The organism is Haladaptatus pallidirubidus, from assembly GCF_020700235.1.
GTDB classification, from domain to species: domain Archaea; phylum Halobacteriota; class Halobacteria; order Halobacteriales; family Haladaptataceae; genus Haladaptatus; species Haladaptatus pallidirubidus.
On the sequence record NZ_CP085301.1, the window covers coordinates 1494801 to 1943455 of the forward strand.

A 448655-nucleotide genomic window follows, 5' to 3' on the forward strand; every position below is an offset into this window, starting at 1 on the left:
ATGCGCGAAGCGCACGCGCATCTCGATATCGACGAAGACCACTTCGACGCCGTCGGGCGGTATCTCGAAACCGCGCTCCGAGAGAACGGCGTCGGGGACGACAATGTCGAGGCGATTATGGCCGAAGTCGTCGCACTGAAGGAGCCAATTCTCGGCCGATAGCGACCACCGTTCCAACGAGTTTCGCACACTCGGTTAGACGTACTCACCTTTGCTTTCGTACACCGACGGGTCGTCTTTGAACTTCCGCGCGATATCTTCGAGCGTCGTAATTTCGACGTTTTCGTGTTCCTTTACGTACTGGATGAACTCCTCGAGGTGCGGTATCATGTGTGGAAGCCCGTGGAGGTCGGGGTGGATCGTCAGCGTGTACACTCCCGCCTCGCGCCGATTGTACAGGAAATCGAACTGCCGTTTGTAGTACTGTTCGTACATCATCGCGGGGTCTTTGTATCCCGTGTGGTAGTTCGGCTGTTTGACGAACAGCATCGGCGGAATGTCGTCCCGATACCAGCTGATGGGGATTTCGACGACGTCCGTTTCCTCCCCGTACTGGTAGGGTTCCATCCACGTCTCGGGGGAATTGTCGTACTCGATCTTCTTCCACGAATCGCCCTTCCGCATCCATGTTGGTTCGAACTGCGTTTCCATCAGACTGCTGTCGTAGAGGAAATCGTGCTTTTCCACGAGGTCGGGCGTGTTCTCGCTGTACTCCCACCAACTGGCGCGGTGACCGGCGGGTTTCTCTCCCGTTACGTCCTCGATGAGGTCGATGGAGGCTTCGATGATCGCGTCCTCCTGTTCGCGGGCGAGATCCGTCGGATTTTCGTGGGAGTAGCCGTGAACGCCGATTTCGTGTCCGTCTGCCGCGACGGCCTCGACTTCGTCGCGGAACGTTTCTATCGTGTGGCCGGGGATGTACCACGACGTATCGACGTTTTCGTCCTCGAAGAGTTGGACTAGTCGAGGAATGCCTTCCTTCCCCGCCGAGATGCCTCGAGAGAGGTCTGCGGGCGAGTCTTCTCCGCCGTACGATCCGAGCCACCCCGCCACACAGTCAGCGTCGATGCCGATTGCGACGTCAATATCACTCATTGTCGAGGAGATAACGGTTCGAACGTTCTTAGAAGTATGCCCCGCTATGGGTCTAGCTCGTACTGCGGTGTGAAAAGGCGAGGAGTATTGAAACAACGGAGCGATGAGTAACTTATGCGCCCGACGATTTCGATACTCGGAACCGGCGGCACCATCGCAAGCACCGACGGTGCGGACGGAGCGACACCGAGCAAAAGTAGCGAAGCGCTCGTTACGGCCGTCCCGCAACTCGCCGACTACGCGGCCCTCGACGTGCGCGAGGTCGCCCAGCGACCCAGTTTCGACATGGATATACCAACGCTGGAGGAACTCCGGCGAGCGATACGAGAGACCGTCGAGGGGGGTGCCGACGGCATTGTCGTCACTCACGGGACAGACACGATGGAGGAGTCGGCGTACTATCTCGATTTGGCGCTCGACGTCGGCGTGCCGGTCGTCGTCACCGGCGCACAGCGGCGTCCCGACGAGGTGAGTCCGGATGGCCCCTCGAATCTCGTCACGGCAGTTCGGGTGTTCACCGACGAGCGGATTCGAAACACGGGCGGCGTCTACATCGCGTTCGACGAAGAGCTGCACGCGGCCCGCGACGCGACGAAGCGACATACGCGCAAACTCGACACCTTCGAGTCCCCCGAGAAGGGTCCGGTAGCGGTGACCACCCGAGACGAAGTTCGGTGCTACCGAGAACCTAGAAGTTACTCTGCTAATCTGGATGGAAGTGGTGACCTATCGGACATCGACGTTCGAATGGTCAAATCCGGGGCGGGCGTCGGTGGCGACCAGATAGAAGCGGCGCTCGATACGGGAGTCGATGGACTGGTTGTCGAAGGAACCGGTTTGGGGAACACGACCGCAGCAGTGGGAGATGCAATCGAGCAAGCAATTTCGACTGGCGTCCCCGTCGTCGTCACGTCACGCTGTTACGCCGGTTCGACGGCACCGGTGTACGGAACGCGCGGAGGTGGCCGAACCCTCGCGAACCACGGAGCGATGCACGGCGACGACCTCCCGACTCACAAAGCACGACTCAAACTGCTCTTGGTTCTCCGGCACGTCGATGACCCGTCCCACACGCGACGGTATTTCAGCAGGATCGGGCGATAGACCCAGTCGGAGCTCGAGCACGGTCGGATTCTCGCCCTCTCCGCACGTCAGGTCTCACCGGGTGACGCATCTTGCACTTCGATTACCTTGGCCTGCGAGAGGAATTTCTGGCCACCACCCGTGCGAATCTGAATCGTTCGACCGGGCAAATTCGGGTCGTCATCAGCAGCCGGCTCTTCTGGAACGGAGATAGCGACAACCTCGTCCAAAGTGACGGTTCGTCGCTGAATCGGATCGCCGTCGTATTCGACCGTCTCCCACGTTTCGACGTCGAAGTCTGCGATATTCGTACCGAAGTACTCCTCCGAATCCTTGTTCACTGAATCCTCCGTTTGGGACTCTCCCGCCGTCCGATTCCCGTCCGTGACCTCTTCGTGCTGGTACTGATAGAAGGATGCGAGCATCGTCATACATACAACGACCATCCAGTAAAGAGATGGCCATGAATAGTTATGCAATATTAATCGCCGCCGAAGAAATGCGGGCGAATTATTCGAGGGATGAAAGTCGGCTATCGGTGGGAGAGCAGTACCGAGACGAAATCTGACTATCCAAGGTGGAAATTCATTAGCGAAGACAAATTAGTGAGAGCTCGCTGACGAATATTTATTTTTAGAACGTGCGGGGGAATGAACCAGCCTTTCTTCGTTTGCTTGGTGAACCGGCTAGACGGTCGCGATGCGATACCGACGCTTCCCGACGATTCGAGGACGGTCCGAGTGGAAGAAGTACACATAATCCGTTTGTATCGTACACAAAAAACTTAAACGATATCCGAACAACCTATCGAGTGACGTTGTCATGCCACAAGCCGTCTTCGATAGAAGCGAATATGAACGGCGGATAGCGCGGACGAAAGAACGAATGCGCGAGGCGGAGCTAGACGCGCTTGTCGTCTCCGACCCTGCAAACATGAACTATCTCACGGGGTACGATGGCTGGTCGTTCTACGTCCATCAAGCCGTCATCGTAACCCACGACCGCGACGAACCGGTCTGGGTCGGGCGGGAGATGGACGCGAACGGCGCACGCGCGACGACGTGGCTCGCCGAGGAGAGTATCCGCTCGTACAGCGACGACCACGTTCAATCGCCGTACGACCTCCACCCGATGGATTTCTTCGCCGAGATATTGGAAGAGCTCGACGCCGAAGACGCCCGCATCGGCCTCGAGATGGACGCCTACTACTTCACCGCGAAGTCGTACACCCGACTTCAGAAGAACCTCCCCGACGCCGAGCTCGACGACGCGACGCTCCTCGTCAACTGGGTTCGAGTCATCAAATCCAAACAGGAGCTAGAGCTTATGCGTCAGGCCGCCCGCATCTCCGAAAACGCGATGCAGGCCGGACTCGACGCGGTCGGCGAGGGCGTTCCCGAATACGAAGTGGCGGCAGAAATCTACGACAGCCTCATCCGGGGAACCGACGAGTTCGGCGGCGACTACCCCTCCATCGTTCCGCTGATGCCGTCCGGCGACCACACAGGAACGCCGCACCTCACGTGGACTGACCGCCCCTTCGAGCGCGGCGATCCAGTCATCATCGAACTCTCCGGTTGTCGGAACCGGTATCACTCCCCGCTGGCGCGAACCACTTTCGTCGGCGACCCGCCCAAGGAGATGCGGCACCGAGCAGAAATCGTCGTCGAAGGACTCGAAGCGGCGCTCGACCACGTCGAACCCGGCGTCACCGCCGAATCTGTCGAGCGAGCGTGGCGCGACGTCATCGAAAAGTACGATATCGTGAAAGAGGACCGTATCGGCTACTCGATGGGACTCGGCTACCCGCCGGACTGGGGCGAACACACGGCCAGTCTCCGCCCCGGCGACGAGACGGTGCTCGAAGAGAACATGACGTTCCACACGATTCCGGGACTCTGGTTCGACGACTTCGGTGTCGAACTCAGCGAGACCTTCCGCGTCACATCGAACGGTGCCGAAGTGCTGGCCGAGTTCCCGCGGGAACTCTTCACCGCCTAACGAAGCGGAATTCCTTTTCTCGACCAACTCTGCGCGACAGCGCTTCGCCCAGCTTTTCCACCGGATGGTCGGGGGTGGTCGTTCGCCTGTCATCCCCGATTTGGGTTCGACACGACGCGCCGGGTGCGACCACCTTGTCTCCGTCGCTGGCGTTGATTTGGTCGAAGAGAATATCCCCGATTGCTCGACTCAGCGAGTAGTGCTCGGATTCGTAGCCGAACGACCCGGCCATGCCACAACAGCCCGAGTCGAGCGCGTCCACCTCGTAGCCCGCCGCACGGAGGACGTTCGCGGCGTGTCCGTCCTTCTTCGTCGCCTTCTGGTGGCAATGACCGTGGTACGTGAGACACTCGTCGGGGGCGTCGAAATCGATGGCGTCCGTCTGGTCGAACCTGTCGAAATACTCCATGACGCCGTAGGCGTTTGCCGCGACGCGCTCGACGGATTGCCCCGAGAGCAGGTCGCAGTAATCCGACTGAAACATCACGGCGTCAGATGGTTCAACTAATACCACGTCCCAGCCGTCGGCGACGCGAGGCGCGAGCGCCGAAACGTTGTGTTCGGCGCGTTCCCGGGACATGTCGAGAAAGCCCTTCGAGTGGGCTGGACGGCCCGTCGCAGTCACATCGCCGGGAATCCGAACGTGAACGCCCGCGGCCTCCAGCACTCGGACGGCGGCTTTTCCGGCGTCGGGATGGTTGTAGTTCGTGTAGGTGTCCGGAAAGAGCAGGACGCGACGCGTCGCATCCTGCTCGGAGACGCGTGCGCCACCGCGGCTCTCGAACCAGTCTTCCATACTCTCGCGATGGAACGTCGGTAGCGTTCGCTCGCGGGCGATTCCGAAGACTTTCTCGGCGATGGTGCGCGACCCCGGCAGTTTCGTGGCCCAGTTCGAGAGCGGCGCAAGGGCACTCCCGAGCGCCGAAAGCTGGTCGATGTTCGCAAAGATTTGGTCGCGGATGCTCGCGCCGTTTCGCTGGTGATGTTCGTGTTCGACTTCCGCCTTGAGCTTCGCCATATCGACCTCGCTGGGGCAGTCGCGGGCGCAGCCCTTACAGCCGATACAGAGATCCATCACCTCGCGCATGAACTCCGCGTCGAACTGCTCGTCTTTCGAAAACTCGCCGCTCATGGCTTGGCGGAGCATATTGGCTCGTCCCCGGGTGCTGAGGCTCTCCTCTTCGGCGGCCCGGTAGGTCGGGCACATCACGCCGCCGGTCGTCTCCTGCCCGCCGCGACAACCGCCACAGCCGTGACAGAGTTCGACCATCCCCTGAAAACCGTTCTCGTTCTGCCAATTGAGGGTCGGGTCGAATCCCGAGTCGAACTCGTAGTCGGGCGAGAATCTGAGGTTTTCGGTCATATCCACGTCGCCGCAGACCTGTCCGGGGTTGAGGAGCCAATCGGGGTCGAAGGCGGATTTGAGGTCGCGGAACACCTCCCAGACGCGCTCGCCGTACAATTTTCGGTTCCACTGGGTTCTTGCGCGTCCGTCGCCGTGTTCGCCCGAGACGCTCCCGCCGTACTCGACCACGAGGTCGGTCACGCCGTCCGCGATGGCTTCCATCTGATTCACCCCCGCCGTACTCTTCGTGTCCACGAGCGGGCGCATGTGCATGCAACCGGGGCCAGCGTGAGCGTAAAAGCTGGCGAAGGTATCGTTCTCTTCGAGCACGCGCTGGAAGTCGGCGACGTAGTCGCCGAGGTGCTCGGTCGGAACCGCGGTGTCCTCGATGAACGAGATGTGCTTCGCGTCGGACGTTCGGGAGAGCAGGATGGGCATCCCGCTCTTTCTGAGTTTCCACAGTTGTGCGCGCTCGGCGTCCTCGTACGCTTCCAAAGCGGCGAACGCACCCGATCGATCGGCGGCTGTGTCAGCGACCGAATCCTCGACAGATGCCTCGTTTGTCGAGGGTTCATCGCCGACGCGGTCGGCGACGAGGTCGGCGACTTTCTCGCGTCGTTCGTCGTCCGAATCGGCGTAGAATTCGACCAGCAGTGCCGTCTCGGTGCCGTCCGGAAGACGCGCGGCGACCTCGGCGAACTCTTCGGTCTCCCGCGCGAGGTCGAGCAGTACATCGTCGATGGCCTCGACGGCCGCCGGGTCGTGGTTGCGCACGATGGCGTCCACGTCGACCATCGCGTCGAGAAGGTCGCGGTACGCGAGTAGGGCGACGGACTTCGTTTCCGGAATCGATTCGAGTGAAACGGTCGCCTCCGTGATGACGCCGAGCGTCCCTTCACTCCCGGCGAAGAGCCGAGCGAGGTTGATTACGCCTTCCTCGCTCACGGCTTCGCTGTTCACGTCGTTCGAGGCGCGACGCGCACCGCGCGATTCTGCTATCAATCGGTCGAGATTGTATCCCGAGACGTTGCGTTTGAGTTGGGGATAGGCGTCGCGAACCGCGTCCGACTCCTCGTCGATGACGCGGCGAACCGCGTCGTATATCTGCGCTTCGCGGTCGCCTTCGGGGTCGGCGCGGTTCCGGAGTTCGTTGATGGTCAGCTCGCCAAACGTCGTCACGGTTCCGTCCGACAGGACGACTTCGATTTCCTCCACGTAGGCGTCTGTCTTGCCATATTTCAACGAATGCGCGCCGGTCGAGTTGTTGCCGATTGCGCCGCCGAGCGTGCTCCGATTTCCGGCGGCGGGGTCGGGCGCGAACTTCAGCCCGTGCCTGGAGACCGCCCCGTTTAACTCCGCGAGGACGGTTCCGGCTTGCGCTCGCACCCGTCGTTCGTCGGCGTCGATATCGACGACGTCGTCCATGGCGACGGTAAAATCGAGGACGACTGCCTCGTTGACCGCCTGTCCGGCAAGGCTCGTTCCGCCGCCCCGAGGAAGAACCGGAATCCCGCGCTCGGCGCAGTACTCGACGACCGCGGCGACATCCGCGGTCGATTGCGGGAGGACGACGCCGACGGGCGTCACCTCGTAGGCGCTGGCGTCGGTGGCGTACAACTGTCGAGAGTACTCATCGAATCGAACCTCACCATCGATGCGGTCGGTGAGGTCTGCCACGAGGGCGGAGCGCGCGACGTCGCCGCCGACGTAGTCGTAATCGGCCCGCGAGTCGTTTGCTGGTTCGACGGTCGAGTCGGTGTCGGCGTCTACGTCCGCGCGTTGGCGGGACGGTCTGGGGTCTTGCGATGCCATCGTCTCGTTACGCGGAATCCGGTGCGAGCACTCGATTTTCCAACGATTCCCCGGCGTCGAGCCGTTCGACGTTTTTCGCGACGATGTCGGCGAGCCGCTCCCAGTGGCGCGGCGTGTGTCCGCCGGTGTGGGGCGTGATGAGACAGTTTTCGAGATTCCAGAGCGGATGGTCGGCCGGAAGCGGTTCGGGGTCGGTCACGTCGAGCGCCGCCCCGCGAATCTTGTTCGACCGGAGCGCGGAGACGAGAGCGTCCGTATCGACGATGCCCCCCCGTGCGGCGTTGACGAGGACGGCGTCCGGCGGTAGCGTCGCGAATTCCGATTCCCCGACGAGGCCGCGCGTCGTCTCGGTGAGCGGACAGGCGACGACGACGTACTCGCTCCGCGAGAAAGCCTCGTGGACGGCGTCCTCCTCGAACCCGACGACTTCGCCCGTCGGGCCGCCTTTCTCCGGCGAGTAACGAACACCGATGGTCTCCACGTCGAACCCCTGGAGACGCTGGACGACCGCCTTCCCGATGGAGCCGAGCCCGATGACCGTGACGGTGCTGTCGGTGAGTTCGCCAGACTGGAAATGTCTCCACTCGGCGCGTTGTTTGCGTCGCCACCCCTCGTGGAGGCGGCGCGCGAAGACGAGCACGTTGCCGATGGCCTGCTCGGCAATGCCGGGGGCGTGGATTCCGCCGGCGTTCGTCACGGCGACGCCGCGTTCCGCGACGGCGTCCATCGGGACGTGGTCGGTTCCGGCGAAGGTGCACGCGAACAGTTCGAGGCGCTCGGCGCGGTCGAGCAAGTCTTCCTCGACCGTGATGCCGGTGACGACTCGCGCGTCGGCGACGAGTTCGCGCTCCTGTTTCGGAGTTCGAGCGAGCGCGACCGTCCGGTCGGGAAGGCGTTCGCGCAACTCCTCGGCGTACGATTCCATCGAAAGTCCTTCCGTCCCCTCGCGGAGGACGACAATATCCGGGTTTGCACTCATTCTTTCACCATCGCGTCACCCGACGCGAATCGATAATCGAATCATTGTGACAGCCCACCTTAGTCCTTTTGTGTAGTCGATGTCAACGAAAAGTGTTTACAATTAAGTAGTCGGAGCGTGTCAGTACTACACATGTCCGAGTCGATACGAGACCGCCTCTCTGACGTTCGGCGCGAGTTCCACCGGTATCCGGAGCCCGCGTGGTGCGAGTTCCACACGACCCACCGACTCGTCGAAGAGCTACGCGAAATCGGCGTCGACGAACTCGCCGTCGGAACCGAGGCATACGACAGCGACGACCGGATGGCCGTCCCCGAAGACGACGAAATCGAGCAGTGGTACGAACGAGCGCTCGAACGCGGTGCCGACCCCGACCTCCTCGATACAATGGCGGGCGGAAACACGGGTGTCGTCGCCGCCCTCGACAAGGGCTCCGGGCCGACGGTTGGTCTCCGAGTCGATATCGACGCCCTGTTCATCGAGGAATCGACGGCGGACGACCACGCGCCCGCGGCGGAAGGATTCCGGTCGGAGGGGGACGGGACGATGCACGCCTGCGGGCACGACACCCACATGACGTGGGGTCTCGCTGTCCTCGAAGCCATTGAGGAGAGCGATTTCGAGGGGGAACTCGTCGTCTTCTTCCAACCCGCCGAGGAGGTGTCGGGCGGCGGTCATCCGATGGCCGAGAGCAGGTTCGCCGACGACCTCGACTACCTCTTCGCCGTCCACGTCGGTCTCGACCACCCGACGGGCAAGGTCGTCGCCGGTATCGAGCGACCGCTCGCCATGTGCCACGTCGATGTGACGTTCGAAGGAACGTCCGCACACGCGGGCAAAGCGCCCGAAGAGGGAGATAACGCGATGCAAGCGCTCGGAACCGCAATCCAGAACGCTTACGCCATCCCGCGCCACTCGGAGGGGATGACCCGCGTGAACCTCGGGAGGGCGGAAGCGGGCACCGCGAGCAACGTCATCGCCGAGCGCGCGCACGTCGCGGCGGAGGCGCGCGGCGAGACGACCGAGCTGAAGGAGTACATGAAATCCCGCCTCACGAGAACGCTCGAATCGGCCGCCGAGATGCACGGCTGCGACGTAGATATTGACGTCGTGAGCGAATCGCCGCGCGCCGACAGCGACGCCGAACTCGCCGAAATCGTCGCGGACGCGGCCCACGATACCCACGGCGTGAACTCGGTCGTCCCGGCGGCTGATTTCGGAGCCAGCGAAGACGCGACGTTCCTGATGGAGCGAGTGCAGGAAGGGGGCGGTTTGGCGACGTACCTCATCGTCGGCACCGACCACCCGACGAGCCACCACACCCCGACATTCGACGTGGACGAACGAAGCCTCGGTATCGGCGTCGAGGTTCTACGGAAGTCGATACTCGCCGTCGCGGCGGACGACCCATGAGTTCCGAGCGACCGAACGACGGGGTGCCGACCGCGGAGGAGGTCGTCGCGCTCGCCAACGTGGAAGACGCCCAAACCCGACTTGAAGGGGTGGTGCACCGAACGCCGCTCGACCGCTCGACGACGTTCGCGGAACGGAGCGGGGCGGCGTCGGTGGGACTCAAACTGGAGAACATGCAGCGAACCGGCTCGTTCAAAATCCGCGGCGCGTACAACGCGATGTCCCAACTTTCGTCGGTGGAGCGCGGCGTCGTCGCGTCGAGCGCGGGCAACCACGCACAGGGGGTCGCCCTCGCGGGGCAGTTGCTCGACATCGAAACGACCGTCGTCGTTCCTGAGGTGACCCCCTCGGCGAAGCGAGAAGCGACTCGCGGCTACGGTGCCGAGGTCGTCGTCGAGGGCGACACTTACGAGCGCTCCTACGAGTACGCCCTCGACCTCGCCGACGAGAAGGGACTGTCGTTCGTTCACCCGTTCGACGACGAGGAGATTATCGCGGGACAGGGAACCGTCGGCATCGAACTGCTCAAACAGTATCCCGAACTGGATACCGTTCTCGTCTCCATCGGCGGCGGTGGGCTGATTTCCGGTATCGCGACCGTACTCAAGGCTCACGACCCGGACATCCGCGTTGTCGGCGTCCAACCCGAGGGGGCATTCCACGCCAAGCCATCGCTCGAACGCGGTGAAATCCACGAGCTACCGGACGTGGACACCGTCGCGGAGGGCATCGCCGATGCGCGCCTGTTGGAGAAGACCTTCGCCGTGGTCAGCGAGCGCGTGGACGACGTGGTCAGCGTCAGCGACCGGGAGATGAGCGTCGCCGTGACGCTCCTCGCCGAACGCGCAAAGAGCGTCGCGGAGACCGCGGGCGCAGCGCCGCTCGCGGCGCTGCTCTCCGGCGCGGTGGATGCGGAAGGCGAACACGTCGCCGTCGTCGTCTCCGGGGGGAACGTGAACCTCGCGGAGCACGCCGAACTCACGCGAACCGGGCGGATGGAGCTCGGGCGGTACGCCGAGGCGCGCCTCGGCGTCGCCGACTGGCCGACCGGTCTCGATTCCCTTACGGCGACGGTCGAGCGTCACGGCGCGGAACTCGACGTGTTGGAGCGCGCGCGACGAACCGCCGCAGACGACCCGAATCGGACGCCCGTCACCGTCGGCGTGGCGGGTAGCGGGCCCGAGCATATTTCGGACGTGATGGACGCCCTGGACGGGCAAGACGGAATCGCGGTCGAAGATGACACCCTCGATTGAATCGTCTTCGAATTCGGTTTTCGCGGTCAAAACTCGTCGAAGGGCGTTCACGCCGCGTCGATAGCATCGTTCAGAATGGAGATGCCGAGTTCGATTTCGCGCTCGGTCGAGTCCAGCGGCGGGAGCAGACGGATGGTTTTCTCGCCGCAACCGAGGGTGAGCATCCCGCGTTTCAGCGCCTCCTGAACGACCGCATCGCGCCGCTCCGCCGTATCGAATTCCACGGCGAGCATTAGCCCCTTTCCGCGCACGTCGTCCACTTTCGGGGACGCGCCGTCTCGGAGCAGTTCTTTGGCTTGCCGACCGCGTTCGGTCGCGTTGGCGAGTAAGTCGTGTTCCTCGATGGCTTCCAGCGTGAACACGCCCTGCATCGACGAGAGGAGGTCGCCGCCGCCGAACGTCGAGCCCAGGCGATTTTTCTCCGACGGGAAGACGTCCGAGCGAGAGATGGTCGCGCCGACGCGGAGGGCTTTCGCGCTGGCGATGACGTCGGGTTCGATGGGATAGTGGTCCGCCGCCCACATCTCGCCGGTTCGACCCACGCCGGACTGGATTTCGTCTACGACGAGTGGAATGTCGTACGTCTCGCAGACGTCGCCCACTTCGGCCATGAACTCGGTGCTCGGAAATCGATAACCTCCAACGCCTTGAATCGGCTCTATGACGACGAACGCAACCTCCTCGGGGTTGACGTGGCCGCCCTCGGGTTGGAGCGCGCTCCGGAGTTGCGAACCGTCTCCCGTAAAAAATCCGCAGTCGCAGGTTTCGGCGGTGCCGTCGCGGTCGTCGCAGAACGGAACCGTGCGAACGCCGGCTATTTCGGGGTAGTGGCGCGTGTACACTTCGTTCGAACGAGTGACGGAAAGAGTGCCGAGCGTTCGGCCGTGAAAACTCCCGTCGAAGGTGTAGGAGTACTTGGCAGTCGGGTTACGGTCGTGGGTAATCTTCATCGCATTTTCCATCGCCTCGGCGCCCGAATTCGAGAGGAAGACGGTGTCCATTCCGTACTGGTCGGAGACATCGACGAGCTTCTCGACGAGGTGGCTCGACGCCGGAAAATCGGCTGTTTTCGGGGATTCCCCGGAGCCGAAGTACATGTCCTGCCCGGCGATTTTCATCGGTTCGACCAGCGAAAATTCGCGCAGTTTGGAGAGCAGTTTCTCGTTGTTGTATCCGAGCGGCGCCGCACCGATGTGACAGGTGAAATCGAGGAGGACGTTCCCGTCCACGTCGGAGACGAACGGACCGTCCGCGTCGCCTGTCACGTCCCAGACGAACTCGTGTGAAAACTCGCTCGGTGCCGCGTGTTCGTGATGAAAATCAATCCATTCTTGCGCATTTTCCCCGGGAAACGCGCCCACGTCGGGGTTTGCCGTGTCCCTATCCATACACAAAGTTCGTATATACCGTTATTAAAACTTGTTGTCGATTCCGCGAGAGTAGGCAGCCGCCGGACAAACCGGCGGGTGGTCAGTCGTCGGCAGTCGGAGGTTGTTTGGGGGATTCCGGTTGATCCGTCGCGTCGGACGAACCGATGAGTTTAGTCTGATCCTGGAGCAACACGCGGCCGTACTCCGAGCTGAACTCCTTGATGAGTCCGAGCATCGCGGTGAAGCAGACAAAGGCGAACGGGGTACCCGTGATGATGGCCGCCTGCTGGAGCGTGTCGATGGCCCCCCCGCCGATCGTCATGAGGATGGCGGCGGTCATCCCCAGGACGACGCCCCAGAAGACCCGGTTGATGTTCGACGGATGGGCCTTCCCGCCGGTGGTCATCATCGATACCGCGAGCGTCGAGGAGTCCGCCGACGTGATGAAAAACGTCGTCACGAGCAACATGAATGCCAGCATGAACACCGTCCCGAAGGGGAACGCGCCGAAGAGGATGAAGCCGGAGGCCTCCGCGCCGGGCGGGGCGTCGGCCAGCACCTGGCTGAAGTCGGCGATACCGTTGTGCTGGGCCCAGACCGCGGAGCCGCCGACGACGGTGAACCACGGAATGGTCGCCGCCGAGGTCGCGACGATTCCGGTGAACGCGACTTCGCGGACGGTCCGACCCTTCGAGATGCGCGCGATGAACAGTCCGGCGAACGGCGACCACGAGAGCGCCCACGCCCAGTAGAACACCGTCCAACTGTTGGCCCACTCCGTTCCACCGTCGACACCCGCCCCGGTAAAGAGGCTCATCGAGACGAAGTCAGTGATCATCCCGCCGAGCGCCTGCGTCCCAAGCAGCATAAGGAATACCGACGGGCCGACGATGAACGTCGTGAGCAGCAGGAGTATAAACAGCACCATGTTGAAGTTCGAGAGTCGGCGGATACCGCGATCGACCCCAAGTACCATCGAGACGGTGAACAGCAGCGTCATCACCGTTACGACGACGATAACGCCGAGGTCGCCGAGGTTGATACCCCACTGGAAGTTGAGTCCGGAGATGAACTGGCTCCCAATGAACCCGAGCGACGTCGCCACGCCCCCGATGGTCGCGAACACAGCGATGACGTCGATGATCTTCGCGAGCGGACCGTCAAGGTTGTCCTTGCCGAGAACCGGCGTGAGCGCCGAGGAGACCCTGAGCGGGACGTCGTCGTAGTTGTACGCGAAGTAACCAATGGCGATGCCCATGATGGTGAAGACGGCCAGTTGCGGGAGCGCCCAGTGGAAGAGCGTCTGCTGAACTGCGATGGTCATCGCCTCGGCCGACCGCGCCTGAACGTCGAACAGGGGCGAGGGGTTGTCGTAGTAGAACAACGCCTCCGTCGGACCCCAGAAGACGACGCCGGCGGCGAACCCTGCCGAGTATAACATTGCGAAGAAGGAGAGGAAACTGTACTCCGGCGGTTCGTCGCCGAACTTGATCTTTCCCCACGGCCCGATGATCAGGAACAGCAGGAAGATGACGATGAGGAAGACGATGAGCAGCAGCGCCCAGTTGAGATACTGATTCATTATGCTGTTGGCGATGCCGATTCCGTCCTGAACCGTGGTCGGGCTGATGAAGTACAGGACAATCAAACCGACCGTCAGGCCAGCGCCGAAAAGGAAAATGAACGGGTCGAGTTCCTCGCGGAAGCGACCGACCGCGCCCAAGTCGTCCGAACTACTCACGTGCGATCACCTCGCTCGGGGTCGTGAACTGCCGACCGTTTCAGGGTGCGGTCGACCGAGATGCTCCTCAGCCGGACTCCGAGTCGTTCTTCCGATGGTATCACGCTCCGTCCGAGCCGATTTCGTATGGTATTGTTCATGGAAGATTCCTCACAAACCGTGCGGTTTGATGACGTACGTCAAGTCAGTCGTGAAATATCGTGATAAACGTTACGATTATTGAAACCAGCGGATACGATTTACGTTTACAGAATTGGTGTCGGACATTACCTGTGATCCTCTATTACAGTATGCATAAATTACATCTTCGTCGGTAAACTATCTATCGGGCAGTACGAAAACTTATCTCAGGAAGTTAGCGCAGTCGTTCTGAATCGACCGTAAACGATTGTCGAAATCCGTTTGTATCTCTCGCACGGTTGACGACGCCGATTCAGCGCGTCGGTCAATCGTGGTTTTCTGCTCGAACGATGGTCGATTTTGGAACTCCGCAACCCTTAATCACGGCCATACACAAAATCTGTATATGAGTGATCAGGCCGACGAAATTGACTCCCCGAATGAACTCGCCTACTCCGCCGACAGGGACCGAGGTATCCTCACGCCGAGCGATAGGGAGTACCTAATCGGACGGAAATCCGACTACACCGAACACTCGAAGAAACAGAAACGAAATCGAATCCGCCGACGCCTCCGCAACGCCATCCTCGACTTTACGATTCTCTTCGAGCATCTCGAAGGCCGCGACCGAGAAACCGTCTTCAATCCCGACGACGACGCGCGAGACGCCTACACGCAGGGAATCACCGATATGCTCGCGTTCCTTCACCTCGGGACGATGGGCTACTACACACCGTTCAAGGACATGCTCGCACAGGGGGTCAACAAGGCAGAACAGGAGTTGGCCGGGTCGGACTACCGCATGGTAACCGTGGACTTCAACGTCGATCCCGTCGGACGAATCGACGTGGACGAGGTCATCGACAAACTCGAATTCGGTGACTTCGAGGAAGTTACCGACGAGGAACTCCGCGCGTTTGTCCGCCTTCTCGCCGAATCCGACGATTTCTCCGCGACATCCATGCGTTCAGACATGAAAGAACAGATGAGCGAGTTCATCGAGAAGGTCAACGCAGCGACGGAGCAGCGAGACCAGCGAGTAGAGGAACTCAACGACTGATTGTCGCCACTGATCAGCCGAGGTACGCCACCGCGTCCATCTCGACGCGCACGTCCCCTGGTAGCCGCGCGACCTCAACACAAACTCTCGCAGGCGGGTCGCCGGGGAATCGTGCGCCGTAGGCGTCGTTAACCGCGTCGTAGTCGTCCAGTTCCGTCAGGTAGACGGTCACTTTGACGACGTCGTCGAGTCCGTCGCCCCCCGCTTCGTCGACGACGGCGGCGACGTTGTCCAGCACTTGGTCGGTCTGGGCGTGGATGTCGCCCTCAACGTCGTCGCCAGTTTCGGGGTCGACGGGACCGTAACCAGAGACGTACAGCGTGTCTCCGGCGCGAACGCCTTGCGAATACGGATTGTCGTTGCGCGGTGCTTCGTCTGTCACGATTCGGTTGGTATTACTCATAGTCGATTTTGGGTATGGTGGTCAGTATGGTAAGTCGGAATGCGGTTCAGGCGGTCTGCTGTTCGGCGGTCACCTGCTGGATGGCCTCGACAATGACGTCCATCGCCGTCTCGGCCAGCTCCTCGGTGAGAACGAGCGGCGGGAGGAGTCGCAATACGTTCCCGTGTCGCCCGGCTTTCCAGACGAGGACGCCGCGTTCGTAACAGTACCGTTGGATGGCTTTGACAGTCTCTTTGTCCGGGCTCCCCTCTGCGTCAACGAACTCGGCACCGATGAACAGCCCTTTTCCTCGAACCTCGCCGATTCTATCCGTTTCCATCGCGACGTCGCGCAGGCGGTTTCGGATGGACGTACCGAGTTCACGTCCGTGAGCGAGCAGGTCGTGGTCTTGAATGTATTCGATGGCTCGCGTGCCTGCACGCATCGCCACGACGTGCCCGCGGTACGTTCCTGCGTGGTCGCCCGGCCCCCACGTGTCGAGATCTTCGTGGTACATCGTCGCCGAGAGCGGGAAGCCGACGCCGCCGAGCGCCTTGGCCGTCGTCATCGCGTCCGGAGTGACGTCGTACCACTCGCTCGCCCACCATTGGCCGGAGCGACCGAGCCCACTCTGTATCTCGTCGAAGACGAGGAGCACGTCGTTGTCGTCGGCGATTTCTCGCAGCCCCGCAAGGAAGCCCTCGGGCGGCGTGATAACGCCGCCCTCGCCCTGAATCGGTTCGACAAAGATACCCGCCGGGTTCGCCAGCCCGCCGTACGGGTCTTCGAGAATCGCTCGAACCTCTTCGAGCGCGCGATCGACAGCTTCCTCCGGCGTCTTGTCCTGCCCAAAGGGATGGGGATAGGGAGCGTGGACGACGTCCGAGAGGAGCGGCGTGTAGTGGCCCTTGAAGCCCTTGTTTCCGGTGAGGCTCATCGCACCGCTGGTCGCGCCGTGGTACGCACCGCGGAAGGCGATGAGACCGTCGCCGCCCGTGTTGTACTTGGCGAGCTTTATCGCCGCCTCGATGGCGTCGCTACCGGTCGGCCCGCCGAAGACAACCCGATTGTTTCCGCGAAGTTGTCCGGGGGCAATCTCGTCGAGTTTTTCGATGAGTTCGAGACGCGCCTCGGTCGGAAAGTCGACGGTGTGAACGAGTTTATCCGCCTGTTCGTGCACCGCGTCGAGAACGTACGGATTCGCGTGCCCGACGTTCAGTACGCCGATACCGGCAAACATGTCGATGTACGTGTTTCCGTCGGCGTCGCGAACCGTCGCACCCTTACCCGCTTCGAACGCAATCGGGATGTCCTCGGGGTAGGCGACAGCACTGCTATCGATTTCGCGTTGTTTTTCCAGTAATTCCCGCGTGTTCGGTCCGGGGACGGTATCGACGTTCGGTGCATCCTCGTAGTGAAGTTGGTCGATCGGTGGCCCAGCCGTCATACGGCATACCATGTGAAACGATTATAAATAAGTTATCCACGAATTTCATAGAGAACATAAACGGATTTTGTATTCACCACTGGTGTTGTGTTCAATTACAAGTAATAGCACACACGATTTTTGTAACCAATTTGCGGTTCCACCGACGAGTCGGAAACAACCTCTTACGAGATAAATGCTGACAATTACTTCTCGACGACTCGGGGAATGGTTTGGTTCTGAAATTACCATCTTTCCGACACTATCAACGGGACGAACCTTCGATCATCCTCGCTTCAAACAAAACGTTACGCGTACAGGAAAGCGCTCGCCGATGCAGGCATCCCCGTTTAGCACACCCACTACGAAAATATGATTGCGATTTTGGCAACATGAACCAGCTTGTAGAACCGTTTCCCGCAATCGAAGCGACGAACGACGTGCAGACGCGATCCGGTAGAGCACTTCGGGGGGGGAGTTCGAGTAAACGCCCAATGGAACCCACAGCGGAATCAACTATCGAAACTACTGGCTATCGAGAAAATATAGGCCGGGTCTGTGAACTCAGCTCCGTTCGTACTCATCCAGCCACTCCGCAACTATTTCTTGAATCGCGATGGTTGTCGTGCCGATATTCAACATCTGATATCCATTATTTGCCTTTTCGTTGACATCACTCATTCCGAAGCCGAGTCCTCCTACGGGGACGCCCCGCTCGACACTACGCGAGCGAACGGTTTCGATAGCGTCCTGCACATCCGGATGGTCAAGTTCACCGGGGTGGCCAACTGCGACTGAAAGGTCGAACGGCCCGATGAAGACGAAGCCGAGGCTAGGAACATCCAGAATTGAGTCGATATTCTCGACTGCTTCGAGAGACTCTATCGTCACCCCGATAAGTACGTCTTCGTCTTCGGTAGCGGCGTAGTCGTCATCCAGACCCCACCGGCTCGCTCGTGGAATCGCGAGACCACGTTCGCCTGGCTCACCGTCGTAGTGGAAGTACGCCGCGCGTACGATGTCCCGGACTTCGTCCGCCGTATCGACGTGTGAGAGGAACACGTTCCTTACGCCAGCGTCCAGTGCTTTCCGGACAAGCGCCGGCTCTGTAACCGGTACCCGAACCAACAGCTCCGTCCCCGTAAGCTCACTCGCACGGAGTAACTGTTCCACTGCCGTTGCATCCCATGGACTCGGGCCAGCGTGTTCGAAATCGATCCAGACGAAATCGAGTCCGAGACCGCCGTACAGTTCGATAAGTGTCGGAGAGTACGCGTCTTCGGCCATCCCAAGCGTAATTTCGTCATTTTCGAGCCGTTTCCGCAAACTGGTTGTATTTCTCGATTGTACCATACGTATTCCCCCGGAGACCAACCAGAGTGATTCCCTCGGTGCGTTTTCGCGGCGCTTCAATTCACGATCGTTTCGTGCTGTTACTCTGGTGGCGAACGCACCAGATGCAGTATGCTAGCAACAATGATAGCCCTACTGGTCTCCGTCGGTAAGTCGCACAACGCGACTAGCGTAACCGGTTTCTCTACTCCTTCAAAGAAAATTCCTCGGGAGAATCCAGGTGCAGAGACGTTTGACATCGACAAGTCGTCACCGAGTAAATTGTTGCAACGGGCTGAAAACCGGATAGTCACGGAATTCGTCGCTGGAATCCACATAGCGAGCAAACCTCACCAGTAACATTTGACTTCGTTGATGATCCTACTGATAAACCAATCAGGAGAGTGGCACGGGGTTCTACTCTTCTGTGGGAAACACTTCGTAGTGCTTCACTGCCGGTTCGAATTCCAAGAGAAAGCTTTCATCTTCCGGATAATATTTTGCTGTTTCAATATCTGAGCCAGCAAATCGTTCGACTGCAGCTTTTGACTCCCAGAAAGTAAGGGTGAGAAAGTGCGCCTCGTCATCTTCGAGGCGTCGAAGAACATACGAGCCCCGATTGCCGCTGATAGCCTCGTAGTCCGGAATTGCTCGCTGGTTCAAAAATTCCAGATATTCCTCCGCCTTCTCTGTCGGTGTTCTTCCGTGCCAGATCCGAGCAATCATACACCCCTCAAGCTAGAGTCAGCCATAACCGTATCGCCCCCCAAAATTTGGGTTCACTCGAGAAGTGGTGAAGCAGTTCCGACGAAACATCTGATTCGTTTACTGGTTGAGTTGACTGGTGACAGCACGGTTAAGACGATATACAGCGTCACCTAGCTGCGAACCATGGAGCACTACTGATGAGTCACACCGACATTCAACCATTCACTATTGAAATCGACCAGGACGAACTTGACGACCTGTCCGAACGACTCGCTCGTACCCGCTGGCCCGATGAACTTCCTGGTGTTGGATGGGATTACGGTGTCCCCCTCGACTACCTGAAAGAGTTAGCCGAGTATTGGCAAACGGACTACGATTGGCGCAAACACGAAACGGCACTCAACGACTTCCCCCAATTCACCACTACCATCGACGGACAAACCATCCACTTCCTGCACGTCCGTTCGGAAGAACCCGATGCCATGCCGCTGATCCTCACCCATGGCTGGCCTGGCTCGATCGTGGAGTTCCTGGATATCATTAGACCCCTCACCAACCCGGAAGCGCACAGTGGTGACCCCGCCGATGCCTTCCACGTGGTGGTTCCCTCGATCCCTGGGTTCGGGTTTTCTGGGCCGACCCACGAGACGGGATGGACCCAACAGCGCATCGCAGCTGCCTTTGCTGAACTCATGGATCGACTTGGCTACGATCGGTACGGCGCTCAAGGCGGAGATGTCGGTGCCGGAGTTTCCCCGGACCTTGGACGGGTTGCTCCCAATCATGTCGTTGGAATCCACGTCAATGCCGCCACCGTTGGGTTCATGCCATTCCCACCGCTTGATGACACCGAACTAGACGAACTCTCCGACAGAGAGAAAGACCGTGTGAACAGAATTGAACACTTTATGAACGAGCAGTTCGGGTACGCACAGATCCAATCCACTCGGCCACAAACCTTGGCCTACGGGTTAACTGATTCGCCAGTGGGCCACCTGGCTTGGATCGTGGAAAAGTTCCAGGAGTGGACCCATGGCACCGAGCGCCCCGAAGACGCGGTCGACCGCGACCGGCTACTTACCAATGTGATGCTCTATTGGCTCACCGCCACTGCCGGCTCTTCTGCCCGTCTCTATTATGAGGATGCCCACTCTGACCAGTGGCCCCAGCCCTCCGATGTTCCTACTGGTGTCGCAGTCTTCGCCGAGGACGTCGCCATCCGACGCTATGCCGAACAGACCAACAACATCGTGCACTGGTCGGAGTTCGATCGTGGCGGCCACTTTGCCGCCATAGAAGTTCCCGAGTTGCTCGTCGATGACCTGCGGGAGTTCTTCCGAGCGCTCCGGTGACTACAGATCTGTTCGATCTGCGGGTATTGGTCGATCTGAAAAGGCGATATTCTTTTCTCACTAAAATCAGCCTCCTTGACGACGTGATGATAACCGATCTCCCCGCCTATTTTCAGTCGCATCGTGGGTTACGAGTTGAGACGACCGTCTCGTTGAACACTGCTGCTATCACACGAATTCCATGATGACTTTCGTTTCGATTTTCCGCAAGTGCTCACCGATCGTCCCCGCAGAGATATTCACTCGATCTGCAAGGTCGCTGAGGGTCGCGCGCCGCGGTATCTCGTAATAGCCTTCATCGATCGCTAGTTCTAACAGTTCTTGCTGGCGATCCGTCAGCAGGGACGCGAGCTGGCGCATATCCGGGTGGTACTCGCCGATCCCTTCGAGCGTAATCTGAATCCCGTCGGGAATTTCCGTGATCACCTCTCGGATCTTCTCGTCCTCTCCAATCATGGTTACCCGAAGCCCACCCTGATCGGTGTATTCCATCGGCCAGTCCACGACGATCTCGTACCGTCGGAATATACTAAGGAGGTCGGTCATGAGGGCATTTGCTCGAAAGTGGAGGTAGACGAGCCCTTCCGATGCCTCGGAACGCTCGACAGACAGCACCTCTGGATCCGCCTCTAGTACTTCCGTACTCTGTTCGAGGTCACCACGGAGTTGATAGAGTGCTACGCCGGTTCCGTCATCCAAGAGGTTGATGTAGTGAATCGCTTCACCTTCCACCGCTGGATCAGTAGCGTACTCACCGTTAGAACAGCGTTCATCGTCGATCCGAGGAATGACGAACGTAATATATCTCATACTATCGATTCGTTCTCTGTGTCTATAGTGCCTAGGACAACTGTATTCGGTCACTCAGTCTAGTACCGAGTTGAATGTACTGCGTCTGTCGCGGACGGTGGTGCATCAAAGAAAGAGTATGCGGTATGCGTATTTAAACCCGCCTCAGATGTACGGCGCTATTCGCATGCTTCGGTGGATCGTCCATATCACCAACGCATGCCGAGCAGAAACGCTGAAAGAAACAACACGAACCGAACTGAAACGAAATCACCAACTCTCGGCCAGACGATCGTCGCCGCGCTCTCCGAGCGCTTTGACCTTGCCGAGCATCGGCGGTATCTCGCACGCGATCTCGAAGGGGTGGTACTGGATCTCGGTGCGGGGAGCGGTGCAATGATCCCGTACCTGCAAACAGCAGTCCAGCGCGAGCCAGCGCTCCACCTGCATGCAATCGAACCGGATCCCAACAGGCGGGAGCAGGCGAAGCAAACAGCCAGCACGCACGATCTGGACATACAGCTGCGATCAGGACGGGCTGAATCCCTGCCCTATGCGGACGATACGTTCGACGTGGTCATCGCCTCCGCGGTGTTCTGTACGGTAGAAGATCCTTCTCGGGCCCTCGAGGAAGTCCATCGCGTCGTGAAGTCGGATGGCGTATTCCGCTTTCTCGAACACGTTCGGTCGGACGGTTGGCGTGGCTACGTCCAGGATGGGGTGACACCACTCTGGAAACGGATCGACAACGGTTGCCACCTCAACCGACGAACAGACGACTGGATCGCAGCAGGTCCCTTCGCTCTCAACGAGATCGAAACGCTAAGTATCGGTGTTAGCCCGTCCAGACCCTTCGTGCGCGGAACTGCCACGCCAGTGAGCCGTACCGAGACTGACAGCCGAATCGATAGGAGAGAGCATGTCTCTTCGTCTGTGTTGGAATCCTCAAGTGAGGATATATAACAGGAGTCGTACTGAAACATGAACACGAAAACAACTGTATTGACAATCCTCGGCGCCATCGTGGCGCTTCTCGGAATGTTATGGTTAGTTCAAGGCCTCGGAATCATCCAGATAGGCCCAATTTTGTGCGTCGCAGACTGCGAACCGATCACTGGAAGATCGATGCAGTGGACGGTCATCGGCGCGATAGCCCTGTTCGTGGGGATCGTCATTGTCCGAGCAGGGATGAGACGGTCCCCGGAGAAAGGAGACTAACAATGGAACTAAGGAAGGTTGTACCGCGGCGGACGCTCCTCGAGGCGCGCGCCTCGCCGACCGGTTCACCGCCGCGCTCTCCGCGCGGTCGGCCTGGATTACTTCGTCAGATTACTTCGTCACCCTGAAGGTGGCGGACCGGTTCCATGGTCCAGATCGCGCCGAGGGCCAAGGCATGAAAGCACCTGCCAAAGCTCTCCGCTAGAGGGCGTCCAGGCAAGAGAATAGCGTCCTGCAGCGACATGGTATTGAGTGAACTTGCAACCTCGATTTAGGGCCGGTGAGTGGTGCGAACGAACAAAAGGATGTTTTTCTAGTAGTGAACATCCGTCGGGATGATCCACGTCTGCTCGTCAGCAGCGAGCACATGCTCAAGGTGTTCACGATTACGAATCGCGTCGCCGACTTCGGTGTAGAGGTAGAGCGACGGGCCACGATATGCGCCGAGAGTGTAGCAGGTATGGCAAACAAGATCTTTTTCGTGCATGAGTTCGTCGGTACTGAACTCGGTGACTGCCGTTCTCACTCGTTCAATATTTCGTTCGAACTCCCGCGACCACTCCGCTTCGATCAGCCGAAAACACGTTCCTGAACTGGCGGTGGAGATTTAATACAACCGAGACTGTCTTTCTATGTCATGGGATATATTGTCAAGATGCCCAAATTGGGACTGGAAATGGACTCCGGGACACTCAACGTCTGGACCGTTTCCGAAGGCGATGCGGTGGAAGAGGGTGCCGTTGTTGCCGAAATCGAATCGGAGAAGACGACGGCCGAAATCGACGCCCGCGAGGATGGCGTGCTTCGACGGGTTTTCGTCGAGGAGGGCGGCGTGACCGACCCAGGGGCACCGCTCGGCATCGTCGCCGCACCGGATGCGGATATTGACGGTTTGATCGCGAAAGTTGAGGGTGAATCTGCGGAATCCTTATCCGAGACGTCCGCCGATGCCGGGGGTTCGAGTGCCATACAGGAGGGCGACCCACAGGCTGCTACCGACGGTTCAACTGCATCGGTGAGCGAGATCAAGGCAACGCCACGAGCGAAGCGACGGGCCGAGGAACTCGACGTGGACCTCACGGTCATCGACGGCACTGGTCCACAGGGTGCCATCGCCGAAAGCGACGTCGAGGCAGCCGCCAAGGATGAACCGGCTGACCCGACTGACGACGTGAAGGCGACACCACGAGCGAAACGTCGGGCAGCGGAGTTGGACGTGGTGCTCCATTCGGTCGAGGGAACTGGGCCGCAGGGAGCTGTGACTGAAGGCGACGTGGAGGCTGTAGCGGAGTCGATGGATGACGAAGCGGCGAAAACCAAATCGACGGATGAGGAAGCGACTACTACCGCAGTCACCGACGAAACCGAGATCCCCACGGAACGGGTGTTCGCTACGCCAAGCGCTCGCCGACTCGCGCGTGAGTTGGGCATCGATGTCGAATCCGTCGGAGCGGAAATCGATGACCGTCTTACGGAAACCGACGTTCGGATAGCAGCCGAGGGGATGACGAGTGACGAAAGCGAGACGGTACCCGGAACGCGGGAAGAAGAACGACCATTGACGGGGATGCGAAGTACCATCGCGGAGCGTCTCGGACAGAGTAATCGCGAAGCGGTCCACGTCACTGAACATCGGTCGGCTGATGCAGAGGAAATCCTTGCCGCCGCGACGGCCGCAGACGAGGCACTTTCTCCTGACGTGTCTGTAACCGATATCCTGTTGACGGCACTATCGGCGACGCTCGACGCCCATCCGGAGTTCAATGCCACCTTCGAGAACGACGTTCATCGGTTACATAAAGAGCACAACATCTGCGTTGCCGTCGACATTGACGCCGGACTCATCGCACCCGTCATCCCGGACGTGGATTCGCTCTCGGTTTCCGACCTCGCGGCAAAGCGCAGGGAAGTGACCGACCGGGCGCTCTCCGGTGAGTACACGATGGACGACCTTACGGGTGGAACTATAACCGTTTCGAACCTTGGTGTCCTTGGCGTGGAGCGCTTCGACCCGGTCATTAATCCGCCACAGATTGCCATTCTCGGCGTCAACACCATCAAACGCGAAGTGGTTCCGACCGATGACGACGATGTCACCGTCCGTAAGCGTATCTCTTTTTCGCTCTCATTCGACCACCGTATCGTAGATGGCGCGGACGCCGCACGGTTCCTCGGGACGCTCGTCGAACACGTTGAAAACCCGTGGCCGCTTGTGATCGCAGCGGACGAAAAGTAGCGCAGAAAACAGGTTTCCTTTCGGAAATCGCGTCACCCCGTGCGGAACAGCCCCTTTTCTGCGGCGCGTTCTATCACCGCATTGATTTGGACGAGTCGTGGACCGTCATCTACGGGCCGCAATCGGACAAATGCATTACGGACTTCTAGTTCGCGTTCGCCGTCGGCGCTGACGACGCCGGTAGTGACGTCGAACGCGAACGCTTCGCCGTCGTCGAGTACGCGGTACTCCTCGACAGGGATATGTGAGAGGACGCCTGGCACGGTGACCGCGTGTACTACCTGTTGCGGTTTGCTGGTATTCCCCAGTCGAAAGCCGACACCGCCGGGTTCGTCGGGACGGCAAGTCGCGAGTCCACCGGCGATGCCGGAAAGTCCGATTTCGTTTGGTGACGCCCGCGAGACAACGCCGCCGATGACGTCCTCCGGGTCGAGAATGGCTCGGGTTCCGACGAACTGCTGATCCAGAACCCCGAGGGTCGCGAGCCCTCGAATGTGGCGTTCGCCACTCTCATCGTCGACAACCGCTTTGACAGTTCCGTGCCGAACCGTCGTCTCATCGGCAGATACTGCTTTGCTTGCGATGAGTCCCGTGGCGATACCCGCGACGGTTCCATCGACCGCGGTGGGTACTACGTTGTTCGTTCCGGTTGAAATGCTCACGACGGGAACGTCCCCGATTCCGTGGGCGACGTCGCGACTAGTGCCGTCGCCGCCGAGCACGACCACGGCATCGGCGGCGTTCGAGAACCGTTCCGCCGCGTTACGTGTGTCTTCACCGGACGCCGTGACCGTCATGTTCAGCAGATCGACCGTTAAGTTCTCCGGTGCGTCGTCTACGATTCGATCAGCGAGGCCGGCGTTGTCCGGCATGACAAGTACCTCGGCGTTGTCTGTCATCGTCAGCCCTTCGAGGACGCAGGTTGCCGTCCGGCGCTTCGCGTAGTTGCTACTAACGCTCGCACCGCCCGTCAGTCGTCGGATGTCGCGGCCGGCGACCGGGTTGACGATGAATCCCACTGTTGGGGACACTTATACGACGCGGTTGATGGCCGCTTTCACGTCGTCGGCGTCCGGCAGGACTTCCTCCTCCAACGTCGGACTAAACGGAATGTGTACGTCCGCGACGCCAACGCGCTGAATCGGCGCATCGAGGCTGAAGAACGCGTTCTCCATGACGCGCGTCGCGATTTCCGCGTGGGTTCCGTACGAGAGTGGGCTTTCGTCGGCGATAACGAGACGGCCCGTCTTGTCCACGCTCTCGACGAGCGTGTCAGTGTCGAGTGGGTAAAGCGACCTGAGGTCGATGACCTCAACGCTCGTCTCGCCCGCGAGTTCGTTCGCGAGTTCGAGCGATTCGCCGACCAACCGTTGCGTCGCGACGACGGTCACGTCGTCGCCCTTGCGTTCGACGTTCGCCGTCCCGAGTGGGATGGTGAAATCTTCGTCAAGTGGAACATCGCCCGTCTGTTCGTACATCGCCTTGTTCTCGAAGACGAATACCGGGTCGTCGGAACGGATAGCCGACTTCAACAGGCCTTTCGCGGCCCGCGGTGTTCCAGGAGCGACAGCGATGATGCCCGGGAAGTGTGCGAACCACGTGTGCAGCGTGCCGGAATGCTGACTCGCGGCACCCATTCCGCCGCCCTCGGTCGTTCGAACCGTTACTGGCATCTCGGTCTTACCGCCGAACATGTAGCGGTTTTTCGCCATTTGGTTGATTATCTGCTCCGAGCAGACGCCGAGGAAGTCTGCGAACATGATTTCGACGACGGGCCGCGTTCCAGTCGCCGCGGCACCGACCGCCGCGCCCATGAATCCGGCTTCGCTTATCGGCGTGTCCCGAACCCGGTCCTCGCCGAATTCGTCCACGAGGCCGCTCGTCACTTCGAAGACGCCGCCAAACTCGCCGACGTCCTCGCCGATGACGAAAACATCCTCGTCATTGGTCAGTTCCTCCCGCATCGCAAGGCGAATCGCCTCCCGAACTGTCATCTCCTCGGTGTCCGACGGTCCTGAAGAGGGCATGCTCTCGGTACTCATCGGTTCTCACCTCCGTCGGTTCGCATCTGTTGTGCAAAGTCGTTTATCTCGGGTACGCTCGTGTTGAACATGTCGTCGTATGCCTCACTCGGGTCTGGGTAATCTGCTTCCTTGGCCGTCTCTGCCGCTGCTTCTACTTGTTCGCTGATTTCCGATTCCATCTTGTCGAACTCCGATTCGGTGATGGTTCCGGCGTCGATGAGCCGTTCTCTGAACCGCTCTATCGCGTCATTCTCCTTCCAAATTGCGATGTCCTCATCGGTTCGGTACGGTTGTTGGTCGCCTTCGAAGTGACCGCGATAGCGGTAGGTGTCCGCTTCGATGAACGTCGGCCCGTCCCGTTCGAGCGCACGTTTGCGAGCTTCTTTCACCGCTTCATAGACAGCTGTGACGTCCATCCCATCCACCGTGAATCCGGGAATGTTGTACGCCTCCGCTGTCTCACTCAGGTTCTGGAGGTTGTGCTGTTTTTCAACCGGTGTCCCCTCGCCGAATTGGTTGTTTTCAACCAGGAATATCGCCGGAAGATCCCATGTCGCGGCGAGGTTGATGGCTTCGTGAATCTGCCCCTGTGCGACGGCACCGTCGCCGAAAAACGCCAATGCGACGGTATCTTCCCCTTTGAGCTGTGAGGTGAGAGCGGCACCCGTAGCAAGCGGCGGCCCGGCGCCGACGATGCCATTCGCACCCAACATGCCCGCGTCCACGTCCGCGATGTGCATCGAACCACCTTTGCCGTTACAGTAGCCGTTCGCTTTGCCGTACAACTCGGACATCATCTCCTCTAATTCGAGTCCTTTCGCGATACAGTGGCCGTGGCCTCGGTGCGTACTTGTGATGTAGTCGTCCTCTTCCAGCGCCGAACACGCACCGACGCCAACCGCCTCCTCGCCGATGTAGAGGTGTACGAATCCCGGGAGTTCCCCGTCACCGAACAGCTCGCCCGCTTTCGTGTCGAATGCCCGAATAGTTAGCATCCGACGTAACGCTTCTTTTTGCCCGTTTTGCGTTTCGATGTCAATTGCTACCATTGTCCATATTATAGTTGCCTCATCGGCCATTAACAATTATGATTGTAATCTTATATATAATTATAATAATTCAAACCCTCCTTGAACCCACGCTTGCCTCTGGGGAGGTGTGACCACCCACGCTTTTCCGTCTTCTTCTGCCGTTCTCAGAAGGCGTCACCGCGAATACTGACGTCCGCGTGGAGTTCCTCCCTAACCGCATCGTGGACGTGGCAGAGGGCGTTCGCGCGACTCACGACGGCCTGCAGCATCTCGCCGCTCGCGTCGGCTTCCACATCCACCGTGAACTGAATTGCTTCAAGGTAGTCTTCGTCATCGCGATCTACCTCTGGATCGATTTCGATACGTCCGAGTCCGTCGGCTTCCCATTGCCGTGCCCCAATTCGTGGCGCCACCGCATAGCAAGCAGCTCAGCTCGCGAGCATTTCTCACGCACTGTTTCGAACGAGATATCTGTACGGATCATCATATCATCTGGGTCGTAATCACGCCCTGCAACACCCTTCAACAGGAACATATTTCTTTGTGAGTGTGAACGCTCGGACGGACGCTCCTATGTAGATTTGTTCTGCTCTGTCACGTATCGCTCCTGACAACTGGAGCCTCCCGACGCTTTGCTCTTCGCACAGGTCGACTTGGACGTCCGCGTCTCCCGAGAGTTCCACCGTTCGACTAACATCTTCAAATGCAGCTGTCGGTTCGTTCTCGACGGCAAACCCCATCTCGAGGTCATCAATTGACAAATATAGCACTCACGTGTGTTCTTCTTGCACTTCCGCTCTGGTTGGCTGACCTCTTTATTCGCCGCCTTCGAAGAAGGACTTCAGTCGCTATAACCCAGCACGGCGTGGTTCCAGTGCCCTTACCCATCCTGCTACGCCGTGTACCCCCCTTGCATCATCAGATCAATAACGGGTGCGTGCAGTTTGTCCCGAGGATTTACGTTGGTAGTCATTGTTCCTATTTATATATATGATTTCGAATCGGCGATCACCACTCACACCACTTGCGCAAGACGCACTCGATGCACTCGCACGCGGACTGCCGAGTGAGGGAGAACTCACACACGAGCAAGCGTACGCGATCCTTGAAAAACAGGAGGAGCTTGAGCAGCCCGCTGCCGAAGATATCATCGAACGTCTCTACATGCGGGGCCACATCTACGAAGTTGAAGGAAAGATTCGGCTGACGGATTACCGACCTGAATAGCGAGGACAGTCTCAGTGGTAAAGCCACATTCGGCGCTCAGATTGGCAGCTTCTGACTTACTCACGTCTCGTTTCGACTACCTCGATAATCTCCGCTGCCGTCGTCCGCATTCGTCCAAGCCGATCTTGAATCATGTCCGCATCATCACCCTGCCACGCTGCGAGGTAGAATGCTGAGCCACTCGTGTCCAACCCAACGTATCGACCAACGATGTACGCGACGGCCTCTGCTTCTACCTCACGTTTCGATCGCTCACACTCATCGTCAACATCGAAGTGTAGCAGTGCATGAGCGTATTCGTGGATCAGTGTCACAGCGAGATCCGCCTGATTTACCCGATCTTTCACCTCCACGATTGGCTGGAGTTCGTACAGACTCCACTGTTTGCAGACGCCCTTCGCCTTGCCGTGTTCCCAGTCGTCAGCGTCGACGATACGAACCACCACACCGAGATCATCAGCTGCATCTTGGAGGGTGGGCACGAGATTTTCAGCATCCCCAGTTGCTTCGGTCTCGAGCTCGGGAAGTGACTCGCCCTCCGTCTGAGAGATATCGAAGACGGCAGTGGGTTTGAATCCGACCAGTCCTTTCGACCACGCTTCAGGCGGCAATTCGTCATATTCACACTCACTTTGCTCGTGGTACTTGGGCGAGTTCTCGCAGTCGGGACACTGCTTTGTGATGATCGGCGCCCAGATCCAGATTCCGCTTTCGCCTTCCTTGACGTGGCGGTCGAACTCGGTCCGCCAGGTGTTGTACCCAGCGACCTTCGTCGCGTTCGGACACTGGAGTGTGATCAAGAGCGTGTTTCGATAGGAGTAATCGTGGAATTTGGATTGAACTTCCAACCAGTCCTGGAACTGTTGAGTCGCTCTCGCCTTGTCAGTCAACGCAGTGAGGTCATCGATCCAGTGTTCAGTCGTGCTGTACATCACGTTGTGTCGGGTGTCGGATTCGTCGAACGACACCGCAGAAGTGGTACTCTGAGCCATTGATGTTCGAACACGGACGCTTCTATCGAGCGCCCCGCACCCCTTGGGGGCCGAAAAGACCATGGAGTCGTTTGAGTCAGGCTAATTGTTGAGACGCTACTTTCGACTCTGTCACACCGTGGATTTGATATAAGATTGAGAGAGGACACATTTTTTATTGCGTTGGGTCAGAGAGGACAGATGAGATGGCGCTCCCTGGTATAGTGCGGTAGTGGCTCTCTCTGGATGAAACTGTTATTCTCGAGTGTCGCCATTGGGGACGTCACTCAACACAACCGAACAGCCGTGCCCTACCTGTAAACCGACTGAAACCGTAGAATTCGACATTTCGTGATCCGTTACGACGTGGGATCGACCGTGACCGATTACACTGGTTGGTAGTAGATCGGTCGCAGTCATAATCGCAAAATCGATTACCCATTCGAAGGTTCGTTACTCCTGACAAAACATCAGTTCGCGCTTGCCCAATGACGAAGTTTGATGCGATCAAGTAGCTGGCGAGTTGTCGCGATGGCTGCCAACCCTGGATACTCGGTGTCGAGGTCGGCATAGAGATACGTTGTAAACAGTTTCTCATTCGATCGCTTGCGCTGGCGCAAATACGATTGCTGATCGTGTGTCAGCTCATCAAGATGCTGTTGAATCGACGTGAGTCGATCGCTGCACTCATTAAAAGCGAACTCACGTTGTTCGATCGCACTCAACTCCTCATCAATTTCAGCAAGCACACTGTGGAGTTCCTTGAGTCGCTGCCGTTCTTTTGTTATCAACGAGTATGATTGCTGGCGGGTTTCGATAGCCTCCTCACTCGCACGGTTAAGTTGATCCCGCAATGGTTGTGACCACGTTGCTGATCCACCTGCCAGGCCGGCTGCGACCTCGGGTCCGAATTCATTTTTGATACTTTCGAGGGCGGTTTTCTCTCCATATTCGTCCTCCCAATGGTCTACGGCAAGGACAGTTTCACGGTAGGCCTCTTGAACCGCACCTAAGAACTTGTGTGAAGATTGTGATCGAGATTGAACTGGCCCATGGAGCGAACCACCATCAGCCCGATAGGAGTGTGGTGGAATCTCTTTGAGTCGGTCCAGAAAGTCTTCGAATGCGTTGATTTCAGTTTGAACTTGGGATTCCTCGTTTCTAGCGAGTTGCTCTGCGTTTGGCAGTGACGTGCGGTTGAATAACTGATTTCTGCACTGTGTCATTGTTAATATCTAACGCACCAGTGTAGCGGATGTTATACTTTATGGCTCATAAATAGACAATAGATTATTACAGGAATGCATTTTGTCCTATCATACATACCGCATCGCGAGAAAAGCGACGGTGCCGACTGTACTCACACTGGCTACAAAGGGAAATGCCATGCCCATGCCGAACTGCTCGGCAACGACTCCGAATAGCAGCGGTCCCACCGCTCCGCCAAGCGAACCCGCTGTGAGCATTACACCGAAGAGGCTTCCACTGAACGATCGCTCGGAATACTCCGAGGTGATCGCATTCATCGTTGGGAGAGCCGCCCACATTACAATGCCAAGTAAAAAGAACCATATGAACAGTGCAATCGGTATTGGTGGAATGAGGACAGTTGCGCCCAAGATAACCGTCGATATCCCCATCGCTACAACTCCGAGTGTCTGCCGATCTACGGCATCTGCGAGAGTACCGGCACCGAGCGAGGAGATACCCGCACCAACAAGCATCATGAAGAAAATTCCGTTGGCGACAGTGGCGGCCAGTCCCATGTGTTCGACGAGATACGAGGTGATGAACGTACGAACTGCGCCAATTTCGGTCGCAATAGCAAGATTGGCAAGAAACAATACCGCAACCCATCGCTCGAGTGGTACTGAGATAAACGTGGTCGGATTCGACCATCGCCTCGTTGAGTCGTCTGTAGTCTTCTCAGAGACCTTATTCGTATCAGTTCCCCCGTCAGATTCTATCGCACGCGTGTCCTCAGTGGAACCGATATCGGGAAACAAGGTCAGGAATACCAATGCATAGGTAATACCAACGGCTGCGCTGACTGTGAGGGCAAGTCGCCAGTCAACAAGTGCGGCAAGGCCGCCGACAAGGGCCGGGGCGAGAGCAGTTCCCACGACGCCACCGAAACCGTGTATTCCCATGGCTTTCCCCTCGGTATCATCATTCTCCAGGTCACTAATCAGTGACATCCCAGATGGATGGTAGGTGCTCCCGCCGACGCCAGCAATGATTTCGGCGACCACAAGGGTCCAATAGTTCTGCGCTCCAGCAGCAACGAGAATGCCTGCGGCTAACACGACCATCCCGACTGCAAGGAGCCATCGCTGGCCGATCCGATCTGCAAGGACACCCGCGGGTAACTGAAAGATCGAGTATGTGGCGAAAAAGACCGTGAGCAGTGCTCCTGCTTCTCCATAGGAAATAGCGAAGTCGTTCACCAATAATGGGAGAATTGGTGGAAGTGCGACGCTATAGAACTCATTGACCGCGTGGGCGACTGTGATGAGCCATACTTCACGGGGATTTGCGACAGAGAACATTCTCCGGCGGATTGAGCGCAACACACGTTTAGTCTACTCTTTTACCCAATGAGAATTGTGTTTGCGGCAGTGTCGGTAGTCTCTTCACTGAGTTAGCTACCTAACTCCCGTCGTAATCCTGATAGCGGAAATCGGTATCGAGCATCCTAATGGGCAAATCAAGGGCAGTGAACTGTTGTTGATGGTACGTACAATCTGCTTGAACTCCAGAGCGAAGTCCTATGTACAATGCGTCGGTGGCGCATGGAACATGGTGGATGAATGCAACGTACTCCGCTGTCATCCGTCTACGTGAATTTTCCAGTATTATTGCTTGCTGGCTCTGCAAATTCAAGAATCGACATCGAATCTTCGGCGGGACCCTGTCGTCTCGTAGCCCTTATGCATCAAAAAATTCTCTCGTTGTTCGAATTTCGTACTTGATACAGCACTCAGATTAATCAACATAGCTCCTGTATTGTGAGCAGTGTTAGTAAATTACTGAGTGCGAAAAATTCGTGAGCTCACTCAGTAGTGGACGTCCGCCGGGACGATCCACACCTGCTCGTCGGCATTCAGTACATGCTCAAGGTGTTCACGATTACGAATCGCGTCGCCAAATTCAGTGTATAGGTAGAGCGACGGACCACGATACGTCCCAAGATTGTAGCAGGCGTGGCGGGCGAGATCTTTGTCGTGCATGAGCTCGTCATCACTGAACTCGGTGACTGCCGTTCTCACCCGCTCAAGATTCCGTTCGAACTCCTGTTTGGTTGCCTCCCAGCCACGCTCTAAGAGTTCTGTTCCTTCGTCAGAGTCGACTGGTGCGACGACCGGGAGTTCGCCCCATCGAGCCTTCCCTGCAACGAACGATCTCTCGTCGTCAAACGTGACATAGTAGTCAAAGATAGCAGCGTTGTCGGGACCAGCGCCGACAAGCCGGTCAAGCGCCGCTTTTCCGCATGCAAGTGCAGTATCTTCTGTCGATGCTTCTACGAGTGCGTAAATTACCTGATGCATATCGATCACCTCACCGACGCATTGGTTCGACACAGCGACATCCTGCAACACTTCAGTTGTGCGCCGGCACCTATCGCCGGCGCCAATAAAATCCTCCTGCGAGAAGCACAGATTCACACCTGATTCGCGCTACTCCTTCGAGAAATCTCGACGACCGGATTGCATATAAGGCCAACAGGGAAAGCCACCAAGCCCATCACACTCGCAGTCTGACAGTTGGCCAGTGTCGCTGTTTACCACATTGTGGATCTGCGCTCTTTCTGCCTGCGTTTCACTGTGGTGTTCAAGAGTGTGATCTGCAGTTGCCTGTCGTAATGGCGTCTGTTTTTTGACACCAAAATGATGTTTGCATGCTCTATCATAGTGGTCATTCGTAGGACAATTGCGGAGATTAGCATCTTAACATAAATAGTGACGAGATAACTGTACTCGGCTTCGAGATCCCCGTAATATGCGACCATGCCAAGCACTATTCGGTTAATAAAAATACTCAATCATCTATCCGTGTTGCTATATTATTTTTATTAGTAATTTCTTCAATATTGGTGATTTTACGTGGTTGGTCACCCTGCACTTCGGAAGATGCACTTCGAATAATCGAGCCTAAATCTGCAGTGATCTCGCATCAAAGACGGCGACCTATGATTTTTTGTCATAGTGGTTCGTTATATCTTGCAATGCTTCACGCGAAAGGATCCCTCCTCACCATCGACGTGAGCGATCGATCCACATCGACGACCGACATCGGGGGCGTCCTCTCACAGTTCATCGGCGGTCGAGGAATTGCAACAAAACTCGCCCACGATCGCATCCCATTTGACGCTGATCCGCTTGGTCCGAAGAACCGCGTATACATTTCGGCCGGTCCGCTCCAGCAGTCTCAGATGAGTTTCACCGGGCGGATGAATATGACTGGGCTGTCACCACTGACCGATGGGTTGCTGTCTACCAACGCGGGCGGCTACCTCTCGCGGAATTTTGTCAGATCCGGCCACAGCGTCGTCGAGATCATCGGCGCGAGCGATGAGTTGCTCGCGATTCATATCACTGACGAGGGCGTTGAGTTCGAGGAAGTTCCCGATCTTGCACAAGCGACCGTGCCTGAAGTCACCGACGCGATGAACGAGCGCCACAAACTCCAGAGTGAAAATCTCGTCACTATTGGTCCTGCCGGTGAGAATCTCGTCCGGTTCGCGTGTCCGATAACCTATGACAGCCGAGCGTTCGGCCGCGGCGGTCTCGGTGCCGTCCTCGGTTCTAAAAACGTTAAGACAATATCCTTCCGTGGCGATTCAGAGCCGCCTGTTGAGATCGATGAAGACGTCCAATCAAAGCTTCATAGGGAGGCAGCGACCACCGACGATATGATGAAGCGACAGGGAACCACTTCAGGGACGGAGTTCATTAACGATAACTTCTCACTGCCGACGCGGTACTTCTCCGAGCAATCTTTTGAACACGTCGAGGACATCGGTGGAGATGCCGTTGAGGAGAAAAAATTCAAAAAGGAAGCCTGCTCGGTTTGTGCATTCGCCTGTAAGCTTCCAACTAAGGACGAGGATCGCGGCATTGTGACCGAGGGTCCAGAGTTCGAGACGGTGTTCTCGTTCGGGTCGAACTGCGGTATCGGCGACATCGTCGACGTGATGCAGTCCAATGAGCTATGTGACATCTATGGGATGGATACCATTTCATGTGGCAATAGTGTCGCTGCGTACCTCGCGGCCCACGATGAATTCGGCAACGCCGAACGTGTTCACGAATTGGTTGAAAAGATCGCCTACCGGAATGATGAGGGAGATTTACTCGCAGAAGGTGTCAATCGGGCCCACGATGAGCTTGGTGTGGAGAACTTCACGGTAAAAGGCATGGAATTTGCAGCCCACGACGGCCGTGCTATCCACGGACAGGGTCTTTCATACGCTGTCGCGAACCGCGGCGCCGACCATATGTACTCGACGATGCTCGGTCTCGAGTACGATGGTGAGATCAACCCCGAAGGAACTGCCGGCAAGGCGGAAGTCCTCATCGAACAAGAAAACCATCACGCAATCCGTGATAGTGGAATCTTCTGTGCGTTCTCGGGCGACTACTTCACCAAAGAACAAAAGGAGACAATCTTTGAGGCCGAGTATGACGAGTTGCTCACGGTGGGCTCGCGGGTGATTGAACTCGAGCGACACTTCAACAATCAACGCGGCATGGATGCGGATGAGGACCGTCTTCCCTATGATCTGCCGGATCTACAGGAATCGATCCAGGAGTACTATGAGCTGCGGGGCTGGAATGATAACGGAACTGTCCCCGAGAGCAACGTCGATGGCTTTGTGACCGCAGACGACTAATCACCCACCTTGAATCGATGGGGTAACGCGGATGTCGTCATCTGTTTCTAGTTCCGTGTCTGGCCCATTTTGGTAGATTACATGCGTGCCGTTCCGAGTGACCGTCATCGATTCCCGTAGCTCCTCGTTCTCGAATAGCAAATCTTCGAGTCCAGGATGGTCGTCAGCGACCGTCGTGAGGAGATAATCAACTGTCGTCTTCGGGGCAACCTCGCGTTCGACGGTCTTCTTGCCGACCACCTCTCGGAGCGGCCCGAAGAAGTGACATCGTACATGCATCGAACGAAGGTTGGTCTCGCGAGCACTTGTATACTGCCAATAAGCTCGCCGAACAAATATGAGTCCTCTACTCGTAGTCTGGTCATGCAGATCCAAGTCCGAACATACGGACGGTGCGATTCGCACTGGATGATAAACAACTGAAGACAAAATCCAATGCGCACCGTCCGAACATTCGAGGCTACAATCACAAACCAAAAACAGGTGAGTGACGACCTCGACCAACTCGGATAGGCCGGGTCCAAATTCTGGAACGTCGGTCAGTTCTCGACGCCTGGTTCCCCCACACAGCCACCACGGAAAGTCATCCAGGCCATCACACTCACAGTCCGCCAAGTGGTCCATGTTGCTGTTGTCTGTACGGATTTCAGGTTCTTATTCGATTTGTGTGCCACCGTCTGCAACAAGGGAATGATCAGTCGCTGCCTGCAGAAGTGGCGTTCGAATCGCAATGCCAACTCGATGCTTGCACGCACCGTAGTAGCGGTCGTCCGCAGGGCACTCGCACGCGATCGGTATTCCCTCACAAACGATGACGAGATATTCGTGATCAGCTGGATTTGCGTGACTGGTATTGCGAACGCAAACACCCCTCGTGAGTGAAAATTCGAGGGCTTCGTACTGGGCGCGCTTTGCAACTCGGTTCGTGAACGTCAGGTGGGATAAGACGTTGTTACTGGACATACTCGCTCCACGAGGCACATCTGAGTCGCCCCGCACCCCTTGGGGGCAGAAAACAACGTCTCTGAGAGTCATATCTCTCTTCTCATCGTTGGAAACTCATCGAATGACACAACGCTTATTATACCTTGTTGTATAGGATCGAACAATGATTGATGAGGAGCAACGAGGTATAAGGGCATGTATACAAATTCATCCGGGCGACGATTCCAGGATTTTCCGACTCGGCGCCGCTGACGACATTCTTCGCATATTGATTGATGCTCATGAGACAGAATTCACACTAAAAGAACTTGGTCGAGAAACCGACTATTCCCGATCAACCGTCTGGCGAGCACTTGAGTTGCTCACTGAGTTGGATATCATTCAGATCCGAGAGACCACACAGCGAAAGTACGTTTCCATCGATACAGAGCACATAGAGAAGTCAGAGCCCATCCTCGCCATCGAACAACCAGAATATCATCAACCGATTCGGACGTATGTTCAACGGATCCAAGATGCTCTCGGTGACACTGATGAGGTCCAGGACATCATTGGCGTCCTTGTGTTTGGAAGCGTTGCACGGGGCAAAGCAGATCGGAAGAGCGACATCGATCTCTTCGTCCTCGTCGAGGGAGATCGAACTGTTGCTCGACGAATCGTCACAGAGGTTGCTGCTGAGCTGGGAGATGAACAATTCGACGGTGATCGCTACGAGTTTGAATCGTATATCGAATCCGTAGAGAGTGCACGGCGTGCTGGCACGAAACTCCGAGAGATCTTCCGTGAGGGAATTACCATTTACGGCGGGAATGAGTTCCAGCAAGTCAGAAAGGAGGTACTCGTGGATGAGCGGTAATCGAATCGAGTCGCTCGTCGATGACGTACAAGCAGCCTTCGATCGCAGACCATCCGATATTGAAGCCGGACTCGATACGGAGAGTGCAGATATCCTCCAACTTCGAAAGTCTTGTCGGCTTCTTGCTGGCGCAGAGATACTGCTGGACAGCGGATTTTACACAATCGTCATTGAAGCATCGTTCGTCGCGATTGAGCGCGTTATCGAGTTTAAACTTCTCGAAAGCGGTATCGAACCCAGGGATCTCCCTGGTACGCATCCGGGTGTGTATCGGGAAGCAGCGATCCGAGGGATTCTATCAGAGTCTGTCGCTGCAGATCTCAAAGACTTGTGGCGCAACTACCGCGCAAAAACGTACTACCAGGATGGATTGGCCGCCAAAGAACGTGCCGAGAAAATGTATGAGCTCGCTTCTGAGACGCATCTCTTCGTCGTTAACCTCTCCGCGAAGAAGCACGAATGCCTCTGCGATTCATGAAACTCTGTGTTTCTATTGGTATAGATCTTTTTATACTCGGAATACGAATGGCTCGCTAGGAAACTCTTGTGTGAAAATCGAACCCGGATTGTATATCTTCAATCCTCAATCTGTCGCTCTGTGCAACCCATATATGAGAGTATACTCAACAGACGATGATATTCATGTTCCACCTCTGTAATTAGTGCTATCGAGAACGTCATCACATCGATCGCACCCCTGTGGTCGCAAAATACAGGATTGTTGGCCGTTCAATAAGTGCAATCAGTAATCTACGTCACGCCAAAATCGTCTTGGTAGTGGCCGAGAAACGCGTCTATCAGTCGATTACCCAACTATTTTTGACCGGTCGAAAACGAGCGCTTAGAGATACTGACTTGCCGCGAATACTATCTAGTTAGATGGTCGATGTACAACTGTTTCGAGCTCGTCGAGATCTTCAAAGTCGCTATCTCCCGTCTGGAGGGTTTCACAGTTGGTGAGAACAGCTGTTGCGAGGTGAATCGCGTCTGCATACGACAGCTCGCGCTCGCGGCGCTGATAGTATTTCGTGCGGAGCCGTGATGCGTATAATGCGATTTCACTCGTGACAGGAACGACGTGGATCTGCTCGAAATCCTCGATCGCACTCGTGACAAGATCTGCTGTTTCACTCCCCACCTCGCGATTGAGGATATAATCAACCTCTGTCAAGGTGATCGTTGAAACGATGCCACCAGCGTCCCGCGCATCGTGAATCATCTCTTCGGCGATATCCGACAGCGTCCCATCAAGACCATATTCGAGCCAGACCCACGAGTCGAGATAAATCACACGTGTCTGCTCCACTCGCGACGTTCTCGCTCTAACAACTCCGCTGCGTCGAGTTCAAGCGGCGCAGCACGCTTCCGAGCAGTTTTGAGACGGTTCATCGGGTCATTTGGAACGCCGATCATTCGAACTCCACCGTCCTCATCGAACCGAAAGAGGACTTTCTGCCCTTCTGTGAGCTGGAGTCGCTCTCGAACTTTCTTTGGGATGGTGATTTGTCCCTTGCTGGTGATTGTTGCTTCGTACGACATCGTCTGTTCTCCTTACAAAATATTCGTTTGTAATGCGTATATCTGTTTCGCATACCGCTGTACTATCGTCTGACTTCGGGCCACACCAAGATCAACGACTATCGCTTAATCGAATCAGTAAATCGCGATCCCGTCGTGGTTGCATTCCGGACACTCGCTCGTTTCGACCTCGACCGTGATTCCACACTGCCGACACTCGGCGATGACGGTGCTGTATGATCGGCCAGTGATCTGCGTCAGGAGGTCTTTCATGCGAACTCCGGCCTGTGATTGATTTGTTGTTCGTGGATGACGAGGCCACAGTCCTCGCAGACTGTTTCAATTACGTTGGTGGTGACTAGGCCGTTGCATTTGGGACACTGGGTAGTTGGTTCGCTCGGTACATCTTCGTCGAAGCCAGTCGCATAGCTGTCGCTGAGTATCATTGAAATCGTGACTCATCGAGACGTTTCATCTGGACCGCCCCGCACCCTTCAGGGGACGATAAAATTCTACGGTGGTCGAAGCATATCGGCAGAAAACACACGAGTCAGATAATAACTATCAACGACAAATTACACTATTTGATATCTTTGGGTATTGGTCAACGTTTCTATTGTAGTAGTCTTCCTCCTCTCGTCTTCGATAATTGGGTCTTATGGATGCTGAAGCAATGTTCGTGCACATACTGGTTGGGGGAAGTAGACAAATATGAACAGATCGACCTTTAGATCGATTATTTCTCTTGTAGCAGCGCCTCATCGCCGTACGTCGTACGAAGTGAGTCTAAATACTCGCGTTGATCCCGCAATCGACCAGTCGGTTCAGCGAACGTATAATCGAACATCTCATCCGGATTGGCATCGTGTTCCTCCACTGGTTCGATCAGATTTGCAAGGGTATTCTCGATTTCAGAATCGATACGGCTGATCTCGTCGTCGTCGAGGCGATCTGTGTTGCGGAGGAATGATTCAAACCGACTCAGTGGATCACGCTGGCGCCAGCGTTCGACGTCTGCTTGGTCACGGTACACCGAGGGGTCATCGGCAGTCGTGTGTGCGCCGAATCGGTATTGAATTGCTTCGATCAGAGTCGGCCGTGGGCGACCGTCAGTTGGTTGGGTTGCCTTCTTGCGAGCAGCATCCGTTACGGCATACATCGCAAGTGGATCCATGCCATCGACCTGTACGCCTTCAAAACCATAGGCATGCGCTTTCTGTGCGAAGGTTGCACTGGCCGTCTGGCGCTTGGTGGGGACAGAGATGGCCCATTGATTATTGTTACAAATGAACACCGCCGGAACGTCAAACACGCCAGCGAAATTGAGTGCTTCGTGGAAATCACCTTCTGACGTAGCACCGTCACCGAAGTGGGCAACCGTCACGTGGTCATCGTTTTTTAATTTCGCCGCCCATGCCATCCCGACCACGTGCGGGAGGTGATCTCCAATAGTGATATTGAGTGGCAGAATGTTTTTATCTGCGAGTGCTGCGTTCCCGTGTTCATCACCTGCCCAGTACAGTAAGTACTCCCATGGGAACCCTCGTGCGACAACAGCGCCGTGTTCGCGGTATTGGTATGAGATGACATCCTCGTCGGCCAGTGCATACGTCGAGCCGATTTGTGCACCCTCTTGGCCAGCTAGTGACGAGTAGGTTCCAAGACGACCCTGTCGCTGTAAACTGATGATGCGCTCATCGAATCGACGACAGAACTGCATATCGCGGTATATTGCTATAAACGTCTCATCGTCGAGGTCGGGTACGAGCTCTGGTGTAACAACGTGACCGTCGGCGTCCAATACTTGTATCCGATCACTTGGATTGCGTGTTAGTAGCTCGGTTGTGCGTATCATTCACTATCGAATACGTTGCCCGACCGGTCACAAAAAACGTATGGTTGTCATAAAAAATCGCTTCAATATAGAACTGAGAATACATCTGTCTACTATAATGATGGCATTTTAGATAATCCCTTGGAACGTTAGTATAATCTGAGCGATGATGGCAGATCCGAAGAACGTTCCGAAAAAAACGAAGACAGCTACTGTCACCAGTTTCCAGCTCACTTCTTTCATACGCGTCGTTTGAAGTCCGATTGAGAGTCCCGCATATGCGAGAATAGGCGTTGTGGTTGCTAAGAAGTCAACCTGCTCTGTTAGCGAGAGTACGGTTGACTGCACGGGCGAAAATGGAAGTGCCAGAACGAAGGCAATGATCATCGCATAGGCAAACGAGGGCAGTTCAAGAGGTACTAACCGACCAAGCAGCATCGCGACAAATCCAATTGCGATAATGAGGACCATTCCTGGGAGTGCCGTTCCAATACCAATTCCGTACCCGATTTTGTTGCCAACCAACGTGATAACCCCAACGATGATTAGCATCTTCAACGAATCGGTAGCGAACTCATCAAGCTCCATCAGTTTTCACCTCCCAATTTTGAGGTGAGAAATCCATAGAGAGCGTTGATAAGCGGAAGCCCAACAAAAATGACGACATAGAGCCCAGTGATGCCAGTAAGCAGGTTGCTCGTTGCTGCAAACGATAACACTTGATCTTTCGGGACGGACGTCGTCGCCTCTGCTAACGAACTCGAACAGGCAGTCATCATGCTCGCGCTGCCCATCCCACAGGCCATCGAGAGTGCAAGAGGGTGAAGTCCGGTCGCAGGGGCAAAGCCGCCTAACAACCCAAAGAAAATCGTTCCTAAGACAGTCCCAGTGATGTACGTCCCGAGAACGCCACGTCCCTCTGGCGAGTCAATTCCGTATTTGTCTGTAACCACACCCAGTGTTGGTTCACGAGCAATGCTGACCGCACTACCGATCGCTTCGCGTTTGAGCCCGAGAAAGAGAGCAAGTGGTAATGCAAGGAAGATGGTTCCAAGGTTTCCCAATTCCTGTAGGAGAAATGCGGGACCAGCAGAGATGAGATCGTTAAACGATGGTGCAACTAACGTGCCATACTTCACTCCGAGCGGCATGAGTGCCACAATGAGAAGCGGGGAGCTGATTTTGCTAACGTCCTTGGAGACGACTTCCCGAAGCGGTTCGAGATACCGACCAAGGACGCTGTAACTAATCAGAATACCAATCACGACTGCGAAGAGCATCGGAAGCAAAACTACTTGTCCTGGGCCGAGTGGGAAGGTCTGAGTCCCAATCAACTCCGTAATAGCAACAATCAGGAGTACGGTTCCATGTGTCCGGAGATGCTCACTCCAGCGGCCATTCGTTCGAATTGGATTCCACCGATCAGTTGATGTGTCCGTATCTTCAGGCATATGCTACCATCTCACACATATGCGTTACCTCTACAAGAGATCTATAAAAATCATTCTATGGGATACACATTCCTTCGATTTTCTATCTATTATGAACAACTATCTCAACGAACGAAGTGACCAAAGAATGCCGATATACCACTCACTCTACTTCTGACAGGACCATTTCTCATTATCCCGTATGTTGAATATCTATCCAACACTAATATCCATCGTGGACATTGATCGTCTTTTGGAGGATCTTATACGGATCGAAAGTCATGAATCGATCGCTGAAATTCAATCATATCTCCTCGAGGAGATTGAAAATGCCGTAAAACACGAGACGGGGTGCATCAGTGCCCAGAAAGAAGGAGACAACGCTGGACCACAAATCATCCTTAATTCACATATGGATGTCGTTTCACCACATCTGCCTTTCGAACGAGATGGCGATATCATTCGTGGGCGCGGTGCTTGCGATGCAAAAGGCTGTCTCGTACCAATGATTGCTGCATTTAATACTATTGACCCATCAATCGGGACGGTACAGTTACTCATCTCGCCAGATGAGGAGACAACGCAACGTGGCCTTGCGACCTACCTTGAGACGGGTGTTAAAGCGGATGCAGCCGTCGTTGGAGAACCGACCGGCCTTGATATCTGCCCGATGGCACGAGGCCATTATGATCTCGAACTCACGTTTTACGGGCAAGCTGCGCATGGAGCAACACCGGAGAGTGGAATAAACGCAACAGTCTGCATGGCAGACGCTGTCGACCGCATTGAATCACTTTCGCAGTTGAAAGACGACCATCTTGGATCGAACAGTTTTACTCCAACTATGGCACGCGCTGGAAGCCGCCCGAATCAAGTGCCTGACTCTGCCACCCTCGTTGTTGACTATCGGACGCTTCCAGTTGAGTCGCGAGTAGAGGCGCTCGAAACGATCGAAGGAGCGCTTGCTGGATTATCTTGTGAGTTCGATATTGATTTCTACGATAATGGTTCCTCGCTCGACTCATTTGAAACCGATCCAACCGAAGATATTGTAACCGATCTAGAGAACCATGTCTTATCTGTAACTGGTGAGCGTCCAGCTATTCGACCCTTTGATGCAGCAACAGAAGCCGCGTTCTTCGCTTCAGATATCCCAACTGTTGTATTCGGCCCAGGGCTCATCGCTGATGACGAAACGCCAATTGCACACTCTGAACGCGAATTCGTCCGATTTTCCGAGGTTGAAGCTGCAACCGCAGTACTCACACAATTGCTTGAACAGTGGTTGAAAGGAGACTGAACAGTGTCCTAATGGTGGGATAGAGGACTGAGATTACTCGTCCAGCGGATTTTCTTCACAGAGGACAGCAATTTCGGTTTGAACGTTCTCCAGGTCGTCATCGTTGAGAACATGGTTGATAAGCTCGGCAACTTTCTTCATCTCCTCTTCCTCAAATCCACGGCTTGTTAGCGCTGGTGTCCCAATCCGGATCCCACTCGCCTCGTTCGGACGTGTCTCACCAGGGACAGTAGCTTTTGTGACGTATATTCCGGCCGCTTCAAGCTTGGCTTCAGCCTCCGAGCCAGTGAGATCGGGGTGCGACTGGCGAAGATCGATTAATACGATATGGGTATCAGTACCGCCAGAAACAACATGAATCCCTCTTTCAGCGAGAGTTTGAGCGAGAGTCCGTGCATTTGTAACTAATTGTTCTGCATACGAGTCAAATTCGGGTGTCAAGGCTTCAGCGAACCCAGCAGCTTTCCCAGCGATCATTGGCATCGCAGCGCCACCCTGAGAGCCAGGGAACACCGCTGCATCGATCGCATCAGCATACATTTCATCACACAAAATAACCCCACCTCGTCCTGCTCGAATGGTCTTATACGTCGATCCCGTTGCAAAATCCGCAATTCCAACAGGTGAAGCAAGTTGATCTGCTGCGATGAGTCCGGATAAATGGGCGATATCTGCAAGATGGTATGCATCGACAGCATCAGCAGCTGCTTGCACACGCTCCCAATTCACTTCTCGTGGATACGCAGAGTAACCAGAGATAATCAAATCTGGGTCGAATTCTTCTGCACGGGTCTGCAAATCGTCATAGTCCACGCGGCCTGTCTCGGGGTTCGCATGGTAGAACTCTGTCTCATGTTGTTTGCCACTTATGTGACGCGTATCACCATGTGTGATGTGTCCTCCATCAATTGGATCGAGCGCTAGAATGCGATCGTTGGGTTCAAGCACGGCAAGATAGACCGCTAAATTGGCAAGCGAGCCAGAATGCGGTTGGACATTCACATGATCTGCACCCCATAGCTCTTTGGCATAATCAATTGCCAGTTGTTCTACCGTGTCGATATCCTGCGACGCAGGATAGAGCCGGTCATCGGGATATCCGAGCGCATTTCGATTAGTGAGGACACTTCCTTGAGCTGCCATAACTGCTGGACTCACATGATTTTCGCTTGCGATCATGAGAAGCCCATTGCGTTGAGTTGTCTCTTCGGCGTCGAGCGCATCAGCCAGATCCTCACTCACCGCTCGTATAGGATCGGAATTCATAGTACTACTACCAAATTGAGTAGCCAACATAATTGTATGGGGGCTGAATCAAAATCCCTGAAATAATACCCACAAGTCCTCGGGTCCAGTAGGTTCAGAGATCACCATGTAGTCAGAGAACAGCCTGCCCGACACAGCTTACGTCTCGGTAAACAATTGGGTGCTATCTACGGCGTCGTTTCAGTGAACTATACTGGACTTTCATCCTCCATTCAAGATATCTTCAGACCACCACGCGTTCCGACCACAAACGCGGTGGTCAGTACCACCACTTCCGCTCTGGTTGGCTGACCTCTTTATTAATAGCCTTCGAAGAAGGAACTGCAGTCGTAACCCAGCGCACAGCGTGGATTCTGTGCCTCTACCCATCCTGCCACGCTGTGTGCTCCCCCTTGCATCATCAGACCACCAACGGGACGAGCGTGTGCTGTGTCCCGAGGATTTACGTCAGTAGTCAGTGTCTTTGAGCATATCGATGATTTCGAATCGGCAATCGCCACTCACACCACTTGCGCAAAAATCGCTCGATGCGCTTGCAAGCGAACTGCCGAGTGAAAGAGAACTCACGTACGAGCAAGCGTACGCGATCCTCAAGGACTACGAGGGTCTAGAGCAGCCCGCGGCCGAAGATATCATTGAACGCCTCTATATGCGAGGCCACATCTACGAAGTCGAAGGAAAGATTCGGCTGACTGATTATCGACCTGAATAGCGAGCATTGGCTCGGTGATAAAGCTGCATTCGGCGCTCGAATTCGACGGTCCTACACTTACTCACGACTCGTTTCGACTACCTCGATAAGCTTCGCTGCCGTGGTCTGGATTCGTCCAAGTCGATCTTGAATCATGTCCGCATCATCACCCTGCCACGCTGCGAGGTAGAATGCTGAGCCACTCGTGTCCAACCCAACGTATCGACCAACGATGTACGCGACGGCCTCTGCTTCTACCTCACGTTTCGCTCGCTCACACTCATCGTCAACATCGAAGTGCAGCAGTGCGTGCGCGTATTCGTGGATGAGCGTCACGGCGAGACCCGCCTGATTTACTCGATCTTTCACTTCGACGATGGGCTGGAGGTCGTACAGACTCCGCTGTTTGCAGACGCCCTTCGCCTTGCCGTGTTCCCAGTCGTCAGCATCGACGATACGAACCGTCACCCCGAGCTCATCAGCTGCATCTTGGAGGGGGGACACGAGATTTTCAGCATTTCCGGTTGCTTCGGTTTCGAGCTTGGGAAGTGGTTCACCCTCCGTCTGAGACACGTCGAAAACAGCCGTGGGTTTGAATCCGACCAGTCCTTTCGACCACGCTTCAGGCGGCAATTCGTCATATTCACACTCACTTTGCTCGTGGTACTTGGGCGAGTTCTCGCAGTCGGGACACTGCTTTGTGATGATCGGCGCCCAGATCCAGATTCCGCTTTCGCCTTCCTTGACGTGGCGGTCGAACTCGGTCCGCCAGGTGTTGTACCCAGCGACCTTCGTCGCATTTGGACATTGAAGCGTGATCAAGAGCGTGTTCCGATGGGAGTAGTCATGGAATTTCGACTGGACATCTAGCCACTCTTGGAACTGTTGACTCGCTCTCGCCTCGTCAGTCAAGGCAGTGAGGTCGTCGATCCAGTGTTCGATCGTGCTGTGCATCTCGTCACGTCGGGTGTCGAAGTCGTCGAACGACACCGCTGAGAAGTCACTCGTTGCCATGAGTTCGTACTGGGCACTCCACTTCGGACTGCCCCGCACCCTTTCGGGGCCAAAAAACTGCGGGAGTGCAACGTACCCACCGCCAGCTATAGGAACAGCAAATTGTTGGTTACTCCTGGTACAGACAACGGGTGTTCGCGTTATCTCCTGACAGTGTTTGCTGATCGTCGGCCGTCTCCGCGAACAATGTGGACTGATCACTCTCAGAAGATTGCTCTACTTTTGGCCGGTCGTCGATACCGAACTGACTGACCGTTGGCCGATCACGTCGCGAATCGCGGGTGCGATGATCTACTGTCGCGCCGAAGTCCTCAAGCGAGGTTTCAATGTTCGTCTCTGTGACTTCAAGTTGACCATCGTCGCTGAAAGCCGTTTGCCGATGCACCGATATTTCTGGTCGCTTGCTCATCTGAATCGAGCCTCCCTCCCTTTAGGGCGTGAAAAATTCAGTATCTCGATACTCGATTTTCGTGTTTGGTACAGCACCGTGATTAACCGACACTATCGCAATATAGGTGCTCTGTTGGTTAATCGCTGAGTAGGAGAATTCCTTCGCAGTGTTTGCTTAGTAATGGACGTCCGCTGGAATAATCCACACCTGCTCGTCGGCATTGAGCACATGCTCAAGGTGTTCACGATTACGAATCGCGTCGCCGAACTCGGTGTATAGGTAAAGCGACGGGCCACGATACGCGCCAAGATTGTAACAGGCGTGTCGGGCGAGATCTTTATCGTGCATGAGTTCATCGTTACTGAACTCGTTGACCGCAGTTCTTACCCGTTCGAGATTGCGTTCGAACTCTTGCCTGGTTGCCTCCCAGCCACGTTCTAAGAGTTTTTCGCCGTCGTCTGAGTCGACTGGTGCGACAACCGGAAGTTCGCCCCACCGAGACTTGCCTGCGACGGACGACCGCTCGTCATCGAACAGAACATAGTAATCAAAGATAGCAGCATTGTCGGGGCCAGCTCCAACAAGCCGATCGAACGCCGCTTTTCCGCATGCCAGTGCAGTCTCTTCGGTCGATGCTTCCACAAGTGCGTAAATTACCTGGTGCATTTTAGTCACCTCGCCGACGCATTGGTTCGACACAACTCCATCACACAACACCTCATTCCTGCGCCGGCATCCATCGCCGGCGCCAATAAAATCACTCTGCAAGAAGCGCAGATTCACATTGGATTCGTGCTACTCTTCCGGGAGATCGCGACGCCCGGATCGCACACAGGGCCAACACGGAAAACCACCGAGTCCATCACAGTCACAGTCTGCTGGCTGGTCACTGTCGCTGTCTTCTACATGGGTTTCAGCTTCCTTCTCGATCTGTGTCCCACCGTCTGCGACGAGGGAATGGTCTGTTGCTGCCTGCAGGAGTGGGGTTCGAATTGCGACGCCAATCCGATGTTTGCATGCTCCTTCGTACCGAGTATCTGCAGGACATTCACAGGCGATGGGGATCCCGTCGCGAACGGTGACGAGATATTCATGATCGGCCGGATTCGCGTGACTCGTATTCCGAACGAGGACACCCCTCGTTGTGAGTGAACATTCGAGGGCTTCGTACTGGGCGCGCTTTGCAACTCGTTTCGTGAACGTCAATTGGGACAGGACGTTGTTACTGGACATACTCGCTCCACGAGGCACATCTGTTGTGCCCCGCACCCCACGGGGGCAACAAAAACACGTTCTCGACGATGATTTTCAACTCAATGCCCAGATCTCTAGGCAGATCTCTCTAGACTCCATCGCTCTCATACGTGAGCTGTCGGAGGGAATAGTAGAGTCGGTAGTGAATATGAGTGTGCATAATTAGCGGTGGTAGGTCGGAAGTATTTCCTCCAGAAGATTCTCAATAATTCCCCAGAGGATGAGCGATGGGGTCTCGTGTTGAAACGTCACTGGCTGATGTGTCGTTTCCTCGTCAATTGAGTACTGAAAATGTGCTCGTCCGAGATCTTCGTGATCCCCGTCCTGGTGCCACCCAGCATGGAAGCCTGTGTTCGGGTCGCTATAGTTAATACGAAACCAATCATGCGGTGTTTGGCGATACCACTCGATGACGAGTTCGGGTGCCTCTGGTCCGGTGGGTGGATCGATGCGGATCGGGTCGAAGGTTGCCTGTAGTTGTTTGGCTGCAACGTCATCTGGAACGTACTCGATCGTTGTGATATGGGGAACGCGTTCGAGGACATCTCGTTTCAGCTGCTCGTATAACTGTGCATTCGGATTTCCGCCTGGATGTGAGACGGACATCTGTCAGTTACTGGCCTCGGCACGGTCTGCGCTGGGGGCCAAAAAGTCCCACTCACGAATTGCAAATCCGACGATCTGAATTCGCTGTTGGAGATGCTCCCACTCTCGAGCGATTGCCCGTCGCTGCGCTTCTTCATCCGAGCTAAGGGTTTCGTCTGCAATCGTCGCCCGCAATTGATTCGGTGACTCGACTGCAAATGTCTCTTCCCAGTCCCGGATTTGGGCTTTCATCTCGGACAGTCGATCAGTTAATTCTTCAACTGTCCGGTGGCCATCGCGAAGTCGGACGGCCTCTTGCATTGCCTGTCGACGATAGTCTGGAGAGTAGGTCGTGTGAGCACCACTCTCATCACGGCGGAGCACGCCATCGTCCACGAGTCGCTCAAGGACGCGTTTGGTCGGCTCGTGTGACCACTCTGCCTCCGAAGCAATCCAATTCACGGTACGGGGTTCTGACACTTGCCGAGCGACCATCCGGACACGGTCTTCACCGGTCGTTTGACGCTCCATGAGCCCTGTTTCTGGTTCCTCTGAATCCTTGTCCATGTCTGTACGTATGGGTTGAATCTTTATATAGGTTGAGGGTAGTTCGATCTATATCGAAACACTACAGCTAAATCGTTCTATCGAAATCGTAGTGAGATCGACGCTCACCGAATCAAGTGGTGTAAATCTTATGTGCCGATACCGACCGTACGGCTGAATATTGCTAACTGCATCCAAAGCCGATAAAAACACGATCTCGACGTGTGCAGAACGGACTCTCTCGTAGCAATAGTCGAAAGGAGAACAGGTCAGTTAGTCGAAGCGGTAAATCGCAATCCCATCGTGCTCGCATTCCGGGCACTCGCTCGTTTCGACCTCGACTGTGGTTCCACACTGCCGACACTCAGCGATGACAGTGCTGCGCGATCGACTAGTGAGATGCATCAGGAGGTCTTTCATGCGAACTCCGGCCTGTGATTGGTCTGTTGTTCGTCGATGACGAGGTCACAGTCTTCGCAGGATGTTTCGATCACGTTGGTAGTGACCAGGCCGCCGCATCTGGGACACTGGTTGGTTAGTTCGCTCGGTACGTCTTCGTCAAAGCCTGTTGCGTAGCTGTCGCTGAGTGTCATCGAAATCATTCCTCATCGAGACGCTCGTTCTGGAACGCCCCGCACCCCTCAGGGGGCGAAAAAACCTCCGGCCAATCCTCACTGATAGGTAACAAGTACGTTTGATACGATTCACCGCTGATATCTTGTGTCTGCAGTTAGTATAGTATACTAACCTAGTCCCATTCGGTGCCTTGTCTGTCGAGAACCGGGCTTTCGGAAATCCGAATCGGAAACGGATGGAGAGGTGTCGGATTCTACCGTCATTGCCAGACGTTCTGATCCTGATTGACCGCGGTAGAGACGCGTCAAACTGCGTCAGCTGAGGCGGAATCGAACTATCGACACCCAGGGATTACTTCGATTGGTATGATGGCAATCATGAATACATTTACTCACCGTATGATAAGAACCATTTTCAGAAGCTGTTAGACTATTTTGACTTAGAAGAATCGGATTTAGAATAGTAAGTTCACGTGTTTGGATCGAATTACGTTCTCGAGTTCTTCGTAGACCTACTTTTTCTCTGAAATCCACCAGATAACCACCCGCGGACTTAACTTCCCCCGCTCAACCTCTCCCTCCTCATGCAGTGCTTCAAGCCGTCGATGAGCGGAGGGCCGGTTAATATCGAGCGTATCCGCCACCCACCGAGCAGTCACTGCCGGAAACTCTGACTTGTGCATCGCCGTCAGAATATCGTCATCAGTCGTTTCCTCTGCAAATTGACCACTAGTATCGCGTTCTCTCTCGTTTGTCATCGTAGCTCTCAGTTCATTATCCACCATCTTAAAACCATGCACTACGTAGTACATCGATGGTTTTAATACCATGTACTACATAGTACTTGGTAGGAAGAACGGTGCCCTCGGGCGTGTAGAAACGCGCCGGGTGTTCTAGCACCCGGCACCGGTCTTCCAATTCCAGCGAAAGACCATGAGTACAAAACAATCCGCAGCCCTTGAAGTTGACGAGACGGCACAGAAACGCGCACAATGGGAACAGTTCTCTTTCGACGTCGATGCCCCCGGACTCATCGACGTCACCAACGAGAGCCACGAGAACCCCGCAGCCCACCAATACACCGTCTCCATCGACGACGTGACTGACGACCTGATGGCCTGCACCTGCCCGCATCACGTCCACCGAAACGCATTCTGCAAACACATGGCTGCTGTCGAAACCGCGACTGAGGACGGAACGCTTGACGCCTTCCCGTCCGAGGACGAAGACGATGCCGAAGACTGTGACTGCGACGGCCTCGGTGACTTCCCGTGCTGGCCATGCGTGCGAACAGGACGGAAGGAACTGCCGAACTAACCACTCCTTTAATTTATTAGTCAATGGACAGACACTGGCGCCGAAGAATGATCCATAGAATGTTTGAATGGATCGTCGATTTCAGACCGGTCCTCAAAAACAGAATTCGGAGCGATGCGGTTCGAACCGGGCAAAAAACGGTTCAGATCAGCGACTGGCCGGGCGCCCTGCCTTGCGTTTGGTCGAGCGACCCTGCAACCACGACCCGAGCGCTCCACCCACAGCGCCAGGGATTGCGGCGACGATAACAAACAGCACGCCGAAGGCGAACAGTCCCATCGCCGGAAGTGGGCCAGCCATCAATCCTGCGACGGTCAGAACGACGAGGGCAACGATGGCCCCCGCCGCGCTTGCCACACCACCGTTTAGTGCGCCGTCATTGAGTTTGGTACCGGCGACGTAGCCAGCCACGAGACCACCGATGATGCCGGTCACTAAAGCACCGGTGACGGGGAGTGCCATATTCGTGAATGGGATGACGGCACCACTGAGGAGGCCGACGATGATGGTTGCGACGATTCCGTATACGATGGCTCGTAGTTTGAAGTCCATACCTAATAGTAGACCCACAACATCTTAAATACTTTTCATAATTCAAATATACATTTCAAAGATGGTACAAACGGACAATTAGAATTTCGTTACAAAACAGATAGTTACGGTCACATCTCAGATTGGCAATTTTTCTCTGTGTCCGCTGACCAGTCAGCAAGCAGTAGGTAGAAACATCAAACGGCGGTGCTCGGTGCGGACCTGATGTTTCGTACTGTGTTCGGCATTACTCGTCCCCACTGTGGTTCGAACAAGCTCTCTCCACGTTTGAGGCAGCCTTCTCCGACAACCCGTAACGCTGATTCATTCAAACATCTCGTGAGCACGCTGATTCTCACCGAAACGCAGTGGACTGTTAGTGGAGATCGCACCTACTGGCAGTGTGAGGACTGTGGCGCGGAAGCCACCCGAAAGGACGCACTCACCGACTGCTGCTAACCCCGTCTCCCTTTTTCCATTTATGTCACGCCAAACAACACTGTCCGATGTTGCCCAGCGAATGCTCAGCGAAAGCGCGGCTGGTTCGACCGAACGCGACAACGTACCGACGACAAAGCGCCCTGCTCGACCGAGCACAAGCGCACGGCGCAATATCCATCCTCCTCGGCCTGTTACTGGATGCATGGTTGAGAGAGTAGATTCCGCGAGGAAACGAATGCAGGCCTCTCCAGAAGCCATCTACCAAGCGTTTGCAGAACCTGGTGCCATGGAACGTTGGCTTCCTCCGAGCAACATGACCGGCGAAATGCTCGACTTCGATTTCCACGAAGGGGGCTCGTACCGAATGCGGCTCACCTACAAGGACCAGCAAGCTGGGCAAGGCAAGACATCGGAGGCATTCGACGAGATGGAAGTACGTTTACCTCGACTTGAACCAAACCATCGAATCGAGCAGGAAGTCGTCTTTGAGAGCGACGACCCGGCGTTCGAGGGCACCATGCGTATGGTCTGGACGTTCGAGCCCGCGGGCAGTGGAGCGATTGTGACCGTCCGCGCCGAGAACGTGCCAGTAGGCATCCAGCCGGAGGACCACGAGGCAGGAATGAAATCGACACTCGACTACCTCACGGCATTCGTCGAACAGGACGGCTAGTTGGTTGGCGGGAACCGAGGGAACACTACATTACAGTATAACGATTGCTCCTGCGGTCGACAATTTCCATCTAAGGTTGAAAATATCTCTTGTTAAAATATAAAAGTTATTCTGACTCCTCAATTATCTCCATAGATTGGCGGGTGTCCATTGGGACTGCGATTCGGGTATACGATATCGGAACAGCAGACGAGGCTCTCCAAGTTGCGATCGCCGACAGTGGTGGTTCCTCAGCCGATTGTCTCCCTGATAGTGAAACATGAGGAAATCCAGATCAAATGGCCTCGATAGCAGGTAACCTACCACACGCCACTCATACACCTCGTGAGTAACTAGGCTTTCGTAGCATGACAAAGGAAGGGTGTGTTGAGTGGAGGTGCATACGATGTAGCGAACCATTCGATGCACCGGATGCACAGACGGCTACGTGCCCCTACTGTGGAACCATGTTGAAGATCCCTGACGATGCGTGGGAGTACTACCGATCGGATGAAAATGAAGAATAGAACAAGCAGATTCATCGCGGTCTCTCTCAAGAGATGAGTATACAGCCCTGGATCAACTCGTTCGCATCGAAACGAATTCAAGAATGATTGTTCTACCGAGGATCGACCGACAGCTGAACTGCCATCTCGTTTTTTACATTGTCGGACACTGGACATCGTTCCTCGACTCGCTGCGCTCCTGCTTCGACCGTTTCTATATCAAAACAAACAACACTGTGAGACCCATCTTCTATTCTTGCCGGTTTAACTGATTTAATATGTCGTCTCGGACTTCATCTGCAGAGTTGTACGTTTTCTCGTCGGCTGAACCAAGCACTTCTTCGATGGATTGTGTGCCGTCGACTGATTCGACCTCATAGTCGCCAAATGCGGAAACTAACTCATCTCCTGTTAGTGGATAGTCCTGTTCTTCGAGGGCCTGATCGAACTCACCGAGTTCGCCACTTTCTGCTCGGTCTTCAACCGAAGGTCGATCATCACTCATAAGAACGTAGTAGATCGCGAGCCAGAATAAAATATTGGCTAATTGGTCAAATGAAGACAGAAGGGAACAGATTCTCGTTGATCCCAACATACACTCGCTATCTATCGTTAACGTACCCACCAGCCTCATCAGGCTAGAGCACTCACTTTTAAATATGAGTTCAGATCAGGATCACTTGCGTAACACAGATACAGAAGAACGATTCGGATTCAAAAAAGAACAGCAGGCTGCAGTCACATCCGGCAAGGGTCTGACTGAAAAAGTCGTCCGCCTCATCAGCGAGGACAAGGACGAACCGGAATGGATGCTCCAGCGGCGTCTCCGTGCACTGGAACACTACCAGAACATGCCCCTCCCGACGGACTGGCCCGGTCAGCCAGACCTCACAGAACTTGATGTCGAAGAGATTATTCCCTATATTCGCCCAGACGTCGACAAGCGTGAAGGGGCGGACAGCTGGGACGACCTGCCGGACGACATCAAGGACACGTTCGAGAAGCTGGGGATTCCGGAAGCGGAGCGCAAGGCGCTTTCCGGCGTCGGTGCCCAGTACGAGTCCGAGGTCGTCTACCAGAACATGCAGGAGCAGTGGGAGGAAAAGGGCGTTGTCTTCTGCAACATGGATGAAGCCGTCCAAGAGCATGAGAACCTTGTCAAGGAGTACTTCATGACGAAGTGCGTGCCGCCGAGCGACAACAAGTTCGCGGCGCTCCACGGTGCGGTCTGGTCGGGCGGCTCGTTCGTTTACGTCCCCGAGGACGTGACGGTGCAGATGCCCGTTCAGGCGTACTTCCGCATGAACTCCGAGGGGATGGGGCAGTTCGAGCACACGCTCATCATTGCCGAGGAAGGCTCCGAAGTCCATTATATCGAGGGCTGTTCCGCACCGAAGTACGGCAGCCACAACCTCCACTCCGGCGGCGTCGAAGTGTTTGTGGACGAAGACGCTCACGTCCAGTATTCGACCGTGCAGAACTGGTCGAAGAACACCTTCAACCTGAACACCAAGCGCGCCATCGTCGAAGCCGGTGGCCGAATGGAGTGGGTGTCTGGTAGCATGGGATCGAAGGCAACGATGCTCTACCCGTGTTCAATCCTGAAGGGTCGCGGCGCGAGCGCCAACCACATCTCTATTGCGTTCGCTGGCAAGGGACAGAACATTGACACTGGCGCGAAGGTGTACCACAACGCGCCCCGCACCAACTCCACCATCGAGTCGAAATCCATCAGCAAGGACGGCGGTCGCACGAACTACCGCGGCCTCGTCCACATCAGCGACGGCGCGGTGGATTCGAGTACGTCCGTCGAGTGCGACGCGCTGATGTTCGACAACGAATCCACGTCGGACACCATGCCGTACATGGAAATCAACGAAGACCGCGTGGACGTCGCCCACGAGGCAACGGTCGGTAAAATCGGCGACGAGGACGTGTTCTACCTCCAAAGCCGCGGATTGGACGACGACGACGCGAAACAGATGATCGTGAGCGGGTTCATCGAACCCATCACGGAAGAGCTTCCAATCGAGTACGCGGTCGAACTCAACCGCCTCATCGAACTCGAAATGGAGGGCAGCCTTGGCTAATCTTTTTAAGATCAGGATTAGAGTGGATCATTGTATTGGTCGGCCGGATCCTGTTGCTCATCGACAGCTTGCGTAAACAGATTTTCATCCAACTCCTCTTCGCACAGTATCGCCCGAACATTACCACTGTTAGTACCGTACGTCGTCTATCTATTCCTTTTATTCCTCTGGAAGAGCGTTAGCAAGTGCTGTCTCTCCTCCGACAATTGGCACTGGAATGGTGATCTTTTTGACATCAACAGAGATAACAGTGTCACCTGTACTATCTGGCGGTCGTTTAGTGAAGTAATGGTCGCTAGATAGTACAACAATTCCGATGCGGTGGCCAGGTTGGAAAACATAATCATCGGGTTGGAGATTGAAATTGATCCAGTATGGTGTGCCGGGATGAATCACAAAAGTGGTTCTGAGCGACTTACGATTCTGTGGGTCTACCCAGCCCCAATTGATATTATAATTAGAGAGGAAAATTATCCTCACTTTTGTATTATTGCTCAGGCTGCAGTTCTTCGTACGGCTGAATGATGACGAATCCACCCTCCTCGGCGAAGTGAAGCTGATACGTTTCTCCAGAGGAGCGTCCAAGGAAACTCTTGAGATTGAGGTCTCGCTTCGAGGTGGGTGACACATTACTACTCCAAGCGACAGTCGCATTGGGGTCCGTACTCACAGGTGTCGGAATAACAAGCGGTTTTCCATGGGTGGTGATAGCCACATGTCCTGGTCCCTCAAGAAACACATTGAACAACCCACCTGTAGAGGCACCAGCAATACTTTTCATCATCTTAATATCCCAACTAACACTCTCATCAAAAGCCAGTACATCGTTCCCATTGACGCTGATTTCGTCTTCCTCATTTAGTTCCAGAATTTGTACCTCTTTGCCCTGGTCAGCTAAGTACAGATGCCCCGTCCCTGTGGCTTGCATCATTAGGCCTCCCTCACCAGTGGCTTTCTTCTTCAACATGCCTTTCAGCCCACCGGTTGATTTCCGTTCGAATGAGATGTCACCAGTATAACCCACCATGGTTCCTGCTTTTGCCATGATGCTCCCGTCCATCGATACATCGAGCAGCTTTGAATTCTCTAGTTCGAAGGTTTTTCCCTGGTCTTGCGGTGCATGAGTGTTGACAAATTCATTGAGATTCATTGGTTTCCTCTGAACCGCATTTCATACGGCTCTGTATAAAGAAGGTTCTCAAAGACAATATAATTATAGCCTACTGTATTTGATAAATCATCAACAGATAGAAAGTATGATCACAGAAAATATTTATGTCTACTAACTTCGACTGCTGTGCATTTCCGTCAGTGTCAGTGACTCCCCGAGTGACATCGTACAAGTAGAAACTGAAAGCGGTCTTACTTCACTGGAAACCGAAGTAGCGCTCCAACACCACTGAAGGCATTCACGAACTGCGATCCACGTTCGGTATCACTGGCGATCACATAATCGTCACCACCTTGCTGTTCCACAGATGTTTCAAGATCTTTCCGCTGATTTCGTGGCACTGTCGATGCAATGAGGACTGTATCGACCGCTCCGAACCTGATCGCTTGCTCTACCTCCTCAATACTATACGCAACCAGATCGCCATCTCGAAGCCGCGAGTAGAACTCATCTAGCCGCTTGCGTCCTTCTCGCTGTTCGGCATCGAGAAGTTGCTCATCCGCTTTCTCGACAAGCTGATGGAGGCCTTGCACGGTCGCATACTCAACCGAGTACGTTCCGAGCAGACGGGTGCGCAACCGATGATTAAGGTAGCCGTCGGAGACGAACCGCTTCGCAGTCGCAAGTGTTCCCCAACGACAAGCCCAGTGACCGTTCCCTCGTCACCAGTGAACGCGTCGGTAGCGATATCACCGACCTGTTGGAAGAACTCGTGGACTTGTCGTTCGCGATCGCGCTCGAACCGCTGGGCAGATTGTCCACCTGCCCTGGATTTACCCATCACTTGGCTTTCGAACGTCCGAATCGGGATAATGCGCTCTCCAACGAGTCGTCCAATGGCAGCACCACCACGCTCGATGACGATGAGTCCAAAGGTCTCATTCGGCGTAACTGCTTCATTCAGTGGAGAGAGATCGAAGTGATCGTCACATCGGTACGTCGACTCGGCAACTGGAGTAGGCAGGTCGTCGAAGGTAGTCGAGATTAACTCACCTCCAACGACACCCGCATAGACCACGAGTCCATTCTCCGGTGTCCTTTCGTATCGACGAAGAATCCGCTGGACGCGCTTGAGCGCTTGCTGAACGTGGTCTCGTGTCTGATCGGATTTGATATTCTCGGCACTGGCGTATTCCTGGGCAATTCGCTCTCGGATCGAACCCAGCGACTTGCTGTTGGGTACGGTAACGGTGACGAGTTCAGTACCGTCCCCGGTGAGCGATTCGAGCTGCTCGATCTGTTCGCGAAGATCGTATGTTTGTGACATTGTATACTGGTGGCTTGTGAGTAGTTGATTGGCAATTCCGTGAGGTCGATCCAACGACCCTTGCCACCAGCTATGAAAACAGAGAGATGCCGCTCATTGACTGCATAGTCGTACTGATGCACGAATGTGAGCGGTACATATCAGAACACAGGGTCTGCTCAGCTAAAAGAATTCTGGAGAGTTACGCTTCTGTATCGACTGGCACCCGCTCGAACCCCATTGTTCGAAGATCATTGTCGAAGGCGAACATATGCTCTATCTCGTGCTCTCGAGCAAGCATTGCACTCGTCTGATCAACAAAGGAAATCTGCTGGTCGTCAAAACGCTCGAACTCCTCACACGCTGCGTCAAATGTTTGCTCACCGCAGGATATTGAACGTCTGTGATCGACGAACCGTCGAAAGCGCCTCCACAGCTGCTGTGTGCCCAATCTGGCACAGCATTAGCGTCGCAAAGTCTGAAAGCACATATCGACTGGTGGACACCGGCCCATACTCCCTGGCTTTCATCGACAAGCCACCAGACGACTCGTCCGGCAGTCTGGCGACTTTTCACACGTCCTTGGTCTTCAAACTGTCCAAGCTTCCGCCGCGGTCTCTCGTGAACACTCAAGGGCATCGGCAACATCACCAGAGGTGGTGGCTTCCCATGTTGGGAGTGCGTGCGCACGAGTTGGAAGGAACTGCCAAACTGACCACCGCTTCAGTTCTTTTTCCATGGCGCCAAGACAGTCTCGGCTATGACCGACCGGCAAACAATACCGAGAAGAGTAGTTGCTGGCAAGTGTTAGATTTCTAATGTTGAATCAATTCGTTCTGGGAATTCGTATTCGTTAGCTTGCTCTATAGCCTCATACATCCACAACGATCCGTGAGAAGTTTCCGCCTTGTCGTAGATTTTAGTCTCGTCCATTGTGATCAGTTTGTACTTCGTCCCACCATCGTATGGGACGGGAATAACAGATGGATGCGGAGCCTCATCGTTTGTATTTACATCGAGATTGAAGCCAGCTCGGTTTGTTGAAACTGTGGGGTAGTCACAACTCACCATTTGGCCAGCCATTTTCGGATCAGCATATAAGACCTGATACTCTCCATTGACTCGAACGATTCGGCCTCCTTCAATTTGATTCGCCGAATCTTGATATGTATCTAATACTTTCCATCCGCTAGTAAGTGATTGGTCGGTTGTCTCGGCAATCGACACCTCATCAATCCCACCAGAGTTATAAATGGCTCGCCATTTCCCAACACTCTCGTCATAGATGCCGTTAAAATCATGATACCCTCCATTCCCTAAATCACTGCTCCGCGGCAAGTTCGAATCAACTGCTTCCAAGTAATGTGTACCATGAAGAATGTTCTCTACTGTGTGCGTTACCCAAATTCGTTGGAAATCGTCATCTTGTTTTGGATCATTCGGGCCGTTCCCAAACCCACTCCACATAATTGTGAACCTATCTTGCTCGTCGTCGTAGATAACGTGTGAAGCGACATAATTTGAGATGTAGTCAGTCTTTGCTTCGGTGAAGAGAACAGATTTCATATCAATCTCGAATGTCTCTAGATCGATAGTCGCTATCGACTGAAATCCTCGATGATCAACGGATGCTGGCGTAAGCGCACAGTAGAGTTTATCATCCTTAATGAGTGGTGCGCCATCCTTGTAGGTGACTGGGATTGGACCACGGACACCGAGCTGATACGAATAGAATAACTCGAAGTCACTAAGTATTACACTTTCACCCTTTCCACATTCCGTATGAATATATGGGTTGAATGTTTCCCAGACTTGTTTATCGAAAAAATCACACACCGGATTGGTTCCCCCGGCCTTTCCAATATCGGCATCTCCGTAATACTTCCACCCTTTAGAGTCATCGTCTTCACGGGCCAAACAGGAGACACGATCACCCTGGAAGATCACGTACAAGTCGAATGGCGCCGTTGGTAGGGCGTATTCTGTGTCGAATGTTACTGTATTCGTGTGGGTTGTCCCGCTACTATCAGTTAACTTCTCGAATAACTGCAAGCTGTTAGCAGCGACGTCACTTCCGACCCACAGATAATTATCGTCATCCTTAATTAGTCCGATTCCAGCGTTCGATGCTTCATTAGACATTCCACTCTTCCCACTGTACTTCTCGACACGAAGCATCCCACCAAAGAACGGTGCAATTGGATGACATCGAGGCTCAAAACCAATTGCTTCAAAGTTCCCTGACTTATTCGATACGGTCATCGTACCAGCACTGATCCTTTGGTCGATGTCATTCCCAGTAAGCAGGTGTTTTCCGATCATATTGCCGGTGCCCTCGGCTGCACTCCGAAATGGTTGAGCGTCCATTTCCCACCTGTATAACGGAAGTGCTGGCGTTTCGATCAGTCCAAACTCGTCAGGGAGTACATTACGCCATGTTCGGTCAACCTTCCAAGTCATCTCCTCAAGAGGTGTTCCATTCGTAACCCCTGTCGATCGCTCATCGTCGGTTGCCTTTTGTGTAGAAGAAGCAGTTGTAAGTCCTACTAGTGCACCGGTCGTAGCTGCTGCGCTAGCTGCCTTGAGATACGAGCGTCGGTTTAGTTGTGACTCATCGTCCGCGGTTTCGCGTGCCATGCCGAATTTCAATGATCACCGTCAATTTAAGTAGATTTTGATTCCAGGTTATGGTTCCTACGGAGGATTGTCAATGAAAGATCACACAGCTATTCCGCCGAAATTATCAATATTCATCGGTATTCTTCTGTAGGTATTGAGAGATTGTTTCATTGGTTGTCCTGCTTTCCTCAATTGGTCTGATTTCACAAAGCACGCTGCGTACTACTATTCATTGTTTTCGCTATTCCTCTGAAAGCCACCAGATAACCACTCATGGACTGAGCTTCCCACGTTCCAACTCACCGCGTTCATGAAGCTCCTCAAGCCGCTGATGCATTGATCGCCGCTCCATCCCGACCGCATCCGCCACCTACCGAGCGGCTACAGTCGGAAACTTCGACTCCCGATTTATCCCGGGAAATTTCTGCGGATGAATGATGGTCTTAGACGATGTCTGATTATCGTGAGCATCCAATTTCTAGCGATTAATTCTGATCGTATTGCTCAATCATTCAGTACCGCGTCTAAAAAATGTCCAAATGTTATTAGTAACAATAAGATTATGTAAAGTGCCTCCGATAGCATTCTGACTTCATGCTACCACCAGTAGACGGCTCTTATACACGACTATGTGGGAAAGATAAAATTGAGGGAGGGTCGTTTGTATGGTTGGGTTGATTGGAATTCTTGGTGACTATTCCGATTCTACTTCAAAAATCGAGAACTCATTACACGGATCGGAGGAACCTACCACCTATACCTATAGAACCACGTCCGCTACTGTCCATATGTCGTTTCACTCACGGGAAAATAATAGTCAACCAGTATGGTGCCGCGATGGCGAAGTCCAAATGTGGCTCCTGGGTGAAGTGTACGGTTTCCAGGACGAATCCAGGTATACTCTCCGTCCCTCTTCAATGGCAAGCGTTGAGTTTTGCGCGTCGCTATACGAACGGCTCGGCTGGGAATTCCTTACTGGTCTCAACGGTAATTTCGTTGGTATCGTCTACGATCACGTTAGTGAGACCGCCTCAATTTTCCTCGACCGATTCGGCACTCATCCGGTTTTTTACGCCCGAATCGATGGAATACTTGTGTTTTCGACACAGATCCAACTACTCCCTTCCTTCTCACAGATCAGCCGTCGATTTGAACACGAGTATCTCTTTGAATATCTCACGCTTCGCAGGGTTTTTGGGACCAAAACACCACTCCGTGATATCGAAAAGCTCCCTCCGGCATCTGTCACGACCTACGATCTCTCCACTCACGAAATAACGTCGGAGGTCTACTGGACCCCCCACTATCAACCGGACGACAAACCGTTCGAGTACTTCGTCGAAACGTTCATTGACGTCTTCCAGGACGTTATCGACGAGCGTTTGGATTCGGATCGTGAGCCCGGTCTCATGTTGAGTGGCGGAAGCGACTCACGGTTGATTTTGGCTGCCGCAAACCGTCAACTTACCGCCTTTCATCTCGCTGGGTGGCACAATCGAGAAGCACGGATCGCCGAACGGGTCGCCGAAATCGGCAACACAGACCTTCGAATCCTCCACCGAACGGATACCACGTATCTCGAGACGTTACCGAAGAACGCGTCGCTTTCCAATTTCGATGGCTACTACTTCCAAGGCTATCTCACCCCCTTCGCGGACGAAATCACCGAGTCGGTTGATTCGCTATTCACCGGTCTCTACGCCGATACGCTGTTCAAGAGTTACCCTATTCCAGCCCGTTCACAATCGCTCGGATCGTTGGGAACGCTCACGTTACCGATCGGCGTTGAGATGAACTCACTGGCGGATATCCTCGAGTACTGGATTTCTTCGGCCGGGACAGCACTCGCTTCGCCGCCGGAATACCTCACCACGTCTCACGACCTCCATGAAATCCTATCCGCGAACGTCGTTCGGGACGATGGGAAAATCGACCACCACGGCATACGCTACGATTCGTTGGACGACTTGCTCGTCTGTAGCACGTACTATCCTCTCTCGAACGATTCAGAGTTGATCAATCTACGAAGCCTCCGCCAGCTGTGTCCGTCTCACGTCCCCTTCTTGGATAACCGGCTTGTAGATTTACACCTTCGAATACCCAAGAAATACCGCCTTCGACGCGATCTCATCAATCGGGCCGTCCAGCGGCTTGCTCCCGAACTCGCGGCTATCCCACATCCATCATCGGATGTCCCGATCGCGCGGTCTTATCCAGTGCAGTATCTCGGGCGACAAGTGGCCAGCTTCCGACGCAAACACTTACCGAGACACCAACCACCGAAATATCACCTCAATCAAGATTCGTGGCGGGATCATGCGAGGTTTGTTCGCCACGAAGACTTCGTAATCGATGCCATTCGCAAGCACGAGCCCACGATTCGGGCACTTCCGTTCTTGGATTGGGAGGGGGTAAAAACTGTCTATCGAAAGCATCAGAACGGTGAAAATAGGACTGCGGAACTGTACACGCTTCTCACCCTGTTGGAGATGCCGATCATAAAGCAGGCGACGATGGTGAGTCAAATGCACTCCTTTTCGCCCAGTACAACGGAAGAAAGTGCGTAGCCCGACACTACGTCATTCGTCGTCGGATCCCATGGGAAACTTCCGATCGTGCCAGACGGACTGTTGGGAGTGGATCGTCTACGTGGCAGTAATCGAAGTTCGGCATCTCAAAACACGAAAGCAGAACCTCCTTTATCGCTGCAGAAAGCGGTGGACGACCGACGATTGATGAATCGTCGCGAACGATGCTCGTGAGATATTCCAGCTCGCCGATCATGTAATGCGTTCCGACACCGACCTCGTATCCCGGTTCGATCGAGTCGGAGTTGCCGATCACCTGAAGCCAGTACCAGTACGGGAAATCCGCACCCGAAGCCGCCGCACATGCAAGCGATTGCCACATCCGTGGATTGATTTCGACGAGTTTGAATTCGCCAGTCGCCGCATCTTCGATGTATTCGATACACGCGAGTCCATGCCATTCGAGTTCATCGAGGACCGCCCGACCCACTGCTTCTAGGCTCGGAATCTCGACTGATTCACGGTATACACCCCCACCACCGGTATACGAATCCCCGCGAATCTGTCGATGCTGAAACGTCGCGAGCGGTTCACCGTGGTCGTAGAGCGCGCCGAATACGTACTCGTCCGTCCCATCGATGTACTCCTGGACGATCGGGACGTGGTCCATCGCTTCGCACGTTGTTGCGATATTGAGTGACTCGTTCGATGGAACGTGCTGTACCGACTTGACGATCGACGACTCGGATGGCTCATACGAATCGATGTACTCGTCGACGAGCAGGTTGTATCGCGATTTGACGACCCGATCGACGTCCCACTCGGTGGCTTCGTCCAGTAGACGTGTCTCCGGCACCGGTACCTCTGTGCGTTCTGCAATATCCATCAGCTGCTTTCGATCATGGACTCTCTTCAATGTCTCAAGTGGAGGGACGACTAGGCTAACGTACTGATCGAATTCGTCGTGATACTTCGAGAGAACGTACGTATCCTGCGGACGATGTGGAATAATCGTGTATACGTCCGAACGGGCAGCGATTCCCAGAAGTGCGTCCTTGTACGCCAGTATTTCGTATGAGGGCGGAACTCGTACGACTTCGTCGCAGAATCGGGATGCGGCAACCGGAAGGTGTTTATCTGCGACTGCGACGATCGTTCGTATGTCTGCCCGGGTAAGTGATCGAACGGATGCATACCCATGTGGATACCGTGAAGCGGGTATCACAACCCCATTTGGTTCGTCTCTACCCACCGCTTCGTTAGTCGTTCGCATGCTATTCATCCGGTATAGGTGAAGACGGGCTCTCCAATCTGTCTTTTGCCCCCTGGGACGAATTCTTGAGGGCATCGATGGACGATCAACATCCGCCGCAGATTGTGTTGAACGGGTGTTTGGAGATAGCGAGCACATGAGGCTTCAGACAACCCATCACAGAGGTCGGCACAGAATTATGTAGATCGTTTCGGAGCGGTTCTCAGCTAAAATCGCCAGCCCATTCTTGTCTCCCTCTTCCATTTATGTCACGCCAAACAACGCTGGCTGATGTTGCCCAGCGAACGATAACCGAGTGCGCGGCTGGTTCGACCGAACGCGACAACACACCGACGACTGAGCGCAATCTGCTCGACCGGGCGCAAGCACATGCGGTGGACGTCGCGGCTGAGCATTTCCCCGATCTGCCGGTTGAGGTGATTGAGTGGAAGCTTCATATCGCGCGAAACAGCAGGTAGGAGTGACAAAGTACACTCCAGAATATACGGCCAAATGATAGTACCTAGACGAACGAGTAGACACGCCCTTCGGTGACGACGTAGACGGTATCGTTACGAACTGCGGGTGCCGCCTGTGGGTTTCCGAACAGTTCGAACCGCTGAAGTGTTTCGCCCCCATCTGCGTCGAGAACGTACACGCGGCGGTCGTCGCTGCCAACGTAGACGGTATCGTCCACGATGGTGGGATTAGTCAGCGTCGCATCGCGGTCGTAATTGCCATACTCAACATTCGTGTCGAACGACCACCGTTCGGTTCCATTCGTGTTGTCAAGCGCGAACAGTCGCTCCGTGTCTCCGATGTCGTCTTTGTTGACGACGAACAGCGTGTCGTTGACGCTCGAAAGGAACTCACCGCCAACGTCGGTGGACCACGCTTCCGTTCCATCCGCTGAGTTGAGTGCGGTGAGTCCCTCGTTCGTCACGAACACCGTCTCGTCGTTCGCTGCTACTGCCGAGGTTTCTCCGTCGTACATCCACTTTTCGTTCCCATCGTCGGCCTCGAAGGCATACGCGCCCTCGCTAGACGGGGCATAAACTAAACCGTCCTGCACGGTAACGGCACCGTTCACACGGACCGAATCACTCGGGTCATCCGAATCGATCTCGGTGTTCCACAGAATGTTGCCATTATCTGCGTTGACTGCGAAGACGTATGCGGAACCGTAGAGGGAACTTTGGCTACCGAAGTAGACGACATTATTGACGACGACGGGAACGCCGGTGCCGTCCTCGACCTGCTTCTCCCAACGTTTCGTCCCGCTCGCGGCGTCGAACGCGTAGGCGAAATTAATGCTGCTTCCACCATCTCCGCCGACGGTACAGTAAACCGTTCCATTCGTGACCGTCGCCCAAACGTGACGGAAGATTGTATCATCCGAATCAAACGGCACGCGCCATTGCTCAGTTCCGGAGGTCCGTTCGAACGCGAAAAGCTCAGAATTCGTGGCCACATAGACCGACGTGTCGTCACTGATGATCACTTCGAAGGTCTCTCCATTGTCCAGTTCCGGCATCTGCCGCCAGTTCTCCGCTAGACCGGTAATGGTGTAGAGGAATCCCGCATCGCCCGCGACGTACGCGGTATCGTCGACGAGGGCGCATCCAGTCGGTGCGTTTCCGTCCGTCCGGAGGGGAACCTGCCATTGGAGGGATCCATCACCGGCATTGAACGCCGCGACTTCCTGAACGTCCTCGTCTTTGACTTTACGCGGATAGTAGACAGTTGAACCGGCAACTGATAATTCAGCAACATTGGTGTATCGTAGTTCGTCGGATTCGCTGGATTTCCAGCGGACGTTCCCGTTTTTACCGTCGAACGCCCAGAGGAGTTCGCCTTCACCGACGTAGACGGAGTCATCGGAAAATACCGGACTGGTGAGGTGAATATTTCCATTCAGCTCGTGCTGCCACTGCGAACTCCCGTCGGCGGCGGAGAGGGCCGTCAGGAACGATCTGCTGTCGCCGTGATCACCGCTCTCGTCCTGATAATTGCTCGTGAGGTAGACAGTGCCGTCGACAACCGTCGGTGCCTCAAGTACTGGCTCTGTCGCTCTGGATCCCGTGTGCACTGAGACGTCCCACTGTTTTGTCCCGTCGGTTGTGTCGAAGGCGTAGACGGTGCCGCGGTCGACGAAGTACGCGGTGTCATCAGCAACTGCGGGGATCTCGTCGGCCGTGACCGCCGCTTTGTCACCGTCACCAGAAATTTCAGCGCTCCACTTGACGTCGCCGTTCACGGCCGAGAAAGCGTACGCATAGCCCTGTCCATCGATTCGCATCTTGACGTAGACGGTTCCGTCCACTACGGTGGTTGAGGATGTGCCGAGCTCTGGCGCATCGCACTCGTCTGCAGGTGGGTCGTAAGCCGGGTTCTCGAATGTCCACAACAAAGCGCCGGTTTCGGTATCCAATGCGAACACCTTCCACCAATAGCTAATATACATCTTCCCGTCGGTGACGGTGGGGGCAGCGTCGAACGTACCGAATCGGTCGGTGTACGTGTTTTGCCACAGAACCTCATGTTCCTCAACATCGTAAGCGATGGCTTTGCCGTCGTCAGCCGCGAGGTATGCTACACCATCGACAATTGCCGGAGCCGAGAGTTCCGGCGAGTTGGCGTGTCCTAAATATTCGGTCCATCCTATCCACGGTGTTTCTCTAACCGCACGTGCGTTGGGATTGTGACCGGTATTTCCGGCGTCGAACTGGAACGTCCCCCAGTTCGAGTCGTTCAGTTCGTTCGGGAGATTGCCCGTGATGTCGGTCATTTGAGAATTTTGCTTTGTGACTGCTTTGGAGGTATTGGAAACATTGGCACCTGCGATTCCGACAGAACCAACGGCAAGACCTACTGTCTTCAGGAATAATCTGCGCGAATTGTTGTCCATGTTACGAGTGTTGGATCGAATGTAAACGTGATAAGCTTTGTGAGTGTTCAATATGAATTTACTATATCAGGAAATAATACGGACATAAGTACAGGTCAAGTATTTGTATTAGAAATTCTCTATCCATCTCGATATCTATTCTCATCGAAATCAACAGTAAGAGCACCAAGAATCTCACAGACCACCAGCATGTGGTCATACTCGATGACGTAACCGGGTAACTGATGGCCTGCACGCGTGCGCATCATGTCCACCGCACCGCCTGCTGCAAACACATGGCTGCCGTCAAGAACACGACTGACGACGGCACGCTGACAGCGTTCCCTTCGGAGGAGGGAGACGATGCCGAGCCAGATGACTGTGATTGCGACGGCCTCGGTGACTTCCCGTGCTGGCCATGCGTGAGGATAGAGCGGATGGAACTACCGAATTAGTCCCACTCACTCTGCTTGCTCGCCACTAGATATGATCCGAAGTCACTGAAGAAAGAACATCCTTGTTCTGGGTATGCTGGCGGAATACATAGAATATCTGTACGCAAAATATCGTGATAGTGAAGCTGTGAAAAAATTTGCGGTCCACCTGTCTCGACACCAGATCAGGACATGGGTGACTCTGCGACGCCGAGTTGCTGGAGCATACCTAACGTCTCGGGTTGCACCCATCGCTCCACAATCTTTCCATTCTCGATTCGAGTGAACACCATATTCGGGACCTCGAACGACTCACCAGTTGGTTCGATTCCCATGAATTCACCGTCGTGAGTTCCACGAAGCGTCACGCGCATGGCCACAGTGTCACCCTCGGAAACGGCATCCTTGACGATTGCTTCAAAGTCTGAAAATGCGTCGAGGAATTTGTCCATGTCCTCTTTCGCTGCCTCCCGTCCTTCCGTTCGCTGGCCGAATGGGCCGTGCTCGACGAAGTCCTCGGCAAATAGTTTATCGATCAAATCGACGTTCCGCTCCGTCGCGATGTCTTCTGGTACACGACGCGCAAGTTGTTTGTTCTCCTCGATGTCTGCCATTGTATCCCCCCATAGCGATTCGTTGCTACGACTCCGCTTTTACCCTCGCTTCAATGCAAGGATCGCTAGTCATATGATCGCTTCCAGTAACGATAGCCGTTATGGCACCACCTCGTTGAACAGACGAAATACGCACAGCGGAAACAATTCTCTCTCGGTGTCAACGCCCCCGGATTGATCGACGTCACCACTGGAAGCCACGAAACGCTCGTAGACTACCAGTGCATCGCTTTTATCGACGATGAAACAGCAAAAAAGAAAATGTACTGTGCTTACCTATTACCAATCTCAGATCAGCACGAGTTAGCGTCTTTGGTGCTTGTCACACTGACTTTCGTTTATCTCGAGCAGTTGCATCGACTCGTTCCGAGTGGCGTTGTGCGCGACGTTCACGCGGCCGTCCAAGCAGCATTCGCACGATGTAGCTAGGTTGCGGTGGAAACCGACCGAGTTGCTTGGTCATGCCGAGATCATCGCGCACAGCATCGTGTTCTGTGACGGCACCGTCGGCGATGCGATACCAGTGTGTCTGGTTGATGGCGAACGAACGACCCCTTGACGGAAATACGTTCGTCACGTCTCAGTCGGGCGAATCGTGGACGACAAACGGTCCATGTTGGCGGCCATGCAGGTCACCCGTGCGACGACGTGGTCTCTGTCGACAACGACTTCATGGAATTCGAACCGCATGTCGGTGAATGCCCGGTGTAGCCATCGAATCGTGGCTTTAGGCCCCTCTGGACCGCGCTGACGGGCTTCCATCGGTTCGTCGGCAGACCGGTGATTGAAATAGTCGGGTGTTACATAGGTGTTGACCGCGGCACGGTCGGCCGTTGCCACGATGTCGAACGTGGCTTAGGCGACATGCCAGTCACCTCTACGGTTTCACTTCGAGTACGAGGTTGACCGGCGTCTCAGTCGCTCGTCGAAAGCGCGTGAACCCTCCCTCGGTAGCAACCTCACGCAGTCGAGCCGCTCCTGCCTGCGCACCCAGTGCAGGGTTGCCGCCCTGATCAAGCGAATTCGGTGTACAGATCATCGTCGAGAAGGCATAGAACACCCGTCCTACCGGGTTCAGGTTGTCCTCAACCTGATCGTTGGCGAACGGCTCGACCAGCATCCACGTGCCGTCGTCGGCAAGCGTCTCCCGAACATGTGCTGCGACGCCGACCGGATCGCCCATGTCGTGAAAGCAGTCGAACATCGTTACGAGGTCATACTCTGCTCCATTATACGACTTGGCCGTTGCCGCTTCGAAGCTGACGCGTTCTGCGATACCGGCCTCCTCAGCACGCTCGCGTGCCATGTCGATCGAGTGGTCGTGGTAGTCGATACCGACAAAGGTGGACTCAGGGTACGCTTCGGCCATGAGGATCGTTGTTGCCCCGTAGCCACAGCCCACGTCGGCTACGCGTGCACCGTTTTCGAGCTTCGTTTCCATCCCGTCAAGGGTGGGAATCCACTCGCTTATCAGACTCGCCGCGTACCCAGGTTTGTAGAACCGCTCCGTGGCTGAGAACAGCTCCGGGTGATGTTCGTGCCATCCGACGCCGTCGCCAGTCTGGAATGCCGCTTCAATGTCGTCCTGGACCTCTGCAATGATGGCGTTAGTTCCCTGAAACCCTCCCAGCATAAATGTGGGACTCTCCTCGTTGGCCAGTACGAGTCTCTGTTCGGGAGAGAGGCTGTAACGATCCGTCTCGGGATCATAGGTCACATACCCACCGGCGGCCTGTGACCGTAGCCACTCGCGGACGTAGCGTTCGTGCGTGTCGGTATGCTCGGCCAGTTCGGTCGACGTGAATGGTCCTGCATCAGCCAATGCTGCATAGAGACCGAGCCAGTCGCCGATCTCAGCCAGTGCGGCTTGAAACGCCCCGCCAAGATCATTGATAGCTGTTCCAACGAGTTCGTCTAGCTTCTCTTCGTTTATCTGGTCTTGTCCTGTTCGATTGTCTGTTGTCATAGTCGTCTCTCCTGCGTGAAGGTGGACGAGACACACCAATACGTTGTTATCTGATGCAATTCACCCAGTGCATGCCAGCGTTGCGGCCGGTGCAAGTGATGCACTAGTTGCACGAAATCCATTGCTCGGCGAATCCCTGGTTCGATATGCGTGAGTCAACGAACGTGATCTGAACCCCAAATACGACCAATGCTATGGCCAACCGAGGTTGTCGATAGCTTCACGGCCTGAAGCTTCCGGTCTTTTCTGCTTGTAGGGCGCTAAATCCTTGCCATTTACGGCGATGAGGGTGTCACGCTTCGATCGCTTCCATATTGAGAGAGCGAGCCTCATTGCGATAGGACTCGTAGAGTGGGGTCGCCCACTCACGTACCTTCGAGGCGTCGGTGTCGACAATCGCTCGTAACATACCGGTATCTGGGTCATAGCCGGTGAGGGCTATGCGGTCGTCAAAGATAGTGAGCCCACACGGAAGCGTGTCGTGCAGCAGGATGGTAAGGTTGCCACTCGCGAGGCCTTTCTTGGCTGCCTCAGGTGACCACTCAAGCACAGCTTCGACGATAGGTGGTGGGTAGATGATCTCGGTCTCCATGCCGGCACGAACGTTCTGGAACAACGAACCAGCGTTGGCCGATTTGAGTGTTGCCGTCCCAAAAGCCCGCATCTGCTCCGCATCTTCGATTAACTCATCATAACGATGCACGGGTTTGTAGGGGTCCTCGGAGTCGACGACCGTGACGACTGCCTCAGCAAACGCCTCGATTGTGATACCGAGGCTTTTAGTTGGAAGCCATTGTGCGACATCTCGGAGTTTCCGCTCGGTCTCCATTCGGGTGAGCAAAGTGGTGACCTCCTCCGCGATAAATTGGCCCGCTGATGTCGCCCGGTGTTTATGACCGTCTCGGACAATCCAGCCCTGCGTTTCGAACTCGCGCAGCATCCGTCCGATCGTGGACGACGATGCGCCGGTTACTGCCCATAGATCCGACCGGCTGTGCGGATCGTCAGCTAGTGCGTTGATTACCTCAATGCGGTGCTGCGATCGTACGAGATATTCGATCTCATCGCGTGCAGATTCCATGGTACTAGTTCGCATTTGGCACTATATTGTTTTGGGTTGAACGTTCTCATCGTCTACACTGTCTCGATTAGAATAGGTAAGGTTCATCCCTAGAACAACCTTTTCTATCAAGTATTCTCCTGGAATCCATCAAATAACCACCGTGGACTGAGCTTCCCTCGTTCAACCGCTCCACCCTTATGCACCTCCTCGAGCCCCTGATCCACTGGTCGCCGCTCACTCGCGAGCGCATCTGCAACCCACCGAGCGGTCACAGCCGGAAACTTAGATTATAGTGATATATTAAGAATTTTACTGCCAATGGTACGAATTAATGATCTTTTCTCGGCTATTTTGCCGCTGTCTTTTTGTAGTATTATTCCGTCTGGATGGCTGTATGGCTGATTTGATTGTCAAAGCCGCAGTGAAAGAACAGCTCGAAGGACAAAATGTGGCGAGTGATTTCTATGATGCACTCGATGAGGAAGTTGCAACTGTCCTCGACAACGCTGCCCGACGAGCCGAAGAAAACGATCGCAAGACCGTCCAAGCACGCGATTTGTAGCTGCTCATCGTCCCTCACCCACAGTTTTATTGCATCAGTATGATACGATAGCCCTGTCCCGATTCATGAAAAGAGGACATACTAATACGGTGTCTACAGGCTGAACAGACCGAGTGCCTCGGAGGTCAAGCCCTGAGACGGTTCACTGCAACAATAACAGGATGTTCAACATCATCTCCCTAAACGCTGACAATGCGAAACGTTTAGGAATATACGAAGAATTCGTATATTCGTAAACTCCGTATGAGCATCAAAGACGATACCCCCATCTCACGGAAACGCCTTCAAACCGTGTTTGAGCAACTGGCAAACGATCGAAAGCTCGACATCCTCAGCTACGCGGCCGATCACGAGTGGTTTACCGTAACGGCCCTCAAAGACGACCTCGGAATTCCACACACGACAGCGCACGACTATTGCCGTGAGTTGCACCAAGCAGGCCTTCTACATCGCGAGCAAATGAAGCCTGCAACCTACAGTGCTGTTGAGTTCGACATTCAACTGTCACTGGATGCCATAGCAACAGCTGTCGAGACAGAGTCTGAAACAATCGATTATATGCTTGCGACGTATGGAGACGGCATCATCGACGAACTTCTCGATATCTGGGAGCGTGTCGATGCGGGTGAGCTCACCTATCGCGAAGCGAGTGGTATGCTTGACATGCAGCACGCCGATTTTCTTCGGCTGGCGTCTGAACTTGAGTTGTTCAACCGATGACTGTCGTGGTACTGGATGCAAACGCGGTTATCATGCATGGGCGAGCGTTTCCGGATCGCGTTCGTACCGCCGTTGAAGAGGGAGCAACGCTCATTCTTCCACGATCGGTCAAGCAAGAACTCGTTGACGACGTGCTTGCGGCTGACAATGCACCTGCTAATCATCGTGCCTCGGCACAGGCAATCCAAGACCTTGTCGACGAAGGATTTCTTGTCCTTCGGACACCGGATTTTGAGAGATATAGCGGCGTCATCGACGAAGCACGTCAACACATTGCAGGCGATACGCTCCCGGAATATACCGTCAAAGCCGATCAATACATTCCAGCCCTTGCCTGTGGTCTCGCTACTGACGATACCGTCCATCTGATTACCGCCGATACGAAACTTCGTACTATCGTCCAGGATATCGCTGCCCGGCACGGAGTCGCAGAGAACGTTAGGTTGATTGATCCATTGACGGTGCTGTAGTAATCAAGATCTATTTTCCATCCTTACTTGGCTAGTTTCCGGGAATCCACCGGATAACCACCCCGGACTTAATTTCCCCCGCTCAACCTTTCCATTCTCGCGCAGAGTGTTGAAAGACCATGAGTACGAAACAATCCGCAGATCTACATATCGGCCTGTAGAAGAGTGAAAAACGCTGTGAGCAACCCCCTTATATAGAAGATTATACATAGAATGATATGTGACTCGTGCAAATCATAAGAATCCAACTGCGGACAACGGCGGACATCGTGATCCAAGCAACGGACGATTGGGATTAGCTTGGCGAATCGCCTTTGTATTCCTTGTAGTGATTCTCATCTGGCTCCTCATCCTACACGTGAACCGAGTTGTGTTCGGCCCCGGCTACGACCGCCTTGGCCACGTGGTAAGCGCCCTCCTCTTAACCACACTAACCGTTCCAGCAGTTGTGCTTGCCCGACGGTTCCTCGACAAGCGGCCGTTGCGAGGACTCGGGATTCCACCGCTGCGGACGGGATTGCGCTCATTTTGCATCGGCATAGGGTGTTACCTGATTCCGGCCGGTATTGGACTGGGTGTAGCGCTCGCCCTCGGCTGGGTTGATATCTCTCTCACCACGTCTCTTACTACTCTAGCAGGGATCCTCCTCGGCCTCATCGCGCTCGTGTTCCTGTCTGAGGCGCTTCTGGAGGAGCTCATCTTCCGTGGGTACATCTATCGCAACCTTAATGGCTCACTTCCTTGCTGGACATCTGTCGGCGGTCAGGCACTTCTGTTTAGCCTGTGGGGGATCTCCATCGGGGCATTCCTCACGACTGAACGCATTGTATTCTTCTTTTTCGTAGCGGTCGTGATCGGGATGATTCGAGCCATCACCAACGACACCTGGGCGTGTATAGGCTTTCACCTGGCCTTTCAGACCGTTCAGCAGCTCTTCACTGGACCATGGGCTAGCGATGCGTTTATCGTCAGTGCTTCGGGGACACTGGAACGGGTCGTATTCGGGCTCGTTCCAATTGCACTTGCCGTTTTAGTGCTCGAACTTATTGTAGGCAAGGACACTGACTGGAGTGCGCGCCATCCCGATACCGTTCCGATAGAACGCGATCGGTCTGGTGAGCAGCGATACTGAGAACCACTTTTTCGAACCAAGTTTCTCAACGATATGCTCATTACGGAAGTGCGAGGGGAAAGCCCCGCCCTTTAGGGCGGGGATGAATCCGACAAACGATGACACAGACCACCGTCGATAGCATGGCCTGATATTCCAACAGATACCTAATCAATCGCACCCAATTACAGTTGTAATGGTCACGGTGACTGTCACCGCGAAGTTCCACAATCCATCCCTCTCACGGCGGAAAGAGTGGCAACACGCCACTCGTCTCTACCGTGACACCAAACAGTTCTGTATCGACGAATGGGAGAACGGCGGCTTCGGGAAATCCGTGACCACAGCCAGCATCGACAACGACCTCTACTCGGCCATTCAGAACCAAGCCATCCGAGAGGCGAAATCCGACCACAACAAGGACGGAGAGGTTCGCTACCGAGAGAGTCACCCGTTCGCCGTCAACAACCAGAATTGGGAAATCGACACGACCGAGAACGGCACAGTCGTCGTCGGCTTCCCGTGTATCTCCCAATGGTGGTACACGCCCATTGAAGTGTACGACGACATTGCCGACCCAGGGCTACACGCGCTGGAAAGCACGTCCTTGGTAACAACTGGACGGCAACCTTCGACGTCCCACGCGAAAGCGTACTTGAGAACCGAGGAAACGCGCAACCTGAATATCCTCTTCGAGGAATCCTCACCCTTTAGGGCAGGGAGGATTTCAAGCATATCGACTGAACGGGCATTTCAAGCTGGGCTGTATATGGAGAACAGGGTTTCAACAGAGCCACCTTTTTCAGCACTCGGTCAACGTCTTCGTCGGCAATTGGTTTGAGTTGAGGGCAGGTATCACCCTCATTTACTACCAAGCACTCTACCCACTTATTATAGATGTCCCTCAAAAATGTCTATATTATATTATATATGTTCCGACTGTTTCGGGATACTCTTCAATATCTACCAGGATAATATGTACCACATGGAGCTTTCCAAAACCGCACCGCCGATGAGAATCCACACGATTGAGCCGCCTCCAGATACAGTTCCATGACGACTTCAGCCAACCGGCTAAGGATTGGGATCTCGTATTGGCCAGACCGTGGAAACGATGTTAAACTTGAACTGCTCGACAGGCTTCGGTCGTGGGCAACAGTCGTACTACTGAATCCCAGAGTTGAGCATCCCGATATGGATGAACTCAACCTCGACTTCTATCATATGGCACACTGGAATCCGGCTACGCTTGCAGACCTCAAGCGTGCTCGTGCAGCAGGGGTACCAACATTAAATAGCTACGAAGGAGCACACATTACGGCCGACCGCCTCGATTGCTATCGGACGCTTCGACGAGGCGGTGTCTACGTCCCGGAATTCCAATACGGTCTAGCGAAAACAATTACACTTCAACCGCCTGCCATCGTGAAATCCAGAAGTGAGTTCCACTCTGATAGCCACGAGTTTACGATCCATCTCGCCGGTTCGTATGACTTCCCTGACGAGCAAATGGTCGAAAAGTATGTCGTCCCACATCGAAGCTACAAACTGTTTGGTATCGGCGATGAAGTTCGAGTCGTTAGACTGCCTCGCGGCGACGGTCTTCCTGTTGAACAACCAGTTACTACAAGTCTTGTTCGCTATGTTGGTCAGGTCCAGAATTTGTTCGACCTCTCTCTGTTCGAGTTAGATATTCTCATTCACAAAAATATCTATGTTATTGATGTCAATCCTGCGGTGAATCTCTATGGAATTACTGACGGAGCGGCACTGTATGAAGAAGCAATTCGGGCAGCTATCGAGAATGATCAGCGTTGTCGACGACAGTGAACGCCACAATCGAAAGTCTGACCAGTGTATAGTTTAACATAAAGAGAACGGTGCCCTCGGGCGTGTTGAAACGCGCCGGGTGCTTAGGACCACCCGGCACCGGTCTTCCAAATGCCACGGCTAGAAGACCATGAGTACGAAACCGAGCGCAGGACTTGAATCTGACGAGACGGCCCAGAAACCCGCACAGGCCGAACAGTTCTCCTACAGCATTGAAGTCCCCGGAATGGTCGACGTGACCAACGAGAGTCACGAGAACCCTGCAGACCATCAGTACACCGTCTCCATCGACGACGTGACCGACGAGCTGATGGCCTGCACGTGCCCGCATCATATCCACTGCAACGCCTACTGCAAACACTTGGCTGTTGTCGCCGAACGTAACGGGAGTCACGAAGTCGCCGCCTTCAACACCAACAGCGACAACATCAGGGACAGCCCACGTCAATTCATCGTCCTAATCACACGATCGGGCGATCTCTGGCTAGGCGGCGGGAAAGTTGACGACCCCACCTCGATCCCTGACTACAACGGTTGAGTAATCAAGGAGGGGTGATATTCGCATAAAGTACCGCGGGGACACGCCCTGAGGCACTCGCCTCGGTTATTTGTAGAAAGTTATCGAGAATGGGCACGTAGTTATTAGAACCACTACAAAAGCTGTCTTCAGCGAACTCTCAAATAGCGTAATCACGTTCGTTCATACATGGCCTACTACCTCATTCGTGCCCCTCCAGATGCTGGACTGCCACCGGAACAGCATAATCAGCTATCGGACGGAGAACTTGAACCACCGCGCCTGTCCGGACCAGCACTCACCGTTGCGCTCCGCGGCACGCGTTTCGATGCCGAAACTGGCAATGCGGTATGGGAGAAAGAGAACTATTGCCGACCGCTGCTCGCCCAAGAACACAATGCTGTGCTCGATAATTTCGACGCAATCCGTGTCAAACAGATCAGTCGGGGGGACGGCTGGAAGGAGATTAAGGTACTCCCATCTCTTTGGGCACATTCACATCCTTCGTAGCGATAACCGACCACACGCTCACCAGCCTCGTGCTCGAAGGATTTGTACAGGACGGCCGGAAGCCAATTCAGCCCGCCCGCCCTGTCACCAAACGGTTCCAAGAGGAGAGAGTGTGATACAGAATTGTTCGTATGACGGGTGCTCGAATGCACAGTAACGAAAATAAACTAACAGATATGTATCAACGACGGAAGCGAACAGCGATGGGAGACATGGGAGAGGCAGTGATGTCCTGCCAGAGGAGGATGACCGGAGAATGGAACGGTACTTCGACGGCGCTTCATACGAGAAAGAGAGGAATCGATCACGATCAGCCATGTGAGTACATAGCGATCAGTTCTCCGACACCGATTCGAGAGCAGTCGATCGTGGACGAGGTATTGCGGTGAGCGTCCGCGACCGTCTTGGAAGCGTTTTCAAAACGCGTGAAGAGTTCGACCTCACCTCGGGCGGCATTGCCCGGCCGTTGTTCTATCTTTCGTTACCGATCGTCGTGACAAACCTGCTCCAAACGGCTTACAATCTCACAGATACATTTTGGCTCGGCCAGTACAGCACAAACGCGCTCGCCGCGATCAGTTTCGCGTTCCCCATGGTGTTTCTGCTCATCGCGCTCGGAATGGGACTATCGGTCGCTGGCAGCGTCCTTGTTGCTCAGTATACGGGCGCTGACGAACAACGGCAGGCGGGTTATGCGGCGTCGCAGACCGTTGTCTTCTCCGTGGTTGCAGCGTTGCTGATTGGGAGCGGAGGATACCTCGTCGTCGGGGACTTTCTCGCACTGCTTGGTGCCTCACCAGCCGTATTGCCCCTTGCGACATCCTATATGCGAGTTATCTCCTTGGGACTCGTGTTCATGTTCGGCTTTTGGATTTTCGTCGCGCTGATGCGAGGCTATGGCGATACGGTGACGCCGATGCTCGTTATGTTCGGATCGGTCGCCGTCAACATCGTCCTTGACCCGTTCTTGATTTTCGGGTGGGGGCCGTTTCCCAGACTGGGAGTGGCAGGTGCGGCATACGCGACGATCTTTGCACGCATGCTTGCGATGGTCGTTGGACTGAGTATCCTGTTCCACGGGTCTCACGGACTCCAAATCCGACTTGGACAGATGGCTCCTGATCTATCGTATCTACGGAAAATGCTCAGAATCGGTGTCCCGGCGTCGGTCGAAGTCACGGGGCGGGCACTCTCGGTCAACTTGCTCTTGATTATCGTCGGCCTCTTCCCGACGACGGTCGTCGCTGGGTATGGAATCGGCGTCCGTGTCTTCTCGGTGATCTTTCTCCCGGCGATCGCAGTCGCTCGCGGTGTCGAGACAATGACCGGACAAAACATCGGTGCCGACGAGCGTGACCGCGTCGCAGCGACGAATGATTTCGCAGCCCGGGCCATGTTCTTGATTCTAGGTGCTGCGGGCATCGTCGTCTGGCTGAGTGCGCGCCCTGTCGTCGCCGTCTTTACCACCAATCCCGCGGTCATCGACGTGGGTGCAACCTTCTTGCGGTATGTTGCGCCAACATTCGGGTTCATCGGTGTCGTCCGCGCCTACACCGGTGGCTTCCGAGGAGCCGGCAAAACGTTGACCGCCGCAGTTATCTCGGTATTGATGCTCGGTGTAATCCGCCTCCCGGTTGCCTGGATCGCCTCCCGTCCATTCGGAGCGGAGGGCATCTGGCTCTCGTTTGCAGTTTCGAACGTCACTGGTGCGGTTATCGCGTTTCTGTGGTTCAGTCGGGGTACCTGGCGGGAGGCAGATCTCACCGATGAACGACAGCATGTCGACTCAGCACAAAGTGCTGTGAATGACTAACGCACAAGCCTCGGTCGGTATCTTATCTTCCCGTCACGCCTCGATAAAGGCGTTGAGACAGGTAAACGGTTGACGTTATCAATGATTCCTGTCTTCTGCTCAAAATGCCATTCACCACAGCTCCGGCAAATGAATGCGTGCCGCTTGTTTACGACCCCAAGTGACGAGTATTCTTTCTGGTGGAGGACACCACCAACAAACAGCAGTGGTTCCGGAGACGTGAACTCCATATTACATAACCATGTGATGTAAACATTTCTCTAAACCGATAGCAGTGATATGGGAATCGGGCAATTGGTATCTTTCCCAACCTAAATCACTTAGGTGGCCACCTGTGCCTCGTCATCAAGATCCCTAGCGTATCGCCGATGCAGTCAAAGATAGTTAGGATGAGACCAGATTCAATCGAGGCAAAGAACAGTAGAACGCAGGGCTGACGACGAATCGACACCCCCGGTGGTTCCTAATGTTAGAGTTCCGCTGTTGACTGCGGTCGAAACCGCGACGAACGACGGCACGCTGTCGGCGTTCCCATCGGACGACGACTAAGACGAGCGTATCAGTAGCCCATACACTGGCTACGACAAGTACGGCACTGTCGATCACAAATACTGGACATGTGAAGACTGTGGCGCGGAAGCCACCCGGAAGGGCGCACTCACCGACTGCTGTTAACCCACTCACTTCTTCCATTTATGTCACGCCAATCGACACTGATGGATGTAGCCGTCCAGCGAACGCTCACCGAGTGGTTAGAACCACCTAATGAGGACGACATACCGACAACTGAGCGCGATGATGATAGTTAGTTTCAGTGCAAATCCTCATCAGTTACAATTGAGCCAGTGTGGTCAAGATTCACACGCTAATCGTTTGTTCGATTACTTTTAAGAGTACGAAGTCTCGGTTTCCCTCCCGTTTGAAACCTGATAATGGTAATAATACTTTTAAACTATTATGTTTATAGTAGACTGAGATAATGGATCGAAGTATTTTGAGTGGCTTTTTGTCTATCGCTGGGGCAAAGATACTCACACTTTTCATTGGTCTTTTAACCACCCCATTGCTGTATCGCTGGCTTGGCGTCGAAAAGATCGGCATCTACTATGGTCTCCTTGCGCCATTCTCGCTATTTATGATCTTCATTAGCTCTGGAGTGAGTGATGGTGTCCGCAAATTTCTCGCCGAGAATCGATCAGTTCAGCGCTGGACGTCTCACGTCGTTGGGTTCTACTTTCGATTAGCGCTCGGATTAGCACTCCTTGGAGCGGCCGTTGTGACCTTTCTAGCATGGAGTGGTGTACTCACGCTCATTTTTGATCCCGGATACGAGGTATACTTCTATCTGCTTGCGCTTCTTGTCGTTACGAGTCAGTTCCGAGAATACGCTCGTCGGACGTTGATGGGATTTGGTCTTGAACGGTATTCCGAACCCTTGCTGATATTGCAGAAAGTCACATTCGTTGGTGTTGCTCTCACGCTCATTCAGTCGGGGTACGGTGTTACTGGCGCTCTTGCGGGCCAGATTACCGCAAGCACAGTCGTCGCCATTATCGGCCTCATTCTCATTAATCAACAAATATCTTTGAAAAGTATCTTCAAATTCTCACCATCTCAGTTTCCTCGGCGAGAGTTGCTCACTTTCAATTCGCAATCAATCGTGCTCATCCTCTTTCTCACATCGCTTTACCAAATTGACCTTCTGATGCTTAATATTTTGACTTTCCCAGAGCAAGTCGGATATTATAAAGGCGCACTCGAATTAGCGGAATTTCTCTGGTTTATTCCACTTGCGCTCCAAACCGTCTTTGTTCATTCCACTTCAGAACTCTGGGCGCAAGGCCGGATTGACAAAATATCAACTCTCTCTGCACGCACAACCCGATACGCACTGCTCATAACTGTAGTGATGGCGCTGGGACTCGCTGCACTAGCGACCGATGTAGTACCGGTGTACCTCGGTGCTGACTTCCGGCCAGCGGTAACGCCACTTCTCCTCTTACTGCCGGGCGCACTTGGATTCGCTATTGCTCGGCCTATTCTCGCAATCAGTCAAGGCAAAGGTACGTTTACATTCCCCATCCTTGCGACCGGCACCGCTGCCGCAATTAACCTTGGACTCAACGTTCTCTTGATTCCCCGATATGGAATGCATGGTGCAGCTATCGCAACGAGTATCGGTTATGGCTCAATGTTCATCTTCCATGTCTGGAGCGCCCGAAAGGTCGGTTTCAACCCACTCTCGGATGCTCGCCTTGGTAGTATTGTTGTGACCACGCTTCTCGCAGGGCCACCGATTCTTGCACTCCCACACCTCATCACCCACTCCATCATTATGGCTGGCTTTACGCTCCCACTCTCCCTAATTGTTGTTCCACCACTCGGACTTGTGATCTACCTCTCGTGTGCGTTCGTTACGGGAGCACTCGGTGTTTGTGAAGTTCTTCGGACATTGTCTGAATTCCCCGCGCCACTCGGATCAATTGCACATCAACTCCGGTGCCAAACGCCACTCCTCTCTTCGAAATGTAAGTAGAATCGATTCAATAAACTAGCATGCGATGAGGTGTCGAGAAGTACAACTCTGTAACGGACGCAATCACGATCATGCTCACGTGGGACGCTTTAGAAAATCACGGCTGGGAGCAATTCAGTTCGACGGTGCGCCATGAGTTGATCCACGCAAGGTAGTTCCACGAGTTCGGCCAGGCAGGCCACGGGCGAACATTCGCTCGTGGGACCGACGCCCTCGACACAACGCAAGTACTTCGAACGATTTAAAGCCCGAACTGGTGGGTAATCTGCGAGGATTGTGACGGACGAATTGCGCCCGAACGTCGTGAAACACTTTGGGGAGTACAGTTGCGGCGATTGCGGCGGATCGCTCCGCGTCGAGGAGGCCACCGAATGAGGCACGAATACCGCTGTCCGCGCTGTCAGCGGCTTGTTGGGACGATGACGGCGGCTGGCCCGTCGCGGGTCTACCTAAGTCCGTGCGGGTATCGGGTCGCCACTCCCGACGAAGTGCTTGAAATGGGCGATCTGCACTCACCACGCCCTGATGTGTGGGTGACGGACTTCCTCGCTGAATCTAACTGACTCCTGCTGACGTTTTCGGCTCTCCTTCACTCTTTCATTCGTTTCTGGTTGGTACAGTCGCTAACACAGGTTAGTAAATTATACTAACCTACACGGTTCTGCTGAAGCTCTCAGAGCGTGACAAGAATGGTGTGCTGAATAGAGAGGGTGTAGTCAACAGCCGGTTCAAGTATTCTACTCGTTCAGATTTCGGTAAAACTCCCGTGCGAACTGACCTCCAAAATAGTGACAGGGTTCATCTCACTCCAATGCGCTACAATATCGTGATCAGAATGACGGCAATCTCGGCGATACCAGCGAGGGTGCCGACCACATGGGCGAGCTGCCGGCCCCATACTACGGTTCGTTCGAGCGACAGTACTACCGTGATGAGCGCCATCCAGACGATGTTCATCGACCCCACGACAACCATAAACGCGAATAGCGCCCAACAACACCCGATGCAAAAGATGCTGTACTTCCAGCTCATCCGGATGGCACCCCGAATTCCCGGCCGATGGTGACTCATGAGGAACCCGAGCGGTGACCGACAGTTCCGCAGACAACGGTCTTTGTACGGCGACAGCTGGTATCCCGCCAGAAGCACCAACGTTCCGCCCCATAGGAACCCGCCGTGAGTGTTTGCAAGAGGTGCGACTGGCACCACCGCGTTGACCAGGAGAGGAACGACCCCTGTAAGCGTCCATACGAGCGCGTACGTCCCCAAAACTACCCCGATCCGCGCGACTTTGCCTGCGGTTGACGTTCCTTCGAGCGTCTTGTAGTAGAGCCGGAAGAGGGGCACTGACGACGGATACATCATCGCGATCATCATCACGCCCCACATGAGCAGATAGAAACTGGCACCTGCCACTCCGTTCGAGAGCGCCATCGCCTCCGGCACCCCTGGGTCGGACATCTGCATATTCATCGCGCCTCCTGGCATCGGGAGCCAACGGCCAACGATCGCCACCCACGCGAGCAGTGCGATCACGTAGGTGACGAGTGCGACAGCAGGGAGGCGGCGGAGGTCAAATCGTTCCGGGAACGATTTGGGTGTGGACATGGTTGATCGACTGGAAAATTATCCCACCGACGTCAGGCGTTCGCCAGTTCGAAATCACAGAGGAATGCGTTGTTTTCCGAGACATCCCACGTGAACTCGTCATTGTACGATACGGTGGCGGTAGTGGATTTCCCAGCATTCATCTCCGTGCTCTTGTTGAACGGATGCGGCGCGATCGTTCCGAGTTTCTCGTTGAAGCCGCGTTTTCCGACCACATCCATGGAGACGCTGTCGCCGATTTCGACCGAGAAATCCGCACCATCCCGAGTGAACGAGAACGGGGCGGTCGCAACCTCGGCGCTTTCGACGTGCGTATCGGCGGCGACCGCAAAGACGCCACCAGCTCGACCTAGGTAGATATCTTCGAGGGCGGCCTGTTGGTCATCGTCGGCCGTTTCATCGGTGAGGAGCACCGCATGCCACTCAGTGCCCGGATCTAATAGGACTCCCTCCTCGCTGCGGACGAGCAGCGCCGTGTGGAGTCCGTTCAGATCGACGTCGCCGTACTGGCCGTCCGTAATGTGCCAAACACTCGAGAACGTACAGCGGTTATCGTCCGGGGGCTCCATCCAGAGACACTGGCAGGCGACGTCACAGTTACACGCTTCCACGTAATCGCCCGTGATGATCCATTCTTCTGTCATGGTGTTCTCCCCAACCCACCCGTCTAATACGACGTGAAGAAAACCGGTTCTCAGTGCGAGTTGGAGTATCCAATTTCGAGTGGGTATGCTTATAGTTACCGATTACCATGATAGTCTGTGTTCGTCGGGGGCCGATTATCTCCATCAACTTCTGAGAGAAACAAATACAATAACTACGCACACTGTATATGACACCAAGGTCAATAAATCTCTATGACCGATACGCGCCCTGTATTCAGTCCAACCGGTTCCTTACTACTGACAGTCTGTCTGCTGATCCACGGAAGACAGGCTGTTGGACTGAACTAGCCTCTTCACAGCAGGGAGTTCCACGCTGGACAATTCTCTCGATCATCTCTGGATTCAGTCTGTTCCTGCCGATAGTGGGATGACAGTCCCATGGTTCCAACAAGTTCAACCAATGTTCTGCCCGTTGATAAACCAGTAATACAAGTGATTGCACGATCGATGAGAGCCACAAAACCCCCCATAGACCACCACTACGCGGTCTCAATCAAAATTGTGACCGAAGAGTTAATAGTCTGTATGAGTCCACGTTACGCTCGCCGCAATGTATTAAGTGAGAGAACAGAGAGGCCGGTTCCGATACCAATTACTGCTCTCTTGAAACTTCACCAATTTGTCTGCTCATACTCGCCAAAACGAGATGTTTCATTTCGTGGGTGGAATGGTGAAGTCCCGTTCGCTCCCTGTGGTCATTTTGAACCCCTTTTGCTGTGGGATTCTAAGAGTCGCTCGATACGTATACGTATTCCCTGATTGAAGTCGCCACTCATTGCTCTCCCGTGTGACTCCTTCCTTGCCATATTCGAAGGTCAACGTAAACGTCGGCCCGTGTTGATCCGTTGAATCTGGGTTCATTGGCTGCACCCGTGGATGCCAGAGTTTTACCTCTTCTCCATAACTTCCACTCATCGTTCCTTTCTTTTTATAATCAAAACCAGCCCAAACATAGTCTTTCTCCGGGAACGCAGTCACCGTCCCACACATCGTCACCTCGGTGCGATTTGCCCATGCATTTCCTGTTTGAAGCGTGTCTTCGTCGAGAGTAGATTCCGCGGCATTAGCATGCCCGATGACACCTATCGTTGAGAGTCCAACAGCACTTTTTTGAAGAAACGTTCGCCGTGTAGTCCGCGGTGGATATGAGTCACCTCTCATCAAGTTCACCACTCACGCTTACGTCTTTGTTATTCGGCGGTTTCTGTACAATCGATCAAGAGGATTCGACCGTTTTTATCATTCTCAATCTCTCGGTAATAACCTGACTGAATAGTTACCACTTGTGAAAGATTCGTACGAATGTCATAAGTGACCAATGAGAGCCACGACAAGCCCGCTGACCACCACTACGTCGTCACGCTGGACGACGTAATGGGCGATACGATGGCTTGTACCTGTCCGCACCACGTTTACCGGAGCGCGTTCTGCAAACACATGGTTGCCGTCGAAAACGCGACTGATGACGGCTCACTCAACGCATTCCCATCGGACGACGACGAGCGCGACGAGCACTTCTAAATTACTTTCACTTTTTGCATTCTTGAGACCCAATGCTATTTATGGCATTTAGGTTAAGGCGATGAGTAATTCGCTCAAAACCTATCTTGTAGATGTGAATAATTATTATGATTGGTGACGTACTACTAGTGGAAATGAAGACCCATGCCTGTTCCACATTACCCGTCAGATGAACCCGAGGAAGTGCCTCACCCAGATATCGATGGGATTATCCAGCGCATCCTTGGTCCGAAAAGACGATCCTCGCCGCCCTCAATTCGGACGTGACGCCGTTCATTCATTTACCGTATTGACGCACTCCAAGCCATTGCATTGGATGATCTCTATTGTAAGTATCTAATTAAATATCACATCAATCAGCCAATCAATATTATAACTATTAGAGTCCAAGTACATTTTTAAAAATGCTATAACCTTGCGTCCCAACGATTTTTGTTACGTACTTTTCAGATCTGAATGCGAAAAACACCGGAGTCCCAGGAACGTTCGCAGTCTTCGCCACAGAACGGTCTTCTCGGACCTGTTTGTTATATGCCTTTGATTTTGCATCGCGAACGATGACTCGTCCATTTAACCGTGTGTTATAATCGATAAACGATTTCGTTTTCGAGAGTACGTTTCTGCTGTTGAATTGACCTTGATTACTGAAGTAGTATGCCTTCAGATCCCAGAACGCTTGCTCATTCCGAGCGTGGGCCGCTTCAAGTGCATAGATTGCACGGGTTCCCCACTCCTCGACGACGGGGATCGTTCGTACTACGAACGAAAGCTCTCCTGAATCAATGTGATTACGTTTGAGGTTTGGATATGTTTTTTCTTCAAAATAAACACAATTATGGCAGGACGGATCCTCGAATGCAATAAGAGTTGCATCTGGACTAAATGGCGTCGGTCCACGCGTTGGTTCATCGAATATTCCCTTCGTCGATGGGTGGTTCGGTGCCGAGTGAGCAACCGTTGTGGTTGTTCGTTTGGTGCTAGTCGTTTGTTCGGTTGTGGAAGGGGTTGTGCTAGTTGTAGGCTCTGTCGTGGATTGAGTCGTGCTAGTCGTTTGCTCAGTTGTGGAAGGGGCTGTGGTCGTTGTTTCTGGTTCTGTTGTAGATGGTGTTGTAGTAGTTGGTTCCTGCTCTGTTGTAGACTGCGTTGTGCTAGTTGTTTCTGGTTCTATTGTGGATTCTGTTCGTTGAGTGGTTGGTGTCTGTGTTTGCAAGCGTGTTGTCTTTATTGTTGACACCGTATTCGTTGTTGTTGCGGTTGTTGATATCTGGGAAGGGCTTGTGGTTTCGGACTCATCTGACTGAGAGGTACAACCAGCCAGTAAGAGACCTGCGGGGAGTGTCGCTTTGAGAAGGGTCCGTCGATTCATCGTTATTATTGTTATTCTCATTGCATTTAGACATGCTGGCTAAATTTGATCAAATTATTATATATTTATTACGGTCTGATTATTAAATACGGTGTGACAATGACAATGAATTACTCCAGTACTCGGCTCCTTCTTCTGCACTATATCTATCGGAAATACGCAAATTCGATTGGCAACGAGTGCAAGATTATTTCGGTACAATGCTTTGTAACAGGAGTTCAAATACAATGAACGCTATTCGGAGACAATTGAGGTTGGTAGCATTACACAGATAAAAAGTTGTATAATTGTATATTGTGTCTAACGTGATCATGACTATATTAGAGTATTAATGGTCGATTGATTTGTTGATGCAAATTGTATTACATCTATGAGGGATACAGATGTCGAATGACGCTCTTCAGATAGTACTTCTAGGGGGAGGGCACGTCGGATATTATACCGCAGAACAATTAGCTAAACAGGGACACAATCTCACCATCATTGAACGCGATCAAACACGATGTGACTTGCTTCTTGAAGCTGGATTCGGTACGGTTCTTCATGGAGAGGCTGTCGATCCTGAAATCCTTGGAAATGCCGACATAGCTTCTGCTGATGTCATTGCTGGTCTCACTGACGACATTGGCAGTAATTTAGCAGTCTGTTTGGTCGCTTCGAAGATGGAAGGAGTGAGAACTGTCCTCCGGGTTGATTCACCGAGCGCACGAGATGAGTACGAAGAGTTCGTTGACCAAGTTATTTTCCCCGAAGGACTAGGCGCACTCGCAACAGTGAGTGCGATTACAGGAGGAAGCCTTCCGGACGCTGTGAATGAACTCACTGGTATTATTGACCTCTTGCAAATACAGGTAACAGAGGATGCACCGGTTGTTGAGAAAGCTATTCGAGACATTGCAGTGCCGGATGGATGCTCAATTGTTGTAGATATGGATGAAAAAATGGTGGTCAACCCTGCGACAACGCTCAAGCCCGGGATGAAGTTGCTTGTCGCGACAGAACCCACTGCTTCCAGAGAAATAGTAGAGATACTCACTGGCAATCAATAATACATTTCAGCGATGATTATATCTCGTCTAATAATTTGCGATCCTTAAAAAGAAACTGACATCAGAGCGAATGATTCTTTCGTCTCACTCCATTTTGTTTCCAGTCTCAATAGGCGTCTGGGTTCCAGATTCGCCCGCTCCCCCGGGCTGCGTTGTTTCCTCAGTTGTTGCCTGGGTTGGCGTCGGAATTGACTCACCTCATTATTATGGGCGAGGCGTTAGCGAATATCGTAGAGCCATCTGACCAACAGGAGTAGTGTTCGGTGTCAACTCCTTTCTTACCAAGCCCCCTTGTCTTCCACTCGCATTCGAGCCTTCTTTTCAAAACAGATGACTCAATGGTGCTTGCATCGGCAACCCCTGCCGTTAGGAGACTTGGGCCAAAGCTCCAAGTAGAGAACACCAATGTCACACACTAAACGGGATCATCATGACGATCGCGACGCGTGGCCAACGTTCGAACTTGAGTACACTATCGTCTCAATGTCCGGAACCGACTATGTTCATATTCAGCCTGTTGATGCCTTCCCCGGTGTGTATCCACCGTGGATTTCTATTACCGAAGAAAGTGCCGTACCATTTGAAGAGATACCATAGCCAGTGAAATAAAGAATCCGGGCATGCTGTCCACTCTCTCCCTGCATTTTTCATTTGGTCGCACTCATAGAACAGTAGTTCAAGCACGGCATCGAACGTTGTTCAACCGTCTCGCCGTGAAGACAATTGCTCTGTTCTAAAGGTGCTTGCTTATTGGATATGGAGGAATGTATTACTCAGACCCCATCACAGCCACAGCAGGGATGGCTTTTCGAGGGATTAGCCAAAAGAGCGGAGCACATCCCACACGTGGGTTCAGATGGAGGTAAATCAATGAGCGACCGCACCGACACAGAGGTCTACACACGGACAACACTCGCCCAGCGGACTGATCTTGAGTTCCCAAACGAGCATCTCGAACACCAGAGAAGAGAGGTACTGTCTCACCTGTTGATCTGTGATTCTCTCCCCTATGCAACGTTTCAATATCTGGACCTTCTTAACTTATAGAGTTATTAGTTAAATAATACTAGAAAAGGACTTTGTCAATTGAACAATAACACTTACAGGAGATCATATTGGGAAGTGCTACCACCCAACAATCACCATGTCCGAACGTCACCAGCCATCAGACAACGAGACGAACCAGCCACGAGTAACCCCCTTGTCACGGTCAGAACTCGATGTGATATTGCGAGCAGTGAATCATCCATACCGTCGCCATACCCTCTGGTACCTTGAGCAAATAACGGAACCCCAACCTGTTGCGGATATCGCTGCTGCCGTGAGTGAACGGCTAGACCAGCAACCGCCCGCCGATCGCCAGCAGCTCGCTCTAGCACTTTCCCATCACCATTTGCCTCGCCTCAACGACGCAGAGCTGATCGAGCAGCCACGTCGTGATCTCGTTGCCCCAACTGAGACGACATCTGACGCTGTGCAGATGCTCGACGCCACAACCAAGTACTTCGACTGGGGTTTTGTGGTGGTTGAGGTCGTAATCGTTGGCTCTGCCGTTGCTATGGTCGTACTAGCGATCGAGATTGTCTGTGTTTCCATGCTCGTCCTAGTCGTCGTTGGAGTCTCGTCACTGCTATCGAATCCAATACCACCGAGACAGCCTGCGAAGATGTTCGGATACGGCGCGAACATCTTGAGCGCACTCGAAAAGCCAGTTCCACCGTCAAGCGGGATGCGCGTCCATATTCGGTGGTCTTCGAGTTTGGTAAAGTCCTTAATATCACAGCTCCAAAGAAGGAAATGGGCGACCATCGTTAACACCTTGAACACAACTTTCTGATCACGATTACCGAGGAGAAGGATACAGTCTACCTCATTAGTAGTCCCAGTGAAATCACGAAGGTACGCACATGGCTCATCTCGCATGAAGTCAAAGTAGTCTAAACCAAGTTAGAGGATCCCATCGGTGTCTCCATCTGTCGCCACTTACTTTGTTTAAGTAGTTCTCGCGACAAGGAGTAGATACGAGGAAGATTTTCGCGGGCTGCTGTATTCTGTATGGGTGTATTTTATCACTCGTGTTCCGAGCTTTGAGCCTGTTTTAGTTAGTAGATTATACTAATTTGCATATTTCCAGTTCTATCCGCCAGGCGACTATCATTGACGTTTTGCTCGGTAGGGTCTCCTATGGCCTGTGAGACACCCCAGTTCAATATGCTTCACAGGGAGCGTGCCAACATATTAGAGCACACCGATACACAAAAATGCAAGAGCAGTGTCAGAATGCAATACAGTGAACACTATCCAATTGAATCGGTTTGCAATCCATCGGTCGGACTGAAACCTACAACTCGACACAAAGGCCACTCGATCGTACACACAATCTGCTAGACCAGATCTTCTATTGAAACAGAGGCCAACGATTAACTATGCGAATACGAGAAGCAGCCTCGTCAGATAGCGAGGCCATTCGGAACGTTCACTTCGACTCCATCACTGAACTCGGACTGGACGGATACACCCCAGAACAAGTCCATGCGTGGGCTCAGGGGTGCAAATCAGCAGACTACTCCACAGCCATCGAGTCGAATAAGTCATATTCCGTTGTGGCTGAAGAGGATTTTGACGCTGTCGGATTTGGATCCGTGAGCTTCGATGCTCCTGAAGAGTATGAAGCAAGGGTTGACGCTGAATCGTGTTGTGTTTTATCATTTTCAACATGATACTTTCATTATTTAAGTCATTTGTGAAATGCCGATATTGGCTCGATCCATTCTTTGATTCCCAGTTTCAGATATTATTAGAAAATTGTGCCTGATCTGGTTAGATATTTGAATATTATTAGGAGATGGCAAAGTTGAACTTTTATTTTCCATCTGTTGTTGGTCTCAACTCTACTTTGTCAACATTAAATCTTTTCTATCAATTATATAAACATAGCTTTTAAAAGTACATTTCTAATTGTTCTTTTGGGTACAGTCGAAGGTAGTAGAATCTCGTGTGTGCTCCAGGCAATCAAGATGTAGGCGCTGATTATATCGTATCAACTGGCTCATACCAAAGGTATTGTCCGTCGCTACAAGCTTTGATGAGTGAGAAAACACCCCAATCATACCTGGCAGAGAATCCCCGAATGATCGGCGTCTTGTTCATGATCCTTATCCTTTTGGGAGAAGTGGGAGCTGTTTCAGCGGGTGGAGTGGCAATATACGGGCCGTGATAAACTACTGAACAGGGTTTGAGAATTATGTGGTGCTGTATCTCTTCCCTGCTAGCGCCTTCCCCTCGGTCGGAGCTGGCTGCGGAATTGACTTAGCGGCTCAACTCCGCTAAAAGGGATCATTCCAGACGAGGTTGCCGTCTTTTCTCACTGGTACTTGATGCCAGCGGGGGTATTGCTGTATCATCTCAGTCGTCAAACGAAACGTTCGGAGTGATCCTGGCGTGAGGAAATACTGATCGTTCGGTTCGACGTACGGATAGACCATCGTCCCGATTTTGCCCTCTCGTGAAGGATACGAATGGAGTAGTACATCGATCGGTTCGTCAGTAGTTTCGATCTCACAAAGCATCGGGACTCCTTGCTCAACCTGTACTACGTCTGCACTTCCATCACCGATTATGAGATAATGACCGCCGGCGATACTCTCACCCTGAGTGATTGCAAGGGCTGCTCGGAGTGGGAATCCCAAATTGAGTAACCGTGCGACATTGTATCCGATGTGCGCGGCACCATCATTTACAACTTCACTAAATGTTACAATCCCTCCGACAGCACCTGCCTCGATAAGTGCGGTTCCCTGGTCGTACGATTGACACGCGTTGAGCAAGAAGATCGGAATCGAGACCTCCGCCAATGTCTCGGCATCAAGCCATCCATCCTGACACCGGAATCCGTCCTCGTCGATATGCCCGATATAATGGAGGAAATCGACATCAGATTCGAGAACGAGGCGCAAACCAGACGTTGAAAGATTCTCATAGGTAGTCGCGGTGAGATCAAGACTTTCACGAGATTGATACACCTCTGCTACGTTTTCGTTTGCTCCCATCTCAGGTTCATTACAAACGACTGCAATCTCGATGGCATCCGTTGTTGGTTCTTGCTCTAGTTTGTTTTCGAATGCCTTCGGTATCGCCTTTGTTGCGTTTAACGGGATCCCATCTGCGAACCACGCTTGTTCGAGTGAGTTACTGGCTTCCAAGCGGATAAACGACTGATCCTGGATTGAGTCTCCCCTTGTTTCGAAAAACGATTCTAAAACGAACGATGGGATGCTGTCGGCCGAAACGGGCGACCCGCGTGCAATTCGGATGAATCCGAGATCATGAAGAACGAATGGAATCGCGGAAACTCGGCTAGGAGTTGGAGAAAGATGGGCAGTGAGTGGCCATCGTGGCAGGAAGGGTTGAACTCTCTCAAACGGGATTGACAAATAGGCTGGAAGTTGCTCGGCAATCGGCATGTCATACAGTCTCTCGAAATCCAACTTCAGATCAACTTGCTCACGTTCGTACAAATCTATCTGATAGTATCCAGTAGTTCGTGTGAGACAGTCAAGGAAAAAAACTTGTTTAAGGAGCTTTTCGATCTCCTGCTCAAATGGAAGATCGATGAGGAGACGTTCGAAGCTCTCTGTAACAAGACGAGGTTCATCGCCCGGAACGATTTTGGCTCCGAGATAGTACGCCAGCGGCGCGGCAACGTATACGTTCTCCAACGATGGTGGTAATTCGAGTTGAATACCGGTTTCTGGCCGGGATAATTCATCAGGGATGTGTAGTTTGTCACCATATTCGATCATTGGAGGATGACCTCTGAGCGTTGGATACGATCGCTCACAAGTCGTGGTTTTCAACGCCGACGAGAGTGCGGATAGTGCTGCCATCATATTCTCCGGATCTTCTGTTGTGGTGATTGTCGTGGATGGATGGCGATGATACGAGCGAGCGCCGATATATACTGTAGGGGACTCAAATCCAAAGACGACGTCATTGATGTCTGCTGTTATTGAGAGTGGCCCGTCGACTTGAAGATAGACTTTGATCGGTGCGTTTAGCTCGATGGAGTATGTACCTGGACCAAGCTCTTCATCAACAGCAGAACCCACTTCGAGAAGAGCGTTACCAGTTGTATCGCGGACGAAAACATCAGCCCGGTTATCAAGGGTCAACTTATTCGTTGAAATTCGGATCGCCTGGTCAACAGGGAAGTAAAACCGAGTTTCATCAGCAGATATTGGAGTGACTGACGTCGATGTATCGAGATCGTATCGTCGATTTTCGATGGTATCGATGATCGTCAATCCGGATTCAGCACGTGGCCTAAAATCAATCACTGTAGTGGACTCTCTTTGGTTATCCTTTGTGGAAGGGTTACTCAAATGTATACCACACTATGGGCAAAAGTCTATCGTGAATACTGGATTATAATCGCGAGCTCCAGTGACCGGCTGTGACGCTTCGCGGTTGCTAATACATGAATGTAGGACCGTTGCTTGGACAAGCCATGGGTCGCGTGTGAGCAGAACGGAGAGTAGCACAGAGTGAGAAATGGATCGGGAGCAAAGGCGCCAGACCTACGTTGGAGCCCATTCAGGATATCAGAGGCAACCGCGCTACAACTGGGTCTTTGTGAGGTTTTGTAAATGCTTTGTGCTACTGTTCGAAAATAAGACGGTCAGATAGACAACCACAGGGGGATCTTCACTAGCCGATGAGAAAGTCCACGAATACATATCGTTCACCATGCCAAAAGAGAATGTTTCTACGGAAAGTACACCCTAAATTGGCTAACTGAGGTACTCATTGTGACTATTATACATAACTTCACCACATAACAAGCCGTGGATTCAGCGTAGCACGTTCCACCACCCCACCCACATGTTCTCCGCTAATCGGAAACCCACGTCGGATGCTAAACCACCCGATGCTGACTTTTCATCTGCGAGGCTCGAATGACCGAATGAACACAACCATCCGCAGCCCCTGAAGCTGCCGAGACGGCACAGCAACGCGCACAGGCCGAACAGTTCTCCTCCGACCTAAGGCCCCTAGAATGGTCGAGGTCACCAATGAGAGCCACGAGAAGCCCACAGACCACCAGTACATAGTCTCCACCGACGATGTGACTGAAAAACTGATGGCCTGTACGTGTCCACATCACGTCCACCGCAACGCCTACTGCAAACACATGGCCGCCGTCGAAACCGCGACTGACGACGGGTCGCTTGAGGCGTTCCCTTTGGAGGAGACGATGCCCAACCAGAAGACTGTAACTGCGATGGCCTCGACGGCTTCCACTGCTGGCCGTACGTGCAAACGGGACAGAAGGAACTGCCGAACTAACCATCTACTTCGGACTATTATTTCGATTCGTCACCGGGAGCGTCGCTGGTAGTTCCATGTCGCCACACAGAACGCAATACCACCGAGGAGCCACCATGGACCCCATAAAAATGTCTGCCAATGAGCCGTTGTCCACGCTGCAGGAGCGGGAAGACCAATGAGACCATTCTCGGTGAGTGCCCCGTGAATGATGAAATCGCTTCCATGGACGACCAGCAGTACGCTCACACCCCATGCAGTAACAAGCACCAGCCGGCGGGGAAGCAACTGACCCCATGACTGAACGAGTGCAAGTGCGAGTACACCACCACCAAGTTTCAGAATGCCAGTAAGCCAAAGGATTGTAATGAACCAGGGTTCACCCGCGAGTTCCTGACCGAGTGAGACAGTGTCGACTCCGGCCGTGCCACCGAATGCCCAGTAGAAACTCACCGCAGCAAACACAATCATCCACGCGCTAGCTATATATCCAGCATAGGTCGATGGAACACCGTTACCAAGTGGTTTCTCCATATCTCTAAATTTTCAGGGATAGCTTGCACGAAATATCTGTCTATTTTAGCGTTACGGCGTCGAATCGTGGTCGGTGGAAGCGTGTTTCTCTGCGCGCTCAGCAAGCGCACGGTTCATCTCCTCATAGGCTCGCCAGGAATTATCGTCAGTGACCAGGGGAGCGAGTATTCCCGAGCGGCGTTCATGGTTAATGAAACGGGTGCAATCGTCGTCGAGTGGTTCAAGGTGGAACGTGTGTCGTCCTTCAAATATCCACGAGAAGTACAAAGAGCCGACCCATCGGAGCGTACGCCTTGGTTCGATATCAGTGACGGTGACTGTCATAGTTACCATTCTGCTCGATGATTCCGTACCCTGGACGTGAATCTCGATGGTTGCCTGTTCCTTGAGGTCACCACTCGCCTCCGTAATGTGCGGGTTCCATTCCTGATATGAATCGAGGTTGGTAAGAATCTTCCAGACAGTTGCTGGTGATGCATCGATTTCGATCTCAGTACGTATTGTCTTTGTGTATGTCATATATATCTTCAATGAGGCCGACGACCCATGCTGCATACCATAGGTGGAATTGCCACCACCAGTGTAATGTTGTTTTCAGCGCCAAGCTGATCCCATTGCAATTCCTAGAACCAGCCCAACTGCGATCCCCATTGGTATGTTATCCATCGCAACTCCGATGCCGGCTCCGAGCGCGATCCCAACTGCAATCCCAGTTCCCATCTTCTTCTCTGATCTGTTTTCATCTTGATCTGAAGACATAGGGCTTCAATTTGTCATACCACCTAATAAACAGGCCGTATCCACCGACCAGAGAGTGTGCTCAAACGCGTGAGTAACTGAAACGATAGCGAGGACAAAACCATCTGCGGCCCGTGACGCTGACGAGACGGCACAGCAACACGCACAGATGGCAGACGATACAACGTCGGAGAATTGTGACTGTGACGATCTTAATGATTTCCCGTGTGGGAGCGTGTGAAAATGAGCTGTAAAGACTGCATAATCTAATTCCATTTCAATAGCTTCGTTTCGGATCAGTGAGGGATTAGATTCCTACAGCAAGCGGTCAGCTATAATATTTTTCTGTATCTCGCTTGTTCCTTCGTATATTTTCGTGATACGAGCGTCGCGGTAGTACCGTTCGACTGGATGATCAGAGACGAACCCAGCACCACCGTGTACTTGGATCGCCTCGTCGGCGACATCAACGGCGTGTTCGGAAGCGAAGAGTTTCGCCATGCTGGCAAAGCGAGCGGCGATGTCATCATCACCATTCTCAACCTGGGAGGCGGCGCAATACGTTAACGATCGTGCTGCCTCAACATTGGTTGCCATCTCAGCAAGCTTGTGCTGGATAGCCTGAAACTCACCAATGGGCTGATTAAACTGCTCACGTTCACCAGCGTAGTCCAATGCGGCATCAAGGGCTGCTTGAGCGGCTCCGACTGCCTGAGATGCGACGCGGGTGCGACCGTGTGAGAAAAAATCCATTAACTGGTAGAACCCTTTATCCACCTCTCCAATGACATTCTCCTCAGAGACCCGAACATCGTTGAGGATAACCTCTGCGAGGTCAGAGGCACGGATACCGAGTTTATTATCTATCTTCTCGGTAGAGAATCCGTCAAGATCTGTCGGTATCAGGAAAGCGGTGATACCACGATGGCCCTTGTCTGGGGAGGTTTTAGCCATCACAAGACCGACATCGGCCACGGTTCCGTTCGTGATCCACATTTTGTTACCGTTGAGCACATAACTGTCGCCGTCGGTCTCGGCGACCGTCTCGATACCAGCAACATTCGATCCATGTGCTGGTTCGGAGATAGCGGAGTACGAGACTGCTTCGCCAGCTGCTATTTTCGGCAACCATTCTTCCTTCATCCACTCATCGCCGTACTTAATGATCATGTTCGTCCCAAACCCGGCGCTCCCGACAGCACTTCCAATCCCTGGGTCAGCTCGCCAAAGCTGTTCGGTCACGAGCACTGCCGATAGAAGTCCCATCCCTGCACCACCGTACTTGATTGGGATATGCGGGGCGACAAAGTCGTACTTCGCTGCCTTCTTGCGGATTGCTTCAGGGTAACTTCCCTTCTCGTCATGTTCTTTTGCGACTGGGGCGATTTCGTTCTCGCCGAACTCACGAACGGCTTGTTGGATGGCACGATGTTCATCAGATAGCTGATACGCCATATCAATAAGATCGAATTCCGTTGTAAAGTAAATTCTGATACATTAGAAACAAGACATCTGCGATCAATCCTTGGCGATCAACGGTAGCGAGGATCGTCGGCACGATGGACGCCGTTTACTCCTTCTGTCGGAGAGCGTACTTCTGAACCTTGCCGGTTGTGGTCCGTGTCAGTTCCTCACAGAACTCTAGGATGCGTGGGTGTTTATATTCGGCCAAGTTGGCGAGAACGTACTCGCGGATCTCGTTTTTGGTCACGTCGATACCTGGTTCATACCCTGGTGCTGGGACAATGAGTGCTTTGACTGTCTCACCACGGCGGTCGTCCTCTATACCGATCACTGCCGCGTCAGCGACTGCCTCATGTTCATAGAGAACCTCCTCTACTTCGCGGGGGTAGACATTGTAGCCGCCAGAGATAATCAGGTGCTTCTCACGGTCGACAATGTAGAAGTAGTTGTCCTTATCCCAGTAGCCGAGATCCCCCGTATGGAACCAGTGCTTTCCGTCTGCTTCAGTAAATACTTGGTCGTTCGCTTCGGGCAACTCGTAGTATCCAGCCATCACGTTTGGCCCGGAGACAACCAGTTCGCCAACCACATCGTCAAGTGCGACCACATCCTCGTCAACCGGCCCTTCCGCGACACGTGGAAGTTCCTCAAATTGTTTGTTAACAATCTTGGCGTCAACCGTCTCGATCGGCTGGCCGATGCTACCCTTCCGGCGGGCATCTGGTTGGTTTGCATGAGTGACCGGGCTGGTCTCGGTCAAACCATAGCCCTCGAACAACTCAGCACCAAACAGGTTCTCGAACCGCTCGAGAACCTCAAGCGGGAGGCTGGAACCACCAGAGTTGACGAACCGTAGTGACGAGAGGTCAACGTCATCGGCGTTGGGCTGGTTGATCATGTCATTGAACATCGCTGGGACACCATACATAACGGTAATGCGGTTGGTCTCAATGCAATCGAAAACCACCTGGGGATCCCACTCGGCAACTGGGTAGTACGTCGCACCTGTGAACACGGCAGCGTTCATGACAGCGGACATTCCGTAGATGTGGAACAGGGGAAGCGTTCCAATCAGCCGGTCATTTGTGCTGATAGGTGGATCAAGTAATGTCATATTCGACCGTGTATTAGATGTAAGATTATAGTGGGATAGGAGAACCCCTTTTGGAGCTCCTGTGGTTCCCGACGTATAGGGCTGGACAGCGATATCGTCGTCTTTCCGTTCAACGACCTCTTTCGTCTCGTCGGCCAAGAACGACTCGAAGTCTGTCCCATTGTTGACCATTTTCCCAACGGTAACAACCGTTTCAACGTCAGTATCTGGCTGAATTTCAGTAACCGCCTCAACGTTCCCGGAGAGCGTCACGACGACTTTCGCGCCGCTGTCGGCGAGGAGATGACGAATCTCCTGTACCTTGTACTGAGGGTTCATCGGAACGACGATGCTCCCGTTGCGGAGCGCGCCATAGAACGCGGTCACAAATTGCGGCAGATTCGGAAGATAGACCGCAATCCGGTCATCTTCACCAATCCCCTGGTTAGAAAGGGCAGCCGCAAACCGCCCAGTTCGATTCCAGAGGGTTCCATACGTGAACTCAGTACCGTCGAACGAGATGGCCACCGAGTCAGCTGTAGATTCAACTGTTTCTGCAAATGTTGTGACAATGTTTGTCATGGCAGTATCGAATAGTCTCGGCCTCAGAAGAAAAATTCCCCGATTATTCAAACAGAATTGCACAGTTGGTTTTCCAGCGGAGTCGGCAATCAGCCGATGCAAGGTCAACGAGAATTTCCAACGAACAAATTCATACTCGTTAACCATCTAACATAATGATTGGTTGCTTCGATTTTACGGTGAGAGTGGATCGTTACCGAATAGGCCGTCGTTTTGTTATAAACCGATTTAATACAAACGAAATTTAATAATAGAAAATGTTTAGTTGGTGAACAAATACTCAGCGGTCTCCAACTTCTGCTCTGGGTGTGACAGCACTTGGGAGTCGGTCTATATGAGCGAGGCTCAGCCCTAAAAGGGCGAGCACCGCCGTTGCCAACTGTACTGTCGTCGCGATGCCTCCGCCGACAAATTGAGAGAGTACCGATCCGTACATTGATCCCAGCGCCAGTGCGAGGTAAACGAGCCGATGCGGAAGCTGGAGCACATGCCGACCATCGAACCCGATGGTGACGGCAGTCAATGCGACGACTCCAATAAAGACGCAGAATGCGGCTATCGGCGTCCCGGTCAGTGTCCAAGTAACGAGGCTATCGTTCGCGACAAGCGCAAATGGGATGAGAAATCCGGCGGCGCCGATTCGAAGTGCCTGTTTCGCAGAGACGAGAAATCCGCTGTTGGCGATGCGCGAGGCAACGGCCACCCCGACGGCAACCGGGGGCGTGATCGCCGATAGCATCGCGAAGTAGAACACAAAGAGGTGTGCCGTTATCTTCGCGACGCCGAGCTCCTGGAGCGGCGCGGTTAATAAGGCTGCTACCAGGACGTAGGCGGCCGGAGTTGGCATCCCTAGCCCGAAGAGGATGCTCGTAAACATCGCGAGGAACAGCGCAATGACGAGAAGGCCGCCGGCCAGCGCAACCATTCGGAGGCTGATTTTCCCGGATAGGCCGGTCTGAGTAAGCATCTTAATGATAACCCCCATCGCTGCAAGCACGCCAACGAGCGGAGCCATGTCGAGCGCACCCTGTTTGAATCCGCGGAGGGTCTTTATTGTCGTTACAAACAGCTGTCGTGGGACGGTAGTTACAGGCGAGCTAGAGTCACTCACCGCCCCGTCGTAGCCAGCGATCACCCAGTCATCGTCGGACGTGCCGGCTATCAGTAGGAGAGTGAGGTCACGGACGTACATGACAACGATAAGTGTCACCACAGTATATAAACCGGTGGCTAGTGCCGACAACTGCATGACGGCCAGCGAGTACACGAGGACTGCCATTGGAATGAAGAAGTATCGACCGTGGCAGAACCCCGCAACGGCGGTCTGTAGATCCGACCAACCACCCTCATCTGACCCGGAGGTCAAGCTATGGACGTATCGACCGAAGAGGAGCGCCACTAGAGTGACGGCACCAGCGACGAGCAGCGAGAGAGCGAAAATCTGACGTGCCAGGTAGAAAGCGCCGACAGAGAGGGCGAAGTAGGTGGCAATCAGAAACGCACTCTTGCTGAAGATGACCTTGAGCAACCCACCGGTGCCATTGGCCTTTTCGCTAATCCACTCATAACGAAGAACCGCGAACTGAACCGCAATAGTCACACTGAAATAGAATAAGAGCGCGGGAAAGAGTCCGGCCTGGATAATGCGGAGATAGGGAACACCAATGAAATCAGCCATCAGGAACGCGGCGACACCCATGACCGGTGGCATGATCTGCCCGCCGCTCGAAGCGACCGCTTCGATGGCGGCCGTGTAGTCCTCTCGTACACCTTGGCGTTGCATCATCGGGATGGTGAAGCTCCCGGTTGTCGCGGCGTTAGCCGCTGCACTGCCGGTGATAGAACCCATCGCCATCGACGAGATGACAGCGACGTGGACAATGCCGCTGCGGAGCTGTCTTCCGAGTCGCTGACTCAATTCAAGGATAACGTCTAGAATGCCGTAGGCTCTAGCCAGCCCAGCGAACATGATGAAAATGGCTACGTACTTTGCACCGGCCTGGGTTATGAATCCGTACACCCCGGAGCGCTCGATCTGGGTTGCACCGTACAGCGTCACGTCTCGCAGCCCCAGACCTGTATGATTGAGAAAGCTAGGGAAATACGCACCATACAGCGCGTATATGATGGAGAAAACACCTACTAATGCGATAGACCAACCGTAGGCCCGACGTGTGGCGTCGAGAACGATTACGACGACGATGAGCCCTAGGGTAAGATCGGTGTTCGAATACCCGAGGAGTATTGCGTTGCCCGTCAGTCGTCCGTACTCCGTCACGAAGTAATAGCCTGTGATTCCTGTGATGATCGCCGTTATGAGGCATATGATTATATCGAGCTGAACGTAGCGTAGTTGAATAGACTCGTTGAATCGACTCAGTATTGAACCGTCGACCACAGATGAGCCTTTTGTCAGCCGCTCAAAAGCCAAGTGTAAGTAATATAGTGCGAGTCCAAGGTGAAGAAATATCATTCCGTGAATAATTTGCGTGAAAGGCCGGGCCCAAGCGTAATAGATAGTGTAGGCTGTCAACCCAACTGCGAGAAGAACCACAACTGACAATAAGGCCTTTTCTGGGGTCGAACGCGCAGTGAAGGACTCCTGCAGGCTACGGGGCGAGGTCGTCGGATCGTCGGTAGTTTCAGTCATAACTGGATGAACGAAGGTGTTCTACTGTGAGGACTTCTTATTGGTTTTTCCCCGTTCGAACTCCTTCGACCAGAGCCCCTTCTCCTCGTAGAAATCTGCAGCGGCGGGGTGGAACGGGAAGTCTGCGTACGCGTTCTTTACCCATGCATCGCGTGTGGCCATTGGTGTAAGGAGCTTAGTCTGCTTTTGAAGCTTCTTGCGCTGTGTCCAGAGCGTCTCAAGGAATGAATAGAGCGTGTCGTAGTCGTGATCCTCACGAACAATGAAGTTGTATGCTAGCGTCGGGGTGCTGAGCGTCTTAGGCTTGTATGCGTAGTTGTCAAACTGGCTCATGTCAATGTCTGAAATAACGATGGCCGGATCGGCCTCTAGTTTCTCAACGGTTTTCTTCGGCCAATTAAGCACGCGGAGATTAACTGTGCTTTTCATCTGCTGAAGCCATCCTGGTTCGGTAGAGAGATTCACGTACGTCGCGGCACCGACGTCCAGTCGCCCCTCACTCATTGCACTCGCCTGATCACCGTAGCTCACACTTGATCGTTTGTAGTCGTCTGAAACAAAACTCAGTGCGTGTTCAAGCATCTCTGCAGTTCCGGATCCATTTGGAGTCGGCGAAACGTTCGAATTAACCTTGATATCCTTCACGCTCTTCCAGCCATTGTTCGCCGTCGCCAGAAACCACGCTAGGTCGTATAGGTGGAACACCTGATGCGGTTGGTATTTGAGGTTGTTGAATGGTTTTTCATTCTGGCGTATCTTATTTGCCGTCCAATTCTGGATGTATGCGATTTCTGTTTTCCCATTGATGACTTCCGAGACGTTCCTATTTGTTCCCTGACTTGGTCGGGCATCGACCGATATCTTAGAATTTTGGCTGACAGCCGAGGCAATGACCTGGCTCATTGAGTAAGCCGACGTCGTTTCAGAGGCAGTCTTCATTACCATCTTCCCGTTCGCTCCGGGTTGCTTTGAACTTCCTTTCGCTCCATTTTTGCTTCCGAAACATCCAGCCAGTCCCGTCAGGCTTGCCGTTCCAATTACTCCGGCGGAACGTTTGAGAAACATTCGTTTCGCCACATTCGGGCTTTTGGCATGATCTCGCATACCAAACTGTTAATCTTTCATGCGTTAAATATGCTCCCATGATAGTAACCATACTGAATTTTACTTTTAATTTATTAATCTATATAATGGGAAGTTTCCTCGAACATATCCATATACTGGATTCAATGACTTCTGCGATCCACCTCACTCCCATCGGACGACGAGCGTATCAGTAGCCCATACACTGGCTACAACAAGTATGGAAACGTCGATTACAATTACTGGAAGTGTGACGGATATGGCGCAGAAGCCACACGGGAGAGCGCACTCTCCGACTGCTGCTAACCCATTTACTCTTCCATTTATGTCACGTCAAACGACGCTGTCCGATGTGACTGCCTAGCGAACGCGTGGATAGTTCGACCGGATACGCGACGACACCCTGCCGACTGACCGCGACCTGCTCGACCGTACGTACCAGCACGCGGTGGAAGTAGCACCAGAGTACTCCCCAGACCAGTCAGTCGAAACAATTGAATCGAAAAACTCGATCGTCTCATTAAACTCGAAATGGAAGGCAGTCTTAGCTCCTCTTCCCGAGAGGAGGGTTAGAGCGGATCGTTGTATTGATTGGCCGGATCCTGTTGCTCATCGACAGCTTGCGTAAACAGATCTTCATCCAACTCCTCTTCGGATTCATCGCCGGTTTCCTGGGCCGATAACCCCAGTGAGAGAAGTTCTTCGATCGCTTGTTCTCGATTCAGAAAATCACCTTGTTCGATAAGGCGATCAATGTCACTCTCGATACGGTCAGGCAAGGCTACCTCAAGCGTGACCATAGACACAATCTGTTCTAGAGACAGATTAACTCTCGGGCTACTTTCTCGATGCGTAGTAGTGCTATTTCTCGGTTCTTGCTGTTTTTATTCTCTTCCTGACAATCCCTGGGATCCATAAGTACAATCCATCTGCAACCCGTAAGACTGACGGCACAGCAACGCGCACAATGAGAACTCTTCAGCTTCAATGTTGAACCTTCGAGCTGACCGGAACTTCCATATTAGGCGGTCAGGCCAACTTGTGAGAGAGATCTTGTCTATCTACTCTAGTGAAATCGTTCGATCGGCCCATTCATGGAGAATTTCTAGAGCCTCACGTTCGCAACGCGAGACTGGGTCGTCTGTTCCGAGTTCATTGCTCTCAAAAGCGTTCATCACTACGCATTCTGCGTGTGCACAATAGGTCGTGAACTTTTGAAGATCAGATCCCGCGTGCTGAAACGGTATAGTAGAATCATTGACAAATACTACACGAGGTTTGGGAGCCTCATCGAGAATTCGTTCCGCTCGCTCGGCATTGTCGCGGGCTAGTGCGACCGACTCCTCATCAGTTTCGCTGTCGGTTCGAGGAGCGTGCGCATCGAGGATGGCGCACCACACCCCATCTGGGATCGTCGTATAGCGGTCAAGCCTGCCGCCAAGCAGGCATCCATTGTGTTCGACCTCCGGCGCAAATTCCAGAACGACGACTCCCTCAACACTCTCAGTTTCAATCCAAGCGTTGAGTGCCAAGGCGGTGAGCCGAGTCTTGCCGACCTGAGAGGGGCCAACAATTAGGGTTGAACCAGAGAGTGGAAAGTTGACGTCGGTCACGTGACGGCTGCCTCCTCGTGCATATACTTCCCGATCAGCAAAATTGTCGCTATCCCGATGACGATGGCGAATACCAGAACAAATCCCGACAGCAAATTGATACCACCTGAAATCTGTTCACGGACGAAGTTCGCCGCGAGCGACCCGGAGACGAAAAGTAATGCCATACCCCCACTGTTGGCTAAAACCGAGTTTGATTCAGATACTGCCTCGGAGTTCAGGAGGTACAAGACGACAGCGATGGCGAACGGCGTCCCCACCGTTCCGAGCGCGAGCACAAGCACGAGCTGCCCGATGACTTCTCCCCCAATGAATGCGCCGAGAGCAGACAGCAAGGCGACTGCGGCGAGTAGAACCCGATACCGGGAATCTTCTACCGTTGTCCCCCAGCCAAGTTTGTCTGCGACGAGGAACGGCGGAACGATCGTGTTTCCACCGAGCGTTGAGACCGCCGCACCACCGAGCCCAAATAAGAAGAGCCATTTTGCACTCGACCCAATGAGCGGACCGAGTGCCTGAGCCGCACTCACGGTCGTCAGGTTGGGGTCGGTAATCACGCTAGCAGTGACAAGAAAAATTGCAACGCTGTAGATACCGAACGCAATGAGCATCGAGGCAACGATGTCGAAGGTTGCGAGGCCATACTCACGGTCAGTCCATCCGCGGACTCGCATCGTGTAAGAGTGCATTGTGATCAATGTGATATGAACCGCACCACCTAGGATGCCCGCCGCCACAACCGCACTACCAGATGGAAGTGATGGGACGAGTCCTCGAGCCGCATTCCCGAGGTCAAGCGGGACGACGTACAGTGACGCGACAAATGTGAGGACAACCGCAGTGATGAGGAGCTTCACCACGAATTCAATAAAGCGATACCCTCGCCCTGCGAGACCGATAGCGAGAATCAACGCCCAGGTTACGCCCCATATCCTGGCATCGATTCCCGTTATTGTCGAGGAGACGGAAGCGACAGTATTCATGATCACGAGCTGTGCGACGCCAGCTGCGATCACCACATCGATAACGAGGACCCAAGACCACCATCTCCCAAGGTACTCCTCAACGATATTGACGATTCCTTGCTGGGAAAGGAGACCCAGACGCATCGCAAGATACTGCGCGAGCGCACCCGCGACCGCGGAGAGAACTACGACCCACAGCAAGGCATAGTCAAAACGCGCACCTGCGGCGATTAGGCTCGCCATCGTTGCAGGTCCTGCAGCGATTGACCCCGCAACCCACGACGGTCCCATCTCGCTCAGATAATTGCGAACCGTCCCTCCTTCGACGGCGGTCACATCAGTTGGCGTCTCAGTCATGTTTACGTTGTTCGTACGCCGTTTCGAAGAAGGCGACTTCAAGTGACACAATTCGTTGGAAGAGCCGCTCTATCCGTCGCTGACGGCGAGGTGATGCAGCTTTTCCTTCCCGATCGAGTTCATTTCGGAGCCACGTAACGAAGGCCCTGAATTCCTCGTTAGCATGGAGGTCAATCCACTCCATGAGATAGAACTGTGCGGGTGAATCATCTTTGACATGGGTGGCCCATTCCAAGTAGGTCCATTCCGCGGGAACAAGAACTGCAAGCGTCTCGGCGTAACTGCTTTCTCTCGCCGCCCGCTTTAGGAGATCTTCGAAGGCCTGCGTTGTAGGCGTCAAATCAGGATCGACGTACTCAGTTTTGGGGACGTCCAGTGCCTTGAAAGAACGTTCGAAGTAATCGTTTTCGTCGGCAGTGAGTATCTTAAGAAAGTCGACGAGTCGTGACTTCGATTCCATAGTCGGTGCATCTCCAACAGCGTGTCCGAAGACGCCAACAAGCGTCTCGACGAAGGCGTAGTCTTGTACGAGATACTGTTGGAAGACTTCATCGTCGAGATCTCCCCTTCCAAGTTCACGCGTAAAACGATGGGTCGTTGCATTTGACCACTTGGGTTCCGCACGTTTACGAAGCCAGTCTGTGAATCGAGGTGTCTCGTGCACCTTGGTATACTCTTTAAAGGTCTCGGGAATATTCGCAGCCCCGGTATCATGGCGAGTCATACTGACCATTCCTCCTGTCGCCAAGCGGCATCCCAGAAGTGATACTCGTAGCGCCCAGACGTACGAAACAGATCCCGAAAGCGGTCGCACTCGGCCTCGTTTTTGTCCTCAGCCACGTCATCCATCAACTCCATACACCACGTCGTCAGTTCCGTGAACTCATCGCCTGCGTACATCTCGATCCACGCAGCATACCGGTCATCGTTGGGTAATCCCGCCTCTGCGAGTCGCTTTCCTGTCTCGTTAAAGCCCCACATACAGGGCAAGAGTGCAGCCACGAGATCGCCGAACGTCCCTGTCGACGCGGTACGAACGAGGAAGTCAGTATACGCCCTTGTAGTGGGCGACGGTTCAGTAGCTTCTAATTCCCCTTCTGAGATGTCGAATTCAGCCGCATACTCGCGATGTAAGTCCATCTCTGTGTTGATCGTCGAATCGAGGAGTTCGGCGAATGTACCCATCCGTTCGAGGTCGGGTGCCTTCGTCACACCCTGGGCGAATACTCGCGCGTAGTCGATCAAGTAAATATAGTCTTGTTTGACCCAATATCTAAATGGTTCTTTATCAAGGGTCCCTGCCCCTAACTCTTCGACTATTGGATGTTCCAGGATGGCATCCCAGATTGGGTCGGCGTCTTCCTCGAGATTACTCGTAAAGCTCATAGCTAGCGATGAGCTCCCCGTGCCAATATAACTTGGTAATATAATCTAGTTATGGGTGTGATTACTCAGTTTATTAATACCCCCCGGCCGACGAATTCTCCTTCGATGTCGAAGCCCTCGGTCTGGTCGACGTCACCAATGAAAACCACGAAAAGCCCACAGACCACCAGTTCATAGTCTTCACCGACGATGTGACCGAGGAACTGATGGCCTGTACGTGCCTGCATCACGTCCACCGCAACGCCTACTGCAAACACCTGGCTGTTGTCGAGAACGCAACTAACGACGAGACGCCCAACGCATTTCCGTCGGAGGACAAAGACGATGCCGAACCAGAAGACTGTGACTGCGATGGCCTCGATGACTTCCCGTGTTGGTCGTGCGTGAGGACAGGACGAAAGGATCTGCCGAACGAACTACCGCTTCCATTTTTACCTATATCACATCAATCTCTTTCTCGAATAGATAGCAAACAGGTAAAGTGACGGTTGATCCATAAGCTGCACTACGTAGTAGGGTGTGACGCGTTTCGATTGCCAAACTTCGTAGCTAACCAATCACCGATTGCGCCTCCGATGAGACCCAATACAGCTCCGATGGCCAAGATAGCCAGTGCAACCACGGGGACGACGATAAACGTAAAGACAATTGCACCAGACCCAAGCCATTTGGTGGCAATAGTAGAGAGAGGATTGAACGCCATCAACAGTGCTGGAGTGGCACCAATAGCTCCAGCACCGATACCCGTACGATATATCCTCAGTGCGTTACGTTTCGCCAGATAACCTGCAATTATTCCCCCAATGGTCGCCATTATGAGCGAGTAGATCTCTGGTTCAAAGAACCAATTGTATCCAACAGTCAGTGGAATAGATATGATTCCACCATTAAGTGCGTATTTCCACTCTGACGACGTCCTATTTGTTTGATTGAATTTCACCATACTATATGACCTAGGTTACACATGGGGTGGGAGTACTATCAACATGCGTACGTTCCGTGTCTTTAATAGACGAGAACAAGTAAGGTGACGAGTTCACCGTGCGGATTTATCGGAGGCGAACTCCACTAAACTGAGCGCCTTTTAGAAGAATTGAGAGTCCCAGTATATAATGAGGATAGACGCCCACAAAGCGCCAGCACGGAACGTAAACGCGAAGAATTGGATCGCGATAAACACCAAGAGGAATCCGATAAGAAGCGAGATAAGCGACACTTCCGTCAGTCGAATTGGACCAAGTGAATAGGGTAGGTGAGTAAGAGAGCGGTCCGGTGCCATATCATGTTATGCAACACTCATCGATATGACGCCCGCTAGTTATTTATTCTTACCACTTTTATTTGGAATATGGATTCAAATCTCTTCATAACTGGATTTACGTTTTTCTGGCTCCCTGCTCTCAGTACACTACTCCTAGGATACTGGGTCTATCTTGATGCCTCCATTCGGGGTAGCGACGCAGCTCTTCTTTGGGCCGTCTGTTGTACCGCATTTCTCCCGTTGATTATTGGATACCTGCTCCATCGCAGTGAGATCGGAGGGCGTCCTGAGCCAGCTAACCGCCGCGAACGCATTCTTGGCACATACCTCGCTGCCCACGTTTTTGCCGCTCTCATCGTTACATTAATTCCGCAGTTGCAACTGTCCAGACCAATGTTTTATTTCGGCGCGTTACTAGTCGGATTGCTTCCTGGCTATTGGCTCGTCTGGAATCGTGGGTGGGCTCAACTTCGGCGTGAATTTGGATGGAGTCATCCCTCTGAATCAGTAACCTGAGGGAGTTCGTCTCATTGGTTTTGAGAATAATTTATTTACTATATTGACTATACCCGAATGGCTGTTCGTGGCACCCTGGCTCTCCGGATCTTCTTCTATGCAACGGTCGGTGTCGCCACTATCGGTACCGGTCTGGTGATAAGCGATCAATTACTCGGCACAACTTACTGGCCGAATACTGCTGAGTATGGGCAGAACCTCTTCATTTTTGCACTTATGATCTATGTACTGACTCCTGATCGTGATATCACGGAACGATGGCAATGGATTGCCACTGTCTCGCTATCGGGAAGCATCTGGCTGATGGTGATTGCTGCCTATACTGACTTAGAGAGCATCCTGATTGTTGTATCGTTCATACTGATTCTTCTTGGAGTCAGGGTTGGCGCCCATAGGAAATACCGACAATGGGCAAATCCACCAGCCCAACACTAGGGGACGTTGGTGGATAACCGGAAAAGACCCATCCCGAGTAGTCCACCCAGTGTCCCAAGAACAGCGGCAACCACGGATCCAACACTGATTGCCCACAGAATCCGGAACGGAAGGCCTGGCATTTCACCAGTGATTCCCATGCCAGCGAGATGGATGCCAAACCCTGCTGCGAGCGCAAAGGAAAATATCCAGACGCGCCGGAGACTGTGATCATTGGCAGCAAGTACCTCACTGCCAACAAGAAGACCGATCGCAAAATACTCTAAACGAAGAAAATGGAATATAGTCAAGTCAAACCATTTTACCACAGAGAGAAACCCAGCAGAACACACAAACAGTCCAATTGCAATGAGGACGGTCCGAAAGTGATCTCGTCGGTCAGAACCCGTGGTGAGCGATCGGCTTTCGCTAAACAGCATACCCGTATCTCGTCGAGAAAGAAGATGAATGTTTGCGAGACTGAAAATCGATTTTCAGTCATCACGTGATTCTGTGCTTACCGAACACATCGTTCAGTCTTGGGATGCTTGCCACCAAAGAGCTAGAAGAACCACAAAGCCACCAATGAAGAACGCAATCCCTGTTGGCCACCCAGTTGGCTCCGGTTGGCCACCAGCTGCGGTCTGAGCCATGAACGGAAATCCCTCAACGAAAGTGTGCACGATTAGACTGAGAAGTGCAAGCGCACCAATCGCACCAAAGAACCGTTTGAGTAACGACCGAATCCCTTGCGTGCGTTTTCACCCCCGACAACAAGGGAGAGCGCTATAAAGTGCACCAATAGGTAGTACTATTCACTGCGATTTTATATTAGTCGAGAACACACCACGACCCGTACAAATGGCTTCCGACCACCACATTACATCATTAGATGAGCATATCCATACAACCTGGAGTCGTGATCACGAACCAGTTCAAACAATCGAGTCCAATGATATTGTGACATTTGAATGCCGCGATGCAACGAACAACCGGTTGGACGCAACGTCGACTGTTGCCGACGTGTATTCCCTCGCAGACGATTCCACTGGTCACCCATTAACTGGGCCTGTCGCCGTGGCTGATGCCCAGCCAGGAGATATACTTGCGGTCGAACTTCTCGAATTCCAGCACGAGGGGATTGGCTTTTCGTACTTTTACCCCGGTGAGGAGAAATTGGGATTGCTCCCCGAGGATTTCCCCGACCCCGGTCTGCACGTCTGGGAGCTCGACGACGATATCGGGCGGTTTACCAACGGAATTGAAGTCCCGCTCGCTCCGTTTCCTGGCAATCTTGGCGTTGCACCCGCTGCAGAGGGGAAGCATAGCACGATCCCACCACGTCGTGTCGGGGGAAATCTCGATGTAAAGCATCTCACAGCAGGTTCGACGCTCTATCTACCAATCGAAGTTGATGAGGCACTGTTTAGTATCGGCGACTGCCACGCTGCCCAAGGCGATGGCGAAGTTTGTGTTACGGGTATCGAAGCGTCGATGACAGTAACCGTGCGGCTCCGACTCATCTCGGATATGAACATCGAACAGCCGCAGTTTGAGACGGCAGGACCCTTCTCAGGTGGTGACGAGTGTATGTATGCGACGACTGGTATCAGCGACAATTTGATGGACGCGACAAAGAAGGCCACTCGACATATGATAACTTATCTGCACGAGCGCCACGACTTGACACGAACGGAAGCATATCTATTATGTTCAGCAATTGTTGACCTGAAAATCAACGAGGTCGTCGATAAGCCGAATTGGGTCGTCTCGGCGTACGTTCCCCGATCGATCTTCCCGAACCGATAACACCGCAGGTTCTTGCGCTTGGCTCAGGGGCAGCTAGTGCGCTCTCATCGCCGGCGCAAGTGCACCATTGGTTGGAGTGATGATTGCAGCCACTCTCATTCCACCCGCTGCTGTAGTCGGTCTCGGAATTGCCTATGGTGATCCCGTGCTTGTCGTAAGCGCTAGAATTCTCGTGTTGGTCAACATTCTCTCGATCAACTTCGCCAGTTTGGCTGTGCTCTCGATACGTGGCTATCGCCCTGATCACTGGTTTGAAGAGGATCTTGTTCGGCGTACTACACTCAAACGAATTGCAGTACTAACCCTGGGGGTTATTGTGCTCTCTTCCTTTCTGGTGGTCACGTCGGTCGATCTCCAGCGGAATGCGAAATTTGAATCAACGGTCAAAACAACTGCCGAAGAAAGCGGACTCACCGTCCTGTCGATGGATGTTGAGTCAAACGAAACTGTTCTCTCGCCATCCCGATCAAGTTGTGCTACGAGTCGCAACGAACAATGACCGGGCTGCAAATGCACTTCGTCGGTAAATTAAACACCAAACCAATATCGATACCTCCGTTGTCATCATCCGTGAAAACGTTAAGACATCCACAGATGACCGGATACAGCCGACGGCTCTGGTACCTCCCAAGGGGTTGCTGCAGTAGGAGTTTGTCCCTGTCTTGCTGGTGGCTTTGACATCAATTGAGAAAGAAATGAGGATATCTTCGACATTTCCTGTTTTTATCACTCTATCTAATATCGAATTATACGAGCGTGGGAATAAAAACCACAGTAGTAAAATTAGCTCCTGCCAAGCATGTCTTGGAAACAGGAAGCCCAGTTCGTGCCGCACGAAGCGTGTAGGGCGGGGTAGTTCACAAGATGATTTTGAGAAGTGAGACCAACTACTGATGCAAGCGTCACTAAGGATCGCAAATGCAGTATGGAAATCCCAAGTCTATTAAAGGTAATACTTACTCAGGTACCACAAAGAGTCAAGATACCACAGCTCACACCAACAAGCTTTCAATTGTGCAACGCGATAGACCTATACTCCTATGACCAGCGAGCAGCACACGATACGCGAGATCTTCCAGCCAAAGCATTGTCAACACTTCAGTTCGACCGAAGGAACCACCGATACCCTCAGTATTCAGCTTAGTGAAGCTATGGGAACTGTTCTGGATACCGATCCACGCACACTTGATCCACTTTACAACGTGATTAACCCCGAAGCCCTCAACGAAATATTTACTTCTAATCCTTCTCACCAATCCTCAACTGAAGTCATCTTCTCATGGCAAGATCATGTGATCCGAATTCAACAACCAGATGAGATCTACATTACTAACGAGCCACTCGTTCCAGAACTTGACGCAGATCTTCCATTGGCGACTGAATTCGCTGGCGCCCCATTCGGATCAACAGATGCGATCTCATACGAGTATGCACCAACCGATGATCTCGGGACAGAGGTTGTCCTCACTGTTGCTAATGCGATTGGCATTAATTCTCAAGAGATGACAGAACGACTCGCCGATCGGATCAACACAGATGCGCTCAACGAGCTCTTCCAGCCTTTGGCTGACGGTACTCCGCGAACAGATGGTTATGTCTCGTTCGGATTTGAGGGGTACTTCGTCACCGTTTCAGGAGATGGAGTGATTACACTCCAGTCTGAACTTGCACAACTCAAAGAGCAGGGTGGGAACATTTTGGTCGTCGGGGACGTTCCTAGTGATGTTTTCAACGCTGAACGTGCCTATCTCATGAACGATCCTGATTCGATCCGCCATGATTTAGTTGCTTTACTCGATCGCACTCCGACCGCCTTTCAACGCCAAGCGACACCAGTTCAGCCAGGGCCGAGCAACATTGAGATCTTTGATTATCAAACAGCAGTACGATCAACAGCTGCGCCAACAAGCAGTCCACAAGAAAAAGTCCAAATTACACCGATCAGTGGAACTCTGACCGATCTCCAAAACACCCTCATTCAATCAGTAGCAATGCAGGATGATCTCATAAGAGATAATCGATCTACTGATATACAGGTCTACGTCGACTCACTACAGCCAGTGATAGAAGCGACATCGATCGACATAGGGTCGTTTTTAACTCCCATCGGTCGTGCTATTCGCGGTGTTGAGGGACTTGGCTATTACACCCTTCCGCATGATCGGGACTCGCTTGCAGTACATGAAATTGAACCCATATTCGACGCAGTAATTGAGCTTCGTGTAAGTGAACGCGGTCCCAAGCAACGATGGATTCTTCCACAAACAGGATATACGACAGAGTGGTTCACAATAATCGAGCGTAGGTAGCGAAACGAAGTGTAATTTCACCATTTGATAGTTGCTATCGTCTTCCTGTGCTCCAGATGTGATTGCTGCCGGACGTAGTGATTTGTTTTAAGATATTTCTATGAATTCGTCATCGATATTTTCGATCATGTATCGGCGAAAACTAGTAAAATAGACTCTTTGTTAGAAGAATGATGTCAGGTCGTATCAAGTTACTCCGAGATCTCAACCGATCCTTCGAGCGTTCGGACTGGATACGGCATATCGATTGCCTCGGCATCAAGCCGCTCTTTCACTGCCTGCACTAATTCTGACCGAATTCGCGTGAAGTTCCCTCGCCCCGGTTCACCAATCCAGAACCGAGTTTGCAATCCAACATACGAATCAGCGAGTTCAGTCACCCGAATATCGGGTGTTGGGTCTGCAAGAATCTCTTCGTGTTTTTGTGCCTCGTCGAGAATCACGTCTTTTGCGTGATCGATATCATCATCGTAGCCGATCCCAAAGACGAATTTCTGCCGGAGTTTGTCATAGGCAACTGGATTCTTCACCGCATCATTCGCCAAATCATCGTTTGGAACCGTAATTCGCTCATTATCGAACGTTCGCACCCGGGTCACACGTAGGTCGATATCCTCGACCTCTCCCTCGCCGTCACTCCATTCGATCCAATCCCCAATCGTGAATGGCCTGTCTTTGAGGATAAAGATTCCAGCAACAAAGTTACCAAGGAGTTCCTGTGCAGCAAACCCGATCGCGAGGACAATAGCACCAGCAAATACACCAAATGCGGCAATCACCCCACCAAAGCCAGCGACCGTGAATGCGAGGGCAATGGCAAGGACCCAAACGAGAACCCCAGCCACATTCTCGGCGAGGCTCCGAACAGCTGGGTCATGTCCTTGCTCTTTTAGCACTCGGCTAATCAATGGAATGAGGACGCTCCGCCCGATCAAGTACACGACAACGAGTGTTACGAGGAACAGTGCAGCGGGAATGACATAATTACTGACAATAGACGAAGTTGAGAGTGTGTTACTTGCCTGCAGTGGGATCATCGAACCCCTATCCAACACTAAATTCAGTACCATGATTCGAATCAACAATCGAAGAGCCGTTTTATGAACGTTTTGCCCACATTATTCTTCGGACCTTTCATTACTCTCGTTCCCCGCACTCAAATTTCGTACTGCTCGCCATCATCAGTTGTCGTCGTTTTCTTGATTAGGTCGATCCGTCATCGACTTCAAGAATGCTTCATCGGTTGGTGTTTCCATAGATTCCATTCGCTCATAGTGTCTGAATACTCGTTTACGAAAGAGTCGAAAATATTGAGCATCTCATCTCGAGTGAGTGATCGTTGCCGTGTTTCTGTCTGTTCCTGCTGTTTCCGTTTGGTCTGCAAGGGCGGTGTTCAGCACTGCTCCAATGAGCAATACTAATCTGCTGAAATAGAACCACGTAACCAAGAGGAACAGACGTTAAGCGCTTTTGCTGTATCTCGGTTCAGACTGACTAGACGACCGATATACTATTTTGAACTGATAAAATTATATTATAGTCATGTTTTATTTCAATTTTAATCATCCCTACAATCGCTCTGCTATTCGGGTTTCCAGTCCAGTTTAATGGTCACTGATTCACGACTTCCGCGAAGTACGGATGACAATTCTCGAGTGCCGATTTCATAGGCCACAGAGTCTGCTGGTGAGAGCGTCACCGTTTTGTTCCCGACATCGATGTTGGCGTCTCCACCTTCTCGAAATTCATCTGCAATTGCTTGCAATCGATCAGCGACTTCTTCTCGCGAGATTTTCTCCTCGTTGAGTATTTTTTCAGACATCGTGAGTAGCTATCTCAAATCACTCGGTTAGATGTTTTGGGCGAGTAGTTCGGTTCCAAGCCACTGTCTGGCGTCACCAACGAATGATTGCTGGTTGAATATACTAGATAATGCAATCGCTGACCTGGAAGGCCTATGAACAACACGGCTGGGACCAGTTCAGAGCAACCGCGCGCCATGAAATGATTCACGCCTGGCAGTACCACGAGTTCGGTGAAGCCAATCACGGAGCAACATTCACCCGCTGAATGGACGCCCTCGATACCTCGCAGCACTGCGAATGCTTCACTGCACCCAAGTGGGAGTTCGTGTGCGAGGACTGTGGCGGTCGGAGTGCTCGGTATCAACGCTCGAAGATGGTGTGCAACCCGGAGCAGTACAGCTGTAGCAAGTGTGGTGGGTTGCTTCGTGTCGGGGAAGGCAATAGTCACTGGCTGAATTCCGTTTACGTAGTTCTCGCGCCAAAGAGGAGATACGAGGAAGGTTTTCACGGACTATCGCTTTCTACTTGAGCCACTTCCATCGCCCTTGTTTGAAATGTAGAAGGCGTCATGGTTAGTAACTCATACTAACATCAGACAATCCTCGCGAAACTTTCCCCGTTCTCTAGAAGCGGAAAACCCGGAGTGAAAGCCTTAGGAGAGATTTGAACTCTCGACCGACTCCTTACAAAGGAGTTGCTCTGCCAACCTGAGCTACCAAGGCAGTTTCTTCATCTGGCTCTCCCGGCAAATGGGTTTCCCTTTCAACTGCATTGGTGGCACTTCTCGTTAGAATGTCCCCGCTGTAATTGATTTTGTCGCCGCGCCCGAACGAACCGTTAGCTTGCCGCTCAGCTTCATTACAATGGAAGCCCCAATCACTTATCCGTATCGCAGTCTGACACACTACATAAATGCTACCCGAAGATTTTCAGCAATCACAGTCGGAGAGTACTGACGATCAACCGGCGATCGATTGTGATGCATGCCAGTCTGCTCTCTACCCTGATAGTCAGCAGGCCGTGTCATTTCTCCTTCTGGATCACCTTCGAATCCCTGTTCTCGGTTGTAATGACCATCTTGAGCAGTTCACATCGATCTGTGGACTAACCTCTAACGACACAGCGACGCTCCTCCATCACCACCCCGCTGGTGGTATCTCGTGTCCTGGCTGTCGGTTTGCATCGTATACTGCGGCCCAATCCCTAGTCCCTGTCCAAGAGGGAGCAATTGTACCCATCGCATGTCCAGAACACCAGTCGAAGATTATTCAGCGATTCCAGACAGGGCTTCAGACACACCAACAGCTAACGTCTGGTCTCGGTACGACTACTGGCTCCTTACTGTGAATTCTAGCGTGCCCCCGAGAACAAATAAGACTGCAGTAGGGATGAACGATATACGTCGGCAGTAAGACGGCGTGTACGGTGGCAATCTACGACTACCTCATTGTAGACGAAATAAGGATCATTTCATCAAAGAAGAAACCAGAACCTACACAACAATTCCCATTATCAGTGCCTCTATGACACAAACCGTCAACGAACTCCGCAATGAAATTCGACAGACTGTCGGGAGATACGAACGTATAGAATCGACGGCTTTCACCAAAGAAGCCCTTGCAGCCCTCTGTACGACTGTGAACTACGATATCGACACGAACAATCTGCCTTCTAAACCCCAGATGCGGGCTGGTATCCTGTGGAAAATCGGCGAACTGGACGACGATAGTCCAGACCAGACTTCACAACCATTTCGGAAAACAGAGTTAGAAGCGATTGTAACTGCTCTGCAAGACGACGAGTGACTTTTCACTCATCCGCCAGCAACAGTGGTTTCAGTCGCGTTCTCAGATAAAAGATCGACTTGCTGTTCGTCCATTTCCTTACAGACGAGCACACGAAGTCCTTCTAACTTGTCGGGGTGATCCTCGTGATTCGCTTACGTTGTTTCTACGTAGCAGAGACGGTCGTAGGGAATATATCCAACAATACCATTTTCTTCGTTACGAAGTTGTAATCCATTGTCTCCTTCTTTTATATTGTGACATTCGATCTCCTTGTTATCAGTCGTTATAGCTACTAACTTTCCCATGGATTAAGAGGTGACTTCAGAACTAATGAAGGTTTCCAGCATGTAATACTTTCATACGCTATAATTCATAAATGCTTCAATAGTTAATACACTGTAAATATTGCTGTGTTCTATTATCACTTACCTCATCGTCAAGCACCACATAACAATACCCAACGCACCCATTAGAAAAGCTACGAGCGTCGTACTACACCAGTCAGGTCGTCATGTCCTACGACGCTCGAACATCGTCAACGAATAAACGCCACGTCTGATGCCCCACGCCTGATGCGTGGTTTTGCTGGTACGACCACGCACCGTTTCACGAGAACGGGTTGCTTGTTGGTAGAAGCACCATCGGTCGGAGACATGATGGCGGCCACGTTGTGGCCCCGGTGATTCAATTCCACCCCCGTTCGTCGAATATGGTGTGTTCTGCTCTTGTTCACCGCTTCGTGAGTTCTGTTCGGTAGTGACATCTATTCTCACCTCAACAGATCCTAATCAGTTCCATCCCAGATACTCCCATATACGGCCGGTTCGGTCAGCACGAAATTCCGCAATTAAGTAATCTCTGGAGTGCTGGGTGGTATGATCCCTCTACCGTTCCACTGGTCGTCAGTACTAGTCACTTAATCGAGAGCATATTCGTTACTTATCCTTATTCGCGAACTCATTACCGTCCACATCTTTATGTAGGCTCAATACGATGTATTATCATCGAAATTCATTATTAGTATAATATGAATCAGAAAATAGTTCGATTTCTGTTCGTAGTCTTCAGTCTCTGTCTTCTCGGATACTTTGTCGGTGGAAGCCAAATCCGTGCAGAACTCGCTAGCGCCAATTCAGTGTTTCTCGTCCTCGGCTTCTCTATCGTCTTAGTCGCTCTTTTCTGCTGGAGTGAGGCAGTTCGTTGTCTCCTCGATTGTTCGGAAACCCCTATCGGAGGATGGCGGTTTCGAGGCGCATACCTCGCAAGTTTTTTTGCCAAACAAATCGTCCCGATTGGTCGCGCAAGCAGCCCGTTTCTGCTCGCCCACATCGTCTCATCTGAAATGAGCACAGATCGGGATCAAACGCTCGGCGTGGCACTCGTAATCGAGGTATTGAACCTCACTGCAGCACTCAGTCTCGGGGTTATCGGATTGGTTTTCCTTGCTCTTCGAGGTCAATCTCTTACGGCGTTTATCCCCGTTCCTTCTCTCCAAATCGCGATCCTTCTCACAGGTGGATTTCTGGCCGCCACGACCACGCTGTATCGATACAAGCACCTGCTTTTACATCCGCTAACGGTAGTGGGGGTTCGAATGTTCTCACTGCTGCGTGCACTAAGTGAGAATCGGACGCAGCGTCTTCACCTTCGAATCCGTCTAGTACAGACTCGCATTCGATTTATTCGTACGTACCTTCGATTACGAGTGCGTTCGTATTCGACCGAAGTAAATCTCGTGCTGGAGAATCGCCGGCAGATCGCACTCGCACTTGGATGGTCTGTCATTGGGTGGATCTGTTTTTGCCTTCCACTCTATGCGAGTTTTCTCGCGCTTAATCAGCATGTCTCGATACTGCTTCCCCTTTTCTTGATCCCAGCGAGTGGCGTTGCACGAGTTGTTCCACTCCCTGGTGGCCTTGGTGGTGTTGAGGTCATCTTGGGAGCGATGATTATCGTGTTGACCGGCGTGGATGCAGGAACTGCTGGAGGAGTCGTTCTCCTGTATCGACTTCTCAGCTTTTGGGGCATCCTCGTACTTGGTTGGATGTATTCGATGTATTTCATCAATATCGGCCAGGTTGTGCATTTTCGGCAAAACCAATCCTCATAATCGAATTTTCACGCATGGCAGTACGACGAGTTCAGCGAAGCCGATCATGGGCAAACGTTCACCCGCTGGACCGACGCCCTCGATACCTCCCAGTACTACGAACGCTTCGCTGCGCCGAAGTGGTGACTCGTCTGTGAGGACTGTGGCGGTCGGATTGCCCGGTATCAGCGCTCGAAGACCGTCCGCAACCTAAAACAGTACTGCTGTAGTGAGTGCAGTGGATCATTTCGCACCAAGGAGGCAACGGTCACTGATCAGGCTTGGTTTCGAGTGACTCTGATGTACGCTACGTAATGAAATCAATCCCCAGCAGTCTACGTGTTTAGTTCGGACACGAGAATAGTTTGATCGGGCTGAACCGTGACCTGGTAGTCGGCATACTGAAACTCAACTCGTTGTCTCCCATGTTCATAGAGTGCTTCGAGTGCATCGGGTTCAATAACCTCGTACAGTGGGGTGTCCGGTTTGTCTCTGTCCATCTGTTCAATTGCACTGACGATAGCTGTAATAATCGATTCTGACTGGCTTTGTGATGTGCGTATCAATGGGGATGATGGCGAATCTGATGGCCCGTTCATTGCCTCTGGGAATGTATGACGATCCAATTCGGGCAGTATCTAGCATGGATTGCCGAGAGAACCATTCTCTGCCATTTGTTCGAATTTCTGAATCATAGATTTATTTTGGAGATACAATTTAGAACGAGTGACATTGTTTTGCGCATATCTTTACGTCCAAAACCCACTCTTTTTTAGACGCACTGATTTATGCAACTAATGGTGGCCGCCAGCGTATTCCGTGACCATACACAAATCGTCCTTCCAAAAGAGGAGGCCAGCAACCATCGTAGTCATCTTGAACATAATTTCATGATAACGATTTCTGAAGAGAATGATGCCGTTCGTCTCATCGGTAGTCCCTGTGAAATCCCGAAGGTACGCACATGGCTCCTATCACATGGAGTCGAAATCCTGTAAACCGAGTTCGAGAAGTACGTTGATATCTCTCTTGACCACTGACCGATTCTCGTTTAAGTAATTCTCGCGATAAAGATTAGGTATGAGGAAGATTTTCGCGGGCTGCTGTGTTCTGTATGAGTGTATTTTATCACCCGTGTTCCGGGCTTTGAGCCTGTTCTGATTTGTCGGTTATACCAACTTTCGTATTCCCATTTCTATCTGCTTGGCAACTATTTTTGACGCTTTACTTGGTAGCATCTCCTATGGCTCGTGAAACTCCTAGTTCAATATACTTCACAGTGAGTGTGTAAACGTCTTAGAGGACACGTGGGACGACGAGATCGACGCGGAGCGGCTTGCTGCGCGCCTCATTGACAATGACGGGGACAAGTGGCTGCTCATCGGCTTGACAGAGGGTGCAACGGTTGTCCTTATTTATAAACTACCAAAAATAGATGTTCTATTCGATTCACAACGAACGATTTGACGATTGATTTCTCGCAAAGGCGCGCTACTGTTCAGAGCCCGTTACAAGCAATCGACTTGATTGTGAACCCAACCGTCCACTCAACCGCCTCTGATTGTGTTCACAAACCAGCTGCGATCTGAGCGTCCCAGATATATCGTAGTTACCAGGTATCATTCCCATAGTGTCAGCGCGAATTTCGTATATCTGGGTGCTCGTCTCACCTGGCTCAATCGGAGTTATGATACCGATTGAATTGATGACGAGTCTCTTATTAGTAAATAAGATCTGATTACGGTGAATCCAAGGGATAGCATCGACCGGTGAAATCTACGTCTAAAAGAGACTGTCTGCGGTGGCTGCGCCGACTACACTAAAGATCGCTCCGATACAGATAGCCTTGACTGTCGTAGACGGTGTGGCTCCAAACGTATCCGGCGCGTCGAAAACAAATGCCAGAATCGTCACAGAGGTATAGGAGACGATAAGTAATGAAATGAACCGGAGAGGAATCCCCGCAATCGATCGCTCCATCTCCGCCTCACGATCTTCTGCGCGATATAACGTCCCATAGCCGATCGCGAACACCATGAAAATCGTAATCGCTGTTTGGAGGAGGTTCATATTTGCTGCAAGTATCCACACTTCTTCAGTCACGACAAACGCGGCACAGAGAATAAAGCCACCAACGATTTGCTGGGCAATATCATCGAGTCCGAATTGTCGAACGTTAGGAAAATGTGCGAGGAATCGGCGTGTTCGGCGGAGTGCCTGACGCTGATTGGGTGAATCAATTGTTTCCTCAGCATCTTCGAGCTGATCAAGCAACTCTGTTAATTCATCGTCTTGAAGGAGACCTTCATTTGTATATGGCAATTTGTCGCGCTCCATTTTTACCGCGTTAACTCTCTACACCCATATTCTAACTGGTAGCCAAATCACTATATTCCTCTGACGTGGCCATCCAAGTCCCGCCGCAATCTCGCTCATCATATAGGGTTCAAACGGTTCCATGATCTCGAATACATCCGCTGGCCTTCGTTCCTGAACGTTCCCATGACTCCTGTATTATCCTATTCTGACGATACACCTTACATCACCTATTGGTTCGAAACGCTGAGCCACCAACTAGCAGTAATCCAATAACGGCAAGAGCAAGCGCAATAAGAAGTGAAAGCAATTGCGACCCATGCCAACTACAGCCATCATACCAGACGAGGGTCACTGTGTGTAAATCAAGGTCGATGAGTCGGGCATGAGTAAAGTCAATCCCTCAGAAATCGGATATATACTCCCGACACATGCGCAATGTCCCACCGCCACTACCTAACAACAGCGGAATGAGAGCAATTCCACCAAGACCAAGTAAGAGACCAACCCGGCGAGCAGTGATGTAGATAATTATAAATATTTTTAAATAAACTGAAAGTAGAAAGTGTAGTGTCTAGTACAAGCGATGTTTAAGAGTGTGCCATATTATTCAAATCTGTTCTTGGCACCACAAAATACTTACCATACAACAGATATAATGAACCATACGCTGTTCACGCTCAATCGGATTCATTGCGATCATCACGCTGATGGTCGCCCTCAGCGGATGCCTCGGCGGTACACCCCTTCAGAATGACCAACAGAATCAAACCCCACCGACAGATCAAACGACATCCGAGTCGACACGCGTCAATGGAACACCGACAATGGGAGAAATTCCCCCACTTAGCGATCAAACCAAGGAGGCCCTCGAACGTATCCGATCAAAACAAGACAAGATCACTAGTTATCAGGCCACCATAACTGAAACGATGGTTACACAGCTTTCGAACGGGAGTCAACTCACCTACGTTCAGAAGTGGGATGTCGCCGTCAAGTTATCCTAAAACGGGGTTCTCACACGTGTTGAATCTTGGAGTCCCAATTCATCGGAACCGAAGAGTCTCTGGATCCAGAATGCGACTGCGACCGTCCAATACGTCCCAAGTGAGGATGAATACCGGATTCAAGAACGGACAGAGTCAACGGGTCACTCGGAGCATTTCTTTCCACATGCTCGGATCGAGAAGGGAAGCTATCGTCTTTTCGAGACCCCATTCCCAACCATCAAAAAAGAAAACGCAATCCAGTACAACGGGACTGATATAGTCAACAGTCAACAAGCCGATGTCATCTACCTCGACGGCAATCTAAATGGCGGGAACCTTGCGTACTACGATGCACAAACCATCTGGGCCGATACAGAAACGGGACTCGTTCTGAAACAAACGGCACAAAAGCCCCATCTCGACAGTATGAGAAATATAAATGTGGCAGAACTCAGAAACCCCGGTGCAAATGACCCGATGAATGAGTCTGATGATGACCCGAACGCGGTTTATCTCGGCGACAAGACCATCACGACGACATACACGAATGTGAGCGTCAACGATGTTCCCAACAGCACCTTCGATCCGAATATTCTACAGGATGCGGACGTAGAGAGATCTACCCAAGTGGAAGGATAGGGTCCACAGAAAAACTGCTTGTGACCGGAAATTCAAATTATCCCGCTTAACATCACTCTGTCTATTCTCGCGAAAGGGGAGTCGTCATACAATGGATACCGCCCCCACCGTTCGTCAACGAGTCTCGAGGAATTCCTGCCCCGTCTGGTAGGATCTCTACACCGAGTTCCTTCAGTTTCTCTATTGTCGGATTATTTTCGGAGCGATACTCTCCGTCAGCGTCCGGTTCATAGAGCGGCAGAATCGTTTCGCTCTCAATGGTGAGGAAGTTTGTAGGCCACCGTTCGGACCAGGAGACATCGACAATGTCGAACCCTTTCTCTTCGGTCAGGTAGTCGTAGAGGTTGCTCGAATGATCCTTTGTGTAATCGTTCCCACGTCTCTCATAGACATCCACGTTGGCTGCACGTGCGAGATCTGCATCTAGAACTATCAAATCTTCAGAGACAATGTTTACCCACCCTAAGAGGTGCATTATCCGGGAGCCAGTATCATGTTCTTTTCGGAACTCCCGATCGGCCTGCAGGGGTGCACGGACAAGCACAAATTCTTCGTACCCAACCGCGCCACTGTTCATCAACTCCTGACCGGCTGCGTAGCTTGTTCGGATTACGTGTTCTTTCCCGTTAAGGTCCGCGGAAACTCCGAGGAGTGCAAACTCACCGGCTGGAAGGAATTCTCCACCTTCTACGTGCGCATCCATTTCGTAGATGATATCGGCTCCAATTCCCTCCCACGCATCGCGGACGATTGGGACTTCCCGTTGCCGTACTGGCTCAAACATATTACATAAAATAGGCCCTTTATCCCCTAGAATCGTTGTATCTCGCTGAAAATACATATTCGAAAGGGGTTGATCTATTATCAATAATTTTATACTTTCTTCCTCCCTCGGTTGCTGCATCGACACTTGTGTTAAGGCAAGGTGAAGTTTCTCTCTGGAGTTGAATGTCTCACTGATAGTCCCTACGTCTGCTGACGAGTTGCTGTCCATTTCCGAGATAGATTCATGGATCAGATCATCAAGAACGCCTGCAGTTTCGAGGTCATCTGCGAGCTGGTGTACTTCCACACCTGTATCCTTAAGACATGACTTTATTTTCTCATGTTCTGCACGGGCTCGCTCTGGAGGAATCATCTGTTCGAAGAGGTTTGTTTCATAGTCGAGCGTTCCAGCCCATACCTCGATCCCAGGAGTATGAACCCGAACAGCCGAGAGACGATCCCATTCTGCATATACGGTATGTTCTCCCATACATCTCTATCGTCACACTATGCAAGTAAAAATCCATTCTCCATCGGTTTCTCTCGACAATGTCATTAGGAGCTAATGGCCTATACATGCCCGCACCACGTCCACCGCACCGTTTTGTAAGCACATGACTGCCGTCGAAACCGCGACAAACAAAGGCACGCTTGAGGCGTTCCCATCGGACGACGACGCAGACGAGTATCAGTGGTCCACATACCGGCTACGACAAGTACGGTAACGTCGATCACAACAAACGACGCTGTCAGATGTCACCCAGTGAACGCTGATCGAATGCACAGATACACCCGATGAGGACGACGATAAACCAACAACCGAGCGAGCCCTGCTCGACTGGGCGCAAGCACATGCGGCGGACGTCGCGGCTGAACATTTCCCAAATTTACCGGTCGATGCGATTGAGTGGGAGGTCTCATATCATGGCCACTGCCATTTCGATGTAGACTTGCAATGGTTCCAGATTCTGAATCAGTAGTCTACTCACTTAAGAAGTATTCAGATGATAATTAGGACTACGCTTTCTACTAAGAGAGGATTCGTCGAACCGGGGTCTGAACGAGATACAATGCGATCGTGGCACCAAGGAATGGCGTGAGAGCATCACTGACTGTGTGAATATTGTCGATGAGCAGATTGACGAGTACAGCAATGATTCCGACGAAAACAGAAAAAGCCAGACACTGCTTGTTGAATAAGAATTCTCGAGAAAAAGGAGATGAGTGAGTAGGGTTTTCTGTCATACAAATACATTGGATAGTGTTCTGAATAAACATTACGAGAGATTAAGATTAGCATATCCCTATCCCTTCGAGAATCATTCAAAATAGTTCTGTTGGGTCATACCGAGGGACCATCCTCGATTCTTATCGTAGTTGCCCTCGTTATGACACCCATCTAGCAGCGACCCATTGCCTGCTGACAATTGGCTCGCATACGTTTCGGCATGTTCTCGTGATCCAAAAATCAGTATACACAGAGATGTCAAAATACTTCGGAATCGCTTAGAGCGACTCGCAGGCAACGCCGTCATCATCAGCATCAAGCCGATGAGGGTCGCTCGGATCCTGCTCAAGCACGGCCTGCGCTTGTTCGTGTGTCTCGAAGTGACTGCAATCGTAGTCGCCATCCGACGGCAGTGGTGGGATATCCACTCCATCAGACGGCGCCTCGGTCATTTCAGTCGCCGTCGGAGTTGGTTCTGGTGTCGAGGTCGACTCGTCGAAATCCCACAATCCAACCTCCTTCTGCTGGGCGTTCGCTTCGGCAGTCTCGAAATCGCTCCGTTTCGAGAAGGAACTGTCGTACAGCCGAGCATAGCCATCGGTCAATAGCTGTCGGTTGAAGTTCTCACCATCGACATAGATATAGACCAAGAGCCGCCCAAAGCTCCCCCGGCGGTCGGCTTCCGGATCCGTTTCAATCCGAACTGTCTTCCCATCCAATTCGTCCGCCGCAAACTGACTTGCCCGCTCCCCCCATTCATATAGATGGTCGCGTCCAGCCGTCGAATCTGGGATTCCCTCGAAATCACTGGGATTCGTCCGGCTCAATGTTGTTTCCGGCGTGTCAACTCCCAAAAGGCGGAGTGTGTCAGTTTCACCGTTCGGGAACTCAACTTCCATTGTGTCCCCATCGACGACCCGGGTGACGGTAACTGTCCATTTAGTCCCGCTCCCTGGCCCACGAGCTGCTTGAGTTGTCGATGTTGGTTCTGGTGTAGTTGTCTGCGTTGGTGTCGGAGTCGACGCTGTGGATTGTGTTGGTGTTGATGTTGTGATTGTTGTCGGTTGCGCTGTCGTGGTTTGTGTTGTGGTCGTACTAGTTTGTGCTACTGTTGAAGATGCCGCTACTAGTGTTGTTGTCTGTTTTGCGGTGGAAGTTCCGGTTGTCGATATTTGCGTTGTCGCTGATGACTGCGTAGTGTCGACTGCAGGCGTTGTCGATGTTGTTGTTTCGCTAGTAGTACTACATCCTGCGATAACAAGTATTAGAGCAAGGGCAATCGCGAGAGGTACCTTCGAATAGATCACGTTGTTTATAAATTGTTGAAATAGATAAAACTATGTTTTCTAGAATGGTTTTCTACTCTTCTTGTTTCGAGATATAGGAGACAAAGAAGATGTTTAACGATTAATACTATAATATATCTGATTACGATTTCATCGATGTATCTATCACTCTTTCTGAGACATTTTTGAGTAATAACCTCATCAATGCATCACGTTCATTACGTATTCGTTTAAGCTCATCAACTCGCTTTGCACGGTTGTGCAGAAACCAATACTGCTATCTTTCCATTCCGAAGAGCCACCATTTCGCCCGCGTAGCGATACCCGCCTCGGCTTTCTGTCGGGTGAGACTTCGCTCCTCCTCAACGTACTTGACGAGCTCCGTGTTCTCCTCGCGCTGTTCGAGGATCTGGCGCTTCTCCCGATGAACACGTTCGAGTTCTTGCTTCACTTCCTCGTACTCCGATTGAAGTTCGTCGTACTCCTCGTGGAGTTCTGCGTATTCATCTTGGAGTTCTTCGTTGTTCGAGCGGAGTAGTTCGTGCTCGTCTTGGAGTTCGTTGTACTTCTCACGGATTTCATAGTACTCCTCACGAACTCTGAGTGCGTCACGGATGTACTCCGCACGGGATAACCTGGCATTATCCGCGAGTTCATCTAACTCCTCGCGGCGTTCATCATCGATCCGGACGGATACATTCGGCATACAGTGTCACTCCAACTGGAGCATAATGTAATTCAGTCAGACGTGCGTCAGCCATGGGCACAAAGCCTATACCGTGATTCTTCATTAGACTGTATGCGGTTCTGCTCGAACCGCAAGCTCGGAGTTACTGGGCGTTTGCTCCTGTTGGCAATGGTTAGTATACACTACTAACCTACGACGCGCACACCCCTACCCACCCCTTCTTTACCCTTGTGTCTGCTTGGTGGGTGATTGGGTCTATTCGAGGGTCAGGCATTCTCCTTGAATCTCTGTAATTCTTCGAGAAGATATTGTGTATCCGCATCGAATTTGTGGCTACTATCTTGTGGAAGCCATTCATGAATCACTTCTCCTATGATTTGAGCGCAAAGAAATTCGAATATTCAAGATACCGACACCTCGGAACTGGCTTCAGTGATTTTATATAGGTGTCAGCAATGTTGATTTAGAGAGAATACAATGGTATCAGTGCTAACCGTCGCTGGTGTTGTCGTTGCCGTATTCGTTGGGTTCAATATTGGTGGCTCATCGACGGGTGTAGCGTTCGGTCCGGCAGTCGGCTCACGTCTCCTTCGGAAGGCGACCGCAGCAGCCCTGTTCGTCGGCTTCGGCTTTCTCGGAGCATGGACCGTCGGTCGGAACGTCATCGCGACAATGAGCAGCAGTATTGTACCGGCAACCCAATTCACACCTGCCGCGAGCGTCGCTGTCTTGTTCTTCACCGGCATGTCACTCCTTATTTCGAATCTCTACGGCGTTCCAGCCTCGACGTCAATGACGGCCGTTGGCGCCATCGTTGGACTGGGCCTCGCGTCGAACACACTCAATCAGGCACTGATGTTTACTATCGTCTCAGCATGGATCGTCGCGCCGCTGATCAGCCTCAGCATCGGAATAGTGGTCGGGCGTTACATCTACCCGTATCTGGATCGCTATGTCGCGTTCACAAAGTTCGATCTCCACTTTATCCAACTCGACCGTTCTGGGACGATTCCCCGACTCTACCTAAATCCTAACGCGACACGGCAGGACATCATTGGATCACTCTCGGTAGTCGTCATTGCGTGCTACATGGCGTTTTCGGCGGGAGCGTCGAACGCGGCGAACGCTGTGGCCCCCCTCGTCGGCGAAGGGGGATCGCTCACCGTCAACCAGGGCGTCCTGCTCGCGGTGGTGGCCTTCGGTCTAGGCAGTTTCACCATCGCCCGTCGCACGCTGGAGACGGTAGGAGATGATATTACGGAGCTTCCAATTCTCGCTTCACTGATTGTCTCCATAGTCGGTGGCACTATCATCACGATTCTATCCTACTTCGGAATCCCGGCGAGTCTCGCAGTAAGTACGACATCGACGATTATTGGACTTGGATGGGGTCGGGCAAGCCGAGCAGCGACACTCGTAGAGTTTGCGACGCCGAAACGTGAACATCCGGATTTAGAGGTCGCGACAGGAGCGCTGGTCACCTCCCGCGCTGAGGATATGCCTGCAAGTCCAACGATCGGCGATATTGCCCGTTACGAGGAACCGGCAGAGAAGCCGGAAGAATTGCCAGACGTGCCTGACGTTGGTGCGGAGGGGCCGGCGGATCTCGATCAGCGGAGCCTCTTCGACCCAGCAGCGGCCAAGCGTATCGTTACGATGTGGGTGTTGACGCCCTCGCTGGCGGTTGTCGGTTCCTACCCGGTATTCACATTCCTGTTGTGAACGTCCCTTAAACGATATCGCGTAAACGATATTACGGGATCCCGATGTACCGGTGCCGATAGAACTGATAGAGGCATGCAATCGGGACATTGAGCAGCGGAATGATCATGAGATAATAGAGAATGGTTGGCTTCCACGCAGAGTAATTCCCATTTAACGATCTTTTCGCGCCAATTCGTAAGTGGTAGCCTTCCGGGTCGAATGCGTTCGCAAGGACGTTTTCTTCGATAAGACGGACTCGTGCCCGATAGACATCGTATATACGATATCGGCGTACATCAAAATCAGAAACTTAGAGAGCGCAACCATTCCAATGAAAAGTAGATACGAACCCCTACTTTCAAATGATAATGCAAGAATCGCTGTAACAACCGCAACCGCCCAATCAGCAGTTAAATCGAATCGGCCAAGAAAGGTCGCTGACTGAGACATCTCGCCACGGTAATACTGCAGAAGTAACGAAAGCAGCTCAGAGCGATCGTATACGGCCTCTTCAGCGACTTCAGGTTCTTCTTCCCCCTCTGGTTTTAAACTCGTCTGTTTCTTCCACCATAACATCCGTCTAGAAGCTATTCACTAGCTTAACCTTGCGTTACCAGAATTCAAATATATGCACCTAATCGTAGTGTTCTTGCTGAAATCATCTATCTTCTGTGCTGCGATTCACCGAGTTACTCTCTCACTCTCTCTTTTGGAATGATACACGTTCTAATGTCTATTGGCGCTTGTTCTCAGTCTTGGCGAGATGGTTGACTACTTGGATATCTTATATACTATCTATGGCAATCATAGAACTTGCAACCGCTTTTTCGTCCTCGCAATCATCGCCGGTGTCCTCGGAGCAAGAGGTGTTGCTAGCCTGTCAATGGAGGTGGCAAAATGGCTCGTGATCATTTATCGTTGTTCTTTCATTTTTTCATTTTTATTATAGACATTGAGAAATTTATAAATTGTCCATTTGATAATATTATCCTACGTTGTTGAATACGGTCTTCTTCATGATGGTGACTTCTGAATGAAGCTAATATGATAAAAGATCGAAGAGTATGCTAATGTGTGCCCAGAACGCTACTCACTGGGAGTACCGCAGCCTTAGACCACCACGTGAGGAAACACAGAAGGAAGCGAGTGATCCCACAGACCAACTCAACGAACTTGGAGCTGACGGATGGGAGTTCGTCGGAACGATTGAGTATGAGGGCGGTGGCACGAAGTACCTCGTTCTAAAACGACCGCTGGACGCTGATACGGAGGAATGAATGAGTAACAACGAAAGCGATATTGGGACTGCGAATACGATGCGAGGACGGTCAGAAGAGAGCCGGCTCAAAATATGGGTTCTCTTTCGGATGAATAGATTTCTCCTTACTGGATTGCTTGCTCTTCTTGTCTTTCTCTCATTTCTTGTATTCAGTCTCACGCTCAATCCATCGCTTCCAAGCGAAATCAAATCAACCGATACAATTGAAACGATTTTTTCTGCGATGATCGGTGTCATCGTCACCGGAACAACGTTGGTCGTTACAATCAGCCAGCTTGTTCTCTCAGAAGAAAACGGGCCATTAGGTGACCAGCGTAAGCGGATGAGTGATGCGATGGACTTTCGCACCTACACCAAAGACTTGTTCAACTCTGTCGTCCCAGCCGATCCTTCGAAATTTCTTGGTCAACTCGTGAATGAAACTGAGCGACGAGCAGAGGTTCTCGATCGGCTTATCGGTGAGAGCGATGATGAGGAACTAATCCGCCAAGTTTCCGAGTTCGTCGATAGTCTGCATGGAAACGCGAAAGAAGTCCAAGACGAACTTGAAGGGTCCCAGTTTGGAACTTTTGATGTTCTATTTTCGGCATTGAATTTCAACTATGGATGGAAGATCTACCAAGTTGAACGAATGGTAGACGAATTTGCCGATTCACTGAGCGATAACCAACAACTGGCCTTCGATGATCTGGAAACAGCTCTGGCTATGTTCGGTCCCGCCCGAGAACACATTAAGACGCTGTACTTCCAGTGGGCGCTCGTTAACCTCTCCCAATATATTCTTTATGCAGCGATTCCAGCGCTCATCGTTTCCGGTGGTATGCTGACCTTCGTTGGAGCGGAAACTTTCAGCGGTACATTCCTTTCAATTCCCATTATTACATGGGTTGTGAGCGGAGCGTTTACAGTGACACTCATTCCCTTCCTTTTATTCACCTCCTACATTCTTCGGATTGCCCCTGTTGCTAAACGAACGCTTGCTATTGGTCCGCTTATCCTTCGTGAATCTCAACGATAATAGCTCACAAATCATCTAAATAATATTGCGAAATAAATTGCCGCTATAGTTAACTAACTGTCGATAGTCACTATATTCGGAATGATGGGTGAAAGTCAAGAAGAAATGAGGGAACAGCCAGAACAAAAAGCAGCAGGTGAATCCGCACAGGATCCAATCGTACTCGCAGCTCTCGCATCCGTTGGCCTGTCCTGGTATCAATTCTTCATCCGTGGCAACAGAACTCGGGGGATATTCATCGGGTTGTGGCCACCAACACTTCTCGCATTTGCGAGCTACTTCAACCAAAAACAGATGGAAAAGCGCATGAATCCGACTAATATAATGAGTTCTGTCAAAAAAATGATCGGCAGTAAATAATCTGCCGTCTTTTTGCTCAGAGAAGACTCTCACAACCATTCAGCCACGTTTGAACTAGTGGTTCACTCTAATATTTATTCTCTGTATTTATCAACAAAATCACTTAGTATCACGACCATCCCACTGAGCACCACTACGTCGTCACGCTGGACGACGGTACGGGCGATGCGATGGCCTCGGGGACTTTCCGTGCTGGCCGTGCGTGCAAACGGGACGAAAGGAACTACCAAACTAACCACCGCTTCAGCTGTTTTTATCCATGTTACGGCAATTGACGTTCTCGGATATCACCGACTAGTGAACGCTCATAGAACACAGAGATTAGGAATGAGACTATTATAGCTCAAACTCTAATAGTCTCACCACTAACTTCGAAGCACATACATACCCTGTATTTCTACAGTACGTATGGAACAGTTCGTCAATCGAATTAAGGAACTCAACCGACTCAAGGCGCTGTACGGTAGCGAGCAGGCGGAACTCGCGATCATCTACGGGCGTCGGCAGATCGGGAAGAGCGAACTCGTTCGTCAATCCATTATTGATCGAAACGACGTCGTCTACTATCAGGCAGTCCAAGGAACTCCCACTACCCAACTTTCTCGCTTCGTTGAAACAGCTGCCTCAACATTTCCCAGCATTACGTCCGTCAAAGAAGAATGGGAACCACTTCTTACACACCTCGTTGAGAGAGACGCAATCATCATTCTCGATGAATTTCCCTACCTCATCGAATCAGACAAGAGTTTCCCCTCTATTGTGCAACACCTGTGGGACACCGGCGTAGACGACAGTCAAGCAACGCTCATCCTTACGGGGTCAGCGGTCGGTATGATTCACACCTATTTGCTTGATGGCGGTGCGCCACTCTATGGACGTATTTCCCAGACGCCGAATGGTCGAATAGAGCTCACACAACTCCCCTTCCGGTCAGTCCAAGAGTTCGTTCCGGGATACACCCCGGAGGACCGTGTGTTTGTGTATGGTGTCTTCGGTGGCACACCGCGCTATCTAGATCCGCTCGATGCATCACGATCACTAGGGGAAAATATTACACGACTATTGTGTGATCCGGATGGGCCACTCCATAGCGAGCCCGAAACAGTGCTCCAAATGGAACTCAGTGAGGTAAACACGTATTTCTCGGTATTAGAATCCATAGCGAGGGGAAATCGAAGTCGAAACGAAATCGCACAGGGGGCCGGTATTGAGAGCACCAACACGTCCTATTATTTCGACCGCTTGGAAACGCTTCAGATCATCGAAAAACATCATCCAGCACTCGCTGACCCAACTCGAAGTAAACGAACACGCTACAAAATTCGAGATCCCGTCTTTCGTTTTTACTTCCGGTATCTGTATGGTCGTGGTGGACAATATGAACTCTATGGCGAAAATGCATACGAGGATCTGATCGAACCAGAGTTGCCGGACTTCGTGAGCGAAACGTTTGAAGAACTTTGCCACGACGCACTCCCTGAATTGTATCCCGAATGTACATTCACACGGGTGCCGAGTCAGTGGTGGTACAAAGGACGTGAAATCGATGTCGTCGCCCCGACTGACGGGCCAAAACTTCTCGTCGGTGAAGCCAAGTTCACAAATGCTCCACTCGGATATGATATCCTCAACACTCTCGAAGAGACGGTAGAGTATATCGACTGGACACCGAAGACGGGCGGCAATCCGTCATATGAATACGCGTTATTTAGCCGATCGGGATTCAAATCGTCCGTAGAAGAAGCTGCTGACGATCGTACTGACATCCACCTTTTTGACCTCAACGATGTTGTAGACACATTTGAGACAGACAAAACACGCTGAGCACCAGGGCGTTGTCTCTACACGCGACGAATATCGTTCCTTAGCGGGATTTCGATCTTCGTCGGATGCCTGCTATTTGCAACCTATACAACTCCCCATTTCGGCCTCGGATGAAACCCATAACCTTGCTAATAGTGACTTATGAGTCAACAGAAAGCTCATAGCAAGACAACACTCAGTAACAGTCATACCTATGCCACCGGCATTGTATCTCGAATATTTTCTCACGCTCGTTCTGTTCGCGGTTGGGTGGGTATCCCTCGGTTACTGGATATTCACTGATGCCACTGCTCGTGGCAGTTCATCGGCACTGTCTTGGGCTTTCGGCACGTTGGTTTTCCTTCCGACTGGCGTGTATTATATCCTCTTCTATCGGCGCTCACACGAACGAGATGTCCAAGAGACGCGTCGTGAACGAATCGCAGGGATCCTGGCGGCCGGTAGTATTGTAGCGACGGGAACAGGCGTGTGGCTCGCCCCACCAGACCCCGTTCACACAAGTCCAGTTCATGCCGACCGCCCTTGCCGTGACTGTATTGGTGCTGCTTTTATTCGAACGTCGGATCAGAGCAAGCAGATCGTAATCGGTCACTGCGGGTTTCAATTGGGTCTGAGTGACTGCTATTCCATCTGAATCCAAATAGTTCGACGGTGCGTCACGAACTGATCCACGCATGGCACCCCCGGAATGGTCGAAGTGACCAATGAAAGCCATGAGAACCCCGCTGACCACCACTACGTCGTGACGCTGGACGACGGTATGGGCGATGCGATGGCCTGCACCTGCCCGCACCACGTTCACCGGTACGCATTCTGTGAGCACATGCCTGCCGTCGAAAACGCAACTGACGATGGGACACTTGAGACGTTCCCGTCCGAGAACAACGAGACAGACGAAGACGACGCTGAACCAGAAAATGCGATTGTGATAGCCTGAACGGCTTCCCGTGCTGGCCGTGTGTGAGGACGGGACGAAAGGAACTGCCGAAGTAACCACCGCTTCAGCCCTTTTTATTGCTACTTCGGAGGTTGATACAGAGTGACCAGAATCCTAAGCTGACAATGATTGACCAACCATCACAGAAGAGAGCTAGTCCATATTCGCCGTTCAGCGCATCTATAAGTCGATTAGAGTGGAACAGACACCCAGAGAGAGGAACACTATGGAACAACAAGTGCTGTTCATTCATGGTGCTGGAGGATACGAAGAAGATAAAAAATTAGCAGTGAACCTACAGGATGTATTGGGGGCTGCATACAAAGTACAGTATCCACGGATGCCAAATGAAGATCATCTCGGATACGAGGCATGGAAACAGCAGATCGTAACGGAACTTGCTGCATTGGATGATGAGGTGATTCTTCTCGGACACTCTTTGGGCGGTTCGATTCTGTTAAAATGTCTTTCCGAGGAGAAGATGGACGTGCCTATCGCTGGTCTATTCCTTATCGCATTGCCTTTCTGGGGTACCGAAGGGTGGCAAGTTAGCGAGTACGAACTAGAGAAAAACGTTGCGTCGAAGCTCCCAAGTGAACTACCTATGTTCTTTTACCACAACCGAGACGATGAAATAGTACCATTTTCCCACCTCGTGCTGTACGCGGAAAAACTTCCGCAGGCAACTATTCACGAGTATGATACCGGTGGACATCAGTTCAACAACGATTTGTCTGACGTTGCTCGGGACATCAAACGACTGGAAAAGAAGAACTCATCTGTGCGGTAGCGAGGAAACCCCGCCGTGAACAGCGGGGAGGAATCGCGTTCGGTTAGCTGGGCATTCACACGTGTTTCGCCCGGCTGTCTGTCCTACTTGAATGGGCCGTCGGTATCCAAGGCCTTTGCGCCTTGAATCACTAACCTGCGCCACCAACGGCGCACAAAGAGCACCGACTTCAGCGTACTGTGTCGACGTATCGCCGTGCGCTCAGCGAAGCGTTCGAGAGTGGCGCGGATACACAGACTGCGGTCAATGATGTCGTCAGCGGCTACACCCTCACGTCCTACGCCAAAGACGCGCTCAAGAAGTACGTCCCGCAACTTCGCCGGACGTACAATGCTTCGGAACTCGAAGACGACCACCCTGTTCGATTCACGAACCGGGGATTCCGAATCGACCATTCCGAGGAGCGAACGCACGAGTTCTGCTGGCCCATTCCACAGGCCGGACGTGGCAACGCCTTCTGGATTTCGCTCCGTATCAACCCCGCTCAGCGGGAGTTGTGGGTGGACTTTATACTAACCTACACGCTTCTGCTGAAGTTCTCAGAGCGTAACAGGAATGGTGTGCTGAATAGAGAGTGTTTATCCAGCAGTCGCTCCTGCCAACTGTCGGTGAGCTGTGACGGCACCGTGGGGGTGTTGTACGTGACGTTCAGTGAACCACCTCGGGATCACGCCCCGAGGTACTCGGCCTGTTCAGACTGTAGAAGGCTGCTTAGTCCGAGCATTTAATCATCTTCCATCGATAGCGATAGATATGGGTTACCATCTCATTGACCCGAACGACCTTGACCAGTGGGACAACCGTCCGACCGATGTTCGGTCGCTCAGTGTTGCAGCAGGATACGACTATCAAAACTCGAAGCTCGGTCTTCGGGTCTACGAACTCGCTCCCGGTGAGCAGTCCGGGCTGAGCTACCACTCCCATGACGAGCAAGTCGAGGCATTCTACGTTCTCGACGGTACACTTCACGTCGAAACCCCCGACGAGACGTATGTTGTCGAATCCGACCACGTCCTCTTCGTCGATCCTGGGAGCCCGCAACGAGCGTTCAATCCCGAAACCGCCGAAACAGCCACACGTATCCTCGCCATCGGGGCGCCATCAGTCGACGACGCGCACCCGTACGATCCATCTGATGACGCGTGATCCGTCTATCCACTGTACGGGCGAAAAACAACTTCACATAACGACTAGATTGGGAGACGGCTCAACGAATATCGCCCCCCGGGTTCATGATAAGTACAGAGTATCTATTCAGCAGTTCGGGATGATCAGGGAAGGGAGGTAACAGACCTTACCCATCAGATGTGCACTGTGAACGGTGCGCGTGAGAGTTATATCGATGGTAGTTGTAGTTCTTGCACCCGACAGGACGATCTACTCGTGACATGCAGCAACTGCGGAGAGGAGGAGTACCTGGTCAGACAGTACCATGTTCACCTTTCTACGGGCCAAGTCGTCGAAATATATCTCTGCAAAGGATGTCGCCACAAATTCGTCACTGCCAACTGGGTTGAGTTCGTAATTTAGCCGCTCGGTACTGATAGGTACGCAAGCTCGAGGTGAATCTACCCAGGAGCAATACTTTGCGAGATTCGCGCCTTGTTTCTTGCAGCGGCTCATCAGGTTGCCGAGTTGCTGTCACAGATTGCGTGCTGAATAGAGAGGCTGAATTCAGCACCAGTGGTTTGCAGATAAATCGTTACAGCGTCCGTACTGCTACAATTCCTTCTCCATGATTGGCACATCATACGGGCGGTTACTGAGTCGCTCAATCCCAATCCGTTCGTACCCTTCTTGCCGATACCAGTCTTCAAGGAACGGGTGTCTGGATAGCGTACGGAGATGAATCGAATCTTGACCGTCCGCCTTCGCGTGCTCCTCGACGGATTCGAGAAGCAGTTGTCCGATTCCTTCCCCTTGATAGTCTGGTGAAACCGCGAGCCGTCCAATCTCGGGCGTGTCCCAGTCTGAGCGTGGGATGAGTTGAACGACACCGACTATCTCATCCTCGCGTTTCGCAACTAACACTGTCCGGTTGCGAAGCCAGTCTGCAACATCGTCCGTATCACACTCAAGGACACTCGATGGGAATCCCATCCGTTTGTTTTCCCGATATGCAGTGTGATACACCTTTACCAACACGGAGACGTATTCAGCCGTCGCGTTCCGGACTTCTAGCGTCATGGTATCCATTGTATTCCCTCCTGAATTAGCGTTTCTCCAATGCGTGGCTTAACTATCTGCTGGCGAAGTCGCGTGACCGATATGCGCTGTGTATTCAGTCCAACCGCTAGACTCGATCACCTTTTGAGGGTTTCAACAAGGTCATATTAGTAGACTAAACTAACCTTGGGATATCTACTTTCGCTTTGGCTGGCGACTGTTTACACCGATTCGGAGCAAAACCGCTGTGTATGTTCCGTGAGACGGTCCTGTTCGATACACTCCACAGCGAGCTTGCGATCGTCCTGAAGGAGACACGAGACGACGAGATCGATGCTGATCGACTTGCCACGCGAATGCTCGACAATGACGGGGACAAACGGCTACTGATCGGTTTGACCAAGGGTGCAACAGCGGTCCTGACCGACAATCGATTGACGAACTCGATCACGCGAACGCCGATCGATGGAGATTACGCGTCGAGAATCGCAAGAGTTATCGATAATTGTTCTGCCGAGATTTAGCGCGTCTCAATCGTCATCGGTGGCAATCGGTTCGAGGTCGTGCCGCTCGGTCCAGACGCCGAGATACCAGAAGACAGGGGCTAGTTCTTTTGCCTTCTCCGTGGCGTTGTATTCAACACGCGGTGGGATCTCGTCGTACGCTTGTCGCGTCAATAACCCGACCTCTGTGAGTTCTTCGAGCCGATTCGAGAGCGTGTTTGGAGCAATATCGACTGCCTCCTCAAGATCGCCGAATCGCAATGGCCCATCTCCAGTTGCGAACTGGTGGAGGATCACGATGGTGTGTTTCTTTCCCAAGAGGTTGAGGAGCGCAGCCATCGTTCGATTGTCATCCTTCGCTTGTTCTGAGCCGGGTGGTCGCGCTGTCTCATTGGAGAGGATTGTCTCGATGAATTCTTCAGCCTGCGGTGGTTCGACCATAGCCTAACTATGGGTTCTGAAGTCACATAATTTGTTACTTCGAAATTGGTGAGTAGCTACACAGGAGGTGAGTTGCTCCATAACTTCTAACTTAATAGTATATTACTACAGCTACTGTACTGTTGAGCATGGCATCCATGACCACCATGAACAACTCGGAATTGAGCAGATCCGTCGGCACGTTCCGACTCGCAAAATACGGCCTCTTAGCGTTGCTCATCGTGAGCATCGTGAACATCCTCGTCCTGTTCATCGGGCTAGCGATCGTCGAATTCCCGGCTGAATTCGTTGGCGGCGCGTTCGGACCACTCGCGGTGGGGCCGGTTGTCGTTAATTCAGCCGTTGCCGCCATCGGGGCGACCCTCGTGTACGGAGTGGTCACGCGATACGCGGCACGACCGAACCGGACGTTCACCATCATCGCAGGGGCGGCGCTGGTGCTCTCCTTTACGACGTTCCTCGCGCCCGACCTGTCCGGCGCTCCGCCGAGGGTCTTTGCTATACTCGCGGTGATGCACGTGACCGCCGCAGTCACCATCGTTGCCGTCTTGACCCAGGCGACGAACCAGGAGGCCGAATCCTAATGAGCTCTCTCGGACGCGCCGGTCGATCATCGGGAAAGGGGCAGCCGCACGTCGTCGCAGTGTGCGGAAGCCGACGCGAAGCAAGTTACACCCGTCGAGCGCTCCACGAGGCGCTGGTCGGCGTCGAAGCAGCTGGCAGCACAACCGAGTTGCTCGACCTCGCGGAATTGGATCTCCCGCCGCTCGATCCCGACGTCGATGGGGCAGGAGATGGCGACGTGGTGAGACGGACGATCCGTGAGGCCGATGCGGTCATCCTCGGAACGCCCATGTACCACGGCTCGTATTCGGGCGTGTTGAAGAACGCGCTCGATTACTGCGGATTCGACGAGTTCGAGAACACGACTGTCGGGCTCCTCGTCGTCTCGAGCGGGCCGTTTCCCACGCCGGCACTCACTCACCTCCGCAATGTCTGTAGATCGCTACACGCCTGGGTTCTCCCGTACCAGGCGGGGGTTCCGCAGGCGCGTACCGCGTTCGACGATGACGAATTCGTAGACGAGGACCTCCGAGAGCGCGTTCGGACGCTCGGTGTCCGCGCTGTCGAGTACGCAGCAATTGAACCGGTCGAAACCCGGGCGGCGCAACTTCAGGAGGTGTAATCAAGTCCCATGACTTTACTCATCGGGACGCAGGACGGCGTCTACCGCTCGCAAAGCGGTGAGCTCAACGATGTCGAACGGGTACTTGACTCGGGAGTGACGCTCGGCGTCCATGCGTTCGAAGAGCACGGGTCGTTCGCCGCGTCGAAAACCGGCCTGTTCCACTCGGCAGATCAGGGATTAACATGGGACCGGCTTGGCGTGCCACAAGAGGAGATGTACGCCGTCGCGGTAAGTCCCAACGGCAGTCGTCTGTATGCGGGCACGCATCCGGCTCACATATACGTCTCGACTAATCAAGGCAGGACATGGACGGAACTGGAGGAATTCCAGAAACTTCCCTCTCGTGACCAGTGGCATACTCCTCGTCATCGCGGGAAGTCACACGTCCGTAGCCTCGATATACACGCCGATGCACCCGACCGGGTAGTTGCTGGTGTCGAAGTCGGCGGAGTCCACATTAGTGATGATAATGGTAAGACTTGGACTGAGCGACGTGCGGGTCTTGAGCTAGAACGCGGGGATGATCTCCAATATGATGTTCACCATGTATTAGTGGTAACCGCTGACGAATACGTCGTCTCATGCGGTGGTGGACTCTATCGAACCACTAACGCCGGGCATTCATGGACGCGACTAGACACGGAGTTGCCTGGGCCGTACTTTCAGGAGGCGTTTTCCTACCAGGGAATCCTGTACGCCGCTGCCCAAATGCTTCCACCGACCCTCCCGATGGGCAGCAGATATGACAAACGGAGCGTGAATGCATCGCTGTTCGAATCAACGGACGACGGAACCACGTTCGAGAGCAAGCCATATCCCGGCGCACCGGACGAATTCGTCTATGCATGGGCGGCAGCCGACGAACGCGTGCTCGCAGGAACAACTGAAGGACGGGTGATTGTCCGCGAGAATGATGCGTGGACCACGCTCGGACACGTTCCGAAGTGGATTCGATCGCTATCTATCGAGTGAATCCACTTCACCTCGTTATCATTGCCGCTCACAGCCAACGTGAACACACGATACACCGAAACTTCACCGCCAAATTATCCGATGTACTGCATCGACCAAACCCCGACGAATACGATAACGACATTCTAAATGATGTGAACGATAATGAGCGACGTGACTGAGCCGGTACGCTCTCGGACATAGCCTACTGCGATGCCAACGATGAGCGCGAGCGGAACCATCGTCATCGTCATCATTCCATGGATATACGTGAATCCGACCCCGATCGTTGGCCACGCCGGAAGATGACCGCGAAGCCAGCCGAACAATGCACCACAGAAGAGCAACTCCTCAGCGATCGGTGCAAGGATGCAGGCCCGGGTGACGACGAAGACCACGGTCGCTGCATCAGCCCCTTCGAGACGCCCCATGTCCGTGCCGATAAGGACCAGAAAGCGTGCAAGCTCGGCAGCGGACGAAAACGCAGGGAGAATAGCTGAAAGGAGAGCGTACACCACGAATGCGACCACGTAGGCACCTGCCCACAGAATCCCACAGCCCACCGGTACACAGTCTCCATCGACGCGATGACTAAACCGTCTGATTTTGTTGTCTGTAACAGATATCTGTAATCTCGTGCCGTTGTTAACCACGTGACCGAAGAATTGATGTCTTGTACCTGCCCGCATCACGTCCACCGCAACACCTACTGCAAGCACATGGCTGCCGTCGAAAGTGCAACCGACGATGGGACGCTCGAGGCCTTCCCTTCGGAGGAATAGCGAAACAGACGACGAGGGCAGTGAGTCGACAGAGTGCGATTGTGGCGGCCTCGGTGGCTTCCCGTGCTGGCCATGCGTGAGAACTGAGCGTAAGAGACTCCCGAACTAATCTGTTTCAGCCACTCGATGGCACACCAACTGATGCTGTCCGACGTAGCTATCCAGTAAACGCTGATTGTGTGCAGGTATAGTGATTGACGATGATACGCTGACGACTGAGCGGAAAACTGCCCGATCGTATACAACGGTATGCGGCAGACGTTGCGGCTGAAAGTTCAGCCGCAAGGATTGTGATCTAGTAACCACTGGACAAGATCATTGAAGATTAGAAAGGTTTGGTTCAGTCTGATATTTCACGACGTCGAATACTACTGTATCTCTTGCTAAGTGTACTCGCTAACAGCAAATAGCCTCCTTCATGGCTCTTTGTAAGTGATCTTTTGATGATGCGATCCTTTATGTTGTTCAATATTTATTTTCGATTTGTCGAGTAACCATGCTCGACGGCGTCTCATCCAATCAAATGGTAAGTGGAACAGAGCGGCCGCCAGTGCCGTTATCTGTTGCGCTTCGATCCTAGTACACCGCTAAGGCGATCTACTGTGGAAGTCAACTGTACACGACGCAGTCACTCTTCGACGCACATACACCACTGGAATCAAATTGACGCCTATCCAGGATATAAGACTCAATAGATAGTAATTACAACCTGAAATTACCTGGCTTCACTTGAAAAGAACACTGTAATTGGATCTTGGCAGACGCGTGCCAAAATACTATGCTCTTATGACGAATCTCTTTTGAGCATACCACTAAATGAGATGGTACCATAGGGGCAATCAGGATAGCGAGACCAATGACATGTAGATTGAAGTGGAAGTGACGCTCGTGTTTCCGTTGTTGGTCGCTGGCGCGGTCCAGTGACAACGGATTCGTGTTGGTAACCCGGACAAAGTCACGAAGAAACGTTGTAGCGGTCGAAGTACTGGAGCACAGCGGAAACGTGGAGAGCCACCACGTGCTGGCATTCGAAGGTAGAGCGGATCTCACATGACTGATAAGTGAACTGAATCTCGAACTGCTCCGTGTGATTGTGAAACCAACTGGGCCAGAAATCGATTTAGCTGCGCCTGGGAAGAATATTCGCTCAACATATCCGACCTACCTCGGAAACTACTCCAAACTCTCAGGTACCTCAATGGCTACCCCACACGTCTCGGGTGCAGCGGCACAACTCATGGCCACGGGACTGTCACATGAAGAGACATCCCAGCAACTCATAGACACTGCCGAAGATATCGGACTGGCAGCAACTGAAAGTGGTGCTGGCCTCCTTGATGTGGCTGCTGCCCTTAACCTCTGATCTAATTCGGCCGCGACTACCACATTAAAAACTAGTTTATTAAAGATTTTATTAACTAATGTTTTTATCCTTTCAATGTGGTCACTTAGAGATCAGCTCCGGGAAGTAATGGAACATAATCAAATGGATCAAATAATAAATCAGTTCATTGATATTAATTCGACTGCAAGAAATGCCAGAGATACACGGCACGAATCGCTCATGGTTTGAATGAAGGAAATGCATCAATAGAGAATCTTGCAAAGCTAAATTCTCGGCTACAACTAGTCATCGAATGTTTACTAATGAACGTAGCAGGGGTTCAAGATGAAAAATACTTGCATCCCTTGCTTCGGCATATAAGTTGAGAGTCGTGAGTCGAAACGCGCCGATAATCGTCGTTGTCTGTTTCCCCGGCGGCGCGGGGGATTGCGCGCTATTCCTCCCGACTGAGCCAGACATTATGGGTCCCGCCTTTGTTCCGTTCCGTCCTCATTGCGTGTTAGTCATGACTTACATGCAATATAGCGGTTGGGGACGGCGTTATCGAGAAGTCTGAATTTCTGTGAACGAGGGACCCAATTCATAATGAATTCTGAAACGAGCCACAGTAAATCTCTTGAACTTGAGGGCTGTTTGTACAATTCAGCGGAGTGTTGGTATGCTGTATAGCGCACATCAATTTAAAACGCCCACTGGTGAATCCGCGCATTGGAAAGACCATGCAATTATATCATTTGCCCTTAATTTATGCTTGGGTGATATTTCCTTTAGCTCTGTCTTATCTTTGAAAGACAACCGTTTATCTATGTCATATTGGTCATAGACACTATGTAAATCAGGCCATGGTGGTTCCACGCTGTCTATATATGGTAACTGTCGACGGGCGAATTGGACAACCTCTGAGAGCAATGTCGAAGAGAATGGACGGTCTGGCGGTCGATGGCGAAGCAGTTCTCCATCGATTAATTTCATCGCACGAACGAATGTTTCCGAACAACGATACTTGGGAGGGGTTTGAAGATGCCATTCTAGCAGGCCTTTATCAGCCGCAATAAATGATTCAAAAAAGTTATCTGCTAAATGCGTTCGCGATGGTATCGTTGGCTGATTACTGATACTGAAAAGCGCTAACGCATTTTGAATTGAATCTGTACGTTCCCAACAATGTTCGAATTCGGTTTCGATTGCCTGTTGAACGAACTCATTACCTGTTGTGGAATGCTCAGCAAGTTTTTCGGATAAACGCTGACTTTGTTCGGGATGATATCCAAAATTGTTCAACGAAGCCTCCGCTGGATCTATATTTTCTTCTAGTCTTTTAAGGGGTACAGTCTTACCGAGTATCTGCATTTCTGCATTCTTGTGAGGAAATTCTTTCAAAATAGTATCAAACAACAGTGCATGATACATAGTATCGACATTTATATTTTCAGTATATCCGGTGTGGTGTGCATGAATAGATTCTTTAATCCCTTGCATGTATCGCACTTTCTGTTCATCAGGAAGTATATATTTTTCATTTGTAGTGAATGTAGTATGATTAGCGTTATATTGTGTTGATATTTTTCGTGACGCTTGTACCTCAGAAACGTTTGGTTTACCAATTGTGTAACAATGTTCAATTTCAGGAAGTTGTGACAAAATCGTTCTTGAATCGTAACCTGCTGAAAGAAGAACTCCTTTTTTACCCGGCTGATTCGATCGTAATTGAATTGCGTGTTTCAATCGATTTGCAAGTGATTTTTCATAATCAAAATTTCGTGTGTTATAGACAAACCGACGAAGCTTGCCAACCTTATTAGAAGTTAAAAATCCATCAAATGGTACTCGGCGAAGTTCGTTGAATAATGTCTTGTCTCCTAAGATTACACCAAGATGCAAAAATTCTCTAATAGACTGTTTATTATCAGTCGGGCTTTTGATTGCTTTGGCAACCCTACCCGCGTCGGAACCGAACACTCGGATACCATCACAATTTGTGTAAAAGCATTCCCATGAACGGATCGGATCCATGAAGACAATTGCATCGCCACTATATTGGATAATTGCAATATATGATCCATTCAGGTTTTCTATTGCACTATTACCCTTTTCTACGTATTGTTCAAGTAGCCAGCGAGCGGCATTAGAATGTATCCGATCTTGTGGGTAAACTTCACCCCAAATCATACACGAACCCTGGTTATTGGAGTATGAAGCACTTCGACCGGGAATGCTAAGACCAGGATCTCGAATACCAACCGTTATTTGTTCAGATTTGATAATCGAATCAAACTCCTGCTCCAATCGAAAAGCCTCAAAATCAGTAATATCCCCGAAAACTCCAAATAATTCCTTATTCATTGTCATATTATGTCCTCTTGAACTATTTGACGTTCATATTTTCCTTTATATTTAGTATACATATAAGCGTTGATTGACGTCGCTCACGACCAATCTGCTGTAGCCCGGTCATTGACGTTACTATTTTTGACCAGCCCGTGACTTGTACAGTACGAAGGAATCAGAATGTCTATGGGGAGTGGGATGAAGAGATCATTCTATGTCAACAAATAGCTCTAGAGAAAAAAAGGAATTAATCTAGACCTCGGCTTTACTGTTGGTCTCGAAATGCCATTCAATGAGGCTGTTGAGTGGGCCACAGGCGAAGGATTCGAATTCGTAGAACTCCTACTCGATGGACCATACGCCCGCGAACGGATTACTGATCAACGTGTTACGACACGATCGCGCTTGGAAAGTGCCACGTCGAGGAGCTCTTGCTACGGACTAAATTAGGAGAAAATTGGTAATTTAAAGGTGATGAGTTGTACGAGCGAACGAATATCAATCCTAGAGAGTGTCGTGGTAATTGACTCCCCTGCCGCTTATCATGAAGAATTCTCTCCAATAGGATAGTATATTAACACACGAGAACGCACTTGTTGACTACAGAGCGGTAGTTCAGCGAGACCTGAGCGACACTCATTTCCCCTATCTCTCGGAATTCGACCTCAATCACACCCCGAGAGGGGTAACGCAGTGGCACTGTTTGAGACTGGCCAAGCTCGTTAGTCACACGAACCTCATATGCGTCCTCATTAGTGATGGACTCCGGGTAGATATATCGTTTGCCAGGGATAACATTGAGTACCATTGATTTGTAAATTTCATCTGACTGTATTCGAGTGACTCTAACTGTGATTTGATGTGGTAGACTATCTTGATTTTCAATCTCAACACCTCCTTGTTGCAATTTATCACACCTATTGTACGATTATGGATAAATACGCAACACGGATCAACATCGCCCGTTCTATCCTGTAAACAGGGGGGAATGCTTCATTACAGGGGAACTGCTCAGCTGAGTTTCCGGTTCGCTTTTACTCTGCTACGGAGAGCTATATCACGCTCACAACCGTTCTGAGAAACATGGCACGACAATCCGTTCTCGTCCCCGGAGCATGGCTCGGTGGCTGGTGCTGGAAGTATCTCACTCCGCTACTCCGCGATAAGGGACATGATGTATATACACCGACACTCACTGGACTTGGTGAACGAGAACACCTCATGCGGTCTGAGATTGACCTAGAAACACACATCACTGACATTGTGAATGTGCTCGAATACAACGAGTTCACGGACGTTGTTCTCCTCGGGCATAGCTATGCAGGGCTTGTAGTGACGGGCGTGGCAGAACGAGTCCCTGAGCGGCTCGCACACGTCGTTTATTTGGATGCGCTGGTTCCAATAGATGACGAGTCGGTTTCGGCATCTGAGTTCTATCCTCCGGACGAGTGGGACGCGATGGAAGCAGCGGCAAAAGACCATGCTGGTGGTTGGCCGTTCCCAGATAACCATCCGGGGTGGGTGGGTATCTCGGACGTGGACACACGGTGGATACGCGAAAAAGCTGTCCCGCATCCACTAAACACGTTCAAACAGCCGGTGAACGTCGGCAATCCGGTAGCAGCAGCGTTACCCACAAGCTACATCCTCTGCACCCAGAACGGGATGGACGACTCTATCCTTGATACGATTCGGCAACTGTGTGACCAGCGGGAGTGGGAACTCCGCGAACTAGACACCGGTCACTGGCCAATGGTGTCGATGCCTCGGAAACTGGCTCACCAGCTTCTTGAAGTCCTGTAAGGAGTAGTCGAAATTCCACGCTGTAATCTATCGGTTCTCGTCCGGCGCTCACTATATGCACTCGTGCCGCATGGCCACAACGGGGAGGTGACGAGGGCTGGCAGGATAAACATGAACCGCTCCGCGAACACACCGATCACGCCAGCCCGCGCACCCGCTGCGAACTGGCGAATACACCACTGTCCGAATTGCACGTTTGTGGATAAACGTGCAAATCAAACAGCCGATAACCCGTGAAAGTACCGAAATAAGCCGATTCATATTCTCGGTATCGTTAGTGGTTGTGTCTTGATTTGGCTTTCCTTCAACCAGAGAATATACTGTGTCCACACAAACGGATAATACAAGCCTGCAATCCAAACTTCTTCTATCTAATACCCGGGATACTCGTTGTTCTCATCGGAATCAGTGTTTTCGTGTTTCAACGTCAACGGGGTCCTCCAAATCCATCGACAAACTAGGGTGTGAAAGGTGCGCTATCTAATCAGCTCGAAGCCGTTTTCTGCTTCATCACCCATATGGAGTAGTGATACAAATGGATCTAACCAATTCACTCTTCATGTACAAGTGGACCAAGTTTATTATCACCTAAAATCATAAGCGGCAGTGCGACTACCCCGAAGTAGATCACAAAAATATGCATACCAGTCCCTCGTCAAAGAGTGAGGGACGAGAGATCATACGCAGCTGTAAGTGTCGGAATTCAGTGGTCTATGCCGACAGGGGAATTACGAGTGGAAGAGCCGAATTCCATTCAGTGGCGGGGATGCGTCGCGATGTCGGCCAAGACGAGCCGGTGGTCCGAGGCCATACTGACGTCCTCGCCGAGATCCCGTTTCGTTGCATTCTTGCTCGGCCAGACAACCGACGAGGCGTGAAGCGAGAGATCTGGGGACGGGAGGACATAGTCGATCTGTTCGACGACACCCTCGAAATCACCGCCAAACCGTGTCGCGGTGGGGAGACCGCGTTGCGCCCCGCCCGGACTCTTTGGGAGGCGGTCAGTGTAGAAGTCGTCGTTGTCGAGTAAGAACTTCTGGGAGGGACGGAGCGGACGCTCGTCCCGACCCAGACCCGGGCCCGCATTCATGTCGCCCATCAGGACGTAGGAGGCGTCATCGTCGAGACCGCCGCAGACGCCACTGTCGTCATAGATGTAGTCTTCCCCAGCGACGTAATCCGCGAAGAAGCGGACTTCGTCGTGATTCCACTTCCCGTTAAAGTTGTTCACGCCGTCGAAGCTAGGCGGCGTCGGGTGCGCAAACAGGCCATGGACTGTCCCTCCCTCGACCTCAAACGGGATATCGATGTGGGTCTTCGAAGAGAGCCGATAGACATTGAGTTCCTCCTCCGTGAGGTAGAGCACGATTTCGTCATCCTCGGAGTCCATGACGACGCACTCTTCGCCCGCTACCGGAATGAGATTCCCGGGCATGTCTGCCCACTTGAACGTCCGGAAAGAACGAACGCTTGACTCGTCGATCGGGTACTTGCTCGCGATCGCGAACCCATAGTGACCCGGATATTCTCCGAATCCGAATGCGTCACCCGGGCGTTCGCCGAACGTCCCGTCCTTGTTGAAGTCGTAGTCCTGTTCAGGACGGACGCCCGTGTTGCTCTTTGGCTGGAGCGTGTATTCGTAGTTGATTCCATCGAGGTCGTCCCGTTGCGGGATGCTGAGATAGTTCTCAACAAAGGCGTCGATGTTCGCTTTGTCGGTGTATTTGCACTGCTGGAGGTTGTTGATGACGAGGACATCTGGCTGGACCTCTTGGACGACTCGGGCGGCCGCTTCAGCCTGCGGATCCCCTTGCTCTTGTACCTGCTCTGTTTCCAGTTCGATTACGTCGAACGCCGCGTAGCGTGTCTCACGACCCTGTTTTCCGTGTCTGGATTGCTGTCGACCGCCCACGGTACCGACGAAACTAGCTGCAGTCGCTGTGCCACCGATCGTCTTGAGTAATGCTCGTCTGGTCTGATATCGAATCATCGAGCGCATCAATGTTATACAGCTAAATTAATATTTTTAATAATAATCATTATGATCATTATGGGTTGATATTGAGTTGTTAGAAGGCGGGGATCGCGACAGTGGCAAATATCACCTTGACGACCTTTTAACCCAGTGATGAGTGTTCTGTAGATCCAATATAGACAGAGAGAAAGCGGTTTGCATGTCATCGCATTACTGTGAGATTTGGTGGCTACGTGGGCGCAGTGGAATCACGTGACAAAAGTCGACCCAGACAAGGCACTCCACGACGAGGATACCTACGCTGGCATTGCCGACACAGGAACGGTTGCAATCATTGTCGAGGGTACTACGAACGCCACAGAAGCACGTGTACAACCGATTATCGATGCACTCTCATCAGCACAGCTCTTCTATGAGGGCGGGATTCACGACTATAACTCAGCCTATGAGATGGCAAATGTCGCTGATACAATTGTTGTCGGCGATATGCTCCATGTGGCTGGTATCGAGGCAGTTGAGGCAACCGTTCGCGGAACAACGGATGCAAAGTACGACTCAAAATCCTGCGCTCTACAATCGACGTGGTGATTGCGTCGATCGAGAGTGTGCGCCTGCAAGCAATCGTTTGTAGGTTAGTATCTTATACTAACCCGTACGTTCACAAGTTATAGGAGAGGCACTCATAGGTTAATGGTTTTTTCGACTTAATTCGGATGTATATTTGATAATTCTTCAAAAATTATACTTCTATAAATTTATTTATAATTATGAAACGAAGGAATAGTATAATGTCGATTGTTAATAAAGAGCACCTATCGTCGCAGTCGTTTGTATTAGAATTAGTGGTTTTAATTTTGATCACTTGTGTTGCTTTCGTTGAACTTTGGGGTAGTGGACTCCCACAATTACCAGATGCAGTAATCCTTGCTGTTTCGACCGGTGGTGGTTTTATTTGTGCGATTATATGGGCGATCATTGATGACAAAGGACATTTTCAAGAACATATAAGTAATTATGGTTGTTGGAGTTATAATTCTACTCATGATATTTCATGAAGGAATCCCTACATCTATTGAAGTAGGATTTGTGCTATTCACTTGGACGTCTTTTATCACTCAATTCATCTTCAAATACGTCTTCTAGGACGACAAACATCTTTTGTAGATAATCTCAGATCTCGTTGTATCATTTTATTTAGATGTTACTTCACGCATTTTAATCGTACCCTTCTTGATCCTCCATCTCTCTTGACCTTCTTATTAGCATATGGTTCTATCATAGGCGTCTGAAACTTTTAAAACCTATTTAAATTCATTTAGTAACTTACAAGAAACTTATCTAGATGAGTGTAATCATATATTCTAGAAACAACGCCTGTACTGAAACACGAGTAATCCCCCTATGACACCGACTCCACCCGCTGACATAGATGTCCGCGGATCGCACAGCAGACGGGTGTTTCTCGCTTCTGGTGCAAGCGCCGGAGCGACAGCTCTATCGGGTTGCCTCTTACCGACGGGCGCGAGTGGCGGTAATATCCCGCCAGCAGGTCCAACAAACAACAGCACAAACGCGACGAACGGTAACTTCCAATCGATTAATCCCGAGCAGTGGCATGGGAGTTCCGTACCGTCGTGAACATGGCGAAGGCCGGTGCAGATCTGACCGGTGAGAAAGACGTCTCCCCCTATAATCCAGCGCGAAATTGAGAGTGATACGCTCCTCTACTTTCCGCCCGGACGGTACAAGATGAACAGCCAGGTTCGGCGCGTCGCGAACAGCTACTCGAACACGCAGGTTTTTCGGGTGGAGGGTGGCGACGCGTTCCCTCAGATCAGCGCTGACGACTACGTAGCGAGTGCTGAGCTCGACTTGAACCGTCACTACTACTATCCGATTCGTAACCACCAGGGCGACGGTTTCGAGCGGGATCCGTACGGCGAAGTAACGAGCGAGATGCTCTCAACACCAGAAACACGGGTTGTTGTGCAAGTCGTCTTTCGCCCCGCGAAAAACAATTGGACGGAAGGCGACGGTGGGCTCCTCTCTCGGGGAGAGAGTGTGGACAACGTTGCCGAAGGGCTTCGATTAGATCGCGTCGTCGGCTGACTGAATCCCCGTACTCGCGATGCGAGTAAGAAGGATCGCGAAGCGGCGGATGTCGTCGAAATGCAGCGCGGGCAGTACGGCTTTCATACGAATATCCGGATTCTTGTTGTGTCGCCGGACAAGTACGAGGCTGAATCACGCGCTCGAGGCGTCGCGGGAATGTTCACCCACTACTACAATACGATGACTGAGCAGGGTTTTACCGACGAGCCTATTCCTGCCAGCGATCGGAGCGCGTTCATCGAGAAATTCCATGCTCGTGAATGGGAAGACCGCGAGATGATTCTCTCGGTGAGCGAGCTCGCCGGTGCCGCACATATCCCAAACAAGGAGATTGAGACGCCGAAAATCGACTGGCGCTACTCTCAACGCGGTGGCGAGGTCCCAGCCGACAGCCAGCGTAGTGAGTAACAGCGCCCTCCCCTCTCTCCCGGATGGTCCACGCCGCCACGTCGGTGCAAGCCCGACATCGAGGCGTTGGTGATTCACAATGTTCGACAACCTATTCCGTAACAACGACACGTCAAACGGCGAATCAGCAGACAGCGACCACAATGAGCAGGACACCGATGAGACCCCCGATGATCTTCGGGCCCCAACCGGCGAACCGTATCAGATAACATCGACGAAGAACGACTGAATCGGCGGTGCCGAAGTCCTTACTCACACTGAAGATGTTTGTCAGGCGTCATTCCCTGCTCCAGTCATGCTCTCGGAGATACGTCTCAAGCCGAGTAAGATTGATATTATGGTCACGCTCCAGTGCCTCGATATCGACACCGTATCCGTAGTTGTTGATCCACTCGAACATCATTGCCAACACCTCCCCCATCTCCTCACGGGCGGCCTCAATTGGGACGTGCTGGGCGTCGACTTCAGTCCCTGTCACGTCAGTGAAAACCTCGGCCGCACTTTCGAGCGTGTGCTCATCGCCGGCCACTTCAATAGACTCACCAACGTACTTGTCGGGGGTCGCCAACGCGGTGGCGGCAAGCGCGCCGATGTCTCCGACATCGACCATCTGCATCGAGGCACCCTCGGCGAGGGGGGATACAAGATTTCCGTTCAGGATCACTTCGCGCTGGCGTTCGTAGTTCTGCATGATCGTAACGGGTCGAAGAATCGTTGCGGGAAGTCCGAGATCGTGAACTCGTTGTTCGATGTCGTACTTCGACTCGAAGTTAGGAATCCCGGTGTCGCGCTCGGCTCCGGCGACAGAGCTAAACACGAAATGCTCGATGCCGATTTCGGCGGCGACTTCCGCCATGTTCGTTCCTTGCTCGATCTCGGCCTCAATCCCTGCTTCAGTAGGTGTCGTGCCGCTCTCAACCTCAATCGTGACGCAGTATATCGCGTCAACGGTCTCAACCGCTGGCGTGAGACTGGCTTTATTCAGGAGGTTTCCCTCAACGAGCGTCGCACCCCGGTTGGCAAGCGCCTGCGCGCGGTCGCTCTCAGGACTGCGCGTCAACGCATGGACATCGAAGTCACCGTATTCGCCGGATAATAGGTGGTTAGCAACCGCCCCACCCTGGCGGCCAGTCGCTCCGACGACTAAGACGCTGAACTGACTCATAGCGAATCCTCCGTATCCCTGTTCAACTGTCGGATTCTGGTGGCCTGTTTGTCGTGCTGCATTTGTCTCACCACAAGATGTAGTACGGGGGGATGCAGCTTGGTGATTAGCGTAAACATGTTCAACGTCATGCGGATAAGGCTGGGAGTCGAAAACAGCGGTATATGCCCAGTGCACAGGTCATATTCGAATTCTCTGACGGGCCAGGCGCACTCTCAACCGAGCATCCGGACGATGAGTTCCGGATGCTAGCTGCCCTCCCGACAGCAGATAGCATCCAAGTAGTTCTCGAAGCCCGGACGACTGACACCGCAGCCATCATTCGACATCTCGACGAAGCACCGTGTTTGCCGTCCTACGACGTGCTGCATGCCGATGAGCGGACGATGCTCATTCAGTACTCCCACGAGTTCCTCCCCGCATTGCATCGCGAAATCCTCTCCACTGGACACCTCCTGCAGTATCCCTTGACCCTTCGAAACGGGTGGGCGATCAGTGACATGATTACTTCACACGAGCAGCTGTCCCAACTCAAAGACGTGTTCGAGGCTGAGGGCATCCCGTATGAAATCGGCTCGGTTACACAGTCAACCGACCCAACCGACCTGCTGACAGATCGCCAACGACGGTTCATTACCGCGGCGGTCGAGCATGGGTACTACGATAGCCCGCGCGAGTGCACGCTCACCGAGCTCGCGGCTGCGCTAGACGTCAGTAAAGGAGGAGCAAGTGGCATTCTCCACCGCGCTGAAGGCCGCATCATCAAGAACTTCCTCGGCGAGCCAGCTGTCTAAACTGGGCCGTCGCGACGGAGAATATCGAGATAGAGGCGGAATCCTTCGAATTGGGACTCCGCGATACGCTGTGCAGTCGCCACCCAATCCAAGCGATTATCTCTGACCTAGTTGCTTACTGAATATATGGATTCTTTTGCTGATCCCTATTAGTCTGAGAGCCATTCCTGTGCAGTCTCTTGTTTGACACCGCCCGCTTTCACGGCAATCTGAACCATCGCCTTCTTCATTGCCTCAACATCGTTTCGTAACTCCGAGACTTCAGTCCGAAGTGCTTCGAAATCCTCGGGTTCCCCGAATAGATCATCGGGTAATTCTAAGCCATCGTCACAGAACTCGCGCCCACGTGCTGTGAGTGACCAGACGAAGGCGCGTGACCCACGGCCCGCATACTCACGGTCAATTTCCTCAACCAGTTTCCACCGTTGGAGTTTCCGCATGTGATGGCTCATGCTGTCGCTGGGGATGCCTGCTTGCTCCCGGAGGTCTGAGGTGTTCACGCCAGATGTATCAGTTGCATGGAGGACTGTGAGAATGTTCTGGCGAGCATCGCCGAGGTGGTCTCGCATCTCGGCGAAGGTAGGGAGTGAGCCAGTGGATGTTCCAGTTTTATTATATCCGTTCATAATGCCATATTAAGGTTGAAAGTCCTTAATACTAATCCACTACATAGCTATACAAGCCACTCCCGACAACCCACTCATGGGGGAACAATATCGGTGGCGAATAGAAAATTGGAGTGGATCACGAGAAATGTCAGGTATCAGAAATAGCGCTACCGGTGAGAATGCTGCCGGTGCTGAGACAGAGCGGCATCCAACAGGGCACCATAGAATGCAGCCTCAATATATCACAAAACAGACGTATATTCCGACGATGCAAGTGGGCACCCCAGAGAGCGACACAGACCCAAGCAGATCCGACGAGAAACGGCGGATAGACCACGTCGACACATGGCATGGGACAGTCCACCAAGAAGATCCACCACGGGAAAGCAGATCTACAGCAATGGGACAGTCCACCCGAGGTCACGCGAGGAACACAGAGAGCGAGACAGTAGGACAGTCAGGCCATGGCGGATCCAGCGGGGAACAGACTAACGAACAGAGGACAGTCAACCAGTGCGACCAGCGGGCTCACAAAGAAGAGCGGACTACCAACAGGAACTGTGAGACAGCACTGGCGGCAAGCCGCCATGAAGAGCACCGAGCAGTGGGACCGGACAGCAGAAAGACTGCACCAGCACAGTACAGCGACAGCAACCGCACCCGCAGCAGCACGGGGAGATGAGCGACGGCCAGCATAGACGAGAATGGCCGGGATTCCCGTAGAAAAACAGGTGACGAAGACACTGGACAGTCTGGCCTGCCGAAGCAGAGCGAAAACGTCGCGAAACGACGATGTGGGGTGCTAGCAGGAGCACGCACTGTCCAGGTGCCGGTGTGATAGCATCATCTGGGTGCCACCCTGAGCGCACCAGTGGGGTACTGTCTCCTGCGAAACACCGCAGTTTCAGTGACAGCGACCGCTACAGCGGGAGGGGACAGCACGTGGGACAGTCTACCAGCGACATGGTACCGTGTGCGCCGGCCCACTGTAACAGGGGACTGTCAGTCTTGCTGAGATCAGTGAAAGACTGGACTTCAACCAACGCTACGATGGACTGTCAATACCGAGCTCTGTTTCACACGGACTGTCATCCGGAGCGTTGCACGTCGACTGTCACCTTGTGCAGAGTTCGACGGACACTAGAGACGCCGAAACAACTGAAAACAGCCAGATTACTCCGGAAATTTGGTGTCTTCCGAAGAGAAAACGGACTGTCAGTCTCATCGTTGCTAGCCGACTGTCCACCATTCGCCAGCAGCGGCGGCCGTTCAGCGCAATCTTGTGTAGATGGGGCGGTTCAGCATTCACCTGCTGAATAGAGAGCGTGGATTGGCCAATTCAGAAGACCAGTCTATCGTTCCCCGATGAGCGCGTAATGGTACGGCGGCAGATCAACTTCGTGAATATCGTCAAATACCTCTGCCATGATTTCGTCTGTTTCAGTGACTGACATGCGTAGTTTCCCCGGTGGGCCATGTGCTGTTCCAGCGACGGTAGTTTCCTCTTTCGGCAGGTCACACCAATTTACGATGATGAACCGTCTACCGGGACGAAGTGATTGAGATACTTGCCTTTTGAGTCCACCCATATTTTCAACGACGTGAAAGGTATTTGCGATCAACACCACGTCAACAGGCTCGGGAAGGAGGTTAGTTAGGTTCCGAGCGTCACCGTAGATCTCGTTGATGTTTGTCAATCCTCGCGTTTTCGCAGTCGCTGAGAGTTCAGCTAATAGCTCTTTATTAACATCAATCGCGTAAACCGGCGCACCATCGACTAGCTCAGCGGTGGGGACTGTAAAATAGCCGTTTCCCGACCCAATATCCGCGACAGACTAACCGGGAGAGATCCCACATGATTGGAGCGTGTCCTTTGGATTCGACCATAATTCTTCCCACTAGTCCCAATCTGGTTGACGTGTATTCCGGAAGCGGCTCATATCATAGGCCTTGTTTCGAGCGAGTTAGTTCTCGTTGTTTGAACCACGAGACTCATGAACTTCGATATAAAAGTTCCAGTCGATGACTACGGTTGACCCTGAAACACTTCGGGAACAGTTGGAGAACGGCGAAGACGTGTGTGTCGTCGATATTCGACCGGAAGACGACTACGAGGATGGCCACATCGAGGGAAGTGAAAATCGCCCGATTCGAGAGGCACTCCTGTCGGGCGATGTTGAGACGGCCTTAGCCGAGTTGGACGACCTACCAGATGATGAGGAACTCGTAATGGTTTGTGATGCGGGAATTGCTTCGACGGAAACAGCCCGGATGCTTCACGACCAGGGACGGGACGCGAGTGCCCTTGAGGGCGGATTAGATGCATGGAAACGTGACCAAGAATAGTCGATAAACACGCACCACGAACGTATCGTCTCCCTTTCGATTCGCCACTACCTAGCTACAACAGAAAAACACAGCCAGAACGCCGGCTCCGAACATCGTTCGCCAGCCCGAATGTTGAACTTACCAGAGTGACGAGGACAGATATGCCCCGCACACTTCCCCCTCCTCGCCCTTGTCGCCGTCGTTGCGCTCGCAGGCTGTACCGGCGGCCTCGGACTCGGCGGCAGTAGCGACAATCCAACTACTACCGCGACACCGACCAGCACAGAGACGACACAGACGCCGACCAGTACGACCACAGCAACGACGACCGAAGCGACGACCACAACAGCCACGCAAACGGTGACAACGTATGTGCGGACTCCGACGACTGCCCGAGTCACCACGCCGAAAAACAGCAATCGCTTCCAAGCGCGCGTGACGAAGATCGTCGATCCGACGACCGTCAAAATCGAACGCAACGGCAAGACCCAGACCGTTGATCTGATCGGCGTACGCGTCCCCGACAACGGCCTTATTCACAAACGAGTGCTCCAGACCACCAAAGCACAACTGGAGTACAGTGTCGTCACCGTCGTCACTGACCCACAGGTCGCGAGTGACAGTGACGGCCACCGACAGGCCTACGTCTATACCGGCAATTGGCTGTATAACACGCAGTTACTCCGAACGGGCTACGCACGGGTCGCAGACGGCGATTTTAGCAAGCGAGCGGAATTTGAACAGAAGCAACAGGAGGCCAAGCAAGGCGGCTACGGCCTGTGGAAGAACACCACGACAACAGCCTAACCGCCCTCATTCGACCATATACTCCAGGAGACAACTAGATCAGAGATAATCGCTTGGATTTGCCGCCTTCACGGCTGGATGACCAGTGAGGTGGGAGCCCGGGCAGAGTGGCTCGTTCGTTCGTCTTGGCTACAGTGCTGCTTCAGCGACAAACTCCCTGATAATCCGACTTTCAGCCCGATGACGCAATTTGCTCGCCGCCGAATTATTGATGTCAAGAACTTCTGCCAGTTCCGTGAGTGTACAGTCTCGGGACATATCGTAGTAGCCGTGCTCGACTGCCTCGATAATGAACTCCCATTGGCGATCCGTGAGCAGTTCACCTGAATCGTGTGATTGAGTTAACGACATAATCTCGTATGGAATGCTAGCTGCGGCTAACTCAGCCGTGTACGCCGCCAACTGCTCGTGTGGGGCCGTCACCTCGGCAGAAAACCACCCATCATGAAGGCGAACGGGATATTGTGGAAGATTATCCGATGCAATGATGGCATCACATGACTCCGATATTGGGATTTTGAGCTGGATCAGTACTATCTCCTCATCGATACGAAGAACCTCGTACGAACGTACCTCAGTTGCGTCCTCGAACTGGTGAACAAGTGCGTCCCCGTCGGGGGTCGTGACTTCGAGAATTCAGAGCACACCATCATCTCTAGGCTGGGCTGTTAGCACTCTAAACTCAGCGTTCGGAAATTCGGTTGAGATATCTGCCAACCAATCCTCCACTGCCGCCCCCTTGATCCTCAGCTGTATGTGAGGCATCTCACTCCACAATCAACTGCCAGGCTATTTAATTGGATACGTATGCTTACGCGTGAAGCCACGGCAGTCTCTCGTCTACTCCTCTGACATGGATGAACGAAATCCACAAGAAGAGATCCGCAACGACGTACGCGAACACCGGTCCCCGAGCTACGACATCGCTCCGCTATTCGTGAACCGTTGGTCGCCGCGGTCGATGACTGGTGATCCGTTGAATGAAGACGAATTCATGCCGTTATTTGAGGCGGCGAAATGGGCCCCCTCATCGTACAACAACCAGCCGTGGCGCTTCCTCTATGCTACCAGAAACGGTGACCACTGGAACGCCTATCTCGACCTCCTTTCGGACGGCAACAGGACGTGGGCGAAACAGGCAGCCGTGCTTGTCGTTATGATCTCAAAAACGACGTTCGACTTTAATGGGGAACCCTCCCAAACACACTCGTTTGATGCGGGAGCTGCGTGGGAAAACATCGCGCTCAAAGGAGCCAGGCGAGGGCTGGTCGTACATGGGATGGAAGGTTTCGATTACGAACAGGCAGCAGCAGTCCTCTCCATTCCATCGGGCTATGCGATCGAGGCGATGGCAGCGATTGGCATTCGAGGACCACCGGAGACGCTCCCTATAGAGATGCAAGAAGGCGAAGAGCCAAGCGATCGATTCCGCCGACACAACGGCTAACACACTTATGAATGTCACCGAGTTGCGTCGATTTCTCGCCGAAATCCCAGTGGTGATGTTGGGAATGATATATCTGATCACTCTCATCGGCAGTATGTTGTTCTATTTGATTCCAATTCAGCTACCGTTTTACTTGCAGACAGTGGCGGCTGTCAGCGGCACGCTCACCGGTTTTATCCTTGCGAGTTATAATGTGACGGCCATGATTTTCTCGTCGCAGTTCCAACGGTTCAAAGCTCAGTTCGGTATTGTACTCCTCATTGCCCTCGTGTTTGGGCTGATGGGTGCTGGGTATGTGATTATCAGCCTCAGCAGCGCGGCTCTCGGCATTGTGATCGGTCTCCTCATTGCCGGATTTGGGTGGGGACTCCTCATCCCGACCACAAACACATGGGTGTCACAAACGGTCACACAGGCGAGGCGAGGACGTGCTCTGGGGTGGGTCTCAAGTATGATTTTCCTCGGCCAGTTTCTCTCACCGATCCTCAGCCAACCCATCATCGAACGGGTAAGCCTCGCCATTACCTACGAGATCGCTGGCGTAGTAATGCTCCTACTCACGGTCGTATTTGTGGTTGGACATCGACGGTACACTTCCAGCGGACGAAACGTACCACAACCGTCATCGGACACAGAGTGACTCCGATCAGTTTGAGATAAAGTGTATGCCAGCATATCCATCCCGAGGAGAAGTACCCACCAGTGTCCTGCAACGAGAGAAGAGTCCGGAACCGGAGTTTGATTTTCGGTGGGACTTGTCCTATGACTTCTCCGACTATTCTGCTGACAGCCATGACGATAGCCAATTTCGATTCTCGCTCCGCTATGTTGGGTCGACCAGAGACAGTCCGACCGTCGCGGATCTGGTCGGCAGTCTTTCTGTCGATCCGAATCTTCCCGACGCACGAGCTACCTGGCATTGCAACTACACGCTACTCGCGCCGTGGATCGTCGCATCTGCCCATTGTGCAATAGCACTGCCGTGATGGAGCACGTCTATTGCGCCGTCACTTCCGTCGAAGGGAAGAAGAATGTCATTGCACATGTTGCTATAAGAAGGGATGTAAGCGCTAATGCGTTCGCATCCTTCTGATCTGAGATCCATTCTACGCGGTGTTTGGAGTCGAGACAACGGCGAGGTATCCCATTGTAAGCTATCGGTCGTGCTTTAAATGACGACACGATACATACGCCGGCACTAGTTAAGCCAGCTTGTTTCGCCCAACGAGAACAGGTTGTTAACCGCGAACCGTAATATCCCAATTCGGGGAATCCTCGCCGTTTGCAGCGGGGAGGATGTCAACTCATGGTCAAAGTATTGTAAACGCTCTTCCAACAAAGAGAACAGTGACCAAGAGTCGGCCAAGACTGCCGAGAAACGTAGCAAGAGCGAATTTAAAATAATCTTCTTCGAGTATGGCGAAGACATAGATCGAGACCGTATCTTGGAAAAAGGGGATACACAAAGCACCTGCCAATCCCCAATAGCCGTAGGTTTGTGCCAACTTGACTGTCCGTTTTTCAGACCACTCAAGGACATCAAACCGAGAACGACGCAACCATCGAACAATTGGCCCCGCTTTTTTCGCCTCCTGGCCAATATGAAATGCTAATAGGCTCCCAAGAGCCTTGCCAAAAGCACTACTGAGCATGATAATTGCTAAATGCGCCCAGTGCGGAAATCCGAGATCCAATGGCGCAATTAATACTACTTCACTTGGGCCTGGTAGAATAAATGCAATAAGAAACGAGTAGATGAACACGAGGCCCATTCCTGGCCAGTCAGTTGCCGTTTCGATAACAACATGAAGCCCGTCAGTGAAGCTGGCCAAAAGGCTATATCGTATTAACTCACTTCTCATCGAGACGTAGTCACAACGAGTATGCGAGAGTCAGTAGTAAGTATTTACTCTTTGACCTCATATCGAATCTCTTTTCATTTTCTCGATAGATCTGCTTCGTTAATCGAAATCACATCTACGCTAGGAGGCAAAATAGCAATCCAGAGTCTAAAATGCCACTATTATCACATAATGTATTGAAAAGCCTATTACTTATTACTAATGACAGAGAGAACTCTGTTAATTGCATGGTAACCATACTAGAGATCGGTGCACTACTTGTTGGCCTTTTAGTGGTGATTATTTGGGGCGCGGTGAAATTGTGGTGGAAAAAGCGCCGTTTATCAAATACGTCAGAATAGTTAATAATTATAACATCAGGCACTTCAGTAATCTCGCCTCCGAGTTTCGCGCCGAGTTCCTGAACCGTCGATTCGCGTAGGCTCTTTTTCTCTTTTTATTCTCGGATCATCTCTTTGACCATATATTGGATCCAAACCAGTATTTTTGCTATCTCGTTCGTTCGAGTAGTTAGGACAAACATGGTGAAGGCCAATTCATATCGCCTGACTCGATTTCCGTTTCCTACAAGTCCCCCACACGTCAATGAGAGGGTATGGTAGATCTGGTTTCGGTGGGTGGACTGCTCCTCGCATTCTTCCTTGTGATTATGAACGGAGTGTTTGTGGCTGCGGAGTTCGCATTTGTCAAAGTCAGGCCGACACAGGTGAACGCGCTTGTTGAACGAGACAGGCCTGGAGCAGACCTCGTACAAGATGCCATTGAGAACTTAGATGATTATCTCGCCGTCAGCCAATTGGGGATCACGCTTTCGTCTCTCGGTCTTGGGTGGATTGGCGAACCGGCTGTTGCAGCCCTCATTGAGCCCGTACTCGGATCGTTTGTACCTTCCGGGACGCTCCACCTGATCGCTTTCGCGCTTGGGTTTGGATTCATCACCTTCCTGCATGTGGTCTTCGGTGAACTCGTGCCGAAGACATTCGCTATCCAGGAAGCTGCACGTATCTCGCTGCTCGTTGCGCCACTGATGAAATTTTTCTACTATGCATTTTTGCCTGGTCTCATCGTTTTCAACGGCACTGCTAACTACTTCACTCACCTCGTTGGCGTCTCTCCGGCATCCGAAGGCGAGGAAACGCATTCTGAGGAAGAGATTCTGATGATCCTCACCCGATCGGAAGAGACGGGACATATCGATCTTGATGAAGTCGAGATGATCGAAAGTGTCTTCGAACTCGGAGATACGATCGCTCGCGAGGTCATGGTTCCGCGCCCCGACGTAGAAACCGTGGTTGCTTCGATGCCACTCTCAGAGCTTCGGTCAGTTGCTGCCAATGGAACCTATACACGTTATCTCGTGCTTGACGAAGATGGAGAACATCCGGTTGGATTCGTCCACGCAAAGGACATCCTCCGAGCAATCGAAACAGCGACGAATCACGATGATTTACTCACTGCTGGTGAGCTCGCGCGAGACGTCCTCGTAGTGCCGGAAACACGACGGATCGACGAAATCCTTGCCGAGTTTCAGCTGCACGGAGGCGGGCAGATGGCTGTTGTAATTGACGAATGGGGGGTCTTCGAGGGAATCGTAACTATTGAAGATATTCTCGAGGAGATTGTGGGCGATATCCGAGACGAATTCGATACAGCACCTCAAAATCCCTTTATTGAAGACCAAAACGATGGGAAATACATCGTTGACGGTAGTGTACCTGTCCAGGAGGTAAACGACCGGTTGGATACTAACTTCGAGAGTGAAACTGTTGAGACGATTGGTGGATTCGTCTTCAGCCATATGGGGCAAGCACCTGAGGTCAATGATCAGATCGAACAGGATGGCTACAGTTTCCGGGTTGTTGCTGTTGATGATGCACGAATCACACGTCTTGAAATTCAGCAGGCTTGATCGACTCAAGAGGTGGACTATGAATAGGACGCTCAAGCCAGTATGATACGGAGTTAAAACGTATGGTCATAGCGTTATATATACATGCTCTTCCCAATTTTCTTATCAGTTCGTCAATATTATCTTGTGCTAAACCTCAATATTTACTACCATCTTTATCTAGCAGAAATAGTGCTGAGTTTGTTAACATGCGGAGATTTTGAGAAGGAGAAAACAGATACTTGGATTGGAAGGGATCGGGGACATCTCATAAATTTCAATTAAAAGGAATCTATGATCGGTGAACTGCTTTTCGATTTTGTGTGAGTATCCACACCAAAGCGAGAGTTCCAATAGCAATCATTGAAACAAGTGTGTTGTAGTATCCATCGATTAGTACTATACTGAACCATAAGATACTGATCGCACCAGTCTGGAGTGCTTTTGCATGATTCCCATTGCCGATAGCTAAGTACCCTGCAAAGAGTGCAGTCCCACTTGCAACAAGTAGAAATATCCAATCAACAAGCAACGATACGTCCATACTGTTCGATTTTCTCATTTGACTTGTATACTTTTTGTTTTCCACCGCTTGTGTCTCCACCATCTTACACCCACGGCAATATCCCTCCTGAAAACGATAGCAGGATTCAGGGGTGCACCAGTGATGGCCACGGGAGTTTCCCTGACTGATCAAGCTGTTATCGCTGCCACACGAGATGTACTCTCATAAGCGCAGCTTTTCTATGGTGGTGGGATTCACGATTACGATTCGACCTACGAGATGGCGAGTGTTGCTGATACGGTCATTGTCGGCGATGTGCTCCATGAGACCGGTATCGAGGCGGTCAAAGCAACCGTTCGCGGAACAAGGGATGCGAAGCAGGAGTCATAATCTGTGCTCTACAATCGACGTGGTGAGTGTGTCGATCGAGAATGTGCACCTGCAATCAGTTGCTTGTAGGTTAGTATTTTATACTAACCAATATCGTCCACCGATTTAACGCCGTTCGGACACTACCACTTGACATGAGCAAGAATGCCGCAATCGTAGCACGAATTTTCGAGCACAACACGGGTGGGAACAACCGTCCGACGATTGATCGCGACCACATCGGTGTAATTGCAACCCAGCATGGTCGTTTTGACGGCGATATCGATGATTCGATAGCCGAGGCTCTTGCAGTAGGATATATCGAAGAGCAGGATAGCGAGTACGTCGCGACAGCGAAAGTCTGGGATCTCGTTCCCGGAACTACTCGCTAGAACGGGTTGTGTAGGCCAAACTCGCCAACGAGATCTCGGTCAGCAGCAAACCGATGACCGCCATTGGAACAGAAACGGTTGGATGAGATGATTCATTTGCGTTGGTAGCAGCGATTGCATACCGACGATGCTGGTCACGAGCAAGAGTACTCCCGGCACGATCAGCAGGGGTTCCGTACTCAGTTCTTGGCAGTTCGTCGCATTCGTTCCAATGGTCGTGTATATACAATCTCCATTCATGTTTGTAAAATGATTGTTGGGGTGACCGCCACGTCACGTAACAGACCGGCCATTCACGGTGATATTCTTGGCGACGTCCGGCCACCCACGGAATAGCGATCCCCGCGTTCCCAACCCTCAAAGCATCACTTGGGCAGTGTTCACCTGTGTGCTGATGTCACTAATAGGGAACGCATATACGACATGAAAATGGGCGAAAACGCGGTTCACGCGACTGTAGAAGAGTACACGACCATATTCAGTGAGTTAATCGAGGAAATCACGCACTTGTCCTAAGTACTCGTGAAAGAGTGGCAGGTTTTGGTGGAGGAAGTTATAGACATCTTCATCGTTGATGTCGTTTCCATATTGGTGTGAGAGAATGTTTCTGAAGCCAGCTGCTTGTGCCATCTTTCTTGCAGTTTTTGTATCGAGGATCTCCTGTCTCTCGAGTTCGTGAAAAACCTGCACGTTAGTTGGTGGGATTGTCTCACCGTCAGCTTTGAGAATCATTTTACCGATATCAATGCATGCCTCGATTGTTGTTTCGAATTCTCGTTCAACAATGTCTCGTTGTTCACGCTGTGCGCGGTAGTCTGCAAAAGAGAGCGACTCACGTTTTTGCACAAGGACAGCCAGTGCTTCACTGATGTATTGAGCCTTCTCGAGAATCCGGCTCTCTGTTCGTTCGTCCATTCTTAGACAACCTGTTCGAGGTCCGCAAGCAGGTCATCAAATTCAGCAAGTCGTTCCTGATGACTAGTTGTCTTAACTGTTTGGTCAGAATATCGTTCGACATCTATTGGCGATCCATAGATGAGAATTCCATCTGTAAGGATCTCCTCTAGGAGTGCTGGTGGGACCTGTGATAGGGGAACAACATCGATAGCATCTGTGTTCAGTTTGGTCGTTAATCGTTCAACAAGATCGAGACGTGCTTGCGTTCGCTCACTAGACGAGAGCGACTCTCCAAACTCAACGGCGAGGTCAATATCGCTCGTCACAGTGGCATCACCCCGCGCATAGGAGCCATACAGAATCGTTAGGGTTGCGGGAGTTTCGTCGATTACCTCGACAATGAGATCGACATTGAGATTCGGAATTGTCGTTTCCTTCCGTTCCCACATGATATCTAAGAGTACACGGGCAACATACTTAATGCTGTGTTCTACTGTGCGAATTCGATACTTGCTCTGGCAACCAGAGCGATAATCGTAACAATCGGATGCTTCACCCGTCATCCACCACCTCCAGCGTAAACGAGCGCCATCTGGATTTCCCCGTCGGTATTTATACCAGTTTTTCACCTTCGTCCATAATTGAGAAAAGATCTGATCTTATCTACAGCGCCACTCACTAAATCTTGTACCACCACCGTTATCCAGTCGTCGACTCTTCAAGCGATTGCGCGGCCATTCACGGTGATATTCTTCGCGACGTCAGGCCACCCACGAAACAGAGATCCGCGTGTTCCCTGCCAGCCGTTCGTTTTCACATTGAATCCATTGACCGTACAGCGACCCACACCGTCGTCAACGACAAGCGCTAACTGTGGGTGCTTGTAAATCCCCACGGAGACGTTCTTGAGCGTTGCTTGCTCGATGGCGTGCTGGACCGTTACTGACCATCCTGTTGGGAGCAGCTGTTTGATCTGCGTATTCGACACTGTACACGTCCCACCGTCTAACCGAAGCGGACGCTGTTCGAAGTAGAAGCCGTTCTTGTTGAAATTCGAGCCAGTCACGACAGTACAGCCCTTGATGCGGCAGTCTGTGCCCGCAATTCGAATATTCGAGGGATGGGAATTCGCCGTAACACAGTTGACGATTTCTACTGTTTGCTTCGGACCACCGGCCAGATAAAAGCCGTTGTCGGGCTAGCCCCCACACATCGATTGCTGCACCCGGGGATGGCCTTTCGCTTCGGGATGGGTCGTGATTCCGCTCGTTGCCCACGACCTCCCTGTCTCTGTCCCACCGCCTGATCGCTCTTGGCGCGTATTAATCGTGAACTGGTAGCTCTTACCGCCGAAGCGCAGATCAACCCCGCGGACAATCGCTTTCGCATTCGCTCCGTGAGCGTCAATTCGAAATGGCCCTTGACAGCCAAGGCTGTGAATCCCTTGCTGGCGAATGTTTTCGGTCACCGACGTGCCGTTTGTGTGGTGATTCAAGATCTGCATGCCTTCGTTCTTCCCCCGCCAATTAGCGATGAACCCACCGAACACGAATTTGCCTTTGTGCGGGTTGTCAGGGACTCCGATTTTGAAGTGTTGTGCTGGGCCGTGATACTCACCGCTCGTCATGTCGAAGCCATCAATCGCTTCAACTGTTCCGTGAGTGAGAACGGCGTTATTGCCGATAATCCCGAGGTTTTGCAGCCCGACGTGGCGGTGGTTCGTATTCAATTTGTACCGACCGGGTGGGAAGTAGACGACCGTATCGCTGTCGATTACTTGCTCTAGTACGTCGTCAATCGCCTTCTTACCCGTCTTATCTGCGCCTTGCTTGGCGATATTGACCCGCTTGTCGAAGTGTTTCGCGTACCTCTGCGGGTTGATTCCAATCGGGAGACTTGCGTTTGCGTTCGATTGGTTCCCAGTTTGTGTGAACCATGTGAAGAAGGCGATTTCGAGTTCAAAGGGTATTGTCTTCGACCGCGACGACTGGCTCGACGCGATTGTCGATACGGCACGAGCGAGAGCTAACCCAGACGACCTAGTCATTGGTGTCGGCGGCCACACTCACGTCGTCGAGAGTGAAACCCACGACGATATTCGTGTGCTCAATCCAGGGAGTGCGACGGGTGTCGGCCCAGCTGACGGCAGAGCAACGATGATGACTGTTGAAGTTACAGATGGCGATAACGACGTAACTGTCCATGAGGCGTGATAATTTCGCCCTGCGAACTGCGCACAGACCGAGACGGGTCCCGTGATGATACACTTCTTGACACAATTGAAAGTAGTAGTAAATATTCTCCATATAGGCCCGATTGTTTTCCCACCATCCCAAACGTATTTATTTCATATAGCAAATTTCTAACTAATGGCCGAGACAACGCTATTTCGATATCGACTCAAACCAGGGCGAATAGAGCGACTCCGCGAATGGGTAGAAGAAGTGAATTCCCGACGGGACGAAGCCATCGAAACATTGCAAGATGAAAGCGTCTTTTCTGAGGCGGCATTTCTCAACTCGACAGAGGATGAGGATTACGTGATGTTCTACATGGAGGCCGAGGATCTCGAGATGGCTCATGAAGTATTCGAGTCTTCCCAGCATGACCTCGATCAAGAATTCAAACAACTTCTTGGAGAAATCGTGGCTGAAGACCAACCTGAGGAGATTATCGAACCTCTGTACCATTTAGCCAATCCGGATCGTCCGTGATTGTACGACATGTAGATCTGCTAGATCGCTATTTTCCCATTTCGAACGGCAAAAACTGTCTTCTGAAGCCCTTCTCATGGCAGACAAGGTTTCACGCTTCCCCGAGGACGCGGTGGGGGGTGAATTCACTATCCAGGTTATAGAGTGAAAAATTGACTTTATTGGGTCTATCTTTGGAGTCACCGATAGGAATATGTACCAAAGACAACAATTCTGTCGTTAATGCGCCCAGCTCGGTTTGTGACGTATTGCCTTCTGTATAGCGGGGCTGTCTTGATAGCCCAAGTTTTGGTAGCCACTCAATTTCAATTGAACATAGAAAGTGTTCTTCGTGCTGGCGTAGGACTGACGATCTTATTTACTGGCCTCATCAGATTGCGGAAGCCAGAGAAAGAGGAACGTAAACCCACGGAATACGGGCCATTGGCCTATGGGATGGCCGGTCTCGCGCTCGTGATAACAGCGATCTTTCTTGCACAACTATTCATATCGATTTAGCGCCAGACAGTTGCCTCATCAACAGGCAGTCGACAGATGTCTAGATGAGCTCATTATAGTCCAGTAATCTTTGCTCGCTGCTTCGAACCAATAGATACCCGCCATGAACTGCGTACAGATTGATTTGGGAGTTTTGGGGGAGGGTGTACTGCCGCTCATACTGCCCACAGGAAGTCAATCGCCTAAATTGGGCAAATTCAAGAAATCGACCTCGCTGCCGCCGCATGTTCTACTTCGGTTATCAAATCAATCACGCATTTTGAAATGAGTCGAAGTCCTAGAAAACAGACGACTTTTGCCCGATTGTTCAGCAGAGCTGAACTAAGCAGCGGTTATACAGCGATGAAATACACGCAGTTGAGAAATTATTGAATACACACATCATTGGATCTCAACGAGTTCGCTACATATCGTATGTGGCAGTTACTGAGGTAGTGTCCCCCAATGCGCCACGCTCGGTGGCCAGCACACGTCTAGGTAGCCTCTTTCGGAATGTGACTACTGCTCGATAGGCATCTGAACTCATCGCAGCATCACATACACCAGACCCGAAGAGCTGGTTATCAGGATGTGCATCACTTTTTCCATGCGTGACGACAACAGAAAGCCGGTTCTCGGATTGTTTGTACGTGACGTTCTGTAACACGGCTTCATTGCATTCGATCGAACCAACGTAGAGACGACCCGTGATGATCACTTGCTTCGTTTCGCCATTGAAGCGTACGGTGGGTGGGTTCCCTGACTGTCCCGGATTTGCATCGTTCCCGAGGATTTGAAACGACGTGGCTTCGATTGCGCCATTCGCCGATGTAGGAGTCACTGCATCGCGGATACTGCCGGTGAGACACCCACTAATTATGGAGACGAGTCCCGCGGTGAGGAATGAGAGGGTCGTTCGTCGCTTCATACCTATTTAGGGGGTTATTGGAGAATAAGCTTCGTGATGAGTGAAATACCTCTTTGATACTACTCTCCCTGTTGTCGTATCGGCAGTCAGAGCACCGCTACTCGTTGTCGTGGGTGCCAAGGCATATCGGTAAGCTATCTTCTCACCTCTTAGAAACAATGAGCGACCATCCATCACCTGCAACAGTTAGCAGAATCTTCAACCCTACTCATCACACTCCTAGACCATCCAGAAACAGAATCACCAAAGAGGGGTAGAAATTAGCCAACGGTAGTCCTCTGTGTCGTATTTGCGATCGCTGCTTCATACCATGCGGGTCGCGTTACCTGCGTATCATCAATTGCAGAATAGGTTCCAGATTCTTGGATGCGCACAGTCTCACCATGTAGTCCCCGGTGGCAGTCACTTGATAGCGATGAACCATACCCCATGAATCGACAACCGCAGAAAACGTTCCATTGTCGACTGTCGCTGGTAGAAATTGATCTGTGAGTAGCGATGGCCGACTCAAGTTGGTTGAGTGCAGCCGATACAACTGCGTTGTTGATTCTAAGTTGTTGACCTTCTCAATTGATGTTATCGTAAACCCATTAAAGAAGACGTACAGTCGGTCGTTGTTCGTTAACGAACCAAAGGTGTCTGTATGGTCTCTTAGTTGCTGATACTGGTGTTGTCTGGGAGTTTTGAAGAGAGCAAGTGTTCGGTTACCATTCGACCAGGTTTCAAACTGACCCTGTTTTGCGCCAAAGAGTTGTGGAATGTGGCCAGAATAGACCTCTGTAAATCGAAACTGCGTGTTGTTGTGTGCAGCCTGAATCGTCGTATTTGAGCGGCGCACCAAAGTGCCATTTGAATACTGGAGAACCGTCTTCCCATGGTACGTGAACGACTCATCCGTCAGAATCCGATCATGGGCGTCCGTCAGTTTGCCTGGATCTGTGAGACCCGTAGCGGTCAGTCCAAGAGCGAGTGTTCCTGTGAGTTTGGTCTCGTCTGATTGAGAGGGTGTATCAAGGAGTGTGGCGTCGAAGATGAGAGCACCACCTGCAATTGCGCAGAGAACGACCACAGCGACAAGCGAGTTGCGAGCCATTAGTTTCTCTGTTAGTGGTCGGTAATATGATCCTAGTGGATTACCTGATTGTGTAGTCAACTGAACCGTGCTCTCTGAACATTCAAGGAGACACTAACTGAGCGTGCTATTTGAAGGCTGAATATTCGTGGAAAGTATTATATTTAATGTCAATGGATAGTCCATAATGGTTAACAAGAACGTTTACCACGGGGCAGTAGGCACAGCAATTGCTGGTGGCGTAATCGGCATCCTGAGTGGCAGTAGTGGTCTTGCCCCATGGGGGATTCTTGGCGGCCTGATTGCTGGGTGGTCAGCAAATACAATGGCTGATGGCCTCTATGACGGTGGCCTTGCTGGGCTTATTGGCGGGATATTGACTCTCGTTGTTATCGTTGGAGTAGGAGCGATCAATGTCGTTCTCTCGACGGGAAGTCTCAACGTTGCAGGGGCGATCGGTGCCTATGTCTCGGTCGTTGTTGGCCTCATGATTATTCCGCTGTTTGCCGTTGAAGGTCTTGTTGTTGGTTCGATCATCCCATCCCTGCGGAGAGTTCTTTCCTAAATAGAGGAGAGTAGTGTCATTCTTATTGAATAAGATGTTCTGTTTTATTTTCCATATCACCACAAAGTATTTATTAATTCGTGCTAAACGGTATCATGTGTCGAGGGCGCTTTGACATCACCGGATCTGGCGCCATCACTCCTGATCCACCTCCCTCGATCCACCCCCCATTCCTCCGGAGCTCTTCTAGGCTACAATCACCGCTCGATAGGGTTAGGAGCTTCTCAATGCTATCATCTTCGATTGCACTCAGTCGAAAAACGTCCAAGCTGTTGCACTGACTCAAGCACTTGCCCTTCCGTCCGTTGCCGGTCGATATGCCGACTCCTGCTGCCATCCAATCCGTCAGCCTCAATCGGCGTTCGCGTGATCGAGTTCGTCAGTCGGTTGTAAGTGAGAATCGCTGTTGCATCCTCAGTTACGCCAATCAGCAGCCGTCTAGCTCCATCATTTTCAAGCAGTTGCGTCGCAAGTCGGTCAGTGTCGATCCCGTCGTCCCGTGTCTCCTCCAAGACGATCGCAAGCTCGCTATGGAGCGCATCGAAGAGGGCCGTCTCACGGAGCATACTAGACGCTTCGCGAGAACACACCGTAAAGAATTGCCAGCCAGACTGAGAGTGAATACACACCGTTAGTATAACCTACTAACCTACGTTAGCGTCTGTACCGTTCGAAAAACAAACGAATGAAAGACTGAGGGAGGGCCGGAGCGTCGATCAACGCCGCCCTGTAGATCTCATGGCCGCAAGGATAGATCGTGACCGCCGAGGGGCCGCGAATCGTACCTACCATCACCGTTTGCCCGCACGCCGGGCAGCGCTTCGGACTCATTCAGTAACCTCCTCAACTCGCAGCGACCCGTCGCAGTCGCCACAACTGTACTTCTCAGGGTGTTTCACAACCTTCGAGCGCCGATAACGCGCGAGTCGCCCGTCACAGTCTTCGCAAATCACCCACCAGTTCGGCGATGTGAACCGCTCGCAGTGCTGGGTTGTGTCGAGAGTATCGGTCCAACGGGTGAACGTTCGCCCGTGGTCCGCTTCCCCGAACTCGTGGTACTGCCATGCGTGAATCAATTCATGGCACACGGTCGAACTGAATTGTTCCCAACCGTGTTGCTCGAATGCATCCCATGCGAGCGAGATCGTTATTCGTCGCCCCTGCCGACCGCTGTCGTCGCTGGGACACCTCCCACGCAATTGCATCAATCGGCAGGTCAGAGAAATGCGCAGCGGCGACGTCCGCCGCGTGTGCTTGTGCTCGGTCGAGCAGGTTCCGTTCAGTCGTCGGTGTGTCGTCCGCGCATTCGGTCGAACTAGCCGCGCACTCGGTCAGCGTTCGCTGGGCGACCATATCCAATAGTTTCGATTGTTGCGCCATAAAATTAGATAACGTGACAGATGATTAGTTTGGCAGTTCCTTACGATGTGCGCGGACGCACGGCCAGCACGGGAAGCCATTCAGGCCATCACAATCGCACTCTTCAGGTTCAGCGTCGTCTTCGTCTGTCTTGTCGTCGTCCGATGGGAACGCCGTGAGCGTTCCGTCATCCGTCGCAGTTTCGACGGCAGCCATGTGCTTACAGAACGCGCTCCGGTGGACGTGGTGCGGGCAGGTGCACGCCATCACGTTGTCGGTCACGTCGTCCAGCGTCACTACGTATTGGTGGTCAGCGGGGTTCTCGTGGCTCTCATTGGTCACTTCGATGAGTCCGGGGGCATTGACGTCGAAGGAAAATTGGTCGGCCTGTGCGCGTTTCTGGGCCGTCTCGTCAGCTTCAAGCGCTGCAGTTGGGTTTGCATGCGATGCGTTCGTCAACCCAGCATTCAATAGGATCGGATTTGAGAGCGAGTGTGGACGAACCTTGGATGCCTGAGACCCGCCTCCAAGAGGTGCTTGCTCGTTAGCTAGACACTGTTTTTGATTGTGGAAAAACAGTTCGAAAGGGTTACTCTATGGGTTCGTTAGCTTCGCCTCGATCTTGATACGGTGGTACCCAGATATCTTGTTCGATCATGGAGTCGATACGCGCCTGCGTGACTTCTTCGGCATACTTGTCATGGCGAGGTGGTTGTGCATCGAGATAACGGTTCTTTGGGTAGAGTTCCCGATCGTAAATGACCTGGCATAGCTCAGTGCGAAGGTCTTTCAACCAATTTGTCAGCGGCGATCGAGTACGGTGTTCACGCAATCCTTCGATATCGATGGGAGCTCCGACATATGAGGATCCGGCACCATAGTCGTGTTCAGCAAGTACGTCACCTCGATGGTTAACAACCATCGACCCACCACCGAAGGTGTCAACGGGCGTCTCTTCATCCGGTGTGAGATAGTAGGTACCCAAATTTGGTGCAACAAGGTAGGCAGTGTTATCGAGTGCCCGGGCTCGATTTTGAATACGCCATCCGTCATTAGCAACGAGAGGTTCAGGACAAGAAATCCGACAAATAACCTCTGCCCCATTCATCGCGAGGCCGCGAACATATTCCGGATAGGCCCCTTCGATAGCCAATGAGATGCCAAGACGTCCGATATCCGTGTCTGCAACTGGGAAAAAAGCGTCTAAATCTCTGCCGTATTCTGCGACCCACGCATCCCAGACGTCGTGCGGGCTGACCGATCGTTCAACGGGGAGGAGTGGCGTCACCTTCCGGTGTTTTAGGATGATGTCACCGTCTGGATTGATAATAAATGCAGTATTAAAGAACTTGTTTGGAAACTTCGGTTCAGCTTTCTCCTTCGCTGAGGCGACAATATAGGTCTCGAATTCTGTAGCATATTCACCAAGTGTGTTGGTCTCGTCACCAGGAATGTCTATCGCGATCTCGTCTGCGTACGTCGCGTGATCCATGTCCATGACTTCATCAGTGAATCCCTGAAGCGCCCCCTCGGGAATGACGGCAAGCTTCACTGGCAATTCGAGACTACTCAGCCACGTCGCCGCTTTGAGATTGTCGTGGATGTGGTCAAGATTCTTCTGTATATCGCTACGTTCTGTCGCACCCCAGACGGTTGGAGAGAGACCAACCGCAGTGTATTGTTCGATCTTCGCCATCGGTACTCGATTGTATTATTTGTGGATAGGACATAATTATGTGTGGTGCTGTCATTGACCGGGGTTGACAAGCAGAGACAATATTATCAGTGACCAACGACATTAATCAATCTCGTGGGCAAATAGATTTCTCGTAAGTTGACTGGGGCTAATAGATCGATTGATGTGAGTGATATTCACCGACAGTTTGGAACACTTGTCTTCCAATATTGACTCTAGCAGAACGGCTGACATTGGGGAGAGTCATCTCCAAAATAACAATGGAATATCACAATGAGAGGGAGGCGAGTTTGTTCATCAACGGAAGCCAGCGGATATCCTCGACGTCATGGAACCTCTCGGACCCTACATGACGAGCGAGATCGCGGACGAACTTGGGTGGTCACGACGGTCGGCCTATAACGTTCTCACTCGACTGCATGAGAACGACGAAATTCGAAAGAAGAAGCCGGAGGAGCGGCGGGTGATCTGGATTCGGACGGAGTAGCGGTCAGCTGCTAGAGAACTGAGTTCTGTGTAGCGACAAAAACCAGGTTGATACTACAGTGAAGCGGTGAACCGTTACAAATCGCGCGCTTGGACGGTTTTGCGATCGTTTTCCTCGGCTCGGCGAGAGGCGTCCTCGAGGACTGCTGCGACTTCCTCGTCAAGTGCATCGTAGAAGTCACTCGCCACATTCTGGTCTTCGAGCTGTTCTTTCACTGCCGCTTTGACAATCAAATTGCCCATACAAGCGCCCAGACGGGATAATACTACAAAAGACCAGTGGTGAAATGGTTGAAAAAGGACCAGTAATTCGGTTCACTGATGACAATATTCTTCGAGTAATTCGTGAGACCGAGTTTCCGGCGGTGACTGCTCGGTGGGTCGCAGATACGGTTGGGATGGAGCGACGGCCAGTGCATCAGCGGTTTGAGGAGTTGCATGAAAGGGGTGAGTTGGAGCGTGGAAAATTGAGTCCGCGGGTGGTTATCTGGTAAATTCCAGAAGAGTAGTGAGTATATTACTCCCACCATCATCATAATCGCTCTCAGGACCACCGATAATTAGATCTAACGCTCGGGTGATACCACCGACCGCGATCGTCTCCGGATAGCGTCCGTCATAGTCGAATTCATTGCCCTGTTGCAACCCTCAATAGACGATACGAATCGCGTGCCGAATACAGAGAAGGGATTCTGCTCTGTATCTCAAGCGCACCTTGCAATCGAGTGAAGACGGCATTACCCAGGACCCTCGACGTTCACGATCCAGGGTTCGCCACCGCAGAGCCAGATGATCCCCGTGTGGGCGGTATCAGTCGGATTCGTATCGCGGTGGATCAGCTCCGGCGGGACATGGAAACACTCGCCGATTTCGATCCGTGCACTGTTCTCGCCCGCTGGACCATACTCGGTCTCGCTCGGTCCGTCAACAGCATAGCCAAAATAGACATTCTCTCCATGGTGATGCCAACCAGCGGCGGCCCCTCCGGCTGCTTGGACACGCATCATGAGGACCGCAGCTTCAGGAAACGGTGTCTCTCGAATCAGGTTTGGACTCTCGACCGTTGACACGAGGTCGTCGGGACCGACAATGGCCGGCTCGGAGTCTATATCAGTAGTCGGCGGTGCAGCGACCTGCGTAATGTCAGAATCGCCAGTAACGACTGCCAGGATCTCCAGTTGATCAACCCCGCCGATGTACCTGTGAACGGTTGTGGGAGGCACGTGGAGGAAGTCGCCTGTCTCAATGGCTGTCGATTGACCTTCGCTATGTGCAATCCGTCCTTGGCCAGTGCGAACCCATCCATAGATGGCTCCTTCCCGGACGTGCCACGGCGTATTCTCGTCGATCCGAAGCAGCACGAACCGATAGTCAGCAACGTGAAACAGCGTCTGCTCAATGAGGCCAGCCATCGGTTCGGTCCGATCTCTATCCGTCGGATCGACAACTCGAATGTCACCGCTCATATCGTATCGGTGGAGTCGTAGCCGGATTACTTCTTTGTCGGGTGGCAAATTCAGGAAGTGTTCGCTGGCGACGCTCGTTGCGTGCCGTTGTGCTCGGTCGAGGAGGACTGTCGGTGTCTCAGGTGTATCATCGGTCACAGCGTTCGCGCTTTCCGTCAACGTTCGCTGGTCGGTGATCTCCGAGATCGTCAATTGGCGTACCACGGATAAAAAAGACTGAAGCGGTGGTTAGTTCGGCAGTTCCTTTCGTCCCATTTGCACACACGGCCAGCATGGGAAATCACCGAGGCCCTCACAGTCGCAGTCTTCGGGTTTGACATCGTCGTCATCCTCCAAAGGGAAGGCGTCGAGCGTCCCGTCATCAGCCGCGTGCTCGACGGCGGCCATGCGCTTGCAGAAGGCGTTGCGGTGGACGTGGTGCGGACACGTGCAGGCCATCAGTTTCTCGGTTACGTCGTCGATGGAGACGGTGTACTGGTGCTCAGCGGGGTTCTCGTGGCTCTCGGTGGTGACTTCGACCTGTCCGAGAGCCTCGACGCGGAACCGGAACTGTTCCCACTGTGCGCGTTTCTGTGCCGTCTCGTCAGCTTCACGGGCAGTGGATTGTTTTGTACTCATGGTCTTTCAATCTATTCAGGAAGACCAGTGCTGGTTCTGTTCGGACAGACATGCTCGTCCAAACGCGTTATCATCGACTGTTGATTGAAATAGTAGCTACTTCTGATTGATACGATTTATTGCGGTTCGCCTCCCTGCAAAACGATCTGCGGCTTAATTCGGGCTTCCCAGTACCACCCAGGTGGACACAATCTATACTCCAGTGGCGGTCATACTGTTGGGTATGGACGCAATGGTTATCGCAGACTTCGGTGGTACCGACGTATTCGAACACCGCGATGTCGAGAAGCCATCTCCTGGACCGACCGAAGTCTTGGTTCGGGTGCATGCGTCGTCAGTCAATCCTGTCGACTACAAGATTCGCCAAGCTGGATCATGGGCTGGTATCTCCCCACCAACAGTCATCGGGTACGATGTCTCCGGTGTTGTCGAAGCTGTGGGCGAAGCTGTCATGGACTTCGAACCTGGTGACGAAGTGTTCTACACACCAGAGATTTTCGGCAAGCAGGGGAGTTACGCCGAATACCACGTTGCCGATGAATCAATTGTCGCTCAGAAGCCTACAAATCTTTCCCACACCGAAGCAGCGGCGCTCCCGCTCGCTGGTGGAACGGCATGGGAGGCAATCATCACGCGGGGCAATGTGGCAGCTGGTGAGACGGCACTGATCCACGGTACCGGCGGTGTCGGTGCCCACGCCGTACAAATTGCGCACGCTGCCGGAGCACAGGTCATCGCAACAGCGAGCCCTGAAATGGTTGAACAGACCGAAAATATCGGTGCGACTCGCGCAATCGACTACAAATCAGAGGAATTTGCTGACGTAATCGAGTCAGAGTTCGATGAGCCGGTTGATCTCGTCTTCGACACTGTCGGGGGTGACACGCTGGTTGAAAGTACGGGCATTACGAAGCCGCATGGTCGACTGGTTACCATTCTCGAACCGGAGGGTGAATGGGGGAATGCGTACCAGAAGAACCTCACAATTGAGATGCTATTCCTCGAACGTAGCCGACGGCCACTCGAAGGATTACGACAGCTCGCTGAACGTGGTCAGCTCGAACCGGTTATCGATTCGGTTCTCCCCTTGGAGGAGGTGGCGAAGGCACACGAGATGATCGAAGGAAGCGGACTCACTGGCAAGGTTGTATTGGATATCGCCGGTGACTGAAATCGTCTTCTGATGAGAAGGCGTCGAGTGTTCCGTCGTCGGTTGCGTTTTCGACGGCGGCCATGTGCTTGCAGAAAGCATTGCGGTGAACGTGATGCGGACACGTGCAGGCCTCGGTTCCTCAGTCACGTCGTTGATGGGGACGGTGTACTGGTGGTCTGCGGGATTCTCATGGCTCTCGGTGGTGACTTCAACCATTCCGGGGGCCATCGACGTCGAAGGAAAATTGGTCGGCCTGTGCGCGTTTCTGTGCCGTCTCGTCAGCTCCCCTCTATGCTAATCGGGGTCGTCGGAATTTCATCTCGATACAATTCGAGACATTTACAGAGGGCACTGGCCAATTTCATATCTTCTATCAGAGAATAGTTTTAAGTTCCTGTTTCTAACGATAATATCTATGGAGTTCATTGACAGGCGTGAATTCTTAACACGTACTGGTGCAGTAGTTGCAATTGGTGCCGTCGCATCTCAACAGGGAATCGCCGAAAGTGCGGAAACACCCACAGAACAGGCCGTTGGCACTCTTGGCCCAGCAGGAAGTTACTCCCATCGTGCAGCTCTACAAGTTAATAATCAGGTCAAATTCTACGAGACCATGTTTGCCGCTGCAGATGCGGTAAGGTCGGGCGAAGTGCAAGCAGCTATTCTTCCGATTGAGAACTCAATCCAGGGTGCAGTTATCGATACACTGGATATTCTCGAAGATCGTGATCTGTATATTACCGCAGAGGTGAACGTTGAAATCCGGCATGCGTTGATGGCCCAATCACCCGATTTCACGAAAGTGGCAAGTCACCCGCAAGCACTTGCACAAAGTAGTGACTATCTTTCCAGAGAGTATCCGAATGCCGAGTTCCATGAAGTCGATAGCACCTCCGCAAGCGTTGAGTTGGCTACGAGGGACAGGTCAGTTGCTGCGGTAGCCCATCCTGATCTCGCGGAGAACAATGGTTTAGAGCTGCTTGCAACAGATATTCAAAACGTATCGAATAACGTAACTCGATTTGTCCGCCTCGAGACTGAACCTGCGACTGAGGGGACAAAATCAACGCTGCTTCTGTATCCTGGTCGAGAGGCTCCTGCCTTGTCCAGCGATGTTTTGGACATCTTGGGAGATGCGGATATCGACTTTACGCGCTTCGAGGCACGTCCTTCGATGAAAGCACTCGGAGACTATGTCTTTCATGCAGATTTTGAAGGTGATGACCCAGAAACTGTGATAGATACCATAGAACCGGCGTTTGACTGGGTGCAGTATCTTGGTACCTATGATTTGATTATGGATTGTCGTTGAGCCTCTATCGGCTACCAGCATGTTGCTCAGGTTGGTTTTGACAATAAACTGTAAGCTACGATGATAGACGAGAGAACGCAATACTAGTGGTCAATTTACAGAGGAAACAACTGACGACGATATTCTGACAGTGATGTGCGAGTCAGAGTTTCCGGCGGTGACCGCTCGGTGGGTGGCGGATACGCTTGAGATTGAGCGGCCCTCCGCGCATCGACGGCTGGAGGTGCTGCATGAGGATGGTGTGGTGGAGCGTGGGAAGTTGAGTCCGCGGGTGGTTATCTGGTGGGTTTCAGAGGAATAGACACTGTACTCGAATAGGAACCCAATCCGTCTACAATTCAACAGAAGTTCGGTGCGTTCGCACGGTCACACCGTTGGTGGAAGCAATTCCGTGAACTCGTCATCAAGTGTGTCGTCCATAACTTGGAGCAAGCTCTCATCATTTCACACAAGGAGGGAAATTGGTTGTAAGTCTGAGAAGAATGTGCTACTGAATACAGAGAATGGATTGATCAACCGGGCGACCCGGTCGGTATCGAGCCGAGTAGTTACAATCCCACCGTCACGTTCGCTGCCCAGTCCGGTTTCTCAACGTCAGTGCTCCCCACGTCGGACAGGGTGTATGTCTTCGTAATCCTCCGGGTGTGGTAGTCGGCCCAGACGAATTCGTATTCATAGTGGCGGATGACGCCGTCTTCGTCGAGCAGGAGTGTCGCTGAGAACTCCTCGTACCACGAACTCGCGTTCTCGCCTCCCGCCCACGAATCGGACAGCGCGTCGACGCCGGTGGCCTCGTAACGCATCACCGGAACGCCCTGGAACGTCTCGACGCCTTCGCGCTCGTAGGTGGCATCAATCGCAGCAAACGCGTGCTGGCTTCCGCTGTTGTTGTTGAACCATCCGCGCCAGAGATACCGCTCGCCCGACTCGTTGAACACCGGGGCGCGGGTAGGATTCACTACCGACTCGTTCTCCGTCCGGGACAGGGCGTACTCCGTACTTCCGTTCGAGTAGATGGAACGGTTCCCCGAAAAGTAGCCAGTGGTGTGTCCGAGGTACTGTGAGGCGCCGGACTCGACAAGAAAACGGCCCGTCTCGTTCATGTATTTGAAGTTCTTCTCTGAAGGGTGGAGAACGCGGTCCTTCCGGGTTTTCTCGGTTGAGAGCGTGAAACTCGTGTTCGCCAGCGCGGTCGCATGGGTGTCAAACACCGACTGGTCGATGGCCGACGCGTTCGGGAACTCGTCGGGGGACGCGTCGGGCGACGGCCCGTTCCCGCCCGTGCCTGAAAGTCCAGTACATCCCGCGAAGACCAGGAGGGCGACGACGGCGATCGCTGAGAGCGAAGACATACGCATGGGTGACTATTCAAATAATTCATATTTAACGCTGATGGGTAACGCCATCTCTCGGATACAGGGCGAATGCCACCCTAACCCAGTATTGTGACTCTCAAGAGAATCAGTCCCAAACCGATTGCAAGATACGCGCTATGTATTCATCATGGCTTGTGGAACATATCACCGATTGAGAGATTCAAGGAGGCCGAATTCGTCTATAACCTTCTGGGTCTCGAATACGAGGACAACATCCACGTCGCTCTCTCGTGTGACTTCCTTCGTCGGGTTCACAAAACTTCCTGTGAGCTACGCACTGCAAAGACGATCCTCGTTGACTTCGAGTGCATCTCGGATCTGTGGACGTTGGGTTGGTTTTGTTATCGCCCATTGCAGTGGAGTATCGGAGATTGGTTACTGTGATACAGGCACCAAGGCGCGATGCCGGAACCAGACATCGATTCCCTCACCACTGGTTTCGATGCAATAGCTGTAAGAATCCAGTTCACGCCCAGTCTCGTCTCCGAGATTGTCCTGCAGGACGTCCGTGATGGTGCCTTCTTTCCCATGGTGTTCACTGTCGGGATCAGTCTCGGACACGTAGACCTGTACGTTGTCGCCTGGTTGGTAGGGGTCGCTCGCTGGTTGAGGCACGTCCTCCATCGTTACTCGGTATTCTGTATGGTGAGTTTTTATTGGTATCGGACATCCGTGTGATTCGATGGCTAATAGTGATTCGCAGAAGTTTTCATACCCTCTATCGCAGCAGTTTCTCGACTGGTTGAAAATGCGTTGACCGATACAAAGCGTGTATTCAGCAGGTATTCTTGGTGTGGTACGCGTTCAAATTTCGGTAGACGTTCTGGGCGTACCTCTTTCCCAGTTATGCACTGGAGGTCAAGACTGGGATGTTTCGTCCCCGGAGCCAATACTCGCCTCCGGCGAGCAGGCCATACGCGATGAGATAAATCGGTGCCCAGAAGAGTACTAAAGCAAAGGCAGGCGCATCGCCCCCTTCACTTCCAATAATGGGAAGATGAATGGCGACGTGCCAAAGCAGCAGAATGAGCGCCATGAGTATGGATGGGCCACGAATGTCGTAGCGCATCCAGAGCAGGATAGGGATACCAATCGTGCCGAACGCGAAGAGTGTAGCCAACCCGAATGATGACCAGAATGACTCCGTGATTTGGATGTCGGGCGATTGAGCACTATACGCGAAGACGATACCGGCGTAGACGATGCTGGCAAGGCCACCACTCAGGATGACTCGTTTCCAGTCTCCAAGCGATGACTGCCACTTGTGGAGGGACGGCATACACTAACAAACGTATGATAGGGAGATAAGTCTAGACTCTTTATCGAACGATCGGACTGCGACATTCCTACCCCTGTTTCCTGACTGATACGCGCTGTGTATCTCGCACGACCTTTCTAAGAGACACTGGTGAGTAAAGAAAACCAGTGCTGGATTCTTTCGCTAATCCCTATAACCATTCATTGGCCTATACTGACAATGTTCACCACGTAGATTCCAATACAAGCCGGTAGCGAAGGGATCCAAAAGAGATTGGAATGACGCTGGTGAGAAACGAATGAACTTGGGTGGGATATATCTTCACCAGCCGCCGCCAAACTCGGCAGTCAGACCACACAGCTCGGAGAATTTCGTCAGATACCGTTTCTTGCTCTCTTGATTCAACGAGACATATAAGAAAAACTCATCGGAGAGGTTTCTTTGCCTCCGCATTGGCTCTCCGGTGGGATGAGTCGGCTCTGAATTGAGGATCGCATTTTTGGAGCCAGGAACATAGGGAAACGAGTCTAACTGGTCGATGAGATCGTACTCTTGGATCAGGAGATCAACCGTCTCTGCCATCGCATCTGATTGATTTTCCTCAGCGCATGACCACACGCGATCCCCGTTTGCAGAAAGATGGACGATATACGCTGTATCGACTGTAGAAGAAGTATCAGAGACGACTTCATCTGAAGTAGTCACAATCTCTCCCCCATTTTCAACGACCGGGAGATCTGCTTCATCACCGTTTGCGAGCGTGTGAATCAGCGAATCAATGTACTCCTTTGACTTTGGTTCGATTTCCTGCGCTAGTGAATCGTCAATTTCTGCAATTACGAGCTGCGTCACTCGCTCAGCGAGGCTTTCTTTTTGCTGTTGGAGTGTTTCGACGGCGTGTTGTCGTGCTTCAATACGATGAGCAATGGTATCTGCTTCGCCTGTCTTGACGAGCTTCTTTGAGAGGAGTTTCAAGACGTGCCAATTGTCTTCGAGCTCAGCAATCGAGAACTGTGCTAATGAGACCTCATCAGGACGAGAGCTGTTTTTGCGACGACGGAAGATCTCAAACTGACTGCCGGTCGTTAGGAGTCCCCAATCAACCCCTTTCTGTCGCATGTAGCTCGTTAATTGGCAACGATCGGCATCAGTGAGTGTACTATCGCAACCTTTCGCTTCGATGAATACGACGGGGGCGGTTTCGATGAGCAGGGCGTGATCTGCGCGGGTGTTCCCTCGACCGATTTGCATCGGATATTCGAGTTCGACTTCTGGTGAAAACATATCCCACCCAAGCAGCTTGATGAGTGGCTGGATGAGTTTTACCTTCGTATTTTCCTCATCCATTTGCGGTGCTTGGTCGATTAGAGATTGGGACCGTTCGACGTACGCTGTGATCTCAGATTCGTTCATCGATTAGTTAGTCCTCGCGTGCGTCAGCGACGAAGCGGTAGAGACCTCGATTGACCTTTTCAACCCATCCAGCATCGACAAGTCCGCGAAGATCCCGATTGATGTGCTGTCTACGGGTATCGAGCTGTTCTTCGAGGCGTTTTGGATTGGCATACCCCCAAGGTTGTGTCTCGTCCTGCTTTGAGCACTTCTAGAATAGCGTCTTGGCGGTCGTTTGGTTCGAACTTCTCGTTAACCATTATGATGAGAGGTGTTACTTGATTACAATTAATGTTACTAAAATATTGTTGGTATGAGTTACTGCGATCGTTAATAGTATTGTTACTATATAATAGTCGACGGCTAACTCTACAAGTTTTGACCAGCGATAGTGCAGAGGAGCTTGGATAGCCATGTCGGACGGCGTACGAGGTTTTGAACGGGCTTGCTGAAGAGGGGAGATTCGCAAGAAGAAGCCAGAAGCGCGTTGGGTGATTTAGATTCGGTTGGAACAGCGATCCATAGCTAGAGACGTGAGTTCTGTGATCAGAGCCCTACTGTTTTATTCCTGTAATAGAGGTAAACAGGAACGGAAATGAAGAAAAGGAGAAATGCAGAGATCACGTAGAGCCATGCTCGTGGCTCCCAATTAGAGACATTCCTCACTTTACGAATATCGACATACATCACTATAGGGAGTAAAAGGATTAGTAAGCCAGTTAGTGCACTCGCATTTCCTGCTACAGCTCCAACAAGAATTAATGGAATGCCGATGATACCATAATGCCAATTTCCAGCCTCCTTTGAATTATTTTCACCGTTTGCGGAGTCATCTACCAGGTCAGTGCTCTCTATTACTTGATTTCTAGCAGGTTTCTCTTCCTCGGTCTCTCGAATCTCGGCTTTGATCGCATCCCTGTCCTTGATCAACGGCTCAAGCACGTCCGGAAGATATCCTCGGTCATCACAAATTGAATAGCCGATATCCGGCACGTCCTCCCGATCGGCGTGGCACTCACAGCGGATCTTCTCTGGACTCACGTTCCGCGTGACGATGATGTTCGGATACAACGACGAGAAGTCAAGTTCGTGAACGTCCTCGTGCAGCCCGACGTCCGGCGCGAACGTGAACCCACCTCGGTCGGCGTCGTGCAATTGGCACATCGTCTTGAACTGCTCATGGCGCCACGAACGCCACGGGACAAGCACGTCCCGCCTTCGTGCTTCCTGGATCTGAACCCCTGTCAGAATGTTCCCGATCGACGACCACGCTAACTCCTGCAATGGCTTCCCTGACTGCTCGACGAGATACAGACAACCATCGAGATTAGTCTGATTCCACATGAACGTATTCGAGCCGTCGATGATCACCCGCCCGGGGAGATTGTACCGTGCTGGAGAGTGTCCGACTTGCCCGTAGCTTTCGTATGTCGATTTACCCGTCAACTGCTGCCAACCTGGCCGTCGTCCAAGTTGGAACTCCACATCGAGCCGATCGGCCTGTTGAAAGAGAACCGGTATGAGGTCACTCGTATTCAGAAACAGAACGTCGGGGTCAACCGACTCTACTCGATCCGATAGCGTTGCTAACACGTCCGCACCACTCCCAGCTATCGTCTCATCGTTGACCGTGAGTTCAGTAACCCTCTCACTCGCGAGTTCTGTCTCCGAGACGGCAATCTGCATCTGGGAAAGTTTGTGGGCCGGTAGTGGGTCAATTCCTTCTTCGAGACAGTAGCGGAACTCTCGCGAGAAGTCGACGTTGTAGCAGCGATACTCACCAGGCGAACCCCACTTGCTCACCATTCGTGCCACTGAGTTCACCGCCTTGAGGTCAACTACATCCACCTGGAGGACTCGTTCGGGATCGTGCCGAAAGCTCACGCGTTCATCAACCACAGCAACCCGAACAGCGGCGGGATGGTCACGAAGTGCGGCACGTGCTGTCGAAAAATCGCCGTCACCATGCACCGACACGTAGATTGTCGGTGTATACGACTCATCGACTTCACACTCCACCCCCGTCTCAGTTACCGACCATCTGAGCACGTCGCCGTCGACGTAGTCGATTTTGTACACCATCGTCTCATCTCTGCCCGGTCAAATCGCCCTCTATGTGATCGAGTCGCTCTTCCAAATCATCGATCTGCTTTTGCTGTTCGATGACCATCGAAACCAGCGCTGGAATCTCGATGAACTGGTGGTTCTGAACTCCACTCGCATCAGCATGCGCGCGGGCATATTCGAAGAGTCGATCGAACACAGCCTGGTCAGTATGCCGGAGTGCCCGCCGATACTCTTGCCACCGCGACTCCATCGCCCGGAGCAAATCACGATACGTTGCGTTAGTACGCCCCATTCGCGCGCACCTCCGGTGAAACATCAGCATCAACGGTCGCCGGATGCCGATCGGCGAGAATACGTTTCCAATACGCGAGTGTCGTTTGTACTAACCCATTCTCCAACGGGTAGACCAACGTCTCGTACTCCTCACCTGCGAACCGTGGGCCGAACTGGGTCTGTTCACACCGAATCGTCCGATCAGCAATCTCGTGAATCGGTGCTGTTAGCGTATCGTCCGTCTGCAACGTCAGCAGCACCGGGATCTCAAACCGCTCAGCAAGCGCGTCGATCCGCTTAGCCACGTTCGAAAGCATGCGCTCATCATCACCACGGGGAAGATCCTCTGATCGGTAGAACCAGTCGATCGCCGGGAGGACGGCAATCGTCGTCTCGTCCGTAATCTCTCCAGTAAGGTCCTGCATGAGACTTTGGTGTTGCCACGGGGTGAACGCCCGAGCAATGTGAATCCGGTCAAGGACTCGCATCGAGGGGGTAATTCGCGTCAGCGGGTGTGTTGTTCCGTACCCGTGAGCATCGATCCAAATAGCTGAGCCCTGATTGAGGAGAAGCTGGTCGAGAACGAGCGACTGGAGTGAACCAGTCATGCGCTCGTCGGTTTCGAGCAGTGTAATGCCGGGATCAAGTGACGGGAGTTCTGGCGATGTCTGGCGCATCATCACGAATGGTATTTCTTCGGGGTTTCAGATAGGCAAGCCAGGGTCGCTTCCAAATGTTCCAATACAGAAATAACCGACGTCCACCAGTGCGAGTTCTCGCCATGCTGGACGCCACAGCAACACGAGAACATACACTCTGCAATTGGTGGTATGAATCGATGCACGGCATCTGTAGAAACTCGCTAAAAACACAGATTGTTCCGGACTAGTTGACCAGTCTAAGTCCCACAGAGAGCGTGTCTTCAACAGTAAAGTGAGAACCGCACTTGGAACTTGACAACTGTTGCTAACTACAGAGCAGCAACGATGGCCGCCGAATTGCACCGGATATAGGAGAAGGATCAGAGATTCTCACGGTTCTCATCCTCAGTAGGACTACTGTTAATATGGGTTTCCTCAGTGATAATGAGACACTCATCGGGGTGCGCTTTGTCGACAGTTACCTGTACAAGGTCTTCAGATGAATCTGTCAACTGTGCTCGCATAAACGGCCCTTCCGTTGTAGAAATAGGAACAATGTCATTCGTCATCACAACACTGCAATCAATAGATACGACGAATAATATAAGTATATTCCTGCTGGCGATTCGCCATCCTTTCTCATCTGTGACAGAGATATTCAAGAAGAAGTTTAACTAAAGGATAGTATTACCCGTTGCAGAATGCTTCTATCATAGGACAATAGAAGGCACCCCATAACAATACCCAGTGCAGCCATTGAATGCAATGCGAGCGTCGCGAGAGGTCTTCGGTTGCCAGTTACCTCCGCAACGTTCGAACACCGGAATGGAAACCAGTGTCGTGTTTACGTCGGCCCTGACCTAGTATGGTCGTGCTCTAGTACCAGCACAACTATACTAACTAAATATTTGGTGAGGGAAAATTCAGGGTGAGAACGGGTTGCCTCTTGGAAAGTGTACCATTGATACTGCATTGATGGAGGCTTCAGAGCCTCGGTGGTTTGAATCCATCCCCGTTCGTTTATCAATATTCATCGCTCGAAATAATTTCTGTATGCATATTCACAGATACTACTGCTGATCACTCTAAGTCGAGGTCGAAATAGCCATCATAACACCTTGGAGAATACAATATTTCTATTTAAAAGCCAAAATCTATACAATTATGCCACATTTTAGCACCCATGTCGAAGGTCTAACTTGGTCGTTATTGGCCTTCGATGAGTCTGAGTCAGCATACAAGCGTGGATGTGTCATGGCTGACTACCACGCTTTCCATTTGCCATCACAGCCAGAGTCTCCTGTATTTCAGATGATATAAATTGTTATGAAATAGCACATAAATTGTTTAAATATCAGATCAGTTGACGAAGGTCTAGTGTCGTCGAGGATGGAAAACTGCTCGTAGCGAATTCAGGCTATCTGCACGAGTGGTCGCACCTCTTCCTACAATTCGAAATGCTCGTTGTCACCGAAGACCATTTGCTCACAAAGAGTCATTGTCCCCGACCAACATACCACAAGTAATTTAATAATAGAGTGACAATCTCTGATCGAGTACCAATGCATGACTTGACTGGCTTTCAACGTGACCTGCTGTACGTCGTAGCCGGGTTGGACGACCCGCACGGTCTCGCTATCAAAAGCGAACTCGAAGACTACTACGACAAGGAAATTCACCATGGGCGACTCTATCCGAATCTGGATTCACTAGTCGACAAAGGTCTTGTCGAAAAGGGCGAAAAAGATCGCCGGACGAACATCTACACGCTGACTCAGCGTGGCCAGCGAGAAATCGACGCCCGGTGGGACTGGGAGCACGAGTATGTCGAGCAGGATACTCCGACAGCCTGACAATCTCTCCGTCGTCTTCCTTTTACCAAACCGCCACAGCATCGACGCAACCTACGGATTGCTACCACGAGCGCTTTAACGCAGATCACTCTATCAGAGCTGTAGTGAATCGTGAGACCGATCGGAGAAGATGCTGGTTGGGAGATGGGTATTAGCTATGATTGTTGGAGGCGGTAAGTGAAAGCAGTGTTTCAAGTTGTGAGCTCCCCCAGTAGCGAACCGTTTCACTTCGGCGATCATAGTCGATGACGTTATGATCGGCGAGTTTCGGGAGATGCTGATGATGTAATCGGAGCCGGATTCGATACTCTTCACATTCCTCAGCAAGTGTGGTCTGGACATGACTGCTGAGCTCGGAGAGCGTGGCACTCTCAACCTCGGTACCATAGAAATAGTGGAGAATGTGGCGGCGATAGACGTTAGCAAGCAATTTGAACGCGGTACTAAGTGCTAGTGTAGATGAGGATGGATTACGAGTCATAAGTGAGTCTGAACAGTGAGCATTTGATAGTACAGTGAGGTGGGGGTGGCCAATGCTTCTTACTAGTATATAGTACTTCATTTACTAATTCAAACTCATCGCTGCTAAGTCTTGCGATTGGCTCACTGTTATTTTCAATGAGGACAGTAATGACAGTGGTTGCCTAGATATTTTCACATCGAGAATAATACTTTTGGATAGTGCAATAAAACATCCGTGTATCGCACTGTACCAAAATACGATTCTCGAGTGTATTCTCTCCTTCCAATCGTCGGTTCTACATCAGCCTCAACGAGCCACTACCTCGTGCTTTGGAATCGACACAATGTGTTTGAAAACGTAGTGTGTCTACAGTTTGCTAGCTTCGAGTTCAACAGTGCCCTCACTAGAGACCGTAACTTGGTACCCAGCATACTGAAACGAAACGGATCCGTTTGTTCGGGGGGTGCCATCTGCTTTAGGCGCAAAGAGTTCATCAAGGGCTTCCGGATTGATGACAGTATACAATGTGTTGAGGTCATCTGGCGCGCATTGCTTGGCATCTGCGACGGCGGTGAGCACGCGTGTACTTAGTGATGGTGGCGATGCGGCAGATGATCCGGTGGTGGTATTTGATGAGTGCATAATTTGCTTGCTCGTGCTAAATAGCGGTGTGAAGCCGGAAAGACGCTGGATTCGGCTGTTATTCCGTACTCTGAGTGGTACTGGAAGCGTCTTTTTATAACCCGTGGATATCTCCGCTGAACTATTGGACAAGATCCGACAAAAGTTCCTCGCCTTCTGGATAATTAGAGACAACAGAATTGTCCAACCGGTGGTACCTTACAGACCTTCTTCATAAAGACCCTGCGTTTGCAAGCCCGTCTGCAAAGGAGATTGCATCAGAAGACGGATAGAATGAGCGAGCCTGATACCGAACCCACCCTCTCCGTCACCATCGACGATGTGTTACAAACGCTCGCTAACCACCACCGCCGCCAGACCCTCTCGTACCTTTCGTCCACAGCTGACTCTCAGTGTACTGTGGACGAACTCGTTGCTCACCTCCAGGCACATCCCACAGAAACGGAGTACACAGAGCGCCAACTCCGACAGCGATTGCACCACATTCATCTCCCGAAACTCATGGACGTTGGGCTCCTCACGTATGAGAGCAATTCACAGCAGATTCAGTACTCGAGCCATCCACAGGCGGAATCGCTCCTCGCATACGTTGAATCGATACGTGAGGGGGCCGAACCCAAAGGGACGACGAGTGCTGTCTCCGAGAGTGCAGTGATTCATCGATTCGCTGAATGAGATGACGACGTCTCCGCTGACGCATCCATCCTCCTTCTTCAACAGGCATCACAGCCGATGCGGATCGAAGCAGAGAGTATTATCAAGTGACAAGTAGCAGTCGGAGTATGTTTGTATTGGATCGGTAACCAGAAAGCGCCGTATAACAATACCTACTGCAGCCATCGGATAACCTGCGAACGTCAAAGGAAGGGACGGTGTTGCTCTGTTCCTGCGACGTTCGAGCCCAGTAGAGGAAGCCAGTCAAACGCCGTGTCCAACGTCATACTCATGGACGCGATTATGCGCACCCGTGCAGCGACGCACACCGCGTACACGCGATGGTTCTCCACGGGAACGCGGATGTTCCTGTACTTCACTGCCACCGTCATCGGTTTCGACACAATGGGAATCGACGTCGGTATCCTGTACGTGTTTGCGCGAGCGCTCGCGTGGGGTCTCGCCGCCGCCGTCGCGATTGGTGTCGGGGTTTCGTTCGGCTGGGGTGGCAGGGAATACGTTGCCAATCATATCGAAGGATGGATGAGCAGTGCGAGTCAGGGCACCCCGAGTCCGCAACCGAGCGACGACGACTGAACAGTCTCGGTTCGTATTATTATTTTCAGTATCAATACTCGAGAGTAAGCTTCAAAGAACGTGCGACCGATAGTCACGCCAATGCGCTCTCCATCAGATTCACTGACAGAGATCATCGAACGATGTCTGCATTGCCACCGAGAGACATCTCACTCGGTTCAGATCGAACTCCTGACTGAAAACGAAGAGAGAGAACGCCGCCTTGTCGCGGGAACCATATCGCATCACAGAATGCCACGAGTGCGGGGCAACAACAAAACACCGAGTGAATAGTACATGACTGTCATTTTGAGAAGAGGAAGTCCAGAGCGAGAACGGACTGCTTGGTAGAAAAACACCAACGACGTGTTGTCGATAGCGGCTACTTTGTAGTCTCTGTGGTTCGATTCCCCTTCCGTTTGTAGTGCGATCACCGACAATGACTATTCCGACTGAGCCAGACATTGAACGTCCCGTCTTTGTTCCGTTCCGTTCTCATTGCGTATTAGTCATGACTTTCATGCAATATGGAAGTTGGGGACGGCGCTTTCGGAAATTTGAATCGGCTGATTTCGGTAGTCTCGCGGGTTGGCAGCTGTTTTGGTTGCACGTTTCTGGATAATCACGCAACACGGATCAATGATCAGTTCATGACTACTCGGAAAACTCCTAGCAATACCGTTCTCACCGAGTACGTACGAGAACTATCGCAACACAGGACTGAGCGCGGCTGTATCTGTCATGGCGCTACATTTAGATCGATAAGAGGATCTTATTCCGATGAAGTACAACTCCGAATACAGAGAATTCGATAGTAGTTTCGAGGTTCGAAGTTCAGACTGATTCTGGATTCACCACCAAAGGGGGACGCACGGACATACTTTGACTCATTTATTGTCAGACGTAACCAAATTCGGGGCAAAACACTCGTATCGGAACCGCTGAGTGGGTATCTCCTACATTCAGCGTTTGCTCGGAGCTGATATTTATATATGGCGATTGGTAGTGCTATCCTTATTGGGAGTGCAGGTTATCGCCTGCTCCGGTCATAACGATGCCTCCCAGTCGGCGACTTGTTCGACAACCTCATCCACTGAAACGGATCCTCCCTGTTGGTCAAGATACTACAACACGTATCGTCGCCGTTCTTTACTGAATAAGTCGAAAACAGTATCCAATGTTACCATGATTACTCATCAGTTTTTGGTCACCCGATAGCAATAGCGTTTGGGTATTCAGCTATCGGCATGGGGGAAACACCCAGTAGAACTAATGTGTCTCTCACCAGCTTCTCAAAACGCCACTATTCTGTTCTCATCTGATTTTATGGCGGCATATATAGAATAAATATCCGAAATAGTTATCATGATTGGCCACTCTGCTATGAGATAGCACAGCACTCATCCATAATGTGGCTCCTTTATTCCAGCTTCCACACCGACAATCACCATGACTCCACACAATACCTCACGAGCGATAGCTGACAGCCTTGACGCCTTAGACCATCCACTAACACATCCCTCTACACTGCTTACTGAGCGGATTGTGACGGCGGTCGCCGATGCGGCCGATTGTTCGCGTCAAGAGCTCGCCCCCCTCTATGAAGTCGTCGATCCCGACGCGTTGGATAGCCTCTTTGCGCCGACCTATACGGGTGGCACACGAACTGACGGCCGAGTTCAGTTTGCGTATGCTGGCTACGAGGTTGTTATACACAGTACAGGCGACGTAAACGTGAGCCCGCTCGACGCGGCTGGCGAGTAGCACCACGAATACGTCACCGGTCGGTCATCCACTCTCCTTCAAGCGAAGTATAGTTAGCGTCGGCAGACTATTCGTGGGTGGCAACAACCAGCAAGCAGAACCATTCGCATCACGAGGAAGGCATTCAGTGCTCTAAGCTTACTTGTAGAATCTCCCAAGCTCAAGGAGCCTCTCGATCTGAGAATCATCGCGATAGCGGACGGTTTCACTCCGGTGGTCATAGTCGATGAGCCCATGGTCAGCGAGCTTCGGCAGATGCTGATGGAGGAGTACTGACCGTCCCTGCTGCGCTGACTCTATCTCATCTCCCTGCGTCTGGATGCTCGTCGTCAATTCAGAGAGTGTTGCAGTGCCACGCTCTGTCTTCTGGAGGTGCTCAAGGATCACTCGTCGGTGCTGATGAGCAAGGAGGGCGCAGGCCGTGTCGACGGAGAGGGGCTGATGTACGGTGTTTACGGGTTTCATCACTATGTTGCGTTGAAGTCAGTAATCACAAAGACAATACCTTATCACTTAGGGAGCTCTGATTGAGCAGAGTCTCAGAACACCACTCGGAGGTCATGTCCTCGGTTACTGGGCAGCGGTTGGTGGTGTGAAGAACGTCGTCAAGAGCTTGCGGTGAGCTGCCTGCAAGTGTTGGTGAAACGTCGGTCCTGAAATTCTAAGTGTGTCGGCTAATTCAGCACCAGTACTCTCACGAGGTGACTCGAAGTAGCCACTATAGTAGGCGGTCTGCAGGATTTCGTGCTGGCGATCAGTTAGCTGGTCGCGTACCTGTTCACGGAATCCAGTGGGCGAATCACTTGAGCGCTCACGTTCTCGTTTAGCAGCGAGGGTGGCCTTAGGATGGACAGTCTGGACAGCATCGACAAATGATCGCAGTTCAGTTGCAGTCGGTACTTTGACGGTGAGTGTTCCGTGTCCATTCGTGGCGGTTGCTGTTTTGATTGTGGCGCCTTGTTCGATGAGGCGGTTCAAAGTAGTTGTCTCACTTTGAAAGAGAAATTCAAACCTGCTCGTCTCCTCATGCGTGGTGATGCACCGTGCTTGCCGGACGTCTGGAGAGCAGTCAGCCCGCTCGAGAATTTGCTCTGGAGCTACATCCTCTGCCTCAATGTATTCCAGGAGATCGCCATCGTTGGTCTGGACAATTCCATCAAGGGTGATTGAACAATCAAGCTCCTCAGAGACAGTCACGAAAAAGCCGTCCGTCTCAGTGAGATCAAAGTCGAGTTCGACTACGCGATCAGTAAATAACAGTTGCTGGGTTTTGAGCGCATAGATCGCATAGCCGAGTGTCTCACCTAACTCGTCGAAAATCGCTTGTTCGTGTTCACTAAACATGGCGGCCTGCGTCCCATACACGACGAGGACACCGTACGTTGTCTCGTTATAGACGAGCGGAACACAGAGAGCGGAGCGGTACTCTTGCGATAGAGCTGCCTCGCGAACCGACTCTGGAAACGCTGGATCAGTCTCTATATCGTCGATGATGTGGATCTCACCTGTTTCGAGAGCCTGTGCCGCCGCTCCTTGTTCCGTATCCGTTGGGTTGGCCTCGCGAATGGCTTCGAGATACGTCTCTTCAGTACCGTATGAAGTACGGATGCTAATCCCCTCAGTTGTAGGCTCGAGATCTCCGATGAGTGCTGCTTGGTAGAGCTCCGAGGCGACAAGGTGTTCACAAACCATGTCCTCGATCTCGCTCTGTGTCGTCGCTTCAACCATGGATTTGTTGACTTGCCTGAGGACAGTATTGATCTCGGAGATTGTCTGGAGGATTTCGCGTTGGCGCTGCAGGGTTGCTTCCCGCTGTTTCTGTGCCGTGATGTCCTCGGCAACCCCGACAATTCGATGGAGCTCTTCCGCGTCATTATAGACTGGAAAGGCACGATCAGAGACCCAGCGAATCGTCCCATCGGGCTGGACAACCCGATACTCTGCGATGTATTCTCTCTGCGGTGTCCTGGCTCGCGAATCGTGTACGATGTGGTCGAGGAATTCCTCGACTTGCTCACAATCATCAGGATGGACGGCGTCCACAAACGTCGGCAAATCCTGATAGAGCGATTCGCGTGAGCGCCCCCATACATCTTCATAAGCGGGATTTACATACGATATTTCGGTCATTTCGGCATCCGCCATCCAGAGCACGCTGTCGATTTGCTCTGCAATCTGGCGGAAACGCGCTTCGCTATCACGACGCTTTTGCTTGTGCGTTTGCTGCTCGGTGAGATCCCGGATGATCGCAGTAAAGAGCCGTTGCCCGTCGTATGTCTGCTCTGTGAACGAAAACCGGAGTAGAATCGTCTCCCCATCAGCATGGAGGCCGACTCGTTCGAGTGTTGTTTGAAGCACTGACTCTGAATCGTCTTCGGAGGTGGAAACTGCCACTTCAAACTGCTCGCAGTAAGAATGAACATACTCTGATGGGAAGAGGAGGCTCATATGCTCCCCAATGAGGTCGTCCACCTCGTAACCAAACAACTGTCCGGCAGCCGGATTTGCAGAAACGATCATTCCCGCTGCGTCGAGCGTGAGAATAGCCTCGCCTGCGTCTTTAACTAGGGTTTGGAAGAACGTCGGATCGTCGATGCCGTCGACAAGGAGGTTATCGTCGGAATGTGTCTCTGGTGCATCTGATTCATCTGAGGGGCGCATCTCACGGTGTGGTGCGCAGTGAGATGGAATAATCCTTTAGTTTGCCATCAATAGGACGTAACAATCAATCTACTCGATATTGGTCTGGGCATAGAGATATTGTTCATGGAACAAAGGGCTCAGATGCCTATTCACTAGTATCAGTGCACCTCCCTGCTTTGTGCTGAGCCCCGACCCGAATGCCAGCATCTTACTCCCATCGGGTGATCAAGTGAGAACCGCCGAGCACTGCCGGACGTGGGATGGTTATTGCTCGTCGGCCTTGAGCTCAACCGCACCCTCACTCGAGACAGTGACCCAGTACCCTGCATAGTGGAACGAAACTGACCCATGTGTCCGTGTCGTCCCATCTACGAGTGGTGCGAACAGCGCATCAAGCGCCTCTGGATCAATCACATCGTACAACGGCGTAAGGTCATCTTCCGATTGTCCCTGTGCGTCTGCGACGACGGTCACCACGCTGGTACTGAGTGACCGAGGCGGTGTAGGTGGTGGTTCGTTATTGGTATTGGTTGACTGCACGTGTTCACTCCTCCTTATGAATCGTGTCGCTGAATGCAATATTTGACGGGTTCATCCACTATTCTGTGTGATCGGCTCTACTGGAACGACCCTCAAATAACCCAGGGATAGTAGAGCTGATGTGTTGCTTCACTTCCCACAGGTTCCAATCCACCATGACTGCGTCTCCACTGAGCAGCGACAACCGCGAGCATCGCTTCAACGTGTGAACCATCCCGATAACGCACGGTCTCACTCCGCAGGTCGTATTCGATGACGTCGTGCTCGGCAAGTTTCAGGACGTGCGTATGGGAGAGTGTGAGCTGTGCTTTGCCGGGCGAGGTGATTCCGTCGACTTCCTCGTAGAGCTGCTCGGCAAGCTCGTCGAGTTCGGCAACGTCACTGTCCTTTGTCTCGAGATACGAGAGAACCTGGCGTCGATGTTCTTGGCGGACCGCTTGTAAGGGTGTCCAGTACCGAGAGTACTTCAAAACACATCAGCTTTCACGACAGTCCGGACAGTAACCGTCTTCGAGGTAGATTTCGAGCATCGAATCACCACAGTTCGCGCACACAGCGAGGATCTCGGTGGATTCCGTATCGTCGTCCGTCTTAGCCATCGTCCTCGTCACCTCCCTCACTTTGCGTGGTGAGGTCGAGTATCGCTTCGAGCTGCGGGTAGCTACGGTAGCGAATCACCTCACTGCGCTCGTCATACTCAATGACATCGTAGTCGGCGAGTTTCGGTAGGTGGATGTGGACGAGCTCGATTCGTGCCTGTTCAGGGGCCGTGATGGTGGCAACTTCCTCGTGAACGTAGTCAACTAATTCATCAAGGTCAGTGACATCTGTTTCCGTGGCACTGAAGTATTGGATGGCAGTGCGGCACGTAGCATTCGCGAGCACGTTGCTGGCGATGCTGGGTGTGAGGTCTCGCGTCGATGGGTGACCGGTTTGTGGTGGATGATTCATTGGTTGGGAGTATGTGGTGTGCGTGGGACTCACGTTTCTCCACGGCAGCATAGAGAGAAAGGAAGATGGTGGGAGTGGTGTTCTGCGAGGCATTCCTGTGATAATGATCACAACATAGTTCTTAACTTCTGTGGCCGTTCAAACAGGGTGCTTTTAAATACCAATAGGTGGAACCGGGTTAGTCCGATACAGTTTCGCTTGATGACCCCAGGAGCGCATGTTCAAGCAGCGCTTCTTTGCCACGCCGAATCAAATCCGAGAGCGACTGCTGACTGAGGTCGAAAGAGATGTCAGAAAAGGCGGCGGCTGTCTGTGAAACTACTGTCCAAAAGATAGATTCCGAGGACACCTCGCTGACCAACTCTTGGACGTCAACCCACCGCATAATGAACTGAGTCTTTTTCGTTTCGAACGAACACAAACTAGGTCACGTCCGTTGCACCAGCGATACGAGTTACTGTGATTGGTGCGCTCCACCGGTTCTCACGGCGGTCGCATCCATGCAGTCAAGACAGCCAAACACCTCGTTGTCATTGTTCCCAAACACACGGGCAAAGTCTTGCGTGACGAACGCCCCACAGTTATAACATCGATATTCGCCAGCAGACGACTCATCGAGTGATCTCGGGTGTGATTGTGTGTCTGGCATCGTTGTGAGTAATGATCTCAGGCGTTGTTCATGCGCTTCCGGGTTGTATTCCCACACCGCGTACATTCGCTCATTCGGTATGGTTCTCGTGAGAAGGCAGCATTCGTGTTACCAGTACTCTCTGTGACAATCTCAACAGTCACACGATGAGGTGTTTGTGTACCACAGTGGCTGCACTGTTCAACTGTCTTCGTGAGATCTTGGTTTGTAGCCATTGTCTTGAACGATCGGCGAATCGGTATCAGCACTCTCCTGGTCTGTGACCGCTGGTTTTTCTACGTTTCGTAGTTTCACACCTCCATCACACGAGATCATCCCAGTTCAACTCAGGAACGTTGGGGGTGAGTTCAGCAGTGTGCGTCGTGGAGTCGTACATGACGAGGTTTGCCTCGGCTAATCGTGGGAGATGATTATGGTGTAACGTGGTGTAGATGGATTTGGTTTCGCCATCCGGGATCTCTGTCCGTGTGTCAGCATCATACTCATATCGCGCGATTTCGGTCGCGAGGTCAGCGAGTGCCATCGGCGTCTGATGATAGTTGAGACAATACAGCGCATAGCGACGACGCTTGTCGCTGAGTGCGTCGAATAGCAGGTTGAGTGATCCATCGTACCCGGCTGTCGTGAGCGCTGAGACTGCCGTTGTAACCCCTGTACCTGAGTTCGCGAGAGTGTGAGGTTCTGATGTCATGGGTATGTTGGGATTCCGGAGAACTCTGTGATACCGTCTCCCGCGCTGAGATGGTACAGTACTCCCTCGTCCCGAGGAGGTATTCTGTTGGGTCTACCAGAACGAATTGTATAAATTCTGGGGCTGTTCAAACGGGGCGATTTAAACTAAGCCCAGACAGAACAGCTATCCTGATGGTGTATTTTCTGAGCCGCCAAGCAAGGCGTGTTCAAGGAGAGCTTCATTGCCCCGGCGGATCAGATCAGAGAGCGACTGTTGGCTAATGTCGAAGTCCGCTGCTAATTCAGACAGTGTGACTTCCCGGGGCGTCTGAAAGTAGCCTCGTTGGAGTGCGATCAACAATGCCTCCCGTTGTTTTTCAGTGAGGACACTCTCTAAGAGATCACTCCCGGCTTCGCTGAGGACGTGCATTTTCCCAATCGTGTACTGAACATCGATTTCTCGACAATAGTTGTGGAACGTGGTGAGTTCTTTTTGTGACGGAAACAGCAATTCGAACTCCCATGCCTCATCGTCGTAGCCATGTGCACTTCGGATGATCACCTCTGTCTCCGTGAACCCTTCAAAAAAGCCACCCTCCGGAATATCCCAATTCAGGAGATACAAGCGGCGATCCTCAACCTGGTCAATCTCAATAAGTTCCGAGACGTGATCGTTAGCGCGAATGCGTTCCTCGAATGCATCTACGTCACCATTCCACACCCAAAACAGAGGGACCACGTTTGTGTTAACGGGCACGATTCGTTCGAATTCGATATGCATCTCTGTTCCTGCTGTGAGTAAACGGCCAAGCGCGAAGTCACTGGCAGGAAGAGAAAGTTCAACGAGCGTGGCCATCAGTCCAAGTTGATACGTTCTTTCGCTGCTTAGTATCTGGGGTAGATGGCAGCTGTATTCTGTTTGGTGGAAGGCGCTAACAGCGGCTGTCCAAGCCATGATCGACCGGATGTAGCAGCCGCACATAGATCGACATGGGGATACTGGGGGTATCCCACTTCCGCTTATGATTTTAGAGACACAACCATTTCCTCCCGAAACAAGTAGTTGCCGTTACACGATATTCATCAGTTGCATGGCCGAGAGAAATGGTTGATCGCAGCGTCGGGCTTAGAGCCACTTATCAGGGAGTTCGTCAGCATGGTTGTGCATCAATTTGAGGAGCGGCTGAATTTCGTCAAAGCGCGGTCCCTTTTGCACTGTGTTCGTCTCCCGATTCCATTTGATGAACCCCGTATCATCTAGCTTCGGCAAGTGCGTATGCGTCATACAAATCTTGAGCGATTCTAAATCCTCGTTTTCATATTCGATGTCGGCTGGAATCTGTGAATCGTCGTCCTGTGGATTGTGCTCCAACAGCGCAAAGAGTAGTCTGCGACGATACGAGTTCGCGAGGGAATTGAGGACAGTATCCAACGACGCGTGGGATAGCGGGTCATCGGTTGAAACTGAGCCTGTTGTCTCATGATCTCTCACATCGGAATTCATTGGTGGGTAGTTGAGAGGGACGCTGTGAAAGTGTGGTGCCGAACATATCGCCCCCTGTTGAGAGATAAGGCGAAATATCTAGGTGACTGGCATTGGGTACAGATGATGTAGAGGTTCTGTCCAACCGAGAGGGAACAACCCCGCTTCCAATGATTACCATCCAGAGATTAATTTGGATGTTATATATGTGGGCGTAATAGTTAGGCGTGTGTTTTTCGCGGAAAGCCACCGTGGTTAGCTATTGTCGAACACCATTACACACAGTCTGCGTTGAGCCTCTCGCAGATGTTGAGTGAATGTCGACTGAGAGATATCGAGAGCTTCAGAGAGCTCATTGCCCGTCTGTACACGTGGTGATTCGAAGAATCCACTCCGGTACGCAAATTGGAGGATCTCCTGTTGTCGGGATGTGAGGCGATCTTCAAACATCGCCAAGAATGTCAGTTCCGTTTCGAGCGCTCGGGTGAGCGCTCGACGCGAGAGCAATTCGAGATCGGGAACAGCTTGCTGAACTCCTTTGATAAACTCACGGACGGCAGCCGTCTCAGGAAGATTAATGATGGCAGTTGCAGTCCCCGCATCGATGGTGAGTGTTTGCACCGTCGCGTCCCGGTCGAGGAACTGCGAGGCAAGTGTCGGGTCGGCCAATTGTGCCTTGAACAGGGCTTTTTTCTCACGATTGGCAAGACAGTGTAGTTCTTCAATGGCAAACGACTGCTCGCCAACAGCCACGAATTCATCCGGGGAGATACCTGTCGCAGTGAAGAATACGGTCGTGTCACCATCTGCTCCCGGAACGAGCCCCTCGAACTCGATCACACAACCAATTTCTCGAGCAAGACGACATAGTGGCGTTTCCGCTGCCGTCGATCGGAGCGTGAGTTCGACGCTGCTGTCCGTCTGGAGAGTTTCTCTGGTCTCGATAGCATGAATTGCGTGGGCGATCGTCTCTCCCAGTTCCGCCAGTCTGTCGGCATCGCGTTCGATGTCCTGTAATGTCCCTTCGTAGACTGTCAGGACGCCATAGACGGACTCATCGTACATAAGCGGAATACTAAGACATGAACGCGCACCTCGTTTGAGCGTGACTTCACGCCATGGTGTAGCCCGTGCATCAGTTGCGATGTCCGCAACGACCTGCATCTCTCCGGTTTGGATCGCAGCTATGAACGGACTCCTCTCTGCCACCAATTCATCGACTTCAGTCGTGAGTTCGTCCAAATAGCTACTGTCGACACCCGCCCAGGCTCGCGGTTCCATCGCGTTGTCGTCCGCATCGAACTCGCCAATCCAGGCGAACTCGAAGAGAGCAGAGTTTGCCAACTGCTCGCAGACGGCCTCGTCGATCGCATCGACTGTCTTAGCCTCCACCAGCACTTGGTCGATGTCTCGGATGAGCGTGTTGAGGCGGTCAAGACGTGTCAATTCTTCGTTCTGCCGTGCCAACTCCGCTTCACCGTTGGCACGGTTCCACGCGGTCTCGACGGTTGCGGCGACCGTTTCCGCGAGGTGGACCGTCTGGTCGTCGAACGCGTCGGTCTGCGTCGAGCCGGCACAGATGACGCCGTGCCTTCCGAGCGGCATAAGCGCCCGACTCCGCAATGGCGACTCCGAAACCCCGCTCTCCGAACCGTTGAGGTCGTTGTCGACATCAACATCATTGGCGACGAATGTCTGCCAAACCTCCTTGGAGAGGCCGTCGGGGACTCGAACGCTACCCGCCTCTGGTTCCAGATCCATGTGGCTGCTGTACTCTCGAATTTCGCCAGCCGCCTCGTCGTATCGCCAGAGCGCAGTGTATTCGACATCGAGGACATTCTGTGTGACTTCAGCCACATGGTCAGTGACCCTCTCCGTGTCAGCGTCTATTAGCTCCCTGCTCGCAGCATTGAGCCGTTTGAGGGACTCGTTGGCCTGCCGCAATTGCTCCTCGCGCTCGCGCAGGGCTTCCGTGGTCTGTTGGTGCTCAATGAGATCGGCGGCCTGGCGGGCCAAGATATCGAGGCGGCCAAGATCAAACTCAGAGAGGTCGCGTGGAGTTTCCCAGTGGGTGGAAAACATCCCGAGCACGTCCCCACTCCGCGAGACGAGCGGCGTGGTCTGAACCGCCCGGATGCCGGTCTGGCGGTAGGTCTCCAGATCCTCGGTTCCGGCTATGAACTCGCACGTTTCGACGTCCGGCGCTATAACGCGCTCGCCGGTCCGGAGGGCCTTGCCACACGTGCTTCCATGTTCGGGGGTGACTCGCTGCCACGCCGATTCGGCCTCCCCGTTGAATCCACGGTGGGCGACGAGTTCGAGATCATTTCGGTCGGGATCGTAGAGCTGCACGCTCGCGAAGTCGGTGTCCATGATAGCGATCGCGGCATCAAGCACCCGATCGGAGAGCGTCTCGATGTTGTCTTCGCCGATCAGTTCGGTACTGATCTCCTGTAACTCTCGCGTAGCCGAAAGTTCGGCTTCGAGTTCGGCCTCGGCCTGTTTGCGCTCGGTGATATCCGACGCCGTCCCGAACCACTCGGTGATCTTGCCATCGTCGTCCAGTATGGGCACCGCCCGAGAGTGCGTCCAGCCTCGGGTTCCATCAACCTGTAGGACCTGGTGTTCCAACTCGAAGGTACTCTTGGTCTTGATGGCCTCGTCGATAGCGTCCTGGACGCGCCCTTGCTCGTCGGATGGGATGTATTCGTCGATCCAATTAGACCGGGATTTGTCGGTATCAGCCATGAATTCCTGGCCTTCGAGTTCGTTCATTTCGGTCCAGTCGGGATTCATGCGAAAGATGACCTCCGAGGTAGCAGTCACGAATGCGTCGAGCCGTGCTTTGCTCTCGCGCAGGCGGTCATATGCCCGCTCTTTCGCTTGTTGGAGTTCGTCGCCACGGAGGATAATGTCTGCTGCGAGATGTGAATCAGTGGCATCCAGTTCCTGTAACAGCTCTTCTTTACCGTCTGCCTGAAATTGCCGGACGACTGGCGTGACGTCTTCGACGCGGTGAATAATAAAGTCGATCTCCCCAGTCGAGCTAAATACGGGTGAATTGGTCGGACTCCACCACCGATCCTCGAACCCTCCACCTTGGAAATTTCGTCGGGGAATCGGATAGTAGGTAACTGGCATCACGTCGGCTTCCCGCTCCGCTTTGACCCGTTCGAGTGACGCTCGCAACCGGGGAACTCCTTCAGGATCAGGATCGCTAGGGTCAGGGGGAAAGACCTCAAACAACGTTTTGCCGATAATCTCTGCCCGCTTCGTCATCGTCGCTTCCAAGTAAGCATCGCTCACTGCGACAATCTCGTAGTCGTCCGGTTTCACGATGAGATAGAGCCCAGGTACGTTCTCGAACAGTTCGCGAAACGTCGCTTCGGTAGCTGCTGCTTCCGCCGTAGTACCATCAGAGCTGCGTTCCTTCGGTGGCCGCCACCACACCCGTCCCCGAGCACCCACCTTCTTCGTTTCGAGGATGTCATCCTCAACAAGCGTGTCGAGTTTGTTGTAGATCGTTCGGTCAGTGCAATCGAATTCCTCAGCGACCTCCGGCGTCGTGAACGGGGTGCCAGGCGGACCAAGGGTGTCGAACACGTCGAGAACGGTGGTGGGTGAGGGAGCAGGTGAACTCATAGCACGGTGTTGGAATAGGGCAATCAAAAAGATTCGATCAACAGAAACAGACACATCACGATTTACAATAAAACGGTTTACCCCGTGATGACGAACGATCTCGACTACCCATTGTGCGTTGCACATAAGTAAAAGTCCGTTTGATCCGACCCACTAAGCCGGTTCCAGAGTCTCTTCGCTAGAGTCCTCATGCGGGAAGCATCACAAAGTAACTCTTGTCCCAAAATAGCCCACCATGACCCAGTAACTCGTTCAAGGAACTCAGGTGAAAATGACCGACCGAGGGGACGATTCACCACCAGACGATTCCGAAAACGCGTTTCACACGCGATATTCCAGCGACGAACCACCAAGTAAGGCAGTAGTCCAGGCACTTGCAGCGGTCGAAGGGGTTGCGCCAGCGGAACTTAAGTTACTCTACGAGTCGATCGATCCCGAAGCGCTCGATACATTGTTCGATACCGCGGTAATTGGTCAAGAAGAGGGAAATCTGGTGATCAAGTTTTCTGCCTCAGGTCATCGGGTGATTATCAGGAGTGACGAGAGTATTACTATCCCCGTGGACATAGAGGAGGTTATCCAAAACAGCGGTATTCGAAGACGAACATTCCCTTCTCACCTAGGATGGCCTTGAGGGCAGAAATCCAAATTCTGAAGAGATGTACCTTGTGAACGGACGAAATATGTTTCCCCGAGGGCAGCGACCCGCCGAGTTCCACTTCCGCTTACAAACGAAGGCGGAAGTAACCCACACACCACTACTTCCAGTGAAATACTCCACAATATCCCCTCTACCAGCTGAAAACGGTATTTTACGTTTTTATAAATCGTATATTGCTATAATAAATCCCGGTCCGGATAATTGAGGGCGGAGAGAGTTCTATCAATCCCGGAGTACGTCGGATCGGGGCATTTCGATTAGTTCGAGTCCCGTTAATGAAACCCACGAACGACACAATCGGTTCGATATAGACGAGTAACTCGCCTGAGACAGTAGAACAGCGGTGGTCAATCCGTCCTACTCTTCGATGACCGCTTCGACAGTGACAGCCGTAGTAGGGGGGCATCACCCGAATTCCATGACTCGGCGGATTCCCTCCGTGATGCGGTCGGCGTCGGGCACGTAGTCGTCTTCCCGTGCGAACAACGGAAACGGTACGTCGTACCCGGTTACGCGCTCCGTCGGTGCTTCGAGATAGAGAAACGCCTCTTCGGTGATTCGGGCAGTAATTTCCGCCCCCATTCCGGCAGTCATCGGTGCCTCGTGGACTACGGCGCACCGCCCCGTTTTCTTTACGGAGTTAACGATCGTCTCCGTATCGAGCGGATACAGCGTTCGAGGGTCAATAACCTCGACGTCGGCGTCGATGGTTTCGACGGCGTCGAGCGTCTCGCGCAACATCGACCCCCAAGCGATGACCGTAACGTCGTCGCCGGGTTCAACGACCCGTGCCTCGCCCAGTAGGATTTCGTAATCGTCCGGGACGTCCTCGCGGAACGACCGGTATAGACGGGTCGGCTCCATGAATACAACGGGGTCAGGATGTCGAATGGCAGCCGTGAGCAGACCTTTCGTCTCCGCCGGTGACGAGGGAAAAACTACTTTCAAACCGGGAATGTGGGCGAATCCGGCTTCGAAGCTCTCGGAGTGAAGCTCCAGCGCATGAATACCACCGCCGTAGGGCGTCCGTATCGTCATCGGACACTCGACCGACCCTCGAGTTCGACTTCGGATGCGTGCGACGTGCTGAGCGAGTTGGTGGAATCCCTGGTACAGGAAGCTCTGGAACTGGATTTCCGGAACCGGTCGTAATCCCGTGGCGGCGAGACCGACCCCGACCCCGACGATGCCAGCCTCCGCAACCGGTGCATCGAACACTCGGTTCGGATAGTCGTGAATGAGTCCTTCGGTCGCTCGGAACACCCCACCGGCGCGACCGACATCCTCCCCGTAAACGATAACGTCGTCGTCGCGTTCCAACTCCGACCGCAACGTCTCGCGGACGGCTTCGATCATTCTGAGCCGTTCAGCCATGCATACCACCCTCGAACGCTTCGAACTGCCGTTCGACTTCCGGCGGCATCTCCCCATAGGCAAATCGAAACATATCCGCCGGGTCGATTTCCTCACGTCCCGTCTTCGCTCGGTCGATCGCATCGCCGATTTCTGTTTCGATGCGCTCGTCGATTTCGGATTTCGTCTCCTCGTCGAGTACCCCTCGTTCCATGAGGAACACTTGGAAGCGAACGATTGGGTCGCGGGCCTCCCACTCCTCTTCTTCCTGGGCCTCCCGGTAGACGGACGGGTCGTCGGAAGTCGTGTGCATCGAGCGACGATACGTGAGAGTCTCGATTAGCGTCGGTTCCCCATTTCGGGCCTTCTCGATGGCGTTCCGTGCGACGCGGTAGACCGCCAGAACGTCGTTACCGTCAACGCGGACGCCGTCGATACCCGCCGCGACGGCTTTCTGTGCAAGCGTCTCCGCGGCTGTTTGGTTCGCAAGTCGGGTCGAGATGGCGTATCGATTGTTCTGGCAGATAAAGACCGTTTGAGCGCCGTAAACTCCGGCGAAATTGAGCGCTTCGTAAACGTCTCCCTCGCTGGTCGCACCGTCGCCGAAGTACGTGATGGCGACGTTCGACCGACCCTGTAACGCCTCCCCCCAGCCGATTCCGACGGCGTGCAGTGGCTGGGTTCCGACGGGAATAGCTGGCGGAAACGCGTGTTTACCCGCCGGAATCACCGCTCCTTCTTCCATCCCCAGTGCGTACCAGAGAATTTGATGCGGCGGGGTACCGCGAGCAAGGAGCGCGGCCTGTTCGCGAAAGGACGGGACGAGCCAGTCGTCATCCGCCAAGGCAAATGCGCTGGCGACCTGCGCCGCCTCCTGTCCGATAGCGGGGGCGTATGTTCCCAGTTCGCCACGGCGCTGTAGCGAGATGGCCCGCTCGTCGAGGCGACGGGAGCGTTTCATCTGTTCGTACATCTCCAGTAGTTGGTCATCGGTCAGCGAGGGGGCGAGGTCTTCATCGACGGTACCCTCTTCGGAGAGCACCTGTACGGATTTGATTGTGAACTGGGCAATGTCCTCGATGGGCATGGCAACGGTAGTCGTTCCACAGCCTTAACCCGCTTCTGGCAGATTTTGGAGCGAAAACGCCGGTGCTGTTGCCGTCTCTCCGGTGAAGGATTATCGGTTTCCGAGCGACTAGCCTACCGCCGGTCTGTGGAGATTTCGAACGTGTACGTATCGCCGTGCGCGACGTATGCGACGCGGTCACCCGAACCGGCTTTCCCGACCGGTCGCTGAAAGTCGGATAGCGGCGACCAAAAACACCTCGCAATCGGTGTAATGTATCGGAATCAAGGTGCCCGCTCCGAACAATCGCAGGCCTCAACATCCTGTTCCGCGTCCGTCGTCAAGAAAACGCCGAGAATCCTCGTTCCACCCGGATGCAAGAGCGCGAGCGAGGTCGATGTACAGGAATCGTTCAGGAATCGCTTCGAGAGCATCGAACCGTGTCTCCGACCTCGGTGGACGGGATCGTATCTGGTAGCAGTACACCGGGGTGCATCACTGATTGCGTACGGTGAGTGGCAGGATATGCCATCGGCCCTGGAGGTTGGAATGCGACTGGTACCCGAGGCCGGTAGAGCCACCAAATCAGGCACGGAGACCGATCGAACGGTACGACCATCGAAAGGAAATAAAGACGCAGATAAGGCCGACTACAACGAACGTCTACCGACGTCGATTTCGAAAGGATACCAGTTGCGATTCCTGCACTCCGAGATTGCAGCGAATGGGTACCACCTACGAGGTCTTACGGCTCGACGCTCGGAAGAAAGCGACCGGTTTCTCGGCGGACGCCGCCGAGGAGGATAATCGCCGCGAACAGCGGAAGAGCCGCACAGGAGAGATAAATGGGCCAGAAACCGATGCTATCGACCAGCGGGAGCGTAACTATCGGGCCGAATCCACCGCCAATATCTCCAAACACGTTGTTTGTTCCCACGGCACGTCCCATCTCGCCGTCGGGAACGAGGTCACCTAACAGCGCCATCAGCGGCCCGCTCGTCCCTCCCTGTCCGATACCGACGAACAGGCAGGCGACCACCAGGGTTGGTATCGAATCCGCGGCGGTGAGGAGAACGAATCCGAGCGACGTGGCACCCAGAAAGCAGAGGAGTATCGGGACACGCGACTGTTTGCGGTCGCTCACGTAGCCGCCGAAGTACATTGATACCCCCGCGGCGATTACAGTGATACCCATGAAAATGCCCGACGACCCCTGCGCGTCGAACCCAAAGACGCTGAGCTGATTTTGGTCGAGGAACACCACGAGCGTGGCGAACAACGCGCCGATGTAGACGAACAAGACCGAGAAATTCACCATTCCGACCGTGAGGGCGGGGAGACTCGTGTTGATGTCCCACGGTTTGACCGACTTATCGACTCCCCCTTCGACGTGCGTTTCGGGAACCGTCACGTGCGCGACGACGCTGGCGAAAAAGGCGAAGACGGTGGCGACGACGAAGGCGACGACGGTTCCAAAGAGTTCGCTCACGATACCGCCCATCACCACGCCCGTCGGAAAGCCGAAGAGAACGCCTCCTCTGATGAGTCCCATGTTCGCCGCGCGCGAGCCGCCGTCGCTAACGTCGGCGGCAATCGTGTAGGCGGTCGCGAAGACGAGCGCGCTCCCGACGCCCCAGAGGAGCCGCGCAGCCAGAAACCAAGCTTCGGGGATTGGGGCGAGCATGGCGAACACGTAACCGAAGGTGGCGAACCCCTGAACGAACATGCCGATGACGAACGGTTTTCTCGTTCCAACTCGATCGACGAGACTACCGGCCGGTGCGTTCGCGAACAGCCGCGAAAACCGATTTGCGCTCAGAATTATCCCGACCAAGAACGGGGAAATACCGAGGACAGCGCCGAGGTTCGGTAAGATCGGAAAAATCACGCCGCCGCCGAAGCCGATGAAAAACGTGCTGACGATGACCGCGCCGATGACGACGTACTGACCGCCGACCGCTCTCCGGAATCGATTGGACATCCGCTCGGCGGCCTCGTCCAGGCGTCTCGGGAGTGGCCTCACCATCGTTTCCACTCGGCTTCTCGTGACACCACTCTCTCCGGGTCAGTGCGGATCGTCGTTGCTGTGAAATCCGCCGCGGGAACAGCAGAAGAAAAGAGAGAGGGCGGCCTGTTCGTATCCATCACTCTTACTAATTACCCAAATGTCTCAAAAAGAGTTCGGAAACACCGCTCGCCGTGCTGTGTTCTGACAGATACGACCCTCAACGGGCATCTCGTTCATCGGTTCGGCTGCGAGCCGGTTCGATGATTTCGGCTGTGTGCTCCTGAGCATCGATTTGACGACGCATGATGCGGAAGCGCTTACCGAACTCCGGACGAAAGCGGACGGCGTTCTTTGGGACGAGGAGCAGGTCAACGGAACGCTGACGGTGGAATACGACCGACCGTAGCGGAACGGGAAGAGAGCAGGTTAGGGAGAAACATCCCTTCGACAACTACAACAGCAGTGCGCCACGAACTATCGATATTCGATGGCCTCCAACGAGCCTCCTTGGCACGCGACCGTACGGTCGCTCGGAACCGCCGTAATCGGGTGTTTCTTCGGCCTCGCGCTCATCGACGTAGTGATTGCGAGCAACGCGGCCGTCGGGCTTTCGGACGCTTCGAGCGAGACGCTCGCGGTGCCACAGTGGTTGTACTTGGCGACCGGCGGGGCGGTTATCGGCGCGTCGGCCCTCTTAGCGAGCGTCATCACGGACCGGGAGTTCATTCGGTCGGTGCACGACTGGCGGAAACCGGTTTCGGCACAGCTGCCGCTCCGGCAGGGAATCGTATACCTCGCCCGATTCGTCGGCGTTGCCGGACTCGTAATCATCGTTTATCGAGGATTCGTCGGCCCGCAAGTTCCGACCGCGAACGCCGCCGTTATCCTCGTGTTCGCGGGCGTCCGCGCGGGGCTAACGATGGTCGTCTACCTCGTCGGAAACGTCTGGCCCGCCCTGAACCCGTGGCGGACGATAGCCGAACTGCTGCCCAATCTCGGTCGTCGGTATCCGGCCCGTCTCGGACGGTGGCCAGCAGTCGCCGGACTGCTGGCCCTCGTGTGGCTGGAAACGGTTACGCCCGTCAACAAGGAGCCCGCACTGCTCGCGACCGCGATTTGTGCGTATTCCATCGTCACGCTCGCCGGGGCGCTCTTTTACACGCCGAAATCGTGGTTTTCGAACGCCGACCCGTTGTCGGTTACGTTCCGGTTCTACGGAAGCGTCGGGCCGCTCCGCTGGTCTGAAAACGGTGTATCACTTCGCCCGCCGGGATTCGACCTTCCCGAATCGGGAATCGTATCGAAGACGGCCGACATCGCGTTTATCGTCGCGCTGATATGGGAACTCACATTCAGCGGGTTCGTCACCACGACAACCGGCGTCGAGTTCATCAGTGCAGTCGTCGGGTGGGGAGTTCCGCCGCTCGTCGTCTACGGCGCGCTGTTCGTCGGTGGCTACCTCCTCTTCCTTGGGGCGTTCTGGCTGGCGGCCCAACTCGCCCGGAAAACCGGTGAAACATACCTTACGCCGCGGACGATGGCCGTTCGATTTGCACCGCCCCTACTCGCCATCGCCGCGGGATACCACCTCGCGCACTACTTCGGCTTTTTCGTCTCCTTGCTTCCGTCGTTCGTCGGTTCAGTCGTCTCGCCGTTTTCGCCGTCCGCGAATCCGCTCGTGTTGACCCGACCGGGGTGGTTCGGCGGCCTCACCATCGCGTTCATTCTCGTCGGTCACGTGCTCGCGGTGTGGCTCGCGCACGCAGAAGCCTACGCGACGTTTCCCAGCCGAATCCAAGCGGTTCGAAGTCAGTACCCGTTTATCGTCGTGATGATTGCGTATACCGTCGTCAGTTTGTGGCTCATCTCGCTTCGGACGGTAGACCCGGCATTCGTGTCGTAGATTCGCGTTCGCGTAATTCCCGAACACCGAATGCGAACCTCAGACGGTGAACTCCATCGGCGCCATTCCCATGAACGCCGTCTCGTAGCCGTCGTGACGAGCGACCTGCGGCGGCGAATCGACCGTGAGTCGTAGCGTATCACCGGATTGGATGTCCTCGACGGCGGTTCCGTAATGGTTGTCGAGTTTCGGGTCAAGCGCCGAAGTGAGCGATGCCTTCGAAACCGTCTTTTCGTTTCGAACCAGTTTCGCGGAAAGCGACATCCGGGGGAGCACGATTCGATTGTAGGGCGTCCGCGGCGACACCGCGAGATAAGGTTTGTTTCCGTCGGTGAATCGGTTCGACGGTTCGATAATCGTAGCGACGAAATCCGCGTCCCCAGACGATTCCGTTCCGAGGACGGTTCCCGGCAGTTCCCGCGGGCCGGGCGCGCGACCCGCGGGAACGTCCTCCATCATCGGTTCGAGCGCATCACGGGAACCCTGTTTGTCGCCGGTTTCTCGGTACTCCACGTCGTACACCTGCTCGGTGTCGAAATCGAAGTCGATGGTCGCGGACGCGCCGTCTTCCAATCGGGAGGCGTATTCTCCGGTTCGGCGCGCCCCTATCGACCCGACCTCTATCGTCGCGGTGTACGAACCGTCGCCGTCGAGCGTGACGTTATCTCCGTAGTGAAACCCCATAGTCTGAGACAGCATCGGCCACGGAGCGCGGTCATCGACCGTCTCCTCGCCTTTCGTAATCGTCAACTGCATGTCCGCGGGAACGACGGTGTTCGTCTTCGCGTCCCAGAGGGAAAGCATGAGATGGAGAGAGTCGTCCGACTGGACGACGACCTTGTTGCTCGACCGACCGGCGACGTTCCAGAACCGATGGGGATAGGAGTACATCAGGGCGAAGCAGAACTCTCCGCCTTCGGCCATTCCGTACATTTCCATCCCCTCCATGTAGGCGGGGTAGTAGACGGCGTCGGGGCGGTTTTCGACGATAGGCGGGTCGCGCCACGCGGACTGCGTCCGAAATCCAAGCGATTCGAGACAACCCGTGAGGGCGGTTCCTCCTGCAAGTGCCGTTCCGGTGCGGAGAAACGTTCGACGGTGCATTAAGAGACAGTTGTGCGAGCGTTCGAATGAGGGTGTTGGTTCGGGGGTCGAATCCGATATCGGCATCGAAACCCGACGGCTCGGTTTCAACGGTTTCGGACCGCTGTTGCCGACAGGAAATCGCCTTCGCAGTCGGTAAGTGAGTTCGTCGGCCCGCGGCGTGCGTTTCGGAAATCACCCGTCCGAATTCAGGCGGATCCGTTTAAGTAGTTCTCGCGACAAGGAAGAGATACGAGAGACGTTCTATCACTCGTTATTCTTCCAGGGCGGTCTGTATCGCCGCTTCCGTCCACTTTTTATTGGTCGCATAGAGAGCAGTAGGGTGATGGCAACTGGTGTGTCCGACCGATTTTGGCGCGTTTTCCACTACGACACACTGTTGCTGACGGCCGGAATTTGGTTTCTCGCGAAGTTTCTCCGGTACGCCCTTCCGGCCCTGTTTCCCGTCTATCAGGCGGAGTTCGGCGTTTCGAACGCATTTCTCGGAGCGGCGTTCACGGCGATGATGATAGGCTACTCGCTTATGCAGTTTCCAAGCGGAGTCCTCGCCGATCGGTTCGGGGCGGTACAGGTCATCGTGGCGGGTTCGGTGGTCGCAGCAAGCGGCGCACTGATTCTCGGAATTGCCGCGCCGTTAGCCGTCCTCCTCGGCGGAATGCTCCTCATCGGCTTCGGGACGGGCGTCCACAAGACGGTTTCCATCAGACTGCTAGCGCGCGTCTACCCGAACAAAACCGGGCGCGCTCTCGGCCTGTTCGACACCCTCGGCACGTTTGGCGGAGTCGCGGCACCTACCGCGGTCGTTGTCGTAACGGATGCGGGAGACTGGCACGCGCTCTTTCTCGTCGGCGCAATCACGGGGGTCGCGCTCGCTGCTGGCGTTTTCTCACACGTCCCGCGCCGGGCATCGGATGGGCGTGACGACGCCGACATCGACGGCACTGGCGGCGCGAACAACCCGAATCGCGCCGGTTCCGAAACGAATTCGGGAGCGAACTCGGAGACGAACATCGCGTTCAAGCGGTACCTCTCGCTGTTCCAAAACCGTCGACTCTCGCTGTTCGTCGGGGTGACGCTCTGTTTCGGCTTCGCGTACAACGGCGTCGTGGCGTTCCTCCCCCTCTACCTTACCGACCGGGGGTTGACCGACGGAACCGCCTCGCTCGTCTACAGCGCGCTGTTCGCCGTGAGTTTCGTCCAAATCGTCACCGGCGACCTCTCCGACCGAATCGGACGACTGCCGCTCACCATCGCGGTTCTCGCCGTCGCGGCGGGTTCACTCGGAATGTTAGTCGTCGTCGGACAAGCGAGCGCGCTCGTCCTCGGGGCAACCGTCGTCGCGTTCGGACTCGGGAGTCACGGCTTTCGCCCGATTCGCGGTGCCTACCTCTCAGCGACGATTCCGGGCGACGTAGCCGGCGGCGGCCTCGGCCTCGTTCGAACCTTACTGATGGGCGTCGGCGCAATTGCGCCAGCGGTCGTCGGGGTCATCGCTGACGGGGCCGGATTCGCCGTCGCGTTCGGCCTGCTCGCGGTCATGATGGCCGGTTCGGTACTGTTCGCCGGTGCGACCGCACTTTCGAAATGATCCGTTTTGAATCATTCCGACGGCTCAATCGTTCGCAAAACCAGCGCGTATCAGAACAAAACCGCGGCTATCGAGAGAAGCGCGATGTCGAGAGCAGGGTACATCGACCCGAAAACATCGGAGTCGAGGAAAAATTCACCCGCGGTAACAAAACTGAGTACAGTGAAAACGACCAGCGTGACGATGCTGAACGCGAACGTTTTTCCGAATCCGACATTGGGACGGTACGCGACGAAAAGGACGGCGACGAAGAGCGTTCCAATCGACCCGAAATCCAATGGCGAGAGCGGAAGTGGATGGACGAACCACGCGTTAAGAAACATGGTGAGAAAGCTACTGACGGAGATGGCCAGACACCACCAGACACCGAGGATGCGAAGTGGTTTGTCGAGTGCGGTTCTGATGCGCCGGATGGCACGGTTTTTACCTGCACCGCTTATCATGCCCTCGTCAGTCTTGTTTCCTCCAGTGCGACCATCGTTTCGCCAATGCCGACGCACACCCTGTCACCGACGACGGCAGGCGGACTGCCGCCGACTGCCGAATCCGAACTGAACGCGAACAGTTGCTCACCGGTTTCGGAATCCAGTGCGACAACACCGGAATCGACCCCGGCGTAAATCGCCTCGTTTGTGACTGCGAGGCCGGAAACGTCGGTCAATAGGTTGGTCGACGCGTCCCATCGCGTGGTTCCATCGGACGCGTCGAGCGCGACGATGTGACCGTCTCGGGCGGGGTAAACGGCGTCCCCGTCGGTCGTCATCCACGAACCCGACCGCATCAGCCGACCACTTTACCGTTCCGTCCTGAACGTCCACCGCATGGAGCGTTTTGGTGCCGCCGTAGAGCGTTCCGTTTGCAATAGTGGGGACGGAGAGAAGAGGAGAGGGGGCGTTACCGGGGAATCCAGTTCGGGACAGTTCCCAGAGTTTGTCGCCAGTTTTCGCGTCGAGACCACCAGCGACTGAACCCGAATCCCCGGTTCCGACGAAAACGCTGTCCATGCAGGCGAGAGGAACCCAATCTCGGTTGGATTCCCAGCGCGGAATCCCGCTCTCTGCATCCAATGCGACGAGACCGTCCGAACTGCCGACCCGTGCCGAAATGAAAATGGTGTTTCCGACGCGGAGAATTTCGCGGAAGAAACTGCCTGCTACGAGCTTCCACTCGGCACGGACATCGACAACGGAGTATAGACCCGGTCGCGCGCTGTAGCATACGCCTCCCTGTCGTTCGTCGCCCCCGTCTCGCTTCCGACGGGCACGTGGTGCGGCTATTTCGTACTGGCATTACTGCTCGTGTCGGTCGTCTCATTCGCACTCGTCCTTGGAAACGAAGAGGAATAGCGAACAATAGACACCAACATCCATTGGATTTAACGAGTCGCGGGTGAACGACCGAGTAATGCAGTCCATCGACGAAGTTCACATCGCTCCGCTCGGGTACGAGTACGACCGAATCGTCGAACCGGTTCGAAAACACGGTGTCGATGTCCTCTATCTTCTCGAACACGACGGCCCGCCGAACGAGCGCCCGGTGTATCACGACGAACTGAAATCGGTTCTGGCGAACGACGGTATCGACGTTCGAAGCGAGGCCGTCGATCTGCTCGACATCTACGACGTGCTCGGCGTTGTGACGACGCTCGTCTCCGACCACGAGGACGACATCGTGCGCGTGAACGTTTCGAGCGGGTCGAAGCTCTCCGCTGTCGGCGCGGCAATCGCCTGCATGGCGACGAACGCCACGGCGTACTACGTCGAACCGGAAGGATACGCGCACCAAGACCGGGACGAACGCCAAAGCTACGGCTACGTCGGCGAAGAAGTTCTCCCGACATATCCAATCGAATCACCGACGCGCGACCAAGTCGCCGTGATGGATTACTTGGAGGAGGCAGACACGGAAGTGTACACACCGAAGAAAAAGGACATCATCAACTACGCCGAGAGCGCAGAGTTGTCGTTCATCTCGGAGAGCAGCCCAGCGAACGACAAGGCGAAGTTCGCACTGTTAAACGCCAATATCGTCGACCCACTCGCCGGAGATGGCTACGTGAACGTCTCAAAAGTTGGCCGCCAAAAACAGGTGACGCTGACCGAAACGGGCCGGGACGTGCTTCGTGCGTTTCGACATAAACTATAATGAGAATAGACACTTCGAAAGCAATTATTAGTTAGAATAGTATGCGAAGTAATGAGATTATGAATAGTTTTGATACTATCGATAGTTTTGTGATAGTACTGAATAGGTATCGAACGAATCAGTAGTTGATGACGACGTAGCGCCCTCCCCCACGCGTCCCCGACGATACCCGGGCGTTGGTTCCCCCCCACTTCGACCCTCGCTGGACTCCGGTACAACCGAGTCCAGTTCGCCGAACCTCCACGACCACCCCTGAATCCCCGCCGACGCTTCGGCCCTCCCCATCAATCGTCGTCGGACGGACGCTACTCGTCATCGGTTTGCCCCACGGCAAATCACTTCTCCACAAAAAATTAGCACGCCCGTAGACTCTTCGCCTGAAGTGTACCAATTCGGTCACTCCGCCGGAGTTACCTCGACCGCTATCCGTTCATCCGAATGTATTCCATCAGACCGCGTATCGTCGCCTGCAAATCCGCCTTGTCCACCGGCTTTTCGAGAATCGTTTGTGCGCCCCTGCTGACCGCCTTCTGACGCATCGCTGGCGGTATCTGCGCGGCGAGGACAAGCATCGGAATGTCGCGGTTGTTGAGTTGTTCGCACCGCTTCCAGATGTCCTCGGTGAAGCCGTCCACGTCGAGGACGGCGAGCGCCACGTCGTCCCGAACGGAGAGCAGTTCGTCGAACTCGTCCATGCTCGTCGCTATTTCGACGTCGTAGCCGCCGTTTTCGAGTAATCCGGCGAGCAGTTCGAGGTTTCGTTCGCGCTTCCCGAGAGCGAGGATGAGTGCCGCCTCACCCATCGTGCGTCTCCGATGACTGTTGGGCCATCTCCGGCGAACCCGAGAGAACGCTGTTGAGTTGGGTGAGTGGTTCTCCAACTTTGAGACCATGTTCGGTGATTTCGAACTCGCGGAGCGTGCGCTCGAAGTCGCTCGTTCGCTTTTTCAACACGCCGATGGCCTTTCGCATCTCGCCCGTAACTTCGAGGTGGCGCAGAAAGATTATATTGTCCGCGAGATAGCTGATTCCGGCTTCCGTGGCTTGGAACTCGCCGGTGATGGTGTCGATTTCGTCCACGAGGATGACGGTAACGCCCATGTTCTTGAGGTAGCGACAGAGCGAGTGGAGTTTTCTCACCAACACGCGTTCGTTGTCTTCCCGAAGGGAGAGCTTGTAGCCGTCGATACCGTCAATCATGACGATGCTGGTGTCGTTTTCCTCCACGTCTTTCCGAACTCGGTAGGCGAACTCGGTGGCGGAGCAGTCGAGGGGTTTCATCTCCTCCACTTCGAGCGACCCCTGTTCTTGCATCTGTTTGACCGGGATGTTGATGGTTTCGCTCCGTTGGCGGAACGTCTCCAGCGTTTCCTCGAACATATACATGACGGACCGCTCACCTCTGCCCGCGGCCTCTTTCATGAACTGCGTACCGACCGTCGTCTTCCCGACGCCGGTCGGGCCGCTAAAGATGCTGATGGTCCCGCGTTCGAGACCGCCGTGGAGCAGTTGGTCGACTTCTGGAACGCCCGAAGAGACGGATTCGATTTCGAACGTTCGGGAGTGGTTGATCGGTGAAATGTTTGGATACACCGCGAGGCCCCCCGATTGAATTCGCATAGCGTGGTCGCCCTCGTTGACCGACGAGCCGCGGAATTTCGGGACGCTGATGGTACGCCCGTGCGTGGAATGTTTCAGTTCAATCGTGCCGTCGGTCATGTACTGCAAGTCGTCGTCAGATGATTCGTCGCTGTGTTGGGAGGTAAAGAGAACCGTCGCACCCTGCTCTTTCAGATAGTGCATAAACGCGATGACCTGCTTTCGGAACTGATACTCGTCCGAGGTCAGATGCCGCAGACGGGTGAGCGGGTCAATGAACACCCGGTCGGGGTCGATGGATTCGACCCGCTCCGTAATTGCCCGCGTAAGCGGTTCCTGTTCGACTTCGCTCGGTCTGAAAATATCGTATGATTGTTCATCGACGAACACGTCAGAATCCGGACTCAAATCGAGAAAGTGAACGTTCGAGAGGTCGATGTCGAGCGTCGATGCGTTGTCCCGAATGTCATCCGCGGTTTCCTCAAGGTTGACGAACAGAACCGTCTCACCGGCCTCGACGCCGGCGGTGAGATAGTTCATTCCGAGAATCGTCTTTCCTGTCCCCGGGTCGCCTCGAAGAAGGTAGCTTCGTTTCGCAATGAACCCCCCTCGCAAAATTTCGTCGAGCCCCGATGTTCCGGTCGGTATTTTTGTCAGTTGGCTGTTACTCATGCGCAGCGTTGCTATACCTGCTCAGTGGAACGGTATATTTCTACCGAAGTGCGCAGTCTCGAAAACATCTAAGTGTGGTAGTCGTTCAATGATTTATAAAATTCGAACAACCAGCGCAGTTTTATTTCGACGGCGCATTCGAACAAACGAGGATGTACCGCGATTGTTCGCATTCGCTCCACTCGGGCGCGACGGTGTACCCCGGCGACCCGCCCGTGAACTGCACGCCGCACGCCACCCACAAGGCGGACGGCTATCGGGTCACCGACCTCGAACTCGGAACCCACAGCGGAACCCACGTCGATGCGCCTCGCCACACCGAACCCGAGGGCCGAACTCTCGATTCGTTTCCTATCGAAACGTTCGTTTTCGACGCACTGCTGGTTGACTGTCGGGAGAAAGAGGCACGCGAACCGATTCGCCCCGCCGACCTTCCCGAATCGACCGACGACGACCTGCTCGTCTTTTACACCGGATGGGACGCCCATTGGGGAACTGACGACTATTTCAACCACCCCTATCTGACAGCCGAAACCGCGAGGTGGTGCGCAAACCACGACTACCACGTCGGCATCGACGCGCTAAACGTCGACCCGACGCCAAGCGAAAACGCGACCGACGAACCGGGGCCTGAAGACGCCGACGAACCGACGGGCGTTCCCGCCCACCACGAACTGCTCGAAACCGACCACCTCATCGTGGAAAATCTGACCAATCTCGACGGATTGCCGCGTCGGTTCGCGCTCTCCGCATTGCCGCTTTCTGTGCGGAATGCCGATGGTGCGCCGATTCGTGCGGTTGCGGAGTATTGAGCGTAAACGGGGCTCTCCCGCGGTTGCGCTCAGGGCAGATGGCATGCGAACACGTCGTCGTGAAGCGTCTCCGTAACAGTATTCAAAATGGTTTTCAAATTCTGCGTGTCGTACTGGTTGTACCGAACGAGGGTGTCCAGCGCCTCCTCGTCGCCCGCCTCGTACTGGTGCCAGAGTCGAACCGCGTCCCGCCCGCCGATATCCATGCCGCCGCGGCCGACGCCGAGTTCGTTTTCCACCGCGCTCAAGCCGCCGGAGAGGCCGAGTCGCTTACAGGTATACATCAAATCGAGGTGTGGGGCGTCCATCGACAGGTCGAAGTTGTGTTCCAAAAACGGTTGGTCGAACCGCTTGCCATTGAACGAAACGAGCAGGTCGGATTCTGAAAACTCGTGCCGGAGGGCATCGGTCGTGAGGTCGTCGCCGCGAACGAGCGTCTTCGTCTCGCCGCCTCGATGCAAACTGACGGTCGTGACGACGCTCGAATACTTGCTCAGGCCGGTCGTTTCGATGTCGAAAAAACAGGTGCTCTCCCGAAAGTTCTCGTACAGTCGCCAGTTCTCGCCGCTCGGAAATTCGGACGCGAAGTACCGCGAATTGCCGTCGTCCAGTTGCTCGCTCGCCGTGGCGATGAACGACTCGATTCTGTCACCCGTCGCGTTGCCGACGAGCGACGGATCGAACTCGTCCCAATCGGTTGCCCCGTTTTGCCACAGTTTCTGCTCCGTCTTCTCGCCCACCCCGCGGACGGGAATGAAACTGTTCTCGATTCGCATTGCCGGATGATTTGACGAGAGGCTTAAAGACGTTGTCTCTTGCGGGCGAAAATAACCAGCGAGGTGACAGCAACGACGAACCCGAATCCGGAGTATCTATCGTTCTTGTCTCATTGAACGGTGAATGTAACCTGATCGGGGAGTCATCTGAAGTATCAAGAGCGAAGAATTTTAGATCACCGCATCAACATCCCGCGAATCGTCGCCCGAAGGTCGACTGTATCGACCGGTTTTTCGAGGATGGAACGAACGCCGCGGCTGATCGCCTCGCGTCGAACGTGCGCGGGTGTCGATGGGGTGAAGACAACGGATTGAGCACCTTGTTCGTGCAGATAGCCGCATCGTTTCCACAAGTCCGCCGAAAACCCCTCCATATCGAGGATGGCGATTTCGATCGATTCGTCCTCGCAGAGAGCGGCGTCGAACTCCTCGACGGTGGTCGTGAGACGCGCCGTGCAACCTTCTTGGTCGACGAGGTTGGAGAGCAGTTCGAGGTTTTGTTCGTTCTTGCTAAGGACGAGAACAACGGAGCTACCGCCCATTTTCAAGTGTGGAGGCGGATTTGGGTCCGGTCCACTCCGGCGCGCCCGACAGAACGCCCCGAAGCCCGGTGAGCGGTTCGCCGACTTCGAGGCCGTGGTCGGTGATTTTGAACTCGCGGAGCGTGCGCTCGAAATCGCTCGTCCGCTTTTTCAACACGCCGATAGCTTTTCGCATCTCGCCAGCAATTTCGAGATGGCGCAAGAAGACGATGTTGTCGGCGAGGTAACTGATTCCGGCTTCAGTGGCTTGGAACTCGCCGGTGACGGATTGGATTTCGTCCACGAGGATGACGGAGACGCCCATATCCTTGAGGTAGCGCGACAGCGTGTGAAGCTTTCTAACGAGCATCTCGTCGTTCTCACCGCTGACCGAGAGCTTGTACCCCTGCAAGCCGTCTATCATGACGATGTCCGTCTCGTTCTTCTTGACTTCGTTCCGAACTTCGCGGGCGAACTCCATCGCCGAGTGGTCTAAGGGTTCGACCTCTTCGACTTCGAGCGCGCCTTGTTCCATCATTTCCCCGACGGGGATATCGATGGCCTCATTTCGGCGCATGAACGTCTCCGTGCTTTCCTCGAACATGTAGATAACCGACCGTTCGCCCCTGCTTGCGGCCTCCTTCATAAACTGGGTTCCGGCGGTTGTCTTGCCGACCCCAGTCGGGCCGCTCAACACCGTGACCGTCCCGCGCTCGATACCGCCGTTAAGCAGGTCGTCGATTTCGGTGACGCCGGACGGAATCGGTTCGGCGACGAACTCGGCGTCGTGACCGACCGTCGTCAGTTCCGGATAGACGGCGAGACCACCCTGTTCGATTCGCATCGAGTGTTTTCCTTCCCTGATGGACGACCCGCGAAATTTCGGCACCGAAATGACGCGGCTCATATCTGGCTGTTCGAGTTGGATGGTGCCGTCGGTCATGTACTGTAGGTCGTGGTCGGGTGAATCCGGCGTACTCTCCGAGGTGAGCAGTATCGTCGCCCCTTGTTCTTTCAGGTAGCGCATGAACGCCATGACTTGCTTTCGGAACTGATAGGTATCCGACGTGAGATGACGAAGTTTCGTCAGCGGGTCGATGAACACCCGGTCGGGTGCTATCGACTCGACACGCTCGGTAATCGCCGTGGTAAGCGGTTCCTGTTCGACTTCGCTCGGCGAGAAAATATCGTATGATTGGTCGTCAACGAAGATATCAGAATCCGGGCTCAAATCGAGAAAGTGAACGTCGGAGAGGTCGATTCCCAACGTTACTGCGTTCGCTCGGATGTCCTCCTCTGATTCTTCTAAGTTGACAAACAGAACCGTCTCATCGACCTCGACACCGGCGGTGAGGTAGTTCATTCCGAGAATCGTCTTTCCTGTTCCCGGGTCGCCCCGAACGAGATAACTCCGTCCTGGAATAAGTCCACTGTGCAGTATCTCGTCCAGTCCAGACACGCCCGTCGATATTCGCTCTGGTGGACTGTGGATCATACCCTAGTATAGAATCACCGTAATACGCATATATCTCTATTGGGCGTGAAAGGAAGAAATAGCGGAGAGGGAGTCGTTACGTCGCTTTAATCGATTTCGATGCACAAATCTATAACTAAAGATACTATATCGGAGAAAATCCGACGCATCCGTCGTAATTGTATATATCATTAAATGTAACATTACTCGGGCGGACTTCGGAGTACGCGATCCGGAATAGCAGATGGGGGACGAATAACAAAGGGCGATGAATCCGTATCTTCTACGATTGCGTGGTAGCGCTGAGCGGGAATCTCGTAGATTTCGCGAGGTTCCCACAACGGACCACGCAGGGTGAACAACACGATGTCAGAGGCGGATAAATATCCGGAAGACACGTCACGTCGTCGCTTCGTCAAGGGGGTCGTCGGAAGCGCGGCGTTGGCAGGTATCGGGACTGGAACGGTTGCAACGCTAAAATCCGCGACGGCACCGTCCGGCGCAGGGGGTGGTATCGTTCAGTACTACGGCGTCGAAAACACCGCGGGACCGGCACCGCGACCGATGCCGCAGATTCCGGTCGAAGTAGAGGACAATGGAGACGTGAAAGGTCTCTGGCCGGAGTTAAAAGAGGAGCAACAGGAAGGTCGCACGATAACCGTCGCCGAACAGCAAATTGGCGGCGTCACGTACTCGTCGGAGTGGTTCCAGTACTGCGGCGTCCAGACGTATCCCGGCATCGCGCCGGACGCAGACCAAGATAACTATTTCCGCTACGCGCCGTCCTCACAGTACGAATGGCAGTCGTCGGAGGTAGAGGGTGGAGCCATCGTCAACGTCAGCGATTTCGAAGATTACGAGTCGTGGGGGAACGAAATCGGGCAGTCGGGACTCGGAAAACCCGCCGTCGCGACGTGGCGCTCACAGGAGGTTCCCGCGAGCGGCACGATTCCCGTACAAATCATCAGAAGTACACGAGTCGAGGAGATGGCCAACAACAACCAGTGGTTGGGCGCAAGCACGCAGAGCGGCTTCATTGCCATCATGGACAAATGCACGCATTTCTGCTGCGTGCCGCTGTTCAAGGGCGACCCCGGAAGTGCGAAGTTCGGTGCCGCGGACGAGATTTACTGTCCGTGCCACCAGTCGGTGTACGACCCGTTCAGTATCGAACGAACGTCGTTCGTCGCGCTTCCGCGGCCCGATGACGACTCCGGAAGCTCCAGTGAATAAGACCCTTCGACGCCACCAGTCACGATGGTCAATCGGCCCGTTCGGGCCGCACGGTTGGACGCGCCGAAAACGGGTTCGCCGTCGCACGGATAACCGCGACGGCGCCGACTGCGAAACACCCGAAACCGGCCAGTGTGACCAGCGGCGAGGTGACGTTCGCCATCGCGCCGCCAGCGGTTCTGGCGACCAGAAAGACGAGCGCGTGAACCATCGAGACGCCGCTGAGCGTTGTCGCTCGTCCGCGGGAGGCGACTCGGTCGTTGACGAACGTGCTTCCGAGCGTGTCCGTGACCGTGTTAGCCCCGCGAGAAAGAAAGAACACGGGCAGGGCGACGGCGGGAACGGAACTAGCGACGAGGAGGCCGACGGCGCTCGCCGTCGGCCCCACCACAAACCATCTCCTAACGCCGATTCGGCGGCCGATCGCGGCGGCGGTCGAGGAACCGACCGCCGCGGCGAGCATGAGGCCCGCGTACAGCGGGCCGAGTGTGGACGGCCGAAATCCGATGGACAGCGCCACCGGTTGAACGAACACCTCGACCGTTTCCGGTACCGCGAGAACGATTCCGGAGAGGATGACGAACGACCGAACCGTCGGGTTCGAAACGACCGAGACGAGTGCGGTTCGCGCTTCTGCGAGCGAAAATCCCTCGTCCGAACGGGAGGCGTCGGGTTCCGGAAGCGTCAGCACGACCAGCGCGCCAATCGCGGTCAGCACGCCTGCGAACAAAAACGGTAGGGCCGACCACTGTTCGTAGAGCGCACCACCGACCAAGGCGGAAACCGCGGCGGAAGCGTAGAAGACGCCGGTGGCTCTCCCGCGAACGCGGGTGTACGAACCGGTCGCGTCGTGGTCGTTTAGCATGTCGTACAGCCACGCGTCGGTGCTTCCCGATCGGAAGGTGGCGGCGACGCCCCAGAATCCCCAGAAGGAGACGAACCCGACGAGAGAATCGACGAACGCGAAACCGAAGTGGGTTACGGAGATGAGGACGGAACCGACGAAGAGGCTGTTTCGGCGACCGATTCGGTCGCCAACGTAGCCGGTCGGAATCTCGCCGAGGAGCGTTCCGGCGAAGAACATCCCGGCGGCGAGGCCGACGCCAGCGAGGTCGAGCCCTTGCGAGAGCGCGTGCACCGTGAGAATCGGGTAGACGAATCCACCGGAGGTGAGGCCGCGATAGCCGTAGAACCGAAGGACGAGTGAATCGATGGATGCGTGAGCGTGTTGTGACATCGAGTGTAGTGTTCGTAATCGAAGAAGCAGACGAGGGTAATAATCGCTCGTAGAAAATCAGTTCAGTTGTCGAAATTACACGATTTACAGTCGTCTCCGACACCAATCAGTAGCTTTTGTTCGGCTCTTCGCGTCGTTTCAGTCGATGGATTCCGCGGCAGTCGAACCAGCCGACGAACACGTTCGAGACGCCTTCCAACTGCTGGCGGACGAAACCCGACTGGAAATCCTCTTCGCGCTCTGGAACGCGCCGGAGTGGACGGCGACATTCACGGAACTGAAAGACGCCGTCGGGATGCGCGACAGCGGCCAGTTTCAGTACCATCTAAACCAACTCGCTGGAACTTTCATCCGGCAAGTCGACGACGGGTACACTCATCTCGCTAGCGGAATTGCACTGTATCGAACGATGTTAGGGAGTGTGGCTGGAACCGAGTCAATTGACCCGATTTCGCTCAATGAATCCTGCCCCAACTGTGAAAATCGGCTCCAACTGACCTACGAGAATCAGGTTTTCTACGCACGCTGTTCGACCTGCGACGAAACTCTGTTTAGTTCGCCCTTTCTCCCGGCCGGACTCGGCAATCGAACCGACGACGAACGACTCTGGGCGTTCGATCGCTGGACGCGCCGAATGGTCGGGAATCTCCGCGATGGCGTCTGTCCGTGGTGTGCGAGTACGGTCAACCACGAACTTTCCGGCGAATCCTCGGCAGATGAAACGGATTCTGACGTTCGAATCGTTCACACCTGCAATCGCTGTGGCGGATTCTTGAAAACGACCGTCGGGGAAACCGTCATCGACCACCCCGCCGTGATTTCGTTCTTCTACGACCACGGCAAAGACATCACCACGATTCCCCACTGGAAGCTCGATTTCTGTATGAGCGACTCGGGAGTAGAACTGATTTCGGAAGAACCGACTGAGATACGACTGACGATTCGAGAGGCGGGAGACGAACTTACTCTCACGCTTGACGAAGATTTCACTATCACCGAAAGCAGACGGTTGAAACCGCAAGACGGCACTCGCAATTAAACACCGACAGGACGCCAATTGTCACCCGCAATCTCCAGAGACCACCCAGGCGAAGCTTTATAGCCGAAAACGAAGCAGTCGAAGGCGATGGTCGACGAAACCGGGAGTCCCGAATATCGTTACAAGGGCTCCCCCTCCTCGGCGAACCTCCGCGAAATAGCGCGATTTTTCCTGAAAATTGGGTTCGTGGGATTCGGCGGGCCGCTGGTCCACATCGCCATGATGGAGGACGAACTCGTCGGCGAGAGCAGCCGGGAGTGGTCGGACGAATCGACGTTCATGGAAGGTCTCGCCATCTGCAACATGCTTCCCGGTCCGGCCTCGACGCAGCTCGGGATATTCATGGGATGGGTTCGCGGCGGAACCCCCGGCGCGATCGTCGCCGGGTCGTGTTTCATGCTTCCGGCCTTCGCCATCATCATCGCGCTCTCGTACCTGTATTTCGCCTACGGGGAACTGCCCGCGATACAGAACGGACTGCTCTACGCCGTCAATCCCGTCGTCATCGGCCTTATCGTCGGGTCGGCCTACTCGATGGCGCGAAGCGCGCTGGGGCAGGCGGAAGCCGATTTCGCGTTCGAAATCGGCGGCGATTCGTGGACGATAGACGTGAAGCTGCTCTTCCTGCTCGTCGCCGCACTCGTCGCGACGGTTCTGTTCAACCCGAATCCGGTGCTGGAGTTCGCGGTGGCCGGCGTAGTTGCCCTCCTCGTCTATCGCCGTGAGTGGGTCGCGTCGAACCTCGACCGCGTGTCGCTCGCGGCAATCGTCAGCCTCTCACTCACAGGACTGTATCTCGCCCGCGACAGAATCGTTGACCTCGCATCTTCTGGGGCCAGACGAACCGGCGTGTACGGCACAGTCGCCAGCATCGTCGGAACGCTGTGGGCGAACACGTGGCTAAAACTCGTCCTGTTCATGCTTTACACCGGGTCGTTCATCTACGGCGGCGGACTGGTGCTCATCCCCTTTATCGAGAAGTACGTCGTCATCGAGTTCGGGTGGATGGACACCGCGACGTTCGTGGACGGCATCGCACTCGGCCAACTGACCCCCGGTCCGGTGGTGATGACGACCGCGTTCGTCGGCTACGAGTTACTGCTTCCGCAGGGCGTTCCGATGGCCGTCCTCGGCGCATTCGTCGCCGCACTTGCGGCGTTCGCACCCTCGTTCGTATTCATCGTGGCGATGTTCCCTTACGTGGCGAAAGTGCGCGACAATCCGCAGGTCAGGATTGCACTGGTCGGAATCAACGCCGCTGTCGTCGGTGCGATTTTGGGAGCGACCGTCTCGCTGGCACGGGAGGCAATCATCGACCCGCTCACCGCCGCACTCGCAGTCGCGACCTTCGTGCTGTTCGTCCGCGGGGTGCAAGCGGCGACGCTCATCCTCGGCGGCGGGTTCGTCGGCTTCGCGGTATTTTACCTGCTCTGAAAATTCGACGGGAGCTGGATCGTATTAAGCGGTGGAATCCGTCCCATTCGTGCGGATTTCTGGAAATCCATCCAGGTAACTTTCCAGAAATCTATCCATATAGATAGACAGAAAGCAATAGAGCCGAGATAGCTAAAATACTCTCTTTCTCCGCAGCCGGAATTACGGTGCGATAGCGGTTTTAAGGCGAGTCGCGGTGCATCGGTGCGATGAAAGACCCGGAAGGAACGCGGGGGAACCGCACGACTAAGACGGAAACGACCCTACATCGAACCATGAGAATCCTCGTGGACGGGGAGTGGCAGACGGACGCCTACGAAACGACGAACGACGAGGGCGAGTTCGAGCGACAGACCACGACGTTTCGGGAGTGGGTCGAAGCCGACGAGGACGCCGAATTTCCGTCAGAGTCGGGGCGATACCATCTCTACGTCTCATACGCCTGTCCGTGGGCGCACCGGACGCTGGTCACGAGAGCTCTGAAAGGACTCGAAGACGCGATTTCGGTGTCGATAGTCGATCCCTACCGGCGAGACGACGGATGGGAGTTCTCGCCCGAAAGATCGGGATGTACCGCGGACACCGTCAACGGGACGGAATATCTGCGGGACGTGTACACCGAAGCAGACCCGGAGTTTACGGGCCGCGTGACGGTGCCGGTGCTGTGGGACAAACGGAAAGAAACCATCGTCAACAACGAGTCGGCGGATATCATGCGGATGTTGGACACCGCATTCGACAGCGTGGCGGAGCGGGACGTGACGTTCTATCCCGAGGCGTACCGCGGTGAAGTGGACGAAACCATCGAGGCGATTTACGAACCCGTCAACAACGGCGTCTATCGGGCGGGATTCGCGGACACCCAATCGGCGTACGAAACGGCGGTAACCGAGTTGTTCGACGCGTTAGACCACTGGGAGACCGTCCTCGCCGACCAGCGGTATCTCGTCGGGGAGAAACTGACGGAAGCCGATTTCGCGATGTTCACGACACTCGTGCGATTCGACGCGGTGTACGCGACGCATTTCAAATGTAACCTGCGACGAATCACGGACTATCCGAATATGCGGAACTACCTGAAGGAGTTGTACCAATTGCCGGGTGTCGCAGAGACGGTTCGAATGGACCACATCAAGGAACACTACTACCGGAGCCACACCGACATCAATCCGAAACAAATCGTTCCGAAGGGGCCGGAACTCGACTTTGAGAACGAACACGACCGGGAGCGATTGGCAGGCGGGCCGCCGAAAGAACTTCGGCAATAGCATCACCCAAACGTGGTTTTTTGGAATCTCGATTGTTAAAGAATATCATGGCACGACAGACGGTGTCCCACGACGAGGACGGCCTCATTTACGAATTTACGCCCGACATCGAACCGGTGTACACTGCGGAAAGCGGCGAATCGCTGACCGTCGAAACCGTAGACAGTCTCGGCGGCGCGGTACAGGAGGACAGTGACTTCGTCGCCGACGTTCCCGCCGAAGTCAACGGCGCCACCGGACCGGTTGCAGTCGAAGGCGCGGAGCCGGGCGACGTGCTGAAAGTCGAAATCGAGGACGTGCGGGTCACCGAAGACCGCGGGCGAGTGCTGACGATTCCGGGGTTCGGCCTCCTGCACGATTCCCCGACATCGAGGAACCGAGAACCAGAGTGACGCCGGTAGAAAGCGACTCGATTCGATTCGGCGAAATCGACGTACCGATTCGACCCTGCATCGGCACGATTGGAGTCGCTCCGGCGGACGAATCGTACACGACGCTCGTGCCGCACGACCACGGCGGAAACCTCGATACGACGGATATGACCGGCGGAACGACCGCTTACTTCCCGGTGTTTCAGGAGGGTGCGATGCTCGCGATGGGCGACTCGAAAGCGGCGATGGCCGACGGGGAGATGTGCGGAACCGGGGCGGAAATCGGCACGGACATCGACGTCACGGTGACGGTGTTGTCGGATCCCGCGTTCGAACTCTCACGGCCCGTGGTCGAAACCGCGGAGGCCTGGAAAACAATCGCGAGCGCGGAAACCCTCAAAGCGGCGTGTCGGTTGGCGAACGAGGACGCGATTGCCCTGCTCGCAACTGAACACGGGTTCGATGAGACTGACGCTCACCTGTTTTCGAGTCTCGTCGGCGGATTGGAAATCTCGCAGGTGGTTGACCCGCTCGTCACGGTCAGAAATTCGATTCCGAAGAGGTACCTTTCCTCGCCGTTCTAAGCGGTCGGTCTCACGCGTTCTCGTCCTTGCCCTCGCGGAGTTTTCGCCGCTGAATCTTGCCGGTCGTCGTCTTCGGCAGTTCGGAAACGAACTCGATTTCGCGGGGATACTCGTATTTGGCCAGTTTGTGGCGTACGAGACTGCGGATTTCCTCTCTGAATGATTCGCCCCCGTCTCGGGATTCGACCGGTTGCACGAACGCCTTGACTATTTCGCCGCGAGTTTCGTCCGGAACCCCGACGACGCCGACCTGTTCCGCGTCCGGATGTTCCAGTATCGAGCTTTCGACTTCGCCCGGCCCGACGCGGTAGCCGCTCGTGATAATCACGTCGTCGTCGCGGGATTTGAACCAAAAATAACCGTCCGAATCGCGACAGCCGAGGTCGCCGGTCAGATGCCAGCCGTCGAGGGTCGTGGTTGCCGTTTTTTCCGGGTGGTTCCAGTACTCCGTGAAGACGATCGGGTCGTTTTCGCGTTCGACCGCAATCATTCCCACGTCGCCGACGGGTTTCTCCTCGCCGGAAACGGGGTCGATGACGGCGACCTCGTGGCCCGGCACCGGCTTTCCCATACTCCCGGCGCGAACCGGAAACCAGTCGCGACAGTTCGACACCAGGAGGTTCGCTTCGGTTTGGCCGTACAGTTCGTTGACCGAAACGCCGTCCAGTTCCGTTTCGGCCCAGTCCATGATTTCTGGGGGGAGCGGTTCTCCTCCGGAGCAGATACTTCGAAGCGACAGTTCGTATTTTTGTGCGGGATTCTCGATGCCCATCATCATCCGAATAGCAGTGGGTGGGAGGAACGTGTCCGTGACGGAAAACCGTTCTAACAGTTCGTAGGCGGTTTCGACGTCGAAACCGCCCATCGGACATCCGACGACTGTTTGGCCGTAATGCCACGCCGGAAACACCAAATCTCCCAGCGCGCCTATCCACGCCCAATCCGCGGGCGTCCAGTACACCGAATCGGCGGGCGAACCCGCCGATTCGGCAGTTCGCTCGAAGTACATGTGAAACGCAGGACAGTGGCCGAGCCAAAGGTCGTGGGTGTGCAGGACGCCCTTCGGCGGGCCGGTCGAACCGCTGGTGTAGATGATGATGGCGGGCGTATCGCGGGTCGTTTCCGCGATGTCGAACGAATTCGACCGTCCCGAACAGAATTCCTCGAAATCGTAGCTGTCGCGGTCGCTGGGGTTTTCGTCGCCATCGAGAGTGCTTCCGTCGCCGACGGAAGCACTCCCGTCAACTTCGATGACGTGTTCCAACTCCGGGCAATCGTCCCGAACCGTATCGACCGTCGATCGAACGGTGGAATCCACGACCGCCACGTTCGCACCGCTGTCGTTCAGTCGATACCGCAGGGCGTCCTCGCCGAACAGAATCGAAAGCGGGAGCGAAATCGCGCCGAGTTTCCAGCAGGCGAGATGGGTCAGCGGATTCGCGGGTTTCTGCGGAACGACGACAGAGACTCTGTCGCCTCGTTCGACGCCGAGGTCGGAGAGGCCGTTTGCCAGTCGGTTCGAGCGAACGTCCAAATCACGAAAGGAGTAGGTTTCGCGCCGACCGTCAGGGTAGCACTGTTCCAGCGCAGTTGCGTTCCCGTCGTCGTGTTTCCGAAGCAGGTCGTGAGCGATGTTGTAGTCGTCGGGAATGGCGTCCCACGAGAACTCGCTTCTGGCTTCCTCGTAGGAGGGAAAGTCGGGTGCGAGATGCCAAGCCATGCCACTGTATTTCGAACCATCTCGTATAAGTTCGTCTGTCGTTGCGCGAGAAATCACTCGCCGTCGGATTTATTGTATCTCGGAAACTGTAGCCTGCATGAACACCGACAGAGACGACCTAACGGACGAGTTCGACTTCGACGGCGAACTTCCGGACACCGTCAATCGGGCCGCAATCGAACGGATGCGAACCGTTGCGAGAGTGTTCGACGACCTCGTCCGCGTCCCGGGAACCGATTTCCGCGTCGGAATCGACCCGGTTCTCGGGGCGCTTCCGGGGGTTGGCGACGTGATCAGCGCCGGACTCTCGCTGTACATCGTCCTCGAAGCGGCGTGGTTGGGCGTCTCGTTCACGACGCTGCTGCGGATGATAGGGAACATCGCTATCGACGTGGTCGGCGGGTCGATACCGATAGTCGGCGGCATCGTGGACGCTGTGTGGAAGGCGAACAGGCGCAACCTCGAACTGGTGCTTTCCGACCTCGCGAACGAACCGGGAAGCGAAGGCTTCGGAGACGGTGACGACGTCGTCGAAATCGAAGTCGAATAATCGGAAACCAAACCGGGAAAACGTATTTTTAGGCTCGATGAGCAATCTATTCGTATGGTAATGAAAGAGTCCGAGGCCGAAATCGAGCGCGACGACCCGGTGCCGAACTTCGAACTGCGCGGTACCGACGAGGAAACCTACACGCTCGACGATTTCACAGAGTACGAGGCGATCCTGCTGGTGTTCACCTGTAATCACTGTCCCTACGCGCAGGCGAAATTAGACCTGCTGAACGACATCGCAGAGGAGTACGACGAGGCGGCTGTCGTCGGCGTGAACTCGAATGACGCCGATGAGTACCCGGACGACTCCTTCGAAGCCATGCAGGAGTGGGTCGAAGACGGTCGAATCCGGTACGACGCTTACCTTCACGACGAGACGCAGGGGGTGGCAAAAGCATACGGCGCGGTCTGTACGCCCGACCCCTTCCTCCTGCGAAACGAAGGGAAGAAAGCACAAAGCGCCTCAGAACGGTCGAACGGCGGCGAGTCGCGAGACGATACGTTCACCCTCGCTTATCACGGGCGGCTGGACGACGCGCTGAATCCCGACGAAGTACCCACGGAGTTCCACATCCACGACGCAATCGAGTCCGTGCTGGCGGGCGAGGACGTGGACTTGGAGTTCCTCCCGTCGCGGGGTTGTTCTATCAAGTGGAAGTGAGATAGCCGGAAACGAAGCGTCGAGGTAACGCGCATGTCAGGACGAGACGTGGGAGTAACCGAATCATGCAGCCGTCGTTTATAACTTGGCTTCCGTATTGGTTGTGAGTATGTCCGAGACGACAGACGACACGTCCGAGAAAGACATTACAAAAACGACCGCGTTCAGGGTCGCCCGACTGCTGTACGGCGGTATCATCGTGTTCACCGCCATCTCCGGGCTTCGGAATATCGATGCACAAGCCGCCTACGCCGAATCGAAGGGGATTCCGATGCCGGAGGAGTCGGTCGTATCATCGCATGGACTCCTGCTTCTCGGTGGCCTCGGCATCGGTTTGTGGCGCTTTCCCGCACTGGCGGCCAGTTCCATCGTCGCGTTCTTCGTCGGCGTCACCCCGACGATACACGACTTCTGGGAGCGAGAGGGACAGGAGCGACAGAACGAGAAAAATCACTTCCTGAAAAACGTCGCGCTCGCGGGTGCAGCACTCGCATTCCTCGGCGTCGGCGAGAAAAAAGGGTAAATCCGGCGAGTTCTGCGGTAGCTATCGCCGAACTCGTTCGACGCGCTTTTGTCCCCGCTCTCTGGCGAGTTCGAATTTGGCCCGCGCGACGGGTCGTTTCTCGCCGATGACCGCGCCGACGAGTGCGCCGATGGCACCGCCGGTACTCGCCGCCCTGCTGTTGATTAATCCCCCGAGACCTCCACCGATTGCCCCGCCGATTGCGGCGTGACGAGCGCGACTGATGGCGCGCTCGATGCGAATGGAACGCATAGGAGGAAGAACGTCGTGCAACCAGATAAATGGTTCTCGGGAAGAAATGCGCGGAGAGACATAAATTTAATCCGAAATAACACCGTTACAGTATAGTGTCTCTCAGGTCGTCGCTTTTGGTCTTGCTCGTCGTCTTGGCGGTCGTTCTCGCGGGATGTTCATGCTCGCAGTTTGGCACGACGCAGACCGCGGAGGGCGAAACGAACGGCGAGGAGTTGACGGTCACCGTCACGAGAATCGTGGACGGCGACACCGTGGAGTTCGAATACCGAAACGGGACGCAGGAGACGGTCCGATTGCTCGGCGTGGACACGCCGGAGGTTCACACGGCAAACGACCCGGAAGAATTCGAAGGTGTTCCGAACGACGATTCGGGCGCGGGCTGCCTTCGCAACTGGGGTCACAAGGCGAGCGAGTTTGCTCGAAGCGTACTCGCGGACGAGCGGGTGACGATTTCCCTCGACCCGAACGAAAGCCCGCGAGACAGATACGACCGACTGCTGGTGTACATCCGCGACGACGGAAAATCGTTCAACCACCAGTTGGTGAAGCAGGGTTACGCTCGCGTCTACGACAGCGATTTTGTCAGGAACGAGCGATTCTATTCCGCGGAGTCGGCAGCCCAGCGAGGAAAAATCGGGTTGTGGAAGTGCAGGGATGGTTCGGGTGGTTCCCGAACCACGAAAAACAGTGACGGCGCAACCGGGCTTTCCGTCCCCCAAATTCACGCCGACACGGCGGGCAACGACCACGAGAATTTGAACGACGAGTACGTCGTCCTGAAAAACGGCAGAACCGACACCCTTGCCCTTTCGGGGTGGACGATTTCGGACGATTCCGGCCACACCTACCGCGTTCCGTCGGGCGTCTCGCTGGCGGTGGGCGAAACGGTCACGCTCTACACCGGAAGCGGTTCGGATTCGGCGTCGGAGTTGTACTGGGGGCAGGTGGGGCGGTGTGAACAACGGCGGTGACACGATTATCGTTCGGAACGCGAACGGTGACGTGGTACTGCGAAAGGAGTACTCGAGGTGAGAAAGAGATTCGGGATAACGGAAAAGCACATCCGATTAGAATCTCACCGCTTTCCAGACTTTTACTTCCCTTCCCGACGACTCCCACCCATGGAGTACAGAACCCTCGGTGCGACCGGTACGAAAGTCTCGGAACTCTGTTTCGGCACGTGGCGATTCGCCAAGGAATCCAACGGCACGGTCGAAACCGACCGCGGGACGGCCCACGACCTGCTCGATACGGCGTGGAAAAACGGCATCAACTTCATCGACACCGCCAACGTGTACGGCGACCCGAACGGAACCAGCGAGGAGTGGATAGGCGATTGGCTCTCCGACCACGACCGCGAGGATTTCGTCATCGCCTCGAAGGTGTACTTCCCGTTCGACGGCGACAACCCAAACGGACGCGGCCTCTCGCGCAAGCACATCCGAAATCAGATTCGGGGGACGCTCGATAGGCTCGGAACCGATTACCTCGACCTGTACTACATCCACCGCTGGGACGAGACGACACCAATCGAGGAGACGCTCGCGACCCTGAACGGCCTCGTGGCGAACGGCAAGGTGAACTACCTCGGCGCGAGTTCGATGGCCGCGTGGCAGTTGACGAAAGCGCTCTGGGAGAGCGACGTGAGCGATTTGGCGCGATTCGACGTGACCCAGCCTATGTACCACGCTGCGGCGGGCGACGACGTGCAGGACTACCTCGACGTCTGTGCCGACCAAGACGTTGCAGTGTGCCCCTACTCGCCGCTTGCGGGCGGGTTCCTGACGGGCAAGTACGAGCGCGACGGCGACGTTCCGGAAGGGTCGCGCGGCGACCTCACCGACCGATTCGAGGACTACTACATGTCGGAAGACGGCTGGAAGGTGTTGGACGAAGTTCGGTCCATCGCGGACGACCTCGACGCGACGCCCGCGCAGGTTGCGCTTCGGTGGCTCATCCAACAGCGCGACTTTTCGTGCATTCCAATCGTCGGCGCGCGAACCGTCGAGCAGTTGGAAGAAAACGTCGGTGCCGTCGATATTGAGCTTTCGGCGGAGCAGTACGACCGAATTGCCGACGCGAGCTAATCTGGCGAGATCGGTGGGAAAACATCATTATTCTTCGTGCCGTCTGTGTGACGAGGTGTGCGGGAGTGGGGAGAACCCGGTACACTGAATGGGGGAACAATGACGGACACATACGTCGGCGCGATAGACCAGGGAACGACCGGCACGCGGTTCATGCTGTTCGACCACGACGGTCGAGTCGTCGCCAGCGCCTACGAAAAACACGAACAGAACTACCCGGAACCGGGATGGGTCGAACACGATCCGCTCGAAATCTGGGAGAACACACAGGGCGTCGTCACGAGCGCGCTCTCCGACGCCAACGTTTCCGCAGACCAGTTGGAAGCGCTCGGCATCACCAATCAGCGCGAGACGACGCTGTTGTGGGACAAAGACTCGGGACGGCCGGTGCACGACGCAATCGTCTGGCAGGACAGACGAACCACCGACCGCATAGAGCGAATCGAGGACGAGGGCAAAGTCGAGATGGTGCGGTCGAAGACGGGCCTCGAACCGGACGCCTACTTCTCGGCGACGAAAGCCGAGTGGCTGCTCGACAACGCCGATCCGATAAAGCTCCAGCGCGCGCGACCGCAGGATATTCGGGAACGGGCGGAGGAGGGCGAAATCCTGTTCGGCACCATCGATTCGTGGCTGATTTATAACCTGACGGGAGAACACATCACGGACGTGACGAACGCTTCGCGGACGATGCTGTTCGACATTCACGAGATGGAGTGGGACGACGAGCTCTGCGAGGAATTTCGTGTCCCGCGGGAGATGCTTCCGGAAGTTCGGCCATCCAGCGACGACGATACCTACGGTTCGACCGACCCGGACGGCTTCCTCGGCGCAGAAGTGCCCGTCGCAGGTGCCTTCGGCGACCAGCAGGCCGCCCTGTTCGGGCAGACCTGCTTCGACGCGGGAGACGCGAAAAACACCTACGGGACAGGCAGTTTCTTCCTGCTCAACACGGGCGAGGAAGCGGTTGCGAGCGAACACGGCCTGCTCACCACAGTCGGTTTCCAGCGGTCGGGCGAACCGGTGCAGTACGCCCTCGAAGGCGCGATTTTCGTCACGGGCGCGGCAATCGAGTGGCTGGCCGATGTCGGCTTTATCGACGACGCGGCGGAAACGGAATCGATGGCACGAAGCGTCGATTCGACGGACGGCGTCTTCATGGTGCCCGCGTTTACCGGACTCGGCGCGCCACACTGGAACCAGCGCGCTCGTGGGACGCTCGTAGGGATGACCCGCGGCACGCGAAAGGAACACGTCGTCCGGGCTACGCTCGAATCCATCGCGTTCCAAACCCGCGACGTGGCCGAGGCGATGGAGGCCGACAGCGGCATCGAAGTCGAATCGCTGAAAGTCGATGGCGGCGCGGTGAAGAACAACTTCCTCTGTCAACTGCAAGCCGACATTTTAGGCACCGATATCGTCCGCCCGGTCGTAGACGAGACGACGGCGCTCGGGTCGGCCTACGCCGCCGGACTCGCGGTCGACTACTGGGAAACCGTGGACGAACTCAGGAACAACTGGCAGATCGACCGCGAGTTCGAACCGTCGATGCCGAGCGAGGAAGCGGACAGAAAACACGAGCGTTGGGTCGATGCTGTCGAGCGCTCCCTCGACTGGGCACAGGAAGGAGGTGGGTGAGATGGCGGAAGAGTATTGGCGAGCGAAATACGTCAACGAACTCGTCGGAACCTTCATCCTCGTTCTGCTCGGCGACGGTGCAGTCGTCGTTTCCGTGCTGACGGGCGGATTCGACCTGTTCGGCGTCGCCGTACTCTGGGGATTCGCGGTGATGTTCGCGGTCTACTGGGTCGGTGGTGTTTCGGAGGGCCACATCAACCCGGCGGTGACGATTGCGAACGCCGTCTGGCGAGACTTTCCGTGGAAACACGTTCCGGGCTACGTCGCCTCGCAAATCGTCGGGGCGTTTCTGGCCGCCGCGACGCTGTTCGTGACGTGGTCTGGCTACTATCAGCAGTTCAGTCAGGCGAATAACGTGGTTCGAGGCGAACCGGGAAGTTCCATCACGGGCATGACGCTCTGGACGTTTTTTCCGAATCCTGCGTTCGCAGGCGTAAAAGTCGGCGATTTCGAGACGCTTCAGGAAGCGGCGTTTCTCGTCTCGTTCCCGCAAGCGTTCTTCAGCGAGGTGGTCATCACGGCTATCCTCGTCGCCGTCATCTTCGCGCTCGTGGATGACTGGAATCCGATGGGGACGCGAGCGACGCCCGGTCTCGCGGCGGCCCTCATCGGTCTGCTCGTCGCGGCGCTGGTGCAGTACGAAGCGCCAATCAGCATGGCCGCGTTGAATCCTGCCCGCGACCTCGGCCCGCGAATCTTCGGCTTCATCGCCGGATGGGGTGAAATCGCCTTCCCCGGCCCGCGCGGGGGATGGTGGCTTCCGGCCACGTCAACGACCGTTGGCGGCATCATCGGTGGCGGTCTGTACGACGTACTAACGCGACGGTACGTCAAGCGACTCGAAGAACAGGACATCGAACCGGAAGAACCAGCGGTTCACGACGAAGAACAGGAACGCCCGACAGGGGGGAGTTAGGTGTCCACCGTGTCGGATTCCGATGAGTCGAAAGGGTCTACCGGCGACTACCTTCGGCTGGTATTTCTGGACCCGATAACCCTCGCCGGACTGGCCGTCCTCGCGGCCGGAATCGTACTGGTCGCTATTTCCGACCCGAGTGCGCCGGTTCAGAACCCGATGTTGGGCGGATCGCTTATGCTGGTCGGAACGGTGCTGTTCGCGCTCGGATATACGCGGGCGCAGTGGGGTCTCAAACGTTGGAAACGGTGATATGCCGAAACGAGGATATCAGCGATAGCCTGAAGCGGGTTCCCGTTCAACTCATAGCAGACCCACATGGAGCGAACAGTAACCATCGTCCCAGAAGACGGCCTCCACGCTCGACCTGCCGCGCGATTCGTCGCCACCGCGAACGAGTTCGACGCCGACATCACGGTCACCACCGCGGACAACGACCCGGTAAACGCGCGGAGCATGATCTCCGTTACGACACTCGATGCTCGACAGGGCGACGAAGTCCACCTTGTCGCCGAGGGAGAGGACGAAGAAGCGGCCCTCGACGCGCTCGAAACGGTTCTCACGACGCCGGAAGGTGAGCTGTGACCGTCGAACTTTCGGGCGTCGGCGTGACGCCTCGAACCGGATTCGGCAACGTAATTTGGTACCGCGGAACGACGGATTTGTCCGACCTCCCCGACCCGAAAACCGTCGATACCGACGCGGAACTGGAACGGTTCGAATCGGCGTGCGAACGCGCCCACGAGGAACTAGACGACGAGCGCGAGCGTGCGCGCGAGCGCGTCGGCGACGACGAGGCGGAAATTTTCGACGCGCACAAAGCCTTCCTCGACGACCCTGCGATCACCGGCGGCGTCGAAACCGCCATCGAAAACGGGATTCCCGCCCCCCACGCGGTTCGGCAGGCGTTCGAAGACCCGATTGCGAAGTTCGAGGGATTGGAGGGCCGGATGTCCGAACGAGCGGACGACCTTCGGGACGTCCGCGACCGACTGCTGAGGATTCTGACCGACCGCGGCCGAGTCGAACTCGGCGACCTTCCCGAGGGCACAGTCCTCCTCGCAGAGCGACTCGGGCCGAGCGACACAGCACAACTCGATCCTGAAACAGTCGCCGGATTCGCCACCGTGTTCGGCGGTCGAACGTCACACGCCGCGATTTTCGCCCGGTCGCTCGGGATTCCCGCCGTGGTCGGCGTCGGCGACGAACTGGCGCAAGTAGCCGACGGGCGGCCAGTGCTGGTCAATGGAACGGACGGTCTCGTGGTCATCGATCCGGACGAATCCGCCCGAAGTCGTGCAACCGACGAGGAAACCGAAATCATCGAACGCTACGTTTCGACGGCGGACGGGACGGAAATCGAAGTTGCCGCGAACGTCGGAACCCTCGCCGAACTCGACCCGGCGGACGAAGCGGGTGCCGACGGTATCGGCCTCTTCCGTACGGAGTTTCTGTTTCTCGACCGCGAATCCCCGCCGAACGAGGATGAGCAGTACGACACATACGTCGAGGCGTTGTCCACCTTCCCGAACGAACGAGTCATAGTCCGAACGCTTGACATCGGCGGCGACAAACCGATTCCGTACCTCGACACGCCGGACGAGGACAACCCGTTTTTGGGCGACCGCGGGATTCGGCGCTCGCTCGGAACCGACGCCGACCTGTTCGAAACCCAACTGCGCGCCCTACTTCGTGCCGGAACGGAAGGCAACCTCGCCGTGATGTTCCCGCTCGTCTCGCACGTGGAAGAACTCGACGCGGCGCTCGCCCGCGTCGAGCAGGTCGCCGAAGAGTTGGACGAGGATGGGATCGAGTACGAGATGCCGGAACTCGGCGTGATGATAGAGACGCCGGGGTCGGTGTTCATGGCGGAGTCGATGTCGGAGCGGGTCGATTTCCTCAGCATCGGTACCAACGACCTCACGCAGTACGTGATGGCGGTTTCCCGCGAAAACGAACATGTCGCAGACCTCCACGACCCGCTTCACCCGCCCGTTTTGCGGGCGATTCGCCGGACGGTGTCTGCGGGCCACGACGGCGGCGCGTGGGTCGGCATGTGCGGCGAGATGGCCGGTGACCCTGATGTGACAGAACTGCTGGTCGGTCTCGGACTGGACGAACTGAGCATGAGCGCCGTGACGATTCCGGGGGTAAAATCGCGAATTACGGGCGTAGATTCGGAGGAAGCAAGAGAACTCGCAGAGCGCGCACTTTCTGCTGAAACGCGGAAGGAAGTGCTAAAGATGCTGGAGTAATCTCGAACGTCGAAAGTTGAATCTACACCTTCGAAATCTCGCCCGCCTCCTCCGCCGATTCCAGCACGGAATCGAGGGTTGCCTTCGGACTGGTCGCGGAAACGGCTGCGTTGACCGCCCCTTCCAGAACTGGCGCGTCCGCGATTTTCGCGTCGGTATCCGACATCTCGATGGCGAGTTCGGCGTTCATCACCGCACTTCCGAGGTCGACCAACACGACCGCCTCCCCGTCCGAAATCGAGTCGAGCGCGTCCTGAATATCCGTCGCGCTGGTTCCGATTCCGCCGTCTCCGTCGCCACCGACCGCCTCGATTTGCGTGTCGCCCGCCATTTCGGCGGCAACTTCTTCGATGCCCTCCGCGGCCCTCAGGCTGTGTGAGACGACGACGAGTCCGACCATCTACGGTTCCTCCTGTTCGGTTTCCTGTTCTTCCTCATCGCCCTCCGCCTCTGCGGGGTCTTCGTCCGGCACCGTCGGCGAGGTGGCATCCGGTTCGAGGTCGCCGTCTCCCAGATACTCGACCGCGGTTTCCCGAATCGACTTCACGATGAACAGGGTGCTGGTCGCACCGGGGTCTTGGTGGCCGACCGACCGCCAGCCGAGGTACGATGCTCGCCCTTTCGTGGCCCGAATCGGCGTCGTGAAGTTCACGCCGCGCTCGCAGGCGTCAACCGCTTTCGTCAGTGCTTCTACTGGTTTGAGGTCGTCCTCCTCGATGGATTTCTTGTAGGTGTGAACCGCAGGCGTGATGGCATCGACCATCGTCTTTGCACCGACCGGTGCGTCGCCGCGGTCTTTTACTTTCTCCAAAAACACCTCGGCGAACGCCACGCTCGATTCCGCCGTGATTCCGTCGCCGAGTTCCGCGCTGGCGGTCATGAACGATCCGCCGTACAGCGGCCCGGCGGCCCCTCCGACTTCGGAGACGAGGGTTATCCCGACCGTTTTGACGAGTTCGTCGGGCGGCGCGTCGTCCATCTCGCTCACTTTTTCGTGAACCGCCCGAAAGCCACGGTTCATGTTCGCCCCGTGGTCGGCGTCGCCGATGGCGGAATCGAGGTCGGTCAGGTATTCCTTTTCGTCGGCCATCCGATCCGCGACGCGTTCGACCGCCGCGCGGACTGCCTCTTGTTCGGTAGTTCCCATCTATGTTGAGATAGCACGCGGCGGGAGGGGTAAAGATTTCTCCCGAGTGCAGGAGAAGTTTTGGTGGTTGCTATCCAGATTTAGAAATGGCGAACACAGCCGTGAGAGATAGGTCAGTATTTTCAGAAAGCATACACCCCTCACTGTATCATCGCAATCACGGAACTCACTCGTCGCCACGTGCTCGCTACCGCCACAACGATAGGAATCGGAGGAGTTACGTTGACGACTAATTCGAATGGCTGTGGACAGAATGTTCCGTTTCTCGAACCAAGTATGCCCCACGATGGGGAGGTTGGTGTCTCCCTCACGGAGTCAGTTCCTGGGCGCAATACAAACGAAGAAGAATCATACGAACCGGCACGTAGAAGACCAACGCCGATCGGAGATTAGTACTCCAGTTCAAACAAAAAATCCGGCACTGAACACCTATTGAACCGTCAATGCAGGCGTTGCCGCCGGGTGCGCTAACAGCTCCTTCAGTTCGTCGTCAAGCACCAGCACCGTCACGGAACAGCCCTGCATGTCGAGCGAGGTCATGTAGTCGCCTACCCACGCGTCCCAGGTCATGAAATCGCGCTCCTCCATCATCGACTGGAGTTTCCGGTTCACAACGTACAGTTCCGAAAGCGGGGTGCCGCCCATTCCGTTGACGATGGTGAGGACTTCCGCCCCGGAACTGGGGGATAAATCGTCAAAGACTTTCTCGGTCAGGCGTTCGGTAATCTCGTCCGCCGACATCATCTCCACGCGCTCGACGCCGGGTTCGCCGTGAATCCCGATGCCGAGTTCGATTTCGTCCTCGGCGAGGTCGAAGGTGGGTTCGCCCTTCTCGGGCGTGACGCAGGAAGTCAGGGCGGTTCCCATCGTCGCCACGTTGTCGATTACCTTCTCCGCGACGCGTTTTACTTCGTCTAACTCTTCGCCCCTGTCCGCCATCGCGCCGGCGACCTTGTGAACCAGGATCGTGCCACAGACGCCGCGCCGGCCGGAGGTGTACAGCGAATCTTCGACCGCCACGTCGTCGTTGACGACGACCTCCGCGACTTCTACGTCGGATTCCATCTCGGCCAACTCGCCCGCGGTTTCGAAGTTCATCACGTCGCCCTCGTAGTTTTTGACGACGTTCAAGACCCCTTTACCGGAATCGCAGGCCTGAATCATCTCGCTGATTTCGTCGGCGGTCGGCGAGGTAAACACTTCGCCCGCCGCCGCTCCGTCCAACATTCCCGGCCCGAGGTATCCGGCGTGCGTCGGTTCGTGGCCGCTTCCGCCACCGCTGACGACCGCGACCTTGTCCGAAACGGGGGCGTCATTTCGGACGAGGACGTTCGTGTCTGCCAGTCGCCGGAGTTCGTCCGGGTGAGCCGAAACCATTCCGTCCAACATCTCGTCGACTACGGCCGACGGTTCGTTGATGAGCTTTTTCATGTTCCATGCTAGCAACGACCCGGTAGCGCATAACGATTTCTTCGGATTCGATGAGAAGTTCGACATTCAACCCTGCGGTTCGAAAACTCCCGGTCGATTCCGGACTGGCCGGACAAACCGAACACCCGACAGGTGAACTACTCCGGCGAAAACAGGTCTTCGATGCGGCAGTCGAAGTAGTCAGCGAGCTCGAACGCGAGTTCCAGCGACGGGTTGTAACGTTTGCGTTCGATGGCGTTGATGGTCTGTCGGGTGACGCCGACCGTTTCGGCAAGTTCGCCCTGGCTCAATTCGCATCGGTCGCGGTATTTGGACAGATCGTTGTTCATCGCTGATGGCGCGCGAACAGTATCATTCCCACGACCACATTCTAGCCGTCCAGGCGCACGGGGAGTCACCGAAACCGTGGGCCGCGACGGAGTTCACCGACGGCGGAACGCTCGCGGACTACTTCGACGCCGACCTCGACGCATCGCAGTGGTTCGCCCACGGCCTCGTTCGGGCCGTTTCGCACGCACACGCACTCGGCGTCGTTCACGGCGGACTGTGCCCGCCAGCGGTCAGGTTTTCGACCTCTCTCGGTTCGACGTGGCCAGCGCCGAAAATTGGCGATTGGGGACTCGCGGTCGTTGTGATGGACGAACGTGAACTGCCTGGAAGTCACTCAATGGGACGACAACCGCCGATTTCGCCCGCCTACGCCGCGCCTGAGCATCTCGACCCGGGAGCGTTTGGCACCATCGACCACTCGACCGACGTGTACGGACTCAGAACGCTCCTGTACGGGTTGTTCACCGGGCAACCGCCGTTTTCGGGCGAATCCCACGTCGTCGCTGGGCAGGTCACGACAGACGACCCGCCGACCCCGACGGAGCGAAATCCGAATCTCCCCGAAGAAGTCGATACCGTGCTCTCCCGCTCGCTGGCGAAGCGAAAGCAGGCGCGATACGAAACCGTGGACGACCTGCTAGTCGCGCTCGAACGGTGCACGGGTGTGGTTTCTGTCTGACTGGTCGAGAGAATCAGGTAAACAGACGTTTAGTTCACGATAGACAGATGGCCATCCCACTCGCACAGGTCGGCACCGACGTCGGAGCGGGCATCGTCCGGTTCGTCGGTTCCAGACTGTTCGCGGTCTCCGCCGGTATTTTCGGGCTGTACGCCTTTCGAAACCTCCAGCTGAACGATTGGAGTCTCAGCGACCGTTCTGGTGCTATCTCGTTTTTATCGGGATCGCCGGTCTCGTGTACGGAATGTTGGGGATAGCCGGACGATATCCGACGGCCGGTGGGTAATCGCACTCGGTCACACGGCGCTGCTTTTCAGCACGGTATTTCTCGCATTCGCCATGCGCGAGCTGTATTACAATAGCGCGCTCGCGCCTTTGGAGAGCGAGCAACGGATTCGGCTGTCTCGTCTCCGGCGAATCGAGTTGGCCTTCGTCGTAGAATTGCTCATCGTCCTCTTCATCGGCCGTGGCTCCGTGGTTGCGCTCATCAAAGGCGGCGGAAGCCTTGCGTTTGCCACCTACGGCGTCGTCTTCTGTGAACGACTCGAATCGCTCACGCAGGGAACGTCGGTTGATACGCTCCGCCGACACCTGCTTCCGGTGCTCGTCTGCTCCGGTCTGCTCGGTCTTGCGGATTTGGGCATCCTTTTGGGAGTGGAGTCGCTCGTGATCCGGAGCGTCGAAAGCGTCTTCGTCGTGACGATCGGCGCGTTTTTGCTGACGGCGACGATTCGACTCCAGCAGAACGTCAGCGGACTCTCCGGGGCACGGTAGAGAGACCGTTTTTCGCTCTGTGAACACCCACTGGCATCGGGAATTCACCCTCACACACGGTGAAGCGTACCGTGGTCGCAGTACGGACAGAGTGCTCCCGGCCCCCGGTGGGTGCTAACGCGTCCGCATATCGAGCACGACCTGACGAGTCGTTCCCGGCGTTCGCACTCCATTTCGAGCGATTTCAATCTGGCCTCCGTCTCAGCGAGGCGCTGTCGAAGCGTTTCCAATTCAGCCTGCAGTTGAGCGTACTGCTTCGACCGTTCGTGTTCGGTTCGGTGGGACGGTGGGTCGATGCGAGGTCGTCGCTTCTGCAACCACGGTTGTTCGTCCGACGGCATTGTTCTATTCGAAACAAATGACACGACCGGTTATGAAGCGGTCGGCGAAATAGTCGCACCCCGTACATAACGTGCTTGCATGATAATGCCGAATTTCGAATAGTGCCAGTTGTGTACGGTTTTCAATGGGTGGCGGTTGGCGCGAGTCACCGAGGCCCAGTCAGGTTGCGCACCGACACGGTGCGCTTTCGTGTTCCGTCGAGCGAATTCGGCGTCGGATGTCAATTATCGCCGTATTAGATGCAGTCACCGTTTTGCGCGATTACAGTATGAAAATGAACGGTCAATTTTCGAGTAGACCGAACCGCACGTCACGCGTCGTCCGGTCGAGTCGTCGGAAGGGGTGCGTAGAGGCGCTTTCGCGCGTCGGGAACGTACAAACGTTCCTCTACAAGTTCCTGTTGTTTGAGTTTCGTCAGTCAGCGCGCGTCGTTCGGGCGGGCAGTAGCGCCTCTTTGCGCACCTGTCGCTGGGTTTGGGGCGCATTCTCCTGTAGAACCCGATAAACGAGTTTCGCACTCGGTGGCAGTTCGAGAAGACGTTCGAATCGTTCCTGAGGGGTTGTGTTATTGCCGGAGCGTCCGGCAAAAGCGACTACTGGTTTTCGACATTCCATTTCCCGCTTCGAACCCGAATCAGTTATTTATTCCGGTGAATAGTATTCGCATAGAATATGCACAGAGTACAAAATATATTTAGCTATTCTCGGATTCCGCAACCACAAGATATAAAGATACTATGACGAACGTTCATTAATAAACTACCCTCGTTGGAAAAGCTTGGACACGAAAGACATGACGGACCTCTATGCGGCGTGGTTAGAGGATTCTTTCGATGTTCGGCGGGCCCACGAAGGCCACGAAGCGCTAGATCTGCTCGACAACGAGGTGAGCGTCGTTCCCTTCGATCGTCGACCGGCCTTTCCGGCGACGAAGTACTCGCGGAGCTCCGCAACCGCGAGCTGCGCTCCCGTGTTGTGATGGTCACCGCGGTCAAACCAGCGGTCGCTGGCCGTGTAGTCCGAAAGAAAGCCTCGTGTACCCGAGGTATCAGCGATTTGTCGGTCATGGTGTATATGCTTTGTGTTCTCGATTCACCGTGTTTCACTCAGAATGCGTACGTGTAGACGTTCTCTGCGTACTCTTCGTCGCCCAGTTCGACCGATGCCTCGTCGGTTTTCTCGAAACCCAACCGTTTGTAAAACTCGTTGCCGATGTCGTTGTCCGCGAGCACCATCGCCTTCATCCGTTTCGTGTTGAAGTCGTGGAAATCCTCGCGGAGACGCTCGTGTAGTGCGGTTCCCACGCCGTTTCCCCAGTCGTCCGGGTCTACGTAGAGTCGGAGCACGTCGCCTTCGTCTTCGTAGAACACGGCGTGACAGAATCCGATGAGTTCGTCGTCCGTGACTGCAACGAGAAACGCCGTTCCGGGCTTGTCGAGCGCATCAGAAAGCGATTCGTTCGAGTACCACGACGACACCGTTTCCGTGATGGTGTCCTCGTCCAGAATGTCGTCGTAGGCTTCGTCCCATGCACGGTGTGCGATTCGCCGAATCGCGCCGAAATCCCCCTCGTTCGCGGGTCGAATCTCCATTCCGTTCATCTCCACAATGGATACGCCATGCGCCGGGGTAACAGTTCTGAATCACCAACAGAGTTGGGGAAAGTAAACTCGGCTTTCAATCGGTCGCTCAGTTTTCGGTCGTTGGACGTTCTCCCTCGAAGACGAACTCGGTTCCCGATTCGATACCCTCTCGGTTTGCGAAGCCTTGCCGCATCTCGACCACGTATTTTGCGGGCGAATCGCTCGAATAGCGTTCGAGTTCCAAATCGCTCGCATTCGGTTGCGGGTCGGCCTGTTCGACGTTGATGACGGTTCCGTCCGCCGCGATAAAGATAATGTCGAGCGGAAGAACCGTGTTTTTCATCCAAAACGTCTGTGGCTGGGCTTTATCGAAGACGAACACCATGCCGTGATTTTCCGGCAGCGACTCCCGGTGCATCAATCCCTGTGAGCGTTCGTCCGGCGAATTTGCCACTTCTAGCGTCACGTTCGTTCGCTCGCCGTCCGCGACGAACGCGGCGGAGACGTTCTCTTTCGCGTCGGTCATCGCTGTTGTCGATGTCCCGGCTGTCACCGACCTGTCGCCGGATTGGTTGCCAGACCGATCGTTCGACTGCATCGTCCCCTCCGAGTCGATTCCGAGGCCCATACAGCCGGAGCAGACGACGAGACAAGCGACCAGCAGGGCGGGGGTCACGCGCATATCCGCAAGAACGCGACCAATCGACAAAAATCCGCGGTGTAGAGCGGTTCCATTCCGACGTTCGACGTTCAAGAATTACCGACCGACACGTCCCCGCGCATCCGCTGTGGGTGGTATTCGCAGTAGTACTGGCTCATTCGCTCGGCGGCGGTGAACGTTGCCTGGCGCGTCGCTCCCGGCGTCGACGTCGATTCCGTCGCGGTAATCTCGTTTCCGTCCGGATCCTCGATGATGAGTTCGTGTTCTTTTCCATCGACGTTCATCCAGACGAGGGTGTACTGCTGTCCGGGTCGAAGCGAAAGCGTCGGATTTTCTTCCCCGTGTATTTGCGACGGAGCGAGTCCGTACCAATGTTCGATTTCGCCGACGAGAAGAATCGGCGTTCCTCGAACGGACTGCCCGCCGTCCGATTGTCCTCCGTCGGACGGCTCCCCACCGGTTTCCTGTCCGGTCGCAGTTCCACCGACACCGGCCAGAACACCAACGCCGCCGAGCGTTTTGAGGGCTGTTCTCCTGTCGAATGTCGTTTCGCGCTTCTCGGTCATGGAATCCCCCGGCCGTCAAACGACGAAGTGAGCAAAGAAACCTTGTGTCGCTTGGAGTCGTGTTTCGCCTGCATCAAACCGACACTGCGACGACGAAACCAACGAGGAGCGACCCCGTGACGAGCAGTTGAAACACCGCCGACGCGAGCAGGCCAACGACTGCGTATGTTGCGGTTTTCGCGCCCTTTTTCGCATCTTGTGTCCGATAAAACTCGACGGTGAAGGTAGCGAGCGCGACGCCGATTACCATTCCGACCGGCCCGGTGGCCACCAGCGCGACCACGCCGACGACACCTGCGGCGACCGCACTCCAGAGCGACCCGCCGCTCGCTTTGGCCGAAACGGCACTCGCGGTATGCTCCCCGACGAAGGCGATGGCACCCACAATCGTCGCGCCAGCGACGAACAGGAGTCCCGGTTCGGAAAACCCCGTCCCCCACCAGTAAACGTAGATTCCGCCGAGGGACAGCGGAACCGCCGGAAGAAGCGGCAGGACGCTTCCGAGGACGCCAGCGAACAGCAGAGCGACGGCAACGAGGAAGAGCCAATCCATACGAAAATATCACACTCGCAAGCCATAACCTCACGGGTTGCCCGATAGCTTTTGAACGATAGCGTGCCGACTATCGACAATGACGGTACTCGTCGCCGGTGCGACTGGATTCGTCGGACGCCATCTCGTGCCCGAACTCGTCGCGGAAGGCAACGCCGTGACTGCACTGGTTCGCGAACCCTCGTCCTACGACCCGCCGATGGGCGTCTCGGTGGTGAAAGGCGATTTGAACGACCGTGACAGTCTTGACGGAATTTTCGAGGGAATCGACGCCGCCTACTACCTCGTTCATTCCATGGGCGAGGACGGCGATTTCATGCAACGAGATCGCGGCGCGGCGAGAAATTTCGTGGATGCGGCGCGCGGAACCGGTGTTTCGCGCGTTGTCTACCTCAGCGGACTCGGCGGCGAGCGAACGACGCTTTCCGACCACCTCACATCCCGGCGAGAGGTGGAACACATCCTCGCAAACGGCGACTACGACATCACCGTTCTTCGGGCGGCCATTGTCATCGGCGAGGACAGCGTGAGCTTTCGAATCGTGCGGCAGTTGGCGGAGCGTCTACCCCTAATGATTACGCCGCAGTGGGTCAGAACGGAGTGTCAACCCATCGCCATCGACGACGTCGTCGCGTACCTCCTCGGCGTTCTCGACACGCCGGAAACGGCTGGCGAAACGTTCGAAATCGGCGGTCCGGACGTGCTGACTTACGGTGAGATGGTGCTTATGACGGGTGAAATCCTCGACAGGAAAGCGACGATGGTTCCGGTTCCCGTCCTGACGCCGAAGCTGTCGGCGTACTGGGTTGACCTCGTGACCGACGTGCCGAAGGATGTCGCCCATCCGCTCATCCTCGGCCTGAAAACGCGCACGGTGGTCGAAGACGACCGGATTCGTTCCCTCATCCCGGTCGAACTGACGCCGGTCGAGAAAGCAGTCCGACAGGCAGTCGCATGAGTCGGGCGAATCCGACGAATCGGACGAGCCAAGACGAGCAGGGGCCGTACCAGTGGACGTACGAGAGCATCGTGGACGCGGTTCCGGGCGTCACGCTTCCCGACTGGCTCGCGCTGACGATTCAGTTCGTCCTCTTCGAGGGGCTACTCTTGGCCATCGCGTTGCGCTACGACCTCTGGGACGGCGTCCCCGCAGGAACCGCGGCGGTCGTCGTGGCCACTACCGGAAGCGCGCTGATGCTCGCGATCGCGCGGCGGATTCGAACGTTGTCGACGCCAGCCACGTACCGGAAACTGCTTTTCGGGTCGAGCATCGAGATCGTTCTCGGCCTGCTGTCCTACGTCGGACTGGTTACCTACCTGTTCGTCTACAATCCTCGGCAATCAGGTACGCCGCTGCTCGAATCGATTCTCGGAACCGAGCCACCGATTCCAGCGGTGTTTCTCACCCTGCTCATCCTTTGGGACGTCTGCTACCGAATCGGAACCGCGTGGTGGGCCAGCGTCACCGGATTCTGGGTCGCTGTTCGTCGTCCGACCGACCGCGAAACTCGGAGTCAACTTCGGAAGGTCGATGCGTTGATTATCGGATTTTCACTGCTTCAACTCGTCCTCGTCCCGTTCGTCCGGGACCACGGTTTGCTCGTCTTCGCCCTCGTCGGCCACGTCATCGCCGTCACATGCGTCTCCGGAAGCGCGATTTTCGTTCGCTCCCGTGGCTGAACTATTTAACCAATGACGGCATATTTCGTGAAGATGGTAGACGATAGCGACCCGTCGTTTTCGATTCCGCACCGCCCGCGACGGACGTATCCGCGCGGCGGTGGCGTCCGTTACGAGGGGGAAACTATCTTTCGCCTGTCGCCCGGTTCGGACTGCTCCGAGGAGCGCCTTACCGCCCTCGTACAGGAGACGCTGGAGTCCGACCCGTACACCTACGGCGACTGGTTCGACCTACCGGTACCGATGTATCTCGTCCGCGACCACGACCGAGATACGACGTTTCGTGTCGTCGTCAGGTACCAATCGGTTGAATTGCACGTGCTCCCGGATACGCGCTCAGCCGGTTTACTCGCCATGTATCGTCGGCTTACCGACTGCTCTGACCTGACGTGGACGGTTTCGTGCGAATCGACGCCGACCTGACGAGGAGAGTGCAAGATTAAATACCCTTACGCACAGATGAAAACCAATGGCGCTTCACGCAGATGCCCACGATTGGACTCTCCGCACCGCCCACAATCAAGACGAGATGTGGGAGCTCGCAGACGAAGATGGCGTTCGGGAGGCACGGCTTTCGTACCCCTCAGGATGGCTCTTTCTAACCCGAGACACCGCCACCCGAGGATTGGTTCGCCTCGCCGCCGCGACGGGCGGTGAGTGGGAGGCGGAAGAACTCGCGCACGAACTCGACCAGAGCGAGGAGACCGTCGAGCAACGTTTGGATGACCTCGTCCAACTCGGGGTATTTCGGGAAGAGAACAAGGCGTACCGTCCGAATTCGGAAAGCGTCGTCGCGCAGACCGCGGAGCGTCTGCGCGTCAGCGCCGACGAACACGGAGCGGAGGACGGGTTCCGCGACATCGCCAGTCCAGAGGCGGTTCGTTTGATGCTAGACGCGTTGCTCTCGATGGATGCAGACGAAGACATTACGCAGGATGACCTCCACGAACTCGTCGGCTTGTCCAAAAAATCGGTGTGGATGCACGTCGAACGACTCGCGAATCTCGGTATACTCGTAGAATCCGGCAATAGCTACGTTCTCGATGAGGCAAATCCGGTTTTCGGCAACGTTAAAGCGTTAAACGCGGCCGTTATCGGCACCGCGCTCTCTCCTTAAACGGTCTGGGTTTGAGAAACGTCTTCGCCGACGTACTGTTCTTCCCACTCCCGCCGCGCTTCGATTTCTCGCGCGCCGCGGCGAGTGAGCGTGTAATAGTTCGTTCGGCGGTCGCGCTGGCCCTTTTCCACCAGTCCTTTATCCACTAGCGAGTCGAGATTCGGGTATAGTCGCCCGTGGTGAATCTCCTTTTCGTAGTAGGCTTCGAGTTCTTCTTTGATGGCGAGTCCGTGAGGTTCGTCTAGTCCAGCGATGACGTACAGCAGGTCTCGCTGGAAACCAGTCAGGTCGTGCATGGTTCTCCCTAATACTACAGATTCATGCAATAGACAAAAGAGTGATGGCCAAATCGAGGGTAACCGACCGCTTGCTTGCGGTTTGTACTCTCCCTCATCCTGTCTTCCACGTCGGTAAGAATTGTTGTATAAACGACTGTTTGCTGCTCTATCCAAACTGCGAAGATAGTTTCCCGGCCGTCACATCTCGCGAGTGAACCTCGCGAAATTTGAATTGCGTCGCCCGGTGACACCACGACTACGGCCGTCTGACGCCGATCTACCGAACAAACCTACGAAAATTATCTGAGAAAATTCATGTTTAGTATTTTGGATATCGCGTCTCGGAATCTGCATCGGATTTATGTCGTTATGTATGTTTTTATCTAGCATGGCAACACGGGACGAGAATCCCGACTTCGAGACGTACCGAAAGTCGCTCAACCACGACCGCGCGGACGCCCACCCCGAACTCGCGTCCGACCTCCGCTCCGTCGTCGATGGCGACGTTCGCTTCGATGAGTATACGCAACTGCTGTACGCCACCGACGGGAGCATCTACCAAGCCCGACCTGTCGGCGTCGTCTTTCCGACGTGCGTCGAGGACGTGCAAGCGGCGGTTCGCATCGCCGCGGAGTTCGACACACCGATTCTCCCGCGGGGGGCCGGTTCGTCGCTCGCGGGACAGTCGGTCGGGCAGGGATGTATCGTGCTCGATTTTTCACGCAACATGGACGACATCGTGGACGTTGACCCGGAATCCCAGCAGGCAACCGTAGAACCCGGCGTCGTGCAGGACGATTTGGACGACCACCTCGCGCAGTGGGGATTGAAGTTCGCGCCCGACCCGGCGTCCTCGAATCGGGCGACCATCGGCGGCGGCATCGGCAACAACTCGACCGGCGCGCACTCGGTTCGATACGGCATCACCGACGCCTACACAGCAGAACTGGAGGTGGTACTGGCGGACGGGTCGCTCATCCACACCCGGGAAATCGAGGTCGATGGCGAGGAGTGGAACGAAATAATCCAAAGAGACGACAGGGAAGCCGAACTGTACCGAACCGTCAGGAGACTGGTCGAAGAAAACGAAGCGGAAATCGAATCGCGCTATCCGACGCTCAAACGCTCCGTCAGCGGCTACAATCTCCACAAAGTCGTATACGAACGCGACGGCGAGACGTATGTCAACCTCTCGAAACTGTTCGTCGGGTCGGAAGGCACGCTGGGCGTGGTCGTCCGAGCGACGCTCGATTTGGTGACTCGGCCCGAAGAAACCGCGCTCGCGCTCTACTGCTACGACGACCTCGTTTCGGCGCTGTCGGCAGTTCCCGACGCGCTCGATTTCGACGTGAGCGCAGTCGAGTTGATGGACGACGAGGTGTTTCGTCTGGCCCGCGAATCGACCGAATTCGCGGAGTACGCCGAACCGATTCCGGAGGAGGCGGAGGCCGGACTAATGTTAGAGTTCGATTCCGAACTCCACTCGGATTTCGAGTCGGCCGTCGCGGAGACGAACGCGCAGTTCGTCCACGCCGGAGACGCCTTCGACGTGCTGGAAGCCTACTCCGAGAACGACCAAGCGCGCCTCTGGAAGCTCCGCAAGGCCGCGATTCCGCTCCTGATGAGCATGGAAGGCGACCCGAAACCGTATCCCTTCATCGAGGATGCTTCGGTTCCGCCCGAAGAACTGGCCGAGTACGTCCGGGAGTTTATGGCGATTCTTGACGACCACGACACCACGGCGGCCTACTTCGCCCACGCCGGGAATGGAACCCTCCACATTCGACCGATTTTGAACCTGAAAGAGGGAGACGGTATCGAGACGATGCACGCAATCGCCGAGGACGTGACCTCGCTCGTTCTCTCCCACCACGGGTCGTTTTCGGGCGAACACGGAGACGGCCTCGCCCGAACCGAGTTCAACCCGAAACTGTACGGTTCGCAACTCTGGGAGGCGTTCACGGAGCTCAAAACCGCGTTCGACCCGGAGTGGCGGCTGAATCCGGGAAAAGTCGTCTTTCAGGACGATGAAGCGGATATGCGCGAACACCTCCGATACGGCCCCGAATACTCATCCATCGAACCGAGGACGGTGCAGGATTTCTCGGAAGAGGGCGGTTTCTCGCACCTCGTCGAACTTTGCAACGGCTGTGGCACCTGTCGACAGACCGAGAGCGAAACGATGTGTCCGTCCTACCGCGGAATGAAGGACGAGATGACGACCACGCGCGGGCGGGCGAACCTCCTCCGAGCCGCCATCAGCGGCGAAATCCCGACCGAAGAGCTGTATTCCGACAAATTTCAGGAGGAGGTGTTAGACCTCTGTCTGGGCTGTAAGGGCTGCGCCCGCGACTGTCCGACGGGCGTCGATCTCGCAAAGTTAAAAGCCGAAGTGAAACACGCCAGTCATCGGAAACGAGGTGCGAGCATACGCGACAGGTTTTTCGCCGAGGCGGAGCGCGCTTCCGCCCTCGGAAGCGCGCTCGCGCCGATTTCGAACTGGGCCACGAAACTTCCGGGTGCCGGATTGCTCGCCGAAAAGACGCTCGGAATCGCCGCAGAACGCGACCTACCGCGCTTCACCCGCGAAACGTTCACTGACTGGTTCGAATCGCGGGGGCCGCGAATTAGCTCCGAATTCGCCGTCGAACGGGTTTTACTCGTTCCCGACACGTTCACGAACTACAGTTATCCGGAGCCCGGAAAGGCGGCGGTTCGCGTTCTCGAAGCTGCGGGGGTTCACATCCAAATTCCAGATGATCTCGAACCGAGTGGAAGGGCCGCATACTCCGAGGGGTTCCTCGACAGCGCGCGCGAGCGGGCCGAAACGAACGTTTCGGATCTCGAAAATCGCGTCGAAGACGGCTGGTCGGTGGTGTTCGTGGAACCCTCCGACGCGGTGATGTTTCAGGATGAGTACCGCGATTTGCTTTCCGGTTCGGCGGTTGAAACGGTCGCGGAGAACACCTTCGGTGTCTGCGAGTTTATCGACATAAAGCGATTGGATGATGGAATTCGGTTTCGAAAAAGAGGCGAGTCGCTCGCCTACCACGGCCACTGCAACCAAAAAGCGATTCGCAAAGACCACCACGCGGTCGGCGTCCTCCGGCGTGCGGGTTACGAGGTTGACCCGCTTGATTCGGGATGCTGTGGTATGGCGGGAAGTTTCGGCTACCGGGCCGAACAGTACGACCTCTCGCAGGCAATCGGAAGAATCCTGTTCGAACAGGTGGACGAAAGCGACGCCGAAACCGTCGTCGCGCCCGGCGCATCCTGCCGAACCCAACTCGAAGGCCGCGGGACGCGTCCGCCGCACCCAATCGAGAAAGTCGCGGCGGCCCTACACCACTCGTAACTCGCTGACGTCCAGCACCACTGCCCACAATCGTCCGTAACTATTTATTCGAGAACGCGCCACGTTGTGACATGTCTGCCGACACTGCCTCGGTTTCCGGGACTCCTTGCGGGAACTCGATGTCGGATTCACCCGGACGACGATGGCTGAGTTCGAGCAGGTGCCCTTAAACCATCACGAACCCGCATTGGGAATGAAACGGTCTCGGAGTTAGGTTCCGAATCTGAACGGGGAGTCACCTCCCACGACCACTGTTAAGCGCGAACACTCGGCTTCGAACCGTACATCGCCGTCGTCATCGAACAGCTGGGTTACGGAGTCGAAACGACCGACGTGGAGTGCTGTGGCATGGCCGGAAGTTTCGGCTACAAATCCAACAATTACGACCGCAGTGTTTCCGTTGACGAATCTGCTGTCGAAAAAGTGTCACGCGGACTCGTCGTCGCGAGTGGTGCATCGTGTGTCGAACAGCTCGATTCACTGGCGAAATTATCAATTACACATCCAGTCCAACTACTGACCTGCAGTATTGAATAATTTTAAATTTATTGCCTGAATTGTAGGTGACGTACACCGAGGGACAACTCCCAGATGCAAGTTATCGAAATCACCTATATCGTACTCAGTGTCGTTCTCGCGGCAACCGGTCTTACTATGGTGGGACTGTCGATGCGGCGTATTTGCAGACTAACCGCCAGTCGATGCTCGTCCTCTCAATTGGCTTTTCGATTCTCGTGGCGGCGACAATCGCGACCACCTTCAGCGCGTTTCTGTACGATTTCGAGAACAGTCGTATGCTGTTGACGGTGAACTACGGCGTTTCGACGATTGGCTATCTGTTCGTCATTTACAGCGTGACAGGAGGAGACTGAGCGAAACACCGACGAAACCCACACCACTAACCGAATAGCTATTTTTGTCTCCCGAGCATTCGATGAAGCATGAGTGAACTCAGGCAGGCAGTGCGGGCGGGCGACTCCGTTGTTGGGACGTGGGTAACAATCGGCCATCCGGCCGTCGCGGAGATGAGTGCCGAACTCGGATTTGACTTCGTCGTCCTCGACGCCGAACACTCCTCCATGTCGCTCGAAACCGTCGAAAACCTGGCGCGGGCGGTGGATGCGGCAAGCGGCGAAACGAAACCAGTCGTCCGCCTGCCCGATGACGATCCGACTCGAATCAAACGCGTTCTCGACACCGGTGTTTCCGGTGTTATCGTTCCGATGATCGAAACGGCGGAACAGGCCCGTGCAGTGGTCAGAGCGACACGCTACCCGCCGGAAGGGGAGCGAGGCGTCGCCGGGTCGCGGGCCGCGAAGTACGGACTCGAACTGGAGGAGTATTTCGAACGCGCGAACGACGAACTACTCGTGATGGTGCAGATAGAATCCGCAAAAGGCGTCGGACACGCCGGTTCGATTGCGGCGGTGGATGGCGTCGATGCCTTGTTCGTCGGCCCGGCAGACCTCTCCGCATCCATAGGACGGTTCGGTGAAACCGACTCCCTCGACACCGAGATTTCCGCTGTTTTGGACGCCGTCGGAGAATCCGACACCTCGGTCGGAACCATCGCACTCGACCCGACAGACGTGGAGAAATGGGCTGAAATCGGCTTCGACTTTCAGGTCGTCGGCATCGACGCTGACTATCTAATGGACGGCGCAAAACGCGCAAAGCAAGGGTACGAGGAACTGCCTCGATGACCCTCGTCTGCTATCGGTGCGGCAACGAGACGGAAAACGGCGCGCGCTGCGCATGTGGCGAACCGCTGTGGCTGAAAACCGACGCGACCGGCTTTTCGTGGCCAGCATTCGTACGGACGAGATCGGAGTCGGAATTGGAACCGAAACAGGAACCAACATCCGGACTCTGGCGCTACGCCGATTTGCTTCCGACGGAACCGCTACCAGGCGTCGGGGCGGCGGTGGGCGGAACACCTCTCGCTCGAACCGAGCGATTGGACGAGTACGCCGGATGCAGGTTGTGGGTCAAAGACGAGAGCGCCAATCCGACGGGGACGTTCAAAGACCGCGGCAGTGCGGTGGGCGTCGCCCACACCCTCGAATCGAGCGTAGGTGCAGATGCGAATGGCAGTTGGGTCGGCACCGTCTCGCACGGAAATATGGCGATGAGCATGGCCGCGATGTCGGCCAGCGCTGGTGTGAGCTGCCTCGTGCTCGTGCCCGACGACATTCCGACGGAGCGCCTCGGACACATCGACCAGTACGACCCGGAACTCGTGCAGGTCGAGGGAGCGTACGGGAAACTTTACTACGACAGTTTGGAACTGCCAGGCGTTCGGTTCGTCAACTCCGATACGCCGTATCGCGTGGCGGGCCAGAAAACCACGGCGTACGAAATCTGCGAGGCGTTTGCGACCGCTCACGGAGACCCCGCGGGGTCTCCGTTCGACGGCTCCGGCCCCGGAATTCAGGTTTCGGAATCGGGCGAATCGGCGGATTCGTCCGATTCTCCCGACGCAATCGTCGCGCCGGTCAGCAGCGGCGGTCACGCCAGCGCCATCTGGAAGGCGCTCCGAGAACTCCGCGAGGCGAACCTACTCGACTCGGCTCCGCGACTGTACTTCGTGCAGGCCGCCGCCTGCGACCCGATTGCGCGGGCGTTTCGTGCCGATGCCGACGAAGTTCGCTCCGTCGAGGGCGGGGACACTATCGCGTACTCCATCGCCAACTCCGACCCTCCCAGCGGCAACCGCGTCCTCGCCGCGGTTCGTGAAATCGGCGGTGCGGTGCTGTCAGTGTCCGACGGTGCGATTCTCGACGCGAAACGGCAGTTCGCTCGCCGTGCGGGTCTCTGCGTCGAACCCGCCGCCGCGACCACACTGGCGGGGATTCGTCACCTTTCGAAGTCCGGAGAGATTTCGCAGGACGAGCGCGTCGTCGCAGTTGCAACCGGGACGGGGTTCCGGGAGCAGTCGGCATCGCCGACTGCTCCGCGGTCGGTTCCGCTTTCCGAACTCGCAGGACGCGTTCGGTCGCTCGTTTCGGACGCGTAGCTGGCTCGGGTGCGGCCGGTCGCAAGGCGTCGTTATTCGTCGGCGAAAACCAGTTCCTCGATTTCGCGGCGTTCACCGTCTTCGTAGCGGTACACTCTGCCGGACTCCTCGTCGTGGGTCGCTTGGTGCGACCCGTCGCAGAACGGATACGCCGCCGACAGTCCGCAGAGACAAATTGCGATGTCACCCTTCTCGGCGTCGATATCGTCCTCATCGATTATCCGCGGACTGGTCGCGGTGTGTCTGACTTCGCGGGCCATGGACGGGATTGTCGCCCTCGACACTTCAACTTCGGCGTGGATCAGGTTCCGAGAATTATTCGTCTAGAGTCGTTTTATCCGTGACCGTCTCCTCGGAAAGAGTTTCTTCAGCGGCTCTTTCCTCGACAATCGTCTCCTCAGCGACCGATTCCTGAATCCGGATTCCCTTCGACGCGAGGTGACGCAACTGTTGGCGAGCGAACTCCTCCTCGCGTGTGCCGCGGGTCGCCAGCACGTACATTCGGGCGCGTCCGGCGGGGCGCATGGTTCGCCCTGCGCGCTGGGCGCCCTGCCGCCGCGACCCGCCGAGTCCCGACGCGACGATTGCGAGTTCGGCATCGGGCAAGTCGATTCCTTCGTCGCCGACGCGGGAGACGACGAGGGTGTCGAGACGCCCGTCACGGAACGCCTGCAGGTGTCGTTCGCGCTCCGGATGCGGCATCTGGCCGCTGATGAACGGAACGGAGAGCGCGTCGGAAATATCGTCGCCCTGTTCCAGATACTCCACGAATATCAGGGCTTTCGCGGCGGGGTGTTCGGCCAGCAGGTACCGGATTTCGTCAACCTTCGCGGGGTTCGACGCGGCTATCTGGCGCTTGCCGCGCTGGCCCGCGTTGGCGTAGTCGCCGTGATACGTCTCGTCGTCCCAGCCGACGTACCGGATTTCGACCTCGGGTTCGGCGACGAAACCGGCCTCGAACAGGGCGTCCCAGTCAGTACCGATGGGCGGCCCGATGAGCGTGAAAATGTCCTTTTCCTTGTCATCTTCGCGGACGGGTGTCGCTGACAGTCCCAAGCGATGCTTGCTCTGAAGGTTCGCGCTCCGCCGAAAGACCCGGGAGGGAATGTGCTGACATTCATCGTACACGATGAGTCCCCACCGTCGCTGGTCGAACAGTTGGCGATGCCTGTCCATCCCGGCGGTTTGGTAGGTCGCAATCGTCACGGGGCGAACGTTTTTCTCGCCGCCGTGGTACTCGCCGACCTGTTCGGGGGAGAGAGAAGTGTGAGCCAGTAGTTCGTCGCGCCACTGTCCGGCGAGTTCCCTGCTCGGCACTAGAATCAGGGTTTCACCCGAAACGGCTTCCATAACGCCCATCGCGGCGACCGTCTTTCCGCTTCCCGGCGGGCCGACGAGAACGCCGGATTTCAGGTCGATAAACTCCTCAACCCATTCGCGCTGATAGTCGCGCAGGGAGAGCGAGCAGTCGATGGCCAGTTCGTCGCCGGTCTCCAAATCTCGCTCGTCCTGCACCGGGTACCCCGCCTCGTAGAGGATTCGTTTGACCTCGGCGACCTTCTCCTCGGCGACCCAGCTCTCGTCGTCTGAAAGCGGGGCGCGCAGATGACTGTCGTCCAGTTTCTGCCGGGCGACGTTTCCCATCAGGTCGTCGCTCGCGGCTTCGAGAACCACGTAATCGTCCTCATGCGTGTAGAGTCGGAACTGCTTTGCGCGTTTCCACTGCTGTTCGATGAACTGCTCTATGTCTGGCGATGGCTCCGGAAGCACCTGCCGGACGGTTCGCATCAAATCGTCGAGCGAGTCGTAGGGCGCAGACCAGATGTCCTCCTGTCGAATTCGATAGCTGTAGCCACCCTCGCGGGTTGTATCCGTCAGGTGCGCGAACTGAGAGAGTTGCGCCCGCGTGAATTGTCGCGGCTGGTCGGCGACGATTTCCCGCCGTTTCGGAAAGACGACGATTCGTTCCCGGTCGGCCAGCCGCTCCCACTCGGTCGGAAACCAGACGACAGGATCGCGTTCCACGTCGAGGCGGACGACCTCCCGTTCGTCGGCGAGGCGTTCCAGCACGCGATTTGCCTCCTCGTGTGAACAGCCGAGCACCCGAGCGACTTCGTCGGCGGTGAGCACCGGACGCCCGATGTCCTCGACGGCGTCGTACACGTCAGAAATTCCGTAATCCTCGTCGGTCACTGCCTCACGGTTGGTTCCCCGGCGGAATACCCGTTACGACTCTAGTTGCCCATCGGGACGGCTCAGCCGTCGGATTGTTCGCCGCCGTAAGCACCCGTTTTCCGCAGTTCGCCGCGTTTTTCGAGGACGCTCGGGGTTCGGCAGACGCCGCGGGCACCGGTCGCCTGCGGGACGGTACAGTTGTTGCAGTTCTCACAGATTGCCGACCGTTTCGATTCTTCGCTCCGTTCGCCGAGAATTCGGGCCGGAAGCCGAGGTTCCGCGTAAAACGGACGACCCATCCCCACGGCGTCGCAGTCGCCGCCTCCGAGCAGCCGGTCGATTTCGTCTCGGTTTCGAATGCCGCCTTCCGCGAGAACCGGTACCGAAACTCGACTCGCGACTCGACTGGTGAACGGACGGTTCCACGCCGAGTCGAAGTCGTACTTTTTGGACTGAAACCAGTTGAGGAAAGCCACCATTCCCGCCCGCGTTTTGCTTCCGAACGCGTCAGCGTAACCCTCGCGGAATCGCTCGTCGCGCCACGCACAAGCCGGGAACGCACCGCGGACGATGCTCGCGTCCCAGAACACGGAGGCCTGTACGGGAACGAGCGCGTCGAATCCGATCGCCGTCAGTCGATCGCAGATTCGAACGCCATCGGAAAGCGAAAGGTGCTTTCGGACGAACCGCGGCGCAGTCGTTTCGGCGGGCACCTTCGTCATAATCGGCACGTCCGGGCCGACTCGCCTCCGAATCTCGTCGTGGACGAGTTCGAGAAACCGAGTTCGTTCGGCCAGCGACCCGCCGAACTCGTCGGTTCGGCGGTTGTAAAACGGCGAGAGAAACTGCTGGACGATGCCCATGTTCGCCCCGGCGATGTGGATTCCGTCGTAGCCCGCATCGATGGCGTAGCTGGCACTTCTGCCGAAATCTTCGGCGAGGTCGTACACCTCCGCCGTGCCGAGGACGTGCGCGTCGTAGGAAAGAAATCCAACGCGGTCGAGCGCCCGAAGCACTGGCGGCGGGCGCGAGACGGCGAGCTGTCGCAAGTCGGAATTTTCCGCGCGATAGCCCGCGTGCCACGTCTCCATGCTCCGGAGACCGCCGTGTTCCAACTGGACGAAGATTCGACTTCCGCGGTCGTGAATCGCGTCCGTCAGTCGGGTTAGTTTCGAGACGAACGCCGGGTCGTGAACCCGCGTCATCCCCGGCGCGGCACAGCCACCCTCCCCGCGAACGATGGTTGCACCCTGACAAATAAGCCCGACTTCCGACTCGGCCGCGGGTGTGAGTTCCCGAATCAGGGCGTCAACCGCGTCCGGACCGTTACCAGCGCATTCGAGGAGCGGGGCGCGATAGAGTCGATTCGGTAGTTCGACGCCCGCGATTTCGAGTGGATCTTCCAGTTCGGCCACGTTGCGTTTGGCTTCGGCGGGTTTCGGGGTAAAGGTTTGTGGGGAGGTGGCGGCGGGCGGGCAGGCCAGCGGCCTGCCCACCCTGTCACTCGCGGTCGTTCGGCACCATAGCAAAGGTGATACTTTATAACTAGTAGCAGTAAACCACCACGCATGAGCGACACGCCCCGTGAACGCCTCTACGAAAAAGCGACGGAAATCACGTCCACGGTGGTCACGGGATTCTGGCTCGTGGCTCTCATCACCGGGCAAGACTGGTGGCTCGCGGCCATGCTCCTCGGCTACATGGTCATCGTTCCGGTGGTCGCCCTCCTGTTCGAGGACGAGAAAGCGGACGAAAGCTGGTGGGACGCGATGTGGAACGACGACTGGTGGGACGACATGTGGGACTGGTCGGGCGGGAGTGGAAAATCGACGAAGTCCGAAGATTCCGCGGAAGCGACCGAACCGAACAACAGAGACGCCCTCGAAACGCTTAGAAACCGATACGCCCACGGTGAACTCACGGACGACCAGTTCGAGCGCAAACTGGAACGGCTCATGGAAACCGAAACGATAGAGGACGTGGAAGACCGGTTTCGTGCGGAGGAACGCGAACGCCTTCGGGAGCGAGAATAGCCGAAATCCGATTTGACTACTTTTACCACGTCTACTCCCCTTCGGCCCACGAACTCAGCGTCTGCTGAACCGCCGCCTCACCGACTGCCCGCCCGAGAATATCGTACCCGGCGCGTTCGCTGCGGTCGTTCGCGGAGGCGATGAGGCGCGAGACGATGAATTCGGGTGTCGATTTCCCGACCGTGTCGAATCTCGGCTGGTAGTCCACGAGCAGTTCAAGGTCGTCGTCTAGCCCCTCTGCGAAGATACCGTCCTTGCGGGCTTGGTCGGGGAGCGGGTTCAAATCCTCCGCGAGGTGGGTGACGAAGACGCCGAGCGCCCCGCGGTCTACCGACAGGCTGACGAGTCCGTGCAGGAGGTTGGCCGCGCTTCCGGGCTCCGTAATCGCCTCGAACTCGTCCACGAGCATGAGGGTTCGTCCGTCGTTCGTGAGCGGCGGGACGATATTTCGAAGGGTGGATTCTAGCACCCCTGCGTTGAAACTGGCGTGTCTCCGGTGGAAGACGATGGTGTCCGACATCGAAATCTGTGCGCGCTCGGCGGGCACGGGAAGCCCCATCTGGGCCAGCAGGGCGACCTGACAGAGCGTTTCGAGCAGGGTCGTTTTCCCGCCGCTGTTCGCGCCGGTGAGGACGGTAACCCGATCGCCTTTCGGCGGCCCGGCGACGCCGTGCTCACCGATTCCGTAGGTGACAGGTTGAACGTCTCCGGTCCCGGTGACGAGAAACAGGTTTCGCGCGTCTTCGACCGCGAATCCCTCGTCCACGAACTCGGGTCGCGTGAGGGAAAATTCGTCCGCGAACCTGGCGAGCGAGAGCGAGACAGCGAGGTCGTTGACAGCGGAAACCGCGGCGTCGATGGAGTCGCGGGCGTCCTCGATTCTGGTTTCGAGTTCCGCCACGACCGTCGATTCGCGTTGCTCGACGACGGTTCGCTGTTTGGCGACGAGTTCGCGGAGCGACCCGCCGACGAAGTCGGTGGCGTCGCTTGCCTCCCCGACGGTCGCATCGCGGATTCGCTGCGGATCAATGTCGGTTTCGTGAGCGACGTGTTCGACGTAGCTTTCCCGGAACTCGTCCGGATTTCGTACGTTTCCTGACTGTACCGCTTCGAGAACGTCTATCGCCCCGCTTTCGAGTCGTTCGACCGCCGTCAACGCTTTGCGGCGGCGGTCGAGTTCGTCGTCCGCACTCTCGGCAACCCGGCCGCCGTCGAGTTTGCCGACCGCACCGACCGCGGCGTTGAGCGCGTCGGAGTCGATGTCCGCGACGGGGGCGAACGCCCCCTCGGTCGTTCCGGTCGTCTGCAGTGCGAGGGCTGTCTCGACGGCAGTTCGTTCGCTTCCGTCGTACTGTTCGAACGCGGCGAGAACCGATTCGCGCTCGACGTCGGAGAGGTCGTCCCACGACGTGACGGCGTCCATCACCGAATCGAGTCGGTCAGCCGCTTCTTCGGGGGAACGAACCGGTGTCATGACACGAATCCGGTCGCCAGCGTCGGGGGTCACCGCGTAGTCGCTGGCGAGGTCGAGAAGCGATTTGTACACCGACCGGGTGTCCCGGGTCGCCAGCACGGCCATCCCCTCGCCGCCGTTGGCCTGTCGAAGTATCCGAGTCGCCCGACCTCTCGACAGCCCCGCATTCGACAGAACGCGGACGTTACTCGCTTCGATGGCCTGAATCGCCCGTTCGACCCCGAGTTCGGTTTCTAGCAGGTCGCTCGTCTTCGGTCCCACGCCCCAGTAATCCTCCAACCTCATACCTGTCGGCTGACACCCGTCGGTATTAACGATTCCCGTTCGACCGAAAGATAAAGACGGTGAGTCGAATAATAATATTATGCCCTCTAGGTCAGAATACAAATTGGAAGCGCGAATCCTTCATATCGGCGATAGCCACGTCGAGATAGGGAATTCGGGAGATGTCGAACGAGCGACAGGGGAACGGGAAATCGTCGACAACCTCGGAACGGTCGGTTGTATTCTCTGTGAACACGCACCGCCCGACTACGATGCGCGGTCGTCTCTCGAAACGGTTCGTAAACACGATTCGAACCTCCCAGTTCTCGTCCTCACTGACGACGAAACCGTTATCGCTGACGTTCTCGCGGGGGATGCGACCGACTGCGTTCGGCCCGACAGACCGGAGCTGTTGACCCACCGAATCGAGCGCACAATCGAGCAATATCGGGATCAACACGCGCGGTCGCGGACGGAGGCGCTACTCGCAGGGATGCCGGACGCTATCGTCAGGATATGCGAGGATGGCATCATCAAGTGCGCCAACGACGGCGTCGAGCGTATTTTCGGCTACGCACCGGACGACCTCGTCGGATCCCCGTTGACGGAACTGATACCGAAGCGACTGCAATCGACATACCGGAAATCGCTCGCTCGATACGTCGAAACTGGCGAACGACAGGTCGATTGGGAGTACGTCGAGACAACCGCCCAACATCGAAACGGGGGCGAAATTCCGGTCGCACTGTCGTTCCGCGAGGGAGAGTACGACGGTGAGCGAGCGATTACCGGAATCATCCGCGATATCTCGAAGCGAAAACGGGTCGAAGCGAAACTCGAACAGTCGCGCGAGCGCTATCGAAAAGTGATAGAGACGAGTCCGGAGGCGCTTCTCGTCGCCGACACGGAAACGGGCACCATCGTCGAAGCGAATCCGGCCGCCGAAACCCTCCTCGGACGCCCGCGGGACGAAATCGTGGGGATGCACCACTCGGAGATTCACCCCGCCGAACGTCGCGCGTTCTATCGACATATCTTCGACCAACACGCGGAACGCGGCGGCGTCACGAAAGATGCGACCGGCGTCAAAATCGCCCGACCGGACGGAACGGAGATTCCGGTGGAAGTCAGTTCGAACGTAGCGGAGTTCGGCGACCAGCAGGTGCTCCACGCCATTTTTAAGGACGTATCGGAGCGAAACGAGCGCGAGCGAAACCTCGATAGGCTTCGCTCGGCGACGCGCGACCTGATGCGGGCGGAAACGAAAGAAGAAATCTGCGAGATAGCGGTGTCGGCGGCGAGCGAATTACTCGACCTCTCGCTCTGTGGCATCTATCTCGTAGACCCCGAGGAGTGCGTCCTTCGGCCCGCCGTCGTGACGGAGCAAACGGAGGAGATACCGGACGAAATACCCGAATTCGAGGCCGAACGCGCGCTGGCGTGGTCGGTGTTCGAATCCGGCGAAGCAACCGTCTTCGAAGACCTGAAAGACGAGCCACGGGGATACAACCCGGAAACGCCAGTCGAAACGGAACTCATACTGCCGCTGGCCGACCACGGTGTTTTCTTAGCCGGGTCGGTGTTCGAAACCGAACTCGACGAGCACGTCCACGATTTAGCGGAAATCCTGGCGGCCAACGTGCAATCGGCACTCGACCGGGCCGAGCGCGAAGAGACGCTCTCAAAGCACCGCGAGGAGTTAGAAGAACTCAACCGCATCAACGCGGTTATCCGCGACGTTGACCGAACGCTGGTGCAAGCGACGAATCGAGGAGAGATAGAATCCGCGGTCGCGGAACGGTTAGTGACGGTGGAACCGTATCAGTTCACGTGGGTCGGCGAGTACGACGCCAACTCGAAAAGCGTTCATCCGGTCGCACACGCCGGGGACGAGGATGGAAAGCGCTACCTCGAATCGGTTATCAGACCGGACGACGAGGGTCGCGGACCGGCGACGAAGGCTTTAGAAACGAGAAGCGTCGTCGTCATTGCGGACACCGCCACCGACCCGACGTTCGAATCGTGGCGGGAGGCGTCACTCGATAAGGGTTTTCGGTCGCTCGCTGCCATCCCGATTCGGTACGACGAGACCTGTTACGGCGTTCTCGTCGTTCACGCGAATCGAACCGGCGCGTTCGATTCGCGTGAACGGGCGGTGCTGGCCGAACTCGGCGAAACCATCGGACTCGCGATTGCCGGAATCGAGAGTCGAAAGGCGCTCGTCTCGGACTGCGTGGTCGAGGTGGAAATCGAATCGAAGGACGCGGACAATCTCTTCGTCCAACTACCGCAGGAGGTCGGATGTGAGCTCGGCCTGCTCGGAACCACACTCACGTCGGACGGCTCGCTCCTTTGCTTCGTAACCGTGTCGGATGCGCAATCCTCGGACGTTCTCGACTGGGTGTCCGAGTTTGAGCAAATAGCGGACAGTCGAATTCTCCACGAAACCGAAATGGAGTGCGTCATCGAACTCCGGTACGAAAGAGCGCCGTTCGTCACGGCGCTGGCGGATAGGGGGGCGACGATTGCGAGCGCGGAAGCAGACGAGGACGGCGGGCGGGCGGTCGTCGAACTCCCGACGACCGCGAACGTTCGGGGGACGGTCGAAACCATTCGGGAGATGTATCCGGACGTGCGCGTCGTCGCACAGCGCGAACGGGAAAAGCCCGAACCGACCGTGACGGAGTTCCGAACGACGTTGGACGAATCGCTGACCGACTGTCAGTGGGCGGCGTTGGAGACCGCCTATCTCGCCGGGTTTTTCGAATGGCCGCGAAACAGCACGGGCGAAGACGTGGCGGCGTCACTGGGGGTGTCACCGCCGACGTTTCACCAACATCTGCGACGTGCGCAGTCGAAACTGCTCGGAACGTTCTTCGATCGGTGAAGTTTTTATTACCGGGTCGGTTGTTTCGCCATGCGTCTCATTCAGGCCCTCGTTCCGGACGACTGCCGGGACGCTGTTCTCGCCGTTTTAGACGACGAGCGTATCGATTACGTCCTCACGCGAGAAGAGAGCAACGGCGACAACTCGGCCATCGTCCAGTTTCCGCTTCCGACGCAGGCCGTTGACAGGGTTCTCTCCGAGCTTCGAGATGCAGGTCTCTCCGACGATTACACCGTCATCGGAAGCGTGGAAACGGCACAGACGTCGAACATCGAGGAACTAGAGGACAAGTTCGTCAAGGGTGGCGACGAGGACGACAGCATCGCCACTGACGAAATCCGCACGAAAGCGCTCGGGATGAATCCGAGTCCGGTGACGTACTATGCGATGACCGTTCTCTCGGCAATCGTCGCCACCGCCGGACTCCTGCTCGACTCGCCCGCCATCGTGGTCGGGTCGATGGTCATCGCGCCGCAAGTCGGGTCGGCGATGACATCGAGCGTCGGCCTCGTGCTGAACGACCGCCACATGATTATCGACGGGTTACGCTCGCAGATTCTTGGGCTGGGCGTCGCTATCGTCAGCGCGACGATTTTCGGATGGGCGTTGAAATCGGCACAGTTCATCCCGCCGTCGCTCAACGTGGTGACGGTGAATCAGATAAGTCAGCGCATTTCACCCGGCTTTCTATCGGTGGCGGTCGGTTTGTGTGCAGGGGCGGCAGGGGCGCTCGGCCTCGCAACTGCCTTGCCGGTTTCGCTCGTCGGTGTCATGATCGCCGCGGCGCTCATCCCCGCGGCGGCAGCGGTCGGAATCGGACTCGCGTGGGGGCCGCCAGTTATCGCACTCGGCGCGTTCGTCCTACTGGTCGTGAACACGGTTTCCATCAACGCCGCAGGCGGTGGCGTGCTGTATATACTCGGCTATCGACCGGTCGAAGGAACGACGATTCGAAAGGCGGCCCCGACCCTCGTTGCCGCCGTCGTCCTGCTCGCCGCCCTTTCGGGGTCGGGACTGGTGATGACCAAGCAAATGCAGACGGAAAACGCCGTCAACGAGGAGGTTCAGTCCGTACTCGAACAAGACCGGTACCAGCAACTTGAACTCGTCAAAATACAGGTCGAATTCGACGACATGGGAGTTCTCGACAACAGTCAGGAGATCACCGTCGTCGTCCGTCGCCCGACCAACGAACCATATCCGCAGTTGTCCGAACGGTTTGCGAGCGAAATTGCTGGGCGACTCGACGGACAGACGATAGTCGAAGTGGAGTTCACCGAGAGCCAGCGGTCAACGGTGAGAACGTAAAACCGTAGTGGTTCGTGATTCGGTAGGCCGACGTTCCCCAGATGTAATCCTCGCCGGGCCACCACGTCCGGGCGTTGTTGAACCCGCCGACGAGAACGCCAGATTCCGGATTTTCCGGGTCGGTATGGTAGTTGACGCTTCCGCTGTCGCCGTCGGTGAAATCCGACTGTGACCCCCATTTCAGTTGACCGCGCTTGCACACCTTTCCGTAGGCGCAGGTCAGTCCGTCGATAGCGTGGAGTTGTCCGTCGGAGTGGCCCGACCGAAACGCGACTTTTTCCAGTTTCTCACCGCGCGCTTTGAGTTCGGCAAGCCCCTCGCGCGTGAACTGTCCGACGACGGTGGACGGTGATGCACCGAAAATCTCGTTCGTCGGTCGAAATCCGCCCGTGGGATCGATGCGGACGAAATCGTCGAGTTGGTAGCCTCTTCGAACCTCGCCGATCTTCCGCGGATCGCCGTCGCCGTGGACGAAGAACGGTTCGCCGCTGTGCTGTTCGGCATCGCCGCCGAAAACGTGGTTTGAGGTGGCGAAAAACGGGGACGTTCCGTCGTACATCGCGGGGGCGAGCGTTCCGGCGGAGTCTCGGGAGCCGCATTTGACACCACCGGGAACTAGTTTCCCACCGAACGAATCCGACCGGTCGTTGCGGGTCGCTCCCGACGGAGTCGATCCGACGCGGTTCAGTTCGACAGCCACGTCGCCGACGTGCTCCGGAACCGCGCCACCGACCTCGCTTCCGGTTACGTCGACCGAGAGCGCGGCGTTTCGGCCGCCGAACTCCCCCGGAACGACGGCGCTCCCGACGACGCCCGGTGTTGAAGCCACGTTGAGTCTGCGGTGGGCGTCGAAGGCGGAGCGGAGGTCTTCGAACCAATCCGCTGAAACCATCGTCGTTCGCGGCTTAAGGTTGTTTTCGTGCGCGTATACGAGCGGAACCTCGTTCCGACCCGCCGCTTTCACGTCGTCCGGCGTGAGTAGCGTCGCCATCGAACCAAATCCGGCCCCGAGAAGTGTCGAAACGAAGCGTCGTCTGCCCATGGTCCTGAATCGTCCGCCGAACGTCGAGCGCGTCGCTGGCCGTCGCTCTCTGTCGCCTTGATTTTCCATCGTGTCGTCTCCCCATTCTCGGTACGCAGTACGACGGGGGAGTATTTGAAATTCGACCGTCAAGTTCAGCGGGAGAAACGAAAAATCATCGGGAAAACGCAGAGAGCATTTTAGGCCCGCCGAAAAATGGGAAGTTTTACGTATCTTTAGGTAAGCCTAAAACATGAGTATGGAAGCAGACGAGTCGAAAACCGTCACCCGGCGACGATTCATCGCGGGAAGCGGCGTCGCTGGCGCGGCACTGCTTGCCGGGTGTACCGACGGTAACGGCGAAGGTAAACAGACGAGTACCGACGGAACTGGCACGGGTGACGGGACGACGCAGTCTGGCCCGTACTCGGTATCGATGGAACCAGTCGGCAAAGTGGAGTTCGAGTCCGTTCCGAAAACGTGGGTCGCCAACAACGGCAGTTGGGCCGACATGGGCGTCGCGCTCGGGCTCGAACCGCCGAAAGCGGTGTGGCTGACGAGTCGATACCACACCCAGTACTACGACGACATTCCGGGTGTCTCGGTCGATAAAAGCGGCATGCGCGACCTCTCTTCGGACGGCGTGAACAAGGAGTTGTTCTACGAGTTGGACGCCGACATTCACGTCATCGACCCGAACTTCCTCATGAACCGGTTCGATGGCTGGAACCAGTCCGACATCGACGAAATCAAAAAGAAAGTCGCCCCATTCTTCGGGAACAGCATCTTCTCGCATAGTTACGACTTCCACAAAGATTACAAGTACTACTCACTGTACGAAGCGTTCGAGAAGTTGTCGAAGGTGTTCCAGCGAACCGACCGATACGAGAAGTTTGCGTCGCTCCACGACGAGTTCGAGTCGAACGTCGAGTCGGTCGTTCCGAAGAAGAAAGAAGACCGCCCGGAGGTCGCAATCATGTGGGCGACGGGCAACCAGCCGAAATCCTTCCTTCCCTACCTCATCGGAGAGGGAACCAGTTTCAAGCAGTGGCGAAGCCTAAAAGTCCGCGACGCACTCGCCAACACCTCAGTTCAGGATTTCCACGCCAACCGCGGGAAGGTCGATTACGAGACACTACTCGAAATCGACCCCGACGTACTCCTACTCCGTGGGCACGAACAACAGAGTGCGAAGGAGTTCCAGAACACCGTCGTCTCGTTCATGAAGGACCACAACGTGGCGAGCAAACTCACGGCAGTCAAAAACGGCGACGTGTATCGTGGCGGCCCGCTCTATCAGGGGCCGATTACGAACCTCGTCATCACCGACCGTGCAGCGAAACAGGTGTACGATGTTTCGGAACCGCTGTTCGACCGCGAGAAGGTGGCCGACATCGTCAGCGGCTAAAGCGAAACCGACGGTAAAGCAGTCAGTGTATCGCACGTCAAACGACGCGAGTACGGTGGGCATCGCACTCGCGTTCATCCCATATCATAAACAACTCCCATTTTTGCGCAGCAAAGAGTGAGCGACGCGACCACGCAAACGCTCGATGAAAAATAAACGCGGGGTAGGTGACCGACGTAATCCGTACTCGTCGAGGAGAAACCGATAGGAGACCACTGATATAATTTCTGACTTGCCAATTCGAATTAAGCGGAGAATTACCTCCGAGGGCGAAAAATTAAGCGGATTCGGATGCGGTGCGGAAAACCAAAGCTCTTATCGGGGTTTAGGGAGACCTAAAACCAGGAACGAGAACTCGAAATCGAAAGTGCGCGAACGACGGCACTCGATTCGGCCGAGTCAAACAGAGAGGATACATGAGCGAGAACTTCGAGAAGGAGATAAACAAGACGTTCGACGGGGCGCTGACAGCACTCGTAGTTGCCAGCATCGCCATCGTCGTGATTGGCGGACTGGTGCAAGTGAGTTTCGGCGCGTTCACGATGTCGCTCGAACAGGCGTGGCGAGCGGTGTTCGACCCGAAGGTGATAACGAATCCCGACGTGTTGCTGGCACTGCTCCTCGGAAACGAGATTCCGGTGGATTTGAGCAGTGAAACCACCGTCGTCTGGAGCCTTCGACTCCCGCGCGTCCTCGTCGGAATTCTGGTCGGCGCAAATCTCGCCATCTCCGGGGCCATCTTTCAGGCCGTAACGCGCAACGAACTGGCGAGTCCGTACATCCTCGGCGTGAGCCACGGCGCTGGCTTCGCCGTCCTGCTCACGCTCATCGTCTTCAGCGGCCTATCGGTCTTTCTCCCGATATTCGCCGCGCTGGGCGGCATCGTCGCGTTCATCATCGTCTACGCTATCGCGTGGAAAGGCGGAACCAGTCCCGTCCGGCTCGTACTGGCCGGGTTCATCGTCGGAACGATTTTTTACTCATTCCAGCGCGGCCTGTTCTTTTTCGCGCCGGACATCGGCGTGGTGCAGACCGCGCTCGCGTGGACGACGGGGTCGCTCACGGGAACCGGTTGGGAGCAAGTCAGAACAGTCCTGATTCCGACACTGTTCATCGTCCCGGTTTCCCTCGTGGTGTCGCGCCAGTTGAACCTCCTCCTTCTCGGCGAGCGAACCGCTCGCTCGCTCGGGATGTCGGTCGAGCGGGTTCGATTCATGCTCTCCGCTTTGGCGATTCTCGCCGCGAGTGCCGCCATTTCCGTCGCCGGAATCGTCAGCTTCGTCGGCCTCATCGTCCCGCACATCGTCCGGAACATCGTCGGGACGGATTACAGAAAACTGGTTCTCGGCTGTCTGTTTGCAGGTCCCGCGCTGGTCGTCGGCGCGGACGTAGGCGCGCGACTCGCGCTCAATCCGATTCAAGTTCCGGTCGGAATCGTCACCGGACTGGTCGGCGGACCGTACTTCCTCTATCTCATGCGGAAACGACAAAAACTGGGGGAGCTCTGATGGTGGGAAAAGAGCAGGGGGAAAAACCGACGACGTCCCGGGACGTCGTCGTCGTCGGAGGCGGTGCATCGGGCCTCTCCGCCGCGGTGTTTCTCGCCCGATACGGACTCGATACGCTGGTGATAGACGGCGGAAGCGCCGCAATTCGCCAGTGCGTGCATCTGGAGAACTACCTCGGCTTTCCCGGCGGCATTCCACCGGAGACGTTCCTCGCGCTGAGCAAGGAACAAGCAGAATTCGCGGGGGCGGAGATAACGGACGGACTAGTCGTCGCCGCCGAGAAAACCGACGACGGTTTTCGCGTGGCGACGAAGGATGGGCGAGAGGTCGAAGCGAATCGATTGATCGCAGCGTCGGTGTACGACGACGAGTATCTGTCTTCGTTCGAAGCGGAGCTGGAGAACGTTGAACCCGACGGGAAAACCGCAATTTCCGGACTGTACGTTACGGGATGGCTCGGCGAGGCAGAACACCAAGCCATCGTCAGCGCGGGCAACGGCGCGCGGACTGCGCTGGCGCTCGTCCGCGACGTTCGAAAGGAGGACGAAGGACTCTGGGAAGACGTTGCCGACCACTACTACGATTGGACCGTCGAAGAGGGTCGCTACAGCGGGACGAACTGGGAGTGGCTGGACGAATTCGTCGCGGAAAACGTGCCGGAGGACGCGACTCTGGAAGACGAGAAGCGAACGAAGGAGCGACTCAAACGGGAGTACGTCGCGCTGGAGCTGGACGACGCGGAGCGAGCAAAGCGAGCGGAGCGCGGGCGAGTGCTCGTGCGAAAACACGTGGAGGAAATCGAACCATGAGCGAACGAACGGCCGACGACAGAGAGCGAAAGACCGACGGTGGAATGGTCACAGAACGAGACGAGCGGGAAGTAGACAACGAGGGAAAAACGAACGACAGACAAAAGTCCGGGACCGCGAGCGAACTGCGCGGGGGCGACTTGGAAATCGGCTACCCCGACTCAGGAATCATCGTCGAATGTGAGTCCATCATCGTCCCGGCGGGCGAAATCACGGCCTTCGTCGGTCCGAACGGAAGCGGAAAGAGTACGCTTCTCAAGGCGATGTCCCGCGAACTCCACCCCGAATCAGGGGTCGTGCAGCTCGATGGCGAGGACGTCCATTCGCTCGGAACCAAAACGCTGGCCCGAAAACTCGGCTTGCTCTCGCAGGAGAACGAGTCGCCCGGAAACCTGACCGTCGAAAACCTCGCCTACCACGGGCGCTATCCGCACCGCGGTTTTTTCGAGTCAAAGACGGAAGAAGACCACGAGGCGGTAGAACGCGCGCTGGAACTCGCCGGGGTTACCCACCTCAGAGACGAGGAGATGGGCAGTCTCAGTGGCGGACAGCGCCAACTCGCGTGGATTGCGATGGTGTTGGCACAGGATACGGACGTTCTCCTGCTAGACGAACCGACCACCTACCTCGACCTGCGCCATCAGCTTCGCGTGCTGGAAGTCGTCCGAACCCTCGCGCACGAAGAAGACCTGACCATCGGCATCGTTCTCCACGACATCTCGCAGGCGGCCCGCTACGCCAACAACCTCGTCGCCCTGCGCGACGGCGAACCATACGACTGGGGGCCACCGAGCGAAGTGGTGACGGAGGAACTGCTGGCCGACGTATTCGGAGTCGAGGCGACGGTCGGAATCGGTCCGGAAGGGCCGGTCGTCACTCCCCGACGACCGCTGTAAGTTCGGTTTCCGCCGTATAAATTCAAATTCGAAAGAAAATCATTTCAGTAATTCATTCACCTCATTATTATAATATTTCAAATTTAAATAATTTGATATTTATCCAATATTATATAAATATGATTAGCGGCATGATTATCGCACGAACGAGCCGGAATTACCGCGGGAGAGAATAATTACAGTCATCTGACTGAAATATCCGACACGTTTACACAAGTAAGTAATGAAATCAAAAAGACGTGGTGCAGTAATCGTAGTGGTACTCGCGTTGCTAACGTCCGCAGTCGGATTCCACCTCGTAAGCGCACAAGACGCCGCACTCGACCTCGACATCACGGAGATCAACGATGAAGAGGAGTACGTCGTTATCGAGAACGAAGGGGGAACAGGCGTATGACCTGTCGGGACTGACAGTTTCGTTCGGTGACACCTACGAGCGGTTTCCGTTCCCAGGCGGAACGAGCATCGAACCGGGAGAGTCGATAACGGTCGGAACGGGTAGCGAGACGACAATCGATGCCGACTACAACGCCGAATACGACGGGTACGTCCTCTACAACGGCGAACCGGACATCGTCGAACTTCGGGATGAAAACGGCATCATAACGGCGAGCCAAAGCACCGGCGACGACAGAGAAGAAGGAGAGACCGCACCCGGAAACGGCGAGTCGGATGATTCCGACGACGCGGATGACTCAGACGGTACCGATGAATCGGATAACAGCGACGACTCCGACGACACGGACGAATCGGGTGACAGTGACGATTCGAACGATTCCGATACGGGTGACGGCGACAACGTGGAGGACGGTGGCGATTCCGACGATACTGAAGAAGACACAGACGAATCAGACGATACAACGGAAGATTCCGAAGACGACGCTGACGGCAGTGAGTCGGACGACGAATCGAACGACGGTTCGACGGACGACGAACAAAACACCGACGAGGACGGAACGGACGAAGCGAACGACTGCTGACCGATTCAGACAGCATCGCTATTTTTCGGATTAGTCTCGCTGGAGTGCAACTCACGCCGAAGCAAATTGGAAAGTACCCTACAATCCCTGCCACGTCCGGGGAGAGTCGTTCAGTCGTTCACAGCCGTCCGCGGTGACGACGACCAAATCCTCGATTCGAACGCCGAACTCGCCGGGGATGTAGACGCCGGGTTCGATACTGAACACCATTCCGGACTGAAGTTCCAGGTCGTTCCCCGAAACGATGTACGGTCCTTCGTGAACGTCCAATCCGACGCCGTGGCCGGTTCGGTGGATGAACTGCTCGCCGTAGCCGTAGGATTCGATAACCTCGCGGGTCGCCGTGTCAACGGATTCCGCTGTGACGCCGGGTTCAACCGCCTCGACGCCCGCCTGCTGAGCCTCGCGGACGGCGCGGTGAACTCGGTCGAACTCCTCGGGCGGCGTTCCCGCGAAGACGACGGTTCTGGTCTGGTCACCCGGATAGCCGTCCACGAACGCGCCGAAATCGAGGACGACGGGGTCGCCGTACCCGATTTGGCGGTCGCCGTGACCGTGGTGCGGTTTCGCCCCGTTCGGCCCGGAACCGACGATGGTGTCGAACGCAGGTTCGTCGCCGCCCGCACCGCTCAATCGAGATTCGATTTCCTGCGCCAGTTCGCGCTCGGTCATGCCGATTGCCTCCTCACCGAGTTCGCGGATCTCGACGCAAACCTCGTCCGCGACTTCACCAGCGCGTCGGAGCGCTTCGATTTCCGCTTCGTCTTTGCGCATGCGGAGGGGTTCGAGAACTTCGCTGACGAGTCCGAACGTCGCGTCCGGAAGCGCGCTCCGGAGGTCTTGGGTGAACAGTGCCCACATCGTGTCGTCTGCGAGCAGATGTCCTCCACGAAGCTCGAACTCGTCAACGACATCGCCGACGAGTTCGAGAGGGTCGTCCCCGTCGCTCCACGTTCGAATGTCAGACACCCACGACTCATCGGCGATTTGCTCGCCGTACATATCCGGAACGACGAAAACGGGGTCGCCGGAAACCGGAACGAACAGGAAGAGGTGTCGCTCTCCGGGGTGTTCTTCGAATCCGGAGACGTAGAAGAGGTTCGTACTCGGGAACAGAACGGCGGCGTCGGCACCGACCGTTCTGAGTCGCTGTTGACAGCGACGGGTTCGCTTCGCGAAAGCGTCCATCATGGGTGATGCTGTCGCGGGGTGCGCGTAAAAATCTCACTTATTCGGCGGTTCGTGTGAAGGTTCGACGGCATTTCCTCTGCCATCGCTGTGCCCACAGTTTTTGACGGAAGATTACAGCGAAATACCCGGGGCAAATGCGACCAGTACCGCGCTGAACTCGACGGAACAGAGAATTGCCCCACCGACCCTGATCCATATACGGTTGAGCACCGTAGTTCTGGGGCATGAGCGGAGAGGAAGGGCAGCTGCGCGAGCGCGCACGTCTAGCGTGGTGGATTATCGGCCTCGTTTTGGGAGTGGTGATGCTGTTCGTCTTCTACGTCTTCGCGGGGACGTTCGCCCTCGGGCTGTTCATGTACTACTCCGCGCGACCCGTTTACGACCGATTGGAAGCGCGACTGGGCTATCCGGGCGTGACAGCAATCACGTCACTGCTGGCGGTTTCGCTACCAATCCTCCTACTGGTTGCCTACGCCGTGGCCGTCAGCGCGATGGAAGTTGCGGAAATCGCAGGTCGTTCGCTTTCCGGCTACGAGGGCGTCCTCCAGCCGTATCTCGACCTGTCATCGCTGACGGTTCGCCCACAGCGGATACTCGACCTCGCGCGCGAGAACCAAAGCGTGTTCACCCGGTTCGGTGGGACGGAACTGCTCGGCGGCGTCGCGGACGCAGTGAGCGCGTTCGGACTCACGCTCTTGCAGTTGTTCGTCGCGCTGGCGTTCGCATTTTACTTTCTGCGGGATGACGACAAGCTCGTTCGCTGGTTCCGCCGTCGAATCGCCGACGAACGAAGCACGGCCTACAGCTACGGAAAAGCGGTTGATGACGATCTCCAAACGGTGTACTTCGGAAGCATTCTCCACGCCTTCGTCGTCGCGGTCGTCGCCGGGATTGCGTACAACCTCGCCAACCTCGTTGCCCCGCCGGGGGTGGCGATTCCTCTCCCGACCCTACTCGGACTGCTGACTGGAGTTGCTAGCCTCGTCCCGCAAATCGGAACGAAACTCGTCTACGTCCCGATAGCGTTACTGCTCGTCGTTCGTGCGCTCGGCGACGGATTGGCTTCCCTCTGGTTTCCCTTCGCGTACGTCGTGGGCATTGTCCTCGTGTTGGATGTCGCGACCGAGACGATCATCAGACGGTACACGGGGGGGAGAAATCTACACGTCGGTCTGATGCTGTTCGCGTATATCTTTGGCCCGTTGCTGTTCGGGTGGTACGGACTGTTCATCGGGCCGTTGCTGCTCGTTCTACTCGTGCAGTTCAACCGTCTCGTGCTTCCGGAACTGATACAGGGGAAGCCGACTCCGACGGAGTATTCGGTGCCCGACTCGGAGGCCGAGGAAGGGACGGTAGCAGACGAAGCGTTGGAAACGGGTGAAGGGAGAAAAGGGGAGGGAAGTGAAACGACGGGCGAGGAAAAGGGAGACGTCGAGGAACTGGAAAGCCAGGATGAGTCACAGGAAGAGTCGGGAAAAAGCGGCGAAAACTGACCGAGAGAACGGTAGAGGAACGGTCTGAGAGAGGACGATAATATCGGCTATTTCACGTTCTAAATATAATATATTTTATAAATTATAAGTATTATTATTCGTCTAAATATCAGTATAGATGCCGTTCGTGCGGGAGAAATAGCGGAACGGAAACGGACGCGAGTTCGACACCGCGTTACAAGCGTTGAAACAACGGGGCTGTTCCCTGTTGGTGACGGGAGCGGTGCCGAAATGCGTCACCGCACAAGCGACGCAACGACTGCTCGGCGACCCGCACCGTGACCGAAAACGACTCCTCGTGTTTACCGATGCGTCACCCGAACACGTAGAGCACAGTCTTCCGCCGAATGTGCGGCGGAACGACGAGAGCACCCAAATCATCGAATCGTGCGGAACCTATCGTTCGACACCGTCAGAAAGCCAATCCACCGATACCCGTGACTGCGAAGTCGAACACCTGCGGAACGAACTCGCGCACGCAACCAGCTACTTCGACACCGTTACCGACGGACTCGGCCCGGGGGAACTCAGAGTCAGTATCGACTCACTCGAACCCATACTGGGAGCCAACAACCGTCCCGCAACGGTTCGGTTTCTCCGGGATCTTTCGGCGTTGGTTCGCGGCGTTCGCGGCATCGAACACGTCCATCTTCGTCTGTCGGATGAGTCGCCGATAGTCCGGGAACTATCCCCCTTGTTCGACGCGCGTATCGAACTCCGGAAACGGGACGCGCTGATCGCGGAACAACGGTGGCACGTTCCGAAACGCGACATCACGACGGCTTGGTCGCAGTTGTAGTGTGGCCGAGTTATCAGTACTGTTCTCGTTCTAACTCCTCCAGATGGCGTCGGATTCGCTCGAACTTCGAGATGTCCACGAAAGCGTACTCGGCACCGCCGAAAAAAGAATCGGGAATTTCGGAGTCCGTTAAGAGCAGTTCGGGATCCGCATCGACGTGGTTCACCTTCTGAAAGGGAATGACGCGAGCGAGCGGTGGGTCATCGTTAAGGCAGACCACGGCGTTTTCTTGCACGAGTACGGCGTCGTACTCCTGTGCCTCGTATTCGTCCACTGCGAAAACTGTCGGCATAGGTAGTTCGACGCGGAGTACGATATTAAATGGACGCGACGGAACTCGACCGACGACTGCGTGAGGAGTTCGACCCGCCCGAGGGAGCGCGGCGGGTGGTCGTTCGAGAGGCGCGCGACCTCGTCGATTCGGGCGACTACCGGGCGGACGCGGGCGTCGAACTGACCGCCGAGGCGATCATCTCGAACCTGAGCGACGCCCCGAAAGAACAATCGCTTCCCGAAAAGTGGAACTGGTGGATGGGGTCGTTGGGAATCGCATACGGCGGCTACACGGAATTTCTCATCGTTCGGTGGGAACGGACGAACCGATAAACGACACGATAAATTAGGAGGGGAGCTGCCCGGTCATCATCAGATACGCCAGTCCGAACTGGAGGGCGTTGAACGCCCCGTGAATCAAGGCTGGAACGACGAGGTTTCTGGTGTATTCGTAGGCTGCCCCGAGAATCGGCGAGAGAACGAAGAGGATACCGAGATAAACGATGATACCGGTATCTTGACCCTGCAGTGAAAAGACGTGAACGAACGCGAAGATGAGACTCGCCAGCGCGATGGCGGGCCAGCGACCGAACGATTCACGGAGTCGTTCCTGAACGACTCCGCGATAGAGCAGTTCCTCACCCGGGCCGATGAGCAGGAACGAGAGCGGAATCAGGAGAAGAAAGACCCGCGGGTCTTGTTCCCCGAGCGTGGCGATTTCGTTCTGCGCCGACTGGATGCCGAACGTTGTGAGGACGACCGACACCGCGATGAGGCCGCCGTAGAAGACGACGAAGCCACCGACGGTCCAACCGAAATCGTTGAGATTCGGAACGCGAACCTTGATGTAGTCGAACCCTCTACCGGTGTATCGCAGATACGCTAGCGCGAACAGGCCGAAGGCGACGCCCTGCCCCATGACTATCGAAACGGCCACCGTGAGCGAGGGGCGGTCGAGAACCGGAACACCGAGCGCGAGGAGCGCGCCCGCGGCGAGTAAGACGAGGATGACTGCGAACGCATAGCCACCGAATCCGAGGCCGACGGCGGCGAACAGTGCCCGTGAACGTCGATTCCACAGCTCCATCATCGTGCCCCCTCAAACCACGCGACGGTTCGACGGATACCGTCCTCGTAATCGGTTCGCGGTTCGAATCCGACCGCTTCGCGAATCACATCCCCGGTCATCGTCGTGTCGTGCGTGAAGACGTGGAGGATTTCGCGAACGACCTCGACTCGCTCGCTGAACAGGGCGCCGCCCCGAAGCATCCACGCCGGGAGTCCTCTGATTCGTCCGTTCGTTTCAGCCATATCGTAGACGTTTCGGGTGAAGGCGTTAACCGTCGTCGGTTCCGTTCCGACCGTGAATCGGCGGCCGTCCCGCGAGTCCGCCGATTGGTCGCCGGGTGAATCGGCCACGGAAGTCAACGCGCGGGCCGCGTCCTCGATGAAGACGAATTCGTGAGGCACGTCCACAGGTGCGGGAAAAAGGACGTTTTTCCCCGCGATGGGTCGGTCGAACAGCGGACGCACGAGGTCGTTGGTCACGCCAGGGCCGTAGAAATCCGGCAGATGAACAACCGTCGTGGGAAACGGCGCACGAGACAGTGCGGCGTCGGCTTCGGCTTTAATTCTCGCCACGCGAGACGGCGGATCGATGGTCGTCTCGGGCGAAATCGGTGGTTTCCCTGACCTGGGTTCTTGAATCTCAAATACCCACGTATTGCCGGGATACACGACGTGCGTGTGGGAATCTCCAATTACGGCGACTAGGAGACGCGCCGATTCGAGGGTGTGATAGTAGTTCATGAGCGGGAAGTTAATGCAGTGAAAAACCACGTCCACGTTTCGTACCGCTCGACGAACGTTGAACGGGATGAGGATGTTCCCCCGGACGATTTCGATGCGAGGATTCGGAAATCGCTCGCGAAAGCGTCGTTTGCTCCGGACGAAAACGCGGATTCGGTCGTCCGGGTTCGATTCGAGCAGTCGTTCGACGACGGCGCCCCCCAATGCACCGGTCGCCCCTGTGACGAGATATCGTACCCCCATTCAACTCTCCGGGGTACGATTCGGGTTCGAGGGTAGTGACCTTTGTGTAAGTAATTTGTTATTTTTGGATGGGGCTTTTCGATTCTGCGACAACGAACGCTCAAATCGGTATTTTAGTCACCAAAAATTCGTTCTAAATGTAAATCGAAACGACTCGTTACATTTTTCGAAGCGATTCGCTACAGCCGACGGACGAGACTCGAAAGTGCGTCCGAACCGCCGCGCAGAATCGGCGTTCCGTGCCCCATACAGAGCACGTCGATGGCCGGAACCAATCCGGCAAATCGGCGGATGCTCCGCCGCATCTCGCGGGTGTCGTAGGAATCCCACCACTTCGGCGGCGTTAGCGCACCGTCGCGTTCCCAGACGAGGTCGCCGACCAAGCCGACGCCGAGGCCGTCGTGAACGTAGGCGGTGTGGCCCGGATTGTGGCCGGGCGTGTGGTAGGCCGTGAACGCGCCGAGCTGCGCGCCGTCTTCCAATGGCAGTATTTCGAACCGTTCCGGAATCGGAACGAGTACGCGGGCAAGGCGGTGAAACGCTCCCTTGTGGTGAAAGAACGGCGGGTCGTAGACCCCCGACAGCAGGTCGGCATCTCGCTGACCGACGAACACCGGCGCGTCGAGGTCGGGGAGGTTTCGAAGGCCGCCGACGTGGTCGATGTCGTAGTGAGTGACCAGTACGCGGTCGATATTTGCGACTTCGTAGCCCGCGTCGCGGAGTTCACGGCGCACGCCGAACCACGGCAGACCCGCATCCACGAGCGTCACCCCGCCGTCGTCCACGAGAAAGGCGTTCGCACCGAAGAGGGGGAAGCCGAGTTCGAGCAACCAGACCCCCGTCGCGAGTTCCTTCGCCATACGTCGGATACGGCGGAGGGAAACTTAACACCTGAAGTCGGAATCGCAGGAAGCACCTCAAAGCGTTGTGCTAAATCGACTTAGGGCGTCCACCGGAGGATTCTATCGTCTTCGTCCGCTGGCGACCCCCGTCCGTCTCGGTTGCTTGTAGCGAAGTAAAGACCGTCAGGGCCGGTGATGACGCTTCGAAGGCGACCGAACTCGCCCTCGAACAATCGTTCGTCGGACTCGACGGTTCGCCCGTCGGAACCGAACGTAACTCGATGCAGGTGTTCGCCCGCGAGCGTTCCGAAGTAGAACGCACCGTCGTAAAACGCGGCGCTCGCGGGAGCGATGGTCGGGGTGTACGACGCGAGTGGGTCGGTGAACGCCGGGTCGTCGCTTTCGCCAGTGACGACTGGCCAGCCGTAGTTGTTCCCCGCTTCGATACGGTTTATTTCGTCATCCGTGTCGGGGCCGTGTTCGGTGCCGTACAGGACTCCGGTTTCCTGATGGAACGCGAGTCCTTCGGGGTTGCGGTGGCCGTAGCTCAACACCGCTCGCTCGCAGTCGGGAACCGACCCGTCGGCTTCGAGTCGTAGAATCGAGCCGTGAAGCGTCTCCGGGTTCTGGGCCATCTCTGGTTCGTCGGCGTCGCCGACCGTCGCGTAGAGATAGCCGTCCGGCCCGAAGGCGAGACGCCCGCCCGTGTGTCGCTGTGCGCCGGGAATACCGTCAAAGATCACGGCTTCGCGTTCGAGTTCGCCGTCAGCGAGACGGTAGCGCAGTATACGCTGTGAAATACCACCGTCTTCGTGCGTTTGGAAGAGATACACGGACGGCGTGGTCGGGAACTCCGGATGGAGCGCGAGTCCGAGCAACCCCCCTTCACCGACGACGTTCGTGTCGTCGATTTCGGCGAGGATTTCGACGCCGTCGGAGCTGAGTCGATTGACTCGGCCGGTTCGCTCGGTGAAATAAAACGTCCCGTCGGGAGCGAAGTCGGTTCCCCACGGAACTTCGAGGTCGGTAGCGACAGCCTCGACTGCGGATGTTTGCTGGGCGAACTGACTGTCTCCTTTATTTGAGAGGGAAGTTCGGGAAGTCGATTTAGGGTGTCCTTGGGAGGTCGTGTCACCGGTTACGACACCGACCGAAAGGAGGACACCCGCGCTGGCGAGAACTTGACGTCTGGTATTGTTTGGCACGAAGAGAATTAATACGGCTAGTCGGAATTAAATTTTTGGCCATTAATTTTTACTTCTATTTATGGATATTATGTCGAACGAGAAAAGGGATTCCCCCTGCCCAACCCGCGCAATCCTCTTCCGTGAAACCCACCTACGCTGTGCGCATGGAACCGATTCAGCTCGATGACGTTGATAGGGGAATACTGCACGCGCTTCAAAACGATGCGAGGAAGAGTACCGCCGCGGGAATGGGAGAGAAAGTCGGCGTGTCGGCAAGCACCGTCCGAAATCGCATCGAGCGGTTGGAGGAGGTGGGAGTCATCCGGGGGTACAATCCGGACATCGACTACGAGATAGCGAACTTCCAGTTGCACGTTCTCATCGTCTGTCGCGCACCTCCCGACGAACGTTCGGCGCTCGCCGACGAGGTGATGGGAATCGATGGCGTCGTCACCATCAGAGAACTGCTGACCGGAACGGAGAACATACACATCGAAGCGGTGGCCGTGGACTCCGGCACGGTGGATTCTATCAGCGAGCAGGTGCACGATCTGGGGTTGGACATCGTAAGCACCAACATCGTGAAAACCGAACGCGTACAACCGTTCGACCACTTCGGAAAAGATGTGACGGAGGGGTGACCGTCTTCGAAAATGCACCCGTGCAACCGGATGTGTCGCACGTCGAACAGCCAGCAAAAACGGAACGGGTCGGCGGCGACGAGTTACGGAAAATTGGTACAGCATCGTCCGATGGGTGTTGTATCCGCAGGACCCATAGTGGGGATTCCGCAACGAGCTTTTGCTGATAGGGGTCGTTAGTACACCTATGGTTGCGCATTCCCGAAATGGAAGTCAGACGAACAAACCACCCGACGAGCTATCGATGACCACGGCGTTGAATCTTCTCACTGAGCAACGCCGTCGTCTGGTCATCGACTCCTTGCTGGAAAACGAACAGACGCTCGCACTAGCGGATTTAGCCAAGGAAGTTACGGTACGCGAAAACGGCACTTCGATGCCGAAAGTTGACGAGGACGAAGTACTGCGAATCTACTCGAGCCTCTATCACAATCATATTCCGCGGTTAGCGGACGCTGGGGTTGTGAAGTTCGAACGGGAGCGAGAATTGGTGGGGTTGGGGAAAAATTCCGAGCGAATGACGGACGCTCTGTCCGCCGTTTCGGATGGCGAACTGAAAAATGGAGAGTCGGCGTAACGCTGAGGTGAATTAGAAGAATTTCCTGACGAAAAGTTGTTTGAGACGAGAGCGAAGCCTGTTGTAACTGATACTTACCGGAATCGGTCACACACATATACACATAGTCGCACCCGTCCAGACGACCGAACTACTTGAGTTCGGCCGAAACCACGGTTTCCGGGTCGCTCGCGCCGCGAACGTACCGAGTGCGACCGTTACGGATTACGTCGAATACGCGAAACGAAATCACTAATCGACCTGCCGAAACCGTCGCCCGAAGAACCGGCCCGCGACTGGTCAGGGCGACGTATGGCGGCGCGGGAACCGGTTTGGCTTGCATCGAGAACTCGGCGGCGGATACCGCCCCGGAGAGAATCGTCGGGAACGTCGCTACGATTCCAACCTTGCGGAGTTCGCGCGAAAACGGTTTTACGACCATCTTCGGGTCGGTTGTCGCACTCGTTTGGTCGGGAGTCACCTCGTCGTTCCACGACTCGGCGACCCGATCCGCACAGCGGAGGAGAAACGTGACAGTTTCCGCGTGCTCCGCGAGGATGTATTTTCGGACGGCAATTTCCGGGTCGACCATTGTTCGAGAACGCGCCACAGGAGTACAAAGCCGTGTCGGACGATAGCTATCTGCATCAGGAAAACTTATACCGAAAATAGACAGAAATGCCGATGTAATGAAACGAATTCTCTCCCGCGTTGGAGTCGGTTCCGCTCGCGTCGATACGGTCCTCCCCAAAACGACGCTCACCGCCGGTGAGTCGGTCGAAGCCGAAGTCCACGTTGAAGGCGGCTCGGCGGAACAGGAAGTCGATGCGATCTACTTCGCCCTGCTGACTCGGTACAAAACCGACGACAGCACTCGAACCGGCGTCATCGACAAGTTCCAAGTCGCCGACCCGTTCACCATCGGCCCGGACGAGGAAAAGACCTTTCCGATTACCATCGACGTGCCCGTCGATACCCCTGTGACGGTCGGTCGGACGAACGTCTGGCTCGAAACCGGTCTCGACATCGACTGGGCGGTTGACCCCGACGACGAAGACCCGGTGCAAATCGAACCGGGGCCACAGCTTTCGACGTTCCTCGACGCGCTCGATTTGCTCGGCTTCACGCTCCGAACCGCCGAGTGCGAGAAGGCGCCGGGAAGCATTTTCTCGGGCGCGTTCGTTCAGGAGCTGGAGTTCGTTTCCCGCTCTGGCCCGTTTTCCGGCAAACTCGATGAACTCGAAGTCGTTCCGACGGAAACCGAGGGTAGGCTCGAAGTGAAACTAGAAATCGACCGTCGCGGCGGCCTCCTCTCCGAAATGGCGGACATGGACGAGTGATGGACACAGCTTTCGTTCACGAACGAGAGCGCGAGTCGGATGGAATCGAAACTCTGCACCGAAATCGAGCGACACGCCTGAGTCGCTCGATTTCGTATCACTCCAGATTCGCCGAAAATGACCGCCAACGGAGGAAACGGCGGCGGCAGTCTCGAAAACGAACGCGACAAGTGCGGTCGCTCCGTCCCTGCGAGCGTGAGCGATAACCCCGAAAAACCGCTTCGAGTGGAAAACGCCGACAAACTCCACGAGGTTATCGCCGCCCACGGCCTCGTGCTGGTCGATTGTTATACGAACGGCTGTACCCTCTGTCAGGCCATCGAACCGGTGGTCGGCAACGTGGCCCGCGCGACCGACGCGACGGTCGTGATGGTCAACCCTGGAAACGACCTCTCGCTGGTGGAAAGATACAATATACGGAGCGTTCCGACGCTCCTTCTGTTCGAGGATGGCAACCTCGTCGGGCGGATGGCCGACGGCTTTCGGGGAACCGACGCAGTGGTTGCGTTCGTAGAAGAAACCGCGAGCTGAATACCCGATTTCCCGCGCCCGCCAATATGTGTGTTATTATCTAACGTAGGCAAAAAGCCTATAAATAACCGCACGTGATTGTTTATCACAGATGGTAGTTGAAACGATTCCGCTGTTCGGGCCGATTCCCGGTGGGATGGAGCTCGCGGTGATTCTGCTCATCGCAGTCCTCCTATTCGGTGCTAACAAGATTCCAAAACTCGCACGCTCGACGGGCGAAGCGATGGGTGAGTTCAAGAAAGGGCGACAGGAAGTCGAAACCGAACTCCGCGAGATGCAGGAGTCCGACACGACGACCGAGACGAAAAACGACACGGCTGTCGAAGCGGACGCGGACGTTTAAACGGATACGGGGGGACCGGGAACACCCGGCCCGACGGTGTTTTTCGAGGACGTTCGACGGTGAGTGACGACCGTACGAAGACGGCAACCTCGCCGACCGACCACAACGGAAAAGGCACTCACCCGCAAACGGAACAGTATGGCTGACGCCACGACAGAGGCAGACGGCGAGGAATCGAACGGGAGTTCAGCGCAGTCGGGGTCGGGACTCAAAATGCTTTTGTTACTCGGATTTTCGTTCATCGCGGGCTATCTCTTCGCGAAGAGTAAGGGCAGCAAGCCAAATCTACACGAGGAACTCGGCGAGCTGGGACGGAGCGGCGGGCCGATGGAGATAGAAATCGAGGACATGGACAACAGTTCCGCGGCGGACGAAGACGAGGACACGGACGAAGAGTGGGACGTCGAAGAGGACGAAGCCGAAAAGGAAATCGAAGCCCAGACGGAAGACGAGGAAGAAGACGAAAGCGAAGAGTCGGACAGTTCCGCGGCGGACGAAGATTCGGAATCGAACGACACGGACGACGAAGCGTAACTCAGTACCCGATCGCAGCACCGTCTTTTCGCGGTTCGGTCGCGCCAGAAAGCACGCCGTTTTCGTTTCGTACGATTTGCGCACCGCCGAAGAGCGACGGCGGAAGCACGCGCACGTCGTGACCTTTCCGGACGAGTTTCGAGGAGAGATTACCGTCGGTGCGCCCTTCCACGGCGAGCGTTCCCTCCTCCCGATAACGCCAACGCGGGTAGTCAAGCGCGGCCTGTAGCGGCATGTCGTAATCCACGATGTTGGAGATGACCTGCGCGTGACCCTGCGGTTGCATGTAGCCACCCATCACGCCGAACGCGGCCCAGTCGTCCTCGCCGAAGTTGGCGAGTGCGGGAACGAGCGTGTGGAACGGTCGCTTTCCGGGTTCGAGACAGTTCGGGTGGTCGGGGTCGAGCGAAAACGACGCGCCGCGATTTTGGAGCGCGATTCCGGTGTCGCCAGCGACCAGTCCCGACCCAAATCCGGCGAATCGGGAGTTGATGTAGGAAACGACGTTACCCTCGTCGTCCGCGACGCAGAGCAGGACGGTGTCCGCGTCCTCCGCGTGGGCGTCCGGAACGCCGAAAGAGACGTCGTGATTTGCGTCGATTCCAATGCGTTCGGCTCGCTTTTTCGCCCACGAGTCGGAGGCGAGCGGCGGAATTTCTTCGTATTCGGGGTCGGTGATGTATCGGTGGCCGTCGTGGAAGGCGAGTTTCATCGCCTCAGCGAAGTAGTGAACGCGCTCGGGCGAGTCGAGGGAATGGTCGCCAGCGCCGATTTCCTCGGCGATGTTGAGCGCTTCGAGGGCGATGAGGCCCTGATTGTTGGGCGGAAGTTCGAAAATCTCTGCCCCGCGGTAGGTCGTCGAAACCGGGTCGATAAATTCGGGTTCGAACTCTGCGAGATCGTTAACCGTTAGAAATCCGCCCTGCGATTGAATCTCATTCGCAATTTTCTCGGCGATGTCGCCCTCGTACAACACGTCCGCGCCCTCTTCCGCGATTCGTCGGAGACTCTCGCCGAGGCGGGGCAGCGTCATCGTTTCGCCGACGCCGGGAGCCTCGCCGCCATTCAGGTAGGCTTCCCGCGCGTGGTCGGACGTGAAGAGGCTCTCCGCGCCAGTCCAATGAGATGCGATGACTTCCGAGACGGGATAGCCACCGATTGCGTAGTCGATGGCGGGTTGGAGCGTATCGCCGAGCGAGAGGGTTCCGAGTTCTTTTACGGTGACCTCCCACCCCCGCGCTGTTCCGGGGACTGTTACCGCGTGCGGGCCGAGAAACGGCATTCCGAGGTCGTCGGTGTCGTCCATTTCATCAACGGCATAGCCGCGGTTTTCGGGATACCACTCCGACGGGTCGTCGCGGGCTTCGATGGCGGAGCGAACATTTTCGATGGTCGCGTCGGCGGGCGCACCGCCGCAACTTCGCATCGCGCCCACTTCGCCATCGGCGGTTCGGTACAGCGCGAATACGTCGCCCCCGAGCCCGGTGCTCGTCGGTTCGACCACGTTGAGCGCCGCGGCGGTGGCGACCGCGGCGTCGAACGCGTTGCCCCCCTCCCGAAGAATCGAAACGCCTGCTTGCGCCGCGAGCGGTTGGCTCGTCGCTACGATCCCGTTCGGCGCGTAGACGGTAGAACGTCGAGACGTGAACCGATCTAAATCTGGTTTCGTCATACCATGCCATACTCGGAAGTCGCCCTAAAGCACCCACCAAATAGTTTCGGGGGCGGGCTTAGGAGTCGCTGGTGCGTTCGAAATCGTATGACGTTCTCGATTTGCGTCCGCGAGGAATCCGACGATGGAACCAGTTTCGGGGTCGCCGTTTCGACCGACGCACCGGCAGTGGGAGCGCTCGCACCCTGCATCAGCCACGACGGGGTCGTCAGCACGCAGAGCTTCGTCAACGTGCGACTCGGGCGGCGCGGCATCGCGCTCCTTCCGGATATCGCGGTAAACGACGCGCTGGAGGGATTGCTCGCTCAGGACGACCACAGCGACCTCCGGCAGGTTCACGGACTCGACGCACGGGGGAACGCTTTCGCGTACTCCGGCGATGGCTGTGACGGATGGTTCGGCCATCAGGTTCACGAGGAACTCGGCCTCACGGTCGCCGGAAACATGCTCGTCGGCGAGGAAACGCTTGACGCACTGGTCGAAACTTTCAGAGAGAGCGAGGACGGGAGCGACGACCTCGTTTCTCAACTCATCGACGCACTGACCGCCGGAAAGGAAGCGGGCGGCGACAAACGCGGTCACACCTCCGCGGCGGTGATGGTAAAAGCGCCGCAAACGACGGCACACCACGATTTGCGCGTCGATGCGCACGACGAACCGATTGCGGAACTCAGACGTGTATACGAGACGGCAAAATCGGCGAGCGATGGATTCAGCGAATCCTCGAAGGAACGAATTTTCGACTGAAAATCGCCCGTCGGAACACCAAATTCGTACGCTCGTGCCGTTACCAATCTCTCGTCGCCGGCAGCGAACTGCACCACAGGGGCCGCTTTTCGGGTCGGTGGGGCTGGCGCCGATACGCGTTTTAGTTGCAAGCAACGCTTTTCGAAGCAAGCCGGTTAAACGAGATATTTTCACCCAAGACTTATCCCGTAGATACGCTTCTTTTCGGGTGTTAGCGATGAGCCTGTTCAAAAATCTCGGTCGAAAAGTCGAGGAGTTCAAGAAAACCTCCGAGGCCGTGGCGGCCGAGGAGGCGAACTACGAGTGTGAGAACTGCGAAAAGCGGTTCTACGTGACCAAATCGGAGTGTCCGGAGTGCGGGGGGACTGTCGTTTCGTTGGAAGACAAGGCGGAATCGACCGGGTCGGAGGAGTAACGAACGGTAGAAATCGATTCGCAGGTACGAGGTTCCGTGGCGGTAGTTGTACAACTCGACGCCGAATCCGAGGACAAAGAGAGCTGCGAGGACGAAGGGAAACGCCACCGGAGATCGTCTAGTCAGATACGAGAAGGAGAACAGCACAGCAACCAAGAGCGTGTTCACGGCGTGATACAGCGCGTGTTCTCGAACCGCACCGACGCAGTTTGCGACGAAATTCAGTTCCGCAAGTGCGAGCACCGCCAAAAACGGCAAACCGGGCGTTGCGACCGCGGTCAGTCCGACGACCACGAGCGTAAACCCGACGGCGGCCACGTGAAGCGAACTCGCTTCGGAAGGCGACGAGAGGGCGATATCGCACCGATATAACACCGGTGAGAACGTTAAATATCGTGTTTCTAAAAGTGCCGTCGAGCACTCCGTCAATTCGGAAAACCGACTACGAACCGCCGCCGGACTCGACGCGATGACAGGCCGCGACGTGATCCTCGCTCGCTTCCACTGTCCGCGGCGTTTCCTGCTCGCAAGGCGAGGGAAACGCCGCGGACACCAGCTCTTCCGCGTGTTCGCGCCGTTCGGTCGCCAGCGCGGTTGCGGCCTCCCAAACGGCTTCCTCCGCGTTGGGTGGCAAATTAACCGGGTCGCAGGGAAGCAACTGCTCGACGAGATACGATGCGACAGTTTCGTCGCCGGTGTTTCTCCCCTCCGCCGAAAGTCGGGTCTTCGCCGCGTCGGGATCGAGTTCGCCCGACAGGACGCGATTTCGGAACGTGAACGCACTCCGGAAATCCTCTTCGCTTCCGCTCCAGTCGTCCGGCGGAATTACCATCGGACAGCGCGTGTGGAATCGACATCCCGTGGGGGGATTCAACGGCGAGGGAACCGTCCCTTCGAGGATAATTCGCTCGTCGCGGTCGCCGGGGTCGATTCGTGGCACCGCCGACAGCAGCGATTTCGTGTAGGGATGTTGCGGGTTGTCGTACAGTTCCGCAACGGGCGCGGTTTCCACTATCTGACCCAGATACATCACCGCGACGCGGTCTGCGACGTGGCGGACCACGCTCAGGTTGTGGGCGATGAAGACCAGCGACAACCCGAACTCGTCCTGCAGTTCGTCGAGCAAATTGAGAATCTGGGCCTGCACGGACACGTCGAGCGCGGACACCGGTTCGTCCGCGATGATGAGTTCGGGTTCCAGCGAGAGCGCGCGGGCGATGCCGACGCGCTGTTGCTGACCGCCAGAAAACTGGTTCGGATAGCGTTCGATGTGCGCCGGTTTCAGTCCGACTCGCTCAAGGAGTTCTTTCGCGCGCTCCAGTCGCTCCTCGCCGTCCGCCCCGATTCCGTGAACCTCCATCGGGGCGGTGAGGATTTCGCCGACCGTCTGGCGCGGGTTCAGCGACGCCAGCGGGTCTTGGAATATCATCTGGAGGTTCCGGCGGTGTGGGCGCATCTCGCCCGCCGACAGTTCGGTGATGTCCTCGCCGTGGTACGTTACCGACCCCGCGGTTGCGTCATGGAGGTTGAGAACCGTCCGACCGAGGGTACTCTTTCCGCATCCCGATTCGCCGACGATTGCGAGCGTTTCGCCCTCGTGAACCGTGAGGTCGACGCCATCGACTGCCCGGACGTGGCCGGTATCCCCGACCAATCTGTCGAGGACGCCGTTGGACTGGTCGAAGTACTTTTTCAGTCCGCGCACGGTCAGGAGCGGTTCGCTTCCGGTTCGTTTCTCGGATTTCGTCGTCTGCATGCTCATATTCGCTCCTCCTGTGATCCGCGTCGGAGACACGCCGCGACGTGGTTCTCGTCGGTTTGCGTTCCGTTCTCCGCCGACTCGCCGACCGGTCTGAAATCCGGTTTGATTTCGTAGCACTCCCGCGTCGCCTCCGGACAGCGCGGTGCAAAGTGACACGCAAATTGAATGTCGATGAGGTCGGGAACGTTCCCCTCGATCGGTTGCAGTGCCTCCGTCGGCGCGTCGAGCCGGGGCGTGCTCGCAATCAATCCCTGTGTGTAGGGATGCTGAGGGTTTCGGAATAATTCGTTCGTCTCCGCTCGCTCCACGATCTGGCCGGCGTACATCACGTTCACGCGGTCACAGACCTCCGCGACGACGGCGAGATCGTGCGTGATGAGCAGGATGGCCGTGTCGAAGGCATCCTTCAAATCCCGGAGTTCGTCCAGGATTTGCGCCTGGATCGTCACGTCGAGCGCCGTCGTCGGTTCGTCGCAGATGAGCAGGTCGGGTTCCGCGGCGAGCGCCATCGCGATCATCGCACGCTGGCGCATTCCGCCGGAGAACTCGTGGGGGAAGTCCGTCGCCCGGCTTTCCGGTTCTGGAATCTCGACGCTTTCCAGCATTTCGATGGCTTTCCGCCACGCTTCGCTGTTTTTCGCCGAGCCGATAAGTTTGCGCTTGAGTTCGGCGGGGAGGCGAATCGACTCGCCGACCGGTTGGTGGAGCCGAACCATCTCAGCGATCTGTTCGCCGACGGTCAGCGTCGGGTTGAGGCTGTTCATCGGGTCTTGGAACACCATCGAAATCGATCCGCCGCGGATTTTGCGGCGCTCCGATTCGGGTAAATCGAGCAGCGAATCGCCGTGAAGTCGGATGTCGCCGCCCGCGATTTCGCCCGGTTCCTCCACGATTCCCATTATGGTGTCGGCGAGGACGCTTTTTCCCGAACCGGACTCGCCGACGAGGCCGACGATTTCGCCGGATTCGATCCGCAGGTCTACCTCGTTGACGGCGTCAACCGTGCCTCTCGGCGTCGGGAAGCGCGTGTGAAGGTTTTGGACTTCGAGGAGGCTCATCTGTTCTCGACCTCCCCTTCGCTCACGTCGAACACGTCGCGCAGGCCGTCGCCGAGCATGTTGAAGGCGAGCACCGTCAGCATGATTGCGAAGCCCGGCATGACGCTAATCCACCACGCTTGGTCGATGAACTGGCGGCCGTCCGAGAGGAGCAGTCCCCACGTCGGAGTCGTCGGCTTGACGCCGAGTCCGAGGAAGGACAGACCCGCCTCCGCGAGGATTGCCAGCGGGATCATCAGCGTCGCCTGCACGATGAGCGGCGCGACGGCGTTCGGCAGGATTTCGCGGGTCATGATTCTGCGGTTGCTCATGCCAATTGCGCGGGCCGCCATGACGTATTCCTCTTCGCGAAGCGACAGCACTTCGCCCCTGACGAGGCGGGCGAAGTCGTCGATGTACGCGATGCCGATCGCGATGACGACGTTCGTGACGCCCAACCCGCCGGAGAGGGCGATGATGCCGACCCCGAGGATGAGTTCGGGAAACGCCCACTGGAAGTCCACGTAGCGCATCAGGACGCTATCGACCCACCCGCCGTAGAATCCGGCGAGTAAGCCAATCGACGTGCCGAGCGTGAACGCGACCGCGACGGTGGCCAGCGCCACGAGGAGCGAAACGCGCGCTCCGTACACCATCCGCGAGAGGACGTCGTGGCCGAACGAATCGGTTCCGAGCGGGTGCCAGACGCGGTCGATACTGGAATCTCCGTCGTAGTTCCCTTCCGAATAGCTGTTCGGCCCCTGCATGAAGCCGAAGGTGGCTTCCGGATCGTGGGGTGCGACGTAGGGCGCGAACACCGCCGTGAAGATGAACAGGACGACGACGATGGCACCGAACAGCGCCATCTTGTCGCCCAGTACGCCTTCGACGACTCGTTGGCGGGTGGTTTTGTGCTCTTCGTACTGTTCGTCTTCCTGATACTCGGGGGGGACGTCGGACGGCCCGGATTCGGCGGGCGTGTTCGGGCCGACGCCCGGTTCGGTGTGTTCCGTCATTGGGAGCCTCCGTAGCCGATACGCGGGTCGATAACCGTGTAGACGAGATCCACCGCGAGGTTCGTGAACACCATCACGGCGGCGACGATGAGGATGACCGCCTGCGTCACCGGGTAGTTCCTGTCCAGCATCGAATCCACGAGCAGACGCCCGAGGCCTTGGATGCCGAAGACGAGTTCGACCGTAACGCTACCGACGAGCACCAGCGCGAGTTGGATGCCAGCGACAGTAATCACGGGAATCATCGCGTTCTGAAGCGCGTGTTTGTACAGCATCACGCGGTCGCTGACGCCTTTCGCGCGTGCGGTTCGCATGTACGGCTTGTTCAGCACCTCGAGAAGCGACGAGCGCATCATCCGCATCACGACCGCGGCGTAGGGAAGTCCGACTGCGATGCCGGGGAGTAGGATACGCTTAAACCACGGCACAACGCCCTCACTAAACGGTGTGTATCCGTACACTGGAAGCACGCTAAACCAGACGCCAAACACCAACGCCAATAAGATGCCGACGAAGAACGCTGGCATGGAGACGCCGAGAAAGGCAGATACCGTGGCGACGTAATCGACGCCTTCGCCCTTGCGGGTCGCGCTGATGATGCCGGTCGGAACCGCGACGCCGAGACCGACGACGATGGCGAGGACGCCGATGGAGAGCGTCCTCGGCCCGGCCTGTGCGACGAGCGTGGAAACCGATTGGCCGGTGCTGAGGCTCTGTCCGAAGTTCAGCGTGGCCATGTCGAGCAACCAGTCGAAATACTGGATGTACAGCGGCCTATCGAGGCCGAGTTCAGCGCGGAGAGCGGCAACCGCCTGCGGCGTCGCTTCTTGTCCGAGCATGGTTCGAACCGGCCCGCCCGGAATCATGCGAAGGCCGAAAAACACCGTGGTCGCGACTAGCCACATGATGAAGCCAGCGTGAACCACCCGTTTTGCGATGTACTGGCGCATCTACCCCTCGACCCACGTCGTGTGGAAGTTACGCATGAAGGGGATGTGGGTGAAACCCTTCACGGAGGAGCGTTTCGCGGCGATATCGTCCTGATGCATCAGGTAGGCGTGCGGAACCTGCTTGATGAGGTGGTCTTCTAACTCCTGAAGCACCTGCTTGCGTTCCTCACGGTCGAGCGCCGTGCGCTGTTTGGCCAGCAAATCGTGTGCTTTCTGATTCTCGAAGTTCACCCAGTTCCAGACGCCGCCGTCGTCCGGTTTACGGTAGAAGTTCCAGAGCGACTGATCGGGGTCGGGGTCGCCGACGCTGCCGCTGATGGTGGTGTCGTAATCGCCGGTTTCGTAGCGCTCCCAGTAGGTCGAACTCGTCACCTGCTCAATGTTGACGTCGAACCCGGCCTTGTTCAACTGCTGGCGCATCGCCTTCGCGCCGCGAAGGCTACTTTGGTCGGTCAGGATGTGGAACGACGCTCCTTCCGCACCGGCCTCCTTGATGAGCCGTTTCCCGGCCTCCGGGTCGTACTGCTGGTCGGTCGGTTTGTCGTCGCGCCAGACCCAGTTGGTCGCCTTGTTGATTGGCCCGGTGTCGGGAAGCGCGTTGCCGAAGTAGGCTGCGTCCACGAAGGCCTCGTTGTCGATAGACTTGGCGATACCCATGCGGGCTTTTTGTGATCCGAACGGATCGCGGCGCTGGTTCATGGCGAACCCGTACCAATTGATACCCGGCGCGTCGAGCTTTTCGACGCCGTTCGCCTGATCCACTTTCGACACGTTCTGAAGCGGGACGAGGTTGGCGAAATCGATGTCGCCGCTCCGAAGCGCGTTCACGAGCGTCGCGGGTTCCGGAATTGGTTTGATATCGATGCCGTCCAAGTAGGGAAGTGCGTTCCCCTCGCTGTCCGTCTCAAAGTAATCCTCAAAGGCGTCGAGCGTGACGCCGGAACCTATTTGATGTTCTGTTACCTTGAACGGCCCCGTGCCGACCGGTTTCGCCTTGTAGGCTTCCGCACCCATCTCTTCGATAGCGTTCTTGCAGACGATTGTCGCCGCGCGTCCGGGACCCCGCGTGAGATAGATGAGTGCGGGGGCCATCGGTTCCGAGAAATTGAGTTCGACGGTGTGTTCGTCTTGGACGACGACGCCGTCGTCGTCCAGCGACTTGAGCGATTCCAGCTTCGAGGCCGCGGGAGCCTCCTCGGAAATCGTCCGGTTGATGGTGTATTTCACGTCCTCGGCGGTGAAATCCGACCCGTCGTGAAATTTCACGCCCTCGCGGAGATTGAACGTAAACTTCGACCCGTCGTCACTGACCTCCCAGTCCTTTGCGAGGTCGCCTCGAATCGTGAGGTCCTTTTTCAGCGTGACGAGGCCGCTGAACACGTTCGCGGCCACTTGGAAATACTGACCGACGCTGATGAACGGGGGGTCTAACACGTCGATACTGCCGGTGAACCAACCGGCACTGAGTCGGCCACCGCGCTGTCCTTCGGAGGGTGCGCCGGTCGTTCCGTCGCCGTTTCCGTCACCGCTTCCGCCGCCGCCTCCGGTACAACCAGCCAAACTGGTGATTCCCGCCGCGCCGAGGAGTTTCATCGTCGTCCGGCGGTCGACCACCGGGCCGCTCATGTCTTCGTCCGAAATTTTGCCACTAGTTCTCATAGTACATTGGTACACACAAGCAAACCCACTTCGTTATATACCCGGATATATTCGGATTTTCAAAATTTCTCGGATGAATTATAATACACCAATAACACGTCCAGACACATTTTTAACTTGTTTAATGCGAAGGTTCACCACAGTCGGTTTCGTAAACTACGGCCATGCGAGAAGTGACGCTCCGAGTGCGCCACCACGGCGAACCCGAGAGCGACATCAGTGCCGACTATCCGACGATTACGATTCGCTCCGTCTCCTCGATGACCGGAAGCGCCGCCGAGCGAAAACGCATCATCGAGATAACTGGCCCGAAATCGTCCATCGAAGGATTTCTCGACGATTTCGCCGCCGCACCGGCGGTACTGGAAGTAGACCCGCTGACCCCGCTCGACGTTCCGCGCGTTCTCGTCGCCGTCACCATCGACAGCTATCAGTGGGATAGCATCTCACAGCGGCTAACCGACTTGGGCGTCCACTACCGAACCGGGGCGACTATCACGGCAGGGTGGGAGCGCTGGACGCTGTTTCTGGGCGAGACGGACGATTTGAACGAGATCGTTGCCTCCCTCGAACGGGCGGGGAATGAAACCGACCTCGTTAGGAACATCGAAGTTGACCACGTGGGAGAACAAGAGCAGTTGGAGTTCTCCCGTGTTCTCTCCGAACTGACCCGGAGACAACGCGAAGTGCTCGGAACTGCCATCGAACTCGGCTACTATCGTCCGAAAAAAGAGACGAGCATCGAGGGCATCGCCGCCACGGTCGGTATCGCCTCGACGACGGCGTGGGAGCACCTCGCCCGCGCTGAGGGGAAAGTGATGGAAGAAGTCGGACAGCATCTTTCCTCAACTGGCACTGGGTCCACGAACCGCTAGAACCGCGCCAAGCAGGGACGCCACAACAGCGAACCCGGCGAGGACGGTAAACAGCACAGTCGGGGAAAAGTACTGGAGGACGACACCGGCGATTGTCGCACCGAGCGCACCAACGCCGAAAACGCCGAGATAGGTGTAGCCGTAGGAAATCCCGCGCGCCTCAGGCGGCGTGTACTCCGCGACGGTCGCCTGATAGAGCGGTTGGACGACGAACAGGCAGAATCCGAGGACGAAACTAACCGCGAGCAGCGGCGCGAGTCCGGCGTTGGAGGCGGGCACGAAGACGATTGCGATGACCGCCAAGAGGCCGAACGACACCGCAATTGCGCGGGCGTTTTCTACCCTGTCGGTCAGTTTTCCGCCGACGTACTGCCCGGCCATGCCGACCGTCAGCAGTCCGGCGTAGAGATACCGCGCCGGTTCCAGCGATTCGCCTGCGAAATCGACCGGTGCAAACATCGGCAGTTCGCCGAGCAGGTCGGGAAGGAACGTCAGTACGCCGCGGTAGTACAGTCCGGACATCATGACGACGCCGAAGACGGCGACGAACCATCCGGCGAACAGAGTTCTGGATGTGCCGAAAAATTCGGTGAGGGAGGAGACGCCGCCGTCGGCGCGAGTTTCCTGTCCTTCGACCGCCGCGGATTCGTCGATATTGGTTCGGAACGCGAGGAACGCTGCGATGAGCGCCGGAACGGCGAGGATGCCGACGACTGTTCGCCAATCGAATACGAGCAGGAGCAGCGTCGTGGCCAGCGGACCGAAGGCGATACCGAAGTTTCCAGCCATTCCGTGATAGGCGAACGCGCTTCCGCGTTCGCTGACGCCTTTGCTGAGCAGTGCGAGTCCGGCGGGATGGTAGACGCTGGCGGAGATTCCCCACAGAAAGAGCGCCAACGCGACCACGGGGAGCGTTGGCGCTACCGAGAGCAGGAGAAACGACCCGGCCATCCCAAACAGACAGAGGACGATAAGGCTACGCGAACCGTAGGAATCAGAAAGTACGCCGCCCGGCAGCGCCCCGAGTCCGAACAGCGCGTAGCCGACGCCCACGACGATTCCCAACGTCCCCGTCGTGGCGTTGAACTCCGTCAACCAGACGGTGAGGAAGATGGGAAAGGAAAGTTCGTAGGTGTGAACCATCGCGTGTGCGAGCATCACGAGTCCGACGATGGTTCGGTCGTTGCTGTTCACAGTTGGTGTTGGTTCGGTATCGGTTATAAAAGGTCGCCCGAATCGAATCGGGGTGCTGAGAGGAACGCCGGAAAGCGGCAAACGAGAACGGGCCAACAGGACGAAACAATCGAACAAGCCGAAAGTAACCGACAGAACAAAGAGATGGGAGCGGATGCCTTCGACTAGCATGACAGGTGTTGACGACACCGACGGGGAGACGACGAGCGAATCGCTGGTTTCCGTACTCGAATCGCTGGGCGTGGAGTACGTCTTTGGCTACCCCGGCGGCCGGGTCATCGAACTGTTGGACGACCTGCCGGAATCGAACGTGGACGTGGTTCGACCCCGCGACGAACGCGAGGGGAGCGTCATGGCCGAGATGTACGGCCGATTGCACGGAAAACCCGCGGTTCTCGCGGGACAGGGGCCGTGGATTGGAAGCCTCGGCGTCATCGGACAGATGGAGGCGCGCCTCGCTTCCTCGCCGATGGTCGTCCTGACCGAGGCGAGCGAGCGCGGTGATTACTCGACGCTCGCACCGTACCAGCAGTCCCGAGGCGATTACGGCGGCCTCTCGCTGCCGAAAATTCTGGACGGCGTGACGAAAGAACACTGGTTCCCGCGAACGCCGACCGAAACCGTGCGAAGCGTGCAACTGGCGTTCAAGCACGCGACGGCGGGCCGGTCGGGACCGACCGCCGTCATTTTGGACGGTAACGCGATTACCGACGACGTTCCGAGCGACCCAATGCCCCCGGTTTGGAAGAGCAAAGAGCAAGTTCGAAACTGGGAGTCGAAACCGACCGACGGCGACGTGGCGAAGGCGAAAGAGGCGCTCGAATCCGCGGAGCGCCCCGTCATCGTCGCCGGAAACGGTGTCCACTCCGCGAACGCCTACGATCAACTGACGGACGTCGCGGAAACCTACGACGCGGTGGTCGCAACTTCCTATCTGGGCAAATCGACGATTCCGGAGACCCACGCCCTCGCGGCTGGCGTCATCGGGTCGTTCGGCCACGAAGGGGCGAATCAGGTCGTCAGCGAGGCCGACACCCTCCTCGTCGTCGGGTGTCGGATGAATCCGATGGACACGAACTGGCAGGCGTCGTCGTTCATCCGCCCAGCGAAACAGACCATCATCCACGCCGACATCGATACTCGAAACGCGGGGTGGGTGTACCCCGCCGACGCGGGACTCATCGGCGACGCGAAAGAGAGTCTTCGAGCACTGGCAAACGCCGGAAGCGCGGAAAACGATTGGGCACGGGAACGGGCGAAGAAAGCGCGCGAATCCTTCTTCACCGAGAAATGCGACAGCGACGCTTCACCCATCAAACCCCAGCGCGCGGTGAAAGAAATCGAGGCGCTGGTTGACGAGGATACCATCGTCACGGCCGACTCGGGCAACAACCGATTCTGGCTGTTGAACTACCTGCAGACGCCCGGAATCCGAACGTACTTCGGCAGCGGCGGCGTCGGCGGAATGGGCTGGTCGGCCCCCGCCGCGGTGAGCGCCGCGCTCTCGACCGACAAGGACGTTATCAGCGTCGCGGGCGACGGCGGATTCACGATGACGATGACCAGCGTGGAAGTCGCCGTCGAATACGGCGTCGCGCCGACCTTCGTCGTGCTGAACGACACCAGCCTCGGCATGGTGCGCCAGATGCAGGACGAAGACGGCGACATCGCGGGTGTCGAATTCCACGACACCGACTTCGTGAAAGTGGCCGAAGGCTTCGGTGCCGAGGGAACGAGAGCGACGACGCCAGACGAACTGGCCGACGCGCTGAAACGAGGGAAAGAAAGCAACCTACCGTACGTCATCGACGCCAGAATCGACCGCGAGGAGGATATGGCCGAACAACTACAGTCGTCCTTCTACGCGGAAGTCGGCGGGCTACACGAGTGATCTGGGAGATCGTATCGCTTACCAGCGATTCCTGACGACCGCCCGATAACGGGAAGAAAACCTTTTCCTGTCACCCCGAGACTGAAAACCCATGGCGCAACGCGAGACGGTACTCGTCACTGGCGGGACAGGCTTCATCGGGTCGTACACGGCAAAAGACCTCGTCGAACACGGGCACGACGTGGTCGCATACGACCTTTCGACCGACACGCGTATTTTGGAGAAACTCGGCGTCGACGACGACGTTGACGTCCGCCGCGGCGACCTCTCCGACCCGACCGACGTAATCCGTGCGGTGAAAGAAACTGGCGCGACGCGAATCGTCCACCTCGCGGCGCTCCTCACGACCACGGCGCGCGAGAATCCGCGGCTCGCAATCGACGTGAACGTTCAGGGAACGAACAACGTGTTCGAGGCGGCGCGAACCCTTTCTGACCAAGTCGAGCGCGTGGCGTGGGCATCCAGCGCGGCGGTGTTCGCCCCACCAGCGAAATACGACGACGGGTGGGTTACTGAAGACGACCTCGTCTACCCCGACACGCTGTACGGCGCGACGAAGGAGTTCAACGAACACCAAGCGCGGGTGTACTTCGAAGATTACGACCTCTCGCACGTCGCCCTCCGCCCGACGGTCGCATACGGTCCCTACCGCGAAACCGGCGGATCCGCGTTCCTCGCCAACATCGTCGAAAAGCCCGCGCTCGGCGAATCCTTTAGCGTGGAGTACGGCGACCAAGTCATCGACTGGCAACACGTCGAGGACATCGCACAGGCGTTCCGCCTCGCCGCCTTCGCGCCGGAACGGGACATCGAACAGCGCGTGTACAACGTTCGCGGAACCGTGGCGACGATTCGGGAGGCCGCGGAAACGGTGGAGAAAATCATACCCAATGCGAATGTGGAGGTTTCAGACGAGGGCGAACTCCCGTGGACCCAGAAACTCGACATGACTGCGATTCGGGAGGAACTGGGGTACGAACCGCAGTACGACTTGGAAAGCGGGTTCCGGAAGTACATCAACGTGCTTCGGGAGGAAAACGGACTGGATACGGTCTGAAGCGTCGGAGCGTTTCGGGGTGATTTGTAGTTTTTCCTAAATGTAAGAACGAGTACCAACTCCAAGTTTAGACGGGTAGTCGGGATTTCTTGGGAATCTATGTGGAAATCTATCCAGAAATCCATGTGAAAAGCTGTTTGGAGAGCTACCGAGAAGCAATCGGTAATTCGGAATCGCGGCGTCACGCATCGAGCGGCGGGAAAAATCGAGTTGGAAAGCGGTTATCCGGTAAGCCTGCTCACGAGCGACTTGAGTTTCGAGCCGCCGGCCAACTCCTGCAGGTCGCTCAGGGCCTGTTTTTCGTCGCTCACGTTCGACTCGATCGGGTCGGTTACGTCGGTGCCGAAGTCGAGTTGGTCGGCAAGCATTAGCAGCCCCTCGTAGCCGGTGATTTCCAGTCGCTCGGATTTCATTCCGGCGTTGAGCGCGAACATATCCCGAACGTCCTCGTTGGTGGCGATGCTCTGGAACTGGTCGTGCTCGGAGAGTAGCCCGTTGACGACGTCGTTGTCCTGCCGTTCGGGAGTTTCATCCAGCGCGCGGAATGACTCTTCGAGTCTCGTGACGTGTTCTTCCGTCTCTTCGCGGTGCTCCGCGAACGCACGACTGATGTCCTGGTTGCTCGTCTCCGTCGCGAGTTCGTCGAGCGCACCGACGAGTTTGTTCTCGATGTCGTACATCCCCTGCAGTTCGTACACGAACAGGTCGTGCAGTGAATTGACTTCCATTTCCCTCACCCCGACGGGGATGAGACAGGGCGTTCAATAGCCGTTGTGGCTAACGGGAACCGCGAAAAATTTTCAGTTCTGCGTCTGGCTGTACTCGCTCACCCACTCCTTCAGCGTGATTCCCATCGCGGACTGGGTGATGGCGTTCGAACTGGCCGAGTTCGCGCTTTTGACCAGTTCGGCTTCAAGGGTACGTTTGGGCACTTCGCCGAGGAAGTGTGGAATTGCGCGCTGAACCGCGAGGGGACAGCCAACCTCGTGGGCCAGTGCGTACCCCGAAATGGAGTGCGGGATTTCCTCGGTGGCGTAGGTCGGGTCGGGGTCGAGCAACGTTTCTTCGTCCACGAAATCGACGTACTCGTAACACTTTCCGATGTCGTGGAGCAGACAGGCCGCGATGATGACGTCCTCGTCCGGGTCGGCCCCGTGGAACTCGCGCTGTTCGTCCGCCGACCGCATGGCGATTCGGGTCACCCCGCGCACGTGCTCCACGTTCGTCACCTCGTGGATGTTCCACGCGTAGGGGATGTCCGCGATGTCCTTCCATCCGCCGCGTTCGAGGCCCAGAACCCACGCTTCGACGACTTTCGTACGTAGTTCGTCGTCCTCGATGGATTGAAGTTCGGGAAAAGCGTCTTCGACCTGTTCGCGGTAGTTCGGCGTGTCGGTCATGTTCAGTTGTTTGTGGGCCGGTACCTAATGGTTCGTGCATTCGCGGTGAAAGACGATAATTGCGATGAAATCGGGAAAGGTGCTACAGAACCGTGTTTGCGGGAGAGGATCGGTAGCAAATCACGACTCCACTGAAACCGCCCCGCATCCGCCCACGTGCCTCCCCAACCGATTCCTTCGCTCCTGCGTCGCTCAGTCATCCGTCACGCGGGCGAACCGGGGTTCGCCTTCGCGCGCCATGGAAACCTAGGTGGTGTTGTGTGGATCTTCGCAAACGCACTGGCGCGTGCGTCCGCAGACCCGAGGACACCTCGTCCGAGGATCTGCCAGTTTCCGCGCGAGGGATGAGACTTGCAAGACGCTTCGCGTCTTGCTGACCTGCTGCCGTGGCCCGCAGGCATCGCAATGAGCGGAGCGACTGAGAAGCGCAGTCGGTTGGGGAGGGTGTAGCTGTCGCGGTGCGGAGCGGTTTCAGTGGAGTCGTGATTTGCTACCGAGATTTTGACAGATTTTCAAGCATCTCGATAAATGCTCCCTCGTCGTCGTGCTCATGTGCTGTCAGTAACTACCGCGGACGCAAAAAGAGAACCCACACACGCACCAACACAGAAAAACACGAATCAACGAAAACCCGGTTGCTACTCTTTCTGAACTATCTCTTTTCCAATAAACCGCGGCCTATCCTCCAGCGCGAGGAAGTTGTTCACGTCCTCGCGGGCCTCCTTCGCCTTGCCCTTGTCCGGATCGTAGTCGCGCGAGCCTTCGCTCCCCAGCGCGTCGTGCAAAGCGTCCAAATCCTCGAAGTAGAGCTCGGCGATGCCATCGAACTCGGACTCCTCAGGGGTTACGGGAAGGACGGTGTCGTACTTCGTGACGCCTTCGATTTCGCGGGCGATTTTCGTGTGATTGGTCTGCCAGTAGTCCACGAACTCCTCGTGGGACATGCCCTCCTGTCGAACGAGGAAGGCGGAGTGTTTGTACAGCCCGTCGGTGTCGCCGTCCACTTCGTCTTTCTGCGTGACGACTTCGCCGATAAATCGCGGGCGTTCTTCGAGTGCGAGGAAGTTGTTCACGTCCTCGCGGGCCTCCTTCGCCTTGCCCTTGTCCGGATCGTAGTCACGCGAGCCTTCGCTCCCCAGCGCGTCGTGCAGAGCGTCCAAATCCTCGAAGTAGAGCTCGGCGAGGCCGTCGAATTCGGCGGCGTCGGGCGTGACGGGGAGGACGGTCGAGTACTTCGTGACGCCTTCGATTTCGCGGGCGATTTTCGTGTGATTGGTCTGCCAGTAATCCACGAACTCGTCGTGCGTCATCCCGTCCTTGCGAACCAGCAACGCGACGTGCTTGTACATACCACCCGAAGGCAGGATTCGACGTGTGATAAAACACGCGAAGTATGTCGATTCAAGTGAACGTAGACGGCGGAGCGAACGTCGATAGGGAAAACGGACACCGTCGTTTCCGATGTCCGGTGGAGGAAAGTAACGTAGAGAGGAGAAACAACGGCCGGAGAACGGCGGAACGCCCGACGTTCAAGATATTCAAATCCGAATAAAAACAATCAGATAATTCTGTTCACATGAAAACAGTCAGTCAATTATATACAATCATTTATTATCCACCCCTTGTTCCTTGTTGCCATGGCGGATAGAAATCCGGGGCAGGAGAACAGATTCGAAATGACTCGGCGCGCCGTGTTGAGTGCGGTCGGGGCGGGGGGACTTGCGGGAGTTTCGGGGTGTCTCGGCGACATCGGCGGCGGTGGCGGTGGCGACGACACGGTGAAGTACGGGATGCTCAACCCGATGACGGGACCGTACGCCGGACTCGCCGAGGAGCAGAGAAAGGGCGCGAAACTCGCGGTGAAAACGATAAACGAGAGCGACGACTACGATTTCACTATCGACGCCAAGTACGGCGACACGCAGGCGGACGCCGAAACCGGCCAGCAGGAAGCGAGAAAGATGGTCGAACAGCACGGCGCGTCGTACATGATGGGAGCGATTTCGAGTTCCGTCGCGCTGGGTCTCAACGAATTTGCAAGCGAGGAAAGCGTCGTCTACTCCCCCGGCGCGGCGGCCATCCCAATTACGGGCAAAAACTGCAACGAGTACGTGTTCCGAAGCGAAACGAACACGGCACAAATCGCGGAAGCCTGTTCGGAGTGGACGCTGAACAACCTCGGAAGTAACGTCTGGTTCCACATCGCGGATTACGCCTACGGGCAATCGGTGCTTCGGGAATGGCGTTCGCGCATGCAGGAATCTAACGCGGACTTTTCGGAAGCGGGCGTCACTCGGGCGCAACTCGGCGCGAAGAATTTCGACTCGTTCATCAGTCAGATGAAAAACTCCGACGCCGACGTGGTCGTCGTCGGTTCGACCGGCGGCGACCTCATCGAGTTCCTCAATCAGGCGAGCGCGCAGGGACTCTCCAACCAGAAGGAAATCATGACCACGACGGGGTCGTTCCAAGTCGTCCGCGGCGCGCTCGGCGAGAAGGCCGACGGAATCTACAGCGGAACGCGATACGTGCCGCAACTCGACTCCGGCACGAACAAAGAGTTCGTCGAAGCCTACACGAACGAGAACGACGGCGAACCCGACAGTTTCGCGCGGGTCGCCTACGACTCCATCACGATGGTCGCAAACGGCATCAAAGAGGCCGGAAGCACCGACCCGGACGACGTAATCGAGACGCTTCCCGGACTGAAGATGCAGTCGCTCCTCGGGGAAAACGAGTTCCGAAGCTGCGACCACCAAGCCAAAAATCCGGTGTGGGTCGGACAGAACGTCTACAACGGCGGCGAGATGGCCGACGTGAAGCTCATCACCGAGGTCAACGGTGACGACGCCATCCCGTCGTGCGACCAAACCGGTTGTCAACTCTGATATGGCGGGTGCACTTCTCGAACAACTACTAAACGGCCTGACAATCGGGGCGGTGTACGTGCTGCTAGCCGCGGGTCTTTCCATCATCTTCGGCGTGATGGACGTCATCAATTTCGCTCACGGCGAGTTCTTCGCGCTCGGCGCGTACCTCGCGTTCGCCATCGTCGCCGTCGGTTCCGGCGGCGGGATATTCTGGATCGCGCTCCTCGTCGCGCCGCTCCTCGTCGCGCTCATCGCGGCGGTAATCGAGCGGGGAACCATCCGACCGCTGTACGGCAGAAATCCGCTGTATCACATCCTGCTCACGTTCGGATTGGTTCTCATCTTCAAGGATGCTATCTCGTTCATCTGGGGTGACAACCCCAGACAGTTCGCCCAGCCACCCTTGCTTCGAGGTCCCATGGACGTGCTCGGCTTCAGCTACTCGAAGTACAGCTTCTTCATCATCGGCGTCGGCGTCGTGATGGCCGTCGGAACGTGGCTCCTGCTGAATCGCACCCGGTTCGGGCTCATCGTCCGCGCAGGCGCGCAAGACCGAGAGATGGTTCGCCACCTCGGCATCGACATCGACCGCTACTACACGCTCGTCTTCGCCTTCGGCGCGTTCCTCGCGGCGCTGGCCGGAATCGTCCTCGGCGCGAAACAGAGCGTCAACCCCGGAATGGGCAACTCCGTCATCATTCCCGCGTTCGTCATCGTCGTTCTCGGCGGTCTGGGAAGTTTCCGCGGCGCGGTCATCGGCGGATTCGGCGTGGGTATCATCGAGACGTTCTTCCGGAGCCCACCGTTCGGACTCGGCGCGGTGCTTCCAAATCTCGAAGGATTGGTCGTCTTCTTGCTGATGATAGGCGTCCTGCTCGTCCGACCGCAAGGCTTGTTCGGAAGCCCCGAGTGGGACTCGGAGGGCGGCGGCAAACTGCTGACCGGCGGTGGCGGCGGCGTGCTGGACGACCGAACGCGGTTCCGACTCGGGGCGGTCGTTGTCGGCCTGCTCGCGCTCGCACCCCTCGGAATCGGGGTGCTGTACACCTCTTACGAAGTTAATTCGCTCCTCTTGACCATCCTCGTCTGGGCACTGTTCGCGTTGAGCCTCGACTTCGTAATGGGCTACGCCGGACTCGTCTCGCTCGGTCACGTCCTCTTTTTCGGACTGGGAGCATACGGAACGGTTCTCACGGTCGAGAACGGAATGCCGTCCGTCTTCGTCGCGCTCGGGGTCGGTATCCTCGTCGCGGCGCTGGTCGCGTGGGTCGTCGGCCACCTCTCGATTCGCGTTTCGGGGGTGTACTTCTCAATGATTACCCTCGGCTTCGCCGAGCTGTTCTTCCAACTCGTGCAGAAATCGAGTTTCACCGGCGGCAGTGACGGCATATTCTCCGGGTTCGACCCGGTGTACGGCCTCATGGGCGGGCCGGAAGTCGGGGACGTCGCCTTGCTCGGCGATATCGAACTGTTCTACTACTTCGTGCTCGCCGCCGTCATCGGGTCGTACCTATTCGCCCGGCGAATGATGAACGCACCCTTCGGGAGCGTGCTTCAGGGTATCCGTGAGAGCGAAGAGCGCGCCTCGTTCATCGGCTACGACGTGACCGCCTACAAGCGGCGGGCGTTCGTCATCAGCGGTGGCCTCGCGGGACTCGCCGGAGGACTTTCGGCGATACACACTGGCGGTGCGTCGCCCTCGGTTCTCGCGTGGATAAAATCCGGCGAGGTTATCGTGATGACCATCCTCGGCGGGATGGGAACTCTGTACGGGCCGATGATTGGAGCGGGCGTCTTTTTCGGCCTCCGGGAAGTTCTGCAATCGTTCACCGCACAGTGGCAGGGCGTCCTCGGACTCATCTTCGTCCTGTTCGTCATCTACGTCCCGCAGGGTCTCGTCTCGGTTCCCGGGATGGTCTCGCGGTACACGAACCAGGAGACTGGCGGCGGCCCGGAACCGGTGGCTGACGCCGACTCGGAGGTGAGCAACTGATGGCGCTGCTCGAAACCGAGAACCTTACCCGTCAGTTCGGCGAACTCGTCGCAACAGACAACGTGAATCTCGGCGTCGAGGCGGGCGAGTTCCGGAGCGTCATCGGCCCGAACGGGGCCGGGAAGACGACCCTATTCAACCTGATTACGGGCGCGCTCTTTCCGACCTCGGGACGCGTCATATTCGCTGACGAAGCAGTATCGAACCTCCCGCCGCACGAGCGCGTTCGGCGCGGAATCGGGCGGTCGTTCCAAATCACGACCGTTTTCGGCGGCCTTTCGGTTCGGGAGAACGTCCGACTTTCCGCGCAGGCGGTGGCCGGTGAGTCGATTACTGCGGGCAATCGCCTGTTCCGTCCGGCAGACAGTTTCCCCGAAATCAACGAGCGCGTCGAGGACGTGCTTTCGCAAATCGGACTCGAGGCGCGGGGGGACGAAAAGGCGGCGGCGCTGGCCTACGGCGACCGGCGACGACTTGAAATCGGGTTGGTGCTAGCGACCGACCCGCGGGTCGTTCTGCTGGACGAACCGACCGCCGGGATGAGCGTGGAGGAGACGCGGGCGACGATGGCACTCATCGACGACGTGCTGGCCGACCGGACGCTCCTGCTCATCGAACACGACATCGACCTCGTGATGAACGTCTCCGACCGAATCACGGTGTTGAATCGCGGGCGGGAACTTGCGACCGGAACGCCCGAAGAGGTCGCGGAAAACGACGAGGTGCAAAAAGCGTACCTCGGAGGTGTTCGACCCTAATGCTGTCAATCGAAAATCTACACACGGGATACGGCGAAACGGAAGTGTTGTCGGGAGTTTCCCTCGACGTTCCGAAGGGCGAAGTGGTCGCGCTCATCGGGCGAAACGGCGTCGGAAAGACGACGACGCTTCGAAGCATCACGGGCGCGCTCCCGCTGACGTCGGGGGAGATTCGGTTCGACGGCGAGGACATCGCCGGACTCTCGCCGGTCGAAACCGTCCAGCGCGGCGTCGCGCTGGTGCCCGAAGAGCGCCGGGTGTTTCCCGGGCTGTCGGTGCGGGAGAACCTCGCCGTCGGAAGTCTCGGCGGGAGCGACAGCACGCATCGAAAAACGGTCGAGGAAGTGTTATCCGCCGGAGCGTTCGAGAATCTGCAGGAACGGCAGAACAGCCGCGGAATCGACCTCTCGGGCGGCGAACAGCAGATGCTGTCCATCGCCCGGGCGCTGGTCTGCGGCGCGGAACTGCTCATGTTGGACGAACCGACCGAAGGACTTGCCCCTCTCATTGTGGAGCGAGTCGAAGCCCTCATCCGCGACCTGAACGAGGAGGGTATCACGGTGCTGCTCGTGGAGCAGAACGTCGCCGTCGCGCTTTCCTTGGCGGACAGAGTGTATCTGCTGGACCAAGGAAAAATCGTCTTCGAGGGAACGCCCGAGGAGTTGGAAGCGGACGGAGAACTGATGGACAAACACCTCGGCATCAGTGTGTGAAAACCGTCGATAACCCTCCGAGAGCAGAGCTAGGAGTCGTCCGTCGACTGCAATCCCGTCGCCATCAGCCGTCGGACGATTACGACGAGACCGTTGTCGAACCCTCTGCCGAACACTGCCCGTTCCTTTTCCGACTCGTTGTTATTTTTCTCGTGTATCGAACTGACCAGGATGGTGTTCTGGTCAACCAGCAGTAGCAGGCTAATCGTCACTTCGTCCGACTGATTTGGCGGGGAGCCGTTCAACCACTCCAACCCCGAAACGAACGTTCGAACGTCGGGAAGTTCGTTTTGAACTCGGCTTCGTAACGGTTCATCTACCGCTCCGATGAGAATACTGATACCCGTTTGCTGAACCGTTCGCAGGTATTCTAGCAACTCTTCGGTGAGCGCGTCTTCGCGAGCGACAACGAAGATAATTTCCTGATTGGCGCTGTCGATGAGTTGCTGTGTCCGGTTCGCAATCGCCGACCCTCCCGACAGCGACCAGACTTCGTGGGTCACTTCTTCGTCGGCGTCCGACGCCGCCGGTTCGATATCCTCGATGGCCTCGATGAGCGTCTCCGTCCGAGACTCGTACTTCTGCCGAAGCGTCTCGGCCGCTTCATCGACCGAAACGGCCCGAAACTGTTGCGGATTCGAATGCTGAACTTCAACGAATCCTTTCGCTTCTAACACCTGTATCGCGTCGTAAACGCGCGTTCGAGGAACGTCGGACGTTTCACTGATTTCCTTGGCCGTCCCCTTCGGGAGCCGCCACAGTGCCACGAAGCATTTTGCTTCGTACTCTTTCAAACCTAGCTTCTGGAGCAATTCGACCGCTCGTTGACGATTAGATAACTCTTTCATGGGTCCCAACCATGCTACCGGCGATTCCGGTACCGTCTCCGTTGTTCTGCGGGCACTCACAAGTCAGTTCCTTTCGAACCGTTCCAATGTAGCACGTGCAAGATACCCCTATCGACGGTGTCCAACTCGGGGCATGAGTTCGACTACGAGGGCACGGGTATGTAAGCTCGGTGCGAGGCGCCGGATTTCTGTCTATTTGTCATGCAGTAGGAAGTCACCCAGATAATCACAGTAAGGTTATACCAAGGTAGTGCGAAACACCAACTGGTACGGAGTTCGAGCGGGTCCCAACCAATCGGTACTCCGTGCCGGAACTGCCCTCCGCGGCAGTTTTTACGGGAAAATTGTGACGGTTCATCAGCGGCAGGAAATCGGATTCTGCGACCGAAAAATCGAGTACGGGATAGTATCACTTGGATGACCACAAAATCAGGACGCCGCGATGGATTCGGATGAGAAGATTGACGCAGGATGGGAGAATCGATATCACGTCCCTAACGAAGAGGGGAAGAAAAACGATTCACTAAACGATATTATTCCGGCAGTTCATCGGCAGAAACGTCGTCCTGCATCGGTTCCAGCACTGTTAGTAGCGGCTTGATCTCGTCGAACCGGGAACCCTTCGTCACGCTTCGTTCCTCGCGATTCCACTCGATATACCCGTGGTCGTCCAACTGAGGGAGATGAACGTGGCCCATCGCAACCGCCCGTCTTCGCTTTTCGTCCGTCGACGCCGAAGCGTTTGAAACCATCGTTCGGTCGTTCTGTGGGTTGTCCTGCAGTAAGGCGAGCAACAGCCGTCGCCTGCGAACGTTGGACAACACTCGTAGCTGGTCGTCGAGCATTGGAACCTTACCGATCTAATACTGGCATCTCGAGCAAATAAGTCGCCGACATATTCACGGACGATAAGCATTTGAGGAAACGAGTGACAAATAAAATAGAAAATACAGGGAGACAAACTGTCCCGTTCAGATCGAACCATTCGACGATTTTTCGCGTTCGGATAGTTCAACCGGAGTTCCTTACGCTTCGTCCGCAACCCCCGTTCAATCACTGCTGAAACAGTTCACCGACCCGGCTCTCGTTGACGAATAGCTCCCGTGGCGGCAGTCGTTCCTCGTGATAGTCGTCGTGGTACTCCATCAGTTGAAACAGCGTCCCGGTCGGATTTCCCGGCGAGACGAACGCCTCCGTCCACGTGTCGAACTCCGCCCGGTCGATGACGCGAACGTCGTTTTCTCGGAGCGACTCGATAACGGCGTCGATGTCCGCGACTTCGAGCGTAACGTGGTGGAGACCCGGCCCGTACCGATCGAGAAAGTCGGTGAGAAAGGAGTCGTCCGAAATCGGTTCGATGAGTTCGAGCCTGGAGGCGTCGCCCAGCTCGTAATACGCCCAGCGAAACTTATCTTCGACGGTTTCAACGGTGAGGCGCTCACAGCTGAGCGCGAACAGGATGGGTTCCGCGTTCTCGATGGATTTGACGGCGATGCCGACGTGGTCTACCCGGATTGGCGTGCCGTGTCGAATTGGCGTGTCGCGTGCGTTCATTGGTCGGGGAGACGTGAAGAGCCATCTTGAATCTGTAGGCGGAGAATCCATCACGGACGTTTCGGGAAATTTCATAACGGCGCTCCGAGTAGCCCCCATCATGGGATTCTACCAACGCGATTTCATGGAAGGAACGCGCGGTACGATGGGCGTCGATTGGGAGGAGCGAATCGATATGCAGCGGATGCGCGAGGAGCGAAAGGAGCGCGCCCTGTCGCGAATGCAGGAGGCCGGACTGGGGAGCATGCTCCTCATCAACGACCCGAACGTCCGGTACGTGACCGGACTGGCCATGACGGGCGGGTCGGGAGCCGACCACTACACCCTGTTCACGGAAAACGGTGACGTCGTCCACTGGGACACGGCCGACCACGCGAGCAACCAGCGATTCAACTGCCCGTGGCTCTCCGACATTCGCTACGCCTGCCCCGGATTGGGGAACGTCCCGCGTGCTTCGGGACGTGATTCGGCCCGCGACTGGCTGAAGGACAAGATGGCCGGACTCGTCTACGAGGCGATGGAGGAGTACGGCGTGGCGAAAGAACCGATGGGCATCGACATCGGCAACGGCGCGCTCATCTCGAAGTTCGAAGACCGCGGCGTGGACGTGCGCACCGAAGAGTGCGCGAACGTCATGGAGAGCGCCCGCAAAGTAAAAACGCGCGACGAAATCGAATGCCTGCGGATGGTCGCCGCGCTCTGTGAGGCCGGATTCCAACGCATCACCGAGACGGCGAAACCGGGCAAGCGCGAGTCCGAGGTGTGGGGCGAAGCCACGCGGGAACTCTGGAGACTCGGCGCGATGGTGCAGGGCGGCTACGTCACCTCCGGGCCGAACACGTGGCCGAAGCATCAGGCGAACACGACCGACCGCATCATGCGCCCCGGCGACCTCGTATACGCCGACTTCTACAATATCGGTTTCATGGGCTATCGCTCTTGTTACTACCGAACGTTCAGCTTGGGAGAACCGACGCAGGCCCAACAGGACGCCTACGAAATCGCCCGCGACAACCTGTACGACGTGCTGGAGCGCATCGAACCCAGTGCGACGACGGACGAGATTTCGCAGGGCTTCCCCGACATGGAAGGCGAACACGCCGACTGGTACGACGCCACCGACCACTGGCAGATGACGACGAACCACTGGGCGCACGGATTGGGGCTACAACTGTACGAAGTTCCCCTCATCTGGCGCGGCATCTCGCCCGACCATCCCATCGAAATCGAAGAGGGGATGACCATGGCCGTCGAAACGATGGAACCCGCCGACAGGCAAGGTGTGCGCGTCGAGGAGATGGTCGTCGTTCGGGAGAATGGTGTCGAAATTTTGAGCCAGTGGCCCGTGGAGGAGATTACGACAATCGAACGCTGATCTGTGGAGAAAGAGTGGTTTTTGTTTTCTTTTGAAAACGTTTTATGTTATAGTTGTTTTCGTATGCGTGTTGGAATTTTTCTAATAGTGCCGGAACGAGTTTTCGCAATGTTACTAGCTGTTGCTGACAATAAATGACCGCAACTCGGATAGAATACCATTGGATCAGGTGATTAGCTATTGAGATACCGTTAGCAAATCACGACAACACATACCCGCAACCGCCCCGCACCGCGAGAGCCACACCCTCCCAACCGACTCACTCATTACGTTCGCTCGTCCCTCGCGCAGGCGACTGAAGTCGCCGTTGCGCGCCGTCGTGAAAACCGAGTATCGCGTGAATACTCGCAAACCCAGTGGCGCGCGCGTCGGCAGACCCGAGGGCTCTCGTCCGAGGAGCTGACTGAGTTTGCGCAAGGGGCGACCGAAACGAGCGACAGCGGGGTGAGTGAGTCGTGATTTGTTAGCGACGTTCCCGAAGACATCGTTCTGTAGTAACCCTCGTTGTTGAAGTCGTAATGTGCTACCGACACACCCGAAAACACAGAAGTCGCTCACAACGTAAAATAATCTAAATCACCTTACCCTTGCTAGCCGAGAAAGTACATCCCGAAAAAGAGCAACGCCAACAACCCGACGAGAACCAGCACTGGTTTGGATGCGTCGAGAATCGAATCCTCGGGGTTCTTCGGGCCGGAACTCGTAATTGAAACGTCAATAATTTCATCCTAACTAGCCTGAATATAAGTCTTGTTTGTGAAAAATCCGATTGGATAGAATACCGCCCCGAATACGTCCTTATAAACGATTAAGGTACCACCCTTCGATTTGCAACCATGAAGCTCGGGACAGGGCTGTTCACCTGCCAGCGACGACCGGACGACGATCGCTCGATGACCGAGATTTACGACGAGATGCTAGAGCTCGGCGAGACGATAGACTCGGCCGGTCTCGACAGCATGTGGGTGTCCGAACACCACTTCGCCGAGGACGGCTACCTCCCGGCCACGATGCCCTCACTCGGGGCGCTGGCCGCCCGCACCGAGAACGTCGAACTCGGGACGTGCATCGCGCTCGCGCCCCTCTACGACGGCGTTCGACTGGCGGAGGACGCCGCGACGGTCGATTTGCTCGCGAACGGGCGACTCACGCTCGGGTTGGCCATCGGGTCGAACCCGCGCGAATTCGAATCGTTCGGCGTCCCCCGAGAGGAGCGCGTGGAGCGATTGAGCGACCTAACGAATCTCCTGCGAGCGTCGTGGTCGGAGGGGGAACTCGACTACGACGCGGAGTTCCACGACGTCTCGCCCGACGTGAGCGTGACGCCGAAACCCGAATCCGACGTTCCGGTCATGTTCGGTGGATCGGTCAAACCCGCAGTTCGGCGCGCCGCGCGGGTCGCCGACGCGTGGTGTGCCCCCTCCTCGATTTCCGTCGAAGGCGTCCGCAAGCGCAAGGAGGACATCGAACGCGTTCGTGAGAAAGAAGGACTCGACGGTGATTTCTCCGTGTACGTCCTCCAGCACGGCTTTATCGCCGACTCGAAGGAGGAGGCGTGGGAGGCGATGAAACCGGGATACTTCTACATCCAGCGTCGCTACGCCGAAATCTTCTCCGGTGAATCGGTGGACGAACTGGACGACGAGCGAAAGCAGGAACTAAAAGAGCAGGCCATCTTCGGCACGCCGGAGCAGGTGGCGGCGGAGTTGAACGAATACCGCGACGCGCTGGGTGACGACATCCATTTCATCTTCCGCACCTACCACCCCGGCATCGGCACCGACGCGATGGTCGAGTGCATCGAGCGATTGGGCGACGAAGTCAAGCCGCTCATTTCCTAATCGTCACTCGGATTTTCGAAACATATTCCCATTTTTCCGGATACTGTAATTATAAATTACAATGATAATATACGGTATATGAACCCATGACTACCAGACGGTCGATTCTGAAAATCGGGGGCGGAATCGCGGCGGGAACCATCGTCAGCACGAAAACGCTCGGCTACGAACGAGACGGGGCTGAAACGGACGAAGTGACAATACAGCGTGACGAATACGGCGTCGCGCACGTCTACGCTCGTGAGGCGAACGATGCCGCACCGACGTTTTTCGGGTACGGATACGCAACTGCCGAAGACCGACTGTACCAGCTCGAACTCTCCCGGCGTTTCTACCGCGGGACGGTTTCGGCCGTACTCGGAAGCGACTGGGTCGAATTTGATAAAGCATCGCGGCAGACGCATTTCACCCAGACGCCCCTCGAAGAGCAGATAACGACCCAACTGGACGACGAACACCGAACCGTCATCAGGGCATTCACCGACGGCATCAATCGATACAATGAAGAAGTGAAAGATGGCGGTCGAGAGTGGCACGAGGGTTTCGTGGACGCCGGATTCGAACCCGACGGGTGGGTTATGGAAGACGTTGCGGGCGTCTTCGTCGGCACGATGGCGTACTTTTCCGGCTTTCAGTTGGAGACGCTGGGTGCGACGGTTCTCGAACAACTTCGTGAAACCCACTCCGAGCGCGAAGCGATGGCGCTCTTTCGAGACCTCCAGTGGGGCGACGACCCCGGAGCGCCGACTTCGACGGAGCAGTCGGGAGAGGGCTACGTGCCACCGTACGAAAAAGCGGGCGCACTGCATGAGCATCAGAGGGGGGCTGATTCGATGGGCGGCGATTCGGTTGGGGGTCGAAGCAACCGAATCACGGGCGGCGATTTCAAGATTCCGAACGATGCCGCCGCGGTACACGAAGCGGAGATGGACAGAATCGGAACCGTCGCACAGGGACTGGACGGGCTCGGCCTTCCCATCAAGTTGGGGAGTAACGCGCTCGCGGTTCACGGCGACGCCACCGAAAGCGGCGACCCGCTGTTGATGGGCGGCCCGCAGATGGGATTTTCCACGCCGTCCGTGATGTACGAAATCGGTCTCCACGGGCCCGATTTCGATGTTTCCGGTGCGACGGTTACGGGCTACCCGTTCGTGATGTTCGGACACAACGGGAACGGAGCGTTCACGAGTACGGCGGGAATCGACAACTCGATTCAGACGTTCGTGGAGTCGATAGTTCCGCGCGACGAGGCCGCCGACCAGTACGAATTCCGCAGAGAATTGCGCGATATCAACGAGCGAGAGGAGACGATACCGGTGGCCGACGCGTCGGACGAAACCGTCACGCTTCGGTGGACGCATCACGGAACCATCACCCAGTACCGACCGGATGCGGGGGAGGCGCTCGCACAGACACGCGGCTTCGAAGGACGCGACATGAACTGTTGGAGAGCGTTTTACGACGCGCAGTTCGCGAGCAACGTTCACGAGTACGGAGAGGCCGCCCAACGATGCGATTACGCCCTGAACTTCGTGTGGGCCGGTGGAGACGACATCGGATACTTCCACCTCGGCCGATACCCCGACGCGGAGAGCGTTCCGTGGGACACCAGACTTCCGGCGGACGGCACGAAACACAAACTGACGGACGACGACTACCTCCGGGCGGCCGACGGCGAAGTTCCCTACGCAATCAACCCGCCCGCCGGCTATTCGGCGCAGTGGAACAACAAACCAGCACCAGGCTGGGACAACGGCGACCTGAGTTACTCGTGGGGAACCGACCATCGCGTTCAGCGCATCATCAATCTCGTCGAACGTCACATCGAGCGTGGGGGCGTCCGGTACGAGGACGTGAAAGACATCGTCTACGACATCTCGTTCGTCGATTTGCGTGCGATTCGGTACAAAGGGAAACTTCTCGATGCGCTGAAAGGGGCGTCGCTTTCCAAAACCGAACGCGACGCCGCGAACGCGCTTCGGAAGTGGAACGACTATCGCCAAGGAGACGGAGCGAAGTTCGGCGGGTCGTATCCGGTTGGATTCACCGTGTTCGACGCGTTCTTCCCGCGTCTGCTGGAGAAGACTTTCAGTCCGGCGTTCGGCGATGCGTACGAACAGGCGACCCACTTCCTCGACTATCGATACGGCCGCGGGACGCTGATGCGAGCGCTCCATCCCGAAGAAGCCGCACTCGAACCAGCGGTCGATTATTTCGACGGCCAACCGAAATGCGTGTTTCGAAACGCGTTCCGCGAAACGGTCGTCGCGTTCGAAGATGCGTACGGGTGTGACGTTTCGAGCTGGCGGCAACCCGCGGAAGTCGATGAACTCGACAACATGGCCCTGTTCGGCATGCCGATTGGGATCGGCGATGCTGGCAGTATGCCCTTTTTAAACCGCGGAACTGAGAATCACGTCGTGCGGATGGGTGAAGAAATACGCGCGGAAAACGTCGTTCCGCCGGGAAACTCCGGATACGTCGCTCCCGACGGAACGAGGGACGAGCACTACGACGATCAACTGGAGATGTTCATCGCGTTCGAGTACAAAGACCTCCTGTTCGCCGACGACGAAATAAACGACGCGACGGAGTCGACGAAAACGGTAGAAAGGTAAAGGGACGAACACACCCCATCGTTTCCGTTGTTCTACGGCCGCGCCGGATTCGAAAAGTAGTCCAGCGGCGCGAGTAGTTCCGTACTCCCCGATACGAGCACGTCGTCCATCACCTGGGCGTGGTCGTCGTCGATATCGAAGTCCGAGGCTTCGACCGCTTCTTTCGACGCTTCGATGTTGTCCGCTTCCATGAAGGAGAAAAGGAAATCGCCGTCCTCGGTCGAGCGGAGAAATCTGGCTTCGGTGAAGACGCCCTCGTTGACGAGCGTTTCGTCGGTTTCCGAGAGTCAGGAGACGAGACGTTGTCGCCAGTGCGGGTCACCGACAATGAGGACTGAAATCGGCTCCGCGGGGATATCGTTCGAATGTCGGTTCGGGTTCATCGTCGGAAGTTGGAGCGTGATGAACGAAAATCTCGTCGATATACAACCCGACCACACAGTCGAAGAGCGTCTGAATATGAATACCACATGCCTTTAGTGAGTTCGGATGATAGATCCGAATATGGGTTTTGGAAGCTACGACGAATCCGAACAACAGAACCGAGAACAGGATTCCAACATGGACGAGTCGAGCGCAGTCAACGTCCACGAAAACGACCATAAGGGCGAAATCACGTTCGACAGCGACGCCTCCAGCGACGAACTCATCGCCAAACTCGGCGAGATGAAAGACGACGAGACGGAAGACGAGTCGTAGCGTCTTCGTACCGAATTTTCTTCTTTATTTTTGTCTGAATTCTTTCAGTCGGACGAGACGCCAGTTCCCTTCTCGACGGAACCGACAGGCGATTCGAGCGTGTAGAAAACGATACCGCAAACGAGAAACAGACTGCCAAGCACCGCGAGCGCGACGAGCGGCGTTCGAATATCGGCGACAACGCCGCTGAGCGGTTTAAGCGGAAATCGAACCAGAGCGTACATCATCGAAACCGCGCTGAGCACCGTCGCCCGACCGATGGATTCCGTATGCTCGTTGACGTAGCCGCTCGCAATCGGTTTCATCACCGTGTTCGCGGATTTCATCACGAAAAAGAGCGGGAACGCCACGAGCGGAAAGAATATCGGGATAACGAAGAAAATGCCGACCAGAGCGGAGATGAGAAGAACCGCCCAGCGGGTCGAAAGGTAATCCTCGATAGCACCGGCGTAGTAGCTAGCGATGGCGGCCACGACGCTGAACGCGGTATAAAGCGGGCCAAGTCTTGATTGTGGTAGTGAAAGTCGTCTCGTTGCGATTGGCTGAATAAACTCGTCTGCCGCGTTAATAATCGCGAAAAACAGCGCCGTGTACAGAACGAACGACCGAAGCGGGGGTTCCGATAGCTTCTGTCGGATGACCGGAATCGCTTCCATAATCGTGAACCGGTCGTCACTGTGGTCAGTATCGTCGCTACCGTCGCCATCGTCGTCACCGTCGTTCGCGTGGCGACCCGATGCGGGCAACGAAAGCAACACCGGAACACCACAGAGGAGGAGAAGTCCGCCAGCCACGAACGGCAACCGAGGGTCGGCGCTGTAAAGGAATCCGGCGCCAAGCATGGTGCCAGCACTCACCCACTGGTTCACGGATCCGCCTCGCCCCCGAACGCGGATGTACTCTTCCTCGCGGAGTCGGTCTTTGAGCGCATCGTACAGCCACGCGTCACCACTCCCGGACTGAAATGCGATTCCGAGCGCCCAGAGTATCCAAAGCAGGGCAAACGCTGCGAACGTCTGTGCGACGACGAAACCCAGTACCGAGAGTGCGAGCAGTATATTTCCGAGCAGGAGACTTCGACGGCGACCGATGTAATCGCCGACGTATCCGGACGGGATTTCGCCGACGACGAGAAAACCAGCCGAGATACTCCCCAACAGGCCGATTTGCGTGTAGCTCAGGTCGCGGTTCAGGAGGAAAATCGTGAAGACGGGCCAAAAAAACCCGAACGTCATCGTCGCCTGAAAAAGGTAGTATTTCAGAACGACGGGCGACGGACATGTCCAGTTCGTGTATCCCATTGTTTGTCGATGTAGTTCTCGGACGTCGGAGGTCCCCGTCGTTCTCGTGACAACTATCCATTCGTGATAATAAAAAGTGTTAGCTGATTGTATTTTAAGTTGGGTATTTGACGTTTTGGGGGCAAAGTAACAGCGAACGCCGTAGATGTTCGAATGGTCGTTGAAATTTTCCCAGGCGAACTGAAAATGAGTAAATCGCTATCGATTTTTAGGTAGGCTGAAAAATTATTCACGGTTTGCCAACTTATAAGATGCTGAAGAACCTCTCTAGAGATGCAATGAGTACCCAGAAAACCGTTCGACAAGAGGCAGGTACCGTCGAGGAAAACCCCGTACGACTCGACCGGGAGAAGGCGGAGCAGATAGTCGATGCACTCAACACGGACCTCGCCGACGCGTACGTGCTGTATCACCAACTCCACAAACACCACTGGAACGTCGAGGGTGCCGAACACCTCCAAATTCACCTGTTCTTGCAGGATGCCTACGAGGACGTAGAAGAAGCGGCCGACGAGCTCGCGGAGCGGGCACAAACCCTCGGCGGGGTTCCCCACGCGAGCATGACCGCGCTCTCCGAGGCCGCAACCGTGGAGCCGGAAGACGAGGACGTGTACGACATCCGAACGTCGTTCGAAAACGACCTCGGAATGTACGGCGACATCATCGAGAGCTACCGCGAGCACATCGAACTCGCCGATGGGCTCGGCGACTACGCAACGTCCGAGATGCTCCGCGAACAGTTAGAAACGCTCGAAGAACACGCCCACGTTATCGCCCACTATCTCGAAGACGACACGCTCGTCCTCGAATCGGCGACGAAGTAACCGGTGATTACCGAACGTCCGGTGCTTCATCGCCGGGACGCCCTGGTATCTCCACTTCTATTTCCAATTTCGGCTCCCCGACGCCGCTGAAGTCGATTTCCAGCTCGATGGGGTCGCCGAAGGCGAACGGAAGTTCCCACTCGTCGGTGAGGACGGTGAGTTCGTCGTTGTCGCGTAGCTGTTCGCCGAGTTGTACGAGAAACTCACCCACTTCGCTCGCGCTCAAGCGGTACTCCTGTTCGAAGTCCCGTCCGGTTCGAATCGTCGTTCGGTCGTAGCCGGTTTCGGAGTCGTTCGACATAGAACTCGTGTACGTCGCGCGCCGACGAAAACTCGTCGGAAGGAGAGTTCATGAAGACGGTTACCGAATCAAATCGACAGTCAGGTCGCTCGAAATCCATCCGTCGGTGTTGCCCGATTCGAGGAAGACGACCTTCTCGGGGCAACTGTTACAGGCGGCAATTTCCGGACGGGAGAGAGCATCCGAAACCTCCCTTCCGTCAGACTGAAACTCGGTTCGTGCAGGCATCGAACTGATTTAGGCAGGCCTAAAATAAAAAGGTGCGGGTTTTCGGTTCTTCTTCGGCGTTTATACGAGTTGAATCGGCCACCATCAGTTGGACACCTCGGGGACGCTGACGAGGCCAGCGGGAGCTCCGTCGGAGGCAATCGACATGGAAAATCGCCACGTCAGCGGTGAGTCATCGGCCTCGAACCGTTCTGCATGCGAAATTTGGAGCGTCGAATCGGGGCACCGACTGAACAGTTCGACGATAATCGGAAGGGTGGGTATCCGGCCATCGACCGTGTCGAGTGCGTATGCGGTTATCGTCACGTCCCACATTCTGTCGTCGCAGGAACCGGTCGAAGACGGACGAAGCGTATAATCCGACACTAACGAGGCAGAGTGCAGTTGAGCAAGCGTTTCCGAAAGCGGTTCTTCGCACGGCCTGTGTGATGAGATTCGCTCCGCGGCCATTCGAATGGTGGCCGCTTGTTCTTCCGTCGTTAGGTGGTTTTCCAGTTCCACGCTCATGCTTTCGAGCAGTCGAAGGCAGAGTTCGTCGGGACTTTCGATGGATTCCGCGGCATCGAGGTACGTATCCATAACCGCTCGCTCGACGGCGTCGTGCGGCGACTCGGAAATAATCTCGAACACCGCACCTGCGACGGTGTGACAGAACTCGATCAGCTGTCGTCGTCCGGATGCCGTCGAACTCGGTTCCGAGTCCGATTCGCGTGGAACGTTTTCGACCGGTTCTTCACAGACTATCAAATCGTAGTACGGGAGTTGCGGATCATACCGCCGCAGTGCACTTCGATACCGTTCAGTTGCGCGCACAGCTCTATCCGCGGTTTCGCGGCTTTCGAACCGCCTTCCGACGGTGGGAACCGGTCGGTCGCCCGTGCGCCCGCAAACGAGGTAGTACCGACCGCCATCGATTTCGAGGGCTTCGATGTGTCGTCGGAGTTTACTGAGGGTACTTCCAACCATGGAATTTAGCCACCGTATTCGCCGATTTGGACTCGGTGGGTTGTAGCGTACGGAGTTTCGTCTCTCATCGTCTGCCGAACCATGGTTTTTAGGCTCGCCTAAACCATTAAATGCGTTTCGGTAATTAGGTTAGCCTAAAATCAGATGGGAAGGTCGTCGATGTCGGCGGGGAGTCGAGCGGAGTGGTAAAACCACGCCGAGTACGAAATCGTTACACTCGGCGCGTCGCCGGAGAAGCCAGATTGGACCACCAACGCCTCAGGAAGTTACCGGAGAAAACTACTGTCGGGACGGCTCCTTCGTGTTTTCGTGGTCCCGAAGGATTGGTTTCTTCCGATAGCAGGAAAGTAAGAATTCTCATAGTATCGTCCGATTAGCGAATTCGTTACGGCTACGAAACGGGTGCGTCGGAAGTGGTTCGTGAAAACGACACTGGCCACCACCGAAAAAGAATAACATACGACGCAGTAATCAGCGAACCGTCTTGGCCAGACGAAACGGTAGGAACTCACGTCGGAGATAGTATATTGAAATGGAGTTTATAGCCTCGGTTCACGTCGCCAACAGCGCAACCGCGCCGATTGCGAGACCGATTCCCGCCATATCTCGCACACTTACCGATTCGCCGAGGAAAACGACGCCGAGGACGGCGGCGACGACGAAGTAGAGCGCCGTCACGGTCGTCGCAATTGCCGTGTTTCCGTACTGATCGCGGCGTAGTAGCTTATCGACCCGACGCCGGAGAACAGGCCGCCGACGATTGCGAACGCGACCCCCGAATCGGTGAGCGTCACCGGCCCCGACTGCGAGGCAATGTAGAGGGTTGCGACGCCGACACCGATGGCGTAGGAAATCGCCATCGCCACCTCCGGTTCGAGGGTTCGGGTGGCGTAGTCGGCGAACACGGCCCACACTCCCCACGCGATCATTCCGATCAGAGCGAAAAGAATTGCAGTACGAACCATGTACTCGGCCACGAACCGTACGGACGAATGGCTTCCCATTCCGGCGTTTCAGGCGGTGGCTGTCGGCGGTCAGTAGGTGGCTATCGACGGACAGAGGAGGGTACGACTGAAATCAACGAACGGCTGTAGATAGACAGAAAGCGCCTGTCTCCGGCGTAGGACGGTCATAACAAACGGTGGAAATCACGACCATTCGCGCATGATACGTACCGCGACACTCGTGTTGTCCGTCGTCGTCGCCGCGGGGATGATGTTCCCCAGTGGCGCGGCGGAACTTCAAACGGAACCGGAACCAACCGAACGCTGGAATCAAACCTACGGCGGTTCTGGCGACGACATCTTCAACGACGTTGCGCGAACCGAGGACGGAGGATACATCCTCGTCGGAGAAATCGAAAACTCCGGAACCGGCATCGACGGCTGGGTCGTGAAAATCGACGACGACGGCAAACAGGAGTGGGAACGAACCTTATCGGGGCCGGGCACCGATAGATTGTACTCGGTCGTAGCGGACGACGACGGCGGTGCGATGGTCGCCGGGCGAACAGACCAGGGCGGAAGTGCGACAGGATGGATCGTCGAACTGGATTCGAACGGCGAAACGCAGAGCGAACGAACGCCCGGAACGGGCGCGTTTTACGGACTTGAACGGGACGAGAACGGGTACGTTCTCGCGGGGTGGACGAGCGATTCGGGCACGAAGGGTTGGCTGTTAAAACTCGACGGGTCGGGTGAAAAAGCGTGGGAGGAAACCTACGCCGCACCGGGCGAGTATTCGTCCGGGCAGTTCAAAGGAGTCGTTCCAGCGTCGAACGGCTACTTCGTCGCGGGCGAAGTCGAAGGGAGTAGTCAGGATGCGTGGGCGATGCGCATCGGGAACGATGGCGAACGACGGTGGCAGAAAACAGCTGGCGGATCGGACAGAGAGGCGATTTGGGCCGCGACGGGCGGCGACGACGGAATCGTCCTCTCCGGCGAGTCCGAAAGCGGCGACTCCCGAGACGGATTGGTGTTGAAATACGACGCGAACGGCGAGCTGGCGTGGGAGAACCGATACGGCGAGGACGACGTCGATTGGCTCGATTCGGCGATAAAAACGGACGACGGGGGCTATCTCTTCACCGGCGGAACGCTGACCGGCGGAATCGGCAGCGCGGACGGATACGTGGTGAAAACCGGCGGTGATGGCACCGTTCAGTGGGAGAACGCCTACGGAAGCGCGCAGTGGGACAAGCCGTTTCCCGCGGTGAAAGCTCATAACGGCGGCTATCTCTTGGCAGGACAGACGGGCGGATTCGGGGCCGAAGGAATGGATGGTTGGGTGCTTCATCTCGGACTAGATGGACGAACGTCGGACTCAAACGGGACGACGAACGGTGACGGTTCGGGGGCGGGTGGAGCTACCGACACGGACGAGTCCGCACCGACTGCACAGTCGGAAGACGAACGAACCGGAAACACGAGTTTACCCGGATTTACCGGCGTAGTAGCAATTGCCGCAGTTGCTCTATCGGTACTCATCTGGCGGCGGCGGAGGTAGGAGGTGAATCAAGCGTTTCCAAATAAGAATAATAAGGCGAGTATTCGTGCGAATTTTAAGAGAGTTAAATTTTGTTGCGGATTTCAATACTATTGGACAAAATATTTTCATATATTATAACTAGTTAAAATATGAAATTGTTTATCGTCAATCGGGATTCTTTTATCCTTGAAACCAGTCTGACTTGCTAACCAACTGAGTCGTGACGAGACAATGAAAGGAGAGAAGCTGGCAGAAAGAATGAATAAGCACGATACGGACGAACGTATCGCCTACCGAATCACCAGTGACGTTGATAGGGTAAGCACGAGGGTCATTCGCGGCGTCGAAGAAATCGTCGGGGAGGATGACGACCGACGGACGTGGCTCTACAACAGCATCGACCCGGACGCACTCGACGCACTTTTCAGCCAAAAACACAGCGGCGGTTCCCGGGAGGACGGAAAGGTCGTCTTTACCGCCCGAGGCTGTAAAATCGTCGTTCACGGTGACGGTGAAATTCATATCTACGCACCGGAAGCTCACGATTCCGACGAGTAGTCGAGACGTTTCGAAACGGTATTGATGACGCGCCCGCGAGTGGCGTCAAGAGCCGATTGATGACCAACAAAGCAACCGTTTCCTTCCGCGAACTGTGCCGCGAGCTGCCGGTTCAGACCGGGCTGTTCAGTTTCGGGCCAGTGGCAATCGGGCTAGCCCAGTTGTGGAACGGCCTCGTCCACGGGACGACGGTTTCGTTCCACGCTCTGTTCGCGATCGTCATGGTCGCGTTCGCGGTGCTCGCCACGCGCTATCATCTCGCCACTTTCCGACTGGATAAGCTAGAACGAAAGTAGTCGAACGGATTTGCCTGCCATTGCCGGTTAGGCAGTTCCAGCAGGTGCGCCCGCTCTCGCTTTTCGGCCAGCGTAGGCGTTGTACCCCGCGATGACGGCGACGATGACACCAGAAACGATGTCGCTCCAAAACGCCGCGCCCACGGTCATCGCGAACGGAACCAGAATCATCCACAGTCCTAACAGCGCGACGAACGACGAACTTCCGACGCTAGCGGTAAGTCCCTTCGTCATGCGATAGTAGTTATATCCGGCGACGAGGAAAATTGCAGCCCCGATGATGATGTTGTTCCAGTAGCTCGTTATCGACATCGTTGGATAGATGAACGCCGAGATGAATATCCACGCTCCGACGAGCGATACGAAGCCGCTCAACCACTTCAAGTTCGACGTGTTGGTGTCCGTGGTGCGTGCCGTCCGTTCCCTCGTTTCGGTTTCACTCATGGTTTTCCCTCCGTGTCGAGATAGAGTGAGCGAGCGAATAAAGCGAGCGACCGTTCACGAACTAATGGCCCATTACGGGCGACGAACGGTAACTTTTCAGCCACAAATAGTTGTTTTGAACCTTACAGACGACCAGGGTCGTAGGTTTCGAACCACTCGGTCAACTGCTCGATGCGGTGAATCGCCCGGTCGGGGTCGCCGATGTTGTGGTGTTCGTCGGGATACACGACGAGTTTCGCGGGAACGTCTTGCTTTTTGACGCTGACGTAGAGCTGTTCGGACTGCGACGGCGGGCACCGCCAATCTTCACCGCCTGCCGTAACCAACAGGGGTGTCTCGACGTTGCCGACATCGGTGATGCTGGACGCGGAACCGTAGGTTTCAGCATTTTCCCACGGAAGGCCGAAATCGTTCTCCCACCATTTGTGGGCGTCGTCGGTGCCGTAACACGACCGTAAATCGTAGATGCCGTGTTCCGCCGCGGCACCCGCAAACCGATTCGTGTTCGTGATGAGGTAGCCGGTCGTGATGCCGCCGTAGGAAAATCCCGTGGCGAACGTGCGGTCGGTATCGACCCAGCCTCGTTCGACGAGGTGCTCGACGCCAGAGACCACGTCCTCGGCTTCGCACGACCCCCACGCGCCGCGAAGGACTTCGCTGAATTCCCGGCCGTAGGAACTGCTTCCGCGATAGTTGGGACAGAGGACGACGTACCCCTTGTCGGTCCAGTACGCGTAGTCGAAAGCGAACTCCGGCGTGTCGTAGGAAATCGGCCCGCCGTGGATGGAGACGATGAGGGGGTGAGGGTCGGAATCCTCCGGGTCGAAATTCGCGGGCAGGTAGACGATACCCTCGATATCGTCGCCGGAATCGTTCTCGTAGACGACGCGTCGACAACCGGGCATGGCGTGTGACTCCTCGAACGCCCCGTTGAGAGTCGTGAGTCGGGTTGGTTCGCCGGATTCGAGGTCGTCAGCATCCAGCGCGTACAGGTCACCGACCGTCTCCGGTTCGGTTGTTAGGAGTGCAATCGTCTCGCCCGCGTGGTCGAAGGTTCGAATCGTTCGGTAGTCGCCCTGCGATTCGAAGGTGTACTCCGGGTCGCTCCCGTCGGCGAAACAACGGGCGAGTCGGGTGCTTCCCTCGTCGCCGATTGGAGCCAATAGTGTTTCCGCATCCAGCCAGCGGACGCGGTTCGCGTGGGCCACGGTTCGGTCGAGCGAGTCGGTAATCGACCGATACTCGTCAGTTTCTGCGTCTGCGACGAACACCTGCGTCGGGATGTGCCAGTTGATTGCGTCGCTGGCGGTAAAGGCAAAGTGGTCACCGTCAGGGCTCCATCGGGGTGCGTTTGCGTAGAGATTCGTGTCGGTGACCTGCCGGAGTTTGTCCCCGTTGGGGTCGATTGTGTACACGTCTACCGCACCGGAGTCGTCCGGCCGCTCAGTTCGGTTCGAAAGGAATGCGATTCGTTCCAGCCCCCACGCGGGTTGCAATCCCGTCCCCGGTTCGTGCGCGCCGCCGCCGTAGGCGTCGTCGAGTCGACGCTCCTCGCGCGTCGCCACGTCCACGACGAACAGATAGGTCGTCACGTCGTCCAAGAGACCTTTTCCGTCGAACCGGTGCTGAAGCCGGGAAATCTCGACCGGGCCGCCGTCTCGACGTTCCGCAAGATACGCCGCCTGTTCGTCGGTCGGGTCGCGCGCGGAGACGACGATCCGTTCGCTCTCCGGCCCCCAATCGAATTCTCGGACACCCTCCTCGCGGGTCGTCACCTGTCGGGCGTCGCCACCGCGCGCGAGATCGAACATCCACACCTGCGATTTCGGTTCGTCGTCGATTTCGTCGTTCTCGTCTCTTCCTTCCTCGTCGTCCGAATCACAATCTCCATTTTGAACCGAAAGCGCGGCGTCCTCGTCTCGCGCCGCCAAAAACGCGAGCTTCGACCCATCGGGCGACCATTTCGGAGACCCCGCGTCGGATGCACGAGAAAGTCGGTAGGGAGAGTCGCTACCGTCCGTCGGCACGACGAACAAGGAGGTTCGTCGGTCGTCTTCGTCGCGGTCGAACTCGCTCGCGACGAAGGCGAGTCGGTCGCCGTCGGGCGACAGCGCGAGGTCGGCCGCGAGCGTCAAATCGTAAAAATCGCTAGCTTCGAACGTCCCAGTCATCGATGGCATAACTCGGTCCGGACATATAGATGTACGTTCGCCAGCAAGTCACACGCGAAAACGCCGGATGCAGGACTCAGGCGACGTTTCGCTCGGAAACCGTTTCCCCGTTTTCGAACCGCTCGCTGTCCAATCCGGAAACGTCCACGAGCGACGACTCGCCCTCGAAAACGAGTTCCGAGACGATTTTTTCCGGTCGCTGGTGCGTGCTGAATCCGTGGCCGGAAAAGCCGACGGGGGTGATAAAGCCCGGAACCGTCTTCTCGATAATGGGGTGATGGTCGGGGGTGACGGCGTACAGACCCGCCCATCCCTGTTTGACGCGAGAATCCGGGGCGAAGTAGGTCGCCGTGTTACCCGCGCGTTCCAGCGCCTCGACGGTCCAATCGAGGCCGGTGGTTCGGTCGTAGGCGTTCGGGTCGGCGAACGAATCGGAAGCGGAATCGAAATGGCCACCGACGAAGGCAGAGCCCTCGCGCTCCGGGCGAAAGTACGACCCGGTGTCGAGGTCGATTGTCAGCGGCACCGATTCCGGAATCGGTGCCGCCGGTTCGACAACGGCGATTTGACGGCGTTCGGGAGCGACCGGCAGGTGGATTCCGGCCATCTCCGCTATTCGGCCCGCCCACGGCCCGTTGGCGTTGACGACGTAATCCGCGTCGAGACGACCGCCGGTCGTCTCGACGCCAACGACGGAATCACCCTTCCGAACAACGTCGGCTACTTCCGCACCGGTTCGAATCTCCACCCCCGCCTCTCGGGCGCGCGCGTGGCGAATCCCTGTAGCGCGATCTGGGGATCCGCGAAGCCATCCGTCGGACAGTAGGTGGCACCTCGAAATTCTTCGCTCTGTAGTCCGGGGCAGTGTTCGCGGACGTCTTCGGGCGTGACCAGTTCGCTCGGAACACCACGTTCGTTCAGCATAGTGAGGGTATCGGCGAACGATCCGGCGGTTTCCTCCTCCCACGCGAGGAAGAGGTACCCCGGACGTCGATACGCTATGTCGGTTCCGAACTCCGCTTCGAATCGCTCTCACACTCGCACGCTCGCCAGCGAGAGTTCGACGTTGACGGGTGTCGAAAACTGATCTCTAATGCCGCCCGCGGAGCATTCGGTGCTTCCCGCGCCGATATTCGAGCGTTCACAGACCACGACATCAGCCCCTCGCTCGGCGAGATAGTGGGCACTCGAACAACCGACGATTCCCCCGCCGATGACGACGATTTTCATGGTCGGAGTACGATCTTCCGGGTAATAATCGTTCCACCGACGGAAAATAAGGGGATACGGGACGAACCATCGGTATGGTTCGAATCCTCTCCGACGACGACGTGGAATCGGTTCTCGACGTAAATTCCCTCCTCCCGGTCGTACGGGACGCGTTCGTCAAACAAGGTCGGGGCGAAGTCGAGCGACCGGAGCGCCCCCATTTTCCCGTCGGTGCCGGACTCGCAGATGGCCCGCTCGGAACCGGCCTCGTCATGCCCGCGTACATCCACGGTGCAGCCTACTACGCCACGAAACTGGTCGGCGTACACGAGAAAAACGCCGAACGGGGACTTCCGACCGTCAACGCACAGATCGCCCTCACGGAGGCCGAAACAGGCCGACCAACTGCCTTCCTCGCCGGGACGAAAATCACGAACGCGAGAACCGGTTGCATCGGCGGTCTCGCGGTGAGCGAACTCACAACAGCTCCCGTCGAACTCGCGCTCATCGGCGCCGGAACGCAGGCGCGGTGGCAGGCGCGCTGTATCGCCGCCGCGACAGATCTCCGTCGGATCCGGGTGTACTCGCCGAGCGATTCCAAACGCGACTGTGCCCACACGTTGGAATCCGAACTCGGAATCCGAACCGAAGCAGTCGCGTCGGCCGACGATGCCGTCTCGGGTTCGAACGTCGTCGTCACCGCGACGACCGCCACCGAACCCGTGTTCTCCGGCGGTTCGCTCGACGAAGGAGTCGTCGTCGTCGCCGTCGGTGCGTACACCGCCGAAACCCGCGAACTCGACCGGACGACGATAGACCGCGCCGACAGAATCTTCGCGGACGTGCCGGAGGAGGTGATAGAAATCGGCGACCTGCGAGCGACCGACTGCGCGAAAGACGACCTCATTCCGTTTTCCGACGTGGTTGAGAAACGGTCTGGGCGCGAATCCGAATCGGAGATCATCGTGGTTGAAAGCGTCGGAACCGCCGTGCTGGACGCCGCCGCAAGCGAGCACGTGTACGAACGAGCGAGCGAGAGAAATATCGGCGAGGAAGTCGAGCTGTAGAGATTTCCCGATGGATATCTAGCGAGACATCCGTAGAGTTAGATGGACAGCATTCTGTATTGAGCTGTCGGAAACAATCGTGGCGAAACGAGATATATGAGAAGGTTTCTGTATAGTTATCCAGGTTGTTATTCGATTCTCAGCGGGACAGCCGCACCGCAAATTCAGCCCTAATGAACGTAAATCGGCCGCACCATGACGGTTATCTGTTTAGCTTTCTAGATAGATATCTGGATAGGTAGAAATATAGATAACCATCTGTATAGTTTGACTCACTTGTCTGACGAGAATTTATGAGTGGTAAGCGTATAACGATCGACTGTATGAAACGAGCCATCACACTGTGGAGCGAATCCGGCGGGGTCGGTAAGACGACCATGGCGACCAACGTGGCCGCCGCGCTGGGACGGCGGGACGAACGAGTTCTCGTGGTCGATTTAGACCCCCAATTGGGAAGTTTGACCGACCACGTCGGTTATCAAGAATTGAAGACGGGCGACCGCGATCATCTCGGTCACGTTCTGCTGGACGACGAGAAAGATATTCGGTCGCTCATCGTCGAAACCGCGGATTTCGACCTCGTTCCGTCGCACGAGGGACTCGCAAACATCGAAAGCGAGATGGCCGCCCGGAACACCTCGCTTCGGGAATTTCAACTGCGTTCCGCGCTGAAAACGGTCGCGAGCGAGTACGATTACTTCATCATCGACCCGCCCGCAACCCTGAACGTCCTCGTGGACAACGCGCTGGTCGCGGCGCGAAACGTGCTGATTCCAATCGAACTCACGCGAAAAGGGAGCATCTCCATCGAAGGGCTGGAAGACACCCTCGATAGCATGGAACGCGGATTTCAGAAGTTCGACGATAGTTTCAAACTCGGCATTCTCGCCGTCGTTCCGAACGAAGTCGGCGACTCCAACATCTACCGCGACACGCGGGACGAACTGGAGAGCGGCGGAAAACCGGTAACGCCCTTCGGCGTGCGAAAGCGGGACGTGCTGAAAGAGGCGTGGAAAGGACAGATGAACCTGTTCGAATTCGCGGAAAGCGACGAAACCCGTGAGCTGCGAGAGTACGAAAAAGACCTGCTTTCGAACTTCGAGCAGCTAGCCCGAATCGTCGAACAAGGAACCGTCGATGTGGAGGTAGAAGCATGACCAAAGACGACCGATACGGCGCAACTGACGACGACTACGGGGAGTATTCCGCAGAAGCGGAATCGGAAGCGAATGCAGAAGATTCGGAATCGGAATCATCGAATACGGGTGAGAACGTCGAAACGAACGGCAGCACCGAACCGGACGCATTGCCGTTCATTTTCGCACGACGAACCGTGAAAGCCGACCGCGAGGCGATGCCTGTGTACGTACAAGACACAACTGCAGGGAAAATCAACGACCTCGAACGGGAGCTGAGCCAACAGTTCGACGGCGACAAAGTGATGGCACTAGACGTGCGCGAAGCCCTCATTCGTGCAGGATTAGAAAACGCAAACGACGTTCAACGAGTGATGAAGGAATGGGGGTACGGACGACGATAATCCGCCCCAGTCATTCGGTTATACACGTGTAGTTCTGTTTGGACATCCACATAGATTCCCGAATAGATATTCGAGGATATGTGCAGAAAGATATACAGACAGAAATATGGCCAGGTATCTAGAGAGAATGCCGAGAAAACTATCGAGACGGTCACTCGGGGCAGGGCGACAATTATCGGACGGGAAACAAGTAACGCGGATGGTCGGCGCGCAGGACGAGTCGGCGCTCACGAACCTCGTCTAACGATTCGCCTGAACAACGTTCATTGTTCTTCGCTTCGTTGAGTCGGACGGTAAATGGGCTTTCATACGTTCGATCCTGAAAAAGCCGAAAAGCTCGAAGACGCGGAACGATACCGGTACGTCTCCCGCGAGGAGTTAGTGGATAACCTCGACATCTCGGGCGAGGAAATCGTTGCGGATCTCGGAAGCGGAACCGGATTCTACACCGACGACGTTGCACCGTTCGTAGGGAAGCTGTTTGCGGTCGACGTGCAGGACGCGATGCACGACCACTATCGAGGGAAAGGAGTTCCCGAAAACGTCTCGCTCGTCACGGCGGACATCTCCGACGTGCCGTTTTCTGACGGTGAACTCGACGCCGCATTTTCGACCATGACGTTTCACGAGTTCGCGGGCGACGAGCAAATCGCGGAGATCGCCCGCATCCTCAAGCCGAGGGGGAGGTTCGTGGTCGCCGATTGGTCTGCCGAGGGTCGGGGCGAAAGCGGCCCACCGGTTGACGAGCGGTACGACCTCGAAGCAGCGCGCGAAATGCTGGAAACCGCCGAGTTCGAAATCGAATTCGAATCCGAGCGTCCCGAAACATTCCTTCTCGTGGCCTCGTGCTGAAAATGCGACATCGAGTCCGGCAGGGTGTCGTGAGGCAAGTGCTTATTCGGGAGGGAGTGGGAAGGCGGAAATCTATTCGAAGCGGACAGTCGGCAAATGGATAAATCGTATTTCGCGATATTGTTTGAACACAGGCAGCAACCGAAACCCCGTGCGGGGTACATCCCCGATACGCCTTAGCAAACACCCGTCGCACCGAAACGTATGGGTGGAGATGACGGCCCGAAAAGCATCTGTCCGTTCTGCGGCGTTGGATGTGGCGTCCTGCGGGCGGAGTCCGGAAAGGGACGAGGATGGAAAGGAGCGGTGAACCGCCGTGGCGAACTCTGTCCGAAAGGGGTCGCGGCCTACGGCGTGTTGGGACACGACGACCGACTGACGAAGCCACAGGTTCGAAAAGATGGCAGACTCGTCGCCGTCTCGTGGGACGAAGCGTTTTCCCGAATCGAGACGGAGTTCGGAGGTATCGTAGACGACCACGGGCCGAGCGCATTGGGATTTTTCGCCTCGTCGGGGTGCACGAACGAGGAGAACTACGTCTTCCAAAAACTGGCTCGCATTCTCGGGACGAATAACGTGGATAACTGCGCCAGACTCTGTCACTCCTCCACAATCGCCGCGATGCAGTCGCGGTTCGGTGCGGGCGCGATGACGAACACATTGGACGACATCCGCGATGCCGATTGTTTTCTTGTCTGCGGGTCGAATCCGGCGGAACAGCATCCGATTATTTTCAGTTCGTATCTCGCGCCAGCGGTGAACGGGGGGACGACTCTGATTCACATCGACCCCAGAGAAAATCGGACGACAGAGCTTGCGGAGTACCACCTATCTGTCAAACCGGGGTACGATATTCCGCTGTTGAACGCAATGTGTGCCGTGATTTTTGAGGAAAATTTGGAGGACGAGGAGTTCCTTCGAGAACGTACCTCCAACGTTCCCGCGTTTCGAGACTTCGTGTCGGGGATTGACATAGACGAGTGTGCGAGGATCGCGGGAGTAAAACCGGACGACCTTCGAGAAGCGACGAGAGTATACGTCAGCGCCGACCGCTCCGCGGCGTTCACCGGCATGGGAATGAGCCAACACCGATACGGAACGGCGAACGTTCACGCCCTTCTCAACCTCGCGCTCGTGACTGGAAACGTCGGCAAGCACGGTGCTGGCGTCAATCCGCTTCGGGGGAAGAACAACGTGCAGGGAGCGAGCGACGTGGGTGCTTTGCCGGACGTACTGCCCGGCTATCGCCCCGTGACAGATGCTGATACTCGGACAGAAATCGCGAACGTTTGGGGCGCCGAACCGCCAGCCAAACCCGGACTCACGGAAGTCGAAATGACTCACGAATTCGGCGACGAAATTCGTGGCGCGTTCGTGTTCGGCGAAAATATAGGAGCGACGGAGCCGAACTCGAACCGTGTTTCGCGGGAGCTCGATTCGCTCGACTGCCTCGCTGTACAGGAGATCTTTCCGAACGAGACGACGGCGCACGCGGACGTAGTTCTGCCAGCGAGTTCGTGGGCCGAGAAAGCCGGAACCGTCACGAACACCGACAGGCAGGTACAGCGAATGCGTCCGACCGGCGACCCGTCCGGGAACGCACGCACCGACCTCGAAATCCTCTGTGAGTTGGGTGTACGATTGACGGGCGAATCGTTCGAATACGACGGCCCGGAGGCTGTTTTTTCGGAATTGGTGCGAGTGACGCCGCAGTACGCGGGTATGAGTTACGACGGAATCGGTGACGGAAGTCAACGATGGCCATTTCCAAAGGGTGCAGATGAAGACAGCGGAGGAACCGGTGTCCTCCATCGCGGGCGATTTGCGAGCGGTGCGCGCCGCGTACCGCTCGTTCCTGTCGAACACGTCGAGCCGGTGGATGAGGAGAATCGGAAAAGCGAATCGCTCGTTCTGACGACGGGGCGGGTCGTCGAACATTTCAACAGTGGTGTCGTCACCAGACGGAGTGACGTGCTGACGCATCTCCGAAGCACGGACGCCCTGCAAATCCATCCAGATGACGCCGAAGAGAGAGGAATCGAGGACGGAGACCGCGTTGTCGTGGAAAACGACCACGGACGAATTGAGGCGTCAGCGGCAGTCACACCGTCGATTCGACCCGACGTCGTCTTTCTCACGTTCCACTTCGCCGAGCGTTTGGTCAACCGACTGACCGGCGACGAACTCGACTCGGAGTCGAAAATTCCGACCTACAAGCACGTGCCGGTTTGCGTGGAAAAGACGACTTGAAAGAAACAGGTGAGATGGATTGGTGAGAAAATAGTACTGTGACGAGAAGGGCTATTTCGCACATATATCAGCATAAAACACATATTTTACGCGGTTATCTATCCGTGTATGACCGATGTATTCCTCCTGAAACAGAAAATCAAGCCGGGAGAGACGGAACGATGCAAGGAGTTATTAGCGGAACAGATGAATCAGTCGAGTTCCGACATAGAAGAGATACTGGAGGTAGAAGGAGTGTTTACCGAATCCATTTTCATCGAACGGGCCAGCGACGGCGATTACCTCGTGTGGTATTTTGAGGCCAAGGACGCGACCCGTATCAGCGGAATTTGGGACGAACCAGCGAAAGCAGGTATCGAGGATAAAGTAGACGACACAAAATCAATGCTCACGGACGTTCTCGAAAACCCCGATACGTGGGGTGAAGACGATTTTGAACTTCTCCACCATCTGGTGAATCCGAATCGATAGTGGCAAATCGGTTTTCCATTTGTCAAATAGTGACTACCGCAGACGCTCTGAACCCATTTTGTATGCCCGACCGTTTTGTTTCCGACCGCGTCCACACCTGCATTTCGGATGTAAACGAGTGACACACTTAACCGCGGTCAACCCTAACGCTAGGTGAATCCGGCGGCGGGACTCGTTTCGTCGGTCGGAACGGAGTATGAACAAACAGAACACATACGAACGGTTGTACGAGGAAACGATACCGTCGGTCGTTTCGATATACGTCACGCCGCAAAACGTTGCGGAGGGGTTGCGAACCGGCGCAGGGTCAGGATTCGTGTACGACTACGACGGGCACGTCGTCACCAACCAACACGTCGTTGGGAGGGCGGGGGAAGTGGAACTTCGATTCAGCGACGGGGACTGGCGGACGGGAACGGTCGTCGGGCGGGACGAAAACACCGACCTCGCGGTCGTGCAGGTCACCGACTTGCCATCCTACGCAAAACCGCTTCCGGTCGCGACCGGCGAACCGAAACCGGGTCAGCGGGTCGCCGCACTCGGTAATCCGATGGGGTTGGATGGAACGATTACCGCGGGAATCGTCAGTGGAACGAACCGCTCGCTTCCGACCGGAAACGGGTTTGCCATCCCCGATACGGTACAGACCGACGCCGCCATCAATCCCGGGAACAGCGGCGGCCCGCTCGTGACGCTCGACGGCGAAGTGGTCGGTGCCAACCGCGCGCGACAGGGTGACGGCATCGGATTCGCTATTTCAGCGGCTATCGTCGCACGGGTCGTTCCCGACCTCGTCAGGGACGGTCACTACCGCCATCCGTATCTCAAAATATCAACCATAGACGTTTCGCCGCTCGTCGCCGAAGCAAACGGACTCGCGGAGACAGACGGCGTCCTTGTCGTGGACGTGCGTCTCGGCCCTGCAAGCGGCGCGTTCATCGGCTGCGAAATGGTTCGCGAACTGCGCGGGCGTGAAGTGCCCGTCGGTGGGGACGTTATCGTCGGCGTCGATGGACAGTCGATTCATTCGCACGAGGAACTGATGCGGTACCTCATCACCGAAGCCCATCCCGGAGAGCGGATCGAGGTGGAATTGATTCGGGAAGGAAGCCGAATGACCGAACTGGTGACGCTCGGTGAACGGCCCAGACGTTCCGGCCAGGGGCCCGTGGGTATTACCGTGAAATGAAGTAGAAACGCGAGGGAACGAGAACAACGGAAATAGTGGCGTTCGGTCGGGCATTAATTCGAACAATCGGTAGCGCGGAAACAGCGGAAATAGTGGGGTTGGGCGGATGAAATCCGAGATCTCGTAAGCGCCAACGGAAACCGTTTCGTCAGGTTTCTCGATCGTCGAGAAGCGACTGGTAGTACGGCCGAATACTTTCGTGAACTCCGGCGAGTTCGATGGTTTCCTCGAGTGCACTAACGACGAGTTGTAGGTCTTGTTTTAGCGCGTGTTCACGATACTTTCCACCGGACATTCCCTCGTTTTTCTCGGTCGAAGAGATGACCCCGAGCATGGCCAAATCCGCGAGATGGTCGCGCATTCGCCTGCTGGTTAGTGCCTCGGTACCGATGTGACTACATAGTTGTTCGTAGCGCGGACGAATATCTCGCGACCGGGCAGGGGTGTTACCCTCAGCTTCGATGGACGTGAGTGCGTACAGAATCAGTCGCGCGTGCTGGGTGAGGTCGGCAACGCCTTCCATGATTCGGTCGCGTTCTAGTTTCCGCCGAGCCTCCTGAACGTGCGTATCGACGACCTGTTCCGCCGCATCTTTTCGGGCGAGGTCGCCCGCTTCGAGAAGTAAGTCGAGTGCCTGCCGGGCGTCACCAGCGTCTTGCGCACCGTAAGCCGCGCAGAGTGGAATCACGTCGTCCGCCAAGGCATTTTCGTGAAACGCGACTTGGTCACGCTGATGAAGCACCTTCTGGAGTTCGCTGGCGTTGTACGGCGGAAACGAAACCTCCTTCTCACAGAGCGAGGAGCGAACTTTCGCCGAGAGAGAGTCGCGAAACGAAAGGTCGTTGCTGATGCCGATGAGACCGATTTTGGCGTGTTCGAGATAGCCGTTACTTCGGGCGCGTGGAATCTGATACAGAATGGAGTTGTCGTTGATGTGATCGACCTCGTCCAGAACGATGATGATGGTTCCCCCGAGTTTGTCGAGTTCGTCCCAGAGAAAACTGTAAACCTGCGCCTGCGGATAGCCCGTGTTGCTGATTTGGTCGGCTGGATCGCGGAGAGTGTTGACGAGTCGGACTGCCACTTGATAGCTAGAATTGAGTCCGTCACAGTTGATTTCGATGACCGAAAGCGAAATGTCGTCGTATCTGGCGGCATCCTCTTGGAGCTGGTTCAAGAGAAATCGAGTTGCGGCGGTTTTCCCGACGCCGCTTTTTCCGTAGAGGAAAATGTTCGACGGCGCTTCCCCGTTGATAATCGGTTGGAGGGCGGCGTGATACTCTTCGAGTTCGTCGTCGCGCCCGACCAGATTATTGGGCGTGTACTCCTCCAATAATGCGTCCCGGTTTTTGTAGAGAGAGTTATCCCGGTCGAAACTAAACGATGACATTACCAGATGGTTTTACGGAAGAGCATATAAAAGTGGGGCGTCCGCTGTTTCTTCTGTTTTTCAGGATATAAATATCCAATGGTTACGTCGGAGAGTGTTGTTTCCGGTGTTTCCGTATTTGCGTCCGACCGTTACGATCGGTTCACAATTTCATTTTTGTTGTTATTATATTTTAGCCGCTTTTATCTTTGTATTTTTCTATTTGCTGCTGCCTTTGACTCGACATTCATCTATTGTCTCCGCACTTCACGCTGTTTTCGCGGATTCCGCTCTATGCGCTTTTCGTTCCTCCGAGGGAGTCACGTTTTCTACACCTACGCTGATTATTTGGACACCGTCGTCAGACGCTTTCTTGTTCACCAGCCTAATCAGCACCGAAGATACCAGAGAGGATGATAGCAAGTAACAGGAATGATAGCAAGGAGTGGTATGGACACTGCATGGAGAACAGCGGAAACAGTGGAGGTATCGAGTGAAATCGTTTGTCGGATAGCGTTCTATAAGGCCTCTAACGGTAGAATCCGAACGTCTCGGGAAACAGATCCGTTGAAAGAGCACGGGTTTATTTATAAACACACACCCACCCCACTATTTCCTGTGTCTAGTTGGGCAGAAGGAGGATGGGGTAGAAAGGTGTATGAAGAACCGACAACTTTATCTCCATAGGTAAGAAACCATACCCGTAATGTGTAAACTATATTTTAGCTAAACATGGCTTAATGGATATATAGTCTAGAGGCCGACTATAACTAGCTAAATATATCTGAATACGTGTCTACTAATATAAATACGTCAAACTAAATCTTGCAACCGAGAAAACCGATCATCCACCTTCTTTCCGACCAGTAACCCGAACATTAGCCAAATTTAGCGAATATTAGCTCTCGCCTTGGTAATTTCGTCCTCTGTTCGACTACTGATTGACTCGCCATCCCCGACCCATCTCCGCCACAGAACAACGGAAATGATGGGGTGGGTGTCATTGTCAAATGTTAACACTAAAAATCTCGTACCTGGTGAAATATTAATATTCTGATTTATGTGAGGTTAAGAATTGATGCTACATGGTCTATTGTGACTTTTCCTTCGTCCTGAGTTCGACTCTTTCTGACTCTTTCTTTGGCTGACCAAACAACGGAAACTACGGGGTAGGTCACCTTCCGCCGTTCCCTATCCTCCCTCCATTGTATGTGTGACAACGGAAACTATGGTGTTGAAACGGAATGACTTCGTCCGGAGGACAGCGGAAATCGTGGGGTTGGCGAATTTGTTCCGGCGAACTGCTACGATGTCGAACAATTAGCGTCTCTAAAAGAGCAACTACACCCCCTATACTTCTGGTAGCGTCCGTGCGTCCACCAATTTACTCATATAGTAGCTTCGCTCGACAAACCCGGAACCGAGCGAACGAGTAAAATATCTCGTTGTCGCCGGTCTTCCCAACCGTAACTTCGAGTGATTTTGCGAACTCTCACGAACGTTAGAACTCCTCGTTCCGGGTGCTTCCAACACGGACTGGAGCGAATCGCTCCGCTATAATCAAGCCGGATAACAGCGGAAATAGTGGTGTCTACAAAATAGTGTTGAAAAATGACATTTATCTGCTAACCGTCAGTTTCGAGTATCTCTACACTGGATAGTTTCGTCTCAATGATGATAAATCGAAGTATGTTGGTAAACCGGAGTAAATATAACCACGTACTACACGAACAGCGGAAATAACGGTGTTATCATCTCAATCGGAACGGTGTCACCGTATAAAACTGGAGGTACCGATCTGTCGCTATCCGGCTTATTCGTCGCCGTTTGACTTGGATTAGTTTTGCTCGACTTCCAGAATGCGGGCGTCACAGTCCTCGCAGGTCGCCGCCACGACTTCCATCGAGCGACAGCAGGATTCGACGGTTTCCTGTTCTGCGGTAATCGTACCGCTACATTCCGGACAGGTTTCGAGAAAGATTCGGAGCCCGCTCAGAATTCGGCTCTGATTGTCCACGGAGAGTTCGTCCCAGTCGCCGTAGCGGTCGGACAGTTCGCGAGCCGCGGCGAGGTCGGCGACCAGCGCGGCGTGGGACTCCCATTGGCCGAGTCGGTGGCCGTCAATTCGGGCGAGGAAGGCGCTCTCGTGTTCCTCGAACTCAAGTTCCTCTTCGTCCGCACCGAGGATGCGACTCAAGTCGCTTTTTTCGGCACCGTCTTCGAGTACGCGCTCCATGCTCTCCTGCCACGCCGTTTGAAACTCGTTGTCGAGACAGAGATCGTCGATTTCTTCACAGGTTTCGATGACGCTCGCTTCCGTAAGCACCTCTTCAGGTTCGCGGTCAGACGCTTTGGGGGCCTCCGTCGGCGCGCCTATCTCGCTCTTGTCGAATATCCGGAGCAACCAATCGGGGAAGTACGTCTTCGTTAACGTCGGCGTTCCGGGGACGAGATAACCTCGGAGGTAGATGGCCGCCATACTGAACACAAAGAACGCGATACCGACTGGTATCGCCGCAAATGTCAGCGCTGTGCTGACGACCACGGCGATTGTCACGTTTACAATCGTGCAAGGGGTACAACGGTTTTCCCCTACGTATTCCGTTTGTCTGAACCGGTCGACGTATCCCGGTAGTTCCGTACTCATTTCGTTTCTATTATTTTGCTTCATAACTATATACTTATTGTTGAAATAGATTGATGGCGGTTAAAAATGCCGGACGTCGGGCAATGGAATATAGTTGCCACTTTGACAAATAGCAGCCACAGCTTCTATAATAGTATCAGTCACAACCCCTAAAACAGCATTCAGTCGCTTGCTTCTACCGTTGTTCTCAACTATCCGCTTGGCGATTCCGCCCCTCGAAGCCGAATCGTTACGATGCTTCCGCGTGGTTCGTTGGTGCCGAACGTGAGTTCGCCGCCGAACTTGCCGACGACCCAGTTCGTCAGCCATAGACCGAGCCCACTTCCATGTTGGAGCGCGGTTTCCCTCCCATCGATGAGAACCAACTGTTCCTCTTTCGGGATTCCCGGTCCATCGTCCAAGACGATTATTTCCGTCCAGTTGTCCTCCTCCAAATCGACGGTGGTTACTGAAAGCATTACGTCTGGAGCATCCCGATCGTTGTGCTCGATTGCGTTCTCGACGACCTTGTTGATGACTGTATCGAGCGTTTTGTCCCCGTAGACCCATGCGGTATCGGGAAGTTCGGTCGAGAGAGCGACGTTTGGATACGACCTCTGAAGGTCGGAACAGGCGCGTTCGATGATACTCGTAATTTCTACGGCTGTCTCCGTTTTGCCGCTTCTGTCGAGCGTCTTTCCGACTTCGCGGGCCTTCTCGCTGATGTCGATTAGCTCGGCCGCTTTTCGTTTTATGATTTCGACGCTCTCCGCCGTTTCTAGAACGGTTTCCTTGATGTTGTCCGCGTGCCCGAGTACGACGTTCAAGTCGTTTCGGAGGTTGTGTCGGAGGATACGGTTGAACACCTGTAGTCGCTGTTCCCGTCGTACCAACTCCTGTCGCGTTCGAACCGAATTTATCGCGTAGGCGATGCTGTTTCCGAACTTCGAAAGTACCTGCCGCTCCGTTTCATCAAATGCGTGCGGATGGTCGGTATAGACGTTCAAAACGCCGTAGAGTGAAGTTTCGTACCGGAGCGGTATGACGGCCTTAGAGTGATACCCGCGTTCGAGCGCTTTTTCCCGCCAGTGCTCCAATGACGAATCTGGTGGGTTTATCTCTTCTGTGTGAATTACTTTCCCCGTACAACTTGTCCCTTCTGTACTCTCTATCTCCTTGTCGACGGAAACCTCCACTTCTGCAAAATCTTCTCCTGAAAAATTCCCGTCCGCAATATCCTGCGTAATCTGTATCTCTCCGGTTTCAAACGCGCGGGAAACCGAATTCGATTCGTGTTCTTTCGTGTCGGTGTGAAACACTGCGTCGAGATAGCCCGCTTCGATTCCGGCGGAAAATCGCGGTGTGATGCAACCATCCTCTTCTTTTCCTACCCATGCGAACAGATAGGATTGGGAGTCGGCGAGGCGCTCGCAGACGGATTTTTCGATGTCCTCTCGCGTGGACGCTTCGAGAAGCGACTGGCTCACGTCCCAAATAAGGTCATTGATTGCTATCTGTCGTCGAACCGCCTTCTCCGCACGGCGGTGGGAGACCGCGTTTTCGATTCGGTTGGCGAGGGAAACGAACTGTCGCCGTCCGTCGCCTTTTTGGAGATAGTCAGTTACCCCTGCGGAAATAGCCCTGCTGGCGGTGTTTTCGCTTCCACCACCCGTCATGAGGATAAACGGCAGTTCCGGACGTATCTCCCTAACCGAATCTAACAGTTCCAGCCCGTTCATCCCCGGCATCTCGTAGTCACTAACGACGCAGTCGAACTGCTCCTCTTTCAGACGATTGAGGGCGTCGTGTGGGGCGTTTTCGGTGTGAACTTCCACGTCGTCGAGTTTCTGCTGGAGGATGTCCGACGCGACCGTTGCGAAGAACTGGTTGTCCTCGACGTGAAGCACCCGAATCGGGCGACGTTCCATTCTACTACTGGTCTTGTATGTGACCAATAAATAACTTTATCCTGGTCTCCCCTTTTCACTCAATCATATAAATATATCGTCGTATGTTTTGTTGGATTATCTATGTTTAAACATCGGTGTAGTGATTTTATGCGGCCTCTCGACTCACGAAATCTGCCGATTCCGGTCAGTCGCGCCCTTCCGGCCCGACCGGAACTTCACCGAACGATGGTGTTTTCGTGTTTTTCGGGGATGCCCATTCGACGGCGTTTCCGAGAATTTGTCGTATCTCCGACTGCCGATAGATGGGATACGTCTCGTGTCCCGGTCGAAAGTAAAAAATCCGGCCTGACCCGCGGCGGTAACAACAACCGCTTCGGAACACTTCGCCGCCCTCGAACCAACTCGCGAAGATCAGTTCGTCCGGTGCGGGAACGTCGAATCGTTCACCGTACATCTCCGCCTTCGGCACGACGACTTGCTCGCCGATTCCTCGCGCAATCGGATGGTTCGGCTCCACCGTCCAGAGTCGCTCCCGTTCGCCCTCGTTTCGCCATTTCAGGTCGCAGGTCGTCCCCATGAGTCGTTTGAATATTTTCGAAAAATGACCGGAATGGAGAACGATAAGACCCATACCGTCGAGAACGTGCTTTTGAACTCGTTCTACGACCTCGTCTGCAACCTCCTCGTGGGCGGCATGTCCCCACCACGTCAGTACGTCCGTGTCATCGAGCACGGCTTCGGTGAGACCGTGCTCCGGTTCGTCCAACGTGGCGGTTGTCACGTCGAAACCACGCGATTCGAACAGTTCCGCGAGTATCGCGTGGATTCCATCCGGATAGCACTCCTCCGCCGCTCCTCCCTCTCGCTCGTGTCGAAATTCGTTCCACACCGTGACTCGCGGTTTGTTCATGCGGCATACCACTTCGGAGAGCCATTCACTGTTTCGGAATGATACCGACAGAAAATCTCTCGGCACGGTGTTTACCAATGCCGTTTATTCGACCTCCCCGCGAAGTCGCCACATGGAACCACGAATTAGCATCGTCACGCTGGGCGTTTCAGACCTCGACGAGCCCATTCAGTTCTATCGAGACGGCCTCTCGCTCCCGATGGACGAACGCGACGCTGACGCCTCGATTGCTTTCTTCGAAATGTCGGGAATGAAACTCTCGCTCTACCCTCGCGAACTGCTCGCCGAGGATGCGACGGTTTCCTCCGGGGTCGGTGAATTCGACGTGAATCACGCTCGCGCACAACGTCGAATCACAGAATGCAGTGGACGACGTTCTCGACGAGGCGGTTTCGGCGGGTGGCGAACTCGTGAAACCGGCACAGGAGGCGGATTGGGGCGGTTACTCCGGCTACTTCGCCGACCCGGACGGTCACCTCTGGGAAGTCGCGTGGAATCCGTACTGGGAATTCTAAACAGAGAACTATCGTGATCATCGTACGATTTTTCATTCGCGTCTCCGTCTGTAACCATCTACGCGAGAACTTCCAAGAGGGAATTTGATACGATTTTCTCGCGAAACGAATCAGAAAGTTTTCATTCGAACTGTTTGAATTGGCATGCGACGCTGTTGGTTTCTCGCAACCGGAACCGCCCTCCTTTCCGCCGTTGTCGCCGGATGTGGCCACCACTCTGTCGTTCTCGGTGTGGACGACGCGACAGCAGACGACATCGCCGACGAAGTTTCGACGACCGCCGACCTCGGTTCTGAAGAATATACTCTCGTCACATCGCCCCGCGAGAATGGGTCGGCTACACGGAGCGGACTGTACGAACTGTTCGACCGAACTAACGCCGTCCGGGTTGACGATTCCTTCGACGAAGTTTCGGAGGCTCGACTCACGAGTAGCGAAGTGACGGTTTACGAGGATCTCATCGATTTCGAACCGGAAGATACGACGCCGAAACTCGACGAAATCGAATACGAGAACTTGCCGGAGACGGATCGCCAACGCCTCGACTCCCTCTTTTCGGGGGAAACTCCGGCTAGTCAAGACGGGTTCGGTATCGGCTTCAGTTACGAAACTGCCGGAGAAGTGGGGGAACGAATCGGTGTTCGTTCCGGAGCGACAGTACGACATCGTCGTTCGCGGCGAGAATCGGTAGCGGGTTGGAATCGACTCCCGAACTGCCTCCGAGGCTGAGTACCGATACGAGGTGACGGAGATAGCTCCTGATGATGATACATTCGCCGAGCAGATTCGACAGTAAAACCTGTTCACACTCACGGAACTTTCCGACGCCGAACGTGCAGTCGTCACGGAAGCAATTGAGGGAGGGTATTTCGAAGCGAACGACGCCTTCAACTCGGTGACTAACCGCATCCGAGGGTACGAGGGATTAGACGTGGATGAGTTCTATGGGACGTGGCTCATCGAGTACGAGGGTGCTGAGTATCTCACCTACGCTGAATGGTAACTACTTTGTCGACACTACTCCTCTGCAACTTCGTCGTCCTCCCATCCTTCGCTGTACACCTGTTCGTCGGGAACGCCGATGTCCGCGAGTTTCTCCCTCGTTTCCACGACCATTCCCGGAACGCCGCAGACGTAGACATCCGTTTCTTCCGGTGACGAAACTACTTCCTCGATATGCTGCTGAACGTGTCCCGTTTTCCCCGCCCATTCTTCCTCGGAGAGTGAATACACTACGGTTAGGTTCTCGTGCGCCGATTCGAGTTGGTCGAGCGTTTCACGGAACATAACGTCTTCCTGCGTTTTCTCGCCGTAGAGGAACGTCGCCTCGCCAGTCCCTTCCCGGAGATACTGTTTCACCATCGCCATCATCGGCGTGATTCCGGTTCCGGTCGAGACGAACGCCACGTCCGAATCCAAATTCCGAAGATAGAGGTTTCCGTCCAACTCTTCGATTTGGATGATGTCTCCGGGTTCTCGCTCGTGCATGTACACCGACGCGGTGCCCTCGTTGTACTTCTTTATCGCCAGCGTGATACTGTCCGTTCCGGGTCGCGTCGTCGCGGTGTAGGGTCGAATCACTTCGTCGCCGTTCTGTTCGAAGTGCAACTGGGTGTGTTGACCGGGCTCGAAATCGAACTCGTCGGCGGCGGAGAGTTCGAATTGCTTTACCTGCGGGGTCATCCGATGAATGGACGTGATTTCGACTTCGCGCATGACTTGTTTCTCATTGGTAACACGGGTAAACGAATTGGCCAACACGTCCGTCCGAGTCGTTCGTCCGATTTGAACCGTGCCGAATACGCAAGCAGAGTGCATAACCGGTTCGACCGGCTTATTTACTCTATGACAGAGTATGCAGACCTCTCTGATGTCCCTCGAAACAAACGTGGTTCGATCCGACGAGTGCGAAAACTAAGCACTCTGCTCGACGAAGCGTTTCGCGTCCCCGGAACGAACTTTCGGTTCGGACTCGACCCAGTGATGGGCCTTTTGCCTGTCGGCGGCGACGTGGCGTCCGCCTTGATTTCTCTCTACATCGTCCTCGAAGGCTATATGATGGGCGTCCCTCGGCACACGCTCGTCCGAATGCTGGTGAACATCCTCATCGACACCTTCGGCGGGTCTGTGCCACTTCTCGGGTCGCTGTTCGACGCCGGTTGGAAGGCGAACGTTCGAAACCGAAAACTGCTCGAAAAACACATTTAATTATCGAGTTCGAGCGTCACGTCCTCCGCCTCGAAATCCTCGATGAACGACCCGGAACCACCGATACTAACCTCTCCATCCTCAGTTTCGAGGACGAGGGCGGTTTCGACCGGAAATGCATTGGACGCCGGTTCGACGAGTCCCTGTCGCACGGCGGCGATCGTTCCCTCGATGGTCACCGGGCCGTTTTCGCCGCCGACTTGCCGTGCGTGAACACGCGCGCGAACCGGATAATTTCCCCGACGATGGAGCGTCGCGTGTAACACTGCGTGGCGAAAGTCGTGGAACGTCCGCGGAAGTTCCGCCGGAGCGATTGCGTACACTTCGTTCGCCATCGGCCAGTAGTTGCCGAGAAACGATCCGACGAGGACGGGAACGAGTTGTTCCTGTGCGAACGTAATCGACTGCTTGTCGCTGTTCGAGCGAACTATCATCTCGGTCGGTGCGACGAGGCCGAATCGCTGATCGACGGTGAGCGTCGTCGGCATCGGTTCGCGCCACGCACGCGCGGCGCTCGCGATGCCTTCGAACTCCGATTCGTCGATGTCGTCGGGGTTGACGCCGCTGACGACGAGCAGGACGAGAACACCGCGCTCGACTGCCGCCCCGAGTTCGTTTGCCACCTCGGGAAGGTGTTCGTAGGGTATCGAGAGCGTGATTTCCTCGTTCGCCTCTGCCAGACAATTTTCGATTCGTTTGATGACGGTGACGCGGGATTTGATGACCTCGAATTGATCGGGGTCGCTGGTCGTCGCGGAAAATCGTTCGTCCAGCGCCGGGCGCATCGTTTCGATCCGGTCGGACAGCGTCCCGATGACCTGTTCCGGTGGATTCGCCCGAATCATCGTGGGCACCACGTGGTCGTTGACGTCCACGAAACCTCGTTCTGCCAACTTCTCGCTGGTGCTGTAGACGTAGCGTTTCGAGACGCCAGCGTCATCCGCGATGGTGCTGGCTTTCGCCTCGCCCTGTTCCAAGATTGCGAGATATGTGTCGACTTCCTTCTCCGAAAGACCGAACTGCCGAAGCAGGTCGGAGAGCGTGCGGTCGTCCATTCGTTGTCGGGTCTTCTTCGTGAAAGTATAAACCTCACTCGGTGACGAGGGCGACGACGACGCTCTCAACCGTGAGTTTCGTTCCGCCATCGTCCACAGTCGTTCCGCCGTCGCTCTCTTCTGCGCCCGGAATCCGGTCGCCCGTCACGATATTTTCATCCTCGATTTCCGCGTTCAACGTTACCTCTCGCGCCGATTCGCCGAAGTTCAGGATCACGACTGCGCGCGAGTCCGCGGACTCGCGCGCGAACGCGACGACACTCTCAGAGCCGTTTTTCGCTTCCAGTTCGACCCGTTCCACCGACCCGTCACGAAGGACGGGATGCTCGTCGCGCGTGCTGCTCAGTGCGCGGTGGAACGCGGTCAACTCGTCGTCGCCGTGTTCCCACCGCATCGTTCCGCGATAGTCGGTCATGCCGCGCTCTTGGCCGTAGTAAATCATCGGCGCGCCGGGAAGCGTGAACGTCGCGGCGGTCGCGGCCTTGAGCGCGTCGTAGCCGCAGTCGTCCAGATAGCGCGATTCGTCGTGATTTTCGACGTACCGCAGATGCACTGCGCTGTCGGGGAAACCAGACCGTATCCCGTCTTTCAACGCATCGAAAATCGCGGTGGCGGGTTTCTCGCCCCGCCCGATTTCGCGCAGGGTTCCGTACATCGTCGTGTCGTAGTGCATCGTAAATTCGCCTTCGTGGTAGTCTGGATCTCGCGGAATCGTCTCGTCCAGCAGGAGGAAATCGTCCGGAACCCTGCTTGCGATTTCCTTCCAGAATTCGTGCGGGACGCCCCACGCAACGTCGCATCGGAATCCATCGACCATTCCGGCCCACTCGTCGACCACGTCGAGGAGGAACCGACGCACGGCGAGGGAATCGAAGTTGAAGTTCGGAATCTGTTCCCAGTTGAAGTAGCGTTGGGCGCGTTTTTCTCCCGTCTCTTCGTCCGCTTTCCAGACGTACCAGTCGCGGTACTCCGGTACACCCGCCGCGCTCATCGCGCTCTACGCCACGTTCGTCCAGGTCGGACTGGACAACAGCAAACTCGCGCTGTCGGCGTACTACGCGGCGACCGCTGTGCCGTTCAACACGTGGCTGTTGAAGACGTACATGGACAACATCCCGACCTCCTACGAGGAGGCGGCGATGATGGACGGCGCGTCCTCGTGGCGCATCGTCTGGGAAGTCATCCTGCCGCTGTCGAAGGCCGGACTGGTGACCGTACTCGTGTTTAGCTTCCTCGCGGGATGGACTGAGTTCATCGTCGCGCAACTCCTGCTCGACGCGGACAAGTACACGCTTCCGGTGGGACTCTACAGCCTCGTCGGCAAGTATTCGACGCCGTGGGCGCGGTTCTCGACCTTCGCCTTAACCTTCGCCACGCCCATCATGCTCGTGTATCTGTTCGCCCAGCGCTACATCGAGAGCGGCCTGTCGTTCGGCGGGATGGAAGGGTAAAATCGAGACTGATGCTGTCAGACTCGGCTCGAACTCGGTGCAGAACGGAGACGGGAAAGTCTATCTTTTTGTCGCATCCTCAACGATAGTGTGAAAGCCGTAGGCGAACTGCTGGAATCCGTAAAAGGCGACGACGCCCCAGACGAGTAGTGCTGGTATGGCGGCAAGCCACGGGCTGAACATGGCGACGAGTACGGATGCCGAGATACTACCGACGAAAAGGGGAATGGTTCCAACGATGCCGTTGAACGCGACGTCAGTGGCTGCAGACTGGCGAGACATGTTCATCTATCGAACAGAGTAGCATAAAATATTTTGTATCAATCACGTCACTCGTGAAGATACTCTACAACGAAGCAATCGCAGACTACGGACTTACCACCGCAACGTCTCCGAACAGCGCGTCGCCCTCGTGAACGAGCACCGTCGCGCCGCTTTTTCCTGTTCCGGGAGTCGGGCGTAGTCAGGGTGCCGAGGTGACGACCTGTTCTACGTCAGCGAGGGACTGGCCGACCACGGCCAGTCCCGACCGAAGCGTGTCGAGCGTTCCGGTCGCTCTGACGCTCGTGCCGATGAGCGTCGTCGGTTCGACAGACGCGGTGCCGAGCACGTAGACGCTGTTTTCTCCCTCGAACTCCGCGTTTCCGAGTCGAATTCGTTCCACAGCTAGGGCTATATATCACATCGATGTCACTTTTGTTTCCGCACTTGAATGGTACGACTACTCGTGCATCGCGAAATAGGCGACGAACCGTCGTATCGCGTTACGAGTCGTCTGTCAGAATCTGAGCGAGCGAGAGTGCTCCGAACGCCGAAACGAGGAGGGCGCCCCAAACGAGGTCGGGGACGAGCGAAAATGGCCGAATGCCGACCCACGCCGAAGAAACCAGTGCGATTCCGATCGCGGTGAGACGTCGGTAGTATCGAAGCCACGGAAGCCCAGCGTCCGAGTCGTCGACCGCGTTGGCGTCGGTCGCGTTCTCATCTGCAATTTCGCCGGGGGTGTCGAGATACGGGTCGAACTGGTCCGCCAGCGGACCGCGTTCGACGATACCGCGACTCTGGTTGTACTCGATGATACCCTCGTTGTCCAGTTTGGGGAGGTGTGACTGGTAGAGTGCGATATAAACGCGCTGGCGCTCGTTGGAGGAGAGTTTCCGTACCGTCGTGTCGTTTTCCCACGCGGCGACCTGTTCGGCGAGGTCGCGCATTTCGATCGGACCGTCGGTGCTCTTGAGGTAGCGAAGTGCGTCCCGGCGGCGTTGGGTCTGGAGGATGTGAAAGATTTTGTCGCGCGATAGCGGTTCCGGTCGTTCTTCGACCTCGTTTTCGAATTCGTCTATCGGCGGTGAGTCGCTACTCGCGCTCATCGTTTGTCCTGATATCTGTCGCTTACCCCTCGATTCGCGTCGTTCAAGCCGGGATTGTCGTCGTTGGTTCGTCTCAGCATTTGCAATCGCCCCGGTAATCGGTCGTTTCGTTGCTCGCGTGCCATGTGATTCAATATCTTCGGTAGATTTTAAAAAGGTGTTGGGTTCGAGTCAATGAGAACGATCTAATTCATATATAATTTAGATATGGTACTACCGAGTAGCAGAACATTATCGCTCGTCCAGGACAGTCATCGGGCTTTTAATATTTGGAAATCGAAGCTTTCCACGACGATGGCACGGTTTAGCAGGGATTCGTACCGGCGTGGCGTCTGCCAACTCGCGAGCGATGTCCACGAGCGAATGGGTGCCGGAATGAGTATGCGCTCCGCCCTGTATCGCTCGCTCGGCGGGTGCGTTTTTGACCTCTGGAACCGCGAGGTGTCGCTTCGCATCTGCGAACTGTCCGAGCGGGAACCGGAAATCGATGTGGTGAACGACGTCGTCGCCGAGGACAGGAGCGACACGCACGCCGACTACGAGGTGTATATCCGCGCCATGGCGCTCTCCGTCCTCGCACAGGACGTGTGCCGTGTGGTCGAAGACACGGTTGTCGATGCGAATTCCGCGGAACTGCGGAACAATCGGCGCGAACTTCCGGAGTAGGTGAACACACGACCGACAGGCGCGGGACGATTCCGGGCAGTAGATTTACTCACGGTGCCGTCGTGTCCTCATTATGACCGAAGCTGACAGTTCGGACGAGGAGTTTCAACCCTGCGCCAACTGCGGCAAACTAGTCAATATCTCCGACCATCATCCGACGGTCGTCGTCAAACACGGCGCGACTGCCAACGACGTAGAGCGAGTGACGCTTCATTTCTGTAGCGAGGACTGTCTGGACGAATGGACGGGGCCGTTTCTGGACTAAGGTGTCGATTACCCCCCGTAATCTCCGTATCCGATAGAAACGTTCTCCGGGCTTTACGCACCCCCGAGCGCACCTCTTTCGTATGGACGCTCAGCTTCCCGAATCGCGCGCAAAGCAGGTTGGAATCGCGGCGGGTGCCGCCGTCGGAGCCGTCGTACTTTTGCTCGCCGTCCTTCCGGTGGCACTGCTCGCAGTCGAACTCGTCGCCGGAATCGTGGTCACAATCGTCTCGATACTCACCGAACCTCGTAGGGGTCGTCGTCCGGCATGAACCGACCCAAATCCACCGTTTGCTGGTAGTCACCCGAGAGGATCGCGTCTAGTCGCGCCCGAAGTTTTTCGGCGTCGTCGTCTCCCCACTCGCGCGGGTCACGCACCGGCACGACGAGAAAGCCTCGTCCCTTGATTTCTCTGGCGTGGAGCGCCGACATATCAGGCACTCCACCGTCAAACCCGTACTTTCCGGCTTGCGCGGTGAACTCCCAGAAGACGTGCTCGGTCGCCCTCTCGCCCACCGGGAGCAAGATGTGGGCCGCAATCGCCCGGAGTTCGGCGTCGAAAAACCGCTCCATGTCGGCGTACTCCGCTGGAGTTGGATTTCTCTCTCCCGGCAGACAGCACATGTGGAGGTAGCTCATGAACAGGTTTCTGATGGCTGGTTCGTCGCTGTAGGCGTCGCCGAGCAGGCCGACGTCGTTCAGCACCGGCTGGAGCGTCTCACCCACTTCGCTTCCCGTGAACGGGATGCTCGTTTCGTGGCCACCGTGCACTCCCGGATGGTCGCCGACGAGGTGAAAATCTGCGTTCGCATCGCCGTAGCCGAACACCGCGCAGGTTCCGCCGGGGACGCATTCGTGCTGGCAGGGCGGACGCATTCCGAACGGATTGCTGATTCTGTCCGTGACGTTCTGCACGGAATCTCGTAGGATAGAGGTGGTTAAAGACGGTACGGTTCCGGACGAGGCTGGACGAACTGGGACTGAACGAACTATTTACTTTTCGTTCACTTCCAGCACCCGTCCCGCCGCAATCGTTTGGCCCATGTCCCGCACCGCGAAACTACCCAGTTCGGGAATTTCGGACGAGGGTTCGATTGAGAGCGGTTTCTGCGGCCTGACGGTCACGACGGCGGCGTCACCGCTCTGGATGAAGTCGGGATGTTCTTCTTCGACCTCGCCGCTAGCGGGGTTGATTTTCTGGTCGATCGCCTCGATTGTGCAGGCGACCTGCGCCGTGTGCGCGTGGAAAACCGGCGTGTACCCCGAGGTGATAACCGAGGGGTGTTGCATCACGACGATTTGGGCTTTGAACGTCTCCGCGACCTTCGGCGGGTCGTCCGCTGGGCCTGCAACGTCACCCCTGCGAATATCGTTTTTGCCGACTCCGCGGACGTTGAACCCGACGTTGTCTCCGGGTTTGGCCTCCGGAACCTCCTCGTGGTGCATCTCGATGGTTTTCACTTCCCCGCTCACGTCGCTCGGTTGGAACGACACCGATTCGCCGATGTTCAGGATTCCCGTTTCGACGCGCCCGACCGGCACCGTCCCGATTCCGGAAATCGTGTACACGTCCTGAATCGGCAGGCGGAGCGGCGCGTCGGTCGGCGGTTCCGGTTCCGGCAGGTTGTTCAGGGCTTCGAGGATGACTCGTCCGTCGTACCACGGCGTGTTGTCGCTTTCCTCCACGACGTTGTCGCCCTCCAGCGCCGAAATCGGGATGAACTCGGCGTCGTCGGTGTTGAATCGCACTTGATTCAGCAAGTCTTTCACCTCCGCGACGACCTCCCGATAGCGGTCTTCGTCGTAATCGACCGCGTCCATCTTGTTCACGGCGACGATGAGTTCGCCGATGCCGAGCGTTCGCGCGAGGAAAACGTGCTCCTGGGTCTGCGGCTGGACGCCGTCGTCCGCGCCGACGACGAGCACCGCGTTGTCGGCTTGGCTCGCGCCGGTGATCATGTTCTTCACGAAGTCGCGGTGCCCCGGCGTATCGACGATGGTGAAATAGTATTCGTCCGTGTTGAACTCCTGATGGGCGATGTCGATGGTGACCCCGCGTTCGCGCTCCTCCGCGAGGTTGTCCATTACGTAGGCGAACTCGAACCCGCCTTTACCTTTCTCCTCCGCTTCTTTCTTGTGCTGTTCAATGACGTGCTCGGGGACGCTTCCCGTCTCGAAGAGGAGGCGTCCGACTAACGTCGATTTCCCGTGGTCTACGTGGCCGATAATCGCTAAGTTCTGGTGTGGCTTGTCTGGCATCTCCTGTTCCCCGTACTCTGTATTGTTCACTCTCAGCGACAAAAACAGTTGTGTCGAAATCGCCTGTTTCACGCCGCTGTCGGCCGAAATAACTCGTTCGTGAATGCTACCATTTCCGGAGAAAGTATTTATCACCGAGTCGTGATGATAACGATACGTCAGATGTCCTCGCTCTCCCGTCGTACGGTTCTCCTGCTCGGTGCCACGACACTCGCTTTCGGAGTGGCTGGCTGTTCTCGTCTCGCTTCGTGGTCGGAACCCGACCCACCGCGAATCGTGGATTTCAGAACCATGAATTTCGACGACGAACCGCACACTGTCCACGTACTTCTCCGCAGAGATGGCGAAACCGCCTACCGGAAGTCGCTTCGACTGAAGGCTGGTCGTTCAGACGACCCTTCTGGGAGTAAATTTGAAGCATATCCGGCAGAGTCAGGTGCCGACGTTCTCTATGCGTGGCGTGACGACCAATCGAAGGATCAGCGACGAAAACTCGATTTCAGTGAGTACGAAACGGAATGCATCGGCTTCCAGATTCTCGTCGGAGATATCGACGAGTCCGCTCCAAGAGTTTCCATCTGGCAGACGACGAACTGCAACGCAGGAACGTAAATCCGGTAAAACGTGTCTTGCCGCTCCCCGCCGATTTAATCCCGTGCCACTCGAACCCATCACACATGCGCGCCGCAGTGCTGAAAGCCTATGGCGAACCCTTGGAGATAGAGGATGTCCCGAACCCCGACCCGGAACCGCACGGCGTCGTCGTCGAAACCGAGGCCTGCGGCATCTGCCGGAGCGACTGGCACGCGTGGCAGGGCCACGGCGAATGGGCGGACGACCAAGTGCCACTCGGCCAGATTCTCGGTCACGAACCAGCGGGCACCGTCGTCTCGGTCGGCGAGCAGGTGCGCGGCATCGAACAGGGCGACCGAATCGCGGTGCCGTTCAACCTCGGTCGCGGCCACTGTGAGTTTTGCCAGAACGGTCACGGCAACGTCTGTGAAAACGGCATCTCGCTCGGTTTCGAGACGAACGCGCCCGGCGCGTTCGCCGAACAGGTGCACGTTCCCTACGCCGACTACAACGCGGTTCACCTGCCGGAAAACGTTTCCTCGGTCGAAATGGCCGGACTCGGTTGTCGGTTCGTGACGGCCTACCACGCGCTCGCGCACCGCGCCGACCTCACGCCGGGCGACTGGGTCGCGGTACACGGCTGTGGCGGCGTCGGCCTCTCGGCGGTTCACGTCGCGGACGCCCTCGGGGCGAACGTCGTCGCGGTCGATTTGGACGACGACAAATTCGACACGGCAACAGAACTGGGCGCGGACGAGACGGTATCCGCCGAATCGCCCGACGTTCCGGCGGAAATCCGCAATCGCGTCGGTGAGGGCGGAGCGCACGTCTCGATAGACGCGCTAGGCATCGCGGAAACCTGTCGCAACTCCATCGACTGTCTCCGCAAGCGTGGTCAGCACGTCCAACTCGGTTTGACCACCGACGCGGAACGAGGTGAAGTGTCCCTGCCGACTGACGCGATGACGATGCGTGAAATCACGTTTCTCGGTTCGCGCGGGATGCCACAATCGCGGTACGGCGAACTGCTACGGATGCTCGACCGGGACGCACTTTCGCCCGGAAAATTGGTCACCAAGACGGTTTCGCTGGCCGACGTGCCTGATAGGCTCGACGCGATGAGCGACTTCAGAACGTCGGGTATCGAAGTCGTCGAATTTTCGCACTAGCCGTCTCGATACTCGTCCAAACAGAGCGCGAAGAAGGTGAGTCCCATCGAACAACAGATGATACCCGCGATGACGATAACATGTTGACCGTACGGTGCCGAACCCGTCTGGAATTGCGACAGCACGGCTCCGCCGACGGCGACGAACAACGCGCCGAACGCGGCGAAGAGGAGCGTTTTGACCCGCCGTGCGTTCATGTATTCGCGCACTGTCCCCCTTACTTCATTACCGTTTCCCTCCGTCGAACCTCACTCCCCCCAATTTCCCTCCTCGTCAAATACGCAACACACTTAAAATAAGAAATATTTTATAATTATTCTTCGTACCATCCGGTATGCGCTCCCGAACTATCCTTACTCTTGCCCGTGCAGTACTCGTCGGTCTGCTGTTGCTGGCGACGCCGGGTGTCGCGTTCTTCCTCATTGCGAACGCGCTCGCTTCCGAGGCGGGACTCGTCGGGTGGCTTCTCACGGTCGTCCTCCCACTCGCGCTGTTCGGGGTTGGTCTCTATCTGCTAACCGGCGACAGACCGAACTGGCTCTCCTCTGTCGGAAGACGGGCGTAGAAGAACTGTTATCTATCCGATTCGGAATTACACCGGCGTTTTTTCCAGACAGCTCACCTGTTCCCAATCGCGGCTGTCGTCCAATCGGTAGAGTCGCTGGCGAGCGTCCGGAATGTACACTTCTTCAGTGACGGCACCGACTTCCGTCAGATTTTCCAACGCGCTTCTGACCGTCCGCGCCGATAACCGCGACCGCTGGACGATTTCTTTCTGTGTGTGGGCACCGCTGTACTCTAACACTTTGAACACGAGCTTCGCGCTCGGCGGTAGGTCACACAGGCTTGTCAGGGTCTGCTTTTCCATGAATTGGACGACGAACGCCATCCACTAAACGGCTCGCTAACGCACAGGTAACCCGGTGTCACGAATGTCACCCGCCAAAAAGCGTAGGTTCTATCATTGAGGACTGTGAATGGGTAAGTATGCAGCCTGAACTTGCAAGTCGGGAGCACACAACTGACATCGACCGACTGTTCTGCCGCGAGTGTGGGGAGCGGTTCGAAGCGGATACGGCGACCGACGACGGCTGGCGGTATCGATGCCCGAACGAGGATTGTGACGGCTCTGGCATCCGTGAAGACCTCTATCCCGTAGAGGACGTACTGCCGTCGCACCGATAATCAATCGACTTTTCGTTTTCACGCTCCCGCGTTTTTGCCATCTATTTTCCTCCCGTTTCTTTCTCCGGCGGACGGATGGAAACCCTTTAAGTCACCGCACTGCACGAAAACGAACATCAGATGCGGTCCGACGGACTCGTCATTCAATTGCTCGCGACGCTCCTGCTCGTTGCCGGTTTCGTCCTCACCGGTTACGCACTCCTCCAGCCGCCGCAAAGCGCCACGACGTACACTCTCACCGTCGAACAGGTGAGCGAAAACGAACCGGGCGTGCGCTCTTCGTCGGTGCAGTACGGCGACCTTTCCGACGAGGCGCGGCTCGCGTTCGGACGCGCGAAGCTACAAGAGTCCTACGAGATGGAAGAAGAACTGCCCGACCAACTGCGAAACTCGTTCGTCATCGCCAGCGACCTCGTGTACCGAATCGAAATCGGCGAACGCGAACACATTACCGAGCGGATGGCGAGCCTATTCGGGGGAACCACGACCGCCCTCATCGGCGCGTTCGTCTTCGTTTCGTGGCTCGACGTGGTCAGCGGCTTCCGGTCGGAGTCGAACTGAGGCGGTTTCGGGGGATTTTTCACGTGCCGCCGGTCAGCATTTCCACATCGTTTTTGAACTCGTTCGCGTACTCGCGTCGGAGTCGAAGCGCCTCTTCGCGGGGAAGCGTCCATCCGTTTTCGATACGCTGTGAAATCGGATAGTAGCGCGACACGTCGAATCCCATGGTAGTCAGATAGTCCTGCACGCGGAGCGATGCGACGCCCTCCTTGATGGCTTCCTCACTGAGTTCGCGCAGTTCTGAGAACGGCGGTATCCCGATTTGCTCGGTTCGAACGCCGGTTTCCCCGATGGTTACGTCCTTGTACTCCGTCTGTTGGAGGAGGTTCGACATTTCGCTCACGAGCCGAATGATTTGGCTCGGAAGCGCGGTGTCCGGTGCACGCCATTCCACCGTAGGCGATTTGTGACGAAGTCGAACCGGAGTTAGCACCGTATCGTCGCGGTGGAAGTAGTTCCCGAACGTTTCCGGATCGATGCCGCTCTCCCGCGCGAGAACTTGTAGAGTGTGATACTGCTCGTCGATGCGGGCTTCCCACTGGTCTTCGTTTTCGACGTAGTCCCACAGGTCACGGTAGCGGGCGAACGTCGTGTGCGATTCGTAGCGATACACCGCGGCGCGGGACGAACATGCCACCCTGTTTCCGCTGATGTACGGCGAGGAACAGACGAGGGCGAGCGCCGGATCGAGTGCGGTGAGCAGATTCAGTTGCCGAACTACGTTGCCGCGGTCGAAATGGACGTGCGTGCCCGCACAGTTCATCGCGTACTCCATGTCGTCGCCGTACATACTCTTCAGTAATCGTCCGCGTTCGCTCGTAATTTCGAGCGATTCCCGTGTAAGTGGTGTTCCGAGTGGAACCAGTGACTGTCCCTTGTCTTCCGCCGCATCGGAGACGGTTCGAAGCGTTCGTCCGAACTCGCGGCGTAGTTCCTCCGTCCCCGAAACGGGCGGCGTCTGTATCTCTATCAACGGTGCGACGAACTCGGGTACGATGTACTCGCTTACGTCGAACAGTTCGTCCGTTTCGGTCGCCAGCTCACCCGATTCATCGATTACCCAGTATTCCGCTTCGACTCCGATTTTCATTTCCCAACCCCCGGTCGGTGACCGATAACCCATTCCCCCGCAACGCAAATCGAATGCCACCGAACGTTGTGCATAGTACGTCAGCCGAGGGCAAATAACTTACGCGAATTATTTCATCACGGATTCGGTTGCACGCTCTTCGACAAAATAATTTCTTTCCACCGGATTCGATTCAGAGCGGCCAAAACGCGGCGATACCGAGAACCGTCACGACCGACAGGAGCAGTTGGAGCGGCGCACCGATTCGAAAGTAATCCGTGAACTTGTACCCGCCCGGGCCGTAGACGAAGAGGTTCGTCTGGTAGCCGACCGGCCCGAGGAACGACGTCGAGGCGGCGAACGTCACCGCGAGGACGAACGCGAAGGGATTGGCGTCTATTCGGAGCGCCGCCTCGACGGCGACAGGAATCATCACGACGACGCTGGCGTTGTTGCTGATGACTTCGGTGATGAGACCGGTAGCAATGTAAAACACCCAGAGGACGACGATAACGGGGAGGAAATCCGCGCTGCTGGCGACGAGTCCGCCGAGGAGTTCCGCACCGCCCGACGCTTCGAGGGCGATGCCGAGCGGAATGACCCCCGCGAGCAGGAAGATGACGTTCCACTCCACCGAGTCGTACAGCTCGTGGGCTTTCAGCACGCCGGTTGCGACCATGGCCACCACGCCCGCCAGGGCGGTCACGAGAACCGGGTAGACGCCGAGCGCGGCGAGGAGGACAACGCCAGCGATGATGGCGAGAGCCGCGGGAATCTTCTCCGTTCGGTAGTCCGGGTCGGCGACTTCGTGTGCGACGATAAAATCCCGGTTCGCGGCGAGGCGGTCGATATTATCCGCCGATGCCTGCATGAGCAGCGTATCGCCGACGCGAATCCGAACCCGATCGAGCCGCTCGTGGATGAGTTCGCCGTGACTCCGGAAGGCGAGAACCGTCGCGCTGTAGTTTTGGCGGAACGTCGAACTCGAAAGCGTTTCCCCGACGAGTTCGGAACCGGACGGAATGACGACTTCGACGAGCGTTTGTTCTTCGCCGGGGTCGAACGTTTCGTCCGTCGGCGTGCCGACCAGCGTTAAATCATCGAGCGTCACGAGCGACCGAAGCGTCGAACGGTCGGTTCGAAGTTTCAGCACGTCGCCCGCGCGAATCGTTTTCTGGCCGATGGGTTCGATGAACGTCTCGTCGTCGCGGACGATTTGGACGATGTCGGCGTCGAAAATCGCCGCATCGATGGCTTCATCGGCGGTTTTCCCGACGAGCGCCGACCCCTCGTTGACGACGATTTCGGTCAGGTACTCTCCCATCTCGTACTCCTCGATGTAATCTTCCTCCGGCGGAACGCGCTCCGGCAGGAGTCGATGCCCCACGAGTAGCAGATAAAGGCTGCCGGTAACGAGGACGATGACACCGAGTCCGGTGAACTCGAACATGGAGAATGCGTGAAGTCGCGGATCGGGCGTCGTCGCGGCCAATCGCCCCGCCACGTTGCTGGCGAGGATGTTGGTGGAAGTGCCGATGAGGGTGAGCATCCCGCCGAGCATGGAGGCGTAGGAGAGCGGAATCAGCAGCTTCGAGGGTGACGTTTTCCCCTCGTGGGCGAGGTCGGTGATGACGGGAACCAAAATTGCGACGACCGGTGTGTTGTTCACGAATCCGGAGGCCGGTCCGGCGACGCCGATCGTGGCGAACAGCTGCTTTCTGAGGTCGGTGCCCGCGAAATCCGCCAGCTTGCTTCCGAACAGTTGGACGACTCCGGTTTGGCTCACTCCGGAACTCAGGATGAGCATCGCCAGCACGGTGATGGTCGCCTCGTTGGAAAAGCCGGAAATTCCCGTCGCCGGGTCGATGCCCGTCCACGGTTCCAGAACCATCAGCGTGACCATTATCAGAATTGCGGTCACATCGACGGGAAGGAGTTCGGTTGCGAAGAGAACGAGCGCGAGGAAGACGATAGCGAACACTACAAGCATGTCAGTTGTCACTCCGGCAACCCCGACCTGCAACATGGCTTGCTGTACGGATGGTTCCCTGATAACGGTTTTTTCTGTCGGTTGTAGCGTTCCACAAAGATAGATTTCCGAACAGTTTGACGCGTGAGCTTTGGAATCGGCGTTTTCGCTCGCCCACCGCGCTATCTATGAACGGAAAATCTGATAGATGCGATTGAATATACCGACACCACGCCCGTTTCACAATGAGATTGGTAGTGGCGAGAGGACGGTTGCAGTTGCAAACGGTAGGACATATTTAAATGAAATGGTATGATATGAATGGCGTGCTGAGCACAGAGATTGTAGGTAGCAAGGCGATATTGTGAACACAGCGGTATGGGGCATCCCTTTGGTAGTTCAATACAATCTCCTTGTATGAATTACAGTCACGGAAACCTGGACTGTGCCGGAAATCTGCACCACGTTGAACTGTGTACCACTAATCTGGAGGGATCGATTGGCTTTTGGGGATGGTTGTTGGGTGAATTGGGATACACGCCGAAGAACGACTGGGAGAATGGTCGTTCTTGGATTAAGGAGCCGACGTATATCGTCGTTAAACAAGCGGTCGACTCCGAACATCCATTCGACCGAGAGGCATCAGGATTGAATCACCTCGCGTTCCACGCCAGTTCTCGTGAGCAGGTTGATGAACTGACCACAGGTATTCGTGAGAGAGATGACTCGACGGTTCTCTATGAGGACCAACATCCCTACGCAGGTGGATATTATGCGCTCTATTGTGAAGACCCGGAAGGTGTCAAGGTAGAGATCGTCGGGCCAGAGTAAATCGACCGATACGCGCCCGCTATTCAGCACGCTATCAAATTATCACTGATTGAGCATTTCAACGAGGTCAAACGGGACTACACCAACAAAATCAGTATTTCCAGACAGATCTTCTCGAACTCGCTTTCGCTTTGCCTCACCGAATCTCCTCTCATCTCACCAACTCTTCTATCATCTCGATTTCATCGACCGAAAGCCCGTAGGCCCGATACACCAGTCGGTCGATGGCGGCATCAGTTCGGGCTATTTTTCGCTCCAACTCCTCCGCCCGCCGATTCGCCTCGATGAACTCGCGGGCGCTATCGGGTTCCGGAACGCGGAGTGATTTCAGTCTGTCGAGGGGGGAGATTGTTTTCGTCGCCCGATTGGTGAACCCCTCGCGCGCCGCAGCTTGAGGGACGTACCGCGCGAGCAGATCGCGCCGTTCCGTGTTCCCTTCGAACACCAACGCCGGAATCGGGTCGGTTTCCGTGAACCCCCACGAATCGGTTTCAGACGCCCTGTCGGCTCTATTTTCCGAACCGTCGTCGGGTCGGTATCGCGCCGTCGCAGAAATAACGAGTTCGCGACTCTCCTCACGAACAATTTTCTCCGCCACCGACACGGTTCCGAGTCGAAGGCCATCCCGCGTTTCGCTCGTTTCGGACAGCATCGAATCGGTTCCGGCTTTCTGCGCCAATTCGCCCAATCGCGGGCCGTCCCCGTCCGGCAATCGAATTTCGATGGTTTCTCTTTCGCGTCGAAGATCGCTCATTCGCGCCGCGAGCGCGACCAGCGTCTCCCGCTCGGGTTCGCCGATTTCTGCCGGAACCGGCAGTCGGCGCGCGAACATCGGTTTGAATCGCAGGTATCCTCCGCTGACGTGAGTGCCGCCGTACACCTGTTGGAACCAGCAGGTCGCCACCGACGAGTTGATGACTGCGAGGAGGTAGCGAATCGGCAGGTCGGAATCGGAACGAACGCTGTAGAGGGTGTTCAGGGCGTACAACCCCTCATCGTCGTAGGCCGCGACGGGGCGCTCGCTGATGTCCCGAAGGAGCAACTTTTCGGCCTCGAACACGTCCCGGTCGCGCAAACTACCGTACTCGCCGTCATCGATGAGGGAGGGGTCGAATCGAATCCACTTTCCGCCCCACTCCAATCCGTACCGCGAGACATCGCCGCCGCTCACGAGTCGTTCGCAGTCCGGGCGGGGAGTGTCAACGACGAGCTTGTCCCGCACGTTTCCAGTGTGGATTCCCTCGGTTTGGCTGACGTGCGAACCCAGTTCGTCGTTTTCGCGGCGGAGTCGTTCCGCAATCGAAACGAACGTCGGGTCGATTCCGACCGGAATCACTCGGCCGCCGAGTTCGTCCACGAACGACCGCGAGAGGTGGCTTTCGACGGCTCCTGTCCTTTCCGTCTTTCCGATTGTTTCGCCCTGTCGAATCCGAATCGACTCCGTCGGCCCGGCACCCGCCTCGACGGTGACGACGAGCGGATAGACGCTGACGTCCGCGAAGACGGACACCTCCGAGACGTCCAGCAGTTCGACCAGACGATGCCGGTCGAGCAGATGGTCGCGGAGGGTTCGTCCGTACCGCGCCGTCGTCCACTTGTTCGGGACGACGCAGGACACCCGCTCGCCGAGTTCGACCATTCGCTCCACGAACGGAACGTAGAGGTCGAACGCTCCTTTCACGGTGTCGAATTGCGATTTGAGCGCTGCTTTCCGTTCGTCCGAAATGTGCCGACTTCGGACGTAGGGGGGGTTGCCGACTACCGCATCGAAATCGTCCCTTTCGGCGTCGAACTGGCTCGCTCCGGGCCAGGTTGACAGCTCAGCCAGCGAATCGCCCACACGAAGATTTTCCGCGGGCCACAATCCGACTTCGAGCCACACCGCAGACCGGGCCAGCTCCACCGCCAGCGGGTCGATATCCACGCCGAAAACGCAGTTCTCGGCCACCGTTCTCCGCATCTCGTCCGATTCGTCGCCACGCAGTTCGGCCAGACGGTTGATTGCACAGGTCAGAAAATGGCCGCTTCCCATCGCCGGGTCGAGAACCGTCGCGTCCGGGTTTCCGGCGACTGCTCGTGACACGGCGTACTGAACCACGTTTTCGGGCGTGTAGTACGCGCCAACGGACGCCCGTTGCGTCGCGTCCTCCGTGAGTCGAACGTTCCCGTCGGAAACGGTCGGTTCGCAGTCGAGTAGTCGTTCGTAGATACCGCCGAGATGACGCGTTGTGAGTGTCTCGTATTCGATTTCTCCGAGAACGGATTCGAGTCTCGTCGCCGTCTCCGGCGGCAGCGACTCGAACAGGTTCCGCCGTTGTTCGAGTTCGTTTCCCTGCGCAAACGGCGGGTCGTCCCGTCCTCGCTCCGCGGAATAACCCGAAACGAGGGCGCGAAACACGCCGACGAGCGCGGCGTCGAACGCCTGTCGCGGGTCGATTTCCGCCTCGCGAAGCAAATCTCCCGTAACCAGTTCCAGGGCGCTCCGAACGCGTCCGCCGAATCGCTCCGCAGGTGGCCCGTCCGTGCCGCGGAGTTCGTCCATTGCTTCTACCTCACTCTGGGATCGGATAAGTTTTCACCCAGCTTACAAGGCTGATTCCACATAGGGCGGGGAACAGTACGGAACGAGCGGTCGCTCACTCCGCGTAGAGCGAGTAGGCGATCGCGGCGAAGCCGATCGCGGTGAGCGCGCTTTCGATGACGAGGACGAGGTTGCGGTCGATTTGGAACGCTTGGTCAGCGATTCCGGCGAGGAACGCGCCGAGGGTGACGATGCCGAACCCGATTGCCAGTAACCGAAGCGCTTGCGACCCGGTTCGGCGGTACGCCTTGAACGCGAAGTACGTTATCACCCCTCCGAGGGCGAGCGTGAGCGTTTTGAGCACGATGACGATTGGTGAGACGTTCATGTTTCCTTTCGTACCTCCGACCACAGCCGTTCGAGACGCTCGTCGGTCGTTCGCGGCGGGCGCTCTATCGTTACGTCGAACTCACAGTCGTCCGTCAGCGAGATGTTCACCGATTCGACGGCGAGTCGGTATCTGGACGTATGATGGCCATCTTCGCGGATTTTGGTCAACTCCCTGACGAGAGATGCCGCAGTGAGCATATCCAGTTTTCGGTAGAGCGTCGAGAGCGGAATGTCGGTTTCGTCGGCGAGTTCGCGCGCGGTCTGCGGGTCGTTTAACTCCATGATGATTCGTCGGCAGGCGGGGTCGTCGAGAGCTGCGAGTACGTCCTGCAACTCGGGCGCGTCGTCTGCCAAATCCCGCACCATTCGAATTCGTCTTCCGCGTCTCGATACATAATTGGTTCGACTACTGGCATCGTTTTCATTCTCCGAGAATCACCGAAAATCGAGTGACGATGCGGTGACCCACCCCGTCATTTCCGCTGTTCAGCGGCGAATGTCGAAGAGTTCGTAGTCGTGGTCGGGAACGTATCTCCTGAACAACAGGCTGTTTCCGAGCACGCTCACGCTGGAGAAGGCCATCGCGGCCGCCGCGAGCGCGGGCTGCAGGAGTCCGAGCGAGGCTAGCGGAATCATCGCCGTGTTGTATCCCAACGCCCAGAAGAGATTTTGCTTGATTTTCGAGAGCGTCCCCTCCGAGATGCGGATGGCTTTCACGACGTCCCGCAGGTCGTCCCGCATGAGCGTCACGTCCGCGGCTTCGATAGCCACGTCGGTTCCGCTTCCGATGGCGGTTCCGACGTATGCCGACGCGAGTGCGGGCGCGTCGTTCACGCCGTCGCCGACCATCATCGCTCGTTTGCCCTCCGACTGCACATCCTCGATGACGTCCGCTTTCTGGTCGGGTAAGACTTCGGCGCGGACGCTTCCGGGGTCGATTCCGACCCGCTCGGCCACTGCTTCGGCGGTTCGCTCGTTGTCGCCCGTGAGCATGAGTACGTCAAGTCCCCGCGCTTTGAGGTCGCTCACGGCCTCCCCTGCGCTCTCTTTTACCTCGTCGGCGTCCGCGACGACGCCGACGAGGTATCCGTCCGCGGCGACGAGCATGGCCGTCTTCCCCTCGTGTTCGAGGCGCTCCATCGCGTCGCTCGCGGGAGTCGGGTCGATTCCCTCGTCGCGCATGAGTTTCCGATTGCCGACGACGACCTCGCCGTGACTCGTCTTCGCGCGAACCCCGTGGCCGGGGACGTTTTCGAACGAACTCGGTTCCACGACTTCGATACCCCGCTCGCGCGCGCCGTCCACGATGGCGCGCGCGAGCGGGTGTTCGCTTCCGCGTTCCGCGCTGGCCGCCGCGGCGAGGACGAACTCCTCGGTGAGTTCATCCTCGGGTTCGAGTTCGTCCACCAGCGTTTCGGTTCCGCCATCGGTGGTTCTGTCTACGACTCCCCCATCAGTCGTCGGTTCGAGGGCGACCACATCGGTCAGGTGCATTTTGCCTTCGGTGAGGGTGCCGGTTTTGTCGAAGACGACCGTATCGGTGTCCCGCACGCGCTCAAGCACATCGCCACCTTTGAACAGGACGCCGGTTCGCGCACCGATTGCGGTGCCGACCATCGTGGCCGTCGGGGTCGCGAGTCCCAGCGCGCAGGGGCAGGCGATGAGCACCGCGCTGGCGAAGACGACGACGGCGAACTCGAATCCCGAGACGCTTCCCCCAGCTATTTCCGGGCCGCCCGCAACCGGACTCCAGAGCGGAAGCGCGTTCACGAATCCGGCGAGAACTTCGGGAAAGAGATACCAGACGGCGCCCCAGAACAGCGCGTTGGCGATGACCGCCGGAACGAAGTACGCGCTGATTCTGTCCGCGAGGTTCTGAATTTCGGGTTGGCGGGCTTGGGCATCTTTCACCATCTGGACGATTTGCTGGAGGGCGGTTTCGCCTCCGACCCTCGTCGCCCGAACCGTGAGCATTCCGTTTTCGTTGATGGTCGCGCCGATGACTTCGTCGCCGTCCTCTTTTTCGACCGGCACCGACTCGCCGGTTACCATCGACTCATCAACCGCGCTTTCGCCGTCCACGACGACGCCGTCGGTCGGAATCTTCTCGCCGGGACGGACGCGAAGTTGGTTGCCGACTTCGACCTCCTCCAGCGGTATTTCGCGCTCCTCCCCGTTTTCGACCACGATTGCGGTGTCGGCTTCCAGTTCGAGCAGTTCGCGCAGGGCGTCGCTGGTCCTGCCCTTCGAGCGCGCCTCCAACCAGTTGCCCATCGTGATGAATACGAGGATGAGCACCGCGCTGTCGAAGTAGGTGCCGCCGGGAACGAACGCGAGCATGACCGCGACGCTGTAGAGGTAGGCCGTGGTCGAACCCAGCGCGATGAGCACGTCCATGTTCGCCGTCCGGTTCTTGACGAGTGCCTTATACGAGTTCTCGTAGAACTCCTTGCCCAGGAGGATTTGGACGGGCGTTGCCAGCAGGAACTGGACGACCTGCATATCCACGCCGAACAGCGTCTCGCCGAGCAGTTCCGGGAAGAACAGGTGCTCGAACATGAAGGCGAGAAGCGGAAGCGCGAGGACGGCCCCGAACAGCGTCAGTCGGAACTGCTTGCGAATCTCGGCGTCGCGGGCCGCTTGGCGTGCGTCGCCCTCGCTCCCATTTTCACTGCCGTTTCCATCAGCAGTTTCAGTCTGCCCCTCTTCACGAACCGGGGCGTACCCTGCATCCTCGATGGCTGCATAGAAATCTGAAACGGTCGCCTTGGCGGGATTGTACTCGACGCTGGCCTCGTCGGTGGCGAAGTTGGCGTCGGCGCTGATGACGCCGGGTGCCGAGTTGAGGGCTGTCTCCACCGATTCCGAGCAGTTCGCACAGGACATGTCGGTGATTCCTACCGTCGTCGTCGCGCGAACCGGGTCGTAGCCAGCGTCCTCGACGGCCGCGTAGATTTCGGCCAGTGAGATCTCCTCGGGGTCGTACTCGACGTTGGCTTCGTCGGTGGCGAAATTGACGTTCGCCTCCTGTACCCCGTCGAGCGATTCGAGCGCCTCGGTGACTGTCCCCGAGCAGTTCGAACAACTCATCCCGCGGATGTCGAGGTGCATTTTTTGCGTCACGATTGTCTCCTTACGTTCGTCTAGGGGAGGCTTCTTCATTCACGTTGTCCTTTAGAAACGAGCGATTCGAGCCACAGAGACCTTGGATAATGAGATGAAAAACGAATCAAATCATGTCTCCGAATTCATTTCCTTGAAATTCGTTTTCCGTCGCGATTCGCTCCATCTATCCGTGGATTTTTAAGTCAATACGAAGTCAAATTTGACTGATGCGTCGCGCCCTCCTCGCAATCGCCCTCTCGCTGTTGCTCTCCACCGCCGGATGCAGTACGTTTCTCGGTATCGACGGTCGGAATCCAGATTCGAACCCAGCTACGACGACTACATCGCCTTCGAGTGAACTCGTGCCTGGTCTCTCCACGGACGGCCTGACGAATCGGTTCGACCTCGTCGATGCACACTCTCGCGTTTTGCAGGAGGATTCCTACACGATGCGAGTTCGTAGCGTCGGGAAACTCGATGGAAACGTTTCGTATCGGTACAACGCGACCGAACGCCGCGGAGAGAACGGTAGCCACCACGATTTCGCCGTCCGTCAGACGACGAACTCCTCGACGCGGATTCGTTCCTATCGAAAGGGTGTGTGGTCGAACGGCGACCTGAGACTCTCGATGCAGGAGAGAAACGACAACACGACGTACAGACGAGGTTCCGTCGGCCATCTGAACCCATCGCAAAATAATCCGCCCTTGTACTCCCAAAATCGTAATCAACTTCAGTCGCTTTTGCTGGCGTTCGACGTCACGAGCGTCAAGCGGATCGACGCCGACTCCGGAACGCCGCGGTATCGCGTCACGGCGTCCGAACTCGCGAATCGCGACGCACTTTCGCACTATCTCGAATCGGTGGCAAACGCTTCGCTCGTTTTCGTCGTGGATACGTGGGGACTGATTCATCAGTATCAGTTCGAAGCGACCGGAATGGCTGACGACCAACCTGCGCGAATCACGGAGTCGATGCGAATTTCGGACATCGGACGAACGACCGTCTCGCGGCCGTCGTGGTACGGACAGGCAATGGAAACAGGGAACAGTTCTCGGTGATAGGACGGATTTTACCGCCGACTCGCTTGCGCCTGCTCCGGCAGCGACGCGGTTCGCGCTTCTCGCATGACGCGCCCGCCGAGCGCCGCCAGCAGGACCCCGACAACTGCGTCGCCCCAGAGAGGAAGGGGCCCGGCGGTCGGAACGACGAAGGGCCGCGTCACCTGCCAGAGACCGAGAAGTCCGAGGAGGCCACCAGCCGCGATGCTCACCCGGCGGTTCCGCCACGAGCAGACGAGCCCGTAGAAAGCAAGGAGCAGGACGGCGACGCCGACGACCATGTCGTTCCAGAAGTTCGACGCGAACATCACCTCGTAGACGACGAACGGTGCGAGTAGTAACCACATACCGATTGGTATGCCCGCCAAAATCGTCCTTTTTCCTCCGCTTGAATTTCGACTCATACCGTTTCCCCCCTCATTGTCCTGTACCCCAGACGACCGTTCTGCCGATAAGTCGAACGGCTGTGTCAACAGTTCAACTTTCACTATTACAAATCTAGTTGTTTTATCCACACGGGTCGCGTAGACGCCGTCGATGCGCGAAACTGCGCCGCTTTCGGATTCGCATACCGTGATGAGTGAAATTCTGATGCCGAACGACGCGAACAACCTCGGTCGGGCACTCGGCGGCTCCGTTCTCCACTGGATGGACATCTGTGCCGCCATCGCGTCCCGTCGGTTTTCCCGACGGCAGGTCGTTACGGCGTCGATGGATCACGTCGATTTCCTCGGTCCCATCGACCTCGGCGACATCGTTACCGTCGAAGGGTACGTCTTCGAAACCGGGCGGACGAGCATGGATGCGTTGGTCAACGTCCGAGCGGAACGCCCGAGCGAGAACGAAACGCAGGATACCGCGACGTCGTTTTTCACGATGGTCGCGCTGGACGAAGACGAACGACCCGCGTCGGTTCCGGAGGTCTGCTGTCCGACCGACGAGCAAGAAACCTTCCGCGACGACGCCCTCCGGCGCCGTCACAAACGCAGGGAATCGTTGGAATCCGCGGATTCGCCCGAACCGTCGGTTTAAACGGGTCGAACCACAGATTCGCACTTTGACAGGTCGCTACGACCAGTCGAGCGACCCGCCGCTCTGATACTCCGTGACCTGGGTTTCGAAGAAGTTCTTTTCCTTGTTCAGGTCGGTTTGTTCGGACATCCACGGGAACGGATTGTTGGTTCCGTACCGTTCGGGGAGGTCAAGCTGTTCCAATCGGCGGTCGGCGATGTGTTCGACGTAGTCGGCGAACTGCTCGGCGCTCATGCCGAGTATCTCGTTCGGACACGCCTCGTACGCGTAGATTTTCTCCAATTCGACGGCTTCCGTAATGAGGTCGATGACCTCGCCGCCGAACTCGTCCGTCCAGATACCGGGATTCTCCGCTCGAATCTCGTTAATGAGGTCGATGCCGAATCCGAGGTGAAGCGATTCGTCGCGCATGATGTACTCGAACTGCTGGCCGATTCCGACCATCTTGTTCTGGCGTTTCAGACCGAGCATCATGGCGAATCCGGCGTAGAAGAAGATTCCCTCCATAATAACGTAGAACCCGACGAGGTCGCGGACGAACTCGCGAATATCCTCCTCCGTTTCGATGGTGAAATCGGGCCGATTGATGGCACGGGTGAGGTTCACGACGAACTCGTCTTTTTCCTCGATGGAGGGAACCCGTTCGTACATCCCGTAGAGGTGGTCGGGTTCGAAGCCGAGCGAATCACAGCAGTAGATGAACGTGTCCGTGTGAATCGCCTCCTCGTAGGCCTGTCGAAGGAGGTACTGCCTGCATTCGGGGGCGGTCACGTACTCGTACAGCGCGAGGACGATGTTGTTTGCGGTGAGCGATTCGGCGGTCGAGAAGAAACCGAGGTTCCACTCGATGAGTTGGCGTTCGGCGTCCGAGAGAGCGTCTCCGTTCCACTGGGAGACGTCGTCCTGCATCGGGATTTCCTGCGGTACCCAGTTGTTGTTGACGCCTGCTTCGTAGTACTCGCGCGCCCAGTCGTAGTTTATCGGCAGTATCTTGTTCGGGTCGTGTTCCGCGTTGTTGTTGATAATCGGCATGGGTTGTGTGCAAAATCGTTTCTTTTCGCTTTACTGGCAGGCGTCGCAGGTCGGATCGGAGACGGTACAGAGTTCATCGTCTCCGGTTTGTTGTTCGCCGGTTCGCCGCCCGCCGTCGGTTTCGGCCGATTCCGATTGCGGAGCGTTTCGATGCTGACTCTTTCCGTACTCGGCCATATCCAGCGTCGATTTCTCTATCTGGGACGCGCCGAGCGTCCGGAGGTAGTACGTCGTTTTCAGCCCCAACTGCCACGCGGTTTTATAGATGTCGTCGAGGAGCGTGCCGTCCGTCGATGGGAAAAAAACGTTGTGCGAAACCGACTGGTCAATCCACGTCTGGCGATGCGCGGTCAACCTGAGTTGGTGTCGCGGATCAATTTCGAACGCGCCGCGATACAACTCCTGTAGATCGTCCGGAACGGCGTCGATTTCTTGTACGGAACCGTCGTGGTACTTGATTCGGTCTATCATCTCCTCGTCCCAGAGGTCTTCTCGCTTGAGACGCTCAACGAGGTGGTCGTTGACGATGGTAAAGCCGCCCGACATGTTCGATTTCACAAAGAGGTTCGAGTACAGCGGTTCGATGGAGGGCGTCGTCCCGTTGATGGTCGAAACCGTGGCGGTCGGCGCGATAGCCATCGTGTTCGAATTTCGCATCCCGTGCTCCTCGACGTGTTCGCGCACGACGTACCAATCGAGCGTTTCCTCGCGGTCGGTCGGAATCGCTCGTCCGCGTTCGGATTCGAGCAAATCGACGGTGTCCTGCGGGAGCAGCCCGCGGTTCCACTTCGACCCCTCGTAGGAGGGGTACGTCCCGCGCTCGGCGGCGAGTTTCGAGGAGTTGAAAATCGCGTGATAGGAGACGAACTCCTGCCAGCGGTTCGCTTTTTCCACCGCCTTTTCCGAGTTCATCGGCACGTCTAGTTCCATCAGGGCGTCGTGGAAGCCCATTGTTCCGAGTCCGACCGGTCGGTGTTGCATGTTCGACTGTTCGGCCTGTTCGGTCGGGTAGAAACAGAGGTCGACGACGTTGTCCAGCATCCGCATCGCGGTTTCGATGGTTTCCGCGAGATGTTCGCGGTCGAGCATCGCGGGCGAGTCCGCCTGCTCGGTCTCCGCGGAACTCCGTTCCGCGCTCTCCCCGTCGGAGACGTGCGTGGCGAAGTTGACGCTCCCTAGATTACAGACTGCGTGTTCCTCCTCGCTCGTGTTTAGGGTAATCTCCGTACAGAGGTTCGAGGAGTGAACCGTCCCAACGTGGTCTTGCGGCGAACGGACGTTACATGGGTCTTTGAACGTTATCCACGGATGGCCCGTCTCGAACAGGCGGGTGAGCATCTTGCGCCACAGCTCTTGGGCGTCTACCTGCTCGTACTGCCGGAACTGCCCGTCTTCGGCCTTTCGTTCGTACTCCGAATACCGCTCCTCGAACGCTTCGCCAGATAGGTCGTGCAGGTCGGGCACCTCATCGGGACTGAACAGCGTCCACTCCTCGCCGTTTTCGACCCGCTTCATGAACAAATCCGGAATCCACGCCGCCGTGTTCATGTCCGGCGTGCGCCGACGCTCGTCGCCAGTGTTGCGTTTCAGGTCGATGAAGGCGGGGAAATCCATGTGCCAGCAGGCGAGGTAACCGCAGGACGCGCCGCGGCGTTTTCCGGAGCGGTTGATGGCCGCCGTCACGTCGTTGCTGATGCGGAGGAACGGCACGACGCCGGTCGATTCGACGCCCGTGGACTCGATGAGCGCGCCGCCCGCTCGGAGGTTCGTCCAATCGTTTCCGAGACCGCCGCTCCACTTCGACAGCATCGCGTGGTGCTTGTACGAGTCGAAGATGTGCTCTAAGTCGTCCTGCACCGTCGTCAGGTAGCACGAGGAGAGCTGTGGGTGGGTCGAACCGCTGTGAAAGAGCGTCGGCGTCGAGGGGGTGAACTCCAGTTTCGAAAGCACGTCGTAGAACTCCTTCGCCCGTCGCTGCGGGTCGTCTTCCTCGATTGCCAGTCCCATGGCGACGCGCATCCAGAACGCTTGGGGCAGTTCGAGATGCTCCCCGTTCTCCTCTGTTTTGAGAAAGTATCGCTGGTATAGTGTCTCTATCGCCATATATTCGAATTTCTCGTCGCGACTCGGTTCGAGATACTCCGCGAGTTCTTCGAGGTCGAACCGTTCGACGAGTCGGTCATCGAGCAGGTCGATTTCGACCGCACGCTCGAGATTGGCGACGAAAGTCGCGCGGTACTCGCGGTCGAGTTCGTAGCCCGTCAGGTCGTCGCCCATGACTTCGCGGTAGTAACGTTGCCGAAAGACGCCCGCCGCGATACGTTTGAACGCGGGTTCGCGCTCGACTCGTGCGGTGAGCGCCTGTAGAACGGCCTGATATATCTCGTCGGTCGATGCGCCGTCGTACAGCGAACGCTCGATTTCGGTCCGCAGGTCGTCGCGCTCGTCGTCTGAGAGGGTCGTTTCGTAGCCCGTGCGTGCTCGGTCGAGAATCGACCGGACGGTGGTCGTTGCAGTAGATTGGTGGCTCATGTATTATCGGATTGGTCGGTCGAATCGGACGCATCGAGTTCGGAATCGAGAACCGCGTCGAGTTCGCGGAGGAACTCCTCGGGTTCGGAGAAGGCCTTGTAAACCGAGACGAATCGGATGTACGCGACTTGGTCTACCTCGCGTAATCGCTCGGAGACGAGGTCGCCAACCAGGCTGGACGAGACGATACGGGTTTCGCGGGATTGCAGGTCGGATTCGACCGCTTCGACGAGATTCGTCACGTCCTCCTCGGTCACGCTGCGCTTCTCGACGGCGCGCTCGATACCAACGCGGAGTTTCTCGGCGCTGAACGATTCGATGCTTCCGTCGCGTTTCTTCACTTGGAGGGAGTCCCACTCCGGACGCTCGTAGGAGGTGAATCGGAACGAGCACCGTTGGCACTCGCGCCGTCGTCGCACCGACATTCCGTCGGCGCTCGTTTCGGTATCAATGACTCGCGTGCGCTCGTTCCCGCAGTCCGGGCAGTTCATAGTTGTCACTACGTGCCCTCCAGTGTTGTAACCCTATATGTGGGGTGTCGGTGCTTCAGCCGCAATATGTGGTGTCTGACTGTGCGCCCATAAAGGTTACCCAATCAACTTGGAATAGTACAATCACAGTTGTATTAGGTGGCACAACCGATATACACGTCTCTAAAATGAATTACGGATTTGGATTCTCGGCTCCCTCGAAATACTCAGTAGGTGATACGAATCGTGTACTGAATATCGAGGATACAGTCAGCGACGGACAGAGTTTGTTTCAAAGTGGAGTGGTTAAACACGTCGATAGATTGGAACTGGGTATCGGTCACCAACGCTCAGATTCGTTCGACAACCGAGAGTAAACCGGGGAACGAGGTTTCGTTCGTCTCGAACGCTACTTCCTGCGTTTCCAAGACGTTCCACTCCGTTGTGAAGGCGGAAGATACGTCGTTAGGAGTGAGGGGATTCGGCCCCCCATCCTCCGGGGCACCTTCAGCAAATCCGACGAGGAACACACGACCTCCCACCGAGACGATACCAGCAAGTTCGCGAGCGTAGTCTTCGCGCTGTTCGTTCTGGAACGCGTGGAACAAACCACTGTCCAGCACGATGTCGAACGTTCCGATGTCGGTGGGAACGTCCAGTGCGTCTGCGACCCGGAACGTCGCGTCGAGACCCCGTTTTTCGACCCTCTCCCGCGCTTGCTCGATTCCCTTTTTAGAGAAGTCTATGCCCACGGCTGTATGTCCCTCCGCTGCTGCCCAGAGTGCGTGCGTTCCGGTTCCGCATCCAACGTCAAGGACACGACCTGATAACCCATCACTTCCGACAGCGTTTACGAGAGCTGGCTGTGGCTTACCGGTGTTCCACGGAGAGACGGTCTCACTTTCGTACACCTCGTTCCACCACCTCGCTGGGTCATCCGTCTCGGATTCTGACTGGTTCGACATGGGTTGGTACTCAATCCAATCTTGGATAATAATTCTGTTGAAATGAAACGGACGCTGGTTGGCTGTGTTAATGCTCGTTTGTAGATTCTCCACGCACCTCCGTGTGGAATTGAAATGACGAACCCCGACACGAAGCGTCGAACGAAAAGTCGCTCGCTCGAATCGGCCTTCGTTCAAACCGACCTCCGTTCAGTTCGATTCGTGAATCTTCTCGCCGCGGTTCAGTCGGTCGGCGATGACGTAGGTTTGTTCCGCCTCCCGGCGCGTCGGGAAATGGGCCGCCATGTAACGGGCCAGCGAAATCAGCGCCAACTCCTTTTCCTCCCCGTCCTCGCGCAGGTCGAACTGCGCGAAAGAGGCTTCCAGGTTCTGGAGCGTGTGGAATCCGGCGTCCTCGCGGAGGAGAGCCTGCCCGAGCGTTTCTTTCAGGGCAGCGGGGTCGCCGTCCGCCGAGAAATGCTCCGCGACGATTGCACCGGCGGCGTTGACGTTCCCCTCCTCGTCGAACGTTTCCAGCAGCTCCTCGCGGAGGGCGTCGGGGTCGGCGTCCGACGTATCGATGCTCGGCACGGGCGTCGGGGGGGTGTTCAGGAATCGGTCGAGGTAGACGCTCATCGCGCCCGCGAGGACGCCGCGATAGAGCGCGGTCGAACTCGTTCGCTTCGCGGCCCGCTGAACCGCGTTATTATAGGTGAGCGTGTGGTGGACGGTGTTCCAATCGCTGAACTCGTTCGCCGTGCCGAACTGGGCGACCCGCATCAGGGACACGAAAGAAACCCTGTCCGCCAGTTCCTCGCAGGTCGCACCCGCCCTGATTGCGTCCTTGAGGGCGTCGAGGATGGCGTGCGGGTCGTCGGAAAGAAGCGTTTCCGTGAAGTCGTCCGGTTCGTCCCACGTTTCCTCTCCTTCTTCCTTGCTCTTCCTTTCCGCCTTTCCTGCTTCGACCAACTCGCCGAGTTGGTCGAAGCAATCGAACAGCAGTTCCGCGAGGTCTATCGGCTGTGTCCACGAGGAGAGTTCCTCGCTCCGTCGGGCGTCGGTGAGCCGCGGGATAACACTCGGCAGGACGGTTTCCGCGCGTTCCCAACCGACGTGGTCCAACAGTTCGAGCGCTTTGTTGATGAAATCGAAGCTGTGTCCGGCGTCGAGATAGAGGTGGTCGGTCGCCGCGGCGTACAGGATTTCCGCGACCTGTTCCGGGTCGAGGGTGGCAATCGCGGTTTGTAAACAGCGTTCCGCGCCGTCACGGTCGCGCACTTCGACGCAGTCGCGGAACCACTTTCCGAGTCGGTTCGCCGACACGGCCTCCGTCTCGAACGACGGTTGGTCGAACCGCGGCGATTCGCCCTGACAGTCCGACGCGACGTGTCGTAGGCCGGTGTAGAGCGCCCGCGGTCGGTCGTCGTCCCGGAGGTCGGGGAGGACGTTCGCCATGCAGGAGTGAATCGTCAAGCCCGAACTCCACCCCTGCTCGCGGTAGCGGGCGCCGAACTCGGCCCCGATTCGAAGCGGTTCCGCGTCCGGGACGCCGGCGTTCGAAAGGCCGATGACCGATTTCGCCACGACGAGGCGAAGGTTCTCTTCGAGGCCGGTTTCGAGGCGCTCCTTCCAATGGTCTTCCGGCGATTCCTCGCGCTTCGGCGTGAGGTTCACGTAGATGTCGCCGTCGCGCTCCTCCGTTGGAAACGCCTGCACGTCGTCTGCCCACGGGTCGAAGGTGTCCCCGCAGGAGAGTTCGAACCGGGCGTGGTGCCAGTGGCAGGTCAAAATTCCGTCCTCCACGCTCCCTTCGGTCAGCGGAAATCCCATATGCGGACAGCGATTGTCCACCGCGCGAAATTCGCCTTCGTGGTAGAACAGGGCCAGTCCCCGTCCGTTTCGGTTTACCAGCAGTCGGCCTTCCTCTTTGAGTTTGTCGGCGTCCGCGACATGGACGAAGGTTCCGTTTGAGTCGCTCGATTTCGTCGATTCGCTCGCTTCGTCTGTGGCCATGGGTGATAGATAGTCACACGGCACCAAAACGGTTCGCTGAAACGAATTATTGTATCTTTTACGTCAATTCGTCGCGCCCTCCTGCAGGCGTTCGTATCGGTCGGCGAACTGCGTCTTGCAGGACGAACAACAGAAGTGATAGAGTTCGTTCTCGATTCGAGTTGATTCGCCCTCGGTTGTGACGGTGTTTCCGCACTCCACGCAGTCCGGCGCGAACTCCATGGTTCCGGGTTGTGGGTTCCACTCGTCGTCCACGAGCAGTTGCACGTCGTACTCTCGAACTGCATCCTCGCCGATGGCGTCCGAGAGCAGCGTTTCGATTGCTCGCTCCTGTAGGTTCGCCTTGCAGACAATGTGGGCGTCGGCAGTGACGAAGACGTGTTCGACGCCGTCGAACGACGCGAGTGACTCCCGAATGTCGCTGACGTGGCCGGGTTTGGCGTTGACGGTGACGAGGAGAGACAGTCCGTCGGTGAGGATGTCGTGGTTCAAATCCGTGGTGAACCGGCGGACGACCCCAATTTCTTGCAGTCGCTCGACGCGGTCGGAGACGGTCGGCGGTGACAGACCGACGGTTTCGGCGATTTCGTTGTACGGACGGCGAGCGTCCTCTACCAGCAACCGGATTATCTCCCGGTCGGTGTCGTCGAGTTGTCGCATTACACCCCCTTTAGAGTGGTAGAATAAAAACAGTTTTCGTTATCACGCGTCGATGACGGATTGACTTGTGTATTTCTACCTATCGAAGCAATTTCCACTTATTTAATAAATGAATTATCCATCGTTAGAAACCAGCGTTAAATACTCCGGACGGTACCACGCCTTTCGAAACTGAAAAAAGCCACGAGAAAAGAGCAGCGTGTATGACAACCACTATTCAAGTGAATGGGATGAACTGCGGCCACTGCGAGCAGAGCGTCGTCGAGGCGCTGGAAGACCTGTCCGGCGTTTCCGACGCGAGCGCCGATCACGAAGCGGGAACGGCCACCGTCGAAGGCGACACAGATACCGACGAACTCGTCGCGACCGTCAAGGACGCTGGCTACGACGCGTCGACATAACGCTCCTCGACGTCCATTCCACCTTCCCCGAATTTCGAATTTTCGAATATCCGGAACGAAGGCGGTTCACTCGCGTCGATACTCGTCCAGCCACGGTGGCGGGCGGCGGTTTTTCGCCCATTCGAAGAGGTGGCGCTTTTCGTTGGCGTAGTACAGGCGGTACGCGTCCACGTAGTCGTCGGTCCTCCAATCGCCGACCACCTGCGGCGGGTCGCCGGGATTGCCCGTCCAATCGAGCGCCGCGATTCGGTCGTCGTTCAGTCGGCGGACGCCTGCCCACGAACCGTGATATTCGTCCAGTCCGTGATTCCACCGGTATCGCCACTCTTCGTGAGCGCACGCCGTGTATTCCCGAAGATACTCCCAATTTTCGAGCGCCCGGGCGGCCCACTGCGTTAGCGGGTGCTTCGAATGGGTGAACGACAGTCCTTCTTCGTCGTACCCGCGAAGCTGTACCGCGGTCGTCAGCACCATCGAACATTCGAAGACGCTACTCGTGACGTGACTATTGACCAACCACCGCGCCGTCTGTTCGAGATTTCTGTCGAGCCAGAACGCGTTAACCACGGGGGACGACTACGCAACGCACGGAATTACGTCCACCGGTCGATGGTCTTTCCAGCGACCGGTTACTCGTCCCTGCGGGCCTTCGAAACGCTTAGACGCCGTCCGACCAATCTCGTCCCATGAGCGACCTGTTGGTTCGTGCGGCACGCGGCGAACGCACCGAGCGCCCACCGGTTTGGCTGATGCGACAGGCCGGCCGGTACATCCCCGAGTACCGCGACATCCGCGAACAGTACAGTTTCAAGGAGGCAATCAAAACGCCGGAAGTCGCGGAGCGAATCACGTTGCTTCCGTGGGAACTGTTTGAACCCGACGGACTGGTCATGTTCTCGGACATCCTCACCGTCCTCGAACCGCTCGGCTTCGACTATCACATTGAAAGCGGGGTCGGCCCCGTCGTCTCGAATCCGGTCACGAGTCCCGACGACGTGCCGACGGAATCCGCCGACGTGGCCAGCGAAATCGACTACGTCGGGAAACTACTTACCCGCCTTCAGGACAGCGTCGGCGACCAATCCAGCATCATCGGTTTCGCTGGCGGGCCGTACACCCTCGCGTCCTACGTCGTCGGCGACGAACCGACCTCCCGAAAATCGATTCGCCGATTCCGAGCAAACCATCCCGACGCCTTCCGTGACCTGCTCGAGGCGTTCACCGACGTCGTTTGCGAGTACGTCGAGTATCAGGTCGAACACGGCGCGGATGTCGTCCAACTCTTCGACACGTGGGCGGGTGTACTGACGCCGGACGACTACCGCGAGTTCATCCTGCCGCTTCACCAGCGAATTTTCGGCGCTATCGACGTGCCTTCCATCGTCTTCGCGCGTCACCCCGGCGGCAAACTCGACCTGCTTCGAGAGTCCGGTGCCGACGTGGTCGGATTAGACTGGACGATAGATATGGCCGACGCTCGCGCCGAACTGGGAGCTACACCGGTTCAAGGTAATCTCGACCCGTCGTACTTGCTCTCCGACCCTAAATTCATCCGGGAGAGAACCCACGAAGTCATCGAGAAAGCGGGCGATTCGGGGCACATCCTGAACCTCGGGCACGGAATCGACCGAACGACACCCGTCGAAAACGCGAAAGCGTTCGTCGATGCCGCGAAGGAAATCGACCGCTAACGCTCAATTTTACGTCGAATTTCGGGTTCTCGGCTCCGAATTTTTCATTTCATCCGACTCCGCAGTTCGACTTCCACGGGGGTCGCAGGTGCGAGCGTCATCGCCGCGACCAAATCCAACTTCCTCGGCGAGATGGTTCGAACCCGAAACCGTTTGACCAGGCTCGCCATAATCAGCCTCGCTTCCAGCAGTGCAAACCGGCGGCCGATACACTGGCGCTGGCCGCCGCCGAATGGGAAATACGCGTAGTCCGGTCGGTTTTTGTCGGCCGTCCACCGCGCTGGCCGGAATGATTCCGGGTCGTCGTAGAATTTCCTCCGACGATGCGTCGCCCACTGCGAACAGAGGACGAGCGCCCCTTCCGGAATCTCGTAGCCTCCGACGATGTCGTCCCTGATTGCCTCGCGCATCAGAAGGGAGACCGGCGGATAGAGTCGCACCGCTTCCCGAATCGTGCGGTCGGTTCGCGGGAGATCGTCGCCGATAGTAGCCAACCCGTCGAGTTGGCTGACTTCCTCCGCAACCCGCGCCTGTTCGTCGCGGTGGTTCCCGAGAAGGTAGAGCGTGTAGGTGAGCGCGAGCGCCGTCGTCTCGTGTCCGGCGATGAGGAACGTTATCAACTGATCACGAATTTCTGTATTGGACATCTTCGACTCGACGAGCGCCGAAAGGAGGTCTCTCCGTTCTTCCGTTTTTCCGCCGTCGTCTCGCGTTCGGCGCGATTCGATGAGTTCGACGACGAACGATTCGAGCCGCGAAACCGCCCGCAGGTAGCGGCGATTTCGCGGCGTTGGCACCCAATCGGGAATGTGAACCGGAATTCGTGGATCGGGTTCGAATCGTTCCGTGACGGCGATGGCCGTCTCCCGAACTTCCGTCGCTTCCCGGAGGTCGGTGTCGAACAGCACCAACCCCAGTATGTCGAGGGTTAACTCCGGCAGTGATTCGGTGAGGACGAGCGAATCGCGGTTCTCCCATCGGTTCAAGTACTCCTCGGTTCGCTCCGTCATTACGTCCGTGTACTTCGCAATTTGACCGGGATAGAACGCCGGTTGGATGCGTTCGTATTGTTCTTTCCAGCGGTCGCCTTCGCTGATGAGGATACCGTCGCCGAGAAGGCCTTCTAGCTCCTTGCGCTGGAACTCGCCCTTGCAGTAATTTTCGTGATTGTGAACCAGCACGTGCTCGATTGCTGTGGGGTTCGCGAGCAGGACGACGTCGTAGCCGGGCATGGAAAGCGAGACGACTCCGCCGTGGCTTTCGACGGTTCGTTCCACAAATCCGAGCGGATCGCGGGTGTATCCGTAGGCGTGGCCGACGAGCGGTAATCCATCGGGTGACGGCGCTTCACGAGCGTCTGTCATGGCTGGAGATACTCACGGCGGCCAATCGAATCTCGCGCCGAGTATGGACGGCTGTTTATATATGGAGCCGACACAACCCTCCCGATGAAACGCGCTCGCCTTCGAATTCACCCTCCGATGGAACTGACCAATGCCGTCCACCGCGCGGTTCAATCGACACCCGAACTCGGCACCGCGGTTCTGCTGTCTGGCGGTATCGACCCGACCGACCCGACGGAGTTGTTTTCCATCGCTGGCGACGAGGCGGCGATTCGGTCGGCGTTTGCCGCCCGCGACGGGATTCGGTCGTTCGACGTGACGACCGTCGAAGACGGTTTGACCTACGTGTACGTCCGCGAAGCCGAACAGGAAATGGTCGATCAACGGCGATTTCAGGACGTGTTCACCGAGGACACGCTAGTCGCTACGCTCCCGATACAGTTCCACCACGAGGGATACGTCGAATTTACGCTCGTCGGCACGAGCACCGACCTCCAACGGGCCGTGAGGATGGCGGGAGATCTCGCGGACGTGACCGTGCTGTCCATCGGCGACGGATGGATTGGAAATTCGGGACGCCAGCAACTCACCGACCGTCAGCGGGACGCTCTCCGCACGGCCGCCGAGATGGGATACTACGAGAACCCGCGGCGAGCTACGCAGGACGAGGTTGCTGTCGTTCTCGATATCGCTCCCAGTACGGTCGCGGAACACCTCCGAAAGGCCGAATCGACACTCGTGTCGGACGCGCTCGGAATCGACGGCTAGTTCATCTGAATCACCGACCGGAATTGGTTTCGCTTTACCTCATAAATCTACGCCGACCTTTCTTGCGGTCCGTTTCTCTTTTTGGAGGTCTGTCTTTACTACTCCCTATCTGCTGGCCGAGTCGCGTGCGACTCGGCTAGCGTCGTCGCCAACCCCTTGGCCTCCCGAATCCGACTCGGAACACCCATTCTGGCGGTGTAGTTCGTTGCAAGATGGATTCCGTCGGGCGTTTCGAGTCTGTCCAGCGCGTTCCACGAAGCGTCGTAGGCCGGGAATCCACGGCCGAGGCGTGCGACGCTCACCACATCCGCATCGGCGTCCATCACGTCGTTGAACTCGGTTCGGGCGGTTTCGCCGAGTGTTTGGTCGCTTTCCTCGACCAGTTTGGGGTTTTTCATCCCGCCGAGGAACACCGTATAAACTCCGTCCCTGTCGAACATGCTCGCATTCCACGAAACGCCGAGGGTTTCGAGTCCCTCGTCGTGGCGTACCTGATAGCCGAATCCTTCCCTGTCGCAGTCGGCACGGAGGTGAACCAGCGCGAGGGGATTGTAGTTGAGTTCGGTGAGGCTCTCCGCCGAATCGGTGAGATTTTCGAGGAGGTCGGCGCTCGCTTCTGCGGCGGTAGTGAGGACGACATCGTCCACGGCGAACTCTGCTCCGTCGGTTTCGAGTACGTAGCCGTCGTCCGACTGTCGGATTTCGCTGATTGCGGTTTCGAGGTGGACGTTTTCGGCGTGCGCGTCGGAGAGCGCTTCCGGGAGTCGCTGAATACCCTCCTCGAACGAAATCGCGGGCGCGGACGTTCCGCCCGCCATCGCACGCTTGAGAACCGGGGTGAGCAGATCGCCGTACTTTTGCTCCATCAGGAGAACGCCGGAGAGTGCGTGCTTGACGGGCATCTGTTCGGGTTCCGACCCGTAAATGCCGCCGAACAGCGGGCCGATGAGATTTCGGTAGGCTTCCTCGCCGAACTTTCGAGTGAACAGTTCCGCGGCGGTTTCATCGGGGTCTGCCGGGTCGGTTTGTGGCTCTTTCAGCACGTCGAGTTTGCCGCGCCACGAGAGGAGGTCGGTTTTGCCGAATTCCTCGATTGAGAAGGGTGCTCGCCGGAGTTTCCCGTTGGCGTAGACGAACAGTTTCGTTTCTCCAGCTTCGATGACTTCGTCGTCCATTCCGAGGTCGGTGATGAGTTCGTCTACCGGTTCGGTTCTGCGAAGTCGCTGTGGTCCCCATTCCAGCAGATGGCCGTCGACCCGATCGCTTCGGATGACGCCGCCGGGTTCCGAATCGGCTTCGAGAACGACATACTCTATGTCCGCCTTTTCGAGGTGATGGGCGAGCGCGAGGCCCGTGATGCCCGCTCCGACGATACCGACCGTCATCGGTCGAACGGGGCGTTCAGGCACATCGTGCCCGGCGTGTCCTTACACTGGCATTGTCGGAACTGATAGTAGGAGGGGTCGAAATCCGCGACGAACGGTTCCACGAGGTCGGCGAGAACACCGGAAAACCGCTCGTCGTCGTGCGGAACCGGAACCCGGTAGAAGTCCAGGCCGATCGCTTCGGCCTCCTCGCGGAGTTCGTCGTCCAACTCCGACAGCGTCTCGCTCTGTTCGTGCATGAAGCTAATCGGTTCGACGACGACGCGCTCTGCGTCCACTTCGGTGACCGCGTCTTCGACCTCGGGTTCCGTCCACGGAATTTTTCGGTTGCCGTGATTCTGGAAGCCGAGAGAGTAAGATTCAACGCCGAGTTCGCTCGCCATCACGGTACAGAACTCGTCCACGTAGGTGTCGTATCGACTGCCTTCGTCCAGATAGTGGGTCGGCGTTCCGTGTGCCGAAAAGACCAGTTCCGTGTCGTCGGCCGCGATGTTGAGCCCCTGCTCGTCGGCGTACCGCCGGATGTTGCTCGCCCGGATTCGATTGTAGGTCGGATGTTTGTGCCAGCCCGTAACCTCGTGAATCGGCACGTCCCAGTCCAGTCCGACGACGGCATCAGTCAGCTCTTCGAGTGAAGCGACCGTGGTGGATGCACCACAGAGTGGATAAATTGGGAGACCGACGAGTTCGTCTACGCCGTCTTCGTGGGCCTGTTCCACTGCGTCGGCGATGAACGGTTCCGTGAACTGCATGCCGACGTAGGTCTTCGCGTCGAGGTTCCGCTCGTCGAGTTCGGCCTGCAGCGCGTCGGTCTGCGCCTTCGCCTGCGGGTCGAGAGGGGAGCCGCCGATTTTCTCGTACTCCTCGATGAGGCTCGACACGCGGCGTTCGGCGAGCTGTCGGGAACGCTCGCGCGCTTCCGCTTCGGTGGTGTCGCCTTCCAAATCGGCGTTGTTCATGAAGATGCGCTCCAGATAATCGAGAACGTTGTCTCGCGTCGGTTCCGCCGGTTCCCCGAAGTTGAGTACAACGACGCCGGTTGTCATAATCGGTTCTCAGGACGGATGCGCCGAATAGTTGTCGTTTGCGGAACGAGAATCGTTTCCACGGTGTGCCTTGTTCACTGCCGGAAGCGACCGTCTACTGTTGCATGTTGTTGATGGCGAACTAAAGCCACTCCGCAGCCCACGTTCCGATTTCCTCGAAAACGGGGGCGAGTGAACGACCCTTGTCACTCAAACTGTAGTAGGTCGCAATCGGTGCGTCGGCTTCGGTCCTGCGGCTGACGAAGCCCATCTCGCCGAGGTCGTCCAGCACGCGCGACAGTGTCCGAGAACTCGCTCCCGTGGAGCGTTTGAGTTCGTTGAACCGTTTTTCACCCTCTTGGAGGTCGTGGAGGACGACGAGCCGCCACTGCGACCCGATTTGCTCGAACGATTCGACGACGCAACAGACGTTTTTCTCGTGGTCTGCCGATGTTGATGACATTCAAATACTCCAATTACGGCTATGTCCGCGAATCTATATATTGGTTCGGGCTCGAATCAGGTTGCGAAATGATACTACATTCTCTCGATTCTCGGATTCGTGGCTTTGTACTCCTCATTGAGGCGCGTCCGGGTTGTCGTCCGCCACCATCGTTGTTTGCCTGATAATATATGATTGTTTTCTGGTCATTCGTCGTAACTATTCTCGGACAAAATCAGTTTTCGAACCTTAATAAAGAAAAATTCGTGAACCAATTTGTTCTCGATGAAGAACGTTATAGAGTACTTTCGCACGCGTATGTGCCCATTACGAACGAAATACGGTGGCCGTTATTGTACGATTACTGAGTGTGACGTGTCGAGACTTCCCAAAGAACATCTCGTTCGACGGCCTTAAATGTATACCTGCCATTCGTACAAATGCGAAGGTCGCACGGTGTTCTCCACCGGGTGGCCGCTCGACTCCCACGCCTCGTGGCTGAAAGTCGGAGTCGGGCGAAAGAAAACCCAATCCAACGCCCTTAAGTGTATGGGGGCATTCGGATGTAATGTCGACGGCGTCCCACGGTTCGGGACGACCAAAACACATCCAATCCGGTGCCTTTAAGTAACCAAGGCGATTCGGATTGGATGTGACACGCGCCCTCGGCGACACTCGCCAAGGGCGAGCGAAATCCGACGCCCTTAAATACAACAGGGGCCTCGGATATGAACGCGAAGAAAGACTCAACACGCGATCTGCGAGGCGTTCAAACCGTCTCGCAATCTCGGACAACAAAGGTTCGAAGGGTTTAATACCCTTCCTCGCCTTTCATCAAGTCCGAAGAAAATGAGGATTCCACCCCTGCGGTCAGCCGTACACGATGGAATCTGATGTTAGCCTTGGTAGTTCGGTGACACCTTGTCGGTTTACCGATGTGGTGTCTCGAACGTGTGATATGTGATACACTCTCTTCTGAGAGTGTCTCCGCCTAACATGCTGGACATTCGTCCAGCGGCATTCTGGTTGATCCTGCCAGAGGCCATTGCTATTGGAGTTCGATTTAGCCATGCTAGTTGCACGAGCTTAGACTCGTAGCGGAAAGCTCAGTAACACGTGATCAAACTGCCCTATAGACTGGAATAACCTCGGGAAACTGAGGCTAATACCAGATAACGCTCCTACGTTTGAACACCGGGAGCTGGAAACGCTCCGGCGCTATAGGATGTGATTGCGGCCGATTAGGTAGACGGTGGGGTAACGGCCCACCGTGCCGATAATCGGTACGGGTTGTGAGAGCAAGAGCCCGGAGATGGATTCTGAGACAAGAATCCAGGCCCTACGGGGCGCAGCAGGCGCGAAAACTTTACACTGCACGACAGTGCGATAAGGGAACTCCAAGTGCGAGGGCATATAGTCCTCGCTTTTGTGTATCGTAAGGTGGTACACGAATAAGAGCTGGGCAAGACCGGTGCCAGCCGCCGCGGTAATACCGGCAGCTCAAGTGATGGCCAATATTATTGGGCCTAAAGCGTCCGTAGCCTGCCAGACAGGTCCGTCGGGAAATCTGCTCGCTCAACGAGCAGGCGTCCGGCGGAAACCAGCTGGCTTGGGGCCGGAAGACCCAAGGGGTACGTCTGGGGTAGGAGTGAAATCCTGTAATCCTAGACGGACCACCGATCGCGAAAGCACCTTGGGAGGACGGACCCGACGGTGAGGGACGAAAGCTAGGGTCACGAACCGGATTAGATACCCGGGTAGTCCTAGCTGTAAACGATGCTCGCTAGGTGTGGCACAGGCTACGAGCCTGTGCTGTGCCACAGTGAAGACGTAAGCGAGCCGCCTGGGAAGTACGTCTGCAAGGATGAAACTTAAAGGAATTGGCGGGGGAGCACTACAACCGGAGGAGCCTGCGGTTTAATTGGACTCAACGCCGGACATCTCACCAGCACCGACAATAGCTGTGACGGTCAGTTTGATGAGCTTACTAGAGCTTTTGAGAGGAGGTGCATGGCCGCCGTCAGCTCGTACCGTGAGGCATCCTGTTAAGTCAGGCAACGAGCGAGATCCGCGTCCGTAATTGCCAGCAGCACCCTTGTGGTGGCTGGGTACATTACGGAGACTGCCGCTGCTAAAGCGGAGGAAGGAACGGGCAACGGTAGGTCAGCATGCCCCGAATGTGCTGGGCTACACGCGGGCTACAATGGCCGAGACAATGGGTTGCAACCCCGAGAGGGGGCGCTAATCTCCGAAACTCGGTCGTAGTTCGGATTGAGGGCTGAAACTCGCCCTCATGAAGCTGGATTCGGTAGTAATCGCGCTTCAGCAGAGCGCGGTGAATACGTCCCTGCTCCTTGCACACACCGCCCGTCAAAGCACCCGAGTGAGGTCCGGATGAGGCCATCAGGCGATGGTCGAATCTGGGCTTCGCAAGGGGGCTTAAGTCGTAACAAGGTAGCCGTAGGGGAATCTGCGGCTGGATCACCTCCTAACGACCGGGATTGGGTCGACGACCCAACCCACCTTAACCCGTCAGTTTTTACTGACGGATGGCAACTCACTTCGAGAAACCACTCGTCTCCCGACGAGGCACCTTTGAACTACCAAGGCTGTTCCACGCCCTCAACAGAGGGTAGCTTCCGCTCGTTGGAGAGCGCTGCTGTTCCGCAGCAGAACTCGGGTTCGACTCCCGTGGGGAGCCGTTCCGTGGATTGGTTCGAATCGCGTCCCTTAAGTATAAGGGGGCGAAATGAACCAATCCCTACAACCGATGCACCAACCCGTGAAAACGTGGTTGGGAAGGGTTCGACGCACGCACTCAGCGACCACTGTGTCGTGCGATGACAACCGTATGTACGTGCAATCCAGGCGTCCACTGGACTCACACACGTGTGAGTTATTACAGTGAATCCAATCCAATTATTATTATTACGTGGCTACTGTGCCACTTGGTGAATGGCTCGGCTCAAGCGCCGACGAAGGACGTGCCAAGCTGCGAAAAGCTGCAGGGAGTCGCACGGAGACTAAGAACTGCAGATTTCCGAATGGGAATCCCCACCGCAATTGCTTCGCGCAATGGGGAACGCCGAGAACTGAAACATCTCAGTATCGGCAGGAAAAGAAAGCAAACGCGATGTCGCTAGTAACGGCGAGTGAACCCGACACAGTCCAAACCGAAGCCTTCGGGCAATGTGGTGTATGGACTGACAATCATCAGTCGAACCTCTATCAGAAGTCTTCTGGAACGGAGCATGAAACAGGGTGACAATCCCGTACGATAGACCAGTACGCTGTGCGTCAGTTCCCGAGTAGCAGGGGTCGGAAATCCCTTGTGAATATCGCGGGCATCGACCGCGAAGACTCAATACGTCTTGAGACCGATAGCGAACAAGTAGCGTGAGCGAACGCTGAAAAGCACCTCGAAAAGAGAGGTGAAATAGGGCCTGAAATCAAGTGGCGATGGAGCGACAGGGCATACAAGGCCCAACAGAAAACGAACCGGGTGCAAACCCCCAGTAGGAACTGTTGGGAGCCGATGTTCTGTCGTACGTTTTGAAAAACGAGCCAGGGAGTGTATCATAATGGCGAGCCTAACCCGAGTATCGGGGCAGGCACAGGGAAACCAATACGACCGCAGCGCTTTGCGCGAGGGTCACCGTCTTCAAGGGCGGGGAGTCATTGGGGTACGACCCGAAACCGGATGATCTACGCATGGGCAAGGCGAAGCGTGGCGAAAGCCACGTGGAGGCCTGCTAGAGTTGGTGTCCTACAATACCCTCTCGTGACCTATGTGTAGGGGTGAAAGGCCCATCGAATCCGGCAACAGCTGGTTCCAACCGAAACATGTCGAAGCATGACCTCCGTAGAGATAGTCCGTGAGGTAGAGCGACCGATTGGGAACGCCGCCTCCGAGAGGAGTCGGCCTCCCTGTCAAACTCCAAACTTACGGACGTTGTTGACGCGGGGAATCCGGTGCGCGGGGTAAGCCTGTGTACCGTGAGGGAGACAACCCAGAGCTGGGTTAAGGTCCCCAAATGTGAGCTAAGTGCGATTGAAGGTGGTCGCAAGCCCTAAACAGCCGGGAGGTGAGCTTAGAAGCAGCTACCCTCTAAGAATAGCGTAACAGCTTACCGGCCGAGGTTTGCGGCGCCGAAAATGATCGGGGCTCAAGTTCACTACCGAGACCTAGCGGCACTCTTGATCGAGTGATCCAGTAGGTTGGCATTCTGAATGGGTGGAAGTGCGGGCGAGAGTTCGTATGGACCGTTCAGTATAGAAAATCCTGGCCATAGTAGCAGCGTTAGTCGGGTGTGAACCCCGACGACCTAACGAGTAAGGGTTCCTCAGCAATGCTTATCAGCTGAGGGTTAGCCGATCCTAAGTCCCATCGCAATTCGAGTGGGACAACAGGGAAACTGGTTAATATTCCAGTGCTAACACCATTCAAAGTCGACGCCTCAGGAAACATCAAGCCGGGCTTTCGCCCGGTCGAATCATCAAAATCCGTGGAAGCCGTAATGGCAGGAAGCGGATGAATGTTGAGATAGCGCAAGTTGATGGTACCCGGGGCCCGTGAAAAGACGAGTGTGTTAATCGTACCGAGATCCGACACAGGTACTCTGGCGGTGAAAGCCAAGGTCTGTCGGGATCAACCGACGTTAGGGAATTCGGCAAGTTAGTCCCGTAAGTTCGCGATAAGGGATGCCTGCCCTGTATAAGGGCAGGCCGCAGTGACTCGGACGCTCCAACTGTCTAGTAACAACATAGGTGACCGCAAATCCGTAAGGACTCGTACGGTCACTGAATCCTGCCCAGTGCGGGTATCTGAACACCCAGTACAATGGGACGAAGGACCCGTTAACGGCGGGGGTAACTATGACCCTCTTAAGGTAGCGTAGTACCTTGCCGCTTCAGTAGCGGCTTGCATGAATGGATCAATGAGAGCGTCACTGTCCCAACGTTGGGCCCGGTGAACTGTACGTTCCAGTGCGGAGTCTGGAGACCCCCAAGGGGAAGCGAAGACCCTATAGAGCTTTACTGCAGGCTGTCGCTGGGACACGGTCGCTACTGTGCAGCATAGGTAGGAGCCATTACACAGGTACCCGCGCTAGCGGGCCACCGAGGCATCAGTGAAATACTACCCGGTAGTGACTGTGACCCTCACTCCTGGCGGAGGACACCGGTAGCCAGGCAGTTTGACTGGGGCGGTACGCGCTCGAAAAGATATCGAGCGCGCCCCAAGATTTCCTCACCCGAGTCGGAGACTCGGAGAAGAGCGCAAGAGCATAAGGAAGTCTGACAGTGTCCTACACAACGAGGGACGCTGACGCGAAAGCGTGGTCTAGCGAACCAATGAGCCTGCTTGATGCGGGCCATTGATGACAGAAAAGCTACCTTAGGGATAACAGAGTCGTCACCGGCAAGAGCACATATCGACCCGGTGGCTTGCTACCTCGATGTCGGTTCCCTCCATCCTGCCCGTGCAGAATCGGGCAAGGGTGAGGTTGTTCGCCTATTAAAGGAGGTCGTGAGCTGGGTTTAGACCGTCGTGAGACAGGTCGGCTGCTATCTATTGGGGGTGTTACGGTATCTGACGGGAACGTTCGTATAGTACGAGAGGAACTACGAATGGGTGCCACTGGTGTACCAGTCGTTCGAAAGAGCGCGTGCTGGGCAGCCACGCACCACGGGGTAAGAGCTGAATGCATCTAAGCTCGAAACCCACCTGGAAAAGAGATACCACCTGAGACCACTCGTAAAAGACGAGTTCGATAGGCTCGGGATGTACGCGCCGAGGCAACGAGGCGTTCAGTCCGCGAGAACTAACAGGTCAATGCCACACAATCATACCGCATATTGGAATTCACACGCACACGCGTGTGAGTCCAGGCGCAAACTGGATTGCACACACTACATACGGTTCAAATGAACCATCAACGATTGGTATCCACGTCACGGTTCGATTCCGTGAGTTGACGTTAAGGCGGCCACAGCGACAGGGCCACACCCGTACCCATCCCGAACACGGTAGTTAAGCCTGTCTGCGTTTCGATCAGTACTGGAGTGCGCGAGCCTCTGGGAAATTCGATTCGCCGCCTCCCACTCATACTCTCATTCATTACCCACCGATGAGCAGCAGCTCTCGGTGGGTTTTCGCTATTTATTAGAACTATAGAAAGCTGGGATTTCGTTATTTTTGTACGCTGTCACACCGCTTCAAGCAGTCATTACTATACCTCTCGTGCATACTCCCGAATTTCGGAGAGAAATTTCGCACCGACGCGCCGACGTTTCGGTACAGCGGTTATTTATCCTTCGTGATGTTTTTCACGTAACACATCTCTCGAGAACTATGAACGACGATAAAGCGTCGAACGGCGAGCGATGGTCGCGCCGTCGAGCAATCGTGGCGCTCGGTGGGATGGTAACGGTTGCGGGCTGTCTCACCGAGTCGAAACTAGGGTAGTCTCCGTCCACGCGGGACGCGACCATCGAATCAACGGGCGAGGGGGATTCGTGGCCGTGCTTCGGCCGCGATGCGGGAAATCACGGTTCGGCATCGACTGCGAGCGCTCCCGCGCGAAACCCGCGAGTTGAATGATTTTTCGACGCCGGAACGCCGACGATGAACAGTTCACCGGTCTTGGTGGACGACGTTGTTTACACGACGGAAACGGGCGACCACGGCGGTATCTGCGCGGTCGATACGAACACCGGCGAGCGAATCTGGAAGTTCGACACCGACGGGTACGTCTCGTCGGCACCTGCCGTCGTCGATGGCATTCTCTACGCCGGAATGTGGGGAAAGTGGTTCTACGCGGTGGACGTCGCGAACGGAAGTAAGCGATGGAAGGTCGATGTCGCTCACCGATTTAGTTCGTCCTCGCCGGTCGTCGCAGACGGGCGGGTTTTCGTCGGGACGGTAGGTGACAGTCCGCTCGTCGTCACCGACCCGGAGGACGAAGAGCAGTTCGAGGCCTGCGCTGTGCTCGCTTTCGATGCGAAAACCGGGGACGAATTGTGGCACTACGACGATTTCGGCGAATGCAACAGCGTCGAATCGTCGCCCACGGTCGCGGACGGCGTCGTCTACGTCGGGTGCAGACACGGCGTTTCGGCAGTGACGGTCGATGGCGAAAACGCGTGGCGACTCAATTTCAAGGGCGAGCGCGAGGACGACCCATACGTGGACTCGTCTCCAGCGGTTGCCGGTGGTCGCGTTTTCACTGGGGCGTCCGATGGCCAACTCAGAGCAATCAGTGAGAAATAGGCTGTCGAGTGTCGGTGCGTTGCTGTCGTGAACTGCGGTAAGTAGTGCTATGGTGGTTGGTGGTGCTGTGGATATGGTGCTGGACGCGGCATGCCGTCGCTCACTCCTTGCAGTCGTTCGCATTGTAATCCTTTCCGGGGTGGAGTATTTCCCTCGTCAAAAGAAGGCCAATCCGGACAGCATCGGTTCGTTTTGGTTGCGCGGTCGTCGAGGTCGGGTGCGCGTGCACACCGACCCGAAAAACACCACTGAAATACCATGATAATTTTGCATATATCCTCCGGCTTTCGGAGGACATAATAGCTTTCGATGCCGGTCGTAGCCGACGATATTTAATACGTAGAGCGAAGAACACTACCGGTAGGAATGGTCTCCATCGATTCGTCGTCTATCGGGCGAAAACTCCTCCTCGTCGCCCCGTTGATTCTCCTCGTTGCACTGACCCTCGCAGTTGGTTTCGTCGAACTACCGTGGAACGACGGCCTCGACGAGAAATCGGCCGAACCGACCGCGCTCGACCACTGCCGAACGATTTCCGAGCCCGGTGAGTACGTTCTCACCGACGATTTCGGCGGCACGACCGGATTGGCGAGCAGTTGCCTCGTCATCAATTCGAGCGACGTTCGGATAAACGGCTCCGGACACACCATGTTGGGGAGGGGGGTCACCGACTCCACGGGAATCGTGGTCGATAACAAATCCGGCGTCTCGAACGTGACGATTCATTCTGTTCGGGTCGAGCGGTGGAATCGCGCGATTCACCTCCGCAACGCTTCGGACGTGACGATTCGAAACGCGAGCACTGTTCGGAGCGCGACCGGAATCACGGTGTGGAACAGCACCGGCGTCACGGTGAAAAACACGTGGATCGCCCGCAATCTGTTCGGCGTCGTCGTTGACAACCGAAGCCAGCAGGTGAATCTCACGTCAGCTCGGTATCGCGATAACTCCGCCGCAAACAGCACGCGTGGGACGGGCGAAGTGTAGCACGTAGCCGCCATTCGAGTTGCTTTCGTCACTCGGGTCGTTTCGTTATTTAAGATATTTCTTTACTCGGGCTGTTCCTCTCCGGGTGCCTGCTCCGCTTTTTTCTTGATGATATCCGCCCAATCCGGGTACTCCTTCCGCTCTTCGCCCTCGTACTCGGGGTCGCCGGACATGGCCTTGATACTGCTCGCATCGTCCAAATCCCACACTGCGCCATCTTCGTGAAACAATCCGTTGAGAACGCCGTGTTCGCGGAGGTAGAGCGAGAACGCCGGTTTAACCATAAGCGACCAGAAGAAGTTCCCAATGCCGGATCGTTGAATCGTCGGCGCGAGTGAGGCATAGTCGGGAACCGCGGCCTCGCCAGACACCTCCGCGAAGAATGTATCGCCGGGACGGATTCGCTGCCACTCGGAAAGCCACACCGGGGCACCGATCTTGTCCTGAATGTGGTTCGCCTGCCGCAACACGCCCTCATAGAGGTCTGTCGTCCGGGCGAAGTTGTAGTGGAACTGGAGGATGTCCATCCCCCATTCGAGATAGTCGGCGTTGTTCGCCAAACTGGTCGAACCCATCGAAAGCGGGAGTTCGCCCTGATATAGGGTGAGCGTTTTTGACATCTGCCGGAAAAACCGAATGTCTTTCTCATTCCAACCGGGTTCGTTAGTCAGTTCGATGGCCAGCAGTCGCTCGTCGTTGCGATAGCGCTCCATGAACTCGACAATAAAATCGCGCGGATCGTCCCACAGTGATTTGCTCGCCATAGTTCTCGTCGAGGGTGAGAACGCCTGCACCGCGGTTCGCGGATCGTCGTTGATGAGATTTTCGTAGGTAGGTTCGCGCCCTACGCTGTCGAACAGGCCGAGCAGCACGCGCATGCCATAGCTGTCGGCGGTGGAAAGGAAGTGTTCGAGCGCCTCCCAGTGCTCGTCGGGATGTTCGAGCCAGTATTCGTAGCTCATCCACGTCCGAATGGCGTTTAAGTTGACGCTGTCGGCGTAACCCAAATCCCGTTCGATGATTTCGGGGTCGTAATCCCGCCACATCTGATATCGATTGAACGCCCGTGCGGGGATGTAAATAGCGCCGCGAACGTCCACTGGCGCGTCGGTTTCCGGCGGGAGGTTGACCGCGACGTGACGATTCTTCTGGTTTCCGGTTCGGTTCGAAGTGGAGGTCCCGAATATCGTACTTCCGGTGATTGTCGGGAGTCCGCCAGCACTCGCACCGACACCGGCGAGAAACTGACGGCGACCAACTCGTCTGCTCATACCTTGCGTTCACGCTCGAAGATGAACAAACTGTCCCTCGGTGACGGCTCCCTCGGGTTGAATCGATGAAATCTGTGTGGTCGTGACACACCGGAGTGTAACCGACATCACAACGGCGCGGAATACTTTCTCGTCTCGAAATCTATATTGTACCGCCGGAAGAGATATTCCAAACAGTCGGAACAAGTATCACTGCTCAATTCGTTCGATTTTCGCATGGTTGATGTAAGTGGGCATTTTGGGATGGCACTGTTGTTCGCCGGGCCAGCGTGGATCGTTTGGGGTCGGCGTGGGGCACTCGGATTTACGGCCTTCGCGCTGGTGACGGCGATGCTTCCGGACATGGATTTGCCCCTTCGGCACGTTCTTCTGGTCTCTCACCACGGTATCACGCACACGCTGTTGTTCGTCGGAATCGTAAGTATCCTCGGCGGAGCGGCCAACGCGCGCATTCTCACCGCACCGTTGAACGCAAATCGGTGGATACGAGCACCGATATTCCGCCCGAAACGGTATTCGTTTTCGTAACCAGTGGTCTCCTCACGGGCGGTATCAGCCACATCTTTGCGGACCTGCTTTCGGCACCCGACATCGCCGCCCGCTGTCGCCGTTCTGGCCGGTGTACAGCGACCCCGTCATCATCGACGTTATCTACTTGATTCGCCGTTCTGGAACTTCGGACTGCTCGCGGTGGCCATCGGGATACACTTTGTTCTCGCTGGAAATCGACGATACCCGCTCGACACGTGCTACCGACTGGGGGTTCCTGATGACGTCCCGAACATTCGCACGATTTAGGACGAACGTAACCCATTCATTTCGTTCATCGACGGTTCGCGTGCGTCGCAACCGGTATCGCGTTTCACCCATCAAATCCCCATTTTTCGCCGTCTTAGCTGGTTTCTAACCCGTTTCGACTGTTCGTGAACCGAAAACGGTCGATGGTGCTGATAAGGCCTGCCAGTACATACACGAGTGCGCCGATCCCGGCGCAAGAGAAACGAAACGACACACGACGCGAGAGAAACGAAACGACACACGACGCGAGAGAAACGGCGAAACAAAGCGACACAGTACGACAATGCGATTCGTCCGAGTTAGGAATTTGAGTCATCCGACCTGCCGACCTGAACTGCCGCAAAAACAGTCTCTTCCCCCCTTCGGCCTTCCACCATGAAAGTTACGCCACAGTTGCTCAAAGAATTGCTCACGATTGTCACTATGCTTACGACGTTCGTCAACACGATGACAGAGATGGCACATATCACGAACACGCGAATCGTCATCGTCGTTCTGCTGGCCTGCCTCCTCGGATTGACCTTGTTGATGCGAGAGTGAGTAACGAGTGAACGGCCGATGACGCACGAGCGAGAAAATCGAGCACCATCGACCGTCATGCCCACAAGAGTATTTCAGTCAGGTTGTCGAATAGGGTATCGGGAGGGGTGTCAGTGCTTATCATCGATTCGAGTAGCGTCGTTCCACCGCTCGCAGGCCACGAGCTGCTCTTTCTGTTCGGGCAGTTGTTCATTCTCCTATTCACGGCCCGCGTTCTTGGCGAAGTAGCTAGATACTTCGATTTTCCGTCGGTGTTGGGCGAACTGCTCGCGGGTATTGTCCTCGGACCGTCAATACTCGGAGCGCTCTTTCCGGGTCTTTTCGTAGCGTTGTTTCCGCCCAACCCAGCGCAGTATCACCTGATCGAAGCGGTTTCGTGGCTCGGGCTGCTCATGCTGTTGGTCGTCACCGGCTTCGAAACCGACCTCGACCTCATCGCCAGTCGGGCCCGCAGAGCCACCTCGATTGCGAGCGCGAGCATCGTTGTCCCGTTCGTCCTCGGATTCGGTATCGCGTGGGTGCTTCCGTCGACGTTCCTCACGGCGGACGGAAACCGGTTCGTGTTCAGCCTCTTCATCGCGACCGCGCTCTCCATCTCCGCGATTCCCGTCATCGCAAAAATTCTCCTCGACCTCGGTATCATCGAGCGCGAAATCAGCCAGTTGACCATCGCCTCGGGGATGATAAATGACACTGTCGGCTGGATTCTCCTCGCCGTCGTCGCCGGACTCGCGCGCGGCACCGAGGAAACGGCGATAACGACCGCGGGGACGACGATTATCTCCCTCGCTATTTTCCTCCTGTTGTCGTTTACCGTCGGCCTCCGCCTCGTTTCCCGCCTCATTCGCTGGGTCGATAGCACGTTCAACAGCGACCTCTCGCTCGTCACGACGGTTATGATTCTCGCGCTGGGCGTCGGGACGCTTACGCACGCGCTCAGGCTGGAGGCCGTCCTCGGCGCGTTCGTCGTCGGCGTTCTCGTCGGGCGGGTGAATCGGTTCGACCAAGGGGTTCGTCACGTCTTCGAAGTCATCACGCTGGGTATCTTCGCCCCAATATTTTTCGCCACGGCGGGACTCCGCGTCGATTTGACGGCCCTCACGACGCCGTCGATACTGCTCGTCTGTGCCGTCGTGTTAGCCGTCGCCATCGCCGGAAAGTTCATCGGCGCGTTCGTCGGTGCGCGCGGTGCTGGACTGTCGAACTGGGAAGGCATCGCAATCGGGGCGGGATTGAACGCCCGCGGTGCGCTGGAAATCATCGTCGCAACCGTCGGCCTCAGCCTCGGCGTGTTAACCGAGACGATGTATACGATAATCGTCGTCATCGCCATCGTTACTTCGCTGTTCGCGCCGCCGATTCTCCGCTTCGCCATCGATCACATCGAACTTTCGGGCGAAGAAGAGCGACGGTTACAGCGCAAACAACGAGATGAACAGAGCTTTTTGGGGTCGGTCTCGCGTGTCCTGCTCCCGACGCGCTGTAGCGTCCACGCCCAACTCGCCGCACAGTTGCTGGGGCACATCGGCCGAAATCGAGATATTGAAGTGACGAACATGTACGTCGTCGGCGCGAGCGAATCGAAAGGTAGTTCGATAGTCAGCCGAATACGCCGACGCCTCTCCAAACACGGTTCGAATACGCCCGATCCGCGGAGTAATGGTGGCTCCTCGGCTAGAAATCACACCGAAAACGCCGTCGCAGAGAACTGTCTCGACATCGCCACGCAACAGCTATCGCTTTCCGAGGAGATGGTTCACAATCGCGTTCGTCCCAGACGGGGGCCAGTCGGCGAGACCGTCACCCAGGAACTCCACCGAGGATACGACTTCTTGGTGCTCGGGATGGGAACCGAGAATGGCGAAGCCGGCCGCGAAACAAGAGACGGTGGAATGAAAACGGAGAATGGCGAAACGGGTCGTAGACCCGGGGATGGCAACGGACGACCGCTGTTCGACCTCGGTATCGAAGACGTGCTTCAAGCGACATCGACGCCCGTTATGGCCGTGAACGCCAACGTCGATAGCGGAAACGGGCCGCTCGACTCGGTTCCGATTCGACGAATTCTCGTCCCAACGGTCGGAACCGAATTCAGCCGTCACGCCGCCGAAATCGCCTTCGAAATCGCGCTCGACTGCAACGCATTGGTGGAAGTCGTGCACGTCATCGACCTCAGGCGACTCCAAGAACTGTTCGTCGGCGAGGCGGACGTGTCCGAGGCGGTCGAAATCGGCACTGAAATCGCCGATCGAGAAGCGATGCTCGGTCGGCAACTCGGTGCGAACGTGCTGACCGACGTGCTTATGGACGACCATCCGGAGCGCGCGATAATCAACCGAGCGACGACGAACGAGGTCGACCTCATCGTTCTCGGAAGCGAACTCCGGTCGCTCTCACAGCGCGCGTTTTTCGGCTATCACGTCGAATACGTGCTGAAAAATGCGCCCTGCTCGGTCGCGGTGGTAAGCTCCCGGTAGGACGCGAAACATTCGGCCGGAACGTTTCGGTCATCACCGTCGAGATTGAGATAATCGTTCCGCGAAGGGCATTTCTCGAAAAGATTCATACGCGAACAGCGACTCAAATCTAGTGCGAACTGAATGGGGGATGTTAGCATGGAGGATTCAAACGACACGGATGACGCACTTCGCACAGATGGTTCAATCATCGTTCCGCCGGACGATGAATCACCAACGTGGCTCGAACGCAAGCAACGAACGCAGGGACTAGCTCGCCTAACCTACGAATATTTCGAGCACGCGCGCTACGAAGACCAGCAGTTGCGACAGGACTCCAGCTACGTCGAGCGTGACGTGCTGGCGTTTCCGACGTGGCCCCACGAGATGATTCGCAACCTCTCCATCGTGAGCTTTTTCGTCGGAATGATTCTGTTTCTCTCCGCGACGCTTCCGCCTCATCTCGGCCCACCGGCCGACCCGAGTTCGACGCCGCTCATCATCCTTCCCGACTGGTATCTGTACTGGTCGTTCGGCCTGCTAAAACTCGGGCCGCTGAACCCGGAGCTCACCGTCCTCGGCGGGGATAAGCTGATGGCCGACCGAACCTACGGCGTCATCGCGAACATCGTCGTCGTCGGCGTCATCGCCATCGTCCCGTTCCTGAACAAAGGAAGCGCCCGGCGACCGGTCGAAGAGCCGTTCTGGGCCGCGGTCGGCGTGTTCGGCGTTATTTTCGCCATCACGATTAGCGCCTTCGCGGTACAGAACCTCGTCCCCATCGACGCGAACTTGCTCTTCGACCTCACGATGCTCCTTCCGTTCGTCGGCGGGCTCATGACCTACGCGATTCTCAAATCGATGCGCGAGGGATACATGTTCGAACTCAACCGACGCTACTACCGACTGCGCCCACCGAAGTGAGCGCGGTCGGGCGGTATCGTTGGAAAACCGACGGAAACCGAGCCTCCGCTCAGTCGATGGTACCCAAACGACCCGGCGCGCCTCCGGCGACGCCGGGTCGCCGAAGCGCGTCCCAGAGCGTCGCTTGATTGCTCGTTACGACCGGAATTCCGAGGTCGGCTTCGAGCGCTTCTATCGACGGAAACGTCCGGTAGTTCGTGCAGGAGACGAACACGGCGTCTACGGAGTCGGCGAGCGGTTTCGAATCGCCTGCCGACTCCGACTTCGAGTTCGAAGTCGGTTCAGAATCTGATTTTGAACTCGACTCCGACCGGGAACTCGAATCCGAATTTAGTTCGAGTTCCGAAACGACTTTCCGAACCTGTCGGTAGGTGTCTTCGGGTCGCAGCGTCCCGATTCCGATGTTCGCCTCGATTCCGCGTCCGTCCAGTTCGACCACGTCGAATCCGGCGTCGTTCAAGTACGATTCCTCGCGGTCGTTCAGTTCGTCGGTGTACGGCGTCACGACCGCGATTCGTTCGGCGTCGAGCGCCCGCAGCGCGCGTTTGACCGACAGCGCGGTGGCGACCGCGGGCACTTCCGCCGTCTCCGACAGCGACCGTTCGAGGTCGCCGTCGAATCCGCTTCCGTGCAGGAGGCTTCCGGTCGTGCAGGCGTAGGCCACCACGTCCACGTTCGCGTGGGCGAGTCGCTCCGCGCAGGCGACCGCATCGTCCGCCATCGAATCCAGCTCCGCCACGGTCACCGATTCGAGGGGCATCCGGGCCGCGTGAAGGCTCACGCCGTCGGGGAGCGCCCGCCGAAACTCGCCTTCGACGGTCGTGTTCGAGGACGGGACGACGACGCCGAGACGGGCGCGCCAGCCGAACATTATCGCCACCTCCGTTCCCGATTTTCGCTCATTCGTCCCGCTCCATTTTTTCGTCCTTACGGTCGCGTTCGATCTCCGCCGGGTCGCGTTCGTCGGCGAATCCGTGGCCGCCGCCGCCCGGCGTGGCGACGGTAATCGTCGTCCCGGAAGATACGTCGCGCGTCGTCTTCGCCGGAACGAGTTCGCCCGAAATGCGGTTCTCGCCCGGCTCGCCGTCCTCTCCGCCCGCGATGCCTCGCGGAGCGACTCGACGGCGTTCGGTCAGCAGGGACACCGTTGCGTCCGCTTCGACCGTAACGGAACGAACGACGCCGAGGCCGCCCCGGTGTTCGCCGCGCCCGCCGCTGTTTTCGCGGAGCCCGTACTCCTCCACGAACAGCGGATATTCGGCTTCGAGCGCCTCGACCGGCGTGTTCAGCGTGTTGGTCATCCCGACCTGCACGCCGTCCATGCCGTCCTTCGTCGGCCTGCCGCCGAATCCACCGGCGATGGTTTCGTAATAGGTAAAGCCGTCGTCGCCGCCGCCCCGACTTCCGATGGTGAGGTTGTTCATCGTTCCCTGCCCCTGCGCGGGAACGCGATCGGGTGCCGCCTCCGCGAACGCGGTGAACACCACGTCGGTTACGCGCTGGCTGGTTTCGACGTTGCCGCCGACGACCGCCGCGGGAGGCCGGGGATTCAGCAGCGACCTCTCGGGAACAGACACTGAAATCGGGTCGTAACAGCCCTGATTCGGCGGAATTTCCGGGTCGGTCACGCACCGGATGACGAAGTACACCGCGCTTTTGGCGACCGCCAGCGGCGCGTTCACGTTTCCGGCGACCTGTTCCGCGGTTCCGGCGAAATCGACCTCGATTCGGTCGCCGTCGACCGTCACCGACACCTCGATTGGAATCTCATCGTCCGTGACGCCGTCGCCCTCCATCACGTCGCGGGCGCGGAACTCCCCGTCCGGCAGGTCGGCGAGTTCCGCGCTGATGCGTTCGCGTGAGTAGTTCATCACCGCGTCGAAGGCAGAGACGACGCGGGTTTCGCCGTGTTCTTCCACGAGGTCGCCGAGTCGCTCTTCCGCCCGTTCGTTGGCCGCGATTTGCGCGCGGATGTCCGCCTTGCGTTCGCCGGGATTCCGGACGTTCGCGAGCAGGAGGTTCATCACGTCGTCGTTCACGTCGCCGCCCGTTACAAGTCGAACCGGCGGCAGTCGGATTCCCTCTTGATAGATTTCCCGCGCTCCGGCGGGCATGCTTCCAGGGGTCATCCCGCCCACGTCGGCGTGGTGCGCGCGGGAACCCGCGTAGCCGAGAATCTCACCGTCGATAGAAACCGGTGATACCATCGTCACGTCGGGGAGGTGGGTTCCGCCTTCGAACGGGTCGTTTAGCACGAACACGTCGCCGGGTTCCGGGTCGTACGAAAGCACCGTCGTCACCGCCGCGGGCATCGCACCAAGGTGAACCGGGATGTGTTCGGCCTGCGCGACGAGTCGCCCCTCGGCGTCGAAGAGGGCCGTGGAGCAGTCTCGGCGCTCCTTGATGTTCGGCGAGTACGACGACGTGATGAGCACGTGGCCCATCTCCTCGGCGACGCTCTCGAACTGATTGCGCATGATTTCGAGCGTCACCGGGTCGATGTCCGCCGCCGATTCAGTTCCGCTCATTCTCCATCACCTCCCGACAGCACGAGCGTTCCATCCGCTTGCACCGTTCCCGTCCACGCCGGGGGGACGACGACGGTGCTTTCTTTCTGTTCGAGAATTGCGGGACCTTCGACCGTTCGACCCTCACCGAGTCCGACCCGGTCGAAAACCGGCGTCTCGTGGCGCTGATCGCCGAAAAAGACCTCTCGGGATCCCTTTCTGGCTTCGCCCGCGGTTCGGTAGGAGACGGCGGGCGATTCGCGTTCGACGACCGCCGTCGCTCGCAGATTCACGAGTTCTATCGGATCGTCCATCGTGTAGCCGTAGGCGTTTTCGTGCGCCTCACGGAATCGCTCCGCGACCGCCTCGGCGTCGAACGATTCTCCGGCGGAAACCGTGAGTTCGAAGCTCTGGCCCACGTATCGTAGATCCGCCGCCCGACGAACCGCCGCGGTCTCGGGCTTTTCCACGTCGGAAAGCACGTCGTCCGTGAGTTCGTCGTAGGTCGATTCGACCGAATCCAGTGTGATTCCAGAAAGCTGGCTTCGCAGTGTTTTGACCGAATCGTGTTTCTCGTCCGCGGCGAGGAGGCCGTAGGCCGACAGCACGCCGCAGGCGTGGGGGACGACGACCGAGCTCATGTCGAGACTTTCAGCGAGCGCGGCGGCGTGCATCGGTCCTGCGCCGCCGAACGCGACGAGGCCGAACCCGCGCGGGTCGTGACCGCGTTCGACAGTCACGGCCCGAATCGCTCGCGTCATGTTCGCGTTTGCGACCCGGAAGACGCCGCGCGCGGCGTCGAGCGCGCTTTCGAGTCCCGCCTCGTCAGCGAGTCGGGAGAGGGCGTCGTGGGCAGCCTGCACGTCCAGTTCGAGCTCGCCGCCGAGAGCCGAACTCCCGCCGATGTAGCCGAGGACGACGTTCGCGTCGGTGACCGTGGGTTTTGTTCCACCGCGCCCGTAGCAGGCCGGGCCGGGGTTCGCGCCGGACGACTGCGGGCCGACCCGGAGCGCGTTTCCGGCGTCAATCCACGCGATTGAACCTCCGCCAGCGCCGACCGTGTTCACGTCGACCATCGGGGTTTTGATCGGTCGGCCGTTGATTTCGGCGTTCGTCGTTCGCTCGACCTCGCCGTCCCGGACGAGGCTCACGTCGCTCGACGTGCCGCCCATGTCGAAGGTGACCAATCCGTCGAGATTGCTCTGGTTCGCCGTTTCCGCCGCGCCGACGACGCCCCCGGCGGGACCCGACATCGTCGTCGTCACCGCGTGTTCGCGGACGGTTTTCGCCGGGGCGATGCCGCCGTTCGCCTGCATGATTCGCGGCACCGGCACGCCGAGGGTTTCGGCGCGCTCCTCCAACCGACCGATGTAGGCGTCGATGGCCGGAGTGACGTAGGCGTCCACGACCGTCGTCGATGTTCGTTCGTACTCACGGAACTCCGCGAGCACTTCGTGCGACGCGGAGACGGGAACGTCGAGTTCCTCGCGGAGGGTGTCGGCAACCAACTGCTCGTTTTCCGGATGCTGATAGGCGTGTAGAAGGGCGACTGCGACGCTTTCCGCGCCGCAGTCGCGGATGCGTTTCGCGACCTTTCGAATCTCGTTTTCGTCGGGCGAAGCCCGAACCCCGCCGATTGCGGTTCGCTCCGCGACTTCGAACCTGCGCCGCCGCGGAACGAGCGGCGCGGGTTTGTCCGCGTTCACGTCGTACAGGTCGGGGCGGGCCTGTCGCCCGATTTCCAGCACGTCGCGGAAGCCCTCGGTGGTCACGAGGGCCGTTTTCGCCCCGTTCTCTTCGAGCAGGGCGTTGACGGAAACCGTCATCGCGTGGGTGAAGGCGTCTACGTCGCTCGGGTCGATTCCGGCCTCCTCGCAGGCTTTTTCGATACCGGAAATGACGCCGACGCTCTGGTCGTCCGTGCTCGGAACTTTCGCCGTCACGAGTTCGTCGTCGGGCGGAAGGAGAACCACGTCCGTGAACGTTCCGCCAACGTCCACGCCGACGCGGGTGTTCCCGGCCATTCAGAACACCCCCAAACTCTGCGCAACGCCGTAGAGTGATCGGAATCCGAGCCAAACGACGACGAGCGTGACGACCACGCCGATGACGTTCTGGGCGGTGCTGTTCACGTACTCCCCGAGAATGTCGCGGTCGTTCATCACGTAGATGAGGAAGAGTGCGACGATGGGAAGAAGGATTCCGTTTGCGACCTGCGCGAAGACGATTGCCTGCACGGGCTGGAAACCGAGGGCGGAAAAGACGATGCCGACGAGCAGAATCGAACCCCAGACGGCGCGGAACTTCGTCGATTTGAGGTCGGTGTCCCAACCGAGCGCCCCGGCGGTGGCGTAGGCTCCGGCCAGCGGCGCGGTCGTCGCGCTCGTGAACCCGGCGGCAAATAGGCCGATGCTGAATAGAACGGTCGCCTGCGTCCCCGCGAGCGGTTCTATCTGTTCCGCCATCGTACTCACGTCGCTGATTTCGGTGCCGACGGGGAACACCGCCGCGGCGGTGACGAGGATGGCGATGGTAATTACGCCGCCGATGAGAATCGAGAGTATCGTGTCGGCGCGCGATTCCGGCAACTCGTCCGGCCCGGCCCACCGCTCTTGGACGCTCCCGGCGTGCAAGAAGAGGTTGTAGCCGACGACGGTGGTTCCGATGAGACCCGTAATGAGGAAGACGGAGCCCTCCGGAACGCTGGGGACGAATCCCATCGCCAGCGCGCCGAGGTCGGGGCCGATGATTATTGCGTTGGCGACGAACGCGACGGCCATGAGCGCCACGAGGCCGACGAGGGACTTCTCGATGAGTTTGTACCGACCGGTCCACAGCAGTACGCCGGCGCAGATTCCCATCAGCGGTCCCCAAACGTTCGCGCTGACACCCGTGATTCCGGCGAGCCCGGCGGCCCCGCCGAGGATGTTCCCGGTTTCGTAGGCCGCGGTTCCGACTCCGATTGCGCTCACAACGAGTGCGATGCTGACCGTCGAGAAAACGGGGTTGTCGAACTGGTCTTTGAGTGCCTCGCCGAGTCCGTTTCGCGATACGACGCCGAGACGGGCGCTCATCTCCTGCAACACGATGGTTGCGACGATTGAAAACACGATGGTCCAGACGAGGGCGTAGCCGAACTCCGCACCCGTTACGCTCGCGGTCGTCACGGTTCCAGGGCCGATGAACGCCGCCGCGACCATCGCGCCAGGGCCGATGGATTGTATCCTATCTATAATGTTCATGGTTGTTGACGTGCTATGTCGCCACAACCCATGGTTTGAACTTAAAACCCTCCTAAGAATGCCGTGTACTGCTTTCTACGCTACTGTGTGGTTGTTATGAAGTAGTATGAAACCGTATGTGGTGTTCACACGGTACCAAATTTTTCCCCCTTCCTTTCTCTCGTTCAAACTCCCCTCTCAGTCGTCTCGAATTTCCGTAATAAGCACCTTCGAAACCCCTTCCTCTACTTCCAGTTCGAACGGCAGCCGGGCCGTGCTCAACTCGATGAATCGCATCATGAACCATTTCACCGATTCGGTCGGGAAGACGACGTGGTAGGTGTCGCCCTCCGTCGCGCGAACGGTCAAAAATCCGCACAGCGACAGCCAATCGAGCAGTTCGCCGAGGCTGTCGAACCGGCGTTCGTACTCGCGAGCGTGGTATTCGGACACTTGGTCGGCCAGCTCGAGAAAATCGGAATTCGGTTCGCCCGTCTCGTCCTCCACGTAGTCCAGAAAACAGTGGAGAAAATCCACGTCGAGCAGAACGTGTTCGCCGCTCGATAGCATCTGGTGGTAGGCTTCCAGATTTTCCCCGGCGTCCGCCGTCGCGGCGTCGTAGTTCGCCGCGTAGAATGTGAGCGCCTGCCTGACGAGTTCGCTCTGGGCCTTGCCGGTCCGATTGACGAGGTTGTCGAGCGCCGTCTGTGCGTCGTCGTCAAGCGACACCGTAATGCGGTTCGTCATCTTGTCTCTACCTCTGGCGAGGAAGGTTATCGTTCTGTCCCCTTTTTCGAACTCGCGTTGAATTTTCGTACTGTTCCAGTGTTGATGCCGTTCGTTTCGCGCTACCGAGACTGGCTCTTTCTGGTAGGACTTTGAAGTAACCGAAGAGAAGCCGATAATATCACACTGTCCGCCACCAGGTGTCTCTCTCCTTTATTCCCAGCGCAAATATTTCGGACGTGTAACATCCACTGTCCGACGCACCGAGCCGGTTTCCACCACACTTCACATTTTAGCCGCTCCCCGGCGTATCCCCTTCCATGCCCGGGGCGGAGACGACCGACGGAAACTCCACGCAACGAAACCGAAACGCGCTGCTCGCGTGGGTTCTCGTCGCAAGCATGGCCATCGCAATTCTCACCAGCGCGCTCCGCGGCGATTACCTGTGGGCGGGATTCGGCGTCACGTCGATTCTCGTTGCGCTGATTCCGACGTTTGCCTTTCGCCGACCGACCGCGATGGTTCCGTGGGAATCGCTCCTCGCGGTTTCGCTCGGTCTCATCAGCGTCCCGCTCGGTTCGTTACTTCCGCGCTCACTCGCGACGTTCGTCGCCGTCGCCGGACTGGCGCTCGTGCTGGCCGTCGAGTTGGATACGTTCACTGCAGTCGAACTTTCGCCGTTCTTTGCGGTGTTGTTCGTCGTCGTCGCGACGATGGCCAGCGCGGGAGTGTGGGCCGTCGTGCAGTGGGTCGCTGACAGCACGCTCGGCACGCAAAACCTCCGAAGTCTCAACGACGTGATGTGGTCGCTTCTCGCGGCGACGGGGGCGGGCGTCATCGCCGGGGTTGTGTTCGCCGCGTACTTCCGACGCGTCGATACCGCGCGGTTCGGCTTCCGACCCCGCGACGGACGAAAGCAAGGAGAGGAGACGACGGCCGTAGGCGCGACCGACGGCCGGAACCTCTCCGAAACCCGCCAGCGACGGATCGTTCGGGGGTTCCAACTCGTCCTCATCGGCGTCCTGCTCTTCGGCCTATTCGAGCTGAACGTCGGCATTATCGTCAACACGGTGGTCGCGCTCGCACTGACCGAGGTTCCGGCCGTGCTCGAACGAAACTACGGCCTCCCGATGGATACGCGACTGACGCTCTGGATAGTCGTTCCCGTATTTTTGCACGCAATCGGGACGGTCGGCCTGTACCAGTCGATCGGCTTGTGGGATCAGTTAACTCACGCACTCTCGTCGTCGCTCGTTGCGGCGGCGGGCTACACGGTTGTTCGCGCGCTCGACGTTCACGCGGACTCCATCTACCTCCCCGCGGAGTTCATGTTCGTCTTCATCCTGCTTTTCACGCTGGCGTTCGGCGTTCTGTGGGAATTGCTGGAGTTCGGACTCGATGGGGTTGCGTCGATGACCGGAACCGAAAGCGTCCTCGCGCAGTATTCGCTCGACAACACGATGTTCGATTTGGTGTTCGACACCGTCGGCGGCGTCATCGTCGCAGTTTGGGGGGCGAGATACCTCTCGAACGTCTCCGATGCGCTCGCGTCGGAGACGTTCGATTCGTGACGAATTCGCGCCTTCCATCTGCAAATACCGCCATCCTGCCACTGCTGTTATACTCATCCGTGTTGCATGAGTGTCGGGGGAGAAATCGAAATGAGTACCGTCAGTACGCGGGACGATGAGGAGATAGCGAACACAGTACAGGACACGTGGCGACTGCTCATGGGCGTCGGCGTCGTGCTCACCGTCGTCGGATTGGCGGCCATTTTCACGCCGCTGTTTACCGGTATCGCGCTGTCGTTCTTGCTCGGAGCGTATCTTGTCCTCGGAGGTGTTGCACACTTCGTTCACGCCTTTTCCGGACGGGGATGGACGGGAGTTATCGGCCAGACGATTTTGGCGCTCGTTTTCGTCGTGGCCGGTATCGCGTTCCTGTTGAATCCTCTCGTCGGACTGTCGGCGTTGACTCTGCTGCTAATCACCTTTTTCCTCGTGGAAGGGCTGGTAGAAATTGGTATGGGACTCCGCCTGCGTCCGGCGCGGGGCTGGCTCTGGGTCGTCGTCAGCGGCGTCGTTTCGCTGGCCGTGGCGCTGTTCGTCTGGCTAGAGTATCCGAGCTCCGCCCTGTGGGCGGTCGGACTTTTGTTCGGTGTCGGCCTCTTAACGAGCGGTCTGTCGATAGTTGCAACTGCGATGGGTGGACGAGCGGTTGCGAAGGAGGCGGTCGGCGAAAAAGTCGGGGAGGTGGGGTAGTCAGTTTTCGCTTCGGATCGTCCGATTCCTTAGGTCGGAAGATTATCCGCGAAGAAGTCCCGGTCTTCCTGCTCGATTCCGAGGAGGTACAGCACACCGGCGAACGCGGCGAGCCCGAGGACGCCGCCGACGGCACCGTGAATGAATGCGACGACCGCGTTGGAACCCAGTCCAGTAACGTAGCCTTCGAGAACCGTTTTCGTGCCGACCATTACGGCCGCCGAGATGGCCCCGGCAAACACCGGTTTGAAGTACCGTCTGGAGTAGGGAAACAGCCGTTCCGTGTACCAGACTTGGATGATTCGAAGAGCGTTGATGGAGACGATGGTGGTCGCAGTTGCGATTGCGGCACCGATGAGTCCGAACTGCTGAATGAGCAGGTAGTTCATGACGACGTTACAGACGCCGAGTAGCCATTGATTGACGAGCGTGAGATAGTGGTGGTCGGTCATCATCAGCACGTATCCGGACGGCCCGACGCTCGCGTTCGCGAATTGGGCGACGACCAACAACAGCAAGACGGACGTTCCTTCCTGTGCGAACGAGTCGCTGAACAGAACCAGCAGTTCGTGCGCGTAGATGGTCGCACCGATTGCCGGGAACAGTCCCAGTGTAAACGTCCAGCGGGTGATTCGACGGTACAACGATTCGAGGTCGTCCATCTTCCCGTTGTTGTATAATCGGGATGCGATGGGAGGAAACAGTTGGCTGAACGCGCTCAGGGGAAGGAGGAGTATTCCTGCGAGGACGGTAGCAATCTTGTAAATACCCACCGCGTCTTGGGTCGTGATGTACGCTCCCGCTAAAAATCCGACCATCAGCAGGTCAACCTTGCTTGCAAGAACCTGCCCGGTTTGAGTGGCGGTGAGCGGCAGTGAAAAGTCGTAAAACTCGACCAGTTCCTTCCGTGATGCGCCGAGTTTCGGTTTGAGGCCAGCTTTCTCTACTATCAGCCACACGGCAAGACAGAACACGATGACCGTAGCGACGACCGTCGCGGCCACCGTTCCGATGACGGCGAATCCGAGCAGAAGCGCGACGCTGACGCCGACGACGCGGAGGAGTGGCGTCAGGATGTTCCGGATAAAGACTTGATACTCCGGCATTTCGAGACTCTTGAAGAGGCTCCCGAAACAGCTAATGAGCGTATCGAGGGGGAGGAGAAACGCGAATACGCGCAGAACATCGGTGAAGTACGGTTGGTACTCCGGGTCGACGAACTGCGTAATCCACGGGGCAGCTATGTAGATTCCCACCCCGACGGTGACTCCACCGACCAGCGAGGTTAGATAGGAGAGTCCGAGCATTCGCCGACGTTTCAGCGGGTCGTCGTTGTACTTTGGAACGAACTTCATGATGGCTTGGTTCGTCCCGAGATTGGTGAACACCTGTGCGAAGGTTAGAATAACCAGCCCAAGCGTGTAGACACTGAACAGCATCCCGCCGAGTCCCCGAACGAGCACCCAGTTCAGCAGGAATCGAAGGCCGTTGTCGAGACCCTTTCCGGCCATGAAAAAAGACGCACCGCGAGAAACGGATTGGAGCGATGAGTCCGACGATTGGTCAGCCATTATCTTAGAGTAGGGCTATACGATTAGAGCCGATTATCTTTTGCGCTTTTATCCCTGTATGCGAGCACATGTGTCGCACGGACGAATACAATGTCGGACGAACGAACTGAATATCCGTCAGAACGAAACCGGATTAATACGCGATGTTACAGGTACCCTAGCTCTTCGAGGCGAGACTCGGTCGCCGAATCTATCTGTATTTCGTCACTTCCGTTCGCCGCTGCAGTCGCCTTTGCTTCCTCGATTGGCGTGTCGAAGAAGTCGGTTTCGACTTCGGGTGTCCCCTCGTCCGTCTCGACTTTCTTCTGCCACGATAACCGGCTCGGGTCGATTTCGTATTCGGTTCGGGTTCCGAGCGAATCCCACACCGTCTTCGTCGTTCCCTCGTACACGCAGCGAATCATTCTGTCCCAGTACTCCCATTCGGATGGCGGTTCCGGCCCGGCGCTCATCCCGACCAGTTCGGCGGGGAGTCGGTCGCGGATTACGTCCGGAGTTTCCCCGTTCGCCAGTCCAACGACGAGGTCTCCAAAGTCGAGGTGGGATACGTATTCGTCTTCCTCCTTGTCGTAGCCTTCCGGCGGATTGATGAGCAACAGTGGAACGTGAATCAATCCTTCCGAGAGACTGCTCTTGTGGTTTGCGAGGAACTCATCGGCTTCGTTAGCGTGATTTTCGCCGTGGTCGGCGGTAATAACGATGGTTGTTTCTCTGTCTGCGGCATCGAGAACGTAATGAATGAATTCCGCGAGAATCCGGTCTAGATAGTCGATGGTCGCGCCGTACACCTGCTCGCGGTTTCGCCAATAGCCGTCATAGTCGCCCCGCTCGTTTTCCAACAACTCCCAGAAGTTGAACTCGTTCGATGTCCACGAGAGTGGAACGTCCTCTAAGTTGCCGTCGTACTGTAGACACCGCTGAAGCGGCGTATGGGCTTCCATCAGATTACAGAAGCCGAAGTACGGAGACTCGGCCTCCTTCACCTGTCGTTTCGCGGCCCGAACCACTCCGGCACTCCCGTCATCGACCAGTTTCGGTACCGGGCCCGTGTTCGTGAGGTCGTTGGCGTAGCCGTACGCCGTGTTCTTCAAACTCAAGAGCGGATGGTCGTCTCTCAGCGCTGACCGCAGGAACTCGACGTACTTCTCCGTCCCCTCCCTCCCCCGACTGACTTCGTTGAGACTCGTCGCTTCCGGATAACGGTGTCTCGGTTCGACGACGTCGAACTCGTCGAACCACGAATCGAACCCGTACGTCGGATTTATCCACGAGTTCGCGCTCACGCCGAACGTGGCGTAGCCGTCGAGCTCGGCGAGAAACGTTTCCTCGCGCTCGATGCTGTCGAATCGCCGGTTGTGGGTGTGAACGCCGTGTTCCGACGGCAGTTCTCCGGTAAACATACTCGCGTGACTCGGGACGGTCCACGAACTCACAGCCCGACATCGCGTGAACGATACGTCCGCGAGACGCTGGAGTCGCTTCGCGTACTCCGCAAAGAAATCCGCACGCACCGTATCGAGGCAGACGACGACCACGTTTCGCGGGGACGTCTCTGTGTCTTTTTCAGCAGGGGGCATTAGTACTGCAAATACACAACCGAGGTAAAACGATGACGGCCACATATTCAAAAAATGGTGTATTTGCCGAATAGAGCCCTTTCACGACCCTTCCGGACGCTGTTCCTCGGTTCACTGGTCACGAGGAGTACTCGATTCGCCGTTTCTCCCATCCCTTCCGTCCGACCGTGCAGAGCAGACTGAAGTGTCTATCCCGCCTACTACGTTCGGGTTGGGGAGAATGACCGATACACGCGAGGAGAGCTACGACCGCACGAAACGACCGATTACGCACGAGCGAGACGACTCCGAGCACGGAGACGGCCATCGCGCCCACGTCGACCACCATGGACACGAAACGATGTTCCGGCGGCGATTTTGGGTCTGTCTCGTTCTCTCGATTCCGGTTCTGTACTTCAGTTCATTTATTCAGGAAACGTTCGGCTACACGGCAATCTCGTTTCCCGGCAGTACGTGGGTGACGCCCATTTTCGCGGTCGGTATCTTCGGCTACGGTGGGGTGCCGTTCCTCCGCATGGCTCGCGTGGAGGCGAAAAACCGCGAACCGGCGATGATGATGCTCATCTCGCTCGCCATCACTGTCGCCTTCGTCTACAGTATCGGGGCGTTTTTCTTCCTTCCCGGCACGATGAGCTTCTTCTGGGAACTGGTGACGCTCATCGACATCATGCTCCTTGGCCACTGGCTCGAGATGCGAAGCGTTCGGCAAGCGTCGGGCGCGCTTTCCGAACTGGCGAAACTGATGCCCGACACCGCGGAGCGAATCGCCGAGGACGGGACAGTCGAGGAGGTTTCTGCGACCGCCCTCCGCGAGGGCGACCGGGTTCTCGTCCGACCGGGCGCGATCGTTCCGGCGGACGGCGTGGTCGAAGAGGGCGATTCGACTGCGGACGAATCGATGATTACCGGCGAATCCCGTCCGGTGGACAAAGCTCCCGACGACGACGTTATCGCCGGAACCATCAACTCCGGCGACGGGAGCCTTCGCGTCCGAATCACCGCGACCGGCGAAGAAACGACGTTGGCCGGAATCATGCGGCTCGTGGAGGAAGCCCAAGGGAGCAAATCCAGGACGCAGGTGCTGGCCGACAGGGCCGCCGGGTGGCTATTTTACATCGCACTCTCCGTCGCCGGAATTACGGGAGTCGCGTGGATTCTCGCGACCGGATTCGACATCGCGGTCGTCGAACGAGTCGTCACCGTCCTCGTCATCGCCTGTCCGCACGCGCTCGGGTTGGCGGTTCCGCTGGTCGTCTCCATCAACACCTCGATGGCGGCGCGAAACGGCGTCCTCGTCCGCGACCGAATCGCCATGGAGGACGCCCGACACCTCGATACGATAATTTTCGATAAAACCGGGACGCTAACGCGCGGCGAACAGGGCGTCGTCGGCATCGAAACCGTGGATGGTTGGGACGACGAGCGCGCGCTCGCGCTCACCGCCAGCGTCGAGGGCGATTCGGAACACGTAATCGCGCAGGCGATTCGCCGCGAAGCGGACGAAACGAGCGTTTCCCTCCCCGAAGTTACCGAGTTCGAGGCCATCTAAGGTCGAGGCGTTCGAGCGACGGTCGAAGGCCACGAACTGTTCGTCGGCGGGCCGAACCTGCTCCAACTCGTCGATGCAGACCTCCCGGCGACCCTCTCGGGGTTCGCCGACAGAGCCGGGTCGAATGGACAGACGGTCGTCTACCTCGTCTCCAACGGTGACGTCGTCGCGGCGCTCGCCCTCGCGGATGTCATCCGCGAGGCGAGCAAACGAGCCATCGACGTCCTCCACGGGATGGGTATCGAAGTCGCCATGTTGACGGGCGACAGTGAAGCAGTCGCCCGATTCGTCGCTGACGAACTCGCCATCGACACCTACTTCGCCGAAGTGCTTCCCGACGAGAAGGACGAAAAAGTCATCGAACTTCAAGAACAGGGAAAACTGGTCGCCATGGTCGGCGACGGCGTCAATGACGCACCCGCCCTGACGCGCGCCGACGTGGGAATCGCAATCGGAAGTGGCACCGACGTCGCAATCGAGTCCGCGGACATCGTTCTCGTGGAAAATGACCCGCTCGACGTGGTGAAGCTCGTTCAGTTGAGCCGCGCGAGCTATCGAAAAATGCAGGAAAATTTGGTGTGGGCAACCGGCTACAACGTGTTCGCGCTCCCGTTGGCGGCCGGAATCCTCGCTCCGATTGGCATTCTGCTCTCGCCAGCGATCGGCGCGGTGTTCATGTCCGCGAGCACGGTTATCGTGGCAATCAACGCCCAGCGACTTCGGAACGCCGACCTATCCGCGTAGGCGAACGATTGCCGGAAACATTGGGTGGCACCCACTCGTTTAACACCCCACCACACATCGTGCGAGCCATCCGATGTCGTCCAGTCGCCGGTCGGTCACGAGTCACTTGCAAACCACGGTTCGCGGATTACGCGGCGACGGCCGCGGCTGGGTTCTCACTGCGGTCGCCCTCGGGTGGGCGTTCACCCTCGGCTTGCGATTTCTCGTCCCCGCGCTTTTGCCACAGATAAAATCGGCGTTCGAAGTCACCAACGCGACCGCCGGACTCGCCATCACCGCGCTTTGGGTCGGTTACGCCCTGATGCAGTTTCCCGCCGGAGTGCTCATCAACCGCGTCGGCGAGCGAACGCTGCTGACGACGAGCCTCTGTCTTTCGGGAATCAGTCTGTGCCTGATTGGACTCTCCCCGGTGTTCGTCGTCTTCTTCGCCGGAAGCACCGCGTTCGGCCTCGGTTCCGGGCTGTACGGGCCGAGTCGCGGGACCGTCCTCTCGCGGACCTACACGCGGAACGCTGGTGCGGCGTTCGGCGTCACACTCGCTGTCGGAAGCATCGGTTCGGCAGTTCTACCGAACCTCGCAACCTCCATGGTTGATGCGGTCGGGTGGCGGCCTATTCTCGCCTGTCTCTCGGTTCCTTTCTTCGTCGTCGCGGTGCTGGCGTGGCGGGTCATCCCCGAGCGCGAGCGGGGGACGACCCGCGGAAAATCTGAATCCATTGATGGTGGAACTCGAGAATCCACTGACGGCGGAAATTCTGGCTCCGAATCCACAAAACTTCTTGACCGTCGCGCGCTCCGCGACATCGTGCGAACGCTTTCCGACCGCTCGATTTTCCTCGCGGTCGTCGCCATGGCGCTCCTCCTGTTCGTCTTTCAGGGTCTGACCGCGTTTCTGCCGACGTATCTCCAGACGAAGGGAATGAGCCAGCAGACCGCCGCCCTGCTGTTCGGCGTGATGTTCATCGCAGGTGCGATTTCGCAGGTCGCCGCCGGAAGCGCCGCAGACCGATTCGGCGTCAAACCCGTGCTTCTTGTCGTCACCACAATCGGCGTCGTTACTCCGGCTGTTCTCACGGTCACGTCGGGAACAGTGGTTCTCGCCATTGTCGTTGCCATCCTCGGCTCCCGGATGGCTATTGCCCCCGTCACGAACGCGTACGTCGTCGGGGCGCTTCCGGAACACATCGAAGGGTCTGCGTGGGGATTCCTCCGAACTGGATTTTTCCTGGTGGGTTCGACCGGTTCCACCTTTGTCGGCTATTTTGCGGATGCAGACAGATTCGATTTCGCGTTTCTCGTGCTCGCGGGGCTATCGGCCGTCGCGCTCGGGTTGTACGCGATGCTTCCGGATAACGAGTAGAGAACCCGATTCTGGTGCTGGCGGATAACTACAAAATTCCCTTCAGTTTCGGAAAAGTCATAACACAACAGATGTAGACGATTTTTAATATCTCCCTTCTATTCAGTTTTCTATGGATGAGTCTCACCTCCAGAACCAACTTTCTCGAATACGGTTTCGACAGTACCTCATCCTTACCTTGCTTATCATTCCCGACTTGTACATCATCGCCGAGGTAATCGGATTCTGGTCTGCTGGCGTTCTCGGAACCATGTTCGCGCTCGGCGTATTCGCAATGGTCGTCGTCAACCACAGAAGCAGTCGAACCGCGGCAGGGCGGTAGGCTGTAATTGGTGCTTGATTCTTACACTAATTGTGTAACCGATTACAGCGGATTGCAGAGCGCCCACTGTTTTCACTCCTCCATTTCCGTTTTGACCGAGAGCCACCACAGATGCCCTCGGTCACGAGCCTCCGTATGTTCGAGGACGTCCTCCTCGACCAGTTCGGCGAGTCGGTTCTTCATCGGTTCAAGCGAGGTGTCGAACTCGTCTGCGAGGTACCGCGTGTTCACGACCGGCGCTGGCGCGTCTCGAATCGCGGCGACGATGTCCGCGGTTTCGATACTCGGTTCCTCGGTGGCCATGGTTTCACTCCGTCACCGAGTCGTATGTTCGGTTCGGCCGTCCAGACGGCCGAACCGAACTCAGTCGGACTCCACACCTGCTGACCAGATTCACCAGACTGCTGTCGTCCGGACGAAACGTTTTTGTCCGCTACCGCCGGAGTGAAAACCGGCATGTACCCATCTGCCACTGCCGGTGGTCGATTTTGGCCGACCGCGGCACACTAAGACGTCTTCTGCTGTATCGATAGAGCAACTGCGCAGTACCAGGGAGGTGAGCGAGAGCGATGCCTAAAATCGACCCGTGGGGCGACGTCGAAATAACCGACTACGAGGCGACGATGGAGCAGTTCGGCATCGAACCGATTGCCGACCTCGAAGACCGACTGCCGGACAACCGCCTCGTCCGCCGGGGTATCGTCTTCGGGCACCGCGATTTGAACACCGTGCTGGACGCCCGCGACGAGGGCGATTCGTTCGCCATGATGACTGGCATCATGCCCTCTGGCGTCTTTCACTTCGGCCACCTCGGGGTGGTCGAACAGGTGCTCATGTTTCAGGAGATGGGCGCACAGCTCACGCTCTGTGCGGCTGACATCGAATCCTATGCGACGCGAGACATGTCGCTCGAAGACGCCCGCGAACTGGTGGTCGAAGAGTACCTGCTCAACTACGTCGCGCTGGGGTTAGACCTCGATTCGACGGATTTTTACTTCCAATCGCAGGCGGGCAACGACCATCAGGTTCGGAGCAAGCTGTTCGCCCGGCACGTCACGCAAAGCGAGTTCGAGGCGACCTACGGCAACGCCGACCCCGGAAAGATGGTGTCGGCGCTGACCCAGTATGCCGACATCCTCCGCCCGCAGTCGCCGGAACGCGGCGGTCCGAAACCGACCGTCGTTCCGGTCGGCATCGACCAAGACCCGCACGTCAGGCTGACGCGGGACGTGGCGTCCCGCTACCGCGATGCGCCGTACCTAAAGCCCGCGAGTACGTATCACCGATTCATGCGGGGATTGCAGGGTGGGAAGATGAGTTCGTCCGACCCGAAAAGCTACATCGCCCTCACCGATTCGATTGCGGACGCCAAACGCAAAATCGACGAGGCGAAAACCGGCGGCCGGGTTAGCGTCGAGGAACACCGCGAAAAGGGGGCGAACGTCGAGGAGGACACGGTGTTCGAACTACTTGCGTACCACCTCGTCGAGGACGACGACGAACTGCGCCGGATTCGAACCGAGTACGAGTCCGGTGCGATGCTTTCGGGCGAGTTGAAGCAAATTGCAAAAAACCGACTGGAACAGTTCCTGCGAGACCACCAACAAAAGCGCGAGGCGGCGCGTCCGAAAGTCGAGCAGTACGTCGCGGAACACGCCGAGGCAGTTCGCTGATGCGAATCAGGCGACTCCGTGCGACCGAATTCGTCTCCTTCGTGGACGACCTTTTGTTGCCCTTCGCCCGCGAGATGGCGATACTGGACGAGTTCGACACCCTCGCTGACCGCGGCGTCCGTGCCAACGTTTTTTCGTACGTCGAAGACCGGCACTCGGGCGACGACACCGTCACGTTCGTCGCCGCCGACGGGGACGAATTGGTCGGCCACGTAACTGTCGAAAAGCGGGCCTCTCCTCGGTGTTCGTCCGCGGCCCGCGGGGATACATCGGCGCCTTGTATGTCGTTCGAAGTCGCCGGGAAAGCGTAAACGCCACCCGACTGCTTTCACGCGCCGAATCGTAGGCGCGGAATTGGGGCTGTGAGTGCCTCTCGCTCGACGTTCACGCCGCCAACGAAATCGAACAATCGCTGTGCCTGCGGGACGACTTCGAATTCAAACGACATCGGATGACGAAGAGATTGTAGCCGTCTCGGAGCCTTGCTTCTCCTAACGAAATTCGATTTCCGCCGAGTGGAATTTTATGCTCTCTCCCCCACACTCTCCTGAGCATGTACCTCGCCGACGAGACGTGGCCGGAACTGGGCGATTACGTCGCAGAAGAATCGGTCGCCGTCGTTCCGCTGGGTTCGACCGAACAGCACGGGCCGCACCTACCGCTCGCGACCGACCACCTCATCGCGGAGGCGTTGGCCCGCGAGGCCGCGGATCGAGCGGGCTACCTCTGTACGCCGACGGTAAACATCGGCGTCAGCCCCCACCACAAGCAGTTCCACGGGACGATGTGGGTGAACGCGCAGGCCTTCCGCGACTACGTCGAAAGCTTCACGCGAAATCTCACCTACCACGGCATCGACCGCATCGTGTACGTCAACGCCCACGGCGGGAACATGCACCACCTCCGAGAAGTGGGGCGGCGACTTCGCGAGGATGAAGTCACCTTCGCGGTGGAATGGATGTGGGACGAGTCGATACCCGACCTCGTAAACGACCTGTTCGAGTACAACGGACCCCACGGCGGGCCAAAGGAGACAGCGATGATTATGCACATCTCGGGCGAGTTGGTCAGTTCTGACCAACTCGCCAACGCTCGGGACGGAGGACTCCCCGACCTCAGGGACGGGAGTTTCACGATTCACGGCGCGCGCAACTACTACGACGCGATAGACAACACCGAAAACGGGGTTCTCGGCGACCAAACCGACGCAACGTCGGAAAAAGGCGAACAAATTTTCGAAGCGGCGACCGACCAACTCGTGAAACTGCTCGACTGGGTGGACGACGCGCGATTTTCGGATTTGATGGCGAAACCGCACGTTGACCCGCAACCCGGCAGTCGGCGGGAGTAGGAAGTCGGGCTTTTGACAACTGATGTTATTCCGAGTTCATCGCTATCTCCCTTATTGCCGACGTTTCTGACATCAAACTAGTTATATTCTGAAACAGCCACAACAGTTTTAAAATTACTGTTGATCATAAAAATAGCTTGCATAGACAGCCATGCCAAAATAACCCATAACGCCCCATGGCACAAACAGTAATGGAAACGAAATCGGCGCACAGTTCGTATGGAAGTCGACTCCGCGATACCGCGAGCGGATTCTTCCAAAAGTATGGGCTGGGGTTCGTGATGGTTGCGAGCTACTTCGGTTCGGGGTCGGTGTTCATCGCGAGTTCCGCCGGGGTTCGGTACGGCTACAGCCTGCTCTGGGCCGTCGTCGGCGCGGTGCTGTTGGGGTTCATGGCGCAGGATATGAGCGCCCGACTCGGAATCTTCGGCGAATCGCTGATGACGTTCGTGCGCCGAAAAATCGGTTCGACAGGGGCGACGGTACTGGCCGTGCTCCTCTCCATCGGGTGTGTCGCGTGGACGCTCGAACTTACCGCCGCAGTCGGAAAGGGTGTCTCGATTCTCCTCGACGGAGCTATCGGCTGGCAACCGCTGGCGCTGGTTACCGGCGTGCTCGCAATCCTCATCGGCGTGCTGAACTACGATGGTGTCGAGCGCATCATGACTGCCATGATGCTCATCCTGCTCGTCATCTACATGGGTGTCGCGGGTGTGAGCAGCCCGTCGATTGCCGACGTGGCGGGCGGGTTCGTTCCCTCGGTTCCCGCTGGCGGCGCGCTGACGCTCGCCGCCGCCATCATCGGGACGACTGCGCTGTGGCCGAACTTCTTCCTCGAATCGAACCTCGTCTCACGGAAAGGGTGGGTCGATGAAGAGGGCGTCTCTGAGATGCGGCGTGACCTCGGCATCGGCTACCTCGTCGGCGGCCTAACGACGGTGGCAATCGTGGTCGTCGCCGCGGCGGTTCTGCGCCCCGCGGGGTACACCGAACTGGAGTCGTTCATCACGCCGGGCCGGGCACTTGCCGACGTGTTCGGCGAGTGGGCGATGGTCGTCTTCCTCCTTGGAACCCTTGCGGCGGCGTTCAACAGCATCATTCCAATAATGTGGACGCCCGCCTACCTGTTCCAGAACGCGCGTGGCCGAGTCGCAGACAGCGCGAGCAAGGAGTTCAAAATCATCTACGCGGTTGGCGTCGGCATCGGAAGCCTTTCGCCGCTCGTCCACCAGTTCGCAGGGCTGAGCGTCATCGACATGATACTCCTGTTTCCGGCGTACAACGCCATCGTGGGGCTGCCGATTACGGCGGTGCTACTGTTCTGGGCGGTCAACGACAAGGATACGATGGGCGAACACCGAAACGGAATCGCGCTTATGGCGCTCAACTTCCTGCTCATCGTTCTTTCGACGTATCTCGCCGCGACATCGCTCCCCGGGTTCATCGATGCACTGACATCGGGTGGGCTTTGATAGCCGAAACAAATGCTCCCTGAACCGACGATACTGGCGGTACTAATCGTTATCGCCTTCTTGTCCGGCATCGGAATCACCGCCGTTGGGCCGGGTGGGATTTTCATTACAGTCGCCCTCTTTGCGCTCACCGACGTTTCGTCGTCGGTCGTCGCTGGAACCGCGATGACGACGTTCGTCTTCACGGGCATACTCGGAAGTCTCACCTACCTCCAGTCCGGCGAACTCCGCTCGTCGTCGGGGCGACGACTCGCGATTCTCGTAACGGTTCCGAGCGTCGTCGGCGCTGTCGTCGGGGCACTCGTTAACACGATTCTCTCCGACGGCCTGTTCGGACTCATGCTGACGGGGTTCACCATGGTCGTCGGCGCGAGCATCGTCTATCGGGAACGACAGGGAATTGGTTCGAAATGGTCGTTTCGCGCTGATTCGACTGTCGGCGTGGTCGCCTTCGGCACGCTCGGCTTCGCCATCGGCGTTTTGGGCGGCCTGCTCGGCGTTGGCGGGCCGGTGATCGCCGTCCCACTCCTCGTCGTGTTGGGCGTCTCGATGCTCAACGCGCTGGCTGCCGCGCAGGTGCAGTCAGTGTTTCTCTCCGCGTTTGCGGCCTCGACGTACTTACTGCAGGGTGCAGTGTCGATTCCGCTGGCCGTCGCCATCGGCGTCCCCGAACTCGTCGGCGTTGTCCTCGGTTGGCGAGTCGCACACCACATCGAACCGGCACGGTTGAAGCTCGCACTCGGCGGGGTACTCATCATGGCCGGAGTTGCCCTTCTTCTTCCGTAATTTCCGACGACGTGCGTACTACGCCGCGATGCAGTCGAAAAATCGCTCCGTGAGCGCGTCGGCGAGCAGGGCGACGAGTTCGTCGTCGTCGTCCAACTCGCCGAAAACTCCGAGTGGGACGACGCCACCCGCCATATCTCGGTGGCCCCCGGCGCTCCCGAATCCGTCGAACGCCGCGATCAGTACGTCGCCGATGTGAATCCGCGGGTCGCGGGTTCGGGCGCTCAAATGCACCGTATCATCGATGATTCCGAATACGAACGTTGTCGTGACGCCTTCCAGATTGAGGAGGTAGTCCGCCGCCTGCGGAAGGGTATCTCGTTCGTCGGTTCGTCCCGTATGGGTTACGAGATAGGAGCCTCGAACCGTCCGATTTTGAATCGTTTCCCCGAGCGAATCGAGCATTTCGTGCGTGAACAGCGAATCGGAGAGTTCGCGGAGCAGGTTGATGTCTGCGTGCGGATGTAAAAATCGGGCGCTCGTGTACTCCGCCGGAGTGGCGCTCCGCGTGAACGCGAGCGTTTCCCGGCGGATGCCGAACAGGAGCGCCGTCGCCAATCGGGTGTCGAGTTCGATATCGAGGCAGGTGAAATAGTCGGCGAGGATGGATGCTGTCGCACCGACACCGACCCTGTGGTCGATGTATCGGGCATCTATCTCCGAAACCGGGTGATGGTCGATGACAATGTCGGGCGTCGTCCCTTCTGGAACTGAGTTGTTCACGCCGGGTTTAGCGTGGTCGACGAACGCGACGAGCGAGGAGGCACGGAGACACCCCTCGGTGAATCGGTGAAGGTCTACGTCGAGAACGTTAACCATCGCGCGGTTCTGTTGATGCGTAATCTCGCCGCCGTAGTAGAGGGTGACTTCTTCGACGCCGACCGAGTCTGCGATAGTCGAGAGAGCGAGTGCGCTACTGATGGTGTCGGGGTCGGGATTGTCGTGACAAACAATAGCGAGCGAGTTGTTGTCATCCAAAAGTTGAAGCAGGGAATCGAGACGGTTCTCGGTCTGACCCAGTCCCGAATCGTGCGTGACCTCCGTTCCACTGCTCATAGCTTTTCTCTCGACTGTACTGATGTGAGTAATACATTCCTCACCGAAAAACAGTTTCGGCCATTTTACTAATTCTACGAGAAAAGAAATAAAATTTATAACTAAAAATCAGTATTGGGGAAAAATATCAATGATATTGAGAATTCCATCGAAACGGGGACGGATATTCCGAAATTGCTCATTTATCTAATTGCCAATCACCGTCGGTAGCTCACCGCGATTCCCTCTCCAAGAGGAATGACCGAGGTTTCGAACGCCTCGTCCTCGCGCATCGTCAGCAGGTACTCCGCGATGCCGCGACTGTCTTCGTCCAATTCGGGGTCGTCCCCCTCCAGCGCGGCGAGAATTGCGTCGAAATCCTGTATGCCGCTGACCATCGCGTTGTCGGCAACGATAACGCCCCCGGGAGCGACTTTGTCGCGGACTGCTTTCAGCGCCTCGGGATAGCCATCTTTGTTGTGGTCGATGAGGACGACGTCGAACGGCCCGTCGTGGCGCTCGATCGTGTCCATGGCGTCGCCGTTTTCGAAGATGGCACGGTCTGCGACTCCTGCAGATTCGAGGAACTGTCGGGCTTCGTGCAGTTCGTCCGCGTCGTACTCCGTGAGGACGATTTCGCCGTCCTCCGGGAGTGCATCGGCGAACCAGTACGCCGAGTAACCGAACCCCGACCCGAATTCGAAGATTCGCTCCACGTCCACGGCGTGCGCGAGCAATCGCAGGAACTGCCCGACTTCGCGCCCAACAGTCGGAAACCCTTCTCCACGTTCCTCCATCGCTTTCTGCGTCTCGCTCGCTTCAGGGAGTGCAGCGCGCACAAACCGTTCCGTCTCCTCCGGCAGGATGTCCGTCATACCTTACGAAACGATGGCAGTGTGGTTAACGTTCGGTGTTTGGTTGTGAACACGACTTTCATTTTTTGAGCTATCATCCCGCGGACTCGGGACTCTGTCATCTGTGTGCCCGTCTTCCGAGGACGAACAGTGCAATCGTGAGCAGTATCCAGAGAGAGACCATTCGGACGCCCGCTTCCGCCGTTTCAGCCGGTTGTGCGGTTTCCGCTTCACCCGCCTTCGTCTTCGGTTTCTCCGTTCGCATGGACTCTCGAAACGGCCAGAGCGAGAATAAAGATGATGGGCGGAGGAAAGCGGAGCAGATTCTATAGTAATGGCTTTCTGCATGTGAATGCAAGAGTTCTAATACAATCATCAGGTAAATAATGATCTGGAACAGATCGAGGCAATCCTGTTTGACCTCGACGATACGTTAGTGCAGTATGAGAGATCTCCCGGTGAGGTGCTACGGTCGTCCTTCGAAATCCTAGACAGTGAACCACTTTTCTCGGTTGCGGAGTACTATGCCCGATACGATGAGTTCGCAGAGAAATGCGAATCCATGGAAAAACTTCGCTCTGAATGTTTCGCAGCGCTTGCTGATGAGAACGGGTACGAACAGCAGCGTGGACGAGACGTTGCGGATACATTCAGTGATGCTCGCGATCAGACAGATAAACGTCAAGTTACTCCCATCAGTCACCCGTGTCTTGAACGAGCTCAGCCAAGAGCACCGGCTTGCGATCGTGACGAACGGAGCACCGAATGCACAACAGCAGAAGATCAACGCTGTGAATCTCGAACGTTGGGTTGATGCGATTGTTATTGCGGGTCACGATATACCGCCGAAACCCGACCCAGAACCGTTTGAACGAGCGATTCAGTTACTCAACGCAACATCCGCTACCACAGTACACGTCGGTGATTCACTGGAAACATATATTGCTGGTGCATCTGCTGCCGGACTCGATTCCGTCTGGCTTTCCGACAGTGATAATATCACGGAATATACTCCGACTCATCAAATAGAGTCTATTGTCGATCTTTTGTCCTTCCCGTGGATAGAGGAGTCGCCATCCAATTCTGGGTAAAGTGTCGCAGCTGAACGAATTCGACGTCGGGTTCGCACGCGAACCCGACAACCTCAATTTCTCGAACACTATCCGAAAGGATGCTCTCGGTTGGCGGACTCGTTGCTCAGTCGGCCATTCCTCGTCGCTCGACGACCACTTCCTTCGTCTTCTTCGCGTCGATACCGAACAGAAATCCGGAGATGAAGAGGAGTTCGTTCCCGACGTAGTACCGCTGGACGATGTAGTCCACGAGCGGAAGAACCGGGTCGGGAGTGAGCTGCAGGACGACGAGAATCAGCGCGACGAACGCGGCAACTCCCGCAAACCAGCGTATCACAGTCCCGGAGATAAATCCGGCGACGAACACGACGACGGCCATCATGAGGCTCATACCCCTCTCTCGGGTCCGATTGCGTTTTAAATTGACGGGGAAAAATCCCGATACCTTCCGAATATCCACGAGTAGGTGTCGATTACACCACGGAAGGCTGGTCATACCAAAGTGGGTTTCGAGCGTTTTTCGCTGTGAAGAAAAACCCATGTCCACCGTGAACCACGCACGATACGGAGTTGAGAATTGTCCCACGACCATCTGTGACCACTACGGGGCCGTCTGATGACGCAAGAGCCGACCTGCGAAATGGTCGTTTCCGAAACCGGCTGGATAGAGATTCGAAATCCCGACGAAACCGACGACGAGTGGTTGCTGTCGGATACGGCGGTCGAAGTTCTCCAATAGCGCTTCGAAAGTGGATATCGCCGGTAGATTACTCGTTGGATATATTCCGAAAAAATGGAAAAATAATGCCGTCAGACACGCGCCTGACTGACTTTCTTGTAGGTGGATGTCATGGGTCGTGATATGGTACTCGTACCTGTCGCACCCGTTTTCGGGGCCGACACAGCGGACGCGACAGTCGCTGGTGAGCCTGTATGACCGAGCGAAGCGTTTGCATTGAAGTGCTAATCGCGGATTCGCCGGAGGACGCCCCAGCCGTCGAAGCTGACTCCCGCGTCGATGTTTCGGTAAATGGGCAGATGTATCCGACTGCGAAACTCGTAGACGGCCGATACGTGGCTTGGTGGTTCGAGACGGCGGCACCCGCTCCTGACTCTAGCGTGACGACCGAGTGGGTCGCCGCACCGACGCGCTATCTGGCCGCCGCGACGCTGGACGAACTCTGGGAGAATCCGGCATCGTTCGACACGCTCACGGAAGCGTAACTGTCGAAACGGATACGAACGTCGGTTCTCGTTTCAAATTCCTCATCGGCGGTCGATTTCTACAACCGGTCGATTCCCCTTTGCGAATCGCGTGACCGTCGCTGGTGGGTGTCCGTCCGCACCGCTCGCGTCCATCCGTTTCGTATCCGCCGTTGGCGGCGGTCTCTGGGATGTATTTTCACGCTCGAAAGAAGCAATCGGCCGACGAACGCCGTCAAACAGAGATTGAACAACACCACCAGCGCGATGTCCGCGGTTACGAATGCAACAAACAGCGCAGTCAGTATCGCTCGAACGCCCAGCCCCACCGCGCTGACCGAACAAACAGTGCGAAGGAGGGCGCTTGTCCACCCGTAATCGCGCCGCATATCGCCCTTTTTGTAGTGAATCGGCGAACGCTCGACACTCCACGCGAGTAGTTGCCCTACGCTCACTCTGGGTCGTCCGGTACTTCGAAACGACACCACGGCTGACCCGTAGCAGTGCGCTAACGATTCCCGATTCCGCCGACCTCCTCGCGCCATCGTCGGGTACTGACGTTCGCATCCCTTTTCAAACCGCGTCAGACGACGGACTGACACCGTTTTTTTAGCGCCCTCGGCGTAGCAGACTCCGTTTTGCGGTGTCTTCGAGGAAGAAAGAACCGTGCCGAGCACCTACAGTCGTTTGACTTTGATATACTGATTCACGGCCTGAAATTCCCTGTCGAACAGCGTTGCGAACGATTCGTTCGGGTCTGCACGAAGTTGTGCGAAACAGTCCTGACACAGCGTTGATGCGGCGGGTGAGGGCTTTTGAACCGGGTGGGAGGCTCCGTCTATTGCGGTTCGAACGACCCGAAATATCGCGTCGCTTCGACAGCGTTTGCAGGATTCCCGACCGCGAGGCAGGTGCTCGCTTTCGGTTTCGATAGTGTTTCGATTCATCGACGTTCGAGTTCGAATCACGTTCGTCCGCGGTAAGAGTATATGTGGATTGTGTGGCTGTAGTTCCCCCCTACCGGATTTGCGCCCGACGAATCAACGACCCACTGCGTCGGGGTGATCCCCGCGCATCTCGTTCGATACGAACATATCCGATTACTAGTCAAAATTGAGTTACCTAAGGTACTGCTATGCCCGTCGGCCGACTACAGACAGAGTGGGATGACAGAGACGCTCAACCAACTCCACGTGTGGTGTCAGGGCGAGGAGTGGTGTCCGATTACTTCCACGACGACACTCATCGGGAAGAAGTGGCACCCGGTAATCATTCACCGGCTGCTCGAATACGGCCCGAGCGGGTTCAACGAGTTGAAGCGGGCCGTCGATGGCATTTCGAGCAAAGTTCTTTCCGATAGCCTCGAAGACCTCGAATCGAAACAGCTCGTGTCGCGCGAAATCGTCAACGAAAAACCGGTTCGCGTCGAATATTCGCTCACGAAGCACGGTGAATCGCTTCGCCCGGTCATCGTCTCCATGCGCGATTGGGGAACGGAATATCTCGCTCCTGCGGACAACCCGGAATCGTCCCTCGTGTGATGCACATTCTGCTCCGAATGCATTATCTTCGTTCCACCCGTCTTTTCTGAGGGGGGACTTGGAGTGAAACTCTGGGACGAACGCGATTCAGACGGCGTCGGAATCGGCTGGTGGCTGTTCGGAATCGCGCTAGCGGTCGTTCTCGTCGCCTCGCTCGATACCTATATCGGCTGGGTAGTGTTCGGTTTGTTTCTGTACTACGTCGCCCGGCCGATTGCCAGACGGCTTCGGAACCGAGGCGCGTCGCCCGGGCTCGCGTCGTTGCTCACGCTCGCACTCATCATCCTCCCGTTCGTGGGACTGCTCGGTGCCGTCGTCGTCATCTCGGTCGGGCAGTTGTCGGCAATACGACTCGCCGACATCGAGCAGATCGCGCGAACCCTCTTTCCCGGCTTCGAGACTGGAGCGATTCCGACCGACCCATCGCGGTTGTACGACGCCGCCACGCAGTTGCTCCGCGACCCGTCGGTCAGAAACCTGCTCGGCCAGTTCGGAGCCTTCGTCGGAACGTTCGCGACGCAGGCGTACAACCTCTTTCTCGCGCTCGTGTTTGTCTTTTTTCTGGTGCGCGACGAAGACCGGATTTCGGGTTGGTTCCAAACGACGGTGGCCGAGCGAGGAACGACGACGTACGAGTATCTCGACGCGGTTGACCGCGGCCTGAATTCAGTCTTTTTCGGCTACACGCTGACCATCTTCGTCATCGTCGTCACCTCCGCAGTACTTTACAACGGTCTGAATCTCATCGCGCCGCCGGGAATGGACATCCCGCAGACGATGCTCGTCGCGGTTGCGACCGGACTCGCGACACTGATTCCGCTCGTCGGCCGCTCCATCGTCTACCTCTTCGTCGTCCTCTATCTCGCGGTTATCGCGGTGCGAACCGACCCGACGCAACTCTGGTTTCCAATTCTGTTCTACGTTCTCATGGGGTTCGTGTTCGACAACGTCATCCGAACGTACGTTCGTCCGTATCTCTCCGGCCGCATGTTTCACACCGGACTCATCATGTTCGCTTACCTTCTCGGACCGCCGGTTTTCGGCTGGTACGGCATCTTCCTCGGCCCGCTCATCATGGTTGTCGCCATCCAGTTCCTCTGGGTGGTGTTCCCGGCTATGCTCCCCGGCGCGTCGGGCGCGCCCGACATGGGAGAAGAGGACGATTCGTTGGGGACAATCGACTCCGGAGACGACGGTTCCGACGACAGGGAAACGAGAGGTGACGGACGCGATCACGATGGTTCTGAACGCGACGATTCCACTGTATGATAATTTTACGACGCGGCGTCGCGCTCGTGTCGTAAAATCACACCACAACTATCGCAGTTCGTTTTCGCCGACGACGAGCGCGTTCGAAATGAGATTTTTGTAGGCTCGTCGCAGGCGCTCCGAGAGCGCCTGATGCGAGATGCCGAGGTCGTCGGACAATTCCTCGCCCGAAATTCCCCGCGGGATGTCGTAGTATCCCGATTCGAGCGCGGCCACGAGCGTTTCGTACTGCTCTTCGGTGAGTCCGTACTGGCCTCGTCGGGGGGATTCGTCCAACTGGTATATCTGCTCTATTTCGATTGGAATGTCGTTCGTTTCGCAGAACTCGTAGGTCGCGGAGAGGGCGTCTCGGTTGGGAAACAGGATTCTGAGTTGCCACTCGTCGTCCTTTCCGTTCGCGTCGATGATGGTGCCGCTTTCCTCGACGAGGATATGGATGGCGAACGTGGTTTGGCCGACCCACGACATTCGGTACAGCCATTCTTCGTCCAAATCGACGAGCAGTTCTACGTCTTCGGTCGTCGGATCATCTTCGAGTGCGCTTTGAAGGGATTCGAACTTCTCCGGTTCCGCCGCCGCCCAGATGTACGGCATCACTCGCTTGGCTTCCGAGGCGACGACGCGCTCGACTTCGAATGTGGCTCCGGGAACCCGTTCGAGCGTCGCCTGCAGTGCGAACCCGTCGGCGGGGAGTCGCATGATGGCGATTGTACTCATACACCGTCTTAGGGCCTTCTCACGGATGACTCTGCTGGCGAATCTGATTGACATCTCGGGAGGCTGGCACCTCTGCTGGCGTAAGCAGGCGATACGCTCTTTATGTAGCGTCCGAGTTCCCTGAACGATGGATGACTCCGAGAATCTCTCTCCACTCGCTGTACTTCGGGAGGCGGCGCTGACCGGCATCACCGTCGTCGTTCCATTGCTTATCACGGTGTACGTGCTCGTCGTGTTGCTCGATTTCGTCGCAACGGTACTCCGACCGCTGCTTTCGTACGTCTCTATCGATTCGATATACGTTTTGGGTGGGGTCACCATGGCGACCGTTTCGGCGCTGATTCTCGTCGTCGGGTTCATCGCCCACTCGCCGATGGGCGAACAAGCGATCGACGGCTTCGACCAAGCTATCAGCCAGCTTCCCGGACTCGGAACCATCTACCGGAGTTTCCGGCGAATGGGTGACGCCATGGTCGAGAGTGACGCCGACCATTTCCGCGACGTGAAACTGCTCGAATTTCCGACTGACGGAACCTACACCTTCGCGTTCGTGACGGCGGACACGCCGGACGGCATCCAAAGCGCGCTCGACGAGGGCCCCATGACGACTGTTTTCCTTCCGATGGCTCCGAATCCCGTCATGGGTGGATTCGTCGTCAACGTCCACGAGGACGACCTCGTGGACGTTGACCTCACGCTGGAAGAAGCGTTCCGCGGAATCGTGACGAGCGGCGTCGGACTCGACGAGATGAACGCGGATGCGGACGGTCTCACCGAAGACGAACTCCGGCAGTTGACGGGCTACGACGCCGTCAAGCGGAAGAATTGAAACTTAAACCAAATCGGAATTCACCGTGCCAACGACGCGAGCGCGCCAGCTAACACCTGGGTCGCGGCGGCGCAGTCTTCCCACGTTGTCCATTCTTCCGGATTGTGTGAAATGCCATCCCTCGACCGCGCGAAAAGCATCGCCGCGTCGGTCACATCCGCGACGTGCATCGTGTCGTGAGCCGCTCCCGAGTGCATTTCGAGGAGTTCGATATTCGCCGCGTCTCCGGCGTCGTGAACCGCTCGCCGACAGCGGTCGCTCATCTCCGTCGGCTCGAGGTCGAACTCGCGGGCGAAACTCGTCTCCACGCCGCGCTCCGATTCGAGGCGGGAAAGAGAGTCTCGCGCCAGCGAGACGAGTTCATCCATCGCATCGTAGGACACATCACGAATATCGACGCCCATCTCGACCGTTCCCGGAACGACGTTCGTCGCGTTGGGACGAACGTTGAGTTTGCCGACTGTGCCGACGGTGGTTTCGCCAACTTCGTTCGCCCCCTCCTCGACATCCCGTACGAACTCGCTCGCGGCCACCAGCGCGTCGGTTCGTTCCGGCATCGGGGTCGCTCCCGCGTGGTTCGCCTCGCCTAACACTTCGACAGCGCAGTGCGTTATTCCGGTAATCGTGGTCACGGTGCCGACCGGGAGGTCGGTGCGTTCGAGTCGCTTGCCCTGTTCGACGTGGAGTTCGAGCCACGAATCCCACTCGCTCGCGTCGAGTCTTCCCTCGCCATCGAATCCCATCGTTTCCAGCGCGTCCGCGAGCGTTGTCCGGCCGTCAGTCAGCGCGAGCGTCTCTTCGACTGACCGTTCTCCGACAGCGACGGACGACCCGAGGAGTCCGTCGGCAAATCGCTGGCCTTCCTCCTCCGTGAACGAAACGACCTCTATCGGGCGACTCGGTTCGACGCCGGAGCCTCGCATCGCCCGAACCGCTTCGAGCGCCGAGTAGACGCCGAGCGGACCGTCGAAAATTCCGCCCTCCGGCACCGAATCGAGGTGGCTCCCGGCGGCCACTGGCTTCGCATCGCGGGGCGCGCTCTCGGGCGTCCAGCGCCCCGCGATGTTGCCGACCGCATCCACGCGAACGTCGAGTCCGGCGTCTTCCAATCGCTCTACGAAATACTCGCGCGCCTTTCGGTTCGCTTCCGTTCCGGTGATGACGGTTCGTCCGTTCCCCTCCACGTCGAGCGCCCCAAACTCAGCGTTCGCTTCGATGTCCTCCCGCAGCCGTTCGCCGTTGATTTCCATGCGTGAATGGTGGTCTGCCGAGGGCAAGAAGTTCGGGGTGGCGGTTCCGGATTGCCAATGGCCACGAACTCCCGATTGCCGCCTGTTGATTGCCGCGCGTTACCGCTCTCCCTTTCGGCTTATTTTCCGACGTCCGACGGTCGTGCTATGGGGCAGGGTTTAGGCGATTCACGTGGTACCTGTGGGTATGGCCGCCAGTCACTCGGTGACGAAGTCCGACGAGGGGCCGGGGGACGCCGTGACACTGACCAACGTTCGGAAGACGTACCATCTTGGAGAGCCGGTACATGCGCTGGACGGCGTGACGCTGTCGATTCCACGAGGGTCGTACTCCGCTGTCATGGGACCGAGCGGGTCGGGAAAGAGCACCCTACTCAACCTCATCGGCTGTCTCGACACGCCGACCGAGGGAACAGTTCACGTCAACGGACGGAAGGTGACCGGACTTTCGGAGAGCGAGCGAACGTCGGTTCGCGGTGAGGAAATCGGATTCATCTTCCAGACGTTCAATCTCATGCCGCGACTGACCGCCCGGGAAAATATCTCCCTCCCGCTCGTCTTTCAGGGGATTTCCCGCTCGGAGCGACAGGAGCGGGCCGACGACCTTCTTTATAAAGTCGGCCTTCGAGGCCGAGGAGACCACCGCCCGAACGAACTATCGGGCGGCCAACGCCAGCGCGTCGCCATCGCGCGAGCGCTGGCGAACGACCCTGCCATCCTTCTGGCCGACGAACCGACGGGCAACCTCGACAGCGAAACCGGCCAACAAATCATGGGCCTGTTCGAGGAACTCAACGACGATGGCCACACCGTGTTGATGGTGACTCACGAGCGCGACATCGCGGAACACGCGGAGCGAATCGTCCACATCCTCGACGGTACCATCGAGAGCGTGGAGGAAATCGAGGCTCCGCGTCGGGTCGAAGAAGCGTGATAAGCAGTTTTGAGGATTCCGACGCCAACAGTCAAGCAGTCCCCTTACGAACGCTTCTTCATGGACATCGCGTTCGTCGCGTACGACGGCATGACCGCGCTCGATTTCGTCGGTATTTACGACCCGCTGACCAGACTCGATACGATGGGGTTCCGCGACGACATGACGTGGGATGTGTGCGCCCGATCCGAGCGCGTCACCGCGAACGCGGGACTCGAAATCGTTCCCGATGTGGTGGACGAGTCCCTTTCCAACTACGACATGTTGGTCGTGCCGGGCGGGTTCGTTGCCCGTGAACTCGCCGAGGACGACGAGTTTATGCCGTGGTTGGCAACGGCGGATGCGGAATGGACTGCCTCGGTCTGTACCGGGTCGCTCCTGCTCGGTTCGGCAGGATTTTTGGACGGCAAGCGGGCGACGACGCATCCCGGCGCCTACGAGCGACTGGCGGAATACTGCGACGTGGTCGAGGAGCGAATCGTCGTCGATAGACGGGTGGCGACAGCGGGCGGCGTCACGTCGGGCATCGACCTCGGTTTGTGGCTCTGTTCAGAACTGGAAGACGAGGAAACTCGCGAAGCTATCAAAAATCAGATGGACTACCCCTACTAGCGATGGCCAATTCCGCCCCCTAACGCCCGGAATCGCTCGTTTTCCACCGACGTTATCTCAGCAGGGTTAAGAGCGACGCCGTCGCGTTGGTGGATATGCGAGCCTATCGGGCGAAAGTCGTCGAACCGATTCACCTTCCCGACCGAGACGAACGCGAGGCCAACCTCGAATCCGCGGGATACAACGTGTTCAACCTCGACTCGGAGGACGTTTTCATCGACTTGCTGACCGACAGCGGGACGGGGACCATGAGCGACGAGCAGTGGGCCGCGATGATGCGCGGCGACGAGGCGTACGCTGGCAGTGATAGCTTCAAACGCCTCCAAGACAGCGTTAGTGACGTGATGGGTTTCGAAAAAATCGTCCCGGCTCACCAGGGCCGCGGTGCCGAAAACGTCCTCTACGGCGTCCTCATCTCCGAAGGCGACTACGTCCCGAACAACACGCATTTCGACACGACCCGAGCGCACATCGTGAACAACGGCGGGACACCCGTCGATTGTCCGATAGACGTTGCCGACGACGACCCGTTCAAAGGTAACCTCGACCCCGACAAAGTTCGGGACTTGGCGGGCGACGTCGGCGCTGAAAATATCCCCGTGCTCGTCGTCACCGTCACGAACAACTCGATGGCTGGCCAACCCGTGAGCGTCGAGAACATCCGCGAGGCGCGCGACGTTGCCGACGAAATCGACGCCACGTTCGTCATCGACGCCTGTCGATTCGCCGAGAACGCGTACTTCGTCCAACAGCGAGAGGACGAGTTTTCGGACGCGAGCGTCGCCGACATCGCCCGCGAGGAACTCTCTTTCGCCGACGCAATCGTCATGAGCGGCAAGAAAGACGCCCTGTCGAACATCGGCGGATTCGTCGGCGTGCGCGACGACTCCTTGTTCGAGGCCACCAAACAGCGCGGCATCCTCTACGAAGGGTTCACGACCTACGGTGGACTCGCCGGGCGCGACTTGGAAGCCATGGCTGTCGGTCTTCGGGAAGCCGTCACCGAGAGCTACATTGAATCCCGCGTCGAACAGGTCGCGGAACTCGGCAATCTGCTTCAGGAGGCGGACGTGCCGATTTTCGCCCCGACGGGCGGCCACGCGGTGTACGTGGATGCCGAGGAGTTCCTCCCCGAAATCCCCCGCGAGCAGTTCCCCGGGCAGGTTCTGACCTGCGAACTCTATCGAGAAGGCGGCGTTCGCGGCGTCGAACTCGGCGAGTTCGCCTTCCCCGGCGAAGACCGCCCACAACTCGTTCGTCTGTGTCTCCCGCGTCGGTCGTACTTCCGCGATCATCTGGAGCACATCGCGGAATCGTTCGAGAAGGTCGCCGAGCGACGCGACGAACTCAGGGGGCTAACAGTCGTTTCCGAACCGGAAATGGAGGAACTTCGCCACTTCAGTGCGGAACTCGAACCGGTCGAGTAAAAACTAACAGAGGCGGAGAAACGATTATACGTTCCGGACGTGTTTTCTTCTAGAGAATGATGGACGAGGTCGATAATCTGGGATTCGTTGCGATGAGCGTCCTAGGGGTTCTCATCGTTTCTGAACTCGTCAGTATCGAGGTTACACTCGGTTTGTTCTTGCCGTCAGCCTCGCTACCGGATTCGTTCGCTATCCATGCGGTCGAAAGTGGTGGGCGTCCGGATGGCTGTTGTTTTCACTTTTCGTTTCCTCGCTTCCGTTCGTTAACAGCAGATCGGTCGCCCTCGGCGTGTTTTTCGGCGTAGTTGTTTCGGTGGTGACACTCCTGTTTGGCCAATTGGGACTCATCGAGCGGTTTTCGCTGCCGCCGATTCGTAGTAAAAGCAGTTGAAAACGCTCTATTTTAGAGCATTGCGGAATACAGCGTCCTATTGAATCTCCTTCGATAATATTGATCGTTTGCGCAAAAAGTATTTCACCCTCGTGACGAATTTTCGAGTAGCGGAGTCATCGTGTCCGACAGAATGAGCGTAAACGACACATCCGTGACAGTGCTGTTCACCGTCGATTCACTCCGAGCAGACGCTTTCACGTCCGACGGTGTCATCGCTACTCTCGGTGAACGGGGAACCGTCTTCGAAAACGCATTCGCTCATGGAAACTGGACGCCGTTCTCGTTTCCGTCGATTCTCGGTGCGAAACCGGTGTTCACCGATTCGCAGAACATCGGTGTCGCCGATGCCCCGACGCTGGCCGAAACGCTCTCTGATGCGGGCGTTTCGACCGCTGGTTTCAACGGTGCAAACGGATTTTTAACCGAACATTGGGGCTACGACCGGGGATTCGACGAGTTCGAGACGTTCACCTCCGGAACGGGCGACAGCCTCTACAGTAAATATCTCACCGCCCATCCAACCGTGCAGGCGTGGCTTCAAGTCGCGGCGTCGCCGGTTCGGCGACTCCTCGGGAAGGAGGGCGGCGCGCAAAACGTCTCACGAATGCTCGATCTGGAACGCAAAGCCATCGACTTCGTGGAACGGGCGGAACCGCCGTTTTTCCTCTGGGTTCACTACATGGACGTTCACACACCTTATGTCCCCGCCCCGAAGTTCGTCCGCGACGAAACTGGCGCGAACGTCGGGTCGTTGAAGATGCTTCGCGCCCACCTCCGGGCCGGATTGGGGCGCGAAGTCGGCGACGACACGCTCTCCGACCTCGAATCGCTGTACCGGGCCGCGGTTCGGCAGGTGGACGCCAGCGTCGGTCGAGTGCTGTCAGCACTCGACCGACGCGGATTTCGCGACGATGCTTGCGTCGTCCTCGCGGGCGACCACGGCGAAGAGTTCATGGAACATGGCCATCTGGCGCATTACCCGAAACTGTACGAGGAACTGACCCACGTCCCGCTTATGGTTCAGCACACAGACGATGAGACAGAGCGCGACGACACCGACACGAAGCAAACCTCCGATGAGAACGGGGTAAAGCAGGCGGTCGGTCTGGCGTCGATCCCGGCGACCATCTGCGACGCAATGGGCGTCGAGCACGACTTTTCCGCCCCTAGTTTGCTCGACACCGCCGTCGAATCGAAATCCGAGTCGGAAATCGAATCCGAACCCGAGTGCGAAACCGAACTACAACTCGACATCGAATCCGAGTTCGATTTCGCCTCTGCGCCGGTCACCTCGGTTGCGGTTCGCGGTGAGCACGTCACCCGCCAACCGATTCCGCGCCGCCTGGACGACGGTGAACTTCTCGTGAGCGCCCGAACCGCCGACTGGTCGTACATCTACCACACCGAATCCGAAAATCGAGAACTGTACGATAGACGCCGCGACCCGACCGAACAGGAGAACCAATGGGACGACCATGAAGGATCCGAACTCGCAAGCCGCCTTCACGATTCGGTCGAAACGCGAATCGAACGAATCGAAACCGACGAGGGCGACGAATCGGGCGAAGTACCGTCCGACGTGACGAACCAGTTGAAGGCGCTCGGCTATCAGTGATTTCTCGGTTTTGAATCGTTTTCACAACTCACGGCGATTCGACTGCCGGACGTTTTAGTCGATAGCCGACGATGCTGATTCGGGGTGGAACGATGGTAGCACACGATACCCAGCCACGTCGAAATCGGTGGCTATGGCGCGGTTCGAATCGTGAACGTCTCGGGGGTTACGACTGATGGCGCGGTGCTCGTACTCTACGGTTCGACCGAGGGCTAAACCGCGACCATCGCGGAGCGAATCACCGAGATGCTGGACTCCGCGGGTCACGCCCCGACACTGATTCACGGCAAGCGCGTTCCCGATGGATTCCGGCTGTCGAAGTACGACGCCGTCGTCGGTGCGTCGGTTCACAGGGGAACCCATCAGCAGTTCGTCACTCAGTTCGTTCGAAACCACGCAGAGGCGTTGAATCGACTGCCGTCGGCCTTCATCTCGGTGAGTTTGACCGCCGCGGAGGATACCGACGCGGTGCAGGCGACGGCCAAAAATCTGGTCGCGGAGGTTCTCGCGGATACTGGCTGGCATCCCGATAGCACGGCGGTCGTTCCGGGCGCGCTCAAATACAGCCAATACGGGACGCTCACGAAACTCGTGATGAAGTACGTCGCAATGAAGATGGGCGGTGGAACGGACTCCTCGCGCGATTATGAGTACACGGACTGAGATGATATCGAGGAGTTCGCAACAGCCTTTGCTCGTTCCCTCGATTGACAAGCGTGTGAAAAATAGACGATAAACGGATGGAAAATCGTTTTCTATCCGTTCTCCGTCCCTCGTTTTAGTTTGGGCTTCGAACCGTAGTACTCAGCAGATTGAGTTCGCTACTGAAGACGGTTGCATCCCCCGAGAACCGCCGTCGGTCGCCCTGACTGAAACTCGCGTCCCGCGAGAACATTATCGCCGTGATTGCGGCGACCGATCCACCGAGGTCGTAGCGGATGACCCATCCGCTGTAGTCGTCCGGTTGGCTGATTTCGTCCACGCTGCCGCCACCGGGGCGTTCAAGCAGTCGCACCGTGGTCGACTGATCGAGCGCGTTGGTGACGCGGAACGGCACGTTGGGGTGGTAAGCGTACGTGTAGACGAGTACGCTATCCGTATCCTGCGCGGCAGCGGTGCCAGCACTCCCGAGACCGAGCGCGAGCGCACCTGTTGCGAGCGCGCCCTTTTTCATGAACGTTCGGCGTGACTCGTCTGCAAAGACGCCCCCTGCGTCCTCTCCCGAGTCGTCTGTGTCTATTTTTTCACTCTCTTCCATATTCGACCGCACTTTGGAGATTGGTCACTCATATACATAAGGACATAGTATTGTTGTGCTTTTAGACAAATCCTCCCTCCTCCTCTTCCCTCGTGCTCTCTCCAGCGAACCGCGCCGAGCGAATGGCTAGCTCGCAGAAAGCGTATCGAGGACGCGGTCGAAACGCGCCCGAACGTCCCCCGCGATATCGTCCAACTCGGGGTTGTCCACGACCGAGAGCATCGTTTCCGGATCGACCATGCTGACGACGACGCCGTCGTCGGTTTCGTAGACCACGACGTTACAGGGTAAGAGCACGCCGAGGTCGTTTTCGGCGTCCAATCCCTCCTTCGCTAGCAGCGGGTTACACGCGCCGAGAATCCGGTATTCGGGATACGATTCGATATCAAGCTTTTCCTCGAACGCTTCGCTCACGTCGATGTCGCTTAGGATGCCGAATCCCTCGTCGCTGAGGGCGTCCGTGGTTTTTTCGACGACTTCCTCGAACTCGCCATCGACGTGTCGCTTGTCGTAGTAGGCCATCGCCACGAACTACACGGTGGGAGTAGTTAGTAGTTGAGGTCGTTTCATGCAAACATCCATCGGGCGCTGAAACCGACACTGCAACTGGAAGCGGTGCATCCGTAATTACACTTGGGATTGTATTGCTCATCTCACACAATACATATGGATAAAAATCGACTAGCTGTTTGTGAACGAATCCGACGACACGTGTGACAGGAACGAGGAGCCCGACAGTCACTCCTCGTCGGTCGAGAGGTACTCGGTTGACTAAACGAGGTGGACGCAAACGGAATGATTTGGTGAGCGACTACCCCTCGCTTAGTCCGCGTGGGCGGTCGCTTCCTCCTGCTCACCGCTCGACTCGAAGTAGGTCACATACACCTGTGCGACGAAAACGGCAGTGAAAACGACGTTGAGAACCGTCGTGTAGGCGTTTGGTACGGTTCCACCGGCTTGTCCCTGGTTCGGAATCAGGTTAACCGCGCTCCACGCGAAGTGGGTGGCGATTCCGGTCAACGTCGCCACGGCGAAGATGGAGCAAAACAACGCCGCCGCCAGTCGCTTGCCGTAGTATTTGCGGTACATATCTACGATGTGCGGAACGATGAGGTCAGCGTAGATGAACGACATGACACCGCCAAACGGGATTCCGGCGTTCCACAACACGAGTGCGAAGGGGACGTTTGCCACCGAGCAAACGAAGGTGATGACGCCGACGAACACGCCGATTGCGGAGCCGAGGACGACCCACGCGACGGTTCCCTCTGGCGCGAGTGTGAACAGTTGTGCCCACCACGACCGGGGCACGAACGCGGCGAGGAGCGAGGCGACGATAAATCCCGCGACGAGGTCGTCCCAGAGCATTTCCCACTCGCTGATTGCGTTTCGGAAGGCGTTTTTCCACCCCGAAGTAGTGAACAGTTTGTCTTTCCACGTCCGATTCTTTTGTTGATTTAGGTAGGTCTCCTTGCACGATTCCGAGCAGAAATGCTCGGTTCCACCATTCGTCTCGACGCTCAGAGTGTCCGAGGAATCAGGGTCAACTTCCATTCCGCAGATAGGGTCTCGAACTGCGTCGTTCCCCTCGTCCGATTGCACGTGCTCGCGGGCCGCCTCGAACCACGTGTCGGGAATCGCATACTTCGTGATGCCTGCAAGCAAGAGAATCATTAAGACTCCCCCGAACACGTCGGCGGCGACAAACTGCCATCCGAGGAGAATCCACATCACCAGACCGATTTCGATGACGAGGTTCGTGCTGGCGAACTGGAATCCAGCGAACGAGGATTCCGGCGATGCTCCTTTTTTGAACAACGATTTCGTCGTCGCAACCGCCCCGAACGAACAGCTGGACGAAAGAAAGCCGAAAACACTGCCGAGTCCGACTTCCTTCAATCCCCTTCCGCCGAGCAAGTTCGTCATCCGTTCTTCGCTGACGAACGCCTGTACTGCTCCCGCGATGGTAAATCCTAGCACCAACGCCCACCACGTCTTCCACGTCATCTCGCCGAGAAAGGTTCCAGCATCCACGAGATTTTGGACGACGTTCATGGAGGACGCTAAGGGAACGATGCTTTCGGTCGTTGTGGTTAAGAAAACGAAACTCGGAAAGTGGGTTTAACACCGATTACAGCCCATGTGTTGCCTATCCCGTAATTCGGACTATCACCAGACGCGAAAGTGGCCAAATCGAGCTAAACTGAGCCGAGTAGAGAATAATATTCAAAGCCGAGATGGATGAGTTTCTTGAGAAAAATTCGAGCGTCGATCCCAACGCTGTGCCGATGGAAATAGTCTCAACGTGAACGACATTCCGTCATCACGATATCCGCGCTAATCACGTTCCCTTCTTCCGTCGGATGAGTACCGGGGAAACACGCACCCCAGCCGAATCCTTTTGCCGTCCCCGTTCTTCGACCACAGCATGTCCGAACCACGGTATTCAGTCGCACGCTATTTGAGTATCGACAGCACCGAGTCGCCGACGATTTCGGTCGATGGCGACCTCGTCTTTCTTTCTGACACGACCGGTACGCCGCAGGTCTGGTCACTCGACGCGCCGGGCGCCTATCCGTCTCAGCTCACCGCATACGACGAACGGATTTCGTTCGTCTCGGCCTCGCCGACCCGTCCGGAGGTCATTTTCGGTATGGACGAGGGGAGCAACGAACACGACCAACTGTTCCGGTACGACCTGCACGATGGTGCCGAAATCCCGCTCACGGACGACCTCAGTTCGATTCACCTCTGGGGCGGATGGAGTCCCGACGGCGACCGGTTCGCTTTCACAGCGAATCGCCGCCAATCGGACACCTTCGACGTGTACGTGCAAGGTCGAAACGACGCGAAGGCGACGCTCGTCCACGAGGGGGAAAGTGGTTTCCTCAGCATCGAAACGTGGGGTGAACCCGGTATCGTCCTCTCGAAAGCGCACGCCAGTTTCGACTACGATCTGTTTTTGCTGAAGCCGGAAACGGGAGAGCACCGCCGATTGAGCGACGGCACTGAAACACGCTACGGAAACGTCCGGTTCGGATTTGACGATCGACTGTACTGCGTGACGAACCACGACTCGGACACGGCCGGTATCGCTCGAATCGACCTCGAAGACGGAACGCACGAAACGATTCAGGCGGGCGGCGACTGGAACGTCGAAGGGTTTGCGCTCCACGGGGAAACGGGACGAATCGTGTGGAGTCGCAATGTTGACGGCTACTCCGAGGTTCACGCCGGGCGCCTCGTAGACGGCGAAATCGAACCACTCGAAGACCCCGCTGACCCGGGCGACCCGTCCGACTCCGACAACCTCGACCTTCCGAAGGGTGTGGCTTATGACCTGACCTTCGGCCCGGACGGCCAGCAGTGTACGCTTTCGCTCAGCCGAAGCGACGACCCGAGAAGCGTGTTCGTCCTTGACGCCGAAACTGGCGAATCGGAGCGCTGGACGAATCCCGGAACGCTCGGTGTCCCCAAAGAGAGCCTTCTCGAACCGGAGACGATTCGATACGAGACGTTCGACAGACGGGAAATTCCCGCCTACTGGACGCTTCCCGAGAACGCATCTCCCGGCGACACACCCGTTATCGTGGATATTCATGGCGGGCCGGAACACCAGCGCAGACCGTGGTTCTTCCCGACGAAGCAGTACTTCCTCCAGCAGGGGTACGCAATTTTCGAGCCGAACGTCCGCGGGTCGTCGGGCTACGGCACGGAATACACGCATTTGGACGACGTAGAAAAACGGATGGATTCGGTCGCCGACATCGAATCCGCGGTCGAGTGGCTCCACGACCACGAGGCGGTGGATTCCGATCGAATCGTCGCGTATGGTCGCTCTTACGGCGGATTCATGGTTCTCGCGGCGATTACGGAGTATCCCGACCTGTGGGCCGCCGCGGTCGATTTCGTCGGCATCGCGGACTTCAAAACCTTCCTCGAAAATACAGGAGAGTGGCGGCGTTCGCACCGCGCACAGGAGTACGGTTCGTTAGACGACCCGGAACTCCTCGAACGAATCAGCCCGATTCACAAAGCCGACCGGATTTCCTGCCCGCTGTTCATCCAACACGGCGCGAACGACCCCCGAGTTCCGGTCGGGGAGGCCGAACAAATCGCCGAAAAGGTTCGAGAACGCGGCGTTCCGGTCGAGATCTGTATTTTCGATGACGAAGGCCATCACACGACCTCGCGGGAGAACCTAATCGAGGAGTTCGAACGCATCGGGAAATTTTTGGAAACGCACGTCTGAAACGAGGTCAGCGGTTGGTTTCGGATTGTACGGTTTTGTCGTGTAATTCGAACTGAATCTCGTATCTATTCGGTGCAGACGATGTACTGCATGAATGGGATTGTTTGTGTTGACAAGACTATTACAGACGCCGACTGTAAGCCACGGACGAAGCGTGGGGGCGAGCGACTGCAAGGAGCGAATGACGAGCGAGGTCCGGAGAAAATCTTTGATTATTACGGGTGAACAAACGCTTTGCGTCTGCGATCGACGAAAAGCCGCTGGTTTTCCGGTACCGCGAAAGACGGAGTCTCTCACAGGCGTGGCCTATTGCTAGCATTTGTGGTTCTCGTATTAGAATCATCTTTCAACTAAAATACGAAACGAAATCTTTTGACTCCAACCTTACACTCCCAACTCGTCTGCCAGTTCGTAAAACGATCGAATCGACAAATCCGGCTCCTCACCGAATGGCTCCCACGGCGCGGCTTTCCGGTTCACCCACACGCCCTGCATTCCGGCGTGTTTCGCGCCCTGTACGTCGAACCACCCGGCGGTGACGTGCGCGATTTCTTCGATTGGGGTTCCGGTTCGCCCCGCGGCGTGGCGGTAGAGTTCGGCGTCGGGTTTGAACGTCTCAATCTCGTCCGCGCTGATGGTGTCCGCGAGGAGGTCGCCGATGTCGGCGTGTTCGACCATCGAGTCCAGCATTTCGGGATTGCCGTTCGAAAGGACGTAGCAGTCGTAGCCGCCGTCCCGGAGTCGTTCGATGCCGTCGCGCACGTCGTCGAACACGTCGAGTTCGTGGTAGACGGCGAGGATTTCGTCACGCTCGTCCTCCGAAATATCAGCGTCGTGGGCCGACAGCGCGTACTGGAGGGCGTCGCGGTTCATCTCGTAAAACGGCTGATAGGAATCGGTGTGATTGGCGACGAAGGTGTATTCGAGCGACCGGGCCCGCCAGAGTTTCGAGACGGGCTCCGGATTTTCCACGCGCTCCGCGAGGGCGTTTTCGGCGGCGTCAACGTCAACCAGCGTGCTGTAGGAGTCGAACGTGAGGGTCGTCACGCGGTCGGAATCGAAGGCCATGATATGCGGAGTTGGTTCGGAACGAAGTTAGTCGTACGGGCGAACGCAACGGCTTTCGGTTCGGTGCTGAACAACGGTTATCCTACTGCAAGTAGGAGTTCTCAGTATGGCCACGACAGACAACAACAGCTCCCTGACACGAATCGTGTTGATCGTACTCGTCGTGTTGTTGGCGGTTCCGATGCTGATGATGGCCTTCGCGTTCCCGATGATGGGCGGATGGATGACGGGTGGATACGCCGGAGGAGTCCCCGTCTGGGGATGGTTCATGATGCTCATTCCTCTCGTCGTCATCGTCGCGCTTGGCTACCTCGCGTACCGGGAGCTCGCTGGCGACGAATTTGGTGGCGACCCGGCGCTTTCCGAACTGCGGGTGGCGTACGCTCGCGGCGATATCTCGGACGAGGAGTTCGAAACCCGGCGAGAGCGTTTGCAGTAATTCCTCGATACTCACGCCGTGGGTCGCTCTCGCTGGGAAATGGCAGAGCGCTAGCCGTTCTGGGATGCGCCCTGCAACCGTATCGTGTGCCGCTTCGCTCCGCTCGGTTCGTCCACATCGGAAAGCGGACTTCCACACGAACTCCGTGTTTCGGACGGTGTAAAGTACACCTCGAAGCGCGAACTGCATCCCATCCGTCCCCACGATTCGACGACCGTCGCTCCGTCCGCCGATTCCGGCTTTTCTTTCAGCGTGTAGAGCAACTCGCCCTGCTCAGGCGTCCCCTCCAGCAGAAACGAGTGTGCGGAACCGGGCCGAATGGTGTACTCGCGGTCGAAAATCACGTTGCTCCCCGGTTTGATTTGGCTTGCCTCGGCTTGCACGAGTACCGAAAACGGGAAGTCAGAACCTCCTTCCTCGTCTCCGAGTTCTACCGTCTCCGTTTCTCCGTCTCGGTTCGTTATCCGATACGTCGAAATCGGGCGGCTAGACACCGAGAGCGAGAATAGGTGCGGTTGTTCCGTCGGATTCTCCACGAGAAGCCGGTTTCCGGTCGAAGACTGCGAGCCGTTTCCCGTCGAACTCGTCGTTCGCTGTGCAACTCCCGATGCGATTGCTCCCGTGAAAAGGACTGTCCCCCCCGCGAGCAGCTGTCGTCGTGATACGTGGTCTGTCAGGTGACCCATGATACCCCCATAGAACACTGTCGTTCCTCAGCACTTTCAAGGCTATGGTCTATTTGAAATATATCGGGGTAATCTGGCAGCGTTCGATTCTGTTCAGAACGTTTGTTTCGGAACGCCGTTACTGGTGTCCCGAAACGTGAACTGGTTCGTAGGGTTCTTCGAGATACGCCATGTCACCCGACGAGAGGTCGATATCCAGCGCTTCGACGGCAGCCTCCAGATGTTCGATGCTGGTCGTGCCGACGATTGGCGCGTCCACCCGCTCCTTGTGGAACAGCCACGCCAACGATATTTGCGCCATCGTCACGCCCTTTTCGGCGGCGAGTTCCTGCACGCGCTCGTTGATTTCCGCGCCTCCGTTGTCGGCGTAGGGATGCTCGTGGGCGTAATCGTCCGTTTTACCACGAGTCGTATCCTCGAACTCTACGTTCGGTCGGGTGAGATAACCTCGCGCGAGCGGACTCCACGGGATGACGCCGATTCCCTCTTTTTCACAGAGCGGGAGCATTTCGCGTTCTTCCTCGCGGTAGACCAAGTTGTAGTGATTCTGCATCGTCGCGAACCGGTCGAGTCCGAGGCGTTCGCTCGCGTGAAGTGACTCGGTGAACTGGTGTGCCCACATCGAACTTGCGCCGAAATATCGCACTTTCTCGCGTCGAATCGCGTCGTCCAACGCTCGCAGAGTTACCTCGATCGGCGTCTCCTCGTCCCAGCGATGGGTCTGATACAGGTCTACGGTGTCCATCCCAAGTCGAGAGAGTGATTTATCGAGTTCCTGCTCGATTGCCTTCCGCGAGAGACCGCCCGAGTTGGGGTCGTTTTCGTCCATCTGGAAGTACCCCTTCGTGGCGACGACCATCTCGCCTCGCCGACCGTCCAACGCTTTTCCGAGGATTCGCTCGCTCTCGCCGCGCGAATACATGTTTGCGGTGTCGAAGAAGTTGATGCCGAGGTCGATTGCCCGTTCGAGTATCGGCATACTTTCGTCCTCGTCTAACACCCACTCGCGCCAGTCGCTCGACCCGAAACTCATGCAACCGAGACAGATGCGACTAACCTCCATTCCCGTGTCTCCGAGCGTCGTGTACTCCATACCTCGGTTCTCGCGTGCTGAGGGCAAAAAGCTACGGCAGGAGACCGTTTCTGTTTTTACCTGTGGGATGGGTCGCGACCCTCGACTTCGGAATCTCCACACCATGGGAAGATTCGCGGACTGCGGTTCAGCGCGCTACAGAGATGGAATCGCGCTGTCGGAACGAGTGCGCAACCGATTCCCGGACATTCCGTTCGTTCTCTGTACCACGTCCGGAGCCGAGAAAATAGCGGGTACCGCCTTCGAAACGGGTATCGACGGCTATGTTCCGACTGAAACGGACGAATCGCGCGCCACCGAACTTTCCGAGACGATTACGCGCGTCACCACCGACGCTCGCCGTCCCCCCGAGCGATTCAACCATTATCAGTCCATCGTACAGGCGATGGGCGACGGCGTCTACACGCTGGACACCGAGGGCTACGTCACTGCCGTCAACGATACTCTGCTGGATATGTCTCGGTACGACCGTACCGAACTCGTCGGCGAACACATATCGCTCCTCTTAGACGGCGTGGACGTTTCGCGGGGTAACCGATTTATCAAACGACTGCTTCAGGGTGACGAGGACGTTGGTAAACTTCGATCGAAACTCAAAACCGCGGACGGGAAGGGAATTCTATGCGAAGCCAGAATCGGTCTGCTGACACATCGCAACGAATTTCGTGGCACCGTCGGCGTCCTCCGGAGCATCGAAGACCACGAACGAATCAAAACGGCGCTCCGCGAGCAGAAGGGAAAAATCGAGGATCTTCACGAAATCGCCTCGGAGATGATGGCGTGTCAAACCGCAGATGAAATCTGTGAACTAACTGTCGATGCTGCCGAGAGCATTCTCAAATTCGACATCTGCGGTGTCGACCTCGCGGAAGACGGCTACTTCATTCCGAAGGCCATCTCGACGGGGATGACCGACGACGGCTACACCAAACTCCGAACCGACCAGGGCGTTGCGGGGCGCTCATACCAGAACCACGAAACGTGCGTGTTGGACGACGTGCGTGAGGAGGCCGACGCGGCCCCGGTACAGGCCGAATATCGGTCGCTGTTGAGCGCCTCGATAGGCGAGGAAGGGATATTTCAGGCAGGATCACGGGACGTCGGCGCGTTCGACCGCGACGATGCGGAACTGGTCGAATTGCTTCTTTCACACACCACGGAGGCGCTCCGTCGAATCCACTCGCAAACCGCGCTCCGCGAGAGCGAGGAAAAGTACCGAACGTTGGTCGAACAGAGTCACGACGCGATTTACATCTACCGCGACGACAAGTTCGCCTTCGTCAACCGGCGGGTTTGTGAACTCATCGGTTACGACCGAACCGAACTCACCGAAATGAATCTCTGGGAGTTGATACACCCCGACGAGCGCGAACGGGTCAAACGCATCGCAAGGGAACGCAGTCGCGGCAACCATCCGCCGCATTACGACGCGCGCGTCGTGACGAAAGACGGCGACGTTCGATACGCGGAGTTCAACGTGCGCGAGATCTCGTACGAGGGGGAGGCGGCGCAACTCGGTTCGGCCCGCGACGTGACGGAGCGGAAACAGCGAAAGCAGGAACTCAAACGCCAGAACGAACGGTTGGAGGAGTTCGCGAGCGTCGTCTCGCACGACCTCAGAAACCCGCTGAACGTCGCGCAGGGCCATCTCGAACTCGCCAGAGAGCGCGGCGACGAAACCCACTTCGAGAAGGCGGGAAGTGCCCTCGACCGAATGGGCAGTCTCATCGCCGATCTGCTGGCGCTGGCCCGACAAGGATTGGTCGTTAGCGACACCGAACCGGTCGAGTTGGAAACCGTCGTCCGACAGGCGTGGGCGAACGTCGAAACGGAAGAAAGCACGCTCGTCGTCGACACCTCCGCCGAAATCGAGGCCGACAGAGGGTGACTTCAAGAACTGTTCGAGAACCTGTTTCGCAACGCCATCGAACACGCAGGGAGTGAAACGACGGTTCGCGTCGGCGAGACGCCCGGTGGGTCGGCGGACGCTGAAGACGACGATTTTTCGGGGTTCTACGTTGAAGTCGACGGCGACGGAATCCCTCCCGTCGAGCGCGAAGCGGTGTTCGAGCACGGCCACACGATCGCGGACAGCGGATCGGGGTTGGGACTGTCAATCGTGAAAGGCATCGCCGAAGCGCACGGCTGGTCGGTTTCGGCAGTCGAAGGGAACGACGGCGGTGCGCGGTTTCACATTCGGTCGGAGTGACTCTATTTCTACCGAAACCCTTCGACGCTCGGCGCGTCCAGTGGACTCGATGGAAGGCCTTCGGTCGGTTCTGGGTCGTTGTAGCCGCGCGGAGCCACGTCGTTCGGAGAATCCGGGTAAAACAGGGATGCGAGCAGTTGAATCTGCTCACGGCCGATGCTCAGCTCGAACTGGCCGCCGCCGTACATTCGAATCCCGCGGCGGTCACAGTGTTCGAGCGTGTCGAACAGCGATTTCACGCTTCCGAACCGCGAGGGTTTGATGTTCAACCAGTTCGGTTCGAACGGAAGCGACTCCACGCTCTCGACGCCAGTAATCGGAACGTCCCACGAAATTCGCTGCCGAGCGGCGTCGAGAATCGGCGCGGTTTCGTCGGTGTACACCGGGTCTTCGATAATCGCGCCCGGGATCCCGTCCCGAACGCGACGGTAGAGGTCCGGGTCCGCCGACTGGCCGACTTCGGCGTCCTCGTACTGGGATTTTAAATCCACGATTCGGACTGTTTCGGTGTCGGCGAGCTCCGAAATCAGGTCGGCGGTCCACTCCGGCGTCGGATCGAGTTTGAAGGTCAGAGACGGGTCGATGTCGAGCCATCGCGTCACGCGCTCCGCGCTCGGCGGGTCGCCCAGCCGCGTGCTCATCACGAACGATACCGGAGACGGCTTGCGACCCAGTGCGGTCGGCAGGTCGGTGTCGGTCTGTCGAAGTGCCAAGTCTAGTGCCGCGCTCTCGAAACCCCACTGCCGGTAGTGGCGGAAATCCTCGCGCGATGGCGCTTTGGGAAACAAATCGAGGTCGGCGACTGTCGCGGAAAACTCGGCGAACGTGTGCTCGCCGGACAGGTCGAACTCCGCTTCGGCCAGCGCGTATTGGTCGTCGGCGTCGTAGGTTACGTCCTCGCCTCTGCCGGTTTCGCCGGCACCCCGCAGGACGATTTCGGTCGTGACGCGCGTGAACTCGCTCGACGTTTCGCGTTCGTGAGTTTCGTACTCGCAGGATTCGATGGAGAGCGGGAGGTCCGCGACTTCGTCGTAGAGCGCCATAGGCGGAAAACGGTGGCACGAGGGATAACTGTCGGGGCCTTCTCACCCTGCGACCGTCGCTTCCGACTTCAGACGGATTTTTCCTCGCCGAGCAGTTCATCGCGGTGTTCGTCTAGCAATGGTGCGCGCGTACCGGGTTCAGGCGGTGTTTCGCTCATCTTGATGGGCGACCCCGCGATGGTCACCGACTCGTCCGTTCCCGGTTGCTCGACGTCCACGAGCATTTCGCGGGCATCGACGTGGTCGTCTTCGAACACGTCTGCCACGTCCTGCACCGGGGCACAGGGAACCGAGCCTTCGAGGACGGCACACACCTCGTCGTCGGTTCGCTCGCGCGTCCATGCGCCGAGTTCCTCGCGAAGCAACTCGCGGTTTCGCAGTCGATCGGCTGTCGTGGGATAGTCCGCGGCGAGGTCGGGGCGTCCCATCGCTTCGCAGAGCGCAGTCCAGTGATTGTCGCCGAATGCGGCGATGACAACGTGGCCGTCTGCGGTTTCGAAGGCGTTGTAGGGAAACAGCGTCGGATGGGAGTTTCCGCGTCGATTCGGAACCTCGCCCGTGTAGGAGTACTGATAGACGGTTCGCTCGCACAGCGAAACCATCGAATCGTACATTGCGGTATCGACGTACTGTCCCTCGCCGGTTCGGTCGCGGTGGTGGAGCGCGGCGAGGATGCCGATAGCGTTCAAAGTGGCGGTGAACACGTCGCCGATTCCGGGGCCGACCTTCGTCGGCGGGCCGTCTTCGTCGCCGGTAATCTGCATCACGCCGCCGAGGGCTTGGGCGATGAGGTCGAAGGACGGTTGCCCTTGTCGGTTCGTTTCGCCCGTACGCGGGTCGCCGAACCCACGGATGGACGCGTAGACGAGTTCGGGGTTACGTTCACGGAGGGTTTCGTATTCGAGGTCGAACTTCTCCATCGTCCCTGCGCGGAAGTTTTCGACGACTACGTCGGCATCGTCGGCCAACCGGAGGAAGTCCGCGCGGTCATTCTCGTCGGTCAGGTCGAGTTCGAGGCTTCGCTTGCCACGATTGATGCTCTGGAAGTAGCCGCCGTAGGCGTCGCCCTCGCCGACGAACGGCGGATTCGGTCTGATGAGGTCGCCGCCGGGACGTTCGATTTTCACGACGTCGGCCCCTAAGTCTGCGAGGAGCATCGTGCAGTACGGTCCGGCGAGCACCTGTGTGAGGTCGAGAACGCGCAGGTCATCGAGCGCTGGCATCGCTCCACTCGTCGCCAACCCGAAACAAAAACCTTCGCAATTAATAATGTGGTTTGTGAATTAGGCACACACTAGTCCCCTAAATGGCCTTAACGGCATTAATCATGAAAGAACATTATCTTTAAGTTCTGTCCATTGTATGTACCAGTGCGATGTCTGCTACAATAATCCTCGGTGTTATCGGGTCCGACGCGCACGCCGTCGGCATCACGATACTCGACCAAGCGCTTTCGACGGCTGGTTTCGATGTCGTCAACATCGGCGTCCAGTCCAGCCAAGAAGACTTCATCAGCGCGGTGGAAGCACACGAGGGTGATGCGGTACTCATCTCCTCGCTGTACGGCCACGCCGAACAGGATTGTCGTGGCTTTCACGAGGCCATCGAGGCCGCCGGTCTCGACCTCATAACTTACATCGGCGGCAACCTCGCTGTCGGTCAGGACGACTTCGAGCAGACGAGAGCTCGTTTCCGCGCGATGGGGTTCGACCGCGTTTTCGACTCCGAAACGGAGCCGATGGAGGCCATCGCCGCCCTCAAAGCGGACATGAATATCACCGAGTCCGAAGCCGAACGAACGAGGCTCACGTCCTGAGTTTTCCTCTTCCACATGTTACGTGATACACGACTTTCCGCGGAGAACCTGTCGCGAATCGACGACCAGATACGGGAGGATTGGCCGACCGAAGCGGTCGATTTCGAGGAAGCGGTCGCCTACCACGACTCGCTCCCCGAGGAAAAACGGTTCGCGAGCGTCCTCCAGAGCGCCGACCGACCGCTCCTCCAACCTCGCGCTGGCGTCCCGAGACTGGACGACCAAATCGCCCTCCTTCGCCATCTCGAAGGCGCGGGGGGCGCGGATTTGCTCCCGACGACCATCGACTCGTACACGAGGGACAACGAGTACGAGAAAGCCCAACAGGGCCTCGAAAACGCCCGCGAAAGCGACACCGACACCCTCAACGGCTTTCCAGCCGTCAACCACGGCGTCGAAGGCTGTCGCAAACTCATCGAGGGGGTGGATGCTCCAATCGAAGTGCGCCACGGGACTCCCGACGCTCGCCTCCTCGCGGCCGTCACCTTCGCCGGCGGCTTCCAGAGCTTCGAGGGCGGCCCCATCTCGTACAACATCCCGTACACGAAAGAACGAGACCTCGCACAGACCATCGAACACTGGCAGTATGTTGACCGCCTTGCCGGTGCCTACACCGCACGCGGCGTCGAAATCAACCGCGAACCGTTCGGGCCGCTAACCGGCACGCTCGTTCCGCCGTGCATCGCCATCGCCATCGGCGTGGTCGAAGGGCTGCTCGCCGCCACACAGGGCGTTCGAAGCATCACGCTCGGCTACGGACAGGTCGGCAATCTCGTGCAGGACATCGCCGCCCTGCGAGCGCTCCGCGAACTCGGCGAGGAGTACCTTCCCGACGACGTGACCGTCACCACCGTTTTCCACGAGTGGATGGGCGGATTTCCGCCCGACGAGGCCCGCGCAAACGGCGTCATCGCACTCGGCGCGGCCACCGCAGCGATTGCGAAACCGGACAAGGTCATCACCAAATCACCGCAGGAGTTCGGCGGGGTTCCGACCAAGGAGGCCAACGCCGCGGGTCTCCGAACTACGAGGCAGATAATCGATATGATGTGCGAGCAGGACATCGACGTGGACGGCATCGAAGAGGAACGGGAGTTCATCGAAGCCTCAGTGCGGTCGCTGATGGAGACGGTTCTCGAACTCGGTGACGAAGACGTTGCGCGAGGAATCGTCGCGGCCTTCGAGACGGGCAACATCGACGTTCCGTTCGCCCCGAGCGAGAGCGCACAGAGCGCGGTGTTACCTGCCCGCGACGACGACGGTCGGGTTCGTATCCTCGAATTCGGCGACCTCGCGCTCGAATCGGAACTCATGTCGGTTCACACTAACCGACTCGACCGCCGCGCACGGGCGGAGAACCGAACCACCTCGTTTCAGATGGTCGCCGACGACGTGGACGCCATCAGCGACGGCCGACTCATCGGCCGTCGCGGGGAGACCGGGAGCAAAAGCAACCAGCGCGGAGGTGACCGAGCGTGACGTCCGTCGAATCAGGCCGCACGAAAATCATCGAATCGGTTCGCGCGGTGCCCGCCGTCTCCGGATTCTTCTTCGACGACCAACGGGCCATCAAAGCGGGCGCGGAACAGGACGGATTCGCCTATCGCGGCGACCCGGTGACGCCCGGATTCGACCGCGTTCGACAGGCCGGAGAGGCGGTCAGCGTCCTGCTTGAACTCTCCGACGGCACGGTCGCTCGCGGCGACTGTGCCGCGGTTCAGTATTCGGGCGCGGGCGGCCGCGATTCGCTGTTCCGCGCCGAGGAGTTCGCGCCGGTGGTCGAAGGAACCGTCGCGGACGCGCTCGTCGGACGCTCCGCGGAACGGTTCCGCGACAACACGGACGTCCTCGAAGGACTCACCACCGACGGCGAACGGCTTCACACCGCGCTCCGGTACGGCGTCTCACAGGCACTGCTCGACGCCGCCGCGAGCGCCCGCCGCGGTACTAAAACCGACGTACTCGCCGACGCGTACGGAACCGTTCCCGCAACCGACCCGGTTCCCGTCTTCGGACAGTCGGGCGACGATAGGCGCGGCAACGCCGAAAAAATGCTGTTGAAGGGCGTGCCGGTTCTCCCGCACGGTCTGTTCAACAGCGTCGAGAAGGTCGGTTCGGACGGTGGACGGTTGGTCGCCTACCTGGACTGGCTTTCGAAGCGGGCGGTCGAACTCGGCCCGGAGGGTTACACCCCGCGATTCCACGTTGACGTGTACGGCGTCCTCGGCGAGGTCTTTGGGCCCCCATACGACCGTGCGGAATTTACGGACTACTTCGCCGACCTTCGGGAGGCCGCGGCCCCGTTCCCGCTACAGGTCGAGGGGCCGATGGACGAAGGCGGTCGGGAAGAACAGATTTACGCCATGGTCGAACTCCGCGACGGACTCGCCGACGCGGGCGTCGGCGTGGACATCGTGGCCGATGAGTGGTGCAACACGTTCGCGGACGTGCGGGCGTTCGTGGATACGGGCGCGGCCGATCTCGTCCAAATCAAGACGCCCGACCTCGGCGGTATCGGGCGGAGCGCCGAAGCGGTGCTGTATTGTGACGGCACCGACACCCGTGCGTACCTCGGCGGGACGTGCAACGAAACGGTCACGTCAGCGCGAGCGTGCGCGCACGTCGCGCTCGCCACCGACGCGGCCCAGACGCTCGCCAAACCCGGTATGGGTTTCGACGAGGGGTACATGGTGATGGAAAACGAGATGCGGCGGGCGATTTCGCGCCTCGAATCACGAACGACGGTGAGAGAAAATGAAAGACGGCGACAGGAACAACGGTAACCAACAATGACCGACTGGACAGACTCAAGGACGTTTTCGAACGCGCTGGAGCGAGCGGTGACGCTGGAAAAGGGGAACTGCTTCGAAGACTTCAGCGATGGACAGACTATCGAACACGCGCCGGGACTCACGCTCTCGGCGCACGCGAACGAACTGTGGATGAGTCAGACGCTCAATCACGACCCGGCGTACTGGCGGTCTGACGCCGCGCAAGCGGTCGGATACGACGACTGTCCCGTTCATCCCGATTACCTGCTCGCCTGCGTGATGGGACCGAGTGTTGAGGATTTGAGCGAGAAAGGCGGCTACTTCCTGGGCAGGGACGCCGTGTCGCTTCACGACCCGGCGGTCGCGCCGGGTACCGAGGTTCGCGTCGAATCGACGGTCGAAGCCAAACGCGAATCGAGTTCTCGGCCCGACTACGGCATCGTGACGTGGGAGACGGCCGGATTCGACGCCAAGACGGGCGACCGCCTCCTGTCGTACACCCGGACGAACATGATTCCGCGTCGGGAACCCATGGCCGCGGACGGCGGTTCCGCGAGTCCGGGGGAATCTCGTCCGTCCGCGGAAACGGACGGTTCGGGCCTTCCGAGCGAATTCGTCGCTCCCGACGGCCCCTACTTCGAGGATTTCCGCGACGCTCACGAGCGGACGGCGAACCGCGATGCGGCGGTCGCCTATCGCCACGAACGCGGGCGGACGATGGACGACGTGATGGTAGCGACGCTTCCACTCGTGACGCTCAACACCGCGAAACAGCACCACAACGACGATTACATGGCCGACTCGCCCTCCGGCGAAATCGTCGCCTACGGCGACGTGACCCGGTCGGTCGCCCTCGGCCACGCTCGCTCGGACGAGCGAACGTATCGCGAAATCGAGTACGGTGACGAACGGTTCCACGACTTCGTAACCGTCGGCGACACTGTGTACGGATTCACGCGCGTCCTCGATATCGAAGAGACGGACGACCCGGAGGCGGGTACAGTCACGTTCGAGCACTACGCGTTCAACCAGTGCGACGAACCGGTGTACTCCGGCACCCGAACCGCATTGATTCAGAAACGAACTTAGATCTTACCAATGACGAAAACGAGACTCTGCCGAACGTTCCAGACCGCGCCCGCTGCCGTCCCCCGGGACGACAGCGCGAAATACCTCCGCTCCGGCCTCACCGCCGAGGGCTTTGCAGCACCGGACTGGTTGGTGCCCGACCTCGAAGACGGCACCGCGCCGGACATGAAGGACGAGGCGCTCGAAAACGTCCGGGAGTTGCTTCCGGAGTACGCACCCGAATTCCCCGGCGAAATCTGGCCGCGCGTCGAGTGGGGGTACGACAGCGAATCGCTCCGCGAGCGCGGCGTCGAGCAGATCGAGACGCTCTCCGAAACCGTCGGCGAACACGTTGACGGATTCGTCGTTCCGAAGGTCGGGCGGCTCGAAGATGTAAGAGCCGCCGAATCGGCGGTCGCCGCCGCGGCGCGCGAAACTGGCGCAGATATCGAACTGGCCGTCATCGTCGAATCCGCACGAGCCCGTTCCGACCTCCGCGAAATTTCTGGGTTTGGGCACGAATCGCTCCTCACCGCGCTCGTGTTCGGGCCGGTCGATTACACCGCGGAACTCGGCGGGCGCGAAGTCGGCCAGCGCCCTCAGTGGTCGGGACTCTACGAAGCCCTGTCGAACGAAGCGAGTGCGAACGGCCTGCTCTCGATTGGCGGGCCGTTCGACCGCCTGTTTCGCGAGCGCGCAGGGGTTACGTTCTACAACGGCGACGGCTACGCAGACCACGTCGAGCGCGAAGCGCGGGTCGGTCTCGACGGCAGTTGGTCGCTCCACCCCAACCAGACCGCGCAGGCGAATCGCATCCACCTGCCGACTGACGACGAACTCCGTACTGCGGTGTCGAAAATCGAGACGTTCGTCGAAGCGAAAGGAACCGGTACGGGTGCGGTTGCAATCGACGGACAGATGGTGGACGAAGCGACGTTAAAGAACTTCGAAAACACGGTCGAGACGGTTAGTATCGTCCACGAAACGAACGACGAGCAGACGACGGAACGCTACGATGAGGAGCTGCTCGACCGGGCGCTCGCACTCCGGTAACCCGAACCGACGGAAACGCGATTATTCTTCCATTTTTTCACTTTTCACGCCCGCCGACCCCCGAGTAGGCGAACGATTTTTGTCTTTTTGCACGAACCTCGAAACGAATGGTTCACGGCAGTAGAAAGGAGACGCCCCGCGAACGTAGATGGAAAACGCCGCCTCCGCCGTTCGTCAGCGGGGCGAACGTCACCACAGCCGACCGCAACGCACTTCGCGACGCAGGCTGGCCGACGTGTTGGTCGGGTGCCGCCGAACTACTGGATTGGTGTCGTCCGTTCGACGCGGTGCTCGATACCGACGGCACGACGCGCTGGTTCCCCGGCGGTCGGTTGAACGCCTCGTACAACTGCATCGACCGCCACGTCGAAGGCGGTCGCGGCGACGAAGCTGCCATTATTTGGGAAGGGAAACTCGGGGAGACGCGAGCCTACACCTACCGACAGCTCGAAGACGAGGTAAACGCGTTCGCGGCGGCCCTCCGCGACCTCGGCGTTGGCGAGGACGACGTCGTCACCCTCTACATGCCGATGGTGCCGGAACTTCCCATCGCCATGTTGGCCTGCGCACGCATCGGCGCACCGCACAGCGTCGTCTTCGCCGGATTCTCCGCAGATGCGCTCGCCACCCGACTGACTGGCGCGAATTCGGAGTACCTCGTCACCTGCGACGGCTACTATCGACGTGGTACCGCGCTCCACCTCAAGAGCATGGCCGATAACGCCTGTCTCTCCGTCGAACAGGACGTCGAACAGATAGTCGTCAATCGTCTCGACGACGGTCGTTCGACCGGCGACCACCACTCCTACGCAGACCTCGTTTCCGACCACGATGGAGCCGAAATCGACCCCGTCGAGCGCGATTCCGACGATTTACTCTTTCTCATCTACACCTCGGGAACGACCGGGGAACCGACGCTGGTCGGCCACACGACCGGTGGATATCTCGCACACGTCGCGTGGACGAGTTACGCGGTGTTCGACCTCGGACCGGACGACACGCACTGGTGTTCCGCCGACGTCGGCTGGATCACCGGCCATTCGTACGCCGTCTACGGCCCTCTCGCGCTCGGGGCAGCGACCGTCCTGTACGAAGGGACGCCCGACCACCCCGAAAAGAACCGTCTCTGGGAGGTTATCGAGCGCAACGAGGTCGATGTCTTTTACACCGCGCCGACATCCATCCGGGCGTTCATGAAGTGGGGAAGCGAGTATCCGGAGCAACACGACCTCTCCAGCCTTCGACTGCTTGGTACCGTCGGCGAACCCATCGACGAAACGGCGTGGCGCTGGTACCGCGAACACGTCGGCGGGGGCGAGTGTCCAATCGTGGACACGTGGTGGCAGACCGAAACCGGCGGCGTCGTTCTTTCGACGCTCCCCGGTGCGGACCGAATGCGCCCCGGTGCCGTCGGTCGGGAGCTCCCCGGAATCGATGCGGCAGTCGTCAACGAAGTCGGTGAAGAGGTCGCCCCCGGTGAATCGGGGCGCTTGGTTCTCACCCGTCCGTGGCCGGGAATGGCCCGGTCGCTCTGCGACGGCTCCGGCTGGGGCGCCCGTCGAACGAGCACCGTCAGGAATCAGTGGCAGTACGACACCGGCGACAACGCCGTCCGCGACGTGGACGGCTATCTTCACCTTCTCGGCCGGGCCGACGACGTGCTCAACGTTTCGGGTCGT

General features: G+C 56.2%; 455 protein-coding genes, 1 tRNA gene, 3 rRNA genes and 20 pseudogenes (2 of these 479 cut by a window edge). 229 read left to right on the forward strand and 250 right to left on the reverse strand.

Annotation, left to right across the window (positions count from 1 at the left end):
* Window positions 1-162: the 3' end of a group I truncated hemoglobin gene (locus LIX15_RS08245; RefSeq protein ID WP_227773261.1), read on the forward strand. 198 nt of this gene lie to the left of the window's left edge; only the last 162 of its 360 coding nucleotides appear in the window; its start codon lies off the left edge, out of view; it ends in the stop codon at window positions 160-162.
* 33 nt (window positions 163-195) lie between these two features.
* Here the strand turns inward: LIX15_RS08245 and LIX15_RS08250 are convergent, their stop codons facing one another.
* Window positions 196-1095, reverse strand: a complete 900-nt coding sequence (locus LIX15_RS08250; protein ID WP_227773262.1) for a polysaccharide deacetylase family protein — start codon at window positions 1093-1095, stop codon at window positions 196-198.
* 114 nt (window positions 1096-1209) lie between these two features.
* On the opposite strand from LIX15_RS08250, the gene LIX15_RS08255 reads away from it, so the two are divergent.
* Window positions 1210-2199, forward strand: coding sequence for an asparaginase (locus LIX15_RS08255; protein WP_227773263.1), 990 nt, complete (start codon window positions 1210-1212; stop codon window positions 2197-2199).
* A gap of 47 nt (window positions 2200-2246) precedes the next feature.
* Here the strand turns inward: LIX15_RS08255 and LIX15_RS08260 are convergent, their stop codons facing one another.
* On the reverse strand, window positions 2247-2603 hold the full coding sequence (locus LIX15_RS08260; RefSeq protein ID WP_345411547.1) for a hypothetical protein: 357 nt from the start codon (window positions 2601-2603) through the stop codon (window positions 2247-2249).
* A gap of 397 nt (window positions 2604-3000) precedes the next feature.
* On the opposite strand from LIX15_RS08260, the gene LIX15_RS08265 reads away from it, so the two are divergent.
* Window positions 3001-4179: a M24 family metallopeptidase gene (locus LIX15_RS08265; RefSeq protein ID WP_227773265.1), complete on the forward strand. Its 1179-nt coding sequence runs from the start codon at window positions 3001-3003 to the stop codon at window positions 4177-4179.
* Here LIX15_RS08265 and LIX15_RS08270 read toward each other — a convergent pair.
* Window positions 4169-7336, reverse strand: coding sequence for an FAD-binding and (Fe-S)-binding domain-containing protein (locus LIX15_RS08270; protein ID WP_227773266.1), 3168 nt, complete (start codon window positions 7334-7336; stop codon window positions 4169-4171). The genes LIX15_RS08265 and LIX15_RS08270 overlap by 11 nt on opposite strands.
* A gap of 7 nt (window positions 7337-7343) precedes the next feature.
* Window positions 7344-8315 (reverse strand): D-2-hydroxyacid dehydrogenase, encoded by a 972-nt coding sequence (locus tag LIX15_RS08275; protein WP_227773267.1) that lies wholly within the window; start codon window positions 8313-8315, stop codon window positions 7344-7346.
* A gap of 132 nt (window positions 8316-8447) precedes the next feature.
* Between LIX15_RS08275 and LIX15_RS08280 the strand changes: the two genes are divergently transcribed.
* Complete coding sequence (locus tag LIX15_RS08280; protein WP_227773268.1) at window positions 8448-9728, forward strand: amidohydrolase; 1281 nt, start codon at window positions 8448-8450, stop codon at window positions 9726-9728.
* On the forward strand, window positions 9725-10984 hold the full coding sequence (gene ilvA / locus LIX15_RS08285) for a threonine ammonia-lyase (protein ID WP_227773269.1): 1260 nt from the start codon (window positions 9725-9727) through the stop codon (window positions 10982-10984). The genes LIX15_RS08280 and ilvA overlap by 4 nt, the downstream gene beginning before the upstream one ends.
* A gap of 47 nt (window positions 10985-11031) precedes the next feature.
* On the opposite strand, the gene LIX15_RS08290 is transcribed toward ilvA, so the two are convergent.
* Both LIX15_RS08290 and LIX15_RS08295 read right to left on the reverse strand, forming a co-directional pair.
* Window positions 11032-12372 (reverse strand): aminotransferase class III-fold pyridoxal phosphate-dependent enzyme, encoded by a 1341-nt coding sequence (locus LIX15_RS08290; RefSeq protein WP_227773270.1) that lies wholly within the window; start codon window positions 12370-12372, stop codon window positions 11032-11034.
* An 82-nt stretch (window positions 12373-12454) separates the two neighbouring features.
* Window positions 12455-14095 (reverse strand): BCCT family transporter, encoded by a 1641-nt coding sequence (locus LIX15_RS08295; RefSeq protein ID WP_227773271.1) that lies wholly within the window; start codon window positions 14093-14095, stop codon window positions 12455-12457.
* 526 nt (window positions 14096-14621) lie between these two features.
* Here LIX15_RS08295 and LIX15_RS08300 point away from each other — a divergent pair.
* Complete coding sequence (locus LIX15_RS08300; RefSeq protein ID WP_227773272.1) at window positions 14622-15275, forward strand: DUF8102 family protein; 654 nt, start codon at window positions 14622-14624, stop codon at window positions 15273-15275.
* Between the two features lie 13 nt (window positions 15276-15288).
* On the opposite strand, the gene LIX15_RS08305 is transcribed toward LIX15_RS08300, so the two are convergent.
* From LIX15_RS08305 to LIX15_RS08320, 4 genes are all read right to left on the reverse strand, one after another.
* Entirely contained in the window at window positions 15289-15678 is a 390-nt protein-coding gene (locus LIX15_RS08305; RefSeq protein ID WP_227773273.1) for a Rid family detoxifying hydrolase, read from the reverse strand.
* A gap of 46 nt (window positions 15679-15724) precedes the next feature.
* The gene (locus LIX15_RS08310) at window positions 15725-17104 is read right to left on the reverse strand and encodes an aspartate aminotransferase family protein (RefSeq protein WP_227773274.1); all 1380 of its coding nucleotides are present in this window, start codon (window positions 17102-17104) and stop codon (window positions 15725-15727) included.
* Window positions 17105-17647: 543 nt separating this feature from the next.
* Window positions 17648-18436: an HpcH/HpaI aldolase family protein gene (locus LIX15_RS08315; RefSeq protein WP_227773275.1), complete on the reverse strand. Its 789-nt coding sequence runs from the start codon at window positions 18434-18436 to the stop codon at window positions 17648-17650.
* Window positions 18437-18832: 396 nt separating this feature from the next.
* Window positions 18833-19141: an antibiotic biosynthesis monooxygenase family protein gene (locus LIX15_RS08320; RefSeq protein ID WP_227773276.1), complete on the reverse strand. Its 309-nt coding sequence runs from the start codon at window positions 19139-19141 to the stop codon at window positions 18833-18835.
* Window positions 19142-19320: 179 nt separating this feature from the next.
* Here LIX15_RS08320 and LIX15_RS08325 point away from each other — a divergent pair, with 179 nt between their 5' ends.
* On the forward strand, window positions 19321-20475 hold the full coding sequence (locus LIX15_RS08325; RefSeq protein WP_227773277.1) for an epoxide hydrolase family protein: 1155 nt from the start codon (window positions 19321-19323) through the stop codon (window positions 20473-20475).
* 168 nt (window positions 20476-20643) lie between these two features.
* Here LIX15_RS08325 and LIX15_RS08330 read toward each other — a convergent pair whose 3' ends face one another.
* Window positions 20644-21285, reverse strand: coding sequence for a helix-turn-helix domain-containing protein (locus tag LIX15_RS08330; RefSeq protein WP_227773278.1), 642 nt, complete (start codon window positions 21283-21285; stop codon window positions 20644-20646).
* A 198-nt stretch (window positions 21286-21483) separates the two neighbouring features.
* Between LIX15_RS08330 and LIX15_RS08335 the strand changes: the two genes are divergently transcribed.
* Together LIX15_RS08335 and LIX15_RS08340 are read left to right on the forward strand one after the other, a co-directional pair.
* Window positions 21484-22227: a class I SAM-dependent methyltransferase gene (locus tag LIX15_RS08335; protein ID WP_227773279.1), complete on the forward strand. Its 744-nt coding sequence runs from the start codon at window positions 21484-21486 to the stop codon at window positions 22225-22227.
* 18 nt (window positions 22228-22245) lie between these two features.
* The gene (locus tag LIX15_RS08340) at window positions 22246-22482 is read left to right on the forward strand and encodes a hypothetical protein (protein ID WP_227773280.1); all 237 of its coding nucleotides are present in this window, start codon (window positions 22246-22248) and stop codon (window positions 22480-22482) included.
* 313 nt (window positions 22483-22795) lie between these two features.
* On the opposite strand, the gene LIX15_RS08345 is transcribed toward LIX15_RS08340, so the two are convergent.
* Window positions 22796-23089 (reverse strand): DUF7995 family protein, encoded by a 294-nt coding sequence (locus tag LIX15_RS08345; RefSeq protein ID WP_497007438.1) that lies wholly within the window; start codon window positions 23087-23089, stop codon window positions 22796-22798.
* A 30-nt stretch (window positions 23090-23119) separates the two neighbouring features.
* Between LIX15_RS08345 and LIX15_RS08350 the strand changes: the two genes are divergently transcribed.
* On the forward strand, window positions 23120-24718 hold the full coding sequence (locus LIX15_RS08350; RefSeq protein ID WP_227773282.1) for a dihydrolipoamide acetyltransferase family protein: 1599 nt from the start codon (window positions 23120-23122) through the stop codon (window positions 24716-24718).
* 32 nt (window positions 24719-24750) lie between these two features.
* Here the strand turns inward: LIX15_RS08350 and LIX15_RS08355 are convergent, their stop codons facing one another.
* The 4 genes and pseudogenes from LIX15_RS08355 to LIX15_RS08370 all read right to left on the reverse strand — a co-directional run.
* Window positions 24751-25749, reverse strand: a complete 999-nt coding sequence (locus LIX15_RS08355) for an NAD(+)/NADH kinase (protein ID WP_227773283.1) — start codon at window positions 25747-25749, stop codon at window positions 24751-24753.
* On the reverse strand, window positions 25750-26760 hold the full coding sequence (locus tag LIX15_RS08360; protein WP_227773284.1) for an alpha-ketoacid dehydrogenase subunit beta: 1011 nt from the start codon (window positions 26758-26760) through the stop codon (window positions 25750-25752).
* The gene (locus LIX15_RS08365; RefSeq protein ID WP_227773285.1) at window positions 26757-27791 is read right to left on the reverse strand and encodes a thiamine pyrophosphate-dependent dehydrogenase E1 component subunit alpha; all 1035 of its coding nucleotides are present in this window, start codon (window positions 27789-27791) and stop codon (window positions 26757-26759) included. The genes LIX15_RS08360 and LIX15_RS08365 overlap by 4 nt, the downstream gene beginning before the upstream one ends.
* 146 nt (window positions 27792-27937) lie before the next feature.
* A pseudogene (locus tag LIX15_RS08370) lies at window positions 27938-28189 on the reverse strand (OsmC family protein); the annotation flags it as partial.
* A gap of 574 nt (window positions 28190-28763) precedes the next feature.
* On the opposite strand from LIX15_RS08370, the gene LIX15_RS08375 reads away from it, so the two are divergent.
* Window positions 28764-29000 (forward strand): hypothetical protein, encoded by a 237-nt coding sequence (locus LIX15_RS08375; RefSeq protein ID WP_227773287.1) that lies wholly within the window; start codon window positions 28764-28766, stop codon window positions 28998-29000.
* 56 nt (window positions 29001-29056) lie between these two features.
* Here the strand turns inward: LIX15_RS08375 and LIX15_RS08380 are convergent, their stop codons facing one another.
* The 4 genes from LIX15_RS08380 to LIX15_RS08395 form a co-directional block, all read right to left on the reverse strand.
* A complete protein-coding gene (locus tag LIX15_RS08380; protein ID WP_227773288.1) occupies window positions 29057-29992 on the reverse strand; it encodes an ArdC-like ssDNA-binding domain-containing protein in 936 nt (311 codons plus the stop codon).
* A gap of 449 nt (window positions 29993-30441) precedes the next feature.
* Window positions 30442-31197, reverse strand: coding sequence for a DUF7260 family protein (locus tag LIX15_RS08385; RefSeq protein ID WP_227773289.1), 756 nt, complete (start codon window positions 31195-31197; stop codon window positions 30442-30444).
* Window positions 31198-31287: 90 nt separating this feature from the next.
* Complete coding sequence (locus LIX15_RS08390) at window positions 31288-32520, reverse strand: MFS transporter (protein ID WP_227773290.1); 1233 nt, start codon at window positions 32518-32520, stop codon at window positions 31288-31290.
* A 507-nt stretch (window positions 32521-33027) separates the two neighbouring features.
* On the reverse strand, window positions 33028-33519 hold the full coding sequence (locus LIX15_RS08395; RefSeq protein WP_227773291.1) for a DUF7995 family protein: 492 nt from the start codon (window positions 33517-33519) through the stop codon (window positions 33028-33030).
* Between the two features lie 677 nt (window positions 33520-34196).
* Between LIX15_RS08395 and LIX15_RS08400 the strand changes: the two genes are divergently transcribed.
* Window positions 34197-35864, forward strand: a complete 1668-nt coding sequence (locus LIX15_RS08400) for an aldehyde ferredoxin oxidoreductase family protein (protein ID WP_227773292.1) — start codon at window positions 34197-34199, stop codon at window positions 35862-35864.
* Here the strand turns inward: LIX15_RS08400 and LIX15_RS08405 are convergent, their stop codons facing one another.
* Both LIX15_RS08405 and LIX15_RS08410 read right to left on the reverse strand, forming a co-directional pair.
* Complete coding sequence (locus LIX15_RS08405) at window positions 35865-36143, reverse strand: ubiquitin-like small modifier protein 1 (protein ID WP_227773293.1); 279 nt, start codon at window positions 36141-36143, stop codon at window positions 35865-35867.
* Window positions 36144-36518: 375 nt separating this feature from the next.
* Window positions 36519-36827 carry a hypothetical protein gene (locus tag LIX15_RS08410; protein ID WP_227773294.1) on the reverse strand — a complete coding sequence of 103 codons (309 nt, stop codon included), beginning with the start codon at window positions 36825-36827 and terminating at the stop codon, window positions 36519-36521.
* 145 nt (window positions 36828-36972) lie between these two features.
* Here LIX15_RS08410 and LIX15_RS08415 point away from each other — a divergent pair, with 145 nt between their 5' ends.
* On the forward strand, window positions 36973-37665 hold the full coding sequence (locus LIX15_RS08415) for a nucleotidyltransferase domain-containing protein (RefSeq protein ID WP_227773295.1): 693 nt from the start codon (window positions 36973-36975) through the stop codon (window positions 37663-37665).
* Window positions 37655-38143, forward strand: a complete 489-nt coding sequence (locus tag LIX15_RS08420) for a DUF8154 family protein (protein WP_227773296.1) — start codon at window positions 37655-37657, stop codon at window positions 38141-38143. Before LIX15_RS08415 ends, LIX15_RS08420 begins: the two co-directional genes overlap by 11 nt.
* 393 nt (window positions 38144-38536) lie before the next feature.
* On the opposite strand, the gene LIX15_RS08425 is transcribed toward LIX15_RS08420, so the two are convergent.
* From LIX15_RS08425 to LIX15_RS08455, 7 genes and pseudogenes are all read right to left on the reverse strand, one after another.
* Window positions 38537-38971, reverse strand: coding sequence for a PIN domain-containing protein (locus LIX15_RS08425; protein WP_227773297.1), 435 nt, complete (start codon window positions 38969-38971; stop codon window positions 38537-38539).
* Window positions 38953-39204 carry an AbrB/MazE/SpoVT family DNA-binding domain-containing protein gene (locus LIX15_RS08430; RefSeq protein ID WP_227773298.1) on the reverse strand — a complete coding sequence of 84 codons (252 nt, stop codon included), beginning with the start codon at window positions 39202-39204 and terminating at the stop codon, window positions 38953-38955. The genes LIX15_RS08425 and LIX15_RS08430 overlap by 19 nt, the downstream gene beginning before the upstream one ends.
* Before the next feature lie 114 nt (window positions 39205-39318).
* A complete protein-coding gene (locus LIX15_RS08435) occupies window positions 39319-39456 on the reverse strand; it encodes a hypothetical protein (protein ID WP_227773299.1) in 138 nt (45 codons plus the stop codon).
* Window positions 39457-39458: 2 nt separating this feature from the next.
* Window positions 39459-39629, reverse strand: a pseudogene (locus tag LIX15_RS08440) (TFIIB-type zinc ribbon-containing protein); the annotation flags it as partial.
* A 290-nt stretch (window positions 39630-39919) separates the two neighbouring features.
* Window positions 39920-41038: a pyruvate dehydrogenase (acetyl-transferring) E1 component subunit alpha gene (gene pdhA, locus LIX15_RS08445; RefSeq protein WP_227773301.1), complete on the reverse strand. Its 1119-nt coding sequence runs from the start codon at window positions 41036-41038 to the stop codon at window positions 39920-39922.
* 108 nt (window positions 41039-41146) lie between these two features.
* The gene (locus LIX15_RS08450; protein WP_227773302.1) at window positions 41147-41605 is read right to left on the reverse strand and encodes a hypothetical protein; all 459 of its coding nucleotides are present in this window, start codon (window positions 41603-41605) and stop codon (window positions 41147-41149) included.
* Window positions 41605-42468 (reverse strand): DUF3100 domain-containing protein, encoded by an 864-nt coding sequence (locus LIX15_RS08455; RefSeq protein WP_227773303.1) that lies wholly within the window; start codon window positions 42466-42468, stop codon window positions 41605-41607. The genes LIX15_RS08450 and LIX15_RS08455 overlap by 1 nt, the downstream gene beginning before the upstream one ends.
* A gap of 181 nt (window positions 42469-42649) precedes the next feature.
* On the opposite strand from LIX15_RS08455, the gene LIX15_RS08460 reads away from it, so the two are divergent.
* Complete coding sequence (locus LIX15_RS08460) at window positions 42650-43747, forward strand: M20/M25/M40 family metallo-hydrolase (RefSeq protein WP_227773304.1); 1098 nt, start codon at window positions 42650-42652, stop codon at window positions 43745-43747.
* A gap of 33 nt (window positions 43748-43780) precedes the next feature.
* Here LIX15_RS08460 and glyA read toward each other — a convergent pair whose 3' ends face one another.
* Window positions 43781-45013: a serine hydroxymethyltransferase gene (gene glyA / locus LIX15_RS08465; protein ID WP_227773305.1), complete on the reverse strand. Its 1233-nt coding sequence runs from the start codon at window positions 45011-45013 to the stop codon at window positions 43781-43783.
* Window positions 45014-45488: 475 nt separating this feature from the next.
* Between glyA and LIX15_RS08470 the strand changes: the two genes are divergently transcribed.
* The gene (locus LIX15_RS08470) at window positions 45489-45725 is read left to right on the forward strand and encodes a hypothetical protein (RefSeq protein ID WP_227773306.1); all 237 of its coding nucleotides are present in this window, start codon (window positions 45489-45491) and stop codon (window positions 45723-45725) included.
* A gap of 57 nt (window positions 45726-45782) precedes the next feature.
* Here LIX15_RS08470 and LIX15_RS08475 read toward each other — a convergent pair whose 3' ends face one another.
* The 9 genes from LIX15_RS08475 to LIX15_RS08515 form a co-directional block, all read right to left on the reverse strand.
* Window positions 45783-46718, reverse strand: a complete 936-nt coding sequence (locus LIX15_RS08475) for an ArdC-like ssDNA-binding domain-containing protein (RefSeq protein ID WP_227773307.1) — start codon at window positions 46716-46718, stop codon at window positions 45783-45785.
* A 109-nt stretch (window positions 46719-46827) separates the two neighbouring features.
* Entirely contained in the window at window positions 46828-47127 is a 300-nt protein-coding gene (locus tag LIX15_RS08480; protein ID WP_227773308.1) for a hypothetical protein, read from the reverse strand.
* A gap of 156 nt (window positions 47128-47283) precedes the next feature.
* Complete coding sequence (locus LIX15_RS08485) at window positions 47284-47775, reverse strand: DUF7995 family protein (RefSeq protein WP_227773309.1); 492 nt, start codon at window positions 47773-47775, stop codon at window positions 47284-47286.
* 129 nt (window positions 47776-47904) lie between these two features.
* Window positions 47905-48342, reverse strand: a complete 438-nt coding sequence (locus LIX15_RS08490; protein ID WP_227773310.1) for an SWIM zinc finger family protein — start codon at window positions 48340-48342, stop codon at window positions 47905-47907.
* A 183-nt stretch (window positions 48343-48525) separates the two neighbouring features.
* Window positions 48526-48969 (reverse strand): hypothetical protein, encoded by a 444-nt coding sequence (locus LIX15_RS08495; RefSeq protein WP_227773311.1) that lies wholly within the window; start codon window positions 48967-48969, stop codon window positions 48526-48528.
* A 3-nt stretch (window positions 48970-48972) separates the two neighbouring features.
* Window positions 48973-49515 carry a DUF7342 family protein gene (locus LIX15_RS08500; RefSeq protein ID WP_227773312.1) on the reverse strand — a complete coding sequence of 181 codons (543 nt, stop codon included), beginning with the start codon at window positions 49513-49515 and terminating at the stop codon, window positions 48973-48975.
* A 252-nt stretch (window positions 49516-49767) separates the two neighbouring features.
* Window positions 49768-49914 (reverse strand): hypothetical protein, encoded by a 147-nt coding sequence (locus LIX15_RS08505; protein ID WP_227773313.1) that lies wholly within the window; start codon window positions 49912-49914, stop codon window positions 49768-49770.
* A complete protein-coding gene (locus tag LIX15_RS08510) occupies window positions 49911-50087 on the reverse strand; it encodes a hypothetical protein (protein WP_227773314.1) in 177 nt (58 codons plus the stop codon). The genes LIX15_RS08505 and LIX15_RS08510 overlap by 4 nt, the downstream gene beginning before the upstream one ends.
* A gap of 494 nt (window positions 50088-50581) precedes the next feature.
* Entirely contained in the window at window positions 50582-50827 is a 246-nt protein-coding gene (locus tag LIX15_RS08515) for a helix-turn-helix domain-containing protein (RefSeq protein ID WP_227773315.1), read from the reverse strand.
* Window positions 50828-51002: 175 nt separating this feature from the next.
* Between LIX15_RS08515 and LIX15_RS08520 the strand changes: the two genes are divergently transcribed.
* Window positions 51003-51386, forward strand: coding sequence for an SWIM zinc finger family protein (locus LIX15_RS08520; protein WP_227773316.1), 384 nt, complete (start codon window positions 51003-51005; stop codon window positions 51384-51386).
* 147 nt (window positions 51387-51533) lie between these two features.
* On the opposite strand, the gene LIX15_RS08525 is transcribed toward LIX15_RS08520, so the two are convergent.
* Window positions 51534-51938 carry a DUF5518 domain-containing protein gene (locus LIX15_RS08525; RefSeq protein WP_227773317.1) on the reverse strand — a complete coding sequence of 135 codons (405 nt, stop codon included), beginning with the start codon at window positions 51936-51938 and terminating at the stop codon, window positions 51534-51536.
* Between the two features lie 318 nt (window positions 51939-52256).
* Between LIX15_RS08525 and LIX15_RS33965 the strand changes: the two genes are divergently transcribed.
* Entirely contained in the window at window positions 52257-52376 is a 120-nt protein-coding gene (locus LIX15_RS33965) for a DUF8118 domain-containing protein (protein ID WP_486327107.1), read from the forward strand.
* A 217-nt stretch (window positions 52377-52593) separates the two neighbouring features.
* Window positions 52594-53031: an SRPBCC domain-containing protein gene (locus LIX15_RS08530; protein ID WP_227773318.1), complete on the forward strand. Its 438-nt coding sequence runs from the start codon at window positions 52594-52596 to the stop codon at window positions 53029-53031.
* Window positions 53032-53766: 735 nt separating this feature from the next.
* Here the strand turns inward: LIX15_RS08530 and LIX15_RS08535 are convergent.
* Window positions 53767-54021 (reverse strand): DUF5789 family protein, encoded by a 255-nt coding sequence (locus LIX15_RS08535; protein ID WP_227773319.1) that lies wholly within the window; start codon window positions 54019-54021, stop codon window positions 53767-53769.
* A gap of 154 nt (window positions 54022-54175) precedes the next feature.
* Here LIX15_RS08535 and sufB point away from each other — a divergent pair, with 154 nt between their 5' ends.
* Window positions 54176-55606, forward strand: a complete 1431-nt coding sequence (sufB, locus tag LIX15_RS08540; RefSeq protein WP_227773320.1) for a Fe-S cluster assembly protein SufB — start codon at window positions 54176-54178, stop codon at window positions 55604-55606.
* A 159-nt stretch (window positions 55607-55765) separates the two neighbouring features.
* Here the strand turns inward: sufB and LIX15_RS33145 are convergent, their stop codons facing one another.
* From LIX15_RS33145 to LIX15_RS08565, 5 genes are all read right to left on the reverse strand, one after another.
* A complete protein-coding gene (locus LIX15_RS33145) occupies window positions 55766-56143 on the reverse strand; it encodes a CocE/NonD family hydrolase C-terminal non-catalytic domain-containing protein (RefSeq protein ID WP_227773321.1) in 378 nt (125 codons plus the stop codon).
* Window positions 56094-56756, reverse strand: a complete 663-nt coding sequence (locus LIX15_RS08550) for an AIM24 family protein (protein WP_227773322.1) — start codon at window positions 56754-56756, stop codon at window positions 56094-56096. Before LIX15_RS08550 ends, LIX15_RS33145 begins: the two co-directional genes overlap by 50 nt.
* Window positions 56757-56968: 212 nt before the next feature.
* Window positions 56969-57310, reverse strand: a complete 342-nt coding sequence (locus LIX15_RS08555) for a hypothetical protein (RefSeq protein ID WP_227773323.1) — start codon at window positions 57308-57310, stop codon at window positions 56969-56971.
* On the reverse strand, window positions 57229-58044 hold the full coding sequence (locus LIX15_RS08560; protein ID WP_227773324.1) for a Vms1/Ankzf1 family peptidyl-tRNA hydrolase: 816 nt from the start codon (window positions 58042-58044) through the stop codon (window positions 57229-57231). Before LIX15_RS08560 ends, LIX15_RS08555 begins: the two co-directional genes overlap by 82 nt.
* A 786-nt stretch (window positions 58045-58830) precedes the next feature.
* A complete protein-coding gene (locus LIX15_RS08565; protein WP_227773325.1) occupies window positions 58831-60660 on the reverse strand; it encodes a hypothetical protein in 1830 nt (609 codons plus the stop codon).
* 647 nt (window positions 60661-61307) lie between these two features.
* Here LIX15_RS08565 and LIX15_RS08570 point away from each other — a divergent pair.
* Window positions 61308-63209 carry an asparagine synthase-related protein gene (locus LIX15_RS08570; RefSeq protein ID WP_497007435.1) on the forward strand — a complete coding sequence of 634 codons (1902 nt, stop codon included), beginning with the start codon at window positions 61308-61310 and terminating at the stop codon, window positions 63207-63209.
* 7 nt (window positions 63210-63216) lie between these two features.
* Here the strand turns inward: LIX15_RS08570 and LIX15_RS08575 are convergent, their stop codons facing one another.
* Complete coding sequence (locus LIX15_RS08575; protein WP_227773327.1) at window positions 63217-64443, reverse strand: carboxylate--amine ligase; 1227 nt, start codon at window positions 64441-64443, stop codon at window positions 63217-63219.
* 245 nt (window positions 64444-64688) lie between these two features.
* On the opposite strand from LIX15_RS08575, the gene LIX15_RS08580 reads away from it, so the two are divergent.
* Window positions 64689-64901 carry a hypothetical protein gene (locus tag LIX15_RS08580; RefSeq protein ID WP_227773328.1) on the forward strand — a complete coding sequence of 71 codons (213 nt, stop codon included), beginning with the start codon at window positions 64689-64691 and terminating at the stop codon, window positions 64899-64901.
* A 44-nt stretch (window positions 64902-64945) separates the two neighbouring features.
* Here the strand turns inward: LIX15_RS08580 and LIX15_RS08585 are convergent, their stop codons facing one another.
* Window positions 64946-67210 (reverse strand): outer membrane protein assembly factor BamB family protein, encoded by a 2265-nt coding sequence (locus tag LIX15_RS08585; RefSeq protein ID WP_227773329.1) that lies wholly within the window; start codon window positions 67208-67210, stop codon window positions 64946-64948.
* Window positions 67211-67554: 344 nt separating this feature from the next.
* Here LIX15_RS08585 and LIX15_RS08590 point away from each other — a divergent pair, with 344 nt between their 5' ends.
* Window positions 67555-67764, forward strand: coding sequence for a hypothetical protein (locus LIX15_RS08590; protein WP_227773330.1), 210 nt, complete (start codon window positions 67555-67557; stop codon window positions 67762-67764).
* Between the two features lie 164 nt (window positions 67765-67928).
* On the opposite strand, the gene LIX15_RS08595 is transcribed toward LIX15_RS08590, so the two are convergent.
* The 5 genes from LIX15_RS08595 to LIX15_RS08615 all read right to left on the reverse strand — a co-directional run bounded on the left by LIX15_RS08595 (window position 67929) and on the right by LIX15_RS08615 (window position 71404).
* Window positions 67929-68357 carry an ester cyclase gene (locus tag LIX15_RS08595; protein ID WP_227773331.1) on the reverse strand — a complete coding sequence of 143 codons (429 nt, stop codon included), beginning with the start codon at window positions 68355-68357 and terminating at the stop codon, window positions 67929-67931.
* Window positions 68358-68679: 322 nt separating this feature from the next.
* On the reverse strand, window positions 68680-68934 hold the full coding sequence (locus LIX15_RS08600; protein ID WP_227773332.1) for a nuclear transport factor 2 family protein: 255 nt from the start codon (window positions 68932-68934) through the stop codon (window positions 68680-68682).
* On the reverse strand, window positions 68931-69197 hold the full coding sequence (locus tag LIX15_RS08605) for an ester cyclase (RefSeq protein ID WP_227773333.1): 267 nt from the start codon (window positions 69195-69197) through the stop codon (window positions 68931-68933). Before LIX15_RS08605 ends, LIX15_RS08600 begins: the two co-directional genes overlap by 4 nt.
* Window positions 69198-69234: 37 nt before the next feature.
* Complete coding sequence (locus LIX15_RS08610; protein WP_227773334.1) at window positions 69235-70323, reverse strand: class I SAM-dependent methyltransferase; 1089 nt, start codon at window positions 70321-70323, stop codon at window positions 69235-69237.
* A 292-nt stretch (window positions 70324-70615) separates the two neighbouring features.
* Window positions 70616-71404, reverse strand: coding sequence for a helix-turn-helix transcriptional regulator (locus LIX15_RS08615; protein ID WP_227773335.1), 789 nt, complete (start codon window positions 71402-71404; stop codon window positions 70616-70618).
* 376 nt (window positions 71405-71780) lie between these two features.
* On the opposite strand from LIX15_RS08615, the gene LIX15_RS08620 reads away from it, so the two are divergent.
* The 12 genes and pseudogenes from LIX15_RS08620 to LIX15_RS08670 all read left to right on the forward strand — a co-directional run bounded on the left by LIX15_RS08620 (window position 71781) and on the right by LIX15_RS08670 (window position 82018).
* Window positions 71781-71948, forward strand: a complete 168-nt coding sequence (locus tag LIX15_RS08620; RefSeq protein WP_227773336.1) for a DUF1931 domain-containing protein — start codon at window positions 71781-71783, stop codon at window positions 71946-71948.
* A gap of 243 nt (window positions 71949-72191) precedes the next feature.
* Window positions 72192-72668, forward strand: a complete 477-nt coding sequence (locus tag LIX15_RS08625; RefSeq protein ID WP_227773337.1) for a helix-turn-helix domain-containing protein — start codon at window positions 72192-72194, stop codon at window positions 72666-72668.
* Window positions 72665-73138, forward strand: coding sequence for a PIN domain-containing protein (locus LIX15_RS08630; RefSeq protein WP_227773338.1), 474 nt, complete (start codon window positions 72665-72667; stop codon window positions 73136-73138). The genes LIX15_RS08625 and LIX15_RS08630 overlap by 4 nt, the downstream gene beginning before the upstream one ends.
* A 289-nt stretch (window positions 73139-73427) precedes the next feature.
* Complete coding sequence (locus LIX15_RS08635) at window positions 73428-74270, forward strand: CPBP family intramembrane glutamic endopeptidase (protein WP_227773339.1); 843 nt, start codon at window positions 73428-73430, stop codon at window positions 74268-74270.
* Window positions 74271-74445: 175 nt separating this feature from the next.
* Window positions 74446-74829, forward strand: a pseudogene (locus tag LIX15_RS08640) (transposase); the annotation flags it as partial.
* 614 nt (window positions 74830-75443) lie between these two features.
* Window positions 75444-76079 (forward strand): ATP-grasp domain-containing protein, encoded by a 636-nt coding sequence (locus LIX15_RS08645; protein ID WP_227773340.1) that lies wholly within the window; start codon window positions 75444-75446, stop codon window positions 76077-76079.
* A 130-nt stretch (window positions 76080-76209) separates the two neighbouring features.
* Window positions 76210-76617: an SWIM zinc finger family protein gene (locus tag LIX15_RS08650; RefSeq protein WP_227773341.1), complete on the forward strand. Its 408-nt coding sequence runs from the start codon at window positions 76210-76212 to the stop codon at window positions 76615-76617.
* A gap of 168 nt (window positions 76618-76785) precedes the next feature.
* Window positions 76786-77106: a hypothetical protein gene (locus LIX15_RS08655; RefSeq protein ID WP_227773342.1), complete on the forward strand. Its 321-nt coding sequence runs from the start codon at window positions 76786-76788 to the stop codon at window positions 77104-77106.
* 385 nt (window positions 77107-77491) lie between these two features.
* Entirely contained in the window at window positions 77492-78919 is a 1428-nt protein-coding gene (locus LIX15_RS08660; RefSeq protein WP_227773343.1) for an MATE family efflux transporter, read from the forward strand.
* Window positions 78920-79477: 558 nt separating this feature from the next.
* A complete protein-coding gene (locus LIX15_RS33970; protein WP_486327115.1) occupies window positions 79478-79594 on the forward strand; it encodes a DUF8118 domain-containing protein in 117 nt (38 codons plus the stop codon).
* 304 nt (window positions 79595-79898) lie between these two features.
* On the forward strand, window positions 79899-81455 hold the full coding sequence (locus LIX15_RS08665) for an oligosaccharide flippase family protein (RefSeq protein WP_227773344.1): 1557 nt from the start codon (window positions 79899-79901) through the stop codon (window positions 81453-81455).
* 371 nt (window positions 81456-81826) lie between these two features.
* On the forward strand, window positions 81827-82018 hold the full coding sequence (locus tag LIX15_RS08670; RefSeq protein WP_227773345.1) for a hypothetical protein: 192 nt from the start codon (window positions 81827-81829) through the stop codon (window positions 82016-82018).
* A 253-nt stretch (window positions 82019-82271) separates the two neighbouring features.
* Here LIX15_RS08670 and LIX15_RS08675 read toward each other — a convergent pair whose 3' ends face one another.
* The 3 genes from LIX15_RS08675 to LIX15_RS08685 form a co-directional block, all read right to left on the reverse strand.
* Window positions 82272-83063 carry a DUF2182 domain-containing protein gene (locus LIX15_RS08675; RefSeq protein WP_227773346.1) on the reverse strand — a complete coding sequence of 264 codons (792 nt, stop codon included), beginning with the start codon at window positions 83061-83063 and terminating at the stop codon, window positions 82272-82274.
* Window positions 83064-83095: 32 nt separating this feature from the next.
* On the reverse strand, window positions 83096-83707 hold the full coding sequence (locus LIX15_RS08680) for a DUF1326 domain-containing protein (RefSeq protein ID WP_227773347.1): 612 nt from the start codon (window positions 83705-83707) through the stop codon (window positions 83096-83098).
* Between the two features lie 672 nt (window positions 83708-84379).
* Window positions 84380-84889 carry a hypothetical protein gene (locus LIX15_RS08685; protein WP_227773348.1) on the reverse strand — a complete coding sequence of 170 codons (510 nt, stop codon included), beginning with the start codon at window positions 84887-84889 and terminating at the stop codon, window positions 84380-84382.
* Between the two features lie 150 nt (window positions 84890-85039).
* Here LIX15_RS08685 and LIX15_RS08690 point away from each other — a divergent pair, with 150 nt between their 5' ends.
* Window positions 85040-85249: an SWIM zinc finger family protein gene (locus tag LIX15_RS08690; RefSeq protein ID WP_227773349.1), complete on the forward strand. Its 210-nt coding sequence runs from the start codon at window positions 85040-85042 to the stop codon at window positions 85247-85249.
* 379 nt (window positions 85250-85628) lie between these two features.
* Here LIX15_RS08690 and LIX15_RS33150 read toward each other — a convergent pair whose 3' ends face one another.
* Window positions 85629-86636, reverse strand: a complete 1008-nt coding sequence (locus tag LIX15_RS33150) for a DsbA family protein (protein WP_368410619.1) — start codon at window positions 86634-86636, stop codon at window positions 85629-85631.
* Window positions 86637-86998: 362 nt separating this feature from the next.
* Here LIX15_RS33150 and LIX15_RS08700 point away from each other — a divergent pair, with 362 nt between their 5' ends.
* From LIX15_RS08700 to LIX15_RS33625, 7 genes and pseudogenes are all read left to right on the forward strand, one after another.
* Window positions 86999-87664: a potassium channel family protein gene (locus LIX15_RS08700; protein ID WP_227773351.1), complete on the forward strand. Its 666-nt coding sequence runs from the start codon at window positions 86999-87001 to the stop codon at window positions 87662-87664.
* Window positions 87665-88534: 870 nt separating this feature from the next.
* A complete protein-coding gene (locus LIX15_RS08705) occupies window positions 88535-88711 on the forward strand; it encodes a hypothetical protein (protein WP_227773352.1) in 177 nt (58 codons plus the stop codon).
* A gap of 97 nt (window positions 88712-88808) precedes the next feature.
* Window positions 88809-89084, forward strand: a pseudogene (locus LIX15_RS33615) (DUF7344 domain-containing protein); the annotation flags it as partial.
* 60 nt (window positions 89085-89144) lie between these two features.
* Entirely contained in the window at window positions 89145-89501 is a 357-nt protein-coding gene (locus LIX15_RS08710) for a hypothetical protein (protein ID WP_227773353.1), read from the forward strand.
* 35 nt (window positions 89502-89536) lie between these two features.
* Complete coding sequence (locus LIX15_RS33620; RefSeq protein WP_425556762.1) at window positions 89537-89605, forward strand: hypothetical protein; 69 nt, start codon at window positions 89537-89539, stop codon at window positions 89603-89605.
* Window positions 89606-90090: 485 nt separating this feature from the next.
* Window positions 90091-90384: a GNAT family N-acetyltransferase gene (locus tag LIX15_RS08715; protein ID WP_227773354.1), complete on the forward strand. Its 294-nt coding sequence runs from the start codon at window positions 90091-90093 to the stop codon at window positions 90382-90384.
* A 365-nt stretch (window positions 90385-90749) separates the two neighbouring features.
* Complete coding sequence (locus LIX15_RS33625; protein ID WP_425556757.1) at window positions 90750-90881, forward strand: DUF7503 family protein; 132 nt, start codon at window positions 90750-90752, stop codon at window positions 90879-90881.
* Window positions 90882-90990: 109 nt separating this feature from the next.
* Here the strand turns inward: LIX15_RS33625 and LIX15_RS08720 are convergent, their stop codons facing one another.
* The gene (locus LIX15_RS08720; RefSeq protein WP_227773355.1) at window positions 90991-92466 is read right to left on the reverse strand and encodes a hypothetical protein; all 1476 of its coding nucleotides are present in this window, start codon (window positions 92464-92466) and stop codon (window positions 90991-90993) included.
* A gap of 1253 nt (window positions 92467-93719) precedes the next feature.
* Between LIX15_RS08720 and LIX15_RS08725 the strand changes: the two genes are divergently transcribed.
* The gene (locus LIX15_RS08725) at window positions 93720-94061 is read left to right on the forward strand and encodes a hypothetical protein (protein ID WP_227773356.1); all 342 of its coding nucleotides are present in this window, start codon (window positions 93720-93722) and stop codon (window positions 94059-94061) included.
* Here LIX15_RS08725 and LIX15_RS08730 read toward each other — a convergent pair.
* The 7 genes from LIX15_RS08730 to LIX15_RS08760 all read right to left on the reverse strand — a co-directional run bounded on the left by LIX15_RS08730 (window position 94040) and on the right by LIX15_RS08760 (window position 102153).
* Complete coding sequence (locus LIX15_RS08730; RefSeq protein ID WP_227773357.1) at window positions 94040-94522, reverse strand: DUF3995 domain-containing protein; 483 nt, start codon at window positions 94520-94522, stop codon at window positions 94040-94042. The genes LIX15_RS08725 and LIX15_RS08730 overlap by 22 nt on opposite strands.
* A gap of 51 nt (window positions 94523-94573) precedes the next feature.
* Window positions 94574-95041 (reverse strand): SRPBCC domain-containing protein, encoded by a 468-nt coding sequence (locus tag LIX15_RS08735; protein WP_227773358.1) that lies wholly within the window; start codon window positions 95039-95041, stop codon window positions 94574-94576.
* A 75-nt stretch (window positions 95042-95116) separates the two neighbouring features.
* Window positions 95117-95281: a glycine zipper domain-containing protein gene (locus LIX15_RS08740; RefSeq protein WP_227773359.1), complete on the reverse strand. Its 165-nt coding sequence runs from the start codon at window positions 95279-95281 to the stop codon at window positions 95117-95119.
* 294 nt (window positions 95282-95575) lie between these two features.
* On the reverse strand, window positions 95576-96715 hold the full coding sequence (locus LIX15_RS08745; RefSeq protein WP_227773360.1) for an acyl-CoA dehydrogenase family protein: 1140 nt from the start codon (window positions 96713-96715) through the stop codon (window positions 95576-95578).
* Window positions 96716-96830: 115 nt separating this feature from the next.
* The gene (locus tag LIX15_RS08750) at window positions 96831-98399 is read right to left on the reverse strand and encodes a long-chain-fatty-acid--CoA ligase (RefSeq protein WP_227773361.1); all 1569 of its coding nucleotides are present in this window, start codon (window positions 98397-98399) and stop codon (window positions 96831-96833) included.
* A 280-nt stretch (window positions 98400-98679) separates the two neighbouring features.
* Window positions 98680-101049, reverse strand: a complete 2370-nt coding sequence (locus LIX15_RS08755; protein ID WP_227773362.1) for a TRAP transporter permease — start codon at window positions 101047-101049, stop codon at window positions 98680-98682.
* 21 nt (window positions 101050-101070) lie between these two features.
* Window positions 101071-102153 (reverse strand): TAXI family TRAP transporter solute-binding subunit, encoded by a 1083-nt coding sequence (locus LIX15_RS08760; RefSeq protein WP_227773363.1) that lies wholly within the window; start codon window positions 102151-102153, stop codon window positions 101071-101073.
* 168 nt (window positions 102154-102321) lie between these two features.
* On the opposite strand from LIX15_RS08760, the gene LIX15_RS33975 reads away from it, so the two are divergent.
* Window positions 102322-102438: a DUF8118 domain-containing protein gene (locus LIX15_RS33975; protein ID WP_486327116.1), complete on the forward strand. Its 117-nt coding sequence runs from the start codon at window positions 102322-102324 to the stop codon at window positions 102436-102438.
* A 263-nt stretch (window positions 102439-102701) separates the two neighbouring features.
* On the opposite strand, the gene LIX15_RS08765 is transcribed toward LIX15_RS33975, so the two are convergent.
* The 7 genes from LIX15_RS08765 to LIX15_RS08795 form a co-directional block, all read right to left on the reverse strand.
* Window positions 102702-102932, reverse strand: coding sequence for a ribbon-helix-helix domain-containing protein (locus tag LIX15_RS08765; RefSeq protein ID WP_227773364.1), 231 nt, complete (start codon window positions 102930-102932; stop codon window positions 102702-102704).
* A 261-nt stretch (window positions 102933-103193) separates the two neighbouring features.
* Window positions 103194-103745 (reverse strand): hypothetical protein, encoded by a 552-nt coding sequence (locus LIX15_RS08770; protein WP_227773365.1) that lies wholly within the window; start codon window positions 103743-103745, stop codon window positions 103194-103196.
* Window positions 103742-105067 (reverse strand): divalent metal cation transporter, encoded by a 1326-nt coding sequence (locus LIX15_RS08775; RefSeq protein WP_227773366.1) that lies wholly within the window; start codon window positions 105065-105067, stop codon window positions 103742-103744. The genes LIX15_RS08770 and LIX15_RS08775 overlap by 4 nt, the downstream gene beginning before the upstream one ends.
* On the reverse strand, window positions 105060-105791 hold the full coding sequence (locus LIX15_RS08780; RefSeq protein WP_227773367.1) for a TenA family protein: 732 nt from the start codon (window positions 105789-105791) through the stop codon (window positions 105060-105062). The genes LIX15_RS08775 and LIX15_RS08780 overlap by 8 nt, the downstream gene beginning before the upstream one ends.
* Entirely contained in the window at window positions 105788-106453 is a 666-nt protein-coding gene (gene tenA / locus LIX15_RS08785) for a thiaminase II (RefSeq protein WP_227773368.1), read from the reverse strand. The genes LIX15_RS08780 and tenA overlap by 4 nt, the downstream gene beginning before the upstream one ends.
* A 65-nt stretch (window positions 106454-106518) precedes the next feature.
* A complete protein-coding gene (locus LIX15_RS08790) occupies window positions 106519-106680 on the reverse strand; it encodes a hypothetical protein (RefSeq protein WP_227773369.1) in 162 nt (53 codons plus the stop codon).
* Window positions 106681-106958: 278 nt separating this feature from the next.
* Window positions 106959-107396, reverse strand: a complete 438-nt coding sequence (locus LIX15_RS08795) for a DUF5518 domain-containing protein (RefSeq protein ID WP_227773370.1) — start codon at window positions 107394-107396, stop codon at window positions 106959-106961.
* Window positions 107397-108287: 891 nt separating this feature from the next.
* Here LIX15_RS08795 and LIX15_RS08800 point away from each other — a divergent pair.
* Window positions 108288-108665 carry a hypothetical protein gene (locus LIX15_RS08800; RefSeq protein WP_227773371.1) on the forward strand — a complete coding sequence of 126 codons (378 nt, stop codon included), beginning with the start codon at window positions 108288-108290 and terminating at the stop codon, window positions 108663-108665.
* Here the strand turns inward: LIX15_RS08800 and LIX15_RS08805 are convergent.
* Window positions 108662-109084, reverse strand: coding sequence for a hypothetical protein (locus LIX15_RS08805; RefSeq protein ID WP_227773372.1), 423 nt, complete (start codon window positions 109082-109084; stop codon window positions 108662-108664). The genes LIX15_RS08800 and LIX15_RS08805 overlap by 4 nt on opposite strands.
* 93 nt (window positions 109085-109177) lie before the next feature.
* A complete protein-coding gene (locus tag LIX15_RS33630; protein WP_425556763.1) occupies window positions 109178-109390 on the reverse strand; it encodes a hypothetical protein in 213 nt (70 codons plus the stop codon).
* 115 nt (window positions 109391-109505) lie between these two features.
* On the opposite strand from LIX15_RS33630, the gene LIX15_RS08810 reads away from it, so the two are divergent.
* The 3 genes from LIX15_RS08810 (at window position 109506) to LIX15_RS08820 (ending at window position 112762) form a co-directional block, all read left to right on the forward strand.
* A complete protein-coding gene (locus LIX15_RS08810; RefSeq protein ID WP_227773373.1) occupies window positions 109506-110453 on the forward strand; it encodes an acetamidase/formamidase family protein in 948 nt (315 codons plus the stop codon).
* Window positions 110454-110499: 46 nt separating this feature from the next.
* Complete coding sequence (locus LIX15_RS08815; protein ID WP_227776874.1) at window positions 110500-110952, forward strand: DUF389 domain-containing protein; 453 nt, start codon at window positions 110500-110502, stop codon at window positions 110950-110952.
* A 541-nt stretch (window positions 110953-111493) separates the two neighbouring features.
* Window positions 111494-112762 carry a DUF7504 family protein gene (locus LIX15_RS08820; protein WP_227773374.1) on the forward strand — a complete coding sequence of 423 codons (1269 nt, stop codon included), beginning with the start codon at window positions 111494-111496 and terminating at the stop codon, window positions 112760-112762.
* A 191-nt stretch (window positions 112763-112953) separates the two neighbouring features.
* On the opposite strand, the gene LIX15_RS08825 is transcribed toward LIX15_RS08820, so the two are convergent.
* Together LIX15_RS08825 and LIX15_RS08830 are read right to left on the reverse strand one after the other, a co-directional pair.
* Window positions 112954-113799 (reverse strand): mechanosensitive ion channel family protein, encoded by an 846-nt coding sequence (locus tag LIX15_RS08825; RefSeq protein ID WP_390185051.1) that lies wholly within the window; start codon window positions 113797-113799, stop codon window positions 112954-112956.
* 545 nt (window positions 113800-114344) lie between these two features.
* Complete coding sequence (locus LIX15_RS08830) at window positions 114345-114584, reverse strand: amphi-Trp domain-containing protein (protein ID WP_227773376.1); 240 nt, start codon at window positions 114582-114584, stop codon at window positions 114345-114347.
* 110 nt (window positions 114585-114694) lie between these two features.
* On the opposite strand from LIX15_RS08830, the gene LIX15_RS08835 reads away from it, so the two are divergent.
* The gene (locus LIX15_RS08835) at window positions 114695-114832 is read left to right on the forward strand and encodes a SprT-like domain-containing protein (protein WP_227773377.1); all 138 of its coding nucleotides are present in this window, start codon (window positions 114695-114697) and stop codon (window positions 114830-114832) included.
* A gap of 383 nt (window positions 114833-115215) precedes the next feature.
* Here LIX15_RS08835 and LIX15_RS08840 read toward each other — a convergent pair.
* Window positions 115216-115289: transfer RNA gene (locus LIX15_RS08840), tRNA-Thr, on the reverse strand.
* Between the two features lie 801 nt (window positions 115290-116090).
* Here LIX15_RS08840 and LIX15_RS08845 point away from each other — a divergent pair.
* Together LIX15_RS08845 and LIX15_RS08850 are read left to right on the forward strand one after the other, a co-directional pair.
* Window positions 116091-116372 (forward strand): hypothetical protein, encoded by a 282-nt coding sequence (locus tag LIX15_RS08845; RefSeq protein WP_227773378.1) that lies wholly within the window; start codon window positions 116091-116093, stop codon window positions 116370-116372.
* A gap of 1009 nt (window positions 116373-117381) precedes the next feature.
* Complete coding sequence (locus LIX15_RS08850; RefSeq protein ID WP_227773379.1) at window positions 117382-118464, forward strand: lysylphosphatidylglycerol synthase transmembrane domain-containing protein; 1083 nt, start codon at window positions 117382-117384, stop codon at window positions 118462-118464.
* Window positions 118465-118778: 314 nt separating this feature from the next.
* On the opposite strand, the gene LIX15_RS08855 is transcribed toward LIX15_RS08850, so the two are convergent.
* Entirely contained in the window at window positions 118779-119042 is a 264-nt protein-coding gene (locus tag LIX15_RS08855; RefSeq protein ID WP_227773380.1) for a HalOD1 output domain-containing protein, read from the reverse strand.
* A gap of 198 nt (window positions 119043-119240) precedes the next feature.
* Here LIX15_RS08855 and LIX15_RS33635 point away from each other — a divergent pair, with 198 nt between their 5' ends.
* Window positions 119241-119441, forward strand: coding sequence for a VNG_1110C family protein (locus LIX15_RS33635; RefSeq protein WP_425556760.1), 201 nt, complete (start codon window positions 119241-119243; stop codon window positions 119439-119441).
* A 784-nt stretch (window positions 119442-120225) separates the two neighbouring features.
* Here LIX15_RS33635 and LIX15_RS08860 read toward each other — a convergent pair.
* Window positions 120226-120684, reverse strand: coding sequence for a DUF2391 family protein (locus LIX15_RS08860; RefSeq protein WP_227776875.1), 459 nt, complete (start codon window positions 120682-120684; stop codon window positions 120226-120228).
* A gap of 1505 nt (window positions 120685-122189) precedes the next feature.
* On the opposite strand from LIX15_RS08860, the gene LIX15_RS08865 reads away from it, so the two are divergent.
* Window positions 122190-122387, forward strand: a complete 198-nt coding sequence (locus tag LIX15_RS08865; RefSeq protein ID WP_227773381.1) for a hypothetical protein — start codon at window positions 122190-122192, stop codon at window positions 122385-122387.
* A gap of 61 nt (window positions 122388-122448) precedes the next feature.
* On the opposite strand, the gene LIX15_RS08870 is transcribed toward LIX15_RS08865, so the two are convergent.
* Window positions 122449-123642, reverse strand: a complete 1194-nt coding sequence (locus LIX15_RS08870; protein WP_227773382.1) for an arginine deiminase family protein — start codon at window positions 123640-123642, stop codon at window positions 122449-122451.
* A gap of 161 nt (window positions 123643-123803) precedes the next feature.
* On the opposite strand from LIX15_RS08870, the gene LIX15_RS33980 reads away from it, so the two are divergent.
* Window positions 123804-123926 (forward strand): DUF8118 domain-containing protein, encoded by a 123-nt coding sequence (locus LIX15_RS33980; RefSeq protein WP_497007436.1) that lies wholly within the window; start codon window positions 123804-123806, stop codon window positions 123924-123926.
* A 255-nt stretch (window positions 123927-124181) separates the two neighbouring features.
* Here the strand turns inward: LIX15_RS33980 and LIX15_RS08875 are convergent, their stop codons facing one another.
* The 3 genes from LIX15_RS08875 to LIX15_RS08885 all read right to left on the reverse strand — a co-directional run bounded on the left by LIX15_RS08875 (window position 124182) and on the right by LIX15_RS08885 (window position 126372).
* Window positions 124182-124397, reverse strand: a complete 216-nt coding sequence (locus LIX15_RS08875; protein WP_227773383.1) for a hypothetical protein — start codon at window positions 124395-124397, stop codon at window positions 124182-124184.
* 261 nt (window positions 124398-124658) lie between these two features.
* The gene (locus LIX15_RS08880) at window positions 124659-125279 is read right to left on the reverse strand and encodes a thermonuclease family protein (RefSeq protein WP_227773384.1); all 621 of its coding nucleotides are present in this window, start codon (window positions 125277-125279) and stop codon (window positions 124659-124661) included.
* Window positions 125280-125943: 664 nt separating this feature from the next.
* Entirely contained in the window at window positions 125944-126372 is a 429-nt protein-coding gene (locus LIX15_RS08885) for a ribbon-helix-helix protein, CopG family (protein WP_227773385.1), read from the reverse strand.
* Window positions 126373-126831: 459 nt separating this feature from the next.
* Between LIX15_RS08885 and LIX15_RS08890 the strand changes: the two genes are divergently transcribed.
* On the forward strand, window positions 126832-128076 hold the full coding sequence (locus LIX15_RS08890; protein WP_227773386.1) for an inorganic phosphate transporter: 1245 nt from the start codon (window positions 126832-126834) through the stop codon (window positions 128074-128076).
* Between the two features lie 31 nt (window positions 128077-128107).
* On the opposite strand, the pseudogene LIX15_RS33155 reads toward LIX15_RS08890, so the two are convergent.
* Window positions 128108-128634 (reverse strand): annotated as a pseudogene (locus tag LIX15_RS33155) (DUF2270 domain-containing protein).
* A 187-nt stretch (window positions 128635-128821) separates the two neighbouring features.
* Between LIX15_RS33155 and LIX15_RS08900 the strand changes: the two are divergent.
* From LIX15_RS08900 to LIX15_RS08940, 9 genes and pseudogenes are all read left to right on the forward strand, one after another.
* A complete protein-coding gene (locus LIX15_RS08900; protein ID WP_227773387.1) occupies window positions 128822-129007 on the forward strand; it encodes a DUF1328 domain-containing protein in 186 nt (61 codons plus the stop codon).
* A gap of 121 nt (window positions 129008-129128) precedes the next feature.
* Window positions 129129-129335 carry a Sp36 family protein gene (sp36, locus tag LIX15_RS08905; RefSeq protein WP_227773388.1) on the forward strand — a complete coding sequence of 69 codons (207 nt, stop codon included), beginning with the start codon at window positions 129129-129131 and terminating at the stop codon, window positions 129333-129335.
* Entirely contained in the window at window positions 129336-130355 is a 1020-nt protein-coding gene (locus LIX15_RS08910) for a DUF7972 family membrane protein (protein WP_227773389.1), read from the forward strand.
* Window positions 130356-130436: 81 nt separating this feature from the next.
* Window positions 130437-130715: a hypothetical protein gene (locus LIX15_RS08915; protein ID WP_227773390.1), complete on the forward strand. Its 279-nt coding sequence runs from the start codon at window positions 130437-130439 to the stop codon at window positions 130713-130715.
* Window positions 130716-131123: 408 nt separating this feature from the next.
* Window positions 131124-132539 (forward strand): ATP-binding protein, encoded by a 1416-nt coding sequence (locus tag LIX15_RS08920; protein WP_227773391.1) that lies wholly within the window; start codon window positions 131124-131126, stop codon window positions 132537-132539.
* A 697-nt stretch (window positions 132540-133236) separates the two neighbouring features.
* Complete coding sequence (locus LIX15_RS08925) at window positions 133237-133476, forward strand: SWIM zinc finger family protein (protein WP_227773392.1); 240 nt, start codon at window positions 133237-133239, stop codon at window positions 133474-133476.
* A gap of 226 nt (window positions 133477-133702) precedes the next feature.
* On the forward strand, window positions 133703-134266 hold the full coding sequence (locus tag LIX15_RS08930; RefSeq protein ID WP_227773393.1) for an alpha/beta fold hydrolase: 564 nt from the start codon (window positions 133703-133705) through the stop codon (window positions 134264-134266).
* Window positions 134267-134403: 137 nt separating this feature from the next.
* Window positions 134404-134778: pseudogene (locus LIX15_RS33160) on the forward strand (RNA-guided endonuclease TnpB family protein); the annotation flags it as partial.
* Between the two features lie 241 nt (window positions 134779-135019).
* Window positions 135020-135412, forward strand: coding sequence for a cupin domain-containing protein (locus tag LIX15_RS08940; RefSeq protein WP_227773395.1), 393 nt, complete (start codon window positions 135020-135022; stop codon window positions 135410-135412).
* Window positions 135413-135985: 573 nt separating this feature from the next.
* Here the strand turns inward: LIX15_RS08940 and LIX15_RS08945 are convergent.
* A complete protein-coding gene (locus LIX15_RS08945) occupies window positions 135986-136462 on the reverse strand; it encodes a GNAT family N-acetyltransferase (RefSeq protein ID WP_227773396.1) in 477 nt (158 codons plus the stop codon).
* Between the two features lie 221 nt (window positions 136463-136683).
* Here LIX15_RS08945 and LIX15_RS08950 point away from each other — a divergent pair, with 221 nt between their 5' ends.
* The gene (locus LIX15_RS08950) at window positions 136684-136956 is read left to right on the forward strand and encodes a hypothetical protein (protein WP_227773397.1); all 273 of its coding nucleotides are present in this window, start codon (window positions 136684-136686) and stop codon (window positions 136954-136956) included.
* 6 nt (window positions 136957-136962) lie between these two features.
* On the opposite strand, the gene LIX15_RS08955 is transcribed toward LIX15_RS08950, so the two are convergent.
* Window positions 136963-137376: a winged helix-turn-helix transcriptional regulator gene (locus LIX15_RS08955; RefSeq protein WP_227773398.1), complete on the reverse strand. Its 414-nt coding sequence runs from the start codon at window positions 137374-137376 to the stop codon at window positions 136963-136965.
* Between the two features lie 128 nt (window positions 137377-137504).
* Between LIX15_RS08955 and LIX15_RS08960 the strand changes: the two genes are divergently transcribed.
* From LIX15_RS08960 to LIX15_RS08970, 3 genes are read left to right on the forward strand one after another with little or no spacing between them, the layout of a single operon-like run.
* Window positions 137505-137960 (forward strand): DUF6069 family protein, encoded by a 456-nt coding sequence (locus LIX15_RS08960; RefSeq protein ID WP_227773399.1) that lies wholly within the window; start codon window positions 137505-137507, stop codon window positions 137958-137960.
* On the forward strand, window positions 137960-138562 hold the full coding sequence (locus tag LIX15_RS08965; RefSeq protein ID WP_227773400.1) for an NADPH-dependent FMN reductase: 603 nt from the start codon (window positions 137960-137962) through the stop codon (window positions 138560-138562). The genes LIX15_RS08960 and LIX15_RS08965 overlap by 1 nt, the downstream gene beginning before the upstream one ends.
* 9 nt (window positions 138563-138571) lie before the next feature.
* The gene (locus LIX15_RS08970; protein WP_227773401.1) at window positions 138572-139537 is read left to right on the forward strand and encodes a WD40/YVTN/BNR-like repeat-containing protein; all 966 of its coding nucleotides are present in this window, start codon (window positions 138572-138574) and stop codon (window positions 139535-139537) included.
* Between the two features lie 125 nt (window positions 139538-139662).
* On the opposite strand, the gene LIX15_RS08975 is transcribed toward LIX15_RS08970, so the two are convergent.
* A complete protein-coding gene (locus LIX15_RS08975) occupies window positions 139663-140079 on the reverse strand; it encodes a CPBP family intramembrane glutamic endopeptidase (RefSeq protein ID WP_227773402.1) in 417 nt (138 codons plus the stop codon).
* A gap of 90 nt (window positions 140080-140169) precedes the next feature.
* Here LIX15_RS08975 and LIX15_RS08980 point away from each other — a divergent pair, with 90 nt between their 5' ends.
* Both LIX15_RS08980 and LIX15_RS08985 read left to right on the forward strand, forming a co-directional pair.
* A complete protein-coding gene (locus LIX15_RS08980; RefSeq protein WP_227773403.1) occupies window positions 140170-140298 on the forward strand; it encodes an SWIM zinc finger family protein in 129 nt (42 codons plus the stop codon).
* 1093 nt (window positions 140299-141391) lie between these two features.
* Window positions 141392-141661 carry a S8 family serine peptidase gene (locus LIX15_RS08985; protein WP_303657537.1) on the forward strand — a complete coding sequence of 90 codons (270 nt, stop codon included), beginning with the start codon at window positions 141392-141394 and terminating at the stop codon, window positions 141659-141661.
* Between the two features lie 657 nt (window positions 141662-142318).
* On the opposite strand, the gene LIX15_RS08990 is transcribed toward LIX15_RS08985, so the two are convergent.
* A complete protein-coding gene (locus LIX15_RS08990) occupies window positions 142319-143986 on the reverse strand; it encodes an asparagine synthetase B family protein (RefSeq protein ID WP_227773404.1) in 1668 nt (555 codons plus the stop codon).
* A 1068-nt stretch (window positions 143987-145054) separates the two neighbouring features.
* Between LIX15_RS08990 and LIX15_RS08995 the strand changes: the two genes are divergently transcribed.
* A complete protein-coding gene (locus LIX15_RS08995) occupies window positions 145055-145774 on the forward strand; it encodes an alpha/beta fold hydrolase (RefSeq protein ID WP_227773405.1) in 720 nt (239 codons plus the stop codon).
* A gap of 754 nt (window positions 145775-146528) precedes the next feature.
* On the opposite strand, the gene LIX15_RS09000 is transcribed toward LIX15_RS08995, so the two are convergent.
* Window positions 146529-147764: an endonuclease/exonuclease/phosphatase family protein gene (locus LIX15_RS09000; protein WP_227773406.1), complete on the reverse strand. Its 1236-nt coding sequence runs from the start codon at window positions 147762-147764 to the stop codon at window positions 146529-146531.
* Window positions 147765-147974: 210 nt separating this feature from the next.
* Between LIX15_RS09000 and LIX15_RS09005 the strand changes: the two genes are divergently transcribed.
* The 4 genes and pseudogenes from LIX15_RS09005 (at window position 147975) to LIX15_RS09025 (ending at window position 150498) form a co-directional block, all read left to right on the forward strand.
* Window positions 147975-148337: a geranylgeranylglyceryl/heptaprenylglyceryl phosphate synthase gene (locus tag LIX15_RS09005; protein WP_227773407.1), complete on the forward strand. Its 363-nt coding sequence runs from the start codon at window positions 147975-147977 to the stop codon at window positions 148335-148337.
* A 200-nt stretch (window positions 148338-148537) separates the two neighbouring features.
* Window positions 148538-148804: a hypothetical protein gene (locus tag LIX15_RS09010; RefSeq protein WP_227773408.1), complete on the forward strand. Its 267-nt coding sequence runs from the start codon at window positions 148538-148540 to the stop codon at window positions 148802-148804.
* A gap of 613 nt (window positions 148805-149417) precedes the next feature.
* A pseudogene (locus LIX15_RS33985) lies at window positions 149418-150269 on the forward strand (DUF8128 domain-containing protein).
* A 79-nt stretch (window positions 150270-150348) separates the two neighbouring features.
* Window positions 150349-150498, forward strand: a complete 150-nt coding sequence (locus tag LIX15_RS09025) for a hypothetical protein (protein WP_227773411.1) — start codon at window positions 150349-150351, stop codon at window positions 150496-150498.
* A 48-nt stretch (window positions 150499-150546) separates the two neighbouring features.
* Here LIX15_RS09025 and LIX15_RS09030 read toward each other — a convergent pair whose 3' ends face one another.
* Window positions 150547-151434 (reverse strand): NmrA/HSCARG family protein, encoded by an 888-nt coding sequence (locus LIX15_RS09030; protein ID WP_227773412.1) that lies wholly within the window; start codon window positions 151432-151434, stop codon window positions 150547-150549.
* A gap of 164 nt (window positions 151435-151598) precedes the next feature.
* Between LIX15_RS09030 and LIX15_RS09035 the strand changes: the two genes are divergently transcribed.
* Window positions 151599-152228, forward strand: coding sequence for a helix-turn-helix domain-containing protein (locus LIX15_RS09035; protein ID WP_227773413.1), 630 nt, complete (start codon window positions 151599-151601; stop codon window positions 152226-152228).
* A gap of 149 nt (window positions 152229-152377) precedes the next feature.
* Here LIX15_RS09035 and LIX15_RS09040 read toward each other — a convergent pair whose 3' ends face one another.
* Both LIX15_RS09040 and LIX15_RS09045 read right to left on the reverse strand, forming a co-directional pair.
* Window positions 152378-152854 carry a replication-relaxation family protein gene (locus LIX15_RS09040; RefSeq protein ID WP_227773414.1) on the reverse strand — a complete coding sequence of 159 codons (477 nt, stop codon included), beginning with the start codon at window positions 152852-152854 and terminating at the stop codon, window positions 152378-152380.
* Window positions 152855-154188: 1334 nt separating this feature from the next.
* The gene (locus tag LIX15_RS09045) at window positions 154189-154659 is read right to left on the reverse strand and encodes a class I SAM-dependent methyltransferase (RefSeq protein WP_227776876.1); all 471 of its coding nucleotides are present in this window, start codon (window positions 154657-154659) and stop codon (window positions 154189-154191) included.
* 199 nt (window positions 154660-154858) lie between these two features.
* On the opposite strand from LIX15_RS09045, the gene LIX15_RS09050 reads away from it, so the two are divergent.
* Both LIX15_RS09050 and LIX15_RS09055 read left to right on the forward strand, forming a co-directional pair.
* Window positions 154859-155182, forward strand: coding sequence for a rhodanese-like domain-containing protein (locus LIX15_RS09050; RefSeq protein WP_227773415.1), 324 nt, complete (start codon window positions 154859-154861; stop codon window positions 155180-155182).
* Window positions 155183-155524: 342 nt separating this feature from the next.
* Window positions 155525-155971 (forward strand): thermonuclease family protein, encoded by a 447-nt coding sequence (locus tag LIX15_RS09055; RefSeq protein ID WP_227773416.1) that lies wholly within the window; start codon window positions 155525-155527, stop codon window positions 155969-155971.
* A gap of 129 nt (window positions 155972-156100) precedes the next feature.
* Here LIX15_RS09055 and LIX15_RS09060 read toward each other — a convergent pair whose 3' ends face one another.
* Window positions 156101-156394 carry a helix-turn-helix domain-containing protein gene (locus LIX15_RS09060; protein WP_227773417.1) on the reverse strand — a complete coding sequence of 98 codons (294 nt, stop codon included), beginning with the start codon at window positions 156392-156394 and terminating at the stop codon, window positions 156101-156103.
* Between the two features lie 430 nt (window positions 156395-156824).
* Between LIX15_RS09060 and LIX15_RS09065 the strand changes: the two genes are divergently transcribed.
* Window positions 156825-157418 carry a nitroreductase family protein gene (locus LIX15_RS09065; protein ID WP_227773418.1) on the forward strand — a complete coding sequence of 198 codons (594 nt, stop codon included), beginning with the start codon at window positions 156825-156827 and terminating at the stop codon, window positions 157416-157418.
* A gap of 7 nt (window positions 157419-157425) precedes the next feature.
* A complete protein-coding gene (locus LIX15_RS09070) occupies window positions 157426-158058 on the forward strand; it encodes an MFS transporter (RefSeq protein WP_227773419.1) in 633 nt (210 codons plus the stop codon).
* 670 nt (window positions 158059-158728) lie between these two features.
* On the opposite strand, the gene LIX15_RS09075 is transcribed toward LIX15_RS09070, so the two are convergent.
* Window positions 158729-159190 (reverse strand): YqaA family protein, encoded by a 462-nt coding sequence (locus tag LIX15_RS09075; RefSeq protein ID WP_227776877.1) that lies wholly within the window; start codon window positions 159188-159190, stop codon window positions 158729-158731.
* Window positions 159191-159875: 685 nt separating this feature from the next.
* Between LIX15_RS09075 and LIX15_RS09080 the strand changes: the two genes are divergently transcribed.
* Window positions 159876-161189, forward strand: a complete 1314-nt coding sequence (locus LIX15_RS09080; RefSeq protein WP_227773420.1) for a hemolysin family protein — start codon at window positions 159876-159878, stop codon at window positions 161187-161189.
* Window positions 161190-161460: 271 nt separating this feature from the next.
* On the opposite strand, the gene LIX15_RS09085 is transcribed toward LIX15_RS09080, so the two are convergent.
* Entirely contained in the window at window positions 161461-161775 is a 315-nt protein-coding gene (locus LIX15_RS09085; RefSeq protein ID WP_227773421.1) for a hypothetical protein, read from the reverse strand.
* A gap of 141 nt (window positions 161776-161916) precedes the next feature.
* Between LIX15_RS09085 and LIX15_RS09090 the strand changes: the two are divergent.
* Together LIX15_RS09090 and LIX15_RS09095 are read left to right on the forward strand one after the other, a co-directional pair.
* A pseudogene (locus LIX15_RS09090) lies at window positions 161917-162063 on the forward strand (geranylgeranylglyceryl/heptaprenylglyceryl phosphate synthase); the annotation flags it as partial.
* A gap of 134 nt (window positions 162064-162197) precedes the next feature.
* A complete protein-coding gene (locus LIX15_RS09095; RefSeq protein WP_227773422.1) occupies window positions 162198-162434 on the forward strand; it encodes a hypothetical protein in 237 nt (78 codons plus the stop codon).
* Between the two features lie 486 nt (window positions 162435-162920).
* Here the strand turns inward: LIX15_RS09095 and hepT are convergent, their stop codons facing one another.
* From hepT to LIX15_RS09115, 4 genes are all read right to left on the reverse strand, one after another.
* A complete protein-coding gene (gene hepT, locus LIX15_RS09100) occupies window positions 162921-163349 on the reverse strand; it encodes a type VII toxin-antitoxin system HepT family RNase toxin (protein WP_227773423.1) in 429 nt (142 codons plus the stop codon).
* Between the two features lie 2 nt (window positions 163350-163351).
* Entirely contained in the window at window positions 163352-163894 is a 543-nt protein-coding gene (gene mntA / locus LIX15_RS09105) for a type VII toxin-antitoxin system MntA family adenylyltransferase antitoxin (protein WP_227773424.1), read from the reverse strand.
* Window positions 163895-164049: 155 nt separating this feature from the next.
* The gene (locus LIX15_RS09110; RefSeq protein WP_227773425.1) at window positions 164050-164397 is read right to left on the reverse strand and encodes a hypothetical protein; all 348 of its coding nucleotides are present in this window, start codon (window positions 164395-164397) and stop codon (window positions 164050-164052) included.
* Window positions 164398-164529: 132 nt separating this feature from the next.
* Window positions 164530-165378, reverse strand: a complete 849-nt coding sequence (locus LIX15_RS09115) for a hypothetical protein (protein ID WP_227776989.1) — start codon at window positions 165376-165378, stop codon at window positions 164530-164532.
* On the opposite strand from LIX15_RS09115, the gene LIX15_RS09120 reads away from it, so the two are divergent.
* Both LIX15_RS09120 and LIX15_RS09125 read left to right on the forward strand, forming a co-directional pair.
* Window positions 165269-165544 carry a metallophosphoesterase family protein gene (locus LIX15_RS09120; protein ID WP_227776879.1) on the forward strand — a complete coding sequence of 92 codons (276 nt, stop codon included), beginning with the start codon at window positions 165269-165271 and terminating at the stop codon, window positions 165542-165544. The genes LIX15_RS09115 and LIX15_RS09120 overlap by 110 nt on opposite strands.
* 156 nt (window positions 165545-165700) lie before the next feature.
* A complete protein-coding gene (locus tag LIX15_RS09125; RefSeq protein WP_227773426.1) occupies window positions 165701-166045 on the forward strand; it encodes a DUF6176 family protein in 345 nt (114 codons plus the stop codon).
* 901 nt (window positions 166046-166946) lie between these two features.
* On the opposite strand, the gene LIX15_RS09130 is transcribed toward LIX15_RS09125, so the two are convergent.
* Together LIX15_RS09130 and LIX15_RS09135 are read right to left on the reverse strand one after the other, a co-directional pair.
* Complete coding sequence (locus tag LIX15_RS09130; RefSeq protein WP_227773427.1) at window positions 166947-167450, reverse strand: hypothetical protein; 504 nt, start codon at window positions 167448-167450, stop codon at window positions 166947-166949.
* A gap of 322 nt (window positions 167451-167772) precedes the next feature.
* Window positions 167773-168543, reverse strand: coding sequence for a hypothetical protein (locus LIX15_RS09135; protein ID WP_227773428.1), 771 nt, complete (start codon window positions 168541-168543; stop codon window positions 167773-167775).
* A 166-nt stretch (window positions 168544-168709) separates the two neighbouring features.
* Here LIX15_RS09135 and LIX15_RS09140 point away from each other — a divergent pair, with 166 nt between their 5' ends.
* The gene (locus tag LIX15_RS09140; protein WP_227773429.1) at window positions 168710-169087 is read left to right on the forward strand and encodes a hypothetical protein; all 378 of its coding nucleotides are present in this window, start codon (window positions 168710-168712) and stop codon (window positions 169085-169087) included.
* 233 nt (window positions 169088-169320) lie between these two features.
* On the opposite strand, the gene LIX15_RS09145 is transcribed toward LIX15_RS09140, so the two are convergent.
* The 4 genes from LIX15_RS09145 to LIX15_RS09160 all read right to left on the reverse strand — a co-directional run bounded on the left by LIX15_RS09145 (window position 169321) and on the right by LIX15_RS09160 (window position 172142).
* The gene (locus LIX15_RS09145) at window positions 169321-169653 is read right to left on the reverse strand and encodes a hypothetical protein (RefSeq protein WP_227773430.1); all 333 of its coding nucleotides are present in this window, start codon (window positions 169651-169653) and stop codon (window positions 169321-169323) included.
* A gap of 261 nt (window positions 169654-169914) precedes the next feature.
* Window positions 169915-170292: a SprT-like domain-containing protein gene (locus LIX15_RS09150; RefSeq protein ID WP_265338368.1), complete on the reverse strand. Its 378-nt coding sequence runs from the start codon at window positions 170290-170292 to the stop codon at window positions 169915-169917.
* Window positions 170293-170491: 199 nt separating this feature from the next.
* The gene (locus LIX15_RS09155; protein ID WP_227773431.1) at window positions 170492-170905 is read right to left on the reverse strand and encodes an SWIM zinc finger family protein; all 414 of its coding nucleotides are present in this window, start codon (window positions 170903-170905) and stop codon (window positions 170492-170494) included.
* Window positions 170906-171035: 130 nt separating this feature from the next.
* Complete coding sequence (locus LIX15_RS09160) at window positions 171036-172142, reverse strand: nitrilase-related carbon-nitrogen hydrolase (protein WP_227773432.1); 1107 nt, start codon at window positions 172140-172142, stop codon at window positions 171036-171038.
* A 328-nt stretch (window positions 172143-172470) separates the two neighbouring features.
* Here LIX15_RS09160 and LIX15_RS09165 point away from each other — a divergent pair, with 328 nt between their 5' ends.
* On the forward strand, window positions 172471-172629 hold the full coding sequence (locus tag LIX15_RS09165; RefSeq protein WP_227773433.1) for a hypothetical protein: 159 nt from the start codon (window positions 172471-172473) through the stop codon (window positions 172627-172629).
* 74 nt (window positions 172630-172703) lie between these two features.
* On the opposite strand, the gene LIX15_RS09170 is transcribed toward LIX15_RS09165, so the two are convergent.
* The 3 genes from LIX15_RS09170 to LIX15_RS09180 all read right to left on the reverse strand — a co-directional run bounded on the left by LIX15_RS09170 (window position 172704) and on the right by LIX15_RS09180 (window position 174712).
* A complete protein-coding gene (locus tag LIX15_RS09170; protein ID WP_227773434.1) occupies window positions 172704-172871 on the reverse strand; it encodes a DUF1931 domain-containing protein in 168 nt (55 codons plus the stop codon).
* Between the two features lie 494 nt (window positions 172872-173365).
* Window positions 173366-174286, reverse strand: a complete 921-nt coding sequence (locus LIX15_RS09175; RefSeq protein WP_227773435.1) for a cupin domain-containing protein — start codon at window positions 174284-174286, stop codon at window positions 173366-173368.
* A gap of 36 nt (window positions 174287-174322) precedes the next feature.
* Complete coding sequence (locus LIX15_RS09180) at window positions 174323-174712, reverse strand: SWIM zinc finger family protein (RefSeq protein WP_227773436.1); 390 nt, start codon at window positions 174710-174712, stop codon at window positions 174323-174325.
* Between the two features lie 223 nt (window positions 174713-174935).
* On the opposite strand from LIX15_RS09180, the gene LIX15_RS09185 reads away from it, so the two are divergent.
* The 3 genes from LIX15_RS09185 (at window position 174936) to LIX15_RS09195 (ending at window position 177177) form a co-directional block, all read left to right on the forward strand.
* On the forward strand, window positions 174936-175883 hold the full coding sequence (locus tag LIX15_RS09185; RefSeq protein WP_227773437.1) for a zinc-binding dehydrogenase: 948 nt from the start codon (window positions 174936-174938) through the stop codon (window positions 175881-175883).
* 64 nt (window positions 175884-175947) lie between these two features.
* Window positions 175948-176163 (forward strand): hypothetical protein, encoded by a 216-nt coding sequence (locus LIX15_RS09190; RefSeq protein ID WP_227773438.1) that lies wholly within the window; start codon window positions 175948-175950, stop codon window positions 176161-176163.
* 117 nt (window positions 176164-176280) lie between these two features.
* Window positions 176281-177177 (forward strand): prephenate dehydratase, encoded by an 897-nt coding sequence (locus LIX15_RS09195; RefSeq protein ID WP_227773439.1) that lies wholly within the window; start codon window positions 176281-176283, stop codon window positions 177175-177177.
* Between the two features lie 548 nt (window positions 177178-177725).
* Here LIX15_RS09195 and LIX15_RS09200 read toward each other — a convergent pair.
* From LIX15_RS09200 to LIX15_RS09230, 7 genes are all read right to left on the reverse strand, one after another.
* Complete coding sequence (locus LIX15_RS09200; RefSeq protein ID WP_227773440.1) at window positions 177726-178529, reverse strand: DUF7537 family lipoprotein; 804 nt, start codon at window positions 178527-178529, stop codon at window positions 177726-177728.
* 399 nt (window positions 178530-178928) lie between these two features.
* Window positions 178929-179177 (reverse strand): DUF8139 family protein, encoded by a 249-nt coding sequence (locus LIX15_RS09205; RefSeq protein WP_227773441.1) that lies wholly within the window; start codon window positions 179175-179177, stop codon window positions 178929-178931.
* A gap of 220 nt (window positions 179178-179397) precedes the next feature.
* The gene (locus LIX15_RS09210) at window positions 179398-179832 is read right to left on the reverse strand and encodes a hypothetical protein (RefSeq protein WP_227773442.1); all 435 of its coding nucleotides are present in this window, start codon (window positions 179830-179832) and stop codon (window positions 179398-179400) included.
* Between the two features lie 300 nt (window positions 179833-180132).
* Window positions 180133-181158 carry a type I restriction enzyme HsdR N-terminal domain-containing protein gene (locus LIX15_RS09215; RefSeq protein WP_227773443.1) on the reverse strand — a complete coding sequence of 342 codons (1026 nt, stop codon included), beginning with the start codon at window positions 181156-181158 and terminating at the stop codon, window positions 180133-180135.
* Between the two features lie 591 nt (window positions 181159-181749).
* Window positions 181750-183285, reverse strand: coding sequence for a DNA polymerase domain-containing protein (locus LIX15_RS09220; protein ID WP_227773444.1), 1536 nt, complete (start codon window positions 183283-183285; stop codon window positions 181750-181752).
* 4 nt (window positions 183286-183289) lie between these two features.
* Complete coding sequence (locus tag LIX15_RS09225) at window positions 183290-183562, reverse strand: DUF8156 family protein (protein ID WP_227773445.1); 273 nt, start codon at window positions 183560-183562, stop codon at window positions 183290-183292.
* A complete protein-coding gene (locus LIX15_RS09230; RefSeq protein WP_227773446.1) occupies window positions 183549-184223 on the reverse strand; it encodes a hypothetical protein in 675 nt (224 codons plus the stop codon). The genes LIX15_RS09225 and LIX15_RS09230 overlap by 14 nt, the downstream gene beginning before the upstream one ends.
* Window positions 184224-185746: 1523 nt before the next feature.
* On the opposite strand from LIX15_RS09230, the gene LIX15_RS09235 reads away from it, so the two are divergent.
* Window positions 185747-186037, forward strand: a complete 291-nt coding sequence (locus LIX15_RS09235) for a PadR family transcriptional regulator (RefSeq protein ID WP_227773447.1) — start codon at window positions 185747-185749, stop codon at window positions 186035-186037.
* Between the two features lie 151 nt (window positions 186038-186188).
* Here the strand turns inward: LIX15_RS09235 and LIX15_RS33640 are convergent, their stop codons facing one another.
* Both LIX15_RS33640 and ddfA (LIX15_RS33165) read right to left on the reverse strand, forming a co-directional pair.
* Complete coding sequence (locus LIX15_RS33640) at window positions 186189-186599, reverse strand: DUF7344 domain-containing protein (RefSeq protein ID WP_438267202.1); 411 nt, start codon at window positions 186597-186599, stop codon at window positions 186189-186191.
* A 267-nt stretch (window positions 186600-186866) separates the two neighbouring features.
* Window positions 186867-187142 (reverse strand): DdfA family disk-determining factor, encoded by a 276-nt coding sequence (gene ddfA / locus LIX15_RS33165; RefSeq protein WP_227773448.1) that lies wholly within the window; start codon window positions 187140-187142, stop codon window positions 186867-186869.
* Between the two features lie 273 nt (window positions 187143-187415).
* On the opposite strand from ddfA (LIX15_RS33165), the gene LIX15_RS09245 reads away from it, so the two are divergent.
* From LIX15_RS09245 to ddfA (LIX15_RS09260), 4 genes and pseudogenes are all read left to right on the forward strand, one after another.
* Window positions 187416-187817, forward strand: coding sequence for a DUF7344 domain-containing protein (locus LIX15_RS09245; RefSeq protein ID WP_227773449.1), 402 nt, complete (start codon window positions 187416-187418; stop codon window positions 187815-187817).
* 273 nt (window positions 187818-188090) lie between these two features.
* A pseudogene (locus tag LIX15_RS09250) lies at window positions 188091-188393 on the forward strand (mechanosensitive ion channel family protein); the annotation flags it as partial.
* Between the two features lie 81 nt (window positions 188394-188474).
* Window positions 188475-188673, forward strand: a pseudogene (locus tag LIX15_RS09255) (DUF7835 family putative zinc beta-ribbon protein).
* 1148 nt (window positions 188674-189821) lie between these two features.
* A complete protein-coding gene (gene ddfA, locus LIX15_RS09260; RefSeq protein WP_227773451.1) occupies window positions 189822-190136 on the forward strand; it encodes a DdfA family disk-determining factor in 315 nt (104 codons plus the stop codon).
* Window positions 190137-190274: 138 nt separating this feature from the next.
* Here ddfA (LIX15_RS09260) and LIX15_RS09265 read toward each other — a convergent pair whose 3' ends face one another.
* From LIX15_RS09265 to LIX15_RS09310, 12 genes are all read right to left on the reverse strand, one after another.
* Window positions 190275-190601, reverse strand: coding sequence for a DUF7344 domain-containing protein (locus tag LIX15_RS09265; protein WP_227773452.1), 327 nt, complete (start codon window positions 190599-190601; stop codon window positions 190275-190277).
* Between the two features lie 105 nt (window positions 190602-190706).
* On the reverse strand, window positions 190707-192797 hold the full coding sequence (locus LIX15_RS09270; RefSeq protein ID WP_227773453.1) for a bacterio-opsin activator domain-containing protein: 2091 nt from the start codon (window positions 192795-192797) through the stop codon (window positions 190707-190709).
* Between the two features lie 246 nt (window positions 192798-193043).
* Window positions 193044-193319, reverse strand: a complete 276-nt coding sequence (gene ddfA / locus LIX15_RS09275) for a DdfA family disk-determining factor (RefSeq protein ID WP_227773454.1) — start codon at window positions 193317-193319, stop codon at window positions 193044-193046.
* A 92-nt stretch (window positions 193320-193411) separates the two neighbouring features.
* Window positions 193412-193789 (reverse strand): DUF7344 domain-containing protein, encoded by a 378-nt coding sequence (locus LIX15_RS09280; RefSeq protein ID WP_227773455.1) that lies wholly within the window; start codon window positions 193787-193789, stop codon window positions 193412-193414.
* A 6-nt stretch (window positions 193790-193795) separates the two neighbouring features.
* Complete coding sequence (locus LIX15_RS32755) at window positions 193796-193918, reverse strand: hypothetical protein (protein ID WP_265338369.1); 123 nt, start codon at window positions 193916-193918, stop codon at window positions 193796-193798.
* Window positions 193911-194303, reverse strand: coding sequence for a DUF7344 domain-containing protein (locus LIX15_RS09285; protein ID WP_227773456.1), 393 nt, complete (start codon window positions 194301-194303; stop codon window positions 193911-193913). Before LIX15_RS09285 ends, LIX15_RS32755 begins: the two co-directional genes overlap by 8 nt.
* Before the next feature lie 421 nt (window positions 194304-194724).
* On the reverse strand, window positions 194725-194985 hold the full coding sequence (locus LIX15_RS33645) for a DUF7563 family protein (protein WP_438267203.1): 261 nt from the start codon (window positions 194983-194985) through the stop codon (window positions 194725-194727).
* Window positions 194937-195134: a DUF7835 family putative zinc beta-ribbon protein gene (locus LIX15_RS09290; protein ID WP_227773457.1), complete on the reverse strand. Its 198-nt coding sequence runs from the start codon at window positions 195132-195134 to the stop codon at window positions 194937-194939. The genes LIX15_RS33645 and LIX15_RS09290 overlap by 49 nt, the downstream gene beginning before the upstream one ends.
* Before the next feature lie 86 nt (window positions 195135-195220).
* Entirely contained in the window at window positions 195221-195610 is a 390-nt protein-coding gene (locus tag LIX15_RS09295) for a DUF7344 domain-containing protein (protein WP_227773458.1), read from the reverse strand.
* A gap of 165 nt (window positions 195611-195775) precedes the next feature.
* Window positions 195776-196546, reverse strand: a complete 771-nt coding sequence (locus LIX15_RS09300) for a helix-turn-helix domain-containing protein (protein ID WP_227773459.1) — start codon at window positions 196544-196546, stop codon at window positions 195776-195778.
* A 171-nt stretch (window positions 196547-196717) separates the two neighbouring features.
* Window positions 196718-197095 (reverse strand): DUF7344 domain-containing protein, encoded by a 378-nt coding sequence (locus LIX15_RS09305; RefSeq protein WP_227773460.1) that lies wholly within the window; start codon window positions 197093-197095, stop codon window positions 196718-196720.
* A 234-nt stretch (window positions 197096-197329) separates the two neighbouring features.
* Window positions 197330-200716 carry a GAF domain-containing protein gene (locus tag LIX15_RS09310; protein WP_227773461.1) on the reverse strand — a complete coding sequence of 1129 codons (3387 nt, stop codon included), beginning with the start codon at window positions 200714-200716 and terminating at the stop codon, window positions 197330-197332.
* 271 nt (window positions 200717-200987) lie between these two features.
* Between LIX15_RS09310 and LIX15_RS09315 the strand changes: the two genes are divergently transcribed.
* Window positions 200988-201350, forward strand: a complete 363-nt coding sequence (locus LIX15_RS09315; protein ID WP_227773462.1) for a HalOD1 output domain-containing protein — start codon at window positions 200988-200990, stop codon at window positions 201348-201350.
* A gap of 432 nt (window positions 201351-201782) precedes the next feature.
* On the opposite strand, the gene LIX15_RS09320 is transcribed toward LIX15_RS09315, so the two are convergent.
* The 4 genes from LIX15_RS09320 to LIX15_RS09335 form a co-directional block, all read right to left on the reverse strand.
* Window positions 201783-202751 (reverse strand): alpha-ketoacid dehydrogenase subunit beta, encoded by a 969-nt coding sequence (locus LIX15_RS09320; RefSeq protein ID WP_227773463.1) that lies wholly within the window; start codon window positions 202749-202751, stop codon window positions 201783-201785.
* The gene (gene pdhA / locus LIX15_RS09325) at window positions 202744-203817 is read right to left on the reverse strand and encodes a pyruvate dehydrogenase (acetyl-transferring) E1 component subunit alpha (protein ID WP_227773464.1); all 1074 of its coding nucleotides are present in this window, start codon (window positions 203815-203817) and stop codon (window positions 202744-202746) included. Before pdhA (LIX15_RS09325) ends, LIX15_RS09320 begins: the two co-directional genes overlap by 8 nt.
* 263 nt (window positions 203818-204080) lie before the next feature.
* Entirely contained in the window at window positions 204081-204230 is a 150-nt protein-coding gene (locus tag LIX15_RS09330) for a hypothetical protein (protein WP_227773465.1), read from the reverse strand.
* Between the two features lie 311 nt (window positions 204231-204541).
* Window positions 204542-205777 carry an MFS transporter gene (locus LIX15_RS09335; protein ID WP_345412651.1) on the reverse strand — a complete coding sequence of 412 codons (1236 nt, stop codon included), beginning with the start codon at window positions 205775-205777 and terminating at the stop codon, window positions 204542-204544.
* A gap of 514 nt (window positions 205778-206291) precedes the next feature.
* Here LIX15_RS09335 and LIX15_RS09340 point away from each other — a divergent pair.
* A complete protein-coding gene (locus tag LIX15_RS09340; protein ID WP_227773467.1) occupies window positions 206292-207707 on the forward strand; it encodes an ABC transporter permease family protein in 1416 nt (471 codons plus the stop codon).
* 39 nt (window positions 207708-207746) lie between these two features.
* Here LIX15_RS09340 and LIX15_RS09345 read toward each other — a convergent pair whose 3' ends face one another.
* A complete protein-coding gene (locus tag LIX15_RS09345; RefSeq protein ID WP_227773468.1) occupies window positions 207747-208811 on the reverse strand; it encodes a twin-arginine translocation signal domain-containing protein in 1065 nt (354 codons plus the stop codon).
* Between the two features lie 325 nt (window positions 208812-209136).
* Here LIX15_RS09345 and LIX15_RS09350 point away from each other — a divergent pair, with 325 nt between their 5' ends.
* Complete coding sequence (locus LIX15_RS09350; RefSeq protein ID WP_227773469.1) at window positions 209137-210399, forward strand: MFS transporter; 1263 nt, start codon at window positions 209137-209139, stop codon at window positions 210397-210399.
* A 50-nt stretch (window positions 210400-210449) separates the two neighbouring features.
* On the opposite strand, the gene LIX15_RS09355 is transcribed toward LIX15_RS09350, so the two are convergent.
* The 3 genes and pseudogenes from LIX15_RS09355 to LIX15_RS33170 all read right to left on the reverse strand — a co-directional run.
* Window positions 210450-210842, reverse strand: a complete 393-nt coding sequence (locus tag LIX15_RS09355) for a hypothetical protein (RefSeq protein ID WP_227773470.1) — start codon at window positions 210840-210842, stop codon at window positions 210450-210452.
* Entirely contained in the window at window positions 210839-211162 is a 324-nt protein-coding gene (locus LIX15_RS09360) for an outer membrane protein assembly factor BamB family protein (protein ID WP_227773471.1), read from the reverse strand. The genes LIX15_RS09355 and LIX15_RS09360 overlap by 4 nt, the downstream gene beginning before the upstream one ends.
* A gap of 31 nt (window positions 211163-211193) precedes the next feature.
* Window positions 211194-211676, reverse strand: a pseudogene (locus tag LIX15_RS33170) (outer membrane protein assembly factor BamB family protein); the annotation flags it as partial.
* Between the two features lie 127 nt (window positions 211677-211803).
* Here LIX15_RS33170 and LIX15_RS09370 point away from each other — a divergent pair.
* Window positions 211804-212544: an HFX_2341 family transcriptional regulator domain-containing protein gene (locus LIX15_RS09370; RefSeq protein ID WP_227773472.1), complete on the forward strand. Its 741-nt coding sequence runs from the start codon at window positions 211804-211806 to the stop codon at window positions 212542-212544.
* A 118-nt stretch (window positions 212545-212662) separates the two neighbouring features.
* Here LIX15_RS09370 and LIX15_RS09375 read toward each other — a convergent pair whose 3' ends face one another.
* From LIX15_RS09375 to LIX15_RS09385, 3 genes are all read right to left on the reverse strand, one after another.
* Window positions 212663-212860 (reverse strand): hypothetical protein, encoded by a 198-nt coding sequence (locus tag LIX15_RS09375; RefSeq protein WP_227773473.1) that lies wholly within the window; start codon window positions 212858-212860, stop codon window positions 212663-212665.
* A 106-nt stretch (window positions 212861-212966) separates the two neighbouring features.
* Window positions 212967-213347: a response regulator gene (locus tag LIX15_RS09380; protein WP_227773474.1), complete on the reverse strand. Its 381-nt coding sequence runs from the start codon at window positions 213345-213347 to the stop codon at window positions 212967-212969.
* Window positions 213340-214815: an ATPase domain-containing protein gene (locus tag LIX15_RS09385; RefSeq protein WP_227773475.1), complete on the reverse strand. Its 1476-nt coding sequence runs from the start codon at window positions 214813-214815 to the stop codon at window positions 213340-213342. Before LIX15_RS09385 ends, LIX15_RS09380 begins: the two co-directional genes overlap by 8 nt.
* A gap of 152 nt (window positions 214816-214967) precedes the next feature.
* On the opposite strand from LIX15_RS09385, the gene LIX15_RS09390 reads away from it, so the two are divergent.
* Entirely contained in the window at window positions 214968-215627 is a 660-nt protein-coding gene (locus LIX15_RS09390; protein ID WP_227773476.1) for a cyclase family protein, read from the forward strand.
* A 29-nt stretch (window positions 215628-215656) separates the two neighbouring features.
* On the opposite strand, the gene LIX15_RS09395 is transcribed toward LIX15_RS09390, so the two are convergent.
* The 3 genes from LIX15_RS09395 to LIX15_RS09405 form a co-directional block, all read right to left on the reverse strand.
* Entirely contained in the window at window positions 215657-216403 is a 747-nt protein-coding gene (locus LIX15_RS09395; protein WP_227773477.1) for a ribonuclease H-like domain-containing protein, read from the reverse strand.
* Between the two features lie 176 nt (window positions 216404-216579).
* Entirely contained in the window at window positions 216580-216945 is a 366-nt protein-coding gene (locus tag LIX15_RS09400) for a response regulator (protein ID WP_227773478.1), read from the reverse strand.
* A complete protein-coding gene (locus LIX15_RS09405) occupies window positions 216935-218419 on the reverse strand; it encodes an ATPase domain-containing protein (protein WP_227773479.1) in 1485 nt (494 codons plus the stop codon). Before LIX15_RS09405 ends, LIX15_RS09400 begins: the two co-directional genes overlap by 11 nt.
* A gap of 345 nt (window positions 218420-218764) precedes the next feature.
* Between LIX15_RS09405 and LIX15_RS09410 the strand changes: the two genes are divergently transcribed.
* Complete coding sequence (locus LIX15_RS09410) at window positions 218765-219631, forward strand: QcrA and Rieske domain-containing protein (protein WP_227773480.1); 867 nt, start codon at window positions 218765-218767, stop codon at window positions 219629-219631.
* A 28-nt stretch (window positions 219632-219659) separates the two neighbouring features.
* Here LIX15_RS09410 and LIX15_RS09415 read toward each other — a convergent pair whose 3' ends face one another.
* Window positions 219660-220868, reverse strand: a complete 1209-nt coding sequence (locus LIX15_RS09415; RefSeq protein WP_227773481.1) for an MFS transporter — start codon at window positions 220866-220868, stop codon at window positions 219660-219662.
* Between the two features lie 145 nt (window positions 220869-221013).
* Between LIX15_RS09415 and LIX15_RS09420 the strand changes: the two genes are divergently transcribed.
* From LIX15_RS09420 to LIX15_RS33175, 4 genes and pseudogenes are all read left to right on the forward strand, one after another.
* Window positions 221014-221907, forward strand: coding sequence for a winged helix-turn-helix domain-containing protein (locus tag LIX15_RS09420; RefSeq protein WP_227773482.1), 894 nt, complete (start codon window positions 221014-221016; stop codon window positions 221905-221907).
* Window positions 221908-221994: 87 nt separating this feature from the next.
* On the forward strand, window positions 221995-223341 hold the full coding sequence (chrA, locus tag LIX15_RS09425; RefSeq protein ID WP_227773483.1) for a chromate efflux transporter: 1347 nt from the start codon (window positions 221995-221997) through the stop codon (window positions 223339-223341).
* A gap of 275 nt (window positions 223342-223616) precedes the next feature.
* Window positions 223617-224609: a glutathione S-transferase family protein gene (locus LIX15_RS09430; protein ID WP_227776881.1), complete on the forward strand. Its 993-nt coding sequence runs from the start codon at window positions 223617-223619 to the stop codon at window positions 224607-224609.
* Between the two features lie 47 nt (window positions 224610-224656).
* Window positions 224657-225564 (forward strand): annotated as a pseudogene (locus tag LIX15_RS33175) (acetamidase/formamidase family protein).
* 10 nt (window positions 225565-225574) lie between these two features.
* Here LIX15_RS33175 and LIX15_RS09445 read toward each other — a convergent pair.
* The gene (locus LIX15_RS09445; RefSeq protein WP_227773486.1) at window positions 225575-227284 is read right to left on the reverse strand and encodes an acetate--CoA ligase; all 1710 of its coding nucleotides are present in this window, start codon (window positions 227282-227284) and stop codon (window positions 225575-225577) included.
* A gap of 97 nt (window positions 227285-227381) precedes the next feature.
* Between LIX15_RS09445 and LIX15_RS09450 the strand changes: the two genes are divergently transcribed.
* The 3 genes from LIX15_RS09450 to LIX15_RS09460 all read left to right on the forward strand — a co-directional run bounded on the left by LIX15_RS09450 (window position 227382) and on the right by LIX15_RS09460 (window position 229020).
* Window positions 227382-227834 (forward strand): DUF4112 domain-containing protein, encoded by a 453-nt coding sequence (locus tag LIX15_RS09450; protein WP_227773487.1) that lies wholly within the window; start codon window positions 227382-227384, stop codon window positions 227832-227834.
* A 60-nt stretch (window positions 227835-227894) separates the two neighbouring features.
* Entirely contained in the window at window positions 227895-228497 is a 603-nt protein-coding gene (locus tag LIX15_RS09455; RefSeq protein ID WP_345412647.1) for a thioredoxin family protein, read from the forward strand.
* 109 nt (window positions 228498-228606) lie between these two features.
* Window positions 228607-229020, forward strand: coding sequence for a DoxX family membrane protein (locus tag LIX15_RS09460; protein WP_227773489.1), 414 nt, complete (start codon window positions 228607-228609; stop codon window positions 229018-229020).
* Between the two features lie 21 nt (window positions 229021-229041).
* Here LIX15_RS09460 and LIX15_RS09465 read toward each other — a convergent pair whose 3' ends face one another.
* The gene (locus LIX15_RS09465) at window positions 229042-229272 is read right to left on the reverse strand and encodes a glycine zipper 2TM domain-containing protein (protein WP_227773490.1); all 231 of its coding nucleotides are present in this window, start codon (window positions 229270-229272) and stop codon (window positions 229042-229044) included.
* Window positions 229273-229367: 95 nt separating this feature from the next.
* On the opposite strand from LIX15_RS09465, the gene LIX15_RS09470 reads away from it, so the two are divergent.
* The 7 genes from LIX15_RS09470 to ptsP all read left to right on the forward strand — a co-directional run bounded on the left by LIX15_RS09470 (window position 229368) and on the right by ptsP (window position 236171).
* The gene (locus tag LIX15_RS09470) at window positions 229368-230246 is read left to right on the forward strand and encodes a thermonuclease family protein (protein WP_227773491.1); all 879 of its coding nucleotides are present in this window, start codon (window positions 229368-229370) and stop codon (window positions 230244-230246) included.
* Between the two features lie 150 nt (window positions 230247-230396).
* A complete protein-coding gene (locus tag LIX15_RS09475; RefSeq protein ID WP_227773492.1) occupies window positions 230397-231362 on the forward strand; it encodes an aldo/keto reductase in 966 nt (321 codons plus the stop codon).
* A gap of 99 nt (window positions 231363-231461) precedes the next feature.
* Window positions 231462-233000: a glycerol kinase GlpK gene (glpK, locus tag LIX15_RS09480; RefSeq protein ID WP_227773493.1), complete on the forward strand. Its 1539-nt coding sequence runs from the start codon at window positions 231462-231464 to the stop codon at window positions 232998-233000.
* A 1-nt stretch (window position 233001) separates the two neighbouring features.
* The gene (locus tag LIX15_RS09485; protein ID WP_227773494.1) at window positions 233002-233916 is read left to right on the forward strand and encodes an MIP/aquaporin family protein; all 915 of its coding nucleotides are present in this window, start codon (window positions 233002-233004) and stop codon (window positions 233914-233916) included.
* Between the two features lie 9 nt (window positions 233917-233925).
* Window positions 233926-234168 carry a hypothetical protein gene (locus LIX15_RS09490; protein WP_227773495.1) on the forward strand — a complete coding sequence of 81 codons (243 nt, stop codon included), beginning with the start codon at window positions 233926-233928 and terminating at the stop codon, window positions 234166-234168.
* A 66-nt stretch (window positions 234169-234234) separates the two neighbouring features.
* Window positions 234235-234501: an HPr family phosphocarrier protein gene (locus LIX15_RS09495; protein WP_227773496.1), complete on the forward strand. Its 267-nt coding sequence runs from the start codon at window positions 234235-234237 to the stop codon at window positions 234499-234501.
* Window positions 234498-236171, forward strand: a complete 1674-nt coding sequence (gene ptsP / locus LIX15_RS09500) for a phosphoenolpyruvate--protein phosphotransferase (RefSeq protein ID WP_227773497.1) — start codon at window positions 234498-234500, stop codon at window positions 236169-236171. The genes LIX15_RS09495 and ptsP overlap by 4 nt, the downstream gene beginning before the upstream one ends.
* Window positions 236172-236193: 22 nt before the next feature.
* Here ptsP and dhaM read toward each other — a convergent pair whose 3' ends face one another.
* The 4 genes from dhaM to LIX15_RS09520 all read right to left on the reverse strand — a co-directional run bounded on the left by dhaM (window position 236194) and on the right by LIX15_RS09520 (window position 239078).
* Window positions 236194-236571 carry a dihydroxyacetone kinase phosphoryl donor subunit DhaM gene (gene dhaM / locus LIX15_RS09505; RefSeq protein WP_227773498.1) on the reverse strand — a complete coding sequence of 126 codons (378 nt, stop codon included), beginning with the start codon at window positions 236569-236571 and terminating at the stop codon, window positions 236194-236196.
* A complete protein-coding gene (gene dhaL, locus LIX15_RS09510) occupies window positions 236572-237318 on the reverse strand; it encodes a dihydroxyacetone kinase subunit DhaL (RefSeq protein WP_227773499.1) in 747 nt (248 codons plus the stop codon).
* Between the two features lie 429 nt (window positions 237319-237747).
* Window positions 237748-238749 (reverse strand): dihydroxyacetone kinase subunit DhaK, encoded by a 1002-nt coding sequence (dhaK, locus tag LIX15_RS09515; protein ID WP_227773500.1) that lies wholly within the window; start codon window positions 238747-238749, stop codon window positions 237748-237750.
* A 137-nt stretch (window positions 238750-238886) separates the two neighbouring features.
* Complete coding sequence (locus LIX15_RS09520) at window positions 238887-239078, reverse strand: helix-turn-helix transcriptional regulator (RefSeq protein WP_227773501.1); 192 nt, start codon at window positions 239076-239078, stop codon at window positions 238887-238889.
* A 5-nt stretch (window positions 239079-239083) separates the two neighbouring features.
* Between LIX15_RS09520 and LIX15_RS09525 the strand changes: the two genes are divergently transcribed.
* The 3 genes from LIX15_RS09525 (at window position 239084) to LIX15_RS09535 (ending at window position 240532) form a co-directional block, all read left to right on the forward strand.
* The gene (locus LIX15_RS09525) at window positions 239084-239758 is read left to right on the forward strand and encodes a protein kinase domain-containing protein (protein ID WP_227773502.1); all 675 of its coding nucleotides are present in this window, start codon (window positions 239084-239086) and stop codon (window positions 239756-239758) included.
* Window positions 239759-239805: 47 nt separating this feature from the next.
* Window positions 239806-240015, forward strand: a complete 210-nt coding sequence (locus tag LIX15_RS09530) for a hypothetical protein (RefSeq protein ID WP_227773503.1) — start codon at window positions 239806-239808, stop codon at window positions 240013-240015.
* Window positions 240016-240097: 82 nt separating this feature from the next.
* Window positions 240098-240532: a hypothetical protein gene (locus LIX15_RS09535; protein WP_227773504.1), complete on the forward strand. Its 435-nt coding sequence runs from the start codon at window positions 240098-240100 to the stop codon at window positions 240530-240532.
* A gap of 50 nt (window positions 240533-240582) precedes the next feature.
* On the opposite strand, the gene LIX15_RS09540 is transcribed toward LIX15_RS09535, so the two are convergent.
* Complete coding sequence (locus tag LIX15_RS09540; protein ID WP_227773505.1) at window positions 240583-240873, reverse strand: hypothetical protein; 291 nt, start codon at window positions 240871-240873, stop codon at window positions 240583-240585.
* A 794-nt stretch (window positions 240874-241667) separates the two neighbouring features.
* Between LIX15_RS09540 and LIX15_RS09545 the strand changes: the two genes are divergently transcribed.
* Entirely contained in the window at window positions 241668-241853 is a 186-nt protein-coding gene (locus tag LIX15_RS09545) for a hypothetical protein (protein WP_227773506.1), read from the forward strand.
* A 127-nt stretch (window positions 241854-241980) separates the two neighbouring features.
* Here LIX15_RS09545 and LIX15_RS09550 read toward each other — a convergent pair whose 3' ends face one another.
* The 4 genes from LIX15_RS09550 to LIX15_RS09565 all read right to left on the reverse strand — a co-directional run bounded on the left by LIX15_RS09550 (window position 241981) and on the right by LIX15_RS09565 (window position 244237).
* Window positions 241981-242466: a GNAT family N-acetyltransferase gene (locus LIX15_RS09550; protein WP_345412644.1), complete on the reverse strand. Its 486-nt coding sequence runs from the start codon at window positions 242464-242466 to the stop codon at window positions 241981-241983.
* A gap of 97 nt (window positions 242467-242563) precedes the next feature.
* On the reverse strand, window positions 242564-243211 hold the full coding sequence (locus LIX15_RS09555) for a DUF192 domain-containing protein (protein WP_227773508.1): 648 nt from the start codon (window positions 243209-243211) through the stop codon (window positions 242564-242566).
* Window positions 243208-243684, reverse strand: coding sequence for a cupredoxin domain-containing protein (locus LIX15_RS09560; protein ID WP_227773509.1), 477 nt, complete (start codon window positions 243682-243684; stop codon window positions 243208-243210). Before LIX15_RS09560 ends, LIX15_RS09555 begins: the two co-directional genes overlap by 4 nt.
* Window positions 243685-243757: 73 nt before the next feature.
* On the reverse strand, window positions 243758-244237 hold the full coding sequence (locus LIX15_RS09565; RefSeq protein ID WP_227773510.1) for a DUF456 domain-containing protein: 480 nt from the start codon (window positions 244235-244237) through the stop codon (window positions 243758-243760).
* 79 nt (window positions 244238-244316) lie between these two features.
* Between LIX15_RS09565 and LIX15_RS09570 the strand changes: the two genes are divergently transcribed.
* The 4 genes from LIX15_RS09570 to LIX15_RS09585 are packed head-to-tail and all read left to right on the forward strand — an operon-like array spanning window position 244317 to window position 247034.
* Window positions 244317-245195 (forward strand): NAD(P)H-binding protein, encoded by an 879-nt coding sequence (locus tag LIX15_RS09570; RefSeq protein ID WP_227773511.1) that lies wholly within the window; start codon window positions 244317-244319, stop codon window positions 245193-245195.
* On the forward strand, window positions 245192-245917 hold the full coding sequence (locus tag LIX15_RS09575) for a DUF7530 family protein (RefSeq protein WP_227773512.1): 726 nt from the start codon (window positions 245192-245194) through the stop codon (window positions 245915-245917). Before LIX15_RS09570 ends, LIX15_RS09575 begins: the two co-directional genes overlap by 4 nt.
* Before the next feature lie 33 nt (window positions 245918-245950).
* Window positions 245951-246340, forward strand: coding sequence for a hypothetical protein (locus LIX15_RS09580; RefSeq protein WP_227773513.1), 390 nt, complete (start codon window positions 245951-245953; stop codon window positions 246338-246340).
* Between the two features lie 46 nt (window positions 246341-246386).
* Complete coding sequence (locus LIX15_RS09585) at window positions 246387-247034, forward strand: winged helix-turn-helix domain-containing protein (protein ID WP_227773514.1); 648 nt, start codon at window positions 246387-246389, stop codon at window positions 247032-247034.
* Here the strand turns inward: LIX15_RS09585 and LIX15_RS09590 are convergent.
* Complete coding sequence (locus tag LIX15_RS09590) at window positions 247031-247330, reverse strand: PadR family transcriptional regulator (RefSeq protein WP_049972199.1); 300 nt, start codon at window positions 247328-247330, stop codon at window positions 247031-247033. The two genes, LIX15_RS09585 and LIX15_RS09590, sit on opposite strands and share 4 nt — an antisense overlap.
* Before the next feature lie 370 nt (window positions 247331-247700).
* Here LIX15_RS09590 and LIX15_RS09595 point away from each other — a divergent pair, with 370 nt between their 5' ends.
* From LIX15_RS09595 to LIX15_RS09610, 4 genes are all read left to right on the forward strand, one after another.
* The gene (locus LIX15_RS09595; protein ID WP_227773515.1) at window positions 247701-250667 is read left to right on the forward strand and encodes an FAD-binding and (Fe-S)-binding domain-containing protein; all 2967 of its coding nucleotides are present in this window, start codon (window positions 247701-247703) and stop codon (window positions 250665-250667) included.
* 680 nt (window positions 250668-251347) lie between these two features.
* Window positions 251348-251539 (forward strand): hypothetical protein, encoded by a 192-nt coding sequence (locus tag LIX15_RS09600; RefSeq protein WP_227773516.1) that lies wholly within the window; start codon window positions 251348-251350, stop codon window positions 251537-251539.
* A gap of 69 nt (window positions 251540-251608) precedes the next feature.
* Window positions 251609-252370, forward strand: a complete 762-nt coding sequence (locus LIX15_RS09605) for an HpcH/HpaI aldolase family protein (RefSeq protein WP_227773517.1) — start codon at window positions 251609-251611, stop codon at window positions 252368-252370.
* Window positions 252367-253683: a threonine synthase gene (locus LIX15_RS09610; RefSeq protein WP_227773518.1), complete on the forward strand. Its 1317-nt coding sequence runs from the start codon at window positions 252367-252369 to the stop codon at window positions 253681-253683. Before LIX15_RS09605 ends, LIX15_RS09610 begins: the two co-directional genes overlap by 4 nt.
* 32 nt (window positions 253684-253715) lie before the next feature.
* On the opposite strand, the gene LIX15_RS09615 is transcribed toward LIX15_RS09610, so the two are convergent.
* The 3 genes from LIX15_RS09615 to LIX15_RS09625 form a co-directional block, all read right to left on the reverse strand.
* Window positions 253716-253943 (reverse strand): CDGSH iron-sulfur domain-containing protein, encoded by a 228-nt coding sequence (locus tag LIX15_RS09615; RefSeq protein ID WP_227773519.1) that lies wholly within the window; start codon window positions 253941-253943, stop codon window positions 253716-253718.
* 55 nt (window positions 253944-253998) lie between these two features.
* Window positions 253999-255876, reverse strand: coding sequence for a DEAD/DEAH box helicase (locus tag LIX15_RS09620; protein WP_227773520.1), 1878 nt, complete (start codon window positions 255874-255876; stop codon window positions 253999-254001).
* A 62-nt stretch (window positions 255877-255938) separates the two neighbouring features.
* Entirely contained in the window at window positions 255939-257273 is a 1335-nt protein-coding gene (locus LIX15_RS09625) for an oxidoreductase (RefSeq protein ID WP_227776882.1), read from the reverse strand.
* Between the two features lie 153 nt (window positions 257274-257426).
* Between LIX15_RS09625 and LIX15_RS09630 the strand changes: the two genes are divergently transcribed.
* Window positions 257427-257891, forward strand: coding sequence for an SHOCT domain-containing protein (locus LIX15_RS09630; protein ID WP_227773521.1), 465 nt, complete (start codon window positions 257427-257429; stop codon window positions 257889-257891).
* Between the two features lie 31 nt (window positions 257892-257922).
* Here the strand turns inward: LIX15_RS09630 and LIX15_RS09635 are convergent, their stop codons facing one another.
* A complete protein-coding gene (locus tag LIX15_RS09635) occupies window positions 257923-259650 on the reverse strand; it encodes a MutS-related protein (protein WP_227773522.1) in 1728 nt (575 codons plus the stop codon).
* A gap of 79 nt (window positions 259651-259729) precedes the next feature.
* On the opposite strand from LIX15_RS09635, the gene LIX15_RS09640 reads away from it, so the two are divergent.
* The gene (locus LIX15_RS09640) at window positions 259730-262516 is read left to right on the forward strand and encodes a PAS domain S-box protein (RefSeq protein WP_227773523.1); all 2787 of its coding nucleotides are present in this window, start codon (window positions 259730-259732) and stop codon (window positions 262514-262516) included.
* Between the two features lie 30 nt (window positions 262517-262546).
* On the forward strand, window positions 262547-263824 hold the full coding sequence (locus LIX15_RS09645) for a TIGR00341 family protein (RefSeq protein WP_227773524.1): 1278 nt from the start codon (window positions 262547-262549) through the stop codon (window positions 263822-263824).
* On the opposite strand, the gene LIX15_RS09650 is transcribed toward LIX15_RS09645, so the two are convergent.
* Window positions 263790-264935: a hypothetical protein gene (locus LIX15_RS09650; RefSeq protein WP_227773525.1), complete on the reverse strand. Its 1146-nt coding sequence runs from the start codon at window positions 264933-264935 to the stop codon at window positions 263790-263792. The two genes, LIX15_RS09645 and LIX15_RS09650, sit on opposite strands and share 35 nt — an antisense overlap.
* Before the next feature lie 163 nt (window positions 264936-265098).
* Between LIX15_RS09650 and LIX15_RS09655 the strand changes: the two genes are divergently transcribed.
* The 6 genes from LIX15_RS09655 to LIX15_RS09680 all read left to right on the forward strand — a co-directional run bounded on the left by LIX15_RS09655 (window position 265099) and on the right by LIX15_RS09680 (window position 270446).
* Window positions 265099-266253, forward strand: a complete 1155-nt coding sequence (locus LIX15_RS09655; RefSeq protein WP_390184930.1) for an ABC transporter substrate-binding protein — start codon at window positions 265099-265101, stop codon at window positions 266251-266253.
* 416 nt (window positions 266254-266669) lie between these two features.
* Window positions 266670-267761 carry a FecCD family ABC transporter permease gene (locus LIX15_RS09660; protein WP_227773526.1) on the forward strand — a complete coding sequence of 364 codons (1092 nt, stop codon included), beginning with the start codon at window positions 266670-266672 and terminating at the stop codon, window positions 267759-267761.
* Entirely contained in the window at window positions 267761-268570 is an 810-nt protein-coding gene (locus tag LIX15_RS09665; RefSeq protein ID WP_227773527.1) for an NAD(P)/FAD-dependent oxidoreductase, read from the forward strand. Before LIX15_RS09660 ends, LIX15_RS09665 begins: the two co-directional genes overlap by 1 nt.
* The gene (locus LIX15_RS09670; protein WP_227773528.1) at window positions 268567-269466 is read left to right on the forward strand and encodes an ABC transporter ATP-binding protein; all 900 of its coding nucleotides are present in this window, start codon (window positions 268567-268569) and stop codon (window positions 269464-269466) included. Before LIX15_RS09665 ends, LIX15_RS09670 begins: the two co-directional genes overlap by 4 nt.
* Before the next feature lie 223 nt (window positions 269467-269689).
* Entirely contained in the window at window positions 269690-269863 is a 174-nt protein-coding gene (locus LIX15_RS09675) for a hypothetical protein (protein WP_227773529.1), read from the forward strand.
* Window positions 269814-270446, forward strand: a complete 633-nt coding sequence (locus tag LIX15_RS09680) for a lamin tail domain-containing protein (RefSeq protein WP_227773530.1) — start codon at window positions 269814-269816, stop codon at window positions 270444-270446. The genes LIX15_RS09675 and LIX15_RS09680 overlap by 50 nt, the downstream gene beginning before the upstream one ends.
* A gap of 78 nt (window positions 270447-270524) precedes the next feature.
* Here LIX15_RS09680 and LIX15_RS09685 read toward each other — a convergent pair whose 3' ends face one another.
* A complete protein-coding gene (locus tag LIX15_RS09685; protein WP_345412639.1) occupies window positions 270525-271634 on the reverse strand; it encodes a M24 family metallopeptidase in 1110 nt (369 codons plus the stop codon).
* Between the two features lie 227 nt (window positions 271635-271861).
* Here LIX15_RS09685 and LIX15_RS09690 point away from each other — a divergent pair, with 227 nt between their 5' ends.
* Together LIX15_RS09690 and LIX15_RS09695 are read left to right on the forward strand one after the other, a co-directional pair.
* Window positions 271862-273130, forward strand: a complete 1269-nt coding sequence (locus LIX15_RS09690; protein WP_227773532.1) for an AI-2E family transporter — start codon at window positions 271862-271864, stop codon at window positions 273128-273130.
* A gap of 184 nt (window positions 273131-273314) precedes the next feature.
* Window positions 273315-273929: a DUF7504 family protein gene (locus LIX15_RS09695; RefSeq protein WP_227773533.1), complete on the forward strand. Its 615-nt coding sequence runs from the start codon at window positions 273315-273317 to the stop codon at window positions 273927-273929.
* Between the two features lie 13 nt (window positions 273930-273942).
* On the opposite strand, the gene LIX15_RS09700 is transcribed toward LIX15_RS09695, so the two are convergent.
* The gene (locus tag LIX15_RS09700; RefSeq protein WP_227773534.1) at window positions 273943-274221 is read right to left on the reverse strand and encodes a hypothetical protein; all 279 of its coding nucleotides are present in this window, start codon (window positions 274219-274221) and stop codon (window positions 273943-273945) included.
* A 29-nt stretch (window positions 274222-274250) separates the two neighbouring features.
* Here LIX15_RS09700 and LIX15_RS09705 point away from each other — a divergent pair, with 29 nt between their 5' ends.
* A complete protein-coding gene (locus LIX15_RS09705; RefSeq protein ID WP_227773535.1) occupies window positions 274251-274535 on the forward strand; it encodes a WNWW family protein in 285 nt (94 codons plus the stop codon).
* A 13-nt stretch (window positions 274536-274548) separates the two neighbouring features.
* On the opposite strand, the gene LIX15_RS09710 is transcribed toward LIX15_RS09705, so the two are convergent.
* The 4 genes from LIX15_RS09710 to LIX15_RS09725 all read right to left on the reverse strand — a co-directional run bounded on the left by LIX15_RS09710 (window position 274549) and on the right by LIX15_RS09725 (window position 278301).
* The gene (locus LIX15_RS09710; protein ID WP_227773536.1) at window positions 274549-275292 is read right to left on the reverse strand and encodes a CPBP family intramembrane glutamic endopeptidase; all 744 of its coding nucleotides are present in this window, start codon (window positions 275290-275292) and stop codon (window positions 274549-274551) included.
* Window positions 275289-276254, reverse strand: a complete 966-nt coding sequence (locus LIX15_RS09715) for an NAD-dependent epimerase/dehydratase family protein (protein ID WP_227773537.1) — start codon at window positions 276252-276254, stop codon at window positions 275289-275291. Before LIX15_RS09715 ends, LIX15_RS09710 begins: the two co-directional genes overlap by 4 nt.
* Before the next feature lie 179 nt (window positions 276255-276433).
* Window positions 276434-277114 (reverse strand): MBL fold metallo-hydrolase, encoded by a 681-nt coding sequence (locus LIX15_RS09720; RefSeq protein ID WP_227773538.1) that lies wholly within the window; start codon window positions 277112-277114, stop codon window positions 276434-276436.
* Between the two features lie 80 nt (window positions 277115-277194).
* Window positions 277195-278301, reverse strand: a complete 1107-nt coding sequence (locus tag LIX15_RS09725) for a PQQ-dependent sugar dehydrogenase (protein ID WP_227773539.1) — start codon at window positions 278299-278301, stop codon at window positions 277195-277197.
* Window positions 278302-278447: 146 nt separating this feature from the next.
* Between LIX15_RS09725 and LIX15_RS09730 the strand changes: the two genes are divergently transcribed.
* Both LIX15_RS09730 and LIX15_RS09735 read left to right on the forward strand, forming a co-directional pair.
* On the forward strand, window positions 278448-278924 hold the full coding sequence (locus LIX15_RS09730; RefSeq protein ID WP_227773540.1) for an Lrp/AsnC family transcriptional regulator: 477 nt from the start codon (window positions 278448-278450) through the stop codon (window positions 278922-278924).
* 187 nt (window positions 278925-279111) lie between these two features.
* Complete coding sequence (locus tag LIX15_RS09735; RefSeq protein WP_227773541.1) at window positions 279112-279501, forward strand: DUF7344 domain-containing protein; 390 nt, start codon at window positions 279112-279114, stop codon at window positions 279499-279501.
* Between the two features lie 130 nt (window positions 279502-279631).
* Here LIX15_RS09735 and LIX15_RS09740 read toward each other — a convergent pair whose 3' ends face one another.
* Window positions 279632-280072, reverse strand: a complete 441-nt coding sequence (locus tag LIX15_RS09740) for a DUF7988 family protein (RefSeq protein ID WP_227773542.1) — start codon at window positions 280070-280072, stop codon at window positions 279632-279634.
* Between the two features lie 97 nt (window positions 280073-280169).
* Between LIX15_RS09740 and LIX15_RS09745 the strand changes: the two genes are divergently transcribed.
* From LIX15_RS09745 to LIX15_RS09760, 4 genes are all read left to right on the forward strand, one after another.
* A complete protein-coding gene (locus LIX15_RS09745) occupies window positions 280170-280820 on the forward strand; it encodes a sporulation protein (protein ID WP_227773543.1) in 651 nt (216 codons plus the stop codon).
* Between the two features lie 117 nt (window positions 280821-280937).
* Window positions 280938-281351: a thioredoxin family protein gene (locus tag LIX15_RS09750; RefSeq protein WP_227773544.1), complete on the forward strand. Its 414-nt coding sequence runs from the start codon at window positions 280938-280940 to the stop codon at window positions 281349-281351.
* A 91-nt stretch (window positions 281352-281442) separates the two neighbouring features.
* The gene (locus LIX15_RS09755) at window positions 281443-281694 is read left to right on the forward strand and encodes a Sec-independent protein translocase subunit TatA/TatB (protein WP_227773545.1); all 252 of its coding nucleotides are present in this window, start codon (window positions 281443-281445) and stop codon (window positions 281692-281694) included.
* A 138-nt stretch (window positions 281695-281832) separates the two neighbouring features.
* Entirely contained in the window at window positions 281833-282228 is a 396-nt protein-coding gene (locus LIX15_RS09760; RefSeq protein ID WP_227773546.1) for a hypothetical protein, read from the forward strand.
* A 1-nt stretch (window position 282229) separates the two neighbouring features.
* On the opposite strand, the gene LIX15_RS09765 is transcribed toward LIX15_RS09760, so the two are convergent.
* The gene (locus LIX15_RS09765; RefSeq protein ID WP_227773547.1) at window positions 282230-283900 is read right to left on the reverse strand and encodes a gamma-glutamyltransferase family protein; all 1671 of its coding nucleotides are present in this window, start codon (window positions 283898-283900) and stop codon (window positions 282230-282232) included.
* Between the two features lie 87 nt (window positions 283901-283987).
* Between LIX15_RS09765 and LIX15_RS09770 the strand changes: the two genes are divergently transcribed.
* Window positions 283988-284647 carry a DUF1028 domain-containing protein gene (locus LIX15_RS09770; protein ID WP_227773548.1) on the forward strand — a complete coding sequence of 220 codons (660 nt, stop codon included), beginning with the start codon at window positions 283988-283990 and terminating at the stop codon, window positions 284645-284647.
* A 211-nt stretch (window positions 284648-284858) separates the two neighbouring features.
* On the opposite strand, the gene LIX15_RS09775 is transcribed toward LIX15_RS09770, so the two are convergent.
* The 6 genes from LIX15_RS09775 to LIX15_RS09800 form a co-directional block, all read right to left on the reverse strand.
* The gene (locus tag LIX15_RS09775) at window positions 284859-285380 is read right to left on the reverse strand and encodes a DUF8064 family membrane protein (protein ID WP_227773549.1); all 522 of its coding nucleotides are present in this window, start codon (window positions 285378-285380) and stop codon (window positions 284859-284861) included.
* Window positions 285381-285504: 124 nt separating this feature from the next.
* Window positions 285505-286824, reverse strand: a complete 1320-nt coding sequence (locus LIX15_RS09780; protein WP_227773550.1) for an ABC transporter ATP-binding protein — start codon at window positions 286822-286824, stop codon at window positions 285505-285507.
* A complete protein-coding gene (locus LIX15_RS09785; RefSeq protein WP_227773551.1) occupies window positions 286821-287882 on the reverse strand; it encodes an ABC transporter ATP-binding protein in 1062 nt (353 codons plus the stop codon). Before LIX15_RS09785 ends, LIX15_RS09780 begins: the two co-directional genes overlap by 4 nt.
* Entirely contained in the window at window positions 287879-288877 is a 999-nt protein-coding gene (locus LIX15_RS09790; RefSeq protein ID WP_227773552.1) for an ABC transporter permease, read from the reverse strand. The genes LIX15_RS09785 and LIX15_RS09790 overlap by 4 nt, the downstream gene beginning before the upstream one ends.
* Window positions 288874-289827: an ABC transporter permease gene (locus tag LIX15_RS09795; protein WP_227773553.1), complete on the reverse strand. Its 954-nt coding sequence runs from the start codon at window positions 289825-289827 to the stop codon at window positions 288874-288876. The genes LIX15_RS09790 and LIX15_RS09795 overlap by 4 nt, the downstream gene beginning before the upstream one ends.
* Entirely contained in the window at window positions 289828-291453 is a 1626-nt protein-coding gene (locus tag LIX15_RS09800) for an ABC transporter substrate-binding protein (protein ID WP_227773554.1), read from the reverse strand.
* Between the two features lie 197 nt (window positions 291454-291650).
* Between LIX15_RS09800 and LIX15_RS09805 the strand changes: the two genes are divergently transcribed.
* Window positions 291651-292361, forward strand: a complete 711-nt coding sequence (locus LIX15_RS09805) for a helix-turn-helix domain-containing protein (RefSeq protein ID WP_227773555.1) — start codon at window positions 291651-291653, stop codon at window positions 292359-292361.
* Here LIX15_RS09805 and LIX15_RS09810 read toward each other — a convergent pair.
* The gene (locus LIX15_RS09810; protein ID WP_227773556.1) at window positions 292332-293555 is read right to left on the reverse strand and encodes an MFS transporter; all 1224 of its coding nucleotides are present in this window, start codon (window positions 293553-293555) and stop codon (window positions 292332-292334) included. The two genes, LIX15_RS09805 and LIX15_RS09810, sit on opposite strands and share 30 nt — an antisense overlap.
* Window positions 293556-293724: 169 nt before the next feature.
* Between LIX15_RS09810 and LIX15_RS09815 the strand changes: the two genes are divergently transcribed.
* Entirely contained in the window at window positions 293725-295446 is a 1722-nt protein-coding gene (locus LIX15_RS09815) for a thiamine pyrophosphate-binding protein (protein ID WP_227773557.1), read from the forward strand.
* A gap of 91 nt (window positions 295447-295537) precedes the next feature.
* Window positions 295538-296503, forward strand: coding sequence for an NAD-dependent epimerase/dehydratase family protein (locus LIX15_RS09820; protein ID WP_227773558.1), 966 nt, complete (start codon window positions 295538-295540; stop codon window positions 296501-296503).
* 221 nt (window positions 296504-296724) lie between these two features.
* On the opposite strand, the gene LIX15_RS09825 is transcribed toward LIX15_RS09820, so the two are convergent.
* The 3 genes from LIX15_RS09825 to LIX15_RS09835 all read right to left on the reverse strand — a co-directional run bounded on the left by LIX15_RS09825 (window position 296725) and on the right by LIX15_RS09835 (window position 299252).
* Window positions 296725-297231, reverse strand: coding sequence for a YciE/YciF ferroxidase family protein (locus LIX15_RS09825; RefSeq protein ID WP_227773559.1), 507 nt, complete (start codon window positions 297229-297231; stop codon window positions 296725-296727).
* A 72-nt stretch (window positions 297232-297303) separates the two neighbouring features.
* Window positions 297304-297903, reverse strand: a complete 600-nt coding sequence (locus tag LIX15_RS09830) for an HD domain-containing protein (protein WP_227773560.1) — start codon at window positions 297901-297903, stop codon at window positions 297304-297306.
* Between the two features lie 638 nt (window positions 297904-298541).
* Window positions 298542-299252 (reverse strand): EthD domain-containing protein, encoded by a 711-nt coding sequence (locus tag LIX15_RS09835; protein WP_227773561.1) that lies wholly within the window; start codon window positions 299250-299252, stop codon window positions 298542-298544.
* Between the two features lie 288 nt (window positions 299253-299540).
* Here LIX15_RS09835 and LIX15_RS09840 point away from each other — a divergent pair, with 288 nt between their 5' ends.
* From LIX15_RS09840 to LIX15_RS09855, 4 genes are read left to right on the forward strand one after another with little or no spacing between them, the layout of a single operon-like run.
* Window positions 299541-300791, forward strand: coding sequence for an ABC transporter substrate-binding protein (locus LIX15_RS09840; RefSeq protein ID WP_227773562.1), 1251 nt, complete (start codon window positions 299541-299543; stop codon window positions 300789-300791).
* A gap of 1 nt (window position 300792) precedes the next feature.
* Window positions 300793-302766, forward strand: a complete 1974-nt coding sequence (locus tag LIX15_RS09845; protein WP_345412635.1) for an ABC transporter permease — start codon at window positions 300793-300795, stop codon at window positions 302764-302766.
* Window positions 302766-303524, forward strand: a complete 759-nt coding sequence (locus tag LIX15_RS09850; protein WP_227773564.1) for an ABC transporter ATP-binding protein — start codon at window positions 302766-302768, stop codon at window positions 303522-303524. The genes LIX15_RS09845 and LIX15_RS09850 overlap by 1 nt, the downstream gene beginning before the upstream one ends.
* Entirely contained in the window at window positions 303524-304237 is a 714-nt protein-coding gene (locus tag LIX15_RS09855) for an ABC transporter ATP-binding protein (protein WP_227773565.1), read from the forward strand. The genes LIX15_RS09850 and LIX15_RS09855 overlap by 1 nt, the downstream gene beginning before the upstream one ends.
* A gap of 29 nt (window positions 304238-304266) precedes the next feature.
* Here LIX15_RS09855 and LIX15_RS09860 read toward each other — a convergent pair whose 3' ends face one another.
* From LIX15_RS09860 to LIX15_RS09870, 3 genes are all read right to left on the reverse strand, one after another.
* The gene (locus LIX15_RS09860) at window positions 304267-305085 is read right to left on the reverse strand and encodes a TrmB family transcriptional regulator (protein WP_227773566.1); all 819 of its coding nucleotides are present in this window, start codon (window positions 305083-305085) and stop codon (window positions 304267-304269) included.
* A gap of 533 nt (window positions 305086-305618) precedes the next feature.
* Window positions 305619-305930, reverse strand: a complete 312-nt coding sequence (locus tag LIX15_RS09865; RefSeq protein WP_227773567.1) for a DUF7344 domain-containing protein — start codon at window positions 305928-305930, stop codon at window positions 305619-305621.
* Between the two features lie 208 nt (window positions 305931-306138).
* Complete coding sequence (locus LIX15_RS09870; RefSeq protein WP_227773568.1) at window positions 306139-306639, reverse strand: VOC family protein; 501 nt, start codon at window positions 306637-306639, stop codon at window positions 306139-306141.
* 100 nt (window positions 306640-306739) lie between these two features.
* On the opposite strand from LIX15_RS09870, the gene LIX15_RS09875 reads away from it, so the two are divergent.
* The 3 genes from LIX15_RS09875 (at window position 306740) to LIX15_RS09885 (ending at window position 312473) form a co-directional block, all read left to right on the forward strand.
* A complete protein-coding gene (locus tag LIX15_RS09875) occupies window positions 306740-308014 on the forward strand; it encodes a M24 family metallopeptidase (protein WP_227773569.1) in 1275 nt (424 codons plus the stop codon).
* An 836-nt stretch (window positions 308015-308850) separates the two neighbouring features.
* The gene (locus LIX15_RS09880) at window positions 308851-309855 is read left to right on the forward strand and encodes an LLM class flavin-dependent oxidoreductase (RefSeq protein ID WP_227773570.1); all 1005 of its coding nucleotides are present in this window, start codon (window positions 308851-308853) and stop codon (window positions 309853-309855) included.
* An 86-nt stretch (window positions 309856-309941) separates the two neighbouring features.
* Window positions 309942-312473, forward strand: a complete 2532-nt coding sequence (locus LIX15_RS09885) for a penicillin acylase family protein (protein WP_227773571.1) — start codon at window positions 309942-309944, stop codon at window positions 312471-312473.
* A gap of 32 nt (window positions 312474-312505) precedes the next feature.
* On the opposite strand, the pseudogene LIX15_RS09890 reads toward LIX15_RS09885, so the two are convergent.
* A pseudogene (locus tag LIX15_RS09890) lies at window positions 312506-312745 on the reverse strand (DUF6176 family protein); the annotation flags it as partial.
* 232 nt (window positions 312746-312977) lie between these two features.
* Between LIX15_RS09890 and LIX15_RS09895 the strand changes: the two are divergent.
* Entirely contained in the window at window positions 312978-313172 is a 195-nt protein-coding gene (locus LIX15_RS09895) for a DUF5786 family protein (protein WP_227773572.1), read from the forward strand.
* A 44-nt stretch (window positions 313173-313216) separates the two neighbouring features.
* Here the strand turns inward: LIX15_RS09895 and LIX15_RS09900 are convergent, their stop codons facing one another.
* The gene (locus tag LIX15_RS09900) at window positions 313217-314473 is read right to left on the reverse strand and encodes an MFS transporter (RefSeq protein WP_227773573.1); all 1257 of its coding nucleotides are present in this window, start codon (window positions 314471-314473) and stop codon (window positions 313217-313219) included.
* Window positions 314474-314751: 278 nt separating this feature from the next.
* Here LIX15_RS09900 and dpsA point away from each other — a divergent pair, with 278 nt between their 5' ends.
* The gene (gene dpsA, locus LIX15_RS09905; RefSeq protein WP_227773574.1) at window positions 314752-315297 is read left to right on the forward strand and encodes a DNA starvation/stationary phase protection protein DpsA; all 546 of its coding nucleotides are present in this window, start codon (window positions 314752-314754) and stop codon (window positions 315295-315297) included.
* 7 nt (window positions 315298-315304) lie between these two features.
* Here the strand turns inward: dpsA and LIX15_RS09910 are convergent, their stop codons facing one another.
* The 4 genes and pseudogenes from LIX15_RS09910 to LIX15_RS33180 form a co-directional block, all read right to left on the reverse strand.
* The gene (locus LIX15_RS09910) at window positions 315305-315598 is read right to left on the reverse strand and encodes an amphi-Trp domain-containing protein (protein WP_227773575.1); all 294 of its coding nucleotides are present in this window, start codon (window positions 315596-315598) and stop codon (window positions 315305-315307) included.
* 60 nt (window positions 315599-315658) lie between these two features.
* Window positions 315659-315826 (reverse strand): hypothetical protein, encoded by a 168-nt coding sequence (locus LIX15_RS09915; RefSeq protein WP_227773576.1) that lies wholly within the window; start codon window positions 315824-315826, stop codon window positions 315659-315661.
* Between the two features lie 84 nt (window positions 315827-315910).
* A complete protein-coding gene (locus LIX15_RS09920; protein ID WP_227773577.1) occupies window positions 315911-316792 on the reverse strand; it encodes a DUF7551 domain-containing protein in 882 nt (293 codons plus the stop codon).
* A 552-nt stretch (window positions 316793-317344) separates the two neighbouring features.
* A pseudogene (locus LIX15_RS33180) lies at window positions 317345-317796 on the reverse strand (EamA family transporter).
* Between the two features lie 160 nt (window positions 317797-317956).
* Between LIX15_RS33180 and LIX15_RS09930 the strand changes: the two are divergent.
* The 3 genes from LIX15_RS09930 (at window position 317957) to LIX15_RS09940 (ending at window position 320133) form a co-directional block, all read left to right on the forward strand.
* Window positions 317957-319297 (forward strand): PGF-CTERM sorting domain-containing protein, encoded by a 1341-nt coding sequence (locus tag LIX15_RS09930; protein WP_227773578.1) that lies wholly within the window; start codon window positions 317957-317959, stop codon window positions 319295-319297.
* A 240-nt stretch (window positions 319298-319537) separates the two neighbouring features.
* The gene (locus LIX15_RS09935) at window positions 319538-319837 is read left to right on the forward strand and encodes a HalOD1 output domain-containing protein (protein ID WP_227773579.1); all 300 of its coding nucleotides are present in this window, start codon (window positions 319538-319540) and stop codon (window positions 319835-319837) included.
* Between the two features lie 59 nt (window positions 319838-319896).
* Entirely contained in the window at window positions 319897-320133 is a 237-nt protein-coding gene (locus tag LIX15_RS09940; protein WP_227773580.1) for a hypothetical protein, read from the forward strand.
* Window positions 320134-320160: 27 nt separating this feature from the next.
* Here LIX15_RS09940 and LIX15_RS09945 read toward each other — a convergent pair whose 3' ends face one another.
* From LIX15_RS09945 to LIX15_RS33185, 3 genes and pseudogenes are all read right to left on the reverse strand, one after another.
* A complete protein-coding gene (locus LIX15_RS09945; RefSeq protein ID WP_227773581.1) occupies window positions 320161-320577 on the reverse strand; it encodes an SPW repeat domain-containing protein in 417 nt (138 codons plus the stop codon).
* 122 nt (window positions 320578-320699) lie between these two features.
* The gene (locus LIX15_RS09950; RefSeq protein ID WP_227773582.1) at window positions 320700-322748 is read right to left on the reverse strand and encodes a S9 family peptidase; all 2049 of its coding nucleotides are present in this window, start codon (window positions 322746-322748) and stop codon (window positions 320700-320702) included.
* A gap of 76 nt (window positions 322749-322824) precedes the next feature.
* A pseudogene (locus tag LIX15_RS33185) lies at window positions 322825-323978 on the reverse strand (NAD(P)/FAD-dependent oxidoreductase).
* Window positions 323979-324052: 74 nt separating this feature from the next.
* On the opposite strand from LIX15_RS33185, the gene LIX15_RS09960 reads away from it, so the two are divergent.
* The 7 genes from LIX15_RS09960 (at window position 324053) to LIX15_RS09990 (ending at window position 331326) form a co-directional block, all read left to right on the forward strand.
* On the forward strand, window positions 324053-325024 hold the full coding sequence (locus LIX15_RS09960; RefSeq protein WP_227773583.1) for an ornithine cyclodeaminase family protein: 972 nt from the start codon (window positions 324053-324055) through the stop codon (window positions 325022-325024).
* A 323-nt stretch (window positions 325025-325347) separates the two neighbouring features.
* Window positions 325348-326181: a ParA family protein gene (locus tag LIX15_RS09965; RefSeq protein WP_227773584.1), complete on the forward strand. Its 834-nt coding sequence runs from the start codon at window positions 325348-325350 to the stop codon at window positions 326179-326181.
* Window positions 326178-326564 carry a DUF7970 domain-containing protein gene (locus LIX15_RS09970; protein ID WP_227773585.1) on the forward strand — a complete coding sequence of 129 codons (387 nt, stop codon included), beginning with the start codon at window positions 326178-326180 and terminating at the stop codon, window positions 326562-326564. Before LIX15_RS09965 ends, LIX15_RS09970 begins: the two co-directional genes overlap by 4 nt.
* Before the next feature lie 297 nt (window positions 326565-326861).
* Entirely contained in the window at window positions 326862-327416 is a 555-nt protein-coding gene (locus LIX15_RS09975) for a class I SAM-dependent methyltransferase (protein ID WP_227773586.1), read from the forward strand.
* A gap of 204 nt (window positions 327417-327620) precedes the next feature.
* Window positions 327621-329666: a molybdopterin oxidoreductase family protein gene (locus LIX15_RS09980; RefSeq protein ID WP_227773587.1), complete on the forward strand. Its 2046-nt coding sequence runs from the start codon at window positions 327621-327623 to the stop codon at window positions 329664-329666.
* 108 nt (window positions 329667-329774) lie between these two features.
* Window positions 329775-330137, forward strand: a complete 363-nt coding sequence (locus LIX15_RS09985; protein WP_227773588.1) for a DUF6176 family protein — start codon at window positions 329775-329777, stop codon at window positions 330135-330137.
* A gap of 196 nt (window positions 330138-330333) precedes the next feature.
* Window positions 330334-331326: a S1C family serine protease gene (locus tag LIX15_RS09990; RefSeq protein ID WP_227773589.1), complete on the forward strand. Its 993-nt coding sequence runs from the start codon at window positions 330334-330336 to the stop codon at window positions 331324-331326.
* A 148-nt stretch (window positions 331327-331474) separates the two neighbouring features.
* Here LIX15_RS09990 and LIX15_RS09995 read toward each other — a convergent pair whose 3' ends face one another.
* The 4 genes from LIX15_RS09995 to LIX15_RS10010 all read right to left on the reverse strand — a co-directional run bounded on the left by LIX15_RS09995 (window position 331475) and on the right by LIX15_RS10010 (window position 338141).
* Entirely contained in the window at window positions 331475-332716 is a 1242-nt protein-coding gene (locus tag LIX15_RS09995; RefSeq protein ID WP_049972124.1) for an orc1/cdc6 family replication initiation protein, read from the reverse strand.
* A gap of 1816 nt (window positions 332717-334532) precedes the next feature.
* Window positions 334533-335366 (reverse strand): DUF8054 domain-containing protein, encoded by an 834-nt coding sequence (locus LIX15_RS10000; RefSeq protein ID WP_497007437.1) that lies wholly within the window; start codon window positions 335364-335366, stop codon window positions 334533-334535.
* Between the two features lie 167 nt (window positions 335367-335533).
* Window positions 335534-337249 carry a response regulator gene (locus tag LIX15_RS10005; protein ID WP_227773591.1) on the reverse strand — a complete coding sequence of 572 codons (1716 nt, stop codon included), beginning with the start codon at window positions 337247-337249 and terminating at the stop codon, window positions 335534-335536.
* Window positions 337250-337415: 166 nt separating this feature from the next.
* Complete coding sequence (locus tag LIX15_RS10010) at window positions 337416-338141, reverse strand: ThuA domain-containing protein (RefSeq protein WP_227773592.1); 726 nt, start codon at window positions 338139-338141, stop codon at window positions 337416-337418.
* 112 nt (window positions 338142-338253) lie between these two features.
* Between LIX15_RS10010 and LIX15_RS33190 the strand changes: the two are divergent.
* Both LIX15_RS33190 and LIX15_RS10025 read left to right on the forward strand, forming a co-directional pair.
* Window positions 338254-338656 (forward strand): annotated as a pseudogene (locus tag LIX15_RS33190) (VOC family protein).
* A 144-nt stretch (window positions 338657-338800) separates the two neighbouring features.
* Window positions 338801-339659: pseudogene (locus tag LIX15_RS10025) on the forward strand (hypothetical protein).
* Window positions 339660-339673: 14 nt separating this feature from the next.
* Here LIX15_RS10025 and LIX15_RS10030 read toward each other — a convergent pair.
* On the reverse strand, window positions 339674-340372 hold the full coding sequence (locus tag LIX15_RS10030) for a ferredoxin--NADP reductase (RefSeq protein ID WP_345412630.1): 699 nt from the start codon (window positions 340370-340372) through the stop codon (window positions 339674-339676).
* A 129-nt stretch (window positions 340373-340501) separates the two neighbouring features.
* On the opposite strand from LIX15_RS10030, the gene LIX15_RS10035 reads away from it, so the two are divergent.
* Window positions 340502-340864 carry a DUF4112 domain-containing protein gene (locus LIX15_RS10035; RefSeq protein WP_227773596.1) on the forward strand — a complete coding sequence of 121 codons (363 nt, stop codon included), beginning with the start codon at window positions 340502-340504 and terminating at the stop codon, window positions 340862-340864.
* Here LIX15_RS10035 and LIX15_RS10040 read toward each other — a convergent pair.
* Both LIX15_RS10040 and LIX15_RS10045 read right to left on the reverse strand, forming a co-directional pair.
* Window positions 340861-341919, reverse strand: a complete 1059-nt coding sequence (locus LIX15_RS10040; RefSeq protein WP_227773597.1) for a TrmB family transcriptional regulator — start codon at window positions 341917-341919, stop codon at window positions 340861-340863. The two genes, LIX15_RS10035 and LIX15_RS10040, sit on opposite strands and share 4 nt — an antisense overlap.
* Window positions 341920-341953: 34 nt before the next feature.
* Entirely contained in the window at window positions 341954-342910 is a 957-nt protein-coding gene (locus LIX15_RS10045; RefSeq protein WP_227773598.1) for an alpha-amylase family glycosyl hydrolase, read from the reverse strand.
* Between LIX15_RS10045 and LIX15_RS10050 the strand changes: the two are divergent.
* Window positions 342900-343370: pseudogene (locus tag LIX15_RS10050) on the forward strand (ABC transporter permease subunit); the annotation flags it as partial. The gene LIX15_RS10045 and the pseudogene LIX15_RS10050 overlap by 11 nt on opposite strands.
* 60 nt (window positions 343371-343430) lie before the next feature.
* Here the strand turns inward: LIX15_RS10050 and LIX15_RS10055 are convergent.
* From LIX15_RS10055 to LIX15_RS32775, 4 genes are all read right to left on the reverse strand, one after another.
* Entirely contained in the window at window positions 343431-343652 is a 222-nt protein-coding gene (locus LIX15_RS10055) for a hypothetical protein (protein ID WP_227773599.1), read from the reverse strand.
* Between the two features lie 181 nt (window positions 343653-343833).
* Window positions 343834-344034, reverse strand: a complete 201-nt coding sequence (locus tag LIX15_RS10060) for a hypothetical protein (RefSeq protein ID WP_227773600.1) — start codon at window positions 344032-344034, stop codon at window positions 343834-343836.
* 100 nt (window positions 344035-344134) lie between these two features.
* On the reverse strand, window positions 344135-344740 hold the full coding sequence (locus LIX15_RS10065) for a DUF7344 domain-containing protein (RefSeq protein ID WP_227773601.1): 606 nt from the start codon (window positions 344738-344740) through the stop codon (window positions 344135-344137).
* Window positions 344737-344865: a hypothetical protein gene (locus tag LIX15_RS32775; RefSeq protein ID WP_265338373.1), complete on the reverse strand. Its 129-nt coding sequence runs from the start codon at window positions 344863-344865 to the stop codon at window positions 344737-344739. Before LIX15_RS32775 ends, LIX15_RS10065 begins: the two co-directional genes overlap by 4 nt.
* Window positions 344866-345034: 169 nt before the next feature.
* On the opposite strand from LIX15_RS32775, the gene LIX15_RS10070 reads away from it, so the two are divergent.
* The 3 genes from LIX15_RS10070 (at window position 345035) to LIX15_RS10080 (ending at window position 345942) form a co-directional block, all read left to right on the forward strand.
* A complete protein-coding gene (locus LIX15_RS10070; protein ID WP_227773602.1) occupies window positions 345035-345406 on the forward strand; it encodes a hypothetical protein in 372 nt (123 codons plus the stop codon).
* Between the two features lie 73 nt (window positions 345407-345479).
* Entirely contained in the window at window positions 345480-345671 is a 192-nt protein-coding gene (locus LIX15_RS10075; RefSeq protein ID WP_227773603.1) for a DUF7576 family protein, read from the forward strand.
* An 82-nt stretch (window positions 345672-345753) separates the two neighbouring features.
* Window positions 345754-345942, forward strand: coding sequence for a hypothetical protein (locus tag LIX15_RS10080; protein ID WP_227773604.1), 189 nt, complete (start codon window positions 345754-345756; stop codon window positions 345940-345942).
* Here the strand turns inward: LIX15_RS10080 and LIX15_RS10085 are convergent.
* Entirely contained in the window at window positions 345908-346585 is a 678-nt protein-coding gene (locus tag LIX15_RS10085; RefSeq protein ID WP_227773605.1) for a uracil-DNA glycosylase family protein, read from the reverse strand. The genes LIX15_RS10080 and LIX15_RS10085 overlap by 35 nt on opposite strands.
* Window positions 346586-346663: 78 nt before the next feature.
* On the reverse strand, window positions 346664-347929 hold the full coding sequence (gene tuf, locus LIX15_RS10090; protein WP_227776886.1) for a translation elongation factor EF-1 subunit alpha: 1266 nt from the start codon (window positions 347927-347929) through the stop codon (window positions 346664-346666).
* Between the two features lie 144 nt (window positions 347930-348073).
* On the opposite strand from tuf, the gene LIX15_RS10095 reads away from it, so the two are divergent.
* Both LIX15_RS10095 and LIX15_RS10100 read left to right on the forward strand, forming a co-directional pair.
* Window positions 348074-348541, forward strand: a complete 468-nt coding sequence (locus tag LIX15_RS10095; protein WP_227773606.1) for a hypothetical protein — start codon at window positions 348074-348076, stop codon at window positions 348539-348541.
* 65 nt (window positions 348542-348606) lie between these two features.
* Window positions 348607-349671: a zinc-dependent alcohol dehydrogenase family protein gene (locus tag LIX15_RS10100; RefSeq protein WP_227773607.1), complete on the forward strand. Its 1065-nt coding sequence runs from the start codon at window positions 348607-348609 to the stop codon at window positions 349669-349671.
* Here LIX15_RS10100 and LIX15_RS10105 read toward each other — a convergent pair.
* Window positions 349668-349868, reverse strand: a complete 201-nt coding sequence (locus tag LIX15_RS10105; RefSeq protein WP_227773608.1) for a hypothetical protein — start codon at window positions 349866-349868, stop codon at window positions 349668-349670. The two genes, LIX15_RS10100 and LIX15_RS10105, sit on opposite strands and share 4 nt — an antisense overlap.
* Window positions 349869-350005: 137 nt before the next feature.
* Between LIX15_RS10105 and LIX15_RS10110 the strand changes: the two genes are divergently transcribed.
* Window positions 350006-350236 (forward strand): hypothetical protein, encoded by a 231-nt coding sequence (locus LIX15_RS10110; protein ID WP_227773609.1) that lies wholly within the window; start codon window positions 350006-350008, stop codon window positions 350234-350236.
* Window positions 350237-350263: 27 nt separating this feature from the next.
* Here the strand turns inward: LIX15_RS10110 and LIX15_RS10115 are convergent, their stop codons facing one another.
* Entirely contained in the window at window positions 350264-350539 is a 276-nt protein-coding gene (locus LIX15_RS10115; RefSeq protein WP_227773610.1) for a helix-turn-helix domain-containing protein, read from the reverse strand.
* A gap of 119 nt (window positions 350540-350658) precedes the next feature.
* On the opposite strand from LIX15_RS10115, the gene LIX15_RS10120 reads away from it, so the two are divergent.
* Window positions 350659-350856: an HVO_2901 family zinc finger protein gene (locus tag LIX15_RS10120; protein ID WP_227773611.1), complete on the forward strand. Its 198-nt coding sequence runs from the start codon at window positions 350659-350661 to the stop codon at window positions 350854-350856.
* 120 nt (window positions 350857-350976) lie between these two features.
* Window positions 350977-351417 (forward strand): DUF7979 domain-containing protein, encoded by a 441-nt coding sequence (locus tag LIX15_RS10125; RefSeq protein WP_227773612.1) that lies wholly within the window; start codon window positions 350977-350979, stop codon window positions 351415-351417.
* A gap of 19 nt (window positions 351418-351436) precedes the next feature.
* Here LIX15_RS10125 and LIX15_RS10130 read toward each other — a convergent pair whose 3' ends face one another.
* Together LIX15_RS10130 and LIX15_RS10135 are read right to left on the reverse strand one after the other, a co-directional pair.
* Complete coding sequence (locus tag LIX15_RS10130) at window positions 351437-352507, reverse strand: glutamate-cysteine ligase family protein (protein WP_227773613.1); 1071 nt, start codon at window positions 352505-352507, stop codon at window positions 351437-351439.
* A gap of 172 nt (window positions 352508-352679) precedes the next feature.
* Complete coding sequence (locus LIX15_RS10135) at window positions 352680-354512, reverse strand: SLC13 family permease (RefSeq protein WP_227773614.1); 1833 nt, start codon at window positions 354510-354512, stop codon at window positions 352680-352682.
* Between the two features lie 360 nt (window positions 354513-354872).
* Between LIX15_RS10135 and LIX15_RS10140 the strand changes: the two genes are divergently transcribed.
* Window positions 354873-355286 carry a VOC family protein gene (locus LIX15_RS10140; protein WP_227773615.1) on the forward strand — a complete coding sequence of 138 codons (414 nt, stop codon included), beginning with the start codon at window positions 354873-354875 and terminating at the stop codon, window positions 355284-355286.
* A 151-nt stretch (window positions 355287-355437) separates the two neighbouring features.
* Here the strand turns inward: LIX15_RS10140 and LIX15_RS10145 are convergent, their stop codons facing one another.
* The 4 genes from LIX15_RS10145 to LIX15_RS10160 form a co-directional block, all read right to left on the reverse strand.
* Window positions 355438-357828, reverse strand: a complete 2391-nt coding sequence (locus tag LIX15_RS10145) for an Eco57I restriction-modification methylase domain-containing protein (RefSeq protein WP_227773616.1) — start codon at window positions 357826-357828, stop codon at window positions 355438-355440.
* Window positions 357829-357922: 94 nt separating this feature from the next.
* Window positions 357923-358195, reverse strand: coding sequence for a DUF7521 family protein (locus tag LIX15_RS10150; RefSeq protein WP_227773617.1), 273 nt, complete (start codon window positions 358193-358195; stop codon window positions 357923-357925).
* Window positions 358192-358563, reverse strand: a complete 372-nt coding sequence (locus tag LIX15_RS10155; RefSeq protein ID WP_227773618.1) for a winged helix-turn-helix domain-containing protein — start codon at window positions 358561-358563, stop codon at window positions 358192-358194. Before LIX15_RS10155 ends, LIX15_RS10150 begins: the two co-directional genes overlap by 4 nt.
* Window positions 358564-358683: 120 nt before the next feature.
* Entirely contained in the window at window positions 358684-361359 is a 2676-nt protein-coding gene (locus LIX15_RS10160) for a heavy metal translocating P-type ATPase (protein WP_227773619.1), read from the reverse strand.
* 170 nt (window positions 361360-361529) lie between these two features.
* Between LIX15_RS10160 and LIX15_RS10165 the strand changes: the two genes are divergently transcribed.
* A complete protein-coding gene (locus LIX15_RS10165; RefSeq protein WP_227773620.1) occupies window positions 361530-362363 on the forward strand; it encodes a DUF7537 family lipoprotein in 834 nt (277 codons plus the stop codon).
* 11 nt (window positions 362364-362374) lie between these two features.
* Here the strand turns inward: LIX15_RS10165 and LIX15_RS10170 are convergent, their stop codons facing one another.
* The gene (locus LIX15_RS10170) at window positions 362375-362767 is read right to left on the reverse strand and encodes an SPW repeat domain-containing protein (RefSeq protein WP_227773621.1); all 393 of its coding nucleotides are present in this window, start codon (window positions 362765-362767) and stop codon (window positions 362375-362377) included.
* A 133-nt stretch (window positions 362768-362900) separates the two neighbouring features.
* On the opposite strand from LIX15_RS10170, the gene LIX15_RS10175 reads away from it, so the two are divergent.
* Entirely contained in the window at window positions 362901-363395 is a 495-nt protein-coding gene (locus LIX15_RS10175) for an acyl-CoA thioesterase (RefSeq protein ID WP_227773622.1), read from the forward strand.
* 36 nt (window positions 363396-363431) lie between these two features.
* On the opposite strand, the gene LIX15_RS10180 is transcribed toward LIX15_RS10175, so the two are convergent.
* From LIX15_RS10180 to LIX15_RS10205, 6 genes are all read right to left on the reverse strand, one after another.
* On the reverse strand, window positions 363432-364427 hold the full coding sequence (locus tag LIX15_RS10180) for a ribonucleotide-diphosphate reductase subunit beta (RefSeq protein ID WP_227773623.1): 996 nt from the start codon (window positions 364425-364427) through the stop codon (window positions 363432-363434).
* Window positions 364428-364457: 30 nt separating this feature from the next.
* Entirely contained in the window at window positions 364458-366959 is a 2502-nt protein-coding gene (locus LIX15_RS10185; RefSeq protein ID WP_227773624.1) for a ribonucleoside-diphosphate reductase subunit alpha, read from the reverse strand.
* Window positions 366956-367450 carry a transcriptional regulator NrdR gene (gene nrdR, locus LIX15_RS10190; protein WP_227776887.1) on the reverse strand — a complete coding sequence of 165 codons (495 nt, stop codon included), beginning with the start codon at window positions 367448-367450 and terminating at the stop codon, window positions 366956-366958. The genes LIX15_RS10185 and nrdR overlap by 4 nt, the downstream gene beginning before the upstream one ends.
* Window positions 367451-367779: 329 nt before the next feature.
* Window positions 367780-368394: an SAM-dependent methyltransferase gene (locus LIX15_RS10195; RefSeq protein WP_227773625.1), complete on the reverse strand. Its 615-nt coding sequence runs from the start codon at window positions 368392-368394 to the stop codon at window positions 367780-367782.
* A 189-nt stretch (window positions 368395-368583) separates the two neighbouring features.
* Window positions 368584-370386 (reverse strand): Rieske (2Fe-2S) protein, encoded by a 1803-nt coding sequence (locus LIX15_RS10200; RefSeq protein WP_227773626.1) that lies wholly within the window; start codon window positions 370384-370386, stop codon window positions 368584-368586.
* A gap of 63 nt (window positions 370387-370449) precedes the next feature.
* Entirely contained in the window at window positions 370450-371046 is a 597-nt protein-coding gene (locus tag LIX15_RS10205) for an AsnC family transcriptional regulator (RefSeq protein WP_227773627.1), read from the reverse strand.
* 203 nt (window positions 371047-371249) lie between these two features.
* On the opposite strand from LIX15_RS10205, the gene LIX15_RS10210 reads away from it, so the two are divergent.
* Window positions 371250-371447, forward strand: a complete 198-nt coding sequence (locus tag LIX15_RS10210) for a heavy-metal-associated domain-containing protein (protein ID WP_227773628.1) — start codon at window positions 371250-371252, stop codon at window positions 371445-371447.
* 66 nt (window positions 371448-371513) lie between these two features.
* On the opposite strand, the gene LIX15_RS10215 is transcribed toward LIX15_RS10210, so the two are convergent.
* Entirely contained in the window at window positions 371514-372014 is a 501-nt protein-coding gene (locus LIX15_RS10215; protein ID WP_227773629.1) for a hypothetical protein, read from the reverse strand.
* 119 nt (window positions 372015-372133) lie between these two features.
* Here LIX15_RS10215 and hemE point away from each other — a divergent pair, with 119 nt between their 5' ends.
* Entirely contained in the window at window positions 372134-373138 is a 1005-nt protein-coding gene (gene hemE / locus LIX15_RS10220; RefSeq protein WP_227773630.1) for a uroporphyrinogen decarboxylase, read from the forward strand.
* A gap of 44 nt (window positions 373139-373182) precedes the next feature.
* Here hemE and LIX15_RS10225 read toward each other — a convergent pair whose 3' ends face one another.
* Entirely contained in the window at window positions 373183-374502 is a 1320-nt protein-coding gene (locus LIX15_RS10225; protein WP_227773631.1) for a cytochrome P450, read from the reverse strand.
* Between the two features lie 84 nt (window positions 374503-374586).
* Between LIX15_RS10225 and LIX15_RS10230 the strand changes: the two genes are divergently transcribed.
* The gene (locus LIX15_RS10230; RefSeq protein ID WP_227773632.1) at window positions 374587-375249 is read left to right on the forward strand and encodes a helix-turn-helix domain-containing protein; all 663 of its coding nucleotides are present in this window, start codon (window positions 374587-374589) and stop codon (window positions 375247-375249) included.
* Window positions 375250-375347: 98 nt separating this feature from the next.
* Here LIX15_RS10230 and hemG read toward each other — a convergent pair whose 3' ends face one another.
* The 3 genes from hemG to LIX15_RS10245 form a co-directional block, all read right to left on the reverse strand.
* Window positions 375348-376658, reverse strand: coding sequence for a protoporphyrinogen oxidase (gene hemG / locus LIX15_RS10235; protein ID WP_227773633.1), 1311 nt, complete (start codon window positions 376656-376658; stop codon window positions 375348-375350).
* Complete coding sequence (gene hemH / locus LIX15_RS10240; RefSeq protein ID WP_227773634.1) at window positions 376631-377680, reverse strand: ferrochelatase; 1050 nt, start codon at window positions 377678-377680, stop codon at window positions 376631-376633. The genes hemG and hemH overlap by 28 nt, the downstream gene beginning before the upstream one ends.
* Window positions 377681-377801: 121 nt before the next feature.
* Window positions 377802-378122 carry a winged helix-turn-helix transcriptional regulator gene (locus LIX15_RS10245; RefSeq protein WP_227773635.1) on the reverse strand — a complete coding sequence of 107 codons (321 nt, stop codon included), beginning with the start codon at window positions 378120-378122 and terminating at the stop codon, window positions 377802-377804.
* 998 nt (window positions 378123-379120) lie between these two features.
* Between LIX15_RS10245 and LIX15_RS10250 the strand changes: the two genes are divergently transcribed.
* The 6 genes from LIX15_RS10250 (at window position 379121) to LIX15_RS10275 (ending at window position 386358) form a co-directional block, all read left to right on the forward strand.
* Window positions 379121-380591: ribosomal RNA gene (locus LIX15_RS10250) — 16S ribosomal RNA — on the forward strand.
* A gap of 437 nt (window positions 380592-381028) precedes the next feature.
* Window positions 381029-383946, forward strand: a 23S ribosomal RNA gene (locus LIX15_RS10255).
* A gap of 134 nt (window positions 383947-384080) precedes the next feature.
* Window positions 384081-384202: ribosomal RNA gene (gene rrf / locus LIX15_RS10260) — 5S ribosomal RNA — on the forward strand.
* The 16S, 23S and 5S rRNA genes sit together here, the layout of an rRNA operon.
* 524 nt (window positions 384203-384726) lie before the next feature.
* Window positions 384727-385371, forward strand: a complete 645-nt coding sequence (locus LIX15_RS10265) for an outer membrane protein assembly factor BamB family protein (protein WP_227776836.1) — start codon at window positions 384727-384729, stop codon at window positions 385369-385371.
* A 73-nt stretch (window positions 385372-385444) separates the two neighbouring features.
* Window positions 385445-385633 (forward strand): hypothetical protein, encoded by a 189-nt coding sequence (locus LIX15_RS10270; protein WP_227776837.1) that lies wholly within the window; start codon window positions 385445-385447, stop codon window positions 385631-385633.
* 104 nt (window positions 385634-385737) lie between these two features.
* Window positions 385738-386358, forward strand: a complete 621-nt coding sequence (locus LIX15_RS10275) for a right-handed parallel beta-helix repeat-containing protein (RefSeq protein WP_227776838.1) — start codon at window positions 385738-385740, stop codon at window positions 386356-386358.
* 62 nt (window positions 386359-386420) lie between these two features.
* On the opposite strand, the gene LIX15_RS10280 is transcribed toward LIX15_RS10275, so the two are convergent.
* Window positions 386421-387629 (reverse strand): glycoside hydrolase 5 family protein, encoded by a 1209-nt coding sequence (locus LIX15_RS10280; RefSeq protein ID WP_227776839.1) that lies wholly within the window; start codon window positions 387627-387629, stop codon window positions 386421-386423.
* A 216-nt stretch (window positions 387630-387845) separates the two neighbouring features.
* On the opposite strand from LIX15_RS10280, the pseudogene LIX15_RS33195 reads away from it, so the two are divergent.
* The 4 genes and pseudogenes from LIX15_RS33195 to LIX15_RS10305 all read left to right on the forward strand — a co-directional run bounded on the left by LIX15_RS33195 (window position 387846) and on the right by LIX15_RS10305 (window position 392347).
* Window positions 387846-388427: pseudogene (locus LIX15_RS33195) on the forward strand (metal-dependent hydrolase).
* Between the two features lie 375 nt (window positions 388428-388802).
* Window positions 388803-388967: a hypothetical protein gene (locus LIX15_RS10295; RefSeq protein WP_227776842.1), complete on the forward strand. Its 165-nt coding sequence runs from the start codon at window positions 388803-388805 to the stop codon at window positions 388965-388967.
* Between the two features lie 113 nt (window positions 388968-389080).
* On the forward strand, window positions 389081-391444 hold the full coding sequence (locus tag LIX15_RS10300; protein ID WP_227776843.1) for a cation:proton antiporter domain-containing protein: 2364 nt from the start codon (window positions 389081-389083) through the stop codon (window positions 391442-391444).
* 138 nt (window positions 391445-391582) lie between these two features.
* The gene (locus LIX15_RS10305; protein WP_227776844.1) at window positions 391583-392347 is read left to right on the forward strand and encodes a cytochrome b family protein; all 765 of its coding nucleotides are present in this window, start codon (window positions 391583-391585) and stop codon (window positions 392345-392347) included.
* A 49-nt stretch (window positions 392348-392396) separates the two neighbouring features.
* Here the strand turns inward: LIX15_RS10305 and LIX15_RS10310 are convergent, their stop codons facing one another.
* The 5 genes from LIX15_RS10310 to LIX15_RS10330 all read right to left on the reverse strand — a co-directional run bounded on the left by LIX15_RS10310 (window position 392397) and on the right by LIX15_RS10330 (window position 398822).
* Entirely contained in the window at window positions 392397-393218 is an 822-nt protein-coding gene (locus LIX15_RS10310; protein ID WP_227776845.1) for a maleate cis-trans isomerase family protein, read from the reverse strand.
* Window positions 393219-393246: 28 nt separating this feature from the next.
* Complete coding sequence (locus tag LIX15_RS10315) at window positions 393247-394875, reverse strand: hydantoinase B/oxoprolinase family protein (protein ID WP_227776846.1); 1629 nt, start codon at window positions 394873-394875, stop codon at window positions 393247-393249.
* Window positions 394872-396878, reverse strand: a complete 2007-nt coding sequence (locus LIX15_RS10320) for a hydantoinase/oxoprolinase family protein (RefSeq protein ID WP_227776847.1) — start codon at window positions 396876-396878, stop codon at window positions 394872-394874. The genes LIX15_RS10315 and LIX15_RS10320 overlap by 4 nt, the downstream gene beginning before the upstream one ends.
* Window positions 396879-398096 (reverse strand): Nramp family divalent metal transporter, encoded by a 1218-nt coding sequence (locus tag LIX15_RS10325; RefSeq protein WP_227776848.1) that lies wholly within the window; start codon window positions 398094-398096, stop codon window positions 396879-396881.
* A 177-nt stretch (window positions 398097-398273) separates the two neighbouring features.
* Entirely contained in the window at window positions 398274-398822 is a 549-nt protein-coding gene (locus LIX15_RS10330) for a ribbon-helix-helix protein, CopG family (RefSeq protein WP_227776849.1), read from the reverse strand.
* A 299-nt stretch (window positions 398823-399121) separates the two neighbouring features.
* Here LIX15_RS10330 and LIX15_RS33200 point away from each other — a divergent pair, with 299 nt between their 5' ends.
* Both LIX15_RS33200 and LIX15_RS10340 read left to right on the forward strand, forming a co-directional pair.
* Window positions 399122-400372, forward strand: a complete 1251-nt coding sequence (locus LIX15_RS33200; protein ID WP_345410776.1) for a DUF2238 domain-containing protein — start codon at window positions 399122-399124, stop codon at window positions 400370-400372.
* 90 nt (window positions 400373-400462) lie between these two features.
* Window positions 400463-401062 carry an HdeD family acid-resistance protein gene (locus LIX15_RS10340; RefSeq protein WP_227776850.1) on the forward strand — a complete coding sequence of 200 codons (600 nt, stop codon included), beginning with the start codon at window positions 400463-400465 and terminating at the stop codon, window positions 401060-401062.
* A 29-nt stretch (window positions 401063-401091) separates the two neighbouring features.
* Here the strand turns inward: LIX15_RS10340 and LIX15_RS10345 are convergent, their stop codons facing one another.
* Complete coding sequence (locus LIX15_RS10345; protein WP_227776851.1) at window positions 401092-402633, reverse strand: flippase; 1542 nt, start codon at window positions 402631-402633, stop codon at window positions 401092-401094.
* 146 nt (window positions 402634-402779) lie between these two features.
* The gene (locus LIX15_RS10350; protein WP_227776852.1) at window positions 402780-404210 is read right to left on the reverse strand and encodes a sulfatase-like hydrolase/transferase; all 1431 of its coding nucleotides are present in this window, start codon (window positions 404208-404210) and stop codon (window positions 402780-402782) included.
* Between the two features lie 220 nt (window positions 404211-404430).
* Here LIX15_RS10350 and LIX15_RS10355 point away from each other — a divergent pair.
* The 3 genes and pseudogenes from LIX15_RS10355 (at window position 404431) to LIX15_RS10365 (ending at window position 408185) form a co-directional block, all read left to right on the forward strand.
* Window positions 404431-406503: pseudogene (locus LIX15_RS10355) on the forward strand (heavy metal translocating P-type ATPase).
* Window positions 406504-406576: 73 nt separating this feature from the next.
* Window positions 406577-407863 carry an MFS transporter gene (locus LIX15_RS10360; protein ID WP_227776853.1) on the forward strand — a complete coding sequence of 429 codons (1287 nt, stop codon included), beginning with the start codon at window positions 406577-406579 and terminating at the stop codon, window positions 407861-407863.
* Between the two features lie 112 nt (window positions 407864-407975).
* Complete coding sequence (locus LIX15_RS10365) at window positions 407976-408185, forward strand: hypothetical protein (protein WP_227776854.1); 210 nt, start codon at window positions 407976-407978, stop codon at window positions 408183-408185.
* A gap of 72 nt (window positions 408186-408257) precedes the next feature.
* Here the strand turns inward: LIX15_RS10365 and LIX15_RS10370 are convergent, their stop codons facing one another.
* Window positions 408258-408488 (reverse strand): hypothetical protein, encoded by a 231-nt coding sequence (locus tag LIX15_RS10370; protein ID WP_227776855.1) that lies wholly within the window; start codon window positions 408486-408488, stop codon window positions 408258-408260.
* A gap of 266 nt (window positions 408489-408754) precedes the next feature.
* Between LIX15_RS10370 and trpS the strand changes: the two genes are divergently transcribed.
* From trpS to LIX15_RS10395, 5 genes are all read left to right on the forward strand, one after another.
* Window positions 408755-409858 carry a tryptophan--tRNA ligase gene (trpS, locus tag LIX15_RS10375; RefSeq protein ID WP_227776856.1) on the forward strand — a complete coding sequence of 368 codons (1104 nt, stop codon included), beginning with the start codon at window positions 408755-408757 and terminating at the stop codon, window positions 409856-409858.
* Window positions 409858-410169, forward strand: coding sequence for a hypothetical protein (locus LIX15_RS10380; RefSeq protein WP_227776857.1), 312 nt, complete (start codon window positions 409858-409860; stop codon window positions 410167-410169). The genes trpS and LIX15_RS10380 overlap by 1 nt, the downstream gene beginning before the upstream one ends.
* Window positions 410170-410411: 242 nt before the next feature.
* Entirely contained in the window at window positions 410412-411209 is a 798-nt protein-coding gene (locus LIX15_RS10385; RefSeq protein ID WP_227776858.1) for a creatininase family protein, read from the forward strand.
* Between the two features lie 191 nt (window positions 411210-411400).
* Window positions 411401-412681: an Nramp family divalent metal transporter gene (locus LIX15_RS10390; RefSeq protein ID WP_345410781.1), complete on the forward strand. Its 1281-nt coding sequence runs from the start codon at window positions 411401-411403 to the stop codon at window positions 412679-412681.
* Window positions 412682-412693: 12 nt separating this feature from the next.
* A complete protein-coding gene (locus LIX15_RS10395; RefSeq protein ID WP_227776860.1) occupies window positions 412694-413467 on the forward strand; it encodes a sulfite exporter TauE/SafE family protein in 774 nt (257 codons plus the stop codon).
* Between the two features lie 18 nt (window positions 413468-413485).
* On the opposite strand, the gene LIX15_RS10400 is transcribed toward LIX15_RS10395, so the two are convergent.
* The 3 genes from LIX15_RS10400 to LIX15_RS10410 all read right to left on the reverse strand — a co-directional run bounded on the left by LIX15_RS10400 (window position 413486) and on the right by LIX15_RS10410 (window position 415621).
* Window positions 413486-414523 carry a DHH family phosphoesterase gene (locus tag LIX15_RS10400; protein ID WP_227776861.1) on the reverse strand — a complete coding sequence of 346 codons (1038 nt, stop codon included), beginning with the start codon at window positions 414521-414523 and terminating at the stop codon, window positions 413486-413488.
* 197 nt (window positions 414524-414720) lie between these two features.
* A complete protein-coding gene (locus tag LIX15_RS10405) occupies window positions 414721-415377 on the reverse strand; it encodes an O-methyltransferase (RefSeq protein WP_227776862.1) in 657 nt (218 codons plus the stop codon).
* Window positions 415378-415474: 97 nt separating this feature from the next.
* The gene (locus tag LIX15_RS10410; RefSeq protein WP_227776863.1) at window positions 415475-415621 is read right to left on the reverse strand and encodes a hypothetical protein; all 147 of its coding nucleotides are present in this window, start codon (window positions 415619-415621) and stop codon (window positions 415475-415477) included.
* Between the two features lie 271 nt (window positions 415622-415892).
* On the opposite strand from LIX15_RS10410, the gene LIX15_RS10415 reads away from it, so the two are divergent.
* Window positions 415893-416447 carry an HAD family hydrolase gene (locus LIX15_RS10415; RefSeq protein ID WP_227776864.1) on the forward strand — a complete coding sequence of 185 codons (555 nt, stop codon included), beginning with the start codon at window positions 415893-415895 and terminating at the stop codon, window positions 416445-416447.
* 106 nt (window positions 416448-416553) lie between these two features.
* Here LIX15_RS10415 and LIX15_RS10420 read toward each other — a convergent pair whose 3' ends face one another.
* Window positions 416554-416820, reverse strand: coding sequence for a hypothetical protein (locus LIX15_RS10420; protein ID WP_227773128.1), 267 nt, complete (start codon window positions 416818-416820; stop codon window positions 416554-416556).
* A 225-nt stretch (window positions 416821-417045) separates the two neighbouring features.
* On the opposite strand from LIX15_RS10420, the gene LIX15_RS32780 reads away from it, so the two are divergent.
* Window positions 417046-417168, forward strand: coding sequence for a hypothetical protein (locus LIX15_RS32780; RefSeq protein WP_265338363.1), 123 nt, complete (start codon window positions 417046-417048; stop codon window positions 417166-417168).
* A gap of 194 nt (window positions 417169-417362) precedes the next feature.
* The gene (locus LIX15_RS10425) at window positions 417363-417653 is read left to right on the forward strand and encodes a hypothetical protein (RefSeq protein WP_227773129.1); all 291 of its coding nucleotides are present in this window, start codon (window positions 417363-417365) and stop codon (window positions 417651-417653) included.
* 59 nt (window positions 417654-417712) lie between these two features.
* On the opposite strand, the gene LIX15_RS10430 is transcribed toward LIX15_RS10425, so the two are convergent.
* Together LIX15_RS10430 and LIX15_RS10435 are read right to left on the reverse strand one after the other, a co-directional pair.
* Window positions 417713-418087 (reverse strand): hypothetical protein, encoded by a 375-nt coding sequence (locus tag LIX15_RS10430; RefSeq protein ID WP_227773130.1) that lies wholly within the window; start codon window positions 418085-418087, stop codon window positions 417713-417715.
* Window positions 418088-418309: 222 nt separating this feature from the next.
* On the reverse strand, window positions 418310-418579 hold the full coding sequence (locus tag LIX15_RS10435) for a hypothetical protein (protein ID WP_227773131.1): 270 nt from the start codon (window positions 418577-418579) through the stop codon (window positions 418310-418312).
* A gap of 219 nt (window positions 418580-418798) precedes the next feature.
* Here LIX15_RS10435 and LIX15_RS10440 point away from each other — a divergent pair, with 219 nt between their 5' ends.
* Window positions 418799-419173, forward strand: a complete 375-nt coding sequence (locus LIX15_RS10440) for a winged helix-turn-helix transcriptional regulator (RefSeq protein WP_227773132.1) — start codon at window positions 418799-418801, stop codon at window positions 419171-419173.
* A 63-nt stretch (window positions 419174-419236) separates the two neighbouring features.
* Window positions 419237-420442 carry an AI-2E family transporter gene (locus LIX15_RS10445; RefSeq protein ID WP_227773133.1) on the forward strand — a complete coding sequence of 402 codons (1206 nt, stop codon included), beginning with the start codon at window positions 419237-419239 and terminating at the stop codon, window positions 420440-420442.
* Between the two features lie 48 nt (window positions 420443-420490).
* On the opposite strand, the gene LIX15_RS10450 is transcribed toward LIX15_RS10445, so the two are convergent.
* On the reverse strand, window positions 420491-421159 hold the full coding sequence (locus LIX15_RS10450) for a helix-turn-helix domain-containing protein (protein WP_227773134.1): 669 nt from the start codon (window positions 421157-421159) through the stop codon (window positions 420491-420493).
* Window positions 421160-421286: 127 nt separating this feature from the next.
* On the opposite strand from LIX15_RS10450, the gene LIX15_RS10455 reads away from it, so the two are divergent.
* On the forward strand, window positions 421287-421988 hold the full coding sequence (locus LIX15_RS10455; RefSeq protein ID WP_227773135.1) for a DUF502 domain-containing protein: 702 nt from the start codon (window positions 421287-421289) through the stop codon (window positions 421986-421988).
* Window positions 421989-422008: 20 nt separating this feature from the next.
* Here the strand turns inward: LIX15_RS10455 and LIX15_RS10460 are convergent, their stop codons facing one another.
* Complete coding sequence (locus LIX15_RS10460) at window positions 422009-423238, reverse strand: M20 family metallo-hydrolase (protein ID WP_227773136.1); 1230 nt, start codon at window positions 423236-423238, stop codon at window positions 422009-422011.
* 187 nt (window positions 423239-423425) lie between these two features.
* Here LIX15_RS10460 and LIX15_RS10465 point away from each other — a divergent pair, with 187 nt between their 5' ends.
* The 5 genes from LIX15_RS10465 (at window position 423426) to LIX15_RS10485 (ending at window position 428220) form a co-directional block, all read left to right on the forward strand.
* Window positions 423426-424172, forward strand: coding sequence for an ABC transporter ATP-binding protein (locus LIX15_RS10465; RefSeq protein WP_227773137.1), 747 nt, complete (start codon window positions 423426-423428; stop codon window positions 424170-424172).
* A gap of 60 nt (window positions 424173-424232) precedes the next feature.
* Entirely contained in the window at window positions 424233-424784 is a 552-nt protein-coding gene (locus LIX15_RS10470; protein WP_227773138.1) for a DJ-1/PfpI family protein, read from the forward strand.
* Window positions 424785-424879: 95 nt separating this feature from the next.
* Window positions 424880-426211: a tryptophanase gene (locus tag LIX15_RS10475; protein ID WP_227773139.1), complete on the forward strand. Its 1332-nt coding sequence runs from the start codon at window positions 424880-424882 to the stop codon at window positions 426209-426211.
* Between the two features lie 56 nt (window positions 426212-426267).
* Window positions 426268-426516 (forward strand): hypothetical protein, encoded by a 249-nt coding sequence (locus LIX15_RS10480; RefSeq protein ID WP_227773140.1) that lies wholly within the window; start codon window positions 426268-426270, stop codon window positions 426514-426516.
* A 219-nt stretch (window positions 426517-426735) separates the two neighbouring features.
* The gene (locus LIX15_RS10485; RefSeq protein ID WP_227773141.1) at window positions 426736-428220 is read left to right on the forward strand and encodes a sulfatase family protein; all 1485 of its coding nucleotides are present in this window, start codon (window positions 426736-426738) and stop codon (window positions 428218-428220) included.
* Between the two features lie 54 nt (window positions 428221-428274).
* On the opposite strand, the gene LIX15_RS10490 is transcribed toward LIX15_RS10485, so the two are convergent.
* A complete protein-coding gene (locus LIX15_RS10490; RefSeq protein ID WP_227773142.1) occupies window positions 428275-428487 on the reverse strand; it encodes a hypothetical protein in 213 nt (70 codons plus the stop codon).
* Here LIX15_RS10490 and LIX15_RS10495 point away from each other — a divergent pair.
* Complete coding sequence (locus tag LIX15_RS10495) at window positions 428467-428883, forward strand: flavodoxin domain-containing protein (protein WP_265338364.1); 417 nt, start codon at window positions 428467-428469, stop codon at window positions 428881-428883. The two genes, LIX15_RS10490 and LIX15_RS10495, sit on opposite strands and share 21 nt — an antisense overlap.
* A gap of 115 nt (window positions 428884-428998) precedes the next feature.
* On the opposite strand, the gene LIX15_RS10500 is transcribed toward LIX15_RS10495, so the two are convergent.
* The 3 genes from LIX15_RS10500 to LIX15_RS10510 all read right to left on the reverse strand — a co-directional run bounded on the left by LIX15_RS10500 (window position 428999) and on the right by LIX15_RS10510 (window position 431533).
* Window positions 428999-429478 (reverse strand): hypothetical protein, encoded by a 480-nt coding sequence (locus tag LIX15_RS10500; RefSeq protein WP_227773143.1) that lies wholly within the window; start codon window positions 429476-429478, stop codon window positions 428999-429001.
* Window positions 429479-429604: 126 nt separating this feature from the next.
* Window positions 429605-430000, reverse strand: coding sequence for a DUF302 domain-containing protein (locus LIX15_RS10505; RefSeq protein ID WP_227773144.1), 396 nt, complete (start codon window positions 429998-430000; stop codon window positions 429605-429607).
* A 300-nt stretch (window positions 430001-430300) separates the two neighbouring features.
* Entirely contained in the window at window positions 430301-431533 is a 1233-nt protein-coding gene (locus tag LIX15_RS10510; protein WP_227773145.1) for a permease, read from the reverse strand.
* Between the two features lie 373 nt (window positions 431534-431906).
* Here LIX15_RS10510 and LIX15_RS10515 point away from each other — a divergent pair, with 373 nt between their 5' ends.
* On the forward strand, window positions 431907-433730 hold the full coding sequence (locus LIX15_RS10515) for a S9 family peptidase (protein WP_227773146.1): 1824 nt from the start codon (window positions 431907-431909) through the stop codon (window positions 433728-433730).
* Window positions 433731-434114: 384 nt separating this feature from the next.
* On the opposite strand, the gene LIX15_RS10520 is transcribed toward LIX15_RS10515, so the two are convergent.
* A complete protein-coding gene (locus LIX15_RS10520; RefSeq protein WP_227773147.1) occupies window positions 434115-434798 on the reverse strand; it encodes a haloacid dehalogenase type II in 684 nt (227 codons plus the stop codon).
* Window positions 434799-434904: 106 nt separating this feature from the next.
* On the opposite strand from LIX15_RS10520, the gene LIX15_RS10525 reads away from it, so the two are divergent.
* Entirely contained in the window at window positions 434905-435237 is a 333-nt protein-coding gene (locus tag LIX15_RS10525; protein WP_227773148.1) for an SHOCT domain-containing protein, read from the forward strand.
* A 50-nt stretch (window positions 435238-435287) separates the two neighbouring features.
* On the opposite strand, the gene LIX15_RS10530 is transcribed toward LIX15_RS10525, so the two are convergent.
* Together LIX15_RS10530 and LIX15_RS10535 are read right to left on the reverse strand one after the other, a co-directional pair.
* Window positions 435288-435923 (reverse strand): hypothetical protein, encoded by a 636-nt coding sequence (locus LIX15_RS10530; protein WP_227773149.1) that lies wholly within the window; start codon window positions 435921-435923, stop codon window positions 435288-435290.
* A 118-nt stretch (window positions 435924-436041) separates the two neighbouring features.
* Window positions 436042-437016 carry an aldo/keto reductase gene (locus LIX15_RS10535; protein ID WP_227773150.1) on the reverse strand — a complete coding sequence of 325 codons (975 nt, stop codon included), beginning with the start codon at window positions 437014-437016 and terminating at the stop codon, window positions 436042-436044.
* A gap of 103 nt (window positions 437017-437119) precedes the next feature.
* Here LIX15_RS10535 and LIX15_RS10540 point away from each other — a divergent pair, with 103 nt between their 5' ends.
* Window positions 437120-438904, forward strand: a complete 1785-nt coding sequence (locus LIX15_RS10540; protein ID WP_227773151.1) for a PAS domain S-box protein — start codon at window positions 437120-437122, stop codon at window positions 438902-438904.
* Between the two features lie 9 nt (window positions 438905-438913).
* A complete protein-coding gene (locus tag LIX15_RS10545; protein ID WP_265338417.1) occupies window positions 438914-439225 on the forward strand; it encodes a sensor histidine kinase in 312 nt (103 codons plus the stop codon).
* A gap of 8 nt (window positions 439226-439233) precedes the next feature.
* Here the strand turns inward: LIX15_RS10545 and LIX15_RS10550 are convergent, their stop codons facing one another.
* Window positions 439234-440268 (reverse strand): enolase-like domain-containing protein, encoded by a 1035-nt coding sequence (locus LIX15_RS10550; RefSeq protein ID WP_227773152.1) that lies wholly within the window; start codon window positions 440266-440268, stop codon window positions 439234-439236.
* A gap of 68 nt (window positions 440269-440336) precedes the next feature.
* Window positions 440337-441491 carry a succinyl-CoA:mesaconate CoA-transferase gene (gene mct / locus LIX15_RS10555; RefSeq protein ID WP_227773153.1) on the reverse strand — a complete coding sequence of 385 codons (1155 nt, stop codon included), beginning with the start codon at window positions 441489-441491 and terminating at the stop codon, window positions 440337-440339.
* Between the two features lie 152 nt (window positions 441492-441643).
* Here mct and glmS point away from each other — a divergent pair, with 152 nt between their 5' ends.
* The 6 genes from glmS to acs all read left to right on the forward strand — a co-directional run.
* Window positions 441644-442084, forward strand: a complete 441-nt coding sequence (gene glmS, locus LIX15_RS10560; RefSeq protein WP_227773154.1) for a methylaspartate mutase subunit S — start codon at window positions 441644-441646, stop codon at window positions 442082-442084.
* A gap of 15 nt (window positions 442085-442099) precedes the next feature.
* Entirely contained in the window at window positions 442100-443563 is a 1464-nt protein-coding gene (locus LIX15_RS10565) for a methylaspartate mutase subunit E (protein ID WP_227773155.1), read from the forward strand.
* A complete protein-coding gene (locus LIX15_RS10570; protein ID WP_227773156.1) occupies window positions 443560-444867 on the forward strand; it encodes a methylaspartate ammonia-lyase in 1308 nt (435 codons plus the stop codon). The genes LIX15_RS10565 and LIX15_RS10570 overlap by 4 nt, the downstream gene beginning before the upstream one ends.
* Window positions 444868-444873: 6 nt before the next feature.
* Window positions 444874-445944, forward strand: coding sequence for a 2-methylfumaryl-CoA hydratase (gene mch / locus LIX15_RS10575; protein WP_227773157.1), 1071 nt, complete (start codon window positions 444874-444876; stop codon window positions 445942-445944).
* Window positions 445945-445953: 9 nt separating this feature from the next.
* Complete coding sequence (gene citE / locus LIX15_RS10580; RefSeq protein ID WP_227773158.1) at window positions 445954-446976, forward strand: L-malyl-CoA/beta-methylmalyl-CoA lyase; 1023 nt, start codon at window positions 445954-445956, stop codon at window positions 446974-446976.
* 107 nt (window positions 446977-447083) lie between these two features.
* A protein-coding gene (acs, locus tag LIX15_RS10585; protein ID WP_227773159.1) for an acetate--CoA ligase crosses the window boundary here: on the forward strand, window positions 447084-448655 show its 5' portion. Its footprint extends 363 nt past the window's final position; the window shows 1572 of its 1935 coding nt (coding positions 1-1572); it begins with the start codon at window positions 447084-447086; the stop codon falls past the right edge of the window.

Excerpts from the sequence above, each read along its gene's own strand:
- LIX15_RS09895 (WP_227773572.1), top strand. The coding sequence starts at position 312,978 with ATGGGTTTTGGAAGCTACGACGAATCCGAACAACAGAACCGAGAACAG.
- LIX15_RS08955 (WP_227773398.1), bottom strand. The coding sequence starts at position 137,376 with ATGGTCGAACCACCGCAGGCTGAAGAATTCATCGAGACAATCCTCTCC.
- LIX15_RS08830 (WP_227773376.1), bottom strand. The coding sequence starts at position 114,584 with ATGTCTGAAAAAATACTCAACGAGGAGAAAATCTCGCGAGAAGAAGTC.
- LIX15_RS10180 (WP_227773623.1), bottom strand. The coding sequence starts at position 364,427 with ATGCCGATTATCAACAACAACGCGGAACACGACCCGAACAAGATACTG.
- LIX15_RS10360 (WP_227776853.1), top strand. The coding sequence starts at position 406,577 with ATGTCGTCCAGTCGCCGGTCGGTCACGAGTCACTTGCAAACCACGGTT.
- LIX15_RS09390 (WP_227773476.1), top strand. The coding sequence starts at position 214,968 with ATGTACCGCGATTGTTCGCATTCGCTCCACTCGGGCGCGACGGTGTAC.
- LIX15_RS09380 (WP_227773474.1), bottom strand. The coding sequence starts at position 213,347 with ATGGGTGAGGCGGCACTCATCCTCGCTCTCGGGAAGCGCGAACGAAAC.
- LIX15_RS08570 (WP_497007435.1), top strand. The coding sequence starts at position 61,308 with ATGGTTGGGTTGATTGGAATTCTTGGTGACTATTCCGATTCTACTTCA.
- LIX15_RS09460 (WP_227773489.1), top strand. The coding sequence starts at position 228,607 with ATGTCCGAGACGACAGACGACACGTCCGAGAAAGACATTACAAAAACG.
- LIX15_RS09765 (WP_227773547.1), bottom strand. The coding sequence starts at position 283,900 with ATGACGAAACCAGATTTAGATCGGTTCACGTCTCGACGTTCTACCGTC.
- LIX15_RS10165 (WP_227773620.1), top strand. The coding sequence starts at position 361,530 with ATGCGTCGCGCCCTCCTCGCAATCGCCCTCTCGCTGTTGCTCTCCACC.
- LIX15_RS09200 (WP_227773440.1), bottom strand. The coding sequence starts at position 178,529 with ATGTCTTCGCTCTCAGCGATCGCCGTCGTCGCCCTCCTGGTCTTCGCG.
- LIX15_RS08580 (WP_227773328.1), top strand. The coding sequence starts at position 64,689 with ATGTCACGCCAAACAACGCTGGCTGATGTTGCCCAGCGAACGATAACC.
- LIX15_RS08915 (WP_227773390.1), top strand. The coding sequence starts at position 130,437 with ATGATGGGTGAAAGTCAAGAAGAAATGAGGGAACAGCCAGAACAAAAA.
- LIX15_RS09535 (WP_227773504.1), top strand. The coding sequence starts at position 240,098 with ATGCGCGAGCTGTATTACAATAGCGCGCTCGCGCCTTTGGAGAGCGAG.
- LIX15_RS08795 (WP_227773370.1), bottom strand. The coding sequence starts at position 107,396 with ATGGTGAAATTCAATCAAACAAATAGGACGTCGTCAGAGTGGAAATAC.
- LIX15_RS09395 (WP_227773477.1), bottom strand. The coding sequence starts at position 216,403 with ATGCGAATCGAGAACAGTTTCATTCCCGTCCGCGGGGTGGGCGAGAAG.
- LIX15_RS10175 (WP_227773622.1), top strand. The coding sequence starts at position 362,901 with ATGCGCGAAACTGCGCCGCTTTCGGATTCGCATACCGTGATGAGTGAA.
- LIX15_RS09985 (WP_227773588.1), top strand. The coding sequence starts at position 329,775 with ATGACCGATGTATTCCTCCTGAAACAGAAAATCAAGCCGGGAGAGACG.
- LIX15_RS10195 (WP_227773625.1), bottom strand. The coding sequence starts at position 368,394 with ATGTCGAACCAGTCAGAATCCGAGACGGATGACCCAGCGAGGTGGTGG.
- LIX15_RS10270 (WP_227776837.1), top strand. The coding sequence starts at position 385,445 with ATGGTGCTGGACGCGGCATGCCGTCGCTCACTCCTTGCAGTCGTTCGC.
- LIX15_RS08490 (WP_227773310.1), bottom strand. The coding sequence starts at position 48,342 with ATGTCCAGTAACAACGTCCTGTCCCAATTGACGTTCACGAAACGAGTT.
- LIX15_RS08910 (WP_227773389.1), top strand. The coding sequence starts at position 129,336 with ATGAGTAACAACGAAAGCGATATTGGGACTGCGAATACGATGCGAGGA.
- LIX15_RS10460 (WP_227773136.1), bottom strand. The coding sequence starts at position 423,238 with ATGGAAATCAACGGCGAACGGCTGCGGGAGGACATCGAAGCGAACGCT.
- LIX15_RS08810 (WP_227773373.1), top strand. The coding sequence starts at position 109,506 with ATGGCTTCCGACCACCACATTACATCATTAGATGAGCATATCCATACA.
- LIX15_RS08525 (WP_227773317.1), bottom strand. The coding sequence starts at position 51,938 with ATGGACTTCAAACTACGAGCCATCGTATACGGAATCGTCGCAACCATC.
- LIX15_RS08820 (WP_227773374.1), top strand. The coding sequence starts at position 111,494 with ATGACCAGCGAGCAGCACACGATACGCGAGATCTTCCAGCCAAAGCAT.
- ddfA (WP_227773448.1), bottom strand. The coding sequence starts at position 187,142 with ATGCACTCATCAAATACCACCACCGGATCATCTGCCGCATCGCCACCA.
- LIX15_RS09150 (WP_265338368.1), bottom strand. The coding sequence starts at position 170,292 with ATGCAATTGCGTGGGAGGTGTCCCAGCGACGACAGCGGTCGGCAGGGG.
- LIX15_RS09610 (WP_227773518.1), top strand. The coding sequence starts at position 252,367 with ATGACCCTCGTCTGCTATCGGTGCGGCAACGAGACGGAAAACGGCGCG.
- LIX15_RS10440 (WP_227773132.1), top strand. The coding sequence starts at position 418,799 with ATGACAGAGACGCTCAACCAACTCCACGTGTGGTGTCAGGGCGAGGAG.
- LIX15_RS10485 (WP_227773141.1), top strand. The coding sequence starts at position 426,736 with ATGAGCGTAAACGACACATCCGTGACAGTGCTGTTCACCGTCGATTCA.
- LIX15_RS08590 (WP_227773330.1), top strand. The coding sequence starts at position 67,555 with ATGGCCTGCACGCGTGCGCATCATGTCCACCGCACCGCCTGCTGCAAA.
- LIX15_RS09630 (WP_227773521.1), top strand. The coding sequence starts at position 257,427 with ATGAGCGACACGCCCCGTGAACGCCTCTACGAAAAAGCGACGGAAATC.
- LIX15_RS08995 (WP_227773405.1), top strand. The coding sequence starts at position 145,055 with ATGGCACGACAATCCGTTCTCGTCCCCGGAGCATGGCTCGGTGGCTGG.
- LIX15_RS10095 (WP_227773606.1), top strand. The coding sequence starts at position 348,074 with ATGATAACGATACGTCAGATGTCCTCGCTCTCCCGTCGTACGGTTCTC.
- LIX15_RS08835 (WP_227773377.1), top strand. The coding sequence starts at position 114,695 with ATGCAATCGCTGACCTGGAAGGCCTATGAACAACACGGCTGGGACCAG.
- LIX15_RS08335 (WP_227773279.1), top strand. The coding sequence starts at position 21,484 with ATGCCGAGCAGAAACGCTGAAAGAAACAACACGAACCGAACTGAAACG.
- LIX15_RS09690 (WP_227773532.1), top strand. The coding sequence starts at position 271,862 with ATGAGCGGAGAGGAAGGGCAGCTGCGCGAGCGCGCACGTCTAGCGTGG.
- LIX15_RS09845 (WP_345412635.1), top strand. The coding sequence starts at position 300,793 with ATGGCGGGTGCACTTCTCGAACAACTACTAAACGGCCTGACAATCGGG.
- LIX15_RS08340 (WP_227773280.1), top strand. The coding sequence starts at position 22,246 with ATGAACACGAAAACAACTGTATTGACAATCCTCGGCGCCATCGTGGCG.
- LIX15_RS09400 (WP_227773478.1), bottom strand. The coding sequence starts at position 216,945 with ATGGGCGGTAGCTCCGTTGTTCTCGTCCTTAGCAAGAACGAACAAAAC.
- LIX15_RS08745 (WP_227773360.1), bottom strand. The coding sequence starts at position 96,715 with ATGGCGTATCAGCTATCTGATGAACATCGTGCCATCCAACAAGCCGTT.
- LIX15_RS08900 (WP_227773387.1), top strand. The coding sequence starts at position 128,822 with ATGGTTGACTACTTGGATATCTTATATACTATCTATGGCAATCATAGA.
- LIX15_RS08790 (WP_227773369.1), bottom strand. The coding sequence starts at position 106,680 with ATGCAGGCACGTACAGGCCATCAGTTCCTCGGTCACATCGTCGGTGAA.
- LIX15_RS10535 (WP_227773150.1), bottom strand. The coding sequence starts at position 437,016 with ATGGAGTACACGACGCTCGGAGACACGGGAATGGAGGTTAGTCGCATC.
- LIX15_RS08255 (WP_227773263.1), top strand. The coding sequence starts at position 1,210 with ATGCGCCCGACGATTTCGATACTCGGAACCGGCGGCACCATCGCAAGC.
- LIX15_RS09290 (WP_227773457.1), bottom strand. The coding sequence starts at position 195,134 with ATGGCTACAAACCAAGATCTCACGAAGACAGTTGAACAGTGCAGCCAC.
- LIX15_RS10495 (WP_265338364.1), top strand. The coding sequence starts at position 428,467 with ATGCTGGACTCCGCGGGTCACGCCCCGACACTGATTCACGGCAAGCGC.
- LIX15_RS10005 (WP_227773591.1), bottom strand. The coding sequence starts at position 337,249 with ATGGAACGTCGCCCGATTCGGGTGCTTCACGTCGAGGACAACCAGTTC.
- LIX15_RS09230 (WP_227773446.1), bottom strand. The coding sequence starts at position 184,223 with ATGATGCGCCAGACATCGCCAGAACTCCCGTCACTTGATCCCGGCATT.
- LIX15_RS09660 (WP_227773526.1), top strand. The coding sequence starts at position 266,670 with ATGAGCGAGAACTTCGAGAAGGAGATAAACAAGACGTTCGACGGGGCG.
- LIX15_RS08680 (WP_227773347.1), bottom strand. The coding sequence starts at position 83,707 with ATGACAGAAGAATGGATCATCACGGGCGATTACGTGGAAGCGTGTAAC.
- LIX15_RS08625 (WP_227773337.1), top strand. The coding sequence starts at position 72,192 with ATGAGCATCAAAGACGATACCCCCATCTCACGGAAACGCCTTCAAACC.
- LIX15_RS09525 (WP_227773502.1), top strand. The coding sequence starts at position 239,084 with ATGGCGCGCGAACAGTATCATTCCCACGACCACATTCTAGCCGTCCAG.
- LIX15_RS08310 (WP_227773274.1), bottom strand. The coding sequence starts at position 17,104 with ATGACGGCTGGGCCACCGATCGACCAACTTCACTACGAGGATGCACCG.
- LIX15_RS09335 (WP_345412651.1), bottom strand. The coding sequence starts at position 205,777 with ATGTCCAATCGATTCCGGAGAGCGGTCGGCGGTCAGTACGTCGTCATC.
- LIX15_RS10040 (WP_227773597.1), bottom strand. The coding sequence starts at position 341,919 with ATGGACGACCGCACGCTCTCCGACCTGCTTCGGCAGTTCGGTCTTTCG.
- LIX15_RS09760 (WP_227773546.1), top strand. The coding sequence starts at position 281,833 with ATGGCTGACGCCACGACAGAGGCAGACGGCGAGGAATCGAACGGGAGT.
- LIX15_RS08305 (WP_227773273.1), bottom strand. The coding sequence starts at position 15,678 with ATGAGTAATACCAACCGAATCGTGACAGACGAAGCACCGCGCAACGAC.
- LIX15_RS09355 (WP_227773470.1), bottom strand. The coding sequence starts at position 210,842 with ATGATAAGCGGTGCAGGTAAAAACCGTGCCATCCGGCGCATCAGAACC.
- LIX15_RS09645 (WP_227773524.1), top strand. The coding sequence starts at position 262,547 with ATGCGTCTCATTCAGGCCCTCGTTCCGGACGACTGCCGGGACGCTGTT.
- LIX15_RS09185 (WP_227773437.1), top strand. The coding sequence starts at position 174,936 with ATGGACGCAATGGTTATCGCAGACTTCGGTGGTACCGACGTATTCGAA.
- LIX15_RS08395 (WP_227773291.1), bottom strand. The coding sequence starts at position 33,519 with ATGCATCAGGTAATTTACGCACTCGTAGAAGCATCGACAGAAGATACT.
- LIX15_RS09750 (WP_227773544.1), top strand. The coding sequence starts at position 280,938 with ATGACCGCCAACGGAGGAAACGGCGGCGGCAGTCTCGAAAACGAACGC.
- LIX15_RS10350 (WP_227776852.1), bottom strand. The coding sequence starts at position 404,210 with ATGCCCCCTGCTGAAAAAGACACAGAGACGTCCCCGCGAAACGTGGTC.
- LIX15_RS09450 (WP_227773487.1), top strand. The coding sequence starts at position 227,382 with ATGAACACCGACAGAGACGACCTAACGGACGAGTTCGACTTCGACGGC.
- LIX15_RS10565 (WP_227773155.1), top strand. The coding sequence starts at position 442,100 with ATGTTACGTGATACACGACTTTCCGCGGAGAACCTGTCGCGAATCGAC.
- LIX15_RS09385 (WP_227773475.1), bottom strand. The coding sequence starts at position 214,815 with ATGAGTAACAGCCAACTGACAAAAATACCGACCGGAACATCGGGGCTC.
- LIX15_RS09685 (WP_345412639.1), bottom strand. The coding sequence starts at position 271,634 with ATGGACGCTTTCGCGAAGCGAACCCGTCGCTGTCAACAGCGACTCAGA.
- LIX15_RS10525 (WP_227773148.1), top strand. The coding sequence starts at position 434,905 with ATGGCCACGACAGACAACAACAGCTCCCTGACACGAATCGTGTTGATC.
- LIX15_RS08290 (WP_227773270.1), bottom strand. The coding sequence starts at position 12,372 with ATGGATAGGGACACGGCAAACCCCGACGTGGGCGCGTTTCCCGGGGAA.
- LIX15_RS08630 (WP_227773338.1), top strand. The coding sequence starts at position 72,665 with ATGACTGTCGTGGTACTGGATGCAAACGCGGTTATCATGCATGGGCGA.
- LIX15_RS09740 (WP_227773542.1), bottom strand. The coding sequence starts at position 280,072 with ATGGTCGACCCGGAAATTGCCGTCCGAAAATACATCCTCGCGGAGCAC.
- LIX15_RS08725 (WP_227773356.1), top strand. The coding sequence starts at position 93,720 with ATGGTCGAGGTCACCAATGAGAGCCACGAGAAGCCCACAGACCACCAG.
- LIX15_RS10390 (WP_345410781.1), top strand. The coding sequence starts at position 411,401 with ATGGAAACGAAATCGGCGCACAGTTCGTATGGAAGTCGACTCCGCGAT.
- pdhA (WP_227773464.1), bottom strand. The coding sequence starts at position 203,817 with ATGCCCATCGAGGACATTGCCCAGTTCACAATCAAATCCGTACAGGTG.
- LIX15_RS09870 (WP_227773568.1), bottom strand. The coding sequence starts at position 306,639 with ATGAACGCACGCGACACGCCAATTCGACACGGCACGCCAATCCGGGTA.
- LIX15_RS09010 (WP_227773408.1), top strand. The coding sequence starts at position 148,538 with ATGTCGATTGTTAATAAAGAGCACCTATCGTCGCAGTCGTTTGTATTA.
- ddfA (WP_227773451.1), top strand. The coding sequence starts at position 189,822 with ATGACTCCACACAATACCTCACGAGCGATAGCTGACAGCCTTGACGCC.
- LIX15_RS09930 (WP_227773578.1), top strand. The coding sequence starts at position 317,957 with ATGATACGTACCGCGACACTCGTGTTGTCCGTCGTCGTCGCCGCGGGG.
- LIX15_RS08400 (WP_227773292.1), top strand. The coding sequence starts at position 34,197 with ATGCTTCACGCGAAAGGATCCCTCCTCACCATCGACGTGAGCGATCGA.
- LIX15_RS09025 (WP_227773411.1), top strand. The coding sequence starts at position 150,349 with ATGTTCGACAACCTATTCCGTAACAACGACACGTCAAACGGCGAATCA.
- LIX15_RS09145 (WP_227773430.1), bottom strand. The coding sequence starts at position 169,653 with ATGCTCCGTGAGACGGCCCTCTTCGATGCGCTCCATAGCGAGCTTGCG.
- LIX15_RS08585 (WP_227773329.1), bottom strand. The coding sequence starts at position 67,210 with ATGACCGACATCACGGGCAATCTCCCGAACGAACTGAACGACTCGAAC.
- LIX15_RS08270 (WP_227773266.1), bottom strand. The coding sequence starts at position 7,336 with ATGGCATCGCAAGACCCCAGACCGTCCCGCCAACGCGCGGACGTAGAC.
- tuf (WP_227776886.1), bottom strand. The coding sequence starts at position 347,929 with ATGCCAGACAAGCCACACCAGAACTTAGCGATTATCGGCCACGTAGAC.
- LIX15_RS10400 (WP_227776861.1), bottom strand. The coding sequence starts at position 414,523 with ATGAGCAGTGGAACGGAGGTCACGCACGATTCGGGACTGGGTCAGACC.
- LIX15_RS09210 (WP_227773442.1), bottom strand. The coding sequence starts at position 179,832 with ATGCCGTCCCTCCACAAGTGGCAGTCATCGCTTGGAGACTGGAAACGA.
- LIX15_RS08705 (WP_227773352.1), top strand. The coding sequence starts at position 88,535 with ATGAGCGACCGCACCGACACAGAGGTCTACACACGGACAACACTCGCC.
- LIX15_RS08550 (WP_227773322.1), bottom strand. The coding sequence starts at position 56,756 with ATGAATCTCAATGAATTTGTCAACACTCATGCACCGCAAGACCAGGGA.
- LIX15_RS10210 (WP_227773628.1), top strand. The coding sequence starts at position 371,250 with ATGACAACCACTATTCAAGTGAATGGGATGAACTGCGGCCACTGCGAG.
- LIX15_RS09635 (WP_227773522.1), bottom strand. The coding sequence starts at position 259,650 with ATGAGGTTGGAGGATTACTGGGGCGTGGGACCGAAGACGAGCGACCTG.
- LIX15_RS10380 (WP_227776857.1), top strand. The coding sequence starts at position 409,858 with ATGCGAATCAGGCGACTCCGTGCGACCGAATTCGTCTCCTTCGTGGAC.
- LIX15_RS33645 (WP_438267203.1), bottom strand. The coding sequence starts at position 194,985 with ATGTACGCGGTGTGGGAATACAACCCGGAAGCGCATGAACAACGCCTG.
- LIX15_RS10130 (WP_227773613.1), bottom strand. The coding sequence starts at position 352,507 with ATGAAAATCGGAGTCGAAGCGGAATACTGGGTAATCGATGAATCGGGT.
- LIX15_RS09540 (WP_227773505.1), bottom strand. The coding sequence starts at position 240,873 with ATGCCGTCGGACGAACAACCGTGGTTGCAGAAGCGACGACCTCGCATC.
- dhaM (WP_227773498.1), bottom strand. The coding sequence starts at position 236,571 with ATGGTCGGACTCGTCGTCGTCTCACACAGCCTGAGGGCCGCGGAGGGC.
- LIX15_RS10420 (WP_227773128.1), bottom strand. The coding sequence starts at position 416,820 with ATGAGCCTCATGATGGCCGTCGTCGTGTTCGTCGCCGGATTTATCTCC.
- LIX15_RS08740 (WP_227773359.1), bottom strand. The coding sequence starts at position 95,281 with ATGTCTTCAGATCAAGATGAAAACAGATCAGAGAAGAAGATGGGAACT.
- LIX15_RS09835 (WP_227773561.1), bottom strand. The coding sequence starts at position 299,252 with ATGTACAAGCACGTCGCGTTGCTGGTTCGCAAGGACGGGATGACGCAC.
- LIX15_RS09850 (WP_227773564.1), top strand. The coding sequence starts at position 302,766 with ATGGCGCTGCTCGAAACCGAGAACCTTACCCGTCAGTTCGGCGAACTC.
- LIX15_RS08735 (WP_227773358.1), bottom strand. The coding sequence starts at position 95,041 with ATGACATACACAAAGACAATACGTACTGAGATCGAAATCGATGCATCA.
- LIX15_RS08320 (WP_227773276.1), bottom strand. The coding sequence starts at position 19,141 with ATGATTGCTCGGATCTGGCACGGAAGAACACCGACAGAGAAGGCGGAG.
- LIX15_RS09170 (WP_227773434.1), bottom strand. The coding sequence starts at position 172,871 with ATGGGCAATTTGATTGTCAAAGCGGCAGTGAAAGAACAGCTCGAAGAC.
- ilvA (WP_227773269.1), top strand. The coding sequence starts at position 9,725 with ATGAGTTCCGAGCGACCGAACGACGGGGTGCCGACCGCGGAGGAGGTC.
- LIX15_RS08325 (WP_227773277.1), top strand. The coding sequence starts at position 19,321 with ATGAGTCACACCGACATTCAACCATTCACTATTGAAATCGACCAGGAC.
- LIX15_RS08385 (WP_227773289.1), bottom strand. The coding sequence starts at position 31,197 with ATGACACAGTGCAGAAATCAGTTATTCAACCGCACGTCACTGCCAAAC.
- LIX15_RS08940 (WP_227773395.1), top strand. The coding sequence starts at position 135,020 with ATGGGTTACCATCTCATTGACCCGAACGACCTTGACCAGTGGGACAAC.
- LIX15_RS09430 (WP_227776881.1), top strand. The coding sequence starts at position 223,617 with ATGAGAATCCTCGTGGACGGGGAGTGGCAGACGGACGCCTACGAAACG.
- LIX15_RS10330 (WP_227776849.1), bottom strand. The coding sequence starts at position 398,822 with ATGACGAACCGCATTACGGTGTCGCTTGACGACGACGCACAGACGGCG.
- LIX15_RS09755 (WP_227773545.1), top strand. The coding sequence starts at position 281,443 with ATGGTAGTTGAAACGATTCCGCTGTTCGGGCCGATTCCCGGTGGGATG.
- dhaK (WP_227773500.1), bottom strand. The coding sequence starts at position 238,749 with ATGAAAAAGCTCATCAACGAACCGTCGGCCGTAGTCGACGAGATGTTG.
- LIX15_RS09235 (WP_227773447.1), top strand. The coding sequence starts at position 185,747 with ATGCATGACTTGACTGGCTTTCAACGTGACCTGCTGTACGTCGTAGCC.
- LIX15_RS09080 (WP_227773420.1), top strand. The coding sequence starts at position 159,876 with ATGGTAGATCTGGTTTCGGTGGGTGGACTGCTCCTCGCATTCTTCCTT.
- LIX15_RS10125 (WP_227773612.1), top strand. The coding sequence starts at position 350,977 with ATGCGGTCCGACGGACTCGTCATTCAATTGCTCGCGACGCTCCTGCTC.
- LIX15_RS10275 (WP_227776838.1), top strand. The coding sequence starts at position 385,738 with ATGGTCTCCATCGATTCGTCGTCTATCGGGCGAAAACTCCTCCTCGTC.
- LIX15_RS08885 (WP_227773385.1), bottom strand. The coding sequence starts at position 126,372 with ATGCCGAATGTATCCGTCCGGATCGATGATGAACGCCGCGAGGAGTTA.
- LIX15_RS08775 (WP_227773366.1), bottom strand. The coding sequence starts at position 105,067 with ATGACTGAGACGCCAACTGATGTGACCGCCGTCGAAGGAGGGACGGTT.
- LIX15_RS09965 (WP_227773584.1), top strand. The coding sequence starts at position 325,348 with ATGAAACGAGCCATCACACTGTGGAGCGAATCCGGCGGGGTCGGTAAG.
- LIX15_RS09455 (WP_345412647.1), top strand. The coding sequence starts at position 227,895 with ATGAAAGAGTCCGAGGCCGAAATCGAGCGCGACGACCCGGTGCCGAAC.
- mntA (WP_227773424.1), bottom strand. The coding sequence starts at position 163,894 with ATGACGGGTGAAGCATCCGATTGTTACGATTATCGCTCTGGTTGCCAG.
- LIX15_RS08380 (WP_227773288.1), bottom strand. The coding sequence starts at position 29,992 with ATGGCTCAGAGTACCACTTCTGCGGTGTCGTTCGACGAATCCGACACC.
- LIX15_RS08655 (WP_227773342.1), top strand. The coding sequence starts at position 76,786 with ATGGCCTACTACCTCATTCGTGCCCCTCCAGATGCTGGACTGCCACCG.
- LIX15_RS09075 (WP_227776877.1), bottom strand. The coding sequence starts at position 159,190 with ATGGGCCTCGTGTTCATCTACTCGTTTCTTATTGCATTTATTCTACCA.
- LIX15_RS10155 (WP_227773618.1), bottom strand. The coding sequence starts at position 358,563 with ATGGTGCGGGATTTGGCAGACGACGCGCCCGAGTTGCAGGACGTACTC.
- LIX15_RS08275 (WP_227773267.1), bottom strand. The coding sequence starts at position 8,315 with ATGAGTGCAAACCCGGATATTGTCGTCCTCCGCGAGGGGACGGAAGGA.
- LIX15_RS08480 (WP_227773308.1), bottom strand. The coding sequence starts at position 47,127 with ATGAGCAAGCGACCAGAAATATCGGTGCATCGGCAAACGGCTTTCAGC.
- nrdR (WP_227776887.1), bottom strand. The coding sequence starts at position 367,450 with ATGAACTGCCCGGACTGCGGGAACGAGCGCACGCGAGTCATTGATACC.
- LIX15_RS09590 (WP_049972199.1), bottom strand. The coding sequence starts at position 247,330 with ATGCACGACCTGACTGGTTTCCAGCGAGACCTGCTGTACGTCATCGCT.
- tenA (WP_227773368.1), bottom strand. The coding sequence starts at position 106,453 with ATGAGCTTTACGAGTAATCTCGAGGAAGACGCCGACCCAATCTGGGAT.
- LIX15_RS09125 (WP_227773426.1), top strand. The coding sequence starts at position 165,701 with ATGGCCGAGACAACGCTATTTCGATATCGACTCAAACCAGGGCGAATA.
- LIX15_RS08875 (WP_227773383.1), bottom strand. The coding sequence starts at position 124,397 with ATGACAGAAAACCCTACTCACTCATCTCCTTTTTCTCGAGAATTCTTA.
- LIX15_RS09855 (WP_227773565.1), top strand. The coding sequence starts at position 303,524 with ATGCTGTCAATCGAAAATCTACACACGGGATACGGCGAAACGGAAGTG.
- LIX15_RS09960 (WP_227773583.1), top strand. The coding sequence starts at position 324,053 with ATGGTTCGAATCCTCTCCGACGACGACGTGGAATCGGTTCTCGACGTA.
- LIX15_RS09310 (WP_227773461.1), bottom strand. The coding sequence starts at position 200,716 with ATGAGTTCACCTGCTCCCTCACCCACCACCGTTCTCGACGTGTTCGAC.
- LIX15_RS08965 (WP_227773400.1), top strand. The coding sequence starts at position 137,960 with ATGAGCTCTCTCGGACGCGCCGGTCGATCATCGGGAAAGGGGCAGCCG.
- LIX15_RS08870 (WP_227773382.1), bottom strand. The coding sequence starts at position 123,642 with ATGGGAGAACATACCGTATATGCAGAATGGGATCGTCTCTCGGCTGTT.
- LIX15_RS09085 (WP_227773421.1), bottom strand. The coding sequence starts at position 161,775 with ATGGTGGAGACACAAGCGGTGGAAAACAAAAAGTATACAAGTCAAATG.
- LIX15_RS08315 (WP_227773275.1), bottom strand. The coding sequence starts at position 18,436 with ATGGTACAATCGAGAAATACAACCAGTTTGCGGAAACGGCTCGAAAAT.
- LIX15_RS09920 (WP_227773577.1), bottom strand. The coding sequence starts at position 316,792 with ATGGTTGGAAGTACCCTCAGTAAACTCCGACGACACATCGAAGCCCTC.
- LIX15_RS10120 (WP_227773611.1), top strand. The coding sequence starts at position 350,659 with ATGCAGCCTGAACTTGCAAGTCGGGAGCACACAACTGACATCGACCGA.
- LIX15_RS10470 (WP_227773138.1), top strand. The coding sequence starts at position 424,233 with ATGGACATCGCGTTCGTCGCGTACGACGGCATGACCGCGCTCGATTTC.
- glyA (WP_227773305.1), bottom strand. The coding sequence starts at position 45,013 with ATGAATTCCGATCCTATACGAGCGGTGAGTGAGGATCTGGCTGATGCG.
- LIX15_RS09770 (WP_227773548.1), top strand. The coding sequence starts at position 283,988 with ATGACGTTCTCGATTTGCGTCCGCGAGGAATCCGACGATGGAACCAGT.
- LIX15_RS09795 (WP_227773553.1), bottom strand. The coding sequence starts at position 289,827 with ATGCGCCAGTACATCGCAAAACGGGTGGTTCACGCTGGCTTCATCATG.
- LIX15_RS08260 (WP_345411547.1), bottom strand. The coding sequence starts at position 2,603 with ATGCTCGCATCCTTCTATCAGTACCAGCACGAAGAGGTCACGGACGGG.
- LIX15_RS08760 (WP_227773363.1), bottom strand. The coding sequence starts at position 102,153 with ATGCGAGATCATGCCAAAAGCCCGAATGTGGCGAAACGAATGTTTCTC.
- LIX15_RS09720 (WP_227773538.1), bottom strand. The coding sequence starts at position 277,114 with ATGGCGAAGGAACTCGCGACGGGGGTCTGGTTGCTCGAACTCGGCTTC.
- LIX15_RS10145 (WP_227773616.1), bottom strand. The coding sequence starts at position 357,828 with ATGGACGAACTCCGCGGCACGGACGGGCCACCTGCGGAGCGATTCGGC.
- LIX15_RS10550 (WP_227773152.1), bottom strand. The coding sequence starts at position 440,268 with ATGGCGCTCTACGACGAAGTCGCGGACCTCCCGCTCTCCATCGAATCC.
- LIX15_RS09790 (WP_227773552.1), bottom strand. The coding sequence starts at position 288,877 with ATGACGGAACACACCGAACCGGGCGTCGGCCCGAACACGCCCGCCGAA.
- LIX15_RS33625 (WP_425556757.1), top strand. The coding sequence starts at position 90,750 with ATGAGTGAGAAAACACCCCAATCATACCTGGCAGAGAATCCCCGAATG.
- citE (WP_227773158.1), top strand. The coding sequence starts at position 445,954 with ATGACGAAAACGAGACTCTGCCGAACGTTCCAGACCGCGCCCGCTGCC.
- LIX15_RS08520 (WP_227773316.1), top strand. The coding sequence starts at position 51,003 with ATGAGTACAAAACAATCCGCAGCCCTTGAAGTTGACGAGACGGCACAG.
- LIX15_RS09445 (WP_227773486.1), bottom strand. The coding sequence starts at position 227,284 with ATGGCTTGGCATCTCGCACCCGACTTTCCCTCCTACGAGGAAGCCAGA.
- LIX15_RS08685 (WP_227773348.1), bottom strand. The coding sequence starts at position 84,889 with ATGAGAGGTGACTCATATCCACCGCGGACTACACGGCGAACGTTTCTT.
- LIX15_RS09900 (WP_227773573.1), bottom strand. The coding sequence starts at position 314,473 with ATGGGATACACGAACTGGACATGTCCGTCGCCCGTCGTTCTGAAATAC.
- LIX15_RS09950 (WP_227773582.1), bottom strand. The coding sequence starts at position 322,748 with ATGACTGGGACGTTCGAAGCTAGCGATTTTTACGATTTGACGCTCGCG.
- LIX15_RS10395 (WP_227776860.1), top strand. The coding sequence starts at position 412,694 with ATGCTCCCTGAACCGACGATACTGGCGGTACTAATCGTTATCGCCTTC.
- LIX15_RS10510 (WP_227773145.1), bottom strand. The coding sequence starts at position 431,533 with ATGAACGTCGTCCAAAATCTCGTGGATGCTGGAACCTTTCTCGGCGAG.
- LIX15_RS09205 (WP_227773441.1), bottom strand. The coding sequence starts at position 179,177 with ATGGAGGACGTGCCTCAACCAGCGAGCGACCCCTACCAACCAGGCGAC.
- LIX15_RS10115 (WP_227773610.1), bottom strand. The coding sequence starts at position 350,539 with ATGGAAAAGCAGACCCTGACAAGCCTGTGTGACCTACCGCCGAGCGCG.
- LIX15_RS08845 (WP_227773378.1), top strand. The coding sequence starts at position 116,091 with ATGACACAAACCGTCAACGAACTCCGCAATGAAATTCGACAGACTGTC.
- LIX15_RS09130 (WP_227773427.1), bottom strand. The coding sequence starts at position 167,450 with ATGAAGCGACGAACGACCCTCTCATTCCTCACCGCGGGACTCGTCTCC.
- LIX15_RS08920 (WP_227773391.1), top strand. The coding sequence starts at position 131,124 with ATGGAACAGTTCGTCAATCGAATTAAGGAACTCAACCGACTCAAGGCG.
- LIX15_RS08855 (WP_227773380.1), bottom strand. The coding sequence starts at position 119,042 with ATGAACGGGCCATCAGATTCGCCATCATCCCCATTGATACGCACATCA.
- LIX15_RS09180 (WP_227773436.1), bottom strand. The coding sequence starts at position 174,712 with ATGAGTACAAAACAATCCACTGCCCGTGAAGCTGACGAGACGGCACAG.
- LIX15_RS10200 (WP_227773626.1), bottom strand. The coding sequence starts at position 370,386 with ATGGCCACAGACGAAGCGAGCGAATCGACGAAATCGAGCGACTCAAAC.
- mct (WP_227773153.1), bottom strand. The coding sequence starts at position 441,491 with ATGCCAGCGCTCGATGACCTGCGCGTTCTCGACCTCACACAGGTGCTC.
- LIX15_RS09265 (WP_227773452.1), bottom strand. The coding sequence starts at position 190,601 with ATGAAACCCGTAAACACCGTACATCAGCCCCTCTCCGTCGACACGGCC.
- LIX15_RS08670 (WP_227773345.1), top strand. The coding sequence starts at position 81,827 with ATGAGGCACGAATACCGCTGTCCGCGCTGTCAGCGGCTTGTTGGGACG.
- LIX15_RS10110 (WP_227773609.1), top strand. The coding sequence starts at position 350,006 with ATGCGCTCCCGAACTATCCTTACTCTTGCCCGTGCAGTACTCGTCGGT.
- LIX15_RS08730 (WP_227773357.1), bottom strand. The coding sequence starts at position 94,522 with ATGGAGAAACCACTTGGTAACGGTGTTCCATCGACCTATGCTGGATAT.
- LIX15_RS10265 (WP_227776836.1), top strand. The coding sequence starts at position 384,727 with ATGAACAGTTCACCGGTCTTGGTGGACGACGTTGTTTACACGACGGAA.
- LIX15_RS10340 (WP_227776850.1), top strand. The coding sequence starts at position 400,463 with ATGAGTACCGTCAGTACGCGGGACGATGAGGAGATAGCGAACACAGTA.
- LIX15_RS09520 (WP_227773501.1), bottom strand. The coding sequence starts at position 239,078 with ATGAACAACGATCTGTCCAAATACCGCGACCGATGCGAATTGAGCCAG.
- LIX15_RS09785 (WP_227773551.1), bottom strand. The coding sequence starts at position 287,882 with ATGAGCCTCCTCGAAGTCCAAAACCTTCACACGCGCTTCCCGACGCCG.
- LIX15_RS09375 (WP_227773473.1), bottom strand. The coding sequence starts at position 212,860 with ATGACGAGTAGCGTCCGTCCGACGACGATTGATGGGGAGGGCCGAAGC.
- LIX15_RS08615 (WP_227773335.1), bottom strand. The coding sequence starts at position 71,404 with ATGGAATCTGCACGCGATGAGATCGAATATCTCGTACGATCGCAGCAC.
- LIX15_RS09495 (WP_227773496.1), top strand. The coding sequence starts at position 234,235 with ATGGAGCGAACAGTAACCATCGTCCCAGAAGACGGCCTCCACGCTCGA.
- LIX15_RS08535 (WP_227773319.1), bottom strand. The coding sequence starts at position 54,021 with ATGAGTGATGATCGACCTTCGGTTGAAGACCGAGCAGAAAGTGGCGAA.
- LIX15_RS08405 (WP_227773293.1), bottom strand. The coding sequence starts at position 36,143 with ATGCATGTACGATGTCACTTCTTCGGGCCGCTCCGAGAGGTGGTCGGC.
- LIX15_RS10320 (WP_227776847.1), bottom strand. The coding sequence starts at position 396,878 with ATGGCCGGGAACACCCGCGTCGGCGTGGACGTTGGCGGAACGTTCACG.
- LIX15_RS08375 (WP_227773287.1), top strand. The coding sequence starts at position 28,764 with ATGATTTCGAATCGGCGATCACCACTCACACCACTTGCGCAAGACGCA.
- LIX15_RS08650 (WP_227773341.1), top strand. The coding sequence starts at position 76,210 with ATGAGTACGAAACCGAGCGCAGGACTTGAATCTGACGAGACGGCCCAG.
- LIX15_RS09030 (WP_227773412.1), bottom strand. The coding sequence starts at position 151,434 with ATGAGTCAGTTCAGCGTCTTAGTCGTCGGAGCGACTGGCCGCCAGGGT.
- LIX15_RS09730 (WP_227773540.1), top strand. The coding sequence starts at position 278,448 with ATGGAACCGATTCAGCTCGATGACGTTGATAGGGGAATACTGCACGCG.
- LIX15_RS09345 (WP_227773468.1), bottom strand. The coding sequence starts at position 208,811 with ATGCACCGTCGAACGTTTCTCCGCACCGGAACGGCACTTGCAGGAGGA.
- LIX15_RS09650 (WP_227773525.1), bottom strand. The coding sequence starts at position 264,935 with ATGGAAAATCAAGGCGACAGAGAGCGACGGCCAGCGACGCGCTCGACG.
- LIX15_RS09370 (WP_227773472.1), top strand. The coding sequence starts at position 211,804 with ATGCAGTCCATCGACGAAGTTCACATCGCTCCGCTCGGGTACGAGTAC.
- LIX15_RS09815 (WP_227773557.1), top strand. The coding sequence starts at position 293,725 with ATGACAGGTGTTGACGACACCGACGGGGAGACGACGAGCGAATCGCTG.
- LIX15_RS32755 (WP_265338369.1), bottom strand. The coding sequence starts at position 193,918 with ATGGCTAAGACGGACGACGATACGGAATCCACCGAGATCCTCGCTGTG.
- LIX15_RS33640 (WP_438267202.1), bottom strand. The coding sequence starts at position 186,599 with ATGAAGTACTATATACTAGTAAGAAGCATTGGCCACCCCCACCTCACT.
- LIX15_RS08560 (WP_227773324.1), bottom strand. The coding sequence starts at position 58,044 with ATGTCACAAACATACGATCTTCGCGAACAGATCGAGCAGCTCGAATCG.
- LIX15_RS09710 (WP_227773536.1), bottom strand. The coding sequence starts at position 275,292 with ATGATGGAGCTGTGGAATCGACGTTCACGGGCACTGTTCGCCGCCGTC.
- LIX15_RS09420 (WP_227773482.1), top strand. The coding sequence starts at position 221,014 with ATGGATTCCGCGGCAGTCGAACCAGCCGACGAACACGTTCGAGACGCC.
- LIX15_RS09585 (WP_227773514.1), top strand. The coding sequence starts at position 246,387 with ATGGCGCTTCACGCAGATGCCCACGATTGGACTCTCCGCACCGCCCAC.
- LIX15_RS33635 (WP_425556760.1), top strand. The coding sequence starts at position 119,241 with ATGGTGGCCGCCAGCGTATTCCGTGACCATACACAAATCGTCCTTCCA.
- LIX15_RS09580 (WP_227773513.1), top strand. The coding sequence starts at position 245,951 with ATGGTAGACGATAGCGACCCGTCGTTTTCGATTCCGCACCGCCCGCGA.
- LIX15_RS09330 (WP_227773465.1), bottom strand. The coding sequence starts at position 204,230 with ATGCTCTCGAAGCGATTCCTGAACGATTCCTGTACATCGACCTCGCTC.
- LIX15_RS09115 (WP_227776989.1), bottom strand. The coding sequence starts at position 165,378 with ATGACTAGGTCGTCTGGGTTAGCTCTCGCTCGTGCCGTATCGACAATC.
- LIX15_RS10415 (WP_227776864.1), top strand. The coding sequence starts at position 415,893 with ATGAGTTCGCAGAGAAATGCGAATCCATGGAAAAACTTCGCTCTGAAT.
- LIX15_RS08500 (WP_227773312.1), bottom strand. The coding sequence starts at position 49,515 with ATGGACAAGGATTCAGAGGAACCAGAAACAGGGCTCATGGAGCGTCAA.
- LIX15_RS09070 (WP_227773419.1), top strand. The coding sequence starts at position 157,426 with ATGAATGTCACCGAGTTGCGTCGATTTCTCGCCGAAATCCCAGTGGTG.
- LIX15_RS08510 (WP_227773314.1), bottom strand. The coding sequence starts at position 50,087 with ATGACACTCAGCGACAGCTACGCAACAGGCTTTGACGAAGACGTACCG.
- LIX15_RS10425 (WP_227773129.1), top strand. The coding sequence starts at position 417,363 with ATGACCGAGCGAAGCGTTTGCATTGAAGTGCTAATCGCGGATTCGCCG.
- LIX15_RS08350 (WP_227773282.1), top strand. The coding sequence starts at position 23,120 with ATGGGATATATTGTCAAGATGCCCAAATTGGGACTGGAAATGGACTCC.
- LIX15_RS08450 (WP_227773302.1), bottom strand. The coding sequence starts at position 41,605 with ATGGAGCTTGATGAGTTCGCTACCGATTCGTTGAAGATGCTAATCATC.
- LIX15_RS10225 (WP_227773631.1), bottom strand. The coding sequence starts at position 374,502 with ATGACAGACGCTCGTGAAGCGCCGTCACCCGATGGATTACCGCTCGTC.
- hepT (WP_227773423.1), bottom strand. The coding sequence starts at position 163,349 with ATGGACGAACGAACAGAGAGCCGGATTCTCGAGAAGGCTCAATACATC.
- LIX15_RS09820 (WP_227773558.1), top strand. The coding sequence starts at position 295,538 with ATGGCGCAACGCGAGACGGTACTCGTCACTGGCGGGACAGGCTTCATC.
- LIX15_RS33200 (WP_345410776.1), top strand. The coding sequence starts at position 399,122 with ATGCCCGGGGCGGAGACGACCGACGGAAACTCCACGCAACGAAACCGA.
- LIX15_RS10030 (WP_345412630.1), bottom strand. The coding sequence starts at position 340,372 with ATGCGCGAAGTCGAAATCACGTCCATTCATCGGATGACCCCGCAGGTA.
- LIX15_RS09735 (WP_227773541.1), top strand. The coding sequence starts at position 279,112 with ATGGTTGCGCATTCCCGAAATGGAAGTCAGACGAACAAACCACCCGAC.
- LIX15_RS10500 (WP_227773143.1), bottom strand. The coding sequence starts at position 429,478 with ATGGAAGAGAGTGAAAAAATAGACACAGACGACTCGGGAGAGGACGCA.
- LIX15_RS09860 (WP_227773566.1), bottom strand. The coding sequence starts at position 305,085 with ATGAAAGAGTTATCTAATCGTCAACGAGCGGTCGAATTGCTCCAGAAG.
- LIX15_RS09910 (WP_227773575.1), bottom strand. The coding sequence starts at position 315,598 with ATGTCGAACGACTCCGAAACCGGCTACGACCGAACGACGATTCGAACC.
- LIX15_RS10515 (WP_227773146.1), top strand. The coding sequence starts at position 431,907 with ATGTCCGAACCACGGTATTCAGTCGCACGCTATTTGAGTATCGACAGC.
- LIX15_RS08360 (WP_227773284.1), bottom strand. The coding sequence starts at position 26,760 with ATGAGTACCGAGAGCATGCCCTCTTCAGGACCGTCGGACACCGAGGAG.
- LIX15_RS09165 (WP_227773433.1), top strand. The coding sequence starts at position 172,471 with ATGGAACCTCTCGGACCCTACATGACGAGCGAGATCGCGGACGAACTT.
- LIX15_RS09560 (WP_227773509.1), bottom strand. The coding sequence starts at position 243,684 with ATGACCGAGAAGCGCGAAACGACATTCGACAGGAGAACAGCCCTCAAA.
- LIX15_RS08755 (WP_227773362.1), bottom strand. The coding sequence starts at position 101,049 with ATGACTGAAACTACCGACGATCCGACGACCTCGCCCCGTAGCCTGCAG.
- LIX15_RS09545 (WP_227773506.1), top strand. The coding sequence starts at position 241,668 with ATGACGGACCTCTATGCGGCGTGGTTAGAGGATTCTTTCGATGTTCGG.
- mch (WP_227773157.1), top strand. The coding sequence starts at position 444,874 with ATGACCGACTGGACAGACTCAAGGACGTTTTCGAACGCGCTGGAGCGA.
- LIX15_RS08620 (WP_227773336.1), top strand. The coding sequence starts at position 71,781 with ATGGCTGATTTGATTGTCAAAGCCGCAGTGAAAGAACAGCTCGAAGGA.
- LIX15_RS10410 (WP_227776863.1), bottom strand. The coding sequence starts at position 415,621 with ATGCGAACGGAGAAACCGAAGACGAAGGCGGGTGAAGCGGAAACCGCA.
- LIX15_RS09705 (WP_227773535.1), top strand. The coding sequence starts at position 274,251 with ATGGACGCGACGGAACTCGACCGACGACTGCGTGAGGAGTTCGACCCG.
- sufB (WP_227773320.1), top strand. The coding sequence starts at position 54,176 with ATGAGTTCAGATCAGGATCACTTGCGTAACACAGATACAGAAGAACGA.
- LIX15_RS09415 (WP_227773481.1), bottom strand. The coding sequence starts at position 220,868 with ATGTCACAACACGCTCACGCATCCATCGATTCACTCGTCCTTCGGTTC.
- LIX15_RS09475 (WP_227773492.1), top strand. The coding sequence starts at position 230,397 with ATGGAGTACAGAACCCTCGGTGCGACCGGTACGAAAGTCTCGGAACTC.
- LIX15_RS10465 (WP_227773137.1), top strand. The coding sequence starts at position 423,426 with ATGGCCGCCAGTCACTCGGTGACGAAGTCCGACGAGGGGCCGGGGGAC.
- LIX15_RS09405 (WP_227773479.1), bottom strand. The coding sequence starts at position 218,419 with ATGATCCACAGTCCACCAGAGCGAATATCGACGGGCGTGTCTGGACTG.
- LIX15_RS10455 (WP_227773135.1), top strand. The coding sequence starts at position 421,287 with ATGGATGACTCCGAGAATCTCTCTCCACTCGCTGTACTTCGGGAGGCG.
- LIX15_RS10305 (WP_227776844.1), top strand. The coding sequence starts at position 391,583 with ATGGAGGATTCAAACGACACGGATGACGCACTTCGCACAGATGGTTCA.
- LIX15_RS09945 (WP_227773581.1), bottom strand. The coding sequence starts at position 320,577 with ATGAGTGAAACCGAAACGAGGGAACGGACGGCACGCACCACGGACACC.
- LIX15_RS09225 (WP_227773445.1), bottom strand. The coding sequence starts at position 183,562 with ATGGGGCGTACTAACGCAACGTATCGTGATTTGCTCCGGGCGATGGAG.
- pdhA (WP_227773301.1), bottom strand. The coding sequence starts at position 41,038 with ATGATACGCACAACCGAGCTACTAACACGCAATCCAAGTGATCGGATA.
- LIX15_RS09485 (WP_227773494.1), top strand. The coding sequence starts at position 233,002 with ATGGCGGAAGAGTATTGGCGAGCGAAATACGTCAACGAACTCGTCGGA.
- LIX15_RS09000 (WP_227773406.1), bottom strand. The coding sequence starts at position 147,764 with ATGATTCGATATCAGACCAGACGAGCATTACTCAAGACGATCGGTGGC.
- LIX15_RS09320 (WP_227773463.1), bottom strand. The coding sequence starts at position 202,751 with ATGGCTGAACGGCTCAGAATGATCGAAGCCGTCCGCGAGACGTTGCGG.
- LIX15_RS09715 (WP_227773537.1), bottom strand. The coding sequence starts at position 276,254 with ATGGGGGTACGATATCTCGTCACAGGGGCGACCGGTGCATTGGGGGGC.
- LIX15_RS09140 (WP_227773429.1), top strand. The coding sequence starts at position 168,710 with ATGGTTAACAAGAACGTTTACCACGGGGCAGTAGGCACAGCAATTGCT.
- trpS (WP_227776856.1), top strand. The coding sequence starts at position 408,755 with ATGCCTAAAATCGACCCGTGGGGCGACGTCGAAATAACCGACTACGAG.
- LIX15_RS10070 (WP_227773602.1), top strand. The coding sequence starts at position 345,035 with ATGGCACGGTTTAGCAGGGATTCGTACCGGCGTGGCGTCTGCCAACTC.
- LIX15_RS10105 (WP_227773608.1), bottom strand. The coding sequence starts at position 349,868 with ATGAACGCACGGCGGGTCAAAACGCTCCTCTTCGCCGCGTTCGGCGCG.
- LIX15_RS10055 (WP_227773599.1), bottom strand. The coding sequence starts at position 343,652 with ATGTCTCGCCAGTCTGCAGCCACTGACGTCGCGTTCAACGGCATCGTT.
- LIX15_RS08970 (WP_227773401.1), top strand. The coding sequence starts at position 138,572 with ATGACTTTACTCATCGGGACGCAGGACGGCGTCTACCGCTCGCAAAGC.
- LIX15_RS10075 (WP_227773603.1), top strand. The coding sequence starts at position 345,480 with ATGACCGAAGCTGACAGTTCGGACGAGGAGTTTCAACCCTGCGCCAAC.
- LIX15_RS09195 (WP_227773439.1), top strand. The coding sequence starts at position 176,281 with ATGGAGTTCATTGACAGGCGTGAATTCTTAACACGTACTGGTGCAGTA.
- hemH (WP_227773634.1), bottom strand. The coding sequence starts at position 377,680 with ATGACAACCGGCGTCGTTGTACTCAACTTCGGGGAACCGGCGGAACCG.
- LIX15_RS08455 (WP_227773303.1), bottom strand. The coding sequence starts at position 42,468 with ATGCCTGAAGATACGGACACATCAACTGATCGGTGGAATCCAATTCGA.
- LIX15_RS09220 (WP_227773444.1), bottom strand. The coding sequence starts at position 183,285 with ATGGTGTACAAAATCGACTACGTCGACGGCGACGTGCTCAGATGGTCG.
- LIX15_RS10205 (WP_227773627.1), bottom strand. The coding sequence starts at position 371,046 with ATGCGACAACTCGACGACACCGACCGGGAGATAATCCGGTTGCTGGTA.
- LIX15_RS09745 (WP_227773543.1), top strand. The coding sequence starts at position 280,170 with ATGAAACGAATTCTCTCCCGCGTTGGAGTCGGTTCCGCTCGCGTCGAT.
- LIX15_RS08720 (WP_227773355.1), bottom strand. The coding sequence starts at position 92,466 with ATGATCGAATATGGTGACAAACTACACATCCCTGATGAATTATCCCGG.
- LIX15_RS09270 (WP_227773453.1), bottom strand. The coding sequence starts at position 192,797 with ATGCGCCCCTCAGATGAATCAGATGCACCAGAGACACATTCCGACGAT.
- LIX15_RS09995 (WP_049972124.1), bottom strand. The coding sequence starts at position 332,716 with ATGTCATCGTTTAGTTTCGACCGGGATAACTCTCTCTACAAAAACCGG.
- LIX15_RS08850 (WP_227773379.1), top strand. The coding sequence starts at position 117,382 with ATGAATCAGAAAATAGTTCGATTTCTGTTCGTAGTCTTCAGTCTCTGT.
- LIX15_RS10435 (WP_227773131.1), bottom strand. The coding sequence starts at position 418,579 with ATGAATCGAAACACTATCGAAACCGAAAGCGAGCACCTGCCTCGCGGT.
- LIX15_RS08495 (WP_227773311.1), bottom strand. The coding sequence starts at position 48,969 with ATGTCCGTCTCACATCCAGGCGGAAATCCGAATGCACAGTTATACGAG.
- LIX15_RS08800 (WP_227773371.1), top strand. The coding sequence starts at position 108,288 with ATGGCTGTTCGTGGCACCCTGGCTCTCCGGATCTTCTTCTATGCAACG.
- LIX15_RS10160 (WP_227773619.1), bottom strand. The coding sequence starts at position 361,359 with ATGAAGAAGCCTCCCCTAGACGAACGTAAGGAGACAATCGTGACGCAA.
- LIX15_RS09410 (WP_227773480.1), top strand. The coding sequence starts at position 218,765 with ATGTCAGAGGCGGATAAATATCCGGAAGACACGTCACGTCGTCGCTTC.
- LIX15_RS08575 (WP_227773327.1), bottom strand. The coding sequence starts at position 64,443 with ATGCGAACGACTAACGAAGCGGTGGGTAGAGACGAACCAAATGGGGTT.
- LIX15_RS32780 (WP_265338363.1), top strand. The coding sequence starts at position 417,046 with ATGACGCAAGAGCCGACCTGCGAAATGGTCGTTTCCGAAACCGGCTGG.
- LIX15_RS08475 (WP_227773307.1), bottom strand. The coding sequence starts at position 46,718 with ATGGCAACGAGTGACTTCTCAGCGGTGTCGTTCGACGACTTCGACACC.
- LIX15_RS08530 (WP_227773318.1), top strand. The coding sequence starts at position 52,594 with ATGCAGGCCTCTCCAGAAGCCATCTACCAAGCGTTTGCAGAACCTGGT.
- LIX15_RS08880 (WP_227773384.1), bottom strand. The coding sequence starts at position 125,279 with ATGGAAGTTGAGTTCCCGAACGGTGAAACTGACACACTCCGCCTTTTG.
- LIX15_RS10065 (WP_227773601.1), bottom strand. The coding sequence starts at position 344,740 with ATGAGCGCGAGTAGCGACTCACCGCCGATAGACGAATTCGAAAACGAG.
- LIX15_RS08420 (WP_227773296.1), top strand. The coding sequence starts at position 37,655 with ATGAGCGGTAATCGAATCGAGTCGCTCGTCGATGACGTACAAGCAGCC.
- LIX15_RS09830 (WP_227773560.1), bottom strand. The coding sequence starts at position 297,903 with ATGACCGACACGCCGAACTACCGCGAACAGGTCGAAGACGCTTTTCCC.
- LIX15_RS09295 (WP_227773458.1), bottom strand. The coding sequence starts at position 195,610 with ATGACATCAGAACCTCACACTCTCGCGAACTCAGGTACAGGGGTTACA.
- LIX15_RS10080 (WP_227773604.1), top strand. The coding sequence starts at position 345,754 with ATGGACGCTCAGCTTCCCGAATCGCGCGCAAAGCAGGTTGGAATCGCG.
- LIX15_RS10000 (WP_497007437.1), bottom strand. The coding sequence starts at position 335,366 with ATGAAGCAAAATAATAGAAACGAAATGAGTACGGAACTACCGGGATAC.
- LIX15_RS08435 (WP_227773299.1), bottom strand. The coding sequence starts at position 39,456 with ATGAAAGACCTCCTGACGCAGATCACTGGCCGATCATACAGCACCGTC.
- LIX15_RS09465 (WP_227773490.1), bottom strand. The coding sequence starts at position 229,272 with ATGCGTTCCATTCGCATCGAGCGCGCCATCAGTCGCGCTCGTCACGCC.
- LIX15_RS09970 (WP_227773585.1), top strand. The coding sequence starts at position 326,178 with ATGACCAAAGACGACCGATACGGCGCAACTGACGACGACTACGGGGAG.
- LIX15_RS10140 (WP_227773615.1), top strand. The coding sequence starts at position 354,873 with ATGAATTACAGTCACGGAAACCTGGACTGTGCCGGAAATCTGCACCAC.
- LIX15_RS08300 (WP_227773272.1), top strand. The coding sequence starts at position 14,622 with ATGAGTGATCAGGCCGACGAAATTGACTCCCCGAATGAACTCGCCTAC.
- LIX15_RS08430 (WP_227773298.1), bottom strand. The coding sequence starts at position 39,204 with ATGTCGTACGAAGCAACAATCACCAGCAAGGGACAAATCACCATCCCA.
- LIX15_RS09640 (WP_227773523.1), top strand. The coding sequence starts at position 259,730 with ATGCCCTCTAGGTCAGAATACAAATTGGAAGCGCGAATCCTTCATATC.
- LIX15_RS09040 (WP_227773414.1), bottom strand. The coding sequence starts at position 152,854 with ATGAACGGATATAATAAAACTGGAACATCCACTGGCTCACTCCCTACC.
- LIX15_RS10315 (WP_227776846.1), bottom strand. The coding sequence starts at position 394,875 with ATGAGCGGAACTGAATCGGCGGCGGACATCGACCCGGTGACGCTCGAA.
- glmS (WP_227773154.1), top strand. The coding sequence starts at position 441,644 with ATGTCTGCTACAATAATCCTCGGTGTTATCGGGTCCGACGCGCACGCC.
- LIX15_RS08930 (WP_227773393.1), top strand. The coding sequence starts at position 133,703 with ATGGAACAACAAGTGCTGTTCATTCATGGTGCTGGAGGATACGAAGAA.
- LIX15_RS08595 (WP_227773331.1), bottom strand. The coding sequence starts at position 68,357 with ATGGCAGACATCGAGGAGAACAAACAACTTGCGCGTCGTGTACCAGAA.
- LIX15_RS09825 (WP_227773559.1), bottom strand. The coding sequence starts at position 297,231 with ATGGAAGTCAATTCACTGCACGACCTGTTCGTGTACGAACTGCAGGGG.
- LIX15_RS08715 (WP_227773354.1), top strand. The coding sequence starts at position 90,091 with ATGCGAATACGAGAAGCAGCCTCGTCAGATAGCGAGGCCATTCGGAAC.
- dhaL (WP_227773499.1), bottom strand. The coding sequence starts at position 237,318 with ATGGGAACTACCGAACAAGAGGCAGTCCGCGCGGCGGTCGAACGCGTC.
- LIX15_RS08710 (WP_227773353.1), top strand. The coding sequence starts at position 89,145 with ATGCTCGACGCCACAACCAAGTACTTCGACTGGGGTTTTGTGGTGGTT.
- LIX15_RS09670 (WP_227773528.1), top strand. The coding sequence starts at position 268,567 with ATGAGCGAACGAACGGCCGACGACAGAGAGCGAAAGACCGACGGTGGA.
- LIX15_RS09805 (WP_227773555.1), top strand. The coding sequence starts at position 291,651 with ATGCGAGAAGTGACGCTCCGAGTGCGCCACCACGGCGAACCCGAGAGC.
- LIX15_RS09570 (WP_227773511.1), top strand. The coding sequence starts at position 244,317 with ATGACGGTACTCGTCGCCGGTGCGACTGGATTCGTCGGACGCCATCTC.
- LIX15_RS10450 (WP_227773134.1), bottom strand. The coding sequence starts at position 421,159 with ATGAGTACAATCGCCATCATGCGACTCCCCGCCGACGGGTTCGCACTG.
- LIX15_RS10035 (WP_227773596.1), top strand. The coding sequence starts at position 340,502 with ATGACAGAGTATGCAGACCTCTCTGATGTCCCTCGAAACAAACGTGGT.
- LIX15_RS08805 (WP_227773372.1), bottom strand. The coding sequence starts at position 109,084 with ATGCTGTTTAGCGAAAGCCGATCGCTCACCACGGGTTCTGACCGACGA.
- LIX15_RS10150 (WP_227773617.1), bottom strand. The coding sequence starts at position 358,195 with ATGAACGTCTCACCAATCGTCATCGTGCTCAAAACGCTCACGCTCGCC.
- LIX15_RS10045 (WP_227773598.1), bottom strand. The coding sequence starts at position 342,910 with ATGAGCGCGGCGGGTGTACCGGAGTACCGCGACTGGTACGTCTGGAAA.
- LIX15_RS10135 (WP_227773614.1), bottom strand. The coding sequence starts at position 354,512 with ATGTTGCAGGTCGGGGTTGCCGGAGTGACAACTGACATGCTTGTAGTG.
- LIX15_RS09550 (WP_345412644.1), bottom strand. The coding sequence starts at position 242,466 with ATGGAGATTCGACCCGCGAACGAGGGGGATTTCGGCGCGATTCGGCGA.
- LIX15_RS08890 (WP_227773386.1), top strand. The coding sequence starts at position 126,832 with ATGGTATCAGTGCTAACCGTCGCTGGTGTTGTCGTTGCCGTATTCGTT.
- LIX15_RS08250 (WP_227773262.1), bottom strand. The coding sequence starts at position 1,095 with ATGAGTGATATTGACGTCGCAATCGGCATCGACGCTGACTGTGTGGCG.
- LIX15_RS09360 (WP_227773471.1), bottom strand. The coding sequence starts at position 211,162 with ATGACGACCGACGGGGACGCCGTTTACCCCGCCCGAGACGGTCACATC.
- LIX15_RS10385 (WP_227776858.1), top strand. The coding sequence starts at position 410,412 with ATGTACCTCGCCGACGAGACGTGGCCGGAACTGGGCGATTACGTCGCA.
- LIX15_RS09675 (WP_227773529.1), top strand. The coding sequence starts at position 269,690 with ATGAAATCAAAAAGACGTGGTGCAGTAATCGTAGTGGTACTCGCGTTG.
- LIX15_RS08700 (WP_227773351.1), top strand. The coding sequence starts at position 86,999 with ATGTCGAATGACGCTCTTCAGATAGTACTTCTAGGGGGAGGGCACGTC.
- LIX15_RS09050 (WP_227773415.1), top strand. The coding sequence starts at position 154,859 with ATGACTACGGTTGACCCTGAAACACTTCGGGAACAGTTGGAGAACGGC.
- LIX15_RS09865 (WP_227773567.1), bottom strand. The coding sequence starts at position 305,930 with ATGCTCGACGACCAGCTACGAGTGTTGTCCAACGTTCGCAGGCGACGG.
- LIX15_RS10170 (WP_227773621.1), bottom strand. The coding sequence starts at position 362,767 with ATGAGTCGAAATTCAAGCGGAGGAAAAAGGACGATTTTGGCGGGCATA.
- LIX15_RS10345 (WP_227776851.1), bottom strand. The coding sequence starts at position 402,633 with ATGGCTGACCAATCGTCGGACTCATCGCTCCAATCCGTTTCTCGCGGT.
- LIX15_RS08505 (WP_227773313.1), bottom strand. The coding sequence starts at position 49,914 with ATGAAAGACCTCCTGATGCATCTCACTAGTCGATCGCGCAGCACTGTC.
- LIX15_RS09245 (WP_227773449.1), top strand. The coding sequence starts at position 187,416 with ATGAGCGAGCCTGATACCGAACCCACCCTCTCCGTCACCATCGACGAT.
- LIX15_RS09035 (WP_227773413.1), top strand. The coding sequence starts at position 151,599 with ATGCCCAGTGCACAGGTCATATTCGAATTCTCTGACGGGCCAGGCGCA.
- LIX15_RS08610 (WP_227773334.1), bottom strand. The coding sequence starts at position 70,323 with ATGACAACAGACAATCGAACAGGACAAGACCAGATAAACGAAGAGAAG.
- glpK (WP_227773493.1), top strand. The coding sequence starts at position 231,462 with ATGACGGACACATACGTCGGCGCGATAGACCAGGGAACGACCGGCACG.
- LIX15_RS10185 (WP_227773624.1), bottom strand. The coding sequence starts at position 366,959 with ATGAGCCACCAATCTACTGCAACGACCACCGTCCGGTCGATTCTCGAC.
- LIX15_RS09065 (WP_227773418.1), top strand. The coding sequence starts at position 156,825 with ATGGATGAACGAAATCCACAAGAAGAGATCCGCAACGACGTACGCGAA.
- LIX15_RS09935 (WP_227773579.1), top strand. The coding sequence starts at position 319,538 with ATGAATAAGCACGATACGGACGAACGTATCGCCTACCGAATCACCAGT.
- LIX15_RS08365 (WP_227773285.1), bottom strand. The coding sequence starts at position 27,791 with ATGGTAGCAATTGACATCGAAACGCAAAACGGGCAAAAAGAAGCGTTA.
- LIX15_RS09840 (WP_227773562.1), top strand. The coding sequence starts at position 299,541 with ATGGCGGATAGAAATCCGGGGCAGGAGAACAGATTCGAAATGACTCGG.
- LIX15_RS10530 (WP_227773149.1), bottom strand. The coding sequence starts at position 435,923 with ATGGGTCACCTGACAGACCACGTATCACGACGACAGCTGCTCGCGGGG.
- LIX15_RS10480 (WP_227773140.1), top strand. The coding sequence starts at position 426,268 with ATGATGGACGAGGTCGATAATCTGGGATTCGTTGCGATGAGCGTCCTA.
- LIX15_RS09340 (WP_227773467.1), top strand. The coding sequence starts at position 206,292 with ATGGCCTCCAACGAGCCTCCTTGGCACGCGACCGTACGGTCGCTCGGA.
- LIX15_RS08280 (WP_227773268.1), top strand. The coding sequence starts at position 8,448 with ATGTCCGAGTCGATACGAGACCGCCTCTCTGACGTTCGGCGCGAGTTC.
- LIX15_RS10365 (WP_227776854.1), top strand. The coding sequence starts at position 407,976 with ATGGATGAGTCTCACCTCCAGAACCAACTTTCTCGAATACGGTTTCGA.
- LIX15_RS09980 (WP_227773587.1), top strand. The coding sequence starts at position 327,621 with ATGGGTGGAGATGACGGCCCGAAAAGCATCTGTCCGTTCTGCGGCGTT.
- LIX15_RS08780 (WP_227773367.1), bottom strand. The coding sequence starts at position 105,791 with ATGACTCGCCATGATACCGGGGCTGCGAATATTCCCGAGACCTTTAAA.
- LIX15_RS09940 (WP_227773580.1), top strand. The coding sequence starts at position 319,897 with ATGACCAACAAAGCAACCGTTTCCTTCCGCGAACTGTGCCGCGAGCTG.
- LIX15_RS08485 (WP_227773309.1), bottom strand. The coding sequence starts at position 47,775 with ATGCACCAGGTAATTTACGCACTTGTGGAAGCATCGACCGAAGAGACT.
- LIX15_RS08265 (WP_227773265.1), top strand. The coding sequence starts at position 3,001 with ATGCCACAAGCCGTCTTCGATAGAAGCGAATATGAACGGCGGATAGCG.
- LIX15_RS10520 (WP_227773147.1), bottom strand. The coding sequence starts at position 434,798 with ATGGCCTTCGATTCCGACCGCGTGACGACCCTCACGTTCGACTCCTAC.
- LIX15_RS10475 (WP_227773139.1), top strand. The coding sequence starts at position 424,880 with ATGCGAGCCTATCGGGCGAAAGTCGTCGAACCGATTCACCTTCCCGAC.
- LIX15_RS08990 (WP_227773404.1), bottom strand. The coding sequence starts at position 143,986 with ATGAATAAGGAATTATTTGGAGTTTTCGGGGATATTACTGATTTTGAG.
- LIX15_RS09975 (WP_227773586.1), top strand. The coding sequence starts at position 326,862 with ATGGGCTTTCATACGTTCGATCCTGAAAAAGCCGAAAAGCTCGAAGAC.
- LIX15_RS08410 (WP_227773294.1), bottom strand. The coding sequence starts at position 36,827 with ATGTCCAGTAACAACGTCTTATCCCACCTGACGTTCACGAACCGAGTT.
- LIX15_RS09800 (WP_227773554.1), bottom strand. The coding sequence starts at position 291,453 with ATGAGCGGCCCGGTGGTCGACCGCCGGACGACGATGAAACTCCTCGGC.
- LIX15_RS10310 (WP_227776845.1), bottom strand. The coding sequence starts at position 393,218 with ATGTTCGGCTGGCGCGCCCGTCTCGGCGTCGTCGTCCCGTCCTCGAAC.
- LIX15_RS09665 (WP_227773527.1), top strand. The coding sequence starts at position 267,761 with ATGGTGGGAAAAGAGCAGGGGGAAAAACCGACGACGTCCCGGGACGTC.
- LIX15_RS09615 (WP_227773519.1), bottom strand. The coding sequence starts at position 253,943 with ATGGCCCGCGAAGTCAGACACACCGCGACCAGTCCGCGGATAATCGAT.
- LIX15_RS10505 (WP_227773144.1), bottom strand. The coding sequence starts at position 430,000 with ATGGCCTACTACGACAAGCGACACGTCGATGGCGAGTTCGAGGAAGTC.
- LIX15_RS08945 (WP_227773396.1), bottom strand. The coding sequence starts at position 136,462 with ATGGATACCATGACGCTAGAAGTCCGGAACGCGACGGCTGAATACGTC.
- LIX15_RS09780 (WP_227773550.1), bottom strand. The coding sequence starts at position 286,824 with ATGAGCATGCAGACGACGAAATCCGAGAAACGAACCGGAAGCGAACCG.
- LIX15_RS08750 (WP_227773361.1), bottom strand. The coding sequence starts at position 98,399 with ATGACAAACATTGTCACAACATTTGCAGAAACAGTTGAATCTACAGCT.
- LIX15_RS09915 (WP_227773576.1), bottom strand. The coding sequence starts at position 315,826 with ATGCCTGCACGAACCGAGTTTCAGTCTGACGGAAGGGAGGTTTCGGAT.
- LIX15_RS09655 (WP_390184930.1), top strand. The coding sequence starts at position 265,099 with ATGAGTATGGAAGCAGACGAGTCGAAAACCGTCACCCGGCGACGATTC.
- LIX15_RS10405 (WP_227776862.1), bottom strand. The coding sequence starts at position 415,377 with ATGACGGACATCCTGCCGGAGGAGACGGAACGGTTTGTGCGCGCTGCA.
- LIX15_RS09215 (WP_227773443.1), bottom strand. The coding sequence starts at position 181,158 with ATGGATGAGGAAAATACGAAGGTAAAACTCATCCAGCCACTCATCAAG.
- LIX15_RS08565 (WP_227773325.1), bottom strand. The coding sequence starts at position 60,660 with ATGGCACGCGAAACCGCGGACGATGAGTCACAACTAAACCGACGCTCG.
- LIX15_RS08645 (WP_227773340.1), top strand. The coding sequence starts at position 75,444 with ATGGATGAACTCAACCTCGACTTCTATCATATGGCACACTGGAATCCG.
- LIX15_RS09095 (WP_227773422.1), top strand. The coding sequence starts at position 162,198 with ATGAGCAAGAATGCCGCAATCGTAGCACGAATTTTCGAGCACAACACG.
- LIX15_RS08460 (WP_227773304.1), top strand. The coding sequence starts at position 42,650 with ATGTTGAATATCTATCCAACACTAATATCCATCGTGGACATTGATCGT.
- LIX15_RS08390 (WP_227773290.1), bottom strand. The coding sequence starts at position 32,520 with ATGTTCTCTGTCGCAAATCCCCGTGAAGTATGGCTCATCACAGTCGCC.
- LIX15_RS10540 (WP_227773151.1), top strand. The coding sequence starts at position 437,120 with ATGGGAAGATTCGCGGACTGCGGTTCAGCGCGCTACAGAGATGGAATC.
- LIX15_RS09135 (WP_227773428.1), bottom strand. The coding sequence starts at position 168,543 with ATGGCTCGCAACTCGCTTGTCGCTGTGGTCGTTCTCTGCGCAATTGCA.
- LIX15_RS08825 (WP_390185051.1), bottom strand. The coding sequence starts at position 113,799 with ATGATCCCACTGCAGGCAAGTAACACACTCTCAACTTCGTCTATTGTC.
- sp36 (WP_227773388.1), top strand. The coding sequence starts at position 129,129 with ATGTGTGCCCAGAACGCTACTCACTGGGAGTACCGCAGCCTTAGACCA.
- LIX15_RS08665 (WP_227773344.1), top strand. The coding sequence starts at position 79,899 with ATGGATCGAAGTATTTTGAGTGGCTTTTTGTCTATCGCTGGGGCAAAG.
- LIX15_RS09595 (WP_227773515.1), top strand. The coding sequence starts at position 247,701 with ATGGCAACACGGGACGAGAATCCCGACTTCGAGACGTACCGAAAGTCG.
- hemE (WP_227773630.1), top strand. The coding sequence starts at position 372,134 with ATGAGCGACCTGTTGGTTCGTGCGGCACGCGGCGAACGCACCGAGCGC.
- LIX15_RS08675 (WP_227773346.1), bottom strand. The coding sequence starts at position 83,063 with ATGTCCACACCCAAATCGTTCCCGGAACGATTTGACCTCCGCCGCCTC.
- LIX15_RS09575 (WP_227773512.1), top strand. The coding sequence starts at position 245,192 with ATGAGTCGGGCGAATCCGACGAATCGGACGAGCCAAGACGAGCAGGGG.
- LIX15_RS08330 (WP_227773278.1), bottom strand. The coding sequence starts at position 21,285 with ATGAGATATATTACGTTCGTCATTCCTCGGATCGACGATGAACGCTGT.
- LIX15_RS08470 (WP_227773306.1), top strand. The coding sequence starts at position 45,489 with ATGATTTCGAATCGGCAATCGCCACTCACACCACTTGCGCAAAAATCG.
- LIX15_RS08960 (WP_227773399.1), top strand. The coding sequence starts at position 137,505 with ATGGCATCCATGACCACCATGAACAACTCGGAATTGAGCAGATCCGTC.
- LIX15_RS09880 (WP_227773570.1), top strand. The coding sequence starts at position 308,851 with ATGAAGCTCGGGACAGGGCTGTTCACCTGCCAGCGACGACCGGACGAC.
- LIX15_RS08950 (WP_227773397.1), top strand. The coding sequence starts at position 136,684 with ATGTTCCGTGAGACGGTCCTGTTCGATACACTCCACAGCGAGCTTGCG.
- dpsA (WP_227773574.1), top strand. The coding sequence starts at position 314,752 with ATGAGTACCCAGAAAACCGTTCGACAAGAGGCAGGTACCGTCGAGGAA.
- LIX15_RS33150 (WP_368410619.1), bottom strand. The coding sequence starts at position 86,636 with ATGAGAATAACAATAATAACGATGAATCGACGGACCCTTCTCAAAGCG.
- LIX15_RS09315 (WP_227773462.1), top strand. The coding sequence starts at position 200,988 with ATGACCGACCGAGGGGACGATTCACCACCAGACGATTCCGAAAACGCG.
- LIX15_RS09875 (WP_227773569.1), top strand. The coding sequence starts at position 306,740 with ATGGGATTCTACCAACGCGATTTCATGGAAGGAACGCGCGGTACGATG.
- LIX15_RS32775 (WP_265338373.1), bottom strand. The coding sequence starts at position 344,865 with ATGGCACGCGAGCAACGAAACGACCGATTACCGGGGCGATTGCAAATG.
- LIX15_RS10100 (WP_227773607.1), top strand. The coding sequence starts at position 348,607 with ATGCGCGCCGCAGTGCTGAAAGCCTATGGCGAACCCTTGGAGATAGAG.
- LIX15_RS09305 (WP_227773460.1), bottom strand. The coding sequence starts at position 197,095 with ATGAATTCCGATGTGAGAGATCATGAGACAACAGGCTCAGTTTCAACC.
- LIX15_RS10370 (WP_227776855.1), bottom strand. The coding sequence starts at position 408,488 with ATGGCCACCGAGGAACCGAGTATCGAAACCGCGGACATCGTCGCCGCG.
- LIX15_RS09990 (WP_227773589.1), top strand. The coding sequence starts at position 330,334 with ATGAACAAACAGAACACATACGAACGGTTGTACGAGGAAACGATACCG.
- LIX15_RS09300 (WP_227773459.1), bottom strand. The coding sequence starts at position 196,546 with ATGGCTTGGACAGCCGCTGTTAGCGCCTTCCACCAAACAGAATACAGC.
- LIX15_RS10230 (WP_227773632.1), top strand. The coding sequence starts at position 374,587 with ATGAAACGCGCTCGCCTTCGAATTCACCCTCCGATGGAACTGACCAAT.
- LIX15_RS10010 (WP_227773592.1), bottom strand. The coding sequence starts at position 338,141 with ATGAACAAACCGCGAGTCACGGTGTGGAACGAATTTCGACACGAGCGA.
- chrA (WP_227773483.1), top strand. The coding sequence starts at position 221,995 with ATGGTCGACGAAACCGGGAGTCCCGAATATCGTTACAAGGGCTCCCCC.
- LIX15_RS08415 (WP_227773295.1), top strand. The coding sequence starts at position 36,973 with ATGATTGATGAGGAGCAACGAGGTATAAGGGCATGTATACAAATTCAT.
- LIX15_RS09700 (WP_227773534.1), bottom strand. The coding sequence starts at position 274,221 with ATGCCGACAGTTTTCGCAGTGGACGAATACGAGGCACAGGAGTACGAC.
- LIX15_RS09530 (WP_227773503.1), top strand. The coding sequence starts at position 239,806 with ATGGCCATCCCACTCGCACAGGTCGGCACCGACGTCGGAGCGGGCATC.
- LIX15_RS10325 (WP_227776848.1), bottom strand. The coding sequence starts at position 398,096 with ATGAACATTATAGATAGGATACAATCCATCGGCCCTGGCGCGATGGTC.
- LIX15_RS08765 (WP_227773364.1), bottom strand. The coding sequence starts at position 102,932 with ATGGTCACGCTTGAGGTAGCCTTGCCTGACCGTATCGAGAGTGACATT.
- LIX15_RS10245 (WP_227773635.1), bottom strand. The coding sequence starts at position 378,122 with ATGTCATCAACATCGGCAGACCACGAGAAAAACGTCTGTTGCGTCGTC.
- LIX15_RS09605 (WP_227773517.1), top strand. The coding sequence starts at position 251,609 with ATGAGTGAACTCAGGCAGGCAGTGCGGGCGGGCGACTCCGTTGTTGGG.
- LIX15_RS09565 (WP_227773510.1), bottom strand. The coding sequence starts at position 244,237 with ATGGATTGGCTCTTCCTCGTTGCCGTCGCTCTGCTGTTCGCTGGCGTC.
- LIX15_RS09680 (WP_227773530.1), top strand. The coding sequence starts at position 269,814 with ATGAAGAGGAGTACGTCGTTATCGAGAACGAAGGGGGAACAGGCGTAT.
- LIX15_RS10280 (WP_227776839.1), bottom strand. The coding sequence starts at position 387,629 with ATGAGCAGACGAGTTGGTCGCCGTCAGTTTCTCGCCGGTGTCGGTGCG.
- LIX15_RS09160 (WP_227773432.1), bottom strand. The coding sequence starts at position 172,142 with ATGGCGAAGATCGAACAATACACTGCGGTTGGTCTCTCTCCAACCGTC.
- LIX15_RS09350 (WP_227773469.1), top strand. The coding sequence starts at position 209,137 with ATGGCAACTGGTGTGTCCGACCGATTTTGGCGCGTTTTCCACTACGAC.
- LIX15_RS09885 (WP_227773571.1), top strand. The coding sequence starts at position 309,942 with ATGACTACCAGACGGTCGATTCTGAAAATCGGGGGCGGAATCGCGGCG.
- LIX15_RS08515 (WP_227773315.1), bottom strand. The coding sequence starts at position 50,827 with ATGACAAACGAGAGAGAACGCGATACTAGTGGTCAATTTGCAGAGGAA.
- LIX15_RS10295 (WP_227776842.1), top strand. The coding sequence starts at position 388,803 with ATGAAAGTTACGCCACAGTTGCTCAAAGAATTGCTCACGATTGTCACT.